The organism is Nostoc sp. UHCC 0302 (genome assembly GCF_038096175.1).
In the GTDB taxonomy this organism is placed as follows: domain Bacteria; phylum Cyanobacteriota; class Cyanobacteriia; order Cyanobacteriales; family Nostocaceae; genus UHCC-0302.
This window is the reverse complement of record NZ_CP151099.1, coordinates 7,097,437-7,558,809: the sequence shown is the minus strand read 5'-3', so window position 1 is coordinate 7,558,809 and position 461,373 is coordinate 7,097,437. Positions and strand designations below refer to the sequence as shown.

Annotated in this window: 409 protein-coding genes, 4 tRNA genes, 7 pseudogenes and 1 riboswitch (2 of these 421 cut by a window edge); of the genes and pseudogenes, 203 read left to right on the top strand and 217 right to left on the bottom strand. The window is 41.6% G+C overall.

What is annotated here, in order from left to right; all coding sequences use genetic code 11:
• A protein-coding gene (locus tag WKK05_RS32745) for a transglycosylase domain-containing protein (RefSeq protein WP_341527152.1) crosses the window boundary here: on the top strand, positions 1-1,358 show its 3' portion. The gene continues 916 nt to the left of window position 1, outside the view; only the last 1,358 of its 2,274 coding nucleotides appear in the window; its start codon lies beyond the left edge, outside the window; it ends in the stop codon at positions 1,356-1,358.
• Positions 1,359-1,415: 57 nt separating this feature from the next.
• On the opposite strand, the gene WKK05_RS32740 is transcribed toward WKK05_RS32745, so the two are convergent.
• Both WKK05_RS32740 and WKK05_RS32735 read right to left on the bottom strand, forming a co-directional pair.
• Positions 1,416-2,858: a DUF4335 domain-containing protein gene (locus WKK05_RS32740; protein ID WP_341527151.1), complete on the bottom strand. Its 1,443-nt coding sequence runs from the start codon at positions 2,856-2,858 to the stop codon at positions 1,416-1,418.
• Positions 2,855-3,481, bottom strand: a complete 627-nt coding sequence (locus WKK05_RS32735) for a DUF3038 domain-containing protein (protein ID WP_341527150.1) — start codon at positions 3,479-3,481, stop codon at positions 2,855-2,857. The genes WKK05_RS32740 and WKK05_RS32735 overlap by 4 nt, the downstream gene beginning before the upstream one ends.
• Before the next feature lie 581 nt (positions 3,482-4,062).
• Between WKK05_RS32735 and WKK05_RS32730 the strand changes: the two genes are divergently transcribed.
• The 3 genes from WKK05_RS32730 (at position 4,063) to WKK05_RS32720 (ending at position 6,093) form a co-directional block, all read left to right on the top strand.
• Positions 4,063-4,581, top strand: coding sequence for an adenine phosphoribosyltransferase (locus WKK05_RS32730; RefSeq protein ID WP_341527149.1), 519 nt, complete (start codon positions 4,063-4,065; stop codon positions 4,579-4,581).
• Between the two features lie 81 nt (positions 4,582-4,662).
• Entirely contained in the window at positions 4,663-5,709 is a 1,047-nt protein-coding gene (locus WKK05_RS32725; RefSeq protein WP_341527148.1) for an ABC transporter permease, read from the top strand.
• A gap of 102 nt (positions 5,710-5,811) precedes the next feature.
• Positions 5,812-6,093 (top strand): hypothetical protein, encoded by a 282-nt coding sequence (locus WKK05_RS32720; RefSeq protein ID WP_341527147.1) that lies wholly within the window; start codon positions 5,812-5,814, stop codon positions 6,091-6,093.
• A 59-nt stretch (positions 6,094-6,152) separates the two neighbouring features.
• On the opposite strand, the gene WKK05_RS32715 is transcribed toward WKK05_RS32720, so the two are convergent.
• The 4 genes from WKK05_RS32715 to apcD form a co-directional block, all read right to left on the bottom strand.
• The gene (locus WKK05_RS32715) at positions 6,153-6,719 is read right to left on the bottom strand and encodes a Uma2 family endonuclease (RefSeq protein ID WP_341527146.1); all 567 of its coding nucleotides are present in this window, start codon (positions 6,717-6,719) and stop codon (positions 6,153-6,155) included.
• A gap of 111 nt (positions 6,720-6,830) precedes the next feature.
• Complete coding sequence (gene purF / locus WKK05_RS32710) at positions 6,831-8,336, bottom strand: amidophosphoribosyltransferase (protein WP_341527145.1); 1,506 nt, start codon at positions 8,334-8,336, stop codon at positions 6,831-6,833.
• 152 nt (positions 8,337-8,488) lie between these two features.
• Entirely contained in the window at positions 8,489-10,849 is a 2,361-nt protein-coding gene (gene purL / locus WKK05_RS32705) for a phosphoribosylformylglycinamidine synthase subunit PurL (protein WP_341527144.1), read from the bottom strand.
• An 872-nt stretch (positions 10,850-11,721) separates the two neighbouring features.
• Positions 11,722-12,207: an allophycocyanin subunit alpha-B gene (apcD, locus tag WKK05_RS32700; protein ID WP_341527143.1), complete on the bottom strand. Its 486-nt coding sequence runs from the start codon at positions 12,205-12,207 to the stop codon at positions 11,722-11,724.
• Between the two features lie 395 nt (positions 12,208-12,602).
• Between apcD and rlmD the strand changes: the two genes are divergently transcribed.
• Both rlmD and WKK05_RS32690 read left to right on the top strand, forming a co-directional pair.
• A complete protein-coding gene (gene rlmD / locus WKK05_RS32695; protein WP_341527142.1) occupies positions 12,603-13,976 on the top strand; it encodes a 23S rRNA (uracil(1939)-C(5))-methyltransferase RlmD in 1,374 nt (457 codons plus the stop codon).
• A 417-nt stretch (positions 13,977-14,393) separates the two neighbouring features.
• The gene (locus WKK05_RS32690; RefSeq protein ID WP_341527141.1) at positions 14,394-14,849 is read left to right on the top strand and encodes an anti-sigma regulatory factor; all 456 of its coding nucleotides are present in this window, start codon (positions 14,394-14,396) and stop codon (positions 14,847-14,849) included.
• 64 nt (positions 14,850-14,913) lie between these two features.
• Here the strand turns inward: WKK05_RS32690 and WKK05_RS32685 are convergent, their stop codons facing one another.
• Positions 14,914-15,192: a DUF6439 family protein gene (locus WKK05_RS32685; RefSeq protein ID WP_341527140.1), complete on the bottom strand. Its 279-nt coding sequence runs from the start codon at positions 15,190-15,192 to the stop codon at positions 14,914-14,916.
• 44 nt (positions 15,193-15,236) lie between these two features.
• Between WKK05_RS32685 and WKK05_RS32680 the strand changes: the two genes are divergently transcribed.
• The 3 genes from WKK05_RS32680 (at position 15,237) to WKK05_RS32670 (ending at position 17,596) form a co-directional block, all read left to right on the top strand.
• Complete coding sequence (locus WKK05_RS32680; RefSeq protein ID WP_341527139.1) at positions 15,237-15,599, top strand: hypothetical protein; 363 nt, start codon at positions 15,237-15,239, stop codon at positions 15,597-15,599.
• Between the two features lie 2 nt (positions 15,600-15,601).
• The gene (asnS, locus tag WKK05_RS32675) at positions 15,602-16,993 is read left to right on the top strand and encodes an asparagine--tRNA ligase (protein ID WP_341527138.1); all 1,392 of its coding nucleotides are present in this window, start codon (positions 15,602-15,604) and stop codon (positions 16,991-16,993) included.
• Positions 16,994-17,287: 294 nt separating this feature from the next.
• Complete coding sequence (locus WKK05_RS32670) at positions 17,288-17,596, top strand: NIL domain-containing protein (protein WP_341527137.1); 309 nt, start codon at positions 17,288-17,290, stop codon at positions 17,594-17,596.
• Positions 17,597-17,658: 62 nt separating this feature from the next.
• Here the strand turns inward: WKK05_RS32670 and WKK05_RS32665 are convergent, their stop codons facing one another.
• Entirely contained in the window at positions 17,659-18,336 is a 678-nt protein-coding gene (locus tag WKK05_RS32665) for a response regulator transcription factor (protein ID WP_010997804.1), read from the bottom strand.
• 334 nt (positions 18,337-18,670) lie between these two features.
• Positions 18,671-19,144 (bottom strand): ferredoxin, encoded by a 474-nt coding sequence (locus WKK05_RS32660; protein WP_341527136.1) that lies wholly within the window; start codon positions 19,142-19,144, stop codon positions 18,671-18,673.
• A gap of 358 nt (positions 19,145-19,502) precedes the next feature.
• On the opposite strand from WKK05_RS32660, the gene groES reads away from it, so the two are divergent.
• From groES to groL, 3 genes are read left to right on the top strand one after another with little or no spacing between them, the layout of a single operon-like run.
• Complete coding sequence (gene groES / locus WKK05_RS32655) at positions 19,503-19,814, top strand: co-chaperone GroES (RefSeq protein WP_341527135.1); 312 nt, start codon at positions 19,503-19,505, stop codon at positions 19,812-19,814.
• Between the two features lie 40 nt (positions 19,815-19,854).
• Entirely contained in the window at positions 19,855-19,992 is a 138-nt protein-coding gene (locus WKK05_RS32650) for a hypothetical protein (protein WP_341527134.1), read from the top strand.
• The gene (groL, locus tag WKK05_RS32645; protein WP_341527133.1) at positions 19,967-21,601 is read left to right on the top strand and encodes a chaperonin GroEL; all 1,635 of its coding nucleotides are present in this window, start codon (positions 19,967-19,969) and stop codon (positions 21,599-21,601) included. The genes WKK05_RS32650 and groL overlap by 26 nt, the downstream gene beginning before the upstream one ends.
• Positions 21,602-22,015: 414 nt before the next feature.
• Here groL and WKK05_RS32640 read toward each other — a convergent pair whose 3' ends face one another.
• A complete protein-coding gene (locus WKK05_RS32640) occupies positions 22,016-22,246 on the bottom strand; it encodes a DUF1902 domain-containing protein (RefSeq protein ID WP_341527132.1) in 231 nt (76 codons plus the stop codon).
• Positions 22,247-22,420: 174 nt separating this feature from the next.
• On the opposite strand from WKK05_RS32640, the gene WKK05_RS32635 reads away from it, so the two are divergent.
• The 5 genes from WKK05_RS32635 (at position 22,421) to WKK05_RS32615 (ending at position 25,934) form a co-directional block, all read left to right on the top strand.
• On the top strand, positions 22,421-23,260 hold the full coding sequence (locus WKK05_RS32635; protein WP_341527131.1) for an urease accessory protein UreD: 840 nt from the start codon (positions 22,421-22,423) through the stop codon (positions 23,258-23,260).
• Positions 23,261-23,279: 19 nt separating this feature from the next.
• Positions 23,280-23,582 carry an urease subunit gamma gene (ureA, locus tag WKK05_RS32630; RefSeq protein WP_341527130.1) on the top strand — a complete coding sequence of 101 codons (303 nt, stop codon included), beginning with the start codon at positions 23,280-23,282 and terminating at the stop codon, positions 23,580-23,582.
• A gap of 29 nt (positions 23,583-23,611) precedes the next feature.
• Positions 23,612-23,923, top strand: coding sequence for an urease subunit beta (locus WKK05_RS32625; RefSeq protein ID WP_341527129.1), 312 nt, complete (start codon positions 23,612-23,614; stop codon positions 23,921-23,923).
• 78 nt (positions 23,924-24,001) lie between these two features.
• Entirely contained in the window at positions 24,002-25,717 is a 1,716-nt protein-coding gene (gene ureC, locus WKK05_RS32620; RefSeq protein ID WP_341527128.1) for an urease subunit alpha, read from the top strand.
• A gap of 19 nt (positions 25,718-25,736) precedes the next feature.
• Positions 25,737-25,934, top strand: a complete 198-nt coding sequence (locus WKK05_RS32615) for a hypothetical protein (RefSeq protein WP_341527127.1) — start codon at positions 25,737-25,739, stop codon at positions 25,932-25,934.
• A gap of 193 nt (positions 25,935-26,127) precedes the next feature.
• Here the strand turns inward: WKK05_RS32615 and WKK05_RS32610 are convergent, their stop codons facing one another.
• Together WKK05_RS32610 and WKK05_RS32605 are read right to left on the bottom strand one after the other, a co-directional pair.
• Positions 26,128-27,351, bottom strand: a complete 1,224-nt coding sequence (locus WKK05_RS32610) for a hypothetical protein (RefSeq protein WP_341527126.1) — start codon at positions 27,349-27,351, stop codon at positions 26,128-26,130.
• 114 nt (positions 27,352-27,465) lie between these two features.
• The gene (locus WKK05_RS32605) at positions 27,466-28,464 is read right to left on the bottom strand and encodes an NACHT domain-containing protein (RefSeq protein WP_341527125.1); all 999 of its coding nucleotides are present in this window, start codon (positions 28,462-28,464) and stop codon (positions 27,466-27,468) included.
• 168 nt (positions 28,465-28,632) lie between these two features.
• On the opposite strand from WKK05_RS32605, the gene WKK05_RS32600 reads away from it, so the two are divergent.
• The 4 genes from WKK05_RS32600 (at position 28,633) to WKK05_RS32585 (ending at position 31,966) form a co-directional block, all read left to right on the top strand.
• Complete coding sequence (locus tag WKK05_RS32600; RefSeq protein ID WP_341527124.1) at positions 28,633-28,863, top strand: hypothetical protein; 231 nt, start codon at positions 28,633-28,635, stop codon at positions 28,861-28,863.
• Positions 28,864-28,985: 122 nt separating this feature from the next.
• Positions 28,986-29,216: a hypothetical protein gene (locus WKK05_RS32595; RefSeq protein WP_341527123.1), complete on the top strand. Its 231-nt coding sequence runs from the start codon at positions 28,986-28,988 to the stop codon at positions 29,214-29,216.
• Positions 29,217-29,255: 39 nt separating this feature from the next.
• On the top strand, positions 29,256-30,401 hold the full coding sequence (locus WKK05_RS32590; protein WP_341527122.1) for a hybrid sensor histidine kinase/response regulator: 1,146 nt from the start codon (positions 29,256-29,258) through the stop codon (positions 30,399-30,401).
• 176 nt (positions 30,402-30,577) lie between these two features.
• Complete coding sequence (locus WKK05_RS32585; protein WP_341527121.1) at positions 30,578-31,966, top strand: aldehyde dehydrogenase; 1,389 nt, start codon at positions 30,578-30,580, stop codon at positions 31,964-31,966.
• Between the two features lie 42 nt (positions 31,967-32,008).
• Here the strand turns inward: WKK05_RS32585 and WKK05_RS32580 are convergent, their stop codons facing one another.
• The 3 genes from WKK05_RS32580 to WKK05_RS32570 all read right to left on the bottom strand — a co-directional run bounded on the left by WKK05_RS32580 (position 32,009) and on the right by WKK05_RS32570 (position 33,527).
• Entirely contained in the window at positions 32,009-32,614 is a 606-nt protein-coding gene (locus WKK05_RS32580; protein ID WP_341527120.1) for a sulfite oxidase-like oxidoreductase, read from the bottom strand.
• Between the two features lie 177 nt (positions 32,615-32,791).
• A complete protein-coding gene (rpmF, locus tag WKK05_RS32575) occupies positions 32,792-32,965 on the bottom strand; it encodes a 50S ribosomal protein L32 (protein WP_094328804.1) in 174 nt (57 codons plus the stop codon).
• A 112-nt stretch (positions 32,966-33,077) separates the two neighbouring features.
• The gene (locus WKK05_RS32570) at positions 33,078-33,527 is read right to left on the bottom strand and encodes a hypothetical protein (RefSeq protein ID WP_341527119.1); all 450 of its coding nucleotides are present in this window, start codon (positions 33,525-33,527) and stop codon (positions 33,078-33,080) included.
• Positions 33,528-33,725: 198 nt separating this feature from the next.
• On the opposite strand from WKK05_RS32570, the gene WKK05_RS32565 reads away from it, so the two are divergent.
• The gene (locus WKK05_RS32565) at positions 33,726-35,690 is read left to right on the top strand and encodes a caspase family protein (RefSeq protein WP_341527118.1); all 1,965 of its coding nucleotides are present in this window, start codon (positions 33,726-33,728) and stop codon (positions 35,688-35,690) included.
• Between the two features lie 169 nt (positions 35,691-35,859).
• Here the strand turns inward: WKK05_RS32565 and WKK05_RS32560 are convergent, their stop codons facing one another.
• Positions 35,860-36,237 carry a Mo-dependent nitrogenase C-terminal domain-containing protein gene (locus WKK05_RS32560; protein WP_341527117.1) on the bottom strand — a complete coding sequence of 126 codons (378 nt, stop codon included), beginning with the start codon at positions 36,235-36,237 and terminating at the stop codon, positions 35,860-35,862.
• 469 nt (positions 36,238-36,706) lie between these two features.
• Here WKK05_RS32560 and WKK05_RS32555 point away from each other — a divergent pair, with 469 nt between their 5' ends.
• From WKK05_RS32555 to WKK05_RS32535, 5 genes are all read left to right on the top strand, one after another.
• On the top strand, positions 36,707-37,042 hold the full coding sequence (locus WKK05_RS32555; protein WP_341527116.1) for a metalloregulator ArsR/SmtB family transcription factor: 336 nt from the start codon (positions 36,707-36,709) through the stop codon (positions 37,040-37,042).
• Positions 37,027-37,581 carry an SRPBCC domain-containing protein gene (locus tag WKK05_RS32550; protein ID WP_341527115.1) on the top strand — a complete coding sequence of 185 codons (555 nt, stop codon included), beginning with the start codon at positions 37,027-37,029 and terminating at the stop codon, positions 37,579-37,581. The genes WKK05_RS32555 and WKK05_RS32550 overlap by 16 nt, the downstream gene beginning before the upstream one ends.
• 140 nt (positions 37,582-37,721) lie before the next feature.
• The gene (locus tag WKK05_RS32545) at positions 37,722-37,907 is read left to right on the top strand and encodes a hypothetical protein (protein ID WP_341527114.1); all 186 of its coding nucleotides are present in this window, start codon (positions 37,722-37,724) and stop codon (positions 37,905-37,907) included.
• 109 nt (positions 37,908-38,016) lie between these two features.
• Entirely contained in the window at positions 38,017-38,223 is a 207-nt protein-coding gene (locus tag WKK05_RS32540; protein ID WP_341527113.1) for a hypothetical protein, read from the top strand.
• Positions 38,224-38,391: 168 nt separating this feature from the next.
• Positions 38,392-39,141, top strand: a complete 750-nt coding sequence (locus WKK05_RS32535; RefSeq protein WP_341527112.1) for an alpha/beta hydrolase — start codon at positions 38,392-38,394, stop codon at positions 39,139-39,141.
• A gap of 86 nt (positions 39,142-39,227) precedes the next feature.
• Here the strand turns inward: WKK05_RS32535 and WKK05_RS32530 are convergent, their stop codons facing one another.
• The 3 genes from WKK05_RS32530 to WKK05_RS32520 form a co-directional block, all read right to left on the bottom strand.
• On the bottom strand, positions 39,228-40,997 hold the full coding sequence (locus WKK05_RS32530; protein WP_341527111.1) for a ribonuclease J: 1,770 nt from the start codon (positions 40,995-40,997) through the stop codon (positions 39,228-39,230).
• A gap of 277 nt (positions 40,998-41,274) precedes the next feature.
• Positions 41,275-42,159 carry a 4-hydroxy-tetrahydrodipicolinate synthase gene (gene dapA / locus WKK05_RS32525; protein ID WP_341527110.1) on the bottom strand — a complete coding sequence of 295 codons (885 nt, stop codon included), beginning with the start codon at positions 42,157-42,159 and terminating at the stop codon, positions 41,275-41,277.
• A 660-nt stretch (positions 42,160-42,819) separates the two neighbouring features.
• Positions 42,820-43,863, bottom strand: a complete 1,044-nt coding sequence (locus WKK05_RS32520) for an aspartate-semialdehyde dehydrogenase (RefSeq protein WP_341527109.1) — start codon at positions 43,861-43,863, stop codon at positions 42,820-42,822.
• Between the two features lie 844 nt (positions 43,864-44,707).
• Here WKK05_RS32520 and tig point away from each other — a divergent pair.
• From tig to WKK05_RS32500, 4 genes are all read left to right on the top strand, one after another.
• On the top strand, positions 44,708-46,141 hold the full coding sequence (tig, locus tag WKK05_RS32515; protein ID WP_341527108.1) for a trigger factor: 1,434 nt from the start codon (positions 44,708-44,710) through the stop codon (positions 46,139-46,141).
• 335 nt (positions 46,142-46,476) lie between these two features.
• Positions 46,477-47,175 carry an ATP-dependent Clp endopeptidase proteolytic subunit ClpP gene (clpP, locus tag WKK05_RS32510; RefSeq protein WP_341527107.1) on the top strand — a complete coding sequence of 233 codons (699 nt, stop codon included), beginning with the start codon at positions 46,477-46,479 and terminating at the stop codon, positions 47,173-47,175.
• 9 nt (positions 47,176-47,184) lie between these two features.
• The gene (gene clpX, locus WKK05_RS32505; protein WP_341527106.1) at positions 47,185-48,525 is read left to right on the top strand and encodes an ATP-dependent protease ATP-binding subunit ClpX; all 1,341 of its coding nucleotides are present in this window, start codon (positions 47,185-47,187) and stop codon (positions 48,523-48,525) included.
• Between the two features lie 269 nt (positions 48,526-48,794).
• Positions 48,795-49,715, top strand: coding sequence for an alpha/beta hydrolase (locus WKK05_RS32500; protein WP_341527105.1), 921 nt, complete (start codon positions 48,795-48,797; stop codon positions 49,713-49,715).
• 149 nt (positions 49,716-49,864) lie between these two features.
• Here the strand turns inward: WKK05_RS32500 and WKK05_RS32495 are convergent, their stop codons facing one another.
• Positions 49,865-50,848 carry a GntR family transcriptional regulator gene (locus WKK05_RS32495; RefSeq protein ID WP_341527104.1) on the bottom strand — a complete coding sequence of 328 codons (984 nt, stop codon included), beginning with the start codon at positions 50,846-50,848 and terminating at the stop codon, positions 49,865-49,867.
• A 211-nt stretch (positions 50,849-51,059) separates the two neighbouring features.
• On the opposite strand from WKK05_RS32495, the gene WKK05_RS32490 reads away from it, so the two are divergent.
• Entirely contained in the window at positions 51,060-51,800 is a 741-nt protein-coding gene (locus WKK05_RS32490) for a dienelactone hydrolase family protein (RefSeq protein ID WP_341527103.1), read from the top strand.
• A gap of 111 nt (positions 51,801-51,911) precedes the next feature.
• Complete coding sequence (locus WKK05_RS32485; protein WP_341531252.1) at positions 51,912-52,814, top strand: S1 RNA-binding domain-containing protein; 903 nt, start codon at positions 51,912-51,914, stop codon at positions 52,812-52,814.
• Between the two features lie 3 nt (positions 52,815-52,817).
• On the opposite strand, the gene WKK05_RS32480 is transcribed toward WKK05_RS32485, so the two are convergent.
• A complete protein-coding gene (locus WKK05_RS32480) occupies positions 52,818-53,303 on the bottom strand; it encodes a hypothetical protein (protein ID WP_341527102.1) in 486 nt (161 codons plus the stop codon).
• Between the two features lie 197 nt (positions 53,304-53,500).
• Between WKK05_RS32480 and WKK05_RS32475 the strand changes: the two genes are divergently transcribed.
• On the top strand, positions 53,501-53,713 hold the full coding sequence (locus WKK05_RS32475; protein WP_162394360.1) for a helix-turn-helix transcriptional regulator: 213 nt from the start codon (positions 53,501-53,503) through the stop codon (positions 53,711-53,713).
• Positions 53,714-53,767: 54 nt separating this feature from the next.
• Here the strand turns inward: WKK05_RS32475 and WKK05_RS32470 are convergent, their stop codons facing one another.
• A complete protein-coding gene (locus WKK05_RS32470; protein ID WP_341527101.1) occupies positions 53,768-54,034 on the bottom strand; it encodes an Arc family DNA-binding protein in 267 nt (88 codons plus the stop codon).
• Positions 54,035-54,140: 106 nt separating this feature from the next.
• Positions 54,141-54,347: a hypothetical protein gene (locus tag WKK05_RS32465; RefSeq protein ID WP_341527100.1), complete on the bottom strand. Its 207-nt coding sequence runs from the start codon at positions 54,345-54,347 to the stop codon at positions 54,141-54,143.
• A gap of 160 nt (positions 54,348-54,507) precedes the next feature.
• Here WKK05_RS32465 and WKK05_RS32460 point away from each other — a divergent pair, with 160 nt between their 5' ends.
• From WKK05_RS32460 to WKK05_RS32450, 3 genes are all read left to right on the top strand, one after another.
• Positions 54,508-56,871: an NACHT domain-containing NTPase gene (locus WKK05_RS32460; RefSeq protein ID WP_341527099.1), complete on the top strand. Its 2,364-nt coding sequence runs from the start codon at positions 54,508-54,510 to the stop codon at positions 56,869-56,871.
• A gap of 183 nt (positions 56,872-57,054) precedes the next feature.
• Positions 57,055-58,082, top strand: a protein-coding gene (locus WKK05_RS32455; protein WP_341527098.1) for an IS630 family transposase whose coding sequence is annotated in 2 segments (ribosomal slippage) — positions 57,055-57,447 and positions 57,450-58,082 — 1,026 coding nt in all. Because the reading frame shifts where the segments join, the coding sequence is not laid out codon by codon here.
• A 53-nt stretch (positions 58,083-58,135) separates the two neighbouring features.
• Complete coding sequence (locus WKK05_RS32450; protein WP_341527097.1) at positions 58,136-58,456, top strand: four helix bundle protein; 321 nt, start codon at positions 58,136-58,138, stop codon at positions 58,454-58,456.
• Between the two features lie 45 nt (positions 58,457-58,501).
• On the opposite strand, the gene WKK05_RS32445 is transcribed toward WKK05_RS32450, so the two are convergent.
• Together WKK05_RS32445 and WKK05_RS32440 are read right to left on the bottom strand one after the other, a co-directional pair.
• Positions 58,502-58,586: transfer RNA gene (locus tag WKK05_RS32445), tRNA-Ser, on the bottom strand.
• Between the two features lie 78 nt (positions 58,587-58,664).
• Positions 58,665-59,594 (bottom strand): TIGR04168 family protein, encoded by a 930-nt coding sequence (locus tag WKK05_RS32440; protein ID WP_341531251.1) that lies wholly within the window; start codon positions 59,592-59,594, stop codon positions 58,665-58,667.
• Positions 59,595-59,742: 148 nt separating this feature from the next.
• Here WKK05_RS32440 and nadA point away from each other — a divergent pair, with 148 nt between their 5' ends.
• Positions 59,743-60,717, top strand: coding sequence for a quinolinate synthase NadA (nadA, locus tag WKK05_RS32435; protein ID WP_341527096.1), 975 nt, complete (start codon positions 59,743-59,745; stop codon positions 60,715-60,717).
• Positions 60,718-60,964: 247 nt separating this feature from the next.
• Here the strand turns inward: nadA and WKK05_RS32430 are convergent, their stop codons facing one another.
• Both WKK05_RS32430 and crtR read right to left on the bottom strand, forming a co-directional pair.
• The gene (locus WKK05_RS32430) at positions 60,965-61,873 is read right to left on the bottom strand and encodes a hypothetical protein (RefSeq protein WP_341531250.1); all 909 of its coding nucleotides are present in this window, start codon (positions 61,871-61,873) and stop codon (positions 60,965-60,967) included.
• Between the two features lie 590 nt (positions 61,874-62,463).
• The gene (gene crtR, locus WKK05_RS32425; protein WP_341527095.1) at positions 62,464-63,354 is read right to left on the bottom strand and encodes a beta-carotene hydroxylase; all 891 of its coding nucleotides are present in this window, start codon (positions 63,352-63,354) and stop codon (positions 62,464-62,466) included.
• Positions 63,355-63,744: 390 nt separating this feature from the next.
• Between crtR and pyk the strand changes: the two genes are divergently transcribed.
• Entirely contained in the window at positions 63,745-65,514 is a 1,770-nt protein-coding gene (gene pyk, locus WKK05_RS32420) for a pyruvate kinase (RefSeq protein WP_341527094.1), read from the top strand.
• Between the two features lie 108 nt (positions 65,515-65,622).
• Here the strand turns inward: pyk and WKK05_RS32415 are convergent, their stop codons facing one another.
• The 6 genes from WKK05_RS32415 to WKK05_RS32390 all read right to left on the bottom strand — a co-directional run bounded on the left by WKK05_RS32415 (position 65,623) and on the right by WKK05_RS32390 (position 73,072).
• Positions 65,623-67,404, bottom strand: coding sequence for a M61 family metallopeptidase (locus tag WKK05_RS32415; protein WP_341527093.1), 1,782 nt, complete (start codon positions 67,402-67,404; stop codon positions 65,623-65,625).
• A 334-nt stretch (positions 67,405-67,738) separates the two neighbouring features.
• Positions 67,739-68,422 carry a Crp/Fnr family transcriptional regulator gene (locus WKK05_RS32410; RefSeq protein ID WP_341527092.1) on the bottom strand — a complete coding sequence of 228 codons (684 nt, stop codon included), beginning with the start codon at positions 68,420-68,422 and terminating at the stop codon, positions 67,739-67,741.
• 200 nt (positions 68,423-68,622) lie between these two features.
• Positions 68,623-69,879, bottom strand: a complete 1,257-nt coding sequence (locus tag WKK05_RS32405; RefSeq protein WP_341527091.1) for a pilus assembly protein PilB — start codon at positions 69,877-69,879, stop codon at positions 68,623-68,625.
• A gap of 361 nt (positions 69,880-70,240) precedes the next feature.
• Positions 70,241-71,416, bottom strand: coding sequence for a HetZ-related protein 2 (locus tag WKK05_RS32400; RefSeq protein ID WP_341531249.1), 1,176 nt, complete (start codon positions 71,414-71,416; stop codon positions 70,241-70,243).
• A gap of 910 nt (positions 71,417-72,326) precedes the next feature.
• Positions 72,327-72,677: a carbon dioxide-concentrating mechanism protein CcmK gene (locus WKK05_RS32395; protein WP_194006234.1), complete on the bottom strand. Its 351-nt coding sequence runs from the start codon at positions 72,675-72,677 to the stop codon at positions 72,327-72,329.
• Positions 72,678-72,763: 86 nt separating this feature from the next.
• A complete protein-coding gene (locus WKK05_RS32390; RefSeq protein ID WP_341531248.1) occupies positions 72,764-73,072 on the bottom strand; it encodes a carbon dioxide-concentrating mechanism protein CcmK in 309 nt (102 codons plus the stop codon).
• Positions 73,073-73,361: 289 nt separating this feature from the next.
• Here WKK05_RS32390 and WKK05_RS32385 point away from each other — a divergent pair, with 289 nt between their 5' ends.
• The gene (locus tag WKK05_RS32385) at positions 73,362-74,258 is read left to right on the top strand and encodes an alpha/beta hydrolase (protein ID WP_341527090.1); all 897 of its coding nucleotides are present in this window, start codon (positions 73,362-73,364) and stop codon (positions 74,256-74,258) included.
• A gap of 652 nt (positions 74,259-74,910) precedes the next feature.
• Here the strand turns inward: WKK05_RS32385 and WKK05_RS32380 are convergent.
• Both WKK05_RS32380 and WKK05_RS32375 read right to left on the bottom strand, forming a co-directional pair.
• Positions 74,911-75,504, bottom strand: coding sequence for a hypothetical protein (locus WKK05_RS32380; protein WP_341527089.1), 594 nt, complete (start codon positions 75,502-75,504; stop codon positions 74,911-74,913).
• A complete protein-coding gene (locus WKK05_RS32375; protein WP_341527088.1) occupies positions 75,504-76,139 on the bottom strand; it encodes a ParA family protein in 636 nt (211 codons plus the stop codon). Before WKK05_RS32375 ends, WKK05_RS32380 begins: the two co-directional genes overlap by 1 nt.
• Positions 76,140-76,247: 108 nt before the next feature.
• Here WKK05_RS32375 and WKK05_RS32370 point away from each other — a divergent pair, with 108 nt between their 5' ends.
• On the top strand, positions 76,248-77,627 hold the full coding sequence (locus WKK05_RS32370) for a cytochrome P450 (RefSeq protein ID WP_341527087.1): 1,380 nt from the start codon (positions 76,248-76,250) through the stop codon (positions 77,625-77,627).
• A 67-nt stretch (positions 77,628-77,694) separates the two neighbouring features.
• On the opposite strand, the gene WKK05_RS32365 is transcribed toward WKK05_RS32370, so the two are convergent.
• Together WKK05_RS32365 and WKK05_RS32360 are read right to left on the bottom strand one after the other, a co-directional pair.
• Positions 77,695-78,288, bottom strand: a complete 594-nt coding sequence (locus tag WKK05_RS32365; RefSeq protein ID WP_341527086.1) for a DapH/DapD/GlmU-related protein — start codon at positions 78,286-78,288, stop codon at positions 77,695-77,697.
• Entirely contained in the window at positions 78,275-78,436 is a 162-nt protein-coding gene (locus tag WKK05_RS32360; protein WP_341527085.1) for a hypothetical protein, read from the bottom strand. The genes WKK05_RS32365 and WKK05_RS32360 overlap by 14 nt, the downstream gene beginning before the upstream one ends.
• Before the next feature lie 435 nt (positions 78,437-78,871).
• Here WKK05_RS32360 and WKK05_RS32355 point away from each other — a divergent pair, with 435 nt between their 5' ends.
• Both WKK05_RS32355 and WKK05_RS32350 read left to right on the top strand, forming a co-directional pair.
• Positions 78,872-79,039 (top strand): hypothetical protein, encoded by a 168-nt coding sequence (locus WKK05_RS32355; RefSeq protein WP_341527084.1) that lies wholly within the window; start codon positions 78,872-78,874, stop codon positions 79,037-79,039.
• A 111-nt stretch (positions 79,040-79,150) separates the two neighbouring features.
• Positions 79,151-79,534 carry a hypothetical protein gene (locus WKK05_RS32350; protein ID WP_341527083.1) on the top strand — a complete coding sequence of 128 codons (384 nt, stop codon included), beginning with the start codon at positions 79,151-79,153 and terminating at the stop codon, positions 79,532-79,534.
• A 176-nt stretch (positions 79,535-79,710) separates the two neighbouring features.
• On the opposite strand, the gene WKK05_RS32345 is transcribed toward WKK05_RS32350, so the two are convergent.
• Together WKK05_RS32345 and WKK05_RS32340 are read right to left on the bottom strand one after the other, a co-directional pair.
• Entirely contained in the window at positions 79,711-80,139 is a 429-nt protein-coding gene (locus tag WKK05_RS32345; RefSeq protein WP_341527082.1) for a hypothetical protein, read from the bottom strand.
• Positions 80,140-80,191: 52 nt separating this feature from the next.
• Positions 80,192-82,000, bottom strand: coding sequence for an ABC transporter ATP-binding protein (locus tag WKK05_RS32340; RefSeq protein WP_341527081.1), 1,809 nt, complete (start codon positions 81,998-82,000; stop codon positions 80,192-80,194).
• 222 nt (positions 82,001-82,222) lie between these two features.
• Between WKK05_RS32340 and WKK05_RS32335 the strand changes: the two genes are divergently transcribed.
• From WKK05_RS32335 to WKK05_RS32325, 3 genes are all read left to right on the top strand, one after another.
• Positions 82,223-83,071, top strand: coding sequence for a prohibitin family protein (locus tag WKK05_RS32335; RefSeq protein ID WP_341527080.1), 849 nt, complete (start codon positions 82,223-82,225; stop codon positions 83,069-83,071).
• Positions 83,072-83,152: 81 nt separating this feature from the next.
• The gene (locus WKK05_RS32330; protein ID WP_341527079.1) at positions 83,153-83,569 is read left to right on the top strand and encodes a DUF1824 family protein; all 417 of its coding nucleotides are present in this window, start codon (positions 83,153-83,155) and stop codon (positions 83,567-83,569) included.
• A gap of 74 nt (positions 83,570-83,643) precedes the next feature.
• The gene (locus tag WKK05_RS32325) at positions 83,644-85,575 is read left to right on the top strand and encodes an ABC-F family ATP-binding cassette domain-containing protein (RefSeq protein WP_341527078.1); all 1,932 of its coding nucleotides are present in this window, start codon (positions 83,644-83,646) and stop codon (positions 85,573-85,575) included.
• 106 nt (positions 85,576-85,681) lie between these two features.
• Here the strand turns inward: WKK05_RS32325 and WKK05_RS32320 are convergent, their stop codons facing one another.
• On the bottom strand, positions 85,682-85,909 hold the full coding sequence (locus WKK05_RS32320) for a hypothetical protein (RefSeq protein ID WP_341527077.1): 228 nt from the start codon (positions 85,907-85,909) through the stop codon (positions 85,682-85,684).
• Positions 85,910-86,077: 168 nt separating this feature from the next.
• On the opposite strand from WKK05_RS32320, the gene WKK05_RS32315 reads away from it, so the two are divergent.
• Positions 86,078-91,294, top strand: coding sequence for an NB-ARC domain-containing protein (locus WKK05_RS32315; protein WP_341527076.1), 5,217 nt, complete (start codon positions 86,078-86,080; stop codon positions 91,292-91,294).
• Between the two features lie 210 nt (positions 91,295-91,504).
• On the opposite strand, the gene WKK05_RS32310 is transcribed toward WKK05_RS32315, so the two are convergent.
• On the bottom strand, positions 91,505-91,795 hold the full coding sequence (locus tag WKK05_RS32310; RefSeq protein WP_341527075.1) for a hypothetical protein: 291 nt from the start codon (positions 91,793-91,795) through the stop codon (positions 91,505-91,507).
• 269 nt (positions 91,796-92,064) lie between these two features.
• Between WKK05_RS32310 and WKK05_RS32305 the strand changes: the two genes are divergently transcribed.
• From WKK05_RS32305 to WKK05_RS32280, 6 genes are all read left to right on the top strand, one after another.
• Positions 92,065-92,460, top strand: a complete 396-nt coding sequence (locus WKK05_RS32305; protein ID WP_341527074.1) for a hypothetical protein — start codon at positions 92,065-92,067, stop codon at positions 92,458-92,460.
• 168 nt (positions 92,461-92,628) lie between these two features.
• Complete coding sequence (locus WKK05_RS32300) at positions 92,629-93,387, top strand: ATP-binding cassette domain-containing protein (protein WP_341527073.1); 759 nt, start codon at positions 92,629-92,631, stop codon at positions 93,385-93,387.
• A complete protein-coding gene (locus WKK05_RS32295; RefSeq protein WP_341527072.1) occupies positions 93,384-94,031 on the top strand; it encodes an ABC transporter permease in 648 nt (215 codons plus the stop codon). Before WKK05_RS32300 ends, WKK05_RS32295 begins: the two co-directional genes overlap by 4 nt.
• On the top strand, positions 94,031-94,966 hold the full coding sequence (locus WKK05_RS32290; protein WP_341527071.1) for a glycine betaine ABC transporter substrate-binding protein: 936 nt from the start codon (positions 94,031-94,033) through the stop codon (positions 94,964-94,966). Before WKK05_RS32295 ends, WKK05_RS32290 begins: the two co-directional genes overlap by 1 nt.
• A 228-nt stretch (positions 94,967-95,194) precedes the next feature.
• Positions 95,195-97,696 carry a bluetail domain-containing putative surface protein gene (locus tag WKK05_RS32285; protein WP_341527070.1) on the top strand — a complete coding sequence of 834 codons (2,502 nt, stop codon included), beginning with the start codon at positions 95,195-95,197 and terminating at the stop codon, positions 97,694-97,696.
• A gap of 543 nt (positions 97,697-98,239) precedes the next feature.
• Positions 98,240-100,345, top strand: a complete 2,106-nt coding sequence (locus tag WKK05_RS32280) for a bluetail domain-containing putative surface protein (protein WP_341527069.1) — start codon at positions 98,240-98,242, stop codon at positions 100,343-100,345.
• A gap of 363 nt (positions 100,346-100,708) precedes the next feature.
• Here the strand turns inward: WKK05_RS32280 and aroH are convergent, their stop codons facing one another.
• The 3 genes from aroH to WKK05_RS32265 form a co-directional block, all read right to left on the bottom strand.
• Positions 100,709-101,119: a chorismate mutase gene (gene aroH / locus WKK05_RS32275; protein ID WP_341527068.1), complete on the bottom strand. Its 411-nt coding sequence runs from the start codon at positions 101,117-101,119 to the stop codon at positions 100,709-100,711.
• A 96-nt stretch (positions 101,120-101,215) separates the two neighbouring features.
• Entirely contained in the window at positions 101,216-102,037 is an 822-nt protein-coding gene (gene sppA / locus WKK05_RS32270) for a signal peptide peptidase SppA (protein ID WP_341527067.1), read from the bottom strand.
• A 502-nt stretch (positions 102,038-102,539) separates the two neighbouring features.
• Positions 102,540-102,836 carry a hypothetical protein gene (locus WKK05_RS32265; protein WP_341527066.1) on the bottom strand — a complete coding sequence of 99 codons (297 nt, stop codon included), beginning with the start codon at positions 102,834-102,836 and terminating at the stop codon, positions 102,540-102,542.
• A 549-nt stretch (positions 102,837-103,385) separates the two neighbouring features.
• On the opposite strand from WKK05_RS32265, the gene WKK05_RS32260 reads away from it, so the two are divergent.
• The 13 genes from WKK05_RS32260 (at position 103,386) to WKK05_RS32200 (ending at position 115,581) form a co-directional block, all read left to right on the top strand.
• On the top strand, positions 103,386-104,183 hold the full coding sequence (locus WKK05_RS32260; RefSeq protein ID WP_341527065.1) for an MlaE family lipid ABC transporter permease subunit: 798 nt from the start codon (positions 103,386-103,388) through the stop codon (positions 104,181-104,183).
• A 185-nt stretch (positions 104,184-104,368) separates the two neighbouring features.
• Complete coding sequence (locus tag WKK05_RS32255) at positions 104,369-104,785, top strand: DUF3119 family protein (protein WP_341527064.1); 417 nt, start codon at positions 104,369-104,371, stop codon at positions 104,783-104,785.
• 265 nt (positions 104,786-105,050) lie between these two features.
• Complete coding sequence (locus WKK05_RS32250) at positions 105,051-106,346, top strand: DUF3086 domain-containing protein (protein ID WP_341527063.1); 1,296 nt, start codon at positions 105,051-105,053, stop codon at positions 106,344-106,346.
• Between the two features lie 103 nt (positions 106,347-106,449).
• On the top strand, positions 106,450-107,130 hold the full coding sequence (plsY, locus tag WKK05_RS32245; protein WP_341527062.1) for a glycerol-3-phosphate 1-O-acyltransferase PlsY: 681 nt from the start codon (positions 106,450-106,452) through the stop codon (positions 107,128-107,130).
• Positions 107,131-107,187: 57 nt separating this feature from the next.
• On the top strand, positions 107,188-107,655 hold the full coding sequence (locus WKK05_RS32240) for a DUF4189 domain-containing protein (RefSeq protein ID WP_341527061.1): 468 nt from the start codon (positions 107,188-107,190) through the stop codon (positions 107,653-107,655).
• Between the two features lie 359 nt (positions 107,656-108,014).
• Positions 108,015-108,263 (top strand): hypothetical protein, encoded by a 249-nt coding sequence (locus WKK05_RS32235; RefSeq protein ID WP_341527060.1) that lies wholly within the window; start codon positions 108,015-108,017, stop codon positions 108,261-108,263.
• Positions 108,264-108,296: 33 nt separating this feature from the next.
• Positions 108,297-109,775, top strand: coding sequence for a CoA-acylating methylmalonate-semialdehyde dehydrogenase (locus WKK05_RS32230; protein ID WP_341527059.1), 1,479 nt, complete (start codon positions 108,297-108,299; stop codon positions 109,773-109,775).
• 163 nt (positions 109,776-109,938) lie between these two features.
• Positions 109,939-110,328, top strand: a complete 390-nt coding sequence (locus WKK05_RS32225) for a hypothetical protein (RefSeq protein WP_341527058.1) — start codon at positions 109,939-109,941, stop codon at positions 110,326-110,328.
• A 323-nt stretch (positions 110,329-110,651) separates the two neighbouring features.
• Positions 110,652-113,159, top strand: coding sequence for a phosphoenolpyruvate--protein phosphotransferase (gene ptsP, locus WKK05_RS32220; RefSeq protein ID WP_341527057.1), 2,508 nt, complete (start codon positions 110,652-110,654; stop codon positions 113,157-113,159).
• 213 nt (positions 113,160-113,372) lie between these two features.
• Positions 113,373-114,089, top strand: coding sequence for a chromophore lyase CpcT/CpeT (locus tag WKK05_RS32215; protein ID WP_341527056.1), 717 nt, complete (start codon positions 113,373-113,375; stop codon positions 114,087-114,089).
• A gap of 124 nt (positions 114,090-114,213) precedes the next feature.
• On the top strand, positions 114,214-114,777 hold the full coding sequence (locus tag WKK05_RS32210) for a Uma2 family endonuclease (RefSeq protein WP_341527055.1): 564 nt from the start codon (positions 114,214-114,216) through the stop codon (positions 114,775-114,777).
• Between the two features lie 328 nt (positions 114,778-115,105).
• Positions 115,106-115,312, top strand: coding sequence for a hypothetical protein (locus WKK05_RS32205; protein ID WP_341527054.1), 207 nt, complete (start codon positions 115,106-115,108; stop codon positions 115,310-115,312).
• A 2-nt stretch (positions 115,313-115,314) separates the two neighbouring features.
• A complete protein-coding gene (locus tag WKK05_RS32200; protein ID WP_341527053.1) occupies positions 115,315-115,581 on the top strand; it encodes a type II toxin-antitoxin system YafQ family toxin in 267 nt (88 codons plus the stop codon).
• On the opposite strand, the gene WKK05_RS32195 is transcribed toward WKK05_RS32200, so the two are convergent.
• The gene (locus WKK05_RS32195; RefSeq protein WP_341527052.1) at positions 115,578-119,039 is read right to left on the bottom strand and encodes a PAS domain-containing protein; all 3,462 of its coding nucleotides are present in this window, start codon (positions 119,037-119,039) and stop codon (positions 115,578-115,580) included. The genes WKK05_RS32200 and WKK05_RS32195 overlap by 4 nt on opposite strands.
• Positions 119,040-119,491: 452 nt before the next feature.
• On the opposite strand from WKK05_RS32195, the gene WKK05_RS32190 reads away from it, so the two are divergent.
• On the top strand, positions 119,492-120,199 hold the full coding sequence (locus WKK05_RS32190) for a Crp/Fnr family transcriptional regulator (protein ID WP_341527051.1): 708 nt from the start codon (positions 119,492-119,494) through the stop codon (positions 120,197-120,199).
• A 90-nt stretch (positions 120,200-120,289) separates the two neighbouring features.
• On the opposite strand, the gene WKK05_RS32185 is transcribed toward WKK05_RS32190, so the two are convergent.
• From WKK05_RS32185 to WKK05_RS32175, 3 genes are all read right to left on the bottom strand, one after another.
• The gene (locus WKK05_RS32185) at positions 120,290-120,514 is read right to left on the bottom strand and encodes a hypothetical protein (RefSeq protein ID WP_341527050.1); all 225 of its coding nucleotides are present in this window, start codon (positions 120,512-120,514) and stop codon (positions 120,290-120,292) included.
• 323 nt (positions 120,515-120,837) lie between these two features.
• Positions 120,838-123,171: a WD40 repeat domain-containing protein gene (locus WKK05_RS32180; protein ID WP_341527049.1), complete on the bottom strand. Its 2,334-nt coding sequence runs from the start codon at positions 123,169-123,171 to the stop codon at positions 120,838-120,840.
• Positions 123,172-123,596: 425 nt separating this feature from the next.
• Positions 123,597-124,343 (bottom strand): hypothetical protein, encoded by a 747-nt coding sequence (locus tag WKK05_RS32175; RefSeq protein ID WP_341527048.1) that lies wholly within the window; start codon positions 124,341-124,343, stop codon positions 123,597-123,599.
• A gap of 343 nt (positions 124,344-124,686) precedes the next feature.
• Between WKK05_RS32175 and WKK05_RS32170 the strand changes: the two genes are divergently transcribed.
• The 3 genes from WKK05_RS32170 to WKK05_RS32160 all read left to right on the top strand — a co-directional run bounded on the left by WKK05_RS32170 (position 124,687) and on the right by WKK05_RS32160 (position 127,258).
• Positions 124,687-125,124 (top strand): PAS-domain containing protein, encoded by a 438-nt coding sequence (locus tag WKK05_RS32170; RefSeq protein WP_341527047.1) that lies wholly within the window; start codon positions 124,687-124,689, stop codon positions 125,122-125,124.
• 152 nt (positions 125,125-125,276) lie between these two features.
• Positions 125,277-126,281, top strand: coding sequence for a GntR family transcriptional regulator (locus WKK05_RS32165; protein ID WP_341527046.1), 1,005 nt, complete (start codon positions 125,277-125,279; stop codon positions 126,279-126,281).
• A gap of 824 nt (positions 126,282-127,105) precedes the next feature.
• Positions 127,106-127,258 (top strand): CopG family transcriptional regulator, encoded by a 153-nt coding sequence (locus WKK05_RS32160; protein WP_341527045.1) that lies wholly within the window; start codon positions 127,106-127,108, stop codon positions 127,256-127,258.
• A gap of 291 nt (positions 127,259-127,549) precedes the next feature.
• Here the strand turns inward: WKK05_RS32160 and WKK05_RS32155 are convergent, their stop codons facing one another.
• Genes WKK05_RS32155 through dhaK form a run of 3 tightly spaced genes read right to left on the bottom strand, consistent with a single transcriptional unit; the run spans position 127,550 to position 129,714 of the window.
• Positions 127,550-127,978 carry a DUF202 domain-containing protein gene (locus WKK05_RS32155; RefSeq protein ID WP_341527044.1) on the bottom strand — a complete coding sequence of 143 codons (429 nt, stop codon included), beginning with the start codon at positions 127,976-127,978 and terminating at the stop codon, positions 127,550-127,552.
• Positions 127,971-128,639 carry a dihydroxyacetone kinase subunit DhaL gene (gene dhaL, locus WKK05_RS32150; RefSeq protein ID WP_341527043.1) on the bottom strand — a complete coding sequence of 223 codons (669 nt, stop codon included), beginning with the start codon at positions 128,637-128,639 and terminating at the stop codon, positions 127,971-127,973. The genes WKK05_RS32155 and dhaL overlap by 8 nt, the downstream gene beginning before the upstream one ends.
• A gap of 1 nt (position 128,640) precedes the next feature.
• On the bottom strand, positions 128,641-129,714 hold the full coding sequence (dhaK, locus tag WKK05_RS32145; protein ID WP_341527042.1) for a dihydroxyacetone kinase subunit DhaK: 1,074 nt from the start codon (positions 129,712-129,714) through the stop codon (positions 128,641-128,643).
• 197 nt (positions 129,715-129,911) lie between these two features.
• On the opposite strand from dhaK, the gene WKK05_RS32140 reads away from it, so the two are divergent.
• Positions 129,912-130,106: a hypothetical protein gene (locus WKK05_RS32140; protein ID WP_341527041.1), complete on the top strand. Its 195-nt coding sequence runs from the start codon at positions 129,912-129,914 to the stop codon at positions 130,104-130,106.
• 489 nt (positions 130,107-130,595) lie between these two features.
• Here WKK05_RS32140 and WKK05_RS32135 read toward each other — a convergent pair whose 3' ends face one another.
• The 7 genes from WKK05_RS32135 to WKK05_RS32105 all read right to left on the bottom strand — a co-directional run bounded on the left by WKK05_RS32135 (position 130,596) and on the right by WKK05_RS32105 (position 138,596).
• Positions 130,596-131,168, bottom strand: coding sequence for an HMA2 domain-containing protein (locus tag WKK05_RS32135; protein ID WP_341527040.1), 573 nt, complete (start codon positions 131,166-131,168; stop codon positions 130,596-130,598).
• A 395-nt stretch (positions 131,169-131,563) separates the two neighbouring features.
• On the bottom strand, positions 131,564-131,872 hold the full coding sequence (locus WKK05_RS32130; RefSeq protein ID WP_341527039.1) for a DUF5132 domain-containing protein: 309 nt from the start codon (positions 131,870-131,872) through the stop codon (positions 131,564-131,566).
• A gap of 70 nt (positions 131,873-131,942) precedes the next feature.
• Positions 131,943-134,213 (bottom strand): heavy metal translocating P-type ATPase, encoded by a 2,271-nt coding sequence (locus WKK05_RS32125; RefSeq protein WP_341527038.1) that lies wholly within the window; start codon positions 134,211-134,213, stop codon positions 131,943-131,945.
• Between the two features lie 376 nt (positions 134,214-134,589).
• Complete coding sequence (locus WKK05_RS32120) at positions 134,590-135,396, bottom strand: HMA2 domain-containing protein (RefSeq protein ID WP_341527037.1); 807 nt, start codon at positions 135,394-135,396, stop codon at positions 134,590-134,592.
• 33 nt (positions 135,397-135,429) lie between these two features.
• Positions 135,430-136,536: an HMA2 domain-containing protein gene (locus WKK05_RS32115; protein WP_341527036.1), complete on the bottom strand. Its 1,107-nt coding sequence runs from the start codon at positions 136,534-136,536 to the stop codon at positions 135,430-135,432.
• 141 nt (positions 136,537-136,677) lie between these two features.
• Complete coding sequence (def, locus tag WKK05_RS32110; RefSeq protein ID WP_341527035.1) at positions 136,678-137,211, bottom strand: peptide deformylase; 534 nt, start codon at positions 137,209-137,211, stop codon at positions 136,678-136,680.
• A 122-nt stretch (positions 137,212-137,333) separates the two neighbouring features.
• Positions 137,334-138,596 carry an HhoA/HhoB/HtrA family serine endopeptidase gene (locus WKK05_RS32105; protein WP_341527034.1) on the bottom strand — a complete coding sequence of 421 codons (1,263 nt, stop codon included), beginning with the start codon at positions 138,594-138,596 and terminating at the stop codon, positions 137,334-137,336.
• Positions 138,597-138,765: 169 nt separating this feature from the next.
• Here WKK05_RS32105 and dnaA point away from each other — a divergent pair, with 169 nt between their 5' ends.
• Entirely contained in the window at positions 138,766-140,148 is a 1,383-nt protein-coding gene (dnaA, locus tag WKK05_RS32100; protein ID WP_341531247.1) for a chromosomal replication initiator protein DnaA, read from the top strand.
• A 335-nt stretch (positions 140,149-140,483) separates the two neighbouring features.
• Here the strand turns inward: dnaA and WKK05_RS32095 are convergent, their stop codons facing one another.
• The 3 genes from WKK05_RS32095 to WKK05_RS32085 all read right to left on the bottom strand — a co-directional run bounded on the left by WKK05_RS32095 (position 140,484) and on the right by WKK05_RS32085 (position 142,000).
• Positions 140,484-140,927, bottom strand: a complete 444-nt coding sequence (locus tag WKK05_RS32095) for a PIN domain-containing protein (RefSeq protein ID WP_341527033.1) — start codon at positions 140,925-140,927, stop codon at positions 140,484-140,486.
• Positions 140,924-141,175, bottom strand: a complete 252-nt coding sequence (locus tag WKK05_RS32090; RefSeq protein ID WP_341527032.1) for a hypothetical protein — start codon at positions 141,173-141,175, stop codon at positions 140,924-140,926. The genes WKK05_RS32095 and WKK05_RS32090 overlap by 4 nt, the downstream gene beginning before the upstream one ends.
• Before the next feature lie 384 nt (positions 141,176-141,559).
• Positions 141,560-142,000 (bottom strand): hypothetical protein, encoded by a 441-nt coding sequence (locus WKK05_RS32085; protein ID WP_341527031.1) that lies wholly within the window; start codon positions 141,998-142,000, stop codon positions 141,560-141,562.
• Between the two features lie 338 nt (positions 142,001-142,338).
• On the opposite strand from WKK05_RS32085, the gene WKK05_RS32080 reads away from it, so the two are divergent.
• Together WKK05_RS32080 and dnaN are read left to right on the top strand one after the other, a co-directional pair.
• A complete protein-coding gene (locus tag WKK05_RS32080; protein ID WP_341525207.1) occupies positions 142,339-143,232 on the top strand; it encodes a transposase family protein in 894 nt (297 codons plus the stop codon).
• A gap of 397 nt (positions 143,233-143,629) precedes the next feature.
• Positions 143,630-144,784, top strand: a complete 1,155-nt coding sequence (dnaN, locus tag WKK05_RS32075; RefSeq protein WP_341527030.1) for a DNA polymerase III subunit beta — start codon at positions 143,630-143,632, stop codon at positions 144,782-144,784.
• Between the two features lie 45 nt (positions 144,785-144,829).
• Here the strand turns inward: dnaN and WKK05_RS32070 are convergent, their stop codons facing one another.
• The 7 genes from WKK05_RS32070 to WKK05_RS32040 form a co-directional block, all read right to left on the bottom strand.
• Positions 144,830-148,702, bottom strand: coding sequence for a GAF domain-containing protein (locus tag WKK05_RS32070; RefSeq protein ID WP_341527029.1), 3,873 nt, complete (start codon positions 148,700-148,702; stop codon positions 144,830-144,832).
• Positions 148,703-149,286: 584 nt separating this feature from the next.
• Entirely contained in the window at positions 149,287-150,459 is a 1,173-nt protein-coding gene (locus WKK05_RS32065; RefSeq protein ID WP_341527028.1) for a TRC40/GET3/ArsA family transport-energizing ATPase, read from the bottom strand.
• Positions 150,460-150,844: 385 nt separating this feature from the next.
• Positions 150,845-151,228 carry a DUF2358 domain-containing protein gene (locus WKK05_RS32060; RefSeq protein ID WP_341527027.1) on the bottom strand — a complete coding sequence of 128 codons (384 nt, stop codon included), beginning with the start codon at positions 151,226-151,228 and terminating at the stop codon, positions 150,845-150,847.
• Positions 151,229-151,293: 65 nt separating this feature from the next.
• Positions 151,294-151,860, bottom strand: a complete 567-nt coding sequence (locus WKK05_RS32055) for a hypothetical protein (RefSeq protein ID WP_341527026.1) — start codon at positions 151,858-151,860, stop codon at positions 151,294-151,296.
• An 82-nt stretch (positions 151,861-151,942) separates the two neighbouring features.
• The gene (locus tag WKK05_RS32050) at positions 151,943-152,869 is read right to left on the bottom strand and encodes a phosphodiester glycosidase family protein (protein ID WP_341527025.1); all 927 of its coding nucleotides are present in this window, start codon (positions 152,867-152,869) and stop codon (positions 151,943-151,945) included.
• An 82-nt stretch (positions 152,870-152,951) separates the two neighbouring features.
• Positions 152,952-154,211, bottom strand: a complete 1,260-nt coding sequence (locus WKK05_RS32045; RefSeq protein ID WP_341527024.1) for a DUF4912 domain-containing protein — start codon at positions 154,209-154,211, stop codon at positions 152,952-152,954.
• Between the two features lie 1,010 nt (positions 154,212-155,221).
• The gene (locus tag WKK05_RS32040) at positions 155,222-155,530 is read right to left on the bottom strand and encodes a DUF3067 family protein (RefSeq protein WP_341527023.1); all 309 of its coding nucleotides are present in this window, start codon (positions 155,528-155,530) and stop codon (positions 155,222-155,224) included.
• A gap of 229 nt (positions 155,531-155,759) precedes the next feature.
• On the opposite strand from WKK05_RS32040, the gene WKK05_RS32035 reads away from it, so the two are divergent.
• Positions 155,760-156,299: a cytochrome b6-f complex iron-sulfur subunit gene (locus WKK05_RS32035; RefSeq protein WP_341527022.1), complete on the top strand. Its 540-nt coding sequence runs from the start codon at positions 155,760-155,762 to the stop codon at positions 156,297-156,299.
• A 112-nt stretch (positions 156,300-156,411) separates the two neighbouring features.
• Positions 156,412-157,413 (top strand): apocytochrome f, encoded by a 1,002-nt coding sequence (gene petA / locus WKK05_RS32030; protein WP_341527021.1) that lies wholly within the window; start codon positions 156,412-156,414, stop codon positions 157,411-157,413.
• A 299-nt stretch (positions 157,414-157,712) separates the two neighbouring features.
• On the opposite strand, the gene WKK05_RS32025 is transcribed toward petA, so the two are convergent.
• Positions 157,713-159,302, bottom strand: a complete 1,590-nt coding sequence (locus WKK05_RS32025) for a glycoside hydrolase family 57 protein (protein ID WP_341527020.1) — start codon at positions 159,300-159,302, stop codon at positions 157,713-157,715.
• Positions 159,303-160,321: 1,019 nt separating this feature from the next.
• Here WKK05_RS32025 and WKK05_RS32020 point away from each other — a divergent pair.
• The 4 genes from WKK05_RS32020 to WKK05_RS32005 are packed head-to-tail and all read left to right on the top strand — an operon-like array spanning position 160,322 to position 161,910.
• Entirely contained in the window at positions 160,322-160,450 is a 129-nt protein-coding gene (locus tag WKK05_RS32020) for a hypothetical protein (protein ID WP_341527019.1), read from the top strand.
• Between the two features lie 20 nt (positions 160,451-160,470).
• Positions 160,471-161,106: a hypothetical protein gene (locus WKK05_RS32015; protein WP_341527018.1), complete on the top strand. Its 636-nt coding sequence runs from the start codon at positions 160,471-160,473 to the stop codon at positions 161,104-161,106.
• Positions 161,107-161,164: 58 nt separating this feature from the next.
• A complete protein-coding gene (locus tag WKK05_RS32010) occupies positions 161,165-161,632 on the top strand; it encodes a hypothetical protein (RefSeq protein WP_341527017.1) in 468 nt (155 codons plus the stop codon).
• Positions 161,596-161,910, top strand: coding sequence for a hypothetical protein (locus WKK05_RS32005; protein ID WP_341531295.1), 315 nt, complete (start codon positions 161,596-161,598; stop codon positions 161,908-161,910). The genes WKK05_RS32010 and WKK05_RS32005 overlap by 37 nt, the downstream gene beginning before the upstream one ends.
• A gap of 8 nt (positions 161,911-161,918) precedes the next feature.
• Here the strand turns inward: WKK05_RS32005 and rsgA are convergent, their stop codons facing one another.
• The 5 genes from rsgA to grpE all read right to left on the bottom strand — a co-directional run bounded on the left by rsgA (position 161,919) and on the right by grpE (position 168,356).
• Entirely contained in the window at positions 161,919-163,052 is a 1,134-nt protein-coding gene (gene rsgA / locus WKK05_RS32000) for a small ribosomal subunit biogenesis GTPase RsgA (RefSeq protein WP_341527016.1), read from the bottom strand.
• The gene (locus WKK05_RS31995; protein WP_341527015.1) at positions 163,049-163,306 is read right to left on the bottom strand and encodes a sulfurtransferase TusA family protein; all 258 of its coding nucleotides are present in this window, start codon (positions 163,304-163,306) and stop codon (positions 163,049-163,051) included. Before WKK05_RS31995 ends, rsgA begins: the two co-directional genes overlap by 4 nt.
• Entirely contained in the window at positions 163,306-164,439 is a 1,134-nt protein-coding gene (gene dnaJ / locus WKK05_RS31990) for a molecular chaperone DnaJ (RefSeq protein ID WP_341527014.1), read from the bottom strand. The genes WKK05_RS31995 and dnaJ overlap by 1 nt, the downstream gene beginning before the upstream one ends.
• An 831-nt stretch (positions 164,440-165,270) precedes the next feature.
• The gene (dnaK, locus tag WKK05_RS31985; protein WP_341527013.1) at positions 165,271-167,229 is read right to left on the bottom strand and encodes a molecular chaperone DnaK; all 1,959 of its coding nucleotides are present in this window, start codon (positions 167,227-167,229) and stop codon (positions 165,271-165,273) included.
• A 380-nt stretch (positions 167,230-167,609) separates the two neighbouring features.
• Positions 167,610-168,356, bottom strand: a complete 747-nt coding sequence (gene grpE, locus WKK05_RS31980) for a nucleotide exchange factor GrpE (RefSeq protein ID WP_341527012.1) — start codon at positions 168,354-168,356, stop codon at positions 167,610-167,612.
• Between the two features lie 283 nt (positions 168,357-168,639).
• Between grpE and WKK05_RS31975 the strand changes: the two genes are divergently transcribed.
• A protein-coding gene (locus tag WKK05_RS31975) for an IS630 family transposase (RefSeq protein ID WP_341525019.1) occupies positions 168,640-169,694 on the top strand; the annotation gives its coding sequence in 2 pieces (ribosomal slippage) (positions 168,640-169,032 and positions 169,035-169,694; 1,053 coding nt in all).
• 201 nt (positions 169,695-169,895) lie between these two features.
• Here WKK05_RS31975 and WKK05_RS31970 read toward each other — a convergent pair.
• Positions 169,896-170,796, bottom strand: a pseudogene (locus WKK05_RS31970) (IS982 family transposase).
• Positions 170,797-171,154: 358 nt separating this feature from the next.
• Between WKK05_RS31970 and WKK05_RS31965 the strand changes: the two are divergent.
• From WKK05_RS31965 to WKK05_RS31950, 4 genes are all read left to right on the top strand, one after another.
• Entirely contained in the window at positions 171,155-173,167 is a 2,013-nt protein-coding gene (locus WKK05_RS31965; RefSeq protein ID WP_341527011.1) for an ATPase, T2SS/T4P/T4SS family, read from the top strand.
• Between the two features lie 388 nt (positions 173,168-173,555).
• The gene (locus WKK05_RS31960) at positions 173,556-174,677 is read left to right on the top strand and encodes a type IV pilus twitching motility protein PilT (protein ID WP_341527010.1); all 1,122 of its coding nucleotides are present in this window, start codon (positions 173,556-173,558) and stop codon (positions 174,675-174,677) included.
• Between the two features lie 75 nt (positions 174,678-174,752).
• Complete coding sequence (locus WKK05_RS31955) at positions 174,753-175,976, top strand: type II secretion system F family protein (protein WP_341527009.1); 1,224 nt, start codon at positions 174,753-174,755, stop codon at positions 175,974-175,976.
• 173 nt (positions 175,977-176,149) lie between these two features.
• The gene (locus WKK05_RS31950; protein ID WP_341527008.1) at positions 176,150-176,710 is read left to right on the top strand and encodes a hypothetical protein; all 561 of its coding nucleotides are present in this window, start codon (positions 176,150-176,152) and stop codon (positions 176,708-176,710) included.
• Between the two features lie 65 nt (positions 176,711-176,775).
• Here WKK05_RS31950 and WKK05_RS31945 read toward each other — a convergent pair whose 3' ends face one another.
• Positions 176,776-177,798, bottom strand: a complete 1,023-nt coding sequence (locus tag WKK05_RS31945) for a saccharopine dehydrogenase-like oxidoreductase (protein ID WP_341527007.1) — start codon at positions 177,796-177,798, stop codon at positions 176,776-176,778.
• A 275-nt stretch (positions 177,799-178,073) separates the two neighbouring features.
• Here WKK05_RS31945 and WKK05_RS31940 point away from each other — a divergent pair, with 275 nt between their 5' ends.
• From WKK05_RS31940 to WKK05_RS31925, 4 genes are read left to right on the top strand one after another with little or no spacing between them, the layout of a single operon-like run.
• Positions 178,074-178,328, top strand: a complete 255-nt coding sequence (locus WKK05_RS31940) for a hypothetical protein (RefSeq protein WP_341527006.1) — start codon at positions 178,074-178,076, stop codon at positions 178,326-178,328.
• A 3-nt stretch (positions 178,329-178,331) separates the two neighbouring features.
• Positions 178,332-178,742: a type II toxin-antitoxin system VapC family toxin gene (locus WKK05_RS31935; protein WP_341527005.1), complete on the top strand. Its 411-nt coding sequence runs from the start codon at positions 178,332-178,334 to the stop codon at positions 178,740-178,742.
• Between the two features lie 2 nt (positions 178,743-178,744).
• Positions 178,745-179,005, top strand: a complete 261-nt coding sequence (locus WKK05_RS31930) for an AbrB/MazE/SpoVT family DNA-binding domain-containing protein (protein ID WP_341527004.1) — start codon at positions 178,745-178,747, stop codon at positions 179,003-179,005.
• On the top strand, positions 178,999-179,322 hold the full coding sequence (locus WKK05_RS31925) for a type II toxin-antitoxin system PemK/MazF family toxin (protein WP_341527003.1): 324 nt from the start codon (positions 178,999-179,001) through the stop codon (positions 179,320-179,322). The genes WKK05_RS31930 and WKK05_RS31925 overlap by 7 nt, the downstream gene beginning before the upstream one ends.
• 182 nt (positions 179,323-179,504) lie before the next feature.
• Here WKK05_RS31925 and WKK05_RS31920 read toward each other — a convergent pair whose 3' ends face one another.
• Complete coding sequence (locus WKK05_RS31920) at positions 179,505-180,071, bottom strand: hypothetical protein (RefSeq protein ID WP_341527002.1); 567 nt, start codon at positions 180,069-180,071, stop codon at positions 179,505-179,507.
• Positions 180,072-180,657: 586 nt separating this feature from the next.
• Between WKK05_RS31920 and WKK05_RS31915 the strand changes: the two genes are divergently transcribed.
• Genes WKK05_RS31915 through WKK05_RS31905 form a run of 3 tightly spaced genes read left to right on the top strand, consistent with a single transcriptional unit; the run spans position 180,658 to position 181,747 of the window.
• Positions 180,658-180,867 carry a DUF2997 domain-containing protein gene (locus WKK05_RS31915; RefSeq protein WP_341527001.1) on the top strand — a complete coding sequence of 70 codons (210 nt, stop codon included), beginning with the start codon at positions 180,658-180,660 and terminating at the stop codon, positions 180,865-180,867.
• A 35-nt stretch (positions 180,868-180,902) separates the two neighbouring features.
• Complete coding sequence (locus tag WKK05_RS31910; protein ID WP_341527000.1) at positions 180,903-181,289, top strand: DUF1257 domain-containing protein; 387 nt, start codon at positions 180,903-180,905, stop codon at positions 181,287-181,289.
• Entirely contained in the window at positions 181,289-181,747 is a 459-nt protein-coding gene (locus WKK05_RS31905) for a ferredoxin (protein ID WP_341526999.1), read from the top strand. The genes WKK05_RS31910 and WKK05_RS31905 overlap by 1 nt, the downstream gene beginning before the upstream one ends.
• 136 nt (positions 181,748-181,883) lie before the next feature.
• Here the strand turns inward: WKK05_RS31905 and WKK05_RS31900 are convergent, their stop codons facing one another.
• The 10 genes from WKK05_RS31900 to WKK05_RS31855 all read right to left on the bottom strand — a co-directional run bounded on the left by WKK05_RS31900 (position 181,884) and on the right by WKK05_RS31855 (position 191,240).
• Positions 181,884-182,168, bottom strand: a complete 285-nt coding sequence (locus tag WKK05_RS31900) for a YiaA/YiaB family inner membrane protein (RefSeq protein ID WP_341526998.1) — start codon at positions 182,166-182,168, stop codon at positions 181,884-181,886.
• Between the two features lie 22 nt (positions 182,169-182,190).
• Positions 182,191-182,337, bottom strand: a complete 147-nt coding sequence (locus WKK05_RS31895) for a hypothetical protein (RefSeq protein WP_341526997.1) — start codon at positions 182,335-182,337, stop codon at positions 182,191-182,193.
• A gap of 17 nt (positions 182,338-182,354) precedes the next feature.
• The gene (locus tag WKK05_RS31890; protein ID WP_341526996.1) at positions 182,355-184,028 is read right to left on the bottom strand and encodes a DUF4335 domain-containing protein; all 1,674 of its coding nucleotides are present in this window, start codon (positions 184,026-184,028) and stop codon (positions 182,355-182,357) included.
• Between the two features lie 347 nt (positions 184,029-184,375).
• The gene (locus tag WKK05_RS31885) at positions 184,376-184,981 is read right to left on the bottom strand and encodes a DUF3038 domain-containing protein (protein WP_341526995.1); all 606 of its coding nucleotides are present in this window, start codon (positions 184,979-184,981) and stop codon (positions 184,376-184,378) included.
• A 352-nt stretch (positions 184,982-185,333) separates the two neighbouring features.
• On the bottom strand, positions 185,334-187,778 hold the full coding sequence (locus WKK05_RS31880; RefSeq protein ID WP_341526994.1) for an endonuclease MutS2: 2,445 nt from the start codon (positions 187,776-187,778) through the stop codon (positions 185,334-185,336).
• Positions 187,779-187,836: 58 nt separating this feature from the next.
• Positions 187,837-188,139 carry a DUF2288 domain-containing protein gene (locus WKK05_RS31875; RefSeq protein WP_341526993.1) on the bottom strand — a complete coding sequence of 101 codons (303 nt, stop codon included), beginning with the start codon at positions 188,137-188,139 and terminating at the stop codon, positions 187,837-187,839.
• Positions 188,140-188,217: 78 nt separating this feature from the next.
• Positions 188,218-189,255, bottom strand: a complete 1,038-nt coding sequence (locus WKK05_RS31870; RefSeq protein WP_341526992.1) for an AI-2E family transporter — start codon at positions 189,253-189,255, stop codon at positions 188,218-188,220.
• 102 nt (positions 189,256-189,357) lie between these two features.
• A complete protein-coding gene (locus tag WKK05_RS31865) occupies positions 189,358-189,801 on the bottom strand; it encodes a transposase (protein WP_341526991.1) in 444 nt (147 codons plus the stop codon).
• A gap of 135 nt (positions 189,802-189,936) precedes the next feature.
• A complete protein-coding gene (locus WKK05_RS31860; protein ID WP_341526990.1) occupies positions 189,937-190,431 on the bottom strand; it encodes a helix-turn-helix domain-containing protein in 495 nt (164 codons plus the stop codon).
• Between the two features lie 170 nt (positions 190,432-190,601).
• Complete coding sequence (locus WKK05_RS31855; RefSeq protein ID WP_341526989.1) at positions 190,602-191,240, bottom strand: lysophospholipid acyltransferase family protein; 639 nt, start codon at positions 191,238-191,240, stop codon at positions 190,602-190,604.
• Between the two features lie 155 nt (positions 191,241-191,395).
• On the opposite strand from WKK05_RS31855, the pseudogene WKK05_RS31850 reads away from it, so the two are divergent.
• The 3 genes and pseudogenes from WKK05_RS31850 to WKK05_RS31840 form a co-directional block, all read left to right on the top strand.
• A pseudogene (locus WKK05_RS31850) lies at positions 191,396-192,477 on the top strand (protein kinase); the annotation flags it as partial.
• A gap of 29 nt (positions 192,478-192,506) precedes the next feature.
• Positions 192,507-192,674, top strand: a complete 168-nt coding sequence (locus WKK05_RS31845) for a hypothetical protein (RefSeq protein WP_341526988.1) — start codon at positions 192,507-192,509, stop codon at positions 192,672-192,674.
• A gap of 8 nt (positions 192,675-192,682) precedes the next feature.
• Entirely contained in the window at positions 192,683-192,787 is a 105-nt protein-coding gene (locus WKK05_RS31840; protein WP_341531246.1) for an ATP-binding protein, read from the top strand.
• Positions 192,788-192,916: 129 nt separating this feature from the next.
• Here the strand turns inward: WKK05_RS31840 and fabD are convergent, their stop codons facing one another.
• From fabD to plsX, 3 genes are all read right to left on the bottom strand, one after another.
• A complete protein-coding gene (fabD, locus tag WKK05_RS31835) occupies positions 192,917-193,798 on the bottom strand; it encodes an ACP S-malonyltransferase (RefSeq protein WP_341526987.1) in 882 nt (293 codons plus the stop codon).
• Between the two features lie 144 nt (positions 193,799-193,942).
• Entirely contained in the window at positions 193,943-194,935 is a 993-nt protein-coding gene (locus WKK05_RS31830) for a beta-ketoacyl-ACP synthase III (RefSeq protein WP_341526986.1), read from the bottom strand.
• A 105-nt stretch (positions 194,936-195,040) separates the two neighbouring features.
• Positions 195,041-196,063: a phosphate acyltransferase PlsX gene (gene plsX / locus WKK05_RS31825; protein ID WP_341526985.1), complete on the bottom strand. Its 1,023-nt coding sequence runs from the start codon at positions 196,061-196,063 to the stop codon at positions 195,041-195,043.
• Between the two features lie 37 nt (positions 196,064-196,100).
• Here plsX and WKK05_RS31820 point away from each other — a divergent pair, with 37 nt between their 5' ends.
• Positions 196,101-196,286, top strand: a complete 186-nt coding sequence (locus tag WKK05_RS31820; protein WP_341526984.1) for a hypothetical protein — start codon at positions 196,101-196,103, stop codon at positions 196,284-196,286.
• Between the two features lie 5 nt (positions 196,287-196,291).
• On the opposite strand, the gene WKK05_RS31815 is transcribed toward WKK05_RS31820, so the two are convergent.
• The 4 genes from WKK05_RS31815 to WKK05_RS31800 form a co-directional block, all read right to left on the bottom strand.
• Positions 196,292-197,779, bottom strand: a complete 1,488-nt coding sequence (locus WKK05_RS31815) for a leucyl aminopeptidase (RefSeq protein WP_341526983.1) — start codon at positions 197,777-197,779, stop codon at positions 196,292-196,294.
• A gap of 272 nt (positions 197,780-198,051) precedes the next feature.
• Entirely contained in the window at positions 198,052-199,206 is a 1,155-nt protein-coding gene (locus WKK05_RS31810) for a hypothetical protein (protein ID WP_341526982.1), read from the bottom strand.
• A 313-nt stretch (positions 199,207-199,519) separates the two neighbouring features.
• A complete protein-coding gene (locus WKK05_RS31805; RefSeq protein WP_341531245.1) occupies positions 199,520-200,341 on the bottom strand; it encodes an alpha/beta hydrolase in 822 nt (273 codons plus the stop codon).
• Between the two features lie 84 nt (positions 200,342-200,425).
• Positions 200,426-201,151, bottom strand: a complete 726-nt coding sequence (locus tag WKK05_RS31800) for a 1-acyl-sn-glycerol-3-phosphate acyltransferase (RefSeq protein WP_341526981.1) — start codon at positions 201,149-201,151, stop codon at positions 200,426-200,428.
• A gap of 626 nt (positions 201,152-201,777) precedes the next feature.
• Between WKK05_RS31800 and metG the strand changes: the two genes are divergently transcribed.
• From metG to lptC, 3 genes are all read left to right on the top strand, one after another.
• Positions 201,778-203,379, top strand: coding sequence for a methionine--tRNA ligase (gene metG, locus WKK05_RS31795; RefSeq protein ID WP_341526980.1), 1,602 nt, complete (start codon positions 201,778-201,780; stop codon positions 203,377-203,379).
• Between the two features lie 165 nt (positions 203,380-203,544).
• Positions 203,545-204,174: an NYN domain-containing protein gene (locus tag WKK05_RS31790; RefSeq protein WP_341531244.1), complete on the top strand. Its 630-nt coding sequence runs from the start codon at positions 203,545-203,547 to the stop codon at positions 204,172-204,174.
• Positions 204,174-205,436, top strand: a complete 1,263-nt coding sequence (gene lptC / locus WKK05_RS31785) for an LPS export ABC transporter periplasmic protein LptC (RefSeq protein WP_341526979.1) — start codon at positions 204,174-204,176, stop codon at positions 205,434-205,436. Before WKK05_RS31790 ends, lptC begins: the two co-directional genes overlap by 1 nt.
• A gap of 95 nt (positions 205,437-205,531) precedes the next feature.
• On the opposite strand, the gene WKK05_RS31780 is transcribed toward lptC, so the two are convergent.
• From WKK05_RS31780 to WKK05_RS31750, 7 genes are all read right to left on the bottom strand, one after another.
• Entirely contained in the window at positions 205,532-206,854 is a 1,323-nt protein-coding gene (locus WKK05_RS31780; protein ID WP_341526978.1) for a D-alanyl-D-alanine carboxypeptidase, read from the bottom strand.
• Between the two features lie 842 nt (positions 206,855-207,696).
• The gene (locus tag WKK05_RS31775) at positions 207,697-208,767 is read right to left on the bottom strand and encodes an LOG family protein (protein WP_341526977.1); all 1,071 of its coding nucleotides are present in this window, start codon (positions 208,765-208,767) and stop codon (positions 207,697-207,699) included.
• Positions 208,768-209,106: 339 nt separating this feature from the next.
• Positions 209,107-209,430, bottom strand: coding sequence for a thioredoxin (trxA, locus tag WKK05_RS31770; RefSeq protein ID WP_341526976.1), 324 nt, complete (start codon positions 209,428-209,430; stop codon positions 209,107-209,109).
• Between the two features lie 345 nt (positions 209,431-209,775).
• Positions 209,776-210,939, bottom strand: a complete 1,164-nt coding sequence (locus tag WKK05_RS31765) for a GuaB3 family IMP dehydrogenase-related protein (RefSeq protein ID WP_341526975.1) — start codon at positions 210,937-210,939, stop codon at positions 209,776-209,778.
• 290 nt (positions 210,940-211,229) lie between these two features.
• The gene (locus WKK05_RS31760; RefSeq protein ID WP_341531243.1) at positions 211,230-211,760 is read right to left on the bottom strand and encodes a YdcF family protein; all 531 of its coding nucleotides are present in this window, start codon (positions 211,758-211,760) and stop codon (positions 211,230-211,232) included.
• Positions 211,761-212,027: 267 nt separating this feature from the next.
• Positions 212,028-212,101: transfer RNA gene (locus tag WKK05_RS31755), tRNA-Arg, on the bottom strand.
• 33 nt (positions 212,102-212,134) lie between these two features.
• Complete coding sequence (locus tag WKK05_RS31750) at positions 212,135-213,232, bottom strand: tocopherol cyclase family protein (protein ID WP_341526974.1); 1,098 nt, start codon at positions 213,230-213,232, stop codon at positions 212,135-212,137.
• Between the two features lie 28 nt (positions 213,233-213,260).
• Between WKK05_RS31750 and WKK05_RS31745 the strand changes: the two genes are divergently transcribed.
• Complete coding sequence (locus WKK05_RS31745; RefSeq protein ID WP_341526973.1) at positions 213,261-213,860, top strand: J domain-containing protein; 600 nt, start codon at positions 213,261-213,263, stop codon at positions 213,858-213,860.
• A 673-nt stretch (positions 213,861-214,533) separates the two neighbouring features.
• On the opposite strand, the gene WKK05_RS31740 is transcribed toward WKK05_RS31745, so the two are convergent.
• The 8 genes from WKK05_RS31740 to WKK05_RS31705 form a co-directional block, all read right to left on the bottom strand.
• Positions 214,534-215,364 carry a metallophosphoesterase gene (locus WKK05_RS31740; protein WP_341526972.1) on the bottom strand — a complete coding sequence of 277 codons (831 nt, stop codon included), beginning with the start codon at positions 215,362-215,364 and terminating at the stop codon, positions 214,534-214,536.
• A 133-nt stretch (positions 215,365-215,497) separates the two neighbouring features.
• The gene (locus WKK05_RS31735; RefSeq protein WP_341526971.1) at positions 215,498-216,328 is read right to left on the bottom strand and encodes a metallophosphoesterase; all 831 of its coding nucleotides are present in this window, start codon (positions 216,326-216,328) and stop codon (positions 215,498-215,500) included.
• Positions 216,329-216,792: 464 nt separating this feature from the next.
• Positions 216,793-217,257 carry a hypothetical protein gene (locus tag WKK05_RS31730; RefSeq protein WP_341526970.1) on the bottom strand — a complete coding sequence of 155 codons (465 nt, stop codon included), beginning with the start codon at positions 217,255-217,257 and terminating at the stop codon, positions 216,793-216,795.
• 350 nt (positions 217,258-217,607) lie between these two features.
• A complete protein-coding gene (locus WKK05_RS31725; protein ID WP_341526969.1) occupies positions 217,608-219,776 on the bottom strand; it encodes a DEAD/DEAH box helicase in 2,169 nt (722 codons plus the stop codon).
• A 48-nt stretch (positions 219,777-219,824) separates the two neighbouring features.
• Positions 219,825-220,238, bottom strand: a complete 414-nt coding sequence (locus tag WKK05_RS31720; protein ID WP_341526968.1) for a GFA family protein — start codon at positions 220,236-220,238, stop codon at positions 219,825-219,827.
• 58 nt (positions 220,239-220,296) lie between these two features.
• Positions 220,297-220,905: a 3-isopropylmalate dehydratase small subunit gene (gene leuD / locus WKK05_RS31715; RefSeq protein ID WP_341526967.1), complete on the bottom strand. Its 609-nt coding sequence runs from the start codon at positions 220,903-220,905 to the stop codon at positions 220,297-220,299.
• Between the two features lie 93 nt (positions 220,906-220,998).
• On the bottom strand, positions 220,999-222,402 hold the full coding sequence (leuC, locus tag WKK05_RS31710; RefSeq protein ID WP_341526966.1) for a 3-isopropylmalate dehydratase large subunit: 1,404 nt from the start codon (positions 222,400-222,402) through the stop codon (positions 220,999-221,001).
• A gap of 398 nt (positions 222,403-222,800) precedes the next feature.
• Positions 222,801-222,873, bottom strand: a tRNA-Val gene (locus tag WKK05_RS31705).
• Positions 222,874-223,032: 159 nt separating this feature from the next.
• On the opposite strand from WKK05_RS31705, the gene WKK05_RS31700 reads away from it, so the two are divergent.
• Complete coding sequence (locus tag WKK05_RS31700) at positions 223,033-223,653, top strand: metal-binding protein (RefSeq protein ID WP_341526965.1); 621 nt, start codon at positions 223,033-223,035, stop codon at positions 223,651-223,653.
• 137 nt (positions 223,654-223,790) lie between these two features.
• On the opposite strand, the gene WKK05_RS31695 is transcribed toward WKK05_RS31700, so the two are convergent.
• A complete protein-coding gene (locus tag WKK05_RS31695; protein WP_341526964.1) occupies positions 223,791-225,497 on the bottom strand; it encodes an ATP-binding protein in 1,707 nt (568 codons plus the stop codon).
• 304 nt (positions 225,498-225,801) lie between these two features.
• Between WKK05_RS31695 and mazG the strand changes: the two genes are divergently transcribed.
• The gene (gene mazG / locus WKK05_RS31690; protein ID WP_341526963.1) at positions 225,802-226,632 is read left to right on the top strand and encodes a nucleoside triphosphate pyrophosphohydrolase; all 831 of its coding nucleotides are present in this window, start codon (positions 225,802-225,804) and stop codon (positions 226,630-226,632) included.
• Positions 226,633-226,642: 10 nt separating this feature from the next.
• Here mazG and WKK05_RS31685 read toward each other — a convergent pair whose 3' ends face one another.
• Positions 226,643-228,109: an aldehyde dehydrogenase family protein gene (locus tag WKK05_RS31685; protein ID WP_341526962.1), complete on the bottom strand. Its 1,467-nt coding sequence runs from the start codon at positions 228,107-228,109 to the stop codon at positions 226,643-226,645.
• A gap of 379 nt (positions 228,110-228,488) precedes the next feature.
• Positions 228,489-228,584, top strand: a riboswitch (TPP riboswitch).
• Positions 228,585-228,590: 6 nt separating this feature from the next.
• On the opposite strand from WKK05_RS31685, the gene thiC reads away from it, so the two are divergent.
• A complete protein-coding gene (gene thiC, locus WKK05_RS31680; RefSeq protein WP_341526961.1) occupies positions 228,591-229,964 on the top strand; it encodes a phosphomethylpyrimidine synthase in 1,374 nt (457 codons plus the stop codon).
• 111 nt (positions 229,965-230,075) lie between these two features.
• Here the strand turns inward: thiC and pyrE are convergent, their stop codons facing one another.
• Positions 230,076-230,696 (bottom strand): orotate phosphoribosyltransferase, encoded by a 621-nt coding sequence (pyrE, locus tag WKK05_RS31675; RefSeq protein ID WP_341526960.1) that lies wholly within the window; start codon positions 230,694-230,696, stop codon positions 230,076-230,078.
• A 101-nt stretch (positions 230,697-230,797) separates the two neighbouring features.
• On the opposite strand from pyrE, the gene WKK05_RS31670 reads away from it, so the two are divergent.
• On the top strand, positions 230,798-231,232 hold the full coding sequence (locus WKK05_RS31670) for a hypothetical protein (RefSeq protein ID WP_341526959.1): 435 nt from the start codon (positions 230,798-230,800) through the stop codon (positions 231,230-231,232).
• Positions 231,233-231,353: 121 nt separating this feature from the next.
• On the opposite strand, the gene WKK05_RS31665 is transcribed toward WKK05_RS31670, so the two are convergent.
• Positions 231,354-231,426: transfer RNA gene (locus WKK05_RS31665), tRNA-Ile, on the bottom strand.
• 187 nt (positions 231,427-231,613) lie between these two features.
• On the opposite strand from WKK05_RS31665, the gene WKK05_RS31660 reads away from it, so the two are divergent.
• Together WKK05_RS31660 and WKK05_RS31655 are read left to right on the top strand one after the other, a co-directional pair.
• On the top strand, positions 231,614-232,315 hold the full coding sequence (locus tag WKK05_RS31660) for a hypothetical protein (protein ID WP_341526958.1): 702 nt from the start codon (positions 231,614-231,616) through the stop codon (positions 232,313-232,315).
• 144 nt (positions 232,316-232,459) lie between these two features.
• Positions 232,460-233,821 (top strand): hemolysin family protein, encoded by a 1,362-nt coding sequence (locus tag WKK05_RS31655; RefSeq protein WP_341526957.1) that lies wholly within the window; start codon positions 232,460-232,462, stop codon positions 233,819-233,821.
• Between the two features lie 96 nt (positions 233,822-233,917).
• Here the strand turns inward: WKK05_RS31655 and queC are convergent, their stop codons facing one another.
• On the bottom strand, positions 233,918-234,595 hold the full coding sequence (gene queC, locus WKK05_RS31650; protein ID WP_341526956.1) for a 7-cyano-7-deazaguanine synthase QueC: 678 nt from the start codon (positions 234,593-234,595) through the stop codon (positions 233,918-233,920).
• Positions 234,596-235,282: 687 nt separating this feature from the next.
• Between queC and WKK05_RS31645 the strand changes: the two genes are divergently transcribed.
• The 4 genes from WKK05_RS31645 (at position 235,283) to WKK05_RS31630 (ending at position 239,474) form a co-directional block, all read left to right on the top strand.
• Entirely contained in the window at positions 235,283-236,365 is a 1,083-nt protein-coding gene (locus WKK05_RS31645) for a Gfo/Idh/MocA family oxidoreductase (RefSeq protein WP_341526955.1), read from the top strand.
• Between the two features lie 633 nt (positions 236,366-236,998).
• Entirely contained in the window at positions 236,999-237,613 is a 615-nt protein-coding gene (locus WKK05_RS31640) for a DedA family protein (RefSeq protein ID WP_341526954.1), read from the top strand.
• Between the two features lie 218 nt (positions 237,614-237,831).
• The gene (locus WKK05_RS31635) at positions 237,832-238,983 is read left to right on the top strand and encodes a ParM/StbA family protein (protein WP_341526953.1); all 1,152 of its coding nucleotides are present in this window, start codon (positions 237,832-237,834) and stop codon (positions 238,981-238,983) included.
• A 5-nt stretch (positions 238,984-238,988) separates the two neighbouring features.
• The gene (locus WKK05_RS31630; protein WP_341526952.1) at positions 238,989-239,474 is read left to right on the top strand and encodes a plasmid segregation centromere-binding protein ParR; all 486 of its coding nucleotides are present in this window, start codon (positions 238,989-238,991) and stop codon (positions 239,472-239,474) included.
• A gap of 241 nt (positions 239,475-239,715) precedes the next feature.
• Here the strand turns inward: WKK05_RS31630 and WKK05_RS31625 are convergent, their stop codons facing one another.
• The 3 genes from WKK05_RS31625 to WKK05_RS31615 all read right to left on the bottom strand — a co-directional run bounded on the left by WKK05_RS31625 (position 239,716) and on the right by WKK05_RS31615 (position 243,575).
• Complete coding sequence (locus WKK05_RS31625) at positions 239,716-242,052, bottom strand: cation:proton antiporter (protein ID WP_341526951.1); 2,337 nt, start codon at positions 242,050-242,052, stop codon at positions 239,716-239,718.
• Positions 242,053-242,802: 750 nt separating this feature from the next.
• Positions 242,803-243,420: a TetR/AcrR family transcriptional regulator gene (locus WKK05_RS31620; RefSeq protein ID WP_341526950.1), complete on the bottom strand. Its 618-nt coding sequence runs from the start codon at positions 243,418-243,420 to the stop codon at positions 242,803-242,805.
• Positions 243,408-243,575 carry a hypothetical protein gene (locus WKK05_RS31615; RefSeq protein ID WP_341526949.1) on the bottom strand — a complete coding sequence of 56 codons (168 nt, stop codon included), beginning with the start codon at positions 243,573-243,575 and terminating at the stop codon, positions 243,408-243,410. The genes WKK05_RS31620 and WKK05_RS31615 overlap by 13 nt, the downstream gene beginning before the upstream one ends.
• 86 nt (positions 243,576-243,661) lie before the next feature.
• On the opposite strand from WKK05_RS31615, the gene WKK05_RS31610 reads away from it, so the two are divergent.
• The 9 genes from WKK05_RS31610 (at position 243,662) to WKK05_RS31570 (ending at position 253,979) form a co-directional block, all read left to right on the top strand.
• On the top strand, positions 243,662-244,969 hold the full coding sequence (locus tag WKK05_RS31610; RefSeq protein ID WP_341526948.1) for an efflux RND transporter periplasmic adaptor subunit: 1,308 nt from the start codon (positions 243,662-243,664) through the stop codon (positions 244,967-244,969).
• Between the two features lie 170 nt (positions 244,970-245,139).
• Entirely contained in the window at positions 245,140-246,315 is a 1,176-nt protein-coding gene (devC, locus tag WKK05_RS31605; protein ID WP_341531242.1) for an ABC transporter permease DevC, read from the top strand.
• Between the two features lie 36 nt (positions 246,316-246,351).
• Entirely contained in the window at positions 246,352-247,056 is a 705-nt protein-coding gene (locus WKK05_RS31600) for a DevA family ABC transporter ATP-binding protein (protein ID WP_341526947.1), read from the top strand.
• Between the two features lie 608 nt (positions 247,057-247,664).
• The gene (locus tag WKK05_RS31595; protein ID WP_341531241.1) at positions 247,665-248,858 is read left to right on the top strand and encodes an ABC exporter membrane fusion protein; all 1,194 of its coding nucleotides are present in this window, start codon (positions 247,665-247,667) and stop codon (positions 248,856-248,858) included.
• A 140-nt stretch (positions 248,859-248,998) separates the two neighbouring features.
• Positions 248,999-250,171 (top strand): ABC transporter permease DevC, encoded by a 1,173-nt coding sequence (devC, locus tag WKK05_RS31590; protein ID WP_341531240.1) that lies wholly within the window; start codon positions 248,999-249,001, stop codon positions 250,169-250,171.
• 43 nt (positions 250,172-250,214) lie between these two features.
• Positions 250,215-250,928 carry a DevA family ABC transporter ATP-binding protein gene (locus WKK05_RS31585; RefSeq protein WP_341526946.1) on the top strand — a complete coding sequence of 238 codons (714 nt, stop codon included), beginning with the start codon at positions 250,215-250,217 and terminating at the stop codon, positions 250,926-250,928.
• 228 nt (positions 250,929-251,156) lie between these two features.
• Positions 251,157-252,251, top strand: a complete 1,095-nt coding sequence (locus WKK05_RS31580; RefSeq protein ID WP_341526945.1) for an AEC family transporter — start codon at positions 251,157-251,159, stop codon at positions 252,249-252,251.
• A gap of 124 nt (positions 252,252-252,375) precedes the next feature.
• Positions 252,376-253,311 carry a M23 family metallopeptidase gene (locus WKK05_RS31575; RefSeq protein ID WP_341526944.1) on the top strand — a complete coding sequence of 312 codons (936 nt, stop codon included), beginning with the start codon at positions 252,376-252,378 and terminating at the stop codon, positions 253,309-253,311.
• Positions 253,312-253,433: 122 nt separating this feature from the next.
• Positions 253,434-253,979 (top strand): late competence development ComFB family protein, encoded by a 546-nt coding sequence (locus tag WKK05_RS31570; protein ID WP_341526943.1) that lies wholly within the window; start codon positions 253,434-253,436, stop codon positions 253,977-253,979.
• Positions 253,980-254,235: 256 nt separating this feature from the next.
• On the opposite strand, the gene WKK05_RS31565 is transcribed toward WKK05_RS31570, so the two are convergent.
• The gene (locus WKK05_RS31565; protein WP_341526942.1) at positions 254,236-255,063 is read right to left on the bottom strand and encodes a L,D-transpeptidase; all 828 of its coding nucleotides are present in this window, start codon (positions 255,061-255,063) and stop codon (positions 254,236-254,238) included.
• 267 nt (positions 255,064-255,330) lie between these two features.
• Here WKK05_RS31565 and WKK05_RS31560 point away from each other — a divergent pair, with 267 nt between their 5' ends.
• From WKK05_RS31560 to WKK05_RS31550, 3 genes are all read left to right on the top strand, one after another.
• A complete protein-coding gene (locus tag WKK05_RS31560; RefSeq protein WP_341526941.1) occupies positions 255,331-255,483 on the top strand; it encodes a hypothetical protein in 153 nt (50 codons plus the stop codon).
• A gap of 430 nt (positions 255,484-255,913) precedes the next feature.
• Positions 255,914-256,570 (top strand): sigma-70 family RNA polymerase sigma factor, encoded by a 657-nt coding sequence (locus WKK05_RS31555; protein WP_341526940.1) that lies wholly within the window; start codon positions 255,914-255,916, stop codon positions 256,568-256,570.
• 157 nt (positions 256,571-256,727) lie between these two features.
• Positions 256,728-257,345, top strand: coding sequence for a zf-HC2 domain-containing protein (locus tag WKK05_RS31550; protein WP_341526939.1), 618 nt, complete (start codon positions 256,728-256,730; stop codon positions 257,343-257,345).
• Between the two features lie 19 nt (positions 257,346-257,364).
• On the opposite strand, the gene WKK05_RS31545 is transcribed toward WKK05_RS31550, so the two are convergent.
• Complete coding sequence (locus WKK05_RS31545) at positions 257,365-257,820, bottom strand: gamma-glutamylcyclotransferase (RefSeq protein ID WP_341526938.1); 456 nt, start codon at positions 257,818-257,820, stop codon at positions 257,365-257,367.
• Positions 257,821-257,904: 84 nt separating this feature from the next.
• Here WKK05_RS31545 and leuS point away from each other — a divergent pair, with 84 nt between their 5' ends.
• Positions 257,905-260,523 (top strand): leucine--tRNA ligase, encoded by a 2,619-nt coding sequence (gene leuS / locus WKK05_RS31540; protein WP_341531239.1) that lies wholly within the window; start codon positions 257,905-257,907, stop codon positions 260,521-260,523.
• Between the two features lie 259 nt (positions 260,524-260,782).
• On the opposite strand, the gene WKK05_RS31535 is transcribed toward leuS, so the two are convergent.
• On the bottom strand, positions 260,783-263,140 hold the full coding sequence (locus WKK05_RS31535) for an ATP-binding protein (protein WP_341526937.1): 2,358 nt from the start codon (positions 263,138-263,140) through the stop codon (positions 260,783-260,785).
• Between the two features lie 170 nt (positions 263,141-263,310).
• On the opposite strand from WKK05_RS31535, the gene WKK05_RS31530 reads away from it, so the two are divergent.
• Positions 263,311-264,330, top strand: a complete 1,020-nt coding sequence (locus WKK05_RS31530) for an LD-carboxypeptidase (RefSeq protein WP_341526936.1) — start codon at positions 263,311-263,313, stop codon at positions 264,328-264,330.
• A 61-nt stretch (positions 264,331-264,391) separates the two neighbouring features.
• Here WKK05_RS31530 and WKK05_RS31525 read toward each other — a convergent pair whose 3' ends face one another.
• From WKK05_RS31525 to WKK05_RS31505, 5 genes are all read right to left on the bottom strand, one after another.
• Entirely contained in the window at positions 264,392-265,291 is a 900-nt protein-coding gene (locus WKK05_RS31525; RefSeq protein ID WP_341526935.1) for a UTP--glucose-1-phosphate uridylyltransferase, read from the bottom strand.
• A gap of 817 nt (positions 265,292-266,108) precedes the next feature.
• A complete protein-coding gene (locus WKK05_RS31520) occupies positions 266,109-266,237 on the bottom strand; it encodes a hypothetical protein (RefSeq protein ID WP_341526934.1) in 129 nt (42 codons plus the stop codon).
• A 193-nt stretch (positions 266,238-266,430) separates the two neighbouring features.
• Positions 266,431-267,546: a HAMP domain-containing sensor histidine kinase gene (locus tag WKK05_RS31515; RefSeq protein ID WP_341531238.1), complete on the bottom strand. Its 1,116-nt coding sequence runs from the start codon at positions 267,544-267,546 to the stop codon at positions 266,431-266,433.
• Between the two features lie 2 nt (positions 267,547-267,548).
• Positions 267,549-268,259 carry a response regulator transcription factor gene (locus WKK05_RS31510; protein WP_341526933.1) on the bottom strand — a complete coding sequence of 237 codons (711 nt, stop codon included), beginning with the start codon at positions 268,257-268,259 and terminating at the stop codon, positions 267,549-267,551.
• Positions 268,260-268,540: 281 nt separating this feature from the next.
• Complete coding sequence (locus WKK05_RS31505; RefSeq protein ID WP_341526932.1) at positions 268,541-269,239, bottom strand: NYN domain-containing protein; 699 nt, start codon at positions 269,237-269,239, stop codon at positions 268,541-268,543.
• Positions 269,240-270,551: 1,312 nt separating this feature from the next.
• On the opposite strand from WKK05_RS31505, the gene WKK05_RS31500 reads away from it, so the two are divergent.
• Positions 270,552-271,403 carry a universal stress protein gene (locus WKK05_RS31500; RefSeq protein WP_341526931.1) on the top strand — a complete coding sequence of 284 codons (852 nt, stop codon included), beginning with the start codon at positions 270,552-270,554 and terminating at the stop codon, positions 271,401-271,403.
• Between the two features lie 80 nt (positions 271,404-271,483).
• On the opposite strand, the gene psbM is transcribed toward WKK05_RS31500, so the two are convergent.
• From psbM to WKK05_RS31475, 5 genes are all read right to left on the bottom strand, one after another.
• On the bottom strand, positions 271,484-271,600 hold the full coding sequence (psbM, locus tag WKK05_RS31495; RefSeq protein ID WP_084227279.1) for a photosystem II reaction center protein PsbM: 117 nt from the start codon (positions 271,598-271,600) through the stop codon (positions 271,484-271,486).
• Between the two features lie 116 nt (positions 271,601-271,716).
• A complete protein-coding gene (locus tag WKK05_RS31490; protein WP_341526930.1) occupies positions 271,717-272,013 on the bottom strand; it encodes a 2Fe-2S iron-sulfur cluster-binding protein in 297 nt (98 codons plus the stop codon).
• A gap of 184 nt (positions 272,014-272,197) precedes the next feature.
• Positions 272,198-272,335, bottom strand: coding sequence for a photosystem II reaction center protein K (locus WKK05_RS31485; RefSeq protein ID WP_006195022.1), 138 nt, complete (start codon positions 272,333-272,335; stop codon positions 272,198-272,200).
• 123 nt (positions 272,336-272,458) lie between these two features.
• Positions 272,459-273,589: a tRNA guanosine(34) transglycosylase Tgt gene (gene tgt / locus WKK05_RS31480; protein WP_341526929.1), complete on the bottom strand. Its 1,131-nt coding sequence runs from the start codon at positions 273,587-273,589 to the stop codon at positions 272,459-272,461.
• Between the two features lie 282 nt (positions 273,590-273,871).
• On the bottom strand, positions 273,872-274,324 hold the full coding sequence (locus WKK05_RS31475) for a hypothetical protein (protein WP_341526928.1): 453 nt from the start codon (positions 274,322-274,324) through the stop codon (positions 273,872-273,874).
• A 369-nt stretch (positions 274,325-274,693) separates the two neighbouring features.
• Here WKK05_RS31475 and cobS point away from each other — a divergent pair, with 369 nt between their 5' ends.
• On the top strand, positions 274,694-275,467 hold the full coding sequence (gene cobS / locus WKK05_RS31470) for an adenosylcobinamide-GDP ribazoletransferase (protein WP_341526927.1): 774 nt from the start codon (positions 274,694-274,696) through the stop codon (positions 275,465-275,467).
• A gap of 91 nt (positions 275,468-275,558) precedes the next feature.
• Here the strand turns inward: cobS and WKK05_RS31465 are convergent, their stop codons facing one another.
• The 8 genes from WKK05_RS31465 to WKK05_RS31430 form a co-directional block, all read right to left on the bottom strand.
• Positions 275,559-276,017: a PPC domain-containing protein gene (locus tag WKK05_RS31465; protein ID WP_341526926.1), complete on the bottom strand. Its 459-nt coding sequence runs from the start codon at positions 276,015-276,017 to the stop codon at positions 275,559-275,561.
• 83 nt (positions 276,018-276,100) lie between these two features.
• Positions 276,101-276,778: a ComF family protein gene (locus WKK05_RS31460; RefSeq protein ID WP_341526925.1), complete on the bottom strand. Its 678-nt coding sequence runs from the start codon at positions 276,776-276,778 to the stop codon at positions 276,101-276,103.
• Positions 276,779-277,267 (bottom strand): GNAT family N-acetyltransferase, encoded by a 489-nt coding sequence (locus tag WKK05_RS31455; RefSeq protein WP_341526924.1) that lies wholly within the window; start codon positions 277,265-277,267, stop codon positions 276,779-276,781. It abuts the gene before it with no gap.
• A gap of 232 nt (positions 277,268-277,499) precedes the next feature.
• Positions 277,500-278,855 (bottom strand): UDP-N-acetylmuramoyl-tripeptide--D-alanyl-D-alanine ligase, encoded by a 1,356-nt coding sequence (murF, locus tag WKK05_RS31450; RefSeq protein ID WP_341526923.1) that lies wholly within the window; start codon positions 278,853-278,855, stop codon positions 277,500-277,502.
• A 373-nt stretch (positions 278,856-279,228) separates the two neighbouring features.
• Entirely contained in the window at positions 279,229-279,675 is a 447-nt protein-coding gene (locus WKK05_RS31445; protein WP_341526922.1) for a tellurite resistance TerB family protein, read from the bottom strand.
• A 181-nt stretch (positions 279,676-279,856) separates the two neighbouring features.
• Positions 279,857-279,997 carry a hypothetical protein gene (locus WKK05_RS31440; protein ID WP_341531294.1) on the bottom strand — a complete coding sequence of 47 codons (141 nt, stop codon included), beginning with the start codon at positions 279,995-279,997 and terminating at the stop codon, positions 279,857-279,859.
• Between the two features lie 462 nt (positions 279,998-280,459).
• Positions 280,460-281,380, bottom strand: a complete 921-nt coding sequence (locus WKK05_RS31435) for a histone deacetylase (RefSeq protein WP_341526921.1) — start codon at positions 281,378-281,380, stop codon at positions 280,460-280,462.
• A 219-nt stretch (positions 281,381-281,599) separates the two neighbouring features.
• Positions 281,600-281,818, bottom strand: a complete 219-nt coding sequence (locus tag WKK05_RS31430; protein ID WP_341526920.1) for a hypothetical protein — start codon at positions 281,816-281,818, stop codon at positions 281,600-281,602.
• A 272-nt stretch (positions 281,819-282,090) separates the two neighbouring features.
• Here WKK05_RS31430 and WKK05_RS31425 point away from each other — a divergent pair, with 272 nt between their 5' ends.
• The gene (locus tag WKK05_RS31425; protein WP_341526919.1) at positions 282,091-283,401 is read left to right on the top strand and encodes a chloride channel protein; all 1,311 of its coding nucleotides are present in this window, start codon (positions 282,091-282,093) and stop codon (positions 283,399-283,401) included.
• A gap of 28 nt (positions 283,402-283,429) precedes the next feature.
• Here the strand turns inward: WKK05_RS31425 and WKK05_RS31420 are convergent, their stop codons facing one another.
• Positions 283,430-283,639, bottom strand: coding sequence for a hypothetical protein (locus tag WKK05_RS31420; protein ID WP_341526918.1), 210 nt, complete (start codon positions 283,637-283,639; stop codon positions 283,430-283,432).
• A gap of 413 nt (positions 283,640-284,052) precedes the next feature.
• On the opposite strand from WKK05_RS31420, the gene gyrA reads away from it, so the two are divergent.
• Positions 284,053-286,686 carry a DNA gyrase subunit A gene (gyrA, locus tag WKK05_RS31415; protein ID WP_341526917.1) on the top strand — a complete coding sequence of 878 codons (2,634 nt, stop codon included), beginning with the start codon at positions 284,053-284,055 and terminating at the stop codon, positions 286,684-286,686.
• Positions 286,667-288,325, top strand: coding sequence for an apolipoprotein N-acyltransferase (lnt, locus tag WKK05_RS31410; protein ID WP_341531237.1), 1,659 nt, complete (start codon positions 286,667-286,669; stop codon positions 288,323-288,325). The genes gyrA and lnt overlap by 20 nt, the downstream gene beginning before the upstream one ends.
• A gap of 18 nt (positions 288,326-288,343) precedes the next feature.
• Here the strand turns inward: lnt and WKK05_RS31405 are convergent, their stop codons facing one another.
• The 12 genes from WKK05_RS31405 to WKK05_RS31350 form a co-directional block, all read right to left on the bottom strand.
• Positions 288,344-288,913, bottom strand: coding sequence for a hypothetical protein (locus WKK05_RS31405; protein ID WP_341526916.1), 570 nt, complete (start codon positions 288,911-288,913; stop codon positions 288,344-288,346).
• Between the two features lie 82 nt (positions 288,914-288,995).
• Positions 288,996-290,573, bottom strand: a complete 1,578-nt coding sequence (locus WKK05_RS31400) for a hypothetical protein (RefSeq protein WP_341526915.1) — start codon at positions 290,571-290,573, stop codon at positions 288,996-288,998.
• Positions 290,570-291,277 (bottom strand): hypothetical protein, encoded by a 708-nt coding sequence (locus WKK05_RS31395; protein WP_341526914.1) that lies wholly within the window; start codon positions 291,275-291,277, stop codon positions 290,570-290,572. The genes WKK05_RS31400 and WKK05_RS31395 overlap by 4 nt, the downstream gene beginning before the upstream one ends.
• 59 nt (positions 291,278-291,336) lie before the next feature.
• Positions 291,337-292,161 carry a hypothetical protein gene (locus WKK05_RS31390; RefSeq protein ID WP_341526913.1) on the bottom strand — a complete coding sequence of 275 codons (825 nt, stop codon included), beginning with the start codon at positions 292,159-292,161 and terminating at the stop codon, positions 291,337-291,339.
• A gap of 101 nt (positions 292,162-292,262) precedes the next feature.
• Complete coding sequence (locus tag WKK05_RS31385; protein WP_341526912.1) at positions 292,263-293,312, bottom strand: hypothetical protein; 1,050 nt, start codon at positions 293,310-293,312, stop codon at positions 292,263-292,265.
• A 153-nt stretch (positions 293,313-293,465) separates the two neighbouring features.
• On the bottom strand, positions 293,466-294,269 hold the full coding sequence (locus WKK05_RS31380; protein WP_341526911.1) for a hypothetical protein: 804 nt from the start codon (positions 294,267-294,269) through the stop codon (positions 293,466-293,468).
• 137 nt (positions 294,270-294,406) lie between these two features.
• Positions 294,407-297,154, bottom strand: a complete 2,748-nt coding sequence (locus WKK05_RS31375) for a hypothetical protein (protein ID WP_341526910.1) — start codon at positions 297,152-297,154, stop codon at positions 294,407-294,409.
• Positions 297,102-297,479 (bottom strand): hypothetical protein, encoded by a 378-nt coding sequence (locus WKK05_RS31370; RefSeq protein WP_341526909.1) that lies wholly within the window; start codon positions 297,477-297,479, stop codon positions 297,102-297,104. The genes WKK05_RS31375 and WKK05_RS31370 overlap by 53 nt, the downstream gene beginning before the upstream one ends.
• Before the next feature lie 44 nt (positions 297,480-297,523).
• Complete coding sequence (locus WKK05_RS31365; protein ID WP_341526908.1) at positions 297,524-298,144, bottom strand: hypothetical protein; 621 nt, start codon at positions 298,142-298,144, stop codon at positions 297,524-297,526.
• A gap of 894 nt (positions 298,145-299,038) precedes the next feature.
• Entirely contained in the window at positions 299,039-300,247 is a 1,209-nt protein-coding gene (locus tag WKK05_RS31360) for a choice-of-anchor tandem repeat GloVer-containing protein (protein WP_341526907.1), read from the bottom strand.
• A 956-nt stretch (positions 300,248-301,203) separates the two neighbouring features.
• Positions 301,204-302,586 carry a substrate-binding domain-containing protein gene (locus tag WKK05_RS31355; RefSeq protein WP_341526906.1) on the bottom strand — a complete coding sequence of 461 codons (1,383 nt, stop codon included), beginning with the start codon at positions 302,584-302,586 and terminating at the stop codon, positions 301,204-301,206.
• A gap of 931 nt (positions 302,587-303,517) precedes the next feature.
• Positions 303,518-305,029, bottom strand: a complete 1,512-nt coding sequence (locus tag WKK05_RS31350; RefSeq protein WP_341526905.1) for a phenylacetate--CoA ligase family protein — start codon at positions 305,027-305,029, stop codon at positions 303,518-303,520.
• Between the two features lie 242 nt (positions 305,030-305,271).
• Between WKK05_RS31350 and WKK05_RS31345 the strand changes: the two genes are divergently transcribed.
• Positions 305,272-306,966, top strand: a complete 1,695-nt coding sequence (locus WKK05_RS31345) for a serine/threonine-protein kinase (RefSeq protein ID WP_341526904.1) — start codon at positions 305,272-305,274, stop codon at positions 306,964-306,966.
• Between the two features lie 170 nt (positions 306,967-307,136).
• Positions 307,137-309,275 carry a protein kinase gene (locus tag WKK05_RS31340; protein ID WP_341526903.1) on the top strand — a complete coding sequence of 713 codons (2,139 nt, stop codon included), beginning with the start codon at positions 307,137-307,139 and terminating at the stop codon, positions 309,273-309,275.
• A gap of 25 nt (positions 309,276-309,300) precedes the next feature.
• Here WKK05_RS31340 and WKK05_RS31335 read toward each other — a convergent pair whose 3' ends face one another.
• Together WKK05_RS31335 and WKK05_RS31330 are read right to left on the bottom strand one after the other, a co-directional pair.
• Positions 309,301-311,271 (bottom strand): bifunctional serine/threonine-protein kinase/formylglycine-generating enzyme family protein, encoded by a 1,971-nt coding sequence (locus WKK05_RS31335; RefSeq protein WP_341526902.1) that lies wholly within the window; start codon positions 311,269-311,271, stop codon positions 309,301-309,303.
• Positions 311,272-311,289: 18 nt separating this feature from the next.
• Positions 311,290-311,439, bottom strand: a complete 150-nt coding sequence (locus WKK05_RS31330; protein WP_341526901.1) for a hypothetical protein — start codon at positions 311,437-311,439, stop codon at positions 311,290-311,292.
• Between the two features lie 229 nt (positions 311,440-311,668).
• Here WKK05_RS31330 and WKK05_RS31325 point away from each other — a divergent pair, with 229 nt between their 5' ends.
• The 8 genes from WKK05_RS31325 to WKK05_RS31290 all read left to right on the top strand — a co-directional run bounded on the left by WKK05_RS31325 (position 311,669) and on the right by WKK05_RS31290 (position 318,944).
• A complete protein-coding gene (locus WKK05_RS31325) occupies positions 311,669-312,676 on the top strand; it encodes an ABC transporter ATP-binding protein (RefSeq protein ID WP_341526900.1) in 1,008 nt (335 codons plus the stop codon).
• Positions 312,677-313,486 (top strand): ABC transporter permease, encoded by an 810-nt coding sequence (locus WKK05_RS31320; protein WP_341526899.1) that lies wholly within the window; start codon positions 312,677-312,679, stop codon positions 313,484-313,486.
• Between the two features lie 309 nt (positions 313,487-313,795).
• Positions 313,796-315,445 (top strand): Gldg family protein, encoded by a 1,650-nt coding sequence (locus WKK05_RS31315; protein WP_341526898.1) that lies wholly within the window; start codon positions 313,796-313,798, stop codon positions 315,443-315,445.
• Positions 315,446-315,602: 157 nt separating this feature from the next.
• On the top strand, positions 315,603-316,226 hold the full coding sequence (locus tag WKK05_RS31310; RefSeq protein ID WP_341526897.1) for a DUF4340 domain-containing protein: 624 nt from the start codon (positions 315,603-315,605) through the stop codon (positions 316,224-316,226).
• A gap of 42 nt (positions 316,227-316,268) precedes the next feature.
• On the top strand, positions 316,269-317,123 hold the full coding sequence (gene purU, locus WKK05_RS31305) for a formyltetrahydrofolate deformylase (protein WP_341526896.1): 855 nt from the start codon (positions 316,269-316,271) through the stop codon (positions 317,121-317,123).
• A gap of 173 nt (positions 317,124-317,296) precedes the next feature.
• A complete protein-coding gene (locus WKK05_RS31300) occupies positions 317,297-318,016 on the top strand; it encodes a hypothetical protein (RefSeq protein WP_341526895.1) in 720 nt (239 codons plus the stop codon).
• Between the two features lie 164 nt (positions 318,017-318,180).
• Positions 318,181-318,663, top strand: coding sequence for a hypothetical protein (locus WKK05_RS31295; protein WP_341526894.1), 483 nt, complete (start codon positions 318,181-318,183; stop codon positions 318,661-318,663).
• 29 nt (positions 318,664-318,692) lie between these two features.
• On the top strand, positions 318,693-318,944 hold the full coding sequence (locus WKK05_RS31290) for a hypothetical protein (RefSeq protein ID WP_341526893.1): 252 nt from the start codon (positions 318,693-318,695) through the stop codon (positions 318,942-318,944).
• A gap of 85 nt (positions 318,945-319,029) precedes the next feature.
• Here the strand turns inward: WKK05_RS31290 and WKK05_RS31285 are convergent, their stop codons facing one another.
• Positions 319,030-319,173, bottom strand: a complete 144-nt coding sequence (locus tag WKK05_RS31285) for a hypothetical protein (protein WP_341526892.1) — start codon at positions 319,171-319,173, stop codon at positions 319,030-319,032.
• Positions 319,174-319,533: 360 nt separating this feature from the next.
• On the opposite strand from WKK05_RS31285, the gene WKK05_RS31280 reads away from it, so the two are divergent.
• The 3 genes from WKK05_RS31280 to WKK05_RS31270 all read left to right on the top strand — a co-directional run bounded on the left by WKK05_RS31280 (position 319,534) and on the right by WKK05_RS31270 (position 324,534).
• Complete coding sequence (locus tag WKK05_RS31280; protein WP_341526891.1) at positions 319,534-321,000, top strand: ABC transporter permease subunit; 1,467 nt, start codon at positions 319,534-319,536, stop codon at positions 320,998-321,000.
• On the top strand, positions 320,993-321,727 hold the full coding sequence (locus tag WKK05_RS31275) for an amino acid ABC transporter ATP-binding protein (protein ID WP_341526890.1): 735 nt from the start codon (positions 320,993-320,995) through the stop codon (positions 321,725-321,727). Before WKK05_RS31280 ends, WKK05_RS31275 begins: the two co-directional genes overlap by 8 nt.
• A 605-nt stretch (positions 321,728-322,332) precedes the next feature.
• Entirely contained in the window at positions 322,333-324,534 is a 2,202-nt protein-coding gene (locus WKK05_RS31270; RefSeq protein WP_341526889.1) for an ATP-binding protein, read from the top strand.
• Positions 324,535-325,177: 643 nt separating this feature from the next.
• On the opposite strand, the gene WKK05_RS31265 is transcribed toward WKK05_RS31270, so the two are convergent.
• From WKK05_RS31265 to psbQ, 5 genes are all read right to left on the bottom strand, one after another.
• Positions 325,178-326,041 carry a DUF6671 family protein gene (locus WKK05_RS31265; RefSeq protein WP_341526888.1) on the bottom strand — a complete coding sequence of 288 codons (864 nt, stop codon included), beginning with the start codon at positions 326,039-326,041 and terminating at the stop codon, positions 325,178-325,180.
• A gap of 355 nt (positions 326,042-326,396) precedes the next feature.
• Positions 326,397-326,981, bottom strand: a complete 585-nt coding sequence (hemJ, locus tag WKK05_RS31260; protein WP_341526887.1) for a protoporphyrinogen oxidase HemJ — start codon at positions 326,979-326,981, stop codon at positions 326,397-326,399.
• Positions 326,982-327,473: 492 nt separating this feature from the next.
• On the bottom strand, positions 327,474-328,322 hold the full coding sequence (locus WKK05_RS31255) for an alpha/beta fold hydrolase (protein ID WP_341526886.1): 849 nt from the start codon (positions 328,320-328,322) through the stop codon (positions 327,474-327,476).
• A 190-nt stretch (positions 328,323-328,512) separates the two neighbouring features.
• Positions 328,513-329,700 carry an FAD-dependent oxidoreductase gene (locus WKK05_RS31250; protein WP_341526885.1) on the bottom strand — a complete coding sequence of 396 codons (1,188 nt, stop codon included), beginning with the start codon at positions 329,698-329,700 and terminating at the stop codon, positions 328,513-328,515.
• 151 nt (positions 329,701-329,851) lie between these two features.
• Positions 329,852-330,319 (bottom strand): photosystem II protein PsbQ, encoded by a 468-nt coding sequence (psbQ, locus tag WKK05_RS31245; RefSeq protein WP_341526884.1) that lies wholly within the window; start codon positions 330,317-330,319, stop codon positions 329,852-329,854.
• A 310-nt stretch (positions 330,320-330,629) separates the two neighbouring features.
• On the opposite strand from psbQ, the gene WKK05_RS31240 reads away from it, so the two are divergent.
• From WKK05_RS31240 to WKK05_RS31225, 4 genes are all read left to right on the top strand, one after another.
• On the top strand, positions 330,630-331,058 hold the full coding sequence (locus WKK05_RS31240) for a hypothetical protein (protein ID WP_341526883.1): 429 nt from the start codon (positions 330,630-330,632) through the stop codon (positions 331,056-331,058).
• Complete coding sequence (locus WKK05_RS31235; RefSeq protein ID WP_341526882.1) at positions 331,051-331,188, top strand: hypothetical protein; 138 nt, start codon at positions 331,051-331,053, stop codon at positions 331,186-331,188. The genes WKK05_RS31240 and WKK05_RS31235 overlap by 8 nt, the downstream gene beginning before the upstream one ends.
• 267 nt (positions 331,189-331,455) lie before the next feature.
• Positions 331,456-331,815 carry a hypothetical protein gene (locus WKK05_RS31230; protein WP_341526881.1) on the top strand — a complete coding sequence of 120 codons (360 nt, stop codon included), beginning with the start codon at positions 331,456-331,458 and terminating at the stop codon, positions 331,813-331,815.
• 108 nt (positions 331,816-331,923) lie between these two features.
• Positions 331,924-332,190 (top strand): hypothetical protein, encoded by a 267-nt coding sequence (locus WKK05_RS31225; protein ID WP_341526880.1) that lies wholly within the window; start codon positions 331,924-331,926, stop codon positions 332,188-332,190.
• Positions 332,191-332,282: 92 nt separating this feature from the next.
• On the opposite strand, the gene WKK05_RS31220 is transcribed toward WKK05_RS31225, so the two are convergent.
• Positions 332,283-332,627, bottom strand: coding sequence for a helix-turn-helix domain-containing protein (locus WKK05_RS31220; RefSeq protein WP_341526879.1), 345 nt, complete (start codon positions 332,625-332,627; stop codon positions 332,283-332,285).
• Between the two features lie 80 nt (positions 332,628-332,707).
• On the opposite strand from WKK05_RS31220, the gene trxA (WKK05_RS31215) reads away from it, so the two are divergent.
• The 8 genes from trxA (WKK05_RS31215) (at position 332,708) to WKK05_RS31180 (ending at position 340,022) form a co-directional block, all read left to right on the top strand.
• Positions 332,708-333,037, top strand: coding sequence for a thioredoxin (gene trxA, locus WKK05_RS31215; protein WP_341526878.1), 330 nt, complete (start codon positions 332,708-332,710; stop codon positions 333,035-333,037).
• A 153-nt stretch (positions 333,038-333,190) separates the two neighbouring features.
• On the top strand, positions 333,191-333,985 hold the full coding sequence (locus WKK05_RS31210; protein ID WP_341526877.1) for an SDR family NAD(P)-dependent oxidoreductase: 795 nt from the start codon (positions 333,191-333,193) through the stop codon (positions 333,983-333,985).
• Positions 333,986-334,018: 33 nt separating this feature from the next.
• Complete coding sequence (locus tag WKK05_RS31205) at positions 334,019-335,137, top strand: alkene reductase (RefSeq protein ID WP_341526876.1); 1,119 nt, start codon at positions 334,019-334,021, stop codon at positions 335,135-335,137.
• Positions 335,138-335,241: 104 nt separating this feature from the next.
• Positions 335,242-335,907, top strand: coding sequence for a nitroreductase family protein (locus WKK05_RS31200; RefSeq protein ID WP_341526875.1), 666 nt, complete (start codon positions 335,242-335,244; stop codon positions 335,905-335,907).
• Between the two features lie 161 nt (positions 335,908-336,068).
• Positions 336,069-337,343, top strand: coding sequence for an MFS transporter (locus WKK05_RS31195; protein WP_341526874.1), 1,275 nt, complete (start codon positions 336,069-336,071; stop codon positions 337,341-337,343).
• Between the two features lie 17 nt (positions 337,344-337,360).
• Complete coding sequence (locus WKK05_RS31190) at positions 337,361-338,050, top strand: SDR family NAD(P)-dependent oxidoreductase (RefSeq protein WP_341526873.1); 690 nt, start codon at positions 337,361-337,363, stop codon at positions 338,048-338,050.
• 49 nt (positions 338,051-338,099) lie between these two features.
• Entirely contained in the window at positions 338,100-338,798 is a 699-nt protein-coding gene (locus WKK05_RS31185) for a glutathione binding-like protein (RefSeq protein ID WP_341526872.1), read from the top strand.
• A gap of 36 nt (positions 338,799-338,834) precedes the next feature.
• Positions 338,835-340,022: an MFS transporter gene (locus WKK05_RS31180; protein ID WP_341526871.1), complete on the top strand. Its 1,188-nt coding sequence runs from the start codon at positions 338,835-338,837 to the stop codon at positions 340,020-340,022.
• Between the two features lie 457 nt (positions 340,023-340,479).
• Here WKK05_RS31180 and WKK05_RS31175 read toward each other — a convergent pair whose 3' ends face one another.
• On the bottom strand, positions 340,480-341,382 hold the full coding sequence (locus tag WKK05_RS31175) for a tyrosinase family protein (RefSeq protein WP_341526870.1): 903 nt from the start codon (positions 341,380-341,382) through the stop codon (positions 340,480-340,482).
• A gap of 60 nt (positions 341,383-341,442) precedes the next feature.
• On the bottom strand, positions 341,443-341,844 hold the full coding sequence (locus tag WKK05_RS31170) for a hypothetical protein (RefSeq protein WP_341526869.1): 402 nt from the start codon (positions 341,842-341,844) through the stop codon (positions 341,443-341,445).
• 951 nt (positions 341,845-342,795) lie between these two features.
• Between WKK05_RS31170 and WKK05_RS31165 the strand changes: the two genes are divergently transcribed.
• On the top strand, positions 342,796-343,959 hold the full coding sequence (locus WKK05_RS31165; RefSeq protein ID WP_341526868.1) for a calcium-binding protein: 1,164 nt from the start codon (positions 342,796-342,798) through the stop codon (positions 343,957-343,959).
• A gap of 171 nt (positions 343,960-344,130) precedes the next feature.
• On the opposite strand, the gene cysC is transcribed toward WKK05_RS31165, so the two are convergent.
• The 3 genes from cysC to WKK05_RS31150 all read right to left on the bottom strand — a co-directional run bounded on the left by cysC (position 344,131) and on the right by WKK05_RS31150 (position 346,190).
• On the bottom strand, positions 344,131-344,664 hold the full coding sequence (cysC, locus tag WKK05_RS31160; protein WP_341526867.1) for an adenylyl-sulfate kinase: 534 nt from the start codon (positions 344,662-344,664) through the stop codon (positions 344,131-344,133).
• Positions 344,665-344,693: 29 nt separating this feature from the next.
• Positions 344,694-345,074, bottom strand: coding sequence for a GNAT family N-acetyltransferase (locus WKK05_RS31155; RefSeq protein WP_341531236.1), 381 nt, complete (start codon positions 345,072-345,074; stop codon positions 344,694-344,696).
• A gap of 141 nt (positions 345,075-345,215) precedes the next feature.
• Positions 345,216-346,190: a sulfotransferase gene (locus tag WKK05_RS31150; RefSeq protein ID WP_341526866.1), complete on the bottom strand. Its 975-nt coding sequence runs from the start codon at positions 346,188-346,190 to the stop codon at positions 345,216-345,218.
• Positions 346,191-346,361: 171 nt separating this feature from the next.
• On the opposite strand from WKK05_RS31150, the gene WKK05_RS31145 reads away from it, so the two are divergent.
• A complete protein-coding gene (locus WKK05_RS31145) occupies positions 346,362-346,571 on the top strand; it encodes a transposase (protein ID WP_341526865.1) in 210 nt (69 codons plus the stop codon).
• 33 nt (positions 346,572-346,604) lie between these two features.
• Here WKK05_RS31145 and WKK05_RS31140 read toward each other — a convergent pair whose 3' ends face one another.
• The 3 genes from WKK05_RS31140 to WKK05_RS31130 form a co-directional block, all read right to left on the bottom strand.
• On the bottom strand, positions 346,605-347,201 hold the full coding sequence (locus WKK05_RS31140) for a hypothetical protein (RefSeq protein ID WP_341526864.1): 597 nt from the start codon (positions 347,199-347,201) through the stop codon (positions 346,605-346,607).
• Positions 347,202-347,425: 224 nt separating this feature from the next.
• Positions 347,426-348,808: a calcium-binding protein gene (locus WKK05_RS31135; protein WP_341526863.1), complete on the bottom strand. Its 1,383-nt coding sequence runs from the start codon at positions 348,806-348,808 to the stop codon at positions 347,426-347,428.
• Between the two features lie 759 nt (positions 348,809-349,567).
• Entirely contained in the window at positions 349,568-349,873 is a 306-nt protein-coding gene (locus WKK05_RS31130) for a hypothetical protein (protein WP_341526862.1), read from the bottom strand.
• Between the two features lie 493 nt (positions 349,874-350,366).
• On the opposite strand from WKK05_RS31130, the gene WKK05_RS31125 reads away from it, so the two are divergent.
• Both WKK05_RS31125 and WKK05_RS31120 read left to right on the top strand, forming a co-directional pair.
• On the top strand, positions 350,367-350,759 hold the full coding sequence (locus WKK05_RS31125; RefSeq protein ID WP_341526861.1) for a carboxymuconolactone decarboxylase family protein: 393 nt from the start codon (positions 350,367-350,369) through the stop codon (positions 350,757-350,759).
• Between the two features lie 3 nt (positions 350,760-350,762).
• Entirely contained in the window at positions 350,763-350,930 is a 168-nt protein-coding gene (locus tag WKK05_RS31120; protein ID WP_341526860.1) for a hypothetical protein, read from the top strand.
• Here WKK05_RS31120 and WKK05_RS31115 read toward each other — a convergent pair.
• A complete protein-coding gene (locus WKK05_RS31115; RefSeq protein ID WP_341526859.1) occupies positions 350,914-353,442 on the bottom strand; it encodes a sigma 54-interacting transcriptional regulator in 2,529 nt (842 codons plus the stop codon). The two genes, WKK05_RS31120 and WKK05_RS31115, sit on opposite strands and share 17 nt — an antisense overlap.
• 132 nt (positions 353,443-353,574) lie before the next feature.
• Between WKK05_RS31115 and WKK05_RS31110 the strand changes: the two genes are divergently transcribed.
• From WKK05_RS31110 to WKK05_RS31100, 3 genes and pseudogenes are all read left to right on the top strand, one after another.
• Positions 353,575-354,210 (top strand): transaldolase family protein, encoded by a 636-nt coding sequence (locus WKK05_RS31110; protein ID WP_341526858.1) that lies wholly within the window; start codon positions 353,575-353,577, stop codon positions 354,208-354,210.
• A 176-nt stretch (positions 354,211-354,386) separates the two neighbouring features.
• On the top strand, positions 354,387-355,025 hold the full coding sequence (locus tag WKK05_RS31105; RefSeq protein ID WP_341526857.1) for a Uma2 family endonuclease: 639 nt from the start codon (positions 354,387-354,389) through the stop codon (positions 355,023-355,025).
• A gap of 31 nt (positions 355,026-355,056) precedes the next feature.
• Positions 355,057-355,176, top strand: a pseudogene (locus tag WKK05_RS31100) (element excision factor XisH family protein); the annotation flags it as partial.
• A gap of 175 nt (positions 355,177-355,351) precedes the next feature.
• Here the strand turns inward: WKK05_RS31100 and WKK05_RS31095 are convergent.
• From WKK05_RS31095 to WKK05_RS31065, 7 genes are all read right to left on the bottom strand, one after another.
• Entirely contained in the window at positions 355,352-356,563 is a 1,212-nt protein-coding gene (locus WKK05_RS31095) for an MFS transporter (protein ID WP_341526856.1), read from the bottom strand.
• Between the two features lie 96 nt (positions 356,564-356,659).
• Positions 356,660-357,373, bottom strand: a complete 714-nt coding sequence (locus WKK05_RS31090) for a rubrerythrin family protein (RefSeq protein ID WP_341526855.1) — start codon at positions 357,371-357,373, stop codon at positions 356,660-356,662.
• A gap of 455 nt (positions 357,374-357,828) precedes the next feature.
• Positions 357,829-358,488: a hypothetical protein gene (locus tag WKK05_RS31085; RefSeq protein WP_341526854.1), complete on the bottom strand. Its 660-nt coding sequence runs from the start codon at positions 358,486-358,488 to the stop codon at positions 357,829-357,831.
• Positions 358,489-358,541: 53 nt separating this feature from the next.
• Entirely contained in the window at positions 358,542-359,282 is a 741-nt protein-coding gene (locus WKK05_RS31080; protein ID WP_341526853.1) for an SDR family oxidoreductase, read from the bottom strand.
• A 165-nt stretch (positions 359,283-359,447) separates the two neighbouring features.
• Positions 359,448-362,621: an efflux RND transporter permease subunit gene (locus tag WKK05_RS31075; protein WP_341526852.1), complete on the bottom strand. Its 3,174-nt coding sequence runs from the start codon at positions 362,619-362,621 to the stop codon at positions 359,448-359,450.
• Positions 362,622-362,825: 204 nt separating this feature from the next.
• The gene (locus tag WKK05_RS31070) at positions 362,826-364,145 is read right to left on the bottom strand and encodes an efflux RND transporter periplasmic adaptor subunit (RefSeq protein WP_341526851.1); all 1,320 of its coding nucleotides are present in this window, start codon (positions 364,143-364,145) and stop codon (positions 362,826-362,828) included.
• A 963-nt stretch (positions 364,146-365,108) separates the two neighbouring features.
• Positions 365,109-366,092, bottom strand: coding sequence for a LysR substrate-binding domain-containing protein (locus tag WKK05_RS31065; protein ID WP_341526850.1), 984 nt, complete (start codon positions 366,090-366,092; stop codon positions 365,109-365,111).
• Positions 366,093-366,703: 611 nt separating this feature from the next.
• Between WKK05_RS31065 and WKK05_RS31060 the strand changes: the two genes are divergently transcribed.
• Complete coding sequence (locus tag WKK05_RS31060; RefSeq protein WP_341526849.1) at positions 366,704-367,261, top strand: DUF202 domain-containing protein; 558 nt, start codon at positions 366,704-366,706, stop codon at positions 367,259-367,261.
• Between the two features lie 187 nt (positions 367,262-367,448).
• On the opposite strand, the gene WKK05_RS31055 is transcribed toward WKK05_RS31060, so the two are convergent.
• The 3 genes from WKK05_RS31055 to WKK05_RS31045 all read right to left on the bottom strand — a co-directional run bounded on the left by WKK05_RS31055 (position 367,449) and on the right by WKK05_RS31045 (position 370,423).
• The gene (locus tag WKK05_RS31055) at positions 367,449-368,165 is read right to left on the bottom strand and encodes a pirin family protein (RefSeq protein ID WP_341526848.1); all 717 of its coding nucleotides are present in this window, start codon (positions 368,163-368,165) and stop codon (positions 367,449-367,451) included.
• A gap of 517 nt (positions 368,166-368,682) precedes the next feature.
• Complete coding sequence (gene dps, locus WKK05_RS31050; RefSeq protein WP_341526847.1) at positions 368,683-369,255, bottom strand: DNA starvation/stationary phase protection protein Dps; 573 nt, start codon at positions 369,253-369,255, stop codon at positions 368,683-368,685.
• A 115-nt stretch (positions 369,256-369,370) separates the two neighbouring features.
• Complete coding sequence (locus WKK05_RS31045; RefSeq protein WP_341526846.1) at positions 369,371-370,423, bottom strand: aldo/keto reductase; 1,053 nt, start codon at positions 370,421-370,423, stop codon at positions 369,371-369,373.
• Between the two features lie 161 nt (positions 370,424-370,584).
• Between WKK05_RS31045 and WKK05_RS31040 the strand changes: the two genes are divergently transcribed.
• Positions 370,585-371,190, top strand: coding sequence for a Uma2 family endonuclease (locus tag WKK05_RS31040; protein ID WP_341526845.1), 606 nt, complete (start codon positions 370,585-370,587; stop codon positions 371,188-371,190).
• Between the two features lie 155 nt (positions 371,191-371,345).
• Here the strand turns inward: WKK05_RS31040 and WKK05_RS31035 are convergent, their stop codons facing one another.
• Positions 371,346-372,257, bottom strand: coding sequence for an AraC family transcriptional regulator (locus WKK05_RS31035; protein ID WP_341526844.1), 912 nt, complete (start codon positions 372,255-372,257; stop codon positions 371,346-371,348).
• A 175-nt stretch (positions 372,258-372,432) separates the two neighbouring features.
• Between WKK05_RS31035 and WKK05_RS31030 the strand changes: the two genes are divergently transcribed.
• From WKK05_RS31030 to WKK05_RS30995, 8 genes are all read left to right on the top strand, one after another.
• On the top strand, positions 372,433-372,843 hold the full coding sequence (locus tag WKK05_RS31030; RefSeq protein ID WP_341526843.1) for a DCC1-like thiol-disulfide oxidoreductase family protein: 411 nt from the start codon (positions 372,433-372,435) through the stop codon (positions 372,841-372,843).
• On the top strand, positions 372,843-373,100 hold the full coding sequence (locus WKK05_RS31025) for a hypothetical protein (protein WP_341526842.1): 258 nt from the start codon (positions 372,843-372,845) through the stop codon (positions 373,098-373,100). Before WKK05_RS31030 ends, WKK05_RS31025 begins: the two co-directional genes overlap by 1 nt.
• 221 nt (positions 373,101-373,321) lie before the next feature.
• Positions 373,322-375,175: a malto-oligosyltrehalose trehalohydrolase gene (treZ, locus tag WKK05_RS31020; protein WP_341526841.1), complete on the top strand. Its 1,854-nt coding sequence runs from the start codon at positions 373,322-373,324 to the stop codon at positions 375,173-375,175.
• A 115-nt stretch (positions 375,176-375,290) separates the two neighbouring features.
• Positions 375,291-378,089 carry a malto-oligosyltrehalose synthase gene (gene treY, locus WKK05_RS31015; protein ID WP_341526840.1) on the top strand — a complete coding sequence of 933 codons (2,799 nt, stop codon included), beginning with the start codon at positions 375,291-375,293 and terminating at the stop codon, positions 378,087-378,089.
• 154 nt (positions 378,090-378,243) lie between these two features.
• Entirely contained in the window at positions 378,244-379,779 is a 1,536-nt protein-coding gene (locus WKK05_RS31010) for a trehalase family glycosidase (protein WP_341526839.1), read from the top strand.
• 91 nt (positions 379,780-379,870) lie between these two features.
• On the top strand, positions 379,871-380,851 hold the full coding sequence (locus tag WKK05_RS31005; protein WP_341526838.1) for a CorA family divalent cation transporter: 981 nt from the start codon (positions 379,871-379,873) through the stop codon (positions 380,849-380,851).
• Positions 380,852-380,904: 53 nt separating this feature from the next.
• A complete protein-coding gene (gene eboE, locus WKK05_RS31000) occupies positions 380,905-382,149 on the top strand; it encodes a metabolite traffic protein EboE (RefSeq protein ID WP_341526837.1) in 1,245 nt (414 codons plus the stop codon).
• 168 nt (positions 382,150-382,317) lie between these two features.
• The gene (locus tag WKK05_RS30995; protein WP_341526836.1) at positions 382,318-382,611 is read left to right on the top strand and encodes a PepSY domain-containing protein; all 294 of its coding nucleotides are present in this window, start codon (positions 382,318-382,320) and stop codon (positions 382,609-382,611) included.
• On the opposite strand, the gene WKK05_RS30990 is transcribed toward WKK05_RS30995, so the two are convergent.
• Both WKK05_RS30990 and WKK05_RS30985 read right to left on the bottom strand, forming a co-directional pair.
• A complete protein-coding gene (locus WKK05_RS30990) occupies positions 382,589-382,858 on the bottom strand; it encodes a hypothetical protein (RefSeq protein WP_341526835.1) in 270 nt (89 codons plus the stop codon). The genes WKK05_RS30995 and WKK05_RS30990 overlap by 23 nt on opposite strands.
• A gap of 126 nt (positions 382,859-382,984) precedes the next feature.
• Positions 382,985-383,878, bottom strand: a complete 894-nt coding sequence (locus WKK05_RS30985) for a transposase family protein (protein ID WP_341525207.1) — start codon at positions 383,876-383,878, stop codon at positions 382,985-382,987.
• A gap of 264 nt (positions 383,879-384,142) precedes the next feature.
• Here WKK05_RS30985 and WKK05_RS30980 point away from each other — a divergent pair, with 264 nt between their 5' ends.
• The 9 genes and pseudogenes from WKK05_RS30980 to WKK05_RS30940 all read left to right on the top strand — a co-directional run bounded on the left by WKK05_RS30980 (position 384,143) and on the right by WKK05_RS30940 (position 393,620).
• The gene (locus WKK05_RS30980; protein ID WP_341526834.1) at positions 384,143-384,445 is read left to right on the top strand and encodes a hypothetical protein; all 303 of its coding nucleotides are present in this window, start codon (positions 384,143-384,145) and stop codon (positions 384,443-384,445) included.
• Positions 384,446-384,876: 431 nt separating this feature from the next.
• Positions 384,877-386,370, top strand: coding sequence for a catalase (locus WKK05_RS30975; protein ID WP_341526833.1), 1,494 nt, complete (start codon positions 384,877-384,879; stop codon positions 386,368-386,370).
• A gap of 268 nt (positions 386,371-386,638) precedes the next feature.
• Positions 386,639-387,056, top strand: a pseudogene (locus tag WKK05_RS30970) (IS4 family transposase); the annotation flags it as partial.
• Positions 387,057-387,322: 266 nt separating this feature from the next.
• A complete protein-coding gene (locus WKK05_RS30965) occupies positions 387,323-388,447 on the top strand; it encodes a site-2 protease family protein (RefSeq protein WP_341526832.1) in 1,125 nt (374 codons plus the stop codon).
• Between the two features lie 559 nt (positions 388,448-389,006).
• Positions 389,007-390,020: an NAD(P)-dependent alcohol dehydrogenase gene (locus WKK05_RS30960; RefSeq protein ID WP_341526831.1), complete on the top strand. Its 1,014-nt coding sequence runs from the start codon at positions 389,007-389,009 to the stop codon at positions 390,018-390,020.
• A 457-nt stretch (positions 390,021-390,477) separates the two neighbouring features.
• Positions 390,478-391,194: a Crp/Fnr family transcriptional regulator gene (locus tag WKK05_RS30955; protein ID WP_341526830.1), complete on the top strand. Its 717-nt coding sequence runs from the start codon at positions 390,478-390,480 to the stop codon at positions 391,192-391,194.
• Positions 391,195-391,410: 216 nt separating this feature from the next.
• A complete protein-coding gene (locus WKK05_RS30950) occupies positions 391,411-392,157 on the top strand; it encodes a Crp/Fnr family transcriptional regulator (protein WP_341526829.1) in 747 nt (248 codons plus the stop codon).
• An 89-nt stretch (positions 392,158-392,246) separates the two neighbouring features.
• Positions 392,247-392,978: a Crp/Fnr family transcriptional regulator gene (locus WKK05_RS30945; RefSeq protein ID WP_341526828.1), complete on the top strand. Its 732-nt coding sequence runs from the start codon at positions 392,247-392,249 to the stop codon at positions 392,976-392,978.
• Between the two features lie 231 nt (positions 392,979-393,209).
• Positions 393,210-393,620 carry a response regulator gene (locus tag WKK05_RS30940; protein WP_341526827.1) on the top strand — a complete coding sequence of 137 codons (411 nt, stop codon included), beginning with the start codon at positions 393,210-393,212 and terminating at the stop codon, positions 393,618-393,620.
• A 276-nt stretch (positions 393,621-393,896) separates the two neighbouring features.
• Here WKK05_RS30940 and WKK05_RS30935 read toward each other — a convergent pair whose 3' ends face one another.
• From WKK05_RS30935 to WKK05_RS30925, 3 genes are all read right to left on the bottom strand, one after another.
• Positions 393,897-395,081 carry a hypothetical protein gene (locus tag WKK05_RS30935; RefSeq protein ID WP_341526826.1) on the bottom strand — a complete coding sequence of 395 codons (1,185 nt, stop codon included), beginning with the start codon at positions 395,079-395,081 and terminating at the stop codon, positions 393,897-393,899.
• Positions 395,082-395,707: 626 nt separating this feature from the next.
• The gene (locus WKK05_RS30930; RefSeq protein ID WP_341526825.1) at positions 395,708-397,180 is read right to left on the bottom strand and encodes a hypothetical protein; all 1,473 of its coding nucleotides are present in this window, start codon (positions 397,178-397,180) and stop codon (positions 395,708-395,710) included.
• A 165-nt stretch (positions 397,181-397,345) separates the two neighbouring features.
• On the bottom strand, positions 397,346-397,705 hold the full coding sequence (locus tag WKK05_RS30925; RefSeq protein WP_341526824.1) for an alr0857 family protein: 360 nt from the start codon (positions 397,703-397,705) through the stop codon (positions 397,346-397,348).
• Positions 397,706-397,902: 197 nt separating this feature from the next.
• On the opposite strand from WKK05_RS30925, the gene WKK05_RS30920 reads away from it, so the two are divergent.
• The gene (locus tag WKK05_RS30920) at positions 397,903-400,920 is read left to right on the top strand and encodes a HEAT repeat domain-containing protein (RefSeq protein WP_341526823.1); all 3,018 of its coding nucleotides are present in this window, start codon (positions 397,903-397,905) and stop codon (positions 400,918-400,920) included.
• Here WKK05_RS30920 and WKK05_RS30915 read toward each other — a convergent pair.
• Both WKK05_RS30915 and WKK05_RS30910 read right to left on the bottom strand, forming a co-directional pair.
• The gene (locus tag WKK05_RS30915; protein ID WP_341526822.1) at positions 400,904-401,692 is read right to left on the bottom strand and encodes a circadian clock KaiB family protein; all 789 of its coding nucleotides are present in this window, start codon (positions 401,690-401,692) and stop codon (positions 400,904-400,906) included. The genes WKK05_RS30920 and WKK05_RS30915 overlap by 17 nt on opposite strands.
• A 313-nt stretch (positions 401,693-402,005) precedes the next feature.
• On the bottom strand, positions 402,006-403,304 hold the full coding sequence (locus WKK05_RS30910) for a type IV pilus twitching motility protein PilT (protein WP_341526821.1): 1,299 nt from the start codon (positions 403,302-403,304) through the stop codon (positions 402,006-402,008).
• 736 nt (positions 403,305-404,040) lie between these two features.
• On the opposite strand from WKK05_RS30910, the gene WKK05_RS30905 reads away from it, so the two are divergent.
• The 3 genes from WKK05_RS30905 (at position 404,041) to argC (ending at position 406,801) form a co-directional block, all read left to right on the top strand.
• Positions 404,041-404,415, top strand: coding sequence for a hypothetical protein (locus tag WKK05_RS30905; protein ID WP_341526820.1), 375 nt, complete (start codon positions 404,041-404,043; stop codon positions 404,413-404,415).
• A gap of 141 nt (positions 404,416-404,556) precedes the next feature.
• Positions 404,557-405,672, top strand: coding sequence for a UDP-N-acetylglucosamine 2-epimerase (non-hydrolyzing) (wecB, locus tag WKK05_RS30900; RefSeq protein WP_341526819.1), 1,116 nt, complete (start codon positions 404,557-404,559; stop codon positions 405,670-405,672).
• 160 nt (positions 405,673-405,832) lie between these two features.
• A complete protein-coding gene (gene argC, locus WKK05_RS30895; RefSeq protein WP_341531235.1) occupies positions 405,833-406,801 on the top strand; it encodes an N-acetyl-gamma-glutamyl-phosphate reductase in 969 nt (322 codons plus the stop codon).
• Between the two features lie 171 nt (positions 406,802-406,972).
• Here the strand turns inward: argC and glgA are convergent, their stop codons facing one another.
• The 3 genes from glgA to WKK05_RS30880 form a co-directional block, all read right to left on the bottom strand.
• The gene (gene glgA / locus WKK05_RS30890; RefSeq protein WP_341526818.1) at positions 406,973-408,415 is read right to left on the bottom strand and encodes a glycogen synthase GlgA; all 1,443 of its coding nucleotides are present in this window, start codon (positions 408,413-408,415) and stop codon (positions 406,973-406,975) included.
• Between the two features lie 195 nt (positions 408,416-408,610).
• Positions 408,611-409,582, bottom strand: a complete 972-nt coding sequence (gene hemC, locus WKK05_RS30885) for a hydroxymethylbilane synthase (RefSeq protein WP_341526817.1) — start codon at positions 409,580-409,582, stop codon at positions 408,611-408,613.
• Between the two features lie 230 nt (positions 409,583-409,812).
• Positions 409,813-410,238: a lysozyme inhibitor LprI family protein gene (locus WKK05_RS30880; RefSeq protein ID WP_341526816.1), complete on the bottom strand. Its 426-nt coding sequence runs from the start codon at positions 410,236-410,238 to the stop codon at positions 409,813-409,815.
• Between the two features lie 225 nt (positions 410,239-410,463).
• Between WKK05_RS30880 and WKK05_RS30875 the strand changes: the two genes are divergently transcribed.
• Positions 410,464-411,423: a YegS/Rv2252/BmrU family lipid kinase gene (locus WKK05_RS30875; RefSeq protein ID WP_341526815.1), complete on the top strand. Its 960-nt coding sequence runs from the start codon at positions 410,464-410,466 to the stop codon at positions 411,421-411,423.
• Between the two features lie 87 nt (positions 411,424-411,510).
• Positions 411,511-413,085 (top strand): metallophosphoesterase, encoded by a 1,575-nt coding sequence (locus WKK05_RS30870; protein ID WP_341526814.1) that lies wholly within the window; start codon positions 411,511-411,513, stop codon positions 413,083-413,085.
• Here WKK05_RS30870 and WKK05_RS30865 read toward each other — a convergent pair.
• From WKK05_RS30865 to WKK05_RS30845, 5 genes and pseudogenes are all read right to left on the bottom strand, one after another.
• Positions 413,082-414,091 (bottom strand): annotated as a pseudogene (locus WKK05_RS30865) (NAD(P)H-quinone oxidoreductase subunit H); the annotation flags it as partial. The gene WKK05_RS30870 and the pseudogene WKK05_RS30865 overlap by 4 nt on opposite strands.
• A 1,113-nt stretch (positions 414,092-415,204) precedes the next feature.
• A complete protein-coding gene (locus WKK05_RS30860) occupies positions 415,205-415,612 on the bottom strand; it encodes a hypothetical protein (protein WP_341526813.1) in 408 nt (135 codons plus the stop codon).
• Positions 415,613-416,182: 570 nt separating this feature from the next.
• On the bottom strand, positions 416,183-416,617 hold the full coding sequence (locus WKK05_RS30855) for a CAAD domain-containing protein (protein WP_341526812.1): 435 nt from the start codon (positions 416,615-416,617) through the stop codon (positions 416,183-416,185).
• Between the two features lie 139 nt (positions 416,618-416,756).
• Positions 416,757-417,224, bottom strand: a complete 468-nt coding sequence (locus tag WKK05_RS30850; RefSeq protein WP_341526811.1) for a BON domain-containing protein — start codon at positions 417,222-417,224, stop codon at positions 416,757-416,759.
• 175 nt (positions 417,225-417,399) lie between these two features.
• Entirely contained in the window at positions 417,400-419,043 is a 1,644-nt protein-coding gene (locus WKK05_RS30845; RefSeq protein ID WP_341526810.1) for a histidine kinase, read from the bottom strand.
• Between the two features lie 861 nt (positions 419,044-419,904).
• Here WKK05_RS30845 and WKK05_RS30840 point away from each other — a divergent pair.
• The 6 genes from WKK05_RS30840 to WKK05_RS30815 all read left to right on the top strand — a co-directional run bounded on the left by WKK05_RS30840 (position 419,905) and on the right by WKK05_RS30815 (position 426,340).
• Positions 419,905-423,042, top strand: coding sequence for an MFS transporter (locus WKK05_RS30840; protein ID WP_341526809.1), 3,138 nt, complete (start codon positions 419,905-419,907; stop codon positions 423,040-423,042).
• Between the two features lie 150 nt (positions 423,043-423,192).
• Entirely contained in the window at positions 423,193-423,420 is a 228-nt protein-coding gene (locus tag WKK05_RS30835; protein ID WP_341526808.1) for a ribbon-helix-helix domain-containing protein, read from the top strand.
• A 21-nt stretch (positions 423,421-423,441) separates the two neighbouring features.
• Entirely contained in the window at positions 423,442-424,122 is a 681-nt protein-coding gene (locus WKK05_RS30830) for a hypothetical protein (RefSeq protein ID WP_341526807.1), read from the top strand.
• A gap of 27 nt (positions 424,123-424,149) precedes the next feature.
• Positions 424,150-425,127 carry a hypothetical protein gene (locus tag WKK05_RS30825; RefSeq protein ID WP_341526806.1) on the top strand — a complete coding sequence of 326 codons (978 nt, stop codon included), beginning with the start codon at positions 424,150-424,152 and terminating at the stop codon, positions 425,125-425,127.
• A gap of 183 nt (positions 425,128-425,310) precedes the next feature.
• Entirely contained in the window at positions 425,311-425,457 is a 147-nt protein-coding gene (locus WKK05_RS30820) for a hypothetical protein (protein WP_341526805.1), read from the top strand.
• Positions 425,458-425,569: 112 nt separating this feature from the next.
• Positions 425,570-426,340: a pentapeptide repeat-containing protein gene (locus tag WKK05_RS30815; RefSeq protein WP_341526804.1), complete on the top strand. Its 771-nt coding sequence runs from the start codon at positions 425,570-425,572 to the stop codon at positions 426,338-426,340.
• 98 nt (positions 426,341-426,438) lie between these two features.
• Here WKK05_RS30815 and WKK05_RS30810 read toward each other — a convergent pair whose 3' ends face one another.
• Entirely contained in the window at positions 426,439-428,085 is a 1,647-nt protein-coding gene (locus WKK05_RS30810; RefSeq protein WP_341526803.1) for a glycosyltransferase family 39 protein, read from the bottom strand.
• A 688-nt stretch (positions 428,086-428,773) separates the two neighbouring features.
• Between WKK05_RS30810 and WKK05_RS30805 the strand changes: the two genes are divergently transcribed.
• Both WKK05_RS30805 and WKK05_RS30800 read left to right on the top strand, forming a co-directional pair.
• Positions 428,774-429,394: a TenA family protein gene (locus WKK05_RS30805; RefSeq protein WP_341526802.1), complete on the top strand. Its 621-nt coding sequence runs from the start codon at positions 428,774-428,776 to the stop codon at positions 429,392-429,394.
• A 53-nt stretch (positions 429,395-429,447) separates the two neighbouring features.
• The gene (locus WKK05_RS30800; protein ID WP_341531234.1) at positions 429,448-430,725 is read left to right on the top strand and encodes a S8 family serine peptidase; all 1,278 of its coding nucleotides are present in this window, start codon (positions 429,448-429,450) and stop codon (positions 430,723-430,725) included.
• Positions 430,726-430,995: 270 nt separating this feature from the next.
• Here the strand turns inward: WKK05_RS30800 and WKK05_RS30795 are convergent, their stop codons facing one another.
• The 4 genes from WKK05_RS30795 to modA all read right to left on the bottom strand — a co-directional run bounded on the left by WKK05_RS30795 (position 430,996) and on the right by modA (position 434,524).
• Positions 430,996-431,484: a hypothetical protein gene (locus WKK05_RS30795; RefSeq protein ID WP_341526801.1), complete on the bottom strand. Its 489-nt coding sequence runs from the start codon at positions 431,482-431,484 to the stop codon at positions 430,996-430,998.
• A 151-nt stretch (positions 431,485-431,635) separates the two neighbouring features.
• The gene (locus WKK05_RS30790) at positions 431,636-432,382 is read right to left on the bottom strand and encodes a PEP-CTERM sorting domain-containing protein (protein ID WP_341526800.1); all 747 of its coding nucleotides are present in this window, start codon (positions 432,380-432,382) and stop codon (positions 431,636-431,638) included.
• 175 nt (positions 432,383-432,557) lie between these two features.
• Positions 432,558-433,292 carry a PEP-CTERM sorting domain-containing protein gene (locus WKK05_RS30785; protein ID WP_341526799.1) on the bottom strand — a complete coding sequence of 245 codons (735 nt, stop codon included), beginning with the start codon at positions 433,290-433,292 and terminating at the stop codon, positions 432,558-432,560.
• A gap of 395 nt (positions 433,293-433,687) precedes the next feature.
• Positions 433,688-434,524 (bottom strand): molybdate ABC transporter substrate-binding protein, encoded by an 837-nt coding sequence (modA, locus tag WKK05_RS30780; RefSeq protein ID WP_341526798.1) that lies wholly within the window; start codon positions 434,522-434,524, stop codon positions 433,688-433,690.
• Positions 434,525-435,001: 477 nt separating this feature from the next.
• Between modA and WKK05_RS30775 the strand changes: the two genes are divergently transcribed.
• Positions 435,002-435,139, top strand: a complete 138-nt coding sequence (locus tag WKK05_RS30775; RefSeq protein ID WP_341526797.1) for a hypothetical protein — start codon at positions 435,002-435,004, stop codon at positions 435,137-435,139.
• Here WKK05_RS30775 and WKK05_RS30770 read toward each other — a convergent pair.
• Positions 435,135-435,313: pseudogene (locus WKK05_RS30770) on the bottom strand (LysR family transcriptional regulator); the annotation flags it as partial. The gene WKK05_RS30775 and the pseudogene WKK05_RS30770 overlap by 5 nt on opposite strands.
• 457 nt (positions 435,314-435,770) lie before the next feature.
• On the opposite strand from WKK05_RS30770, the gene ilvD reads away from it, so the two are divergent.
• On the top strand, positions 435,771-437,462 hold the full coding sequence (gene ilvD / locus WKK05_RS30765) for a dihydroxy-acid dehydratase (protein WP_341526796.1): 1,692 nt from the start codon (positions 435,771-435,773) through the stop codon (positions 437,460-437,462).
• 117 nt (positions 437,463-437,579) lie between these two features.
• Here the strand turns inward: ilvD and WKK05_RS30760 are convergent, their stop codons facing one another.
• A complete protein-coding gene (locus WKK05_RS30760) occupies positions 437,580-438,146 on the bottom strand; it encodes a hypothetical protein (protein WP_341526795.1) in 567 nt (188 codons plus the stop codon).
• A gap of 179 nt (positions 438,147-438,325) precedes the next feature.
• Between WKK05_RS30760 and WKK05_RS30755 the strand changes: the two genes are divergently transcribed.
• On the top strand, positions 438,326-439,075 hold the full coding sequence (locus tag WKK05_RS30755) for a hypothetical protein (RefSeq protein WP_341526794.1): 750 nt from the start codon (positions 438,326-438,328) through the stop codon (positions 439,073-439,075).
• On the opposite strand, the gene urtE is transcribed toward WKK05_RS30755, so the two are convergent.
• The 3 genes from urtE to WKK05_RS30740 all read right to left on the bottom strand — a co-directional run bounded on the left by urtE (position 439,038) and on the right by WKK05_RS30740 (position 440,623).
• On the bottom strand, positions 439,038-439,736 hold the full coding sequence (gene urtE / locus WKK05_RS30750; protein WP_341526793.1) for an urea ABC transporter ATP-binding subunit UrtE: 699 nt from the start codon (positions 439,734-439,736) through the stop codon (positions 439,038-439,040). The two genes, WKK05_RS30755 and urtE, sit on opposite strands and share 38 nt — an antisense overlap.
• Positions 439,737-439,918: 182 nt before the next feature.
• Positions 439,919-440,170 (bottom strand): hypothetical protein, encoded by a 252-nt coding sequence (locus WKK05_RS30745; protein ID WP_341526792.1) that lies wholly within the window; start codon positions 440,168-440,170, stop codon positions 439,919-439,921.
• Positions 440,171-440,368: 198 nt separating this feature from the next.
• Positions 440,369-440,623 (bottom strand): hypothetical protein, encoded by a 255-nt coding sequence (locus WKK05_RS30740; protein WP_341526791.1) that lies wholly within the window; start codon positions 440,621-440,623, stop codon positions 440,369-440,371.
• 178 nt (positions 440,624-440,801) lie between these two features.
• Between WKK05_RS30740 and WKK05_RS30735 the strand changes: the two genes are divergently transcribed.
• Positions 440,802-440,936 (top strand): hypothetical protein, encoded by a 135-nt coding sequence (locus WKK05_RS30735; RefSeq protein WP_341526790.1) that lies wholly within the window; start codon positions 440,802-440,804, stop codon positions 440,934-440,936.
• Between the two features lie 48 nt (positions 440,937-440,984).
• Here the strand turns inward: WKK05_RS30735 and WKK05_RS30730 are convergent, their stop codons facing one another.
• The 6 genes from WKK05_RS30730 to WKK05_RS30705 all read right to left on the bottom strand — a co-directional run bounded on the left by WKK05_RS30730 (position 440,985) and on the right by WKK05_RS30705 (position 449,209).
• Positions 440,985-442,598, bottom strand: coding sequence for a M10 family metallopeptidase (locus WKK05_RS30730; RefSeq protein ID WP_341526789.1), 1,614 nt, complete (start codon positions 442,596-442,598; stop codon positions 440,985-440,987).
• 740 nt (positions 442,599-443,338) lie between these two features.
• Entirely contained in the window at positions 443,339-444,085 is a 747-nt protein-coding gene (gene urtD / locus WKK05_RS30725) for an urea ABC transporter ATP-binding protein UrtD (RefSeq protein ID WP_341526788.1), read from the bottom strand.
• Positions 444,060-445,178, bottom strand: coding sequence for an urea ABC transporter permease subunit UrtC (gene urtC, locus WKK05_RS30720; RefSeq protein ID WP_341526787.1), 1,119 nt, complete (start codon positions 445,176-445,178; stop codon positions 444,060-444,062). Before urtC ends, urtD begins: the two co-directional genes overlap by 26 nt.
• Before the next feature lie 30 nt (positions 445,179-445,208).
• Entirely contained in the window at positions 445,209-446,366 is a 1,158-nt protein-coding gene (locus WKK05_RS30715; RefSeq protein ID WP_341526786.1) for a branched-chain amino acid ABC transporter permease, read from the bottom strand.
• 215 nt (positions 446,367-446,581) lie between these two features.
• Entirely contained in the window at positions 446,582-447,898 is a 1,317-nt protein-coding gene (gene urtA / locus WKK05_RS30710) for an urea ABC transporter substrate-binding protein (RefSeq protein ID WP_341526785.1), read from the bottom strand.
• 165 nt (positions 447,899-448,063) lie between these two features.
• On the bottom strand, positions 448,064-449,209 hold the full coding sequence (locus WKK05_RS30705; protein ID WP_341526784.1) for an FAD-binding oxidoreductase: 1,146 nt from the start codon (positions 449,207-449,209) through the stop codon (positions 448,064-448,066).
• A gap of 1,734 nt (positions 449,210-450,943) precedes the next feature.
• Between WKK05_RS30705 and WKK05_RS30700 the strand changes: the two genes are divergently transcribed.
• The 3 genes from WKK05_RS30700 to WKK05_RS30690 all read left to right on the top strand — a co-directional run bounded on the left by WKK05_RS30700 (position 450,944) and on the right by WKK05_RS30690 (position 454,505).
• Positions 450,944-451,558, top strand: coding sequence for a hypothetical protein (locus WKK05_RS30700; protein WP_341526783.1), 615 nt, complete (start codon positions 450,944-450,946; stop codon positions 451,556-451,558).
• Positions 451,559-451,708: 150 nt separating this feature from the next.
• Positions 451,709-453,016, top strand: coding sequence for a hypothetical protein (locus WKK05_RS30695; RefSeq protein ID WP_341526782.1), 1,308 nt, complete (start codon positions 451,709-451,711; stop codon positions 453,014-453,016).
• A 1,090-nt stretch (positions 453,017-454,106) separates the two neighbouring features.
• Positions 454,107-454,505, top strand: a complete 399-nt coding sequence (locus WKK05_RS30690) for a hypothetical protein (RefSeq protein ID WP_341526781.1) — start codon at positions 454,107-454,109, stop codon at positions 454,503-454,505.
• A gap of 194 nt (positions 454,506-454,699) precedes the next feature.
• Here the strand turns inward: WKK05_RS30690 and WKK05_RS30685 are convergent, their stop codons facing one another.
• On the bottom strand, positions 454,700-455,176 hold the full coding sequence (locus WKK05_RS30685) for a TspO/MBR family protein (RefSeq protein WP_341526780.1): 477 nt from the start codon (positions 455,174-455,176) through the stop codon (positions 454,700-454,702).
• A 535-nt stretch (positions 455,177-455,711) separates the two neighbouring features.
• Positions 455,712-456,269 carry a CAP domain-containing protein gene (locus WKK05_RS30680; protein ID WP_341526779.1) on the bottom strand — a complete coding sequence of 186 codons (558 nt, stop codon included), beginning with the start codon at positions 456,267-456,269 and terminating at the stop codon, positions 455,712-455,714.
• A gap of 93 nt (positions 456,270-456,362) precedes the next feature.
• Between WKK05_RS30680 and holB the strand changes: the two genes are divergently transcribed.
• A complete protein-coding gene (gene holB / locus WKK05_RS30675) occupies positions 456,363-457,334 on the top strand; it encodes a DNA polymerase III subunit delta' (RefSeq protein ID WP_341526778.1) in 972 nt (323 codons plus the stop codon).
• On the opposite strand, the gene WKK05_RS30670 is transcribed toward holB, so the two are convergent.
• Positions 457,331-457,459, bottom strand: a complete 129-nt coding sequence (locus tag WKK05_RS30670) for a hypothetical protein (protein ID WP_341526777.1) — start codon at positions 457,457-457,459, stop codon at positions 457,331-457,333. The two genes, holB and WKK05_RS30670, sit on opposite strands and share 4 nt — an antisense overlap.
• A 111-nt stretch (positions 457,460-457,570) precedes the next feature.
• Here WKK05_RS30670 and WKK05_RS30665 point away from each other — a divergent pair, with 111 nt between their 5' ends.
• On the top strand, positions 457,571-457,870 hold the full coding sequence (locus tag WKK05_RS30665) for a WGxxGxxG family protein (protein WP_341526776.1): 300 nt from the start codon (positions 457,571-457,573) through the stop codon (positions 457,868-457,870).
• Positions 457,871-458,070: 200 nt separating this feature from the next.
• On the opposite strand, the pseudogene WKK05_RS30660 reads toward WKK05_RS30665, so the two are convergent.
• The 3 genes and pseudogenes from WKK05_RS30660 to WKK05_RS30650 all read right to left on the bottom strand — a co-directional run.
• Positions 458,071-458,472 (bottom strand): annotated as a pseudogene (locus tag WKK05_RS30660) (universal stress protein); the annotation flags it as partial.
• Positions 458,417-460,828 carry a chloride channel protein gene (locus tag WKK05_RS30655; protein WP_341526775.1) on the bottom strand — a complete coding sequence of 804 codons (2,412 nt, stop codon included), beginning with the start codon at positions 460,826-460,828 and terminating at the stop codon, positions 458,417-458,419. The gene WKK05_RS30655 and the pseudogene WKK05_RS30660, both read right to left, overlap by 56 nt.
• Before the next feature lie 255 nt (positions 460,829-461,083).
• Positions 461,084-461,373 carry the final stretch of a TldD/PmbA family protein gene (locus WKK05_RS30650; RefSeq protein ID WP_341526774.1) on the bottom strand. 1,021 nt of this gene lie beyond the right edge of the window, so the window shows 290 of its 1,311 coding nt (coding positions 1,022-1,311); its start codon lies beyond the right edge, outside the window — the gene reads right to left on this strand; the stop codon is at positions 461,084-461,086.

Genomic DNA, 461,373 nt, shown 5'->3' with positions numbered 1-461,373 from the left:
GCAAAGATGAAATTTTGCTGACCTATTTAAATCGGGTTTTTTTGGGTGGAGATACCTCTGGTTTCGAGGATGCCGCGCGGTATTACTTTGAGAAGTCGGCTAAAGAATTAACGCTCTCCGAAGCAGCAACCTTAGTGGGAATTTTACCTGCCCCTAATGCCTTCGATTTTTGTGGGGATGGGCCAAATAAGCTAGAAGCCGCTGAATACCGCAATCGCGTGCTTAAAAGGATGTTGGAGGCAGGCAAAATTAAACCAGAGGATGCAAATCGCGCTAGACGCTCCACCGTTCAAGTTAGCCCTAAAGTCTGCGAACAGCAAGCCAAAACGATCGCTCCTTATTTTTATAGTTACGTATTTCAAGAACTCGAATCAATTTTAGGGGAAGGAGCTGCAAAAGAAGGCAACTATATCATAGAGACCAAGCTCGATCCAGCAATACAGAGCCAAGCGGAAGCAGCCTTGCGTAATTCCGTAAACAATGCTGGCTCAACTTTTCGTTTTTCTCAAGGAGCAGTGGTCACTCTTGACTCTAGTACTGGTAGCATCCTCGCAATGGTAGGCGGGACTGATTACAAAAAAAGTCAGTTCAATCGTGCTGTACAAGCTCAAAGACAACCAGGTTCCACTTTCAAAATTTTTGCCTATACCGCCGCTATTGGGCAGGGAATTCCAGCGTCAAAAAGTTATTCTTGCGCTCCCCTAACTTGGCAAGGTTTTACTTATAAACCTTGTCGTGCTGGTGCAGATGGTAGTTTTGATATTGCCACTGGGCTGGCTCTTTCAGAAAATCCGATCGCTTTGCGAGTTGCTAGAGAAATCGGGTTAGATAAAGTAGTGTCTATGGCACAGCGTTTGGGGATAAAATCATCCCTCGATCCAGTTCCTGGCTTAGTACTGGGTCAAAGTGTGGTAAATGTTTTAGAAATGACTGGTGCTTTTGGGGCGATCGGCAATCGCGGTGTGTCGAATCCTCCCCATGCAATTAGCCGAATTCTAGATAGCGGTGATTGTAAGGATCGCAAAGATGTCAATACCTGCCGTGTAATCTACTCCTTTGACCAAAACCCAGCTGCAAACAAACGAGTTTTATCAAATGATGTAGCTGATGAGATGACTAGTTTGATGCGTGGTGTAGTCACAAGGGGTACGGGTCGCAGCGCTGCCATTGGGTTAGGCGAGGCTGGGAAAACCGGCACAACTAATAATAACGTTGACTTATGGTTTATTGGCTTTATCCCCAGTCGGCGACTCGTGACTGGTGTTTGGCTTGGAAACGATAATAATTCCCCTACATCTGGTAGTAGCGCTCAAGCAGCCCAGTTATGGGGCAATTATATGGGGAGAATTACAAGGTAAATTTGCATCGTAATTCGTAATTTCCAATCATAATTACGAATTACGAATTATCAATTATTACTGATAACCCCGCCATGGTGTCACTTCTAGTGTGCCGCTGGGCTTAAATACTACTTGGAAGTGAGCAAGAGGTTCCTGATTGTTGGGAGCAGCTACATTGGAACCGTAAATGGATTGGAACATCTTCGGTAGGGGTGTTTCCCGAAAATAGTCAAAAGCTACTTGGTTAAGCGGCTCATAGTCAGCAATTACACCGTCTTTGTTGACAGCTACCCGATACTTTAAATCTCGCTTAAATGTGGGTTTACCACCCCAATTTCGGCGAACTGTATTATAAAGTTTTTGATTTAAACCTTTGACTATATTGGCGTCACTAATTTTTGTTCCTATCACCTCTGGCGTTCTCAAATATCCCCGCCAAGGGCTAACTTGTAGTACACCTTCTGGAGTAAAGACTACTCGAAACTGAGCAATCGGTTCATTGGAAATAGGAGCGCGATTAGCAGGATTATATAAAAGGTTAGGTAAAGGAGTTTGCCCAATTCCTTCATTAGCCTCTTTGTTCACAGCTTTATAACCAACGATCGCTCCATCCGCAGCTACACCTAGACGATAGATTAATTCCTGTTTTAATCCTAAGCGATTAGTCCAAGCTGGATGAATTTGGTTATACACTTGGCGATTCAATGCCCGCAACTGGGATGCGTCAGTAATTTCGGGAACTGTGGTTAACAGTGATTCTAAATTTTTAACTGGGGGCGTTGATGTCGGATTTGCCGCAGCTATAGGTGTTGCCGCAGCAGCAGTTAGAGGCGTTGTTGCAGCTGAAGCTGAAGGTGTAATGTTAGGCGTTATCGAGCTAGTTTTGTCATCTGGCTGAGACTGTGGTGGACGCACTTGCGGCGGTGGAATCATGTTAAAGGCGATCGCAGCCACTGCTAAACTTGACACACCCACAGCGGCAGGTACTGCTTGCCTAATAAAGGCTGGACTAGCACCACCATAACGTCTGGTAACTGGTTGTAGTTCTAATGACAACTCTGGTAAAGTTTGGCTATCTGCAAAAAACTGATCTACGGCTTCGACTAAATCAAACAGTTGTACTGTATTCAAATCTATTTGAATAGGCGGTCGTTGAGAATAGTTAGTAGGGTTAGATTCAAAACCCTCTGGCGCACTCTCTGAATGCACAATTAACCTGTGTTGATCACTGCCAATTTTCTGAAACTCCACTAGCTCCGATTCTTGATTATGCGCTTGTGGATTTGGTACACTACTCAGAAATTCTTGGGCATAAGCACTAACTGCTCTTACCAAACTTTCAAAAAATTCCCGTCCACCCGTCAAGGGTTGATTATAACCAGATAAATAGCATTCGGCATTTACCAATATTGACAGTTCCGGGCGCAGTTCTTGAAAGTGGGCAGCCCTAGAAACATCACTTAATCCTTCTAAGAGCAGCGTACAATTAGGCAGACTGTACTTACGTTGGATGTTCATTCTACTTCCCCGTCAAATAGACTAATCCAGAACCGCTGCATTCCAGCTGTACCGGTACAGAATAATAATTGTCCCAATAAATTTATAGCCAGTTCATCTAATTTTGCATCAGAAGTTAATGCCAGTACACCAGAACGCCTAGCATTCATCCGGCTTTTAAAATGCGCTCTAAACCGTTCCAGGTAATTAGATAGCCGTAAGTTCTGTTCTAGTGGAATCTGTTTTTCATCTAGTTGTTGATATATCATTAGTAGCTGGCGAATGACGACAGTTAAACGCCGCGCTATATAGCAAGCAATTACCACCAAAGCTTTAGCTTCAATAATCGTTAAAGGACGGCGGATGTGCGCTCGTCGCAGAGGGTTAGAGCTACGCATCCGCCATAAATTCACCCTGTCTTTAATAATGCTTTTAAGATCCAACTCTTGAGCAAAACTGAGGATGGCTTCAGAACCACCAAGTTCTAAAGCTTCAATTGCCAGTAAAATCAGGTCAATTTGCAATTTGGTTCGCCGAGGACATCCTTGTCCCGCGATCGCTGGATCTGGTAAAGTTTCCAGAATTGTTGGCAGCGACTGGGGGGAAGGGCTGTCGAACGGCGTTAAACTTGCGGAAACATTCATTCTATAAAATACCTTTTGCGGTTCTCACAGACTAGGTAAAACAAATTTAAGATAGGTAGCCAGACAAGAACATTACTACCTGATTATGTACATTACTTACTCTTTATACTCAAAGATTTCCTTATACTGAAATTAAAGTTTTAAAGCATCAGTTCATCACCTCTTTTGTTAGCACAGTACCTTTCCTAGCTTGGTTTAGATTCTAATTATCGTCAACAAATGGCGAAAATCAGCTTCAATCTGCCCAAGCCAGTCAGAAATTCGCACCTGTGAGTCGTCTTTCAAACTGGGTGTTAAGGATTTTAATCCATAAATTGCCGCTGTATTTTTCCTTGGTTATCCAGAATAACCTACGTACAGCTTTAATTTCTGTCATTCGTTTCTTGGCAGAGAGACTGTTTCGGCTGAACGAATCACAGCCAGCGTATGACATTATAGTGTACGATTTTTCAGGTATCTGGAATTGGGGCTAGAGACTGGCGACTGGGGACAAGGAGACAAGAGAACGAGGGTAATGCCCAGTACCCAATCCCTAATCCCCAATCCCCAATGCCCCATGCCCAATCCCCAATACCTGTTTTATGGATTTGAAGTCTCTAATTCGTGATATCCCTGATTTTCCCAAATCTGGAATTTTATTTCGAGATATTACTACACTGCTGCGCGATCCGAACGGACTGCGCTACACTATTGACTTTTTAACACAAAAATGCACTGATAGTGGGTTGAAGGTAGATTATGTCATCGGCATAGAGTCGCGGGGGTTCATAATCGGCTCACCTCTAGCTTACAAATTAGGAGCTGGTTTTATCCCCGTTCGTAAGAAAGGTAAATTACCAGCAGCCGTTTACTCAGTTGAATATGAACTAGAGTATGGTACAGACTGTCTGGAAGTACATCAAGATGCTTTGCAACTAACTAGCCGAGTTTTGATTGTGGACGATTTGATTGCCACAGGTGGAACTGCAAAAGCAACAGCGGAGTTAGTGCAGAATATTGGCTGCGAACTAGTGGGATTTGGGTTTATTATCGAGCTACGGGATTTGCAAGGGCGTAAACATCTCCCAGATGTGCCGATTATCTCCCTACTTGAATATTAGTCATTAGTCATTGGTCATTAGTCATTAGTCATTAGGCAAAGGACAAGTGACAAAAGACAAAGGGCAAAGGACAAAGGATAAATGACATCTACAAGAATTTCTTTGGAGACAGGACGAGATTGGCTAACTAAGCTAGTCACGAACGAGACTTTTATTTATGTAGTGAAACGGGTATTGCAGGCGCTGCTAACTTTGTTGTTGGCGTCAGCGTTGTCGTTTTTCATTATTCAACTTGCTCCAGGGGATTATGTAGACACGCTACGGCAAAACCCAAAGATATCTCCAGAAAGAATTGAGGAGATTAAGCGACAGTTTGGTCTTGATAAGTCTTGGCCGGAGCAATTTGGATTATGGCTATGGCGAATTCTCACAAAAGGAGATTTTGGCACAAGTTTTGTTTATCAACGCTCAGTGGCGTCGCTGTTGTGGGAGCGTGTACCAGCAACTTTGCTATTGGCGATCGCTTCTTTAATTGTGACATGGGCGATCGCTATCCCTTTAGGTATTGTTGCCGCAGTTCAGCAAAATAAGCTAACTGACCGAATTCTACAAGTGATAAGCTACGCTGGACAAGGTTTTCCCAGTTTTATCACTGCCCTGGCATTGCTGGTCTTTGCTCAAATCACTTCCCCTCTGTTCCCAGTGGGTAGCATGACTAGCATTAATCACTCGGAACTGTCGTGGTTTGGCAGATTACTAGATATCGGCTGGCACATGATTTTACCGACGATTGCGCTTTCAATTACCAGCTTTGCTGGTTTACAACGTATTACTCGCGGCGAATTATTGGATGTTCTGCGTCAAGATTATATCCAAACGGCTCGTGCCAAAGGATTACCAGAAAACCGTGTAATTTATGTTCATGCTCTCCGCAACGCCATAAATCCTTTAATTACCTTATTAGGTTTTGAATTAGCCGGTTTACTCAACGGTGCATTCATTGCCGAATTTTTCTTCAACTGGCCCGGTTTAGGTAGGTTGACTTTACAGGCTTTACAAGCTCAAGATTTATATTTGTTAATGGCAAGCTTAGTAATGGGCGCAGTATTGTTAATTGTCGGCAATTTAATCGCTGACTTAATGTTGAAAGCTGCCGACCCACGTATTCGCTTAGAAAATTTGAATTAGTTATTGGGCATGGAGCATAGGGCATTGGGCATTGCATATTTAGTTATTTTTCCCACTCCCTCACTCCCCCACTCCCTCACTCCCCCACTCCCTTCTCTCTCCATGCTGTCCGAAGTTTATTATCTACTGCGTTCAAAAACCGATGGTCGGTATCTGATAGCTCGTCCCAATGCCGAAGCATCGGGCTATCTGTTGTTGTTTAACGAAAACTTTGATGCTTTGAGCTATCTCAACGCTCACGCAGCAGAAGTGGCAAACCACTTTGCTGTAGAATCTATTCCTAGAACACAAGTTGGAAACTTACTGAAACGTTGGGGTTTTGATGGTATAGGCCTTGTAACTGATCCTTTATTACCCAAAGTTGAGTTTTTGCAACATAATTAAATTTTTGGATTTGCGTAGACGCTTCCTCGGCTTGTCGTCAGATATCGCGTGCTAATTTATTAACTAAACAAAGGAGCGATCGCACAAGTAAAATCAGGTAATAATGGTGAACTCAATTCATCACCATTGAACAAGGTAGCAACTAACTTTAAAATCGCTTGTTCGCGTCTATAAACTTCCACCTGTTGCTTACGCCAATCCACAATCCAGTATTCCCTGACACCCTGTGCTGAGTAAAGCTTCAGTTTAAGTTCCCTGTCCCGCTTTTCATTCTCAGTACCGGGAGATAACACCTCTACAACCAGTTCTGGCGCACCAGTCAAATGCCCTGCATCGTCTAAAAGTAGGGGCAATCTCTCATTGCTAGCCCAGACGACATCGGGAATAACATTATCATTGTCGCCAAAAATTATTCCTGGAGCTATTACGACTTCTCCCAAACCACTAGCCTGTGACCAGTTATCTAAGACTGTGCTAATTCTGACACAGGTTTTTTGATGATTCCAGTGAGGCGCTCTTGTCACAAACAATTCCCCATCGATAATCTCATAGCGGTTCCCGTTATCTGGAAACAATTCTAAGTCGGCGGTAGTCCAGCGTACTCTCTGAGTTATCGGCTGGTTCATAAATCATTTATGTTAGGGGATTTACCCATTTTAGCTTGGGTTGAAATGAGAAATACTCAGCAGCAAAAAATCCCACGGATGGCTACCGTGGGATTGTGATTAGTTACTTGACTACACTACGACCTTTTCTTTTTCTAATATCAGCTTGGCACGCTTCACTTGGTCAGGAATGGTAACAGGATAATCTCCTGTGAAGCAAGCAGAACAGAAACTATTGGTGTCTTCTCTCGTAGCTTCTAGCATTCCCTTCCAACTGAGATAAGCAAGGCTATCCACTTCTAGTTGCTTAGCAATTTCTTCCACGGACTTGGTAGCAGCAATTAGCTGATCTTGGCTATCTGTATCAATGCCATAGAAGCAAGGGTGAGTTACTGGTGGAGAAGAAATCCGCATATGTACTTCTATTGCGCCAGCTTCACGCAAGGTTTTGACCAGTTTACGACTAGTAGTACCTCGGACAATCGAGTCATCCACAATGATTACTCTTTTACCCGCCAACACATCTTTGAGGGGATTAAGTTTCATGCGGATACCTGACTCGCGCATGGTTTGTGTTGGTTGAATGAAGGTTCGCCCAACGTAGCGATTTTTAATCAGTCCTTCAGCGTAAGCGACACCAGAAGCTTGGGAAAATCCGATCGCAGCAGGTATACCAGAATCAGGAACACCAAAGACAATATCGGCATCTACAAGAGATTCTTCAGCTAGTTGCCGTCCTAACCGCATCCGATAGCTGTACAAACTCTCGTTGTGCATGACGCTATCAGGACGAGCAAAGTAAATCATTTCAAAGATACATAACTTACGCTGAGGTTGTTGACTCCAATGGTAAGAAGCCAAACCTTCTTCGGTAATCCAAACTAATTCGCCCGGTTCGACATCCCGCAGATACTCTGCGCCAATAATATCTAAACCGCAAGTCTCGGAAGCGAGAACGTAACGAACTGGATTTCCAGGTAATGCGCCAATTACTAGGGGACGGATGCCATTAGGGTCGCGGACGCCCATAACGCCATCGGGAGTCCCAATAACTAAACTAAAGGCTCCTTGGCAGCGGTGGAATGCTTTAATCGAGCCTTCTAGCCAATCTGCACCAGCGTTAATAGCTTCGGCGATCGCAAAAGCGATCATTTCTGAGTCTGTAGTCGTTACTAAATTACATTTGCTCCTAAGTAACTCTTCACGCAAATGCACTGTATTGACTAAATTACCATTGTGTGCAAGCGCTATTTTACCTAAACGAGTTTCTAGCACAGCAGGTTGAGCATTAACTTTGCGGCTAGAACCTGTAGTGGAATAACGGGTATGACCAACGGCTAGGCTACCAGGCAAGTTTTCCAAGACGGATTCATTGAAAACTTGCGACACCAAGCCCATATCTTTGTGTAGGTGTACTTGTGTACCCTCAAATGTAGCAATTCCCGCCGATTCTTGACCCCGGTGCTGGAGGGCATACAATCCAAAGTAAGTCAGCTTAGCAACATCTTCTCCTGGTGCATAGATGCCAAAAACACCGCAAGCTTCTTCTGGCTTATCAGGACGATTTTCATGACTATTCGTTGGGTTATTGCTCTGTTGAGGGTATTCATCCGAAGCGACGGAATCGATGGGAATCATGCTAGCTTTGCTCCTGGTGGGGGGGGTCAAGTCACGGAGATTATGTCGATAGATAGTTGGAGATTTCTTAATAAATCTTTAACCATCCTTTAAAACAGTACCGTAATTCTGTTCAGAGATGCCAATTATCCGGGGAGGGGGTATTTAAAAAATCAGCTGGAGGTATTGGTGTCAGTAATTAAACGTCTGGCGATCGCGTTGTAGTAGCGATCGCTCACTTCTTCGATCTTAACTTTGATTAAAGTTTGATTATCAGTGGTTAAAACCGCCAAATCAGTGCCGGGATTGCCCACTTTACCTAGTTTTTGCCAATTCTGTTCCAGATGTTCTTGCAAATATGATTCCCAAATTTCTTGATGTTCTGATGCTACAGAAACTAAAATTCGCGCCCCACCTTCGCCAAATAGCACCTCATCAAGGCGGATCTGATTTGTAGGTATTTCCAGATTTATTTGGGTACCAAGGTTACCAGCAATGCAACATTCTGCTAGAGCAATAGCTAATCCCCCTTCGGCACAATCATGAGCTGAACGTACCCAACCAGTAAGAATTCCCTCGCGGCAAACTTTCTGTACACGACGTTCTAAGTCAAAATCCACCCGTGGCGGTTTTCCAGCAACAGTGCCGTGGATAGAGGCTAAATACTCAGATGCTCCCAATTCAATTTTGGATGCTACAGGCAATCCGAGAAGATAAATTACATCGCCTGCTGCTTGCCAGCCTTGACCACTAATTTTAGTTAAATCAGAAATTAACCCCACCATACCCACAACAGGAGTAGGATAAATCGGTTGTGGGTTACCTTGAGAGTCGAGGGTTTCATTGTACAGGGAGACATTTCCGCCTGTAACAGGTGTTGCAAACTCTTGACAAGCTTCAGCCAAACCGCGACAAGCTTCTGCTAATTGCCAATAACCAATCGGTTTTTCTGGAGAGCCAAAATTTAGGTTATCCGTCACAGCCAGAGGTTCTGCACCCACACAGCTAAGATTGCGTGCAGCCTCTGCGACTACAGCTTTAGCTCCTTCATAAGGGTCAAGATAAACATAACGAGGATTGCAATCTACCGTGGCTGCTACACCGCGTTGGATATTGGAAATTCTCCCTCCCTGTTCTTCAAGGGGGCGCAAACGGACTACAGCCGCGTCTGCACCACCTGGGAGAATGACAGTATTGTTCTGCACCTGATGGTCATACTGACGATATACCCAACGTTTAGAAGCGATCGTGGGTGTATCGAGCAAAGTTAAAAGAACATCATTCCAAGTTTGGAGATTTCCGCCGATTTCGATGCCAGCAGTTGTACACGAGGGTAAGCAATCAGCTGTCCATTCCCAAGCTTTCAGGGCATATTCTGGGGGTTGAGTTAACAATTCTCGATTGTACAGTGGGGTATTCTCCGCCAAAGCTTCAGCAGGAATTTCTGCGGCTACTTCACCCTCAAACAAAATCCGCACAATTGGTTCAGCAATCACTGTACCAGCAACAACAGCTTGAAGTCCCCAACGATGGAAAATGTCAATTAACTCTCCTTCACGTCCCTGATGAGCAACGAACAGCATCCGCTCTTGAGATTCTGAAAGCAGGTATTCATAGGGAACCATCCCCAATTCACGCACAGGAATTTTATCTAAATCGAGTTCAATTCCTACACCGCCTTTTGCTGCCATCTCTGAGGTAGAACAGGTGATTCCGGCAGCTCCCATATCTTGTGCAGCGACAACTGCACCTGTCTTAAACGCCTCCAGACAAGCTTCAATTAATGACTTTTCTAGAAATGGGTCACCTACTTGAACTGCGGGACGGTCATCTATTGACTGATCACTCAATTCTGCACTGGCAAAACTTGCGCCTCCCATGCCATCGCGTCCAGTGGTGGAACCGACATACAGCACAGGGTTACCCAAGCCAGACGCCCCAGATTTAACGATTTCGGGCGTTTCCATTAACCCCAGCGCCATAACGTTCACCAGAGGGTTACCAGAGTAAGCAGAGTCAAAGTAAACTTCGCCGCCGACAGTAGGTACTCCGACACAATTACCATAATGGGCAATTCCTGATACCACACCACTAAACAACCGCTGGGTTTTGGCGTCTTCTAGAGAACCGAAACGCAGCGAGTTTAATAGGGCAATGGGACGCGCACCCATTGTAAAGATATCTCTGAGTATGCCTCCTACTCCGGTTGCGGCTCCTTGAAAGGGTTCAACGGCTGAGGGATGGTTATGGGATTCAATCTTAAACGCTAATTGCAGCCCGTCGCCCAAATCTACAACGCCAGCATTTTCACCAGGCCCCACAAGTATGCGAGGCCCAGTTGTAGGAAATTGTTTGAGCAAAGGCCGAGAATTTTTGTAACAGCAATGCTCTGACCACATTACCCCAAACATTCCCAGTTCAGCTTTGTTGGGATGACGCCCTAACCGGCGGACAATTTCTGCGTATTCTTCGGGCTTTAGACCCTCAGCAGCGATTTCTTGGGGGGAAAAGGGAGCAGCAGATGTAGCGGTCATGGAAGTATTGCACCAATTGGACAGAGCATTATTCTATCGATTTACTTGCCCTGTAGTGCAGTTCTAGGAATGTACTATAATTCTGTGATCACTTTAAATAGGGTACAGTCTTCTTCTAAGATGAGGAAGAGTATTGAGCGATCGCCCACTCAACATCATCAGTCGTATATTTCACAAAAAGATTTATTTATCTTTACATAACTATTTTTTTTGCACCCAACTACTTAGTGCTAATACATAAAATGCTAACAATGTAATCTAACTAACAATTGCAAGCTTTATAAAGTCTATAAGTCTACTAAAAGTCATAAATTAGTTGGGTCTATGCAGTTTAGTTGTAACAAACAAGTGATATCAATCACAGGTATTTATGATTAAGATCGTCTCACTATTATTGCCAATTAGGCATAATTGTATACAACTGAACTCTAGCCGAGTCATTAATAGGGAACACACTAATTGCCGACAACTTTTTTAAGTCTGTCGGCTTTTTGTATATATTTTTAGATCCCATTAAGAAGCCAGTCTTGAAGAGTTACTGGATTACTGGGGGTTCCCCGACTTTTTCGCCTTGGTCTCCGACAAGAGAAGTAACTGCCGCCAATTGGCGTTGTTTCCTCCATGAATCGCTGGCGTCAAATAGCTGCGTTTAACCGTAATAGTTATTTGTTGGTTATAAAACTAACCAATGCTAAATACTCCATAAAATTTCCCCACAGTTGGTTGTTAACCTGACAGAATTTTGCCACAGCTACTACCAAGTGTGGAGAAGGTATGATCAAATTAGAGATGTTATGGCTATTGAGTGTTAATTGCTTGCACTCACTCTACTAGACCGTAAGCCCACTTTAATAGAATCACCATACTTTGTATTAAGACATCGCTTGAATGATGTAATCAAAGTAAGGTGCTGCTTCAGCAGCATCTGGCGCACTTAGTAAGTCAAGTGAGGCTTTCTTGAGGGAATTGATGGCTTCTACCATTCCTGGCACGGGAACACCCAGTGAGTTATACATTTCCCGAACACCAATCAAACCGATTTTTTCAATTGGCTCTTTATCGCCAGCAAGTACGCCGTAGGTAATCAGGCGCAAGTACCAGCCAAAGTCACGGATACATAGAGAACGTTGACGTTCACCGTAAGCGTTACCACCAGGAGCAATAAAATCGGGACGCTTCTGCCAAAGCTGTTTAGTAGCTTCCTGAACTATCTTTTTTTCGTTTTCAGCTAAGGTCGCAGCAATCCGCGTCCGTTGCTCACCAGTTTGCAAAAATTCTTTGATACTCTTGAGTTCGCCACTGCTGGGATAACGCAGTTCGTCGTCGGCTTTGAGAATAACTTGGTTAATTACAGTCATGATTATTGCAATCACGCAAAGAAATATTATTTGCTAGTTTAACGACTCAGAGGTACACAAGTGAAGAGAGATCAGGGAAATGAAGGGAGTATAAGCTAGAGGCCTTCTTAATGATTGCGAACTGTGAGAGTGGAAAAATCACGGAGAAGGACAATAAGAACTGATGATTAATGCTCAATACCAATACTTTTCTACGAGAGGCTGCGCCCTAAGCGTAGCTATGCCGCAGGCTTTATGACTTCTCTACGAGACCGGAGGCGTTAGCGATACTTCTCTACGAGAGGCTGCGCCCTAAGCGTAGATATGCCGCAGGCTTTACGACTTCTCTACGAGACCGGAGGCGTTAGCGAAGCTTTCGCTTTAGCGATACGCTCAGTACAAGTGACAAATGACAAATGACTAAAATAATTTGGCAACAGGGTGAATTAATTGAAGTGACGATCGCCGACTTGAATGATACAGGCGACGGTGTAGGGCGTTTTGATGACCGTGTGGTATTTGTGCCAGATACAGTACCAGGCGATCGTGTGCTTATTCGCTTGGTACACGTTAAACCAAAATACGCCCACGGCAAGCTTCAGCAACTATTGCAACCATCTACTCATCGTATTCGACCTAGCTGCATTGTGGCTGATAAGTGTGGCGGTTGCCAATGGCAACATATTGATTATGACTACCAGCTAGCAGCCAAACGCAATCAAGTTATTCAAGCATTAGAACGCATTGGCGGTTTTATCAAACCACCAGTAGATCCAGTACTATCTGCACCTTCTGCCTTGGGCTACCGTAACAAAGCCACCTATCCTCTAAGTAAATCGGCAACAGGACAAGTACAAGCTGGTTATTACCAAAAGGGTAGCCACCAATTAATTAATTTAAATCAATGCCCAGTTCAAGACCCACGATTAAATCCTTTACTTGCTGAAGTTAAGCAGGATATTCAAAAGCAAGGCTGGCAAATTTATGACGAACAGCGTCACCAAGGGCAAATTCGCCATCTTGGTTTACGCATTGGACGCCGCACAGGAGAAATCTTGCTGACTTTGGTGGTGAAAGACTGGAATTTACCAAGAATTGAAAACCAAGCCCAGGAGTGGTTAAAGCGCTATCCCCAATTGGTAGGAGTCTCACTCAATCGGAACCCTAATCGCACAAATGCGATTTTTGGAGATGAAACTCGTTGTATTGCCGGAGTTCCTTACCTGCGTGAAAAATTTGCTGGACTGGAATTTCAAGTCCGCCCAGATACATTTTTCCAAGTTTATACAGAAACAGCAGAGGCACTGTTGCAGGTAATTCAGTCAGAACTGAATCTGCAAGGTAATGAAGTGCTAGTCGATGCCTACTGTGGTATTGGAACTTTAACATTGCCCCTCGCAAAACAAGTGCGCCAAGCTACAGGTTTAGAAGTGCAAGCAGCAGCGGTGGAACAAGCTATTTTAAATGCCCAGTCTAATGGAATTAATAATGTGAGATTTCAAGTTGGGGCGGTTGAAAAATTGCTACCAGGAATGGGCATCATACCAGAAGTAGTATTACTCGACCCACCTCGTAAGGGGTGCGATCGCTCTGTAATTGACGCTTTACTGCAATTGAAACCATCTCGGATTGTCTACGTCAGTTGTAAAGTAGCTACTCTCGCCCGTGACCTGAAATTACTTTGCCAAAGTGGGCAATATAATATCACACGGGTACAACCTGCTGATTTTTTTCCGCAAACGGCTCATGTGGAAGCTGCTGCTTTTCTTGTGCTATCACAGATTGAATAAGGGCTTGAGTCTTTTACAAAAACTCAAATTTCAAATTTGTAGTCGAGTGCATACCAAAAATGCTAAAATCAAATTAAGCTAAAAATAGAATTCATTTTGTTTAAAAAAAATTAAAGTTGCATGGCTCTTAGAAATATAAATTGGGTTGTCTAAATTACAATTCGGCAAATCGCAGAGTATGAAAGTACTCTCTTAAACTACAGCATCTTTTAAGTTGCTGGCTGCATTAGCAAATTATTACTAGCCGTTTTTATCCCAGCAATCCTAACTCATGTATAGAGTCAATGCTCCCCAGCATTTTAAAAATTTAGTTTTAAAGACGCAAGTTTGAAGGCAGCATGACCACCTCAATTTTTATCAGGGTGCCTATAAAAGCAAACTGATGTCTAGCTAACTAAAAGCTATGGGGTTTCTCTTGTGATTACTATTTCGCTCCGTCCGGTTGGACGTTATTGGGGTACAATTAGTTTTGCCTCAACCCTATATCTTTGTCCGATATTAGATTTATTATTGGCAGAGATTCCCGCAAAATTACAAGCAGAACTGCGACTAGGACTTCAAGAAGCCTTAGTAAATGCAGCAAAACATGGCAATAATCTTGATCCTAGTAAAAGAGTTGTAGTCCGTTTTTCTTTAATAGATAATCAGTATTGGTGGATAATATCAGACCAAGGTAGTGGCTTTATTCCATCATCAAAAGTTGATGATGATGAGGAGCCAACAGATTATCTACCGCCTGATGAGGCAGAAAGTGGCCGTGGTTTATGTCTTCTGCATCAAATCTTCGATCAGGTAGAGTGGAACCGTAAAGGCACAGAATTGAGACTTTGTAAACAATTAGAAAATCGCCCCCGCCTATCTCTGCGACGGTAAGCTAGTTATGATTTAGAAGTGAGGAGTCATGAGTTTTAAATTCTTAACTCCTCATTCCTAATTATTAACTTTTTCCGTGAGACGGACAGGGTGGGGCAGAAATAGATCGATCTAACCAACCAACAGCCTGTTCTAATCTTGCTTGAGCTTCTTGTGGCTGATTCTTGAGGAGAAACACAACAGCGGCAGCAACTTGCTCACTCGCGCGAGAATTGCGGTTAGACTTGAGGCGATGCCAATCGTTAGGAGAGATGGTTAGCCTTTCCATCAGGGCTTGGGCTAGTTCCAGAGTACTAAATTCATTCAGTTGGCTAGTTTTAGGCAGCTGGGTAGATTGAGACATAACTATTGGCACATTTGCATTTACTTCTACTTTACTACTTGTAAATGAAGCCGCCTAAACAATCGCAGCCACCACAGGGAAATCAGGAACCAGATTTTGAACAAGAACTGGAAGAAGTAGAGCGATCGCTCCTATCCTTGAAAGAACGTTATGTTCAAGTGCAACGCGATCGCTTTTCAAAAGCAGAATTGCAACAGCGCCTTAACAGGCTGAATCAAAATAAGTATCAGACGCCAGAAATCAAAGCAGAGTTACGGCAAATCAAACAGCAGCTAGAAGTGCTAGAACTAAACTTAGAAAGCCAGTTATTTTCTTGGGGTAGCCTAAAAAAACCTTTCTGGCAAGCCGTCCGCTTTGGTGGAATGGGCGTTATCATAGGCTGGATATTAAAGTCCTGTGCTGGGTAAATATGGTAAATCGACGGATTGCAGAAATATTGCGAAGTGGTCAACCTGATGAGTCCCTCCAAATTCAAGGCTGGGTGCGGACAAAGCGCGAGTCTAAAGGGTTTGCTTTTATTGAAGTCAATGACGGCTCATCACTAGCTAATTTGCAAGTCGTGATCAATCAGGATTTGCCAGATTACGAAGCTATCTTGAAAAAACTGAATACAGGTGCAGCTGTCGAAGCCACAGGGGTGCTGGTGGCTTCTCTAGGCAAAGGACAGCGAATTGAGTTGAAAGCAGAAGCAGTGAAAGTCTACGGTGAAGCTGATCCCGACACATACCCGCTGCAAAAGAAACGCCATTCCTTTGAATTTTTGCGTACAATTGGACATTTGCGATCGCGCACTAATTCTTTTGGTGCAGTTTTCCGCGTTAGAAATGCCTGTTCTACTGCGATTCACCAATTCTTCCAAGAAAGAGGCTTTTTGTGGGTACACACGCCAATTATCACAGCTAGCGACTGTGAAGGCGCGGGTGAACTTTTCAGCGTTACTAGTCTGAATCTTAAAGATATTCCCCGCACAGAAAACCAAGCAGTAGATTACACTCAAGACTTTTTTGGTAAACCCACATATTTAACAGTTAGCGGTCAGTTGGAAGCGGAAGTAATGGCGATGGCGTTTAGTAACGTCTACACCTTTGGGCCTACCTTCCGTGCAGAAAATTCCAACACCTCCCGCCACCTAGCAGAATTTTGGATGGTTGAGCCAGAAATGGCTTTTTGTGACCTAGAAGGCGATATGGATTTAGCAGAGGCGTTTCTCAAACACATTTTTAAATATGTGTTGGAAACTTGCCCAGAAGACATGGAATTTTTCAATCAGCGCATTGATAATTCTGTGTTAGCAACAGCCGAAAATATTATTAATAATCAGTTTGAGCGCTTAACTTACACAGAAGCTATCAAAATCCTCGAAAAAGCCGATGTCAAGTTTGAATATCCTGTAAGTTGGGGTTTAGATTTACAATCAGAACACGAGCGTTACTTAGCTGAAGAACTTTTCAAAAAACCTGCGATCGTCACAGATTACCCAGCGCAAATCAAAGCATTTTATATGCGCTTAAGCGATGATGAAAAAACCGTCCGGGCAATGGATGTTCTTGCGCCTAAGATTGGGGAAATTATTGGCGGTTCTCAGCGGGAAGAACGCTTAGAAGTACTAGAACGCCGCGTCTTGGCGCAAGGGATGAAGCCCGAGGATTTGTGGTGGTATCTCGATTTACGCCGTTTTGGAACTGTTCCCCACGCTGGTTTTGGGTTAGGTTTTGAACGACTTGTGCAATTTATAACGGGTATGGGAAATATTCGTGATGTGATTCCGTTCCCGCGTACACCGCAAAATGCGGAGTTTTAGGATTCAATAAAAATCTATTATCGAACAGAATTCAGGCGTCAGAATTCTGTTCGATAAAGGAAGCTCATATGAGATGAGGCGTATTGCAATACACCTGATGAATTCTAAATTAGAGATTGCTATAAAGTAACTTAATAGTTGGTGAGTCATAATTCATCATCACGGAATGCCAATAATGGATGACGAATTATGAATTATTTGTTACCGCTTGCCTACTTGAGATGAGTGACACTAGTGTTAAAAGCAATTGTGCTAAATACAACCCTCATCAAAGAAGTTGAATAGGAAGCAATAATGGCAATTCCCAGCAAACAGGTAAAATCTACCACTGATATTGGAGATAATAGACGCACCCAAACCCACATCCAGGTTCGCATTCCCCAAGAACTACATGAGGAACCAGTGATTTCACGACTGGTTTCTCACTACGGTGTCACAGTCATTATTGCTGCCGTTCGGGTAAGCGTAAACGTGCCAGAATACAGTTGTTTCGATCTGGAGTTACGAGGGACAACATCCCAGATTGAAAGTGCCTTAACCTACCTGGATGAATTGGATTTAGAAGTTTTGCACCAATCGACTCCTGAAGAAGATGGGTGGTAGATTTAGTTAAAAGTTAGGAGTTAAAAAATTTATAACTCTTAACTTTTAACTCCTAACTGGATTTAAGCCATTTGATTTTCAATCGCCCACCGCGCTAGTTCAGTGCGGTTATGGAGATTGGTTTTGCCCAACATATTGGACACATGGCTTTCAACGGTGCGCTGACTAACATTTAATTCTTCAGCAATTTCCCGGTTAGCCAAACCCCTGGCTACAAACTGTACTACTTTCAGTTCGGTTGGGGTTAACTGCACATCGAAGGGAACCTGGATGCGGGAACCGTTTTCTCCTCCTTTTGCTTGGTGTTCTTTCCAACGGATAGTTTGTTTCAGTGAGGATTCTACTTGCGCTACGAGTTCTTCTGGCTCAAAGGGCTTGACCATATATACATCAGCACCTTTATTCAGACCCTTAACTCGGTCTGCGCTTTGTCCTTTAGCTGAAAGGAAGAGAACGGGAATCCAGCTGGTACGCTCGTTTTGCCGGACTTGTTCTACAAAAGTATATCCGTCCATTTCCGGCATCATCACGTCGCAGATGATCATGTCTGGAACATCGTGTTCTAAAATTTCCAGAGCTTCTCGTCCATTTTCCGCGGTGATAACTTCATATCCCCGGAATTCTAAGTAATCCTTCACCAGCAAGATGAGGTTAGGGTCATCATCAATCAATAGAAGTCGTTTGTGATCTTTCATGCTGGGTTCTTTCATAGCAGTGGCACTTGTCGCGCTTCGATCCATCAAGGTCTTTAATAGTTATCCTCTATGGTGGATTCTTTGAGACTTTGTCTTTTTTTTCACTTAACTTAACTTTTTCCTTTGCTATCTTGAATTCTCAAAAGTGCTAAGCGCTTTTAAGATACAAGTAGCCTAATGAAAAAAGTTCAGCAAGGATACGTATAGCAGTAGTATCTATAATGCGCTATTATATATCGCTTTGAAAGGGGCGGGCTAAAAAACACTGATTAAATAATAATCCTTCTGATTCACAAGTAAGTTTTGGCTTAAGATGACCCTACCTCAAAACCAACCCGCGCTTTCTTAAAGCTTACTGCCATACTATATCCTTCGGATGTTAAGCTTCTACGAGATGTTCACAAGAAACTGGATAAGTTTCTGGCAAAGGATGGCTTAAAAATGCATATTCTTCTACCACCTTATTGCCTATTAAGTGTTCTTGGATGATCCGCTCAATAACTTCTGGCTTTGCTTGGCGATACCAGACCCCATCCGGATAAACCACCATTATGGGGCCAGAACAACAAACTCGCAAGCAATTGGCTTTGGTTCTAAAGACGTAAATGGGACGACTGTCTTGCGGCTGGTCAAGTTTTAGCTCTCTAAGCCGCTTTTTTAAGTATTCCCAAGACTCCAGACTAGCTTGTTTTGAGCAGCAGTTAGCAACCGTCTGGTCAGCACAGATGAAAATATGTCGCTGAATTTTAGCCAGTCCTAGAGTTTTTACACAATTACTTAGGGCTTTATGTTCTGGGGATTTAGTAGTTTTGGGGATTTGATGGCTGGACTGGATCACTAGATTGTTACTCATTGAGCGGCTCCCTGATTACAGTTCTATAACAATTTCCAAGCTTTGCAAATAAAGTTGACTGAGAACGGGATCAGGGATTAGGTACTGGGCATTGGCTACTGGGGATTGGCTACTGGAGATTGGGAAAACTCTGTCCCAGCCACCAGTCCCTAGTCCCCAGTCCCTCTGAAACCATATAAAAATATTCGTAACTTATGGAACGGAACCTGAAAATCTCGAATAATTAAGTATTTATACTTAAGTAATCTTGCGCTCCTATAGTTCGGGAACCCGTACTCAAGAAATCATTGCTATTGCACGTCGCTGTTCGGTAAATTAGCACTCAGGAGTTGAGAGTGCTAACTCTGGAGAAATTTATATGGCAGCTGTATCTCTAAGCGTTTCTACAGTTAAACCTTTAGGCGATCGCGTTTTCGTGAAAGTGAGCGCCTCTGAAGAAAAGACCGCAGGTGGTCTGTATTTGCCCGACACCGCCAAGGAAAAGCCCCAAGTAGGGGAAGTAGTCGCCCTTGGCCCTGGCAAGCGTAATGACGACGGTAGCCGTCAAGAATTGGAAATTAAAGTCGGTGATAAGGTGCTGTACTCTAAGTACGCTGGCACTGATATCAAGCTCGGAACCGAAGAATATGTACTGCTCTCTGAAAAAGACATTTTAGCAGTCGTCGTCTAATGGGAAATAGGGAATAGGGAATGGTTCAAAACAATTACCAATGACGCCAGTTCTTTCAAGTCGGCGGAGCCGCCCACAAGAATGGCTCCCCAATGCCCAATCCCCAATTCAAGAAAAAATTAACTTAACTCACTCCTCAAATTTAGACACCTATGGCAAAGCGCATTATCTACAATGAAAACGCCCGTCGCGCCTTAGAGCGAGGCATGGATATTCTGGCTGAGGCTGTAGCTGTTACCCTTGGCCCCAAAGGTCGTAACGTAGTCCTAGAGAAGAAGTTTGGCGCACCACAAATCGTCAATGATGGTGTGACCATCGCTAAAGAAATCGAATTAGAAGACCACATTGAAAATACTGGTGTGTCTTTGATTCGGCAAGCTGCTTCCAAGACCAACGACGCTGCGGGCGATGGCACTACTACCGCAACTGTTCTAGCCCACGCGATCGTTAAAGAAGGCTTGCGGAACGTTGCCGCTGGTGCTAACGCGATTTTATTAAAGCGCGGTATTGATAAAGCAACCACCTTCTTAGTGGAAAAGATTGCCGAACACGCTCGTCCTGTAGAAGATTCCAAAGCTATTGCCCAAGTTGCTGCAATCTCTGCTGGTAACGACGAAGAAGTAGGTCAAATGATTGCTCAAGCTATGGACAAGGTGGGCAAGGAAGGCGTAATTTCCCTAGAAGAAGGGAAATCTATGTTCACAGAATTGGAGATCACCGAAGGGATGCGCTTTGACAAAGGCTACATCTCTCCCTATTTTGCCACCGATACTGAGCGGATGGAAGCGGTTTTCGATGAGCCTTTCTTGTTGCTGACCGATAAGAAAATCGCTTTGGTACAAGACCTCGTACCAGTTCTAGAGCAAGTAGCTCGTGCTGGTCGTCCTTTGGTGATTATCGCCGAAGATATTGAAAAAGAAGCTTTGGCAACCTTGGTAGTTAACCGCCTGCGGGGTGTGCTGAACGTCGCTGCTGTTAAGGCTCCTGGCTTTGGCGATCGCCGCAAAGCTCTGCTAGAAGACATCGCAATCTTGACTGGTGGTCAACTGATCACTGAAGATGCTGGCTTAAAGTTGGAAAACACCAAAATTGATAGCTTGGGCAAAGCTCGCCGCATCACCATTACCAAGGACAACAGCACAATTGTTGCTGAAGGTAACGAAGCTGCTGTTAAAGCTCGGATCGAACAGATTCGCCGTCAAATTGAAGAAACTGAATCTTCTTATGACAAAGAGAAGCTGCAAGAACGTCTAGCTAAGTTGGCTGGTGGTGTTGCTGTGGTGAAAGTCGGTGCAGCCACCGAAACCGAAATGAAAGACAAGAAACTGCGCTTAGAAGACGCTATCAACGCTACCAAAGCTGCTGTAGAAGAAGGTATCGTTCCTGGTGGTGGTACAACTCTGGCTCACCTAACTCCAGTACTCGAAGAGTGGGCGAACAGCAACCTGACTGGTGAAGAGTTAACTGGTGCGTTGATTGTAGCTCGTGCCTTACCTGCTCCTCTAAAGCGGATTGCTGAAAACGCTGGCCAAAATGGTGCAGTTATTGCTGAACGCGTCAAAGAGAAGGAATTTAACGTTGGCTTCAACGCAGCAACTAACGAATTCGTCGATTTGTTAGCTGCTGGTATTGTTGACCCTGCCAAAGTGACTCGTTCTGCTCTGCAAAACGCTGCTTCCATTGCTGGTATGGTGTTGACAACCGAATGTATCGTTGTTGACAAGCCTGAGCCTAAAGATAGCGCTCCTGCTGCGGGTGCTGGCGCTGGCGGTGACTTCGATTACTAATACTCTGTAGTTACTAGTTTGTAAAAAACAGCTGCTTCCCATGTGGAGGCGGCTGTTTTTTTATGCGAACTGTGAACGATGCAAAAATTTTCTAAACCGTTTTTAAAAGGTCTTAACAGATGATAAATGCAGTAAACAACTATTAATTACCCCTTTTTTGCTCTTAGGAATCTTAATTTTTAAGAGCGTTCTAGAAACTCATTTGGCTCAATCCCTGCTTGTCTTAAAATTGCAGGTAATGCTCTCTGTGGCATATCACCAGAATGATTAGGAATAGTAGTATAACGATTAGTTTCAGGATTAAACTAGATTTTGTTACTTCCTGCGGCTTGACGATAAAAAACGAAGTCAAATGTTTTCAAAATTTTGATAATCTGTCTATAGCTAAATCCAGCTAACCGCCCCATAAATTTACTACTGGCTTATAACTAAAGGATAGTTAAACTGCTCTGCTATTGGTTGCAAATAATCTGTTTCCTCTTCCTGAGACTGTGCTTCTAGTAACTTTCGCGCTACATCGCGGGCAATTTCTAAAGTTTCAGCAACTGTCCGTCCTTGAGCAACTAAACCTTGAAGTTCATCAGATGTTGCTAAATAAACGCCCTCTGGTAATTTCTCAATTTGGATATTTAGTAATCTTTCCATTTTTGTCAGCGGTTATTACGTTTACTTCCATTTTTATCGTATCGCTTTTCTAAACTTAAGCGATCGCACTATTTTCTCTTCAAATATCAAAACTTTTTCTTTGCGTCTTTGCGACTTGGCGTGAGATTATTATGCATTAGTTAAGTTAGCAAAAAAATAATGTTTAATTTATAAATGACTTGTAACTCACAAACCGCAGAAGGTTGGCATGGCAAACTCAACTTAGTCTATGCTGATCGCCAAGGTACAACCCAGTTAATTTATAATCACCAGCAAGCACCACTGAAGGTGCAACGCCCGTTTTATCCAGAAGGGCAAAAGGTCTGTCATAGCGTAATTTTACACACTGCTGGGGGAGTTGTAGGAGGCGATCGCCTATCTAGTAATTTTCACCTCCAACCCAATACTCAAGCCTTAATTACTACAGCAGCCGCTAGTAAAATATACCGTAGTAATGGCTTGCAAGCTAAACAATCCATTCAAATGCAAGTTGATGCTGGTGCTTGTTTAGAATGGCTACCTCAAGAAACAATATTATTTAATGGCGCGATTTATCGGCAAGATTTACGTGTAGAATTAGCAACCGGAGCCAGCTTTTTAGGCTGGGAAATTACCCGATTTGGTCGCAGTGCCAGAGGAGAGAAATTTTACTTAGGAGAATGGCGATCGCACACTGAAATTTGGCGGCAAGGTGTTCCCTTGTGGATTGATCGGCAATGGTTAGCGGGTAGCGAAGACATTTTTCACAGTCCTCACGGCTTGTCTGGAAAACCAATAGTAGGTAGTCTAATTTGGGTTGGAAGTGCTGTTTCATCGGAAATATTGGAAAAAATACGAAAATTGGGAGATGATACTGGAGAAATAGGTGTTACTCGTTTACCGCATGGACTTTTATGTCGATATCGCGGTTATTCCACAACTGAGGTGAGAAACTGGTTTACTGATATTTGGCAGTTGCTACGAGTTTCTTTTTTGAATCGTGGTAATTGTATACCAAGAGTGTGGCAGGTTTGAACCACAGAGGAGAGAAGAAATGCAACTTACGCCGCAGGAAAAAGATAAGCTGTTAATTTTTACAGCGGCGCTATTAGCGGAAAGACGTAAAGAAAGAGGTTTAAAACTGAATTACCCGGAAGCAGTTGCCTATATTTCTGCTGCTATTTTAGAAGGTGCAAGAGATGGGCAAACAGTAGCAGAATTGATGAGTTATGGGACAACGCTATTAACGCGGGATGAGGTAATGGAAGGTATACCAGAAATGGTGCATGAAGTTCAAGTAGAAGCGACTTTTCCTGATGGCACAAAGTTGGTGACAGTACATAATCCAATTAGATAATCTCACGCAGAGGCGCAGAGGCGCAAAGTATGATTCCAGGAGAATATATCGTTCCAGAAGGCGAAATTGAACTAAATGTCGGTCGTTCTACTATTAGATTGCAAGTGTCAAATACAGGCGATCGCCCCATACAAGTCGGTTCTCACTTTCACTTTTATGAAGTCAACAACGCCTTAATTTTTGAGAGAAAACAAGCGCGAGGAATGCGCCTCGATATCCCCGCAGGAACAGCGGTTCGTTTTGAACCAGGTGATGAAAAAGAAATTACTTTAGTCCCCTTAGTTGGTAGCCGCCAAGTCTACGGTTTCAACAGCAAAATCAACGGACAACTAGATTCTTAAAAAACTCTTCTCTGCGTTCTTCTCTACGAGACCAAGGCGAATGCGCCTCTGCGGTTAGATAATTCTTCAGGAGTACTTATGAGTTACAGAATGGATCGTCGCGCCTACGCCGAAACCTACGGCCCTACAGTAGGCGATCGCGTCCGACTTGCAGATACAGAATTATTTATTGAAGTTGAACATGACTTCACAACCTACGGTGATGAAGTGAAATTTGGTGGCGGTAAAGTAATCAGGGATGGGATGGGACAATCCCCAATTTCTAATGCCGATGGTGCTGTAGATTTAGTAATTACCAATGCTTTAATTCTCGATTGGTGGGGTATCGTCAAAGCAGATATTGGCATTAAGGATGGCAATATTTTCAAAATTGGGAAAGCTGGAAATCCTTATATTCAAGACAATGTAGATATTATTATTGGCCCTGGAACTGAAGCTTTAGCCGGAGAAGGAATGATTCTCACGGCTGGCGGTATTGATGCACATATTCATTTTATTTGTCCTCAACAGATAGAAGTGGCGATCGCTTCCGGTATTACCACTATGATCGGCGGCGGTACTGGCCCTGCCACAGGTACAAATGCCACTACCTGCACCCCCGGCCCTTGGAATATTTATCGTATGCTGCAAGCTGCTGATGCTTTTCCTGTTAACTTAGGATTTTTGGGCAAAGGGAACGCCAGTCAACCCCAAGGACTTGTAGAACAAGTAGCCGCCGGTGCAATGGGGTTAAAACTACATGAAGACTGGGGAACTACACCCGCAGCAATTGATACCTGCCTCAGCATTGCCGATGAATATGATGTGCAAGTAGCAATTCATACTGATACGTTGAATGAAGCTGGATTTGTCGAAGATACGATCGCTGCTTTTAAGAATCGTGCCATCCACACCTACCACACCGAGGGTGCAGGCGGCGGACACGCACCAGACATTATCAAAGTTTGTAGTCAAGCTAATGTATTGCCATCTTCCACCAACCCGACACGTCCTTACACCGTCAACACCTTAGATGAACACCTGGATATGTTGATGGTATGTCATCACCTCGACCCAGCGATCGCCGAAGATGTTGCTTTTGCCGAATCTCGCATCCGCCGAGAAACCATTGCTGCTGAAGACATTTTGCACGACTTAGGCGCATTTAGCATGATTTCTTCTGATTCCCAGGCAATGGGAAGGGTAGGCGAAGTGATAATTCGCACCTGGCAGACATCTCACAAAATGAAGGTGCAACGGGGAACTCTTAACCCACAAGGAACAGAGCAAAGGGCAGACAATTTCCGAGCAAAAAGGTATGTTGCAAAGTACACTATAAACCCAGCAATTACCCACGGAATAGCGCAATATGTGGGTTCAGTGGAAGAGGGGAAACTAGCAGATTTGTGTTTGTGGCGTCCGGCGTTTTTTGGCGTGAAACCGGAGATAGTGATTAAAGGTGGAATGATTGCATGGTCGCAAATGGGTGATGCTAACGCTAGTATTCCTACACCGCAACCTGTGCATATGCGACCAATGTTTGGCAGTTTTGCAGGTGCGAAGAATGCCACATCGTTAACTTTTGTTTCGCAATCAGCATTAGAGCAAGAAATTCCCAGCCAGCTACGTTTACAGAAAACGGCTGTTGCCGTTTCTGGAACCCGCCAATTGAGTAAGCGGGATATGAAGCTAAATGATGCATTACCACACATTGAAGTAGATCCAGAAACCTATGAAGTGAAGGCAGATGGAGAGCTGCTGATTTGTGAACCTGCGACAGTTTTACCAATGGCGCAGAGGTACTTTTTGTTTTAGTTGATCACAGACCAATCTATTGAAGTCAGAAGTTACTAAGAAGGAATTATCGAAAGTTCTAGAGACGCAGTTTGGAGAAGTGCCAAGCTCAATTATCGAGTTTGTTAATGGAATTAATGATTTATGTGTGCTGAGAAAGCTGCTCAAAATAGCGATCGCAATTCCTTCCACAGCAGAATTCCAAAAACTTTTGGATAGTATCGCCTCTGAGGAATGAGTAATGACTTGTTTTAAAGTTACGATCAAATAATGATAGTTTGCATTTGAAGCCAAGAACAATGTTACCTTTTAAGAAAAAAATTGTGACTGATGAAGCTATACGTCCGCTAGAAGTGATAATTAATTATCAAGACTGGCAGGAAATTGAGAAGATATTAGACTCTCATCGATATTGATAATAGAAAACAACTCTAATCTAAAAAGCTTTTACTTTTTAATTCATTCATTGGTAACAGCAAAGTATCTTCAATTTCCTGCCTAATTTCACGGCTGATATAACAATCACTATTGAGACAATCTACAAGAAGTAAATTAGCATCATAGTACCAACGCAATAATTCTTTTTGTGAATGATTGAACTGCCAGTCATGCCCAATGTTGCGATGTTCAATCATCAATGATCTGAGTTGCTTACTCCAAGCTTGGTGATTCCATTTAGATTTGCCCACCTCATATTCATCTACTTCAGGCAACTGCTCATAAAGCATCTGTAATAATCTCTTGAAATTGCAGTCATGAAGGCAATATAAAGCACTATAAATAAATCCTTCTACTTGGTCTACATATTTAAATTCAAAAGCTAAATTAAGAGAAGTTACAAGATTATGATCAAGAGCAATTTCGCGCAGCTCTTCAATTTTGTTATATTCAAAGTTTAAAATCAAGTCATCATCGTCAGCCAATCGTGATTCGAGGGCGTATGGAAGAGTGAGGTAAACCCCATTAAAATCACCCATAAGGTCATAATCAAAGTAAAAAGCTCGAACTGCGGCAAGCTTATAGGGAAGTTCTACAGAAAGTGATTTTTGATTCAGCCAGATAAGAAACTGCTGCAACTTTTTATCTGACGCAATCAAATCATCAATCTTTTGCTTCATCAATTGCACCAAATCATCTGCCTTCTGCATCATACCCACAGTGAGCAAAAAGACCTCTCGCCAGCGTGTCTCCGTGATATGTTCTACTAAATTTTCCGAGGTAGAACTAGCAACAATTTCTCTAGCGGTGAAATACTCTTGAAATGTAAGATGTGAAAAAGAATATATTCCCTTTGCCCGTTCAATCAATAGTCCATGCTGTGATTCAATAGATTTTAAAACCACTTCGCTATCTAGTTCTAATTCCTGTGGTTCAGTACGAGCATCATGTAAGTTGTAGATAAAATCACTAATATATACCTCAATATTTCTTTGCTTAAAAAAATACTCCTTACGTTCAAAGGTAGCCAGAGCAATTTGACTTAACAAATCTTCCTTGCGGTGCCGTGACAGATTTCTATATACTTGATCGCGCTCAATATTGCGTTTAGCATCCCATTTTTTTAACAAGATATCCAACCCTTCTTTATAAAGTTCGGAGCGATTAGCTGGAAAATCTGCATTTTCTCCAAACACTAAACAAAGTAGTGTTAACAATAGTGGATTAGTGGCTAATTCTTGAATCGGCTCGTTATCTTGTAGTTTTTTGATAAGTCTTTCAGCTTTTACGGGGTCAACTAACCGAAACCAATTTTGTGCAAGAATAGCGATTTACTCCTTGTCAAAATCTGCCATTTCTACTTCAGTAAACTTCTCAAAAATGTATTCCTTAGAAGCTATGCGACAGGTAATAACAAACTGGTTGGCATGAAAATCCTCAGAAAACTCCAGAATTTGCCGTAATATTCTTTTTGTATCTTCTTCCCGAACTTCATCTAATCCATCTAGTAACACCAATACTTTACCGTGTCGCAAGAGTTGCTCTGCTTTCTCTTTTTCATCATGTACTCCACATACTGATAATTTTTGAACAATATATTCTAGAATATCTGGCTGTTGAAATTCTTCCGCAAACTCTTTGAGGGTAATAAAAAAAGGAATTCTGTTGGTCAAATACTGTCCCTCAATGCATTGCATCGCCAAGTACTTTAAAAAGGTGGTCTTCCCAGCTCCGGGTTTGCCTAAAACCATTAGCTTGTTGTGACGTTGCACTGCTTCCAAACCTAGCACTCGCTTCTCAGTAACTTGGCTAAGCCCAAAACGATCAAATTCATCAGGATGACTGTTTTGCAGCAGTTCACAGATATCTAATCGCCTGCGTCCCGTAATTTTCTCCAGAATGTTGACATTAGTATAGATACCTCGCTCTCCGGTTAACTCAATAGGCTGATCCATATCCAGCACCCGCATGGTTCCACATTTTTCTTTGATGCTGGGTTTCACCTTTTCCCGGATTTCTTGAACTAGAACATCAATATCATCCTCTGCAATATTGGCAGTTGAGCTATCAGCAGGTTTTTGCTGTGAATATCGCTTTTGGAGATACTCCCGTAAGCGGCTTTCTTTTACAGGCCCACTGCCACTAATACTGAACTTCTTGTAAATACCTGTCAGGCAACTACTGAGATTGCTTTCAGAGATGTGAAGCACTTGTGTCACTTCGACTCGGCTCTTGCTATTACCAAAGATTTCCACAAAAACTGCCTTTTCTCTATTTGACAATTCGCTGTATTGCTCTAGTTGTGTAAGGAAGTCTCTGGATAATGACATATATCTAGGATGAAATCGCCTTAAAGTTAAGTCTAGCTTGGGTTTTCAAAGATTTGCAGTTAGTCACGATATGTCAAGACAAGTCAATCTAAGTCACCATAAGTCAAATAAATAACCACAAAACAAAATTGCGATATTGAACTCAGTCAAGCAACTGAGGTTGTCGCAATGCTGGAAACGCTAATCCCCTTACTTCTAAATAAGTCTGTTGAAGTTATATTTGGGCTACTACTGGAAAAATTTTGGACATGGGTGCTGAAGGATGACAACTTCAAACGCCTCAACCACTTTTTGAAGATGCAGATTCTTGTACTCTATCTTGATTGGATTTTGCTCAAAACTTCCCCAAAATTTTTACCAAAATCACCACAAGACGATGATTTAGAAACTCATGGTTAATTTTAGAGAGGCAAACAACCGCTTCTTTTATGCACCTCATTTAGAAAACGAATTGTGCAGAATGCTGTTCAGGGGCTATCCTACTTACGGGAAGCTCACTCTACCATTAGAAGTAAGCAGCTGTGATTAACTTAGAAAATACTTTTCCCTTGCAGCGATCGCCTACGCATTTACATCCCCAAAATTTTATCAGCCATAATTCTATTAGTGAGTTATTATTTGGCAAAAAACCATTACAGTTGAACCTGACAAAACTTCCACAGTCTTTTGATACTAAATTCTCAGGAAATAATATTTTTGAAATGGGAGATCAAGTGAAAGTTTTAGACACAATTTCATATAAATATATCTAATCTCACAAAAATTTACTTTTACTCCCACTTAACTGCAACATGAATTCACCATCTTCTCGTTCTGACAAAATTTTGGTTGTCGATGACTCTCCTGATAACGTGTTCTTGATTAAAACTATTTTGGAGGAAGAAGGCTACACGATTAGCACCGCAGAAAATGGGATTTCAGCATTAGCACAACTGAAAGCATCGCCTTGTGATTTGGTGTTGCTGGATCTGATGATGCCAGGAATGGATGGCTACGAAGTCACTAAGCATATTCGTGGAGATATGAAATTGCCGCAATATATCCCGATATTGTTGATAACTGCTCACGATGCGCCCAATGTCGCCCACGGATTAGACTTGGGTGCTGATGATTTTATCCGCAAGCCTGTTACAGTAGACGAATTGTTGGCAAGAGTGCGATCGCTCCTACGCTTGAAGCACAGTATGGATGAACGTGATGAAATTGCCCGCCAACGAGAAGATTTTGTTTCCCGTCTCACCCATGACTTACGTACTCCCTTAGTCGCCGCTGATCGAATGTTGGCGCTGTTTCAGCAGGGTGCTTTAGGAGCATTATCACCGCAAATGCAGGAAGTAATTGCAATCATGGCTCGCAGCAATATCAATCTGCTTTCTATGGTTAATACTTTATTAGAAGTTTATCGCTTTGAAGCAGGTCGCAAAACCTTAGCATTTCAACCAGTGAATCTCAGCCAGTTACTACAAGAGGTGGCTGGAGAATTATCACCCTTAGCTCAAGACAAAATACTGTCCCTTAATCTAGATTTTACTGAAGAGTCACGCACAAAAATTGTGAAGGGCGATCGCTTAGAATTACATCGTCTGTTTACCAACTTAATCGGCAATGCTATCAAATTTACAGACTCTGGGTCTATAACTATTCGTCTTGCTTCCCAACCTCAGTTCGGTAAAAGCCAGCTTTCTCAGTTATCTTCTAATCCCAATTCTGTTGATTACATTACCGTTGAGATTATAGATACTGGCTCAGGTATTGCTCCTGAAGAACAATCCACTATATTTGAACGATTTCGACAAGGCAGCCACAAGCGTTCTGGTAGTGGTTTAGGGCTGTATCTATCTCGCCGAATTGTCGAAGCACATCAAGGCAGTATCCTACTAAATTCCGAGTTGGGTAAAGGTAGTGTATTTATTGTAATTCTACCCGTCAAACCATAAAAAAATCTGAATTATGTAATTCGCAATCTTGTTTGTTAATAATTTATCATTACTTACTACTATTTCCCCATCAAAAAGTATTAATATTTTGATAATTCAAAATATTAATATTAATTACTTAAATATACTAATCCAATAATCCTGTTAGGAAATCCATATTTTTACATAAGGAAAACATGAATACTGTTGAATTATCAGAGTTTTCTAAAATTATATTTAGCCAGCGGGAGTTTTTTAATAATGGCAAAACTAAAGATGTTAATTTTCGTATTGAACAACTAAAAATTCTTAAGCAAGCAATTAGTGAATACGAACAAGCAATAATCCAAGCATTACAAGCTGATTTACATAAACCAGAGTTTGAAATTTATGCTACAGAAATTTTCTCAATTAAAGAGATTGATTATGTAATAAAAAATCTCTTTAATTGGACTAAGCCAAGAAAAGCAGCAGTTCCCTGGGAATTCTTTTCATACTCAGCCAAAATTTATCCAGAACCCCTTGGTGTGGTTTTGATTATTGGTGCTTGGAACTATCCATTTCAATTAATTATCTCACCTTTAATAGGTGCGATCGCAGCAGGAAATTGTGCAGTTATCAAACCTTCAGAACTTGCCCCTCACACCTCCAGCATCATAGCTGAAATGATTACTAAATATTTCGAGCCAACTTATATTGCAGCCTTAGAAGGAGGTATAGAAACAAGCCAAAAACTATTGGCTGAAAAGTTTGATCATATCTTTTTTACTGGTGGTACAGCCGTGGGTAAAATCATCATGGAAGCGGCAGCAAAACATCTTACACCAGTTACTTTAGAATTGGGCGGCAAAAGTCCTTGTATTGTGGATACTGATATTAATCTTGAGCATACCGTCAGACGAATTACATGGGGTAAGTTTTTAAATGCTGGGCAAACTTGTATCGCACCTGACTATCTTTTAGTTAATAAAAAAATCAAACAAAATTTAGTAGATGGGCTACAAAAATGCCTCAAAGAATTTTATGGTGATAATCCAGTTCATAGTCCAGATTATGCCAGGATTATTAATCAAAAACAATTTGATAGATTAGTTAACTTTCTTAAAGATGGTGAAGTTATTATTGGTGGAGAAACTAAACCTTCAGAGCGTTATATTGCTCCCACATTAATTGATCATGTTTCTTTAGAACATCCCATTATGCAGGAGGAAATTTTTGGCCCTATTTTACCTATAATTGAATATACTGATATTGCGGAAGCGATCGCTTTAATTAACTCTCGGCCAAAGCCTTTAGCTTTATACTTGTTTTCTCAAAATGAAAACCTGCAAAAGCGAGTTTTGCAGGAAACTTCATCTGGTGGAGTGTGCATTAACGACACAGTTATGCAGTTTGGCGTCTCATCTTTACCATTTGGCGGTGTAGGTGATAGCGGTATTGGCAGCTATCATGGTAAAGCTAGTTTTGACACTTTTTCTCATGACAAAAGCGTACTGCAAAACTCTTTTTGGCTAGAGTTAAAATGGCGGTACGCTCCCTACAAGGGCAAATTGGCTTTTCTCAAGCGACTTTTAGGACAAAAGTGAAGAATAAAATTAGGAGACGCGATTAATCGCGTCTCCTAAATATTAAAACCCAAAAGCGCTGCTATAACGTTCCTCTGCCCAGGGTTCGCCACGATGGTGGTAACCATTACGCTCCCAAAAACCCAGTTCTTCGCGATTTAGAAACTCTAAACCATTAATCCACTTAGCACTTTTCCAAGCGTAGAGATGGGGAACAACTAGACGCATCGGCCCACCATGTTCAGATGGTAATTCCTCGCCAAAAACTTTAAAGGCAAAGAAGTTTTCTTCCCGTACAAAGTCTTCTATTGAGATATTTGTAGTGTAACCACCATAGCAGTGTTCCATAATATGCGCTGCTTTGGGATCTACCTCAACTAAGCCCATGAAGTCTGTGACTTTAATGCCAGTCCATTTGACATCCAATTTAGACCAGCGCGTTACACAGTGGAAGTCCGCTGTAAACTCATGTTGAGGTAGTGCCATAAAGTCTGACCAAGTAAAGGTGACAGGTTTGGCTAAACCCCAAACCCGAAACTCCCACTCTTGGGCATTGACTTGGGGTGTTGCACTATAAGTCAATACAGGAAAGCCTTTGGCAAGATGCTGACCTGGAGGAACGCGATCGCCCTCTTCCTTCTCTGGTTTCTGAAAAAATTTTCCTAGCATAATAGTCGTAGAAAAATAAGTTTTTTCAAGATAGTTAAAAGCTTTTTTGCTAAGTAGCGAAAAGCAAGTACCAGATACTTTACTTGTTATTTATCACTCCCAGCGGCTCATGCCGCAGGGACTTTTTGAAAAGCAGGTTAACCTGCTAAACCTTCTTTTCCAAACTCCTGCGAAGTTTTATGATTCTTCTTCCTCTTCTTCAGCAGCTGGATAGACAAACGTAGAACGTCCAGTCAAAATCGATTTGCCCAAAGAGAGAGCTTTTTGAGCTTCAACAACAGCTTTGTGCCTCCAGGTAGCTCGGCGTTTATCTCGTTTGGACTTGGAAGTTTTCTTCTTAGGAACAGCCATGATAGCGGATATCGCAATTCTTGACAACCTTCTTATTTTAAGCCATCAATTGCTCAAATTGGAAATGGGGCATAGGGGATTGGGCATGGGCATGATTATGCCCCATGCCCAATCACTGCTTCTCAAAAAATAATAGCGATCGCGCAGTTTTGAAATAAGTTGCCCAACGTTGAGCATCGGGGCGTGTCCGCCACTGGGGGCGACTCACTTCTAATGCCAAAATTGGGGCGATCGCTCCATAACTTTGTACGGATACAATAATTGAAACATCTGTTACCAAGATATCTTGGTCGAAGCTCCGCTGAGCAGCAGCTCTAGCAGCCGCTTCTGCTCTTGTGAGCATAGTTTGGTAATTTTCCTCTGGTAAGCGGTCAATGGCAAGGTCAACTCTCGCGGTGTAAGCTCGTACAATCTGAGGTGCGATCGCTTCTGAGGCAAGCCATACAGGAACTGTAGATCCCAGCAAAACTATTAAAGGAACTATCCGGATTCTTCTGGCAATTTGGCTAATAACTAAAAAGGGGATGATCGATGATGGTAGGTGAGCATAACTCCTGCTCATGACCTTTTAGCTCCTTATTGATAACTTGTAATTCTAACTGGACGGAAGTATTTTCCGATTAGTCAACGTAATAAAAATTACATTTTATCTTAAGGCTCAATAAAAATCACCTAGACTATAAAACATAGGTTAGCTTTGTTTTTTTGCAAAGCTAACCGCAATTTTAGAAACAGCAAACAATAACTGACAAAGAGCGGGATGGCAAATTACTGGGCGATCACGATTGGCATCAATCAATATCAGTTATTTCAACCTTTAAGTTGCGCCCAAGCAGATGCTGAGGCACTAAAGGATTTTTTAGTTACAGAGGCAGGTTTTGCCCCCGAACACTGCTTGTTGATGACAGATACTTCGCCGCCAATAGGAGATAGATCAAGCTATCCAACGAAGGAGAATATTCTGCTTTTGCTTGAGGATCTGGCGGCTACATATTGGCAACCGCAAGATTATCTGTGGCTATTCTTTAGCGGTTATGGTGTCAACTACGATGGCAAAGATTATTTAATGCCAGTGGAAGGGAATCCCGAACTCGTGCTAGAGACTGGTATCGAAGTGCGATCGCTGATGCAAAGTCTACAACTTGGTGACTTGAATGTATTATTACTACTAGATATCAACCGCGCGTTTGGTACGCAAGCGGATGCTCCCGTTGGTGAAGAAATAATAGAACTAGCTCAAGAATTACAACTTGCCACAATTCTTTCCTGTCAGCCAGAGCAATTTTCCCACGAAAGTAGTGAACTAGGTCACGGATTTTTCACGGCAGCTTTGTTAGAAGCTTTACGTTCTGGTCATGGCAGCAGCTTGCCAGATTTAGAAAGCTACTTAAGCCTGATGACGCCAAGATTATGTCAAAATTACTGGCGTCCTATTCAAGACCCTGCCATGATCATCCCATCAAGGCAGCAAGTTATCTTGCCGCAATTGGCAGAAACTAGCAATTTTGAAGTAGAACCGATTATTTATCCAGAAGAATCTTTTGCTGTTGCACTTGCAGCACCTCCCCTCGACGATAATCCCCCTAAAACTAGAGCGAATCTGAGTAGATCGCCAGAAGCTCAAGTAGTCGAAGCTACCGTCAGTCAATCCTCTCAACAGACGAAGGCTCAGCACTTCACACCTGCGGTTGAGAAGTCCCAAAATCAAGAAGAAGTCATGAAGCCACCTGCCAACTTAGTCGCCAAAATACCTCCAGGCGAAAATCTTAGTCAGGAAACTTCTTTAGAAGCGAATAAAAACGGACGATACCTACCTTCTTCTCCTAAAGCCTATGTCTCCCGGCAACTACCGAATCAGGCAAATAGCTCATTGTGGAAACAATTTATATTGTGGGTTGGCAGCAGTATGTTGGTAGTAGGTTTAATTGCGGTAGTTTTCCTTCGCAATCAAGCAACTTTTAGAATTAATCAGATATCAAGAGCATCACCCAATACGGCTACTAACAATCCTCCAGTTACCGATATACCAAATGCCCGTTCCCTAACTGAAGCCAATCCAACAGAGCAAACAAGCAACCAATCCAGAGGGCAAATCGCCTCTAATTCTGATTCTCAAAAACGGAATCAAGCCGTATTAGACCTAGCGAAGATGTCGCTCAGACAAACTCAAGCTAGCGATTTAACCTTGGCAATCACTACAGCCCGAAAAATTAAAGCTGGTGAACCGCTTTACGAACAAGCTCAGGAGAATATTAAGATTTGGAGTCGGATGATTTTAGATTTAGCAGAAGGTCGTGCTAAACAAAGACAGTACGCTAGTGCGATCGCAGCCGCACAGTTAATTACCAAAGACGAGCCATTTTATGCAAAAGCACAAGCAGCAATTAACCAGTGGCGGCTGGAGGCTAAGCAGTATGTAAGCAACAAAACTCTTTTAGATGCAGCTAATGCCTTAATTAAACCGGGACAGGCATCAACCTACAATCGTGCTATCGAAGTTGCCAAGAAAGTACCACCAAATCAGCCAGGTTTTGATACGGCTAAAAAATCAATCAATAAATGGAGTGAAAAGATTTTGGATCTGGCGAAAAGTCGCGCTGCTCAAGGAGAATTCAGTGCTGCAATTGAAACCGCTGCTTTAGTTCCAGAAGTGACGGCAGCTTACGAAGATGCTCAGGATGCTATCCAAAAATGGCAGGACAGGAGAATCAAAAATAATCAATAGTCCCCCCTTTTGGGGAATTTAAAATTTAAGACTCCGCATATAAATCCGAGGACTTGAAATAATGACGCTACCCTTTTTCGTTTGCATGAGTAAATTAAAGGGCTTCTACCATTAATAATTTACGGATTAAGAATTATATAGTCCAAAACTCTAAACATCTGACTCTGTATTAGCAGTATTGGGATATATCCTCACCACATTCATCTGCTAGATAGCACATAGCTCGAAAACGTAAGCCTACCACTTCTTCATACAAAGGGTTGAGCTTGCACATTGGTGGAATGTGAAACAAAGTTTTCCCAAATAATTTAACATCGCGCTCAAAGGGGCATTGAGCAGGAATCATTTTGCACAAGCGATGAGCTAATTGGCGATCACTGATTTTAATATTGTCTAGACGCTGCCGTAAGGGTTGAAGAACATCAAAGCTAGGCTTAGAAGTAAAAGAATTTAGCTGCGTTTCCTGGGTTTTACTAGTGTCTGCTTGATTGATTGATACCCAGCTTGCCAAAAAAATATTTTTTGTGGTATTATGAGATACCTTCATGATAAAACCTCTATGTAATTGAGGGTATTCGTCTTTTTGATGAATATATACAGCGTGGCAACGACCTTTACCGGAAGGTTCGCGTCCTGACCGAGATATAATAAGATTATTCTTTAGCCACTTAAGTCAGAACTTAATTTATTACTACGTTCAGTTAATCGCACTTTTTAGGTGATCGGTAGTGTAGTAATACTGATCTTGTTTATATCTTGACATAGATTAAATTTTAATAAAGACATCTGCCCTTGGACAGATTCTAGTGTAACATTAACAAAAGTTAATATAATAAAGTTTCAAAAAATATTTTTGGTTAACTATAAAGGCCAGCGAGAGAAAAAAGTTTGCTGGTGCTTAAAAACTCTATAAGCAGAAAGCTCAGAGAAAGCGAGATCGGGTTATTGACATTTAACCAAATGCTTATTTATTATTGTGTTAGTTAAGTATTCGCTTAAGTATTTGGTTTACCCAAATGAGCAGACCTGCTGCCAGTGCTGATGTCTTTGTAGCGATCGCAGATCCAACACGACGGGCGCTATTAGATAGTTTACGTGCTGGAGAGCAATCAGTTAAACAGCTGGCAGAGCCTTTTGCAATGAGCTTGCCAGCTATTTCTCAGCATTTGCAGGTTCTTTGTGAAGCTAACCTAGTACAGATGCGAAAAGCAGGGCGGCAGCGGCTGTATCGGCTGAACTCAGAGCCACTGAAGTTGGTGTCTGATTGGGTTGCCTATTACGAGCAGTTCTGGCAAGTAAAACTGGATGCTCTTGGCAGTTATTTGGAGGAAGATTCATGCTCCGAGACTTGAAAATGGAAGTTTTCTACCCCTATCCGCCGCAACAGATTTGGCGTGTACTCACTAACCGTCGCGCCCTAGCTGCATGGCTAATGGAAAACAATTTTGAGCCGTTTATTGGGCATAAATTCCAGTTTTATAACTCAGCACTGCCAGGGCTGGCTGGAAGCATTGACTGTGAAGTGATTGAACTTGATGAGCCAAGGCGACTTTCTTACACTTGGCAAGATAGTATGATGTCTCAGCCTTCAATTGTGACTTGGACGCTAGAACTTGTCGATGGTGGTACACAATTGCAACTAGAGCATAAAGGGTTGAGGCGAGCAGTTGGGGTGGGTGAACCGATGCGCTTTTCGCAACCGTGGCGAAGTGAATTTATGTATAAGTCAACTGTGGTTCAGACACTACCACAGATTAATCGTACCAGCTTACCTGTAGAGAAGTATCAGGTATTTGATAGCCTCATTCTCAGTTCCTTGTTAAATGGTGGGTGGAAATACAAGTTGAATGAAAAACTTTCACAAGTCTTAGTTAACCTGCCCTGCACTTGATTAACTCCGCTATTAACCTGCTTTCCATTAGCTAAACTCAAGCGATTTGCTGAGTCCTCTGTTAAAGGATTTGAGCCATAACACAGGAATTCCAAATTCCTGACGATTGTTCAATGAAGCTGATCAATTCAGATAGACAAATGAACGATGTCAGTAAACAACTGCTTACTTTGGCAAGAAAAAATTTAGCTGCCTATATAGCAATTTCAAAAGCTAGGGCAATTGGTGTAGCTGGTTCTGTTGCTCGTAGACAAGCCGATATCTACTCTGATATTGCATTTTCGCGGTTTATGGGTTGTAAAAAACTATGGAATAGAGCGGGATGATGTACTGTTTTTAACTGATGAATTATTGTAAGCAGTGAAAAATATTATTGGGGTGTTGTTGGGCTTAAATAAGTTTTACCATCCTGTTAATTGTGTGCCATTTAAAAGAATGGATAAATTCATTAACAAAATGGCGATCGCTCCCAATAATCTATCATTTAGCCTCAAGCAAGTTTTGCAAGCAGAACCTCATACAGCGGTTAATTACCTTGGTGAACTAATTGAGGAAACATTCGCCTTGGTAGAAAAACATATACCAGAGATTGATACAACACAAGCTTGGCAAAATTACAAACTCTGGTCAGATAAGCAGTAACAGCAAAATTATCTGCGTTTACTACGAAATACAGCAGTTTGCAAGTAAATGAAGTACAGCATCTAAGTTTAAAAGCTATAGTAAAGCCTCTTTTACTTCTGACTTCTAAATTCTGACTCCTGAATTCTGACTTCTGCTGTCATTACCAATTTAAAATCCAAAATTAATATGGCTCTTTTTTGTTTGGTACACGGCGCTTGCCAAGGCGCATGGTGTTGGGATTTACTAATTCCTCATCTAGAAGCGCGCGGTCACAAAACAGTAGCAATGGATCTGCCTATTGAAGATCCGTCAGCCACGTTATCTGATTTTGCAGATGCAGTTGTGCAAGCCTTACCTGAAGACAAAGGCGATGTAATATTAGTCGGTCATTCAATGGCTGGTACTGTTATTCCCATTGTCGCTACTCAGCGACCAGTCCGTAAGCTAGTGTTCCTCGCCGCGCTCATTCCGTACCCTCAAATTAGTACACTCGACCAATTTTATGACGAGATAGATTCCAATACTCTCAATTTATTAAATTACCAACCGCCAGAAGCAAGTAAGTTCGAGCAATTCTGTGATGAACCTAATATGTACAACCCAGCTTCCCTTGGGAAAAACCCTTCAGAGAGCGACGCTGTAGCAATGGAAATTTTCTTTCATGACTGCGAGCCTGATGTAGCGCGTTGGGCAATCTCAAAAATGCGAAAGCAGGAATCAATGGCATACATTTACGAGGTCAGTCCTTTAAAAGCTTTCCCTGATGTGGAATGCGAGTATATTGTCTGCACTGATGACCGAATAATTTCTCCTACATGGTCGCGCTACGCTGCACGTAAACGTTTGGGAGTCGATGCGATTGAGCTGCCTGGGGGACACTGCCCTTCTTTGTCCCGCCCTGTCCACCTTGCAGATGCACTTTTGAATGTTTTGTGAGCAGTTTTTAAATCTCACACCAAAACGCAAAGACTCAAAGCTTATCTCAGCGTCTTTGCGTAAGGTCGGTCTATATTTTAAATTTTCTAGGATGCAACTTGAGCAGCTGTGCGAGTGCGACGTCTTCTGCCATCAGCAACTTTCACAGGTGGCTCATCAGGAGTTTGCATCAACAAAGTCACAGACCCTTGACACTGTAGTTCTCGGCGAATGGAACGTTGCAATTCTCGCTCTAAAGTTGCTTGTAGTCCGCCCCAATCGATATCTGCTGCTTCACCGTCGGTAGGAGCAAATTCTGACCAACGAACGGTGAGGATTTCTTCCATTCGTTGTTGTACCCACTTTTGTAGCACTGATCGCTCCATACTGGTGACTACACCACGTAGATGAATTTCTGGCTTGGCCATTAGTTTGCCATTCCAATCAACAGCGGCAGCAATGGTAACAATACCTTCTTCTGCCATACGTTGCCGTTCTTGCAACACCTTGTCACTCACCATGCCAGAACTAGTAGTATCCACCAGTTCTATACCAGATGGGACTTTACCCGCAACACGAATGGCATTTTCGGTCAGTTCTACAACATCACCATTCTGGATAATGATCATGTTTTCTGCGGGAATGCCCATACTTTGGGCTGTTTCCGAGTGTTTCACCAGCATTCGATGTTCACCGTGAACTGGCAAGAAAAACTTAGGCCGAGTTAAGGCAATCATTAGTTTTTGGTCTTCTTGACAGCCGTGACCAGAGACGTGAATACCTTTATCGCGGCCATAGACCACTTTCGCCCCCTGGATCATCAATTTGTCGATGGTATTGACTACAGCGATCGTATTTCCTGGAATTGGATTCGCAGAGAATACTACTGTGTCTCCTTCACGAATTTTGATGTGCGGATGATCTTTATTGGCAATCCGGGTCATTGCCGCCATTGTTTCACCTTGAGATCCTGTAGTCAGAATCAACACTCTTTCATCAGGCAAGCTGCGGACTGTGTGTAATGGTTGCAGCAAATTATCTTCACATTTGATGTAACCTAAATTCCGAGCATGAGCAATCAAATTCAGCATGGAACGTCCTACAACTGACACTACACGATTGTGTTTTTTTGCCAGTTGCAAAATCATGTTAATGCGATGCACGGAGGAAGCGAAGGTTGTAACGAACAGTCGCCCTGTAGCTTGACTAAATACCCGATCAAGATTGGGATAAACTGAGCGTTCTGAAGGGGTAAATCCTGGGACTTCGGAGTTAGTTGAATCGCTTAATAAGCAAAGTACGCCTTGTTCGCCGTGTTCTGCTAACCGTTGTAAGTCAAATTTTTCCCCATCCACGGGAGTGTGGTCAAATTTAAAATCTCCTGTATGAATTACTATACCAAGGGGAGTATGAATAGCAACAGTAAAACTATCAGCGATGGAGTGGGTATTGCGAATATATTCTACTAGGAAGTTTTTGCCAAGCCGCACTATATCACGCGGTGACACTGTTCTTAATTCTGTGCGATCGCGCACTCCTGCTTCTTCCAATTTACCCTCTAGCATTGCCATTGCTAGTCTGGGACCATAGATTACGGGTATGTCAAATTGTTTCAGATGAAAAGCAATCCCACCAATATGGTCTTCATGACCGTGGGTAACAATCATTCCTTTAATTTTATGACGATTTTCCCGCAGATAAGTCGTATCTGGTAGGACAATATTGACTCCATGCATTGCTTCTGTAGGAAAAGCCAATCCTGCATCTAATAGGATAATTTCGTCATCGTACTCAAATACACAGGTATTTTTCCCAATTTCATGCAAACCGCCCAACGGAATAATTTTTAGGGCGGAGGTAGCTTCGTTTTTAGCCATTTTCTCCTTAGATTTTTGTTTGTTGTTAATGACTTGATAGTTAGCGTTTTTGTATTAAAGACAACTTTATCTGTCTTTTAAGTAAATTTGAAAGCAACCAATTTTTAATTCAGATGTTCAATTTTTGTTCTATAAAATGGACTTTACCGTGGAAGGATTCATAATATATCTGTTAGTCCTAACACAGGTTTTTCAGTTGCATCCTGTTAACAATTATCAGCGTTTATATCTATGTTTTGGCTAACTATCAAATTGACAGCCGTCAATAAGTTGCTGCCTAGATTAAACTTAGTTCTTTAAGAACTGCCTCTAACTTTTTACCGACTTCTGAGTCAGCTTCGCATAACGGCGGACGAGTTGAGCCAACCTCCCAACCTTGAAGTTTCAGTGCTTTTTTAACTGGAATAGGATTTGAAGTTAGAAATAAAGCCTTAAATAAGGGGAATAGTTGGAGATGAATCTCGGTCGCAACTTCAATTTTCCCTGTACTAAAAGCTTGAATCATCTGCTGTAGCTGGTTTCCTACCAGATGAGAAGCGACACTTACTACGCCCTTTGCCCCAAGCGCTAACAAAGGCAAAGTCATGTAATCATCACCAGAGTAAATCTGGAATTCTTTTGGTGTCAAGCGGCGAATTTCGCTAGCCTGATCTATGTTACCTGTAGATTCTTTAATTCCCACAATGTTGCTAACTTCAGCTAACCGCGCAACTGTTTCTGGCTGAAGATTTTGTCCAGTACGACCAGGGACGTTATATAACAACAAGGGTAGCTCAGGACAGGCTTGGGCGATCGCTTTAAAGTGCGCTTCCAGTCCTGCTTGCGGTGGTTTGTTGTAATATGGGACAACTTGTAAAGAACCATGTACTCCTATTTTAGCTGCTTTTTCGGTGGCAGCGATCGCTTCTTTGGTGGAATTGGAACCACATCCTGCTATCACCTTGGCTTTTCCTGCCACGGCCTGCAACACCTCGACAAACAATTGGTATTCCTCGTCCCAACTTAAAGTAGGGGATTCCCCCGTTGTGCCACACACTACCAATGTATCTGTACCATTGTTAGCTAGATGCGCTGCCAGTTCTGCCGCTACATCGTAGTTCACGCTACCGTCTGCTTTAAACGGTGTAATCATAGCGGTTAAAACGCTGCCAAAATCTCCCACCCTCTTTTCACTCCTAATTGACCTCTTTGTTTTTATGCCTTGGTGGATTTCTATTTTAATAACCTATCTGCAAATTGCTTTCAAGTATGATTGACTCATTTGCTATTCCTTACCTTTTGAGTTCTCTTATGGAGTACGGGAAGCAACCCTTTTGATTCTATGTTGTTCTTGAAGTTCTGACCCTCGTGCAAGGAGTTAACACACTTGTCCTAAAGCAGATGCTAGATGAACGAGGAAGCCCTTCTGATGAGCGCAAAGCGCACGCTTTGCTGTAAGCTTGCCTCTTGCAGAAGAGCTTTGCTAAGGCGTAGTGTGTCGCTTTGCAACTCACCTATGCTCTCTTGCGTAGCATTTCCTTAAAATAAGGGTCTTGCGCTGTCGCTTGGGTTGGGCTAACCCTCTTTAAAGTTCTGATTGCTTCTGGCACTACCTTTTAGATCATCGGAGAAAGCCTAAGAACAGGCTTTTCTATTTGTCCTTTTTATCTCTTGTAAAAGACTTATGATCCTTAACGGGTTCGTTAGTGATTTATGCAGAAAACGATACTACTTGCTAGATTGCAGCAACCTATTAGGCATCTACGGATGTTTACAAGCCGGAAAACCCTTTCGTCAGATTATATATAAGTAAAATCTTCAATGGCTCACTAATAACTGGTCACTATCTCGAAACGTATGCTTGGGAAGGTTTAAGTAAATTTTTTTCTACTAGCAACTCGGCAATTTGTACTGCATTTAATGCTGCGCCTTTGCGAATTTGATCACCACATAGCCACAGTTCCAAGCCGCACGGATGAGAGATGTCCTGCCGAATTCTTCCCACTAAGACTTCATCTTTACCAGTTGCTTCAATTGGCATAGGAAAATGATTAGTTCCCCAATCTTCTAGCAATTTCACTCCTGGAGAGTTACTTAAAATCTCTCTAGCTTCATCTGGACTAAAGGGAGTCTCAAATTCTAGATTAATTGCTTCAGAATGAGCGCGCAGCACAGGAACCCGTACACAAGTTGCAGTGATTCTGATCTGCGACGTTCCAAAAATTTTCCGAGTTTCATTGACCATTTTCATTTCTTCTTCACAATATCCCAAATCGTTGAGTGGGGAGTTATGTGGGAATAAATTAAATGCCAACGGGTAGGGTAATACCTCAGCTACTGGCGACTTTCCTTGTAATATAGCACTTGTTTGGGTTTTGACTTCTGCCATTGCTTTAGCACCAGCACCACTAGCAGATTGGTAGGTAGAAACCACAATGCGTTGCACTGGTTTTACTTTATGCAATGGCCACACAGCCATTGTCAATAAAATTGTAGTGCAATTGGGATTGGCAATAATGCCTTTGTGGTTAGCCGCAGCTTGTGGGTTGACTTCTGGCACTACTAAAGGGACTTCCGGGTTCATCCGAAAGGCGCTAGAGTTATCTATTACAACTGCGCCCTTTTGGGTGGCAATTGATGCCCAAGTTTTGGATGTGGAACCACCGGCACTAGCCAGTACCAAATCTATATCCTCAAAGGCGCGATCGCTTACTGGCTCTACTGGGATATTTTCGCCTTTAAATTGAAGCGATCGCCCTACACTCCGTTCTGATGCCAATAATTTTAAATCAGCAACAGGAAAACAACGCTGTTCCAATAATTCCAGCAACTCTGTGCCAACAGCACCAGTTGCTCCCAAAATAGCTACACGATAGGATTTCGACAAACTTGCTTCCTCCTTTTAAAGATTATCTGCAATTTTTCGTAACAATTTGCGATTTACAACAGATGTACAGATGTTTAATTAAAAATGGCAATAGAACTCTTTAAATAAATTTGAATATTCTTACGTTTTTTCTATCTAACTTAGTTGCTTTACTTAAATTTAATACATTTATTATTTTTTAGAATATTTATTCTAAGTTAAGTAATGTTGCACTTTACTACAATCACCGCTCTATTTTTAGATTAATTTAAGCTATATATTACTATACAGCAAACTTCTATCAGGAGAAAGTAGAGATATCTGCACTTAAACGTTTTACAAGTGTTTCACCTGTCAAGTAAACGCTTAATTTACCTCGAAAGTGATGCATTCCTAAAACGACGGATGTACTATGATCCAAATGGAATATAATCAGCCAGCATTAATCTGGGGTAAGGCAATAGCGATGCTTTTATCTCACAAGTACAGTTACACCTAATGGTATAACCCTGGAGCGAGGAACTGCTGGCTGAGAATAAGGATATCACGGCATTAGCCCTCTGAATAATAAGTTCTAAGTACTGAGCGATTGAGGGCTAGACACTGGAAAATGAATTCGTGACTAAATAGCCAGTACTCAATTCTCAATGGCTTAAGACTTATTACTAATTGTTATGGCAGTAAAGTGTCAAGTATTTTGCCATTGGCAGTAAACTGGATATCTGCCCCAGGATAACTATCCTAAGATGTAGATTATGCCTTGTGCCTACCGCCTGTCCAGCCTAGAGACATCAAGCTATAAACGCGATTTTTCGCGTCTTGTGTGTACTCAGAGTTTAAAATACCAGAAAAATAGAGACGTAGCATGAAAGTCACCCAGGAGAAACTTCCCGCCAGCCAAATCGGTCTGGAAATAGAGATTACACCAGAAACTACAAAGCAAACTTACGAACAGGTTATTAAAAATTTAGCTAGTACTGCCAATATTCCTGGGTTTCGCAAAGGCAAAGTACCTCGACCGATATTGCTACAGCGACTAGGCATCACACGAATCAAGGCAGCAGCGCTAGAAGAACTAATTCAAGACGGCATTGAGCAAGCCGTTAAACAAGAAGCTATTCAGGCTATTGGTCAGCCGCAATTGCGTTCCTCTTATGAGGAATTGATCAATAATTATGAACCAGGAAAACCCCTGACGATTTCTGCTGCGGTTGATGTGGAACCAGAAGTAAATCTAGTGCAGTACACCGATTTACGAGCCACAGCCGAGGAAATAAAGTACGATCCAACTCAAGTTGAAAACGCTCTAGAAAAAGAACGTGAAGAATTAGCAACCTTGATTCCAGTGGAAGGACGTGCAGCCCAAATTGGTGATGTGGCTGTAGTCGATTTTAAAGGTCTATTGGTGAAAGCTGAAGGTGAAGACGAGACAGCTGAACCAACGCCCATTCCAGGAGGAGAAGCAACTGATTTTCAACTGGAGTTGCAAGAAGATAAGTTTATTCCGGGTTTTGTCTCTGGAATATTGGGGCTGAATCCAGGAGAAACCAAAGAAGTTTCGGCTCAGTTCCCAGACCCATATGTCAACGAAGAGTTAGCTGGAAAAGCAGCCATCTTTACGGTGACTATTAAAGAACTCAAAGAAAAAGAGCTACCGGAATTAAATGACGACTTCGCCAATGATGTCAGTGATTTCGAGACCTTAGCGGAATTGCGTGCTTCTTTAGAAGAACGATATCAAAAAGAAGCTGACGAAAAAACTAAAAGCAACAAACAAGAAGCTCTATTAGCTGAACTGCTCAAGCACGTGGAAGTTGACTTGCCAGCAACTTTGATTGAGCAAGAAGTAGATGCAATGCTTACGCAAACAGCAATGCGGCTTTCTCAACAGGGGCTGGATGTGAGAAAGTTGTTTACCCAAGATATTATTCCTCAGTTGCGGGAGCGATCGCGTACTGAAGCAATTGAACGCCTAAAGCGCTCCTTGTCTTTGCGCGAAGTTGCTAAACGCGAATCCATCGAGGTGACAACAGAAGAAATCCAAGCTAGAGTCACAGAATTGTTGCAGCAGTACTCGGATCAAGAGGTTGATGAAGAAAGACTGCAATCAGTGGTAGAAAACGAACTGTTAACAGAAAAAATCATTGATTGGCTCTTAGAACACTCATCAGTTGAACTTGTCCCGGAAGGTTCCTTGAGTTCTACAGAGGAACCGGAGGCAGAAGCAGCTTTGGCAGATGCACCTCCACCTGAAGAGGAAAGCGGCACAGATTCTACAGAAGCAACAGAAGGGCAATAGACTATTCCTACGGTCACATATTCACCAGTCCTTTAACTTAGGACTGGTGAAATGGGTAAGCTAAGAAAGGAAGAAAAATTAAAAATTCCTCTTTTGCTCTCTTTGTCAACATCTAGCGCTGATGAAGTCAGAATAATTAAAGAAGTTTTAATAAATAGCCACGCCTGTGACTGCCTTAGCTTGACCCTGTGTTGCACGAGAAGAATTTATATGAGGCATAATGGTTAACACGTAGCTAAAAATCAAAATTTCATTTATAAAAAAGGCAGCGCCAGCCTTTGGTCTGAGCAAAGCGATCGCTGCTACCTGTACAACTTACTGTCAATCGTTCTTCTATGCTTGTATCGCAGTCGGGAAATTACCCAATCAACAGTGTGAGCCAAACACACATTAACTCCCACTTGAGCAGCCCTACCAACATCGTGCCGATGGTGGTAGAACAATCCGGTATGGGAGAAAGAGCTTTTGACATCTACTCCCGCCTGCTGCGAGAGCGGATTATCTTTCTAGGAACGCCAATAGACGACAACATTGCCAACTCAATTGTGGCTCAGTTGTTATTTCTGGATGCTGAAGACTCAGAAAAGGATATACAACTGTACATAAATTCTCCTGGCGGCTCTGTCTACGCAGGTATGGCAATTTATGATACAATACAGCAGATTCGTCCCGATGTTGTTACCATCTGTTTTGGATTAGCCGCGAGCATGGGGGCATTTTTGTTAACAGCCGGAACTGCGGGAAAGCGAATGTCTCTACCCGATTCCCGGATTATGATTCACCAACCACTTGGTGGCGCTCAAGGGCAAGCCATTGACATAGAAATTCAAGCCAGAGAAATTCTTTACATTAAGGCGAACTTGAATCAGTTACTATCTCACCATACTGGTCAACCCTTAGAAAGAATAGAAGCAGATACTGAGCGCGACTTTTTCATGTCGGCAGAAGAGGCGAAGAACTACGGTTTGATCGATCAGGTCATTTCCAGACAAAATCTTCCCACAGCAGGGGAAAACGTCACCATTCTGAAATAAGAGGCTGGTATGTCTAAGTACGACTCCCATTTAAAATGTTCATTTTGTGGCAAGTCTCAAGAGCAGGTGCGTAAATTAATCGCGGGGCCGGGAGTCTACATCTGCGATGAATGCGTAGACTTGTGTAATGAAATACTAGATGAGGAGTTACTCGACACGAATGGTGCAGCAGCGCAACCAGCACCACGGTCAGAACCACCTCAAAAACGCCGCGGCCGCTCCTCTAATCTCTCGTTTAATCAAATACCTAAACCAAGAGAGATTAAAAAGTATTTAGACGAACACGTTATTGGTCAAGATGAAGCCAAGAAAGTGTTGTCAGTTGCAGTTTACAACCACTACAAACGGTTGGCAGTCATTCAGTCTAAAGCCAGTGGCAAAGCTGGCACGGATGATGCGATAGAACTGCAAAAGTCCAATATTTTGTTAATTGGACCGACTGGTTGCGGCAAAACTCTCCTAGCCCAAACCCTAGCAAAAATTCTCGATGTCCCCTTTGCTGTCGCTGATGCCACAACACTGACAGAAGCGGGGTATGTGGGAGAGGATGTGGAGAATATCTTACTGCGGCTGCTGCAAGTGGCAGATTTAGATGTGGAAGAAGCGCAGCGAGGAATTATCTACATCGATGAGATTGACAAGATTGCCCGCAAGAGCGAAAACCCCTCGATTACCCGCGACGTTTCTGGCGAAGGTGTCCAGCAGGCTTTGCTGAAAATGTTAGAGGGAACGATCGCCAACGTACCACCCCAAGGAGGACGGAAGCACCCCTATCAAGACTGCATCCAGATTGATACCAGTAATATCTTGTTCGTCTGTGGTGGGGCTTTCGTCGGCTTAGAGAAGGTTGTAGATCAAAGAGTTGGGAAAAAAGCGATCGGCTTTGTACAACCTGGAGAAGGGCAATCTAAGGAGAAGCGAGCAGCAGATACTCTTCGTCATCTAGAACCGGATGACCTAGTAAAGTTTGGCATGATTCCAGAATTTATTGGACGAGTGCCAATGGTCGCGGTAGTAGATCCGCTAGATGAAGAAGCGCTGATGGCGATTCTCACCCAACCACGTAGCGCCTTAGTCAAGCAGTATCAAAAACTGCTGAAGATGGACAACGTTCAGTTAGACTTTAAACCAGAGGCTTTGCGGGCGATCGCTCAAGAAGCTTACCGTCGCAAAACTGGAGCCAGAGCGCTGCGGGGTATTGTAGAAGAACTGATGTTGGATGTAATGTATGAATTACCGTCCCGTAAAGACGTGACACGCTGCACGGTAACACGGGAGATGGTAGAGAAACGATCTACTGCGGAACTAATAGTGCATCCCTCGTCATTACCGAAACCAGAATCAGCATAATTTAGAGTCAAGGGCAGCTACTTGCTCCACTTAGGGTTTCCCCAAGTGGAGCAAGTAGCGTTCAAAAGTCAAGAGTCAACAGTCAAGGGGAGTTAGCGCAGTCTTTTCCCAAGGGGAGAGGCTTACGCCTGCCGTAGGATACCCGAAGGGCTGTAGGGAGTTTCTACCATGAACGACTACTATTCAAAATAAAATACTTTTGATTTTTGACTTTTGACTATGGACTTTTGACTATAGACTTTTGACTATAGACTTTTGACTTTTGACAAATGCCTTACATCAATGTTCGTGGCGTTGATCATTACTACGAGTGGGTGAAAAAACCGTCTGGTTCATCAGAAAAGCCAGTGATGTTGTTCATCCACGGTTGGGCTGGTTCTGCTAGGTACTGGAAAAGCACTGCTGATGCTTTATCAGAGCAATTTGATTGTTTACTCTACGATTTAAGAGGATTTGGACGTTCTAGTGGTAAGCCAACCATAGTCCAAGCAAGTGAATCTGTTGCCGAGTCTGAGTCTCTTCAAGAAGAGTCAAAGGCGATCAGAGAATTAACCTATGAATTAGAGGAATACGTTGAGGATTTGGCAGCTTTGCTTGATGAGTTGCATCTTCAGCGTGTTTATATAAATGCTCATTCGATGGGTGCATCTATTGCTACTTTATTTTTTAACCGCTATCCTCAACGAGTTGAACGAGGGATTTTAACCTGTAGCGGCATTTTTGAATACGATGAAAAAGCCTTTACTGCCTTTCATAAATTTGGTGGTTATGTAGTTAAATTCCGTCCCAAGTGGTTAGGAAAAATACCGTTGGTTGACCGGATGTTTATGGCTAGGTTTCTCCATAGCCCGATCCCAAATTCTGAGCGTAAAGCTTTTTTGCAAGATTTTCTTGAAGCAGATTATGATGCAGCTTTAGGTACAATTTTTACTTCGGTGAGTAAGGCACAATCCGAATTAATGCCGGGGGAGTTTGCCAAACTGACAGTGCCGACTCTGTTGGTAGCGGGAGAGTATGACAAGATTATTCCAGCCGATATGGGGCGTCAAGCAGCAGCACTCAATGACAAAGTTGAGTTTGTTGTCATTCCTGGTACAGCCCATTTTCCGATGTTGGAAGATGCTCAAACTTATCTACGGCGGGTACAAGAGTTTTTGCAAATTAACGCGCCACAGCCACAAGCATATTAATTCGTAATATTTCGGCTACGCTCAATACAAGTTCGTAATTCGTAATTGGCAAGAATGAAAATATGGGTGGAGGAAACTAGTCTCACCCAATTTTCCTTTGAATTCTTGACTCTTGACCTTTTACAGACGCGCCGTGGCGCGTCTCTACTTTAAATCAAACCTAGTTCTCGTTTTAGTAAGTTAATTGACTCTGTGCCAATATAATTTTGAACCTTAATCAGCTTAGGTGGGCGGATAATATCTTCATCAGCTGCTTGCACCGCTGCTTGCACCCCCGCGTAACTGGCTAAATCGCTGATAATTACTTCAGCCCGCTTAACAATCGCCTGGAGTTTGTAATTATCTTTTGGTTGGGAAGTCATTATAAGTAGTTCATCACCACGTAAACCGTGGAGGATAACTTCTGCTTGGCGGCCAATTCCAGAACTAAGGCTAACTATACCGACACAGCTATCTTTTGGTAGCGTTTTTAGCAGGTTGAGTTCTTTACTGTAGTCATAGATATCAAGAGGAATCACCCGTACAGCTTTCGGCGCAACGATTTCTTCTACATCATTAATGAAATAGCGACTTGTGACCACTGTAGCAGAGGTAGTTTTATCTAACACCGCTGCTAATTCTTCCATTGCTACCAATTGAATCGGAATTTTCAGGGCTTCTTCTAATTCGTACACCATTAACTCACCCACCCCAATGTCTTGAGATGGTGCTGCTACAAACACCCGCGCACTACAGCGCAAGCGCCAGTCAACTTCTGCCAGAAATATCTCCCGGGCTTGATTTAGTGAACATTCTTGAGAGAGTAATTCGTCCAGTGCTTGTTGGACAATTTTATAGGCATTGGGATGTTGTTTGAAAACTGGCGATTGCAGCCTGCTACCACCCTCATGACCTTGAGCGCGGACATAAATACCTGAACCAGCAAGACTCTCAACAAATCCGTCTTCTTCTAGCTGGCGGTAAACTTTGCTGATAGTATTGCGATGTAATCCAGTCTGCATTGCTAACGCGCGTGTGCTTGGCAATTTGTATCCAGGTGGATATTGCCGGGAGGCGATCGCAAACCGGATTTGGTTAAACAGCTGGGTTGATGCGGGAATTTCACTGTCAGGCTGAATACGGAATTGAATCATCACTAAACCTCCTAAATACTAGTGGTGGCAAGTGACCAGCTGCCTTTGCTAAATGTCAAATATTTTATTTAGACATGAAGTTTTTCTGGTAGAAATTTTTAATGCGCTCACTGTAGGTAATTGATAATTTAATGGGAAATAGTCTTGACACACTGGCATAGTTATATCAAATAATCACACGGCTAATCACACAGCACTGGTAAAAATTATTATGACAGAGCGAGCAATCGACACTACAACAGTTAAACTTTTGCAAGATGATTTGCAAATAGCTGCTTATTTGGCACAGCCCAAAGAACCAGGTTCTTACCCAGGAGTTGTTGTATTGCAAGAGATTTTTGGTGTCAACATTCATATTCGAGAAGTTACAGAACGGATTGCTAAGGAAGGGTATGTGGCGATCGCACCTGCAATCTTTCAACGTCAAGCCCCTGGTTTTGAAACTGGCTATACCCCGGAAGATATTGAAACGGGGAGAAATTACGCTTCGCAAACTCAAGCATCAGAGTTATTAAGCGATATCCAGCTAGCAATTGATTATCTCAAAAGCCTGCCCCAAGTGAAAAAAGATGGCTTTGGCGTTATTGGCTTCTGCTTTGGCGGTCATGTAGCATATCTTGCTGCCACCTTACCAGATGTCAAAGCTACTGCTTCCTTTTACGGTGCAGGCATTACCTCTCGTACACCAGGAGGTGGCGCTCCTACCGTGACTCGCACAAACGAAATTACAGGCACAGTTTATGCCTTCTTTGGTACAAAAGATGCCAGTATTCCCCAGGAGCAGGTAGATGAAATTGCAGCAGAGTTAGAAAAATATAAAATTCCGCATCGTGTGTTTCGCTACGATGGAGCTGATCACGGATTTTTCTGTGACCATCGTGGCAGCTATAATCCTAAAGCCGCTGCTGATGCTTGGGAACAGGTAAAACAACTCTTTGGTCAACTGGTCTGAAAACTTAGGCAGCCGGTGCATACTTCCCATTAAGGTCGTCAAATGTCATTTGTCACGGCTTATTAGGATGACAAATGACATTTGACAAATAACAATTTATCTTCAATCGTCATGAACTCCGAATCAAAACTTTCTCAAACAGCCAATTCGTCTTTTTCAATGGACGATTTTGCCAAAGCATTAGAAAAACACGACTACCAGTTTCAAAAGGGACAGGTTGTACATGGCAAGGTATTTCAACTTGACCATGATGGAGCCTATGTTGATATTGGTGGCAAGTCGTCAGCTTTTCTTCCCCGCGATGAGGCTTCTTTGAGAGCAGTGACAGATTTATCGGAGGTGCTGCCATTGCAAGAGGATCTGGAGTTTTTAATTATTCGAGATCAAGATGCCGAGGGACAAGTAACCCTGTCGCGAAAACAGTTAGAAATTCAACACATTTGGGAACGACTAGCAAAAATGCAAGAAGATGCCCAGACTGTACAAGTACGAGTCACGGGTGTAAATAAGGGTGGTGTAACTGTTGATATACTTTCTTTGCGGGGATTTATTCCGCGATCGCACCTCGCAGAGCGCGATAATTTAGAAGCACTTAAAGGTCAAACTCTCAGTGCTGGGTTTTTAGAAATTAACCGCAGCAACAACAAACTCATCCTTTCTCAGCGATTAGCTGCACGTTCCAGCAACTTCAACTTGTTAGAACTAGGTCAACTGGTGGAAGGCAAAGTTAGTGGCATCAAACCTTTTGGCGTATTTGTAGATTTGGATGGGATGAGCGCTTTACTTCACATCAAGCAAGTAAGCCAAAAATTTATTGAATCTCTAGAAAAAGTTTTTCAAATTGGTCAGCCAATTAAAGCTGTAATTATTGACTTGGATGAAGGTAAAGGTCGCGTTGCTCTTTCTACCAGGGTTTTAGAAAACTTCCCTGGCGAAATGCTAGAGAATATCGACGAGGTAATGGCTTCAGCTGAGGCGCGTGCAAATCGAGCTAGTAACAAACCTGCTGAATAGCCGTTAAAAACATATCAGCGATTTCTCTTGATGAGAGCTTCTTCGGAGTTCCTGTAAAGTGTCTTCATTAAAGGCAAATGTAATTAACTCGACTAATTTGCCCCAACTATGCAGCACATCCTCTGAAGTAGCTCGCGAAAATTCTTGAGCAAAGAATTCTGCCCACCAGTTGGGTGCTTGTTTTCTGTAAAGCTCATTTTGCTTTCGCCAACGCTTGCGCCATCTAATAAAGTCTCTGACTCTGGGTGGCGCTACTCCCAAAATTGGCGGAAAATCAGCATAGCTGACAAACTTGCTCACTCCCGTACCGTGGACGTAAACCACATAGCGCCAGCATTCCACTACATATATATCTTCAAAGCTGATGTTAAACATCAGGCAAATTGCTTCTTCTGTAACAAATCGCGTAAGTTGGTGAAGTGCTGACGATTTGTGAACAATTTTTGATGCGCGAATAACAACCGCTTTTCGCTGGAGGGATGATACCATAAAAGATGATTCTCGTGAAAAAAAGATGATTCTTGCGATGAGAAGATGATTTTTGTTAAAAGATGATTCTCGGCTTTTACGGGATACCTATTGTAAATAATGCGATCGCCTTTCAGTTTCCTAGGCCGCAGGGCGATCGTTTTATCTGATACAATATAATATTAAAAGACTTATATAAGTCAGTTGTCAAGTAAAATATGGGAATGATCCGGCTAAAGATTCGAGAGTTTGCTGATGAGAAAGGTTGGACACTCAAAGAAGTGTCTGATCGTTCTGGTGTAGTATACAGCACTCTGAGAACTTATGCGCGATCGCCTGGGTTAGCAACTGTTGACTTCACTGCAATTCAGAAGCTGGCAAGAACTTTTGATGTGATGATTGAAGAGTTGGTGGAAGTAGTCCAGGAATAATTTTTGCTTGTAAGGAAGAAGCGATCGCTTTTATATTGATGACATCTGGGGTAGTCATCTGTCACGATCTTCTCGGATTAATTCAGTGCTATCAGGCCATTCCACATCAGTGCGACGACTTTCACGACGCAGGCGACTTTCCTCTAAAAGTCTGAGTACATTTTTTCGCCTTTCGTCATCCGTTGGCTGTGTTTTTGTTCGCAACGCGTTCTGCAATATTTTAATGATTTGAGCATTAACTGAGCTATTTTCAGCTTTAGCTAACTCTTGCAGCTGTTTGTATAACTCATCGGGTATGTTTAGCGCATGAAGGGTAGCCATTGATTGACCTCCCAAAATAATTTATTGGTAATTGTAGCGCGATGGGAGTTTGGGGGGCGATCGCCTTTGGTTTGTTAATGCGATCGCACTGTCATCTCTATTAGCTCTATTGTGATTCTTGTGGTAGAGATTTTAGTGTTGTTTTTCGTAAAACCCAATCAAGATAAAGTACAAGAATTTGCATTTTCAGAAAGTTGTCAGCATTTTTGATATTGGCGTCACTCAGTACCCATTTACAAAACTTTTCCAGCAATATTCCAATAACAACTTCAACAGACTTATTTATAACCAGAGGGATTAGTGTTTCTAGCATTGCGATTGCCTCAGTAGCTTAACTGAGTTCAATGTCGCAATTTTCTTTTGGAGTTATTTATCTGACTTACCTTGACTTAGCCTGACTTACACTGATTTAACTCCACATTTTGATAAAAACTTTGGCTAAACTGGCTTATAAGTAATTGTGGGAGTGGTCAATGTCTATACCAGAAGACTTTCTTAAGCAACTGGAGCAATACAGTGAATTGTCGCACAGGGAGAAAGAAGTCTTTCTGGAAATATTCGGTCGTAGTAAGAATCGAGTCCACGTAGCTCAAGAATTAAACATTTCTGAAACTAACCTAAACACTTGCCTTACAGGTATTTACAAAAAATTTTGTATCACTGGTAATGGCCCTGTTAAAGAAAGCCGCTTACGGGAGTATTTGAGCAAAAGATATTTACAGCAACAATCTTCTGGTCATTTAACTACAGATGACATAGATGATTCTATTGATACCTTAGTGCAAAAAATCCGCAAACAAGTCAAACCCTACATCAAAGAAAAGTGCGGAACCATGCGGGTATTAGATATGCCTAAGCCAATTGAGTTAACAGGAAAACAAGGTATTTACACAAATGTAAATATTCTGGAGGCAATAACAGGACGAAGACGACTAAAAGTTGCGGAACTAATGCAAAGCTGTGACCATGATAACTTTGATCGACTTGGACTTAGCGGAGTAAAACAGAAACGAGTCTCAGGATTAGAGGTTGTACAGCGTTATAGTAAGCTGATGGTTTTAGGCAAACCAGGAGCAGGAAAAACCACTTTTTTAAAATATCTAGCAATGCAGTGTATTGAAGGGAGATTTCAAGCAAACAGAGTTCCCTTGTTTATCACATTAAAAGATTTTGCAGAAGCACCTAAAAAACCAGATATTTTGAAATTTATTGTTCAACTATTATCAAGCTGTGGGGTACTTCATACTAGTGCGGCAGTAGAGAAACTGTTGAAACAGGGTAAAGCATTGGTATTGCTGGATGGGTTAGATGAAGTACGAGAGGAAGACACCAAGCGTGTTTTACGGCAAATTCGGGAATTTTCTGACCTGTTTCATACTAATCAATTTGTAATTACCTGTCGTATTGCTGCCAAAGAATACACCTATCAAAGTTTCACAGAGGTAGAAATGGCAGATTTTGACGAAAAACAAATAGCCATTTTTGCTCAAAACTGGTTCCAGTTAACTGATCCAGTGAAAGGTAAAAGATTTATTCAGAAACTGAAGGAAAACAAACCAATTAAAGAACTAGCAAGTAGTCCTTTATTGCTAACATTACTGTGTTTGGTGTTTGGAGATAGTGGAGATTTCCCAGCAAATCGTTCTGAGCTTTATCAAGAAGGATTAGATGTATTGCTGAAAAAATGGGATGCCAAACGCAACATTGAGAGAGAGCAGGTCTATAAAAACCTGTCTTTGCAGCGTAAGGAAGATTTGCTGAGTCAAATAGGCTTAACCACCTTTGAGCAGAAAGACTATTTCTTTAAGCAAAAAACGGCTGAAGTATACATTGCTGATTTTATTCGTAACTTACGTGATGCTGATACAGATCCAGAAGTATTGAAACTCGATAGTGAAGCCGTTTTAAAGTCTATTGAAGCACAGCATGGACTACTAGTAGAACGAGCAAAGGGCATCTATTCCTTTTCTCACCTAACCTTTCACGAGTATTTTGCCGCAAGAGAAATAGTTGCTAACTCTGCCTGGGAAACTTTGTTAGAGCATATCACAGAGAAACGCTGGCGCGAAGTTTTTTTGCTCACAGCAGGGATGATGCGGAAGGCGGATGATTTTACCCTATTGATGAAGCATAAAATTGATGGACTAATTAGCACAGATGAACAGTTACAACATTTAATGAGGTGGGTAGCTAAAAAAGGTTCTTTAGCTACAGTGCCATATCCGCCAGCAGAAGTTAGAGGTGTCTATTTACATTTGATAAATCATCTTATTCAAGAGAAGTATTCAGACTTTGAAAGTCTTCCTCGTGTTTTGGCTTTCGATCTAGCTCTTACTGGGACTTTAGACAACGATTTTTATAAAGCTTGCGCTCCTACTGGAATTAGCGGGATAGGTACTCCAGGCTTAAGTTTTGAAGTTGCTATCTTTTTTGAAAGAAAAAAAATTCGTGTAACTAGAAAAAGCCTACATACTCTCTATCCTAATCACTTTGATTTAAATCTTGATTTTAGTCTAGAACGTAATCTAAACCCTGATTTACAGATTTTGCTTAACAACCTCAAAAGCCAACTTCCACCTCAGAAAAGCGAGAATAAAGCGTTTCAGCACTGGTGGATAGCTGATGGGGAAGTTTGGAATGAACAGCTTAGAGTCATCATGATTAAGCATTGCAATATTGGGCATGAATGGCAGTTAAACGAAGCACAAAAGACGCTATTAGAAAGGTATTTATATGCCAATAGATTGCTAATGGACTGCATAAATAGTGATTGTTATGTCAGCCGGGAAGTTAGGCAAGAAATTGAAAATACTTTGTTGTTACCAAATAAAAATTAAACATTTAGTAGAAGTTGGTAAGGCAGATAAATAATACAAAACATAGTTAACCTCTACCTGTGAAAAAAGATATTTGCGATCGCACTTTTACTTTTTCAGTTCGCATAAGTAGGTAGGTGCCAAAAAAGTCAGCTATGTTAAGATATGTAAAGACTGATAATGCATCTACAAGGTAGTTGGTGTATGGGTGCGCGTTTAAGGGTATTTCTGACTCCTGAGCAAGACCAAACTTTACTAAATCTGAGAAAACAGGATGTACCACAGAAAGTCAAAGACAGGGCGGAAATAATCAGGCTAAATGCACATGGTTGGTATGTAGAGAAGATAGCAGATCACTTTGATTGTCACAAAAAAACAGTCACAAAAGTTTTGCATCAATGGCAAAAACTGGGCACAGAAGGGCTTTGGGAATCTCCTGGGCGAGAGGGGAAACCAAAGTGGCTTGAGGATGACATGATATTTTTAGAAGAATGCCTCAGAAACGAGCCACGCACATACAATAGTTCTCAGTTAGCTTTGAAGTTGAAAACAGAACGCAACGTTGAGATGAGTGCCGACAGATTAAGACGGGTACTCAAAAAAAGGGGGTCGATTGGAAACGGACAAGGAAAAGCCATAAAGGAAAACAAGACCCAGTAGCACGAGCAAACAAGCAAGCAGACCTAGACATGTTGGAATTAGCTGCTGCCACTGGTGAAATAGACCTGAAATACCTAGACGAGTCAGGGTTCTGTATGTGGAGCGAACCTAGTTATACATATTACTTTAGAGGTGAGCAAAAACGGTTAGAACAGACTAAACGCCGTGGTCGCAGATTAAGTATTATCGGGCTTCTCCAACCTTTAATCAGTTTTGTTTACGGTTTAGTTATCGGTGGTGTTGACCGTAAATCTTATATAGAAATGATGGAGAAAGAAGCCAAACAAGCCCAAGAAACTGGACGTATCAGCGTGATTGTGCAAGATAACGGGCCAATACATCGCTGCCAAGAAGTTCAACAATTGTGGAAAAAATGGGAAAGTCAGGGTTTGTACATCTTTTTTCTCCCGAAATATTGCTCAGAAATGAATCCAATTGAATTGGAATGGCAACATCTCAAGAAAGATGAGTTATCCGGGCAAGCATTTGATGATGAGCTAGATCTCGCTTACGCCGTCATCAATGGTGTTCAAGCTAGAGGAAAAAAAACAATCACAACACACATCGTGTAAAATTTAGCTCTAGATTATCAACTTAAGATTTTGTTACATAGTAGAAAATTTCGGTGCCTACCTACTTAGTAAAATTGTGCCAGTTTTTAGATGACAAACCAGGAGTAGCACGAACCCTTTCTCAACAGTTGTTAAGGTCAGGAACATCGATTGGAGCTAATGTTGAAGAAGCACAAGCTGCTCAAAGCAAAGCAGATTTTCTCAGCAAGCTCATGATTGCACTAAAAGAATCCCGTGAAACTCGGTATTGGTTAAGATTGCTTATTGCATCCGAGATAGTACCTCAAGAAAAAATTAGTCAACTCCAAACCGAAGCCAAAGAACTAACAAAAATTCTTGGTGCTATCATTGTCTCCACCAAAGGCTCTACCTAACCCCACCCTCCTAAAATTTTTAATTTTTAATTTTTAACTCCTGAACGGAGAGGGGGAGATTCGAACTCCCGGAGGTTTTAGCCTCATCCGATTTCAAGTCGGACGCAATCGACCACTCTGCCACCTCTCCAATAAACTGTCAAGCTATTGTGTAGCCTACATTCGTCGGTTAGCACTAAAGCTGACAGATAATACTATACCCTATCATCTACACAGGTTGCACTACTGAAGGCGATCGCTCATACAAAATTTCCTCTGACGCCACCTGAAAATCATTGCCAACCCAAACTAGGGAGACTTGCTCAACTGCACCCCCCTCTAGGGAGACAATGGAAAAATTCCGCAGTTTATGGTCGTCATTTTCCACAATCCTTGGTACAGTTGCCGCATTCAAGTAAATTATTCCCTCTGGACTTCTAAAAACTGGCTTTCGTAGCACCTGCTTAGTGTGCCGCAGAGTTCGGTGCATATGACCAAATGTCACCAGAGGAATCGTTTTACCCGCAGTCAGAGCCTGAGAAATCGCCTCACCCAAATCTGGATCGCCAAAGTCACCGCCGATAGGATGCCAGTCTTTGCCGCAGGGATCTTCTGGGCGATCGCCTAAGCCACTAGGCCCATTGTGACCCAGAAAAATAACCGTCTTATAAGCAGCACTTTTGACTGCTTTAACGATTAAGTCGGCAGACTCTTCCAAACTTGTGACACCATAACGTTCGTGACAGATTTCTGCAAATCTCCACTCCGGGCCACCCCAAGTAAAGGGACGACCCCCCACTACAGTTAATTCCCAAGCCGGAAAATCCAACTTACCGTAACCTACATGAGCTGGGCCTAATAAATCGAGCTGTTCCTGTACCCAGTCTTCCTTAGAGCGGTCGTAGGGACATTTCTTACGCCCCCATTCCGTGGCAGAGTACCATGCATCGTGGTTTCCCATCACCGCTGCCTTGGGAATCTCTAGGGATGCGATCGCTCTTACCACTTCCACCGACTCATTGCCAAAATCCCCGACAAACAGCACTAAGTCAACACCCAAATGCTTGAGTGCAATGCCATCTTCCACTTCCCATTGGTCGTGAACATCTCCAATTACAGCAATTTTGAGGGTTCTTGATTGAGTTTTCTGACTGGTCATGCCACTTTCCTTGCCGTCTATCTCCAGCATAGAAAACTCCGCCGGATTTGGACACAACCTCAGAAAATCAATCCTCTACTATTTTTGGTAAAAACTACTATAATTAATCCACAGGACAAAAACTTGCAACATAAAGTCACCTCTAACCGTGTTTACCACTGCACTAGCTCAACGAGATAAAACCCAACTGGGTGAACTACCACTAGATTTGTTTGCTGCTATTGAAAGTTTGAAAAAAGAACTTAATGCAGTTATCCTGGCGCATTATTATCAAGAGCCAGATATTCAGGATATTGCAGACTTTATTGGAGATTCATTACAACTAGCCAGAACAGCAGAAAAGACCAATGCAGATGTAATTGTCTTTGCTGGTGTTCATTTCATGGCAGAAACAGCAAAGATACTTAATCCCGATAAATTAGTACTTTTACCAGATTTGGATGCTGGTTGTTCTTTAGCTGATAGTTGTCCAGGAGAGGCCTTTGCAGCTTTTAAAGCCGCGCATCCAGATCATTTGGTGGTTTCTTACATCAATTGCTCTGCCGAAATTAAGGCGATGAGCGATATCATCTGCACTAGTTCCAACGCTGTCAAGATTGTGCAGCAGATACCTAAAGAACAGCCGATTATTTTTGCTCCAGATCGGAATTTGGGACGCTATGTCATGGAACAGACTGGGCGAGATTTGGTACTCTGGCAAGGTAGCTGTGTTGTGCATGAAACCTTTTCGGAAAAGAAAATTGTGCAGTTAAAAATTGCCCACCCCGAAGCAGAGGCGATCGCACACCCAGAATGCGAAAGTAGTGTGTTGCGCCACGCTAGCTTTATTGGCTCTACGGCAGCTTTACTCAAATATTGCCAAAACAGCCCTGCTGAAGAATTCATTGTTGCTACAGAGCCTGGTATTATTCACCAAATGCAAAAACTTGCTCCTAATAAGCACTTTATTCCTGCGCCGCCTCTGAATAATTGTAATTGCAACGAATGTCCGTTTATGCGGTTAAACACTCTAGAAAAACTATATTTGGCGATGAAAAACCGTACACCCGAAATCACCATGTCAGAGGATATCCGCATCGCTGCACTGCGACCAATCCAACGGATGCTAGAGATGAGTATTTAGTTAAGTTTGTCTAATTTGTAGAGATGCAATTAATGGCTCTGTCAAAGCCTTCGGCTAACGCGTCTCTACAGTAAAAATCTTGATTTATTAAAAAACAGATACTTATCTATATAATTAGACATCTAATATAGAACGCAATTGGAAGGGTATTTGTGCTTATTTAAAATTAGCTTTTATCAGCTTGAATGGTACTTACCCGTCCTCACATTGCTCACCTTTCTTATAAAGTAAATTAGCTAACAAAAAACTAAGATTTACTGTTATCTGCTTCCTTCTGCGCCGCTTCACTATATTTTTTATATAGCTTAGTGCGGAGTTGAGATTCTTGATAGCGGCTATGGTTTGGTGGCACTGCACTCATTAAATCTGATGCCTGTTGCCACCTAAGAGCTAGCTCTAACCACTGAGTTGAAGTTGTTGCTGTTTTCCCAGATACAGAAGCTTTGTTGGCAATTCGTACAGCTGTTGTAAATGGGTCTTCAGGTGTTTCAGAAGTCCTATTATTAGCATTACGCGGTAGTGCTTTTACTTTACTATTATTAGTATTAGCTGTAGTTAAAGATTTTGGATTTTCTGATTGTATTAAGTTTTTCATTTTATTGCCTAATCGGGCGTAAATAAGCCAGCCAGACAACAGCAATAAGCATAAACTAGATGCGGTTACTAACCTTGTTTGGTATTTGTTTTTATATTTATTTTTTTTAATAATTACTGAAGTGCGAGAAGAGCGGGTCTTAGGTAAATTTGGCTTTGCTAGTTCGGTTTGGACTTCTGTAAAATCTGCAATTAGTTGCTTTAAAATATTGGGTTGAACTAATGTAATTTCCTTTGACCAAAGCAATTGATTTTCGCGATCGCGATAAATTTCTTTCAACCAGAGTAGTTGCTGTTCCTTAACAATTCGGCTGTTGATATTGACTCGACGAATGTTACGCGGTGCGATGGACTCAAGAATTTGTTGAATTTGTTCTACTAAAGGAGATTGCTCAAGTTGGTCTATTCTAGCTGCTTCACACAGAAGTTGTAAGACACCATCAGCAAAAATGGCTCTAGTTCTGACACCAGAGTTGGCTAGTCTTTCATTCAATAGTTGAATAATTGCAGCCACGCTACCCTGGTGAGCTTGCCAAGCGATATCGTTGATCCGATCTACCATTTGAGATTTAATAATAGCTCTGCCGCCCTGACTTATTGACTGACTCATTAATTTAGATACTCTTTTCTACTTACCTTTACTTTGTTTTCGATTTTACGAGCAAAAAGATGAGGTTGCCAAATAAAATCATAAAAAAAGCCCCCTAGTTGCTTCAGTAAGGAGGTTATATCACTATAAGTGATTACAGCGCCATGCTAGTGGGGAATTTATCTGTGTAACATAATATATTACGATTTTTAACAATGGCTTATGATCAAGCTAAGGTATGCGAAATCGCAGATGGGATCTTTAAATTTTCTCCTACTAACATGGCATAAGTTCCGATAGGAGAATGCTATAAGCGATCGCCACTATTTTCTGCATACTCTGCTGGAGTTTATACAACTGAGCAGCAAATACTATGCTGCTCAGCCCTCGGTGGGGACAGAGTAAATTTTTGGTAATAAAGCACTAAATTACTTCAGCGCGTTATTCCAAGCTTGAGAAATTGATAGTAGAGTGCAATCGCTACTCGCGCCTCTTAGCTGAAATGGAATATTCGGGCAGTTATGACAGAGAACCAATGGCATCGTTTAGCTGAGATGCTTAGGTCATTCTTTATGATGATGAAACCGAATTCCTAAAAAAATGTCGTAAACAAACTCAAAAAAGTCTTTTTTTTGTAGTAGCCCTGAAGTTTGGTAACAGCCTTTTTCATCTAAAAGCGGCTTCATCAAATAGTATGCAGGTTGATAGTTATACCAGGGAATAGAAGGCCATAGATGATGAACTAAGTGATAATTCTGACCCATAATCAGAATATTAAGAATTGGGTGGGGATAGACGCGAGCATTTTTCCAGCGATCGCGTTCTACAAAAGGACGATGGGGTAAATAGTCAAAAAACAATCCCAATGCTATGCCCACAATAAACGCTGGTATGAACCAAAAATTGAGAATATAGCCCAAAAAGTGGTACTGCACTGAGATGTAAAAAATTGATCCGACAATTAAGCGACTAATGAACCATTCCAGTAGCTCATATTTGCGCCACAGTCGCCGTTGAAAGAAAAACACTTCATGGTATAAAAACCTGACTGCAATCAGCCACAGTGGCCCACCCGTAGAGACATAATGATCTGGATCGTCTTTAGGATGGTTAACATTGCCATGATGTTGTAAATGTACCCGCGTAAACACTGGAAAGGCAAAAGCTAGCATTAAGGCACTGCCATGACCTAACATCGCATTGATCACTCGGTTACGATGAGCAGATTGGTGACAGGCATCGTGAATTACTGTACCAGCACAATGCAAAGCAATAGTATTAACACTAAAGCACACCCAGTGTGGCCATTGCCAAAGCCAATAACCAAAGTTAGACAACACCAGTGTTCCTGCTGCTGCGAAAAACAGTAGCAGAGTTGGATTCAAATCACCGGGAGGTGCTAAAAATTCCTTGGGCGGGATTGTCAGTGGCTTTTGTGCCTCCGACGTGAGCATTCTTGACTCCTTTTCTATCAAATATTACGAATATACGATAAATATGAGGAAATAATAAACTTTTGCAAACTTTTATATAGCAAGATTTATCTACAGCTTTGCATAATCAGTAGATGAATAACGCTATGATTCCAGACGAGACCTAAGTCTTTGCTGATTAGTGGAGTGTGACAAGTGCGAAAAATTTGATGGGAAAAAATCACCAGTGGAGAGCATAAAAGCAATAGCGTTGTACGATATCTAGTCTATCTCACTGCTTGGTTGCCCCGACAAACCCTCTCTAACTGCTTAAATTTATTGATATATCTGTGACTGAAAAGGAGATACCACTTAAAGTTACGATGACTTGCTAGATAGCTCCCTAATTTCAGCCCCTCTGCAATTATTGATATGCAATTAAGAGATTCTCTACGCCGGACAAAAATTGTCGCTACTATTGGCCCCGCCACCAGCAGCCCAGAAATGCTTAAGGCGATCATTGAAGCGGGAGCTACAACACTGCGGTTAAATTTCTCCCACGGAACTCATGCTGACCATCAGCGTAATATTCGCTTAATTCGGCAAACCGCCTTTGAACTCAATCAGCCAGTGGCTATTCTTCAAGATTTACAAGGGCCAAAAATTCGCCTGGGAAAGTTTGAAAACGGGTCTATAGTCTTGGCAAAAGGCGATCGCTTCACCTTAACCAATCGCCCCGTAATCGGTTCGCACGAAATTAGCTGTGTTACCTACGATTATTTAGCAGAAGAAGTTCCAGTTGGTGCAAAAATCCTCCTTGATGATGGACGAGTAGAAATGCTGGTGGAGGAAATTAACCGCGACAAAGGTGATTTGCATTGTCGTGTGACTGTGGCTGGTAAACTCTCTAACAACAAAGGAGTCAACTTTCCCGGAGTTTACTTGTCGATTAAGGCCATGACCGACAAAGACCGCGAGGATTTAGTGTTTGGTCTTGATCAAGGTGTAGATTGGATAGCACTTTCCTTTGTCCGCAATCCGCAGGATCTCATAGAAATTAAAGAGCTAATTTCTAGCGCAGGCAAGCAAGTGCCAGTAATTGCCAAAATTGAAAAGCACGAAGCCATTGAACAAATGGATGCAGTTCTGGCTTTGTGTGATGGGGTAATGGTTGCCAGGGGCGATTTGGGTGTAGAGTTGCCAGCTGAGGATGTCCCCGTGCTGCAAAAGCGCTTGATTGCCACAGCAAACCGCTTAGGGATTCCGATCATTACTGCTACCCAAATGTTAGACAGTATGGTGAGCAATCCCCGTCCTACTCGCGCCGAAGTGTCGGATGTAGCAAATGCCATTCTAGACGGCACAGATGCAGTGATGCTCTCTAACGAAACAGCTGTCGGCAACTACCCAGTAGAAGCTGTAGCGACAATGGCACGAATTGCCGAACGGATGGAGCAAGAAGAAGCGCAAAACACAAACTTGCGTTCTTTGAAAGATACTAGGCGTTCCATTCCTAATGCAATTAGTCAAGCTGTAAGTCAAATTGCAGAGCAGCTAGGAGCAGCAGCAATCATGACATTAACACAAACTGGGGCAACAGCTCGCAATGTCTCCAAATTCCGACCAAAAACCCCAATTTTGGCAGTTACACCCCATGTAAATGTAGCACGACAGTTACAGATGGTGTGGGGAGTCAAACCGCTGTTGGTACTGGGACTACCTTCTACAGGTCAAACTTTTCAAGCTGCTATCAACGTTGCTCAGGAGAATCAGTTACTTACTGAAGGCGATTTAGTGGTGATGACGGCTGGCACACTTCAAGGGATATCTGGCTCAACAGATTTAATTAAAGTTGAGGTGGTAACAGCAGTGTTAGGTCATGGAATTGGTTTAGGACAAGGCTCAGTCAGCGGTCGCGCACGAGTGGCTCAAACCAGTATGGATGTTAGTAACTTTAATCCTGGAGATATTTTGGTTGCCTCCCGTACCAGTGCCGATTTTGTTGAGGCGATTCGCAAAGCTGCTGGGATTATCACAGAAGATGAAAGTCTTACAAGTCATGCAGCTGTTATTGGCTTGCGCCTCGGTGTGCCAGTGATTGTTGGTGTAAAACAAGCGACACAAGTAATTCGGGATGGAGCGATTCTAACGCTGGATCTCCAACGTGGTTTAGTTTACTCTGGGGCAGTAGGAACGCCGTAGGGAGTGGGGAGCCGGGAGTCGGGGAACAAGGGGGATAAGGGGGACAAATATCATTCTTGACTTCTGCCTCTTGCCCCATCCCCCATGCCCTATGCCCCATCTCCTTAATTAAACAGTTGTAAGTGTTGCTCCAAGCCATCCAGTAAAGTTTTGCTGCTGCTTGGAGTCAGCACGCTCAAGAGGTTTTACTTGATAGCGAGTCGGACGTGGTGACGCTAGGGTAACGGAATAAGTACGTAGTTCATCTTGGTGAAAAACTGTGACTTGCACGGTATTATTTGGTTGATAATCTTTAAGGCGATCGCTTAAACTATTCGCTGCTACTTTTATGCCATTAATTGCTAACAACTCATCGCCTGGGTCAATTCCGCCTGCTTGTGCAGGTGAACCAGTCTCAACAAATTTAATTATCTCTCGCCCATTCTCAACATTTGTTTTCACACCCAAGTAAGGTTCTTCCTCTTGCTCTGCTACCAACTGTAAACCAAATGCTTCTAAGTACTCATTGAAGGGCAAATCCTCAGTACCATCGATGTAGCGTTGAAAGAAATCGTTTAAATCTCTGCCTGCCACAGATTCTATGACTTCCTGTAACTGTTTTGGGGTAAAGCCAATTTCAGCTTGTCCAAATTGCTGCCACATTTTCTGCATCACATCATCAAGAGAGCGCTGATTGTCATGAGCAGAGCGAATCAGTAAATCCAGCAGCAACGACACCATTTCCCCTTTCAAATAGTAGGAGATTTGGGAATTACCACTATTAGCATCTGGACGATAGAGTTTAATCCAAGCATCAAAACTCGACTCGGAAACAGGTTGTACCTTTCGCCCTGGAGTCGTTTCATATCTGGTAATTTCCTTACCCAAATTATTTAAATACGCTTTAGCATCATAAATTCCTGCTCGCAAAGGAATTAGCAAATCGTAATAACTAGTAGTCCCTTCACAAAACCATAAGGATGGCGTGTAATTTTCCTGGTCGTAATCAAAAACCTCTAGCGCTTTGGGACGAATCCGCTTGACATTCCACAAGTGGAAGAATTCGTGTGCTACTAACTGTATGAAGCGATCGTACTTATCCTGAGCGCGGAACCCAAAACGCTGGTAAATTAAAGAACAGGAGTTTTTATGCTCTAAGCCGCCGAAAGCTTGGCTAAATAAATGTAGCAGAAATACGTATCTTTCGTAGGGCAAGCCGCCAAATATTTCTGCTTCCACCTGGATAATTTTCTGGATATCAGCAATCATCCGCTCGGCGTGAAAATTTCCATCTCCCCAAATTGCTAATTCATGTGGTTTTCCCAATACCTCAAAATCGTACAACTTGTGACGACCAATCTCAAATGGACTATCGACAAGGGTATCAAAATCGCCAGCTAAAAAAGTATTTGCATCGTTATCAGCTGGCTCTAAAGGAGTAGTTATCTGCCATTCTGGATGTGGTGGTGCGATCGTTACACGGATTGGTTGTTTCTCCCAACCCGGTATTCTAAAAAATATTGCTGCACCGTTGAAATAACCGTGAGTAGCATCTAAATGATTTGTTCGTACCGATAGCTCGTTAGCAAAAATACGGTAACGCACAGTTAATTCTGAAACACCAGTTTTCTCTACCTGCCAGTGGTTTTTACTGATTTTCTGCCAGGCTAAAGGCTTATTTTCCGCAAAAGCCGCAAAATCTTGTAAGTTCTTGGCATATTCCCGTACTAAGTAAGAACCAGGTGTCCACACTGGTAGTTTTAAATCGAGAATTGGCGAGGAGTAATTTAAAAGGCGTAAAGTTACCTCAAACAGATGCGTTTCTGGTTGCGGCATTGCCACCAGATAATAAATTATCGGCCCGGTTTCTGGAACGTGGGTGTTGGGATGAAGTGCTGTTGCTTCAGTCATCTTGAGTGCTGAGTCCTGGTTGTGTTAGCGGTAGCGGGGCGTTTAGCCCGTGCTGAGTTAATGGTTAAAAACTGCGGTCTAAGTAGATTGACATCATAAAATATAAATCTGTTACTGCGAGTGGAACGAAGTAAAATGACAATATTTATTTCTGCCAATCTGAGATGAAAAACTTGCTTACGGGCAGTTAGCTCAAGTCTCTTAACCTGCACTCGTCTTTGTATTTTAGTGGTTCAAGATTTTTACCACTAAGCCACAAAGGGTTGTCATCTGTTTTGGTTTACGCAGTTCATGATAACTACTTATTAAGTTAGCGCTCAGGACTCATAACTGATTAGACTTTACCGGCTAAATTAATCAACTGTTTAAAGTTGATGAGATAGATAATATTGTTGGCGTTATCAATTTTGATCCACCCTTTTTCATCTAGCTTTTCCATGATTTTGGTGGTTTCTTCAACACCGATTTCTGTCACCTCTGCTAAATCTTTAAAAGGAATATTAAAAATTTCCTTTCCTAAGTTTGATTCCTGGCCGTAACTTTCGCTTAAAGTCACTAGCGTATGAGCAAGCTTGACGGCTGGGGGTGAAGAGCGCATTTGCAGACGCAGGTTAATTTGCCGCAATCGCCGCACCATCAGTTGCAGCATCCGGTGATGTAATTGTGGATCTTTAAACAATATTTGAATGAAACGTTCTCTGGAGATGCTAAGCAACTTCACAGAAGAAAGGGCAATGACATCGGTTGAGCGTGGAGATTCATCCAAAATCGCCATTTCTCCAAAAAAATCGCCCCGACCAAATATTGCTAGAGCTACTGAATCGTCCGCGACGGTACGGCGGACTTTTACCCAGCCAGAAACTACGAAATAAAGGGCGTTACCCCAAGCATCTTCCATGACAACGGCTCTTCCTGCCGGGTATTCATGTTCGATAGCAACGTTGAGTAGCCATTCCAGCGTCTGTGGGTTGGCTGTACTCATTAAGGGGAAAAGTTCACTAAAAACCTCAGTCTGCATGAAATATCTGCAAGAAATGGATTCAAGAGCGGAAATTTAACTTTGCTACTATAAATTTGTTTAAACCGTAATCTTGTTGAGAGTACGATCACAAAATTTGTACTTATTTAACCTGAACTTCTAAGGTTAATTGGTCTAGAAGTTCCTTTACAACATAACAACTATGTATGGGATCGAAATCAGCGGTTTCACTGACAGAGTTAGAATTTGCTATTTGTTGGTGAATCGCTACTTAATGAGAGTATTTTTATTTGTTGGTCTAAATTGTCCACGAGTTGATTAAGGGTTACTAAAGCTTCTAATTGCTGAGTATCGACAGTGGGATTTAGAAGCAGCCGTTCTTGCAGTTCATGCAACTTGAAGCTTAGTTGCTGAGCAATACCCAAAGCATCACGACTAAGACGCGTCAACTGTTGTTGTTGATAAAATTTTAATGCTGCTCCCCGTAGCACTTGTAGTGTAGCTTCTTCGCCGTAAATTCCCGGCATGACTCGTAAGCGTATTAACAAACGGTTTTCTTGATATACACATTCTTTCTCAACCTGTTTTGGTTCTGCTATTGTCGTAACAGGTAAGTCAACAAACCGTTTTAATTCATTAAGTACTCCTTGGAAAACAGAAAGCGGCAGTTTTTCTAATACTGACTGCAAGACTCCGTTGTCACTCCACAGAATTCTGCCTTCGTAAGGTTGTCTTTCTAAATACAGCCGACCAATTCCCCCAGCTAAAACTCGCCCTAGTAATTCTTCTAGTAATTTCTTAGGTTGTAGCCTTTGTAGCTCATCAATAGGTATAAATAAGTCTGGAACTTGCGCTGGCAATGTAGGTAAATTGTCAGTTGGTACTGCCTCAGAAGGATTCCCATGTTGACGGCTATTTTCAATAGTTAAGAAACTAGCAGGTTGAGATAAATTATCTGGGTTTGGGGTGGGAGGCAAATCTACTCGCTGCCAAGAATGTTGAGGACTTGGAGATTGAGGCAGTGTCAATGTTGATCGCTGAGATGATTCAGAGTCGGTATCAGCAGAGAGAATAAGTTTTTCTGCAACGGGAACTGGGCTATTTTTTGAGGCCAAGTTCGCTGCTGGCAGATGCTCTGGTTTAGCATCTGGCTGGGATGTATTTTTGTGGTTGAGGTAGGCTGATAATATTCGGCGATGAGTGTCAGATGCGATCGCCTCAGTTTGCATTTTGCAATTGATATAAGACAAGATGCGACCAACGTAATCTAGCGCTTCGCTATCTTGTGGATGAACTATACCCAGCAAAAGGTTGTTGTCTTTTAATTCAAAGGGCAAAATTTGGTGGTAAAGACAAGCCTCAAATGACAATAGACTATCAATCAGGTGAAATATTTGCTCGCGTTCGTCTCCTTGTTCCCACTTAGATTGAATGGCTGTTAACACTTGCTTGCCAATTCCTGCGGTATCAGTTGGTTTGCCCTGTGAAGACAACATAGGTTTGATTGCCTGGTGTTTATTCTTATACTTATATTATTTTGCCTTGAATTTAATCGCCAGTTAATAAAGATACTTTGTTTCCTAATTAAAAATTCAATTATTTCTATCCTTGATAGGGATTAATACGTAACTAGGCTTTAACTTGTAGATTGAACACTGATATATAACAGTTAGACTATCCACTTTCCACAACATCGCATTATTTTATACTAGTGATATTACTTGTTTGCACGTAAGTAGAGAATGAATTTCAGATGATGAGGAAAATTGAGGAGAGAGAATTTTTACAGAAATCCTCGCCTCTGCCTCTTCCTCATCTCCCCCCTTGCTTCAATTGGTAAATTAGAAGCCTCACAGTTTACTCCTGAGTTCTTAAAGCTTGAGCTGTGAGATAGACTTTAGTCCATTCACCCATTACTTGATGGGTTTTAAGTTTTAATTGTTCTGCTGTTGCTTCTATGGAGTTACCTGCTCTTCGCAAATCTAGAATTTGCTGTCCTAGAGAACCTAATTTTTCATAGAGTTGCTGCCATTGGTTTTGTGTTAACCCCAAGTTATGCTCTTGCAAAGAGATGGAAAGCCAACTTTCGACAAGTTCCGGTTTATCTTTCAGGGCAAAGACGCGGACAGCATGGTAACTAATTTTTTCTCGGAGCCGATAAACTTCCTTAATCTGCTTATTTAGTTTTTTGGCAATCTCTTCTTGAGACTTTCCTTGCAGATAGTATCGTAGCCACTCCACTGCTTCTGCGCCTAAATTAGCTTGTAAATAGTTTTCAAACTCTTTTTGTACAGACTGACGCAGTACTTGTTGCTCTTCTAGTTGTTGTGCCTCTTGATATTCTGCGATCGCTTGACTATCCACCAAGTTAATTCGATTGTCACTGTCGTCTGTAAGAATTTCTTCTGAGACTAGTCTAATCAAATCACGTCCTGGGACTTGGGTTAAGCCACCACGCTGAGTGCGGCGTAAGTAATTTACAAATCGATATGCTAATAGAGGTTGATTGCGTACTGGCCGCAAGCAGTATTCTTCTACACTTGCGAACAGTAGAGCATCCTGTAATCGTCTATCGGTTGTAAATCCTGCAATATCAGCCATTTGCTGCTGCATATAGCTATCGCTTTGCAGTAATTCTTGGAGTATTTCTTGTAACACATCCATGACACTGCGTTGGCGATCGCGACTCAGGGCAATCCACGTTTGAATCCTATTCCGTAATGTTGCTAAACTTCCTAATCGAGTGATCAGATTGCGATAAGCACGTTCTCGCCCTATTTCTAAGTACCGTTGATGTAAAATCCTCCAGCGATATTCCATCGCTTGCTTAGCAATCTCAAGATCCTTTGGGTTGAGCAGATCAAACCGTTTTGAGTCAGATCCCAACAACCACATAATAATACTTTCTCTAGCAGCTTCACTTTGCCCTGCACATTCTGCTGCCAACCGCTTTTGCCAATATAGCGCCAGTTTTTCCGCCTCTGTTGCCATAGCGAGATTGCGCTCCTCGAAACTCAATTTTAAAGCTTGCATCCACAACCCCCATTGCTCCCACTTAAAAATTTTTAACTGGCAGTTGCCCTGCATTTGATCAAGCTCCATGAAATCAGTTAAGTGATTCCATTTTTATTACGTCTTGATTCACCTGATTTATGCAGGAATTTCTTACATTGCTGTTTTACTTTAATTTCCCTGAACCGGAAATCACTGTCTATGAAGCATTTTTGTCATTTCTACCAATTTCAAGTTTTTGTTAAGTTATGTTTTTGCAACTGATCACAGCAATTTGTCTAGAGTGGAGAGGGATACACTTTTGTTGACAATGGGTTTGCTAAAGCGGACATTTTGCACCCAAGCCGAGGAACGAATATTCTAATTTAACTCAATCTTAAGACGTTATTTCATCCGTATAAGTTTCAACACTCAGAAACTACCTCCGGAAACAAAAATACAGTACTATTTTATACTAAAACTTTTATCTTTAAATGCCTGTATCGTGATTAATGGTTATTAGGAATACAATAAATAAAACTTTGCTATATTTTTAGGTAAAATTTATCACTCTCTAAGCAATCTTATTTGTTTACAATTCAATAGTATACAAGATGTCTTTAGGCAAAAGAGTGTAAATATTACACTATTTTTGTACAATACAGCCAATTCAATATTTATATAATTCAAACCCACAAACGCTTTTATGAAAGTTATTTGCTTATGTAGTATTATATTACATAAGCAAGGTATATTATATTACTTTACTTGTATAAATTTATAGAGTTACAAATAGCGATCGCTATACTGAATAATTAGAATAAATAGGCAAATTGCTCGTTGCCAAAACAGCTTTAGATACAACTTCGCCTCTGGACTTGAGAGTTATTCTAAAAACATATAAATCTCCAAGTCTTAGTCAATAGCCAATTCTTGACTATTGACTAGAACTTTATCGTCCGTTGGAGGATCTAACAATGGGGTTTTCTACAGATTCTCGATACTCTTGGACTGCTTCTGTGTAAGCGATAGGCAAAACAGCTTCGACGTTTTCATGGGGACGAGCAATAATCACCCAAGATTCTAAGGTTCCACCATAAACATTTTCTGCGGCTTCAACACCAGCAGCCATAGCTGTCTTTACCTCAGAAACATCGCCACGAATATTAACTGTAAAACGAGCGCTACCTACTCTGATATAACCGACGAGGGTAACTCGGCCAGCTTTCACCATAGCATCTGCTGCTGCTAACACAGCAGGAAACCCCTTAGTCTCTAGTGCTCCAACTGCCTGTAATGACATTAGTAATCTCCTGTATGAATATACGTAATATGACGCTACAAATGAATTTTACGAAGCTTTGCTACAGCTTTTGCTAGTTAAATTGCTTAGAAACGGAAAGGTTCTGATTCTTCGGTAAAGTGGATTGGTAGTATTGTTTCCACATTTTCCGGGGGATTGGGAACAATGTAGTGGGTGATTACTGTATCAACCTTTACTTCTTCTCCAGCGACTATTCCGGCTTCAACAGCTCTTTTTACTTCAGCAACGTGTCCTCGGACAGCGACTACAAAGCGACCACTTTCCGCTAGGCCATAATATACCAGTGTGACCGCAGCAGATTTTACCATTGCATCTGCTGAGGCTAAGACACTTGGAAAACCTAAAGTTTCTATTACGCCAACCGCCATTGGCATGGCATCAGTTCCTAAATCAAATAAATAAGTGATATCAATTGTACGAGGCTTTAGTCCCAATTTTGACATTTGGCATAACTTTCTTTGATATAAGTTCAGAGGAGGTAGGAGTACAGACGCGTAGACGCTCTTCGAGCGTCTACGCGTCTGTACAAGAGGTAGGAGTAAATTCTTGCTGCTGGCTTATATTTCTTATTCAAGAAGTAATTAAGTTGAGTACAACTCCATATAATTTTATCGTTGGATAAAATCAGTGATATGTGGGAGTGCCTACGGTAAACTAAAATTTATGTTTCCTAATTTTCTTCCTGCCGCAGTTGAGCAACTGACAGAACCTAGCTCGATCGCTTTAGCTCAGCGTATAAAAAGTCAAGCGATCGCTACTCCCTTAACTAATCAAGCAATTACCACGACTTATGTTACTCAAGGTAGTGGTGGAACTCCTATCTTATTAATTCATGGCTTTGACAGTTCTGTATTAGAATTTCGTCGGCTTTTGCCTCTGCTTGCTGAAGATAATGAAACGTGGGCTGTGGATTTGTTGGGTTTTGGCTTTACAGATAGGCTCTCAGGTATTGCCTATAGTCCAACTGCGATTAAAACGCATCTTTATTATTTTTGGAAAAGTCTAATTAACCAACCTGTAATTTTAGTAGGCGCTTCAATGGGTGGTGCAACAGCTATTGATTTTACGCTGACTTATCCAGAAGTTGTGCAAAAACTGGTGTTAATTGATAGTGCTGGTTTAGCGGGTGGTTCAACTCTGAGCAAATTGATGTTTCCACCGTTAGATTATTTAGCAACTCAATTTTTACGTAATCTCAAAGTGCGCGATCGCGTTTCTCGCATGGGATATAAAAATCAAAGTCTTGCCTCTATTGATGCTCTGTGCTGTGGAGCATTACACCTAGAAATACCAAATTGGCATCAAGCTTTAATTGCTTTTACTAAAAGTGGTGGTTACAGTGCTTTTAGATTTAAAAAGATAGCAGAAATTGTGCAACCGACACTGATTTTATGGGGCGATTCCGATAAGATATTGGGTATTAAGGATGCCACAAGGTTTAAAAGGGCAATTCCACAAAGTACCCTTATTTGGATTCAAGATTGTGGTCATCTCCCTCACTTAGAAAAACCACAAATCACTGCCCGACATATTTTAGATTTTCGGAATAAACCTCTATAAAGTTTTGCAGTTTACCCTGTTTTGGAAAACAGGGCAAACTACGAAGCAAAAAACATCTTCAGTTTAATCTATATCTACTTACTTAGTAATTAGAAATAAATAACGTCCGCTTAAATACTGTGAAAAGCTACCTATAGTAAACAATCATAGAAACCTTAAGATTGTGTCGTTTCAATCGCTTTCGATATATGTAGCTGTCGACAGGCAGTTTAGGGCATCAACTGAACAAAAAACCCAGACACCAAAAGACTTTCAAAGCTGTTCTCTGCGATGCACTGAGTTTCGACTACTTCGGCTCCCTTCCCTAAGGGACGCTACGCGTAGCGTCCCTTAGGGGTACGGCCAAGCTACCTCGGCTCCGGTTCCATCGAGCGAAGTCGAGATGCTCGGCACAAGTCAGGGCAAGACGCTCAGCACAACTGCGCGGGAATCGAGCGAAGTCGAGATTCAACTACCGCTTGTCGTAAAGCCTGCGGCATAGCTGCGCCCTAAGTGCAGCCTCTCGTAGAGAAGTGTTCCCTGTTTCCTGCTATAAGAGTAAGTTGACGGACATGATATCAAAAGCTGCGATTAAAGCGTTGGAAAAGACTAGGTAAAGAGATGAAGCGTGGATTTAAATTTGCTTAATCTCTTTACAAAATGCCTTATTGCACTAGTCATACAACCAAGTATTCTGGGCAAAATCATCATTTGTTTCTGTTTGCCGTTCTGCCAGCTTTTCCGATGATCTATGTGATTTTCTGTAGCTTAGGGGATTGTAGCTTTCCTTTACTGGTCTTAAAGCACTAGTTTCTTTGATAGGTTCTTTTTCAACAGGTTTAGAATTAGTTTTTGCTGGTTGTTTTAAAGCATTATTTTCTTCTATCAGCTTGGAATTTGCTTCTGCAAGTTGTAGCGCTGTTTGTTTAGTTTCGTTCAGTTCTTTTGTTAGGCGTTCTAATGATGCTTTTTGTTCAGATAAAGTGGTTTGCAAATCAACTATTTTCTGCTCTTGAGCAGCTTGCTTTTGCTGGCTTTTTTCTAAATTAGCTGTTAACTCTTTGAGAGTTGCTTCTAAATCAGCTTTCGTTGGATTTGAGCGCCTAGCAGCATTTGACTCAAGTGGCTGCGCCGATTCTTCTGTTGGTGAAGCCTTCTCTTCAGTGATTTCTTCTGCTGTGACTTCAATTGCAGTTTCACCTTCGGAAGGTGTGAATTTTTCTGCTTCCTCTTGTAGCAAGTCAGCGAGACGTTTTCTAGCAGCCATTATTTTTTCCTCCAATCACGCTGTAGTTCATCAGCCACGCGGCGGTAGTCTAATTCCGCCTCTTGTGCATTTCTTCCTCGCCATTGAGTAATGGCTACACCCTCAAGCGCTGCTCGTTCATGAGCTTTATACGCACGAATAAAAGTATCACAAACTGGAATACCCAGCCGGATGAGAGTGTTTTTTGCTTCTATTGCTTCCCCCATACTCCGCGTATCAACTTTAGTTAGCAGTACCCGATGCGGTGTTCCCACAGGGGTGACGGCTTCCTTGACTGTTTCTATGAGGATAGCTAAATCCATTGCTGCTGGGGGTGTAGGCAAAACTAGATAATCAGCGATCGCAACTACCGCCGCCAATGCTTCAGATCGCAGCGCGGGAGGTGTATCTACCACTACTAAATCGTAACCTTTTATCTTTCCCAAATCACCTAAAAGTGTAGGATCACTCTCTTTAGATAGATCAAATTCCATTCCTTGCTGATTACGCCCAACCCACCAACTAGCAGAACCTTGAATATCTGCGTCAATTAAAATTACCTTTTTTTTCTGAGCAAAATTTGCAGCCAAGTTGACTGCGGTAGTCGTTTTACCGACTCCTCCTTTACCGTTGAGGATAGCGATGATTTTTGGCACTGCTTGCTTCCGACGCTGCCTTACAAGAATATACCGCTTTGTGTGACCCTCAAGAACATGAAAACTCGTAACAATAAAATATAGAAGCCATCAACTGGAAAAACTTACATGACAGTAACTTACAACCTGCCTGATGGGCCAAAAGTACCTTACACGCTGCGGCTGATTAAATTTATTACTCAGCCCCTCAAATATGTGGAGGATTTCGCCAAAGTCTATGGTGACAACTTCACCATTTGGGGACGTAGGGAAACTCATATTGTGTATTTCAGTCATCCCAAAGCGCTGGAACAGATTTTTACTGCTGATGCTAGCTCTTTTGAGACTGGTGGAGGAAACGGGATTTTACGATTTTTGCTTGGTGATAATTCTTTGATTTTAATTGATGGCGATCGCCATCAGCGCCAACGTCAATTATTGACGCCTCCCTTTCATGGCGAAAGGATGCGGGCTTACGGTCAAACTATCAGAGAAATAACTCAGCAAGTAACCAACGAATGGAATATTGGTAAGCGTTTCAATATCCGGGCGTCGATGCAGGAAATCACTTTGCGCGTTATTTTGCGGGTAGTGTTTGGTGTAGATGAAGGCCCGCTTTTTCAGGAACTGCGACAATTGTTAACTTCCTTGCTAGATTTCATGGGTTCTCCATTGATATCCACCGCCTTCTTTTTTAGTTTTATGCAAAAAGATTTAGGTGCATGGAGTCCTTGGGGGCGAATTAAGCGTCTATTACAACAAATTGATCAACTCATTTATGCTCTGATTCGGGAACGTCGAGCTGAATCTGGGCAAAATCGCCAAGACATTCTTAGTTTATTGATATCTGCTCGTTATGAAGATGGTCAGGCGATGTCAGACGAAGAATTACGCGATGAATTAATGACAATGTTGGTTGCAGGGCATGAAACTACTGCTTCCGCACTAACTTGGGTTTTTTACTGGCTTGACCGTTTACCAGAGGTTAGTGAGAAGTTGTCACAAGAACTGGAAACCCTTGGTGCTAACCCGGAACCGAGTATTGTTGCCAAGCTACCTTATTTGACAGCAGTTTGCCAAGAAACATTACGAATTTATCCAATTTTGGTAAATGCCTTTTTCAGGATTGTGAAATCCCCAATTGAAATTATGGGCTACAAGTTGCCAGTGGGAACAGCAGTAGTTCCCAGTATCTATTTAGCACACCATCGCCCAGAAGTTTACCCACAGCCCCAGCAGTTTAAACCAGAACGCTTTTTAGAAAAACAATTTTCCTCATACGAATTTTTACCTTTTGGTGGCGGAAATCGCCGCTGTATCGGCTTGGTATTTGCTCAGTATGAAATGAAAATTGTTTTGGCAACTATTCTGTCGAATTTTCAACTATCGCTGGTGAACAAGCGTCCTGTGCGTCCTGTGCGCCGTGGTCTAACTATCGCTGCACCCGCAGGAATGCAAATGATTGCAACGCCGCAAGTGAAGCGTGCTAGTAAGCCAGCGCTAGTTTAAGCAATTCAAAGTTTAAACAAGTAGGGTAGACATTATAATGCTTACCCTATTTTTTCTAAGATAATAATTACGAATTATCCTCACTTACTTGCTTGCTAGCAAGGCGTTCATAGTGTTCTTTATCGCGGTATTTAATTATTCTCATAGGTTGATTTCCAACAATTGCTAATGGGTCAACATTGGCAGTTACAACTGTACCAGCCGCTACAATTGCACCATCCCCAATTGAAACACCCGGAACAATGAGAACATTTCCGCCAATCCAAACATTGCGCCCGATAACAACAGGTTTATGAATGTAGATATTATGTTCATAGGGAAGATCATTACTTTTATAGTCATGATTTGCAGAGAGAATAACAACATTAAATCCAAGTGTTGTATTGTCCCCAATTGTGATTCCGCCACGACCATCTAATAAAACATCTTGTCCAATGTAAACTTTATTTCCTAAAGATATATTTTGTGGGTGTTCAATTCTCAAGTCTCGCTTAAACCGGACACCTGAGCCGCTAAATTTTAATTTAGACTTCATCTCTAGATGTTTATATCTTCTGATTTTGGTTTCTAAATATTCTATCCACTGTACCAGACGAGGTAGTAACCGTTGCTCAAATAATCGCTCTAATTTATTGATAATTTTTTCTTTAATTTCTTTCATAAAACCTCACGGGAGTTTTGTAAACTTGTGGCTTAAACCCCAATACGGTTCGGTTAAGGGAAGAGACGCGATAAATCGCCGTCTCTACAAAGGACTGATTATTGTAAAGACGGCGATTTATCGCGTCTTTGTGATCTATAACTTTCATTAAAAAACCTTATCTGAACCGTATTGGCTTAAACCCAGGAAGGAAAAATAATGCGGTTACTTTAGCACACATCACACTTATTAGGATTCCCTAACTAAAGTATTTTCTCCCATGTAAATAGCCTGATTAAAAAGCTGGGTAGGCAATGCCTACAATAACTTCGCGATCTGCTAAGATAATCTTGCATCCAACCAACAGACACGAACACCTAGCACTAATACTTATATAGAATTACTCAAATCTTTTCCTCCTCGTCCTATCACTTCTGAGGAAGAATTACTGGTTACACAAAAAGTAATCGATTCCTTGATTGATAAAAGTGAATTAACACCAAATGAGTAAGATTATCTGGATGTTTTAGGTACTCTAGTCTATGAGTATGAAGAAAAACACAATACCTTCCCAGATATTTATGGTGTTGAATTACTCGAAGCATTGATAGCCAAATTTGGTTTACGACAAAAAGACTTAGTTCCTATACTTAAAACCGAGTCTATTGTATCTGAAGTTCTGAGTGGTCAACGCAAGCTAACAGTTAACCATATCGCTCGTCTTGCGGAGTTTTTTCACATTTCGCCTGCTGCTTTTTTTGAGTCAGTGTGAAAGGAAAACTTTATAGACACTAATGGCGTACAGACTTGACAGCAAGCCAGCTAATATAGCAAGATTCATTTAAGTCCCTTTCGTCCCACATCTTCAAGTGGATAGGAGGCAATGCATGATTGGCAGTATTTCTTTAAACACGATCCAATTGTAGAACATCTACTCAAATGGAGTTATGCCTATTTTCGGCAAGATAAGCGAGATTGGCAGATACTACCAAAACCATTGGTGCAGACAGCTAGAAAAACGCTGGAATTAACCGACAGAAAAAGGGTAATTGCTGCCTTTGTGCATTTGGTTCATACTACAGAAAGTCGTTCAATTCTCCGAGTTGCAGCAGAAAAATTAGGACAACTTGATCCGGGTAATAAAAGTGCGATCGCAGCCTTAACACTGCTAACACTAGTTGTTGAAAATAAACAGACATCTTGCCAGACAAGTCAAAACCCTGGAGAAATACCAGTTGGTGATGAAATTGCGATCGCCTCATTATAACTTTAAAAGACTATCTGAGCGAACAGTTTTACAAAATTATCGCTACGAAGCTGTGTTTAACATTATCTGGTATTGTGCCGAGAAGATGACATATCCAGATTGTTACAAAACTTGGCACAATTAATAAACCCAAGAATAAGCGCGGAGTTATTTCTCTTCCTTTGCGTTCCTCTGCGTTAAAAAACAATCTCTTGACTCATCCGCTGTTCCAATACTTCTAATAACCCATCGACATCCTTACCAACTTGCTCAAAACAAACAGGTGGTGGTGGTTCTGGTGCAAACTGAATTAACTTAATTTCACCCTTACCAATGCCAATCATCACAACTTCTACTTCTGGTTGATGATTTTCGACAATTCCCAAAATTTCTTGCAGCCGATTCTCAACTCTATTATTTAATTTTTCTATCTCATCTTTGGGACAGTAAACAAAACGCGGCGTAGGTTGCAAATCAATGCCGATAGTACCCTGAGTGTCACCATTTTCTAACCACAAGGCCCAAAAAAGTGCTGCCAATTCTTGCCGATTTGCTTTCACAAATTGATCCAATTGGCGATGCCATTTCTTATCTCTTGATTCCGGCTGGGTACTACCAAACATCATAAATAATTCGTAATTCGTAATTCGTAATTAAAAGCCAAAGAATGGGTGAAATTCACCTCAAGCCACTTTGCACACGCCAGAGGCTGGAATAAATACCATTTTTCTCTAGCAGTTGTTCATGGGTTCCTGATTCTACTAGTTCTCCGTGTTCCATGACATAAATACAATCGGCGTTGCGGATGGTGGAAAGACGATGCGCGATCGCAATTGTCGTTCTATCTACTGTAATCCGTTCGAGCGATCGCTGGATTGCGGCTTCTGTTTCATTATCCACTGCTGAGGTCGCTTCATCTAAAATTAAAATGGGTGGATTCTTTAAGATTGCACGTGCGATCGCAATTCTTTGTCTTTGCCCACCAGATAACTTTTGTCCTCTTTCTCCAACAATTGTCTCATAACCTTCGGGCAAGAGCGTAATAAATTCATGCGCCTCAGCCACCTTTGCCGCCATGAGAATTTCATGTTCTGTAGCATCAAAGCTGCCATAAGCGATATTCTCGGCTACAGTGCCATGAAATAAGAAGACATCCTGGCTTACCAAACCTATGCAGCGGCGTAAATCTCGCAAATTTAAATCTTGCAAGTCAATACCATCCAAGGTAATTTTTCCAGTTTTCACTTCATACAATCGCAACAAAAGCTTGACTAAAGTGCTTTTACCTGAACCAGTAGAACCAACAATCGCAATGGTTTTCCCGGCTGGAATATTTAAAGAAAGATTTTTAACGACTGGAAATCTTTCTTGATAGGCAAAAGTAACATCTTTAAATTGCACTTCTCCTCGCACTGCATTTACAGGTAACGCTACATTTCCTGTGTGAATAGCAATCGGAGTATCCAACAAATTCATGACTCGATTAGTAGAAGCCATTGCCCGTTGATATTGGTCAAAAGTTTCGCCTAACCTTGTTAAAGGCCAAAGTAACCGTTGGATTAGAAACACCAATACGCTGTAAGTACCAACAGACATTTTTCCAGATACTGCTGCCATACCGCCATATAACAGTAATGCAGTAAACCCAACTAAAATTAGCATCCGAATTAAGGGTACAAAAGCAGCAGAAAGAGAAATTGCTTTAGAATTACTGCGGCGATAAGCTGAACTATCTATTTCTAAACGAGAGGCTTCATAACTTTCAGCAGTAAAACTTTTAATAGTAGTAATTCCGCTAATGTTATTTGCCAATCGCGAGTTGAGAAAACCTAATTTTTCTCGGACATCAGCGTAGCGAGGTGCAAGCAGCCGTTGAAAAGCAAACGAACCCCAAAGGATAAATGGCATTGGTGACATAGCCATCCACGCCACACCAGGAGCCAAAATAAAGAAAGCGCCACCAATAATTACTACAGTTGTGGCAACTTGGATAATATCATTTGCTCCCACATCCAAAAAACGCTCTAGTTGGTTAATATCATCACTCAGGATAGACATTAAACCACCAGTGCTACGTTCTTCAAAATAAGCTAATTCTAAGTCTTGCAAATGCTTATATGCATCCAAACGCAAGTTATGCTGAATATTCTGTGCCAAATTCCGCCAAAGTTTAGCGTAGGCGTACTCAAAAACCGATTCTAGTATCCAAATGATGACAGTGAGCAGGGAGATAATCAAAAATTGTGTAAAGACATCACGCACCCCTAACTGTGCAACGATAGAATCCTGCTGCTTTACTACCACATCCACAGCAACGCCAATTAACCCTGGTGGTGCTAAGTCGAAAAACTTATTCAGGATAGAATAAGTAGTCGCCAGCCAAAATTGTTTACGATACTCTTGTCCATAGTCAAGCAAGCGCTGGAGAGGATGCGCTGAATTTTTAGATTTTCTTGATACTCGATTAGATTTTAATGCTGTAGCCACGGCTTTTTGCTGTTGCGTGCAACTGATATTAACACGGAAGAAAGTTCTGAGTGTTAACTCGTAAGTATGAATATTGAAGACTTCACAAGAGACAAATAAATGACAATTTTTAACAATTAACTAAGTTGACTGAGGTTTAAGCAAAACTTTTAATTATTTGCTAACCTCAAATTTAACCGTAATATTTTACTCAGTACTCAGCATTGATCAGGGGATAAAAATTTGCAAAATCAGCAATTGGGAAATTGGCAAACTACAGTTTTAGGAATTGCGTTGGCAATACTGGTGCTTATCGGGATAAATTCCTTCATCATTATCAACCCAGGGCAAGCCGGAGTAATTAGCATTTTAGGTAAAGCTAGAGATGGAGCTTTAAGAGAAGGTATTCATCTAAAACCTCCTTTTATTTCAGTAATAGATGTTTATGATTTGACGGTGCAAAAGTTTGAAGTACCAGCGGAAAGTTCTACTAAGGATCTACAAAATTTATCTGCAAGATTTGCAATCAACTTTCGTCTAGATCCTACACAGATAGTTGAAGTAAGAAGGAAACAAGGTACTTTGGAAAATATTGTATCGAAAATTATTGCCCCTCAGACACAAGAAGCATTTAAAATTGCAGCTGCTAGAAGAACAGTGGAAGAAGCAATTACCAAAAGAAGCGAGTTAAAAGAAGACTTTGATAATGCTTTAGGCGATCGCCTTGATAAATATGGGATAATTGTGTTAGATACTAGCGTAGTTGACTTGGCCTTCTCACCAGAATTTGCCAGAGCAGTTGAAGAAAAACAAATCGCTGAACAACGAGCGCAAAGAGCCGTTTATGTGGCGAGGGAAGCTGAACAAGAAGCACAAGCAGAAATCAATCGCGCTAAAGGTAAGGCAGAAGCTCAAAGACTCTTGGCGGAGACGTTGAAAGCCCAAGGAGGACAGTTAGTTCTGCAAAAAGAAGCAATTGAAGCTTGGAAGACTGGCGGCGCTCAGATGCCAAATGTTCTTGTGATGGGTAGTGACGCCAAAAGCAGCGTTCCCTTCATTTTTAACTTGGGAAATGTTCAAAATCAGCCTTGATTTTAGGGAAAACTACTAGTAGCTTGGGCATAGTCAAATTCAGACATAAAAGAAACATAACACCAAATAATCAGCCAATTTATGTCAATTTCCAATCATCACAATCTCTCTGCGGAAGAAGCAAAAAAAATCCTGAACAAATTTAACTGCTTAGATATTGCACCTGTCTTGAAGCCATCAGAAAAAGTTGGAGTGCGTAGTGCCTTAATTTTGCTCACAAGCCTTTCTGATTACCAAATTTTAGGAATCTGTGCTGATACAGCAGAAGAAGGAATTTTAGCAATGAAAACTTATTCTTTGGCTTTCGGTTATCAAGCACCAAGCAATTTACCTGCATCCGAAGGCCCTGTTTATATTAAATTAAACGGCAAAAACGGATTATGCCATCTCGATTCTTATGCTGGACATCATCGTGGAGTATTGGTGTCTTGTCAGTCTTATGATGAAGGGGGAATAAATGAAATGTATGGACATTTACCATTAGATTTATTTGTATAGAATTTCCCAGAAATTACAATAGATGTGGGGTGGGTATAGCCCATCCTACTAATTATCCTGGAACTATAAAATTTATGAGTATTATTACACTACAATCAGTAAAAAAAGATTTTGGTATTAAAGAAATTTTAAAAGATGCTAGCTTTAGCCTCGATGCTACTGATAAAGTTGGTTTAATTGGTACTAACGGTTCTGGCAAATCAACTTTATTAAAAATGATAGCTAGACTAGAATCGATTGATAGTGGTCAAATTTTAGTCAGCTCTGGTTCTAAAATTATTTACTTGCCTCAACAGCCAGATTTAGATGAAAATCGCACAGTTTTAGAGCAGGTTTTTGCAGACAGTGGCGAACACATGACTTTGGTACGTGAGTATGAAGAACTTTCAGATAAACTAGCTCACTATCCAGAAGATAATCAGCTAATGTCGCGTCTTTCTGTAGTCATGCAACGTATGGATGCGACTAACGCTTGGGAATTAGAAACCAACGCCAAAATTATTCTGACTAAGTTAGGAATTTTTGACTTTGATGCAATAGTTGGTACTTTATCTGGAGGTTATCGCAAGCGCATTGCTCTAGCAACAGCTTTGCTTTCAGAACCAGATGTTTTGCTTATGGATGAGCCAACAAACCATCTTGATGCTCTTTCTGTAGAATGGTTACAAAGCTATTTAAACCGCTATCGCGGGGCGCTTTTTCTTATAACGCACGACCGCTACTTTTTGGATCGTGTAACTAATAGAATTATCGAAATTGACCGAGGTGACATTTACACTTACACAGGTAACTATTCATATTACTTGGAAAAGAAAGCCCTAGCTGAAGAATCTGCCATTAGCAGTCAACGCAAACATCAAGGGGTATTGCGGCGCGAATTAGAATGGCTTAAAAAAGGGCCGAAAGCCAGAAGTACAAAGCAAAAAGCTAGAATTGACCGCGCTCATGCTCTGCGGGATACTGAATTTAAACAAGTTCAGGGTAAAGTTGATATTTCGACAGTTGGTCGTCGGATTGGTAAAAAAGTTATTGAATTAAATAATATTTCTAAAGCCTATGATGGGCGCACCCTGATTAAGAACTTTACCTACGAATTTAGCCCAGAAGACCGCATCGGCATTATCGGCGCTAACGGTGCAGGTAAATCCACTTTAATGGATATGATTACTGGACGGGTGAAGCCAGATTCTGGGATTGCAGAAATTGGTGATACAGTTCACATTGGTTATTTTGACCAGCATTCTGAAGAATTGCTCACAGCTTTAAACGAAAATCAGCGCGTGATTGACTACATCAAAGAAGAGGGAGAATTTGTCAAAATTACCGATGGTACTCAAATTACTGCTTCGCAAATGTTGGAGCGGTTTTTGTTTCCTGGTAATCAACAGTATGCCCCAATTCATAAACTTTCAGGTGGGGAAAAACGACGTTTATTTCTGTTGCGGGTGCTGATGGGTGCGCCTAATGTTTTGATTTTAGATGAACCGACAAATGATTTAGATGTACAAACCTTAGCAGTACTTGAGGATTATCTAGAGGATTTTGTCGGGTGTGTAATTGTAGTTTCTCACGATCGCTACTTTCTTGACCGCACCGTAGACACAATTTTTTCTTTTGAAGAAGGTGGTAATATCCGGCAATATCCAGGTAATTACTCAGTATATCTGGACTACAAAAAAGCCGAAGAAGCAGCACAGCAACAAGCTGCTAATACTAAAGAGAAGCCCAAAAATGTCGAAGCCCAAAATGGTGCATCTCCACCCAAGGATGTAGAGAATACAAGGCGGCGGAGATTATCTAATTGGGAAAAGAAAGAGTTTGAGCAGTTGGAAGGTAAAATTGCCAAGTTAGAGGCTGAGAAGGCAGAAACCGAGAAAACACTAGCGAATGTTTCACCGGGGAATTATAGCCAAGTGCAGAAACTATATGAACAGGTGGAAAATCTTAAGCAAGCAATTGATGTAGCAACTGAACGTTGGTTAGAATTGGCTGAAATGGAGTCTTAATGTCTTAACATGACGTGAATCATCACAAAGACGCGATAAATCGCGTCTTTGTGATGATTTATTCAGCGTAGGTGCGTTACGGCATTCCGTTAACACACCTACCACTTCATCTTTTATTTTTGAGCTTTGGAGAATCGTTTTTTTCCTTTTTATCCTGCAAGCTACGGATTTTAACCAGGACTGGAATATATTGTTGAATCATCCAAATCAACGCCTCAATGGATGAGTTACCTTGGTCAATTCGGATTTTAGCTTGAAAACCAATCAAGAATAGTAGCATTGCCAGCAACAAAGCAATGGTTTTACTGAGAATATTTTGACGCTTGGTTTGCATTTGATTGTACTCCAAAGAGTTGACAGATAAAGTCTCTCTTTGGGGTTGTGTCCCTAAGCAAATACCCCAATGTCGCTGAAAATGCCTTAGAATCTGGATTACATGAGTTTGGGGTGGTAGTTTCAATATGGGGTAGCCCCAAACTTCTTACTCAATTTTTTGGATGTAATGCCACGAGAATCTACTAAAGGCCCTGTAATTCAGAAACGAGTCAAGCGTCTGCTGGAGGCATTGCTTTGTTTTGTCGATGGGGAATTTGAGGACAGTAACTTTAAAATTGAGTCCGACTGGAAAGAAGCAGACAGCGCTAACCCCAAGCTGACTGTGCAGACTACGTTAGTCACGTTGGAGTTGCTGACCCAAAAAGATAAATATCCTGGCAAGTTAACTAAAGCGCAAATTCGAGAAGCGCTGAATTTGCTGAAGGATTTTTTGAAGATTCTCGAAGATAATCGTCTGCAAACCAAGGGTGTTGAGGAATGGCACTTTACACTCAAGCTATGCTCAAGAGATAGGGAAAGGAACTTAAAACGGTTTGATGAGGCTTGGGAAAGTAGTAGACCAGAGAAATCGAAATTAAATAACTCCTCTCCAAATTTCTCCCCCACAGGGAGAGAGGCTTTGAATTTTCCACGTTCCCTTGTAGGGAAGGGGGTTAGGGGGTTAGGTCACACAAGTATATTTCAAGCACCACCCTTACCCGAACACTTTGTAGAACGCCCAGAATACAGCGATGATTTAAAGACTCGCCTCTTTACAGAGTCATCATCAGGTAATGGCACTTTGGTAATTACTGCGATTCACGGCTTGGGTTCTGTGGGCAAATCGACTTTAGCCGCAGCTTTAGCCCATGATGTAGAAATCCAAACTCGGTTTTGTGACGGTATCCTGTGGGCAACATTAGGTCAGCAACCTGATGTACTTTCTTTACTTAGTGGTTGGGTGCAGGCACTAGGGGACTATAACTTTAAACCTACCAGTGTAGAAGCCACTTCTACCCATCTGCGGACACTGCTTTATGACAAAGCTGTGTTGCTGGTGGTTGATGATGCTTGGAATACAAAAGATGCCTCAGCATTTAATATTGGCGGGATGCGGTGTCAGGTTTTAGTAACTACTCGTGAAGGGTCAATTGCTGACGCATTAGGAGCCAACACCTACAGTCTGGATATAATGACAGCACCCCAAGCGGTGGAATTGCTGACGAAGAAGTTAGGACGGGAGATTATAGGTAAAGAACGTCAGTCAGCAGAAAATTTAGCTAAAGGCGTTGGTTATCTCCCTCTAGCATTGGAACTAGCAGCTGCCCAAGTCGCTGGTGGTACAACTTGGACAGTCTTGTTACGAGATATTCAACAAGAAATTGCTCGGTTAAAAACATTGGATAGACCAGGAGCAAAAGATACTACTGATGAAGCCAGTTTAAAGCGTCTCAGCTTAACTGCATCTTTGAACTTGAGCATAAAGCGATTAGCACAAGAGGACAAAGAATACTTTATTTGGTTGGGGGTGTTACCTGAAGATGTAAGTATTACTCCTAAAATGACGGCAACACTTTGGGATATTGCAGATGAGCGCGATGCCTCTGATTCATTGAAAGATTTACAAAGTAAAGCCCTATTATTACTTGGTGTTCCTCTTGCTGATGGTACGCCTACCTATCGCCTACATGACTTATTCCACGACTTAGCACGGAACTTGTTAACTGCTCCACCACAACCAAAGCGGACAGCAGATTTGCCAGGGTTAGGTTTCAACCTTGTTGATGCTCACGCTGAATTATTAAAGAAGTATTGGCAGAAAACCCAAAAGAATTTATGGCATACGTTGCCCATTGACGGTTACATTCATCAGCATTTAGTTTGGCATTTTGATAAAGCTAAACAGGTTGATCATATTCACCAGTTATTGCAGGAAGAGTCGGCAACTGGCAACAATGGCTGGTATGAAGTACGGGAGAAACTCGGAGAAACTGCGGGTTACATCACAGATATTTCTCGTGCTTGGGAATTGGCAGAAGCAAATTGGACTGAAGCAACCTTGCCGCAAGTGGTGGGTTGGCAGTGTCGCTATGCTTTGATTACGGCTTCTCTTAATAGTTTAGCAGCTAATTTACCAGTAGAACTGCTAGTGGCGTTGGTCAAAAACAATGTGTGGACTGCTGAACAGGGACTAGCTTACGCCCTGCAAAAACCAAAACTAGAGGAAAAAGTGAAAGCTCTTGCAGAGTTAGTAAACTATTTGCCACTAAACTTAGAAAAACTAGCATTCTCAAAAGCACTGGCTGCTGCTAAGGCAATTGAGTCTGAGAGCGATCGCGCCGATGCCTTGAGTGCATTAGCGGACAAACTACCATCAGATTTTTTGCCAGAAGTACTTGCCGCAGCTAAGGCAATTCAGTCTGAGAAGTATCGTGCTGATGCCTTGAGTGCATTAGCGGACAAACTACCATCAGATTTTTTGCCAGAAGTACTTGCCGCAGCTAGGGCGATTCAGTCTGAGAGCGATCGCGCTGAAGTCTTGTTTGGGTTAGCAAACAAATTACCACCAGAATTGTTTCCACAAGCCCTAGAGGCAGCTATAACGATTCAAGATGAGGAGTATCGTACCCTCGTCCTGTTTGGATTAGCCGACAAACTACCATCAGAGTTGTTGCCACAAGCCCTAGAGGCAGCTAGGAAGATTGAGGATCAGAGGTATTACGCCCTTGCCCTGAGTGCATTATCTGACAAACTGCCCTCAGTGTTACCACATACTCTAGAGGCAGCGAGGGCTATTTGGTATGACGAGTATCGTGCTGAAATACTGGGGGTATTAGCTAATAAACTGTCACCAGAATTATTGCCACAAATCCTAGATGCGGCGTGGGCGATTCAGGATGAGTTTTATCGCGTTAAAGTCCTGAGTGCATTGGCAAAGAAACTGCCAGAATTGTTGCCAGAAATACTCACTGCCGCCAGAGCAATTGAGGATAAGTTTGATCGCGCCAAAGTTCTGTTTGCATTAAGCGATCAACTATCACCAGAGTTACTGCTACAAGTTATAGAGGCGGCAAGGGCAATTGAGGATAAGAGCGATCGCGCCGAAGTTCTGTTTGCATTAGGCGACCAACTACCACCAGAGTTGTTGTCACAATTACTAGAAGCAGTAAGCGCAATTGAGGATGAGTTTGAGCGCGCCGAAGTTCTGTTTGCATTAGCCGACAAACTACCACCAAAGTTGTTATCACAATTAGTAGAAGCGGCAAGGGCTATTCAGGATGAGTTTTATCGTGCCTATGCCCTGAGTAGATTAGCCGCCAAACTACCACCAGAGTTATTATCACAATTACTAGAAGCGGTAAAGGCTATTGAGGATGAGTTTTATCGCGCCAAAGTCCTAATTGCATTAGCCGACAAACTACCACCGGAGTTGTTGTCACAATTACTAGAAGCGGCAAGAGCGATTCAGTTTAAGAGCAATCACGCTAATTTCCTGATTGCATTAGCCGACAAACTACCACCAGAGTTATTGTCACAATTACTAGAAGTAGCAAAGGCAATTCAGGATGAGTTTTATTGTACCAAAGTCCTGATTGCATTAAGCGATCAACTACCACTAAATTTGTTGCTAAAACTCCTAGAGGCAGCAAGGGTGATTCAGGATGAGTTTAATCGCGCCAATGCTCTGATTGCATTAGCTGATAAACTGCCACCAGATTTGTTGTCAGAAGCACTTGCCGCCGCTAGAGCGATTCAGCATGAGAGGGATCACGCCAATTTCCTGATAGCATTAACCAACAAACTGCCACCAGATTTGTTGCCAGAAATACTCGCCGCAGCTAGGGTGATTCAGGATGAAAAGTATCGCACCGATGTCCTTTTGGCATTAGCCAATAAACTGCCAGAGGTATTACCAGAAGCGCTCGCCGCCGCTAGGGCGATTCAGGATGATAGCGCTCGTGCTGATGTCCTTTTGGCATTAGCCAATAAACTGCCAGAGGTATTACCAGAAGCACTCGCTGCCGCTAGGGCAATTCAGTCTCAGAGCGATCGCACCAATGCCCTTTTGGCATTAGGCAATCAACTGCCAGAGGTATTACCAGAAGCACTCGCTGCCGCTAAGGCTATTCAGTCTGAGTGGTATCGCGCCAATGCCCTTTTGGCATTAGCCAATAAACTGCCAGAGGTATTACCAGAAGCACTCACCGCCGCTAGGGCAATTCAGTCTCAGAGCGATCGTGCCAATGCCCTTTTGGCATTAGGCAATAAACTGCCAGAGTTGTTACCAGAAGCACTCGCTGCCGCTAGGGCGATTCAGGATGATAGCGCTCGTGCTGATGTCCTTTTGGCATCAGCCAATAAACAGCCAGAGTTGTTACCAGAAGCACTCACTGCCGCTAGGGCGATTCAGGATGAAAAGTATCGCGCTGATGTCCTTTTGGCATTAGCCGACAAACTGCCAGAGTTGTTACCAGAAGCACTCGCTGCCGCTAGGGCGATTCAGGATGAAAAGTATCGCGCCGATGTCTTTTTGGCATTAGCCAATAAACTGTCAAGTGAGTTGTTACCAGAGGCACTCGCTGCCGCTAGGGCGATTCAGGATGAAAAGTATCGCGCCGATGTCTTTTTGGCATTAGCCAATAAACTGTCAAGTGAGTTGTTACCAGAAGCACTCGCCGCCGCTAGGGCGATTCAGGATGAAAAGTATCGCGCCGATGTCTTTTTGGCATTAGCCAATAAACTGTCAAGTGAGTTGTTACCAGAAGCACTCGCCGCCGCTAGGGCGATTCAGGATGAAAAGTATCGCGCCGATGTCTTTTTGGCATTAGCCAATAAACTGTCAAGTGAGTTGTTACCAGAAGCACTCGCCGCCGCTAGGGCGATTCAGGATGAAAAGTATCGCGCCGATGCTCTTTTGGCATTAGCCAATAAACTGCCAGAGGTATTACCAGAAGCACTCGCTGCCGCTAGGGCAATTAAAGATGAGAAGTATCGCGCCGATGCTCTTTTGGCATTAGCCAATAAACTGCCAGAGGTATTACCAGAAGCACTCGCCGCCGCTAGGGCGATTCAGGATGAAAAGTATCGCGCCGATGCTCTTTTGGCATTAGCCAATAAACTGCCAGAGTTGTTACCAGAAGCACTCGCTGCCGCTAGGGCAATTAAAGATGAGAAGTATCGCGCCGATGCTCTTTTGTTATTAGCTTCTGGTTTATCAGAAATACCGCCTGCTCAACTTTTCCCCCTCTGGCAAAATACACTGCATTATCTATCCCTTCGCACTCGCCCTCATTTACTGCCAGATATCACAGCATTATTTCCAGTCATCTTTGCATTAGGTAGTGAAACAGCAATGGCAGAACTTGCCCGTGCAATTGTAGATGTGGCGCGATGGTGGAAATAATTCGTAATTCGTAATTCGTAATTCGTAATTCGTAATTTTAAAGACTTGCATCTGTAGCCTGATTTTGGTCAATTGGTATAAGAGGATGCAGGGATGTCTGATCTATCTATAATTTTAGACAAAGTGCGATCGCCATCTACAGCTACTCAAAGATCAAACAGGTATCGCATTTACAAACTTTCTTTGGAGTCGATGAGTGGCCGATCGCAATTACTCAATAAAATCATCAGAGAAATTGTCTAGACTGTCAATAAGCGATCGCCACAGGTGAGAAGCTTTTTTATAATCCAAGTCTGAAGCGACTACTCCCAAGTCTATAGTGACTAATCCCAAGTCTGAAGCGACTAATCCTAAGTCTATAGTGACTAATCCTAAGTCTATAGTGACTAATCCCAAGTCTGAAGCGACTAATCCTAAGTCTGTAGTGACTAATCCTAAGTCTATAGTGACTAATCCCAAGTCTGAAGCGACTACTCCCAAGTCTATAGTGACTAATCCCAAGTTTGTAGTGACTAATCCTAAGTCTGTAGCGACTAATCCTAAGTCTGTAGTGACTAATCCTAAGTCTGTAGTGACTAATCCTAAGTCTGTAGCGATTACTCTCGTGTTTTCTACCTTTTGCCTCTTGCCTTCGTAAATTAGTAATTATATACCGAGATATTACTGTATAAGCTCAAAATTTTATTATCAGAAATTGCGATTTATGCTGAACCGGAATCGGGTTTAATTGAGGCAAACTAGCTCTAGAAGTATCTTAAAGGAGCAAATTTATGTCTCGTAAAAAACGTACATCCCGCATTTTAGAAAAAGTTGAGTTAAGAGCATCTGGGATGAAGCTGATTGTTCCAACTATTAAATTTGAAGAAGATTATACTTTAGAAAAACTGATTGAGTCAATGGAACAGTTACGTAACAAACTTGATGTTCATAATAGCGCTCTGGCTATAGTTGACTCTTCTTTAACAGAAGTTGAAGAGATGGAAAAAAAGTTGAAAGAGCTTTCTGAAAAAATGCTAATGGTGGTTGCTATCAAGCACGGCAAAGACAGCGCTGAATATGAAATGGCAGGTGGAGTTCGCAATAGCGATCGCATTCGTAAAATGAGATCGAGCCGCTTGAAAAATGTTGCAGAACAAGCATCAGAGAAGAATGCCAAAACGGCATAGTAGTGGCATGGCACTTTGTTTATCTAGGCGATCGCAAATAGAAATTGGTGTGCGGATTTTAGTAAAATATAGATACATAATATAGGTTTGCCGTAGGGTAGCACAGTTGTGTTACCCTACGAACGTATTTGTATCAACTTTTTGATAATCCAAAACCTAAATCGCTTCATGCCCCAAAATAACCAAATTGCTGTCGAGTTCCGTGATGTCACCTTTAGCCGTAATCATCGCCCTTTGGTATCAAATCTCAATTTCAGCATCAACCAAGGAGAAGCATTAGTATTACTCGGACGCAGTGGTAGCGGCAAAACCACAACAATGAAATTAATTAATCGCCTATTTACACCTACACAAGGCGAAGTTTTATTTGATGGTATTCCGACAACGCAATGGGATGAAATTAAACTGCGGCGAAAAATTGGTTATGTAATTCAAGAAACTGGTTTATTTCCTCATTTTAGCGTTGAACGTAATGTCGGTTTAGTTCCATCTTTGGAAGGTTGGCAACCAAGACAAATTAAAGCACGAGTTCATGAATTGTTGCATTTAGTAGGTTTAGAACCCGGAAAATTCGCAGAGCGTTATCCTCATGAACTTTCGGGGGGGCAGAAACAAAGAGTCGGTGTAGCCAGGGCGTTAGCGGCAGATCCGCCAGTCTTGTTGATGGATGAACCTTTTGGCGCACTCGATCCGATTACTCGTTTAGAACTTCAAGAAGAATTTCGGCATTTGCAACAAGAATTAGGCAAAACAGTGGTTTTTGTCACCCATGATATTCAAGAAGCCTTTGTTTTGGCATCAAGAATTGGTTTAATGTATGGGGGAGAATTGGTAGTATTAGGGACAACAGATGAATTTATGCGATCGCAACACCCAGAAAGCCTTGCATTTCTTCAATGTCTGCGTTCCTTAAAACAAGCTTTATGAAAGATTTCTTCCTGATTAAGTATGCCTCTGATATCTTAGATCGTACTCTAGAACACTTATTTTTAGTAAGTATTTCTATTGCGATCGCTATAGTTATCGGCATCCCATTAGGTATTTTAATTACACGCAAAACCTACCTCCGCAAACCAGTTCTTGGTATAGCGAATATTCTGCAAACTATTCCCAGTCTGGCGCTGTTCGGTTTACTCATCCCTGTTCCCATAATTGGCGGAATTGGCGCAGTACCAGCCATTGTTGCCCTAACTCTATATTCTTTCTTACCAATAATTCGTAACACCTACACAGGGATTACTGGCGTAGATCCAGCGATTCGGGAAGCTGGTAGAGGCATGGGCATGACTGATAACCAATTGTTGTTACAAGTTGAGATTCCTTTGGCAATAGGAGTGATTCTGGCAGGAGTGCGAGTAGCAACAGTAATTGCTATTGGGATTGCCACAATAGCAGCTGCAATTGGTGCTGGAGGTTTGGGAGTATTTATTTTCCGTGGTATAGCAGTAGTCAATAATCAGTTGATTTTAGCTGGTGCAGTTCCAGCAGCTGTAATTGCATTAATTGCTGACTTGGGAATTGGATGGATAGAAAACAAATTAAAAGTTAAAAGTTCAACCTCAAGCAAATAATGAAAAGATTTTTGGCACTTTGCTTTTTAGCTTTCGCCTTGTTACTAATAACTACTGGCTGTCACCAAAATACAAATAGTAGCGGTGGCGGTGATATTATCGTTGCTTCTAAAGATTTTACAGAACAAGATATTTTGGGAGAACTTCTAGCCCAACAAATTGAGGCTACAACTAATTTAAAAGTAGAGCGTCGCCCCAGGTTAGGTGGTTCTTTTATCTGTCATAACGCTATTATTAGTGGCAAAATTGATGCTTATATTGAGTATACTGGCACAGCTTATGCTGGGATTTTAAAACAAAAAGCAGTTACCGACCCCAAAATAGTTTATGAAAAACTAAAACAAGCATACGCCCAGCAATTCAATCTCGAAGTATTACCATCCTTGGGTTTTGAAAATACTTTTGCCATGATTATCCGGGGTGAAGATGCCAGACGCTACAATATTCAAACTCTTTCCCAAGTTGCTGAATATACACCAAAGTGGCGTGGTGGTTTTGGTTATGAATTTTTAGAACGAGAAGATGGTTTTCCGGGATTAGCTAAAACCTACAATTTAAACTTTAACAAACCACCCCAAATTATGGATTTGGGTTTAGTGTATCGTGCTTTGGTACAAAAATTGGTAGATATGGTGGCTGGTAGCTCAACAGACGGGCAGATTTCTCGTTTGGATGTAGTGGTATTAAAGGATGATAAACACTACTTTCCACCTTATGAAGTTGTGCCAATTGTTCGACAAGAAATTTTGAAAAAATATCCTGAATTAAGAAAAGCGATCGCTCAACTAGTAGGCAAGATTTCAGCAGACGAAATGCGGCAATTAAACAATTTAGTTGAGAGTGAATTGCGGGATATTAAAGATGTTGTCCTAGAGTTCCGGAAAGCAAAGGGATTAAATGTGTCTAAAGATATTAAAAAACCAATTTCTTCTTAATATCTTATTTTTTCAGATTATTTTATTTAAATCTAATTAAACACTGATAACCGTACAATAAATCATCCTAAAGGTAGAGAAACTTAAGTTAGCTTTAGTATTAGTCTAACTTGACTTTATTGTACTTTATTGCATACTTACCTCAATGTATTTACATATATTAACTGGTAAAGAAAGTCACTTAAAAACTCGCTACAATCAAAAATTATTTACACTTCCCAAAAAATCATGGTGTCAACTACAAGTTATACCTACAATACTGACGGTATCCTAACCACTGAAAGCATTGACAACAACAGTGATGGTATAGCAAACTCAGTCATCAACTACAATGTGGTAGCTGGCTACTCTGACCCTTTTGATATTATTTATACTTACGATGAACAGGGTAATCTGATATCTCGAACTCTGCTATTTTCTTATGATAGCAGTGTAACTGAGATAAGTAGTTTTACTTATGATAGTAACGGCAATCTCACATCCGAAAGCGTAAGCTACATTGATGGAGATGGTAATTTGACGTTGGGCAGTAAAAATATCTATAGCTACGATGCCAACGGCGATCGCACATTTGAAAGCTACGACAACAATGGGGATGGTAATCCTGACCTAATCAAAGCTTTTACCTACGATGATAATGGCAATATCACATCTGAAAGCTCTGACTATAATGACGGTAATCCTGCGGGAGTCACCACATATACTTACAACGCTAATGGCAAGCTAATATCTACCCAGGGCAGTAGCGGAAATGGTGTTATCTATACTTACGATAGCAACGGCAGACTGATAACCACTGGTTATGGTGACATAAACGCTAGCAACTTTAACCAGACTACTACGTATATTTATGATGCCTACGGTAGAGTGACATCTGAAGCAAATAACTACAATGATGGCAGACGTGACGATATCACAATCTATACATACAGTGCTGACGGCAACCAGATAACCAAAAGTACCAACTACTATGATGACGAAGGTAATCTTGATTCATTTGGCGCTACTCTCTACACTTATGACGCTAACGGCAACGAAACATCCTATAGCAGAGATACAAATGGTGATGGTGTTCTTGAACAAGTCACCAGTTCTACTTATGATGCCGATGGTAACCAGACATTCTTTAGCGAAGATTCTAATGGCGACGGCATAGCTGACGTGACCAGTATTTTTACTTATGATGCAGACGGCAACCAGATATCATCCAGCCGAGATAACGATGGTGACGGCATATTTGAAAGTATTAGCACTGTTACTTACAATGCTTTCGGCAACCCCACATCTGATAGTTATGACTCCGATGGTGACGGCATAGTTGACACTATTAACAGTATTTCTGCTTACGATGCTTATCAGCGATTAATATCCACAAGCGTTTCCCCAAATGGTGATGGCACATTTAGCTATGAAGGTTCATATACCTATGATCGCTACGGTAATCTAACATCCGCTGGTGGTCTCTGGGGTGTAGAAAGCTTCGGGAGTACCTATGGACGGTTAACAGCAACTGATGATTTCAACGGGGATGGTGAGCCTGATACATTCACGAATTATAACTATGATGTCAAGGGCAAGCTGATATCTAAAGAGACTGATAACAATAATGATGGTGTCACTGATACATTCACCAGTTACAGCTATGATGATAGCGGCAAGCTGCTTACCAAAAATGTTGATAATGGCAACGACGGCATTATAGATGTAGTTACTACCTACGGTTACAATGCCGATGGCAAGGTGATATCTGAAGAGACTGATAACAACAATGATGATGTTATTGACACTATTGCCACTTACAATTACGATGCCAACGGCAGGCTGCTCATTAAAAACGTTGATAATGGCAATGACGGCACTATTGACGCAGCTACTACTTACAAATACGATACCTTTGGCAAGTTAATAGCAGAAGAGACTGACAATAACAAGGATGGCGTTGCTGATAGTATTGTAAGCTACATTTACGATACGGCTATAGTCAGCACCATTGTTGATCGCTCCGGCTCCCTCGACATTCGTACTAGTCAACTTGTAGCGAAGATTGTTGATGATGACAATCCAGTACAGGGTTTGCTCCTCAACGGTGGTAGCGGTAATGATGAACTAATTGGTGATGCTGGCAATGACATTATTTATGGTGGTGACGGTAACGATGAACTTTTGGGATTAGCTGGTGTTGACTCTCTTTATGGTGGCAACGGTAGTGATGATTTAGTAGGTTTTGATGGCAATGACCTACTTTATGGTGGCAACGGTAATGATCAACTCTCAGGGTTTGACGGCAATGACAAACTCTCAGGTGAAAATGGTAATGATACCCTCATCGGCGGTGCTGGTGGCGATATCTTAATTGGTGGTAATGGTCGTAATACGTTTGTGTTTGAGTCTTTAAGTGATTCGTTGCTGTCGAATTTTGATGTAATTAAAGACTTTAAAATTGGAGTTGATACCATTGATGCACCATTAGCTGTGAGTGCTGCAAATATTGTTCAGTTTGGCTCCATTAACATTTTGAATGAGGCGAAAATCCAAAGTTTACTCAACAGTACCTCTTTTGCTGCTAATCAGGCGGCAACATTTACTCTAGGTACGGGTGATAATCAGCGGACGTTCTTGGCTCTTAATGATAATGCCAATGGATTTGTTGCCACAACTGACGCACTTATCGAAATTACTGGATTCAGTTCTAATCCTGGTTATGGGTTATCGGCATTGTCGATTGTTTAACCTGAGTTAGCTGAGTTGGACTGCATAAATTACTATTAAATATAATTTATGCAGTCAATAAAGTACTAATTTGACACAATAATCAGCTTTTTCTCAACAACAATTAAGGGAGTAACAACAGGCGATCGCTTATTTTGAAAATCGTTAATTCTTATCGCCAGATATTTTTAGCTCTGAATTCTACCAGTAGATTTGATGCTAAAACTGATGTGATCATTCAAATTACTGGGTACAGCGGTAATTTAAGGGCGCTTTCCTACTATCTATACGAAAGATAGTGTGAGATTTTGTTGGGAATTTTGAGAGACACTTGAGTTTTTAAAGTTTAGCGATCGCTTGCTATAAAAGAAGTTTATTTTTATTTATATCCTCAATATCATCCTTAAAGTAGATGAATTTAATTTTGTTTTGCTTACTTAGCGGTGTGACTATACTTAATTGGATTAAAAGTTAAATTTATTACTAAACATTAATTAGTAAATAAAGTTACATAGAAATCGCTAAAATCAATAATTACATCGACTATATTATTTTATTAAAGTCATGGTTTCAACTACAACTTATACTTACAATAGTGGCGAGTTGATCACTGAGAGCATTGACAACAACAGTGATGGCGTAGCAGATTCAGTCATTACCTATGGCGTGGTATCTAGTAGCTTTGATTTTTTCAATTACATTTATACTTATGATGCCAAAGGTAATCTGATATCCGTAAGCTTAGGTAGTACTCTCAGCTCCAGCTATACTTATGATGCCGATGGCAACCTGAGATCAGAAGTTTTTTACTACCCCGACGGCGGAATTTCTCAGAGCAAAACATATGATGCTACCGGCAACCTGACATCAGAGCTTTTGTATGATAATCTCCAAACGTATACTTACGATGCTCAGGGCAACCTGATATCTGAAAATAATAAGATTTATACTTACAATGCTAACGGCAACCGTACATCAGAAAGTATTGATAACGATGGCGATCGCAAACCTGACTCTATCACTACCTATACTTATAATGCCAAAGGCAAGTTGACATCCAAAAGTGATGACAACAATGGTGATGGCAAAGTTGACTCTACCACTACATATACTTATAATCCGAAAGGCAACTCGATAACAGTAAGCTCTGACTCAAATAGCGATGGCAAGGCTGAGGAAGTCACCACTTTTAACTTTGATGCTGATAGTAGGTTGGCATCGTTAAGCAGAGATAGCGATGGTGACGGCAAAGTTGACAATAGTGCTACTTATACTTACGATGCCAACGGCAATCTTATACCCGCAAACTCTACTTACGATACTAACGGCAATCTTATATCCGTCAACTCTGGGTCGTATTCTCAATCCTATACCTACGATGCCAACGGCAATCAAACTTCCTCTATATATTATGAAGATGGCCAAGTTGTAGAGGGTCACGTTTATACCTACGATGCTAACGGTAACCAAACATCCAAAAGCTCAGATTTTGATGGCGATGGCAAAGGTGATGAACTCTCCGCTACTTATACCTATGATCCCTACGGTCGTATAACATCTGCAAGCTATAAACTAGGTGTTAATAAATACGTCACTTATGGCTACGATACTTACGGTAATTTAATATCTTCCAGTGGTAGTAGTGAACCTTCTTTTACTAATACATTTGGTCGCACAAGCGTAATTAATAATAACGGTGATACTCAGGCTGATGCAGTCTCCATTGACAGCTATGATGCTGAGGGTAAGCTGATATCTAAACAGACTGACAAAAATAACGATGGCATAATTGATACGCTGACTACTTATAAATATGATACCTTTGGCAAGCTAATATCAAAAGAGAGTGATAATAATAATGATAGTGTTGCTGATAGTATTGTTAGTTACATTTACGATACAGCTGTAGTCAATATTTTTGTTGATCGCTATTACTACGTCGACGTTCGCATTAATCAACTTATAGCGAAAATTGTTAATGATGAGCATCCAGTGCCAGATTTACTTCTCAATGGTGGCAATGATAACGATGAACTGATTGGGGATGCTGGCAATGACAAAATTTATGGTGGTGACGGTAACGATGAACTTTTGGGATTAGCTGGTGTTGACTCTCTTTATGGTGGTAACGGTAGTGATGATTTAGTAGGTTTTGATGGTAATGACCTACTTTATGGTGGCAACGGTAATGATCAACTCTCAGGGTTTGACGGCAATGATAAACTCTCAGGTGACAACGGTAATGATACCCTCATTGGCGGTGCTGGTGGCGATATCTTAGTTGGTGGTAAAAGCCGTGATACGTTTGTGCTTGAGTCTTTAAGTGATTCGTTGCTGTCGAATTTTGATGTAATTAAAGACTTTCAGATTGGCGTAGATACCATTGATGCACCATTAGCCGTGAACGCCAGCAATGTGGGCCAGTTTGGCAATATTAACACTTTGACTGAGACAGAAATTCAAGACTTATTGAATACTAGCAATTTTGCTGCTAATCAGGCGGCAACATTTACTCTAGGTACGGCTGATAAGCAGCGGACGTTCTTGGTTATTAATGATAATGTCAATGGGTTTCTTGCCACCACTGATGCCATTATTGAGATTACTAGGTGGAGTAATAGTGTAGTTGCGGTTCCGATTAATAATTTATCAATCTTGTCGATTGTTTAATCTGAGTTAGCTAAGTTTATTTGTAGGCAATTAGACTTGTTATAAAATTGCCTTTTTACATTAAATTTTCGTAGATTCCATCAGAAAAGCTTGTTTTTAGAGGTTATTTATAAAGTAAAAATCAAATTACTGTAGGCTTTGTTCAGTGTATATTTTAATCTGATACCAATTCAATTAATGGTTGCAACACATCTTTGGATAAAGACGCGATGAATCGCGTCTCTACAGATGGAATATTTGTCGCATTCTTTTTTCTAATTAGTATGATTTCTCACAAGAAACATGATGATAAAAGATGTTTTGAGCTAAGGCTTCCTTAGATCAAACTTTTCTTTATGTGAACAAGAAATCTTTTACGTTTTACTATTTTGTTTTGACTGCTGGCTGTGATGTTTGGACTGTCTGGGGTAAACTCCAGTCAGGACGCAAATTGGCAGCATTACGCAAATAGATATGGTGAATTGGCGCAGAGACTGGCAGGTACGCGTGAACTAAAAACCGAATGCAGTTCTCTAAACAGCCTTCGACGTGCATTTGCTGCACATCTAACATGGCTACATTATCCCAGCCAGGACGTGTTCTTGCGATCGCTGCTGGAAAAATAGCATCCAAGTCGCGTGTTACTGAGAAAGTAACACTAATAATGCCTGTAGGCTGGAGGTGGTTCCGGTTTTCTAGTTCATCTAGTAGTTCCGTCACCACTTCTCGAATTGCCTCAACTGTATTTTCTGTAACGGTTGTTGCTCCACGAATAGCCCGCATTTGCCACTCCACGCCAAAATCCTCCTTAATTTAGTCATTAGTCATTGGTCATTAGTCATCAGTCATTAGTCAAAGGACAAAAGACAAAAGACAAATGACAACAACCATTTATGGTCTATATAACCACAAGGGTAAACCACTAGTAGACATTTCAAATTCCAGCCAATTTATACTAGCCCCAATTCCTGATGAAACCTGACGACTCCCTGGTAGAACACGACTTAACAAGGGTTTACGTTCTTCTAGGGTATAACAGAGAGTTTTTTCTGGATCAAGACCAACCAATTCTGCTGTCCAACGACGAGCATCTTCTTCTGTTCCTAAGCGGTCTACAACACCTAGTTCTAAGGCTTGCTGTCCAGTAAAAATTCGACCATCGGCGAAAGTTTTGACAGTTTCTACCCCCAAAGAACGAGCATCAGCTACTGTTTGGACAAACTGCTGATAACTTATGTCTATTAATTCTTGGAGGATATTTTCTTCTGGTTCAGTCAGTTCTCGGTCGAAAGCCAAAATGTCTTTGTAAGGGCCAGACTTAATTACTTTGAAGGAAACACCAACTTTTTCTAGCAAGCGTTCTAAGTTATTTCCACGCAGAATCACACCAATGCTACCTGTAATCGTGCCTGGGTTAGCGACGATGTGTTCAGCTCCCATGCCGATGTAAACACCTCCAGAAGCAGAAATATTACCAAAGCTGGCAACGATTTTGATTTTTTCGCGCAAACGTTTGAGAGCGCTGTAGATTTCTTGAGAATCTCCTACTGTACCGCCAGGGCTGTCAATGCGTAGCAGTAATGCGGGAAACTTTTTTTCCTCTACAGTCTTTAGGGCTTCTAACACTCGTTTGCGAGTTGCACTGGCGATCGCACCAGTAATTTCAATCCGAGCAATTTGTTTACGAAACTTGGGCTTAAATGGCCAAACCATGAGTGTCAAAATCCCTCTTAATAAACTCAATATAAAATGCCCAGCGGTCTCGCGACCTGCTTTGCTCTGTTAAGAAACGTGAGCAGGCAGAATGTGAATCACAATTTTAATCAAATTTTTATATTTTTCGAGCTTTTTTATTTGCTATGTTTTAACGAATGCCAATAAATAAATCACATTGAAGACGTTAAGCTAGGCGAATAATCCACAACAGAGTTTAGTGTCCAGCACTGTATTCTAGCACACCTGAGTTTGGCTATTCTAGTTTAATCAGTCTATTGACCCAGATTGAGTCGTTAGTTATTAGTAATTAATTCCTGATAACTGGCAGTTAATAATTATTTAATGAATATCTAGGCAGTCAATTTAATTAATAAAATTTATTATTAATAATATAATTCACTTTAATTACTATAATGCTAGTTACATTTTGCATATTGAGAAATATTACTTTTTCAACTATTGTGTAGCCCGTAAGCACCTGACGAAGTTATTAGCATTCTCAGGAATTTATACGTAATATTTGATACCTATAATAGACGTACATATCAAACAGTGCGCCGACAAAACTACAGGTCAAGCTAATCACGAATAGTCCACGTAGGGGAGTGCCACTACCAAAGGTCGCAAGAAAATGCATGATTTCGGTGGCGATCGCTTCGGTCAATGCTTGTAACCCAGGGAAGTTACCCATAAGGGATAGAGTGAGCAACAGGCTGCCCACCAAAAGCATGGGGGCAACAAAACTAAAAATGATTGTTAGCAGTAGGGAACGGAGTAAGTTAGTAAAAAGGGTCATTTAGGACAAGCTCCGTGAGTAAAGACGACAATAACTAGATAACGGTTTGTCATTTTCTACAATACGTGCGATCGCTCCAGAGCAAACAATCTGTCAAAAATCTTAAGTTTTCATTAAAAGAAAGGTCTACTAGTTACAAAAAATGCTGGGCGCATGAAAAAGACCTGAAATTGACGAAACCCTTTAAAAATCAAGGTCATAGTTCAAGTAAGCTCTGATTTATTGAGTCACAGGAGCCTTAAAAGCAGTTTCCTTTTCTGAGAGCAGCTTTAAAGTAAGTTAATGTTTAACCTAAGTTGAGAGAGTGGAGAGTGAGGGAGAAGAGGGGCGGAGGGGCAGGGAGCAGGGAGCAGGGGGTTAGGAGAGGCAGGGGAGGCAGGGGAAGAAGTTTTTGACTCTTGACTCAGCACGGGCTAAACGCCCCGCTACCGCTAACAGGACTCAGCACTCTCAATGCCCAATGCCTAATGCTTTATTCCCAATGCCCTATTCCCTATTTACAATCACTTTCGCTATTCTTAAGGCAATTACCGAGTTAGCTACAAAACATTGAGCCAGACAACATCCAAATCAAGTTTAGGAGAATGGAGCCAGCGATTGCTGGCGGCGGTTTTTCTGGGTGGACAAGTACTAGTTCACCTCATGAGGGGCAAAATTCATCGGCGTAACACCTTAGAGCAAATGGCAGCGGTTGGGCCAGATTCTCTATTTATTGCTCTATTGACGGCTATTTTTGTCGGGGCAGTATTTACAATTCAGGTTGCCCGGGAATTTATCAACTTCGGTGCAGGAAACATAGTTGGCGGAGTGCTTTCCGTAGCATTGACGCGGGAACTCTCACCTGTGCTAACAGCAGTAATTTTGGCAGGGCGAGTTGGTTCTGCGTTTGCAGCAGAAATTGGCACGATGCGAGTAACCGAGCAAATTGATGCCATGTTGATGTTAAAAACTGACCCAATTGATTATCTAGTTATCCCCCGTGTTCTTGCTTGCTGTTTCATGCTGCCAATTTTAACCCTCCTGTCTTTGGTCACAGGGATGCTGGGGGGATTAATAATTGCAACGCACATTTATAACCTGTCTGACACGGTATTTCTAGAGTCAGCACGTAACTTTCTGGGCGTCTGGGATATTTGTAGCGCCCTAATTAAAGCTTGTTGCTTCGGTATTTTAATTGCCGTAATTGGTTGTAGTTGGGGTTTGACAACAACAGGGGGAGCTAAAGGAGTAGGACAATCAACCACAACAGCTGTTGTTACCGCCTTACTAATTATATTTATTAGCAACTTCTTTCTTTCTTGGTTGATGTTTCAGGGAGCTGGGAGTGCGTTCCTGCCAGGCTTCTAATAGCGATGAGTGGGGGAGATGCGGGAAATAAGGAAATCTCTTGAAATATGAAATTTGAGGCTAAAAAGCTCAAAATCGAGGTTCCAAAGGTGAACATTGACCCTTAGAAGGTTAACCTTAAGCTTCAACTAATGACAAATGACAAATAACAAATGACCAACCCTTGAAATCCTAAAATAGGAGAGATGTTTAATAACAAAGTAGGATCTAAGACTGTGACCAGTTCCTTTGCTCCTAACTCCGCGTCTACCGTGGAACTTAAGCCCAGTTACAACATACCTATAGTGCTGGTGATTTTAGCCATTCCACTGCTAATAGTACAACCCTGGATAGGCTTCGTTGTTGCACTGTTTGGCTTGTTTCTCATGTTTCAAGCGTTAACACTGCGTTTGCAATTCAGTGCTACCGACTTAGATATCTACAGAGGCGAAAAATTAATTCGCCGTTTTCCTTACCAGGAATGGCAAAATTGGCGTATCTTCTGGAATGGAATCCCCATCTTGTTTTATTTTAAAGAAATTAAAAGCATTCACTTTTTGCCGATTTTATTTGACCCGAAAACTTTGAAGGCTTGTCTGGAAGAACGTTGCCCACGTATTTAGTGCTGAGGAGCTACTGCGTTGGACAAAGAAAAATCTGAGCGGAGTAAGCCTCCGCTCGGAACTTTCCAACAGAGGCTTTCTCCGTTAACGTTAGCTCCTTGCATTATGCGGGTTGCTGAACTGCTCCTAGCAAAGACCAAGACGAACAGAGAGTAACCCCCGTTGAGGCGACTGGCGTTGCTGAGCTTAGAGCGCAACTACTCAGCACTCTTGTAATATTTGTGAAAGCTATTAATTCGCGTAATAGGAATTACACTATTTGTTTATGAACCCAGAGGAATCCCAAACCCCAAAACCAATTGATGAGAGGTTGGCAGAAACACAAGAACACAACAATCCAGTTGAAAACTCAGAAAACCTACCTGTTGAGTCAGTGTTGGAAACAGAAGCTAAGAGCTTATCAATTGACACACAACAAGATGACACAATTTTTGAGCAGTCAATCTCCACCAAGCCAGAATCGGTAGATTCTACAATTGTGCCAACAGAAGAGTCAACTGACGAGTTTGTAGCACAGTTAGAAACAGAAACCGCTGCCTTAGAGTCAGAAACTGAATTAGAATCACAAGATAATTTCCTGTACTCTGAAGCAGAACAACGACTTGCAGAGTTACACAGTACCGAAGCAGCCCTCAAAGAAGAAATAGCCAAACTACAAGCTTCCTACCAAACCCTTCAGGCACAAATCAGTGAAACTCAAACCACATTGGGACGGCTTGTGCAAGAGTCGCTGGTACAGTTAGAACAACGCAAGCAAGCGCTGCAAATTTCTGTAGAGCAACTGGAACGCCGTCAAGAACGTATCCGCAACGAGATGCGAACAACTTTTGCGGGAGCTTCCCAAGATTTGGCAATTCGCGTACAGGGTTTTAAAGACTATCTCACGGGTAGCTTACAAGATTTGGCACTAGCAGCAGAACAGTTGCAACTTGTACCTACTGTCACAGAACGAGAAAAACCAGTTGTGGCGGAAATTAAACCAGTTGAAACTCAACCAGGAATACCACAGTTTGCCCAACAGCAGTTTCAAGATACTACAAAGCAAATTCGTCGTCTGATTGACCAATATCGTAATAAACCAGATTACTATGGCCCCGCTTGGCAACTGCGCCGTACCTTTGAACCAGTCCACGCTGAAAGAGTTTCTAACTGGTTTTTCAATCAAGGGGGACGTGGTGCTTTGCGGACAATGGGTAGCCGCTTACAGAATATTTTGATTGCTTCAGCAGCGATTTCGATTTTACACAAATTGTATGGCGATCGCGTCCGTACTTTGGTGTTAGCCAATACACCAGAACGTTTGGGTGAATGGCGGCGCGGCTTGCAAGACTGCCTGGGAATTGGTCGCCCAGATTTTGGCCCCGACAGAGGATTAGTATTATTTGAGACACCTGAAGCAGCGGCTCAAAAAGCAGACCGATTAGTCAAAGCGAATCAATTACCCTTAATTATCATTGATGATTCGGAGGAGCAGATTAGTCTGTCACTGCTGCAATTTCCTCTATGGCTAGCCTTTGCTCCTGACCCCAAAATCATGAGAAATTATGATGATGACTTTTAATTAAGTCAAGAGTCCAGAGTCCAAAGTCCAAAGTCCAAGTATTGACTCTTGACCCTTGACTCTTGGCCCTTGACTCTTGACCCTTAATTTTTTTGAATTGATTATGGCTATTTGGTTAACTTTGTGCAGCACAATTGTGGTCATAGCTTACCTGTTGGGTTCTTTTCCCACTGGATATATCGCTGTGAAGCAGTTAAAGGGTATTGATATTCGCGAAATTGGTTCAGGTTCCACTGGCGCAACTAATGTGCTAAGAACTTTAGGGAAAGGGCCAGGAGCATTCGTTTTAGTACTTGATTCCTTAAAAGGAGTATTAGCGATCGCTCTTGTTTATTGGTTGTTCAACTTTGCCGCTAGTGAAAATTTTATCCCACTGACAGTAGATGTGAAACTGTGGCAATCGTGGCTAGTAATTTTAGCTGGATTAGCTGCCATCCTTGGACACAGTAAATCTATTTTTTTAGGCTTTACTGGCGGTAAATCTGTTGCTACCAGCTTGGGGATTTTGTTGGCAATGAGTTGGCAGGTAGGTTTAGCAACAGCAGGTGTATTTGCTGTCGTTGTGGCAATATCGCGAATTGTCTCTTTGAGTTCAATTGCAGGTGCGATCGCTGTTCCTATATTGATGCTAGTTTTACATCAACCATTGCCTTATATTTTGTTTGGTATTGCTGGTGGATTTTATGTAATTTTCCGCCATCGTACTAATATTGAACGGTTACTTGCTGGAACTGAACCAAAAATTGGAGAAAAGTTAGTAACAGAACCAGAACAAACTGCATAATTTGCGAAATGCCTACATACACATCTGTAGTTCTCTATTAGAGTTCAATTAAGAGTTATGTTGGCAAAATCATTACAAAAAGGTTTATTAGTAGCAGCTACATTATTATCTGTTTTGCCTGGGTTTACACAAGTTGCCCAAGCTGAATCTACCCCAGATTTATTTGGAGCGATCGCTTATTCTAGCTCAACAGGAGTTTACACTTCAGCAACTGGTTTGTCACGTAAAGAAGCTGAGCGTGGCGCTCTTTCTAGTTGCCAAAGACAATCTAGGGCTAGTGATTGTTCAGTTCCTTTATGGTTTAAAAATGCTTGGGGAGCCTTAGCCGTAGGTTCTAATGGTGCTTATGGTGCAGGCTGGGGATATGATACCAATCACCCAGCCAGAGGTAGGTCTCTTGCAGGACGGTATGCTCTACAAACCTGCCAAAAATATGGCGGTGTAAATTGTCGAGTGATTTTTACTAAAGAAGCTAGATATCAGGTAATTGATCATGGAACGGTATTAGTTCCAGCTAATGAGTAATTCTCAGATTTGCTGTCAATCAAAAGAACTATAAATCAATATTAATTGCACTAAGAGAGAATGCGATTGCATTCTCTCTTTTTGTTTTATGGAATTAAAGGGATTACTATTAAACTAGAATAACTACTTGATAGATGAAAGTAAGTAGAAGGCTAAATTAAACCTAACTTTAAATTGCCGGGTTTTGACTGCGCTCAACCCTCTTCTAATCAGGCTAACGAGCATTGAGCGAAGTCGAAATGCGTCTTCTAAATAATTGTACCCACTTACTTAATTAGGTGTTGAGTTAGATAAGTTAAATTATTAGTGATAAAGAATTAAAACAACTTATTGAAAGTAACGCTAGAATAGCCCAGGCTATGTTAGATGAAATGGCTGAAGCTAGACAGGAACGGCAGGAACTTCGAGAAGGAATGATACAACTCCAGAATGTAGTAGAGCGATTGACAAATGTACAAGAAGGAATAGCCAATAAATTAGCTTCTCTTGATGGCGATCGCCCTACTATTCTTAGGAAACTCTCCACAATTGAAAATAAGGTTGCTCATATATTGCAGCGAGAGCAAGAAGAAGTAGAATTCCCAATCAATTCTGACCAACTAATATAGTTACAGTGCTGCATTTACTCTAATATTGCCCTCATGAACGCAATCCCAACTTTACCCAACTATATCAATGGTCAGTGGTGTGCATCTAGCGCTACAGAATACTTAGATGTAATTAACCCAGCTACCGCAGAGTTACTGGCTCAAGTTCCATTATCACCAGCATCTGAAGTAAATCAAGCCGCCGTTGCTGCCGCAGCAGCTTTTGTTACTTGGCGGCGTACGCCACCTACAGAACGCGTTCAGTATTTATTTAAGCTGAAAAACTTGCTGGATGAACATTTTGAGGATTTAGCTCGCACAATTACCCTCGAATGTGGTAAGACGTTAGCTGAGTCTAAGGGTGAGATGCGTCGCGCTATCGAAAATGTGGAAGTTGCCTGTGGTATCCCGATGATGATGCAGGGAACTAACCTGGAAGATGTCGCAAAGGGCATTGATGAAATGATGATCCGCCAACCGTTGGGAGTGGCGGCGGTGATTTGTCCTTTTAACTTTCCGGGGATGATTCCGTTTTGGTTTTTGCCATATGCGATCGCTTGCGGTAATACTTACATTGTCAAGCCTTCCGAAAAAGTGCCGTTGACAATGCAAAAAATCTTCCAACTATTAGAAAAAATAGGTTTACCTCAAGGAGTAATTAACTTAGTCAACGGTGCGAAAGCAGCGGTAGATGCAATTTTAGATCATCCCCAAATTCGAGCAATTAGCTTTGTTGGTTCCACACCAGTAGCTAAATATATATATAGTCGAGGGGCAGCAAATGGTAAGCGGATGCAATGTCAAGGCGGTGCAAAAAATCCGATTATTGTTTTGCCAGATGCAGATATAGAAATGACAACCCGGATTGCTGCTGACAGCGCTTTTGGATGTGCGGGACAACGTTGTTTAGCCGCCTCAATTGCCGTCACAGTGGGTACAGCACGGCAGACATTTACAGAAGCGATCGCCCAAACTGCGAAAAATCGCATCGTCGGGAATGGTTTAGACCAAAGTGTGGAAATGGGGCCTGTAATCACTACTGAGAGCAAAGCACGGATTGAGGGATTAATTCAAAAAGGGGTGGATGAAGGCGCAAACTTGTTGATTGATGGAAGAAATCCAAATATTACCGATTATGAAAAGGGTAACTTTATCCGACCAACGATTTTACAAAATGTCGAGCCGGCTGGTGAAATCGCTCGTACAGAAATTTTTGGCCCAGTGTTGAGTTTAATTCATTTGGATAGTATTGATGATGCGATCGCTTTAATCAACAGTGGTCAATACGGTAACATGGCTTGCTTATTTACTAGTAGCGGTGCAGCAGCTCGTAAGTTCCGCTACGAAGCAGAAGCTGGTAATATCGGCATTAACATCGGTGTTGCTGCACCAATGGCGTTTTTTCCCTTTAGCGGTTGGAAAGAAAGCTTTTTTGGTGACTTACACGGGCAAAGTAATCACGCAGTAGAGTTTTTTACTCAAACTAAAGTAATTGTTGAACGCTGGCCCAGTGAGTGGTCGCGGCAATTTTGAATAAATACTCAACTCAAAATCATTATCTCGCTTACCAGGCACTTGGATAAGGTTTAATCCGTCTCGATTAGCCATAACCAGAAAACTCAGGTTAACAGCAGTGCTTAAACTAGCAGTAATTCTGACAAAACTATAAAAATATGGCAAAGCGTAGGAGAACAACGTGAAACAAACAGTTATTGTCAAAACCCTTATTGCATCCATAAGTTTATTAACTTTATTTGCTCCTAATCAAGCATCAGCTCAACTTGTACCGCAGCCTTGGGTTTCAGTCGGTGAACAAGATGGAGACATCACCTATGCAGTAGGAGTTAGGGCTTTGAATTTCGGGGTTGAGTTAGGAAATGGCCCTGATGGTTCAACAGGTGTAGATGTTCTGAAATTTATCAGTTTACCCGTCATTTCACCTTATGTCGGACTTGGATATTATTCTGAAGATAAAGGAGTTGCAGTTTCAGGTGGTGTTCAGGTAGGCGCTAGCAATAACGTTTTCGTTGGTGCTGGTTACAATTCGGTGCGAGGGTTCAACGGACAAGTAGGAATTAGATTTTAATTGGTCTGCTAGTCTTTATAGTCGGGTTTTCAATAGACTTGTTGCAAAAGTGGTTCTTTTAGCGCTCGTCTCTGCGTCTCTTCGCCTACTCTGCGAGTTCCGCCCTTGGCGGTATGCGTGAGACAAAGAAATATTTATGCGATAGGTCTAATGAAGTACTTGTTTTGGAGAATTGGTATTATTAGTAGAGTTAAGAAAACCGAAAGATTTTCCGAAAATTGTCATTGCCATCAAGATAGGTGTTATTTTTGGTGGTGCGGAATAAAAAATGAAATAGATAACTGGCTAAGCACAAGCCTTTCAACAAAGTTGACGGTGTTGCAGTGGTCGGAATTGTCATAGTTTCTCATAGTAAACAATTAGCTTTGGGTGTGCAAGAACTTGCGGCACAAATGGTTCAGGGCAGAGTCCCCCTGGCGATCGCCGCAGGTATTGAAGATGCAGACAACCCATTGGGTACAGATCCCATCAAGGTTTATGAAGCGATCGCTTCTGTTTTCGCTGATGATGGCATCTTGGTTTTAATGGATCTCGGTAGTGCTTTGATGAGCGCAGAAATGGCACTAGAGTTTCTGCCAGAAGAACACCGAGAAAAAGTATATCTGTGTGAAGCACCTTTAGTAGAAGGCGCGATCGCCGCTGTTGTCGCAGCCGCAGCTGGTCAGAATATTCATCAAGTCATCGCCCAAGCACGGGGAGCATTGGTAGCAAAAGCAACTCAATTGGGTATAGACACCAATCCTCCAGCATTCGTTAGTCTACCGATCACCAATGCACAATCACCAATACAAGAAATCCGGTTGATTGTAAGCAATCGCTTAGGATTACACGCCCGTCCCGCAGCTTTGTTTGTCGGTACTGCGGCTCGATTTCAATCGCAAATCTATGTGCAGAATTTATCTAGAAATACTCAGTTGGTTCGGGGTGACAGTATTAACCAATTAGCAACTTTAGGAGTACGTCAAGGTCACGAACTCCTAATTACTGCAACTGGCACTGATGCAGAGCAGGCGCTAGCAGCATTGCAAGTATTATTCACAGCTAACTTTGGTGAAGATCATACTGCTTCTAATTCTCCACCAGCAGCTCACCACGAAGTTATCCCACCAACTCAAGGCGAACTTTCAGGAATTGCAGCTTCTCCAGGAGTGGCGATCGCTCCCGTTGTCCATTATCAGCCAGCTCCCATTTCGATTACGCAATACCACGTAGATAATCCTGAAGCAGAGTGGCAACGTTTACAGACAGCAATTCACACTGCTCGACAGGGAATTCAAGCATTGTTTTCACAAGCATCTATTCAAATTGGTGATGCTGAGGCTGCCATCTTCGATGCTCATCTACTATTTTTAGAAGACCCAGTACTAATAGAAGCGGCTCATCAGCACATTTTAGAACACCACTTGAATGCTGAAGCAGCTTGGCAAGCCGTAGTTGATCAAGTGGCGAGTTCCTACCACACACTAGAAGATTCTTACTTACAAGAGCGAGTTGATGATGTGATGGATGTTGGGCAAAGGGTATTGCGATTATTAACTGGACATTCCCTTACAAGCTTGCATCTCACCGAACCAGCAATTGTGGTGGCGAGTGATTTGACTCCCTCTGATACCGCTGGATTAGACCCGACAAAGGTTTTAGGAATTTGTACTACTTCTGGTAGTGCAACTTCCCACAGTGCAATTATCGCCCGGACATTAGGTATTCCCGCCGTCTTGGGGGTAGATGCAGAGGTGTTACATCTAGCAGATGGGACGCTGATGGCGCTTGATGGTGAGAGTGGCAAGGCATGGGTAGAGCCAGAACTGGATACTCTGGGTGCGCTAGAGGCGAAACGACAAGCGTGGCAAACTGCTCAACAAGAAGCACGCGCCACAGCGCACGAACCAGCAATTACCACCGATGGACGGCAAGTCAATGTCTTCGCAAATATTGGTAGCGTTGCTGATGCTCAAGCTGCTGTAGATAGCGGTGCAGAAGGTGTAGGACTACTTCGCACTGAGTTCTTGTATTTAAATAGAGCCAACGCTCCAACAGAAGAGGAACAACTAGCAGTTTACCAGGCGATCGCACAAGTTCTCGATACCCGTCCGCTGATGATTCGGACTCTAGATGTCGGCGGCGACAAGCCACTGCCTTATCTGAGAGTAGCAGAACCAGAAGCTAACCCTTTCTTAGGCTGGCGAGGAATTCGTTTTTGTTTAGATCATCCAGATTTGTTTAAAACTCAGTTGCGGGCAATTTTGCGAGCCAGTGTTGGACACCAGATTAAGCTGATATTACCGATGATTGCCACTGTTACAGAAGTACGTGCAGCTAAAACAATTCTCTTAGAAGTGCAGGCTGAACTTCAGCAAGCTGGTATCCCCTTCGATGCAGAGATGAAACTAGGAATTATGGTAGAAGTTCCCTCAGCAGTCACAATCGCTGATCAATTAGCTACGGAAGTGGACTTTTTTAGTATTGGTACAAACGACTTAAGCCAGTATGTCATGGCAGGCGATCGCACTAACCCACGGGTGTCAACTTTAGTTGATGCACTGCATCCAGCAGTATTGCGGATGATACAGCAAACTGTGCAAGCAGCTCATGCAGCTGGGATTTGGGTAGGATTATGTGGTGAATTAGCAGCAGACCTTTTAGCCACACCAATTTTACTGGGTTTGGGCTTGGATGAGTTGAGTGTGAATCCTCAAGCTGTAGCTGTAATTAAGCAGGCGATTAATCATTTAAGTGTAAGTGAGGCTGAAGCGATCGCTTTAGCCGCATTGCAACAAGATTCCGCAGAGCAGGTAAGAAAGCTAGTCTTGTCCAACCGAGATAATAGATAAATAATACCGTTTATCTAAAGTATGACGACAGATTCAACACTGAGCGTAGCCGAAGCTTCAATCAGGCAAGGAATTGCGCTTAAACACTACTACGAAAGATTTGTAATTGCAGAATTGTGAAATTTTTCTACCAACTATTGCAGCACTGGGATTAGGTTCATGTGAAACTTTAATAACAAGTAGTGCAAAGCTCAAACGGTTTAAAAGTAAATCATGAATAAATTCAAAACATATACTTTTACGGTTTTATTTTCCACGCTAGCGTTTGCCCAAGCAAGTCGTGCGGCTGCCGTTACTGCGTCGTTAACAGCACAAACTAACGAACTGGTGCAATTATTTACTGGTTTTTTTGATAATTCTCAACAAGTAGCAAGTAATCCTCTTGTTCCACCAATTACTATATCTACTTGTAACGTACAAGCTCCCGGTACTACCAAAAGTGATGCAACGCAGTACGTTTATCTAGAACAAAAAAGCTCAGGTTTTGAGCGTATACGTTTTTATACTTTTACTCAGGGAAATTCTACAGTTGATGCCAGTATTCAAAGTTTTGTCAATCCCAATATTTTGAGTGGATTATGCAATAAACCTGAACAACAGAGAGCTATCGATAGTAGTAATCTAATTCCAGGGAGTTGCAATCTTGTATTTACGTTAGAATCAAGCCGACGTTATACGGGGAAAAACGCTTCTGTTGATGGTTGCCCAACAAGTACCGGAGGCAAGGTGATATCCACGCTAACTATTTTTGATGGTGGTATTGATTCAGTAGATAAAATCTTTGATAACAAGGGAAACTTAGTAGTTAATACGCCAATTAAGTTTGATAAAATTAGCTCTGTCCCAGAACCATCTTTAGCTTTAGGGCTGCTAGCGTTTAGCATTTCTGTGGCAATAGCAAAGCCTTATAAATGTAAAGATGAAGTTTGAACAACAATTTATCTGTTGGTTCAGCTTATATTCAAGCTGCTATAAGTACTTTTAGCGAACACATTATGATGAGCAACTAAATTGTTGATAAACTGAATGCAGGCAGTTGATTGTATTAAACATCATGACTGTAGTAAAACCTTCATCAATTGCATTGGAGGAGTTTCTCAATTTACCAGAAACAAAGCCTGCGAGTGAGTATATCGATGGTGCGATTATTCAAAAGCCAATGCCGAAAGCCCGCCATTCTATACTTCAGAGTAAATTGATCTATACAATTAACACAGTTGCAGAAGAGAGGCAAATTGCCTATGCTTTTCCAGAATTGCGTTGTACTTTTGGCGATCGGTCAATTGTTCCAGATGTGACAATTCTCCGTTGGGAACACATTGAGTTTGACGAAAATGGCGAACCTATAGATGATGTATTAATTTCTCCTGACTGGATAATTGAAATTTTGTCTCCAGATCAAAGTTCTAACCGAGTTACTGGCAAAATCTTGCACTGCCTCAAGTTTGGTTGTCAACTTGGATGGTTGATTGACCCAAACGATCGCTCAATTATAATCTTTCAACCAAAACAACAACCAGAACTACGTCAAGGAATAGATGATTTGACTTCATTAGATGGAATTGAACTAAAGCTGACAGTCGAACAAGTATTTGACTGGTTAAAGATGAAAGCTTAATTACAGCATAATTTAGAATAAAGGCGTCAGTCGCCAGAATGGGCTGCGCCCCGCTACGCTAACAGAATTGAAGCTTCGACACTTAAGAGCGGGACGCTCCGCGTAGCGTCCCGTAGGGAAGGGCGCACTTGTGCTGAGCGTAGTCGAAGTAGCCGAAGTAGTCGAAACTCAGGGCATCGCTTCTGAATTATTCTTCAAGTCAAGTATTGACATATACCCATGTATATCAGACATAGCTATGTTTGATACTAATTAATAGTAGTGTGATTATGATGATCAATAATTCATGTTAGATTGGTCAGGTAAGTAATAAAATATGTTTTAGGCTATGAGCTTTAGTGATGTAGTCGAAGCAATAAAAAGTCTTTCAATTGAAGAAAAGCAAGAAATTCAATTGCTACTAAAACAGTATCTACGGGAAGAACGTCGAGAAGAAATATATGAGAATTTTAAAACAGCACAAGTAGAAGAACAAAGTCGCAAACTAAAGTTCTCCTCTAATATTGAAGAACTGAGACAACTCATAGAAGAGTGAAGGTGGAAATCAGTTTCAGTTCCTCATTCAGACGTGCTTTCAAAAAACGAATTAAGGGAAATGTAGATATAGAAGCAAAGTTCTGGCAAAGGGTGGAGCAGTTTAAAACAGACCCATTTGAACAGAGCTTGAAAACTCACAAATTGTCAGGCAAACTCAAGGAATTATGGAGTTTCAGTGTAGATTATGACGCAAGAGTGTTATTTTACTTCACTGAGGAGGGAAATGCTGTGTTTGTTGATATTGGTAGTCATGATGAGGTGTACTAACAAAGATTATTAATAACCAAATTAGCGATCGCCTTCACAAGTTCATCTGGCTCTACTGGTTTGGATAAATGCTTTTGAAACCCTGCCAAAAGTGCTTGTTGTTCGTTAATCTCACCAGCATAGGCGGTAAGTGCGATCGCCGGAATTTGTCCGCCTTGCTCTGGTGACCAAGTTCTCACCTGACGTATCAACATATACCCATCTATCTCTGGCATGGCAATATCAGATACTAAAACATCGAACTGAGGCTGTTTTAAAACTTCTAAAGCCTCACTTGCTGATGCCACTGCTGTCACGTTAGCACCAGACTGCTGGATGATGAAAACCATTAACTCACGTGTATCTTGTTCATCATCTACCACCAAAACACGTAGTCCACTCAAATCTAAAGTTTTTCCTGGTTGAGTTGCGTTTTCATTTACCTCTGGCGTTGAAATCATCAGCGGTAACTCTACAGTAAACGTTGCTCCCTGTCCTTCACCGCCACTATCTGCAAACACAGTACCACCATGCATTTCCACAATGTGACGGACGATCGCCAATCCCAATCCTAAACCGCCAAATTTCCGTGTTGTCGCGCTATCTGCTTGTCGGAATGTATCAAACACGTAAGGTAAGAACTCGGCATCAATTCCTTTACCTGTATCTATCACCTGAATCTGAGCATAACTACCCACAGTTTCTAGTTTTACATTCACCTTGCCGCCTACAGGAGTAAATTTCACGGCATTGGTGAGCAAGTTCCATACCACCTGTTGTAACCGACTGGAATCACCCATAAAAGTCTTGATATCAGGAGCAAAATCTGTATAAATTTCAATTGATTTTGCTTCAGCCGCCAGACGTACCGTCTCTTTGGCTGCTGCAATTGTTGCAGCTAAATTAACTGGAGTAATATTGAGTGTTAATTTGCCTTGCAGGATGCGGGAAATATCTAGTAAATCGCCGATGAGTTGAGTTTGTAATCTGGCATTGCGCTCGATTGTTTCTAATGCGATCGCTTTTTGATGGTCATTCAGCTTGCCATTTCGCAGTAGACTTGTCCAGCCGAGAATCGGATTTAGCGGAGTCCGCAGTTCGTGAGACAAGACTGCAAGAAATTCATCTTTAATTCGGTTGGCTGTTTCTGCTGCTTCTCGTGCAGCTTGTTCGCGAAGCAGTAATTCTTCTCGTTCTTCTTCTACTCGTCTGCGTTCAGTTATATCAATTGCCACCCCTCCAATCAAAGGTTGTCCAGAACAATTAGCAATGGGGAATTTGTATACTAGAAAATCGCCTGTTGTGCCATCAAGACGAGGTGCAACTTCAATCGTCTCTAAGACTTGATTAGTTTTAGCAACTGTCCTCATGTTTTCCAAAAATTGCTCGGCAATTTCGGCATCATACAACTCAAACACTGTTTTCCCAATTAAGCCGCCAGTGGGAAGCTGAAATGTCCGAAAATAAGTTGGACTGAGGTAAATAATTCGTCCATCTGCATCTGAAATCCAGGCGGAAGCGGGACTATGAGCCATGAAAGCTTGAAAACGTTCTTCACTAGCACGCAAAATCTCTTCTGTCTGTTTACGCTCAGTAATATCGCGGGAGACGGCAATCACACCTTTTATTGTCTGCGTTGAAGTTTGCAGCGGTGCGAGAATGTATTCATAGTAGTATATCTGGTCAGATGTTGTATACTTTGCTTCAACCGTCATGGGTTGACCAGTTGCCATCACTGCTGTTCGATGAGCATCCAGTTGATGCATTGTTTCTACAAGTTCCGCGGAAAAATTGAGTTCTTGCCAAGTTTTCCCGACAAAATCCTCTGGTTGCAAGCCCATAACAGTAGCGCCACCACGACTAACATATTGATAGCGTCCTGCCAGATCAAAGATATAAATATGATCAACGGAGGCAGAAAGAATTGTTTGCAATACATTTGCTTGGTTTTGAATTTGGCTGAGCAACTCACGAGTGTGTGCTTCTGCTTGCTTACGTTCAGTAATATCTAAAAACGCCGCAACTGAACCTCTAACGTTACCTTGCTCATCAAGTAAAGGAGCAGCATAACCAAACAAATTGAATACAGTATTATCGCCTCGGACTATATCAACCTCTGTGCCTTTGACTTCTGTTTTGTGAATAGCCGAATAGCGCAACGGAAATTCTTCAGGTGCGAGTTCCTTACCATCCCGTAACAGCTTGTAAGACGGAGGAGGCGCATCAACTGGAGTGTAGGAAATGTTGGCTTCTAATGAAATACCCAAAATTTTGGCAAACGCTGGGTTAGCTTTAACTTGGGTAAATTTTGGGTCTTGAGCAATCAGAATTCCGATAGGAACTAGCTCAAACAGTGTTTTTAGGTCTTTGTCAAGAGAAGCGATCGCCATCTCTCGCGTTTCGAGTGCTTCTGCCATCTCGTCGATAGCACGAGCCAGTTGACCAATTTCTCCCGATTTGTAGTCAATTTTGCTGCGTGTGTTCAGTTCACCTTTACCAAGCTGTTGCGCTGTCCGTACAAGAGATTTAATTTGAGCTACTAAGAAAATATCTCCACCTATCCAAGCAGCAATTAACGCCAAGATACTAACAATTCCCAATCCAATCAAATTACGGGCTAACAACCAATTCGCTTTAGCAAAGACAGTAGATAAAGGCGTACCAACCCTAATGTAAGCATCAGGGTTTAAAGGATCATCACCTAGTGGGATAAAGCCAAAGATCCGCTGCATACCATCTAGGCTCTTTACCCTGTACACACCTTCCCCATGAGCATCTTTCATGCGGTTAAAAGCGTTTTTTGGCAAAGATTTTCCTACCCAATTTTGCGGATAGGGATAGCGGACTAGGAGAATTCCTTTGTGATCAACAACACTCAAGACTGAACCTTCTGGCAATTTCACTTGAGCCGCTAACTGATTCAACTGAGTCAAATCAAGAGCAGCAGTGATCACACTTTCAACTTGTCCTGTCTTATTTAGCACAGGGTAAGCAAAATTAACCGTTGCTTTCTTGCTGACGCGCCCAATCTGATAGTCACCAACTGTAAATTTGCGAGTCTGCAAGGCACGTTGAAAATAGGCGCGGTCTGCGACATTCACTGAGGCTGAGTAGGGAATGGCACTGCAAATTCCTTTCCCTTGAGTATCAAGTACAGTAAAGTTGGTGTAGATAGGTTGCTGCGTTAAGAGATCGGCAAGTAATTGATCGCACTCTGGTAAGTTGCGCTTATGAACAATCGGAATCTGCGCCAATATTGTGAGAAGTTGGCGGGTTCCCTCAAAAATCTGCCTCTGGTTGTTAGCTGCCAATCTGACAAGCCGTAGCGTATTTTCCTCAGCCTCTGCTGTTGCGGTACGTCGTTGTTCTGAAGCGGTGTAAAGAATTAGTCCCAGTGCTGGAACAACCGCTAGGAGGACAAGAAGTACTAGGCGAGTGCGAAGGCTAGATAAAAATGTGCTATGTAACCAGGAGCGCATTGTGATTTAGTTTGACCTCTTGCCTATTTGACTTAATGGGCGATCGCTTACACTAATTGTTCAAGAAGCGATATCGTGAAGCGAGTTCCCTAGTCAACAACGCTAGTGACTTGAATACTACCACTATGCACTTTGTAGTAGTCAAAAATTTGGCAAGTAGATTCTTGAAAGGCAGGGTGCAGCGGGGAAAGTCGCTTAGTCAGAGGATTTCTTAGTTTCGGATTTTACATTTATTTAAATCTATTGACTAGTTATCTAAATGTAACCTCCTGCCATGACATAACATTGAGTGCTAGAAGTAAAGTACGATCTTAGCGAATGTCGCATTTATATAGTAAAGCTTCTTATATTCACCATGACTACTGAATAAAACTAGGCACTTTTTGAAAAATCAAACTCAACTATACAGTTGAGTTTGCACTTGATAGCAACTTTAGTTGCTACTACCTCATATGATTACTGAAAACCTTCTGCTTGCCGCTTTGCCCCCCGATGTGTACAAGCAGCTCAAAAATAATATGGAGCAGATCGAGCTTTTATACGGCGAGATACTCAACCTACCCGGCGAAATCATTGAGGAAGTTTACTTCCCTCTCACCTGCCTAATCTCGGTCACTGTTACGATGATGGATGGCATGACGGTTGAAGCTGGAGTGGTGGGAAGCCACGAGATGGTGGGGATTAACGCCTTCATGGGCGGTCGCGAGACGACACAGACTGAATACATCGTCCAGGTTCCGGGCAGAGCGGTGAAAATGAAAGCACGTTTGCTGCTCGACGAGTTCGACACCAATAAATTGTTGCGGGACGTGCTGCTGAAATACACGCAGGCTTATATCGCGCAAATCTCCCAAAACGTTGCCTGCAACCGCCTTCATACTATAGAACAACGCATGGCCCGCTGGCTGCTCGAATCGAGCGATCGCCTCGGCTCAGATGAACTGTTTCTGTCGCATGAGTTCCTCTCCCATATGCTGGGCGTGCGCCGCGCTGGTATCACTGAGACTGCTAATCACTTACAAGAGAAAGGTATTATCCATTGCGGTCGAAAGAAAATCAAAACCATTGATCCGCAGGGGCTGGAAAAGATTTCCTGCGAGTGTTATCAGGTAATCAAAGAGGAATATGATCGCTTACTAAGATTTAAGCTTGAGAGATAACGGATAAAGCCTATCTTATGCCCATCTCACCTTCTGCTGAGCGGGTGGGTGTCGAAACAGCCGTCTGATGTGGTTAAAACCCAATTAATATCAAAAATCGCAATGACCCCGTTTGCGACGTTGCTCTTTCCATTGGCGACATTGCTCTTCCCATTCGCGACGTTGCTCTTTCCATTCGTGACGTTGCTTTTCCCATTCGCGATGTTGCTCTTCCCGTTCGTGACGTTGCTTTTCCCATTCGCGATGTTGCTCTTCCCATTTGTGATGTTGCTCTGAACTATAAGTCACCTTTAGGCATCTTTTTATACGTTTCATACATCAATTTGAGCGAAAACGGATCTCAAAAATCTGTACAGTTTCGTACATTTGTCTTGAGGTGCATATTTCGGTTCAATCCTGAATAAATACTGCCTCAAACAGATAGCTTTGAGCCTTATGCCACTAGAGCAAGAGTTAATGGAGTTTTACAGCGTTTTGTATCTAAATAGAGTACATCTTTTACCCTCCTTAATCCCCCCGATGTATTGGGAGGAAATTGCCAATCTAGTTCCCTCCCTTTTCCAAGGAGAGGGTTAGGGAGGGGTATTTTTGTACTTCACTAACTTGCAATCTGCTGTATAATATTGGGAAGTCTAATACTATAAAACTATCTGCCAGATTTTGATAGTTTTATCAGCACTTCCACTAGCAAGAAATTTACCATCTGGACTCAGAGCAATAGAATTTATGGTTCCTGAATGTCCAGTGAGAGTTTGTAATAATTCCCCTGTGGAAATACGCCAGATTTTGATGGTTTTATCAGCACTACCGCTAAACAGGGTTTGTCCATCAGCACTCACAGCTAATGATTTCACTTCCTCTGAGTGTCCAGTCAAAGTACGCAGGATTTTACCTTTAATTAGATGCCAAATTTTGATGGTTGTGTCAGCACTAGCGCTAAACAAAATTTGTCCATCAGGACTTATAGCAATTGATTTTACCTCACCCTCGTGACCGTTGAGTGTGCTTAACGGATCGCCTGTGCGCGGGTTCCATAGCCTGATTTTGTTGTCAGAACTGCCACTGGCTAAGATTGTCGCATCAAGACTAATCGCTACGGCATGAACAGCGGATGAATGCCAAAGGGTACAAATGCGATCGCCTTTATGCAAATTCCAGATTTTAATTTTATTACTACCACTAGCAAGAATCTGCCCATCTGGACTAATTGCCACAACGTTCACTGGTTTTTGATGCCCCAAGAGTGTGTGGAGTAGTTTACCTGTTTTTAAATGCCAGACTTTGACATTACTTTTAGGGTGTTCGCTGCTACCAACAGCAAGTAAATTGCCTTCAGGATTAATAGCTAAGGATGAAACTTCTCCCTGATTTTCTGTGAGAGTGCGGAGTAGTTTACCTGTGTTAAGATTCCAGACGTTAATAGCTTTATCAGCACAGCCACTAACTAAAATATCTCCATCACAACTAATAGCAACAGCTGTCACTGTTTGAGAATGTCCAGTTATGGTGTGAGTAATTTTGGCAGATTCTAACGTGGATTTGTGTTTTAACTTAGCGATCGCATCCAATAGTTTATCAACACAGAGAATACTTTGGCGATCGCTTACTGCTGTAAAGTAGTCTTTTAACTTTTGGAAATATTCCTCATCTTCTATCCTGACAGCTGCTTGCATTGCCTCTAGGGAATTACTATATTGCTGTGGTGACACTTGGCGTAGTTGTAACCATGTATTGATAGAGTAATCAAGCTGTTCTTTTGCCCAAGAAGGATCTGGTAAATGAGATAAGCTGATTGCTAATTGCAAAGCTAACTCTGGAACCCAGTAACGTCGTTCTGTTTCTAAAGCTTGGTAAACTTGTTTATAACCTGTGGCTATTACTTGAACTGATTGTAAATCAAGAGCATTTTTGAGCAAATTGGGTAGTAACTTTGGCAATAAGGGAGGCACATCATGGTGAACCAAGTGATAAACATCTGCTACCCAAGCAGCAACCAGAAAATGGCAATTAATTAAAACATCGCAAAGTTTTTCAAAATCTTGATGATTAATTTCATACTTTAAAGATAATTTACTAACATCAATTCCTTGAGCTTTCCATTTTTCTGCTTTTTCTAAAATTCTGAGATTGACTATATTTTCTTTACCAAGATGATTAATTTCTTCTAAGTTTTCCCCCAGTGCTAGTAGTTCGTCTCTAATTTTTTTCCACTCTAATGCACGACTTTTAGCAGATTCTTCCAGAATTTCTTTATAAGATAATCGAGCGATGGTTTTATAGTAATAATTACCTTGTCCTAATCCCCAGTAACCAATCCGAAAATTAATATAATCTCCATCACTTTCTGATTCTAAAATTAAAATAGGCTCTGTTTTCAATAGGCCAAACAGAGCCTTTATACTGGATTCACTATGAAAACGTTTACTATCCCAAGCTCCTGCTAAAAATTCAGTTGGTCTGATTGGACTATGAAGAGAATAATGCTGATTGAGTAACTTTCGTAAACCTTCAGCCAACATTGGCTCTATTTCTGAAATTGTGTGATTTTCCTGAGCAAACTTGTCAAACTTTACTTGCAAAGGAGCAAGAAAAATTTTGAGAGGGGTGCGTTTATTACTACTGCCAGAATCTAAAATTTGTGAAGGGTATAATCTTAAAGGCCAACTATCAAGAATTTTATAAACTTCTGGGATCTTGAGTGCTGTTTCTCTCTCTTGCTCTGATATTTTTAGTTGTGTTTCATGTTGGGAAACTACTAATTGCTGTTGCCGGAGTTTTTCTTGTTCAAATTCGGCTAGAGAACTGTTTTTATCAGTGGAATTATTTACTATTGTAATGACTTCTTGAATTACTTGAGGTACTTGGTATTTAGTTATAGCTGAACTTTCTTCTGTTCTTTTTTCAATAAAAGATACAATCACAGGTGCAAACTCTAGCACTAAGTAAAATAATAATCTTAACCCTTGCTCCATAAGGAGATTCTTGGCTCCTGAATAACATACACGTGTAGGGTAGCACAGCTGTGCTATCTGCACTTTACTCAATTGAAAGCTCTTAAAAGTGACATAAAATTGCTAAGAATATTGTACAGGCGATCGCGCTGCCTTCTTATGGATACAAATCTCGCACCAAGAAACGTTTTACCAGTCGGCGATTCAGCCTGCGAGTATAATGTTAGTTATAACGTGTATAAATTATTTTATAAGCTACCCATATGTTTGCGAGCGGGTAGCTAAAAGATATTTAGTATCTCTCTCAAAGAGAGATACTAAATATCTTGCAAATTATAGTTATTACAATCTGTTGACCAAAAGAACTGATTTTAAACGAACAATAGAAAGCCTGGATTGCCTAAATGGCTTTGAGGGTTACATGGACTTAAAGCTGAGACGTTCATTTATGCAGACATTGTTAGTGGCTTGATATTACCTGCTGTAAATGGTCTATCATAAGGATGCTTTTTAGCAAACTCCGCCATTTCATTAGTTGCTGCTGTAAAATCTGCAAATACTTTCTCTACTAAAACAAAAGCTTTTTCCCTTTGTGCTTCCGTCAGTTCTATGTCTTTAATAAAATTTTCTACATTATCCATTTGAGCCTGAATGTGACCTGTCTCCTTAGCATAGTGAGATTCACCAAAATATACGTAATTCTGGTTAGTAACTTGTTGGAGTTCGTTGCCTACTTGTGCAATTTCATATAGAGCAACACTTCCCGTTGCTTCTATCGACTCAATTACTACCAATTTCATCAGAATATCCTCTTCAAAAGTACACATGGCAATAAGATTATTAGCCAGAGTGCGTACGTGCAGTGTTTCTTCACTCCAGAGGAATTTCAGTGTATCAGTAAAATTTATGGAGTAGTCATATCCCATTAATTTTAAATCTTGTATAAACCATAACCAGTGTCGTCCATCTTCATAAGTGTGCTGGTTAATCATTTCTTGGATTTTATTAGTTGCTGGCTCTCTACGTAGTACAACTCTGTTAAAATCTTTAAAACTCATTGCAAAAGTGGCAAAGGCAGGAGCCCAAGCTAGCCTTTGCTTTGGGTCTATACTCTTATCTCGCATAAACTCCATAAATGGCGTTTTGCTATATTCTTGCTTCTTTTTTTTTATTAATGCCAGGACTTCTTTCATTGTTAGCACCCGATTATTTGGTTGTTTTGTTAAACCACTTATAGAAATAAAGATACGCTTGAGTGGGGTTCAGGTTATGTAGCTACTCTAAAAACTTGATCAACGAATTTGTCAGTAGCTTTGTTCCCTGCTTCTTCAACACCTTTTACTCATCCCGTAATCAACATACTCATGGTTTTACTTAATCCTCAATCTTCTTGCGATTGTAGAATGAGTTAGCTTTATCTTACGATTAATTAGTCTTTATATTTAATCAACAGCCTTATTGTAAATAATACAATGCATTGTATTATATTATAAAAATACGTTAACCGATAAATCAAGTAAATCAAGGATAGAATGCATGATACGTCTCTTGAGTCAGCGTAGGATTCAAGCTAATGCTGGCATTCTTGTAGTAGATAGTAGCAGAAGAATGGTGAGTTTGAATCGAAAGTTTATAGAGATGTGGAGCTTCCCGCAACAGGTTATCGTTTCCCAAGATGAGGTTCAAGCTTTAGAGTTGGCTTCGAGCTTGGTTGAGGATTCCGAATTATTTATTGAGAGAATAAAAGAGATTTATATGCAAACTGATTTGGAGGCTTATGACACTTTTACATTAAAGGATGGACGAATGTTTGAACGCTGTTCGCTACCTCAATATTTAAAAGATGAATGTGTAGGCAGGATTTGGAAATTCCGCGAAATAACAGAGCGGCGTCAGTTGAAACCTTTTACAGATGCGAGTCAAAAAATTTTACTTTTTCCTGCGTCTCATACTTATTATGGCTATCTCACATAATTTGTAGAGAGACTCTTAGTATTTTAATAATTTATTTTCTTTACTTGTGTGTCATCAAGTTTTATTATGGATTACGTCTAATAATGATTGAGGGGTAAGTAATGCGATTTGAATAAATTATTCGTAGTTACTGTTGCCAAAACATTATGGGAATGCCTAATAAAATCTTTTTTCCTCTTTTCGTAGATACTCAAGCGCCAATAACAATTAACGCTCAAATTGCTGAACAAATTAAATTACTAATTGCTGTAGGAGAGTTGCAACCAGGAGATACTTTACCGACTGTTACTCAATTAGCTAAACATTTAAAAGTAAATCACAACACTGTTGCGGCAGTCTATAACTACTTGATTGAATCTGATTATCTGGTAGCCCAACGAGGTAAAGGAACATTTGTTGCTGACACTAAAGTTGTACAGAATATTATTATCCACAAAGAATTTTACAATTTGTTAGGTCAAGCCTTTAATGCTGCGGCGCTAACAGGATTATCTCCATCGGAATTTGGTGCAGCTGCCTATGCACGAGCAGCGTTATTACATCATCAATCTTCTGCTCCTTTAAAGTTAGTATTTATAGAATATCTGCAAAATAGTACAGGTGTATACGAAGCTATTCAATCAGAAATAAAACTTCCTTTGGTATCTCTGTGTTCAGAAGATTTAAAAACTCAGCAATCGAAAGCTTTAAAAGAACTGTTAACTGCTGACTTAGTAATTACAACGGCACAACATCAATGGGATATAACTAGGTTAACTACTCCTGAACAAGAAGTAATTGCTGTTAAACTCAAACCAGATTTGCAACTATTGGCACATATTTCGTCTTTACCTCGTAACGCTTTGATGCTGCTTATTTGTGAAGAAGAAGCTACTTGTGAAGAAATGAAGCAGATGCTACAACAATCTGGAATTTCCCACATAAACTTTAAACCCTTAAGTTTAAATTACCTTCAGCAAAGTCCCCAAATTTTAGAGCAAGCTGATGCAATTTGTGCTTCAAGAATTGTTGAGGACTATGTACGTAAGAAGAGTTCGCAACCATCAGAGATTATGATTTTTAATTTTAGTCTTGATGAAACCAATATGTCAGTTTTAAAGGCTCGATTAGCTGCAATTCAGTTGGCTAAATCAACTATTTCTGGTAAAAATAAGTGAGATGTAAGTTGTACATTAAAAATGTTTTAAAATTTAGTAAAGCCTGTAGACTCTTAGTTACAGATTATTTAAATAATTGAAATATATCGTTTATATATTATATAAAGTTATCAAGCTAAATTTTACGAATTAATTTTATCATTATATAATTTCAAGATTTATTTGGTATTTTTGAATAAACTAAAACTCATATATAGACTAATAACTTGTCTGATGAATCCATGCTTTTATATAGCAAGATTCTTAAGGCATTATTTCTGTTGTATTTTTGTTGTCTTTAGTCATACCTATTTTCAATATCTCACTGGCTGAGAATAAACAAAATTTCGACCGATATGAACGATTAGAAGTGATGGATTTTGAGTATTTTTAGGATTTTGCAAAAGAATTATTTCGCTCCTTAACAAGGCTAGCACTAATGATTGCTATACCAACTTTTTAAAGATGTCATTCTAGATTTCACTATAACCATCAATAAAATTGATAGTCAGCATTAACTGATTAAGGTTAAATCTATGATGCCAGATTACATGATGATGCATCAAAAAAATTGATATCTAGCATAAACTTATTCACATTAATGTCCTAACTGTTCAATTATCATACCTAATCGGGTTTTAAATGCGAATTTACAACCCCAAACTTTTAACATTAAAATACTAGGTGTGTAGGTTTAATTTACCAGTAAAGCAGTATGCTGATAAAAGACTAATTAAGGTAAGTAAGTGCGATGTTTGAAAAAATGATTTTCAAGTAAACTTAGATACCAAACAATTAAGAGAGTTGTAAGTACAAAGGCGAGTATTACATTTAGTTGGTGAGATATGAGTAAGAAATTGACTGTCAAGCAAATTAGCCTCAACTTGGCGTTAGATGAAGTCAAGAGACTTGAAATGTACTGTAACCAGACAGGGAGAGCAAAGACAGATGTGATTCGTGATTTGATTCGGAAGCTGCCTGATGATCAAGAGAATTAGTAACAAATAATACTCTGTTGTGTTCTAAAAACACGCGTTAGTCTGAGAAAAGAGCTGAAGGCTATAGTGTCAGTAGCTTTAAAACCACTGTCAATGAACCGTAAATAATCCTAGACATGGCGTTGGTGTCATTTCTAACCTGTGTTCAGGTTATATTTGCGTGATTAGCTTTGCCGCTGCCCTTTGGGCGATCGCATGGTTAAATATACTGATCTCAGCCAACAAGCTCTTTTTTTATCCACAACAGCTTTTGCAACATAACCACTTATTCAGATTTGTCTTAGAAGTCTATTAAAAAGTTTTTGGTCGAGTTGGAACCGGATACCGAGTAGGCACTTTGTTAGGCCATAAGAGTAAAGGAATGCAAAAAACTCCCAGCATGATTACTATTCCGGTCATCAGCCAAACCATTGACCGATTCGGTTGATAATCGCTTCGTTCAATTTGCCAGAAAACTTGATTATATCGCCACGCTGCTAAAGCAATTACCAGAATTCCAAAAATCACCAAAGCTAGACCTAAATTTTCTGAGTTAAAGAATGGATGTACTGAGAGTTGTTGTTGAGTAATAGTAGTATCCAACTGGCGAAGAAATAACCCAAATCGCGCGATCGCAAAACCAAAACCAATCAATGCGATAGAAGTACGTAACCAAGCTAGAAAAGTACGTTCGTTCGCTTGATGCTCTCTTTGACGGTCAATTTTTGGCAGCTTACTCATGAGTATTTTCTCTCACTGAGTTCCCTTCAGCATCTAATAATAGAACTGCCAACAAACTCTGCAACATCAAATAAGCAGAAGTTCCCCCAGGATCTTGATGTCCTATACTCCGCTCCCCCAGATAGCTAGCTCGTCCCTTCTTGGCTAGCATTGGGATAGTTTCTTGCAACCCCTGTTCAGCCGCTGCAACTGATTGCTGTAAGGCTTCTACGGTCTTTTTACCTTCATTAATAGCCTGCCTAAAAGCCACTACCGCCGGAGATAATACATCCACCATTGTCTTATCTCCGAGTTGGGCTTTGCCACGCCCAAGTATACCATCTAACCCAGCTTGCAATAGCTCTAGCACATCTTGCTCAGTCAATTCTTGCTTACCAGCTACAGCTGTACTTGCTCGCAAAAACCAAGTGCCATATAAAGGCCCACTTGCACCACCCACTGAAGAAATCAAAGTCATGCTCACTGCTTTCAAAATGCTGCTGATGTCTTTGTCTGCAACACTTGGTAACTGACTACTCACCTTTTTAAAGCCACGCTCCATATTGATCCCGTGGTCAGCATCACCGATCGCAGCATCTAATTGAGTCAAATATTCTTTATTTTGCTCTATTTCGGCAGCAAAAGACTGTAACCACTGTAATATCTGCGCTTGATTCACCATATTAAATTCCCCAGCGCCAACTCGGTGTTTTTACTGGTGCGTCCCATAGTCGGATGATTTCATCATCTAACTTTAACAGGGTAATCGAGCAACCTTGCATTTCTAGAGATGTAATATACGGCCCAATCAAGTTTCGCACAATTTGCAGTCCTTGCTGTTCGCAGATTTGCGCCAGTTTGCGGTAGACAAGATACAACTCAGAAAGCGGAGTTCCACCCATACTGTTAACAAAAGCTAACAAGCGATCGCCTTTTGTAAATGGTGAATTGATTAGTTCCACATCTACCCATTCTCCTCTGTTTTCATCCCACTCGCGCACACTGCGGCTGTAAGAAATATCCTCAATTATGGAGCGTGTCAAAATCTCAGTAATTTCATCTACCGATTTTATGCTTGTGCGTTCTATTCCTGGCTCACCGTGAATACCGATACCTAATTCAATTTCGCGATCGCCTAATTCAAATGTTGGTGTTCCTTTAGCTGGCACTGTACAAGAACTCAGAGCTATTCCCATACTCCGCCCATTTAAATTTACTCGGCGGCACAAATCTGCTAATTGTTGCAAATCATACCCTTGATCTGCTGCTGCGCCACAAATTTTTTCTGCCAGTACAGTTGTTCCCACACCGCGGCGTCCTTGGGTAAAAAGACTATCTCTGACTGCCACATCGTCATCAATCAAAATATTTAGCACTCGGATGCCCTCACCACGGGCTAACTCCGTTGCCATCTCAAAGTTCATGATATCGCCGCTATAATTCTTGACAATATAAAGGATACCTCCACCACCATCTACCTGCTTGGCTGCTTCGAGCATTTGATCAGGGGTAGGTGAAGTGAAAACCTCACCTGGACAAGCAGCATCTAGCATTCCTTTACCTACAAAGCCAGCGTGCATCGGTTCATGTCCGCTGCCACCACCAGAAATAATTGCTACTTTGCCCGGTATAGGTGCATCAGTTCGATAGACAAAGGCAGGCTCATAATTTACCTTAATTAAATCAGAATGAGCTGCCGCCATACCTTCTAGACTTTCGCGTACAAAGTCTTCCGGCTTGTTGATCAGCTTTTTCATAGTCTATGCCTGGGTTTAGAGGGTGCTAAAACCAAGATAAAGGACTATTGCTACTTTTGAAACTCGCCGTCAGGGAATATAAGACAATATGCTGAGGATCAGATAATTGGCATGGCGCGTCTCTACATAAAATCTGTACGAACATTACGATGTTGATGACCAACATTACGATATTGGTGACCAACATTACGACATTGGTGACCAACATTACGATGTTGATGACCAACATTACGATATTGGTGACCAACATTACGACATTGGTGACCAACATTACGATGTTGATGACTAACATTACGATGTTGGTAACCAACATTACAATGCCAGAAACCCCCGACTTACTTAATAAGTCAGGGGTTTTGTTTTTCACGAATAATGTAGGACTGCTATATTAACGTGGGTTCGACGGATTTAAAAACCCCTCTCCAAACCTTTTCACCACAAGCCTACGGTATACACACAAGTTGGAAACAGTTCACTTCTCTGGGTTTAAGCGTTGGTTTTACCCCACCCTAACCCTCCCCTTGGAAAGGGGAGGGAACTAGATTTTCTTGTTTCCCCCCTTTATAAGGGGGGATTAAGGGGGGTAATCTGACTTGTGTGTACACCGTAGCCCCCATAGGGAGAGAGGCTTTGAAACCCTGCACTTTCGTTGAAAACTAAGAATATTTATGCCCCTCTTTGGGTCGGAGAGGGGTTGGAGAGAGGTTCATCGAACTCACGTTATACTATTCGGCTTGACTTTAGGTGAGAAATATAGGTAGTGGCTTGGAAAGACTAATTTTGTGAATTATTTATGTTTTTTGGGGCTAAAGCCCAACTACGAGGCTTTCGCGTCACTACATATACTTAGATTTCTTCAGGAATCACATTGGAATGCTATGTCATTCACTGCTTGACTTTAGGCGATTTGTACCATGCAGTTTAATAAAACTATCAAAGGCATACCATGCCAGCACATACCAAGGAATAGTTTCAAATTGTAAACCCCTAATAAATAGTTGCCTAATAGCAAGGAAACTGAGTCCTAAAGGAAAAAGGAAACGTAAATCAACCTCGCCATTAGTTGCTTGTTCGACTCTTTTATTTAAGTTAACAACTGCATTCGAGACACCTACTGCTGCATCGGAGTCACCCTGAGTAATATCAGCAAAAATAACTCCTAAATCTACTAGTGTTGCAACTACGTTTTTTAAACTGTTATCTGTGCGATCGTGTTCGATGACAATACTACCGTGACTAATATTAGTTCGTACCTGGCTAATATTAGATTGTGCCTTCAGTGTAGTAATAATATGTTGCATTTCCCTAGTTTCACGATAGGGTCGAGCAATCCTCAATCTTAGCCGTCCGGGCGTATTACTAACAATTTTTGTAGATATAGCTTTGGATGGCGTCAAGTTTGTTTGCTCCATAATAGGCATCTTGGTGAGATTACCATGACTATTTGTCAACACACTAGCGCCCTCCTAAATTATATTTTTGACTAATGACCGATGAAGCAGGGGGCAGGGGAGCAGGGGGGCAGGGGAGCAGGGGGGCAGGGAGCAGGGGAGACAAGGGGAATAAATACTGAGCAATAACTTTTGAACCTTGACTCTTGTACAAATGCGATTAATCGAGTCTCTACTCCTAACCCCTGTACAAACGCGATTAATTGAGTCTCCACTCCTAACCCCTGTACAAACGTGATTAATCGAGTCTCCACTCCTAATACCAATTCACGAAAATCTTGATACATATAAATTTCTCGTAGGGACACGGCAATGCCGTGTCCCTACCAAAGTATTTGTATCATTTTTCAAGTGAAATGGTATAACTCCTGTACAGACGTGATTAATCGCGTCTCTTCTTATACACCATTATCTGATGTGCTATCAGCAGAAGTGCTAGCAGCTTCAAATACTGGAGTTTGCTTATCTTCAGCAATTTCCGCTCTTGCTTCAGCTACAATGTCTTCCCAGGTTTCACCCAGTTCGGCAAAAGCTCCTCTGCTCTTTTCGTAAGCAACAAGTCCGCCTTTAATTAGTGATTTGGCTATGGGTTTACCAATTCCAGCAACAACGGGAAGTAGGACAGGAGCTAGTAAAACTGCTCCAATACCAGCTACAATTCCAACTGGGCCTGCATCTTCAACAAAGTCAGTAATTTTAGGGGCCATAGTAGATATCCTCCAGGAATTTGTACAATTGTGCGAAAGTTTTCAAATATACCCTACTCAGAATCGAGCCTCATCTTGCTGCTGGTAGAGCTTTATTTGGTGAATGCTTGAGAATTGGACGTAACCCATTCACTCCTGCAACTACTGTTGAGCCGTTATTGACTACCGTAGCTGCTAAGGGATTAAGACCAAACACTACTGCGATCGCCATTGCTGCTAAGTTAGGAATAGCAACAATACCTGTGTTTTGGTGAATTATTTGCTTGGCTTTGCGAGCAATTTCAATCGCTTCTAATAAACCATACAAGTCATTCTGCATTAACACCACGTCTGCTGTTTCACGAGCAATTTCAGAACCGTTGGCAAATGATACAGAAACATCAGCGTAGGCTAAAGCTGGGGAATCATTGATCCCATCACCTACAAATGCAACTGTCTTGCCTTGTTCGTGTAGTTCGCGGACAATTGCCGCTTTTTGTTCTGGAAAAGCTTCGGCGTGAGTATGCGTTGGCGGAATACCCAGAGTTGCAGCTACAGCGTTAGCTGTGCGGCTGTTATCTCCGGTGAGCATATGGACTTCCACACCCTCAACCGTCAACAGTTGGTTAATTACTTCCTGACTTTCTGGTCGAAGAACGTCACTATATTTTATCTTACCTTGAAGTTGCCCATTACTAGCTACATAAATCGCAGAAGTTGAGCGATGATGACCATTTAGCTGTTCTATGTCAACGCCTTGCAGACGCAAGAAGCGATCGCTACCTACATAAACAGTCTCGCCATCAATCTCAGCTTCCACACCTAAACCAAGTTGATAATTCCACTTGCTGCGGCTAGGAATTACTACTTGCTGCGCTTCGGCATAGCGAATTACTGCCTCGGCTACGGGGTGCGTCAACCGCTGTTCAGCAGCAGCAGCTAGTTCTAGCACTCGCAAGTTTGAAACTGAATCATTGAGACTTTCAACATCAATAACTGACACTTCGCCTTTAGTTAAAGTGCCTGTTTTATCAAAGACAATCGTATCAACTGCTGCTAGTTGTTCTAATGCCCGCCCGCTGCGGATGAGAATACCATGCTTTGCAGCATAAGTCAGCGCCGCCAATACCGTTGTGGGAATGGATACACGAATGCCTGTGCATAAGTCGAGAGTGACTACACTAGCTACCCTTGCCGGATTGCGAGTTACGGCAAACACTGCTCCACCAAGTAACAAAGTTGGCAAGACAGCCTTCTCTGCAATTTTTGTAGCATAGTTTTCCATCCGGGTATCGTGAACAGGAGCCTCTTGCATTAACCTAATGCTTTGTCCTGCACGGGTGTCATTGCCTACACGTTCCACCAGAATATAAATCCGTCCCTCACGTACCAGTGTTGAAGCAAAAACAGATTGTCCTTTTTTCTTCAAAACTGGCATAGATTCGCCAGTCAGTTTCTGCTCATCTAGCAGGGCTTTACCCCGCAGAATGCTGCCATCAATTGGAACCTGTTCCCCAGGATAGACAATGACTGTATCGCCGCGCTGCACTTCTTGGATAGCGATTTGTTGCTTGATGCCATCACGCTCAACCCAAACAAATTGCCCCAAAGAACTGAGTAAATCCAGAGTTTGCAATTCGGAAGAACGAGCAGTGCGATCGCGAATATTCTCGCCAATTTCAATTAAACTCAGCATCAAGGATGGTGTGAGAAACTGACCTTGGAAGGTAGTAATAGCGATCGCAATAAAATCCAAAAAGTCAATGTTCAGTTTGCGTTCCGTGGTGATCCCAGCTAGCGCTCTTTGAAAAACAGGCAATGTTGCTAAGGCAATAGTTCCTGCTACCATAATTGGCGGGATCGGTAATCCTAAAGGCCCTCCCAGCACAGCTAAACCAGTAGCCACAACTGAAAGTTGCATCCCAGGCCAAGAACTTTCTGCATCTGTTGTGGATTTTTTAGCCAATGAGTTGTTATTAGTTGCTGGAACTATTCCCGCTTCACTCGCTGCCAGAATTAGACAGCTTAAACGCGATCGCATCTTAGCATCTGTGACTAAACTGGATTTATAAGTAACAACTAACGATGCTGCGGCAGGCTTGATATTGACACCTGTAACTAAGGGATCTGCTTCCAGCAAAGCTTGCAGGTTCTGGCCATAAACTACGTCATAGCGTAACCGAGGCACACGAAACCGCACTCTACCCCGAATTGCATGGACGATACTATAGGTAACTTTGGGAACCTGCTGGCGGGAATGTCCATTGCTAGCAGCTAAGCGAACTATCCCATTGGGTTCTCTCGCAGTCTCGTAAGCAATTTCAATTGGAGGTGGTGCTAGTTGAACGTTGACTTTTGCCATTCCTTCTCTCTTAATACAAGGTTGGTTGCACTGGGTTAACGTGAGTTCGATGACCTCTCCCCAACCCCTCTCCGATGCGGCTACGGTGTATACACAAGTCTAAAATAGCTGATTAACCAAGTTTTTACCCCACCCTAACCCTCCCCTTGCAAAGGGGAGGGAACTAGATTTCTTGTTTCCCACCAATGCATCGGGGGGATTAAGGGGGGTAATTTGATTTGTGTATACACGGTAGCTCCGATGCGGAGAGGGGCAGAAATATTCTTAGTTTTCAACGAAAAAATCAGGGTTTCAAAGCCTCTTTCCCTTTGGGGGAGAGGTTTGGAGAGGAGTTTTTGAAATCTATTGGTTAGCTATTGGCAGATTTGTTAATTTATCAAATACTGCTAGTGGCGTTTACCCTTGAAATCCCCGCCCTGACATCGTTAGCGGATTGAATTAGATTGGCTAAATGCGATACTGCCACTTCTAAGACACTTTGCATTAGCTTTTTAGAATCCTGGAGCATTCCAGTTTTATAGGTAATAACAATTGATGCTGCATCCCTATTAACTCGCTCACTTGTCACTGCTGGATCTGCTTGAAGCAAAGCTTCTAAACGTTCAACGTAGTTAGGATCTGAAGCAATTTGAGGTACATGAAATCGCACTCGTCCAGGAATTGCATGAGCAACACTGTAAATTACTTGTGCAGATTTCTCGGTTGTTTTAGGTTGAGTTACCAACTCAGGCTCTGAGTTGACAACTTTCTGAGTCTTTTCATGGTGAGTCAAAACCTCAGACTCAAAGTTGAGAGCTTCCTGAGTCTTTTTAGCATCAGCCACTAACTCAGGCTCTGAGCCGTAAACAACAGATTCTGTGTCAATTTGCTCAATTACTTCTTCATCGCTGGCAGTTTGAAGAAGACTAATCAAATGCCATCGCATCTCGACATCAGCCATCACCCCTAGCTGATAAGTAATGAGAACAGATCCGATAATGGGATTAATTTGCTGAGTAATTACCCAACGTTCTTTTTCCAGCAATGTTAGTAAGCGTTGCTGGTATTCTGGATCTTCACTAATCCGCGGCACGCAAAATGCCACTTTTCCAGGAGTTGCATAAGTAATGCTATAAACTACCCTTACAGCTTGCGTGGGAGTGCGGCTAGATTTGGCAACTGGGTATGATGTGGAACCCTCCATTGTTTCCTCCAGTGTTCCTATCTCTGGAACTGTCTATAACGGAAAGTTCGCCATGAAGGCTAAGGAATAAGACAGAGCTGAAGGCTTCAAATCGGCCCATAAACTCGATAAGTTTAAAGTTTCTTCCGTTCTTGTCTCTATCGATTCAGCTGACTGAGTAACTGGCTTTGGAGGCGGTTGCAGCTCTGTTGTTTTAACTAGATTTGTGGGTGGGTTTGTGTGCAAAGCTAATTCCATTAAACTCACCCAATGAGCAATTTCAATCTTCCCAGGGCAATAAGCGATCGCGATCGATGCTGCATGATCATTCACGCGCACACTCAGCACTTGGGGATCAGTTTTCACTAACCTCTCTAAGCGCCGCGCATAGGCACGATCCAGAGCAAGTAGAGGCAAATGAAATCTGATACGTCCCTCAATTGCATGAACAACACTGTAAGCAGGAGGAGTGGACGAGGCAGAGGGAGCAGAGGAGATATTAAGATTCTCTTTGTCTTCTTGTCCTCCTAAGTTTTGAGCCTCCTTTTCCTGGCGGAGATTCTGCGCGAGTGGAGGAGTTTTCCTTGTCTGCTTATCTTCCTCTTCAGTTACCGAAACTTGAGATCCTACAAAATCAATTACTCGACGAGTTGCATCTGCTGTAATCATGTAGACTGGAATCGCAGCTAAACCGCTAATTCCCAATCTTCCTGTCACTGCCAACCCCGTCATTAACGGAATAAACGAAATAGACTGCTCTTTCCAAAAATCAATTGATTTCCATGCAGCAAAAGGATCTTTATTACTCACTGACTCAGGCGAAGCCTGAACCTGATGAATACCAAATTGTTCCAGTAGCCTCAACACTTGCGCTAAAGACAGCTTCTTTTCATCAAAAGTGACAACAATACTGCCTGTTTGCTGATTGACAGCAACTTCCCTCACACCATATTGCTGCCGTAAACGTTCGGATATACTCTCTAAACTCGAATTAAAACTACCGTCAATAGTGCGAATTCTTACTCGCCCACTAGTAGCATGAATAATTTCCAATCCGCCAAAAGGCAGTTGCACTTGTGACTGTGCAACTGCTTTGCTTGTATTGCTATTAACTTTTACTTCATCGCTTTGGCGCTGAGTAAAGATTAAGTCAGAAGACATATTCGACTGCGGACTTAATCTGTCGCGACTACTGATAATATTGGTCATTTACCCGATAACTATACCAAGCCAAAGGTTAACAATAGGTTAAATATACCTTAAGCGCTGGCTGTAGATATCATTCTTAAGAACTATTTGGGATTAAGTATTGTTAACGACTCGTTGTTGGTATTCCTGTTCAGTGATCATGTCGAGTGTGTTTTCTAAGCGATCTACAAAAACGATACCATCTAGATGATCGTACTCATGTTGAAAGATACGAGCAACAAAATCAGTTAATTCTTGCTTTTGCAAGTTGCCATAACGGTCAGTGTATTCCACTTCAATAGACTGATACCGAGGAACTAAGCCTCTAATCCCTGGAACACTCAAACAACCTTCCCAACCTTTCACAACTTCAGCTGAATGAGCAGTAATTCTAGGATTAATCATAGCAGTAGGTTCCATTTCCGGGGCGTTAGGATACCTTGGATTAGGACGGGAAGCCACAATAAATAAACGATAGGATTCTGCTACTTGAGGTGCAGCAATTCCCACGCCGTTAGCCTTACCAACAGCGGTGATTAAGTCATCAATTAACTTTTGGATCTGCTCATCTTGAATATTGTCAACCCAAGCAGCCTTTTGGCGCAGTGTCGGATTGCCTAATTGAATGATGGGCATTAATTCAGACATGATAAATCTCCTTTAGGTATTGGGGACTGGGGACTAGGGATTGGGGATTGGGGACTGGAGATTGCAGGAGTCGGAGAAATGGAGGAAACGAATCTTGTACAGACGCGATTCATTGCGTCTCTTCAGCTTTCCCTCTGGACTGGTAAAGGAGCAGTTTGCACTCCTACTTGGGCAATTTGTCCGTTGCGTTCTACTTGTATTTGTAAAGTGCTACCTATTTTGCTATTTTCTACTAGCTTCTGAACTTCTTCAACTTTGGTAACAGGTTGGTTATTGATTCTTTTAATCACATCACCAGTCCGTAGCCCAGCTACAGAAGCAGGCGATCGCGACACTACACCAACCAGCAACACACCATCATCTGTTTGAATATTTAACTGATCCCCAAGTCTATTTTTTATTCTTTCTTTGACTTCTGGTGTCAGTGTTAGCATTTGAACACCTAAATAAGGATGATCCACCTTGCCATTAGCAATTAATTCCTGAGAAATTCTTTGTACTGTGTTGATGGGAATAGCAAAACCCAAGCCTTGAGCGCCTCGAATAATGGCTGTATTCATTGCTATTACCTCACCGCGAGCATTTAACAGTGGGCCACCAGAGTTACCAGGGTTAATTGCAGCATCCGTTTGAATGTAATCTACCCGCTTGTCGCTAGCACCAATATCACTACTAGAGCGACCTGTAGCACTAATAATCCCAGAAGTTACGGTATTATTCAAACCTAAAGGGTTGCCGATCGCAATTACAGCTTCTCCTGGTTGCAAAGTTTCGGAATTACCCAGAGGTAGGGTTGGCAGATTATTGGCATCAATTTTAATTGCAGCCACATCTGTTACCGGATCTTCACCTAGCACTTTGCCGTCAAAAGTCCGCCCATCTTTGAGTGTGACTGTCACTGTATCAGCACCATCTACAACATGGGAATTGGTGATAATTTGTCCTGAAGAATTAACAATAAATCCAGAGCCGCTACCCCGCTCTACCCGTTGTCTCGGCTGTGATGGTACTCTGTCTCCAAAAAACCGCCGATAAAATGGATCGCTAAATTCGCCTGGCGCACGAGAAGTAACTGTTCTGGAAGAATCTATGCGAACTACCGCAGGCCCAACCTTTTGTACTACGGTAACTACAAAGTTAGGATCTCCTCCAGAGGACGAGAAGATTGGCGGGGGGGCAATTACCGGATTAGAGTTTGTTGGATTTTGGGCTTGAGTCTGGCTTTGTGGCGGATTAAATCTATTGACAGGTACAAGAGAGCAACTACTAAGTAAAACTGCTACTCCGCTGACAAACATACACAGAACATTCTTTGCTTTCCATCTATCAAGCAAACTCTGGGTAACATTATTTTTTATGGCTAAATCAGAGCCTATCATCTTCATGTGTCTTTGCTTCTCCGTGCTAGTCAGTCGGTGTTAAAATCTTGCCTACTGGATATGTTCCAAAATGATTACAACTTAAAAGCCTTTTCTTGGTCTAGAGCGTCTCAATGCTAAATTAGTGCTTGCTTATATCTTCTATTGTGACCATTACCAGCTAAGGTGGTAGATGATGGAAATGCCCATAGAAAGTCTGTGGAGTCAAGTATTAGAGCGCTTACAGCTAGAACTATCTCGACCCACCTTTGAAACTTGGATTAAAACTGCTAGTGCGGAGCGATTAGAAAATAATTGCTTGGTGATATGTACTCCTAACCCATTTGCGCGTAATTGGTTACAGAAATATTACATCAATACAATTGCTCATGTAGTACAAGATATTCTCGGTCATCCTGTAGGGATTTACATTACTGTTGCTCAAGGTGATGAAGTATCTCATCTTAGTGAAAGAGGGGTTTCTGGGGAATTACCAATTCAAAACAATACTACCGAAGTTATTCATAACAACAGTCAAAAAACTACTGACTTAAATTCTAAATATGTATTTTCGCGATTTGTAGTTGGTGCTAACAATCGTATGGCTCATGCTGCTTCCTTAGCAGTGGCTGAATCTCCAGGAAGAGAGTTTAATCCTTTATTTTTATGTGGTGGTGTAGGTTTAGGCAAAACTCACTTAATGCAAGCTATTGGTCATTACCGCTGGGAAATTTGTCCTGATTGTAAAATATTTTATGTTTCTACCGAGCAATTTACTAATGACTTAATTACAGCCATCCGCAAGGATAGTATGCAAACTTTCCGCGAGCATTACCGAGCTGCTGATGTTTTGTTAGTGGATGATATTCAGTTTCTAGAGGGAAAAGAGTACACCCAAGAAGAATTTTTTCATACTTTTAATACTTTACATGAAGCAGGTAAACAAGTCGTCATTGCTTCTGATCGTCCTCCTAACCAGATTCCTAGTTTACAAGAACGTCTTTGTTCTCGGTTTTCTATGGGGTTAATCGCAGATATTCAACCCCCAGATTTAGAAACTAGAATGGCAATTTTACAGAAAAAAGCTGAGTACGAAAATATTCGTCTTCCGCGCGATGTAATTGAGTATATTGCTTCTAACTATACTTCTAATATTCGAGAACTAGAAGGAGCCTTAATTCGCGCCCTAGCTTATGTTTCTATTTGGGGTTTGCCGATGAATGTAGAAAATATCACACCTATTTTAGAGCCACCCAGCGAGAAAGTAGAATCTACTCCAGAAGTAATTTTGACAGTTATTACAAATGCTTTTGATATTTCAATTGATGACCTCAAAAGCAACTCGCGACGCCGAGAAATTAGCTGGGCGCGGCAAATAGGAATGTATTTAATGCGCCAACATACAGATTTGAGTTTCCCTAGAATTGGGGAGGAGTTTGGTGGTAAAGACCATACAACAGTAATGTATAGTTGTGACAAAATTGCCCAACTCCGGGAAAGCGATCGCGCTTTATCAGAAACTCTACGACAACTAGGCGATCGCATTAATATGACTAGCCGTTCTCAAAAATCATCTTGATAATAAATTTTGAGTTTTCCACAACCAGTGCCTTAATTAGTTGATATTAACAGTTCAATAATTAATTAGGAATATTAAGCCAAGTATAAAAAATAATTAAGTTTAACTTTGCCTGTGGAAAAATCGTTATTTTTTGGGGAAAAGTCGCCAAAAACCTGTGGAAAACTTTATATTTTTCGAGTCAAAACTTAAATTAAGTATAATTACCTTGTGGAAAAACTAAGTAGTTTTTCCACAGGTTTTCCACAGATGTAAACTTGCCTAATTTATGATTTCAACAGAAATTGTGGCAGGTTTTCCGCAATTTACTAGCATCGCTATTGCAAATACTTTGCTCACTCCACCGACAACTCACCCACCACTAAAACCTTCAACTCCATCACCCGCTTCAAAGCTGTATCATTGGTCAAAAATGTCTCACAACCAGCCATTAAAGCCGCCGCCACCTGCAACGCATCGGGTAATTGAAGGTTATAATGCACCCGAATTCTCGCAGCTTGTCGCGCAATACTAGCATTAATATCCACAAAAACTACTTCATCTTGTTGCAACACATCGACAAAAGCCTGCTCTAAATCCACTAACCCCAGACGTATAGCACCCACCAAACACTCTGATAGCGTTATTCCAGATGCTACTGCTGTAATGTCAGCTTCTAACCGATCAAAAATTGGATCGACTAAATCCACAAACTGCGGATTGCGTTCTACGAAATAAATGACGGGTGCTGTATCGAGAAATAAGCAAGAAACTCCACCTAACGCATCACTAATCCTCATTCCTCTCCTCGCAACAACCGTTCTCGATGCTCATCTCCCTCCCGTCGAGTCCGCGAAACCCATTCTTGAGCATCCTCACCCAATAGCGGATAGGATGCCATACCCTTCAAATCGCTCCACTTGCGTTTTGGTTGCGTTTGAATGATATGTTTCTTCATACGCTCTACCAAATGCCCCATTACCGTCAATTGCTCCTCTGGGGTTAATTGCTCAATCTCGCTTAAAATTTTTTCAAGTGACGGACTCATCAACTTAACTCTTATCAACTGCTGTAAATTTTAGCGTCTTTACTCTTAGATATATCCCATCCCAATACCAACACCATTATCCAACTGCATGGGACTAGATAATTTTTAAATTGGTTCTACTATTTATTACTTGTAAACGGCAATCGCTTTAACATAATTGGAAAATTGGAGCTAGCTCAAGCTACACTTTTGAGTGAAGTCATCTGCCTGACGTAGCATTTTTTAACGTAATATGTTATGGGTTACTCAAAATAATCTCAATAAGAATGATAATTGTGCATAAGGACATGGGGATGAGGCAAGCGTCACTTGCCTCATCCCCCTCTATTTGATTATCATTATCCTTAAGGTTTTTGACAACTTAAATGTCCTGTTGGATCTTAGCTAACTTACGCTCGCACCCGACACCCCATTCATAGATCCATTTACAGAAGAAGGCTGAACAGAATCGGCTATTAAAGGATTGGTGACTTTGGAATTGCCTAGTGTGCTTTGCTTCTTCTTGGTATTACCTCGTCGCACACCACCCGCCATCTCGTATTCCTGGCTAGTTTTACCGTAACGGCTGCCAACTCCTAGTAACATTTTTTCTGACATTGCTGTTACAGCCTGTTCTGCGCTCTTCACGTCATCTGTGAGTTTGTCAATGGTAGATAACGCAGTGTTGTAGGCAGCAAGCTTAGACTGTAAATCGTTAATTGTCGTAGCGTAAGCTTGGATGCTCACTCCTTCGCCAAAGTCAAGTTGTGTATTGATAGATTGTAAACTTTCAATCCGGCGATTAGCTCGTTCCAAAACGCTGGAATTTCTTTTACGACGTGCCATAATGCATTTCTGCTACTAGGTTTATAGTACTGTTTTATACAGTACTATATTTGCTCGTCATGGGAAAATATAGCAAATCAGTTGCGATCGCATCTTCAAAAATTTAGTTAATTTCACTTAGATTATTTTGATATTTCAGGTAGTAAATAAGTTCATGAGTTCATTACAACAAATGCTGCAATGATTTAAGCGTTTCTTAGACATGGAAGAGCATTTGTTGCAAAATATTAAGCGTTTGCGGCAATGAGTTATACATGAAACTTGTCCGAAATATTAACTTAGGAAAAGAAAAATGGTAAAACGTTAGATTGGGCGTCTACCATTTTCCACAATTAGTTATGATTTTAGATTATATACAAAAGTATCCACTACGAACAAAACAGATTTTAGGGATTAGTTACGAACAATTGCAATCACTGCTAAATTGCGCCTTAAAACGAAATCGATACATCAAAGCTAAACAAGAGAGTCATAAAATTAGAATTAATGCGGCTGGTGGTGGTCGTCCCGAAAAGTTATCAACCGAAGAACAAGTATGTTTATGTCTATTTTATCTAAGACAGATGCCAACATTCCAAGTATTAGGAATGCTATTTGGTGTTTCCAAAACCGAAGCTAATGATACATTTCACGACTGGATACCAATTCTTCGTGATATATTACCTGCTAGTTTATTAGAACAAGTATCAAATAATGAAAGTGATTTACTATTTGTTCAAGAAGTATTAACAAATTTTAGGCTATTAGTCGATAGCTTAGAACAGCCAATATATAGGGATTCTGACCAAAAAGAGCAACAGAAATATTTTTCTGGAAAGAAGAGACAACATACATTAAAAAGTCTGATAATTGGCATACCAGAAGGCAAAGATATTGTAGAGGTAGAAGTAGGTGTTCCTGGGCCAACAGCAGATATAAAATTGTTTCGTCAATCTCAAAATAAATTTGATAAATCTCAACCCTTTTCAGGTGATAAAGGCTTTCAAGGAGGTGAGAATATCACTACTCCTCATAAAAAGAAACCAAAACGAGAATTAACTCAACAGCAAAAAGATGAAAATAAGGCTTTATCTAGTAATCGGATATTCATTGAACATTTGATTCGATTACTTAAAATATTCCGCATAGCCTCACAAAGATTTCGCTTAAAGCTTGAGACGTATGAGCAGATTATTTTAACAGTTTGCGGATTAGTTAGGTTAAGAATTGGTAGCTTAGTTCTGCCAACTTAGCTAGTAGCAAAAATCATAAATTTTTAGAAATTAGGAGTTAATTTTTATGCCTCTAAATTATCACTAACTATCTCAAAGCCTTATAATTACGTATTTACGAAGATATCAAAGTTTTGCCCCAAAGCTTTGAACAGTCTGGCTTTGGAATTTTCGGACAAGTCTATTTACAAAGAATGTTTAAGCGTTTCTTATATATAGAAGAGCATTTGTTGCAAAGTATTAAGCGTTTGCGGTAATGAGTTATACATTTACAAAAAATGCTTAAGCATTTCTTATATATAGAAGAGCATTTGTTGCAAAGGTTTAATTTTTGACAGTATGAAGCGTAGGAGCGATCGCTTTTGCCTGTTGTCTAACAATAAGGGTGCTAGGATATTTTCACCAGTTGAATCTAACTATGAAATTAGTTTGCGCCCAAAGCGACCTCAGTACAAATCTCTCACTCGTCAGTCGTGCTGTACCTTCACGACCGACTCATCCGGTACTTGCTAATGTGCTGTTACAAGCGGATGCTCAAACTAACCAAGTAAGCTTAACAGCCTTTGATCTCAGCTTGGGTATTCGCACAAGTTTTAACGCTGAAGTATGGGAAGGGGGAGCGATCGCACTTCCTGCTAAGTTACTTCTAGATATTACCTCTCGTCTTGCAGAAGGAGAAATCACTCTAGACGATGAATCAGCTGCAACATCTAGCACAGAAGGTTTAACTGTTACACTCACACCGAAAAGTGGGCATTATCAGGTGCGAGCAATGGGGGCTGAAGAGTTTCCCGAACTACCTATAATTGAGAATGCTGAAGTACTGCATCTTACCGCCGCGGCGCTAATTGAAGGATTACGGGGTTCATTGTTTGCTACAAGTGCCGATGAAACTAAGCAAGTACTCACTGGCGTGCATTTAACAGTTAAACAAGATACCTTGGAATTTGCAGCTACGGATGGGCATCGTCTAGCAGTAGTAGAAACTACTAACGAGCGTCCGCTGGGTGGGAGTAATTCAGTAGAAGTGACAGTACCAGCTAGAGCATTACGCGAACTACAGCGGTTGCTGGCTCATAGCTCCTCATCAGATGAACCCATAGCCTTATATTTCGATCCAGGCCAGGTTGTATTTTCATGGCAAAATCAACGCTTGACTAGCCGCACATTAGAAGGGCAATATCCTACCTATAGACAACTGATCCCACGTCAATTTGAGCGACAAGTGACAATTGAGCGGCGACAATTCCTAACTACTTTAGAGCGAATTGCTGTGCTAGCTGATCAGAAAAATAATATTGTCAAGCTGAGCATTGACGGCGAAGCTCAGGAAATTACCTTATCTTGTGAAGCTCAAGATGTAGGCAGTGGTAGAGAGTCAATGCCGGCTCAGATTTCTGGTGAAAATATAGAAATTGCCTTTAACATTAAATATTTGATGGAAGGTTTGAAAGAGTTACCATCTTCAGAAATTCAAATACATCTGAATCAAAGCTTAACTCCAGTGATTTTTACACCACTGGGTGGTTTGAAAATGACTTATTTGGCTATGCCTGTACAAATTAGAAATTAGAACAATAATTTAGATGTAATAAGATTGCTAGAGCTACTTTCATTTTCATTCAGCGCTTAGTGCTGTTTGGGTGACTTGTTTAATTGGAATTTCAATCCAAAATTCTGTACCTAACCCCGGCTGGGAGTTACATTTAAAAATACCACCGTGTTTATCCACAACAATTTGGTAACTAATTGATAAGCCTAACCCAGTGCCTTTTCCGACTGGCTTAGTAGTAAAAAATGGGTCGCAGATTCTTGCCCTAACAGTTTCGGATATTCCTGGGCCATTGTCTATAATGCGAATTACCACGCTTTTGATATTGCCTTCAAGCTCTCCAGTGACAGTACAGATAGTAATTTGACTACTATGAGGTTCTGAATTAGATCCCCTAAAATCTTCTAGAGCATCGATCGCATTACTCAAAACATTCATAAATACCTGATTTAGCGGCCCAGCATAGCACTCTACCAAGGGAAGGTTACCGTATTCCTTCACCAACTGAATCGCTGGACTTTCCGGTCTTGCTTTTAAACGATGCTGCAAAATTAGTAAGGTGCTATCAATACCCTCGTGGATATCTACTGGCTTCATTTCGGCCTGATCGAGACGAGAGAAATTCCGTAAACCTAAGACAATCTGACGGATGCGATCAATGCCAATTTTCATGGAAGATAAAGTTTTGGGCAAATCTTCAGTGGCAAATTCCAAATCTATCTCTTCAGAAAGTTGTTGAATTTCCGGGCTGGGGTTGGAACATTGCTGGTGATACAAATCCAATATACTTAGCAAATCTTGGGCGTATTCGCTGACATGATTGATGTTGCCATAAATAAAGTTTAGAGGGTTGTTAATTTCGTGGGCAATGCCAGCTACCAATTGTCCCAGTGAGGACATTTTCTCATTTTGAATCAATTGGGTTTGAGTTTGTTGTAAATCATGTAGAGCTTGACTTAACTTTTGTGTCTGCTCTTTAGTCTGGTTAAGCAATTGCGTTTGTTGAAGTGCAACCCCAAGCTGATTGGCAATTTGAGCGAGAAACTTAATTTCTGAGGCTTCCCAGTGGCGGGGTGCAGAGTTTTGGTAAGCTGCCAGTAAACCCCAAAGCTGTTGTCCAAAAAATATTGGGGCGATCGCATATGCTCTTACTTGACATTTTTCCAGCAATACTAAATGACACTGAGAATGACCAGCTTGATAAATATCATCCACTGCAAAGGTTTCATTGTGACGATATCGTCCACCTTGGGTTTCCTGTAAATAAGTATCTGGCCAAACTGTATTTTTTTCCTCAGTTACTAGCTTCACCCAATCCTCACCCACAAACTCAGCAATAAATTCACCACTCCAATCGGGATCAAAGCGGTAAATAGCTACACGATCTGCTTCTAGGGATTTGCAAATTTCCTGAGTGGTGGTTTGAAAAATCGCCTTTAAATCAAGAGATTCCCGAATTTTTGCAACCACTTCAAACAATACCTGTTGTTGTGCTGCTGCTTGTCGCAAATCAAAAGCTTGCTGCTCAGTTTGGGAAAGTAATTCGGCTTGTTCTATTGCTACAGAAAGCTGTGCAGCAACTTGGGTAGTAAACTGAATTTCTGAGGGTTGCCATTTACGAGGTTGCTTGCATTGGTGAATGCACAACAAACCCCAGAGGTCATTGCCATTAGCTAATGGCAAAACTAAATTAGCTTTGATTTCAAGTTGCTCGAGCATTTGAACGTAACATGGGTTGAGTTCATGTTTGTGTATGTCAGCGATCGCATGAACCCTTCCCTGACGATAGAGAGCAAGATACTTTTTCTTAAAACAGTTGTCTTGAATTTTTAAGGTTAAAGCAGAAGTAAATTCTGGTAAAAGATCCTCTGAAACAATTTCACCCTCATCAAATTCAGAATTAGGGTCAAAGCGATACACTACAACTCGATCAGCATTCAAAGAGCGACGAGCTTCACGTACAGTTGCTGCAAAAACTGTCTCTAGGTCAAGAGATTCCCGAATTTTGGCAACAACTGCAAACAATATTTGTTGTTGTTCTGCCGCTTGTTGCAAATCTAATGCCTGTTGCTTTGTTTGCGTGAGTAATCCAGCTTGTTGGAGTGCTACCCCCATTTGAGCCGCAATCTGGCTCAGAAAATTAACTTCTGAGGCTTTCCATTGACGAGGCCCAGTATGTTGATAAGTAGCTAGCAAACCCCAAAGTTTTTGCCCAACAAAGATAGGAGCAAGCACAAAAGCGTGAATTTGAAACTGCTCTAAATTGTCGATATGACACTGAGCAAAACCCATCGTGTGGATGTCATCTACTGCAAATGTTTCGTTGTTGCGATAACGCCCTCCTTGTGTTTCTTGTAAATAGGTGTCATTCCAAACTGTATTAATACCTAGTTCAGATTCATTTGACCAGTACGGGCTAGCAGCCTCATAATCGCCGACAAATTCACCACCCCAATCAGAACTGAAGCGATAAACAGAAACCCGATCAGCTTTAATTAATTGACAAACCTCTTTAGTAGTTGTTTGAAAAATAGTATCTGTGTCCAGAGATTCGCGAATTTCAGCAATAACTTTAAATACAGCTTGTTGTTGTTCAGCTGTGCGTTGCAGTTCAACTGTGCGCTTTTTGACTTGTTTTTCTAAATTATCGTTAAAAGTTTGTACTTGCTGGTATAGTTCAAACTGCTGTATTGCTGAGGCAAAGTGTTTTCCGAGTTCTCTAGCGAGTTCAATCTCTTCGTCTGTCCATTTGCGAGCTTGAGCTTTCTTGTATTCTCGCCAAACCTCAAAGGATAGACGGGGATACAATTGCCTTTGATCACTGTCATACTGCCCTGCCCATAGGGTTTCTGTATCTATTTCATTGCGGAAAATACTTAAGTAACCCAGCAACTGCTGACGATAGTGAAGTGGAATCATCAACAGACTACGAATTTTAGTTGGTTGGAAAGCAACTTGTAAAGTTCGTAAACTTGAAGTTTGATAAATGTCTGAGATTGCCCAAACATCACAGTTAGTAGACTTGTACTGTTCTTGCCAAACGCTATACTGCTCTATCAATGGATATATAGTTTGTTCTGGCATCACAGGTTGCTGCCCACAAGTATAAAGGGTGATGCAATTGTTTCCTGGAATTAGACATTCTGCTAAGCTCTGAACGTTGCCATTGTGAAGATTTAAGGCATCATTTCTAATACAAAGCCTACCACCAATACCATCTAGAGCTGTAACAGCTGCTTCTAAAGCAGGCTGTAGTACAATTGTCGGCAATGAATGCAGTAAAGTAGCAATGCGGCTAATTACGGCTTCTCTTGCAGCTTTTTCGCGAGCTTGGGTGAGAAGAGTACTTTGAGCGATCGCTACTGACAGTTGATCAACCACCATCTGCATCGCTTGCAAGTCATATTCTGAAATCTGATATGACTCAGAATGGTGTGATACTAGCAGCCCCCAAAGTACATCTTGATAAATAATGGGTGCGACTACAGAGGACTTAACCCCCATTGCCGTCAAGTATTCAACATGACAACGATCTACAGGGCGATAACGTATCTCCTCTGTTATGATTTCTCCATTTTCTAATTCACAAAGGTGAACTTGACCAATTTCTTGAGTATCAACGTTGACAACAGAACGTAACCGTGATTTGATAAACAGTTCGCGGGCGTGGGATGGAATGTCATCGGCAGGGAAATTTAGCCCTAGTAGAGACGGTAACCTATTCTGATAAATGGATTCAGCAATGACCTGACCGCTGCCATCAGCATGAAATTTGTAGATCATCACTCGGTCAGTTCGCAGTAGCGATCGCACTTCTGCTGCTGTGACTGCGATAATCTCTTCTAACTCTAAGCTTCGTCGGATACGGTTAGTAATCCGGTGTAGTAAATTTTCATCTTTACGACTCACTCGCAAGTCTTCATCTGTACTTGAGGTCATTGCTTATAATCAAATAAATTAATAATTTGTCAATAGATTATGATTAAATCTATTGACATTTCTAAATTTTATTAAGCAACTTGTCTTCAGTGGAAGTACGGGCAAAACACTGTTAAGAAATTTATTTACTCAAAATTTATAAAAAACTCCAATTTTAGTAGTAAGTTTTAAACTCTTATAGCAAATCAAAATGGCATATCCAACCAAAATTTTACGTTTATATTTCTTTAATTTCTTCAGCTAAATTTGCTAGGTTTTTATACAAATCTTTACTTGCAACGGATTTATATGAATAAAATATAAGTAGGTAGATATAAAGGAATTAAAGTTTGCAGTTTGCGTTGTCTCCTGAAACAGCGCAAACTAAGAATCACAAAGTATATTCAGTTTAATTATGTCTACTTACTTAGTAGGCATTCCATTGCAATATTCACACTACAAGCAACGATAAAACCGCTGTTTGAAAGCAAAAATTACAGACGCAATAAATGTTGTTGCGCCTGTACCAGCCAAAATAATTTGACTTTGCTAGTTTTGGCTTTTTATCTAGAATTTACTGTTTGAAAAAACTGAAACTTCTACATTTAAGCAAAGCGGATTTTAAGATAATCGTCTTCCATCTTTGCCCCTGCTGTTTGTAATGCTGCTAACGCTTGGGGTAATACTAAATTACGACGATGATTGCCAATAGTAATGTTTAATTCGTCTCCAGTTTTGCTTAGTTGAACCTGGTTTTTAGGAATTCCAGGCAAATAAATTTCTAAACTGTATTGATTTTGCTCTTGCACAACTCTAATAGTTGTTTCTTTGTAATAAACTTGAGTTGGATCTTCATCCTTGTAGAGGGTTTCCTTGAGCCGTTCTAATGCTGCCAATCCACACATTTCTTCAGAGAATAACGGAACTTCCTTTACAGGCAGAGGCAGAAAGTTATCATGAATTTCTTGACGATATTGCTGTTGACTCTCTTTCCAACGTTGGAAGAATGGGTCTTGTACTTCGTCGGGAATGATGCGATTGGCTACGACTAAATCTGTTGCAACATTATACAAACTCAGATAAGCATGAGCGCGAAGAGATTCCTTAATCACCATCTTCTCTGGATTAGTGACGAGGCGCACTGAGGTTTGAGTATTATCTGTTAATACTTTTTCTAGAGCTTCAATTTGTTCATAAAACTCGTAAGGCGCATCCATCACTTCTTTATCTGGTAGCGAAAAACCTGCGATCGGTCTAAAAAACGGTTCTACTAAAGGTCGTAGTGCTACCGAGATGTTTTGAAATGGTTTGTAAAAACGACGCATATACCAGCCACCCACTTCTGGTAAACTCAGTAAACGCAGTGCTGTGCCAGTGGGGGCTGAGTCAATAATTAATACATCATACTCGCCTTCATCGTAATGGCGTTTCATTCTTACCAAGCCAAAAATCTCATCCATGCCTGGTAAAATTGCCAATTCTTCTGCCTGTACCCCTTCTAAACCCCTTGCTTGTAAAACTTGGGTAATATATCGCTTTACAGCACCCCAGTTTCCTTCTAGTTCTAGTAAGGCATCTAGTTCAGCACCCCATAAATTTGGGCGAATCTCTCTAGGTGCGTGTGCCAGTTCTAAATCAAAACTGTCTGCTAAGGAGTGAGCAGGATCTGTACTCAAAACTAGTGTACGATAGCCTAGTTCTGCACAACGAAGTCCAGTTGCAGCCGCAACGGAAGTTTTTCCCACGCCACCTTTGCCGGTCATTAAAATTACACGCATAGATGATTCTGTCCTGCCTGAAAATTATTTACATTTATTCACATTATCGACTGTTTAAGGAAAATAAATGCTGTTTTAGCAAGTCTAGGCGAGAACAGTCGTAATAATTAACGTGGGAAATCATTTAGCTATGTTGCCCTAGTAACTGCTATTCATAATAGTAGCGGATTAGAAAAGAAGCATAGGCTCGGAGGTGGTAATGTCTAAGCCAAAAATTTTCTAAGTAGATAGAAATTACTAGTAGGGTTTGTTACCATACTGACTGCTGTTGACTAAGGCGATCGCATCGCATTCTCGATGCTGTACCCAGCTTGTTAGGCTTAGCTAGTAAATCTCTATTAGCAAGATTTTTAGAGTATTTTTTAATTACTAATCAGTATTCGCTTCAGTTTAAAGAGAAAAAATGCTGCTTTAGCACATCTAAACGCGAGCAGTTCCAATAATCAATATGAGAAACAATTAAACTAGCAGAGTTAAGACCTAGTTCGCTCCACCCAGAGATAGAGATACGTGGTTTCCACGGAAGAGGGGTATTCCAACTGAGTGTCCACTCAGTCTTGATTAAGTCACCTTCTCTTTGAATATTGTGTAAGTCCATCTTGATATTTAAAAACCAAGTTTGCATGAAATTAATCATCTGTTTATAGCGTTCAATGCCATGAAACTTATTCATTGGGTCTTGAAAATAAACCCCTGGGGCGTAAATGCTGTAAGTTTGGTTTTGAGGAAATCTTTGATAGTCTTCTTTGAGGATTTCAATGATATCCATAATGAACAGAGATATCTATAAATTAGTTTAGTATGTAAACGGGCTTAATTAAGCATTGAAATCAACTAATCATCTTCATTCCATAAACGTTCTAATTGACGCCGCCAAGCAGCTAGCACTTCTTCTTGTGCTTTTGATGTTTGGCTTATTTCACCTAACAATCCTTCTGCATAAAAGCGTTCTAGGTTTTGCATAGTAGCTTCTAGGGATTGCCCTTGCTGTTTCGCAGCTTGGATAATTTGTCGGATTTGTTTTTCAACTAATTTATTGAATACTTCATCTAGCCCAGCTTTATGGAGAGAAATAAGTCGGTTGATGGCACTGGAAAAATCTGCACTCTCTAAAGTATTACTATTGTGTTGAAATATGCCCCAAACTACTCCTTGATGCAAAGCATAACGTACTTCCTGAGTCTCATCAAAGTTGGCTTCTAAAAACTGTTGTAAAAATGCTTGGGCTTCCTGTGCAGGTACAATTGGTAGGAGAATTCGTAGCCAACTCTTATCTTCCGAAAGTAGTACCAATAGCCGAAAATTAGGGGTATCTACTTGCCACGATTCAGAGGCGATCGCAGCCACTACTGATGTACCAAATAGCTCTGTCAGCGTAGTAGTAATTTCTTCAGGTGTCATAGTCTACTTTTAACTTTAGCTTCTAGCGTACCGCTTTCAGGTCACAGGCGGATCTGTCTATCCATATAGATTTGAATAAAAATTATTTTCTATAAATCAAAAATACTGAACCAATTGGCCCATAGTTTTCCACATATATTTTATTGTTGTAGTACAATCCTGGAGACATACCTCCATCGAATAATATCCCTTCTTGAATCGTACCTAAACAATTATTCCGAGCAATACCTTTTAAAACATCATCAAACATATCTGGCAACAACTCTTGATTAGTTTGCGAAACTTCTATAGTTGAATTAGCTTTTGCATCATTGACTAACAGGATCACATATCCTTGATTAGTGATAGCTGCCATAGAGCGATTTGTCGCATTTTTACAAGCAAATTCTCCTAAATCTTGACAAATATCTTTAAAATTACCCTGGCGGTAAAATCTGCCATTTCCTCCGACTAAATTGTAATTGAAAATATCATTCTTTCTTTTGCTAGCTTGGATAGTAGCTTTTCGCTGCAAAGGTTTACCGCCGGATATTCCAAAAGAAGAACGTTTATTCTTAAATGCTCCTGAATATTCAACACCACGAGAAATATTTAAACCTTGTGGTTTATTATCAGTACCTATATAGTCAGCATTAATTGCAGCAATTGGTGTTTTGCCATTCAACTTAGAATTTTCCTCAGTAAGAAGTTCATGAAACTGTTTTGGTATATATTCTTTACGCAATTTACCCCTAACATCTTTAGCGTATAGTTTATGAGATAAACCAACATTAACTTTAAAATCTAATTCTTCAGATTTAGGATTAAAAATAATCACGTGATTAATACCTCTTTCATATCTTTCACCGCGATTATTAGTTTTAAAGAAATCAATACTGAACTTACTATCTTTACCAAGGCAAGTTTTAGACAATTTTGGTACTGAATTGGCTTCAATTTTATTACAACCGGATAATAAGCTGGCTGCAATTATCAAGTTAAATAATAAAAATAATTTTTTTGTAGTCATATAATGTAAAAACCCGCTACAGGATCACTATAGCGGGAAACAATTTAAGATTTCAGTCTGGGGTTAATTGAAAATCTAAAATTTAAGGGAGCCATTCTAAAACAGCATCTTCTTTAGTATTCGTATTCCGGGATGGGGTTTCACGATTAAACTTCATGTGAATTGATCGAGTTTGCTCACCATCAGCAGCTACAGCCAAAATTGGATAGTCAATTAAGCCATCTTGGAAGGACATCTGGAAGCGAAACGTACCGTCTGGATTCAGCTTAATTGGACGACCACCAATGGTTACATTAGCATCAGGTTCTGTTGCACCATAGACAATCAATTCAGCATCAGCAATTAACCAGAACTGGCGTGGACGCACTGGTACAGCAGAAGCCGAGAAGCCAACACCTGACATTCCTACACCGGAAGCGGTTAAACCAGAGACAGTGGGAACTGCCCACAGACCTACGCCAGATGGGAAAATATAGGAGCTGATGACTTCTTCAGGACGCGCAGAACCTGGTACTTGGTGCTGGGAACCGAAGAGAGAACCAGCAACCCGTTGTGCTTCAGCAGATTCAGCCAAACCAAAGATTTGATCGTAAATGGGATTACCATTGGCGTTGGCGTTGCTGTAGCTATTTACAGTCGCTATCTTCTTGGCAGGAGGAACTAGTTCGTACTGAGTCTTACCACGCAAATCTTCTTCAAAGTTTACAGTGATGAAGACATCTTCAATCCAATCAGAAGGATATACAGGAGGAATATGTACTCTAGCAGAACGGGCTAATATCAACCAGCGACCATCGACCGCACGATAGCCGATATCGATTACATAATCGCGATCGCTAACTGGAACTGGTAAATACCATTCTCTTGCTAGTTCATCAACAGGATATTCCTGAATGCTGTGGGGGCTTTGGTATTCGATATTGATGTCGGTTACATCATAAATTCGTAGCGCCAGTTGTTGTCCACCTTGCCGCCGTAAATCTTCTTTATGTTCATTAGGAACATCCCAGTAAGTGTAAGCCCACTGAGGATCACGCGGCAATAGGACAACGCGGCTGTCACCGTAACCTGCTGGTAAATCTGCAAGTGCTTCATCAACATCAGTGAGAGAGCCACCGGTACGATCTTCCTGACCTAGTTCAAATTTTGCTGCTTCCACGGTTTCCTGTGCCTCCAGTGAATGAGATGGGCTAAGTGAAACTTTACTGCGCTGGACTTCTTGAATTGCTGCCAGCAGTTGCGATTTACGCATTCGGCTATAACGAGAAATACTGCATTCGCTAGCAACTTTGCGTAGTTGCCGTAATGTCATCTCTTCTAGCGGCGGGCGTTCTTTTGCCATTTATTTGGCCTCCAGTAGTTTGAAAGGTAAATGATTTCCCCGGGTTAAAGAATGCTGTATAAAATGTCATCCACCCCAGATGAATTTCTTATTCCTGACTCCTGGTCTTGCCCAGTTTTTAAGTTTTTTAGTCTGTTTTTAAATTGGTAGTTACTCCCTTTTTAACCCTTGTCATGCCGTAACCAGCATTCTTGGGATCAGAAGAGTTCTTTTGTTAAGTAAATATTAACCAGTTATCCCGTGTCGGGATCAAGGGGTCTCAAGACGGTTTTTTGCCTATTTCACGAATTTATCAGCCCTTCCGGGATCAATATGTCATAAAATCATAACATTAAGGTTGTGTCCAACCTCACAATTAGCCCAATTGTCAGATTTTCATGACATTTTAGTTAATGAAACACCACAGACAACATTAGTACGTCAGTTCGATACCTTCGGTAGCAGCTATCGTGGCAGAGGGCTTAATGTAAAGTTCTTATGCTTGTGCCTGTATGCACAGCAATTTTTGCTGTCAGGCGTAGTTTTACTAAACTGATGACCTTAATTTTTTATAGAATACTTCTATGACAGGATGTCATAAATGTGTAAAATTAAACTGTTTTTGCCATCAGTGAAGTCTCAATTAAAATGGCTTGTTTGCGGCTTAAACTTATCGATTTTTTATACTCAAAACTTATAAATAATCTAATACAGTTAACTTAAGGATTGTTAGTACAGATTTCACACGTGTAGGAATATTGCATTGCAATGTCTATACAAAGGTTATCTACCATACAAATTATTTGAAATCTAAATAAATAACTAGAAACCAAGCTCACTATTAATAGTTTTTGCCAGCATAATAGTTAGCTTTTGAGGTAAATATTTGATAAATCTGTGAGTTTAAATATTACTTCCTACTCTAAAAACTTCTGGGTCTCTAAATTAGCAATATTACTAGATTCGATGTATAAAGAACTACTGTATAAGGTATCTCCAAGTAGAATCGCTAGTTTTAAGGCAACAGCAAGTCATAGCATCCATTCTGAAGCGCGTTCACCCAAATCTAGAGGAATGCTGACAGCTTTGCCTAGCCGGGGGCGATCGCGTGTTTGTGTAATAAATATTTTGACTTGTGTTGTGCCACCCAAAGCATGAAGATAATTAGCGATGCTATCGAGATGCTCTTGGTACTCTGTCTCACTTAAAGGAAAAGAAGCTTGCTCTAAATATTTCCACATTACTTGCAGAAATATCTTCCCTTGTGTCCGCCGGAACTGGACATCGTAGGAGTATCCCCACTTATCAATCAATAGTTGACGTAATTCCTGTCCTGTCATGGCTTTTCTCTATTAGATTTTACATTTAGTTATGATATTAAGTTCCGTAACTCAAGTATGATAAGGATATAAAGAAATGTAATGCTATGAGAAAAGATGCTAAACATATCTTGAAACAAAGAAGTATGGCATTGTCGTAAGCATTAATATTTCGACTCAGACAAGAGTTGCTCTAGTACTAGTACTCCTGTCAAAATGCTTAACAAAATACACAAAGAGCGCGTAGATTATGGCTCAATTTTCTGAATCAGCAGACGTGCCAGATATGGGGCGTCGTCAATTCATGAATTTGCTCACTTTTGGGACTGTTACTGGAGTGGCTCTAGGTGCATTGTATCCCGTTGTCAAGTATTTTATTCCACCTGCTGCTGGTGGTGCTGGTGGTGGCACAACAGCAAAAGACGAACTAGGCAACAATGTTAGTGTCAGTAAATTTCTAGAAAACCGGAATGCAGGCGATCGCTCCCTAGTTCAAGGACTCAAGGGTGACCCTACCTATATTGTGGTAGATAGCAAAGAGGCGATCAAAGATTATGGTATTAACGCCATCTGCACGCACTTAGGTTGTGTCGTCCCCTGGAACGTTGCTGAGAACAAATTTAAATGTCCTTGTCATGGTTCTCAGTATGATGCAACTGGCAAGGTTGTGCGCGGCCCTGCACCACTTTCTCTGCCTTTGGCTCATGCCAAAGTAGACGACGACAAAATCGTCTTGACTCCTTGGACTGAAACCGACTTCCGCACAGGCGAACCAGCTTGGTGGGCTTAATTCTTTTGTCCTTGTGTCCGTAGTCATTAGTTCAGAACGAAGAACTAATGACTGATGACTGATGACTAATGACTAATAACCAATCCCTCAGAGAATCATAGTCCTTATAGAGATGAGAAATGCTTGTGCAACAGCGAGGTTAACTCGCAGTTTTAGAGTAATTGTAAAAACATTGCTCATAGCGATCGCAACTGTGACATTTTACTTCACCAGCGATTTAGCGCTTCCGCAAACAGCTGCTGCCTATCCTTTCTGGGCGCAGCAAACCTATCCCGAAACTCCCCGTGAACCGACTGGGCGGATTGTTTGTGCCAACTGCCACTTAGCAGCAAAACCAACAGAACTAGAAGTTCCTCAATCGGTGCTACCTGACACTGTATTTAAAGCTGTAGTGAAAATTCCTTACGATACCAGCGTGCAGCAAGTTGGTGCCGATGGTTCTAAAACGGGTTTGAACGTCGGGGCTGTGTTGATGCTACCTGAAGGCTTTAAGCTTGCGCCCGAAGACCGGATTCCTGAAGAACTTAAAGAAGAAGTTGGCGATACTTACTTCCAAACTTACAGTGAACAAAAAGACAACATCGTCATTGTTGGGCCACTACCTGGCGAACAGTATCAGGAAATAGTCTTTCCAGTTCTTTCGCCAAACCCCGCAACCGATAAAAATATCCACTTCGGGAAATATTCAGTTCACGCAGGTGGTAACCGAGGACGCGGACAAGTCTACCCCACTGGCGAAAAGAGCAACAACACAGTTTACAACGCTTCCGCTACTGGCACAATTTCCAAGATTGCCAAAGAGGAAGATGAAGATGGTAACGTCAAATATCAAGTAAACATCCAACCTGAATCTGGTGATGTTGTTGTTGATACGGTTCCTGCTGGGCCAGAATTGATTGTTGCCGAAGGACAAGCAGTCAAGGCTGGTGATGCTTTGACCAGTAATCCAAACGTTGGTGGATTCGGTCAACATGATACAGAAATTGTACTGCAAGACGCCGGCAGAGTTAAAGGTTTGATTGCCTTTATCGCTCTTGTGATGTTGGCTCAAGTTATGCTAGTGCTGAAGAAGAAGCAGGTTGAAAAAGTTCAAGCTGCTGAAATGAATTTCTAAATTCTTTGCTAAATCATTCTTTATAAGACAGGCAAAAAGCCTGTCTTTTTTATATATTGATGGTAATCGCCAAGTTATTTCTCAACAGCAAGGCGTAGAAGTACCCCCTAATATTTTTCATCAAATACTGAATTAAGGCAACTCTGATTTAAAATTCCTGGTGATTTCACAACCTCCCAGTCATGGCGATCGCGTTTTAGTTAGCTAGCTCTAGAAAACCAATTTAACTTAATAAAAATGTTCAACCAACTATATAAAAAATTAGGGTGAGTATTATTTACCCACCCTACTACTTTTGCTTATAAAGGACGATAGACGCGATAGTTAATATTGGGGAAGATATTGTCCATTAATTCAACTTTTTCCAGCCAACCGCTGTCAATTTTGTCGATTTTAACGTCTTCGTAGAGCTTGTTAAATCGCATCAGGTGCGATCGCGTCCGTCTAACAGCATAAGGAACCATTGTTCCCGTCCGCATAATAAAGGCCCAGTCAGAAGATTGTGCCAAGAGCAATTCCCGCGCTGCTTGGTTCAATGCTCGCCATCCCAATTCATCCTCTGGTTCTAGCTGCGAGATTTCAATCATCCGTTCAGCAGCTTTGTGCAAGTGGGGATAAATCCAGGCATTTGTCTCATTCAACCAATATTCGTGAAATCCCTTGTAACCCCAACTCGACTGTGAAGGACGGCATACTTGCTGCGTTGGTTCTGCCCGTAAATAATCTGCTAAATGAGTCATTGCATAAGTTCCTTGGTCATACCATGACTTACGGAATAGGTAATCAATAAACCAAGGCCCTTCATACCACCAATGTCCAAATAACTCTGCATCGTAGGGCGAAACGATAATCGGCGGGCGCTGCATTATGCCATAAAGGTGTTCTGATTGGCGTTCTCGATTATACATAAAGTTAGCAGCGTGTTCTGCTGCTTTTTCTCTAGCCCAGTAGGGATCATAGAGTGCTTTATCTGAAAGCCCTAAGCCACGCCCAGTAATTTTATGATACTTAATCCCTGTATTTTTACGCTGACCATTCGGCATGATGTAGGGCTTAATGTACTCATATTCTGCTTCCCAGCCCAAATCTTTGTAAAATTCCCGATACTCGGCTGCACCTGGATAGCCCACTTCAGAAGACCATACTTGTTGAGAAGATTCATGATCTCGACCAAAGGCAGCAACACCACTTTCCGTATAAATGGGGGCATAAGTGCCAAAACGAGGACGGGGACGGGCGTAAAGGATGCCATGCCCATCAGTCAGGAAGTAGCGTATCCCAGCATCTGCTAGCATCCGCTCTACACCTTCATAATATGCACATTCTGGTAACCAAATGCCTCTGGGTGCTTGTCCAAAGGTTTCCTCATAGTGTTCACAAGCTACCTGAATTTGCGCCCAGACAGCTTGCGGATACATCTTCATCAGTGGCAAATAGCCGTGAGTAGCGCCGCAAGTTATGATCTCCAAATTGTTACTATCTTGGAACTGCTTAAAAGCTGTCACCAAGTCACCGTTATAGCGTTCCCATAGCTGACGCGCTTCGTTGAATTCAGTAGCGTAATGTTCAGCTAAATAACGAATATGCCCATTATGGGTATTACGCTCTGCCTCCAGTTCTATAAGTTCTTCTAATTGGGTTAGGTGTGCGTCGTAACGTTCTTGCAACAAAGGATCGCGGAGCATTGACACTAAGGGAGGTGTCATGCTCATCGTGATTTTAAAGTCGATGCCGTCTCGCTTTAAGCCTTCAAATACTTTTAATAACGGAATATAAGTTTCAGTGATAGCTTCATAAAGCCATTCTTCCTCCAGCACGTAGTCACTTTCTGGGTGACGAACGAAGGGCAGGTGTGCATGGAGTACGAGCGCAACGTAGCCAATAGCCATAATGATTCTGGGGTGGTACTTGTAAGTTGAAGGTGGAGGATTTGGCAGAAATTAACAATATTTTAAGACTTTATGGGGATTGTAAGAGGAGTTTTCAATTGAGTTAAATATAGTGTGTGTGAACACAACAATGTTATGCCCATGCCCCTGTCTTGTTGTTAACTAGTTATAAAACCTGCTTATTTGCTTATTGTATAAGCCTGTATTGAAAATACTTACTCAGCTGTGGCCTATACTTGTGTGTACACGGTAGCTTCCCTTGGGCGAGGACAGTTCAAGAGCATTAGTAACAGATTAAGGTCATAAACAATTTTTGAACAAGTAATAATACTTAAAAGTGTTCATACTGCAAATCAGGGTAGAAAACATAATTTTAAAGCTAGCGATCCCAAAGGCAAGCCGCTTTTTGTTTACACGTCATATTTAAAAGCATCTTTGGACATCTGGTGAATTAATTATGCGTTGCCCGAAATTCTTGGTAGGTACAATTCATAAATTGTGCCTACGTCATTTTCACTCCTATATCTATTCATCCCTTGCTCGAAAGACTCAGTATAATCCTTAATTAGATACTTAAGGAAGTTGATATTTTTGTCATCATTACTATTGACAAAAATTGCTTTTTACGATTAAAACATAGGTGTCTCTTGAGAGATCACTCGCTAACGCTACGCAATCACAAAACTTAAATCCAAAAGTGATGAGATGATCTGGCAATAATAATTTCAAAAATTTTCAGCTTAAAAATATATTTATTACTTTTTTCACTTGACAACAAGGATATTACGTAAAAATTTTATTTGAGCTATTGACACTAGTTCTCAATGAGCTGTATTGTCTCAAAAGTGATAGTTAGGATTAACTCTCAAGAGTTACTAATTGAACCAATAAAGCTTTTGCGCTTAAGAATTATGCTCAAAGCACATTGTAATTGATGCATTAGTGTGTCAAATTTTGTGCTTTATGAAATTCGTCTTGCGAAAATATTGAGTTTTTTATCAAGAAATTGAATCTAAATAATGTCAATTACTTTGGCACTATTTACATCCATATCCTCAGAAGCTTGCTTGATGCTGAATGATCAGCGATCGCTCGCAGACTGGGGTCGGTTCTGTTGGAAGTTTAATACACCAAGATCCAAAATCTAAAATTCAATTCGAGTTTATCTATGCAAGAGTCCAAATTTCAATCACTAGAGTCAAAAAGCGTTTCCCCTGAGTTTCCTAGACAGCTAGATATTGCCACCGTCAGTGTCTATGGCTTGGCGATTCTCTCTGGGGGCTTGTTCTTGTTTTTGCCATTGGTCAATTTACTTCACCCCAGTCCGTGGCAGCGATCGCTAGGAACAATCCACAGTTTCAGTGCCGTACTAACCACAATAGTGGTGGCCTACACAGGACATCTGGCATTTCCCTTACTGCGGGGATCTAGCAAAGTGCTGCCCCAAATGCGAACCTTAACCTTTTGGTCTACCGTAATCACTACCCTTGGCGTCTTTACGGGTAATATCGCTTACACCCGTTACCGAGCAAACATTGCCTATGGTGGGGCGCGGGCTTGGCTGAAGGCGAACACGCCTCTAGTTCAATACATTTTCATGGAGTTCCACGAATTTAGCTGTCTGTTTACGCTGCCGCTGGGGGTCGCCTGTACCTGGATTTTATGGCACTACAGCGACTCTATTTTAGATAAGCAAAATCGTCCGGTACTGACAGCAACCTGTGTAGCTTTGATGGGCATGATGTTTTTTGCAATGGGAGGTTTGGTATCAGGGCTAGCGATCGCCAAAGTCCACGCCCTCTAGTTCAGTATCTTCTCCAGCCCAAACAGGGGCAATTTCAATTTATTTAGGAAAATCTATCATGCCAAAACCTCTGGTTCAACCCGTAGGGAGTAAGCCAATTTACACTCGCTTCTGGAACGAGTTTAAGCAGTTTCCCAAAGGACTTCATGCCGGTTCATCTGCTCCACCCACCGTTTCTGGCCCCGCTGCCGCTGCCCTAATTAGCGGCGGATTGGGAGCCGTTGCGATGATGGCAACTCACCACTTTGCCGAGCTTTCTAAATCAAACAATCAGATTGTGATTCAGATGGGTCGCTGGATTCCAGGGGCGATGAACCCTGACCCGATGTGGGGCAACCTAGAAAACTATGCGGGTAAGGAAATGATGTTTTTTATCGGTTGGTGGGTGAGTTGGGCATTGCTGCATCAGATATTGAAGCATCGGCAGGTAAAGCCGCGGACTTTATTAGTTTGTCTGTTTGGGTTGTTCACGCTGGCAACAGCTATGGCGTGGCATCCGTTGTTCCCTTGGCTGTCGTTGATGTAGGAGTGTTAATTGTGATGCAAAATTCAACTACCAGGATGCACCGATACATCTTGGGCTGGATAGGATTGATGGTTGCTTTTGGAGTGACAGTACCGATTGCTATACTGCGGGTAAGTGCTAATCCAGAGTTTGCCAATCAGCCCTTAAACTCGCAAACCTGTGATTCCCGCAACCCAGAAACCCGAACAGTTACATCTTGGATCAAGACTTGCAGCCAGATGAGCGCTGCACCGATCGCCCAAAAAGCTGATCCTCTGGTAAAGCCAGCGACAAAGTAAAGTCTTCTTTATTCTTCATCCCGATATAATTCCTGCAAGTCTTGTAACTGAGTCTTGCGGGAAATACGGCGATATTTTTTACTTTCTAACTTGGGTTCGTATTGACTCTGCCCTTTGCCTTTGCTTTTTAACTTCATTGTAGATTCGGGATCTGCTTGTTGGTGCAGATGAGTTTGATAGGCGATCGCATCGTCCAAAAATTCCAAATAATGTGGATAGCGTTCCCAATCTCCCCGCACAGCACACTCAGGCTCATCTCGGTGCAGACAATCGCTAAACCGACACTTAGCAACTGCTAAACGTTCTCTTGCTTCTGGAAAATAGTGTACTAATTCTTCTGGAGTACAATCCAGATCAGGTTGATTAAAGCCGGGAGTGTCTGCCAGTAAACCACCACTTGGCAATTCAAATAATTCTACATGGCGGGTGGTATGACGACCACGAGCTAGTTTGCCAGAAACTTCTCCCACTCGCAGGTTAGCATCGGGAATCAACCCATTGATCAGGCTAGATTTACCTACGCCAGAAGGCCCAGCAATTACAGTAATTTTATTACTCAGATAACCGACTACTTCCTCGGTATTTATATCATTTTTAACGCTAATAAATAGCGGTTTATAGCCCCAAGCGAGCAGGCGATCGCTAACTTGCTGCTGCACTTGTTGTGAAATTAAATCACTTTTATTCAAGCATAAAAGCACATCCAAGCCTGTAGACTCAGCTTTAACCAAAAATCGGCTCAATTGGTAAGGTTCTAGAGGCGGATCAGCTACAGCAAATACCAATAGAATTTGGTTAACATTCGCGATCGCTGGTCGATCCAATTGGCTGTGGCGGGGTAAAACATTAGCGATTGCCCCTTGTCCTTCAGTCCAATTTGGCTCTTCTACGACTACGCGATCGCCTACCATGACCTGTTGCCCGATTTTTTTCAGGCGTGTTCTTCTGGTACAAAGCAGAACAGGAGGCAGAGTCGCAGAGAGGCACAGAGGCAAAGGAGCATTTATTTCATTTTTCTCCTCCGCTCCCCTGCTTCCCTGCTCTCCATCCTCTTGATCCATCTGTACTCGGTAAAAATTAGCCTGCACGGCCAGCACCGTACCCAATAACTGTCCAGAAGCAGCAAAACTTTCCCCTTTCATTGGTCAGTAACGGGACGGCGTACTAACAGAGAAAAATAACTAGCGCAGTCTTGAATTTGTTCCACTTGATAACCTGCCATTATTAGGCTATCGGGAACCTGCTCAATTGGCTCTCCGGGGTCTAGCCAGACTTCTAGCAAAGCTCCTGGTTGCATCTTTTCCAGACATAGTTTTGTTCGCACAAAGTTAATTGGGCAAGGAGTACCGCGCAAATCCAGTTGAGCATCGGGAGTTGAAACAGAGGAGGGCTTCATCACTTAAACAGGTTTCCCAAGAATCCTTCAAGTCCGCCTTTACCAGTGCGGTCTCCCTTAATTTTAGCCAGCTTCTCCAATAGTTCTCTCTCCTCTGGCGTCACTTTGTTAGGAATATCAATTAATACCGTCAGCATATGATCACCGCGACTTACGGGATTTCCCAAGCGGGGTACGCCACGATTTTCCAGTTTCATTACCGTATTCGGCTGGGTTCCGGCAGGAATTATCAGTTCTACAGGCCCATCTACCGTCTCTACCTCCAACCGACAACCTAAAATAGCCTGCAAGTAACTAATTTTGATTTCCGAGAGAATATTAATGCCATCCCGTTGAAATTCCTCATCCTCATTTACGAACAAGTAAACGTACAAATCCCCAGGAGGGCCACTGCGTTGACCTGCATCTCCTTCTTGTGATATCCGCAAACGCGTGCCGTTATCCACCCCTGCTGGAATGGTAATTTTGAGTTTCTTCGTTACTTGATTTGCCCCTTTACCGTCGCACGCATCACATTTATCTTCAATTACCATTCCCGTCCCGTTACACGTGGGACAAGTCGATACTTGGGTGAAGCTACCAAAGGGCGTTCTGGTAACACGGCGTACTTGACCCGAGCCACTACAAGTAGAACAAGTGCGAGGTCGTGTTCCAGGTTTAGCACCAGAACCGCTACAGACTTCGCAATTTTCTAGATGCGAAATGCGAATTTCTTTTTCACCGCCAAATACTGCTTCCCGAAAGTCTAACTTCAGGTCTAGGCGTAAGTCATCACCCCGCACAGGCCCACTGCGCCGTCTTTGTTGCGTTGGGCCACCCACACCGCCGCCAGCAAAGCCGCTAAAAATGCTTTCAAAGATATCAGCAAAGCCACCCATGTCACCAATATCTTGGAAGCCTACACCAGCTGCACCTGAAACACCTTCTGGGCCAAAACGATCATAACGTGTGCGGGTTTCTGGTTCGGAGAGTACCTCATAAGCGCGGTTAATCTCTTTAAAGCGCTCCTCCGCACCCGGTTCCTTGTTCACATCTGGGTGATACTTCCGGGCTAAGCGGCGATAGGCTTGTTTGATTTCTTCTTTGTCGGCGTCACGAGAGACACCCAGAATTTCATAATAGTCGCGGGCCATATAGCAAAGGTAAAAGTTAGAAGGAAGAAAGCAGAGAGAACTCTATTGCGCGGTTTTTGCCGTAGTCGCCACAGACACTAGCTTTAAGGGGAAGCCCCCACAACACAGTGTCTAATTTAAGGCGACTTGTGGTAAAACATCAGGAGTTTGCTGAAGCAGAGAGAACTTTGAGCGCATCGTCTGCCGCCCACAAGTTCCTTAAGGTAGAAGGCAAAAGTTACTTTTTGTTAATAATTGATTTTACCTTTTACCTTTTACAAAAATCGCCAGTAAATCTGAAGCAATATGCTTTCCTCGTGGGAGACGACAAAAGCTACGGAAGGTTTGAGCAGAGGAAGCCTCTGTTCGGACTTCTCACTGCCTGAGGCTGTCTCTTTTACAATTGTGCTACGTAGGAGGAGAAAACTCCGCCCATTAACCAGAGGAGCTAGCCGCACTATCAGGTGTGGAAAACCCTCCAAATGCATTGGATCGCATCTGTAATGGAACGCCCTCTAGCCCACGGCGATTCGTTTCTACAATCTAGCAAACCTTTGGGGTATAAAACCAGCGACTGGGGATTGGGGGTTGGGGACTAGGGATTGGGGACACTTCTCTACGAGAGGCTGCCCCCTAAGCGTAGCTATGCCGCAGGCTTTACGACAGGCGGTAGTTGAGCGCACTTGTGCTGAACTTGTCCTGAGCCTGTCCTGAGCGTAGCTGAAGGGCGTAGCCGTTCGCGTAGCGTCCCGCAGGGAAGGGCGCAGCCGAAGTAGTCGAAACTCAGTGCATTGCTGGGGATTGGGAACTGGAGAGGAGTTCACTCAATGCCCTATGCCCCATGCCCAATCCTTAATCTATTGCCTCGTAATCTGCCTGTGCAGTATTTTCTTCGTCAAAATCAAAATTGAATTGTGGTATGAGTGTGCCGTTCATGGGTGAGTCTGGTTCCGAGGACAAGTAACTTCCTGAACCTTCTTCAACTTCATCATTTTGGCTATTAGCGCGGTTATAAACATCGGCACCAATGGCAAACAGAGTTTGTTGGAAGTCTTCTAAGCGCTGCTTAAACTCAATTGTGGAAATGCTAGAGTCTGTCATTGCAGCTTGGAGTTGTGAAACTTTTTCACTTGCTATGACTTTTATCTGTTCGCCGATGAGACTGCCATTATCCTTCAAAGTAGATTCGTAACTGAACAACAGATTATCTGCTTGGTTTTTAAGTTCAACCAGTTCTTTGCGTCTTCTGTCTTCTTCACCAAACAATTCGGCTTCTTGCCGCATCCGTTCGACTTCATTAGTACTTAAGCCACCTGTATTGGTAATCCTGATACTCTGCTCTCTACCTGTGCCTTTATCTTGAGCAGAAACTTTCAGGATGCCGTTAACATCGATTTCAAAAGATACTTCAATTTGAGGTACGCCACGGGGAGATGGAGGGATTCCTGCCAGCAAAAATTTGCCGAGACTCTTATTATCCCTTGCCATAGCCCGTTCACCTTGGAGAACGTGAACCTCTACCGAGGTTTGTCCATCAACTGCTGTAGAAAATATTTGTGACTTACTGGTGGGAATTGTGGTGTTGCGTTCAATAATTTTAGTGAACACTTCTCCTAAAGTTTCAATTCCCAAGGACAGGGGGGTGACATCCAACAGTAAGAGATTATCAATTTCCCCACCAAGCACACCAGCTTGGATAGCAGCTCCTAATGCTACAGCTTCATCAGGATTGACAGAGCGATCAGGAGCTTTGCCATTAAAAAACTTGATTAGAGCGTTTTGGACTGCGGGAATGCGAGTAGAACCACCCACCAAAATAATCCGCTCTATATTCTGTGGTTTGAGATCCGCGTCTTTGAGCGCTTGGATCATCGGTTCAATAGTACCTTCAATTAAACGGGCTGAAAGCTCTTCAAATTTAGCCCGGCTGAGTTCCATCTCCAGATGTTTAGGGCCTGTATTATCAGCGGTAATAAATGGCAAGTTGATAGAGGTATTCACCATACTGGAGAGTTCAATTTTTGCTTTTTCCGCTGCTTCGCGCAGGCGTTGCAGTGCCATTTTATCTGGGGAGAGGTCGATTTTTTCTTGTTCTAGAAAGCGTTCAATCATCCAGCGGACAACACAGTTATCAAAGTCGTCTCCACCCAAGTGGTTGTTGCCACAAGTCGCCTTAACTTCAAAAACTCCATCGCCAAGTTGAAGGATGGATACGTCAAAAGTACCGCCTCCCAAGTCGAATACTAAAATAAGCTGCTCTTGGTCTTGTTTTTCCAAGCCAAAAGCTAAGGCAGCAGCTGTTGGTTCGTTGATGATCCGTAGGACTTCTAGTCCGGCAATAGTGCCAGCATCTTTAGTGGCTTGCCTTTGGGCATCTGTAAAATACGCAGGTACGGTGATCACTGCTTGAGTTACAGTTTCACCCAAAAAGTTTTCTGCATCCTGTTTTAGCTTTTGCAGGATCATCGCGGAAAGTTCTTGGGGAGTGTAATTTTGTCCGCGAATTTGGACATCAACGGTATCGTCTCGACCTTTAACACATTTATAAGGTACGCGATCGCGTTCTACTTCAGTGTCTTCCCAACGACGACCGATGAATCTTTTTATACTGTATATTGTGTTTTCGGCATTGGTTACAGCTTGACGCTTTGCTAATTGTCCGACCAAGCGATCGCCACTCTTACCAAATCCCACAATACTAGGAGTCGTTCGTCCACCTTCAGAACTGGCAATTACAAGTGGTTGACCACCTTCTAAAACTGCGACGCAACTGTTAGTAGTGCCTAAGTCGATCCCAATAACTTTTCCCATACTTACCAGTATTATTCCTGAGTTCTTATGCTGTAATGTGTCGCGGACTATCTTTTTGCTACGAACCCAGGTTTAGCAGATAACCTCTGTTGGAGATGGGGAGTGGGGCTAGGGGAGGACACTTATGTGGGCGGGTTTCCCGGCTTTAGCAAAGTGTCCGTCGCTCCATTTGGGGTTGGGGGCTGTGGGAGAGGTAAGTAGACAATTATTCTCTTTTCCCTCATCCCTGCGAAGTTCTGAGCCGAGGCTTCCTCTCTTCTCCTGTCGGAGACGCTCCGCGAACTGCTCAGACTTCTCTCCTCATCATCCCAATGCCTCCGTAAAAATACTCGCCTTGCTAGAACCCAGGCACTTTTGGTCAGCGAGGCGAGCGGTACAGCTTAACTGTTGGCTGGACTCGACTGATCTTCCTCCACAGAAGGTGTATCTTCCTTTGGAGCAGCTACTTTGACCATTGCATGGCGCAACACGCGCTCACCCAAGTAATATCCGCGCACTAACTCTTCTAACACTGTTCCTTCAGGATGTTCATCCGTAGGTTCCCGCATTACTGCTTCATGGAGGTTGGGATCAAACTCTTGGCCTTCAGGACGCATTGGTGATACACCTAAGCGCTTCAGAGAATCCACTAATTGTTTGTAAACGCCTTGATAACTTTTGTGAATTGTCATCTCGCCATCAGTTTGCGGTTTGAGGTGCGATCGCGCCCGCTCAAAATTATCGACTACTGGTAGCAATTCCAGAATCGTGTTCCGCTTCATTTGCACTTCTAGCTCTTCTTTTTCTTTGCTAGTGCGTTTACGGTAATTCTCAAAATCAGCGGCAATCCGCATATATTGAGTACTACGCTCTTCTAACTGCGCTTTGAGGGACTCGATTTGTTGAGTCAATTCTGCTAAAGCTGCCGTTTGCGCTTCAGTCTTCTCACTTGCAGCGACGCCATTGTCTGGTGTAAGCGCCGTATCTCCAGATACATTGTTTGGGGCTGCCACTTGCTCAGTAACCTCGCTGCCAGGTTCGTTGTAATTAATTTGGGTTGGGGAGTCGCTCATAATTGCTTGCTTTACCTCTGTTGGTTCACCCAATTGCTGGCTTGTATTGTTGACCTGTTTATTTTCATCCATCATTATCTACTCATCCCAGATACTATTTACGGCAGTGTATCTCCACAGTTTGCGATCGTTGTTATTTACAACTGACAACTGAGGTTGATTTTGCTGCCGTCAAGTTTCTGGAGTGATGTCACCGTCCTCATTATTGTGACAAATGGTGAACGCATTAGCGTAGATGTGTCTGGGGTGGTAACCCGAATGAGTAGAGTAACTCTAAGAGTAAGTAGGTAGGTGCCAAAAAAGTCAGCTATGTTAAGATATGTAAAGACTGATAATGCATCTACAAGGTAGTTGGTGTATGGGTGCGCGTTTAAGGGTATTTCTGACTCCTGAGCAAGACCAAACTTTACTAAATCTGAGAAAACAGGATGTACCACAGAAAGTCAAAGACAGGGCGGAAATAATCAGGCTAAATGCACATGGTTGGTATGTAGAGAAGATAGCAGATCACTTTGATTGTCACAAAAAAACAGTCACAAAAGTTTTGCATCAATGGCAAAAACTGGGCACAGAAGGGCTTTGGGAATCTCCTGGGCGAGGGGGGAAACCAAAGTGGCTTGAGGATGACATGATATTTTTAGAAGAATGCCTCAGAAACGAGCCACGCACATACAATAGTTCTCAGTTAGCTTTGAAGTTGAAAACAGAACGCAACGTTGAGATGAGTGCCGACAGATTAAGACGGGTACTCAAAAAAAGGGGGTCGATTGGAAACGGACAAGGAAAAGCCATAAAGGAAAACAAGACCCAGTAGCACGAGCAAACAAGCAAGCAGACCTAGACATGTTGGAATTAGCTGCTGCCACTGGTGAAATAGACCTGAAATACCTAGACGAGTCAGGGTTCTGTATGTGGAGCGAACCTAGTTATACATATTACTTTAGAGGTGAGCAAAAACGGTTAGAACAGACTAAACGCCGTGGTCGCAGATTAAGTATTATCGGGCTTCTCCAACCTTTAATCAGTTTTGTTTACGGTTTAGTTATCGGTGGTGTTGACCGTAAATCTTATATAGAAATGATGGAGAAAGAAGCCAAACAAGCCCAAGAAACTGGACGTATCAGCGTGATTGTGCAAGATAACGGGCCAATACATCGCTGCCAAGAAGTTCAACAATTGTGGAAAAAATGGGAAAGTCAGGGTTTGTACATCTTTTTTCTCCCGAAATATTGCTCAGAAATGAATCCAATTGAATTGGAATGGCAACATCTCAAGAAAGATGAGTTATCCGGGCAAGCATTTGATGATGAGCTAGATCTCGCTTACGCCGTCATCAATGGTGTTCAAGCTAGAGGAAAAAAAAACAATCACAACACACATCGTGTAAAATTTAGCTCTAGATTATCAACTTAAGATTTTGTTACATAGTAGAAAATTTCGGTGCCTACCTACTTAAGTATTTTGGAAGAGTAGCGCTCAGTCTCATTCGCCCCTTATTCATAGCCAGGGGTGAATTTTTAACGAATTACTACTTAAAATTTAACTATTTCTCAATTAGTATTATTCCTTCAAAAGAACTGTGTTCTGAATAGAGTAACCTAACCTGAGTTCGGGTTAAGCAGATTGAGGTAAAAGCCATTCCATTTGAAGGCTGGGTTTGTTAGGTTGATGGCAATAAGCGATTAATCCGCACAGAACGTTAACGCAGAAATTAACGGGGCTTCGGTGTCTAGAATGTTCGATTTGAGAAATATTCTTAAGTTGATCGTTAATAGTCTCAATAATGGAGCGTTTACGGGATAAGAGCTTATCATGGAGATGCATCAAATAGTTTTTCATGTTGCGACGGGGTTTGGCAAAAAATTTAATGTCGAACTCTTGCAAAAGTTGAGAAGCCAGTTTTTGAGAGACATATCCGCGATACCTTCGGTGAGCTTCGCTAACGCCAAATATTTTGCCAAACAGATCACTGAGGAAATCGGGAACTGGTTGACGGTCATCAATATTACCAGGAGTAAGAACCACATTTAAGAGTTGACCAAGTTCATTGACGACTTTTATGTTGCTTAAACCCGAAAAACCAATCCACAGAAGTCTTTCCACGAACTGCTAAACCTTCAAAAACCTTATGCCGAGAAATCCGACGATTATGGCAGACCTTCAGACATGTTGAATCGATAAAACCGATACCCGTACACCGTCCAAAACAATGCTTCAGGTAAACGCACAAAGGTATCAAGGTTGATGGTATCCATTCAATGAATCGTTGATAACTCGGCAGTCCCGGAAAAGCACAACTCCATTGCTGTTTGACATGATTCAAATAAAAATGCTTGAAATTCCGGTAGTGATTTTGATGAAATGCAATCAGTATCGTCATTATTTCACTCAAACACAGACTTCTAGCCCGAATCCGTCTTATTCCTCGATGTACCAACAGCTTTTTGTGCCATTGGCTTTCAAACGCCTTACAAAAATCATCTACATGGCAGAACAAAAATTCTAAACTAAACATAGGACAGGTGCTGGATTTGACGTTATTTTCAGCTTACTACCTGTCCCTTTCCTTATCCCGAACTCAGGTTAACCTACGAATCAAGCCGAAAATTGTATGAGAATGCTTAGACAGGTTTACTGTTGTAGGTAACTGGCGTTACAAATACGCTTCATTTTGTAAAGTGAGAAGTCAGTGTGGCGGCTTTTGCCAGGACGCATGCTAGCTACTCATAGAACCTGTGCTGTTACACTTCCAAAAATCAAGACTCAACCAAAAGTTTGAGATGATCAGCACATAGAACTTTTTTCGTAAATGAGAATTCTGTCTTTCGGCTGGGAATACTTGAATCAGAGGTTTCCCTAATCATTGCTCATTTATGACTTCCTCGTCACCACAACGGCGCAGTACCGCTTTAACTACCAGAACAGAGTTTTCGCCTTTCGGCAACAAGCTAGTGCAATCCGGCTATATCAATAGCGAACAGATGAGGCAAGCACTAATTGAAAGCCGCAAATCTGGCATACCGTTAACAGAAGTATTAGAGTCAATTACTGGGCAACAACTATCACCTGAGTTGCTCAGGCAATACAAGAAACAGCAGCTATTTGAACTTAAAATACTATACGGAGTTGAATTCCTTGATCCGGAAGTCAACCAAGTTGGCAACACGATGGTGGGGAACCTAATTGAAACCCTGATCCCAGTGGATATTTGTCGTCGCCATCGGTTAGTACCACTGTCGAAACAAGAGGATCAAAAACCGCCCTCAGTTTTAGTGGCGATGGTCGCTCCGGATAATCTAGAGGCTTCTGATGAACTCAATCGCATCTTGCGTCCGCAAGGGTTAGCATTGCAGCGCATGGTGATTACGCAGGAGGATTACCAGCAGCTAATTAACCAATACTTAGATGAACTGGCTGTTCGCCAAAAGCACCTAGAACAAGAAAAGTTTACAGATATTAATCAGGATTTAGAAAATCTCGGAAATCTAGATATTTCAGATGCTCCTGAAGAAATGGAGGCTGATCTAGGGGCAGCGATGAAGGGTGCGGAGGATGCCCCAGTCATCAACCTAGTCAACAGAATCCTAGCTAAAGCCTTGCATGAGAAGGTTTCTGATATTCATATCGAACCGCAAGAAGAAAACTTACGCATTCGCTTTCGGAAAGATGGGGTACTGCGTGAAGCTTTTGATCCCTTACCGAAAAAAATCATCCCGGCAGTAACAGCCCGATTTAAAATTATTTCTAATTTAGATATTGCCGAAAGACGTTTACCTCAAGATGGACGCATTCGGCGGATGTTTGAGGGACGTAAAGTGGACTTCCGTGTGAACACCTTGCCCAGTCGCTACGGGGAAAAGGTGGTGCTGCGGATTTTGGATAACTCCTCTACCCAACTGGGATTGAATAAGTTAATTACCGATCCGGAGACTTTGCATATTGTCCAAGATATGGTTAGCCGTCCCTTTGGTCTAATTTTGGTAACTGGGCCAACTGGTTCTGGAAAAACAACTTCGCTGTATTCTGCACTCTCAGAAAAGAACGATCCCGGAATTAATATCAGTACCGTAGAAGACCCAATTGAGTACAGTCTTCCAGGGATTACTCAAGTACAGGTGATTCGGGAAAAAGGGCTGGATTTTGCTACCGCCCTGCGGGCTTTCTTGCGGCAAGATCCAGATGTGCTGCTGGTGGGTGAAACACGGGACAAGGAAACGGCAAAAACAGCAATTGAGGCTGCCTTGACCGGTCACTTAGTATTAACTACCTTACATACCAATGATGCCCCAGGTGCGATCGCTCGTTTGGGTGAAATGGGGATTGAGCCTTTCATGGTTTCTAGTTCCCTAATTGGCGTTTTAGCTCAACGTTTGGTGCGGCGTGTATGTTCTGAATGTCGTGTCCCCTACACGCCCACAATCGAGGAACTAGCTCGTTATGGTCTATCAGCTTCCTCTGATGTGGGAATTACCTTCTATAAAGCTAACACCTTGACATTAGATGCGATCGCAGAAGCCAAAAGTAAAAATCAGCTTTGCCCAGCGTGTAATGGTGTCGGCTACAAAGGACGTTGTGGCGTTTATGAAGTCATGCGAGTCACTGAAAATCTGCAAACTCTCATCAACGAGGAAGCACCCACGGAACGCATCAAAGAAGTGGCAGTAGAAGAGGGGATGAAAACCTTGCTGGCTTACAGTTTGGACTTAGTGCGCCAAGGTGCTACCACCCTAGAAGAAGTAGAACGCGTGACCTTTACTGATACTGGTTTGGAAGCCGAGTTAAAAGCCAAACGTAAGACTGGCCTTACCTGCCGGACTTGCGATGCCACATTGAAACCGGAATGGCTGGATTGCCCCTACTGTATGACATCCCGGTTTCAAGACTAATCCCTCTTTTATCACTTTCGGGAGAGAATAATCTGGAATGCTTACAGCATAAGACTTTTACTAAAAAACCATGATTTCAGCCATTGTGTTAGAAAATAAACACTCAAATGCCTGTTCTATCTACAGTTCAAAATTTGGCTTTGATTTTTCTTTTCCCAGAGTAACAAAAGAGGGCTAATAGTCATTGGTCACTTGTACTGAGCGTATCGCTAAAGCGAAAGCTTCGCTAACGCCTCCGGTCTCGCACAGAAGTCGTAAAGCCTGCGGCATAGCTACGCTTAGGGCGCAGCCTCTCGTAGAGAAGTATTGGTCATTGGCCGATAGTTAGTAACTTTGAGCAAATGACAACTGACAAAGGACAAATAAAACATTAAAAGGAAGCAGAACTATGGAAATGATGATTGAAGACCTGATGGAGCAATTGATTGAAATGGGTGGCTCGGATATGCATTTATCCGCAGGTTTGCCTCCTTACTTCCGCATCAGTGGCAAACTCACCCCTATAGGTGAGCATGTACTAACGGCAGATCAGTGTCAAAGACTGATTTTTAGTATGCTCAACAATACTCAGCGTAAAACCTTGGAACAGACTTGGGAGTTAGATTGTTCCTACGGTGTTAAAGGTTTAGCTCGCTTCCGGGTGAATGTTTATAAAGAGCGTGGTGCATACGCTGCTTGCTTACGGGCATTAAGTTCTAAGATTCCTAACTTTGAAAAATTAGGTCTGCCAGATGTAGTGCGAGAAATGTCGGATAAGCCTAGAGGACTAATTCTGGTAACAGGCCCTACAGGTTCCGGAAAGACAACTACTTTAGCGGCAATGATTGACTTGATTAACCGCACCAAAGCAGAGCACATTTTAACGGTGGAAGACCCGATTGAATTTGTTTATGAACCAATTAAAAGCTTAGTTCACCAACGACAACTGGGTGAAGATACTAAGAGCTTTGCCAATGCTTTGAAAGCAGCTTTGCGGGAAGACCCAGATATTGTTCTGGTGGGAGAAATGCGCGATTTAGAAACGATTTCTTTGGCAATTTCGGCTGCGGAAACAGGACACTTGGTATTTGGTACGCTACACACAAGTTCCGCTGCACAGACAGTTGACCGGATTATCGACGTTTTCCCCCATGAAAGACAAACCCAAGTGCGGGTGCAGTTATCTAACTCATTAGTAGCGGTATTTAGCCAGACTTTGATACCTAAGAAAAACCCCAAACCCGGTGAGTATGGTCGGGTGATGGCTCAAGAAATTCTGATTGTCACTCCTGCTATTTCTAACTTGATTCGAGAAGGCAAAACATCTCAAATTTACTCAGCTATTCAGACTGGTGGCAAATTGGGGATGCAAACTCTGGAGAAGGTTTTAGCTGATTACTACAAAGCAGGAACAATCTCCTTTGAAGCGGCGATGTCTAAAACTTCTAAGCCAGATGAAATCCAGCGCCTTATCGGTGCTACTGCACCACCAGCAGGTGCAAAACCTGGCGCAGCTGCTAGAGCGCATTAAAGGAACTAGGGAGATAAAAGGCTTTTGACTTTGGAATATTGACTTAATTCCCAATTTTGAATTTTGAATTGATTTATGCCTACCTACGTTGCCCGTGTTCGAGACTCACAAGGAAAATCTAGAACAGAAAAACTTGTTGCTGAATCTTTGGCGCAAGCCCGTACTAATCTTAGAGATAAAGGTTTTGTAGTTCAAGAACTCAAACAATCCCAAGGTTTTCAGCCAAGCTTGGAGTTAAAAAAATTTCAGAATTCTCTCGTTAAGGTTTCTGTTAAAGACAAAGCAGTTTTTTCCCGTCAATTTGCCGTTTTGATGAATGCGGGTGTTGCGATCGTTAGAAGTCTGGGGGTACTTTCTGAACAGTGTAGTAATCCTAAACTGAAACAAGCTCTTGTGGACATTAGCAACGATGTCCAAACCGGAATGAATCTTTCAGAGTCAATGCGGAAGCATCCTGATTGCTTTGATGGGTTATATGTCAGTATGATTCAAGCTGGCGAAGTTGGTGGTGTTCTAGACGAAGTATTGAATCGCTTAGCCAAGTTGTTAGAAGATGTTGCCCGCTTACAAAACCAAATTAAATCTGCATTGTCTTATCCAGTAGTCGTTGGTTTTATCGCAGTTGCTATCTTTCTCGGCATGACCATTTTTCTGATTCCGGTTTTTGCGAAGATTTTTACAGAAATTGGAACTGAATTACCACCTTTAACGCAATTCTTGATGGATGCTAGTCAATTTTTGAGAAGTCCGAAGGTTTTCGTACTTATCGCTGTTCTTGTAGGATTGAAAATTGCCTATACACAATACGGTAAAACTCCTGTTGGTCGCATAACAATTGATCGGCTTTCTCTCAAGATGCCATTATTTGGTGACTTGATTCAAAAATCTTCGGTTGCCCGTTTTAGCCGTACTTTTGGGTCTTTGACTCGTTCAGGCGTGCCAATCTTAACTTGCTTAGAAATTGTCCGAGATACATCAGGAAATCAAGTGATTGCTAATGCCATAGATGCAGCCCGTATGGAGATTCAACAAGGAGGTATGATTAGCATTGCTTTACAAAAAGATAGTGTTTTTCCGGCTATGGCAATTCAGATGATTAGTATCGGAGAAGAAACTGGAGAATTAGATGCAATGTTGATGAAAGTTGCCGATTTCTATGAGGATGAAGTTGAACAAGCAGTAAAAGCAATGACCAGTATTTTGGAACCGGTGATGATTGTGGTTCTAGGGGGAATGGTTGGAACCATTTTGCTAGCAATGTATTTGCCTATGTTTAAAGTATTCGAAAAGCTAGGCTAGATAATTAAGAGACGCGATTATACTCTTACGAAAAGCTGCTCTTCGAGCGTCTACGCGTCTATACAGGAGTTAGGAGTTAGGAATTGAAACTCTTTAGTCCTAATTTATAACTCCTAATTAATTGTTTTTATTCTTAACTTTTCACTGCTAACTCTTAACTAATTTAATTAGCTATGCCTGTGCAAAAATCTCACTACGAAGCGAGCTTGGCAGAGTACACTAATCATCTGGCTGCGATCGCCTTACTGAAGCAACACAGACCATATTTAGAGTTAATTCCTAGTTTGCGCCGTCCAGATGAAAGTATCATCACCATACCCTTGCCAATTGTTCGTCTTCGCAACATCGCAAGTTCGGCTCCACAGACGACTTGTTTACCCTGTGATGTAGCATTTTTGATGTGCGATCCAGAGTGGAAAGTCAAAACTGGAGAAGAAATTTTAGTTTTTATTCATCGTCCCCATGAAGATTTTTCTGACTTATTGGGACGCTGGCGACAAACACAAGTTTGGCTAGATAAAGACTATGAGTGGTTGATGCCTCCCCGCCACAACCACATTTTGAGCGAGGGAGCGAATACTATATACCCCTTGTTTGTCGTTTTTGCCGAAACATCAGAACGTATCAAGCGGGGCCTCGTGGGAGCAGAACTTCCATTTGTCTTGGAAACACCTCAATGGTTAGTTGAGGAAAATCCTATAGACTATTGCTCTTCAGAACTTCCACCAACTTAGACCAAGGAAAATTAAAATTAAAAATGCAAGAGAAATTCTTCTTTTGCATTTTTAATTTTTCATTCTTAATTCACAAATCTCGGCATAATTTCGGCAGCAGTGAATATACCGTAAATACCGCGTTGGTGGAGTTGTACACCAGCTTTTAAATAACCAAAGGCAGGGCCGCAAACGTTAGCTGCCATGCTGGTTTCATCTCCAAGGGTGAAGGTATGGGTGGAAATTTTACCTTCAAACGTGCGTCCTGTTACTTTAACGTTGGTGCTGAGAGGCTTTTTAGGATTGCGAGTATCGACTACGCCGCCAACAGTAACGCGATCGCGACTTACTATCCCTGCAACTTCTAACATTACATCATCGGCGTGTTCCATATTTTCTAAGGTCAATACGCCATTAGTCTTATCTAATAATGCTTCTACTTCGGCATCTGTCATTGCTCTAGCAGCTTCCACTGTGTAACCAGGCATATGACCAATATCTTCCCTAACAGTGGCACGGTAAGCTTCCCAGTTAGCAATTCCTACCCCAAAGGTAATGTCTACTTTGTGAATTTCAGCATAGCTTTGGGCTGCTAAAGCTGCTGCTGCGGTTAACAGTCCAGGTGTAGCCCCACATCCTGTCATGTAGGTAATTCCTGCTGCTTGCAGTTCTTCTTTCATCGCCAATAGCTGTTCTACAGCACTAGTGCGCTTGATAGCATCTACGAGTACGCCATGCCAACCAGATTCGATAAACTGCTGGGCTACAGAGGGAATAAAGTTGTTGGGTAGGTTGGGTAAAGCCAGGAAATACCCATCTACAGGTTGTGTGCTTTCAATTAAATCTTGGATACTAGGATTTGTTAATGTACCCACTGGTTCTAAATAACCTACTGAACCTTGGGATTGGTAAGTTGCAATGCATTCTTGAATATTTAAACCTTCAGCAGCGTAAGCGTAGCCTTTTTGATCTGCCACTGCGACTAAAATCATTTCCCGTTTAGCAGCAAGTAGCTTGGCGGCTGCTTGTCCTAGTCCGCCGAAACCCAGTACTCCCACGCGGATTGCTGGCGGGACATTATTAGAACTTTTGAGTTGTTCTGCATTCATAGTCAATTTGTTGAGTTGAATTAAAAGCTTTTAGCGTTCACCATCTTAGTTTCTGGTTTGTGGCTAATGGACTAAAAGCTATAGAGGTTAATTATGATTCATTATCCTGGGTTCTTTGGCTTTGAGATGCGTTTTTTTACAAGAAAGCGATCGCGCTCTCTAATTTGGCAACGAAATATCTTGCTTCAGTGGAATGCTTAAGCGTAATCTGCTGTAGAGGCGTCGCCAAGTTATGATGAGGTACATTTGCAGTTAGTTATTAATTTGCTCTTACAATGCTAAGAACATTCAGGGCTTGGTTGAAGGGAAGTCGTCTAGAGTGGATTGATCAAGTACCTGAATTTGGAGAGCAACTGATCCAAGTCCAAGTTACTGTCCTAGAAAAGGAACCAGTTTTAGATAACAAGATTCGTGGACGGAGAATGGCTCAAGTATTAGAAAATCTTGCTGCAAGTCAAGCGATGACTGATGTTGATCCAGTTGTGTGGCAGCAAGAAACCTGTAAAGACCGTTCACTTCCGGGACGATAAAACGTGCTACTCGATAGCAATATTATTATCTATTCTGCTCAACCAAAACACGTCAAACTAAGAGAATTAATTGCTGAGTATGTACCTGCGGTATCTGCACTCAGTTACCTAGAAGTGTTAGGCTACCATTCACTTACAGAGCAACAACGTCAGTATTTTGAGGAATTCTTTCAAGTTGCTCAGGTTCTACCAATATCTCAAGATGTATTAAACCAAGCAGTAATTCTGAGACAAAAGAAACGAATGACTTTAGGTGATGCAATTATTGCCGGAACTGCTTTAGTGTATGGACTCACCTTGATAACAAGAAATGCAGATGATTTCCGTTGGATTACTCAACTTAGAATGCTGCACTTGGCGATTTTCGTCAATCGTAAATACAATGTAATTACTAAACTTTTTAAAGTGATCTAAACATGGGCGCAGCTATTAGAACCCGAATTGTTAAAATTGGCAATTCTCAAGGTGTTCGTATTCCAAAACCGCTATTACAGCAAAGTGGTATTCATACAGAGGTTGAAATTGAAGTTCATGCTAATCACCTAATTGTTCGCGCAGCACCACAATTACGAGTTGGCTGGGATGAAGCTTTTGCTGCAATGGCAGAACAACATGATGATATTCTGCTAGATGACTTAAGCACAACAGACTGGGATCAGGTCAAATGGGAATGGTAGTCAAGCGTTTTGATGTTTTCCTAGTTAATCTCGCTCCCACTATTGGCAGTGAAATTGAAAAAACGCGCCCTTGTGTAATAATTTCGCCAGACGAGATGAACTGCCATATTGCTATCCTAATTATTGCTCCAATGACTACAAAGGGACAAGCATATCCCACACGCGTAGCTTGTCAGTTTCAAGGCAAAGATGGGCAGATTGTGCTTGACCAAATTCGTACAGTGGATAAGGCTCGATTGGTCAAACATATGGGTAAAATTAGTTCCGACGAGCAAAGAGCAGTTCTCGATACCTTGGCTGATATGTTTGCCGAGTGAACTATTTAACACCTCAGTGCAGTAAACCAAAAATAAGTATAAGCTGGCTAGCGATCGCTTAATATTACTTGTTGAAGATAGTCTTCAGGTGCTTTTTGCGTTACGAACTTTATGCCACACCAAAAATTTTCACGTTATGACCTGTTAGCTGTCTTTTACTTAAATTTTGAGTGAAAAGCTTTTTATCTCACCAAACCCGTAATTTTCAGTGCTTTAGTTACTTGTGGGTGCAAAGTACAGTACCAAACATCATTAAAATTCCAATCAACTACAAAAGCAGTAGGAAATGGAGACCCATCAGCGTGTTTGGGTAATGACCAATGCAATTGTTCTGCAAGCATATAACCTATTCTTGCGTATTGAAGGTTAACAGCACGGTAGTTTGCGTAACCGGCTGCTTTAGCTAGTTCAGGTGTCGTGGTAGAGCCATTTTTATAGTGACTCTTCAACATAGCTTGGTTTTTTTTGGTTAGGCTCTCTTTGATAGCTGTGAACGCTTTTATATATTCCTCAGCGGAAGGAAGAGATAAATTACTAATTGAATCAGGAGTATCAAGCATCTCCTCAACATCATCTAGGGCAGCGACAATCAACTCACTACAGAAAGCACTTTTCGATAAACCCATAAGTTCAACGAACTTTTCAAGGCGAAGGTTGTCGGTTTCTGACAATGTAATGGAGAACCTCACAGATTCTTGCTGACGTTGCAGAATCTCATACACTGCTTTTTGCACCTTATTTTGACCCACAAGTTGAACCAATATTTGAACCAAAACTAGCCTATTCTTTGTATGGTCGTCAAGAAGAGGGCTGGTTCGAGTGTGATATTGGTTTCAGTTATTCAAGAGGTATAAGGCAGCTAGGCGATCACATATAGACGTATACCTTAAAGGCGATCACAAACTCCAACATCTTACTAATCGAATTAAATTATGCTCTATCCACTCTACATATCTACCTTTCGGTAATACTTGTAAAGAATAGAATAAACCTAACGATAGTAATAAAGTTTTTCAATAAACTTTATATTTTTGTAAAGCAAATCATTGAAAATACTAGTCAAATACTTGTTTTTAGGACTTTTATCAGTTACCCTGCAAGCTCAATTATCACCTTGACTAATTAATGAGGTTAAGAGAAACTAACTAATGACAGACGTATACACTTATAATATCAATAAGTTTTGTAAAGATTCTGAGATATATATTTTGAAAGATGGAACATTAGTTAACAAATGGCAAGTTTGTATCTAAGTAAGAATGTTCCGATGGCTATATTTATAGCCTTCTGCTAAAGCAGTACAATTCAAGTGTACTATCGTGGTTGGCAAAGAGCATGGAGACATTAGAATTCATAATTTATCCAGACGGTCGGGTACAAGAAAAAGTCACTGGTATTGTGGGTGCTTCTTGCGCTGAGGTTACAGCAGCAATAGAAGCACAGCTGGGACAAGTATTTACTCATGAGCCAACCTCAGAATTTTTCGCCGCGAAGGTTCAGCAATCTAGTGTGGCGAACACCCAATCTACTTATAGCGATTGGTAAGTTTTCACAATAATTGTCATTAATTCATAACCACCATGTCACACTTTAGCCAAATTAAGACTCAAATCCGTAACCTTGATTCTTTGAAAGATGCTCTGACTGAATTGGGCATAGATTGGAAACCAGGCCCACAAGAAGTACGCGGCTATCGCGGTCAAACCCATCCTGCGGAAGTGACTATTGAGCAGGAAAATGGCTATGACATCGGCTTTAGATGGAATGGCAAGGAATACGAATTGGTGGCTGACTTGCAATATTGGCAGCAAAATTTATCTGTAGATGGGTTTTTGCGCCAAGTAACACAGCGCTATGCTTACCAAACAGTTGTGAAAGAAACAGCTCGTGTTGGCTTTCAAGTTGCAGAACAGCAAAAAAATGAAGATGGTTCGATTCGCCTAGTAGTACAGCGCTGGAGTGCGTAATGGCTGATTTTCTGCCGTCGCCGGAACAAGAAGACAACCGCTCCGGTTTAGAACCAGAATTAGGGGGTTTCTTACGGGATGCCCCAGAACGCTCTGGTTTAGAACCGGAATTGGGCGGGGTGTTGCGTCAAACGGGTGTTTATGTTGATGAAATCACCTGTATTGGTTGTAAACACTGCGCTCATGTTGCGCGTAACACCTTTTATATTGAAGCAGATTATGGGCGATCGCGTGTGATTCGCCAAGATGGGGACGCGGAGGAAGTAATCCAAGAGGCAATTGACACTTGTCCGGTTGATTGCATTCACTGGGTTGATTACACTGAACTGAAAAAATTAGAAGAAGAGCGCAAATTTCAGGTAATTCCTGTGGTGGGTTATCCGGTAGAACAGGCAGTTATTGCTAGCGAACGGCGGCGTAAAAAGCGAAATTTAAAGACTAAAAAATCCCGTTATTAAGACGAAAAAATTAAATAATTAAAAATTAAATAATTATATAAAAGGACTGGTAATACCAGTCCTTTTATTTTTTGTTATATGATTAACTTTTGATGAGGGAATGATTCTAATTTTGAATTTTCCGTAGGTACTATCTTTATTTTAAATTAAGAGAATCATGTTGTGAGAGTAATTTTTCTACTTTTGCCTCGTCAATTCTCGCAGCCAATCTTCTAGTTTCGTGCAAGTCTCTGCTAGTTTTTGCCAAAGTAAAAGTTGAGCCAACAGAGAAAGCTAAGCCCATACCCATAAAACCTTTTACCCAGCTATCTACAGGCAAATTTACAATACCAAAGGTAGTCATAGAAATAGAAAGTACAAAAGCCGCCCATGTTTGAATAACCCAAGCGGCGCTGTCTTTTTGAGGGCCAACTGATTGCATATTCTTTACCTTTTATGTTCCTTTATTTAACTGCGATCGTATTGATTGGTACATTCAACCGCAACAACAGTACTACCAGTTTGGTAACTGGACTCACAAAGGCAAGCTTAAAAGCACATAAAGCAAATAAGAACTGGTACAAACTATGTACCAGTTTGACAAATGGCATTAAACAATTTAATTCAATTATTCAGACTCAGGAAATGTTTGTACTTTCCCATCTGGAGTTAGAACAACTCGAATTCTGACATTTTGACCGTACCTATTAGCAGAAACGAATGGTTTACCAATGTCAGGGATACCAGCGTCGTTAACGAATTCTCTGGCTGGCTTATTCAGAGGAAGAATTCGTTCAACTTTGCCGTCAATTCCCAGTAACAAACTATATTCTAATGTTTGCCGCAATCCAGTTGGTGGTTGCCAGCGCTTTTTAATGTATTCTCTAGCTTCTGCTATTTGAGGTGTATCAAATAATGTGCCATTAGTACTGACCTCTGGTGGCGAGGGCGGTTTGCTTCCATTGCCTAATCTATCGATAAATGGATTATTTTCAGCTGTTCTAGAAGGGCTATTCAATGAGAGTTTATCTCCAACGGGAGGAACTGAATTCTCAATAGAATCATTAGTTTGTTGCCTAGATGCTAGATTCTGCCTCTGGGCCAGAGCAATTCCTGTTTGGGGATTTAAAGCTGAGGGGTTCTGCCCTACATTTGGTTGAGTAGCAACTTGCTGCCCTGGGATTTGATTAGGTGCTGTAGCTGGATTGGTGGGAAGAGTGGGAGTTGTCGACCTTGGTATAGTTAATGCATCTTTTGTAAATAATGGTGGTGCTTTAGAGAGATTAGAATTGGGGGCTGTTTGGGAAGTGGTGGTCAAACTGGAACTAGAAGATATTTGAGACTTACCAGAGAGACTCGAATTGGTCGATGTTTGAGAAGCCGTTGGCAAACTAGAATTTGGAAGTATTTGAGAATTGTTGGAGAAAGTGGAATTAGGTAATGTCTGGGGTCTTGAGGGCAAAGCGGAAGTAGGAAGTGGAGGGGTAGAACCTAAAGTTGGCAGTGATGATTGTAAATCTGTTGGAGGTGGGGGAGTCAGTCCGGTTTGAGGTGTGGGAAAGTCTAGCGAAGGTGAAGAGTTTAGAGCAATTTCTGCCTCTTGGGGAGCTGCTGTTTTGGCCGTCTGCTGTTGCTTTTGTCTGATGCTATTAGCATATTGCCAAGTGACTGGTGTTAAACCTAGAGCTAATGCTACCACTGCGGCAACTGGGGCCCAAGTAGGTAGTCTCGGACTTGAACTGCTGGTATTGAGAGTTGGTAACGCCATGATATCAGCCGAGTATTCATCTAAGGCGCTTGCTAAATCGAATAGTTGCAGCAGAGTGAGTTGGATTACAGAACCAGAAGTCTGATTGGCAAGAGAACCGAGAAATAAATTATGAGTTAAATAGCTACTAGGTTCTAAGTAGATGTTTGCCCTTGGTATCTCAGAATTCAGGGCTTTTAATGTTTTGGTAGACAGCGAAGATTGTTGTAAATCTTTGGTTTCTGGGTCATCCAGCGCTTCGGTTGACTCTAAGGGGCCGGAGAATGTTACCCAAAAGCTTTCTGGCGATTGCTGTAAAAATTCTTGTACGTAGATTGTGACCGCATCACATAAAGCTTCAAGTTGGTCGCGATCGCCTCGAATAAGAACTCTACGTTCTTCTGGTAGTCGCGGATCGTCGAACCGAAGTTCAAAATTGAGCTGTTTTAGAACAGTTCTTCCCGTCCAACGAGACAAAGGCGAACTTTGCGCCAAGACTTCTAGGGTGCAAGTGGGAGGTGTGTAGCGACGAATAACAGAATTTGATATAGGCATGGCAGAAACTACGAGGTCTATTATTTGGGATTTTGGGGAAAGTTGAGCCAGTCGTTTGCTTAGAGAAGTTCCGTGACAGGCTTATATCCATCAGGTATGCTAACTAGCGTTGATTTTCCGACCTAGCAAACTTTCCAAAAGGGATTTTGATGGGGCGGTGAGTCTAGGGAAGTTCGCGGAGGTTTCCGTTAGCCCAGCGTGTAAGGCAGCGCTTAGGAGATAGGCGGGTTTCCCAACGTCAGGAATTGCCGTAAAGCCCTGCGGGGATAGCTGCACTTACCCGTAAGGGTCTTAAAGGTTTCCTTGATCAGCAACTGCACCAAGCCGAAGGGATAAAAATCTCAAATCTAAAATTTTGTAGAACGGTCTATAAGTGCTAGCCAGAGACGGCGATGTCCACCAGAGGCACTGTAAAAAAGTAAATCTACAAGCAGTTTCAGTGCCAATTTGGTAAGTAAATCCGTTGAGATTTGCTCATCCTCTTCCATTCGCTCTTGGTAGGTGTTGCAGAAAGCATCGATGTAATCTCCAAGTAAAGCAGCCTGATGAGGTTCCCGGTTATTTTCCGCCGTTTGTTCTAATAGACCAACAGCACGGCGAATCAGTTCTTGGTGCTGTTTGGCGAGGTAGCAAGTGATCAGAACCAGCGATCGCGCTTCTTCTACATCTAGCTTTTTTCGCCCTCCTTGACCTTTACGTAAAGGATTTGACTGGCGTAGCCGCCATAAGGCTACACGGTCTGGAACCCTTGACTCTAAATTAAGATTAGTTGCCGCCGAAAGCATTGCCTCAGAACCAATGCCAGTTAAAGTTTCTAGCGCCAACAGCACCAAGTCTAATTGGGTTTTGATATTGTCCCATTGGACTGTATTTGGGGCTGGAAGCTTGATTAAATCCTCCCATTGGGAATTAGGAGTGGCTGAGTTGGCGGCCGAGTGCATAACTTTTAGCATAGGTGATCGGGCTGATTGGGGCTATTGCTGTTACCTATTTTGAAACCAGACTGTTAAGCATTAAATTTGGTTTCCTCTAGCTGTTTGCCATAAGCTTCTGCTAGTTAGCTTTTTGTAGATGGTAATCAACAGGTTTCTTTGTCCTACTCTAAATGAAAATTTCTTTTCCACAAAGTAGAAAATTCCTAACCCCACTTCCAGTTAGATAAACTTATGCTACTAGATAAGTACAAAGGTATAAATAAACAAAGTTAAATTATTAATTGCTAATTGCTAATCGCTAATCATAGCCAGCTAATTACTAATTAGCAATTAATAATTACTGGCTATTACCAGTTACATTTATTGCCACTTATTGAATATGAGCGATTGTGACACCATTACCACCGTCTGCTTGTTCTGCTGCTTCATAGTGGCTAACACGAGAATGCTGTTGCAAAAAGGCGTGAACACCTTGCCGCAGCTTACCAGTGCCGTATCCATGAATAATCCAGACTGGGCCTGTAGCTTCTGAGATGCCTTTATCAAGAATATATTCGGCATCAGCTACCCGCTTACCACGTAAATCGATGGTGTTTTTAGATGTACGAATTACTGGGGCGCTTGGCGGTGGTGGAGTAACTGCGGCTGGGGTGGGGGTTGGTTTGGCTTTGACAATTGGTTCTGGTTTTTGTCCATCTAGAGATTCTACGTCTTCCAACTTCACCGTCATTTTCATAATCCCAAAGCGGACGCTTAATTCCCCATCATCATCGGGGGCAGTTAATACATCTGCTGTTTGCCCCAGCTTGGGAATGCGGACGCGATCGCCTACTTTGGGCATAAACCCAACTTTTGGTTTTGCTGGTGCTGCTGGCTGATATTGCCCAGCAATTTTATTTAAAGTATTGGTTGCTTGTTGGGCATCTTGAGCTGTGGGCGTACCTTTCTGCAAGCGGCGAATCACTTGGGCGATTTCACCTTTGGCTTGGGCGATCGCTTGCTGTACTGCGACTTCTTGTGAAGCCCGTAAATCTTTTTCTCTTTCCTCTAAAGCTGCGGCTTTTGCGGAAACTTCTTTGTATAAACGCTCAGCTTGCTGCAACAAATTTTGGGCTTCAGCGGCTTTGGTTTCTTGACGGCGACGTTGTGCTTCTAACCCAGCAATTACCTGGTTGACTTCATCTGTTGCTTCTCCTACCTGGCTTTTTGCCTGTTCCACTACTTCTGGTTTCAATCCCAAGCGGAGGGCAATTGTCAAGGCGTTGGAACGTCCGGGTATTCCCCACAGCAGACGATAAGTTGGTGAAAGAGTACTTTCATCAAATTCTACAGAGGCATTTTCAAAGCGCTCATCTTCATACTTGAGTGCTTTTAGTTCACCAAAGTGAGTGGTGGCGATAGTTAGCTGGGCATGAGTGGCTAAATATTGTAGTAAAGCGATCGCTAAGGCACTACCTTCAACTGGATCAGTTCCTGCACCGACTTCATCGAGTAAGACTAGGGATTGGGGATTAGGTATTGGGGATTGGGTATTGGGTATTTCCTTTTCCCCAGTCCCCAGCCCCCAGTCACCAGTCCCCAAGGCATTTAAAATCCGACTGATGCGGCGGATATGACCAGAGAATGTGGATAAACTTTGCTGTAGGGATTGTTCGTCACCAATATCTGCCAGCACTTTGTCAAACCAAGGTATTTCTACTGGTTCGCGGGCGGGAATAAATAAACCTACTTTGGCCATCAATGCTGCCAATCCCAGAGTTTTTAAGGTGACAGTTTTACCCCCAGTATTAGGCCCAGTAATTGTTACTACTCGAATGTGTGGACTAATTAATAAATCTACTGGAATTACTGCTTGACCTTGTTCGTGCTGTTGTTGCCAGACTAAAAGGGGATGACGTAACTGCCGTAAGGTAATAATTTCCTTTTCTTGTCGCTCAATAAACCGTGGAGGATTAGCTTTTAGCCAAAGACTATATCTGGCTCTGGCGGTTGCTAAATCTAAAGTGGTAGCAATTGCTAATAATCTTTCCAAATCGGGTTTGACTGCGGCTACTTGCTCGGTTAAGATGCGGCGAATCGCTTCTTCTTCTACTTGCTCTCTTCTCAAAGCTTGCCGCAGTTGATTGCCCATTGGAACGATCGCATTCGGTTCCACATACAAGGTGGCTCCGCTGGTGGAGGTATCATGCACAATACCGGGAATCGCGTCTTTCTGGGGCGCTTTCACGGGTATGACAAAGCGATCACCTCGTTGTGTAATCAATTGTTCTTGAACTGCCCCAGATTTTGCTTGTAAAATATTTTGGAGCTTTTGAGTAATTTGCGAACGTAATCGCCGCAAATCTGTGCGGATTTCGCCCAGTTTTTGGCTGGCGCGGTCAGTTACTTGGGCGCGTTCATCTATACAACGGTGAATTTCCTGTTCTAGTTCTGGATAAGTCCGCAAATCTGCGACTAACTCTGTTAATAACGGCACATCTTCTTGGTTATCAATTACACGCCGTAAATTTCTCGCCCCAGCTAGGGTAGTGGCGATCGCTAACAGTTCATCCCCTGCTAAAATTCCGCTAAGTTCTGCCCGTTCTATGGAATCGCCAATATCTTGAATTCCTTCAAAAGATAATCCACTAGCAAGACGACTTTCCAGTTGATAGACTTCTTTGGTTTGCTCTAACAACTGTTGGCTTTCTGGTTGAGACTCAGGTATTTTCAGATAACGCGCGGCTGTCGCCCCTAACTTAGTTGCCGCAAATGTGGAAAGATGCTGGCAGAGGCGCTGCCATTCTAGTAAGTCTAAGGTTTCAGATTGGATCAAGGCTTCAATATCTAATCTGAAATTATGGTAACAATTCTAGCGGTGCTGTGAAACTTATTTAGGAACTTGCAGCGGCTATTTCTTGGACTAAAACGTAAGGTTGGACGATGAGGGTATTAAATCGCTTAGTGCGATCGCTATTCCACTCGCCCAATTGTACTGGTGTCGGCTTGGTAATCAATTGCTCATCAATCCACACTTGTACTGAAGGAATGTTATCACTAGCGATCGCCACCCCAACATCCAGCAAGTCTAGATTATCTGCTACTAAGATTACTGCATCTCGCTGCACGTGAGGAATTAGCCACTCCCACTCTGCCTGGTCTAGGATTTGTGTTAATTCTGCTCTTAAATCCGACATGATTCCGCGATGTTTACTTGTAGATGACTCCTTTTTTATTATTGACTAATTTAGTGCAAACGCTACAATTTAACGTTTCTAGACCTCCGATTTCATCTCATCAATTTCAAATAAAGATACGATTACTCCAGCAATTGGAATAGATATAAAAACACCTAGTAATCCAGCTACTCTAGCCCCTACTAGTAAAGCAAAAAATACTACTACAGGATTCAGATTGAGCGCACCTTGCATAATCCGCGGTGCAATCAAGTTGTCTTGTATCTGTTGGAGGACTATGCAAGCTATCAATACTTTGAAAGCTAACCAAACACCTTGAGATAAGACAACTAAAGTAACTGTACTTACGCCTAATGTTGCTCCTATTCCAGGAATGATATCAAGAATGCCAACTATTATTGATAATATTAAAGCAAAAGGTACTTTTAAAACTAAGAAAACTAGGAATGTTGAAGTGGTGAGAAATAGACTTAATAATAATTGTCCTCTAAAAAAACCTAAAAAGGCTCGTCTAATAACTTTTGTAAATCTATAGCGGCGTTGCTCTGGAACTATTTTTAAGATAAAATTCCAAAGTTTGTCTCCATCTAACAACATAAAAAAAGCTACAACTGCAATCAATATAAAAGTTACAAAGTTGGTCATAAAACCTTGTAAAATTGCCAAGCTAGTCACAAGGCTTGATATAGCTTGATTGCGTAACTGTTCTTGGATTGTACTTAAATCTATCCGCAGGTTACGGCTTTGTAAAAATGATTCTAGTTTCTCTAATAGAGGTAATAAAGAATTTAAAAAGCCAGTTATACTGTCAATTAATTGTTGTCCTTGAGATAAAACTGTTAAGCCAACAGTAATTGCCAGACCTCCAATAATCACAATACTAAACAAAAAAACCACAGCAACCGCTATACCGTGGGGCAAAAAGTAGCGCAGCCATTTTACAGGGTAGCTAAGTAAAAAAGCCAAAATTGCGGCAAATGTAAAAATAACAATAACCGCTTCGAAGTAAGCTAAAAGTTGCACGATTGCCCAACCAGAAGCAACTAAAAGCAAAAAACGGATTAACGCCAGATTATTCAATCGTTCCCAAAAGTTTTTGGCTTCAAAGCCGCTCATAATTAATTCGTAATTAAGACCTAGAGAAAAGCTACTTAGGTAGAGTGGGCGATTTGCCTAATCTACAAAGATGGATAATTGATTTTTCGTAATACCAATTCTCTATGAGCCTGCATAAAATAGAGATTGATGAAAAAGAGCTTCAAGAATGAAATCATAACTTGTAAGAGTTGATACTAACTCAGAAGATAATTGAGCTAATTCATCTTGAACCCGTTGACGCAACTGGTCTAAATTTGAGAAGTTCTCGCCTTTGAACTGGCGTTTAATAAACTGCCATAATCTCTCTATAGGATTAAGTTGAGGACTATGAGATGGTTGAAAAATTGGGATAATATTTTCAGGCCAAGTGAGTGCTAAGGCTTGATGTGCTGAGGCTCTATCCATTTGTATTAAGGCCATATCTGAGCCTAATTCAAGAGAAAGGGAATCAAGAAATTTCTGAAAATTTTCACTGTTTAAATGAGAATATTCTTGGCAAAAATGCCATCCTGATATGGGTTCAACTACTCCATAAAGCCAATATGCTTTTCTTGGCCACTGCACCTTAACTATGGGCTTGACTTGCGCGTGCCGTAATTACTCGCCCAGTTTCGGTTTTCAAACCTAATCTGGTCTCATCCTGGCACAAATAACGTAATCGTTTTCCGCCACCCAATAGGTTTTGTAAAGCTACCAAGGCTAAGGGAATGTTTTTTTAAAAAGGCTTATAGCTTGCTCATCAATAGACGAGCTTATGGGTCGAGGTACTTTTAGTTTTGCCCCTAGTTTATAGCGTACTAAACTATAAACTGTTTTGTACTTTACTTGCACATTCCATTTTTGCTCTATCCATTCGACAATTTGCCCATAACTACTAAATCCCTCCAGGGATTCTAACTTTGACACTAACTCCGAAAGCATTTCTCCTTGAATTACAGGAGTTGCTCCTGGTGCAGTTTTTACTTCTAGAAGCTTGGATAATCCCCCTTGCCGATACCTTTGCAACCACCGTGTTACTGTTGACCCATCTCTGCCCAATCTTCGGCTCAATTCTTGATGCTGTGTCACTTGTTCTGTTTTTATCCACCACAGCATCTGTAAACGCTCTTTTTCAAATGCTGTGCGCGTATTTTTCAAGCTTTTTGACAAATACTCAGCACTTTCTTGAACTTCTAGATTGAAAGGGCGTGCCATCGGTTCCTCATGAGTCTCTATCTTCCATATTCTTTATTCTACATTTATATGCACGCTCATTTAGACTTGGTATAAGTCTCTTGTTGATTGCTAAAGTGGGTTGACTTTAAATTTACAGAAATGAAGTAGCGATCGCCACTTCCCTAAAGTATATTTCTTTGCTTGCTAACTCATCGCCCTAAATTATGCATCTCATTGATCACTGTGGCGCACTTTTGTGTTAGCATCTCCAATTCTTCTTTATTGGTGGAACTAGGTGTATCAATTAAGTTGCCAATTCTGATAGTTATGGGAACTGCACGAGGTATTGCCGAACCTTTTTCTAAAATCTTTTCTGTACCCCAGACACTCACGGGCAATATTGGTGCTTTTCCCTTCGCCGCCAGAAGTACTGCGCCTCTTTTGGGGTCTGTAATTCTACCATCTGGAGTGCGAGTACCTTGCAAAAATACACCAACTGCCCAACCTTTGTTGAGATATTCTAGAGCAGCACGGATGGCATTGCGATCAGCACTTCCTCGACTTACTGGATAAGCACCATATAATTTAATCGCCTGGGCCAAAATGGGGATATCAAATAACTCTTCCTTAGCCATGTACGCTACTGGACGGCGTACACAATTGGAGACAATAGGTGGATCAAAGTAACTAGCATGATTGCTAATTACCACTAGTGGCCCCGATTTGGGAACATTTTCCACACCATAAATCTGTCCCCGAAAGTAGGCATGAAGCATGGGACTGACAATTGACCATTTAAAGGCGTGGTAAAGTGCCAGACTGATAAATGGTTCGCGATTTCTATCCACAAAAGATAATTTAAATCAGACTGAATTTAGCATACGCGATCGCAATACCCAAAGCGCAAAAAAGCAATAGCAACATTATGTTTTGCGCCTCCAAATGTGAATAGCCTAAACTAACTGGAAAGACTAACATACAGAAATCGTTAGGATTTAGCAGTATGGTTAGCACTATAGTTAGTATTCCTGGATACCGTCTCGACAAGGAAATTTACAATGGTTCTAGAACCCTAGTTTATCGAGGCTATCGCGAAACTGACTCATTACCTGTAGTAATTAAACTACTGAAAAATCCTTATCCAGGTTTTGGTGAACTCTTATGTTTCGCAATCAGTACATGATTGCGAAAAATCTCAACTCACCCTTGATTATCCAAACCTATAGCCTGGAAGCATATCAAAATCGCTATGCCTTTGTGATGGAAGATTTTGGGGGAATTTCTCTCAAAGATTATTTTGTTTCTGTAGAAACTCGCTTTGGCGCGTTTCTACAGGAGTTTTTACAAATTGCGATCGCTCTATGTAACACCTTAGATATACTCTATCGCGATCGTATTATTCATAAAGATATTAAACCCAGCAATATTTTAATTAATCCTAAAACTAAACAAGTTAAATTAATTGACTTTAGTATTGCATCTCTACTTCCACGAGAAACACAAACACTTGTCAATCCCAATGTACTAGAAGGGACACTTGCTTATATTTCTCCAGAACAAACAGGCAGAATGAATCGAGGGATTGACTACCGGACTGATTTTTATTCTTTAGGTGTAACATTCTACGAATTACTTACAGGAGAATTACCTTTTCAGTCAAATGATCCGATGGAGTTGGTACATTCTCATATTGCCAAACAACCGGAAAAATTGGAAGGCAAAAGGCAAGAAATAATTCCTCAATTCCTCTGCGATATTGTGATGAAATTGATGGCAGAAAATGCTGAAGACCACTATCAAAGTGCATTGGGTCTGAAATTTGATTTAGAAACTTGTTTAAATCAGCTACAAGAAACTGGTAAAATTGAAGACTTTGGAATTGCACAGAAGGATGTGTGCGATCGCTTTCTTATCCCCGATAAACTCTATGGACGAGAAGCTGAAGTAGAAAGCCTACTCCAAGCATTTGAAAGAGTTAGCCTTGGAGCAACAGAAATGATGCTAGTAGCTGGTTTTTCTGGTATTGGTAAAACTGCGGTTGTCAACGAAGTACATAAACCGATTGTGCGACAACGCGGTTATTTTGTAATTTAGTTGCTGGGGTAGCCCATGAAATGAATAATCCTTTAGGTTTTATTGCTGCTAGTCTCAAACAAGCTAAACCTACTGTTGCAGATATTGTTGAACACGTGAAATTATATCAAGAAAGTTTATCAAATCCGGGTAATGAAATCAAAGACCATGCTGAAGAGATTGACTTGAATTATAGCTTAGAAGACTAGGTTTAGGACTGGCGATCGCTCGTCAAATCGTTGAAGAAACCCACAGCGGCAAATTGAGTTTTAACTCTGTTCTTGGCCAAGGTACAGAATTTCTCATTGAAATGAGAACTTAGAGAATCTTTTCAGGTAGAACGTTTCATCATAATACAAATTATTTATGTAGAAACGTTGCACTGCAACGTCTCTAAAAAGGTTATTAACCGTGCAAATTATCTTATCAGAATTTACTGTTACTAGAAAAATCAAATAGGCAATTCAGCAGCCCTACGGACATTTTTTAAAATCAAATCAGGGCTAGTACGTTTAATTAAACCAGTTAGGACATTACCGGGGCCAATTTCTACTACTTGCTCAATGTCATTAGCTGGTAATTGCAAAGAAATTTCTCGCCACCGTACCGAACCAGTCATTTGTTTGTTTAGACGCTGCTTTAAAATTTCACCATCAATAGAGGGAAATGGTTCTACGTTAGACAATACTGGTATAATAGCTGGCTGAAATTCTACAAATTCGAGAATATCTTGAAACTCCGCAGCCGCAGGAGCCATTAAGGGAGAGTGAAATGCTCCAGACGTTCTTAAAGGGATAGCACGCTTGGCCTTAACTTCAGACATCACTGCTCTTACAGATTCAGGAGATCCAGAAATGACAACCTGAGCCGGACTGTTATCATTTGCCAACACTACGTTAGGAGTTTGAGCAATTACTTTTTCTAACTGGTCGCGGTCAAAGTTGATCAAAGCCGCCATCATTCCACCTGCGGCGCTTTCCATAAGTTCAGCACGACGCTTTACTAGATGTAACCCAATGGCCCATTCAAAGACGCCAGCCACGTACAGGGCTACATATTCTCCCAAACTGTGACCAGCAACTAAATCCGGTTTATGTCCCCGTTCGCGCATGAGATCGGCGAAAATACTTTCTACCACATAGAGACTTGGCTGAGTGTAGACAGTTTGTGATAGCTTTTTTTCGTCCTTCTGACAGATTTCTATTACAGACCAGCCTAAAATTGCCTCGGCTTGGTCAAATTTCTCCTTAGCGGAGGGTATATCTAATAAATCCATTCCCATTCCCAAATCTTGGGAACCTTGTCCGGGAAACACCCATGCAGTTTTAGTCATTGGTCAGTGGTCATTGGTCATTGGGCATTGGTCATTGGGCATTGGTCATTGGTCATTGGGCATTGGTCATTAATAATTGGTCGTTTGGTTATTCACAAAGGACAAATGACAAATGACAAAGCACAAATAACAAATGACAAAATACTATTTTCCCCATTGAAAAATTGCCGCACCCCAGGTAAGACCGGCTCCAAAGCCGGATGCAGCAATGATGTCATTGGGTTTTATTTTTCCTTGTCGCACTGCTTCATCTAGAGCTAGGGGGATGGAAGCGGCAGAGGTGTTGCCATACTGGGCAAGATTACTTATAACTTTATGTTCTGCAATATTTAGGCGTTGGGCAACAGCATCGATAATTCGTTGATTGGCTTGATGTAATACTAGCCAATCTATTTCGTCAACACTGAGGTTAGCTGCAAATAAGGCTTTGTCGATAATTTCTGGTACTCGTTGAACAGCAAAGCGGTAGACTTCTTTGCCATTCATTTCAATCGGCTGGTAACTGCCTTTAGTAACTTTTATACCTGGTATCAATTCTTTGGAGGAACCTGCATAGGGAAGATTGAGGTGATGATTTTGCCTACCGTCACTTTTGAGCGCAAATCCTAATAAGCGATCGCTCACAGCAGCCTGTAATACTACTGCCCCTGCACCATCACCGAACAATACACAAGTGCGCCTATCTTGCCAATCTACCCAACGAGAGAGGATATCCGCTCCTATCAACAGTACATTTTGATATACTCCTGTTTTGATGTATTGAGCAGCTGTTACTAGCCCAAAAACGAAACCAGAGCAGGCTGCTGTCAAATCAAAGGCTACTGCTTGGGTAGCTCCCAATTGAGCTTGTACTTGGCAAGCACTGCCAAACAAATCGTCAGGGGTAGATGTGGCTAGCACAATTAAATCCAAGTCAGCTGCTGTAATTCCTGCGGCGGCGATCGCTTGATGGGCAGCCGCAGTAGCTAATGAACTCAATGACTCGTCTGGAAGCGCTAATCGCCGTTGACGAATTCCAGTTCTTGTGGCAATCCACTCGTCTGAGGTTTCAACAAGTTCAGTTAGCCTCTGGTTCTCAAGGGAAGTTGCTGGTACTGCTGAGCCACTTCCAGTAATTGCTACACCTAAGTTTTGCACTCCTAGTCTCCCAAGCTATCAGCTTTTTGTCATTTGTCATCTGTCATTTGTCCTTTGTCCTTCGTCCTTACTAATGACAAGTGACAAACGACTAATGACCTCTCGCTAACCGCTTTCGCGCTGTAAGATATATTGGGACTGAATTCGTTGCAGCACCTGGTTGTCTACAGCTTCTTTTGCTATACGAATTGCATTAAAAATCGAAGGTGCTTGCGAGCTACCATGACCGATCAAACAGACTCCGGCGACGCCTAACAACAGCGCACCACCGTGTTCTGCGTGATCCATTCGCTGCTTAATGCGCTTCAGGTTTGGTTTGAGGAGTGCTGTGCCAATTTGACCGTGCAATCCTTGAGGTAGTTCTTCCCGCAAAATTTGCAGAATTACTTCTCCAACCGCTTCGGCAAACTTTAACAATACATTTCCCACAAAACCATCACAAACAATTACATCAAAGCGACCGGAAAGCACATCCCGCCCTTCGGCATTACCAATAAAATTAATTTGGGAATTTTCTCGGAGCATTTGGTGAGCGCGGACGGCTGCGTCATTGCCCTTTGAGTCTTCTTCTCCGATATTCAACAAACCCACCTTGGGTTCAGCTGTACCTAAAACATACTGGCTATAAGCTGACCCTAATACAGCAAACTGATCTAAAAATTTCGGACGACAGTCTACATTAGCACCGACATCAAGTATCAGCACTGGCTTACCCGCTATGATTGTGGGAAAAACTGCTCCAATTGCTGGACGGTCAATTCCTGGCAATCGTCCTAAGCGGAGCAAAGCTGCTGCCATTGCTGCTCCAGAGTGTCCGGCAGAGAAGACAGCATCTGCTCGCTGTTGCTTGACCAAATCCATCGCCACGTTAATAGAAGCCTTGGGTTTGCGTCTAATGGCGTTTAAAGGCTCCTCGTCCATCGCGATCGCATCCTCAGCAGGAACGATCTCCACCTGCGCCATATTTGTTTTTGGCGGCAAAGCAGCTTCAATTTTGTGAGGATCACCCACCAAAAGTATATCTACACCCAGTTCTTCCCTTGCTCGCATTGCGCCAGCAACGATTTCACCGGGTGCGTGATCCCCTCCCATTGCGTCAATTGCGATCCGTACACGAGTCGATCCCATTGCTCAAAGCTTTTAGAAACCTTACAAATTTTACCAGATGGCTTTGCTCAAAAAGCGCAAATTTCTCGCTACTATATTGATTTCTGTTACTACGACAACAGAAATTTCGCGGCAAGCCCAAGATAGCACAAATTTGGGGATTGGGCATGGGGCATTGGGGTTGCTAACTTCTGTAGAGACGCGATTAATCGCGTCTCTACAGAAGTTAGGAGTTAAGAGTTAAACTCATTAATTATTCTCCCCAGTCCCCAGTACCCAGTTCACGAGTGTCCGAACACCGTAGCCGGTTGCGCCTGGGCCGTTGTAGCCATTTTCTTTATCTGCCCACACTGGGCCAGCAATGTCTAGATGCGCCCAAGCAGTATCTTTGACGAACTGCTTGAGGAAGAGGGCTGCGGTAATAGCACCACCCGGACGCGGCCCTGTGTTCTTCATGTCGGCAATACCAGATTTTAGCCCTTCAAAATATTTTTCTTCCATTGGCATTCGCCAAATCTTTTCTCCTGATGTTTCCGCAGCTTTTTCCAGTTCGGAGGCTACAGCATCATTAGGGGTAAATAAACCAGCAATGTCATCACCTAAAGCTATGACGTTAGCACCAGTTAAGGTGGCTAAATCAACGATCGCATCCACTCCCAATTTGTCTGCATACACCAAAGCATCTGCAAGGGTCAAACGTCCTTCAGCATCAGTATTATTAACTTCGATTGTTTTACCGTTAGATGCTATCAGGACATCTCCTGGGTGCATAGCGTGACCGCTAATCATGTTTTCAGTTGCGGCTGAGATAAAGTGTACTTCAACTTCTGGTTTTAACTGAGCAATTGCTTTTGCTGCACCTAAAGTAGCAGCTGCACCACCCATATCAATTTTCATGGTTTCGATGCCGCTACCAGCACCTTTAATGTTGAGTCCACCAGAATCAAAGGTTAATCCTTTACCAATAATTGCTAGTTTCCGTTTGGGTGTACCTTCTGGTTTGTAAATTAGGTGGATAAATTTAGGTGGCAAGTCAGAAGCTTGGGCAACTCCCAAAAACGCACCCATACCTAACTTTTCACAGTCTTCTCGTTCCAGAATTTCTACTTGTAAACCGTGATCGTTAGCGATCGCTTTTGCCGTGTCTGCCAAAGTAATTGGGGTGACTGCATTTGCTGGTGCTGCTACCAACTGCCGTGCCAAAATTACTCCTGAGACAATTTGATTAGCACGGTTGATAGCTTCTTCTTGCCCACTGAATCCCAGTAAATCTATGGATTCGATTTGTGGCCCTTTATCTTCTGGTTCTGACTTAAAGCGAGTGTCTTGGTAAAGGGCTAGTTGTGTACCTTCTGCGATCGCTTGAGCAGTTGCAGCTGGATCGTTGTTCCACAAAGGAAAACTAAACCCTAAAGTTTTGCTTTTTTGCTTTTTTGCTACCTTGGCTACAGCAGCAGCAGCACGTCGCAAGGTATCTTGTTTTAGCGCTTCAGGTTTGCCCAAACCTACAAAAATCACTTTACGAACTGGACTGCCAGCACTCAGACGCGTGAAGATAGTGCTGCTGGCTTTCGCTGTAAATTCCTCTTCGGCTATCAGTTCTTTTAAAATTCCGCCAAGTTTCTCATTTAAAGTTGCCAGTTCACCAGTCAGTTCTACTGCATCTTCAAATAATCCAATTGCCAAACTGTCGCCTGCCCACTCTAGCAAAGGCTTATCACTAGGTTGAATTGCCATTTTGGGATTTTGTGTAAGTATTCGTTCTTGTACCAGTATTGCTTAAATTTCTTTTTTGATGACGAAGTAAAAACGGAAGGGTAGGGAAATAGAGGAGTGGGGAAGAACAACTAAATCAGGAGTTACGCACTCTCGACGCAAAACCAAGGTTGGAGATTGCTTGTCTGCGACGCCAAGGCGAACGCAATGACGTAATTTCCTCACGGTGCGTCAGTTCTCTTAAATGCGCTAAGGCGAACAAGTCGGGGAACCCATCCAACACAGTGGCTCCCCTATGCCCTATGCTCTATAACTAATGATTCAATTGCAGCTGTGTCAATGTTGAATTTACTGGAGATAGCTGCTATTATCCGATCTTCAACTGGGTTAGTCTGTCTATCTAGTTGGGCAATTTTGTAACACTGAGCCAACAGTGGTATAGCAAAATCACGGTTTAGTTGATTCAGCAGTGTATCTAAAGGTTGGGGTGATTTAATATTTTTAGCAATGGCATCCAAGGATTGAGGACTGAGGTTTAGAGCTTGCAACTCTGGTAAAATCTCTTGCCAAGTCTTCTCTGGATTGCTAGCCAGGATCATGTGAACTAGTATTTGATCCATGACTGCTTCTTGAGCGATCGCTTTTTCTAGATACTTTTCACTCTCTGCTTTTAAATTTGCCAGTGTTTCAGGAGAGTTCAGCGAAGTCGATTCATCTAGTTTAGCTTCATAGAATCGGCAAGCAGCATAGCCTAATGAGTAGATCATGGTTGCGTTTGAACTAGCTGCGATCGCAGCACCAGCAAAAGGCACATTTCGTAATAAGCCTAATCCTGCTGCTTTCAAAAGACGACCCCCACCTAACGCTAAACCAAAAATTCCCAATACTTCACCTTTACGAGCAGGGTCTTTTAAATCTAAGCCATAGGCAGATGCAATCTGATAAACCATTTCTGATTGCAATTCTGTAGTTGCAGCTAAATCAATTGCCAACAAAGCTACTGCTATTCCTGGCAAAATACTAGTTGCTAAACCAATCCCGCCTGCTTTAGTTGCTTTTTCCACCATGATCCGGTGGGCAATCTGACTCGGTGATTCTTCAGGATGCTCTTGCTTTAATTTACTTACCGCAAGTTCTGCTTTTTCCAAATTAACAACATCAGTAGCACCAATCAGCCAATTCAAATTTACCACTCCAGATAGTTTACGAATTAGCCAATTCTCGCTTAGGCGATCTACTACTTTGCCAGTAGTTTGAGTTGTTTGCTCAATTAACTTCTGTGTTTGTTTCGCCGCCGTTGCTCCTACCCCAACTGCTGTATCTACAACTGTTTTGCCAGCTTCAGCTAAAAACTCTAATACAGACGGTTGCTTCTCTACTTCTGAAGTTTGAATGGGTGAATTAACTTTTTCATCCACCTCTATTTGTTGTTGGGGTTTGTCTGCCATTGTTTGACATCATCCTGTAAAGCCTCTCTCTTTAGGTTGTAACGAAAGTGAGAAGAGCTTGGCATCTTACTATCAGCACAAATTAGAGTAAAGCTAAATTATCTTGAGTATTTGTGTAAACCCTGTCTTGTTAAAGCGTCTAATGTTTTACTTAGGTCTGTGTCTCTTACTCGTTGAACAAATTTATTCTTGAACCACTTAGGCACAACGAAAGTTCAATGTGTAAAAAGTTCTGCATTTTTTAAATTCAGTAGTTTAAATTTTCCAGAAATAATTGATATTTCAATATGTTTTAGAGAAAGTTTTATCCGTTCTATCCTCTCACCTCTACTTCCTTAGCCATATCTGCTTTACTTTCTAAAAAGTTGTTAGCTTGAAGAATTTTATACAGATAAATATCTTTCTCCAGCAAGCAGGCGTGTCCACTTTGGGGCAGTATTACCACCTTGGCATTGGGTAAGATATTGGCTAAACGCCTGACTTCAGTTACAGAAGGCAAAAGGCAATCGCTAGCGCCAGCAATGAGTAATAGTGGTTGAGTTAAACGACGTAACTGCTCTTCATCAACACGAAACTGCCTGAGTAAAGACAATCGCCAGCGAACGGTTTCTGAAGGTACATAACGCATAGTTTTCAACAGTTCATGGCGATCGCTTCTACTAATGCGTTGTAAAGATGCCAGAAACGGCAACAATCCCAATGCGCCTACATCATAAAGGCTTTCTGGCACTAATGAAGTAAGTTGAGATGCCAAATCTAACCAAGGGCGAAGATGAAAGGCAGAAGCTGGGTTTATCAGGATGATGCGTTTAAATAGCTGTGGCGCTTGGATCGCCACTTTCATTGCCAAACATCCGCCAAATGACTCACCACACAAATAAACTACCCTCTGGGAGTTTTTTTCTAATTCTGCATAAATCAAGCCCACTACATTCCGGGTTAGCACGTCCCAGTTTGTGAGGTCTTGACGTGGTATTGCTAAGCAGCGGACATCAAAACCAATTTCTAATCCAGCGGTTTGCGATCGCAACAGTTGACCTGTTCCATCCATTCCTGGCAAATATACAAACAGTGGATAGTTTGGTTGTACTCGTTTAGGAGTGAGGAAACAAGGCTTTAGCTCAACTTCTGTGATAGTCATTACTCATTAGTCATTAAATTAAGTAGTCAGTAGCCATTAGTCCATAGTAGAAAATCTTTAGGAATGTTAGCTTTTGACTTAATAGCAACCTTGACGCAGTAAGCCACTAATTTCGCTGTGACAATGTTCTGTTAGTTCAGCCACAACAGTTCTAGCTTGTTTCCCATGATATTGTTTTTGATGTTGGGGCGTAATCCAAAGAGGGCGACCGATTAGTACGGCGACTCGACGATAAACTACTAGGGGATGCCAACCAGGTTGATTAAATAAAGGTTCTGAAGGGTCAAATAAACTCAAAAGCCGTAATGGAAACCCAGAAGTGTTGACTTCCTCTAATGAGGCGATCGCGATCGGTAAAATTGCTAAATCCTGGACATCAGCTCGTAATGCCAAATGGGCAAAACCTCTCTGAAATTCACCCACTGCGTTTGGTTGAGTAAATTTCACCATTGGTTCAGTTCCCTCTGGGAATACTCCTACCATCTGCTTAGATTGCAACAGCACCTGTGACTGTACAAAAAAGCTTTGCTGGCGGTTTTGGGTTCCCTCTAAAGGAAAACACCCTAATTGTCCGGTGACAATCTCCCGCATTATTGGTACTTGTCCCATGTAGTGATGGCAAGCAAAGCGAATTGGACTCGACAGGGCCCCCATTAAAATTAGCGCATCCATGAAACTGCGGTGATTGCTGACTACCAGCACACTTGCATCCTGGGGAATGCGATCCTCATAGTAGCGAAACATTTGCGTTGAGAGCGCCGCCAGGAAAGCGCGAGAAATCTCCAGGGGGCTATTTAGACTCATAGCTAATCAATATATCTCTGGTAAATATCGCAGTTTATCTTCATTTAATTTTTACATTTCTTTACTACCGCCATGACCGTCTTAAGATAGAAATGTCTGATTTTCAAAGCAAATGGAATTTTTAAGCTACAGAGTTATGTGTTTATGGTCACAACAGTATGTAACAAAAAGCATTAAAAAATACTATTAATAGTTAATTTCCGGCTTTTGACCGCTGGCAGTGGAATGTGGTTAAAAGCCTCTAATTCTCCAAAAAAATTGAATTTTAAAGGTAAAACTTTTTGCAAAACATCATTAAGGGTTCAAGCCCCCTATGAATTAAAAATTTGATAGCCTACCCTCTGATCAAAGCTACTCTTCTCCTAGCGAAGACGCTATGTCAACAAAAACTTCTCCGGCGAACGTAGAACAATTGAAAGGTGTATTGATTCCTTTCAACTTCTCATTTTGCCTTCTTTTAGCAGAAATTAGCAAGATTTGTACATCTCACAAAACAATTTTTGACTTGAGAAATTTGCTAATATTAAGATGATATTTGAAAAAAAGGTAGTAATGTTATATAATTGCGTGGTTTTTAAGATAAAAGTAAGATATAAAACCTTTTAATAAGTTGTTTTTTATTCTGTATGGATCTAGTGGATAAAACAGAAAAGACATTTGCGCTGACAACACCGTTATATTATGTAAACGATGTCCCTCATATAGGCAGTGCTTATACAACAATGGCAGCCGATGTAGTAGCACGGTTTAAAAGACTACTAGGACATCAAGTATTACTTATTACTGGTACAGATGAACATGGCCAAAAAATTCAGCGTTCGGCAGAGAATTTAGGAAAAAAACCACAAGAATTTTGTGATGAAGTTGTGCCTAGCTTCGTTAGTTTGTGGCAATTGCTGAACATTCAATACGATCGCTTTAGTCGGACTACAGCAACTCGTCATGAAGCGATCGTTAAAGAATTTTTTGGGCGAGTGTGGGAAGTTGGTGACATCTATCAAGGACAACAGAAAGGCTGGTACTGCGTATCCTGTGAAGAATTTAAAGAAGAACGGGAACTTCTAGAAGGACAGCGTTGCCCAATTCATACTAATAAGGAAGTCGAGTGGCGAGACGAGCAAAACTACTTCTTTCGCTTATCAAAATATCAAACAAAACTGGAAGCTCTTTATGAGTCTCAACCGGATTTTATTCAGCCAGAGAGTCGACGAAATGAAGTCATTAGCTTTGTAAGTCAGGGATTACAAGACTTTTCTATTTCGCGAGTAAATCTAGACTGGGGTTTTCCAGTACCAGTTGATCCGAAGCACACCCTTTATGTTTGGTTTGATGCATTACTAGGTTATGTAACTGCATTATTAGAACCAGATGACGAACCAACATTAGAAAATGCTTTAACTAAATGGTGGCCAATCAACTTGCATCTAATTGGTAAAGATATCCTCCGCTTCCATGCAGTTTACTGGCCAGCAATGTTGTTATCAGCGGGCTTACCCTTGCCAGAAAGAGTATTTGGACATGGCTTTTTGACCAAAGATGGTCAGAAAATGGGGAAAAGCCAGGGTAATACTCTCGACCCTGTGGCGCTAGTTGAGCGCTATGGTAGCGACGCCGTTCGTTATTACTTCCTTAAGGAAATCGAATTTGGCAAAGATGGAGATTTTAATGAAATTAGATTCATTAATGTTCTGAATGCAGATTTAGCAGATAAATTAGGCAATTTGCTCAATCGCACCTTGAGCATGGTGAAGAAATACTGTGCTGGCAATGTACCACCAATTAACAAGGAAGCAATTCCTGATAAGAATCCTTTGAAAGCAATTGGTTTACCTCTGGGGGAACAGGTAAAACAAGCTTATGAGGCGCTAGCTTTCAGTCAAGCCTGCGAGGCTGTCTTTTTACTGGTTCAAGCCAGCAATAAGTTTATTGATGAACAAGCTCCTTGGTCATTATATAAGCAGGGACAGCAACAAGCTGTAGAAGAGGTGCTGTATGCAGTTCTAGAATCAGTTAGATTAGCAGCTTACTTGCTATCCCCAATTATTCCTAACATCAGTAGCGATATTTATCAGCAACTGGGTTTTGGAATAAATTTTAACGATCAATTAGAAAGTTCCATTACCGCTCCTTTTGCCACCCACGCAACATGGGGGATACTATCCAGGAAACAACAGTTGGGTACACCCCAACCAATTTTTAAACGCATAGAACCCCTAACAAACGATTAAACCTTATCAATCTCTAATTTTGCTCGATCTCTAATTCTCTCTAAAAACATATCGGGGCTGAGCTTAATTAGCCCCGGAAACTTATCATAAGCCGCTCTAACTAGCCTGTAAAAGTTGTTAATTTGTATCAAAAATAACAAGGATAAAAATTGAGGTATGACAATGATGTTGAATAATTTGGAAAACGACTCAATATTCACGCCAGAACAAGTTTTAGAAAACCGGGGTCGTGTCGCCATATTTATTGATGGCTCAAATCTATTTTATGCGGCGCTGCAACTAGGGATTGAAATTGACTACACGAAACTCTTGTGTCGCTTAACTGGGGGATCGAGACTGCTGCGAGCTTTCTTCTACACAGGGGTAGACCGGACAAACGAGAAGCAACAAGGGTTTTTACTGTGGATGCGTCGCAATGGCTATCGAGTCATTGCTAAAGATTTAGTCCAGCTACCTGATGGTTCAAAAAAAGCCAACCTGGATGTAGAAATAGCAGTTGACATGATGGCGTTGGTTGATTCTTATGATACCGCAGTTTTAGTTAGCGGTGATGGGGATTTAGCATATGCAGTCAATTCAGTGAGTTATCGTGGGGTTCGGGTGGAGGTGGTAAGTTTGCGTTCCATGACTAGTGATAGCTTAATTAATGTCAGCGATCGCTATATTGATTTAGAAGCCATTAAAGAAGATATCCAAAAAACCCCTCGTCAAAGCTATCCATATCGGCCCTTATCCAGTATGGGTTTTTTAGATGACCCTAGAGACAGTGATGGACGCTTAGAAATTCAAGAATAATGAAGCATCTTTTTAATAAGAGGGAAAGGGATAAAGAGAGGGAGAAAAGGAGAAAGGGAGAGGGGGGGACAAAAATTCAAAATTCCTTCACTTCCTACTCCCCCACTCCTCCACTCCCCCCCTCCTTTTTTCTTTTGGCTGTGATGTTTTTGTTGATAACTGGCTTAGTTGCTTGTGAGGGAAAATCCCCTACATCTTCTAAATCAAACACTTCGGCTTCATCTAACCAAGACAGCGATTTGACTTTCTTTGATGTGACTTTAGAGCAGGCGGATGAGGTAGGAAGACCGATTTGGAAAGTCAAAGCTAAAAGGGCAAAATACACTAAAGAAAAACAAATTGGTCAAGCTGAAAGTCCTTATGGTGAACTTTACCAAGATGGCAAAGTAGTTTACCAAGTTAGGGCAGAAGTTGCAGACATTGAACAAGATGGGAAACAGCTGTTTCTCAAAGGTAAAATAGTGGCAACAGATCCTCGCAATGGCATGGTTTTGCGAGGTAATGAATTAGAATGGCGTCCTAAAGAAGATTTGTTAATTGTTCGCAACCAGTTAAACGGTACTCATAAACAATTACAAGCAGTGGCGCAGGAAGCGCGAGTTAAAACCCGCGAACAGCGCATGGAATTTTCTGGAGGAGTAGTTGCAAATTCCGCTGATCCCCAATTGCAAATGCGAACTGAGCATTTGATTTGGCAAATTAAAGAGGAAAAATTAATCGGCGATCGCCCTGTACAAATTGACCGTTATAAAAATAATCAAATTACCGACCGTGGCAGGGGAAATTCTGCCGAAGTTAACTTAAAAACAAAAGTTGCTATTGTTAAACAAAATGCCCAGCTAGATTTACTAGATCCGCCAACGCAAATAGCTAGTAACTCTATGTCTTGGAATATGCAAACAGAAATTGTTACTACAAATGCGCCTGTACGTGTATTCCACCGTGCCGAAAATCTTACGGTGACTGCCAATCAGGGAGAAATGAGAATCCCCCAAAAAACGGTTTATTTAACAGGTAATGTTAATGCAATTGGGCAACGTCGCCAAGCTTTGAAATCTAATAAACTGACTTGGTATCTAGATAATAAGTTAGTTGAAGCCCAAGGAAATGTAGTTTATCGGCAAGCTGATCCCCCAGTAAATTTTACGGGTGAAACAGCTGTTGGTAATCTGCAAACAGAAAATATTGTTGTCAAAGGTGGCAGTTCTGGCAGTAGGGTAGTAACGGAAATTATTCCCCAAGAAAAAGTTAAGGGTCAATAGTTATTGGGGATTGGGTACTAGGGATTGGGGATTGGGCATGATTATTTAGTCATATTCACTTAATTAACCAATGACAAATGACCAATGACAAATAACTAACTTCTGTACAAAATTTCATTACGATTAGCTGTACCTAATTGGGGTACTGAGTTAATGGCTGAGTGGGGAGTAAGATCAGCAGGAACAGATGAGGCTACTTGCAACTGTTGTACAAGACTTTGCAGTAATTTGTCTTGTCCACTACGGAAGCCGGATACATTTGTACCCCGGTTGATAATCGCAAACCAGACCAAACCGCGATCGCGTGTGGGCATAACTCCAGCTAAAGCACTAACATCACGAAGAGTACCAGTTTTAATTACAGTAGCAGCAGGGATGTGTCTAGCGTGTAGTGTTCCTCGGTGATCGAACCCAGACATGGGAAATAAGTCAGCCAATGTCAACTGATGGTTAGCTGCTTCTCGTTGAATAGCCATGAACATTGCACAAACAGCTCTGGGGGAAATGCGATTTTCTGGCCCTAATCCAGAACCATTTATTAGCTGAATTTCTGTTTGTGGGACTCTTGCAAGGTTGGCAGCTGTTGATTGCACTACAGTTGCGCCTCCCACTGAGTCTGCCAGCATCTGTGCCATGTCATTATTACTGAAAACATTCATTTCCTTGATCAGTTGCTGCAAGGGTAAAGAATGGTGACGCAGCAGCAAAGTTTGTTGAGGGTTTGGCTGGGCTGCAAATTTGATAGTACCGGCAATTACGACTTGAGGCTTGGGTGTGCCTTTGGGCATAATCGAGTAGATGTAATTAGCGGGGCGAGTCCAAGTCTTGTAATTCAGCGATTGCTTGAGCATTTGACCCGCAAGTAAAGGATGACGTTGAAAATTCATGGCAAAATTGCCAGTAATTACTAAATTTCCCTTTACTTGCTTAATACCCATCTTGTTAAGGGTATTACCAAGAGCGATCGCTTCTTCCCAAACAAACAAAGGATCGCCACCGCCATTCATTACCAAATCGCCCTGTAAAACCCCATTTACCACTGGCCCTGTAGCACTTACCAACGTCTCAAATTGGTGGTCTGGCCCCCATGTTTTTAAAGCAACAAGTGAAGTAGCAATTTTGGTCAAAGAGGCAGCAGGTAGAGGTGTTGTACCTTGATGATTGGCCATCAGCATGGGCCCAGACTGCATCCAAATTCCCTGACTCTGCGTTAGGTTCTGTGCTACCAGTTTCGATGTTATTAGCCACTTTAAATATGCCTGTACTGTAGTAGCCCCAGTTGGATTGGGATCAGGGGCTAGAACCAGACTAGGGCTACTTTGCCAAGCCAGTGCATTTAAAGCATCCAATGGCTTGATTTGTACACCAGCCATTTCTAGCCAAAGCGACATCAAACCTGAACCCAATAGTTCCAGCATACTTTATACCTCTCTTCGGATGTGCTTAGTTGTTTCCTGTGCTAATATACAAGCTTTTTCATGAGAATCAGCATTGAGTCATGAAAACTCGTGGATTTTTCGTCTACTAGTAGCGGAGATAACATTGTTTCGTTACACTTCTACCAGACAAAGTTGCTGATTAATTATGACTCTAGATATAAGAAAATAGAAAATCTTTGACTAAGACAATGCTATAAATTATTTTTTACTTGAAAATCTAGCATTGGTCGCAGAGGAAGAGAAACTTTCGTTTGTTATTGTGTCTAAATGTACGTGGTAATCCGTTAAAAAATTTCTGGCTAGAAATGAATCGTAAATATCCCAGGAATAGAGAGCAGGAATCTTTGAACCATCTGATATTTTTGTTATAGGTCAAAACTGATTCTATACTTAGGAGCGAGACAACTAGAGAGAATCAACTAATAATAGCTAGGCAGAATAATAATTTTTTAACATATACAAGTTTTTCCAGTAATTTCACTATAAAAACTCCGCGAGAACAGAGCATTTATAAAGTAAATATTAAGGTTATAGTATTGCAAAATAGCAAATACTATGGTGCAGGTATCTTACCTGCTTAAAAGGTAAAGGCAAGACACTTATCCCAGGAAAAAATATAATCTACCATTTCAGCTACGCGGCGCTATTATTTAATATTATGTTTATAAATAGCTTCTTAAGCTTAGTAAACAAGGTGCGATCGCTAAGCATTAAACTTTAGCCTAATTGCAATTTTCTGCCCCTGATGTGGCTTATTTTTTGTCAAAACAATTTTTTTCAGGAGAATAAAAATAAAGGGTGGAGTTTGCCACCCTCAATGCCTATTTTCTTTCTGGATGTGCCGCATCTTCTGGTGAAGGATTACCCATCTGGTTAATAGCCGCAATCATCTGATACAAGCGTCCTAAATCGCGCTGATTGAAGTATAAAACTAGACGAGGTAGTTCCATTGTTTCGTCTTGCGCTTCTTGAGGCAATGCTTGACTTTTTTCAATCCGTCCTTTCACAAGAATCTGATTGAACTCAGCATTTAGTTGGTCTACAAGCGCATCTGATACATCTGTCTTCAGCCGAATGACTAACTTCTCGCCCACATAACGACAGGAGTGATAAACCTGATAAAAACGGGTAATGGCATCGCAGGCGACATCTAGGTTGTCAGTTACTGTATAAAGACTAGGGTCTTCGGGACTCACAAGACCATTTTGCACTAGTTGCTTATCAATATATTCGCTCCAAGACTGCCAGTAATCACCACCAGGGCGGTCAATTAAAACTAGAGGTACGGGCCCGAATTTACCAGTTTGGCTCAATGTCATGCATTCAAAAGCTTCGTCTTGAGTACCAAAGCCACCAGGAAACAAAGCGACAGCATCACTTTCTTTGAGCAGAAATAGCTTACGGGTAAAGAAATACTTAAAGTGAATTAGCTTAGGATCACCTTCAATAATCGGGTTAGCTTGCTGTTCAAATGGTAACTGAATGTTTAAGCCAAAAGAATTTTCTCGTCCAGCACCTTCGTGACCTGCCTGCATAATGCCGCCACCACCGCCTGTCATTACCATGAATCCCAGTTGAGAAACAGCGCGACCAAACTCAAGCGCCATCTGATATTCTGGTGTGTCTGGCGCTAGGCGAGCAGAACCAAAAATAGTGACTTTACGAACGTGTCGGTAAGCATAAAAAAGCTGGAAACCCTTTTCCATATCTGCTAAAGCGGCCGACAATATCTTCCAATCAAGACGCTCAATTTCACTATCGGCCAAACGAAGTATTGTATCAAGTACTTGCTTGATAAACTGCCGATTTTTTAACGTTGGTAAACGCTCGATTAAATCAGCGATATCGGCTTGAAGATACTCTAATGTGTCAAACGACGCAGATGAGGTCATGAGAACTGCCGCAACAATGGCACTATATTTTAACTAAATTTAGTTGTACTTTATCAGCCGTTTGGCGTAGTCAATAGTTCTTAATCGATAGTTTAACTACTGACTAATTTATGACAAGAAAAAGCACCTTTAGTCGATAATTAACCAAGGCGCTGGCGACAAATGCAGTCGTCAACCTGTGCTTATTCAGAGTGGAATATCTGGCGTGAGCTTCTATTTTCAATAAACGTAAAAGTTTTATGGAGACGCAAATTTAGCGCCTCTCAAACTTGGTTACAAATATTAACCTAACGCTAGAACAGGTGGACAACTCAAGAGAATGTTATTGCCGATTGAATTTTAAAGATACTTTTCCAAAGTAGTAGCTAATGTAGTTTTAGGCACAGCACCGACTACCATATCCACTTTCTGCCCGCCTTTAAAAATCATTAATGTGGGAATGCTACGGATACCGTATTGACTGGCAACCTGAGGATTCTCATCTGTGTTGAGCTTCACAACCTTTAGTTGACCTTCGTACTGAGAAGCGATTTCATCGACAACAGGAGCTACCATCCTGCAAGGGCCGCACCAAGGAGCCCAAAAATCAACTAAAACAGGTACATTGCTGTCGAGTACTTCTTGCTTAAAAGTAGAGTCTGTGACTTGTTCGGTTACTGACATGCCTAAAACCTTCGCCAATTAATTTATGTGAGCTTCGTGAAAATTCTACCATAGCAAAAACAGTTGCTTAGGAGTAGAGGATGTACATTTGCAAAGAAGCTCTAGAATTTATTTATAAACATAAGGAACCGCCCGAACAGTAGTCCGGGCGGAGTGTGGTGTGAGGAGTGAACGGAAACATGCGTCTCCGCTTTCTCTATTGTAGGCGACATATGTGATTTTTCCAGTAAATTGTTTAGAGGGCTGGAAAAATTTCTTTAGGATTTTGAAGTTGGGCATTGGCATTATCTGTTATTTTTGACCATTCCCTATTCCTCATCCCCTATGCCATATTCCCTATCTCTTTTATTTACCCATACCCAGTTGTTGAGCTTTCTGGTAAACTTTTCCTTCGGTTAGTAGAGAAGGGGCGATAACAACTTCCACTTGTTGCATTTCTTTAATATTTTTGGCTCCCAAAGTACCCATACTTGTCTTTAAGGCTCCTAAAAGATTATGGGTGCCATCATCTAGACCTGCTGGGCCAATGAGTATTTGTTCTAGGCTACCAGTGGTAGCAACGCGAATGCGGGTTCCACGGGGCAAGACTGGGCTAGGAGTAGCCATACCCCAGTGATAACCTCTTCCTGGCGCTTCAGCGGCTCTAGCAAAGGGGGAACCAATCATTACCCCATCAGCACCGCAGGCGATGCATTTGCAAATGTCGCCGCCAGTGATTAAGCCGCCATCAGCAATCACAGGGATATAGTTACCAGTTTCCCTATAATAATCATCTCGTGCAGCTGCACAGTCGGCGATCGCAGTCGCCTGTGGAACACCCACACCCAAAACGCCACGGGAGGTACAAGCTGCGCCTGGCCCAATTCCCACTAGTACCCCAGCCGCCCCAGCTTTCAACAAATTTAAAGTTACTTCGTAAGTTACGCAATTCCCCAACACCACGGGGATGGGCATAGAACGGCAAAATTCAGCCAAATCTAGTGGTACTAAAGACTCTGGCGACAGATGTGCAGTAGAAACTACGGTAGCTTGGACAAAAAATAAGTCAGCCCCAGCTTTTGCCACCACCTCACCATACTTACTTGCACCTGCTGGGGTAGCACTTACTGCTGCAATGCCACCTTGTTGTTTAATTTCCTGAACACGTTGTTCAATTAATTCTGGCTTAATGGGTTCGGCATAGAGTTCTTGCATCAGGGCAACAAATTCATCTTTTCCCACAGAGGCAATCCGATCTAAAATCGGCTCTGGATCAGCATAGCGAGTTTGGATACCCTCTAAGTTGAGGACTCCTAATGCTCCTAACTGCGACAAACGCACAGCCATGCGAACATCGACTACGCCATCCATTGCACTGGCAATTATCGGGATTTCTCGCTCAATATTGCCAATACGCCATTTAGTATCCGCTAAACTGGGGTCTAGTGTTCTGTTACCAGGGGCTAGAGCAATTTCATCTATTCCGTAAGCTCTACGAGCTGTTTTTCCCCGCCCAAGTTGAATTTCCACGCTTTAAATATTCTCAAATCTGTTTAAGCTAGGGTATCAAATTGTGGAAGGAATTGGGGTACTTTTTTCGGAACTAGAAAGGAAATAGAGTACTAATCTGAGAAGAAAATCAAGAAAAACTGTTAATTACTTTTGATGTTGTCTTTACTGAAGGTTGATATTCGGCTATTTTTTGGAAAATTCTAGTTTAATGTGTCAGTTATTACTTAGTTAATGCGATCATTATTCGCGTTAGTTATCCTCATTTACGGGGGTCAAATCAAGTCAAGACAACCAATTAAAATGAGGATTTACTGTTTATTTGTTGGCTCATTGATACCAGTGTATCCAGTTGTAACCCAAAGTATAGCTCTAGCTCCATCACGGATAGATTTTGTAATTGGCTCAGATGATGTTTCTGAAGGAACTGGCACTGGTTTTAACTCAATACCCCGACTACCTAAGATAATCTCGCCGATGACACAAGCCCGACGCATATGAAAATCTGAAGTAATCAAATAAACGCTCTTGATTCCACGAGCTTGTAACTCGTCCACCAACGTAGTAAAATTAGTAACTGTATCAACCGCTTCATAATCCAAGTGTAAACGTTTAGAATCAATGCCTGCCTTAGCAAACACTCGTTGGGTAAATTTAGGTGGGCTACCTCCAGTAATCCAAATTGGTATATTTGGGTACTTACGGGCAAATTCTGCTGTAAACTTTTCTCGCTCTAAACGTTTCGTTGAACCACCTAATACTAAGACTGCTTGCGGCTGGGTGTATTGGCTTTGGACTTCTTTGTATCCCAGCCACATGAATAGCGGTAGGGCGAAAGCCATAAACCCAATAGATTTACCTGTAAAGAATAGCTTATTCAAGGCTCGATAAGTTAGTTCACTAAGTCAATATTTTTCTTTAACCAAAAGAAAAATAATTATTGCAAAACCCCAACAAGCCTACCAAAAGACTAATTTTGGTGACTATTTTGTTTAAACGCGCTTAACCGTGCTTTAAACTCTGCTCTAACTGATGGATTATCCTAACCTGTATGAGAGAATTCATCAAAGGGTTGGAGCTATTCTATATATTTAATTGTCTGGAGACGACGGGACTGGTGCGGTTCGAACGCACGGCCTAGCGCTTAGGAGGCGCTCGCTCTATCCAGCTGAGCTACAGCCCCAACTACGAAGCATATACAATGATAGCAGTAGTTTTAGCGAGACTGCCAAGAATTATCCCAAGAACCGCCGCCTGTTTCTAATCCACAAAGAAAACTTTGTGCTTTCAGGATTGTTTTAGATTTTCCCCCACTGAGTTCTCGCAATTCTAAATTTAGCTTTCCTTGCATTGTGTCTCGGCAACAGAATTTTAAACCCTCTGCTGTCGGCGCACGTAGAGATGTCCCAGGTAGATGCGTGGTTCCTGTCAACTCGACTTCGTACTGTAAGTTACGAGCTAACATTTGCCATCTACCCCAGGGCTGAATTTCCCATTCTACTTGTGAGTTCCAGGGAACGAATTCATAAAACTTACCTTGATAATGCAAGCCAATCATTGCTACAGATTCCATCCACCACAGCACCCCACGTCGTCCACCACCTGCGGTTAATGCCAAGTCGGGTTCGCCCTCGAAGGAATTACAATTTATCCAAAACCATTTTTGCGGAAAAGCACCGCCCCAATTTTTCTCGCCGTAGGCTGGTGCGTTGGTAAATTCGTAGATTTTGCCATTCCAGTCAATCCAACCACTAGCTGAGCCGTGAGCTAGCAAAATTTGCCATCCAGGTTCAAAAATCTGTAAAAATGATAGCCAGCCGGCGGTTGATTGCTGAATACTATTTTTATCGCCCCAAAAGTATACTGGTTGAATTTCGTACTGCCAACGGCAATAATTACCAGTAGCGCGATCGCGAATTACTCCTTGATTTAAGGTGGCTGTAGCTTGATAGCCTTCTTGGATATGATGCTCAAATTCTGCTGGTAAAAGATATAGGGGTGCAACTTGTAAGTCTGTCTTACCCCAATGTCCCAAAGCTAGAGTATCCTTACTACCCCAAAATTTGTTGACATCAGGAAAAGTCCGCCATAAATACTCATCATCGGGGCCGAGGATTTGAGCTGCACCACCACTGTGAGGTTTACCACCGATGGGGTCTTCTATAGAGTACATGAAAGCAAATGTTTGCCCAATTTCAGGCAAAGTGACGCGATAATACCAACCTTCAAAAAAGCGGCGGCTACTACCATCCCAGTGGTAACCAGAATGGGGTGTTTGGGTTAACTGAAGAAGATTTAAGGGAATAGTTAACATAGATTTACATAGTTGCCGATTTTTTTGTATGCGCGATGGTCTTGATATCAATCATGCTTATGAAATTCTGGGGTTGGAACCTGGTGCATCGCAAGCACAGGTGAAGCAAGCTTACCGTAAGCTAGTGAAAATTTGGCATCCCGATCGCTTTTCTAACCAAAAGCAAAAACAGGAAGCAGAAGAAGAAATTAAAAAAATCAACGCAGCTTACAATAAGCTCAAGTCTGAACGAATATCCGAGATTCCAACTCCTGAAAATTCATCTTCGCGCACAAATTCCCCAAAAATATCTGTCAATCGCTGGAATTGGGAAACTTTTTATAACTCTGGAATGGATAATGCTACTCAAGGTAGATATGAGGAAGCGATCGCAGATTTTACTCATGCAATTCGTCTCAATCCTAACTATATTGAGGCATATAAATATCGTGGGTTAGTTTGCTCTCAACTGGGATATGAGCATAGGGCAACCTCTGATTTAAACAAAGCTGCACAGTTAGAACTAGAGTTAAAAAATCCAGGTGCTGCACGTACATCATCACCACCCAGACGTGCCTCAAAGTCTAAACCTTTGGCACAGAGGTTGTGTCAAAAAATTAAAAGGTTGCTGCGGCTAAATCGCCGTTAAATTATCAGATGCGAGGATTTTAACGTAACTACGAATTATTAAAGTTATATATTACTAGTGACTGGTAATACCAAGTAAGTTGTATTGGTTGCTGATTTCAGTCCCGATGGCAAAACCCTTGTCAGTGGCAGTCGAGACATGACAATCAAGATTTGGCGCTGTTAGTAAAAATTTTAAGAAAAATTACTGAATTATTGCGATAAATTAATGCTGTTCAAGTTTGGTGAAGAGGTAGCCTAGCTGAACAAACAGAGTGCTAGATTAAGAACAAGGTACAAACAGGTTAAAAGTTAAGTTAAAACTTTGAAGTTAGAGCCTGTGCCTCCTGCTCTAAGTTCTCGCGATCGCTCTTAGGTTGTGGCATCCATTAAATGTGTTTTCGCCCTAAGTTCACCGAGTTGTTTTGGAGGTTTTAGAACGCACAGCCAGAAAATGCCTGCCTAGTTGGAATATAAGGATGTGCAATTCTGAGTAGACCGATTGCGAACACTGTCCACCTTAGCTGAGTTAGTTACTTCTTCTCCAATCTTCTTGAATATTGCATCGTTAAGAAACCGCCCTAAGCTGCTGATATCTATCCATCGTAGCTTTAGGCGGTTTCTGTCATGAGATGATCAAAAGCCACTTGTCATCAATTATTTTTCTTTATCCCCCAATGCCCCATACCCCACTTTCAAATTAACGTAATTACAGTAACTTCTGGTGGACAAAATAAGCGCCCTGGGCGATATGTTCCTAACCCACGATTTACATATAATTGATTTTTTCCCACCTGATGAAATCCCTGCGCCCACTCCCAATATTGCACTACTTTTGAGGAACAATCTCCTAGTGAAAGTAGCAGCCAGCGTCGTAGTTTTTTAGGAATTTGTTTGATTAGTTTTTTATAATGAATTACCAGAGGCCCAAGTCCTGGAATGACGATGTGGCCTCCGTGAGTATGACCAGATAATTGCAAATCTACACGCCACTGTTGCAATATCTTGGCTGTATCTGGATTGTGGGATAAAACAATACGGGGTGTATTTGGATCTAGTTGATTCATAACTGGTGCTGGTTGGAATTCTCGTGACCAATAATCAGCTAATCCTACCAACGGCAATTCTTTTCCCAGTGGATAGGCAATTTCATTCCAAAGCACATGAACGCCAATGCTAGTCAGCGCGGCTGTAATTTCTGCCTTCGAGTGGCTGTAATGTATATCATGGTTACCAAGTACGGCATAGATACCATTGCTACTTTGCAGATGTTTGAGTCGTAGTACGAGTTGATTAATAGGCGTGGGGTCATCAGTTACGTAGTCACCAGTTAATAAGATTAAGTCCGGTTCAGCTTCGTTAGTCAGTGCGATCGCTTGTTCTAACATTTCTTCCGACAATCGCAAACCGTCGTAATGAAAATCTGATAACTGTACTAACTTTTTACCTTGTAAAGATGCGGGGAGTTCTGCAATCTTAACCGTTATTTTATCTACTCTTAAATGTCCCGTAAACAACCAGTGCATAGGTAACTGACACTCCTCATACTAGCGCTTACAGCTTACCAAAAATTAAAATGGATCTTGATGATTATTTGCAATATTTTCTTTCATAAAATCTCAATTACATTACTAAATTGGTTGAAATTCTAACGTCACATTACTCAGTTTGTAGAGTGATTACAGTAACTTCTGGACGGCAAAATAACCGTCCTGGGAGATAGGTTCCTAAACCACGATTGACATATAGCTGATTTTTGCCTAGCTGATGTAAACCCTGCGCCCACTCCCAATGGCGTACTACAGAATAATTTCTTCGCAAAAATGGTACACGACGGCGTATTTTTACAGGTATTTTTCGTACTAGCTTCCTGTAATAAACTACGGCTGGGCCAATTCCGGGAATGATGATTTGTCCACCGTGAGTATGACCAGATAATTGCAAATCGACTCGCCATGATTGCAATATCTCCGCAGTATCTGGATTGTGGGATAAAACAATACAAGGTTTTGTCTGGTTTAACTGATTCATTACTGATGCAGGATTGAATTCCTGTGAGTAATTATCTGCTAATCCTACCAGTGGTAATTCTTTTCCCAATGGATAAGCTATATCATTCCAAAGAACTTGAACTCCAATGCCAGTTAGGGCTGCGGTAACTTCGGCTTTTGAGTCTTTGTAACGTATATCGTGGTTGCCAAGAATAGCATAAATGCCAGCGCGACTGTGTAGATGTTTGAGCCGTAATACCAGTTGATGAATTGGTGCTGTGCTAGTTGTCACGTAGTCACCAGTCAAGAGAACTAAATCTGGTTTTACTTGATTACTAACTGCGATCGCTTTTTCTAACATTTCTTCTGACAACCGCAAACCGTCGTAGTGGAAATCTGACATCTGCACCAGCTTCTTACCTTGTAGTGATGCAGGCAACCCCGCAATCTTAACCGTCAATTTCTCTATACTTAACGGCCCAGATAATAACCAGTGCATAAAGCGTTAGATAGCCTTCAATATTAGCGCTTATAGCTTAACTAAAAATCATCCCTTTGCGCGTAGCGATGAAAGCAAATTCTTAGAAATTTCATGAAACCTAGGGATTGCCGCGTATTTATACTTAGTTAATTCTGACGTTGAGTGTGCGATCGCTTTCGTGATTTTTCTATAATTACAAGTGCGATAAGCAGCAAAATTTGAGACTGTTGTGGAATTTTTAAGTTTTTCTTTTATGTGACGATATTTTTAATGAAGAGAAACTTTGAAAAGCGATCACTCCCACATGATAAATAGCGTAATCTGAATCAGTGCTAAAACTTAAGGCGATCGCAACAACTTTTTTATAGCCAATTTTATCTATAAGTTATGGAAGTCAAAAGTCAAAAAGTAAAATATTTTTTATAATTACTATTGACTTTAGACTTCTTTGTATCAGGTTTATTCTAAACAAATTAAATGGCTTAAGCAGCAGTAGTAAAAAACTGCTGTAAGTTCTGTGGGTGAAAAAATTTGAGATACTGAGGTGCAATTTCTAGAGTCAGCAATTCCAACATTAAATGGTTCTCAATCCAAAATTCTATCACCTCAAACTGCCCCCGGTTACAACGTAATACGCGCCATCCTTCACTAGCAGCAATTTGCTCAATTTGTTCTTGGTTAACAGGCACGCTCAAGGCAGCATGGACTGCATTGAATTGGCTATAAACGGGATTTTTACTGAATTGAACTTGGTCACCACTATTACCAGGAACTAATTCAGTACCCAATGGATAAACTTCAATTAAAGTGCCTTGTTCATCAAGAGCAACTGCTACATAGCTTCCAGGATGAGATGGAAACGGAGCAGTGCGTCCGCCTAAGATTTTAGCTAACACTTCAGCTACGTGGCGGGGATTATTAGCTGGAATAGAAATATGGTGAAGCATAGATTTTACCTCAAAAGCGTATACAAGTTATGCTTTTTAAACCTGTAATTGATAGTTTATCTCAACTTTCTTTTTTATTATTTTTCCACAAAAAATATTTACTTTTTAATCAGCTTTTAATAAGCTTATTTTTTATTTTTAAAATAAATCTAGAATTTACATCTGCCATTAGTTGTGTTTTTATTTTTATCTTAGGCAGTATTAAAGTTTAAAGCGTTTTACTATAGCTTGTTAAGCAATTTGGCTATCTGCTAATTTTGGAGCGATCGCTATATTTAATCTATGCTAAATTACTATTTAACTTAAACTTAAAATCTGAAAATAGTTTAGAGACTTCAGCACTTTAATTATTACCAATTTCCTACTTGCTGTTGAAGTTCTACCAAATCTAAGTAATCTTGAGCAAAAGCTTTTCTTAAAAGTTGATGGGGAATAAATTTATCATACTTATTAATTTCTGATGCTTCGGAAGAACTAATTAAATCTTCGGCTGCAATTCTTTGCTTACATAATGAAGCAATTTCCGCGTAAATATTTTTAAATTTATTATTATCTAATTTGATTATCAAATAGTACGGATTAACTCCACCAATACTTCTGATTTCCAAAGATTCTCGACAGTAAGAATTAAGCAACCTTTCTAAAGTGCGATAAGCAACCGTACCTATCCAGGGGAAAATACAGCATTTCCCTTTTTCTAATTGAAGAATATTTTGCTTATTTAATTCAGCATTTCGCGCAATTTGACGAACTGTCTGTAGCCTTTGTAGAGCATTTTTTTGTAAATAGCTATACTCTACATCTTCAAACAAAACCTGCCGCATTCGTTGCAAAACTCTTGTATGAATGCTCCCACCACTCCCTCGCCAATAAATACTAGCTTTACCCTCAGCTTGTTTCACAGAAATCGTCTTTTTTTGAAAGTCAATTTCTGTAACTTCCCATGTTCTACCGGCTAAAGCAAATTGATTGCCAACAGGAAGTGGCGTAACTATACTACCAATTGCTGTTGCATTTTGCTTAACAATATATTCTTGCTGCTCAGCAAAAACGGCATAAAACTGAAATTTTCTGGCTACCTTTTCTCCTGCCAAACCTAAAATTAATTTGCGTTGTTCAGTTAACTGGATATGGTCAATGTCAATTAAATAGCGTAATAATATTTTGAAATCTTCTTGAGAAATAGCAGCAAATGGTGGCAGACTAAAAATTTCTTTAGCTAAGACATTCGGCGAAAGTTCACCAATCGCTGCTAAAATACTCATTGTCTGATGATAAAGCAAGCTCAAAGGATATTTAATCGGCTTTATTGGTTCAATCCATTTCTCTTCTAAATAAAGTTGGATAATAGCAATACACTGTAAAAGCTGCCAAGGTATTTGCTCAGGTAGAGAAGCTTCTGATAATGGCTTCTCTTCAGTACAGATAAAGCGCATATCAGCGGCTTCACCTCTTCTACCGCTGCGTCCTAATCGCTGTAAAAAGCTTGCTACAGATAGGGGTGATTCTAACTGAATCACTCGCTCTAAATGACCAATATCTATACCTAATTCTAGAGTCAGAGTCGCGGCAGTAACAGCTGGATTATTAGGCTCACGCATTGCATTTTCAGCAGCTTGTCGCAGGCTAGCAGATATGCTTCCATGATGCACATGATATATATCCGGTAACCCTTCTTCTGTGGCAATTTGTCGTAAAGATGCAATTATAGATTCGGTTCGCGTGCGATTATTAGCAAAGATCAGGCATTTGCGAGACTTACTGAGGTTGAAAATATATTTTTCATAGTCTTCAACCTCTGATTCATCAACTTCATCAGTAATATAAAAGTGTTCTACAGCTAGTTTTATTTGGCGTTTTATCCCGTCAACTGTTGGAGTAATTACTTGTTTCTCAGTTCCCGATCGCAACCACTCTTCAGCCATTGAGTAATCCCCAAGAGTCGCTGATAAACCAATACGGCGGGGTTGTTTTTGGGTTAATTTTGCTAAACGTTGTAATTGGCAAATAATTTGACAACCGCGTTCTGAACCCATAAATGCATGAATTTCATCAATGATGACAAATCTTAAATCAGCGAATAAACGAAGTAGCTCATGATTTTTGTTAATTAACAAACTTTCTAAAGATTCTGGTGTAATTTGTAAAATGCCTTGAGGATTCTTCAAAAGCTTATCTTTTCGATTTTGAGAAACATCACCATGCCAATGCCAGACGGGAATATCTGCTTCTTTTAGTAAGTCGTTGAGACGCTCAAATTGGTCATTAATTAAAGCTTTGATGGGGCTAATATATAATGCACCGATTGTCGCAGCAGGGTTTTCATGTAACAGAGTTAAAACTGGCAAAAATGCCGCTTCGGTTTTACCCGCAGCAGTTGCAGCAGCAACTAGCAAATGAGCATCAGTGTCAAATATTACTTGACAAGCTGCAATTTGGACTGGTCGTAATTCAGTCCATTGATGATGATAAATATATTCTTGAATAAAAGGTGCGAGTCGTTTGAAGGCATCGCTCATCTTTTGTCATCGGTAATTAAAACGCAGTAAGTTAGGCGATCGCTTTATTTATCCAGCAGTCGGCATCTTTGAATATCTGGGTAGAGTAGGATCGATATAATCCCAAACACATCCGCTGTCTGTGTAAATGACCATTTGAGGCTGAAAAGCGCTTGTGTCGTCAAGACTTCCTGCCTTGACTACAAACACATCAGGTAGCGAGTCGAGGAGCGTGTATAGTGGCGAACCGCAGATTGGGCAAAAAGCACGCGTCTTTGTTTTACCACTATCTGGTTGAGAAGTGTAGTGAGTTGGGCTACCGGTTAATGTGACTGCGCTTTTAGGGAAAATCAGGATTGATGCGTGTCCACTTCCAGTTGCCTCTTGGCAGTCGCTGCACTGACAATGACCCATCTGTAGCGGTTCTGTTGCAATTTCATAACGAATTGCTCTGCAAGCACATCCACCTGTATAAGTCGTCATTTTGTTTTTCTTTTTCGACTCTTTTTATCTTTAACTAATACTCAAATAAAACACCCTTTTAACTTGCAGCTAACTGACCCCAACTTATATATGGTAGTTTCGCAGCCGTTGCCCGAACTTGGTCAGCATTAGCTACTAATTGACCGCAAGCATCCCAAGTGCCAGCAATGAAAGTGCTTCTAGTACCTTCACCAATTACAACTGGGGCGGTATAATCGGCGATTTGTACTTGCAAGGTTTCTAGATTTACGGTGACAGCGGCTTGAGGATTCGCAGCTACTAATTCTTGCAGTTGTTTGATTGTGGCTGCATCAGCTGTCAGACAAGGTATTCCCATTGCCACACAGTTACCAAAAAAGATTTCTGCAAAGCTTTCGCCTATTAGGGCTTGAATTCCCCATTTTGCGATCGCCTGCGGTGCGTGTTCCCGCGATGAACCACAACCAAAATTTCTATTGACTATTAAAATGTTTGCCCCTTGGTATTGTGGTTGATCAAAGGGATGTTGACCATTTAGTGCTTTGCGGTCATCAATAAACGCGCCTTCGCCTAACCCATCAAAGGTTATGGCTTTCAAATAACGGGCGGGAATAATGCGATCGGTATCTATATCATTTCCTACCAATGGTATAGCGCGTCCAGAAACTGTTTTAACTTCACTCACCATAAATTTGCTTACCTATCACTTCAATTATTGCCCCATGACGCCAGTTTCCTCAACAGGGGGAACCCCCGCACGGAACTGGCTCCCCAATGCCCATTACAGCAACTCGCGCACGTCCGAAACTTCACCTTTAATCGCAGCGGTAGCAACCATCGCCGGACTCATCAGCAATGTGCGACCAGAGGATGAACCCTGTCTTCCTTTAAAGTTGCGGTTGGAAGAGGAAGCACTGATTTGTCTTCCCTGTAACTTGTCTGGGTTCATCGCCAAACACATGGAACATCCTGGTTCGCGCCACTCAAATCCAGCTTCCTGAAAGATTTTGTCCAGTCCCTCAGCTTCCGCTTCTTGCTTCACCCGTTCGGAACCTGGGACAACAAAGGCTTTAATTCCCTCAGCTACTTTCCGACCTTTGGCAATTTTCGCGGCTTCCCGTAGGTCGCTAATTCTTCCATTAGTGCAGCTGCCAATAAAGCAGACATCAATTTTAGTACCTTTGATTGGTTGTCCAGGCAACAAATCCATGTAGCGGTAAGCTTCTTCGGCAATGAATCGGTCTTCTTCGAGCAGTTCTTCCGGCTTAGGTACGAACTGATTAATCCCAATGCCTTGACCAGGAGTAATTCCCCAAGTCACAGTCGGGGGAATATCAGCTGCGTCAAAGACCACTACATCATCGTACACAGCATCAACATCGCTCTTGATAGATTCCCACCAAGCCACAGCTTTATCCCAATCTGCATCTTTGGGGGCAAAGTCTCTACCTTTGAGATAATCGTAGGTAACTTGATCGGGATTGACGTAGCCGCATCTAGCACCGCCTTCGATCGCCATGTTGCAGACTGTCATCCGTTCTTCCATATTCATTTGGTCAAAGGTCGTACCTGCGTATTCATAGGCGTAACCTACGCCACCTTTGACACCAAGCGTACGGATGATATGCAAAATCACATCTTTGGCGAAAACACCGGGGTTGAGAGTACCGTTAACTTCAATTTTGCGGACTTTCAACTTAGATAGAGCAAGGGTTTGGGAAGCGAGAACATCCCGCACTTGGCTAGTACCGATACCAAATGCGATCGCCCCAAATGCACCATGACTAGAAGTGTGGCTATCTCCACAGGCGATCGTCAATCCTGGCTGGGTAAGTCCCAATTCTGGAGCGATGACATGAACTATACCCTGACTACCAGAACCGATATTATAAAAAGTTATGTTATTTTCCTTACAGTTCTGTTCAAGCGCTTGAATCATTTCCTCTGCCAGGGTATCGGCAAAGGGGCGTGCTTGATTTTCTGTCGGTACAATATGATCTACCGTAGCTACAGTCCGCTCAGGAAACAGGACTTTTAGACCTCTCTCGCGTAACATAGCAAAGGCTTGGGGACTGGTTACTTCATGAATTAGATGCAGCCCGATAAATAGTTGCGTCAGCCCTGAAGGAAGTGTACCAACGGTGTGTAAGTCCCAAACTTTGTCAAACAGGGTACCTTTGCTCATACGTCAATCGGTGTTTAAAGAGTCGGATCTCTGATGATATCAAAAAAAAGTACAGTAGTTGACGTGCGGTTAATACTCGTAAAAGCGTGAGAAACTGTATCTTGTTTCAGATTATGTGGTCTATTTAAGCAAATAGTCCAAAATACAGAGGTTACTTTTTTCTCAATAGTGGCTTAAGTTGAGAATATGCTCGAAAAGCTTTGACTCTAAGGATGACCAAGAGGATGTCATATTATGTCCACCTAATCATTTACGATATATCATTGCGAATGCAACGTAGGCGAACGAAGTAGTTTAGAGATTGCTATGAAAGCCTTACTTTCTTCAAGTCTTACAAAACTTAACGAGCTATTAACTCATAAATGAGTTAATAGCTCGCTGTTACACTTTAACAATTATGGGCAGTACCAGACTCGAACTGATGACATCCTGCTTGTAAGGCAGGCGCTCTACCAACTGAGCTAACCGCCCTTTTGACTAATCCTTAATTAATATAGCAAAAGATTTCGCGTTGCGCTAGTAGTTTTGGGAAAATCTTTTTTTCTCTTATACTGACTCAGTGAGAACTCTGAGCGGCGATGGATGCCGCTCAAAAGTTCGGTAACTCAGCAGTAGGACTCAGCACTCAGAATGCCCTCTGGTCGGACGCACGATCGCATTACTATGTATGCTCTGCCGTTCGTGGCGGGCATCACTTTCTGGCAGACTCGTAGTAGCAATGCGACTTTATTAGTTGCAGGCGGGTTTCTATTTGGAGGGCTAATGTTTGGCCCCGATTTAGATATTTACTCTGTGCAATTTCAACGCTGGGGTTTCTTACGTTGGATTTGGCTACCTTATCAAAAAAGTCTCCGACATCGTTCTTTTTTATCCCACGGGCCGATTATTGGGACGATCCTGCGGGTACTTTATCTCGGCTGCTTGCTTGCGATCTTGGCAATTTTCGTTTTGACAATTGTCGAAAAGCTGTGGAATCTGAGTTTTAGTTTGCAGGATTTGGGTGGAACTGTCGGGCGATCGCTTGTGCAATACGATACTGAATATATCGCCCTGTTTTTGGGTTTAGAACTCGGTGCGATGAGTCATTCTCTCAGCGATTGGGGCGGTTCGGCATACAAGCGCTTTAAAAAGCAGGGAATTCGGGGATTACTTCCTAGTAGCAAAACTAAGAAGCGTAAAATTACAACTCGCGGTAGTCTTAGAGCTACAGTTAGCAGAAAGAGCAAGGGGAAAACGACAAAGGATAAATGACAATACAAAAGTTGACATTTTGGCGGGGCTGCTGCGTCAAGAGTTTCTAGAATTATTGGATAATTGCGTCTTTATAACTATTCTTAAACAAAAAACCTGCTGCTTGATTAGGAATTACTATAATTACTACAGTTTTTTTATCTATTAATTTTATTAACTTTACCCTGGATAGGAATCTGAATTATGAATTCAGTTCCCTCTGTGGGAGTAGAAAAGTACTGTATTTTGCCACAATGTTTTTCTGTAATGATTTGGTAGCTGATGGACAGTCCCATGCCTGTACCTTTGCCTATGGGTTTAGTTGTAAAAAAAGGATTAAACAGATGTTGACGTGCCGTTTCTGGGATACCAGGGCCGTTGTCAGCGATCGCAATTTGCACCCACTCCGAATCTATTACCGAAGTGCGAATGATTATTCGCCTGGGATTATCTTTTAGCTGAGAATGCTTGTGCTTGGTATTAGCTTCTTCAAGAGCATCAATGCCATTTGCTAAAAGATTCATAAACACCTGGTTAAGTTGTCCAGGATAGCACTCCACAAGAGGCAAATTTCCATAGTCTCGAATCACCTCAATCGTTGGCATCTCTGCTTTAGCTTTAAGGCGATGTTGCAGAATTAATAAAGTGCTGTCAATACCCTCGTGGATGTTAACAGCTTTATATTCAGCTTCATCTATACGTGAGAAGTTGCGAAGTGATAGTACAATTTGGCGAATGCGTTCAGTACCCATTGCCATAGAATCGACAATCTTAGGTAAGTCTTCCTGCAAAAACACCAGATCAATTTTCTCCGCTTCAGCTTGAATTTCCGGTGCTGGATTTGGGTGATGCTTTTGGTAAAGTTGCACGAAATTCATTAGACATTCAGCATATTCCTGTACATGGAGCAGATTGCCGTGAATAAAGTTAACTGGGTTGTTGATTTCGTGGGCAACCCCTGCCACCAGTTGACCCAGACTAGACATTTTTTCAGATTGAATCAATTGGGCTTGGGTTTTTTGCAGGTCTTTTAGAGCTTGCTGAACTTCTGCTTCTGCCTGCTGGCGCTCAGTAATCTCATCTCGTAACTGTTCGTTAGCATTGATCAACTTAGCCCTAGACTGTTGCAAATCGTCCGCCATTTTGTTGAAAGAGGTAGCTAACTCGCCAATCTCATCTTGGGAGCGAATGTTAACTCTGGTATCCAGCTTACCTTCAGCTAGATTCAGCACAGCTTGCTGGAGTTTTTTAATCGGTTCAGAGATGCTTTTAGATGTTAAATAGCCCGCTGCTAATGCAAGTACAGCAGATACCAAACTCATGCTCAATGTGGCAATAATGCTTTCTTGAGCTGTTGCCATTGCTGCTTTGTAGAGCGGTGTATACTCCAAAATTACTGCACCAATAGTTTCATTTTTGCTAGTTTTAAAAGGAACAGCAATCAATTGAATTCCATTTGGGTACTCAGAACTGATTTCAACATAGGTTCTTGGTATACCATCTTGAATAGTTTTGCCAACTTCATTATTGAGGTCATGTTCCAATCGGGTGCCAACGTCTTCGGTAACGACATCTGCGAGAATTATCTTATTGCGGTCTACAATCTCCAGATCACGCTGACGCTGATTGTGTAGTGCTTCTACGTGCCGTTGTAATTGGGCTAGCATCTCATCTCGCGATTTAAATTCATGGTCTTCAAGCTCATGATTTGCGAAATATCCGAGTAGTCCAGCGACTTCTTGCGCTTCTTGTTGAGCAAGATACTTGGCTGTTTTTGATTGCTGATTGGCGGCGATCGCACCAAGAACTCCTGTCAGAGTAGCAATTCCCAGAAATCCCAGAATTAATTTTTGACTAATTTTCATCTCTTGCTCCAAACCTCACGTGCTGGGAATTACATCTAGTTTTAAGTAATTCCTCTAATACTAAAATTCCCAGTTGTGAGCTTATAAGCTACAGAGTATTTAAGTTTTTCGGTAAAGATTATTGGTGTTGCATAATAAAAAGATGAATTGAGATTGTTTATTGTGCAATGCTCATACTGTAAATCTATGAATAGTAGCAAGAAAGTTTTAGATTGTTGTAAAGGAATGCAATTTTAAGAGATAAAAATATGGTATTGCATATTTAATTATCGATGTCAATGTGGGACTTTTAGTAAGTTAAATTATGGAATTAAATCAAAATCAAAACAACACTGATACTTTAGCGGCTTTACAAGAGTTAATTGAGGTAGTAGCGAAGTTGCGATCGCCTGATGGTGGTTGTCCTTGGGATTTGGCTCAAACTCCCGAAACGCTCACGCCTTACGTGATAGAAGAAGCTTATGAGGTGGTAGACGCGATTCAGAGTGGCGATAAAAAAGCGATCGCAGAAGAGTTAGGCGATTTACTATTACAAGTGGTATTACAAGCTCAAATCGCTAGTGAATCAGGACAATTTGCTCTCAAAGAAATAGCAGAAGGGATTTCTCAAAAGTTGATTCGCCGTCATCCTCATGTGTTTGGCGATGTCTCTGTACAGAGTGTGGATGAAGTGCGGCAAAACTGGGAACAAATCAAAGCTGCGGAAAAAGGTGAACCATCCTCAGATAATCAAAAACTGAGTGCTAAACTCAGTCGCTATGGACGTACTCTTCCCCCACTGATGGCGGCAATGAAGATTTCCCAAAAGGCTGCGGCTGTTGGGTTTGAGTGGGAAAATATTGATGGCGTGTGGGACAAATTTCACGAGGAGTTAGGTGAGTTTCAACACGCTCTAGCCGAGGAAACACCAGAACGCCAACAAGCAGAACTTGGTGATTTACTGTTTGCAGTTATTCAACTTGCCCGTTGGTATAATCTTGACCCTAGTACTGCTTTGCAAGGCACAAATGGGCGATTTGTCCAAAGGTTACAAAAAATGGAGGCAGTTGTTGACCGCCCCCTTTCTGATTTCAGTTTGGATGAGTTGGAAACTCTCTGGCAACAGGCAAAAGCTCAGTTAGCCAAAGAGCAGTAATATCTCTAATTTACAATTTGATAGTAACAGTCTTGATTTCGGTGTATTGCTGCAAGCCATATTCGCCTAGTTCTCGACCAATACCAGACTGCTTGAAACCACCAAAGGGCGCAGCAGCATCGAATACATCGTAACAATTTACCCACACCGTACCTGCCCGGACATTATTAGCGATCGCATGAGCTTTGGTGATATCCTGAGTCCAAACGGCGGCGGCGAGTCCGTACACTGTGGTGTTTGCCCGTTGAATTACTTCCTCAATGTCTTTGAATTTGATAATACTCATCACTGGGCCAAAGATTTCCTCTTGGGCAATCTTCATGTCATCGCGGACATTAGCAAAAACTGTGGGTGCAATAAAGAAACCCTTTTCACCAACTTGATTACCACCACATAACATCTCGGCCCCTTCTCGCATCCCGGACTCAATGTAGCCCATAACCTTATCGAATTGGTCTTTGTCTACCTGCGGCCCTTGTTCTGTTTTGGCGTCGAAGGGATTACCAACAATTCGCTGTTTGGCTTTTTCTACACTCTTAGCCACAAACTCGTCATAGCATTTTTCTTCTACAAACAACCGCGAACCAGCACAGCAACACTGACCTTGGTTGAAGAATATCGCATCATGAGAACCTGCGATCGCTGCATCTAAATCAGCATCTGCAAATACAATGTTGGGACTCTTCCCGCCAAGTTCTAGGGTGACGCGTTTGAGGTTACTTTTGGCAGCAGCTTCCATAATCAGATGCCCTACCTCAGTGGAACCAGTAAACGCCACTTTGTCAATATCCATGTGACGAGCGATCGCGGCTCCTGCTGTCGACCCATATCCTGATAAGATATTCACAACACCGGGAGGGAAACCAGCCTCAATAATTAACTCACCCACCCGCAACGCTGATAAAGGTGTCTGTTCTGCCGTTTTGAGAACTACAGTATTACCAGTAGCCAAAGCTGGGGCTAACTTCCACGCTTGCATCAGCAGTGGAAAATTCCAGGGAATAATTTGACCAACTACACCCACAGGCTCATGGCGAGTGTAGCAGAAGTAGGGCCCATTAATCGGGATAGTTTTGCCTTGTACTTTGTCAGCCCAGCCTGCATAGTAGCGGTAGCAAGCGATGACTAACCCCAAATCACCCAATGAATCTTGTACTGGTTTGCCGTTGTCTAGAGTTTCTAACCGCGCCAACTCATCGATATTCTGTTCAATTAAATCAGCTAACTTATAGAGCAACTCGCCGCGACGGGTAGCGGATATCTTTCGCCATTCTCCATTGAAGGCTGTACGGGCTGCTTGTACTGCTTTATCCACATCTGGGGCGTCTGCTTCTGCCACTTCGCAGATGACTTCACCTGTAGCTGGGTTTATCGTTTCAAATCGGCGATCGCTAACACTATCTACCCACTCGTTGTTAATTAGCAGCCGTGTGGGGCCAATTTTGACCTGTTGTCCTGGTACTGTTGCTGTAACCATCAGGCCCTCCTTAAGCTATAAAAAAATTTGCTTAAATCTATTAATTATGTTTTCGTGAATACAGCAATTAGCTGAATTTCTTTATATATTTTTTGACTTTGCTTAACATAAATATTTACATCCAACTGTGGAAATAAAATTTAGTCTTTGCGAGTACTTTTTATGATTTTGTTCCATAGCTTTTGATGCTGATGGAGTTTCTTTCATGTATTTGGCTATTAGGATGCTGGCGACAATTGGTTTTTACGACAAGTTTGCGGAGAATTGGACATCCCAATATATTTAGACCATATTCAGCAGAAACAAGAAAACATTACTCCCACACTTCAGGAATTGTTAACGTCCTCGTTCGCAGCCATAACCAAGGTGCTACAATCAACAACCATGCTAGGGGTGCCTACAATTCAGGCTGAGATCACACCCTTAACACCTGAGTCTGGGTAATACCAGCGGAGGGAAGCTGTTTATCGAGGAATTCAATATGCGGACACAATGGGTTGCTAAGCGGCGTGGCCAGAGCAATGTTTCTCAAATGCACTACGCACGCCAAGGTGTTATCACCGAAGAAATGCACTATGTCGCCCAACGGGAAAATCTCCCTGCTGATCTCATTCGTGAGGAAGTGGCGCGGGGGCGAATGATTATACCTGCTAATATTAATCACACTAATTTAGAGCCGATGTGCATTGGCATCGCCTCCAGATGTAAGGTAAATGCTAATATCGGTGCTTCCCCTAACTCTTCTAATCTTCAAGAAGAAGTCGATAAGCTGATGCTGTCGGTGAAGTACGGTGCTGATACCGTAATGGACTTGTCCACAGGTGGCGGTAACTTAGATGAAATTCGCACAGCTATCATCAACGCTTCAACTGTTCCCATTGGTACAGTGCCAGTTTACCAAGCTTTAGAAAGTGTCCACGGCACAATTGAAAAGCTCACCGCTGATGATTTTCTCCATGTCATCGAAAAACACGCCCAGCAAGGGGTAGATTATCAAACCATCCACGCCGGGATTTTGCTGGAGCATTTGCCTTTGGTGAGAAGCCGGATTACTGGTATTGTTTCTCGCGGCGGCGGTATTTTGGCACGGTGGATGCTACATCACCACAAACAAAACCCGCTTTACACCCACTTCCAGGACATCATTGAGATTTTCAAAAGGTACGATGTCTCCTTCAGTTTAGGAGATTCTCTGCGTCCTGGCTGCACTCATGACGCTTCAGATGCCGCGCAATTAGCTGAGCTCAAAACCCTCGGACAGCTAACTCGCAAAGCCTGGGAAGATGATGTACAGGTGATGGTAGAAGGGCCTGGACACGTTCCAATGGATCAAATTGAGTTCAACGTCCGCAAGCAGATGGAAGAGTGTTCAGAAGCACCTTTCTACGTACTAGGGCCATTGGTAACAGATATTGCTCCTGGTTATGACCATATTACTTCAGCCATTGGAGCTGCAATGGCTGGATGGTATGGTACAGCGATGCTGTGCTACGTCACACCAAAAGAACATTTAGGATTACCAAACGCCGAAGATGTACGGAATGGGTTGATTGCTTACAAGATAGCAGCTCATGCGGCTGATATTGCCAGACATCGCCCAGGTGCTAGGGATAGAGATGATGAACTTTCCCACGCCCGCTATAACTTTGATTGGAACCGTCAGTTTGAATTATCACTCGACCCAGAAAGAGCCAAAGAGTATCACGATGAAACTCTGCCAGCAGACATATACAAAACCGCTGAGTTTTGTTCGATGTGCGGGCCTAAGTTCTGCCCAATGCAAACTAAAGTTGATGCTGATGCGCTGACAGAACTAGAGAAGTTCTTGGCAAAAGAAAAGGTGACGCAGAGTTAACAATTGCATCACTAATAGTCCTCAGACTAAAAGTCTGGATCTGCATAAAAATAGCCTGCGATCGCAGGCTATTTTTATATATAAAATAATTATCAATTTGCGATCGTGTAACTAATTCCCTAATTCCCGATACCGCTGCTGAATCTCCTCAATCGAAAACAAACTTTCAAAATTTAACCCAGCCGACTGGTACAATTCTGCTCCACCTTGCTTTCGGTCTACCAGTGCAATTATTTGATTAACTGTATAGCCTACTGCCTTGAGCCGTTCAACTGCTTTCAGCGCAGATTGCCCAGTAGTAACGACATCTTCCAAAACTACGACTTTTGCACCCTCTGGCAAACTAGGGCCTTCAATATAAGCCTTCGTCCCATAACCTTTGGCTTCTTTGCGAATAATCAACGCTGGTATCGTTCGTTTTTCATAGACAGAAACTATACTTACTGCTGTCACAAGTGGGTCAGCACCCATTGTTAAACCAGCCACAGCCTGAGTATCTATAGGTAGTAAAGGTAACAGTAGCCGCCCTATTGCCAATGCACCTTGGGGGTGGAGTGTTACCTGCATCTTATTGACGTAATAAGAACTACGCAACCCGGAAGCAAGGACAAAATCACCTTCTTGATAAGCGAGTTGAGAAAATAAATCTAGTAATTTGTGGCGTAGAGTAGTCAAATCAACAGTAGCAGCCCAAACATCAGACTGGGTAGGAGTTTCAGTAGGATACGTCATTACAAAACATTAAAAGTTGTGCTACACCAAAGGTTGAACTTATCACAGTTCTGAAAATAAGCATAAGTTAAGACTCGCCCAAAAATTGAGGAGTAGGGAATATGAGTATAAATTTTAAAATTTTTAGCGGTTTATTGGTGTTATTGGCTACTAGTAGTGCTTTTTCCTCTAGTGCATCCGCCCAGACAAAAACACCTAATTATGAAACAACGAACGATGTATTTGAACGAGCATTTTTTCGGCACGATCGCAATTTCTACGAAAATGGCAGTCTCAAGCGTCAGGTAGACTCATGGCTAGGAATTGGTGTAGGTTTCGGTGGTTCCTTCCCAGAAAATGAAATTGCCCGTGATGCTGAATTGGTTAACACCCTCTATCGTGATGTGCTTACCCAGCAAGTTGGCAATGATCCATATATTCGCACTCCAGATTTACCAAATCCTTACGACACATCACTGCTAGCATCTCCTCGCTTAAACACTGACAAGCTGAAAGTTGGGACTGAATTCCGGTTTGAAACTTTACCACCTCGATAACAGTCCTGAGTGCTGAGTATTAAGTTATGAGTTAGGAATTCAGAGCTATTATCTCCGCTGCTCTCTGCTCCTTCATTTCCCCCACTCAGCACTCAGCACTTTTAACTCACCACTATTTAAATCCAGGGTGCAGGAGTTGAACCTGCCTTGCACGAATTATGAGTTCGTTGCCTCAACCGCTCGGCCAACCCTGGTCAGATTTTAATTGTAACCTGAGTTTACAGATTTTTTTCCTGGAAAATAGTTTACCAGATTTTTATACTAGATAAATAAACTGTGAAATAGTACAAACTAATATTGATTAAGTTCCTTTAAGAATTGAGGTCAACTGCTTCAATAGTCTTAAATAGACCAGCATTCTTTTGCAATAGCTTGTCAGCGATGAAACTAAATTCCACTGTACTTCTGACATTGATTTTATTAACTCTAATGATGGGAGCTGGTTCTGTGAGTGCGTTTTTGGGATTTAATCTGGGGAGTTCAGCACTCAAAGGTATTACAACACCAGATGGTCGTCCTGCAACCAAATTTGCCAGCAATAAGACAAATAACTCCCAGGCGGCAGGGGTATCTTTATTAAAAGAGCAAGACATCTTAAAAATCGTCAAGGCGCGAATTGAGGGTAAGACTAAGGCTGCTAAATCAGAAAACCTAGAGGAAGATGATGAAGAGACTGGTAATAGCAAGCAGAAGCCAGAGGAAAAACCCCCAGAAGTGGCTCAAGAAAAACCCCAGCAAGGTTTTCCGATTAGCGCCCAGAGTGAAGGCGTAACCCTTTCTGTACAATCTGCCCGCTACTCTGGGGGGGATTTGCTACTGAAAGTGAATATGCAAAATAAAGGTAAGGATTCTGTGCGCTTCTTGTATAGTTTTTTGGATGTCACGGATGACAAAGGCCGAACCTTGAGCGCTAGTACAGAGGGTTTACCAACAGAATTACCTGTAAATGGCCCAACATTTTCTGGTACAGTGAGCATTCCTACGGCTTCACTGGATGAGGTGAAGAAAATATCACTTGCTCTGACAGACTATCCTGCTCAGAAATTGAAGCTAGAGGTATCCGATATTCCTGTAGAAAGGTAGTAGGGGACTGGGGACTAGGGATTGGGGGCTGAGAACTAAGGACTGGGGATTGGGGACTGGGAAAAATGTTGCCCAATACCTAATACCTAATCCCCAATACCCAATCCCTCTAAATGGGGGCGTGAGTTTTACACGAGCTTTGCGGTGAGTGGTATTCCTAGCTTGGTTTGGACAGATGTGGGGCTGCGATTGTTGTCAGTGCTACTGCTGATTGCCATAAATGCCTTTTTTGTGACGGCAGAGTTTTCGATGGTGAGTGTCCGACGAACGCGTATTCACCAGCTAGTTGAGGCTGGTGACATTCCAGCGATCGCTGTTGATATGCTGCAACGTAGTATAGATAGACTACTGTCTACCACCCAGTTAGGCATTACCCTCTCTAGCTTGGCGCTGGGATGGATTGGAGAAAATACGATTGTTGTGTTGGTGGATGCTTGGCTAAAATCCTGGCCTCTACCCGATGAAATGAGTCTCTTCATGGCTCATTCCCTGTCAATTCCGATCGCCTTTTTTCTGATTGCCTATTTGCAAATAGTTTTAGGCGAACTATGTCCTAAGTCCTTAGCTATGCTGTACTCAGAACAGCTAGCTAGGTTTTTAGGGCCTCCAGTAAAAGCGATCGTCCGTTTTTTTAGCCCCTTTATCTGGATTCTTAATCAATCAACCCGCTGGCTGTTAAGAATTTTTGGGATCCAATACACAGGTCAAAGCTGGAGACCACCTCTTCGCCCTGAAGAATTGCAACTAATTATCTCCACCGAACGTGAATCCACAGGTTTACAGCTTTCGGAGCGAGAACTGCTAAATAATGTCTTTGAGTTTGGGGATGTCATGGCTCAAGCTGTGATGATTCCCCGTACCAGCATTGTAGCCCTACCAAAAGACGCGACTTTCCAGACATTACTCAAGGAAATGCTTTCTACTGGACATTCTCGCTATCCTGTGATTGGTGAATCTTTGGATGATATTCGCGGCATTGTTTACTTTAAAGATTTGGCAAAACCCTTAGCTGTAGGAAAGCTGAATTTAGAGACACAAATCCAACCGTGGATGCGCCCCGCACGGTTTGTTCCAGAACACACAGCCTTAAGTGAACTTTTGCCAATGATGCAGCAAGAGAAACCTGCTATGGTCATAGTTGTGAATGAATTTGGCGGAACTGTGGGACTGGTGACAATCAAAGATGTAATTGCCCAAATCATTGGCGACGCCAGCGAATCTGAGAGTAATGAAGACTTGCTGATCCAGATGTTAGATAAGCAGACATTTCTGGTACAAGCACAGATCAACCTCGAAGACCTCAACGAAGTCTTGCATCTGAATTTGCCTTTGACAAGAGAATACCAAACATTAGGAGGCTTTTTACTGTATCAGTTGCAAAAAATTCCTGCTAAAGGCGAAATCTTCTCCTACCAAAATCTTGAATTCACAGTAGTGTCAATTGTTGGGCCACGCCTACACCAAATCCAACTGCGACGGTTGGAAGAGTTAGGAGTTGAAAGTTAGAAGTTATTAATTTTACCTCCTAACTCCTGTACAGACGCGTAGACGCTCAAAGAGCGGCTTCTCGTAAGAGTATAATCGCGTCTCCTAACTCCTAACTCAAGAAGCATACGGCACTGGATCGACAAGTCCCAATTCAGCAAAAGCTGCTAACCGCAAGCGACAAGAATCACAGACGCCGCAGGCGACGCTAGCACCGGTATAGCAAGACCAAGTAAGCTCCCAAGGAACTGCCAATTGGTTACCAAGCTGGATGATTTCGGTTTTCTTTAAGTTAATTAGGGGTGCAACAATACTAATTGGTTGTCCCTCACGCCCTTGTTTGGTTCCTAGTCGGTAGACTTCCTGCATCGCCTGGATGTAGTCGGGGCGACAGTCAGGGTATCCTGAGTAATCTAGGGCGTTGACGCCGATACAGACACATTCAGCAGCGATCGCTTCAGCATAGCCTAGAGCAAAGCTTAAAAAAATGGTATTACGGGCAGGAACATAGGTGACAGGAATATTTTGAGACATTTCATTTAGAGAACGCTTTTCAGGTAAATCTATAGCGTCGTCTGTAAGCGCTGAACCGCCCCATTGCCGTAAATCAAAATTAACTACCTGATGTTCTACGACTCCAGCTTTTTGAGCGACCAGGAGGGCTGACTCTAATTCTCGTCGGTGTCGCTGCTGGTAATCAAAGGAAATGGCGTAACACTCATAACCATCCACCTTCGCTTTGTACAAAATTGTAGAAGAGTCTAATCCGCCAGACAATAAAATTACAGCTTTCATTTCAGTTTCAAATTTGGAATTTCAAATTACTAAATCACACTTCAAGTAGATGTCAAACATACGCTTAAACCTATCTGAATGACAGCAAAGACCATCACACACTAGATATTAAAAAAAACTATCTTTATCAGTTTCTCTCAAAAGGTAGTAATATTGGCTTTGCAATTGCTCCTTGAGCGATCGCTTATTACTGCAAATAATTATGCAAAAATCATTTCAAATATCGATGGAGGCAATTTTTAATGCAATTTTTCTGAAAAAACTAGTCTCAGTATGAGATTTTTACATTTTTGTCATTTTACTGACAAAAAACTTTTTTCCTTTTAATGGTATTAATTAAATATTAAACTTGGTATTTAATTGCCTAACAGCCATACCTAGATAACCCCAAGAGTCATAACTCAACCCTCAGTACTTCAGAAAATGTTCACCTAAATATTACTTAGTTGCAAAAGTCAGTAATAAGACATATTATTTTTGCACTTTATTGAAAAAATTGAGTAATTCTGAACTGTTTATACAAAAGATAGTCAAATTGCGGGAACCGATTGCAAACTTTGAAATTCTTCATAAACATAGCCTCTATGTTACCATCTGGATGGTTTTAGACGGATCGTAACTGGCTGTTCAGTATAAACGCCAACGGCCGTAGCGTCTCTAAATTTGGTGGTTGAGGAGAGAACAATAGTGCAAGATAGCATGTCAGTGGCAGAATCGAATCCATATACACAGCGCAACCAGCCACGACCGATCCGCATAGGCGTGATTGGGGTGGGTAACATGGGACAACATCACGCTCGCGTACTGAGTTCAATGAAAGACGTTGAACTTGTAGGAGTGGCAGATATTAACGTCGAGCGGGGATTAGAAACCGCCAGCAAGTACAAGGTACGTTTTTTTGAAGATTATGGTGACCTGCTACCTCTTGTGGAAGCAGTATGTATAGCTGTTCCGACCCGCCTACATTACGCCGTGGGCATCAACTGTCTTTTATCAGGAATCCATGTTTTAATCGAAAAGCCGATCGCTGCAAGTATTTCTGAGGCAGAATCCCTAGTGAATGCCGCAGCTGAGTCTGGGTGTATCCTGCAAGTAGGTCATATTGAGCGCTTTAATCCAGCATTTCGAGAACTCAGCCAAGTCCTGAAAACAGAGGAATTACTGGCACTCGAAGCTCACCGTATGAGTCCGTATTCAGATCGAGCCAACGATGTTTCGGTTGTGCTGGATTTAATGATCCATGACATTGACCTCCTGCTAGAGTTAGCCGCTTCCCCAGTGGTAAAATTGACGGCTAGCGGTACTCGTGCCTTGGACTCTGGTTATTTAGATTACGTAACTGCCACTTTGGGGTTTGCTAATGGCATTGTTGCTACTTTAACTGCCAGTAAAGTCACTCATCGAAAAATCCGCCGGATTGTCGCCCATTGCAAAAACTCATTCACAGAAGCAGATTTTCTCAAGAATGAAATTTTGATTCACAGACAAACGACAGCTAACGCTCTGAGCGACCATCGACAAGTACTCTATCGGCAAGATGGTGTAATTGAAAAAGTTTACACCAATAACGTTCAACCTCTAAGTGCAGAGTTAGAGCATTTTGTTACCTGCGTACACGGTGGTAATCAACCTTCAGTGGGTGGTGAACAAGCTCTGAAAGCTCTGAGATTGGCAAGTCTGATTGAGCAGATGGCTTTAGAAGAAAGAGTTTGGAACCCATTAGACTGGCAATCGGAATCAAGAGTACAATCATTAACCCCGACAGTCTAAAAAGGAAGGAGCAGGGGAGCAGCACTTCTCTACGAGAGGCTGCGCCCTAAGCGCAGCTATGCCGCAAGCTTTACGGCTACGCTCAGTGACCGAGGAGTAGGGGAGCAGAGGAAAAAGATAAAAATACATTTTCGCTCTTCATCCCCACTACTTCCCTACTACCCTAGCTTCAGAGGAGAATCTTAGAATGGCTTGTCAAATTGTCCTCAAACCTCTATATCCTCCTTAACCTACTTTTTTAAAAGGGTTAGGGGGGATTTAAAGGTTTGAAAACAGAATTTATAGCGGATTCCAACTGGGTTAAGTACACAAACTAAGTCTCAAAGCTGGATATAACACCTGTTTTATTGCTGGATTCTGCTGTAAAACTAATTCTCGAAAATTTTGCTAAAAATCAATATCCGCATCTGGTATGTCTTTGCGTCCTCGCAGCGGCATTTTGTCACACGCTGAAAAGGAATTGGCATGAATTCCACAGTCTACAAACCGCAGAGGAGACAAAAGTGTTTTACTCTAGCTCCGATTGTTCTTATAAGTTATTTTGGCTTTAAAAAGAATAGACAATTAACTTTTGAGAAAACTAATGCTTAATTTAGCAACAAAACTAGTACGGCAATTGTAGGAATTGACTCGATGCTTGAATGGATTACCAATACTATCAACTCACTAGGTTATTGGGGAATCGCCTTGCTAATGTTCGTAGAGAACTTGTTCCCCCCAATTCCTTCAGAATTGATTATGCCACTGGCAGGATTTACAGCACGAGCCACTCCGGACAGACTCAATATCATTGGCGTTTTTTTTGCAGGACTTTTGGGTTCAGTGTTGGGCGCACTTGTTTGGTATTATCCTGGTAAGTTCTTAGGCGAAACCCGCTTGAAACGTTGGGCTGACAAGTACGGTAAATGGCTGACCATCTCCAGTAAAGATATCACAAAGGCTAAAGGCTGGTTTGATCGGCAAGGCAGCAAAGCAGTTTTTATTGGTCGCCTTGTTCCGGGAATTAGGACATTGATTTCTGTTCCCGCAGGCATCAGCAATATGCACTTGCTACCATTTTTATTTTACACAACATTAGGTAGCGCTGCCTGGGTAGGTTTGCTAACATACTCAGGATACATATTGGGTAGTCAGTATGAACTTGTGGACAAGTACCTTGCTCCTGTATCCAAAATTGTGCTTGGGGGTCTAGTTCTGGCATTTATTGTCTGGATATTCAAACGCCGAGGAAAAAGTCGCAGAAGATGAGACATGGGTGCTTTTGGTTTGAAAGCAGTTTAAGCAGGGGTTACATCTGGCAAAAATTCGCCTACACTATGCCAAATAATACTAGATGTGCGATCGCCAAAAATTCATGTTGGCGTATTTCTGGCTACACTTGACGCAACCTAAAATTTCTGGTTGCTCGCATTTTTGTAAGATGAGCATGACAACTTTTTACAGTTAAGTTAGGACTAGGAGCATTCATGACAGACCAACCTTCCGCCGCTACCCCAATTAATGCCGCTGCTATACCCATGAATAGAGTCTCGGCATCCACCCCCCTAAATTCTACTAATACTCCCAAGACAGGCAATACAGGTTCAGGTAAAACAATTCTCAGTGTTGATTTAGGTAGAACTTCCACAAAGACTTGTGTGAGTCGCGAACCGAACAGTGTGGTGTTTGTACCTGCCAACGTCAAGCAATTGTCGATAGAACAGGTACGCGGGGGCGTTTTTGAAGCCAGGGCAACTGACCCTCTAATGGATTTGTGGCTGGAGTATCAAGGTAATGGTTATGCTGTAGGTCAGCTCGCAGCAGACTTTGGAGCGAATCTAGGAGTCGGTCAATCTAAGGTAGAGGCTGCACTAGTTAAAGTTTTGGCAAGTGCTGGTTACTTCAAACTTAAAGATGATATCTCAGTTGTACTGGGTCTGCCTTTCCTTTCTTTAGAACAATTTGAAAAGGAAAAAGCACAGTTGATTAGCCAAGTAAGTGGCCCTCACGTATTAAACTTCCGAGGCGAATCTTTATCACTAAACGTTAATAAAGTCTGGGTCATGCCAGAAGGTTACGGTAGCCTCCTTTGGTCTGAAGCTCAACCGAAGAAAGGAAATACAGTGCCTGATTTTACGAAAATATCTGTGGCAATTGTTGACATTGGGCATCAAACCGTTGATCTTCTAATGGTTGATAACTTCCGCTTTGCCAGAGGTGCTTCTAAGAGTGAAGACTTCGGAATGAACAAGTTTTATGAACTCGTAGCCGCCGAGATCCAAGGAGCAGATAGTCAATCTCTAGCATTGATTTCTGCTGTGAACAAACCCAAAGGCGAGCGCTTTTATCGTCCTAGAGGCGCTAGTAAGCCCACCAACCTAGATGATTTTCTACCCAACCTTACAGAAATGTTTTCGCGGGAAATCTCTAGCCGTGTCCTAGCTTGGTTGCCAGAACGTGTCACGGATGTAATTCTCACTGGAGGGGGTGGTGAGTTCTTCTGGGAAGACGTTGAACGTCTGCTGAATGAGGCAAAGATTAATGCTCATTTAGCAGCGCCTTCTCGGCAAGCTAACGCCTTGGGGCAGTATATTTATGGTGAGGCGCAATTGTCCGCCGTTCGTGCTGCTAGGGCCTAAAACTGATGTTCCAATGGTCAAAAAAGGTAGTTAAATCCGTCACGTTCAACCCAGAAGTTGCTGATGAAAGCTTGTTAGCCCAAGTAGAAAGCTATTTGGAAAAACGGCCTGACAAGACTTTCAGCGACCTCTGTAAAGAAGCCTTGTGGCAATCTTTATGTGTACCGGAATCTGCACGACCTAGTCCCAAAACAGCAACAGAACCGGGTGAACGACAAATCGGTGAGTTGCAACGTCAAGTGGCTGACCTTGAGGAACGTTTTTTTGCCAGGGAATCTAATCGTTTGGAGGCAATGGAACGCCATATTATGCAACTTTCTCAACAAGTTGCACAACTGGCAATCATCGTAAATGACCGCTCAATTATTCAGTCTCCAACTCAATCAGTATCAGATGTACAAGTAATAAATAATACTTCTTATACTGCTAACCCTCCTCAAGAGGTTGACCCTGTAATTAGCCGCCTTAGTCAGTTTCTTGATGACTTTTAGGGAAAAGAAAAATCAGGTTTGTGAGCATCTTTTGCTCATGCCAATAATCCTTAATAGTAAACACTATTAAGGATTATTAATATTTTTGTAGCAGTCAAGAGTAGAAACGCGACGCCAGTCGCTACAACGGGGGTTACCCCCGCAACGCGCTGGCTCATTAATTGCGTCTGTACAAGGTCAAGAATAGAGACGTGATTAATCGCGTCTGTACAAGGTCAAAGGTCAAGAGTTTAATTACAAATTATTCCCGCAAATTATCTACAGGCAAAAAGTCTTTGAGCGCTTCTGCCTCACTAGCTTTGACTACTGGAATAGAAAGAGGCACTTGACTAACTACAGCAAACAACTGTTGTAGTTGATTCAAACCAGATAAGTTACCGCATAATAGCACTTGGTCGCTGAGGCGCAAGTCAAGGCTGCTATCAGGAGAACGGACAAACTTGCCATCTCGCCTGATTGCCTGCACCTCTATCCCATATTTTTCAGCGATATCTAAATCGGCAAGGGTTTTACCCAGGATTGGCGCATTGGCGTTGACTGTAATCCACTGGCAGGCACTATTTTCTCCAGGAACAGCCGCCTGACCCTTAGCAAATTCTGCTAAAGCTGCTAGTTCCTCATTTGCTCCTACTACGAGCAGGCGATCGCCCTCTTGCAATCTGGTTTGCCCATTGGGATAATCTATTTCATCGCCGTTAGCGCGGCGAATTGCCATCAAACTCGCTCCTGTTAAGTAGCGCACATCCGCTTCTTCAATACTCATGCCAATTAAGGGCGAACCAGATGGTAGAGGATACCAACGCCGATTCAAATCGCGAGTTGCTTGCTGCAAATCACGGGAGACCTCTAAAGCAGAACGCTCTGGCCGCAATTGCAAATAATGATCGTTGCGAATTTGCTGCATTTCGCGTTGCACTACATCTGACGACAAGCCTAAACCAGTTAATAAGTAGGTAGCCATTTCTAAGCTAGCTTCAAACTCTGGTTGCACTACTTCCCTGGCTCCCAGTTGGTAAAGCACTTCAATGCTCTTATCTTGGGTGGCGCGGACAACCAAATCTAATTCTGGACGCAATTCCAAAGCACGTTTTAGGCAAAGACGGGTACTCATAGGGTCAGGGAGCGCGATCGCCATTCCCTTAGCATGGTTGACCCCAGCAGTTTCCAGAACGTGAAGACTCACACAATTGCCATAAACATAAGCTACATTTGCATCACGTAACTGCTGAATTATACTTTCTGATTGATCTATTACCACCATCGGCAGGTTGTGTTGCTGCAACAACTTCACCAAATTTCTACCGACTCGCCCATACCCACAAACTACTACATGGTCTTTTAAGGGTAGGTCTTCCGATACATCGCGCGGTTGGTCTTCTTCTAAATATGGTTTCAACCAGGGCATTGATTCGGCAATATTAAATAAAAATGGTACTAACCGCAGGACAAACGGAGTCAGCATGAGTGTGACTGCTGTAGTTCCCAAAATTAGTAAATATATTTGTCGAGACACCAACCCTAAAGCCTGTCCTTCACTGGCGAGAACAAAGGAAAATTCTCCAATCTGAGCCAGTCCTAAACCAGCAATTAAGGCTGTTTTCAAAGGGTAGCGAAACAGTTTGACTAAGGGCGTGATAATCAAAAACTTACCAACGAATACTAGCGCTACCAACCCCAAAATCAATTCCAGGTTGTTCCACAAAAACACTGGGTCAATTAACATCCCAATGGCCGCAAAAAACAAACTGGCAAAGATATCTCGCAGTGGCTCCACATAAGTCAGGGTTTGGTCGGCATACTCCACTTCCGAAATCATCAAACCTGCGACAAACGCCCCCATCTCAATCGACAGCCCCAAATGTTCTGTTAGCAGCGCAATCCCCAAACATAGAGCTACTACACCTAATAAAAATAGCTCTCGGCTTTCAGTACGGGCTAGCAGTCGCAACAAAGGCGGTATCAGCCAAATTCCCGCTGCTACTGCGCCTGCGGCAAATAAACCAATCAATGCAAGAGCTGTTAGCACTGCGATGCCAATAGTTTCTGCTGGTTGGTTGAGGGCTGGTAATACTGCTAGCATCAGTCCCAATGCCAAATCCTGTACTACCAAAATCCCCAGCATCACCTGCCCGTGCGGTGTTTCTGTTTCATTGCGCTCCATCAAGCATTTGAGAACAACTGCTGTGGAAGATAAAGACAGAATCGACCCCAAAAACATACCTTTCGCAGGTAAGGTTCCCCAGGCTCCTGTGACTCCACAGACCAAAACTGTGATCAAAATCGTTAGGGCAATCTGTAACCCGCCGCCACCAAGAGCGATCGCTTTGACCTTCTTCAGCTCCGCAAAGGAAAATTCCACCCCCAAGGCAAACAACAAAAAGGCAACACCGAACTGTGCCAGAGTTTCTACTTGAATAACTTCTTTAATCAATCCCAGTCCGGCTGGCCCTACAATCATCCCGCCAATTAAATACCCAAGTAAGACGGGTTGTTGTAAAAGCGCCGCTAGTAGCCCTCCACAGGCTGCGACAGCGAGAACTGAAACTAAATCAACAATTAGTCTGAAATCTTCCTGCACAGGTTTTTATAAAAATATTAAGACCTACTTAACCTTCAGCATACAAAGTTTTATATATCTCAGAGACAGGTTATTTGTGAAGAACCACAAAATTTGTCATTGGGCATTAGGAAAGACGCGATTAATCGCGTCTGTACAAGAATTATTCTCCCCTGCTCCTCTACTCCCTTGCTCCCTGCTCCCTGCTCCCTGCCCCTCTTCCCTTTCTTCAGCAATAAAAAACCTCGGCGAAACAAACCGAGGTGGGAGAGAAGTCCGAATGACGATTTAGAAGATATTAATACTCAATTCAAAAAGTTTTATTTAGCGTTTGTGTTAACCTCACTCTGCAAAAGTTGCACCTAGGCAGCATTCTGGATAGATAGCTTGGGTAATTTATTTTTATTTGTTGTTAACTTATGTAAGTAAATATAACAACATTATTACGATATGTCAATATGACTTGACGTAAAAAGGTTGTTAGCATAGGAACTGCTAAACATCAGGGGTAGAAGAGTAGCAGAAGAATTTTTGTGAGGTCGCCTTGTTTCTCTGGGTATCTGAGAATTTATTGTGACGATGACGCCAAACTTGAAAAAAATTTTATTTTTTTCCGGAACTGGTAAAACAGGTGTGGTATCCCTATATCAGAGCAGCGATTTATAACTAAACTTCTATAACTAACCTGGGGAACTATCTACCCCAAGCCAAAAGCCCGGTCATAATGACCGGGCTTTTGGCTTGGCTGAAATTAGGACTGCTAAAAGACTTTCACTTGGCACAATTCACTATCAGATGTGTTAGAGCATCAATTACGCGATCGCTTTCCATTGGCATAATATCTTTACCATGCATAATTTCTTGAGCAATCACTAAATGCACTATTGACCCCATCAAAATCCATACTATTGCCTCTGGGTCAGGAATATTCAGTTCAGGGTGAGAAGCCAAATATTGACTAATAATGTCTCTCCCTGGTTTAGCGAGGTAGCTCAGGAAAAGTTGAGATAATTCAGGAAAACGAGCAGATTCCCCAATCAATACTCGCTGAAATGCTTGAAATTCTTTGTCATTGAGCATTTGTGCCAATGCTTTTGCTAACAACTCCCGCAGTACAATATGGGGTTCTCCCTCCAGGGGTTGTGTGCCAAAAACTATCTCAAATCGCTTTCGTGCCAGTTGCTCTATGAGGACTTTAAAAAGTCCTTCTTTATCTTGAAAGTGGCTGTAAACTGTCGCTTTAGAAACACCTGCTGCAACCGCTACCCTATCCATGCTTGTGCCAGCGTAGCCATGTGCCAAAAACTCTTGCATCGCCCCTTGCAAAATTTTTTCAACTTTATCGCTTGAACTCTCCCGATCAACTTCATTAATTTTTATCTCGGCCATTTTTTAATTGTCCTGTGTGAACTGGGGACTGGGGGCTGGGGAAGAAATTCTTTTAAGATTTGGTTGGGGTATAAATCCACATATTCATCATATTCATCTTCCTCTCTTCCTAATCCCCAATTCCCAATTTCTAGCCCCCAGTCTCTTTTACTCATAATATTGACTAAACTACTCGGTTTAGTTTAGCATTCTAAAACTAGACGGTTTAGTTTATATTGACCGCTGGTAACAGGGGGATGCTATGGAGCGAAACTTTAGGTTAGATGAATCGCGGTCTTCCCGGAATATTTTGCGATCGCCTATTTTGTTAGCGATAATTGCAGCTTTGGCTATAGCTGGAATCAGTTTTTACATGGTGCAGAGGTCTCAGAGTGCAGCTAAAAAGCAGCAAGAAGCATCAGCATCAACTGAGCCAGTGGTAAAAACAGTAACAGCTTTGGGACGGCTGGAACCAAAGGGAGAAGTCATAAAACTTTCTGCACCTACCACAAATGAAGGGAATCGTGTTGAACAACTGTTGATAAATGAGGGCGATAAGGTAAAGCTTGGGCAGGTCATTGCGATTATGGACAGTCGCGCTCGTCTACAAGGAAGTTTGAATGAAGCACAAAAACAAGTTCTAGTAGCTAAATCCCGTCTTGCTCAGATAAAAGCAGGAGCAAAACAGGGAGAAATACAGGCGCGGCAGGCTACTGTGAGCCGTCTGCAAGCGGAACTAGAAGGAAATATCAGAACTCAGCAAGCCACAATTAATCGCCTAGAAGCAGAACTAGAAGGGCAAAAACAAAGCTTACAAGCAACAGTGGCTCGCCTAGCAGCAGAGAGAAGCAATGCCCAAGCTGACGCCCAACGCTATGAGACTTTATACCAACAAGGAGCAATTTCTAACCAGGAAGTTGATAGAAGACGCTTGAGTGCAGAAACTACCACTCAGCAGTTAATCGAAAGCCAAGCGACCCAGAGAACAACTATCGCTACCCTAGAACAGCAAATTAGTGAGGCAAAAGCCAACCGGGACAAAACCATAGCTACCCTGCAACAACAAATTAACGAAGCAAAAGCCACCCTGACCCAAACTGCTGAAGTGCGTCCAACCGACGTAGCAAACGCACAAGCAGAAGTAGACAGCGCTCAAGCCACCGTCGAAAAAATTAAAGCCGAACTGGCCCAGGCATATATCCGCGCTCCGAGAGCTGGTCAAATTTTAGAAATTAATACGCGATCTGGGGAAACAGTTGGTGACCAAGGAATTGTGGATTTAGGTCAAACTGACCAAATGTATACAGTGGCTGAGGTCTACCAGAGTGATATCAAGAAAGTGCGTCCAGGGCAACGAGTGCGGATAAGTAGCAACTCCCTACCCAATGAATTAGTAGGAAGGGTTGATTGGATTGGTATGCAAGTAAAACGGCAAAATATCATCAACGCCGACCCCTCTAGCAACATTGATGCCAGAGTAGTGGAAGTCCATGTGCAAATGAATCATCTATCTAGCCTAAAAGCTGCTAGATTCACTAATCTGCAAGTCAAGGCGGTGATTGAACTTTGAATGGTCATTGGGCATTGGTCATTTGTCATTTATCAGTAGTTATTATTCCTTTCTCCCCTGCCCCTCGGTCACTGAGCATAGCCGTAAAGCCTGCGGCATAGCTGCGCTTAGGGCGCAGCCTCTCGTAGAGAAGTGCTGCCTCCTGCTCCCTCATCCTCCCACACCCCAGTATTATGCGATTACTCCAGGAACTGCGGCGACGAACACCTCTAGGATGGCTGCAACTGAGCCATGAGACAGGGCGTCTTTTGGTAGCATTGTCAGGTATTGCCTTTGCCGATGTTCTGATGTTTATGCAGTTAGGGTTCCAAAATGCCCTGTTTGACAGCAACACTAGGCTACATGGCAGTATGCAGGGAGACATCATGTTACTTAGCCCCCAGGCGCGTAACTTAGCAAATATGTCTACTTTTCCTCGGCGGCGACTTTACCAGGCAATGGATATACCAGGGGTAAAGACAGCAGAGCCAATGTATCTCAACTTTATCGATTGGAAGAATCCCCAAACACGCAAGGATACAGCAGTACTAGTTATGGGGTTTGATCCTGATAAGCAACTCTTTGACTTACCAGAGGTAAACCGCAACTTGGACGTTATTAAGCTACCAGATACCGTCTTGTTCGATAGTGCTTCTAGAGGAGATTATACAGAAGCGATCGCCCAAATCGAAAAGGGTAAACCCGTTACAACCGAAATAGAACGGCGCACAATTACCATTAGTGGTTTATTTAAAGTTGGGGCTTCTTTTATCGCTGATGGTAGCCTTATTACCAGCGACCAGAACTTTTTGCGGCTATTTCCCAGACAACAAGCAAGCAGTGTGAGTTTGGGTTTGATTCAGTTACAACCAGGTTCTGACCCACAGCAAGTAGCAAAAACCTTAAAATCCTACTTAGGTAATGATGTCAGAGTTCTCACCCACGAAGAATTTATCGCCTTTGAAAAAGATTATTGGCAGAAAAACACTGCGATCGGATTTATTTTCAGCTTGGGTGTAACGATGGGATTTCTGGTAGGGGTGATTATCGTTTATCAAGTTCTTTCTACAGATGTGAATGCTCACATGAAAGAATACGCCACCTTCAAAGCTATGGGGTATAACAATTTTTACTTATTAGGTGTAGTCTTTGAAGAAGCGGTAATTCTGGCAGTGCTGGGCTTTATTCCAGGAGCGATTGTACCCTTGGGACTCTACCATTTGACTCGTAATGCCACCAATTTGCCAGTATATATGACTGTAGCGCGAGCCATAACAGTACTGATACTAACTATGATTATGTGTATGATTTCAGGAGCGATCGCTACCCGCAAACTTCAATCTGCTGACCCCGCAGATATGTTTTAAAACTAGTCACTTGTCATTTGCCATTGGTTACTATACATGACTAGCGAACCTGTTATCTGTATTAAAAATCTTGACCACTACTTTGGTCATGGTCAACTTCGCAAACAAGTTCTCTTTGATATCAACTTAGAGATTAATGCTGGTGAAATTATTATTATGACTGGGCCTTCTGGTTCTGGTAAAACTACGCTTCTCACCTTAGTAGGCGGCTTGCGTTCAGCTCAATCTGGCAGTTTGCAGATATTAGGACAAGAACTTTGTGGCGCTAGTGCAAGACAACTCACCCACGCGCGACGCAGTAACGGTTATATTTTCCAAGCGCATAACCTGCACGGTAGTCTGACAGCGCTTCAAAACGTCAGAATGGGTTTGGAACTACATAAAAATATTTCGCCTTCAGAAATGAAAACTCGTTCAGCTCAAATGTTAGGGGAAGTAGGGTTAGAGAATCGCCTCAATTACTATCCGGATGATTTATCTGGGGGACAAAAACAACGGGTAGCGATCGCTCGTGCGTTAGTCAGTCATCCTAAAATTGTTTTAGCGGATGAACCAACTGCTGCCCTTGATAGTAAATCTGGCCGGGATGTAGTTAACCTCATGCAAAAATTGGCTAAAGAACAAGGTTGTACAATTCTTCTAGTTACTCATGATAACCGGATTCTAGATATTGCCGATCGCATTGTCCACATGGAAGATGGCAAGCTAGTGAATAATGATGCTGTTGTCTCAGCAGTTTAGGCGAATGATTTCTGAATTTGATTTTATCAATAGTACTCATGAATAGCTTGTAAAGGTGTACAACTGTACGCCCCTAGCTATGTATTTATCACAAGTACTTCTTCAACTGCTATGAGTTTCAATTTAAAGCATCCGTATCGGCTGTATGATTTGGGGCAGCTATATAGGATAGCGATCGCCAAAATCACGTGTTACTTTACTGCTAGTGAGACTAAATATTTTTGCATACTCACTTAATTTATCTCTGATTGTTGGCGCTGTTACAGCCTATTAAATTAAAAGCGTTTACTATAACGGGATACTTTCGCAAAATAAAAGTAGTTCGTTCAAAATATAATTCTCTTATTGATCAAGGAAATTTTTTGTTATTGTATCGAGCTAAATTACTTTAGCTAAATACAATAACAAGAATTTCAATTTTTTCATGGACTATGAAGTGAGAATTCGATAGTGAATGACAATTATAACCTAGTACAGAATGACGGAAATCAATAGACAATTAAAAACAAAAAGTAGATTCTAGGAGATTGCAACCTTAATCATTTTTGAGCATTTAGACAAATTAATTACTACTAAAACTTGCGCCACTAGTTATGAGGTAATCTATGGTGCGAAACTCAAAGCTAGGGTACAAATTGTCCCCTAAGTCTATTCTGCGTCCATCTATTTTTCTAGGTATAATCGCATTTTTATTCGTAAGCGGAATAGTTTTTTATACAGTAAAACGTTGGCGAACTTCTGCGAATCAAGAAGTACAAGCACCGACAAAATTGCCAGAGATAAAAACTGTAACAGCTCTAGGACGGATCGAACCACAGGGAACAGTAATTAAACTCTCTGCTACCGCATCTACAGAAGGAAGTCGGGTAGAACAGTTGCTGGTGAGAGAGGGGGATACAGTCAAGGCAGGACAAGTGATTGCCATTTTGGACAATCGCGATCGCTTGCAAGCAGCATTAAAAGAGACCCAAGAAGAAGTCAAAGTCGCGCAGGCAAACCTAAACCGCACACAAGCAGGTGCTAAACGCGGTGAAATTGCCGCACAACAAGCAGAAATTGCCCGCTTAGAAGCTGAACGCCAAGGTGATATTAATACCCAAGTAGCGACAATTGCCCGATTGCAAGCTACTGTACGTAATGCCGAAGCAGAAGACCAACGCTATCAGGCACTTTATCAACAAGGAGCAATTTCCGCTTCCCAACGGGATAGCAAACGGTTAAACCTAGAAACAGCCCAAAAAAGTCTGCAAGAGGCACAAGCACAGTTAAATCGTACTCAATCAACCAGCCAGCAACAAATTAAAGAAGCCACAGCAACACTAGATCGGATTGCTGAGGTGCGAGGAGTGGATGTGAAAGCTACCCAAGCAGAAGTCAATCGTGCCTTAGCAGCAATGAATCTGGCCAAAGCAAATTTAAAACAAGCTTATGTGCGATCGCCCCAAGATGGGCGGATATTCGAGATTCACACCCGTCCTGGGGAATTGGTATCAAATGATGGCATCGCTGATATCGGACAAACCAGCCAGATGTATGTCATAGCCGAAGTCTATGAAAGCGATATCCGCAAAGTACAACCAGGACAGCAAGTCCGAATAGTTGGTGATTTCTTATCTATTGAATTGCAGGGAAAAGTGGATCGCATAGGTTTACAAGTGCGACGGCAGAATTTAATCAACACTGATCCTATTAGCAATATTGACAACAGAGTAGTAGAAGTCTATATCCAACTAGATAATGCCTCCAGCCACAAAGCTGCCAACTTTACCAATATGCAAGTTAGAGCAGTAATTGAACTTTGAATGGGGCATGGGGCATTAGGAGTGCTGAGTTAAAAGTGCTGAGTTAAGAGTCAAGAGTAAGTTATTTCTCCCCCTGCTTCCCATGCTCCTCAGTCCCCCAGTCCCCAGCCCTAAATCACCAGTCCCTAGACCCCACTATGATGCAATTACTCCATCAACTACGACGGCGAACACCTCTAGGATGGCTGCAACTGAGTCATGAAAAAAGTCGGCTGTTGGTAGCATTGTCAGGTATTGCCTTTGCTGACATTCTCATGTTTATGCAGCTTGGCTTTCAGATGGCGCTGTATGACAGTAACACAAGACTACATCGCAGTTTGCAAGCAGATGTAGTTTTAATGAGTCCTCAAGCTCGTAATCTGCAAGGTATGTCTACGTTTTCTCGCCGACGACTCTACCAAGCAATGGATATACCAGGGGTGAAGTCGGCAGAAGCGATGTATTTTAACTACATCACATGGAAAAATCCTCAAACCCGACGCGAGACAGGGGTTTTAGTTATCGGCTTTAATCCAGATAAACCAGCCTTTGATTTACCCGATGTTAACCAGCAATTGCAGGCAATCAAGCTGCCGGATACAGTCCTGTTCGACCGTAGTGCTAGAGGAGATTATCAAAAAGCGATCGCCCAAATTGATCAAGGTAAAATTCTGACAACGGAAATAGAAGGGCGCACCATTAACATTAGTGGTTTATTTAAAGTTGGGGCTTCCTTTGGCGCTGATGGTAGCCTAATCACTAGTGATCAAAACTTTTTACGGCTATTTCCTAGGCGACCATCAGGCAGTATTAGTCTAGGGTTGATTCAGCTAAAACCAGGCTATGACCCAAAAAAAGTAGCAGCAGAATTGAAAGCTTACCTAAGAAATGACGTCAGAGTACTAACCCACGCAGAATTTATCGAATTTGAGAACAACTTCTGGAGAACAAATTCCCCAATCGGATTTATTTTTAGCCTAGGTGTATCAATGGGATTTGTGGTGGGGGTGATTATCGTTTATCAAGTCCTCTCCACTGATGTCAATGCCCATGTTAAAGAATATGCCACATTCAAAGCAATGGGATATCGCAATTACTATCTACTAGGTGTGGTATTTGAAGAGGCAGTAATTTTAGCAGTGCTAGGCTTCATGCCGGGAGTGGCAGTCTCTTTATGGCTTTATCAGCTAACTCGCTGCGCTACAAATTTGCCGATGTATATGACAGCAACTCGCGGGCTGCAAGTATTAGTGCTGACTATTATCATGTGTACAGTTTCTGGGGCGATCGCTACCCGCAAACTCCAAGCTGCTGACCCCGCAGATATGTTTTAAAGCTAGTCATTTGTCATTTGTCAGTTGTCATTGGTTACTGTACATGACTAGCGAACCCGTTATCTCTATTAAAAATCTTGACCACTACTTCGGTCACGGTCAACTTCGCAAACAAGTTCTCTTTGATATCAACTTAGAGATTAATGCTGGTGAAATTATTCTGATGACAGGGCCTTCTGGTTCTGGTAAAACTACACTTCTCACCTTAGTGGGTGGCTTGCGTTCTGCCCAGTTTGGCAGTTTGCGGGTCTTGGAGCGAGAACTTTGTGGTGCTAGTGCAGAACAATTAGTGCAGGCACGGCGCTATAACGGTTATATTTTTCAGGCACACAATTTGCATTGTAGTTTGACGGCAGTCCAAAACGTCAAAATGAGCTTAGAGTTGCATCAGCACATTGGGTTAGATCAAATGCAAATCCGTTCAGCCCAAATGCTAGAGCAGGTAGGATTAGGAAAACATCTTTACTACTACCCTGATCAACTGTCCGGGGGGCAAAAACAACGAGTAGCGATCGCCCGCGCCTTGGTCAGTTATCCTCAGATTATCTTAGCAGACGAACCCACTGCCGCCCTTGATAGTCAATCGGGTCGAGATGTGGTCAATCTTATCCAAAAACTTGCTAAAGAACAAGGTTGTACCATCTTGATGGTTACCCATGATAACCGCATTTTAGACATTGGCGATCGCATTGTTCACATGGAAGATGGCAAGCTAGTGCAAGAAGGCAGCAGACAACTGGGGTCTGGGGACTGGTGATTGGGGGCAGGGAAATACAAGGGAAACAAAGGAAATAAATACAGACCAATCACTTTTAACTCCTGTACAAACGCGTAGACGCAGGGAGTGCGGCTTCTCGTAAGAGAATAATCGCGTCTGTACTCCTAACTCAACACTTTTACGTTCGGTTAGGCTCAACAGGTTTCACAATGGTAAAGGCTTAAAAAAGCAATCTATCTGACACCTCAATAAATGTGTCACTTCACCATGATTGAAACCCTATTCCATGCCTACACCCCTCTGTTAATCTGGATAGGCTTAGGACTTCTTATATCTCGGCTGGTTCCAGATAATTTTCTGAAGCTACTAGGTCAAGCGCTTTACTGGGTTGGAGTTCCACTGCAACTTTTGGTACTGGGGCGTCAGACTGACTTGTCTACTGGTGGACTAATACCTGGGGTAGTAATAGGAATCTTAGTGCTGAGTCTAGTTTTAGCCCTGTTAATCTGGTGGGGATGGCAATGGTTAATAAGTCTAAAAGTACAGCCAGAACAACAGAACCTAGATTTGCCAGTCAATGGCTCATTTTCCAGTTTTATTTCAATCCCTGATAGGGATTTATCCAAATCAGCTTCCACCACTGTAGATGGAATCACACATTTACCTACACCTGATGTGTTGGACTCCAATGAAAAGGACTATAACTCTCTGCTGCGGGCAAGCTTAGGCAGCTTTATTCTGGCTACAATTTTAGGCAATACAGGCTTTGTCGGATTGACACTCACACAAGTGCTGACCAGCTCCGAAAATACTAACTGGGCAGTATTATTCACCGTTACCAACAATGTTGTTGGTACATACGGTATTGCTGTCTTAATCGCGAGCTATTTTGGCAGAAGTCAAACTCAGAACCACTGGTGGATGCAGTTGCGGGATTTAGTAACTGTCCCCAGCTTGTGGGCATTTTTCTTTGGCTTGAATACCCAATTTGTAGAATTACCAGCAGTCGTCGAGTCAGGATTAGAACAAGCAGTTTGGGTTGTCATTGCCTTTGCCTTGCTGCTGGTAGGTTTGCGACTAGGAACCCTCAAAGGATGGAAAAATCTAGAAATTGCCTCAATAGCTAGCCTGTTAAAAGTTTTTATTGTGCCTGGATTGGTGGGATTAGGTGCTACCTATTTAGGCGTAACTGGTGAACAGCGTCTAGTACTTGTGCTGATGTCTGGAACACCCACAGGGCTTTCGGTACTAATTTTGGCAGAAGTATATGACCTGGATCGCAACTTATTGGCTAGCAGTATCGCTTTGACTTTTGTGGGGTTGTTTCTGACACTCCCCCTCTGGCTTGCCTGGTTTGGATAACCTACCTAATTTCAATTTCTAATTCCCCATTTAAGATTTCGTTAACATCTCTTGTGGATAGGAAACACTAGCGGTAATAAGCTAGTCTATGTTTCAACAAAAGCAAGAGATTTTTTGTAGCTCTATGATTACCGAGGATTACGCTAGTAATTGCAACAATAAGTTGCTCGGTTCTAGTGTCAAACATTCCACAGCCGATCGCCGCACAATAAATTGTTTAATAGGAATGTTTGTTGCTTTCCCTGTCGCCTTAGCCTTACCTGTAGACGCTTTGCAAGTACAGGTAACTCCGACTAACCCTAAATTAGGGGATACTCTGTCGGTAGAAATTAATTTAGATAATCCGGCGAATAGTCGCAATCCCACAGTGGCGAGTGGTCAGAAAACATACCCAACATTTGCAATTGCACCCAATAAGTACCGGGCTTTTGTGCCTACAACTCCACTGGAAAAAGCGGGAACTAGAAAATTTAGGATTTCGGGGAATGGCCAAGTACAAAACTTAGCCGTAAAAGTAGGCGATCGCAAATTTCCTGTACAACGTATTAATTTACCACCAGGAAAAGCTGGGGTGCAGGCTACAGAATATGAACTTAAGCGCGTAGCAGCTTTGAAAGCACTACAAACACCACAAAAGTATTGGAATGGTTTATTCATCAAGCCAAATGCTGGACGAGTGAGTACAATCTATGGTGTACGTCGCTACTATAATGGTAAATTTGCAACAGACTACTATCATCGTGGCGTAGACTACGCTGGTGCTGCCGGTTCACCCGTAACTGCCCCAGCCGCTGGACGAGTCGCTTTGGTAGGTAAGGTATCCCAAGGGTTTCGGGTTCATGGTAATGTAGTTGGCATTGACCACGGTCAAGGGGTAACCAGTATTTTCATGCACCTAAGTCGGATTAATGTTACAGAAGGTGATTTGGTGAAACCTGGTCAACTCATTGGTGCAGTAGGTTCAACAGGTGCTTCTACAGGGCCGCATTTACACTGGGGTCTATATGTCAACGGACAATCTGTTGATCCAACACCTTGGCGAACTAAGGTCGTAAATTAGTAGAGACGTAGTTGATCAATTCTGTCAAACAATTTTGTATGTTTTTTGCCAAGAATTAGGCAAAATAAACTAGATTGATACCGTCCCTACCTTACTTGGTTAGCGTAAAGATAATGAGCGTTATGAGTATCGAAAAAATTGTAGACCAAGCTCTCGAGGATGGTTATCTGACACCAGCAATGGAAGCAGAAGTCGGGCGAATCTGTGATAATGCTTCAGAACTCTCAATCGAAGAGTACATGGCACTGGATCGGCTGATGGGCGCATTGTTGACTGGTGAGGTAGTGGCGGTACCACGCAAACAATTCATTAATGTTATGGAAGAGCTGGTACTGACAGAAGCGATCGCACGAGTAGCAGAAATTGAAGCTACCAGCGAAAGCTCCTTAGACGTTGGCGATATTGCTGCCTACGCCCTCAACCGTCTGCCACCCTTGTACGCTACCACAGAAGAAGGCGCTAACTACCAGCGCCAACGTGCTAAGGCAGAACTCCAAGAATTAATTTCTCAACAATTAGGTGAGGCGATCAGCCGTTACTTAGATCGACCCAATTTCTTCCCAGAACGGCAGGCCTTGGGCAAAAGCAGTGGAAATGAAGTTGTTAGCCAAGTTAGTGCTTTACTCAGAGCATACGCACCTAACTTTGAGCAAAAATCACAACCTTAACAGTCAAGGGGAGCCACTGCGGTCTTTTCCCTACAGCCCTTCTCCTAAAAGAGACGCACTCGCGTTCGGGCATCAAGAAGGCAGGCGTTAGCCTCTCCCAAAGGGAGAAGGTGAGACGCCAAAGGCGATAGCGCAGCTAAGCCGAGTCTCCCGACTTGAGCGGACTGGCGTCAAGTGGCGTTCGAGGATCAAAATCAATACTTGGACTCTGAACTTTAGACTCTGAACTTTGGACTCTGGACTCTAGACTCTTAAATTAATTACGCACTACGACTGGTGTCCCTAAACTTACCTGCTCGTACAACAAGCGAACATCAGGATTACGCATTCTCAGACAGCCGTGTGACACAGCCGTTCCGATCAACTCAGTATCTGGTGTGCCGTGAAAGCCAATTTCATTGCGTCCATCTGTCCAAAAGCCAATCCATCTATCTCCTAAAGGGCTATCAGTACCTGCATCGAATATTTTGCCAGTAATTGGGTGACGCCAAATAGGATGATGTTGCATCCGCCTCACCTGGAAGTTACCTGTAGGCGTTTCCCAACCTTTCTTACCTATAGCCAGTGGATAGCTGGCTATCACCTCATCTTTAGCGTAGACATAAGCACGGCGATCGCTTAAATCAACAACCACTTGTGTCTTAACATTAGATGATGTTTGTGGGGATGAAGCTTGGGCAAATAAAAACTTTGGCCATTTGTCCACAGTTGAATTGTCTTTTTGTCCTGGTGCTACCAGCAGCCTCTTGCTTGGTTGGTCAGTTACACTAGCTACATTTTTGCTAATTGTTTCCGACTTAGTATGAGGTTTAATGGCAGAGGATTTTGGTGAGCGAGTAGGTATACCAGCACCCAGTGCAATTTCTCCTAAACCAGCTTCTGAAAGTTTTCTGTAGCTGCCGTCTAGGCGGCTTTGCTGAGAGTTAGGTTTAGTTAAGTTTTGCGGCAACGAAGCAGATGCAGGCTCCTCTACATAACCTTGTGCTACGGTAATGCGCCAATGCACAGCCAAAGATAAAATTGCTGTGCCAAAACAGAGCAACATTACCATACGACCTACAGATTCATTTTTTCCCATTGCCATTGTTTATCCCTGAAATATTCAGCCGATTAATTTGGAACCACTCATCAACTAATTATCAAAAATTTATAAATACTTATTATTTCCCTTATAAATTTGACAATACTTCTGGGCAAACTAAGGCTATGCAGATTGTTCCAGTAAAAAAATTCTAGTTGATAAATCGGAACTTTCCCAAGTTTTGAAAGTTGGCAGCCTCTGCTCAGGCTTCTCTCTGTAACTATCGAAATGTAGTAATTAATCATTAATGGTGTGGATGGGAGAAAAACCATGTTTGAAAAACTATTGTTAGCAGCCACAATTACATTTTCCCTCAATTTTTTTTTACAAGTTCGCTTACCCGATCGCACTAATTCTGATACTAGTTACCAACAGAATCCAGAAAAAACAGCAACCATTCTAGTGAGAAAACCGAATAAATAACAGTCATACTAACTACAGGAACTTATTAATTTAATATTTATACCAATTCTCTCTTGGCTTATTAGGATATCAAACCGTTACACATTAGCTCCAGGATCAAGTGCGTAGATGCTTCCCGTACTCCAAAGTACAAAATTTTCTTCTCTCATTCTTAAAATCATATTTACTTAGTTGTGTCAAGCGTATATAGTCAGTCATCACAAGTGGGAGAATTGTAAGTAACATTGCTGGATATCAGCCAACTGTTAACACAGGGTTAAAAGTGCGACTATGCAAGCAGTAGAAGGAGACAATCACTCTCCTGATTACTAGGAATGTAGCAAAACTTATATACTTAAGTGTTCCAGTCATAAATCCGTCACCTTAGCAAGGAACTTCCGGCTCATTAACGGGTCTAATAGAAAGGGATAATTTACAGCCAGTACGATCTATGAGTCAGTCGATTACTGTATCCTGGTCAACGGTTGATGCAAGGTGTCCAGAAGCATCAATGCCAGTTGACAAACTCTCAAATCACGATTTAATTTTGCGCTGTCAAGCAGGGCTGCGTCCAGATCGTGCTGCGTTTGCCGAACTGTTACACCGCTATCAGTCTCAAGTCGATAGAGTCTTATACCACTTGGCTCCAGATTGGGCTGACAGAGCTGATTTGGCTCAAGAAGTTTGGATTCGAGTTTATCGGAATATCAACCGATTACAAGAGCCAGCTAAATTCCGGGGCTGGTTAAGCCGCATTGCGACTAACTTGTTTTACGACGAGTTGCGGAAACGCAAGCGAGTTGTCAGTCCTTTATCGCTAGATGCCCCCCGCTCTGTAGACGACGGTGAAATGGATTGGGAAATTGCTGGAGATACCCCAGGGCCAGAGGAAGAACTTACAACTAGAGAATTTTACGAGCAATTGCGAGAAGCGATCGCGGATTTACCAGAGGTGTTTCGCACTACTATTGTCCTCAGAGAAATCGAAGGGATGGCATATGAAGAAATTGCCGAAATCACTGGAGTTTCTTTAGGAACTGTGAAGTCGAGAATAGCCAGAGCGAGATCCAGATTGCAAGCTCAGTTGCAAAATTATCTAGATACCTAATTTACAGGATCTTTCCTTCGCCTATTAGCAGAATTTAAGCATTGATTAAGAATTGTGAGGAAAAAGCAGATTGCTTCTGGTAACAGTAGGAAAAATCAGGAATTTATCCGAATTGTCCGCTCCCTTAACCCGTGTATGAATTAGTAATAGTGTTAAAATGACTACTGATTCTCAGTTTTATGACCTTTCATCCTCGCAACTTCCTAGCAATTTGTCAGATGGAATGGCTAAGCATACCAATGAATCAACGGGTTTTATGGATATGGTGAAGCGCGATCGCTTCGAGTTACTAAGTGCATACCTCGATGGTGAGGTTACAGCCGCCGAACGCAGGCAAGTAGAAGAATGGCTAGCAAAAGATGCCTCAGTTCAATGCTTGTATGCCAGACTATTAAAGCTACGGAAAGGACTGCGGACTCTCCCAGTGCCAACACCCCAACAGCCGCCAGAAGTAACAGCCCAGCAAGTATTCGTCCGGTTACGCCGCCGTTCCCGGTTAGGGTGGATGGTTGGAGGCGCGTCTATTGCTGCTTGTGTTATCGGCGCAGTGTCTGGCTTGCTCCCAGATGGACAATCAAGAGTGCCGCAACTAGCACAAAAGCCACAAATACAATCAACACAAACGAACTCAGCCTATATCGCCCCAGCGTCTCCGCTGATGGTGGGTTTAAATAACCCAGTTATCGAAATTCCTAAAGCAGCTGTAGCACCTCCTGAAAATCCATTCAATCACATACAGCCACCACAGCACGACGCCAAACAGGAGATTAATTAATTCAAAGTTGACAGTTTATTCATAGTTCATAACTGAACTTTGGCGTTAAACCGCAGCCACTCCACCAACCATCAAGTTGGAGTACACCCTTTAATTGGTAAACTCGCTCTGATGTCATTAAATAAACCCAAGCCCAACCCAGAGATAGCCCCTGTGAATCGTAAATTTCGATAATTTGCCGATGGTACAGATTTTCTGAAATTGCTCTAGTAGGCTGGTAATCTTCCAACGCATCTAGCTCATTTAAAATTTCTGGGTTGGTGAAAGAGAGTAAATAGCCGTGAACTTGGGCATCCCCTAGCGTCATTGCTGGGTAGCCCATCGGCAAACCAAACAGTTTACCTGCTGCAAAAGCTCTTTTAACATCTACTATCTTGTCAGCACAATATCTTTTATAATTAGCCTCACCTGGTTTAAGAGTGCCGTAGACAAAAACTCGCACTCCTTCAGAAAATTTTATTTTTGATTCAGCCATCGCTTATTTTAACCATCTGATTTGTTTGCCTAGCATCTACAATATGGAGGCAGATAAGATTACAGACCAGTAGGAGAATTTTTGGTGGATTCCCGATATAACCCAGCAGCAATTGAGGAAAAATGGCAAAAAACATGGATAGAAAGTGGCTTAGACAAGACATCTACAGCTAGCAATAAGCCAAAATTCTACGCTCTATCCATGTTTCCTTATCCATCGGGCAGCCTGCACATGGGTCACGTCCGTAATTATACGATAACCGACGTGATTGCCCGCCTCAAGCGAATGCAAGGGTATCGGGTACTACACCCAATGGGTTGGGATGCCTTTGGCTTACCAGCAGAAAATGCTGCTATTGACCGTGGCGTCCCACCAGCAAAGTGGACTTATCAAAATATTGCCCAGATGCGGCAGCAACTGCAACGTCTCGGTTTGTCTATCGACTGGGATAGCGAAGTTGCCACTTGTTCACCAGATTATTACAAGTGGACGCAGTGGATTTTCTTGCAGTTTTTGCAAGCGGGGTTAGCTTACCAAAAAGAAGCAGCGGTAAACTGGGATCCCATTGACCAAACTGTACTAGCTAACGAGCAAGTTGATAATGAAGGACGTTCTTGGCGCAGCGGGGCAATAGTTGAGCGCAAATTATTGCGGCAGTGGTTTTTAAAGATTACCGACTACGCCGAAGAATTGCTTAATGATCTGGATAAGTTGACAGGTTGGCCAGAACGCGTCAAGTTGATGCAAGCAAATTGGATTGGCAAATCGACGGGCGCGTATTTGGAATTTCCGATCATTGGGTCGGATGAAAAAATTGGTGTTTATACCACCCGCCCAGACACAGTTTATGGTGTTAGCTACGTCGTATTAGCACCAGAACATCCCTTAACAAAGCGGGTTACTACAAAGGAACAACAAGCCGCGGTAGAGGCATTTATTAAAGAGGTTTCCAATCAAAGTGAATTGGAACGTACCGCAGAAGACAAACCTAAGCGGGGTATCCCTACTGGTGGCAAGGTAGTTAACCCATTTACTGAGGAAGAGGTTCCGATCTGGATTGCTGACTATGTACTGTATGAGTATGGTACTGGGGCAGTGATGGGTGTACCAGCGCATGATGTGCGGGATTTTAAGTTTGCTCAAACTTATGATTTACCGATTGATTTTGTGATTGCTGCTCCAGATGATGTTGCAGGTTTTGACTTAACGCCAACATCAGACACAGATGAAATTACACAACTTGTCCAGATTGAATATAACGAAGCATACACCGAACCAGGAATTTTAATTAATTCTGGGCTTTTTACTGGTATGACTTCTACAGATGCTAAACAAGCGATTACTGAATACGCCGAAAAACAAGGTTTTGGTAAAGTGCGGGTGCAATATCGCTTGCGAGATTGGTTGATTTCGCGGCAGCGATACTGGGGCGCACCGATACCTGTAATTCATTGTCCTAACTGTGGAATAGTGCCAGTTCCTGACAAAGATTTACCAGTACAGTTGCCGGAAGAGGTGGAATTTACTGGACGTGGTGGTTCACCTTTGACTCAGTTGTCAAGTTGGATGAATGTTCCTTGTCCAACTTGTGGTACTCCAGCGAAGCGAGAAACCGACACGATGGATACCTTTATTGATTCCTCGTGGTATTTCTTGCGGTTTCCTGACGCTAAGAACGAGCAGCAGGTTTTTGATTCTACTACAACCGACGACTGGATGCCAGTTGATCAGTACGTGGGTGGAATTGAACACGCGATTTTGCATTTGTTGTATTCGCGGTTTTTTACTAAGGTACTGCGAGACAGAGGCTTGCTGAACTTTGATGAACCGTTCCAACGCCTGTTAACTCAAGGTATGGTACAGGGGTTAACTTACCTGAATCCGAACAAAGGTGGTAAGGATAAATGGATTCCCTCTAATCTTGTAAATTCAATTGATCCTCGTGACCCTCAAACAGGTGAGCCACTGCAACGTCTTTACGCCACTATGTCTAAGTCAAAAGGCAATGGTGTAGCACCAGAAGACGTAATTGCTAAATACGGTGTAGACACAGCCCGGATGTTCATCTTGTTCAAAGCGCCGCCAGAAAAAGACCTGGAATGGGATGAAGCTGATGTAGAAGGACAATTCCGCTTTTTAAATCGGGTTTGGCGTTTGGTGACAGATTATGTTGCTGCTGGGGTATCCCGCAAGAAAGCCCCAGCTGATTTAACTAAACCGGAAAAAGAATTGCGGCGGGCAATTCACACTGCTATTAAAGCGGTGACAGAAGATTTTGAGGACGAGTACCAATTCAACACAGCTGTTTCAGAATTGATGAAGTTGAGTAATGCCCTGACTGATGCCGAGAGCAAAAATTCACCAATTTATGCAGAAGGTATTCAGACTTTGGTCGTGTTGTTAGCGCCATTAGCACCTCACATTGCTGAGGAATTATGGCAGTTATTGGGTAACAGCGAGTCAGTTCACACTCAGACTTGGCCGTCTTTTGACTCGGCTGCTTTGGTAGCTGATGAAATCACTTTGGTGATTCAAATTAACGGCAAAACTCGCGGTGCGCTTCAAGTGCCGGCGCAAGCAGATAAAGCAGCGTTGGAGAAATACGCCCGTGAATCAGAAGTTGCCCAGCGTTACCTTGAGGATAAAGAAATTAAAAAGGTAATTGTAGTGCCTGGAAAGTTGGTGAATTTTGTAGTCGTTTAAGAGCAAAGGGTAGCGGACACGGGGACAATTTAATTTTTGGCGTTGTCTAAGCTAGACATAGCGTATCGGAGACAAGCTATCGTCAGAAACGGCAGAAGCGTGTACAGAAAACTCTGGCAGCCCTGTCTTCATACCAATTCAATTAATGATTGCAACACATTTTTGGATGAAGACGCGATTCATCGCGTCTCTACAGATGGTCTATTTGTCATATTCTTTTTTCAAATTCGTATCACCGTGTCTTCCCTTTGCATCCATCTTACGCTTGAAGTGGAATCTCAATGATAAACTCTGTTCCCTTGCCAAAATTGGAAATGCACTGTAAGCGACCTCCATGTTTTTCCTCGACAATTTGACTAGCAATAGACAAACCTAGACCTGTGCCTTTGTCTACCCCCTTGGTGGTAAACAGATGATCAAATATTTTTTGCTGGATTTCCTTTGAGATTCCACAACCATTATCTTGGATACGGATAGCAACATGGCTGTGGTCAGCTAACATCTCGGTGCGAATGATAATCTGGTTAGGATTTTTCTGAATATCTTTAAAGGAGCATTTCAAGTTAGTTTCCTCGAAAGCGTCAATGGCATTGGCAAGGATATTCATAAATACTTGGTTAAGCTGTCCAGGGAAACACTCTACATTTGGTAAGTCTCCATACTCTTTGATTACTTGAATAGCAGGACGGTTTTCGTTGGATTTGAGACGATATTTGAGAATTAGCAGAGTGCTATCGATACCAGAGTGAACGTTGAACGGTACTTTTTGTGAATTGTCTGAACGTGAGAAAGTTCGCAGAGAAGTGCTGATGTTACTGATGCGATCGCACCCCAGTTGCATGGAGCTAATCATTCGTGGTAAGTCTTCCAGTAGGAACTCTAGATCAATCTCTTTGGCATCATGGCAAATTGCTGGCACAGAATCAGGATAGTGTTGCTGATAGAGTTTTAAATGATTGAGCAGGTCTTGCATATATTCAGAGATGTGGATGAGATTCCCCGCAATAAAGCCTACAGGATTGTTGATTTCGTGGGCGACTCCAGCAACAAGGTTGCCCAACGCTGACATTTTTTCCGTTTGAATGAGTTGGGATTGGGTTTTTTGTAGTTCTAATAGTGCTTGTTGAGTACGTTGAGCATTGCTACAAGCTTCGGTATAAAGTTGTGCTTGGTTGAGGGCAATCACTAGCTGCTCTCTGACTTCTTTGAGTAATTCTACTTCCTCCTGCTGCCAAGGAAGCAAGCTAGTACTACGACCACACAGGAGTACACCAATAGTATTAGAGGGAGTGCAAAGCTTTTGTGCCAATACACAAGTAAATCCCTTGAAGAGTAAGAACTCTCGCAACGCAGGTTCATTAAGAGTCTTAACTTCATCAACTTGCAAAATTTTCTGACTCAGTAACTTTTCTACTAAAGGCTCCACATCTTCAATAGAATACATACTCAGAAAATGAGGCGACTGAGGATTTTTGGCTTCACACACTGTTTCCCAGCTAGGAGGTGTGGCATCGGGATTATACCAACAGAAACTACAATAATCAATTTGCAACAGGTCACGAATTTCGCAGACTGCGGTTTTGAGAATTATACTCAGTTCAAGAGAGTTACCGATTTGGCTTGATAGACGGCTTCTGAGCAAGTCTTCCCGTTGGGTAAACTTTTGGAGCTTAGCTTCTGTCTGTTGGCGTTCTCTAATTTCCTTGAGGAAATTTTTATTGGTTTGTTCCTGTTGACGATGAGTGTGGATGTAGTCCAGGATTAGTCCAGCAAGCGGCACTAGGTAAGCAATAATCTTTAAGAAATGAGCAATGTTGAAGTGATTATCGAACAGAGCCGTTGAGCCAAAAGCCATATGAATTTGGGTGGCGGCATTGGGAATGCTACTGATAATCAATCCGTGAGAGAATAGACTAGGATACTTACGGTAGAAGCGTGGGTAAATCAGGATGCCAGCCAGAAGAAAAAGAATCAAAGGAAATATATCCCAAGGTCGGGTGACGAATGACTTGGGAAAAATGGTTTGTGGTAGGACTTGATTGCTAGCACAAGCATGAATTATGCTGTAACAGAGCAACCCAAAGCCTAAGCTTACTAAAATTACAAAACCGAGATTACCTCGCCACTGCTTAGATTTACCTGCCAGAAAAATGCTGACACCAATTATGGTTAGCAAAACATTGCAGAGTCGGCAAAGCGCCCAGGTAAAGGGGACGAGGTTGCGGTTATCAGCGACGACTTCAATTAAACGGTCAGCAGCTAAGGTGTGGAACGCATCCATTAATCCTGCACACAACAGAGTGACTCCAATAATTGGCGTGGTGACATCGTACTTAATACTGAAGTGAGCAAAAGCCAGAATGACCGTGAAGATGGCTGCACAGAAGGCACTCCACTCTAGAATTGTGTGGATAAAACTGCCTGCCAAAGTGTGGTAAATCACTTCTGTAACTTCATTGGCTTTGCCAGAGACTCCCTCTAAATTTAGGGGTACTTGTGCTGAACCAAAATTTACTCCCAACAAATTCAATGTAAATGGCAGCACACAAATTAGCCACACTGCCCAAATTAATTGCTTCGGGAGTTTTGGGGTTTGATGAGAGTCTGTAGCCAGCACAAAAACCTCTTAAATATAAATTAATGATTCGGATAAAAACAAAGAGTTGATGGAATTTGCTTTCTTTTGAAAAAAAGCATCCGTTGCGCGAAAAGCACTTCCATAACTCTAGTTTTCCCAAAACCTATGCCGACTTTTACTGTCCATCTAAATTACAATAGACTCTCATCATGACCATTAAGCGCAGACAATTTCTTACAGCCTGTGGGCTAGCTGCCATAGCTAGCCAGACGCCATTAGTTGCCGCCCAAGGTAAGCTATATCCAAACACTATTCTCAAACCACCGCGCTTACAAATAGGCGATACAGTAGGATTGATTGCCCCTGCGGGTATCATTGAACCTAAAGATATCGAAACTGCGAAAGAAGAGTTATTAAAATTAGGCTTAAAAGTCAAGGTAGGGGCGCATATTTTAGATCGTTACGGCTATTTAGCTGGTAAAGATAGCGATCGCGCCGATGATATTAATTATATGTTTAGCGATCACTCTGTGAAAGCAATCATTGCTATGCGTGGTGGCTGGGGCTGTAATCGCATCTTACCCTTACTGAACTACTCGCTCATCCGTTCCCATCCGAAAATTATTATGGGATACAGCGATATTACTTCTCTGTTGTTAGCAATTAATGCCCGCACGCGAATGATTACTTTTCACGGGCCAGTTGCCACGTCTACCTGGAATCAGTTTACGGTAGATTACTTCAAGCGCATCCTATTTAATGCTGAAGCAGTAACAATGCAAAATCTTACCGGGGAAGTTGCAGTGGAGACAATCGCACCAGGAAAAGCAAGGGGTAAACTTGTGGGTGGTAACTTGTCAGTGTTAGCAGCGATGGTAGGCTCACCTGACTTGCCTTCCTGGAACAAAAGCATCTTGTTTGTGGAAGAAATTGGTGAGGATGTTTACCGTGTAGACCGGATGCTGACGCAGTTAAAAAACGCCGGGATTCTTAACCAAATTGCTGGCTTTATTTTTGGACAATGTACTAATTGTCGTCTTGGGGATGAGCCTTCATTTACTTTGAAGCAAGTATTACAAGACCACATACTTCCCTTAAAAATTCCTGCTTGGTATGGTTCAATGATTGGGCATATGAAGGATAAATTTACTATGCCAATTGGTATAGAAGTGGAAATGAATGCTGATATTGGGACAATTCAGATGTTAGAGGCATCTGTCAAAAAATAAAAGATAGGGGTGTAAAAAGACTTTTCATCTTATATCTTTAGACTTTTGATTCACATATATTTCATTTAGAAATATAGCGATTTCTAAAATCAATTATTGTCTGACGGTAAACACTTGGCATTCCTATATCAAAATACTGACCTTTAACAACATATCCGGTCATTCCTTCTTCCTGACGTAATCTATCTAGACAAGATGTTAACTGAAATTCGCCTCGTTCTCGAAAATTGTGATTAATGTGTTCTTCTAAACAATCAAAAATTTTGGGTGTTAATACATACAAACCAAATATACATAAAAACTCATTGTCGGCTATTCCCTCTACACGCAGATGCTGGTATGCATATTCAATGCTAGGTTTTTCATAAAGTTGTGTAACTTCAAGAATTGAGTTGAACTCTTGCCAAACTCCTGTTACACACCCAGCTTTATAAAGAATCTCTGTTGGTATTGTAGTTAAGCTAACAACACTTTTATTGACTTGTTCGTAAATATCTAAAATTTGACGCGCACAAGATTTTTCAGTGTCAGATGCATAAATATGATCACCCAACATGAGCAGAAATGGCTCATGTTTTACCCAGTCTTTAGCACAAAAGACTGCATGACCATAGCCTTCTTGTTCTTCTTGGGTTAAGATTGCAACTTTGCTACCTAAATCTTGAAGATATTGGCTGTACTCTTTATTTTCTGCTGAAAGTTTGTGGAAAAGTTCTTTTTTAGGTGGATTTTTAAATAAATCTTCAAATATTTCTCTGTCATCCGGCTGTACTACTATGCCAATTTCTGTAATTCCAGCACTAATTGCCTCTTCAATAATCGCTAGAATTACAGGTTTTGCCCTACCATCTCGGTCAATTATTGGGAAAAGTTCTTTTTTAACAACTTTGGTAGCTGGAAACAACCGAGTGCCAAAACCAGCCGCCGGAATCACAGCTTTGTTAACTTTTTTTATAAGCATAAATCCACAGTTTTAAATATTACGTTTGGAGAAAGTTATATTTGATATTTGTAATTTTATTACTTTAAAAAGAGAGTATGCATTTCTTACCAAAAGAGTACCCTAAAAAACTGAGGAGTTTGCAAGTTCTTTCAGCCTCACTTCGCTTTTATATCAATGTCTGAGCCTTCACAGACAAGCTTGATGGCGATTCTTTCCATTGCTAAATTGTGCTATTTGCTTTTATCCACAGGGGGAGCGCTGCTTAAGTAAATGCTAGTTATTTATAATATTTTATACTTAATACATAGAATTCCTTCGATTTTGCTCGGTCTTGTTCATACCATGAACAGTGAGTCGTTTTTAACTAGGTCAGTTTAGAAACTGTCACTCTCTAGATTCCCTATTTTATAGTGAAAGAGATATCTTATTTAATGCAAGGAGTGATACCATTTCACAACGTGTTTGTCACAAGTTATGCTTGTAATTCTCCCTCTAAAGGAAGTATTACGGTTTTCAAGTGTTGCAACAAACAAGTGTGTTGGTGTAAAATTATACGAAAATGTGCTTGGTGAGCAAAACTCCAAGTGCTTTTTCGTATGTGTATAAAAAATTTTGTTATTTTAGTAGAATATTGCTGTTTTGAAATGCCCAGACAATCAAAGTATAAAACTAAGCTAATAAATTAAGCTGAGGTAAATAGGTTAAACGGTAATGCCAATTCATCAGCTATTACAGTTAATTAGATTTCAAAATACAAACCTGTATAAATTAAATTGACTCAATACATCAAAATTTCTAAAAATATTTACTTAGATAGACGAATATTGTAATTTAGTCAATCTTGAGAATTATTTTGAGGGAATAGGTAGGCGATCGCAGCGTAACCAGATGCAGTGAGTAGACTAACCAAAAGAGCAGCCAGAACAACAGTAGACATATTAAAAATCAGATTATTTTTGCTCATGTGTCATGTTGGTCTGTAGACACAACGGATTTGAACTAACGGCAACTCCTTTATCACCTCGAAAAATTGTGGCGATGCAAAGTTCACCCTGATAAAAATCAGTATTTTCGGTATTTCCAAGCTAGCAAGCGGATATGACACAGCCGTGACTAGCTTGTGTCAATCCCTTGTATCTGAAGTATTTTCTTTGAACTCAAGCCAAAGGTAGAAAAAAGCGAAAGGTACTGCCAATTCCTAATTCGCTTTCTACCTGAATCTGACCGCCTTGTAACTCAACCAAACGGCGTGAGATCGTTAAACCAATCCCGGTTCCACCAGAATGGCGATCGCGCGATTCGTCAGCTCGCCAGAAGCGCTCAAACACATGAGGTAAATTTTGTGGGGCAATACCGATGCCTGTATCAACAACTGCAATCCAGAGTTTAGATGCTTCAGTCTCAGCACGAAGAGTAATTGAACCTTTGGCTGTGTAGCGCACTGCATTCCCAAGCAAGTTGACTAATACCTGTTCTGTGCGGTCAATATCTGCCATAACCGGAGGCAGCACAGATGGACACTCCAACTGCAAAACTGGGCCATCTTCTAATAGCTGGTCAGTAAATTTCTCCACTAATGACTCTAACAATGGACGCAGGTTTACCCGCTGTATATTAATTGGCAGATAACCAGCTTCTGCCTTAGAGAGTTCTTGTAAATCATTCACCAACCGCTCTAAGCGCTTAGTTTCTTTTGCTAAACGCCGATAAATTTCTGGAGATGCTTCAATTTCCCCATCAGCTAGTTCCTCCAAGTAACCGCGCACGACTGTTAGCGGTGTTCGTAGTTCATGGGTCATGTCACCAATCAGTTCACGCCGTCGCGCTTCCACTCCTTCTAAACTGACTGCCATGCGGTTGAAACTCACGCCCAGTCTATTGAGTTCTGGAATGTCAGATGAAGGTAGTCGTGCATTCATCTCACCAGCAGCAAATTTTTGGGTAATTTGCTCCATCTCGGTCAGCCGCTGCATAATCCGTTTGGATACCCAATAACTTAATCCTCCTGCTGCGGTAGTACCAACTAACACTGACCAAACAGTACTTCGCCGCCAAGCAAGTTCAAATCCTGTAACCAATTCAGGACGGATATCGATTAAATCGAATCCCTGACTTTCTAATCGTTCCAAATGTAAGACAAACAAACGGGGGGAAGAGATTTTGCTAATTATGACTAGACTAACTACTCCCACTAACATTACTACTAGGTGGGAGAAAAATAGGCGCGATGCCAAAGGCAAGGATTTCGTCCAACGCATACCTATTTTCATGATGATCACGCCATTGGAGAATCTTCAAATTTATAACCTACTCCAACCACAGTTTTAATAAAAGTGGGACTCGCAGGATCTGGCTCAATCTTTTTTCGCAATCGAGCCACATGAGTATCGACCACGCGCTCATCACCAAAAAAGTTATCGCCCCAAAGTTTGTCAATTAATTGGGTGCGGTTCCAAACACGGCCAGGATTGCTCACAAAGGTGCTGAGCAAGTTAAATTCTAAGGTAGTTAAGTCAAGAATTTCTGGTTGCTGAGAATTCATCTGGCGACTGGCAGTGCGCTGGTCTACATCTACTATAAAATGTTGGGTGCGATTGACCTGATGTTGTCCGCCTTGGCGGAGGCTACGCCGCAATAGCGCTCGCACTCTGGCTACCAACTCTCTAGGGCTAAAAGGTTTGACCATGTAATCATCAGCGCCTGTAGACAAACCAATTACGCGATCAATTTCTTCACCCTTTGCTGTAAGCATTAGAATATAAGGATCTTTTGCACCTGGTTTTTGGCGAATTCTGGCACATACTTCTAGCCCATCTAAACCAGGAATCATTAAATCTAGAATGATTAAATCAGGTGGTTGCTCTTGAAACATCCGCAAGGCATTCATGCCATCGCGGCTAATACGACAGTAAAACCCTTCTTTTTCTAAAGAAAGTTGGATTAAATGAGCAATTTCTGCTTCATCTTCAACTATTAAAATATCCATTTAAATTAGGTTTGAGAAAAATACGCAGAGTCATTCTCTAGTTTGTGAAGAAAGAGTGTAAGGGCGTAGAGAAATTCCATCAATAAATTGCAGCAACTCTTGGCAACAACATAGTTAATTATGTATTTACCTGTATTAATCAGTGTATTCAAAGATTTTTTATTAATGGATTAAGTTACTGTGTACTTTTATTGAGGTTTATCCCACTCATACCCATACACTTACAAAATAAAAGGTTTTAGTTATTTTGCTTAAGAAAATTACTACAGATATTGCAGTAATTAAAGGTTTGAATTGGACGAAGCTCGATAACTGTAGCCGATATTAGAATCTTTTTGAATGTGTTTTTTAATGCTATCAAGGTCAATAAAGCAATCAGCAACATCAATTAAACTTTCGCTGGTCATTGTTCGCAAACTCACCACTTCTACACGAACACCCATTCTGCTGACAGCGTTCACAGCATAGGCTAGGTCTCCATCTCCACTAACTAAAACCGCAGTATTATAGTAGGGAGCTAAATTTAGCATATCTACAGCAATTTCTACATTCAGATTTGATTTTTTTAAATTCTCTGAAAGTAACACTAAATCTTTGGTTACTACACGATAGCCATGACGACGCATCCACAATAGAAAACCTTGTTGCTTTTCATTACTGCTATCAACACCGGTATAGAAGAAAGCACGCAAAAGTCGAGAACCGTTAGTTAAACGACAAAGCAATTTAACATAGTCAATTTCAATGCCGAGTTGTAAAGCTGTTTGAAATAAATTTAAACCATCAATAAAAATAGCAACTCTCCCGCGATTTAAACCATTGAAAACGGTATCATCAATTGCAGGGGTATCTCGCATTTTCGTATCTTGACCTTTAACACTGGTGTTATTCATAGATTGTCCTTGCCAGTGTGGTTTTTCTTTAAGAACTTTATAATCATCTAATTCGTTCTTTTGCGTGTTAAAAATATTAATAGCCATTGATTTAAACCTCTGGATTTTAAATGGGGAATTAGTTTTGAGTAAATTTTCAAAAGATAGTCTGTGCTGATTTACAACCCTACCAGTAAATGGTCTTCAGTCATTAGATGCAAATAAACTTAACTCGTTAAGTGTGTACAAATTCTCAAGCGCGGTCAGCAAAGGTTTTCACTATTGCAATGGCTGGGTAATCTGTCCACAGATATTCTAGTCTTTACCCATTTAGACTGCACAAACTTGGGTAAAAGAGAATTTCTGTAAGAGTATCGGCTAAAATGAGCGATCGCCATCTATCTACTTTTATTTTAACTCTGGATTTTTAGAAGCTTACGACTATGGAATTCATGCATATTATTCACTGATATTCACTTCACTCTAAGGGCGCTTAAGTATTTACAGATAAAAATTTCAGTCAATTTAGTAATTAAAGCCGATATTCTACTAAAATTATTAAAAATAATATTTTTTATTCATTAATTTTCCTAATTAAAGATATAAGTTTATTTAATTTTAAGCATCATTCATTCCTCCAGAAAATGGATAAATGAAAACATATAGAATTCCTCTATTGTTTCTGTAGAAAGACTTTTAAACCTATTTTTATCAACTGCAATGCTCAAATATCCTCTTTTTTAAGAGGAGCTAAGGAAGAGCCAGTCTTATACAAAGGATAAAAAATCTTTAACTTGCTGTAAAAATACTGGTGTTATAGTTAACCTCTAAAAGATTTCTAGTGGCGAATATCACTCTATGTTGAGTAAGTAGGGGCAAACATGAATGTTTATTCTCTTCAGTTACAGCAGATAAACTCTTGGTGATGGGAATCAAGACAGCACTTTCTAGATGTGGCGCCTCAGTGCTGGAAAATTTACCAGAGCATTACAAAAAAATATGAGTACAATAATATAATTTTTTCTAAATACTACTATATGTATTTTAAAACTATTATGCTCTATCTGAATTTTTTATGCTTACTTTGCAATAGTTAACCAGTTTCTAATTAAAAAACATTAACATAGATTAAAAATAATAAATAATATCATAAATTATTAAGTTTCTCAGGCAAAATTATGAGTATGCTTAATGATTTAAGCCTAAGTTGAAAATTTAAGTAACTAGGCACGAATAAACATAAATATTTATTTAGTCTTTTGTACTTCGTGATTTGTTTGAGTACTAAAACTAAAGACTAAAAAATAAAGTTTATATATGCCAATGTACTGACTAGGTTATTAAGCAAAGCGGTGAAAATCCGGTCTGAGCCAAGTACTAACAGCGAAAACCTAAGTAACCTTAACAACAACTTCGTAAAATGATAGAAAAAATTTTGCTGGCTGTCTCTGGATTAGGACACGCGGAAGAAATGCTCAAAACGCTAAAAGAAGTGCCTTCAATCCAATCTGCAAAAGTTACAGTTTTACACGTTGTTTCTGGGCAAACAACCGCTAATGCAATGACAGCTAAGTGGCAGGAAGGTGGTAAGATTCTGGCTAATGCTATTCAGACTTTGAACTTAGATCCTAGCCAAGTTTCTTCAATTTTGCGTCAAGGAGATCCTAAAGATGTAGTTTGCCAAGTGGCAGATGAAATCGACGCTGACTTGATTATTATGGGTTCACGGGGACTTAAGCGACTGCAATCGATTTTATCAAACTCAGTCAGTCAATATGTTTTCCAATTATCTTCTCGCCCCATGTTGCTGGTAAAAGATGACATTTATGTCAAAAAAATCAAGCGCGTTATGGTGGCAATGGACAACTCTGATGCAGCAAAAAACTGCTTGAACTTGGCCTTGTTCTTGCTGCGAGGTATTCAAGGCGGCCAGTTAATTTTAGCTAATGTTACTACAGATTTGGGCGGCAAAACCTCGGAAATAACAGAGGTTAACCGAGACAAAAATCCAGTTTTGGCAGCCGCAGTTTCAGAAGCTGAAAAACAAGGTATCCAAGCTCGTTGTTTTAGCAGTAGTGGCAAACCTGGCGAAGAGATTTGTCGGTTGGCAGAGGAGTTGAATATAGACTTATTATTGCTCGGTTCTCCAGATCGCCGTCCATCGATCGCTAAAAGTTTTGTTGATATAGACAGGCTTGTAGGCTCTTCCTTATCTGACTATGTTCGAGTGAATGCCTCATGTCCAGTGTTGCTGGCGCGAACTATCGATTAAGCTCAAAATAGATTTAGCGGTTGATAAATAAAAACCCCTGCACCACTGGCGTAGGGGTTATTCATGTTATCCACAAACTATTAACTATCTTTTCCGCCTTCGCGGCTAGCTGTTTGGATGTAAAGAATTAGTAAAAACACAGCGGGAACTAGTACGAACAAAATGCTCGCAATGAACCCTAGGTCATTAACTTGCATGGCAAGAAAGCCTCTCTTAAATTTCCAGTCAACAACTTTAGAATAGCATCATCAATGACAGAGTTAGCCCAAATTTTCTACTTCCGCAAATGCTAACTACAGATGATTCTACAAATTTAAGGTTTCGTGACTACACTGACTGGGCCATTAACTAAAGTCTGACAAGCTAAGCGGTAATTTTCAGGCTTTTTTTTGAATTTCCGATTTTCTACGTCTGTGCGAGGAGAAAGATTTTCTAGTCCTTCAACTATCTCGACAACGCAAGTGCCACACTGACCGTAGCCACCACAATTCGTCATCTTGGCAATGAATGTATATATATCAATGCCATTTTCTATCGCCTTCAGGCGGAGATTGGCGCCATCCGCAGCTACTACTTCTTTATTCTCTTTCACAAATTTGATATTACCCATAGCTAATTCCTCGTTGACTGTAAGCTAGGCTTTTAATGCTTGGTATTGATATAGCTTGATTCACATCTCGTTTATTATAATAATTAATTACATAATATTAAAAATTATTAATTTTACTAAACATGATGACACAAAAAAATAGGACAGGTATAGACCTGTCCTGGAAATTGATAAATAGATTAGCTTACCTAAACCCTACTGCTGCTTGCCAGACAAATGCAAGTAACAAGAAGAATACGGGAATAACAGGGAGAACATCTACCAAGGGGTCAAAAATTTGGTAAGCTTCAGGCAATTTTGCTAATAACAGTGCTGCTTCCATGTTTGTTTAAATCCAACTAATCCAACACAGCTTTCATAATTGAGATGTATCTTAACATGGTTTGGTTATTGGTCATTGATCATTGGTCATTTGTCATTGGTCATTTGTCAGAAGTTATTCCCCTCATCCCCCACTCTCTCCCTTTCTATCTTCAGTCAGCCAATGACCAAATTCGGTGGTAAAGCGATCGCTTAGAATTGCTTCTCGGATTTTTTGGGTAAAACGAATTAGTTCGGTAATGTTATGAATGCTCAGTAAAGTGTAAGCTAAAATTTCTTGCGATCGCACTAAATGGGATACATAAGCGCGGCTGAAATTTTGACAAGTGTAGCAAGGACAAGTTTCATCTAATGGCGCAAAATCTTCACGAAACTTAGCATTTTTTAAATTCCAGCGATCGCCTTGTACTATTGCCGTCCCATGTCTTGCCCAACGAGTAGGAATTACGCAATCAAATAAATCTATACCAGATGCGATCGCAATTGCCATTTCCCGATAAGTACCTACACCCATCAAGTAACGCGGCTTTTCCTTTGGCAAAAGCGGCGCTGTCACTTGTACAATCTGAGCCATCAATTCTGGCGGTTCTCCCACGCTTACACCACCAATAGCATATCCGGGTAAATCTAACTTAGCCAAAGCTTCGGCCGCACGGCAGCGCAAATCCAGATACACCCCACCTTGCACAATGCCAAATAAGGCCTGCTCAGTACGCTGATGAGCCACCATACAACGTTCTAGCCAGCGGTAAGTGCGCTCAGTGGCGGTTTCCACCTCTTCGCGGCTGGCTGGATAGGGCGGACACTCATCAAATGCCATAATCACATCTGCCCCCAAAGTATTTTGAATCTCAATGGAGCGCTCCGGTGTTAAATTAATAATCCGTCCATCATGGGGTGAGCGAAACGTTACGCCTTCTTCTGAAATTTTTCGCATTTCGCTTAAGCTGAAGACCTGAAACCCACCGGAATCTGTGAGCATCGGCCCGTTCCAACCCATAAATTTGTGTAACCCGCCACCTCCAGCTACAATCGCTTCTCCTGGTTGTAGGTGCAAATGATAAGTATTAGATAAGATCATCTGCGCTCCCGTGTCCCGTAGCTGGGAGGGAGTGATAGTTTTGACGTTTGCTAGCGTCCCCACGGGCATAAATCTTGGGGTTTCTACAGGCCCATGAGGGGTGAAAAACACTCCTGCTCTGGCTTTTGTTTGGCTACAACAAGCAAGACATTGAAAAGAAAAATTGGCACTCATCCCATTTTGGATTTTAGATTTTGCGGAAAGTCTGGGCAAAGGAAATCTCGACTCAGAACTTTACTAAAACAGATTTTGGGTGGTGAAACGCCAACCAATAATATAGTTTCAGAAATCCATAACTAATAACCATAAAACCAAATGGTCTTAGGGCAAAATTCAGACTATTTCGCTAAATTATGGAAAAGTATAAAACTGGCAATTGAATTATAGAGGCGCAAGGTTTTGCGCCTCTACCAAATTATTACCAACTTTTTGAGTATATTCTGTAGTACTGGCAATTTAGAAAGAATCAGAACAGTCGTCGTCAATTTCTGCATCCCATCGGGCTGAAAGTACTTGCTCCATCATTGCTTCTATAGCACTGACATTCAAGCTCCGCTCCCGTCTTTCTTGTAGAGGGGTAGAACGGGGAATCAGCCGCAAACACATCCCTTCTTGCATCAGATCCAAACAGGTTTCTTGTTCCGCGGACTGTTTGAGCTCAAGATAGTCAAAACTACAAACATTTAGATAAAGCGCATGGTTAGCGATTAAGGTAGACCTTTGCGGATTAGCAAAAACTTCCATCACATCCCCCTCACCCTCGCTCAGGAGCTTCTCTTCATGGGTGTAGATGTAGTGGACTCGACCTAAATCAGCCAGTAATCGCCGTATGTCGAGCTTATTTACAATGATGCCCGTGTTAACAATGCACGGAGCTGGTATCCTAATGTCGGGTAGATGGTGACTCATAAGGAAATAGCAATTGAGCAAAGGAGAGCGACAACCTAGCTAAACAGTCAATTGAACAGCTCGTTGACTCCCTACATTAAAAAAATATCAATTTTGTAGGGCAATCGTCTAATAATCTGAATTAAGTTTTTAGATGAAGAATACAAAATAAACAATATCCCCGATAAAGTAGTTGCTTTTTGAGCTTTCTGCGCTTATGTAAAAATAACTACTTTAGCTTTTAAGTTTTACTGAGACTAGCATAACAAATTCTTCAAAAGAATATCTCATACAAATAAATCTTATTTAAAGCTTTAAAATCTGCTTGTACTTATTGTATGAGGATTCTAAGCTTAATTCAGTCATTACTTAACAGTCAATATAACTCATATGGCAAATCAGCAACAGTGGTGGAAAAGGCTGCTGTTAAAGCTGGCATCTAGTATAATATTTTACACAAGTTTTCCGTTACCATATTTGAATGGGTTAGATTTTCAAGGGGTGGCACGTCTTGCTGTGCTTGTAGGATTGATAATTGGGGGAATTTTAGGGTTATTGGATGCAGGGGTGACTTACCTGGGTATGCCAGTGCTAACTCGTAGCGCTTTAGTAGTAGGTGTTTGGATTAAGATTACTGGAGGTTTGCATTTAGATGGGGCAATGGATACTGCTGATGGATTAGCAGTGGGTGATCCAAAACGACGACTAGAGGTGATGGCAGATAGTGCTACCGGTGCGTTTGGGGCAATGGCAGCGATCGCCATATTACTCTTAAAAACAACAGCTTTAGTTGATATTGGGGAAAATCGTTGGCTAGTGTTGATGGCTGCTTGCGGCTGGGGACGCTGGGGACAACAATTAGCGATCGCTCGATATCCTTACCTCAAACCCACTGGTAAAGGCGCATTTCATAAACAAGCCATTCGTTCTTACAAGGATTTGTTACCAGGATTGCTGTTGCTGATCGCTTTGAGTGGCTTATTTTTGCTAATAGATAAAAAACGCCTATTTTTTACGTTGGGTACAATTTTTGCTGGGAGTGCGATCGCCACTTTAACTAGTGCATGGTTCAATCACAAATTAGGTGGACACACTGGAGATACATACGGTGCAGTCGTTGAGTGGACTGAAGCCTTATTTCTGTGCGTGCTGACCACTTTTTAAGAGATGAGGAGAGTAGGGAGTGGGGAGCAGGGAGCAGGGGGACAAGGGGAATAAATACTGAGCAATGATTCTTGACCCTTGACCCAGCACTCTATTTAATCGGTTGCAGCTTTGTCACTTTAAGTTTAAAAGACCCAACCCCAGTTTCGCCAAAAGAGCGGACACGAATTATGTAGGTTCCTGTCTCATTAATGCGAGTAAACAGTAGAGAATTGCTGCTGCCATCGGGGCCATCATCATTTTCTGCCAATGTCGAGCCATCAGGTGCTAGTAATGTGATGATGCTGTCGAAGTTGTCAGATGATAAATCAACCGCGAGATTATCGCCTTTGTTCAACTTTACTGTGTAGTCACGGGCGAATCCGCCCTGGCCTGTGGGAATATCTTTGTCTGAGAGCGTATCTGAAAGTTCAGCACTACTAGTAGTTAGAGGGATTGGACTATACAGCTTATTTTGAGCAAAAGCTGTTGTTGTACTTATACCTATTGCCAAGAATGTGGCAGGAACGATAATCGCTTGCTTTAAACCCGCCGTAAAAGCTTTATTCATACAATTCAAGCAGTATTTAATGAAAATAGGAGAATTTGGTCAATTATAAATTTATAGGCACAGTTTGCCCATGAATTCTTTGCTTATCTGCCTTTTACGGCAGTAGCCACAGCTGCTAACCCTAAGACTACAATTCCACGCTGACGAAGTGTCTGTACAGCACATCTGGCAGTAGCACCAGTGGTGTAAATATCATCCACCAGAAGGACTGAAACATTTGGGAAACTACGGTGAAATTCTTGCTCAACAGCAAAAGCTTCTGCTAAGTTTTTTTCTCGGTCTGACACTGATAAACCAAACTGCGCTTTAGTTTCTCGCACCCTTGTTAAACAATTTAGTTTCAATTTTAGCCCAGTTATCTCGCAGAAACTTTGTGCTATTAATGCAGCCTGATTGTAGTTACGTTGCTTTTGCTTGCTGGCGTGGAGAGGTATGGGAACTACCACAGGCTGTTGTTCGTGCTTGGGTAAATTTAATAACCATGCTTCCCCTAACCATTGACCTAGAGGACGAGCAATTTGGGGTTGATTTTCGTATTTCATCACGGCGATCGCTCGTTTGAGAGGGCCGCCATATATACCCCAGCCAAATACTGGTATTGGCTTTTGCCACAGCGAACTAGGATTTTTCAGGTGACAATTTTGCAGTTGTCTGGTGCAGTGCTGACAAAATTCTTGTGAAGTCGCACGTTGACATAAAGGACAATGAGATTGAAGAAAAAGATTAAGTAAACCTGTAAGATTTTTAGTCCAAGTGTGCATTTAGGGTTGATTGAGGATTTTGACATACACACGATCGCAACGTGCTGTTTCTACACCAGTTGCTGGCTTGTAACCGTTATTTTCATACAGCTTGACTGCTTCCACCAAAACACTGGCGGTTTCAATCCAAATTTGCTGAAAACCACGGGATGCGATCGCTGCTTCTAGCTGTTGTAACAAATATTTCCCCAGTCCTAAACCCCTAACACTAGATAAAAGATACATTTTACGGATTTCTATGGCTTTTTCCCCACGCTTGATGGGGTAGTATGCCCCAGTACCTACCAACTGGTTTTGGTGTTCGATTACCCAAAATTCGCCACCGGTTGCTAAGTAATATTCTTCCACTTGCACCACATCTCGGTCAGCGCCGTTGGGTTCCCAAGCCAGACCGTATTCTGATAATACATAACTGATAACTTGGGCGGCTCTTGTGCGATCGCGCTCCTCCCAGTTACGAATCAGAAAATCACTATAAATAGCTTTCATTAGCTGATTAACCTAATTTATTACTGGTACTAAACCAACCCAAAATTGCTAAGTAAGGACGGAGAGTCAAAATAGGGAAGGTTGTGTCTTTTTACCAAATTTAGACTATATCTTCTATTTTGAGCAATACAATATTTGAGCGGCGATTATACCACGTATACTGCTGTCAGCTAATGAAAGGAAATGCTTGTGAGCTTCAATCTTAGTATAAACCTTGATACAAGTACCAAATTCAACCAGGGAATTCCGCACGCAACTGATTAACTACCCGATCTAGCCCTACTGAATGGGCAGCTTTAAATAGTAAGCGATCGCCTTCTTGCATAAATGTCTTTAACTTAGCCACCAAATCGGCATGAGTTGCAAAGCACTCAGATGGAATACCTTCAGCACTATTGACAATCGCTTCGGCATCTTGTCCATCTACCAAAACTAATAAACCGTCTAAATTTAACTTTCGCACTGTTTCTCCCACTCGCTGGTGTAACTGCTGCGATCGCTCTCCTAATTCTTTCATTGCACCCAAAACGGCAATCTTGCGTTTTCCGGGTGTGTCTGCCAATAACTGTAAGGCTGCGAGCATAGCTTCTGGTGCAGCATTGTAAGTCTCATCTAATATTAATACATCATTGGGCAAGGTAAACCGTTGCGATCGCCCTGTGGGCATATCCAACACCAAGCCTGCTTTTAAGGATGACCAATCAATTCCTAATACCTTTGCCACCGCCAAAGCTGCTAAGAAATTACTCGCATTGTGACGTCCAGGCAACGGCAGAGGCAGTTGGATTCCGGCGATTTCTACTGTATCGTTATCAATCAGCCGTCCTTGGATATCGCCGTCAGAAAAGCCGTAAGTCACAACTTCTCCGTGCCACACTTTCGCCGCCGTGGCCATTAATAGAGGATTGTCGTGGTTGAGAATTGCCACACTATCAGCAGGCATTTCTGCCAGTAACTCACATTTTGCTTGGGCGATCGCTTCTTCTGAACCCAGTAACTCAATATGCGCTGTTCCCACATTGGTAATCACTCCTATCGTCGGATGCGCTATTTGCGTCAATTCAGCAATTTGTCCTCTACCCCGCATCGCCATTTCAATCACGGCGTAATCATGTTCTGCACCAAGTTCTAGGAGAGTTTTTGGAACACCGATTTCGTTGTTGTAATTGCCATAAGTTTTATGAACTTTTCCTCTGGTTGCCAAAACTGCGGCAATTAGTTCCTTAGTTGTAGTTTTGCCGACAGAACCCGTCACCCCAATAACTGGAATATCAAAGCGATCGCGCCACCATCTAGCGATTTTCTGATATGCCTGGAGAGTATCTTTGACCTGCAATACAGGAAATCCAGGATTGTCGTATTCAAAATCTACAATAGCTGCCAGCGCTCCCTTAGCGATCGCTGTTGGTACAAAATTATGTCCATCAAACTTTTCGCCTCGTAAAGCCACAAACACTTCACCCGCCTTGATCATTCGGGTATCTGTCTGTATGCCGTTGCTCACTTGTGCTAAAGCAACTTCAGATAAGTTTACAGGCTGGGACAAAAGAACTTCAACGAGTTGATTTAAAGTGGCAGACACAGGCATAAGTCAAAGTTGTAACAGGTAATTTTAGGGGAAAAATCAGAAGTCAGAATATATCATATTTTGGTATCAATATTACAATCTTCTTAGGAAATGGGGGATGGGGCATTGCAAGAGATATTTTCATGCTGATAGCGGATTTCTCCTGTGATTGACTGTCTTATAAATAGGAACTGAGGATAGCAAAGCTTAGGGAACAATCCCCAGTCCCCAGTCCCCAATCCCCAGCACCCAATCCCCAATACTAAAAGCAGTGCCAAAGAAGCTTAACTCCTTTGGCACACTTTGCTTATCATCTTGTTTAGCAGCTATTTATATAATTTCACCGAATATAGGCAATGGATAAAAGTTTTTATGTATTATCCTTTAATTAACCTTATCCCCGATGTTTAATCAAGATTACTTGCATAATTTGTATTGCTATTTCACTAGAAACATCTAAAGCTTGATATAAATCATTTAAGAAGCTTTTTTCTTCTTCAGTTACTATATCTTCAGCTAAGACTAAATCAGTAGTGACTGCAAAAACTGCTTCCCGCAAGTCTTGAGATAGAGATTCCTTAGCTGCATTAAATAACCTATTTAAATCATCCGCGCGGAGAAAGTTCAGGATTTTTTCAAAAAGCCTGTTCATTGTCTCTTTGGGATAACTTTTAAAGAGCTTCATCCGAGATAGTTCAAACGTGATATAATTTGCTTGCTCCTCAGAAAGATAACCGTCTGAAGCTGTCACAGCCAAAATTATGGCAGCAAAAGCTTCCGCTGGACTTAGTTTCGTTTGGGTTTGGTTTTCCGTACCCAACACAGCGTCAAATAGACCCATTTTATTTAGTAGCTCCTCAGTTGTGGTCTCAATAGCGGTACAGTTACCTGCGTTTTTCAAAACTTCCAGGTAAGACTGTAACGCTGCGAGACTTTCATAGTATTAGTGTTCCCAGGATTTCTTTATGGCGAACACTTGTACCCAATGGTTGGCAGCAAGAAGTACATTGCCATGTTTGAACTTAGCGTTCTCCTGTCTTTTCTATAGTTTCAATTACTGCCAAACCTATACCAGAACCTGCTATTAACAGTACTGCTGATATCAAAAAAGCGTTGGCAAGCATCCGCAGGGCATCGTCGAAGAAGATATAGGTGGTCATCATTTCACCTTTTGAGCTTTGTGCTGCTAGTACTTTTTATTTCTCCACACCTTGATAGGTGAATTTCGCTCAGAAAGTGCTAGCAATTGCATCTTAACAAAACTTTAGCTGTTTCAGAACACCGTTCAAACTTTTTCTTGCTGAAGATTTGATGAACTTAACCGTTCTTTGGTAAAAGAAATTACTAAGGCAGAAGTAGCGCAAAAATTGCGCCTCCTTAAACTTACATAAAAATGGTTATTAAGCTGGTAAATTCAGCTACAAATTGCAGTAACAAAGATTGTGGGACTATTAGTGTAGTAAATATAGATAAATTGCTTATTCTTGGAGCCTATTAAAATGAAAAATAAAGAAGATGTTTTGAGAAAATTTACTTAGAAAATTGCTAGTTGTATGCATCTATCTCAATGCATATACGAAAGTCACTCTAGTAAAAATTCCGAGGTTACACTTAGAAAAAAGTTTTTAGATTAAACAACGCTCAATCGTGGCTAAAACGGATTGAGAGAGTGTATCAAAATCGTAGCCGCCTTCTAAGCCAAACAGAATTTTACGAGTTAGCGCCAGACAATAATCTGTAAACAAACCATAATCTTCTGGTTGCAAATTAATACTTGCCAAAGGATCTGCTGCATTACCATCGTAACCAGCACTTACAATCAGCAAATCAGGTTGAAATTTTTCTAAAAACGGTAGTACCTTCTTTTCAAACAGCGGCTGGTACACTGTAATATCGCTGCCAGGAGGTACAGGCAAATTTAACACATTATCATGAAACCCACGTTCTGTTGCTCTACCAGTACCGGGGTAGCAGGGATATTGGTGTAGAGAACAATAAGCAATTTTCGCTTGAGTTTCTACGATCGCCTGAGTACCATTACCATGATGCACATCCCAATCTAGGATAGCTACGCGGTTAATTCCGGGTTGTTCGAGGGCAAATAAAGCTGCGATCGCTGCATTAGAAAATAAACAAAAGCCCATCCCCGCATCACTTTCAGCATGGTGTCCTGGTGGACGTGCTAACACAAAAGCCGGATTTGCAGTTGCTAGCACAGTTTCAACTCCATCCAACCAAGCGCTGACTGCTAACAATGCCACATCATAACTGCGCGGGGAAACAGGCGTATCTCCATCTAAATAACTGCCGCCAGCGTAGGCAATTGCGCCAACTTTCTTAATGTATGCTGCGCTATGAGCTTTAAGTAACACAGGCATCAGCGATGGCTGTTCGAGTGCTGGTGTAGGCGATCGCCATGCAATTTTATCTGCAAATGTAGCTGCTTTTAGGGCGTTGGCGATCGCTGTTAAGCGTCCTGGGTTTTCTGGATGGTATTTTCCTGTATTATGATCCAGAAACTCGTCGGAATAGATGACTGGCAGCATAGGGCGAAAAAGTTGGGCAGCAGGATACTGAATGTCATTGTATCCTCATCCAAACAGTGCTGAGTTAGGAGTTAGGAGTACTTCTGTTAAGGTGGGTAGAAAAAGACCCCAAATCGAAGCATAGATAATTGTTTGTGTCTTTAATGTCTTAGTGGTTGAACAATATTTTTTTACCACAAAGACACTAAGTCACAAAGAAAAACTTATTTCCTAGACTGACTAGTCTCTTGTAAATCCAATCATTTCATCGCTTGGTTCGTCTAGCATTTCAGGTACTAAAGCATTGTTACCCCTACGTTCTTCTGGCGATTGCTCCCGGATTACATCGTCCATTTTTGGCGGGTGTTTGATCATGTCAAGTACCTCTGGGCTTAGTTGCGATGCATCACCTTCTGGATTCGATTTTTCAGCTTGGCTAGGAACTGTTTCTTTATTCATAAATAATATTTTCTCCAACTTCTAGCCCAAGCTTAAGAGATATTGTTGCGAAGCATACACTATCTTCGGGCTTAAATCGCTATTTCTAAACTGCACTCTCTGCACTATTTTGCTCACAAATAAATTCATATTGGGAGAAGTTATTGGATACACCAGGAAAAATGATAACCATGTTGAGGCTGAAGATGATTCACTAAAGTAAGTAGCGCATACCATAAAAAGCGTGAATATTCAGTATCTTGTGTTTCATTACGTCAAATAGGAAATCAGCAGTGTCATCAAATAAGCCGCCCACTAGTAATCAAACTCAACGTTGGACATTTTTGCAACTTTTTGGACTGGCAAAGCGTAATCCTTTGATGATTTCAAAATGGGTTATGCGCTGGGCAGTTGTGGGGGCTGCGGGAGGTCTATTTGCTGCGTTTTACTGGAATGTTTTAGAGCAGATAACTCATAATCTGCAAAGATTTGACGGTTTAAGCCTGTTGATAGTGATGCCATTAGCTGGTTTAGTTATTGGGCTGGTGATTCATTTTTTGGGAAATCCCGGTGAAATCGCTGTGATTGTTGATAATATCCATTTTCGTGGCGGACGCTTGGATACTCGCAAAAATCCTTCAATGATTCTCGCTTCTCTACTTAGCATATCGGCTGGCGGTAGTGCTGGGCCAGAAGCACCATTGGTGCAGGTTACAGGTTCTTTTGGTACTTGGGTTGCCGATCGCTTAAAACTTCAAGGTGAAGACCTCAGATCGATGAGTCTTGCGGCGATGGCTGCTGGTTTCACAGCTTTGTTTGGCGCACCCCTGGGCGGTGCTATATTCGCTCTGGAGATTTTGCATCATCAGCATATTGTGGAATATTACGAAGCCTTGATGCCAGCGATTGTTTCAAGTTGTGCTAGTTACCTAGTATTTGCAGCGATTACACACTTGGGAATTGCACCCACTTGGCATTTTCCGCAGTATCGCCTGGAGAACATTGACGATTTTGCAATCGCGATCATGTTCGGAATTATTGGGGCGATCGCAGGATGGATTTTTATGGCAATTTTTCGGGGTTGCGATCGCTTATTTACTTTGATTCCCGGCCCCATTTATGTCCGCACCACACTGGCTGGACTGGGACTAGGAAGTTTAGCAGTTCTCTTGCCACTCACCCGTTATTTTGGACATGAAGAGTTAGAATCAGTCCTCGATACTAACTTTTCTGCTATTTTCCTCTTGACTCTAGCCCTTGGTAAAATGGCTGCCATTAGCGTGACTGTCACAGGTGGCTGGCGTGGTGGATTCATTATCCCGTTGTTTTTTACTGGTGCTTGTATCGGTAAAGCGATCACAGTTTTAATTCCGGGACTGAATCCAGCCCTGGCGATGATTTGTACGATGGCAGCTATTAATGCAGCTGTAACGCGCACACCTATAAGTACTACTTTGTTACTTTCAAAACTGACTAACTTCAGCCCCTTTACACCAATTCTGTTTGCTAGTTTGATGGGATTTTTTCTGGCTCCCAAAGTTCCCTTGATTGCATCTCAACTTAAATCTCAGGAGGAAGCCACTGAATTAATTCGTAATTCGTAATTCGTAATTCGTAATTAAGAAATTACAATTACTTAAGGTTTTTAAGGAATTCTTCTTTGACTGCAAAATACTTAGCAATTTCTGCCTGAGTCAGCGGTGTAACTGTGGTTCCAGGTCGAATCGGCTGTAATAGAGCGTTTAGGCTGCAACATGAACTGCTAGCCTTCCTATAGACGTAAGCGGAACTCATTCCTCGTATCCGAAAGTAGTCACCTATTTGTAATTGTTGGAAAGTCATTAAATACTCGGAATTTCAGGTAAATAATCGCAGTAATTAGGCAAATTGATGAAAAAACTAATTAACTGTATGGACGCTTCATCTGCTTTTAGGACAGCCAGACGCCAAGAATACGAATAAGTAAGAGTTTCAGATAGTTCTTGCGTAAATCCCAAACAGCCTAATAATTGGTAAAATTGTACTATTATTTTGCCGAATTTCTAACTCAATTACTTGCAAATTTAACTAACAGTCTTTCAGCCTAAATACATGGGCATTTGACGAGCCGTCTATGTTAGCTATTCAGGCAAAAAAAGGCAATATGTGTTAACATTGTAACAAAATATAGCAATTATTCAAGAGCAATTTAGAGTAATTTTGCGCTTTGCCGAGTATAAAGGCTAAAATCTACGATTTTTGGAGATTTTTAGGTTATGACATTCTCACAGGAGAGGATTATCCCGACAGACTTGCGGAACGAAATGTCGCAGTCTTATCTGGAATACGCCATGAGCGTGATAGTGGGTCGGGCATTGCCAGATGCCAGGGATGGTCTAAAACCTGTGCATCGTCGCATACTGTACGCAATGCACGAGCTAGGTCTGACACACGATCGCCCCTTTAAGAAATGCGCTCGTGTGGTGGGGGAAGTATTGGGTAAATATCACCCCCACGGTGACACGGCAGTATACGATGCCTTGGTGCGGATGGCACAAGATTTTTCGATGCGATCGCCCTTAGTTAACGGACACGGTAACTTCGGTTCCGTAGACAACGATCCGCCAGCGGCAATGCGATACACAGAATGCCGTTTGCAAGCTTTAACTAGTGCTGGACTACTGCACGACATTGAATCAGAAACAGTAGACTTTGCTGATAACTTCGATGGTTCTCAGCAAGAACCAACAGTCCTGCCGGCACGTGTCCCGCAGTTACTACTAAATGGTTCCTCTGGGATTGCTGTGGGGATGGCGACTAACATCCCTCCCCACAACTTAGGTGAATTGATTGATGGCTTAGTGGCACTAATTCACAATCCAGAAATCACTGATCTCGAATTAATGCAGTATATCCACGGCCCAGACTTTCCGACTGGGGCGCAGATTTTGGGAACAGCTGCGATTCGGGAAGCTTACACCACTGGGCGCGGTTCGATTACTATGCGCGGCGTAGCTAATATTGAAACCATCGAACAGCGTGGACGACCAGAAAGGGAAGCGATCATCATCACCGAGCTGCCCTACCAAACCAACAAAGCGGCGCTGATTGAAAAAATCGCTGAAATGGTGAATGAAAAGCGATTAGAGGGAATTGCAGACATTCGGGATGAAAGCGATCGCGACGGGATGCGAATCGTCATCGAACTCAAGCGTGATGCCTATCCTCGCGTCGTGTTGAACAACCTCTACAAGCAAACGCCACTACAAGCCAACTTTGGCGCGAATATGCTGGCGTTAGTGAATAGCGAACCGCAAATTCTCACTCTCAAGCAGTTCCTAAACGTCTTTTTGGATTTCCGCATCGAATCCATTGCCAGACGCACACGTTACGAACTACGAAAAGCTGAGGAACGCGACCATATTTTGCAAGGTTTATTGATTGCTCTATCTCATTTAGATGCAATTATTAACTTGATTCGCCATGCTCCTGACGCGCCTACAGCTAAAGGTGAGTTAATCACAACTTACGGGCTTTCGGAAGTACAAGCAGACGCGATTTTGCAGATGCAGTTACGGCGGTTGACTGCCTTAGAAGCAGACAAAATTCGTCAAGAACACGACGACTTACAATCGCAAATTGCCGACTTGCAGGATATTTTGGCACGACGGGAGCGAGTGCTGGAAATCATTGAAACGGAAGTTGCACAGCTAAAAACTAGCTTCGCCACACCCCGGCGGACAGTGATTTTGCCAGGGGAAGGTGACTTAGATGACCGTGATTTGATTGCTAATGAAAAAGCGATAATTCTGATCACCGAGCAAGGTTACATCAAGCGGATGCCAGTTAACACCTTTGAGGCACAAAGCCGTGCTACTAGAGGCAAAGCCGCTGCTAAGGTGAAAGATGACGATACCGTTGAGCATTTCTTAACTTGCTGCGATCACGATAGTGTTTTATTCTTTAGCGAGCGTGGCGTCGTTTACTGCTTGAGGGCGTATCAAATTCCTGTTGGTTCGCGTACTAGTCGCGGTACACCAATTGTCCAAATGCTACCCATTCCCAAAGAAGAAAAAATTACCTCGATTGTACCTGTTGACGAGTTTAGCAGTGAAGAATATCTGGTCATGCTCACCAAGGGCGGCTATATCAAGAAAACCGAATTGGCAGCGTTTAGTCACATTCGCGCCAATGGTTTGATTGCCATTTCCTTAGAAGAAGGCGACCAACTGCGCTGGGTGCGACGCGCCAGAGTAGAGGACAGTGTAATCATTGGTTCTCGTAACGGGATGGCGATTAATTTCCGGTGCAACCACGAACAACTACGTCCTTTAAGTAGGGCAACTCGTGGGGTGAAAGCCATGAAACTCAAAAATAAAGATGAACTGGTGGGTATGGATATTCTCCCCGCAGCAATTCTTGAAACTTTGGATACAGTTACAGAAGCCGAGATTGAAGATATCGAAACTGTCGAAACTGTCGAAACTATCGAAACAGTCGAAACAGAAGATATCGAAATTACCGAAATTAATGAAGAGTCCACAGAAGTGCCTAGCAATGGCATCGTTGGCCCTTGGGTGTTGGTGATTACTATGGGAGGATACGGCAAGCGCGTACCAGTTGGTCAGTTCCGCTTGCAAAACCGTGCTGGTCAAGGTTTAATGGCAACTAAATTCAAAAACCGCAAAACCAAAGACAAGTTGGCAACCCTACGCATTGTCAACAATGACGATGATGAAATCATGATGGTCACCAATCGCGGTATTATCATTCGTCAGGCGGTGAATGCGATTTCTATACAATCGCGATCGGCTACTGGGGTGAGAGTGCAGCGCCTAGACGAAGATGATGCCATTACCGGAGTGGCGATCGTTCCTCCTGATGCTGGTGATGCAGAAGAAGCTGAGTAAAAAGTTGGGGGAGAGAATAACGTTTTTACTCCCTTGCTTCATTGCTTTAGCTAGTGGCATTTTAATGGGGCTAACCGTAGCCCCTGTAAGTGCATGGTTTTTGGCCTGGTTTGCCCTAGCTCCCCTTTGGGTCTTAGTTCTCAATTCTTCACAAAGAAAAAAATTATCTCCCCCTCTCGCCCTCCTTTCCCTAGCTTGGGGTATCGGTTATCATGGTGTTGCCCTATCCTGGATTACTGGCATTCATCCTATGACTTGGCTAGGCGTGCCTTGGTGGCCGAGTTTGGCAATTACCCTCTTCTGTTGGGGATTTATTAGCCTCTGGGGGGGAATATTTGTCACTGTATGGGTGGCTTGCATAGCTCGTCTAGTTGGGCAGAAATCATGGCTACGGGTGCTATTCGGTACAGCTATCTGGTGCGGTTTAGAAGCAGTTTGGAGCGCTGGCCCTTTGTGGTGGAGTTCTCTTTCTTACACACAAAGCCCGCATAACCTGATAGTTTTACACCTTGGTCAACTCTCTGGGCCTAGTACCGTTACAGCAGCAATTGTTGCAGTGAATGGCTTAATCGCCGAAGCATGGATAAACCGCCTTCGCGTTGGGGAAGCCTCTCGTAGAGAAGCATCTCGCATAGAAGACACCAAAGAAGCTAAGAATTTCTCTGCGTCCTCTGCGTCTCGGCGGTTCGTAAATAAATATTTACTGAGCGCCACAGGATTATTAATCACCCTACACCTGATTGGCCTGATCTTATATATTCGTCCCATTGCCCAACCCCCAGAAGCAGCATTGAAAGTGGGGATTATTCAGGGCAATATTCCCAACCGAATTAAACTGCTTCCAGAAGGATTACGCCGTGCCGTTGCAGGCTACACCAATGGGTATGAAACTTTAGTAGAGCAAAGCGTAAATGCAGTTCTGACACCAGAAGGAGCCTTACCTTTTTTCCAACGCGACTTGCCAAAAACTGCTCTAGTTTCAGCAGTTAGAGAAAAGGGCGCAGTTGCTTGGATTGGGGCATTTGGAGAACGGGGACGCAGTTATACAAACAGCTTATTTACTGTCGCTGGTAACGGTGAAATTGTTAGCCGCTACGATAAAGCCAAGCTAGTACCACTGGGAGAATATATACCCTTTGAACAAATTTTAGGTAAGATTATTGAGCGTTTATCGCCTTTAGACGAACATCAAGTCCCAGGTTCACCAAATCAAGTCTTTAGTACCCCTTTTGGTCGTGCTATTGTCGGTATTTGTTATGAATCTGCTTTTGCTGAACGATTTCGTTATCAAGCTGCTATGGGTGGGCAGTTTATCCTCAGTTCTTCTAATGATGCCCACTACACAGCGGCTATGTCACTTCAGCACCATGCACAAGACATTATGCGGGCAATTGAAACCGATAGATGGGCAGTACGGGCGACTAATACCGGATATTCGGCTTTTGTAGACCCTCACGGTCAAACTTTGTGGATATCTGGATATAACACCTACCAAACTCATGCTGAAACGATTTATCGCCGACAGACGCAGACTTTATATGTGCGCTGGGGTGATTGGTTGACACCGTTGTTGTTAATATCTTCCGCAGGGGCTTGGCTAGTAATTAAAGTTAGCGGCACAAGGAAAACAAGTAATTAATAATCAGCTACCTGACTATTATTTTCTCACACAAGACGCTTCTTTAGGAGATGCAGGATCGGGGAAAATGGCTAGAGTATGATATCCTGGGTCAGTTTCTCCGTATAAGACTCGAAAAGTATACAACTTGCTTTTGCCTTGCGCTTCAGTCACGACTGTTAAAAGTGTATTGCTAGTATTGGGAAGGCCAGGAATTTTCAGTTTAGGAATTCGTCTGAGTTGCATGACATTAGCTGCTGATTTTTGACAATCTCCTGCATTAGTATTAGCGTCTTGACCGAACTGCATACATACTGGGCCATCAAAATCTATAGTTACCTGTGATGGGTCGTTTAACCAAACTTTTTTGATGACTTCTCCAGATTGAATAAAACTCAAGTTTGTACCTTGTTTATACGAAACTTCGATAGTAGGTACTACTCCCCCTAAACCTTGCGCTTGGCAGGAAAACATAGAACGAAGAACAGCGTTTTGAGCGATAGCACGACCTGCCACAAAAAACGTAGCTGCCGAGAAAATTAGGGAAGCTAGAGGTAGGAAATACGATTTATTAGATGTATTTTTGTGCAAGTTGTTATTGTTTTTCATGGCTATAAACGCGAGATGAGAGGAAAATCCAATTATTTACTTCTCCTTCTGCTTTCTGACTTTTAACTCTTGCCTCCCCTATTTAAAACTGCATTGATTGATTGACATATATTTCAACATCTTTACCAGCTGCTAAAAACCAAACGTTACTACGTTGCATCATTTGAGAAATAGCCTGTTGATTTCGCTGGGCAATTTGAGGTACTACAGTATTCATCCCTCCTTCTAACAACCCTGCCAAAATGTTGCGTCTGTTGTCGGTAGTCTGAAAGCAATAAGGGTTATCGTTAGTAGTACTATTTACAGTACGATTGTTAGGACATTCTAATTTGGTATCAGGACGATTTAATACCTCTCCCACTTTACCAGCAGCACCCAAGACAAATAGTCCTACATCCAGCCCAGTAGTTGAGGCTCCTTTACCAGAAAATTGGTTTGCTATTAAAGGTCTGCCTTGAGAAGCGCGAATAGTTATGGCGTTCGACGGTAGGCTTATTTCTGTGGAATTGCCATTATTTTGTTTAATAACTTTGGTTACATCCAACTGTAGTAAGCCTTGTTCAGAAATAGAACGAATTTCAGTTAGAAATTCGGTATTGGCAGGTAAAGCAATTTGACCATCTACAGATTTTAGTGGTTGTTTCAAACGTACAACAAATACATTTTTGTTTTCGTCTTTGTCGTCGTTACTTCTACTCCTAGTAGTTTCACCAAATACAGCTGTTGCCAATACAGCTTTGGCATTAGCCCCTACTGCTACTGATTTCGAGTTTTGCGATTGCGTTGGACTTGCCGCCGGGGTTGTCGGTGGTGGCTGTGGTGGCTGTTGTGGCTGTTGTGCTACTTGGGTATTTTGTGGCGGTGCATAAGTGGCTGCATTAGCTGTATTAGGTTGAGTAGCGACATTTACCATGCCGTAGCTACCTAACTTTGCTAACCTTGACCACTCGTCGATTGGGTTTGGTGGCGGCGGTGGAGTTACATTGACGATTGGTGTAGTTTCTGGCTTAACAACTGGTAACTGTGGTGTTTGAGGTATTTGAACAGGAGGTGCAACTGTGACTGGGCGAGGCACATAAGCTGTTTGTACGGGTGCTGACGTTGCTTGCTGTGCTATTCGCGGTCTATTTCTGACAGGTTCTACTCGTGTAGCGACTACAGGCGTTGCTTTTTCAGTTCTGAGTTTTTGTTGTGCTGATTTCACCAACTCTACTTGTTCAGTTAGGGCTAGTTTCGTTTTCAGAGTTTCTACTTCTGCTTCTAAATCTGGAGAGGTGGATGTAGTTGGCTCCGATCGCACTTCTGGGGTAACAATATTAGTAGACTTCTGATTGCCACTGCTCATCAGTTGCGATAAAAATACGCCAGCGAACAAAACCATTGCTAAGGTAGCACCACCCACTAAGCCTAACTTCGCAAAAGGGTTAGATGAGAGGGGTTGCTTAGTTTGAAATTCTTCTGGTTCAGAAACCGATGGCTGCAAAGTAGCATCATCTTCTGATGCTGAGGCTTTGGTAGCAGAAGAGTCTTCTTGAAAGCCAACCAACCTGGCCATCCGTGATTCCCAATCTAAAGATTCTACTTCTAGCTGGCGATCGTCGGTGGTTAGAGTAAATAGATTTTGTCCAGATGTTTCTGAGGGAATTGAATAAGGTGTCATGGTATAACTTGGTTAGAATTTCCAGAACAATTTTTATCTTGGATGTCACATATGTTATAGATTTCTAGTCTAGCTTCACCGAGGCGGTAAGCTGCTAAATGCAACGGAGGTGCTGCATTTGGTAGTGAAGTAGCTGGTTCATCTATAGCTCTGACTAAAATTTGTTTATTAAACCCAATTGACTTTCCCAGCTTGTCTGAACCACTAAAAGTTAATTGATTCGCCTGGATTTCGACTTTCCACCGTCCATCACCTATTTTTGTTGGTTGAGAAACTCTTTGGATTACAAATATATTCTCAGTGCCTCTGTTTACATTGTCAAATTGTGCATCTGGATTAAAATTAGTAATTTCTGATTGAAATTTTTGTTTAAAATCATTCGCTATGAGTTGAGAACTAACTTCCCAAACTGTTTTTGGCGGCTGTTGCTGTGACCAAGTAAGCATTAAGCTCATAGTTTCGCCGACAAACCGCCGAATAGTTTCTGGTTGTCGCTCTAAATTTTGTTGTGGGTCTACTGTTATCGCTTCTCCATTCACAAGTTGTACCAAACTTTGAGGTGTGAGTTGCCGACTTAAATCTTGTAACATAGACCCATGAAATACTAACAATAGCAAGCTGAACAGATGCAAGCCAAATGTTCCTAATGCTAACAGCGGTAATGGGTTATTTCTTTTATTATTTTCTGGTTTAAGTAGTTGCATTAATAATTAACTAGATAAATTAAACTATCAGCTTAGTAATGATAAACCTTATATCTATGTTATTGTAATAATTTATTAGATTGGTTCTTAGCTCCGCATTGCTTTAATTGCTCCTCATTCAGATTGTTATAGTTGTCAATCAAACACAAATTACGAATTTCGTAAATTTCTAGTTTATCAGTGCGGATAATATCAATTGCTTTTTGCAGAGTTGTACTGTTTTCAGCTTGGGGATTAGGAAAATAATCAACTGCACGCACAAGTAAATCTTTGTTAAAAGGAGTGATAATTCTTCTATCATCACTTTTTTTCTTTTGAATCAAATCAGCTACCATTCCTACTCGCCACTTTCCTGGTGCGAGTTTTTTTGGCGGATAAACTCGCTTAATAACTAACTGTGATGTCATCACTTGATTGGGATTATCAGAGAAGACTTCTGGTGGTGTAATTTCCGCAATTGTGCTTAAAAAACCTTTACGGAAATCTTCTGATAAAGCAAAACCAGCTATCCAACTACTGGTAGTAATTTTTTGGCTACCACCTTGTGGTGTTCTAATGAGTATTCCTAAATCTGTTTTGGGGTTGCTTACTTCTTCAATACTTTGTGGTGGTAGAGTTCCAGACCAGTTAAACATTGAAGTCATAGTTTTACTAATGAATTGACGAATTGCTTCTGGTTGTCTTTCCAAATCATCAATATTAGCTACTGGCTTACCATCTACTAACTGCACAAAGTTAGGAGGTTTCCTGAGACTGAGTTGGCGAATTTTAATGCCTTGTAATATGAATAAAAATAAGACTAATAAATGTAAACTCAAGGTAGCGATCGCAAACGCTACTAAAATACTTCCTGTTCGCTGTCTTTTTTGCAGTAAACGCACCATTGACTCACCTCTTGCTGCTATGTCGTTCGTAGTTTTGCTATCTTTACTAAAATGCAACTACGAACTTAATTACGAATTACGAATTACGAATTACGAATTATTTATATTCTCTCCCTCACCAAAGAAGCCGTATTGCTAATAGCGCTGAAGACTGCAAAACCTCCAGCAGCAGCCACAAGTAAAGATAAAATAGGTGCTAAAATTCCCAAAAAAATCATGAACCACATTAAATCTGGATCAACATTAGCATCTTGACCTGGCCCATTTACAATCACTGCGGAAGTTAAAATAGCAATAATATTGAATGAAATTTTGGCTATTCCGATAGATAAAAACCCGGTAAGCCATGCAAAAATCGGCTTACCAGCTACAGGTAGTAAAGACCCACCTACAGCGATTGGCCCTAATGCTGCTATCAGTAACATAGTAGCTTCTATCAAATTTTGAAAAGCATATTGTGAGGAGATTAAAAAGTTTTTTATACTCGTTTGTACTGTAGAACCTATAAGAGAATTAAAAGATGCTTCTGATATATTTACTGTACTAAACGCAATATTATCTACTTTGGTTTCTAGCCTATCTATCCAATCTTTTCTACCACCGTATAAAATTTCATATCTCCGCCAGAGGTCTTTAAGTTTTTTGCTGGCTTGTTGCAAGCATAGATTTTGTTGTTCGCCTGTAAGTGATTGGCAAGGACGCAGCAGAGAACCAGCAACTTCTTCTGCAACACTCATATTCAGTGCTTGCTGGTAAACTTGTTGTGTATTTGCTGTTACTATTACTTGCTGATTTACACCATTTATCACATTTCTTACTCCTAGCGTCAGATTAGAGAGAATACTTCCATTCCCTGTATTGTTTAACAGTATTACCACTAGGAAAGGCCAGATTAAACCTGATATTGGACGAGCATATTCTTCGTATAGTACATCTTTGAGCCATTGTATCATGAAGAACAGGAGTGTTCCGACTGCAAAAAAAATGCCTAAAGTTGTTATTGCTCCATACAAATTATTACTAGTATTATTTTGTAATAAATCTAGCCATTGTTTATCCCAACCTTCAGCAATACTTCGAGCAGTAGTAGCACCATTGTCGAGAACTTCATCAATACCTACTTGGGCAAAAAATGGTATCAGAGGCTGCATTTTGAATTCAATACTTAATGTTAAAGATTTTTTTATCTCACGCAGAGGCGCAGAGGCACAGAGAATAATGCAAGAGTCTAGTCTAAATTAAAAATACGAAAACTCTATATTTCTCTCTGCGTCTCTGCGTCTCTGCGTGAATAATCTTAATTGTCAATTTTTTCTGCCAAACAAATCTACTTGAGATGTAACTCGCAAAAGTCGCGCTGCCTCTGTGGATGCATTGACTCTGCGATCGCGATTTTCTTCTTCTACCTGCTGAGAAATATTTGCTAAGTTTAAATTGGAGTATTGCAGAGATTGATTAGTTTGTAGCGTTTGAGCAAATGTTTCAGCTACAATCTTTGATTGCTCTTGTTGGATTTTAAGAGTTTGTGCTTGATTAGCGTTTAACAATTCTGCTAAAAATCTAGCACTTGCATCAACAACAGGATTAGGAGGAAGAGGAGGGAGTCCAGAAAGTAAATCACTACCTTCAATTTCATTGCTAAATGCTGCAATGTTTTTCAGAGATGCTTCAGTATTTTTTAACTTTGCTTTTGTCCGAATTTGTCCTTTCTCACCTAAAACACCTGTAACTGCTCCACGGGTAATTAGACGATTTATTTCATTACTAACTAAATTTGAGCGGACTGCTGAATTATTCTCAAAGCGGTCTGATACAGAGTATATAATCATCTGATCACGAACACTTTGTCCAGCCGCGATTGGGTTAGGTATATTCAATTCTCCCGTAGCACCAGTGATAGCACTTCGACTCTGTGGTTCTACAGGCTTTAAGTTTTCGCTCAAATTATTTTGAAGATAGTTTTGCAAATCTGTAGAATATGATTGAAAGTCAGTCCAAACCTGACCTACGCCTAAATTATTATTCACTAAATTATTGCCCAATTGTGCCATCACTGGGAGAATTCCCAAGGATAATAAAGTAAAAGTTAAAATGGTAGTTTTTTGCATATATATCCCTGTAAAATTTAAATAATTTTATGTATTACAGCATTTTCAATTTATTTAAGTTACATTCTGCGTTCTTCTTTGCGTCTTTGCACCTACCCTGTGGGAACGCCTAGAGGCGAATGCGTGAGATAAAAAAATTAACTACTACGTAAAGTAGCTACTAACTGACGCGCAAATGTAGAAATCGCTTCATATTTATCAGTGTGAATTTGCATCATTTTACTACGTGCAGTTTGTTCATTAGGATTATTAGCAACTGCTGCCAATTGCTCATAACCTGGATAGTAGCGGCAGAATGTATAAATTCCGTTATCATCTAGCAGCCATTGACTATAAATACCTTCTTTACGCGGGAAAAAGCTCTCTGAAGCATTACGAGAAATAATTTTGCGGGGGTATTTTAAGATATCTGCAAAACTATCTACTGCAACTGGCTGAATGCGTCCAATTAATCTTGTTGACAGGTTTTGCAAAATTTTAGATGCAGCTTTGGATCTGGCGATGGTATCGGGGTCTTGTGCTGATAAAATGACTCTAATCCCAGCTTTAGCACCGTTAGCACAAATTCTTCCAACTAAGTCAGAAATCTGCTCAAATTCAAATAAAATCGGTGCTTCATCAATAAAGAATATGGAAGCTGGACTACTTAATGCACGCCGCAAAGCGGCTGAATAAGCACTTAAGGATAGTACTGCTGCATCTTCGCTATCTGAGAGGTTCCTGAGAGCAAAAACCAAAAGTTGTGCATCGGTGGGAAAGCTAGATGGTGCAGAAATAGATTGTCCGACGCGGCTAGAAAGCCAAAACCGCAAGCGTAGCTGAATTTGGCTGAGACCATCCTCAACTCTGCCAGTGACAGCATTTAGTTGTAAATGTTCTGGCGAACAAAAATAGAGAAAATCCCTTAATGTTGGAGTTTTCTGCCAAGATGGAGAACCGAATCCTCCTACCATTGCTTGTCGATATCGCTCATTGATACCATCATCAGCAAAGAAGGCTTCTAAGGCTAAGTTTAGAAGCGATCGCACGGTTTGCGATAAGATTTGACTTTCAGTTGATGATCCTAGAACCATTGTCATTAAAGCTGATTCTAAGAAAGAGATATAATCAACCATGCGATCGCGTTGTTGTTCTGGATTAAGCGATCGCAAATCTGGCTGCTCAAACAAGTTATTCGATTGTTTTGAGATATCAAAGTAGGCTCCGTTCCCCTCCATAAACTCTGTATAGTCGGTAAACGTAGATGTACCATCAGGTTTAGGGAAATCTAACGCCACTACAGGAATACCATGCGCCAAAGCCTGAGTTAAAATCCCTGATACCAACACCGATTTACCAGCACGAGTTGTCGCAAATAAAGCTAAATTTTTATGTTGATTAAATAAATCTAAATGTACGGGTGTTCCGCCTTCTTCAGCAATCAACTCAAAGCCTTGCTTATCTCCTGCTTTCGTACTCACTAAAGGCATTAATCCCGGAACTTCACTTGTTAAGTATAGTTGGCGACGGTCAAATGGTTTAGTTAATAAACCTTCCCAAACTATCGGCAAAGTTTGCAGCCAAATTTTCCAAGCATACTCTGTTTCTCTAATTACCCTGGCTGGACGTTGAAAACAGTTTTCAATATATCTTGTTGCCTCATCTAATCTTTCTAAATTTGGACGATGTACCAAAATAGCTATGCTTGTATAAATCGGTACTGCACCTTCATATAATTGCTCTTGTGCTGCTACTGATTTCTTTAACTTTAATTGAGCGTTAACATCAATAGTTTTGCTCTTTTCTTGAGCCATGATTGTAGTCATGTTTGACTGCTTTAACACTCGTTGCAGGGTAGTTTTCACTAATGCAGGATTTGCGGCAGTCAACTCACAAAAAATTTCTGTATCTACTACTGTCTCTCTAGCTAGTAGTTCCCATAAATAACGTAACTGAGAAGATTTATTCGGCCATCCTCCAGGTTTTTCTAAAAATGTTAACGCACCAATATATTTATTTTTGACATTAACCCAACGGCGATCGGCGCAAGGTACGTCAGACTCCATCAATAAAGTTGTGCTGTGAATATTTTCTATAAGTAATTTACTACTAGATAAGTCTGAATTAACTTGTTCGTGCAGCCCATTCTCATCTAAAGTCATTAATTGGGGAATATCTATTGGCTGTGTCTCATTAAATCTTTTCCAGACATCTTCCCAAAGTTCATCGGCAGTCAAAGCCTTGACATCTAATCCCATCTTGTTAGATAAAAGTTGTTCCCAACGGGAAAAACCTTGTTTATAAGCATTATTAACTATGGATTCTAGACGCTGATTTTCTACTTCTAAAAGTTCACCTTTAAATTTTAACCACCATGATTCAGCTTGAACTAGAAGTTTCTCTATCCAATCCTCTGCATTGGCATTGTTGATATCAACAGTATAAGTAACATAAATACGTAGAAATTTAGGCTTACGAATTCCAGAACTTGTTAGCTCTTTGACTCTAGCTCTTTCTGCCATCAATAAATATTTGATATCTCGTGATGGCGAACGTTTGATTAATGATGCCAGTTCTTTTTGACGACTTTGATCTGAACTAAAAGAACCTAAATGCAGTGTCATTCTTTCACCACTAGGGATGTCTTTTAGTCCTGATTCAATATTATTAAAAATTGTCTCGATTTCTTCTGATCTTAAAGTAGTATGAATACCTTTACAATCAAAACCAAAAACAAAGCAAAAGCTATTTTTTTGGGTTCCTTTTGTCAAAAGGTAAGCACCAATATCACGCGCATTTAGTGAGACGCGTAGCATCGTAGCTAAATGTAAAGCGTCTTCAAATGGCGTTAATCTACTTTCGTTTCCTGTGAGGCCGACGCTTTTTTTTCCGATTTTTTGCTTCATGGTTAACTTCTAGCAAGCTTTGATAACGAGCAAAGCCTCTTGTCCAAGCGGGAACACCAACAAATTTGCTTAAAAAGCTCCAACTCCTACCACCAGTTAATATCCACCAAGTCCCCATTCCCCAACCAGCAATTAGTATTGTCCACAACCATTTTTGGAACTCATCTTGGAAAATACCCCCAAAAATTCCATTGACGATAAAGTAGGAAGCTAAACAAATTACAGTCCAAGGAAGAATTTGATCCGCAGGGATAGGCCCTAATGAAGGCTGGCTTCCCAAGACTTGGTTGACTGGACGAAACTCTGGTTCCCGCTCTTGAGACATTGCAAATATCTTTATTTTTCTTGAACTGGATAAAGATGAATTAGTTACTGCTGTCCGCCAATTACAAAACGTGTGAGTACATCAGCAACGGTAACAGCAACAACGACTAATAAGGGAGTTCTGGCAATGCTTTGCCAATCTTCATCTTTACGCACTGCGTTAATTACGCCTACCAGGGAAATTGCAATATAGAGTAAGTAAATTGCCCGCAATATATTAAATATTAAACTTACTGCTGTGTCGCTACCACCACCACCATTTGTTGTTGAACCCTGCGTCAAGGTTTTTTTGAAAAACTTTTCAGCTTCCCCAAAAAACTGTGCGTGTGCGGGTGCTGCAAAATAGTCTAACCAAAATAAACTTAAGATGACGGCTACTGCTAAGATTTGTAACAAGATGAGCGCTCGCCTTGGTAAATTTACTTGCTGCCCAATTCGTTGCACGACGACTGTAATTAAGCTGCCAAAGAGTAAACAAAACAGCAGAATAGGACTTTTTAGGCTAATAACGCTAACAAATACACATATAGCAAGCAAAAAAGGTATAGATTCAACCAGAGTATTGATACAGGCTTGCACTGCCAGTCTTATCTGATGGGTTTTTTTCGTAACATTACCACTTAAAACTTGCAAAAAGTTTCTCTCTTGAGAACTTTGTGGAGACATTTGCTAATTTCCTTATCGTGTACTATAATTGCCTGTTGTCTATAATGTTACACCCATTACAATTTAACATGGTTTAACATTAATTTTTTATTAAATTATAAAGTTGCCATAAAGTATTTTATACATAACTATTAATTAATATTGAGTTTAAGTTAATAAATTGTTAATGCTTATTTAAAAGTAAGTATATTTTGATGAATTGGTTTTGTGAGCACAAGTAAAAACTGCTAGAGTAAGATCATTAGAAGATGACAAGATGACGCGATTGAGTCTAGTGCAGCAAGCAGCGATCGCAGTCATACTTCTTCTTTCCAGAGGATATACTAAATCGCAATTGTAAATACCTCAATAATTCAAAAGAAAGCTTATATAGAGATTCTCATCTGAATGAAGTACACGCGTTGGGTAGTACAGTTAGCTTACCAAACGCGTATCTTGTTCAGACTAAAGTTCTGAGTAGCGACTTAGGCTACTCAGACTTCTCTGTGTAGTTAATAATTTTTTTCTGTATCTTACCCATGTGGGAAGCGCTATATTCTTATGTATTCTATATGTTCATCAACTACTCGATATCTATTGCAACATAAGTTTGAGCCATTTCAAAGTTTTTTTGAACTGAAAAACTTAAAATCCTGACATAATTCAAACTAGAGTTACACTCTTGGTAAGGCAGCAAAGCCTCAAATACAATTGAAACAAAGATTTTAGGATGTTATAACTCAGGAAAGAGTTACTCTCCATATTGTCTTATTGAACCTAGCTTTACTTCCTTGTATTTGCTTGGTATAGAGTAGATATTTGTGAATGTAATCAAAGCGATTTTATTCTCGTAGAAAAATGATAGGCATTCAAATTTACGTTCTACCATTTTTCTACACTAGATTAGATTTCAGACTAGATTACAAACTTAAACACAGTTCCTTTACTAGTAGTAGAAGTACCACCAGCAGAAGTAGTACCGTACAAGGCACCATTCGAGAGCTGAATTAGCGTAGATTCTGGCGTTGACCCATTAGTACCATTAAAACTAAATAACGAGGTAATGGTTGCCCCGCTCCACTGATAAATGGTTCCTTTGTTATTTGCTCCGCCAGTAGAAGCTGTGCCATAAAAGTTACCATTGCTTGCTTTTATGAGTGCAGCCGTTGGGTTTGCCCCATTAGTACCATTGAAACTGGCAACTAAAACGGGTGTACCGCCACCAAGCGGAACCTTGAATATAGCTCCTTTACTGTTGGCTCCACCTAGATAAGTAGTGCCGTAGAGGAATCCACTAGATTCAATTAATCCAGACCGCGGCCTTTGCCCATTAGTGCCATTAAAGCTATATGGAGTAAGTATTCCCGCAGGAGTTAACTTAAACGCCACCCCTTTATTATTTGCTCCACCTGCTGAGGCAGTGCCGTAGTAGTTTCCATCGCTACCCAGTTGCAATCTCGCTAATGGATTTGCTCCATTAGTACCGTTGAAGTTTACCACCGTGTTGAGTGCATTAGTAGTGCGTGAAACCTTAAATATAGTTCCTTTATTACTAGTCCCACCTGTGGAGGCTGTCCCCCACAAATTGCCATCACTACCCTTAATCAATCGACCTGCTGGGTTAGCCCCTGGGTTGATTCCACCAGTACCAGTGAAATTCACAAGAGTTGTCAAGGTTGTATAAGCTGTTGGTTTCAGCTTAAATATAGTGCCGAAGTTACTTGTGCCGCCTGTAAAGGTTGCCCCATATAAATCGCCATTGGGGGTTGAAAATTCGAATAATCTTGCGACTGGATTAGTCCCTTTGTTGATTCCACCAGTGCCAGTGAAGTTAATCAGTGTGGTTAGAGTAGTGAAAGTGGAACCAGTTAACTTGAATGCAGTTCCGTTATTAAGCGAACCACCAGCAGAAGTGGTTCCATAAAGATTCTTATCGCTACCCTGAAGTACACCAGCTCTTGGGGTAGCTCCGTTAGTGCCGTTGAAAGTGACAAGGGTAGTCAATGTTCCAGCAAAAGCTTGTTGGAAGGGTAATATTAATGAAGAAGCCAAAATAGTCAAAGAAGTTACAGTTAATACTCTATTTTTGCTCTGACGTTGTTTGGACAGATTAATCTTGTTCATGAAATACCTCGAAAAAGTTTAGTAAAGACTTAATTGTGGATAGTTCTAACGAATTTTTTCAGGGCTACTGCTACTCACAATTAATTTGTGAAATTAGACACCAAAAATTAGTGCCTTGAGCTAGGCATTAGTGAAAAAATATTCTAAATTTTGGTATAAGCTTATTTGAAAAAGACTCAGAAAGCCTTTTTCTAGCTACACCATGAAACCTCTATTAGCACTGGGTCAATAACGTGAACGGCACAACTGAGTAATTTCGTTTAGTAGCATAAGCCACTGTTTATTTTGATTGATGTTGTGATAAACACAAAAACAGTTAAAATCTGCGATTTTTACGTAAATAACAGCAAATTCAAGCAGGAAATTGGCAATCACACCTGTGCTTGGGCAAAAGCTATGACTGTCATCAAGTCCAAGAAATTTTAAAAGCCTGGGAATACAAAGGAAAAATTATAGATATTATTCTCTCGTAGATATATATACAGGACTTACACACTCAGATCCTCCAACCCCCTTAAAAGGCAGAGCTGGTTCATTCCATCTCAAACAGAATTTGTCAAGATGGTTAGCGAGAAAAATCGTAAGTGAGCGTGACGAATAGATTAACTTTTAAGCACTTAAACAACAGTAAAGTTGTTGATTTTATCGGTACATGGGTAACAAAATAATAAATTTTTCTTTGAAAAAAGAATGTGACAATAGACCATCTGTAGAGACGCGATTCATCGCGTCTTCACCCAAGGATGTGTTGCAATCATTAATTGAATTGGTATAAGTTTTCACGAATAATTACTATAAATCATCACCTGAATAAAGCCCCAGGAATGTATTTACATTCCTGGGGCATAATCTTCATTCCTTGCCAAGATTTTTTTAGTCAACCACAAAAAAGAAATTTAGTAACTGCTAATTTCAGTTAAGCTGAATTCTTTGACAAGGTACTAGACCCGATAAAGTTAAGGCTTCACATAGGTCTGGACAACAGTTCGAGCCGAATTTTTGATGGTACTAGGAAGAGGGGCATATCCGCGGTCTGAGGCTATCTTGTTCGGGTCTGTTGAAGTACCTGAGTTAGAAGCAGGTACTGCTAAAGCCCAATTGATATAGGCTCTAATACCACCTGAAATCTTCGAGTTCCCGTATGTACTATAAAACAACAAATAAGTTGGGGTAACAATGGGATACACAGCGGTACTAGCAGTTTGACCCGATGGATTTGGATCATCCACTTTGATTTTAATACGCCGAGCATCTGTATCTGTGTCAGCCACACCATTAAAAGCACGTCCAATCGAACCTGCTGTGGGAGCAACATATAAACCTGCTTTATTCTGTAATAGTGCTGCTGGTAAACTCTTCGCTAGGCGTGTAGCACTATCCACATAACCAATTGCACCAGCAGTAGCTTTAATCTTGTCAGCTACACCTCCACCACCTGAAGCACTTTGGAAATTGGCTGGCCAAACAACTGTATCAGCTGGTAGCGGATTGGGTATACCACTAGCAGGCTGAGCAATACTTTTTTTACCAACTCCTCTATTCCATCCAGTAGAAGTAGTACCAAATGCCGTACGAAGATGACTGCTTAAAGCAAAAGTGCTACCACTATCGTCACTACGACGTACTACAACGAGGGGTTTATTTACTGCAATTATTGCCCCACCGTTATCATTTCTAATTTTGAGATCATTCCAGTTTGTAATGCTGCCCTTAAGAATAGCAAGGTAGGTAGCTCGTGAAAGCTTAAGTCCACCTGATGGGATAGTTAAACCACTGGCATTGTAAGATAACACGATTCCCGTACCCACCACAGGCACTTGGACGGCTGGGCCAGAGTTGGGGCCGCCAGCAATTGTTACTGCACCTGACAAGGGGTCGTCACTAGCTGCAAAAGAAACTGGGGTGTTGATAGTAGTAGTACCCAATGGTGCAGTTTGACTAGTAAATGCTGTTATACCTGTACCACTACCAACTGAAGCATATCTGAATGTGACAGTCGAATTGACTGGGCCATAAGTTCCGTTTGGAAATGCAGGTATAGATGCGGGGGATGGCTGTGGCGGAACATCATTATTTAAGGATGGAGGATTTCCAACACCAAAAACATTAAACCATGAGCCTTTTGTAGCAGTAGGGTAATTAGTTCCTGAACCTACAAATAGAACATTTACAGAGCTTGCACCTGCACCATTTATGGAGGTTACCCCAGACGTGGGTGGGGTCGTGGATGTCTGAGCTATGGATTTCTGACTAGCAGATTGAGCTACTACTACACCAGTTGCTATGACAAGTATTGAACCTGTCAAATAGCTTAATTGACGATGAAAATAAAAAGCCATGTAAAACTCCTACAAAATTAATTCAGGTTCAACACCTTAAAAATCCAAATCAAGTATCAAACTAGCAATGATAAATAACCTTCACTAAGCACAGTAATCTGGCATCAACAAAGGTTATAAAATCACCGATAATTTTCAAAATTTCTGAAGAATGTAGAGTAATAAACAGCAAAGTTTTTACTATATTAGAGTGCATGATTCACGCTAATACATTCTTTTTTGCTAGTTAATTAAATCTATATTCCTAAAGTTAAGTTGGTGAAGATAAACATTTATTAGCTTTAGCATAAGAGAGTGATGACAACGTATTAGTAAATCATCCCTCAATCACTATTGTTCATCTGTGACTCGTTTCTCAAAGCTATGTTCAGCTTTACCCACTTACTTGTATAAATTGGTAAACTTGCCTGAATTACAAAAATTGCTTACTTTAATCTGACAGGCAGAGGCTTGCCACAGGCTACCGTGAAGGTGCGAACTAAAGAAGAAAGTAATAGTTTTAGAAATTCTTTATGAGGTGCTATGTTTTATAGCAATTAAAGCGTTTTACCAGATAAACAATAAAAGGTTAAAGTAAAAACCTAATGATGCTTTTATTATGGAAAGGTTAAAAATTTTATTTTATATTTTTTGATTTCTAAGGCGTTTAAATAGTTGATTTTTTTAGAAAATTAAACATAGATGTCATATCAAAAATTAAATAATTATTTTCTTCTTATAAAAAAATAACTAGACAATCTATTTGAAATTGAGAGTATATCTAAATATTTTATAGCAATTCTCAGACACATGAAATACACCCCACCCGCGCTGTCGCGCACCCTCCCCTTACTAAGCGGAGGGTTGGGGAGGGGTTATTTTGTACCTCACTGGAGTTGGAAACGCTATATTTTGCTGTCAAATAAAATCCATACTTTGTATATCTTCACTATTAGTTGCGCGTATAGCGATGCTTCACCCCAATAGGAAAATATTCTGGATCACCCATTGGCGCTAGTGTAACTTGTGGCATTTGATATTCTAACGGAACATAGTTAGCAAACTCGCTGTTAAGACGTAGCAGTTGCGAGAGAATTGAAGATGCGATCGCTTGTTGTATATCTTGGCTACTCTCGACTCCTGGTGCTAACTCCACAAATACAGATAAGAATCTGTTCTTATCAGCATCTTCCTTTACCTGCAACACAAATTTACCCGTCACCCATTCTTGGATGACTGGTTGTTCTAATCCGACAGTGACATTTTCTGGATATATATTTGCTCCAAAGTAGGAAACCGTAAAATTAGAGCGTCCAAAGACGTAAACGAAAGGTAATGAGTGAATACCTCTAGCTTGAGCGTTTTGGTTTAACGCTGCGACTGGGTTAAAACCCCATTCTGCTAAAAACTGGAGCATGGCATCATAACCAATTAAGCCACCAGTATCCAAAATGTTGTAGCGGATTAAAGGTATGCCATTGTTGCCAGAAAACAGCAATGCCCCATCCTCAACTTCAAAAAAACGATTTATCGGATCATATTGCAACAGTGTAGGTAAACGAGATTCTCCAAATAAAGCTTTAGCTGCATTTGGATTTTCTGCCAAAAAACGACGAATACATATACTTAACGGTGTTTCATTAGCCAACACACCTGCATCCGCAGTGCCGTAAAGTGACGCAAAGTCGTAGCAAGGATTTTGTGAAGCAACTCTTTCACCAACCAAACTACGCCATTCTTCGCTGAATACTTCTCCCGCCATAACTAACTTAATCTGATATTGCTGCCACTCCACACCACGAGCAATACCAGTATCAATTACATCTTTAAGGAATGGCGGGTATCCCAACAGCACTACTTGCTCAAACGTCGAACCAAGTTCCTGCACAACTCGTAAGATTTCTTCTTTGTTGTTACCTGGAGTAATGACAGTAATCGGATAACCTTTGCTGGCAAGATAGCGACAGCAATTAGTAGTGAACATTCCACCTACCCAAGTGCCTAAAGTGAAACAAATCACAGCTAGGGTGTGTCTGGTGTCAGCATAAAAACTATCGTGGAAAATTTGCTCAAACCGTGTAGCGATTTGCAGTTCATCAGTAAAGAAACGGGGCCAAAATGTTGGTTTACCTGTGGAACCGGAGGAGGCAGCTATCATATCACATTCTTGCAACTGCCCGTGGCGGCACAAATCAGCTAAAGGATAACGCAGTATATAATTTTCTTTAGCGATCGCTGGTAGTTTCTGAAAATCTTCCCAGGTTTGAATAGCAGCCGGATTGATTTCTCTTTCTGCTAAAAAAGCTTTGTAAGCCGGGACATTAGCAGCCACATCATGAAATAAAGCCAAAACAGCCGACTCGCTGGGAGTATTTAAATGTCTTTGTAATACTGTTTGTAGGGGGGTAGACACAAAATCTTCAAAAGCCCTGATTGCTCGCTGCCGTTGTGATTCGCAGTTCATGACATTTGTTACTAACTTTTGGTATTTTAACGGGCATGGGGCATGGGGACAGAGTAGAGAATAATAACTCTTGTACAGACGTGATTAATTGCGTCTCTACTCAGACGCTGCTCAACGCCCCGCTAGCGCTAATAGAACTTTCAATCCCCAATCCCCAATCCCCAATCCCCTATATTGCATATCCGTAAACAGAACTGTATCCGTTGTAGTAAGTTATAAAAACCTAATCATCCTTCAGCACCATGCAGGTCTATTGCAGTAAACAACACACAAATAATGGCGGTAACCGCTTTTGTATCCATTGCGGTGAGCCATTAGCTCTTGCTGTTGGGCAGGTTGTGGATAATCGCTATCAAATTATACGTCAACTAGGGCAAGGCGGCTTTGGGCGCACTTATTTGGCGGAAGATAGAAAAAAATCTAATCAAACCTGTGTGCTGAAGGAATTTGCCCCCCAAGTTCAAGAACAGCAAGATTTACAAAAAGCTAAAGAGTTATTTGAGCGAGAAGCGAGTGTCCTAAAAAAACTCCAGCATCCACAAATTCCCCGTTTTCACTCCTCGCTACAAGTGAAGATAGGTAGTAAGGATTTTTTCTTTTTAGTGCAAGATTATGTAGATGGTGATAATTTTGACCAATTATTAGAACAGCGCCAAACTCAAGGCAAGACTTTTAGTGAAGCGGAAGTTATAACTCTACTGGAACATATTTTACCTGTACTTTCCTACATTCACTCATTAGATGTAGTTCACCGTGATATCTCTCCTGATAATTTGATTTGGCGGCGTTCTGATAATTTGCCAGTGCTGATTGATTTTGGTGGTGTCAAACAATTACCAGCTTCTCAAGGTTTTTGGTTCACCAAGCTGGCTGGAAATCACACTTTATTAGGTAAAAAAGGCTACGCGCCAGAAGAACAGCTACGCCTGGGACAAGTATTTATTAACAGTGATTTGTATTCTTTAGCGGTGACATCACTAGTCTTGCTTACGGGTAAAGAACCACAAAAGTTATACGACAGCTATCAAGGAGTTTGGCGTTGGGGAGAAATTAAAGTCAGCCCCAAACTAGAAGCAATTTTAAAAAAGATGGTGGCTTATAAACCGAGCGATCGCTATCAACAAGCCGAGCAAATCCTGAAAGATTTATCATCCTCAATTGCTACTAAACCCTTAAGTCCTCATATTACCAAGCTGAAGACGATGGTAGTTGCTCCAGGGGAAAAACGCAGTAATATTCTTGTCAGTAAATTCCACAATAAGACGCAAGCAATTAGGAAAGCAATATCTTTACCCCTTTGGATTCGCCCTTTTGCTGTGAGTCTTGGGGTAACATCTGTAGTAGTTTTGACTGGTGCAGGTACTTTGGCTTTGGTAAATGCGGTTATTCGTAGTGTGACATCAATCACTATCCCATCATTTACACTACCGCAAATCCCACAGTTGCCAAATCCTCTTGCTAAACCGATGGGCGACAAAGGCACAAGTCGCAATCCTAAACAAATTATCAGTCGTCGCCAACAGCTAGAAATTTCCGAAGTATTTTTTACACGTTTAGTAGATAATTCATTTTATACTAAAAAGCCGGAACTAAAGGGACGTAACCTCACGTCTAAACCGGAAGACGCAGCTTTGCGGGATGAATGGTACAGTACTGCTGACGATTTATTAAATAAAATAGAACAAGCTAACCTAAGTAAAGCTGCTCGGCAAAAACTGGGAAACTACGGCCCAAAAGATAACGCCACCTGGAGACAGCAAGCGAGATCCGGGCAATTTGGTGATTATACAATCAGTCAACTGAACAAAGACACAAATGAAAAATTTGATCAGTTGTTTCCTGGTCAGCGCCGTGGGAAACTGAATCAACAGACTTTCGGTCAAATTTGGTATGCGATCGCTGCTGATAAAGTCAGTAAAGTCCAATCTAGGAGATAAGGAAGTGGGGGAGTGGGAGAGTGGGGGAGTGGGGGAGTGGGGGAGAGAATAGTAACTTATAGCTCAGCACTCCCTAATGCCGACTTGCTCTCTCACGTTCGCCTTGGTCTCGTGGAGAAGCCGAAGGGATGCCCAATGCCCCATGCCCCATGCCCCATGACTAATTAATTATGAATTCCCTATATTGTTCCAAAGGACACGAAAATTCTCCAGGCAGTCGCTTTTGTCTCCAGTGTGGTGAGAAATTGTTGGATACGCCCATAAGCTATGGTATCCAACCGGGGCTAACCTTGGGCGATCGCTATGTAATTGTACGTCAAATTGGTCAAGGGGGTTTTGGACGCACTTATTTAGCTGAAGATATCAACCGCTTTCGTGAACTTTGTGTTTTAAAAGAATTCTCGCCTCAAGTTCAAACCGCCTACGTTTTACAAAAAGCTGAAGAACTTTTTCAGCGAGAAGCGACTGTTCTCTACAAACTGCAACATCCGCAAATTCCTCGTTTCCGGGAACTGTTACGCATCAACCTAGAAGACAAAGCATACCTGTTCTTGGTGCAAGATTATGTAGAAGGAGAAACTTACAACTCTTTATTAAATGATCGCACACAGAAAGGTTTGCGGTTTACAGAGGCGGAAGTACGGCAACTTTTACAGCAAATTTTGCCAGTCTTAGAGTACATTCATTCTTTGGGAGTCATTCATCGCGACATTTCCCCAGATAACTTAATCCTGCGTACCTTTGACCAGCTACCAATTTTAATTGACTTTGGCGGTGTCAAACAAGTAGTTGCAACTGTTGCCTCGCAATATTACCAACCCGGCGAAGCTGTATCTACCCCAGCACCAACTCTATTAGGTAAAATAGGATTCGCTCCCCCAGAACAGATGCAAACTGGGATGGTTTCTCCCCACAGCGACTTATATGCTTTGGCGGTAACGGTGCTAGTTTTACTTACAGGCAAGCAGCCACAAGAATTAATTGATACTCGTACTCTTTCTTGGCAGTGGCGACGAGAAATAAGTCTCAGCCCGATTTTGGGTCAAGTACTAGATAAAATGTTATCTGCTAGACCGAGCGATCGCTATCAATCAGCCCGTCAAGTTCTAGAAGCCCTGACACCGCCACCAGTTAGTTATCCGCCAACTCAATATCCCACCCCACCAGTTAGCTATCCCCCAACTCAATATCCCACTCCACCAGATACCACATCTAACACTGTCGCCATCTCCCCCTCTCCCCCCCTCTCCCCTTCTCCCCCTCCTACTCCGTGGTGGACACCAACAAAAACCTTCATCGCAGCATTAGTATTAGCAACTACTGCTGGATTAGCTTGGTGGGGATTCAAAAGCGGCGATGGCGAATTGGTAGGCAATAATCCTACACCTACCCCAAGTATTACCCAGCCAACCAACCCATTAGATAAATATTCACCAGCAGAACGGCAGCGTAAACAAAGATTAAGCGATCGCCGTCAACAGTTGGGTATTGATCAGAATTTTTATGTGAACTTGGTAAATCAAGTCTTTTGGGACAAAAATCCCAGCTTACGGGGACGCACTCTCAGCGATGGTACAGAAGATGAAAGTTTGCGGGCAGAATGGGATCAAACAGCTGCCCAATTGTTAGACAAGTTAACATCTTTGAGTGGCAAGGCACGTGGGCAACTGGGTACTTATACAAATGCTGAACGCGATCGTTGGAAAGTAGAAGTCAATCAAATAAACGTCGGTAGTCGTTCTCTGTATGATTTAGGGGATGCCGCCTTTTATAATGAATTTCCTGAACAACGGGGCAGAAATTTTCTCAATCAACCCATAGGACAAATTTGGTACGGTTTTGTCAGCGATAAGCTCAGTGCTATCCTCGCTGGCAGTGCTTTCCAGAAACTTGTATTTGATACTGGCGCTATTAGTAAAACAGTCAGCGGAACTCTTCAACCTGGTGGTGGAAAAGTTTTTATCGCTGGACTTGCCAAAGAACAATCTCTGGAATTGAATCTCAAAGCAAATTCCCAAGTTTTGTTATCAGTATATTCCCCTTCCGGCAAAATCCAATTTTTGGAAGATTCCCAAAAACGTACTCTCTCAGCTAAATTACCGGAAAACGGATTTTATGAGTTTGTTGTCGTTTCTACAGCATCACAATCAGTAAGTTATCAACTCAGTATCACCGCAGAAAATCCCACTCCTCCCCCATCACCTACACCAACTCCTACACAGGCTACCACACCTACACCAACTCCTACAGAAACTCCTACACCTGAACCTGAACCCACACCAGCACAGACGCAGACAGTGCCTCAGTAGTCCGTAGGGCAATTGCCCAATCCCCTTATAAAGACACTGCCACGCGAAAACCAAGGAGATTGCCGCGACCATCTTGAGGATTCCAACTGCGATATGCAGAACGGCATAATCTTGCAGAACTTTTCCAAGAACCACCCCGAATAAGACGAGACTGATTCTCTTCGTTAGATAGCCAAGCACTTCCATCTAAGGGAGCGCCTTGATAATTATCGTGCCAGTGATCCGCGCACCATTCCCAGACATTGCCATGCATATCATATAGTCCAAAAGCATTTGGGGGAAAACAGCCGACAGGGCTTGTTTGCCAATGATTCGTTCCTTGGAAACCGCCGCTGGAAACAGAGTTGTGGTTGTAGTTTGCCAAACTAGGGGTAATAGTGTCACCAAAATGAAAGGGGTTAGTGGTTTTGGCACGACAGGCATATTCCCACTCGGCTTCGCTAGGAAGCCGATAATCTCGCCCTGTTTTCTGAGAAAGCCTTGCACAAAACTCGACTGCATCGTCCCAAGAAACTTGTTCTACCGGACGGGTTGCCCCTTTAACATGAGCCGGATCAGGTTCGAGATGGCGGTTGATGAGAGGGAGCATCGCAACTGTCCGCCATTGTGCCTGAGTGACTGGAAACTTACCCATAAAAAAGGGTCTGACTTTCACCGGATGCTGTGGGCTTTCAGAATCAAATCTTTCTGGTTCATCGTCTGGAGAACCCATCAAGAACTGCCCGCCGGGAATAGATACCATCTCTAAGGTGATGTCGTTTCCTAACTCCTCAATTAAGCATTGCGCCCAGCTATTACTACGGATGATTTCATAGGTAGCAGTGGAGTTAAATGAACTTTTCCCAGCAACAGTAGCAATCTCAAACTCAAATTGTTGTACAGGTAAGATTGCCGTCTCAAACTCACTTTGATCAATTTCTAACAACTGGGGTTCAAGTTGCGAGTTGACTGTCAAGTTGAGATTAGAAATCGGAGGTGATGAGGCAGTACCTTGCCCAGAGAAGTCTGAGGAAACAGAGAAATTAGAGCGGAGGGAGCCTTCGCTCCAAATTTTCGGGTGATCCCACGGCAGTCCGCCCAAGTTAGGAAACTCATCTACACGGCTGCTTTCGCGTTGTAGCAACTCCTCTGGAGATGAAAGTAGTGGCGAGGATGATAGCGGCAACTCTGTAGTTGAAGTGAGCGCTTGCAATGCTTCGACTGCGGAGGGATAGCGCGAAGTATATTCATCGCAAACCATTGTATTAAGAATATCGGCAAGGCGATCGCTTACCTGTGGTACATAGTCACGCCACAGGGTTTGCCCAGTACGAGAATCTTCTTGCAGAAGGCTGGGGGCAATTCCTGTCAAAGCCTCTATACACATCATTCCTAAAGCGTAGATATCACTACTTAGGCGAGGCTTACCCCTAGCTTGCTCGGTGGGTATATAACCAGGAGTACCAATGAACACGCTGGTAGGATTCATCCTTTGTTGATTACTTGAGAGGACGCCAAGCTCTTTGACAGAACCAAAGTCAATCAGAAACAGCTTGCCATCTTGTTTGCACCGCATGACATTTTCAGGCTTGATATCTCGGTGAATTACATTGTGTTGATGGACAAAAACCAGCACTTCTAAAACGTCCTGCAACAGCTTTGTGACATCATCTTGGCTCAGTTGCTTTCCTCGGACAATTTCTTTTCTCAGATTGTGTCCCTCTACATAATCTTGGATAATGTACAGCTCATTGCGGACAGCAAAGTGAGCCAGCAACCGGGGTATTTGGGGGTGTTCGCCCAACTTTTCTAAGATTACTGCTTCCTGCTCAAAGAGTTCTAACACTTTGGGATTGTTATGCTTTGGCTTGAGCCGCTTAACTACACATAGAGGTTTACTAGGACGTTTCTGATCTATGGCCAAGTAGGTTTCACCAAAGTTTCCTTCACTTAGTTTTTTCAGGATTTTGTAACGTCTATCCAGTGTTTTCTTAAAAAACCCATACTCAAGTGCCATCCCTGTGCTACCCTCCTATTAGCGAAAAATATAGTTGTACCAATTGCTCATTCGTAATTGAGAAAGTCTATTTACAGTCGGGTTTACAGGTTTTTTCTGTAGCCTGATTTCAGAGAATTGAGATAACGTGCCTGGATAGCGATCGCTCCAGTGTCCAACTCGGCTCATGAGTGTATTGCTTCTAACATAAATACTTTTTTTTTAAGACTGTCATTTGTCCTTACTCCTTAGTCTTTACTCGATTTACACCACAAATTACAAATGACAGCAGATAGATATTTTCAGTTTTTTTTATTACAAGTGCCTGATGTACAGTTTACAGCTATGCCAAAGCAAGCACTGTTTTGGTGATCTAAGATTATTGGATATCTCATAATTTGCGATCGCCACTAAGCCGATGATTGAAGTTGAACATCTGAGTAAAATATACGGTTCTACCCCAGCTATTACCGATGTCACTTTTAGTGTCGAGCAAGGGGAGATTTTAGGGTTCTTAGGGCCTAATGGCGCTGGCAAAACTACAACTATGCGGATTCTAGCAGGTTATTTGCCTGCAACTAATGGTAAAGCCAAGATTGCTGGCTATGATGTGCATGAAAATTCCCTGGCTGTGCGTCAGCGAATTGGTTATTTACCAGAAACGCCGCCGTTATATCCAGAAATGACAGTAGAGGGATTTTTGCATTTTGTGGCGCGGATTAAAGGAGTATCAGCAGGCGATCGCGCCAAAAAGGTACTAGCAGCAATGAAACGCTGCAATATAGAAGACAAGCGCCACGTAATTATTCGCAAACTTTCCAAAGGATATCGCCAAAGAGTTGGCATTGCCCAAGCGATCGTCCACGATCCACCGGCGATTATTCTGGATGAACCTACTGTTGGGCTTGATCCCCGCCAAATTATTGAGGTGCGGAATTTAATTAAAAGCCTCGCTGGTACGCACACAATTATTCTGTCCACGCACATTCTGCCCGAAGTGAGCATGACTTGTAGCCGCGTGGCGATTATCAATCGAGGCAAAGTAGTAGCAACAAATACCCCAGAAAACCTGATGACACAATTGACAGGTGGTGCAGGGTATGAATTGGAAATAGAAGGAGAAGCTGCCTTAGCAAAACAGGTATTGCAAAATGTAGCAGGTGTGAGTCTGGTAGAATCATTTCCGACAGCAGCAATACATGGTCATCAACCCTTAAGCAATAATCGTGCTTATCTGCGGGTAATATCGCAGCCGGGAAAAGAACCAGGAAAGGATATTGTCGCAACATTAGTGCGTACAGGATTTGGTTTACATGAAATGCGGCGTGTCAACGCTACTTTAGAAGATGTGTTCTTACAATTGACCACAGAAGAAAAGAATTTGGATGAGATAGACTCACCAGCCCAAGAAGGAGAAGCAGCATAAATGGGTGTAGTACTGAGTAATATTATTGCCATTTATCGCCGAGAGTTACAGAGTTATTTTCTCTCGCCTTTAGCGTATGCGATCGCAGGTATATTTTGGTTCATCGCGGGGCTGTTTTTCGTGATGATTTTGCTAGGGCCAGAGGGTATATTGCCAACAGTCGCTGCAATAGATTTACAAGGACAACAGGGAGTGCCAATACCGCCAATAGATGTCCCATATGAATTTGTGCGGGCATTTTTGGAACGAATGGGGTGGCTGTTGTTGTTTGTGCTGCCAATTCTCTCAATGGGACTTTATGCCGAAGAACGCAAACGAGGCACTTTAGAACTCTTAGCCACGTCACCAATCACAAATTGGGCGGTAGCTGTAGGTAAATTATTAGGCGTGCTGACATTTTTTACAACAATCGTCTTACCCATGCTAGCGTTTGAAGCGATCGCTCTTGGTGGGTCAAATCCACCAATGCCAGCCTCAATTCCCTTATTGGCTCATCTTGGATTAATCTTGCTAGCAGCTGCAATTTTGTCATTAGGAATGTTTATTTCTTCTCTAACAGACAGTACAATCCTCTCTGCTGTTCTCACTTTTGCAGTCATTTTATTCCTATTATTCATTGATTTTATTGCCAAAATTATCCCTGGTTCTGTCGGCGAAGCTTTGGGTTATCTGTCCTTGCTGAGACATTACAGTACATTAATCCAAGGAATCTTCGATACTAGTAGCTTGCTTTTATTTGCCAGTTACATATTTTTAGGTATCTTTCTCACAGCACAATCAATTGATGCACTGCGCTTTCAACGTCAGTAGTCTTGACTTTTGCACAGACGCGATTAATGAGCCAGCGCGTTGCGGTGAATCAGCGCTGCGGGAGGGTTTCCCGGAGCAGGCGACTGTGTTAGCGCAGCGTAAAGCCAACTCTTAGAGAGGCTGCGCCCTAAGCGGAGCTATGCCGCAGGCTTTACGGCATAGCTTCTCTACGAGACCGAAGGCGAACGCTTAGAGCGACGCAGAAGCGTCACCCGAAGGGGGGTTCCCCGTTGTAGCGACTGGCGTCGCGTCTCTACGACTCTTGCACAGACGTGATTAATCACGTCTCTACGACTCTTGACAAATCAAATGAAGACAATCGCAAAAAAGCAACTCTGGCAATATCTGTTTTTGCTAGGCCCATTCCTCTTTGTTGTCGGCTTAACAGCTGGATTAGTATCTGAACAGTGGGGGGCAATTCCATTAGCATTTCTAATTTCAGGAATTGTGATCAGCGGGTTATGGGTGGCGTGGCAAAGCCAGCAGAATCACTGGTGGCAGAGTCGTTCTACCCAAGCTGGTACTAATGCCTTGGTAGCGACAATAGCAGTCTTGGCGATTTTGGGTTTAATTAACTTTTTGGGTACTCGTTACCACCTACGCACAGATTTAACAGAAACTCAGTTATTTACCCTTGCCCCTCAGTCACGAGAACTGGTGCGTACTTTACCACAGCCGATTAAGGTATGGATATTTGATGTAACTCAAAATCCCCAAGATCGAGATTTGCTGAATAATTATCAACGGCAAAGCACAAAATTTAAGTTTGAGTACGTTAATCCCCAACTTAGACCTGGACTTGCAGAAAAGTTCGGCGTCAAAGATTTTGGAGAAGTTTACCTAGAATCTGGAGATAAACGGCAATTAGTACAGGTGGTAAATGAAAATGAACGCCTGTCAGAAGTCAGGTTAACTAGTCGCCTGCAACAAATCACCAGTTCAACCACAGCTAAAGTTTATTTCCTTCAAGGTCATGGCGAACGCCCATTTTCACCTGGTAAAGGTGCAATATCACAAGCGGTTCAGGCATTAGACGATAAAAATTACACAGCATCACCGCTGAATTTAGCAGAAAACTCCAAAGTTCCTGAAGATGCGACTGTTTTGGTAGTCGCTGGCCCTCAGCGAGGACTGTTTGAGGGCGAGGTTAAAGCCTTGCAAGAGTATCTGAATCGCGGCGGTAACTTGCTGCTGATGATTGATCCTAATACTGATCCTAAAGTTGACAGCTTGTTACAAGAGTGGGGCGTTCGTCTGGATAATCGTTTAGCTGTGGATGTCTCTGGGCAAAGTGTGGGACTTGGCCCTGCTGCTCCCTTAGTGACAGAATACGGACAACATCCGATTACCAAAGATTTCGGTAACGGCATATCTGTTTATCCAATTGCACGACCTTTGGAAATCACCCCAGTGGCTAGTGTCCAGGCTACTCCTTTGCTACGAACCAAACCCTATCCCAGCAGCTGGGCTGAAAGCGACCTGCAAAGCGAAAAATTGGAGTTTAATGCAGATAAAGACCTCAAAGGCCCTCTAACCTTGGGCGTGGCTTTAACAAAAAAACTACCTGCCAAATCTGCTAATCCTATTCCCCAAGCTTCGCCTGCACCCTCACGCCTACCATCACCAACCACTAATGTTTCTCCCAGTCTTTCCACCCCTATAACTGACGAAAAATCTAAACCAACAGCTACCGAATCACGCTTAGTCGTGTTAGGAAATTCCGATTTTGCCACTGATGGCTTGTTTCAAAATCAGCTAAATGGAGATGTGTTTCTCAACTCAGTCAGTTGGCTAAGTCAACAGGATCAGCAATCCCTTTCCATTCGTCCTAAAGAAACTAAAAACCGCCGGATAAATCTGACAACAACGCAAGCAAATCTTTTAACATTGTCGTCATTGTTCTTTTTACCCTTAATTGGGTTTGTAACGGCCGTTGCTATCTGGTGGAAAAGACGGTAAGGGCAAGAGTGGGAAAGTGGAGGAATCACTAACTAATGACAAATGACCAATACTTCTCTACGAGAGGCTGCGCCCTAAGCGTAGCTATGCCGCAGGCTTTACGACTTCTCTGCGAGACGCTACGCGAACGCTCAGTACAAGTGACAAATGAACAAAAATGAAATTGCCGCGAACGACTTTAATTTTGATATTGCTAGCGCTGGGTTTAGGTGGATTTGTTTATTTCTATGAAATTAAAGGTGGTACTCAGCAAGAAGAAATAAAGAAGCAAAAGCAGAAAATTTTCTCTTTTGCTGCTGATGATGTTCAATCTTTGACAGTAAGAACTAAAAAGCTCACTATCAATCTGGAACGTAATAGTCAATCTACTAACCCAAAGTGGTTAATCAAATCTCCGATATCAGAACCAGCAAATGATGCTATTGTTTCTTATTTGATGGATTTATTGGTCAAGGGTAAAAGTGAACAGTCTTTATTATCATCAACAAACCAACTTGGAGAATTTGGTTTAGCTCAACCCCAGGCAACTATCAATATAACCCTGAAAAATCAACAAAGTCATCAGTTAATTTTAGGTAAGTCTGACTTTAACCGACGTTTTTTGTATGCTCAAACTGATTCCACTACTAAACCCAATGGAAATATAAATGTGCTGTTAGTATCTACAGATTTTGCAAATGCCGTAAATCGAGAATTATCAGAGTGGAAAGAACCAGTAGATAATAGTCAAAAACTTCCTCCATTAAGTATTCCTCTACCGACTCCGACAAACAGCAAATGAGCAATTAAAAATTATAAATTTCACTATTGTTTTTGATTTACCATGACAAATCCGACAGCAACATTGCTCATTTCTTGCCCAGATCAACGAGGACTAGTAGCTAAATTTGCCAATTTTATCTATTCTAATGGTGGTAATATTATCCATGCAGATCAACATACAGATTTTGCCGCTGGGCTATTTCTCACCCGCATTGAATGGCTGTTAGATGGGTTTAATTTACCGCGAGAGTTTATTGCCCCGGCATTTAATGCGATCGCTCAACCTTTGAGTGCTAAATGGGAGCTACACTTTTCTGATACTATACCACGCATTGCTATTTGGGTAAGTCGGCAAGACCATTGTTTATTTGACTTAATTTGGCGACAACGTGCTAAAGAGTTTATTGCTGAGATTCCACTAATTATTAGCAATCATTCTAATTTAAAGGTAGTAGCAGAGCAATTTAGTATCGACTATCAATATATTCCTATCACTAAAGACAACAAAGCAGAACAAGAAGCCCAACAATTAGAATTACTGCGGCAGTACAAAATTGATTTAGTTGTTTTGGCGAAATATATGCAGATTGTTAGTGCAGATTTTATTGCTCAATTTCCGCAAATTATTAATATTCATCACTCATTTTTACCAGCTTTTGTAGGCGCAAATCCTTACCAGAGGGCTTTTGAACGCGGCGTGAAAATTATTGGTGCTACGGCTCATTATGCGACTGCTGATTTAGATGCAGGCCCGATTATTGAACAGGATGTGGTACGTGTCAGTCACCGCGATGAAGTTGATGATTTGGTGAGAAAAGGTAAAGATTTAGAGCGAGTTGTATTAGCAAGAGCAGTGCGATCGCATTTACAAAATCGGGTGTTAGTCTATGGAAATAGAACAGTAGTATTTGAGTAAATGATGCTCAAATTACTGGAAGTTACAGCTATACAAACAAAGTCCGCGTAGGCGGACTTGAGAAAAATGATTAATCACAGTGAGAGCATCTTGACAGATTTTATCTTGGAGTTGGATGAGGCGATCGCATAGCTCAAAAGAGCCAATATTGGAATTATGAACACAATCCGGTTTTGAGCCAAGACAAACTGATTAGAGATTATACAAATCAATTTATTAGAGATTTGTCAACAGAAATAGATGAATGGGGAAATAAGAAACTTAAGGAGGTAATTTTAAAAGAAAATCTTAAGTATTTAGACACTAATATTGCCTATGAACTAGATGCTATTCAAGGCGAGTTTAACAGATTAGACCAGAACATACAAACTAATTTTAGCAAACAGCTAAAGATTTCAATCAATGGTATAAATGATGACTTTACGGGTATGGGAGGATTTGGTGGTGGTGTTGGAATAGGTGGTGCTTTAGCTGCTGGATTAATAGTATTTACAGGACTTGGTTTTATTGCCGTAATTGTTGCAAGTGTAGCTGCTGCAATTGCGGGTTCATTTGGTTTAGGAATGCTAGATTTTGATGGGCTAAAAGAGCAAATAAAAGGGAAAGTTTTTGAACTAGGATTTGAGAAATTCGATGAGTCAATGGATAAAATATCCGAGAAGTTAGATGAAATTGTTGGCTCAGTCTTTAATAGCCGAGTTGAATCATCCAGTCGAGTAATTGCACAAGCGATCGCACTTTATGAAAATCTCTTAGAACAACAGGAAAAAGCTCACAACGAAACTCTAGAACAACGTGAGGCTGAAAAGATATGGATTTATCAAAAACGCCAAGAACTTGAGCAGGTACAGCAAAGGCTGGAAGTAATCCTTCGTGCATCTGTTATTGTCTAATTACATTCCCCTAATAGCTAACCTCGCTACATAATCGAGAAAAATATTTTTTCTTATGCAGGAATAGTCTATTTTCATTAGGCAGATTACATTTTTTTGTGCGTAATGTCCGGGAGAAAGGAGATAACTGATGTAATAATAGTGTATACTAATATACACATTTAATGAAAAATATTTCCCAGCACACTGATCCTGCTTTTGAGCAACTTTTCGCTCAGATAAACCCAGAAATAGCAAAGACTTTCAACGACGAGCAATTAGAAGCCATAAAAAGGGGTTTTGGCTCTCGTAGTTGGACTCGTCATCCTTTAGACATAAGAGTTTCAGTGCCAATTCCAGGATTAAAGTTTTATCTGGTATTGCTAGCAGGTTCAGAACGTCGCTCTAAACAGCGTTTACGCTCTGAAAAAGGTTTACATCCTTTTTGGACTCTTGGCAATATCTTGTTTCTTATAGGATTTCTAATTATTCTATCGGCTTGTAGCTACACTATATTTTTCTCTGTATTCTCTTCACTTACTCCTTTATCTACGTCGTCTAACCCTACATCAATTCCTTGGATATACGATAAATCCGAATGCGAATACACTAACAGAGTTTGGCGTGATGGTAAGTGCTGGGATTATGAACACAGTCCTAATTTTTAATGTTTATTTGTTATTAAAGGAAAACTAATATGCCTAAAAATCGTTTAACCAAAAATTATTTTAAAATTGACCCTTTCATACAACATTTTTTTGCCCGTATTCCTCCTCAAACGGCAGCTACCTTTACACATACCCAATTAGCAGAGCTGAAAAAGGTATTTGGGAATCGTGCTGTTAACCGCCATGCTGTGGATGTGAGGCTTTCTATCCCATTTATTAAAAAGCGCTTTTATATAGTTTTCTTACTTGGTAAAGAGAAGCGCTTAAAACGGCGTCTATAAACTTAAAGTATTAGACTTTTCATTGTTATCTTATTACTAACATCTATACCAATCCTAAATGAGTTGTAACAAACTTCTCCCCAGGCTAACGCCGTCCCCCCAAGGCATCGGGGAGCCACTGCGCCCTTGCGGTTTCCCGACTTGTAGCAAGTGGTGAACGAGCGCTGCAAGAAAGTTTCCTTCTGTAGGCGACTGGTGTTAGCGACGCAGGAGCGTTACCCGTTCGCATAGCGTCTCCGATAGGAGAAAGGCGTGGGAGGGGGGTCGCAACAACATCAAATTTTTACGAATGATTCAGGACTGCTATAGTCTGTTGCTAATAGTTTTTTTGGTTGCTGTACTTTACACCGTTAAAATAGTTTAAGCAATGGACAATATACAATTGACAGTGAACAGCTGATAGTTTAAGCGCTGTAATCTGTCAATTATCCATGTTCAAATGGGAAGGTTTTCAACCTTAAATGAGTCAATCTTCAATTATCAATTGATAACTAATTAATATTTTTTCTTTTAAGTAAATTGAATATTTTGCCAAGTCTTTAACAAAAAATAACTTACGTTAGGATGCATCTATATAACTAGCAAGTCAATGAAGAAACGAAAAGTATTGCTATTGACGATGCTGTTTGCAGCAATTGTGACAATCAGTGCGATCGCCCAAGCAGCCCCATCTCTCGGCAAAGATACACTGACTTTAATTACCTCGCCAGATTATCCTCCCTACGAGTTTTATGACACTAAAGGGGGTAAACGCCAAATAGTTGGCTTTGATATTGATATTGCTAATACCCTTGCTCAAAAACTGGGTTTTAAACTCAAGATTATGGAGTCCGATTTTAATGGCTTAATTCCGGCACTCCAGGCAAACCGGGCTGATTTTGTGATGGCAGGGATGACTCCTACCCCAGAACGTCAGAAAAACGTTGATTTTTCCATTATTTATTACGAAGCTAAAGATACAATTGTCGCTCCCAAAGGTAGTAATTTCAAGCAATCACAAGATTTATCAGGAAAAAAGGTTGGGGTACAACTGGGAACTATCCAAGAGCAAAATGCTAGGAAAATTGCCCAAAAAGTTCCAGGTATTCAACTAAAGCAACTCAACAAAGTGCCAGAAGTAGTTCAAGAAATTAAATCTAAGCGAATTGATGCCGCAATTGTTGAGGATACTGTTGCTAAAGGATTTGCCCAAGCCAACCCAGATTTAGAAGTTAACGTTATTCCCTCAGAGTCAGCGAGTGGATCAGCGATCGCTTTTCCCAAAAACTCAGGTCTGGTGGAACCGTTTAACAAAGTCCTGCAACAAATGAAAGATCAGGGCGAATTACAAAAACTCGCTACCAAGTGGTTTTCACAAAACACCACTGCTAATACTACATCTTCTCCTAAAGGCGGGCTAAATCTCGACTTCAGGAGAATTCTTCCAGACATTCCCTTTATCCTCCAGGGAATACCCTTAACTTTATTGTTCACTCTCTTATCAGTATCTATGGGGTTAGTCTGGGGAACAATACTGTCACTTTTAAAGATTACTGGCATCAAACCGCTTACCTGGCTGGCTAATGCCTACACTTCTGTATTTCGAGGCACACCCCTGTTGTTACAGTTGGCATTGGTCTATTATGCAACACCCCAACTAACAGGTTATGATATTTCAGCATTGGAAGCAGGGGTATTAACTTTTACCCTCAACTCTGGGGCTTATATGTCGGAAACTATTCGCGGTGGGATTCAGGCAGTTGATAAAGGGCAGAGTGAAGCAGCAATGTCTATGGGTGTTCCCTACTGGTTGATGATGTGGGATGTGATTTTACCCCAAGCATTGAAGAATATTCTGCCAGCGTTAGTGAATGAAACTATTGGATTGTTGAAAGATTCGGCGCTAGTGTCAACCATTGGTGTGGTGGAAATATTACGCAGCGCCCAAATAGTCGGGGCAAATAAATATATCTACTTTGAACCACTGTTGTTTGCAGGATTAATCTACTACATTCTAGTCATGGGTATGACCTTTGGAGCATCCGCTTTAGAAAGGAGGTTAAGGCAAAGTGAGTAATGCAGTAATTCGCACAGAATTCTTGTATAAATCCTTTGGTAAACTCGACGTTCTCAAAGATATTTCCACCGAGATTTGCCAAGGTGAAGTAGTTGCTATCCTCGGCCCTTCCGGTTCGGGTAAGTCTACCTTTCTGCGATGTCTAAATTTGCTTGAATATCCCACTAAAGGACGAATTTATTTTCACGAACAAGAAATTACTCAAGCCAAGGCAAACATCGGTAATATTCGCCAACGTTTAGTAATGGTATTTCAACACTTTAATTTGTTTCCCCACATGACGGTGCTGCAAAATGTCAGCTATGCACCCATTAAAGTTAAAGGGTTGGATAAGCAGCAAGCGCAAAATCTGGGCTTAGAATTGCTGGGTAAAGTAGGTTTAGCAGAAAAAGCAGATGTCTACCCTTCTAAATTATCTGGGGGACAGAAACAACGGGTAGCGATCGCCCGTGCATTAGCAATGGAACCTGAGATGATTTTGTTTGATGAACCCACCTCTGCTTTAGATCCAGAAATGGTTAAAGATGTGCTGGAAGTCATGAAAGCGTTGGCGTTAACCGGAATCACAATGGCAATTGTCACCCATGAAATGGGATTTGCCAGGGAAGTCGCTAGTCGGATTATGTTCCTTGATCAAGGGAGGTTAGCAGAAGATACCTCACCAGACGAGTTTTTTCAAAATCCTCGGTGCGATCGCGCCAAGCAGTTTTTAGAAAAAATGCTTTAGCAATGTCTAAGCGATCGCATGATTTTCATATTATTGTTACGAATTTGTCATATTCATTGGTTAGGCTAAGCAAAAGTGAACATTTAAGTTTGCTCCTTACACCATACTGTACTAAAGCTCTCTTGTTTATCAGTAGCAAGAGGGCTTTTTTATATAAATCTTGAACTGAGCTTTTGCCTAATATTTGTCCCTTCGTCTAAGTAGATTAGCAGAGGTTTTCCACCAAGTAGGCAGACAAGAGTTTGTCTAGCCATGAATTTAGTTGTCGGGTACTTTGGCTTTTTGCTCTTGATTCAGTCTAAATTTAAGTAATTTTTCAGAAGTCATTCCTAGTGATTGTTTGCAACAATTGGGTTTTTACCAGAAATTACACAATTACTATTTGAGATTATATAAAGCTAAGGTTTGTGAAGCAAAAATTATCTAGAAGTAGAAGTATTATATCAATAAATCAGTTTCAATTACTTAATTTATTATTCTTTAATTAAAAAATAGCTTAAGTTCTATTTTAAGAGTATAAGATTTTTTTAAGTTAGATAAATGAGTCGTTGACAAAGCCTAATTTACACCAAAGTTGTGAATTAATCTAATAATTGAACCTAATAATGAAGAAGCATCGCTCTACCTCAATTAAAGCTTTCCCACTACAGCTTGTTCTAATTGTTCCATTTGTTTTACAAATTTTTGGGGCAGTTGGTTTGGTTGGCTACCTGTCATTTAAAAATGGACAGAAAGCTGTGAATGATCTAGCAGACCAGTTGATGAACCGAACAAGCGCTATGGTAAATCAACATCTAAATTCCTATCTATCTATTCCCCACAAGTTGAACCAGATTAATGCTGATGCAATTCAAATGGGATTATTAGATGTGCGCGATCGCAAAACCCTTGGTAAATATTTTTGGAAACAGATGCAGGCGTATGATTTGTCATATATCGGTATCGGATTGACCACAGGTGAAGGGGCAGGAGCCGCACGTTATGATGGCAAAACCGTCACCATCGATGATTGGGGTTCTAAACTTCCGAATAATAGCTACACTTATGCCACCGATAACCAAGGCGATCGCACTCATGTCATCACTATTTTTGATTGGGATAACTTCAATATGCCCTGGTATACACAACCAGTGAAAGCAGGTAAGCCTGTCTGGTCGCAGATTTTTACCTGGAATTATCCCAATCATCCATATATCGTTGCTTCCGGCGGTCAACCAATTTATAACGCGCAGCATCAATTGCTGGGGATGGTTGGTACAGATATCCATCTGTTGAAGCTTAGCGAGTTTTTACGGCGTTTGGATGTCAGCCGTACTGGGCAGGTTTTTATTATGGAGCGCAATGGTATGTTGATTGCAAACTCTAGCACTCAACAACCCTTTACCTTAGTCAAAGACAATATTCAACGGTTGAAAGCTACAGAAAGTAAAGATCCGACAGTTCAAGGTATTGCCAAACAAATAGAGCAGAACTTCAAGGGATTCCAATCCATTACCAAACCGAAAAAACTTAAGCTGGATTGGCAAGGGAAACCGCATTTTGTATATGTCACTCCTTGGCGTGACCAATATGGGCTGGATTGGCTAGTAGTGGTTAGTGTACCAGAACAGGCTTTTATGGCACAAATCGATGCTAACACCCATACTACGATTTTGCTTTGTTTAGGAGCATTGGCTGTAGCAACTGTTATGGGCTACTTCACATCCGGCTGGATTATACATCCGATTCTGCGATTGAACCGAGCAAGTCAAGTAATGGCATCCGGCAACTTAAACCAAGTAGTGGATGTCAGCAATATCCAAGAACTCAACACACTCGCTCATTCTTTTAATTACATGGCAGGGCAATTGCAACAATCCTTTACCGCCCTAGAAAATAGTAAGGCAGAACTAGAAAACCGAGTGGAAGAACGTACAGCCGAACTCAAAACTACATTGAGTGAGTTGCAGCGTACCCAAGCACAAGTTGTTCAGAGTGAAAAGATGTCTAGTCTCGGTCAACTAGTAGCAGGGGTGGCACATGAAATCAACAACCCAGTGAACTTTATTCATGGCAACATTAGTCACCTAAACGAATACACTCAAGATTTGTTGCGGATGATCTATCTTTATCAGCAACGTCATTCTAGTGATGATCCAGAAATTGCAGCATTGGCAGACGAAATTGATCTGGAGTTCCTCGTTGAGGATTTACAGAAGATGCTGTCTTCAATGAAAATGGGGACTGACCGAATTCGCAACATAGTCTTATCACTGCGGAACTTTTCACGCATGGATGAAGCAGAATTTAAAGCAGTTGACATTCATGAAGGTATTGAAAGTACACTGTTGATTCTTCAATATCGGCTCAAAGACAAACCAGAATATCCAGCAATTGAAATAATTCGAGATTATGGTAACTTGCCCCAAGTAGAATGCTACGCTGGACAACTCAATCAAGTCTTGATGAATGTTCTAGTAAATGCAATCGATGCCTTAGAGGACGCAAATGCCCAACGCACCTATGAACAGATAAAAGAAAATCCCGGTCGAATTAATATTCGTACCTCAGTTAATAATTCGCAGTGGGTAGAAATTGCGATCGCTGATAACGGGCTAGGAATGCCAGAACAGGTTAAAAACCGAATATTCGATCCTTTCTTCACTACCAAAGTTGTAGGCAAAGGGACTGGCATGGGTATGGCAATCAGCTATCAAATTATTATTGAAAAACATGGCGGTAAATTCGAGTGTTTCTCTACCCTTGGTCAAGGAAGTGAGTTCATAATTAAACTACCTATCCAGCAACAATTTTGTAAAGCAGCCTAACGGTTGTGAAATTGATTTATTAAATCAGGCTGAAGTGAAAAAAGACATTAACCTGAGAACTCGGAACTTCCATATATAAAAATACTTACTATAATTGCGTTTTACAAGTTTGATTAGTCATACAGCAGAATTCAGGAATCAGGTGGTCGCACCTCGGCTACGCTCGGCGACCACCGAGCTTAGCCGAGGTGAGTCAGAAGTAAATTGGCTCTTTATCTGGCTTTTAAGTTGAAAATATGCACTTCATTAACTTGCAACCTACTGTATATTTTCTCCTAATATTTACTTTGATGTAATTAAATATACAATCATCAATATTTTGTTAATGTGTTTATATATCTTCAGGAGGAATAAAGATCAAAAGCATAAATACAGAATAAATAGATGTTCCGATCACCTGACGAACTTTAATATAATATGCCCCTATTGGTAGCAATAGGGTTTTTTTTTAAGATACAAACTGATAATTTTAATAAGATATTTCTCTATCTTCAGGAGGAATAAAGATAGGTGACATAAATATTAAATACTTAAGTAGCCCGATTACCCTACCGGACTTTAGCTATAAATCCCCCATGTTTTTATATAGCAGGGGGATTTTATCTATAAAATCGAAAATACTTATATTCTGGTGTACAGAGGCTTAAGGATTACAGTAAGTACATTGGGCTGGATCGGCAAAATCTTTACCTTCAGGAAATAATTGCTCTTGAATAAAATGACATTTTTTGCATTGAGAAATTACTGAACGAGTCAAAGGAGTAGGTAAATAACAAATTGCACAGGGCAATCCTTTAATATTTTTAGTTATTGTAAAACCAGGTTCTGCACACTTTGGGCATTGGCTGTTAAATTTTCTTACCAAGTCATAGGTAGCTTTTTCTATATTTTTCATGCGTGTGGGATTATAAAGCGCCCGCATATCTGTTTCAAGATACACTTTGCTATCTGGAGAATTATTCCAGGCATAATTAACAGCTTCTAACAGTTTTTCTTCTGTAATTATACCTTTGATAATCTCAGTTTGCTTTTGGGCTGTCTGCTCAAATCTAATTACTATACCATGTTCAGGAAAACCAACTTTTTTAGCAAAATCATTTACTTCTTCTAGATTTTCTACTACCTGATAATTAAAATTGGTTTCAAGAGAAAATTCTTCTCCAATAATTTCTAGATTGTTTACTTTATCTAATAAAATAATAATTTCTCTGTTAGAGTAAATAAAAGGGAAGCTAGGATGAGGTACAAAACTACCCTCACTAGCGATCGCTAAAGTTTCACCTGTACTTTCTAGTGCTTTTTCAGCTTTTAATCTTGCTGCTGCTATTTGGGTTACAGGGCGTTTTACTTCTCTAGTAAATGTTCCAAAAACATCAGTATTAAAGTCATGAGGTACTATAACTTTAATTCCTAATTCCTGTTCTAATAAAGGGGCAATCACTCTTTCTTTTTGATGCATTGTAGCCAGTATGCCCACTCGATTACTCAATAATTGCTGATTTTCCATTCTGGGTTTACCTCCCTTGCTATTACAAAAAAGAAAGGTGCGTTCCACTTAATCAACGTATGTAATAATTTAAGATTATAAAACGTTACATCTGTTAAGCTAGGAATACATTAGATTATCTGGGATTATCAGAATAGCCTTGCGGTAAAGGCTTTTAATCTGAAATCAAAAATCCAAAAATTTTTCTTGAATAATTCATTTCTACCAAGTTTAGTACAGCATAATGCTAACAACAAGCAAGAGAATTACTCGCCACAGTGAACGGGATTTAGCTAAGGGCTGATGGCTCATATTTACGCCTGAGATATCAATACTTTTAAAAATTATTAATGTATGACATCTCAGGTGATCTTGTCTAACTTTGTTCTTGTGGAACTTGTCCAATCTGTGCCGTCAGCTTTTCTTGATCACGCTTGCGTTTTTTGGCGTAAAGTTGGATTGTAACTGCCATAAAAATTATCATGGCGAAAATACCCCAAGCTGTGAGATCCGTAGGTAGATTATTCTTAAACACAGCTAGTAATACAATCACCACCAACATAACTGTAGGTGCTTCATTTAAAGCACGTAATTGCTGACTACTCCATTGACACTCATCTTTCGCTAACTTCTTCATCAAACGAGCGCAGTAATGATGATAACCTACTAGTATGGCAACAAACAGCAGCTTGATGTGCAGCCAACTTTCTTTGAGAACATCCGGTTCAGTGGTTAGTAAACCAATCGCCATTGCGATCGTCACGAACATTCCTGGCGTAGTGATGATACTATAGAGGCGCTTTTCCATAATTTGATATTGATTCTTCAATATCGTGCGTGCTGGTTCAGGCTCTTGGTTAGCTTCTACGTGATAGATAAATAGACGTACCAAGTAGAACAAACCAGCGAACCAAACTACAAATCCAACTATATGAAATGCTTTAAACCATGAATAAGCCATGAATTTTAATCTCCATTAGTGTGGCTATGATGCAATTTTAACTCTAATAAAAAGTTCATCAATGCAGGCTTAGATAATATTATAAGTCTGGCTCAAATCGAGAGGTTATTCTTCACCAGAGATAGTTAGCAATAAACACAAATAAATAGGGAAGCATAAATTAATTATGTAATTGCGATCGCAGCAATCTTAAACTGCTAAAACTGCTTAGTTTCGCTTTGCCGTGACAGCATTATATTTTTTTGTATCTGCTTACTAAAATCATTGCTGTTTATCTATAGTTTCATTTTTATAATATCGATTTTTCCCAAAGTATAATAATTCGTAATTATTAATTTGCAATTTCAGAGATACTCCGAAAAGTTTGCTGCAAGAGGTTTACTATCTGTTACCCCGCTCTTGAAAGAATACATCCTTTTCGAATTGGGTACAAGGTATAGGGTTGAAAACACAGTAGTTCCCAACCCTAAGCCTTAATTTCAGTCCCTTTTACTAAGCATCTTTACGACGTACAAAAGGTAAGAGGTCTTGCAGAATCACCTCATGGTAATGTTCTTGAGGATAATGCCCAACGTTATTAAGTTTTATTAATTCAGTATTTGGTACAGAATTGTCAAAATTTTCTGCTACATCTATAGGTAACCAAGGGTCAATCATACCCCATTGAATTAGAATTGGCTGTTGCCATTGTTTAAAGCCAGATTCGATTTCTGTCATTGCTGGGACGAGTTGCAAATTCCGAATAGTTGCTAAGAGACTTCGCCCCGATGCAGAAGTTTTCAAAAATGGTTTTCGATAAATATCTAAATCATTATCTTCTATCCGATAACGGCTACCACCTTCTAAAGTTCGGTCAACTAATAGAGGGTCTTGGGTCATTACCTCACCCGCCAAAGGTAAACCCATTTGTTTGATTTTCCAAGGTAATTTGGCAGCAGTTGAAATTGGTGTATTTAAAATAGCTATGTTGGCAATTTGTTCTGGATGACGCAAGGCATATTGTAATCCTACAGAGCCTAAAAATCCTTGCACAACTAAACAAAAACGTTCTAGTTCTAACGCCTTAACAAATCCTTCTAAAGCTGTAATAAATGCATCGGGTGTGTAGGCAAACTCTCGTTTTTCTGGTTTTGCTGAAAAGCCATAACCAATCCAATCTGGAGCGATCGCTCTTGTACCCTGATTCCCTAAAGCAGGTATAATATGACGCCAACTGTAACTTTGGGAGACAATGCCGTGCAGCAACAATACAGGCAATAAATCAGTTCTGCCAATTGGTGAAGATTCGCGATAGAACCATTCCAAAGAATCTACAGTTATTTTATGTTCTGTTATTGACACGCTATTTTCCTATGAATTTGGAATGCAAAAATTTTGCACCTTAAACGCAAAGGTACAAAGATAAAAAGGTTTTTTATAAAAGGGATTGGGCATTAGGAGTGCTGAGTCAAGAGTCGTAGAGACGCGATCATACTCTTACGAGAAGCCGCTCTTCGAGCGTCTACGCGTCTGTACAAGAGTCAAGAGTAAGTTATTTCTCCCCCTGCTCCTCAGTCCCCAGTCCCCAGCCCCCAGTCCCCTGAGAAATAATCATCTCACGAATTGCACAAGCTGTTGCGGGTGCTAGTAAAACGCCGTTGCGATAGTGTCCGGTGGCTAAAAGGACATTACTAAACCCAGGTAGCTTACCAATAACTGGTGCTGGGCGTCCTTCAGGACGGGGACGTAACCCTGACCAAGTGCGGAGAATAGTTGCTGCTGCTAATTCTGGGCAAAAGGTGATCGCTTGTTCTCTAACAGACTCCAGTAGTTGTTTATCTGGCGGTATTTCATCTCCATCGGTGGAAAATTCTACTGTTGCACCCACCCAATAATCATCATTACCTACAGGAACAATATGGACATCATTACCAGTAATTGCTGGTTGAAAGTCAGGATTGCCCAACGGACGCCCCAAGCTTAGTTGCAATGCTTGACCTAGGACAGGGCGGATCTCAACCGTTTGGTTTAATTGTGCCGTCAGTGGCGTTGAACCTAGACCCGCAGCTATGACAATCCAATCTGCGGCAATTTCTCCCTCTGTAGTTTCAATTGCAGTACATTTTGTAGATGCTTCCAGAGTTGTTTTCGCTAGCATTGGCACACCCAAAACAGCCACACCAAATTTGAAAGTTACGCCGTTGTGCTGGGCAGCCTCAACTAAAGCTAATGTCAGAGCAGCTGGATCGAGTTGGCGGTCTTGAGGAGAATAGACAGCGCCAGTAATTTTTGCGTTATCGACTTGAGGACAAATATTCTTGAGTTTCGCAGTGTCCCAAATTTCTAAATGCCAGCCTTGAGATTGGCGAATTTCTATTAACTTTTCCCATGCTGAGATCCCCCCTTGCCCCCCTTTTAAAGGGGGGTTGGGGGGATCTAAATGTTCAGATAAAAGACTAAGAATTCCTTGGCGGTTGAAAGGGAGTTGGCGACCTGTTAAAGCTTCTAGTTCTGGAATTAAAGTTTCATAGCGTTGGATGCTAGTTGCTCGCATCTGCCAAGCTTTACCCTTAATTTTTTGGCTGATTGCGCCCATTAAAACCCCAAGTGCAGCACCTGTAGAAGCTTGTGCTGGTGCTTGTCGGTCAAAAACTGTAATTTTCAGCCCTTTAACTTGACTTAGTTCATAAGCGATCGCTGCCCCAACTACACCACAACCGATTACGGCTACATGACTCATTGCTAATTTAAGAGGGATGAGGGAGATGAGGAAGATTAGGAAATGGGAGACAAGGGGGACAAATATAACTCTTGTACAGACGCGATTCATCGCGTCTCTACTCCTAACTCCTAATGCCCCTCTGCCTCCTCATCTCATCTTAGCTTTGTGTCTAACTTGCTTCTGATTGACTATTCGTCTGAGGAAGCAGTTGGAGGAATTTGTCAATATCTGCGAAAGCTGCTTGGGAGTTAGTCGAGGCTAGCTGACTGTTACCAGAACTAGCCCCTTGATTAACTTTAACCAAGTGGTTAAATAAATCTCGCGTTATTTGACGTGCTGTATCTTGGTCTTTGGGTAGAAGGTTGGGAGTGATATAAGTCAGATTCAACCTTGCTTCTGTTATGGGGCCATGTATAAAGTTACTCACATTGATCCAATCTTTTGCTTGGATATATTTTTTCAGTTCTGCTTCGCGATCGCGCACAGCCTCAATTTCAGGAATGTATGCCTGAATTTTCTCAATTTGAGATGGTGTGTAACTTGGAGGTACTACAGCCGTACCAGGGCCGCCACAACTAATGAGAAATGTAGCTAATAATACCAGGAAAAATGACAAAATCGAGCGTTGACGCACCATACACTAAATTTATTTGCTTTTTGTTTGCCGATTAACAGTGTCATTTTAGATCGCTGGCGCGATTTATCGTTCTTGCCAGGAAAGGATTTTACATAAAATCGTGATATTTTTTCTCAAGGGCAGAGTTTTAGGCAATATTCAAAAATTCTTAAGTATAATTACTTAAGATTGGAAGTATGTCACGAAAGTGTGATTTAGAGTTGCTAAATTTTAAAGGTATTGATAAGCTGAAACACCAGTAATATAAGCCTTCTGGCGTTTTTCTGTTTTCACATCCCTTAGACGCCGACGCAATATAGGAGTGTTTTTCGTGAACGCAGCTGAACAGGCAACCAACCTAGAACTCGCCAGCAAGATTGCTACGGTAGTTAATTTATTCAAACACGAATTTCCTGATGCCAAATCTGATCTCAAACCCTGGAAAAATGACCCAGAAACGAGGGAGTTAGTTGATCCAGATTCTATAGATATTGGCTTTCACTTTCCAGGCATCAGCAAATCTTGGCAAAGTCGCAGTGTTTTGATTCAAATCCGATTTTATCAAGATCCCTTAAGTAACTTACGTCGGGCGATCGGCGTGGAGGTATCTGGATTTGATCATCGCGGCGAGGCATGGCGACTTTCGACAGTAGAAAACTGGAGTGTTGTTGGCGCATCTTCGCCTTCTGATAAAGTCGGGGATAAGCTCAAAAATATATGCCGACAAATTTTAGAAGTATTTAATAAACCGAGTGATTGAAATCAACTTGTCTTTGAAACCGATTGAGTCAGGAAATCCCTTTGGGGAACAACCAGGGGATGTTTTACAATCTCGTGTAGCGAGTTTCACTCCGGCATCTCAACTGCAAGCTAATACCATTTCACTTTAAAAATGATACAAATACTTTGGTAGGGACACGGCAATGCCGTGTCCCTACGAGAAATTTATATGTATCAAGATTTTCGTGAATTGGTATAACCCTCTTTTATCACTTTCGGGAGAGAATAATCTGGAATGCTTACAGCACAAGACTTTTACCAAAAAACCATGATTTAAGCCATTGTGTTAGAAAATAAACACTCAAATGCCTGTTCTATCTACAGTTCAAAATTTGGCTTTGATTTTTCTTTTCCCAGAGTGACAAAACAGGGATAAGTTGCAAGAAGCGGGAATTGCAGAGGTATTTGAGCCAGCACGAGAGGCTGTTATCCACAGTGAACCGTATCATCAGGCATTGCTCACAATTTCCGAATCTGATTTGAGTGAATATTATGCACCAATAGCTAGAGCAGCTGTGGCTCAAACAATGTTTATTAGCGAACAGCAAGAAAAATTTCCCTCGATACTTACCGATGCCCCATTGCGGGATAAAGTTGTGGAATTGCTAACTCTGGCTTTGGGAGAGGCGCAGTTAGGATTGGGTGGCTGGTTATTAAAGCCACTTGTTGGACTAGCACAGCACGGCGGAACAAATACAGCACGGCGGAACAAATTATGTCAGAGGAAACCGCCTTGAGTTAACTGATAAAATTTCGCCTATGCCTGGTGATATTTTGTTGTATCAGACGCGGGGTGAAAAATTAGGGCGTTTATCCAGGAACAAATAGAACAAGCAGAACCGCCAGTGGTTTTACTGGCCCATAGCTTAGGAAGAATCGCTTGTGTAGATTTGCTAGTGCAGCAGCAGTTATCTCAGGTGGAATTATTGGTGACGGTTGGTTCACAAGTACCATTTTTATATGAGATTAACGCCCTCTACAGCTTAGAATATGGGCAGTTATTGCCAGAGCATTTACCGCAATGGTTGAATATCTACGATTTACGGGATTTTCTCAGTTATGTGGGTAATAGAATTTTCCCTGATCGCGTGCAGGATGTGGTAGTGGATTGAATCTAAATGTAGGATGTGTTGTCGCCAAGCGCCGCACCGTCAACAATTTAAGGTGCGTTTTCCCACAGACGCGATGAATCGCGTCTCTACTCCTAACTAGCTGTCTGTTTTATACTACTAGGATCAATAGGCAATGGTTGAGCCGATCGCAACACCGCATCCAGTAACCCTGGAAACAAGGCTTCTAAGTCTTCCCGTCGCAGTTGGTTGATGTGATGTGTCCCTTCTTTACGTGTCAAGACTATCCCCGACTCCCGCAAAATCTTGAAGTGATTGGACATAGTAGACTTTGCGATCGCAAAATCAAATCCCGCGCAGCACTGTTCCCCTTCAGTAGACAGCAGTCGGACAATCTCTAGCCGCACAGGATCGCCCAATGCATACAGCACTCCTGGTAAAGAAATATCTTTTCTATCTGGGTGATATAAGAATCTCATATTTGCATTATCTCCTAAAGTGGCATATATTCTTATTATTCGATATTATCGAATTATAGAATTAACTAGGAGGACAATTTATGTCATCCATTACAAATGTTACAGAAGCTACATTCAAGCAAGAAGTATTAGAAAGTGAAATTCCAGTATTAGTAGACTTTTGGGCCCCTTGGTGTGGGCCTTGTCGGATGGTAGCTCCAGTGGTAGATGAAGTTGCTACTGAATACGAAGGACAGGTGAAAGTAGTGAAGTTGAACACAGATCAAAATCCCACAGTCGCCAGCCATTTTGGTATTCGCAGCATACCGACGCTGATGGTATTTAAGGGCGGTCGGCAAGTTGATACTGTTGTGGGGGCAGTGCCTAAGACCACTTTAGCAAAGACTTTAGCACAGCATATTTCAGAATAGGCAGAGTGGGGAGTAGGGGATGAGGGAGACAAGGGGACAAGGAGAAGTAGGGGATGAGGGAGACAAATATAATTCTTGACTCCTGACTCCTGACTCCTGACTCCTAACTTCTGCCCCCTGCCTCTCTACTCCGACTAATAGGGAAAAAGTGAGATGGACTTAAAATTAGATGGTAAATCTGCGTTGGTGAGTGGCTCAACCGCAGGTATTGGTTTTGCGATCGCTCAGTTGCTGGCGCAAGAAGGTGCATCGGTTATTGTCAATGGTCGGACACAGCAAAGAGTTACACAAGCGATAGACAAAATTAAGCAAACTACTCCTAATGCTCAAGTTTCCGGCGTCGTTGCCGATTTAGGAACAAAAGCCGGAGTAGAGCAAGTTATTCAAGAAGTTCCTCACGTCGATATCTTAGTCAACAATTTAGGTATTTACGAGCCAAAACCATTCTTTGAAATTACTGACGAGGACTGGTTAAACATATTTGAAGTTAACGTACTCAGCGGCATCCGTTTGAGTCGGAAATACTTGCAAAAAATGCTAGACCAAAACTGGGGGCGAATAATTTTTATCTCCAGCGAATCTGCTATTCAGATCCCGACTGAGATGATTCACTACGGTACAACTAAGACAGCTCAACTTGCTATTGCACGAGGTTTAGCTGAAATTAGCGTCGGAACTGGCGTTACTGTCAATTCTGTTTTACCGGGGCCAACTCGCTCAGAAGGCGTAGAGGTCTTTATCAACCAACTAGCAAAAGAACGCGGCATTAGTATAGCCGAAGTCGAAGCGGAATTTTTCCAGAATCTGCGTCCAACTTCTATAATTAAACGTTTTGCAACTAGTGAAGAAGTAGCCGCGATGGTAGTTTACCTATCGAGTCCTTTAGCTTCAGCAACTAATGGTGCAGCTCTACGAGTAGATGGTGGCGTTATTAGGGCAATTGTTTAGTTAAGTTTTTCACACTCATTCGGAAATCGAACTATGGCTAGTAGTATCAACCTATTCTCTCCCTACAAATTGGGCAATCTCGAACTGCCCAACCGCATTGTAATGGCTCCCTTAACCCGGCAAAGGGCAGGTAAAGGAAATGTTCCTCACCAGTTAAACGCCACCTACTATACTCAACGTGCTTCCGCCGGATTAATTATTGCAGAAGCAACTCAGGTTTGTCCTCAAGGACAAGGATATCCCGATACACCCGGAATTCATTCATCAGAACAGGTGGCGGGTTGGAGATTGGTGACAGATGCAGTGCATCAACAGGGAGGCAGAATTTTTCTGCAATTGTGGCACGTGGGTAGGATTTCTCACCCCGATTTGCAACCAGACGGAGCTTTACCTGTAGCACCTTCTGCGATCGCACCCAAAGGGGAGGCATCAACTTATCAAGGAGCTAAACCTTTTGTAACTCCCCGCGCTTTGGAAACTTCCGAAATACCGGAAATTGTGGAACAGTATCGCCAGGGAGCAGCAAATGCCCTAGCAGCGGGTTTTGATGGAGTAGAAATTCACTCAGCTAATGGTTATTTACTTGACCAATTTCTCCGAGATGGCACTAACCAACGCACAGATAAGTATGGCGGTTCAATTGAGAATCGCACACGCTTACTGTTAGAAGTCACAGAAGCCGTAACTGGAGTGTGGGGTGCTAAACGGGTAGGAGTACGTCTTTCGCCTAGTGGCAGCTTTAATGATATGCATGACTCCAATCCACTGGAGACATTTAGTTATGCTGCTCAAGCGCTTAACCAATTTGATTTAGCATATTTGCATATTTTTGAAGCAACAGACGCAGACATTGAACATGGTGCAACAGTTGTGCTAACTAGTCATTTACGAGAACGCTTTACAGGTACACTCATTGTCAATGGCGGTTATACCCGTGAAAAAGGCGATACTGTAGTAGCAAACAATGCAGCAGATTTAGTTGCATTTGGCACTCTGTTTATATCGAACCCAGATTTACCTCAACGCTTGGCTTTGAATGCACCGCTAAATCAAGCAGATCCGACAACATTTTATGGGAATGGAAACGGTGAAAAGGGATATACAGATTATCCGTTTTGGTCGGTTGCTAGTTATCAGTCAGCCCACTCCTAATTCTGTAATCTAATCTTCAGTAATTTTTTACACCAAAAAAGCATTTAGCCTGATAATAAAAAGCGCCACAGCAATCCAAGAAATCTCACAATCAGGAGAATATCATGAGTTCTACCACCCAAATTCAAGCTTTAGATGTACCTAGCGCTATATTTCAGCGTCGTTCCATCAAAAATTTCAAAACAGACCCCATATCTCCAGAACTACTCAAGCAACTAGTAGAGTTAACCGTAGCAGCACCCAGTAGTTATAATCTCCAAGACTGGCAAATCATCCTCGTTCAAGATGAAGCTCAAAAGGCAGCGCTAGCAGCAGCATCTTATAATCAACAACAAATTATCCAAGCACCCGTCACCTTTGTATTTATAGCCGATACGAAGGCCAGCGAAAAAAACTTGACTCCAATTCTTGAGCAGGGATCTGCAACTGGGGCATGGAATGAAGGTACAGTAAACTACTTTAAAACCGCCATTCCGCAATTTCAAACTTCGCTGGGAGACAAGCAGCGGGAATACGCCATCAAAGATGCAATCATTGCAGCCACTCATTTGGTGTTAGCAGCAGAAAGTTTGGGGTTGTCAACCTGCTTTATGAATGGCTGGGTAGAGGAAAAAGTTAAAGAAGTAATTGGTGCAGCCGATAATGCAGATTTAGCGATCGCTGTTTTAGTCCCTGTTGGTTATGCAGCAGAACCACGCTTAAATCCAGGTCGCTTACCATTTTCCTACAACGTTTCTGTAGACAGAATAGGTAATCCGTATCAAGGTTAGGTTTCGTTAATTTGGGCAGTGGGCATGGGGCAGGAGTAAGAAGGCAGAAGGCAGGAGTTAGGAGTCAGGAGTCAAGAATTATATTTGTCCCCCTTGTCTCCCTTGTCCCCCACTCCCCCACTCCCCCACTCCCCCACTCCCCACTCCCCCACTCCCCACTCATGTCCTTCTTCCCCCGTCGATCGCTTCATTATGGCTGGGTTGTCGCAGGTTTAACATTCCTAGCCTTGTTGGTTGCTGCCGGAATTCGTTCTGCTCCTGGAGTATTCATTGTGCCTCTCGAACAGGAGTTTGGTTGGAGTAGAGCCACAATATCCTTGGCAATCTCTATTAACTTGGTACTCTACGGACTGATTGGGCCTTTTGCTGCCACCGTCATGGAACGAATTGGTATTCGCCGAACGATGGTGTTCGCACTTGCATTTATCGCTATCGGTGTTGGCTTAACTACTTTAATGTCAGCGCCTTGGCAATTAGTCTTGCTTTGGGGCGTGATTGTCGGTAGCGGTAGCGGAGTTATCGCCTTGGTTTTGGGTGCAATTGTCGTCAATCGCTGGTTTTTTAAGCAGCGAGGACTGGTTCTTGGTGTCCTCACAGCCAGCACAGCTACTGGACAACTAGTGTTTCTGCCGATGTTGGCATCGGTAACTGAGCGGTTTGGATGGCGAACTGCTGCCCTTGCTCTGACTGGTGTAGCGCTGCTAATTATTCCGGCGATCGCCTTATTTATGCGCGATCGCCCTGCGGAAATTGGCTTGCGTCCCTTTGGCGACAACAGCGAAACAGTAGAGGTTGTACTACCCAAAGTCAATTCTATTGCCTCTACCCTGAATGCACTTTGGCTAGGAATGCGTAAGCGTGATTTCTGGCTGTTATTGGGTAGCTTTTTTATCTGCGGTGCTAGCACAAATGGACTGATTGGCACTCATTTAATTCCAGCTTGTATTGATCATGGCATTCCAGAAGTCAGGGCGGCTGGTCTTTTGGCAATCATGGGTATTTTTGATTTTGTGGGGACGACTGTTTCCGGCTGGTTATCTGACCGCTGGAACAATCGTTACTTACTTTGCTGGTATTACGGACTGCGGGGTTTATCATTGATTTTCTTACCCTTCAGTTTCCACCTCTCTTTCTTCGGACTTTCCATCTTTGCAGTCTTCTACGGTCTTGACTGGATTGCTACCGTACCGCCGACAGTGCGTCTTGTATCTAACGTGTTTGGTAAAGAGAATGTCGGCGTCATGTTCGGCTGGATTGTAGCAGGACATCAACTTGGCGCAGCCACAGCCGCATTCGGAGCAGGAGCATTAAGAACTTGGTTAGGTAGTTATTTTCAAGCGTTTATCTTGTCGGGTATTTTGTGTTTGATTGCCGCAGTCTTTGTACTGCAAATTGGTCAAAATCCTGGCAAAGAAAATTCACAGCTAGCAATGTAATTTGTAATTATTGCCCTATGTCAACAATAGCTTTGATAGTCGGAGCAGGTGGTGGGCTTAGTGCTTCTATAGCTCGCCTATTTGCAAAAGAGGGATTTACTATAGCCTTAGCTGCTCGTCAAATTGAGAAACTGACTCAGTTAAGCAGTGAAATAGGCGCAGCTAGTTTCGCTGCTGATGTCTCTAAACCAGATGAGGTAAAGCAGTTATTTATTGATGTTGAAAATAAATTAGGTTCTCCGAATGTTGTCGTTTACAATCCGAGTTTTCGAGTCCGAGGGCCACTTGTTGATTTAGACCCCGGCGAGGTGGCAAAAACTTTAGATATCACTGCCTATGGTGGCTTTCTCGTCGCTCAAGAAGCTACAAAACGCTTTTTACAGCTGGGGGGTGGCGCTATCTTGTTTACCGGAGCATCAGCCAGTGTCAAAGGGTATGCTCAATCTGCACCCTTTGCGATGGGTAAGTTTGCCTTGCGTGGTTTGGCTCAAAGTATTGCCAGAGAACTTGCACCAAAAAATATTCATGTGGCGCATTTTGTGATAGATGGAGCTATCCGTTCAGCAACTCGCCAAGACCCAGTAGATAAACCTGATAGCACCCTTGATCCAGATGCGATCGCGCAAACATATCTCAACATTTTACGTCAACCCCGCAGTGCCTGGACATGGGAAGTAGAACTACGTCCCTGGGTAGAGCATTTTTAAATCACAATTCACCTAAATAAAACAGTTGCCTAACTTAGGAGAAATAACCATGATTGAACTTTACTACTGGACAACACCAAACGGTCATAAAATCACGATTTTTCTGGAAGAAGTCGGCTTACCTTATACGATTATTCCTGTGAATATTGGGGCTGGAGATCAATTTAAACCTGAGTTTCTCAAGATTTCGCCTAACAATCGTATTCCAGCTATTATTGACCGTGAACCAGCAGATGGGGGTGAGCCGATTTCTGTGTTTGAATCTGGGGCAATCTTGCTGTATTTAGCAGAAAAAACTGGGAAATTGATTCCTCCAAATTTGCGCGATCGCACTCAAGTTCTAGAATGGTTATTCTGGCAAATGGCGGGACTAGGGCCAATGGCAGGACAAAATCATCACTTTAGTTCTTATGCGCCTGAAAAGATTGAGTATGCGATTAATCGCTACGTCAATGAAACAGGACGCTTGTATGCAGTGCTAAATAAGCAATTAGCAGATAGAGAATTTGTAGCTGGCGATTATTCTATCGCTGATATAGCTGCTTATCCTTGGATTGTAGGTTATGAACGCCAAAGCCAAAAGCTAGAAGATTTTCCGAACATCAAGCGTTGGTTTGAGGCAATTAAAGCACGCCCGGCAACAATTCGCGCCTATGAGAAAGCCGAAGCCTTTAAAACTCAAGCACTTGATCCAGATAAGTCGCGGGATTTGTTATTTAATCAATCAGCGAAGACAGTTAAGAATTAGGGAGTGAGGGAGTGGGGAGTGGGGAGTGGGAGACAAATGACAAATGACAAAGTAAGTGTTTCATTGGGACTGTTAGGCGCTGCTGCCTTTATGGTAATTGCTGATGCACGTGTGATTGATCCCTTGCTGCACATCATTGCCAACGAGTTTAAAGTTGGTGTTGGTAGTGCTGCGGTGATTATCTCGGCATATACAATTCCCTATGGATTATTTCAGCTAGTTTATGGCCCATTGGGCGATCGCATTGGCAAAATCAAAGTGATTACAGCAGCACTAACAGCATTTGCTGTTGGTACTGCTGTTTGTGCTTTTGTTTCAAATATATACTTACTTACTCTGCTGCGATTCTTAACCGGGGTGGCTGCTGCTGGCATCATCCCCATCACCCTAGCTTATATTGGCGACAACTTCCCCTACGAAGAACGTCAAGCAGCGATTGGCCGCTATCTAAGTGCTTTGGTAATGGGTCAAATTCTTGGCGGTAGTTTGGGAGGTATCTTTGGAGAATATGTCAGTTGGCGCGGCATCTTTCTCTTGTTTGGGATTGTATCTTTAACAATTGCTGGAGTCTTATGGCGGGGAACACGTCACCTCAAAGATGGGAATCGTTCCTCAAGTCAGGGAAGTGGGCTAACGCTTCGCCCTTACTACCAACTCTTGACTCAACCAGTTGCTCGTACTGTGATTATAGGCGTATTTATTGAAGGTTTTTGTGTCTTTGGGGCATTCGCTTATACAGGTGCATTTCTCCGCGATCGCTATAGTTTATCTTATGTAGCGATCGGGTTTATGCTGAGTGGTTTTGGATTGGGCGGACTAATTTACAGCCGTTGTGTCAAGTGGTTGGTGCAACGATTGGGTGAAATTGGTTTGATTGGAGTCGGCGGCGGCTTAATGTGTATCGGCTTTTTAGCGATCGCATTATTCCAAAACTGGGTGCTGTTTATCCCCTTGAGTATGCTGATGGGATTAGGCTTTTATATGATGCACAGCACGCTTCAAACTCAAGCCACTGAATTAGCGCCTGAAGCCAGAGGTACTGCTGTCGCCTTATTTGCCTTCAACCTATTTATTGGTCAAGGAATTGGTGCAGCGGTCTTCGGTAGGATTGTCGATAATTTTGGCTACATTTATTGTTTTATTGCAGCTGGCGTGTCACTTGCACTGCTTTCCGTTTGGCTTGTGAAGCAGAAGCAAAAACACAAGGAAGTGTTACTTCGTTAACCCACACTTGTACATTACGAGGATGTCTAAGAGGATGTTTGGAAAGTCTCAAAATATACTAAAAACCACTCTCCAAACCTCTCCCCGAAATAGAGAGAGGCTTTGAAACCCCCATTCCCTTGTAGGGAAGCAGGGGGCTTTGTTGTATGAAACAGAAAAAAGACACACCTTTTCTAAATAGAGTGGTGAATTAGTCTTCCACTTTGTAGCTATCTGGTCTACCCAATTGGATCATGCAATTAAGCGCAGCACATTGCAGAAATAATTCGACAGCTTGGTTATCAAAAAAGCGTCGTCTTAAATTACCCCCAAAAATGCTTTTGAGTCGAAACATAGCGGTTTTGGACGCACATCGTCTATGATAACCAGACTCCTGTTTCCATTGTTTAGCTCCAACTTGGCGCACCCTTCGGATATTTTCATCGCGTGGATGGGGCAGTGCTTTACAGTTATTGAACTAAGCGTAGGTATAGCCGAGCTTTCTAAAGTTGAGAACATCTATGGGTCTAGCCTTTGACTTGGTGGCGATTCCGTCCCAAGGATACATTAGGTCATAAAGATTATGTCCTGAAGGCCCCTCACCAGTGGGTAGATATTGTTGAGTCGGGTTTTTATCTTGCCATATTGCCCAAAGCCGATCCACATTACAATGATGTAAATAGAAAACAGGATCATTTGGCGAAATATTCACATTTAGCATATCGCCACCAATCCAAGCGTGTCCTTGGTTATGTAATTGTGAGAAGGAGCCATCTGGAGCAAGGAAGCCTTCTAAGCGATTCCGATGACTAGGACTACTTTCAATGTTCCACGGAGAGCTATCGTAAGGAGTTTCTCCGAGGGCAATATTCACATCTGTTTGATTTGGTACGTTGGAATTGAACAGAGCAAACTGGCGTTGTAAACCTCCTTTCGGGCTGCCATCAATATTAATGGTTATCCATTGATCAACAGCAAATGGCCCCGTTTTTACTAAGTAATTATCTTGAGGATCACCATTACCACCCAAGAAGTCAGCAGCCCAAAGTGGTGAGTTGAAAGGATCATTTGTGTCTTGAGTCCAGTCCCAATAAGGAATTGTCAAGTCTGGCACTGCTTTTTGTAATTGTTTTTCAAATGCTAAAAGGTAATAACGATGCCAAGCAAGAAAGGCAGGCCCGACATGAGCAGGATTGCGAAATCCTCTAGGATCAGTGGGATCTGTGCGTTGAGTTGCTTTACTATGCCAAAGTACATATTCATCGTAGATATTACGACCAGTAATAGAGCTAATCTTGTCTTTGAGCGTTTTGACTGCTTTGATGTAGTTTTGTTTTTCTTGTTGAGTTAAATCTCTAATATTCTTACGTACATTTTTCATATTCCACCTGATATAAATGGCAAACTTGTCTTGGTATATCCAACTAGTTGAATTGAATTTTTAATCAATATTAGGATCGATCTCTACTTCTTTGTCAGGGAACTTTAAGTTTAAATCTATTAAAGTCTCTGCAATTTTTTTCGGGCTTTCATAGCTGCCAAATAAAATCGGCGTTAGATATTTTTTTGTTTTTTTGTGTTGATGAATTCTAATTTCCTTGCCATCAATAAATAATTGTGTAGATGCATCAAACATATTATCTACAACTGCGCTCCTTTGAAGCTCTGAATTGATTATAATCTTATACTTTCTACCTTTATATACTTCCTCAGATGTTTCTTGAGCTTGGGCTTTACTAATAACGAAGTTTTTCAGGAATGGAAAACTGCTCGCAATTGTTGCTCCAGCAATCGAGAGGCTGATTACACTGATAAATTGTCGACGAGAAAATCTAGAAAACATTGACTTTTCCCCTTTAAAATAATTGGCTAGTAACTACAATATTGCTTTAACGACTTATGTAAAAACAATTGTATGTTTTTCTATAAGTGTATATTTTATTAATGTTTTTGCGGAAATTCACATTATAAGATACAACTGTTTGATTGATAAATCAATACATGAATATAAAAAAATTACTGAAAATAAAAATGTAATTTTATGCCTTTACCATATATATTTATTAATTGAATGAACTATTTTTTGCAATATTTGACTTTTTTAAAAGAGTTTTGATTTGAAAATTTTATTGAACAGCAATATTGTGTTAGTCGTCAGAATTCAGCTTGGGAACTATGACCGAAAAAGCGGATAGCGTAGCGTTAGCGACGTAGGAGCGTCTAAATAATCGGGTTTAAAACCCCCACGCTTATTGAAGCTTCGGCTACGCTCAGTACAAGTTCGCTCAGCACAAGTCCGCTCAACTTCAAAGATTGAGCGCAGTCGAACGCGTCGCGCGTCTCTGATAGAGTTAGGTTGATTCAGAAGGACTGAATTCTAACGAATGTATTCTTCTTCAAAAAATTTCTCGCCAACTTACTTAGTCATGCCCCTGAAGCAACAACAGAAACTAAGGTTGTCAGTCTGAAAACTATCAGTAAAAACTTCTGGCGGCATCTTTAGGATTAAAGAGCGTGACTGGCAAAAAGCTAGTCATGCTCTTAATTTTTCTGTGAAGAGCAACGCGATTGTGTTCCGCCATCGCATTCCAACTGTTCACTGGATTTTCAGGAATAGGAACTTTCTTGATGCCCAGGAATGAAGATTGCCACTAGTTCTGGTAGCTGGCATCAGAAGGATATTTGCATAAAGGAATGTTAGTTAGGAGCTATATTCTGCAATATTTATTCAAAGTAATACAGCCGATAACAAGATAGTATACAGCAGTTACTCAAAAACAGGTGAAGCAAGATTATGGCAACAATTACAGGTACTAATGGGGACGATATTTTACTTGGAACTCCTGGGGATGACAGAATTATCGCCAGTGTAGGTGATGATACCATTACTGGTGGAAAGGGTACTGATGTTATTGATTACAGCAATTTCGGACAACCTATAATAGTTAAACCAGTGGTTATTCAGAAAGGTGTCAGTGGGACTGACACTTTTAAAGATTTTGTTGAAGGCATCATTGGTGCTGCTGGACAGATTAACACTATTGATGGTACTTCTAATAGCAAAAATGTATCAATAGTAGCTGACTTATCTAAAGAAAGATTAGAAATCAGAGTTGTAGGTTCGTCACCAATAATAGTCAGTGTGAAAAATTTTGCAAATGTAATTGGTACAAATCAAAATGACACTATTACTGGTGATGCTCAGGATAATCAATTATCTGGTAGCGGTGGCAATGACATTATTAGAGGTAGCGCAGGCAACGATATTTTAGATGGAGGCTCTGGTACTGATACGGCTGATTACAGCAAAATAGGTGTAAGCTCTACCATCTTCATTGATGGAACTTTTAAAAAAGGTGGCGGACTAGGTACAGATTTACTTGGCAATTTTGAAAACCTTGTTGTTGACGCTAGAGCTGCAAATAACACTATAGATGCCTCAATTGCTCCTACAGCGCCCTTTATAATTGGAGATGCATCAATCAACGCTAACCTTGAAACTCAAAGTTTCGTAATTAATAATCTTCCTAGCGGAAATACAGCTAAGTTCACATTTGTAAACTTTGATAATATCAAAGGTACAAATCAAAGTGACACCATTGTTGGAGATAGGCAAAATAATCTATTATTTGGCAATGGCGGGAACGATACACTTTCTGGTAAGAGCGGGAACGACACACTCGCTGGTGGGCTAGGTAGAGATACTCTCACTGGTGGACTAGGTGCAGATAAATTTGTCTTTACCAATGTATTAGAAGGTGTTGACATTATCAAAGACTTCAAGGCTGTTGAGGGTGACATAATCCAGGTTTCTCAAGCAGGGTTTGGCGCTACTTCTATTGATGACTTCAGTTACGATCCCCTAAATGGTTCTTTATTTTTCCAAGATTCTAGATTCGCCATTCTGGAAAATAAGCCTACTGGTTTCCAAACTAGTTTAGACATTCAACTAGTTTAAAAACTATAAGCGTGAAGCATTTAGTATGACTTCTAGAAATATCCACGCTAGATAATAACTTGATTCTAAAATTGATAAAACAGGGGAAGGAACTTAACTGTATTTCCTATCCTCTGTATTTTTACAATAGTTACTGTAAATACATAGTTAAAGTTATTTCGTAACAAGATCTCAAGCACAGATCAAGTTTTGCCATTCTAAATAATCAAGCACTTGCTTAACACATTGCTCAACGGTTAATTTATCAGTTTGACAGAGAATTTCTGGATTTAATGGTTCTTCATAAGGGTCAGAAATGCCAGTAAAATGCTTAATTTCCCCTGCTTTGGCTTTGGCGTAAAGCCCCTTCACATCACGAAATTCACAAACTGCAAGTGGAGCATTTACATAAACTTCGACAAAATTAGTAGAAGTTTTTTTGAGTTGCTCTCGAACTTCACGGTAAGGGCTGATTGCTGCAACAATTGCTATCACGCCATTGCGACTAAGTAGTTCTGCAACAAAGCCAATACGACGCACATTTGTATCTCGGTCTTGTTTGCTAAAACCCAATCCTGCACAAAGATGGGTGCGAACTACATCACCATCTAGCACTTCTACTAAGCAATTTCTCTTTTGAAGCTCTTGGGCTACACCGTGAGCGATTGTTGTTTTCCCAGCACCACTTAAGCCGGTCAACCAGAGAATTGCACCTTGTTGTTTCATGTTTTATTTAACCTGATGCAAATAACTAATCAGATGTGATGTTGATACTTCATATATACGACAAAAGCTTTTAGTAAACTCTCTCGTAATTGAGACAAGCGAAACTTAGCCTGAAGTAATAGTGGTAATTCCTCATAGCTGACAGGGATAAAGCCTCTTTGAATGTAAAAAAATTCTAATTGTTGTTTCAAACATTTTAAATAAAGTTGTTGAGTAGATTGAGTAATTAAATGCTGTATTAAAAAAGTTCCTAATCCTTGATGTCGGTGAGATGATAAAACAAATATACTGCCAAGTTCTTGTGCAAATTTAAAGTTTCGTAACTGTCTGAAAGCTACTAAACGCCCTTCATACTCAATTACCCAAAATTGCTGCCATTTGAGTTGAGAAGCGTCAAGGCTTGCTCTGATAATAAATAAACAAATTAACTACAAATCAAAAGGTTTTGCTTTGCGAATAACATATTTAGGTGGTAATAAATTATCTGTATTATTCATGGAGATAAGATAAAGGCAGAGAGCATGATTTTTATGCCCTTGATGTGTGATTTATTACATAGATTTCCATCTGGAAAAAAGATTAGATCCGTTTGCATTGGTGTCTTGCTCTAGTGGAGGAGCTAGAGGAATCTGTGGTTGAGCAACAATCACATTCGCTAGACTACTGCTAGTCGGAGTCTCCCAGAAAGATAAACCCTCATATTGAGCAAATAAATCAGGAGGTAAAACGGTTGCACGAGGTTGAAACTCGACTTTGGAGCGCACATGATGCAGCCCATCTGTATTTAAACGGCGGTCAAATTCGTTGGCTTCGTACTCTACATTAGTAAAATCATGCTCAAAGGGTTTTTCTCCCAGAAATTGATAAATCAGCGATAAGGTTTTATCAGGAGCTTGGCTTAAAATGTCGTAGTCTACCAAGAGTAAAGATTCGCTATATTCACTGTAAAATGCTTCCTTGAGAGCGTTATAAGCAAACCCGACTAACCTTCCTGACTGACTTAAAGCTTCAGTACGCGTGTAAACGGTAGAACGTTCGCCAGGATTATTAAATAAACGTGACACATCAAAAGCATTTTTCCGAATCAATCGTTCGACACTATCCATAATCCAAGCAACATTCCGCACGCAGCAAATCACTTTTGCGTCGGGGAATAGTTCGTGGATTAAAGGCAATTTACTACACCAGAGGCGATTGGTATCAAAGATCACTGCTTTATCTGCTTGCGGCTGATAGTAAGTTGAAAAAATTGTTCTAGTTAAAGCTTGTTTTTGTTCTTTTGTAATAAAAACTGAAAACTCATTATCTGCACTCATGGCTTCCAGCATACTAATGACTAAACCCCCGACAGGACTGCTCATACTGGCGTGAAAGCGGGGATTTTGTGCAGCAAAGCTCCGAGTAAGGTGGAACCGGAACGGGGTAATCCAGAGATGAAGTGTAATTTCGGCTGTGTCATTTGGATAATTCGTAATTCGTAATTCGTAATTTGTAATTATGTAAGAATTCAGCACCCAGGTGGTCACTGAGCTTAGTCGAAGTGAGTCAGAAGGGATGTCCTGAGTTTCGACTACTTCGGCTGCGCTCAGCACAAGTGCGCGGAAATCGAGCGAAGTCGAGATTCAACTACCGCCAGTCGTTGGGTCAGAATCAAAATTGCTACAATTACCTATAAAACTGACGGTTGGTATATCGGCTTGACCCTAGAAGATGTAACTGTACCTAGTCTGAAAACTGATATTACACCTACATCAGACAACACTGTAGGTATTGACATGGGGTTGAAATCATTGTTGATAACAAGTGATAACGAAGAAGTACAAATTCCTCGTTATTACCGTCAAGCTGAAAAAAAGTTAAAGCAACTACAACGTCAGCTATCCCGCAAGGAAAAAGGCTCAAGCTGAAATGGGGTAAGCGCTTACTGTACAACAAAGCCATTAGTCTACAACGACACTTTCAGGTAGAGCAATAACTTTGCTTTTTGTAGCATTAATTCGATTTGGTTGCCCATCAGGACTAATCAAGTCAACCCCAATTATTTGATATAAACTTGGCTCAGTAGAAAGTTTAGGAAGTTCTGCAAGATTGCCTAAGTAAAGCACAGCAACAGTAATAGAACAGACGTTAGCTGTTCCTGTTGAACACCCATCTGGATAATTAACACCGCTAAGAACCCCTAGAGTACCAGAGGGAAAACCGCCGATAAATTCAGCTTTCAGACCTGGGACTACTTTCCAACCAGCTTTCTGCTTTTTAAAATTCTGATCTAATCCGGAAAAAGAGAAATTAGAAACCGCGCTAAAGTATGAAAACTCTTGACCGAAAGTTCCTTGTGCAACAGTGGGTGTAGTTGTTGTGTTCAAGTAAAAAGAACCTTTTCCTCCTCCGTCTAGAGTAAACTCAAACCTCAGTATGGGTTTAGCAGTGTCAGTAGCTAGAGTCCGAATCACTGGAAAGCTGACTGCGGCGCTGGTTGCTAGAAGTAAACCTCCACCCAGTTGGAAGAATTGACGACGAGAATAGTTATTAAGCACAATGCATTTTCCTTTAAGTTAAAAAAATTAGCTGCAAACGTTTAAATTTTTACAGTCTCAAGCGTAGGAGCGTAGGCGTAGCCCGTCGTAGACATCGCATTTGCTTGTTTGGCGATCGCAAAAGCTATTTCGGAGACTAGAATTGCTTGTTTAACGATCGCCTTTGCTTGTTTGGCATATGCATGGAGTTCTTCCCCCTGCTAGAAAGCCCCCTTGCCTCTTGCTCAGGCAATAAGCTCAAAATCGCTGGCAGTCGGTGTGAAGCTGCCTTGAAGTGTGGCAATTTGAGTCGGTTGTACCAAAACACCCGTCAAAAGACCGTCATTAATGTAGTACAAGCCTTGATTTTGGCGATTGTAAATGATATTAGCTGCTCCGAGTCCCGTAGTCAGGTTGGTAATCAGATTCAGATCGTCTACAACTCGAAACTCATTAGGCCGACTGAATCCATTGCCCGCCGCACTTTGAATACCAGTGAAAGTGGTCTTGGATAGAACGATTTTGTCAGTCCCTTGCACGAAGTCGGTGATGTTATCTAGTCCCACACTCGCTGCGCTGAATGCTCGTGTGGGGAAATTTATGAAAATAAAGCGGTCAGCCCCAGCACCGCCAGTCAGGATGTCATTGCCAGCACCACCTCTGAGGTTGTCATTGCCAGCGCCGCCTTTTATCGTGTCAATGCCAGCACCGCCAAAGCAGCTGTCATTTCCGTCTCCACCATAGAAGAGGTCATCCCCCTCGTTGCCGTTGAGAGTATCGTTGCCCCCCTGTCCGAGCAAGATATCGTCGCCCTCGCGGGCGCTTATGGTGTCATTACCAGCACCGCCATTCAGGGCTTCGCTGTTGCTAGTGCCATTGATTACATCATCCCCAGCCTTGGGGTCAGTCACCTGCTTGACGGTGCCATATACGTTGTCGTTATTATCACTGACTCCTGTATCATCGTTGGCGGAATTGCCTGAGTAAGTTGGCAGTGTTCCCTCAGAGACAACAGTAGGCAAAGTGGTGGGCATCCCTTGGTTGTTGTCGTTAGGATTGGTGGTGGACTGCATGATGAATAATCCGCCCCCCAAGCCATTGCCCTTATTGGCTCCACTGCCACCGTTAGCTGTATTGTTATTCAGATTGACAATATTGAAGGTAAGGCTGCCACTACGCATAAAAATAGAACCTCCCAGACCTGCGCCACCGCCGCCACTTTTGGCGCCATTACCGCCGTTCTTGCCACCTGTACCGTAGCTGCTGCCGCCACCACCGTAGCCGCCTTTGCCGCCGACGAAGCCGCCGCCGCCGCCGAAGCCGCCATCGCCGCCTGGGTTGCCTGCCCTGCCGCCGCCGCCACCACCGCCAAAGCCACCGTAACCGCCACTGCTGTACCTGCCGCCGCGATCGCCGCCACCGCCAAAGTTGTCGTAGGCACTGGGATCGGGATTGCGGTAGTTCCCATTGCCACCATAGCCACCATTTTCACCGTTGTCACCAGTGTTAGAACCAAACAATCCACCGCCGCCACCACCACCGAAACTGTTGCCGAACATACCACCGCCGCCACCGCCGAAGTCTCCTGTGGCGTTGCCACCTAACGCTTTGTTGTTCTCAAAAGTCACATTGCTCAAAGAGACGTTGCCATTGTAGATGAACATCCCTCCTCCCATTCCCGCACCGCCTCCACCACCACCGTCACTATCCCCTCCTTTAGCGCTGCTGTTGGCGATGGTCAGGTCGTAGCAATCCACCTTTCCTGACTTGATGAAGAAGGGACGAAACCTGCCATCGCCACTGACGGTCTTGCCGTTGCCCACCATCACAATATCGCTGTTGAGCAGGGTCTTCATCACCCCAGTAATTGTGACGTTCGTTTGTAACTCGATCGCATCAACTCCTGGATTGACGTTAGCTTGCCGGATAGCATAGCTGAGGCTGCCTACCACATCGCCATTTCCGTTGTCGGTGGTTTGAGTGACTTGATACAGTGTCATCAGATTTAAGCTCTTTGTTTAATGATTCGATAACAAATAGTTGAATTTCTCTTGGACTGATCGAAACAGCAATATTGGCATCAAAAGCCAGAATTTATTCCCAATTCTGATTTCTAAATAAGTGGTGGAATATTGTGCAAAATTTATAATTTAATAGTTCTCAAGATTATGCATTTGCTATTTAAAGCTTTCTAATCTTGACTTCTGATTTTTTTAAAAGTGATTCGTTTCGTTTGATAGTTGCTATGTACTAGCTACTAAGTTACAGGTTATCAACAGGATAAACAAGGGTTATTAGAAAATGTCCTACTTTTCCCACTTTTCCCACTTCACTGAAACAGAAACAGTGTTTTTGTAGCTGATTTTCTCTTAGAATCCCCGCCATCTTCAGCTTGGACATCCGCCAGGGTCTTGCTTTTGACCGAAGAGCGATGGCGGAACCCCACCGTAGGCGATCGCCAAAGTAACAAATGCGATCGCCAAAGTAACAAATGCGAACGCCGAAGTAACAAATGCGAACGCCAAAGTAACAAATGCGAACGCCGAAGCAGCAAATGCGAACGCCAAAGTAACAAATGCGAACGCCGAAATAACAAATGCGAACGCCAAAGTAACAAATGCGATCGCCAAAATAACAAATGCGAACGCCAAAGTAGCAAATGCGAACGCCAAAATAACAAATGCGATCGCCAAAGTAACAAATGCGAACGCCGAAATAACAAATGCGAACGCCGAAATAACAAATGCGAACGCCGAAATAACAAATGCGAACGCCGAAATAACGAATGATATTAATAGGACTTACGCACTGAAGCCTGAAACCTTGATCCCCCCTAGCCCACGCCAGTCGCTCCACTTGAGGAGACCCCTACAGCCCTTCTCCTAAAGGAGACGCACTCGCGTTCGGGCATCCTACGGCAGGCGCTAGCCTCTCCCTTTGGGAGAAGACCGCGCTGGCTCCCCTTAAAAAGGGGGGAATTTCTAAAGCCCTGCTTTTTAAGGGGGGCAAAAACCTCTCAAAGTCCCCCTTTTTAAGGGGGATTTAGGGGGATCAAAAGCCTGTGACACACCTTTAGAAGACTTGTGTGTACACCGTAGCCAAAGCATCGGGGGGGGGAATTTTTTTACAACTCATTTAGGATTGCTATATATCGTAAGTTGTTTATCAATGAAGTTAAATTCAAACATGACTAAACTAATCGAATACGAAGATGCCAGCGCTGAGGTACGTGCAGTATATGAGGACATCCGCACTACACGCCAGAATGACTACATCAATAACTTTTGGAAAGCCCTAGCTAATCATCCTCCTACACTGCAACGAACGTGGCAAACGGTAAAGGAAGTAATGACAAGTCCTGGTGAGATTGATCCACTAATGCGCGAATTAATTTATATCGCCGTGAGTGCAACTAATGGCTGTGAGTACTGTATCGCTTCACATACAGCAGCAGCGCGTGCTAAGGGAATGAGCGATACTATGTTTGGTGAACTAATGGCGATCGCAGCCACCGCCAACATGACCAATCGTCTCGCTAACGGCTATCAAATTCCGGTGGACGATCGCTTCAAGCAGTAGACAATGTTAATGTATTGGCTTACATTGCCAATGCATTGGCTGACTTTGCTTCAGCCAGAAAATCTGGATAGTGCGGCGCTTGGCGACAACACAACGCCAGTTGCTACAACGGAGGGAACCTCCGCAACGCACTGGCTCCCCTACAGACTAACTTTTACTGTGCGACGATAATTGCCCACATAGTTGCTCCCAACCCAATTGCTCCTATGTGTTGCCAAAGAAGCGATCGCAGTGGTTGCCGCGCAATTTTTTGCGTTAACAATATCGTCAGCAACACTGATAAAATTATGGTTGCACCTTGCAAAAACTCAATCACAGCAGGATGAGCGACTAATATTGGTAATTGCTCACCGCTAAGACCAAAGGTAGCGAAAGTCACAGGTAAAATTCGTCCGCCTTCTGTCAAGCCCAAACGCAAGTAGTGAGCAAAGTTAGCTCCCAACACTAATGGTAGGTAGCCATAAGCAAGTTCTAAAAATGCTCGCGGTTTACGTTGAAAATTGAACAGTTTCAACAAGCCGTGTGCCAAAAAGGGAATAGCAGCCGGGATAGTTAAAGCTAGTAGCGACAGTCCTAAGTGCTGCCAAAACTGTGTTAAATCCAATTCCAACCCTAACCAAGATTGTAATTCTGGCAAGCGACGTATATATACTCCGCCCAACAACAAAAACAATAATGCGACTTCATAAGTGCGCGGTTTATGAGTTGTCCACAGTTCAATACCAGGGGGACGCAAATTAAACTCGACGGAACGGTGGGGACAAGCTTTCAGGCAAGTCATACACAGCACGCAATCTCTGTTATCTTCTAACTGCGCTGGGTGCGAATACAACGGACAGCCATTAGTTTCCATGCCTTCGCCTTTTTGCGGCCCGCCTTTATAGCACTGATAAGTGGTGCAACTTGCAGAACAAATCCCTTGCTGCGCCCGAAGTTCAGTCATAGAGAGTTTGGCAAATAATCCATTCATCCCACCAATGGGGCAGAGATATCGACACCAAAACCGCCGCTCAAAAATCGCTGAGAAAATCATTGCCCCAGCGGTAATTAACAGTAATAAACAAGCGGAGAGATAAGCAGTATTTTCTAAGTTCCAGAGTTCTTCCCATAAGAAAATTAAAGCGAACAACCCAAATAGGAACCATCCGCCCCATTTCTCAGCTTGCTCCCGTGGCCAGCGTTTGAGCTGTCGCGGAAACAGCCATAGAGATAGCTTTTGGGTAATTTCCCCGTAAATCATGAAAGGACAAATAGAACACCAAACACGACCCAAAAAGGGCAAGATAAACAGAAAGAAAGGCCACCAAAAAGCCCAAAATAGATTTAAGGCAAAATTGCGATCGCGTGTTTGCGGCCCTATAAATAATACGCCGACGATGAAGGCAAAAGCAGCGGCAGTGAAGCCATAATTAATGCGATCGGGCCACCACGCACTACGCAGAAATTTCCGAAAATCAGGATAGACATTTAAAAGATTTACCCGAAATCGTTTTTTCTTAGTTTCAGCTGGCCAGAAGATTTCTTCTGTGAGTTCACTAGCATTTTCCGCTTGAACAATTGCCCGTTCTACAAGATTTTTTAATTCTTTGAGATTACCAGGGAAATCATAAGACTGCAAGCGACGCAACGCTTCTGGGGTAATGTGCGGTTTAGAAATCCCTCTTGCCCGCGTGTAAAGACTAATATAGTATTCCACCTGGGTTTGGATATCACCTTTCCGTACCCGTAGCGGCGGTACTTTTATAATATGACCGACAGAGCGCTCAATTGTCGGCTGACTTGCTTCAGAAACAATCAGAATTCTGGCTTTGCTAGGACGAGGTTCAACTTCTGGTTCTCCAGAACGAGTCACGGGGGTATACGTGCCAGTTTTGAGCAACTGTGTCACAGCAGGTAATAACTCTTTAGGTAATTCTTGGATATTGTTAAGAACTAAAGTACCTTCCCCCAGCCATTCCAACAGTCCTGGTTTACCGCCAGCACGACCAAATAAATCTGCACCGCTAGTTTGCACAATCCCGCAATTGACTTTTATAATTGGTTCACGCCGTTTTGCAGAACCAAAGTGGATGAGAGCTGCGATATTGTCTTTTTCTAACCCTGGTTCCCCGAAAATATCTACTGACTTGCGGTCAGCAGCAGCTTCTCTAATTTGCTCACGCAGACGTACAGCATAACGACTTGTACCGACAATTCCCCGTTGCGCCTTGGTAACTAAATATGGTCGCAAAGCGAGAGAACGTTCTTGTTCGTAGCCAAGAGCAGATGTAGCTTGAGCTAACTCTTGAGCTAATTGGCGGGAGAAAGCCTGATTAATTTCGGGATATTGAGTGACTAATGGGCGAAATTTATCAGCAGGCACAACCCACAAATGAGATTCTGTTATAGCAGTGATTGTGAATGGAATTAATTCATCCAACAGCAATTCTTTGAGATTGATGACTGAACCAGGAAGCAATCCGTAAGCGAAAGCTGGGTTGTTTTGATTGGTGGTATTGCTTTCGAGGTGACCTTCTTGGAGAATATAAAGCGCTTCTGGATGAGTACCTTCATTAACTAAGTCTTTATCTGCTGGCACAACTTGTTCTTCAATCACTTCGGCGATCGCATCTAACACCTCAGATGAGAGAATTCCTAAAGATGTGCGTTCTTGTAGCCATGTAACTGTTTCTGGAGATGTCATATTAAGTTCTCCGTGCAGGCCGCTGTATAAAAGCAATTATCCCTGAAAGCTATGTTAAAAGAGCTGCACTTAGTGATTGTGCATTAATATCGGGAAGCAGAGTCTTAGTTAGAGTTTATTAGGGGGCTGATAATGGCAATTTATTTAGACTCAGCGATCGCATCGGAAGCTGAACTTACCAAGGATTGGGGTTGGGTAAAGGGCGTTACCACAAATCCTACACTGTTAGCTCAAAGCGATACCCCTCCTGAAACGACGCTGAAAAAATTGGTTGCCTTGACGAATGGCCCGTTATACTATCAACTCGTAGCATCAGATAAAGCTGGAATGCTAGCTGAAGGACGAAAAGCATTTGAGATTATTGGTTCGCAAACGATTTTGAAGATTCCCGCAACACCGCTAGGGTTTGAAGTGGTAGCGAGTCTTTCACCAGAAATTACTTGTTCAGTGACAGCAATTTATAGTGCAGCACAAGCAGCAGTAGCACGAGAAGCAGGGGCAAAAATTGCCATAGCCTATGTAAATCGTGCTTCCCGATTATTAGGAGATGGTATTGCTTTAGTACGAGATATGGCTAGTGTACTCAAAGGTAGCGATACAGAAATATTAGCAGCTAGTATTAAATCACCTGAAGAAGCAGCAGCCTCATTGCAAGCTGGAGCGGATCATCTAACTTTACCTTTAGCGATGTTACAGGCGATCGCAACTCATGAATTTTCCCAAAAAACCGTTGAAGAATTCGCTAAAGGAGGCATCGGCTTAAAATAATTCATAATTCGTAATTCGTAATTCGTAATTCGTAAGCTATAAATATGAATTTTTCAGATATCCCTAATCTCTGGGTTCCCTTAGCACTTTTAGGTTTAATTATCGCAGCTGCTGTTTTTTTCAGTCGCAGCAAATGATATCTCAAGCATTACAGTTGAGGTGGAGGTATCAGTTCTATGTTTGCTATTGTCACACCAGAGAAAATCCATTTACCCCCAGGTGCAGTACTCCACCTACCTGGAAGTTGGCAAGACTATCAAATATTAAATCAGCAATTGGGCGATCGCTCTTCTCCTCGCATTAAGTATCGAGATGGAGAAATTTTCTTGATGGCTCCGCTACCAGAACACGGGCGCAAAGTAAGCGTGATTGCAGATGTAGTCAAAGTTTTGCTCGATCATCTGGGACAAGAATACGAGTCATTTACGCCAATCACAATGGAACTGCCAGAAAAAAGTGGTATTGAACCAGATTACTGTTTTTATATTGAAAATTGGTCAGCAATAACAGGTAAAAATCGGATCAATTGGGGTGTTGATCCATCACCTGATTTAGTGGTGGAGATAGATATAATCAGTTACACAGACGTAAATGACTATCTGCCTTATCGCGTGCCAGAAGTATGGTTGTGGAGAAAGAACCAACTTGTGATTTATAATTTGCAGGGCGATCGCTACATTCTTGAAACCAGCAGCCGATATCTGCCCAACATCAATGTCTCAGAGATAGTCACAGAATGTTTGCAAATTGCTTACGAGCGTAATACTAGCGCAGCCATTCGCCAATTGCGACGGAAATTGGCAAGTGAGAATTAAGTTTATTGCTTTTGCTGCAATATGAGGAGAAATGGCTGCTAAAGACCTATTTCATGATGCTGTAAAACAAGCACTTCTAAAAGAGCAGTGGGTGATTATAGCAGATCCGTTAAAAATCAGGATTGAGCGTGTAAAATTTGAGATTGACTTATACCAGTTTTAAAAAAGAATGTGACAAATAAACCATGCTGTAGAGACGCGATGAATCGCGTCTTCACCCAAGGATGTGTTGCAATCATTAATTGAATCGTTATGGCAACGCTTAACGCACCCTACAATTTCTATGTTTTTGACGACATTTACAATTATGAAACCCAATATATCGTTTATCGACAAGTACAATATCTAAACACAAAAAATATCAAAATTGCAAAACCCGTTGCTGCATAAAACACGCTACTAATGCCACCAAAACCAAAGGCATAACCCATCAATAACGGCCCCAAGGTTTGCCCTAAACCAAAGAATGTGCCATTTACCGATATAATCGTCGCCAAATATTCTCTTGGTGCTAAATCTGCTAAAAGAGTTTGGATACTAGGAAAACCAATACCTAAACCAATACCAAAAATTGTACTAGGAATTAATAGTAACCAAATGTTTGGCACAAAGGGAACAATAAACATAGCTAAAGCATACAAAATATAAGATGCACTAATTAAATTAGTGGCTGGAAATCTTCTTGCTAATCTACCTAATTGAGCAGATGTGATAGTAATTGCCACAGAAACACTAGAAAGTAGTAATCCAATTACTGTAGGTGGTGCTTTGAATGTATCGTTAATTAGTTGTGGTAAATAAGTGACGTAAGCACCATAAAGGAAAACGAAATTAGCAGCACTGGCAATAAAAAGCCCAAATAACTGGCGATTTTGCAAAACTTTTACGGCATTGCGTAAATATTCTTGGAGGTTGCGTTGGCGTAGCCCGTCGTAGACATCGCCTTTTGGTTCTGGATTTTTTAGTACAAATAACACCAGTAAGCCAATAGGAATTGCGAATATTGGCAGTATAAAGGGATAATACCATCCCATTGTTGCTAATGCACCGCCAATTATCGGATAAGTTGCTGTACCAACGCTGCTAATGCTAGCGCTGTACCCCATTGCAGTAGTGCGTCTATCTTCTGTATATAAATCACCGATTAAGGTGATACTAAGAGAAAGCAAAGAAGCAGCTCCAATTCCTTGCAGTAAACGCAAAAATAACAACAAATTAAAATCACGAGCAAAAGCGCAAGCTGTACCAGCAATAGCAAATAAAAATAGTGAAGGAACTAGAATTTTTTTTCTGCCCCATCTATCAGCTACAACACCAATAACAGGCCCTAATATAAAAGCAGGTAAAGTAAATACTGTTACTAACAATCCAAAATCCTTTGGATTGATGTTTAATACTGTAGCTAGCTTAGGAAAAGCTGGAGTTACACTAGACACTCCAAGCACAGCAATTAAGGTAACTGCACAAACAATCTGAAAATTAAGTTCTTGATAAACTGGCTTACGGCGCTCAAATTTCTCATTGTCTGCGGAATGCATAATATATTCTCTGTGTTTAAATAATCAAGAACGCGAAGCTTCTAGTCTAGAAACCTCGCGTTTTCGTGCAACAAAAGTGCCTAGTTTAAATTACTTTTAAGCGGCAACTTTTTCCTGAAATAGTTTAAAAGTCTTTTTGCTAGCACCGCAGATTGGACACTCCCAATCATCGGGAATTTCTTCAAAAGGTGTACCAGGTGCAATTCCTGAATCAGGATCGCCAGCAACTGGATCATAAATTAAGCTGCATTTTACGCAAATCCATTTACGAGTTTTCGGATCATCCCCTGCAACCCTGGTTGCTGCTTGTCCTCCATTTAATACTTCTAAAGCTTCAGCGTAGCGATCAGCGTGGTAATTTTCGATGGGTTTTAATAAGCCAAATCGGTGTGCTGCTTCACGAAATACATTAGCATGATCAGTGGATTCTTTAACTTGCTTGAGAAATTCTTCGGCTGCGGGATTATCGCGATCGCGTTGAGCAGCTGTGGCAAACTCTGGATACATTGTAGTGTACTCATAAGTTTCACCTTCAATCGCCAAAGATAAACAACGAGATACAATTTCCTTCTTTTGTTCGTCAGTTAAAGCCGCAGCATTTTCTACTACAAGTTCTGGATGTAGTAACTCAAAATGTGCAAAAGCGTGTTCAGTTTCTTGTTCGGCTGTTTCTTTAAAAAGTTTCGCCAAATCTGTAAACCCAAGTTTTCGTGCTACTTCCGCAAAATACAGATACTTGCGATTTGCCATCGATTCGCCACCGAAGGCAGCTTCTAAGTTTTGGAGTGTAGTAAAGTTGGATAAATCCATAAGTTTTGGATGCTTGCGAAGTAATATTTACTGCTGAAAACAAACTAAAAAACAGGTTGAATGCGCTGATATATACATTGTTGAGAAATGTTCTCTGCAACGTCTCTCAATCTGTATTTAGTTACCTGTTATATTAGCTGCTTTAGGATAATTATAAAACAGAAAGAATTCAGAATTGAATTTGAGTCAGTGTGGTGAATAAATGGATTCAAGTCCTCCATCAAATTGAAAATTTTGTGGTGCTTCTAGGTGGCGAGTCTGTCTTGGAAAGTTCTGATCTGAGGTTTCCTCCGCTTAGACTTTCTGCTAAATATTCTACTAATTGCATTCTGAATTATGAATTCTACATTCAGACTTCTCTTTTAATTAAATATTGATTGAATGTAAGGCATATGCCCTATACAATATCTACCCAAATATCAATTGTTTATGAATGCCATAATTCACCCATTAGCTCAAAGGAAACGTCTGCGTGATATCAAACCAATTCCAATTACACATATACCGAATAGTGTTGCGTTAGTTCTCGGTTCTGGAATTGTCTGCGGCGTCTGGAACGAACCACTCAAAAAAGCTCGTCCTTTCAAGGGGGCAGTTGGATCTTGATCGAGTGACTCAATTTCACTAAAGTTAAATATGCCTGTAGCACCGCTAAATCTGCCTGTACCACCAGTGATAGTTAAAGTGCCAGAACCTACTAATTGGCGGTTGATAAAGTCAAATGAAGCGGTAGCGCTACTGCTGCCAAAGAGTTTATCATCGCCACTACCAAAAAACTCGTCTCTACCAATTGGGAAGCCTTGTAAACCAAATTTTGTTGGGTCTTGAACGAATACGAGATTACCAGTATCGGGGTCAATTCGGCTGTAGTTGTCTATGCTTAAAAAGTTAGTCAAACCGTACGGAGCATCAGGATTAAAGCCTGAGACAAATGCTTTTGATACGTCGGTTGATGGTATAGGTATCAGATTTACTTCTGTTTCATAGGCTGCATTGAATGGAAACGTAGTCTGAGCGATCGCTTTTGCCGTACTTGCATCCACACTAAGTAAAGAGAAAACTAGTGGAACCAGACATATACTATGCGATCGCAGTGCCATTGGGAAGCCTCCCATATCAAAAAATATTAGCTTTTACAACGAGCAGAATCTTTATTTCAAACATCATCTCATGCAATTCCACCGTTAACACGGATATTTTGCCCAGTTATCCAACGTGCTTCATTGCTAGCAAGAAATGCTACTACATCGGCAATTTCTTGGACATCTCCCAGTTTGCCAAAGGCTGCTCCTTGGGCTAAACGGTTAATTTGTTCTTCTGTTTTGCCTTCTCGAAAAAGTTCTGTATCTGTAGGGCCAGGAGAAATAACGTTAACTGCAATTCCTTTTGTACCTAATTCTTTAGCTAGTACCCGCGTAATTTGTTCAACAGCACCTTTAGTTGCTACATAAACACTATAAGTTGGCAGCATCATCGCTGTAGTTGATGAAGAAAAGTTGATAATACGTCCACCTTCTGCCAAATGTTGCGCGGCTTGTTGACAAGCAAAATAAGTACCTTTAACGTTAACTGCAAAAATTTTGTCAAATTCTTCTTCTGTTACTTCTGTAATTGGTTTATAAATTACCGTTCCGGCATTGTTAACCAAAATATCGACTTTACCAAAACGTTGAATTGTTTGCTCAAATAGCCGTTGGATATCAGCCACCTTACTCACATCAGCTTGTACAGAAATTGCTTCTACTCCCAGCTTTTCAATGTCTGCAACAACTTCTTGGGCTTTATTTGCATTACCTGCATAGTTAACAACAACAGAAGCACCATTACCTGCTAACTTAAGTGCGATCGCTCGTCCAATTCCGCGCGATGCACCAGTGATAATTGAGACTTTGCCTGCTAGAGATGCCATAGATTTACCTCTTTAAAAAAGTGCTGAGTGGGGGAGTGGGGGAGTGGAGAGTAGGAGAGTGGGGGAGTGGGGGAGTGGGGGAGTGGGGGAGTGGGAGAGTGGGAGAGTGGGGACAAGGAGGACTAACTCCAAACTCCAAACTCCAAACTCCAAACTCCTAACTCCCTACCGATGACTAGTAGAAGGAAGTTTGTCCTCAAGATTTGAATCTAGCTGCTGTGGTTTTTGACCGCGACTTAAGCGATCGCGAATGTTTCCGATTACGATATATAGAATCGGTACGATAAATAAACTCAACAAAGTAGAGACAATCGTCCCTCCAGCAACTGCTGTACCAAGAGATTTTCTACTGGCTGCTCCTGCTCCTTCGGGATTGACCAATGGCCAGATACCCAGAATAAAAGATAAAGAAGTCATCAGGATAGGCCGCAAACGCTCTTGTGATGCTTGTATCGCCGCTTTACTTATCGAAAGACCTTGCTCCCGCAGTTGGTTGGCAAATTCTACAATCAGAATGGCGTTTTTACTTGCCAGACCAATCAACATCACTAGACCAACTTGACAATACACATCGTTGGCTAAACCTCGCAATGACTGCGCTGAGAGCGCCCCTAAGATAGCTAGGGGAACTGAGAGCATAATAATCAGTGGGTCAACGTAGTTCTCATACTGTGCCGCTAGCACCAGAAATACAAACACAAGTCCCAATGCAAAAATTAAGGGCGCTAAACCACCAGATTCTTTTTCTTCTGCGGTAATCCCTGACCATTCATAACCCATACTTGCAGGCAAAATCTCATTTGCTAGTTTCTCCATCGCGTCAGTTGCTTGTCCAGAACTGTAACCAGGAGCAGCTGCACCGTTGATTTCAATAGCGCGGAACAAGTTGTAATGATTGATAGTTTGCGCTCCCGTAGTCGGTCTAACTTTCACGAGATTGCTGAGGGCAATCATTTGATTGGTTGCAGAGCGAACGTATAATTTGCCAATATCTTCTGGGTTAGAGCGAAACTGCGCGTCTGCTTGGACGTACACGCGATAAGTGCGTTGTTGCAAATTAAAGTCGTTGACGTACCGCGAACCCAAGTAACTCTGGAGGGTATTGAAAATATCGTCTACATCAACTTGCAAAGATTTAGCTTTGTTGCGGTCTACTTCAATTAACATCTGCGGTGTATTTGCACTAAAAGTGCTAAATACGGCTTGCAATCCTGGGGTTTGATTACCGCGTTGGAGTAACTGACCCATGACTTGCAACAGGTTATTTAAACCGCTGTTACCTTGTCTGTCTTGTAACTCAAATTGAAACCCACCAAAACTGCCTAAACCCTGAATCGATGGCGGATTCACAGGAAAAATTCTCGCTTCAGGAATTGCCGATAACACTCCTCCTAGCTTGCCGATGATTGCTGCGGCTGACTGATCGGGTTCGTGACGCTCTTGCCAAGGTTTGAGGGTCGTAAAAATCGCACCACTATTAGCTGAGTTGCCACTAAAACCAAAGCCGCCTATGGCGAATGTACCTGTGACTTCTGGTAGTTTGAGAATTTCTTTTTCTACCTGAGCCATAACATCGCTAGTGTAGTTGAGTGAAACTCCCTCTGGGCCTTGAATAATGGTGATGAAATAGCCTTGGTCTTCATCGGGGATAAATGCTGTGGGTACACGGGTATAAAGCCAGCCTGTAAAAGCCAAGGACAAGATAAATAGCAGCACAACGATCGCTTTGATGCGATTGAGGCGAATTAGCGATCGCTCATATCCCCGGCGTAACCAATCAATAAATCTGTTAACCTGATTAAAAATCTTACCCAACCAGCCACGTGGTCTTTGCCCCCGACGCAGCAATAAAGCTGAAAGGGAAGGAGTCAGGGTAATAGCCAGAAAGGTAGAAATCACCATTGAAAAGGCGATCGTTAGCGCAAATTGCTTATATATTTGTCCTGTAGTTCCTGGGAAAAAGGCGACGGGGACAAATACAGCCATTAGTACTAGAGAGGTGGCAATCACCGCTCCGAACAATTCCCGCATTGATTCGGAGGCAGCCTTGCGCGGCGACATTCCTTCATCTTCGATTAAGCGAGAAACGTTCTCAACTACGATAATTGCATCATCCACCACTAACCCAGTTGCCAAGGTTAAACCGAACATCGTCAGGGTATTGATCGAAAAACCGAAAGCCTTGATAAAGGCAAATGTGCCAATTAAGGTTAGGGGAATGACAATCACTGGAATTAGTGTCGTGCGCCAGTCCTGCAAGAAGATATAAATTACTAAAACAACAAGAGCGATCGCTTCTAGTAATGTCTTGACAACTTCCGCTAAAGATGCTTCTACAAAAGTTGTTGTATCAAACGCCACCTGGTATTTCATCCCTGGTGGGAAACGTTGTGCCAATCGCGCCATTTCGGCTTTTACTGCTTTAGCAACATCCAAGGCGTTACTTCCTGGTGTAGGAAATATCCCGATACCCACGCCATCATTGCCTCTAAACCGCAAGAAAGAGCTATAGTCTTGCGCTCCTAGCTCTGCCCTACCCACATCTCTGAGTTTGATCAATGCGCCATCCGCACCTGTCTTGATCACTATATCTGCAAATTCTGATGGATCAGTCAACCGACTAACAGCTTGCAAGTCTATTTGATACATCTGGCCAGGTAATGATGGCTGCTGACCGATTTGCCCAGCGCCTACCTGTAGGTTTTGTTCCTCAAGTGCATCAATTACATCTTGGGCGGTGAGGTTGCGAGTAGCAAGGCGATTAGGGTCGAGCCACAGACGCATCGCATAGCGGCGTTCGCCAAAAACTTGCGCCTCACCTACACCATTAATTCTTTTGATGGCATCTACGATGTAGAGGTCAGCGTAGTTGCTTAAAAAGATATTGTCATACTCTTTGTTATCTGAGTACAACCCCATTGCCAAAAGAATATTGTTGGACTGCTTATTAACAGTAACTCCAGTTTGCTGTACAGGTTGTGGCAGCTGAGGTTGAGCTACGGATATCCGATTTTGCACATCAACAGCTGCAATATCTTTGTTCCGTGATGCGTCAAATGTGACTGTAATCGTACTATTGCCATTGTTACTGCTGCTTGAAGTCATATACTTCAAGCCCTCGACACCGTTAATTTGGCGTTCTAAGACAGTCGTTACTGTATTTTCTACAATTTCAGCACTAGCACCAACATAATTAGCAGAAACAGTAATTTGAGTTGGGCTAATGTCTGGATATTGCGCCGTAGGCAGTGTTGGGATACTAATTGCTCCCACCAGCAGAATGATAATGGCGCAAACACTGGTAAATACAGGCCGCTTAATAAAAAAGTCAACAAACATTAGGGATTATATATTGGTATTTGGTAAGTGCTACTTTGGGGATTGGGGAAGGTGGGGCCCCCTCTGGGGAACTCGGGGCCCCCTTTGGGGATTAGGGGCGAAGGGGTAATGGGCATTGAGGATTGCGGAACAAGTGATTAACTTCTATTCCTTATGCTCCATGCCTCATGCTCCATGCCCCATGCCCTATGTCCCATGCCCCATTTAAGATTCTGCAACTATAGGAACGCCATCCCTGAGATTGAGCAGCCCGGAGATAATAACTTTATCTTCTGGCTGTAATCCTTCGATAACTTGGTAATTATTAGCTCTGATATCGCCTAACTGCACTCGCTTTTGCCGAGCTACTTGTTGGGATACACCTTGAGGAGATTTCTCTGTTTCAACAACATAAACAAAAGTTTCCCCGGCTACACGAGTTACTGCTGTTGTTGGAACTAAGATTCCTGGGCGCTGATTCCAAATCACTCTAGCTCTCACCAATTGATCTGCACGCAGCTGACCTCTAGAGTTGTTAAAGAGGGCTTTGATCAGTATGCCTTGCGTTTCATTACTGGCATTAGGTGCAATAAAAAATACCCTACTTGTACCCAGACTTTTACCTTGTGCATTCATCACCTCCACAGGCATTCCCTTACGCAATTGTGGCCCTCGCTCCAGTGGCACAGAAATTTTAACTTCTAAAGGTCGGTTTTGAGTGATGGTAACTAATTGGGTCGAAGTACTAACAAAATCACCTACTTTCACTGGGATGTCACCAACTGTGCCACTAAAAGGAGCCGTAATTTTGTAGTACTGAAGTTGGACTTTTTGTTCGTTAGTATTTGCATCGGCTTGCTGTAGGGATTTTTCAGCCTGCACTATAGTGGCTCGTTGTGCTTGAATCCTAGAATCAATTGCACCAAGTTGAGCTTTAGCTGTGGCTAGTTTATTAGCGTACTGATCGCTCGTCTGTCGAGCTACCGCTCCTTGATCTGCCAAGCTAGAATACCTTTGATATTCTTGCTGGTTCAATTGCACATCAGCAAGGTTGGATAGACGTTCTGCTTCTAGAGATTTGAGTGTTGCACGAGCATTTTCTACTTGTGCTAAAGATGCTTGAGCCGCAGCATTAATGCCAGTGACCGCAGCTTGTTGCTGTCTAGGGTCTACTTGGATAATTGCTGCTCCTTGGGCTACTGGATCTCCCGATCGCACAAATATCTGGCTGACTTGACCTTGAATCCTTGGCTGGAGTGTAACTGAGCGCCGAGACTCTAGGTTAGCAATAAAATCTGAACTTTCATCTATTGTGCCGTTTTGTACTGTCGATACCTTTACTCTTACCCCTGGAGGTTGAACGTTAGCAGTTGAAGGTGCTGAATTGCTCGGAATTAGCAAACGCCACACAACTGCTGCTCCACCGCCTAATAATAGTAGCCCAGCAATCAATAACCAAAGCCACCGCCGTTTTCTAGGGGGTGGCTCAAATGAGGTTTGTGGAAGATTGTCTTCAAAATTAGTTTGAGGCTCAGGGGATGTCATGGCTTACGAGGAACCTAAGGAACAAATTAACTAGAACTCAATCAGGATTTTATCTGTTGATATTGAAGGTACTGTTTTAGCATGATGTTTTCTGGGGAATTATATGTTAGCCGATCTAAATATACTATTTCTTTAGTTTTGTCTAAATCTACCGAAAGATGAATGCTTAAATTTAGATTACAACAAACGACAATATTTACTTTACTTACAATTGAGCTACTCCGGCTAGTTTTTATTTATTGCGGAAAATATTTTAATCTTGCTAAATTTAAATTCTTCGAAATACTGTTGTGACAAAAAAATACAACTTCTACCTGACATAAGGTTGTAATGATTACCAAAACTTCACAATATCCTAGCGTTTTTTATTATTCTTTCTCAGAGATTGAATCTATTAATGCAATCTGAAAACAACAGCCTAATTTTTATTAATTTATGGAATAATATACTTGTAATATGAGCCAAATACGGAGCTTAATATACAGCAGAAATCAGGAGTAAAGTTACTTATATATATATAGTTTTTGAATTTAAAATTTATATATAATTAACTTTTAATCTGCTGTAAAAATAGATAGCAAGTTCAATTTAAAGATTTTTAAGATATCAATTATTCGCTATATTACAGGGGTTTTAGATTATTAATTTCAGTTATTAAAATAATAAGAATACTTTTTTTTGGTTTTCTTGAGCTTTGATTTTTATATTTTGTTTTAACTAATATATTAAACATTAAGTTAATCATTACTTTTTGACAGCATGAAAAAGTCATGGCTAATCAGTTTTTTAAATATTTGTATTAATTTTTTTAAAATATGTGATTAAAAGTCCGAAAATGTCATGTAGCAATTCTATTTGGTTGATGATAATTGAAAGTATCCAAACCCCGATTTCATAGAAAAACGGGGTTCTTACAGTTCACGAATAATTTAAGGCTGCTATATTAACGTGAGTTTGAAACCTCTACCTCTTGAGATTAAGTTCAGCTGTCTGGTACGATGGATGTTCTTTAGTGGATGACGAAATCAGCGTCTGTTCAAAAACTTTGGCGAGGGCTGTTTGAAAACGCTGCCGATGCTTGAGTTTGAAGAAGGGTCGAACTATTTCGACGATCGCACCAGCAGATTCTTGTCTATTATCAATGACTCGAATCGCCCGTAGAGTCCCAAGCTGTATTTCTTTTTCAACCATCAAGTCAGAAATTCCTGTTGCACCTACGCCATTTTCAATCGCGGCTTTTGCCATCTCACCACTGTTGAACACTAAAATTACATCAAGTTCGCTCAGATTGATACCCCAATTGATTAAAGCTTCCTCAAACCTTTGCTGTGTGCCAGATTCAGGTACTCGCATCACCCAAGGAGTTTGAGTCAGTTCTGTTAACTTAACTTCTCCTCGCTCAAACCAAGGGTGAGTTTTGCCGACAACAATTTGTAAGCGATCGCTCCCCATAATTTCGTACTCCAGAGTACTCTGAAGCGCCGGCTTGACATCTCCTTCCACTAAACCTAAGTCAAACTGTCCCATCGCAGTACCTACACAAATCGTCTCTGCATTGGCGAGAGTACAGTTGATTTGGATACCAGGATATTGCCGCTTAAACTCGCTAATCTTAGTGGGAAGCCAATAGTTACCAATTGTTAGACTTGATCCTAATTTCAATTCACCTCGTTGCAGATTATTCAATTCCCGCAATCCCCTTTCTGTCAAGGTGACTTGATCAAGAATTTTCTGTGCTTCCACTTGTAATAACTTACCCGCCTCCGCAATTTCGATATGGCGGCCAATCCGATGAAATAGTTTCACTCCATATTCCTGCTCCAAATTGTGGATTGCGGCACTCACCGCAGGTTGCGTAATATAAAGTTCTTCCGCTGCACGTGTAAAGTGTAGGTGTTCCGCCACGGCTATAAAGATTTTTAGCTGCTCAAGCGTCATCCCTGCCATCTGAGGTATTCCTAAAGCCTAGTATCAAATATTTAATCACTAATCTTTATCATTTTGACAAAAAAAAGCATTTGCTTCTATCAATTCCCTTGACTAAAGTATAAATTGAGCATAAATACCGGGTTAAAACATCTGAAGTAAAATTCGTCAATTCCAGTCAAGCCGAGGAGCAGAGCATATGGCTGCTTCCTTTTGAGCAAGCATGAAAATCAAGGCTTCCGCTAAGAAGCGGTATAGTCACTGCAATTACTACGGCTTCGCTGCCTTCAGCGCAACTAGTGTCAACAATTTCGTCATCTTGACATTATTTTTCTCATAAGTAAATGCAACGTTACGCCATTGTCACACTAGTATGTGTCTAGTGCTACCTGTTTATAAGTTAACTTGATTGTCTGCGATCGCTAAGTTTTTATATGACTAAAGTAATAATTTTGTGAATGATTGGGATGATTTTGAACAAATTTTTTCAATATACATATATCAGGTAAGAGCTTAAATTCAGAGAAAAAAATAGAACAAGCGCTCGTTAAAAAGCTCTCTGAATCTTGGCTGATTTTTGTGATGTCATGCTTGATTTTATTTAGATATCTGCATTAAGATAAGGTTTGAAAATGCATAGGCATAACAAGTATATTCCGGGAGTTCAACTACCTCGTTGGATAGGACTCATCTGGAAAGAGATTGGTAAGTGCTTTGGCATTATTGTAAAAGGGATATTCTTGGGGCTAAGGGTGTTATTAATGCAGTTACAATCCAAATCAACAGAGGAAGATAAAGAGAAAAAGAAAGCTGGACGACTGAATCCGTCGCGAATACGGGATCATTTAGCAAATGAACGTACCTACCTCGCTTGGATGCGGACAGGGATTGCTCTGTTGGGTTTTGGTGTAGTAATTGTGCGTTTGCGTGCCTTTCAAGTACCCCTTGTACCTCGTCCTGGCACAGGTTGGAAGTTAGGTTTAGTCTTCTCGTTGGTGGGTTTAGTCACAGTCTGGCTTTCTACGGGACATTATTTCGCTGTGCGCCGTGATATCGAAGAAGATACCTATGAACCTACAGACCGTTGGGTACTCCTGTTCAGTCTCGCTATTATGATTCTCGGAGCTGGTGTAATATATTTTGTTTTTACAAGTCCTTTAGACCCTTTGAGTCCAGTTATGCCTGAGTGATGGTGATTGGATAAAATCAATATTTAATTCTAAGGATTATATTCAAATTCATTTTGCGATGCCTGCGGCGGTCACTGAGCAGCTGGCGAGCGGCTGGTGAGCGGAGTCGAATCATGTTGTTCGCCTTGGTCTACCCAACCATGTAGAGACGTTGCATTGCAACGTCTCTACAAATTCTATTGGGATATTAACCTAAATCGAAAAGCAAGATTTCGCCGCCGATGTCGGTGCTAATTTCTAGCTGTTCTTCGCCGTTGATTTGCACACCATCGCCTGCTCTTAGTTCCTCGCCATTTAAGTTGACTATACCTTGAGCTATTTGTAACCAAGCATAACGATCTGGTTTGACTTGATAATTAACAACATCACCTTCCTCTAAAACAGAGGTGTATAAATCTACATCTTGGTAAACTGTTACAGCACCGTCACGTCCATCTTTAGCAGCAATTAAACGGAGTTTGCCGCGCTTTTCTTCTAAGGGAAAATGTTTTTGTTCATATCTTGGTGTCAACCCTTCCTGATTAGGTAAAATCCAGATTTGCAACAAGTGTAATGGTTCAGTTGGCGAAGGATTAAATTCGCTGTGGCTGATTCCAGTACCAGCACTCATAATCTGTGCGTCACCAGGACGAATTACTGAACCTGTACCCAAGCTGTCTTTATGCTCTACCGCACCTTCTAAGACATAGGTGAGAATTTCCATGTCTCGATGGCTGTGAGTAGGGAATCCTGCACCAGGAGCAATGCGATCATCGTTAATTACGCGCAGAGAGCGGAATCCCATACGGTCGGGATCGTAAAAACTACCAAAAGAAAATGTGTGATAACTATCAAGCCAGCCAAACTGAGCATGACCGCGAGCATTTCTATCATGAATTAAATGAGTAATTGTATTTTGAGACATAAATTTACCTCGCTGTTAATCAAGCTTTAATCTCAAGAAATTAAGCACTTCATCATTAATTAGCATTAAGTTACTAGACAGAAATAAATACTGTCATTGCAAACGAAGCAAAGTAATCCCAACCCTTTACAACTACTACTTTGCGGGAAGACTCTGCCTACGTTTCACTTTGTTCCACTCGCAGTGACAGATTTATATTTTATGATCTTGATCGACTTATACCAATTCAATTAATGATTGCAACACATACTTGGGTGAAGACGCGATTCATCGCGTCTCTACAAATTGGCTATTTGTCATATTCTTTTTTCAAATTGGTATTAGACTTAACTTTGAACTATTTCAATAGTAAAGTATGTACATATAAATGAAAAGTACGCACTAAAAAGTGGCGTACTTACCAAAAAGATACTACTAGGTTTGAGAATAAGAGTCAGGAGTTAGAAGGGTTAAATATTCTGACTTCTGATTCCTTGAATCGACAAGATTGAAAAGTCAGTTTATTTCTCAAAAGTGCTTATCTTACAGCAGCAGTTGTCTTTTGAGTTTTAGTAGCACCCGCTGCACCATTCTCTGCTTTAATTTCGGCAACTTGCAAATGAGCCTCTAAGAACCAGAGTCGCTTATCAATGGTGCGAGAAATTTCAGTGTAAAGGTCAGCGGTATCGAGGTCGCCTAATTCATCAGTTTTAGCGATCGCTTCTCTAAGATGTTTAGCATAGGGTGCAAAACGATCTGCCAAAGCTGTTACATGATCTTTGCCATCCAAAATATCAAAGGGATACTCTGGTAAAATTGAATTGCTAGCAGCAGCACGAGCTGTTCCTAAAGCGTATCCACCTAAAGCGGTGACGCGTTCGGCTACCATATCGATGTACTCTTCTAATTCAGTAGCAATTTCATCAAATAATTCGTGCAACTGATAGAAGTCAGTTCCTTTAACGTTCCAATGCGCTTGCTTTGTCTGAGTTTGCAGATCCAAAGTAGCAGCTAAGGTTTTGTTGAGAAGTACCACGATTTGCACCCGCGCTTCGGCTGGGATGTCAATGCGGGTAGGGTAAAGACGTGATGCTAGGGTGTTGTCGCTCATGTTTCTATCTAATGCCTTCTGTTAACTAACTTTACAGATAATCGTTGGTTATGCGAAACTCTCTGGTGATAGAGGGAATTAATGGCTGAATGTGTTACTGTTTAAGACTATTGGGTTAAATGCGGTGGTTGTCGATTGTGCTAAATGTGCCACCAAAAAGGCGATCGCGAATCGTATCGTTTGCCAAGAAGTCATGGGGAAAACCTAGTTCAATTCGGCTGACTTCATCCAAGCGTTGCAGATGTTCTGGGGAAAGGGTGAGATCAAGAGAAGCTAAATTATCTTGAAACTGACTCAGCTTACGCGCCCCAACAATCGGGATAATCACGCTACTTTGAGCGCGTAACCAAGCTAGTGCTACCTGTGAGGGTGAATGACCAATTTCTGCTGCAACTTGGCTGACTACCTCAGCAATTGCTAAACTGCGTTCTGAAATAGTTCCTGCGGCTGCATTTGCTAATCGCGCCTGTTCCGCGCCTGCTTGCGGAGGCTTATTATACTTACCTGTTAGGACACCACCACCCAAGGGTGACCACGGCGTCACTGCTAAATCAAAGGCTTTTGCCAATGGCAGTAAATCTCGTTCTGGTGTTCGTTGAATTAAACTATACTCTATTTGCAGCGCTACAAACTGCGTCCATCCTTGATAATGGGCGATGGTATTGGCTTGGGCAATAATCCACGCAGGTGTATCAGAAATGCCAATATAGAGTACTTTACCTTGACGTACTACATCATCAAGCGATCGCAACACTTCTTCTACTGGTGTGGTGAAATCCCAAGCGTGCAACCAGAATAAATCAATATAGTCGGTATTCAAACGTTTCAGGCTACCTTCTAACGATTGAATCAAGTTCTTGCGATGATTACCACTAGCATTAGGGTCGCTCTTATGCTCATTCATCCGTAAGGGAAAAGAATATTTAGTAGCAACTACAAAACGTTCTCGTTCTTTAGCAATGAACTCACCGACAATTTTTTCACTGCTCCCATCGGTGTAACCGTTGGCAGTATCAATGAAATTGCCCCCCGCTTCCACAAACGTGTCAAAGATTTTACGGCTTTCGTCAACAGATGCACCCCAACCCCAGTCTTCACCAAAGGTCATGGTTCCCAAAGAGAGTTCAGAGACTCTTAACCCGCTTTTGCCCAAGAGTTTGTATCTCATGAATATTTTCTCACTAGTGGAAAAACTCAGCAAATACCATTCCAAGGGAATGATACAGCAGAATTCAGAAATAGAGACACTTCAAACAGCGCATCTGTACAGAATTCAGATTGAATTTTTAATTGCTTACAATAAGGCTACGTCAAGTCAAAACAAGACCTATGACCTACACCTCTTCTAAACTACTTACCTTCGAGGAATTCATAGCCCAATATGGTGACAACACACGCTACGAACTAATCGACGGAGAACTAAGGGATATGGAACCTACAGGCCCCCATGAAGCTGTTGCAGGTAGTATCGCTGGTAAAATCTATGTCGAAATTTTTAATTCTAATTTCAACTGGCTAATTCCAAAAAATTGTCTGATAAAACCTCCTGCTGCTGAAGCCACAGCGTTGCGTCCTGACGTAATTGTTTTAGATAAATCAGAACTTAATAAAGAACCACTTTGGCAAAAAGAACCTATTATTTGTAACGGCAGTACAATTAAGCTTGTTGCTGAAGTTGTCAGTAATAATTGGCAAGATGATTATGCAAGAAAAGTTGAAGAATATGCTTTTCTTAATATTTCAGAATATTGGATTGTGGACTTTCGCGGCTTGGGTGGTTTGCAATTTATCGGCAATCCCAAACAACCTACCTTCACTGTTTGTCAGCTAGTTAACGGTGTATACCAGCAGAAACAATATCGCTTAGGAGATACTATTTCCTCTTATCTCTTACCAAATTTACAGCTTAAGCTCGACGACATTATGTATCAGTAGGAGTGAGGTAGGGAGTGAGAGCAGAAGAGACAAGAGGAATAAATACTGAGCAATGATTTTTGAATCTTGTACAGACGCGTAGACGCTCGAAGGGCAGCTTCTCGTAAGAGTATAATCGCGTCTCTGACTTTTGACAGACGCGATTAATAGCGTCTTTACTGGCTGACTTTTTCTCTGTAGGCTTTGGGCGTTATACCTATTAATTTGCGAAAGACATTTGTAAAATGACTCTGATTGTGAAATCCCACTTGCTGGCAGATTTGCTCTATTGTGATTTCAGTCCGAGATAATAGCTTTTTTGCTTTTTCAATTCTACAATTCAGCACATATTGATGAGGTGCAAAACCGATTGACTGTTTGAACAAACGCGAAAAATGATACATACTCATGCCGACGACATCCGCAATTTCAACTAATGATAATTCCTTCTCTAAGTTCTCGTGAATATATGAGATTGCTTGCCGTAGCTTTGTTCGCGAAAGACCCTTATCTTTAGAAAGTTTTGCACTTGTTTCACTAAATGCACAATAGTGTCTGAGCAAGTGAATGCAAAGTGTAGTTGCTAGAGATTCGATATAAATTAGACTACCCATACCATCAGATTCTAATTCTGACTTAAGTGCCAAACCAATTTGTTGAATTAGAAGATCGGGTCTAGCAAAGTGTGGTATCAAGTCAACATCTTGAAAATCTCCTGACTCCAAGATAGCACGAGTGAAAAAAGCTGGTTCTAGAGTAATAAGTAGAAATTTACCTTCTGACTGCCAGCGCGATATGTGATGAGTATTGGCGGGAATAACTGCAACATCACCATTGATGATATTCTCATACTGGAAGCGTCCGTCTAGTACCCGCTCTGCTTTTGTTACATTATTTTGGAGGCTAATGGCGATAATATGCTGTTGGCTGGAGTGTTCGGGAGTTTCATGAGCAGGTTGTTGATGATGATCTAAGCGAAAACCTTTCCAAGATGCATGGTAACTAGAAAGCAGCGGCGATCGCGGCAGTATTTCTGAACAAGCATCTTGATGAGCAAAATCAACAGTTAAGATTTTCTCTTCTGGCATCCTTCTCACTCCAGAAATTATTATGGGTTAAGGTGTAAGTGTATACTTAGTTTGTAAAATAAGCTGGGTACTTTTTCTGCACGGTGGAAAATTAAGTTTACAAAAAGTAACTTAATTTTATCTATTATAGATAAAGCCAGCGATTTAAAGCTAGAAGTATAAAGCTTTTGTTTGTATGAATTATTATGTGATTTACGATGGCAATTGTAATCTCTGCGTTACCTTAGTGCAGTTATTAGAAACCTTAGACCAAGGAAAACTGTTTCGCTATGCTCCTATGCAAGATGAGCAGACACTTTCTCAGTGGGGAATTACTGCTCAAGATTGCGAACAGGGTATGATTTTAATCGATGGCAATCAACCGCAAAGACGTTGGCAAGGCAGTAACGCAGCTGAAGAGATTGGGCGGTTATTACCTTTGGGAAGTATATTTGTAGATGCTTATCGGGCATTGCCTGGAATTAAATGGGCAGGCGATCGCTTTTACGAACAAATCCGCGATAATCGTTACACCATCTTTGGTAAGCGTTCTAGTACTTATGAATCTTCATACTGCGTGGATGGTAACTGCAAAATAAATAACTAATGCAAGTACGAGCGATCGGGTTAGAAATGCATAATAATAACGCTTTAACTGAGATTGATTCATCTCTAGAAGAAATTAGAGATTTAGAAAAAAGTTTGAGCGATCTTTCTCAGAGGATGCTGATTGGGGTTGCCTTTAAATATGGTAAAGATAGTTATGAATATGTCATGGCGGGTGGTGTTCGTAAAAGCGATGCCTGCGGCGGGCTACGCATTCGCAGAAGCACAGCAACCCGCTTAAAAGCACGTGCTAAGTAGGGGCAGGGGAGCAGAGGAGAGAATAAATACTGGCTCCTGACTCCTAACTCCCATAGATAGACTTTTTTGCTAATAAATTCAGCCTTCAGGTGCTAGCGAAAAGTCTGGCATACCAACCATTATGCTATCTGGCGTGGTTGTAAACAGGGTGCAATTAAGCGCACTTAGACTCATGCCACAATCTGACACAACAGATTATCTATCTATTGGGAGGATACTGCGTGAGAATTGGTGCTAACTACTTGGGTAACGGAGAGTGCGAGTTTACAGTTTGGTCTCCGCTATTAGATAGCGTTGCGGTGCAGGTTTTGACGCCAGAACCGCAAGTAATTCCGCTGAAACCTCAAGCAGAGGGATACTGGCAGACGAAAGTAAATGATGTCTATCCTGGTACGCTTTATAAGTATGTAGTGAATGAGCAAGATGCCTTTGCTGATCCGGCATCGCAGTATCAACCCGAAGGAGTTCATGGCCCATCTCAAATTATCGATCAACAGTTTGAGTGGACAGATGAAGCCTGGACTGGCGTTCCTTTGGAGTCGATGATTTTATATGAACTCCACGTTGGCACATTCACCCCTGAAGGAACATTCACAGCAATCATTCCCCGCCTGCAAGACTTAAAAGAACTGGGGATTAACGCGATTGAAATCATGCCCATTGCCCAGTTTCCTGGAGATACTCATATTGAGCCGTCTTTGGCATACCGTAACTGGGGTTATGACGGGGTTTACTCTTATGCTGTGCAAAATTCCTACGGTAGTCCAGCTGATCTCAAGCAACTAGTAAATGCCTGTCATCAACACGGTATTTCTGTAGTGCTGGATGTAGTCTACAACCACTTTGGCCCAGAAGGTAACTACATGGGTCAGTTCGCGCCCTACTTTACTAAAACCTATAAGACGCCGTGGGGCAACGCGATGAATTTCGATGATGCCTTGAGCCAAGGTGTGCGGAATTATTTCATCGAAAATGCACTTTACTGGTTGCGGGAATTCCACATTGATGCATTGCGGCTTGATGCGATTCAGGCAATTTATGACCTGGGAGCCAAACACTTTTTGTGGGAACTGGCTGAAGCAGTTCATAACTTCTCGCAAGGGCAACAAGGGCAAAAATGGAAACGTCACTTAATTGCTGAAAGTGACTTAAATAATCCGCAAATAATTCGTCCAGCAGAACTGGGTGGATATGGTCTTGATGCTCAGTGGAGTGATGATTTTCACCATAGTTTGCACGCACTTTTAACAGGCGATCGCTTAGGATATTATCAAGATTTTGGGCAATGTGCCAACTTGGCAAAAGCTTACGAAGATACTTTTGTCTATGATTGGAAATACGCTCCCCATCGCAAGCGATATCATGGCATATCTTGTCGCGATCGCCCTTTATCACAATTCGTGGTATGCATTCAGAACCACGATCAAATCGGCAATCAAATGAAAGGAGAACGCCTGACTGAGCGTCTTTCTTTTGAGGGATTAAAATTAGCAGCCGGGGCTGTCTTGCTGTCACCAAATCTCCCGCTGTTATTCATGGGCGAAGAATACGGAGAAACTGCACCCTTTATTTACTTTGTCAGTCACTCCGATCCTGATTTAATTCAAGCGGTTCGCGCCGGACGTAAACAAGAATTTGAAGCGTTTCACTATGCAGATGATCCACCAGACCCAGAATCAGCAGAAACCTTTTTGCGTTCTAAACTCAATTGGGAATTACGCAACCAGGGACAGCACAAAATATTACTAGATTGGTATCGCCAATTAATTAATTTACGCCAGACACATCCAGTACTTCTCAACAAAGACCGTAACTTCATTCAAGCTAGCAGCGATGAAGATAAGCAGTTAGTTTTTGTGCGTCGTTGGAACGAATCAAGTGAATTGATATTTGTGCTAAATTTTAATTCGTCTCCAGTCACAACTGCCCTGCCGATTCAACGCAATGCTCAAAAACAATTAGACTCCGCAGATAAATCATGGTCTGGGCCTGGTTCTGAAGCACCTGAACATTTAACTACAGGGCAAGAAATAAAATTGCAACCCACTAGTGTGGTGTTGTATGAAGTTAAATGAGGCTGATTGATTAAGCAAAGGATTTTATCTTTGTGTCTTGGTGATTAAAAAATAATTTTTCCAACACAAAGGCACAAAGACAAAAATAAAAATTAATTACTAAAAATCAACAAATATGCGAATTCCCACCGCAACTTATCGAATTCAGTTTACACCTCAGTTTGGCTTTGAAAACGCGAAAGCGATCGCAGCTTATTTAGCAGATTTAGGTATCTCCGATTTTTATGCCTCGCCGATTTTTAAAGCACGAATTGGTAGTACACATGGCTACGATGTGGTGGATGCCACTCAACTAAATCCCGAACTTGGAACTACCGAATCGTTTGAGGCATTAGTCAGCGAACTCCAAGCTTTGGGTATCGGTTGGTTGCAAGATATTGTGCCGAACCACATGGCTTATAGCAGCGAAAATCCCTATTTAGTGGACGTATTGGAACACGGGCCAGATTCTAGTTATACCGACTACTTTGATATTTGTTGGAATTCTCCGTTTGCAAATCGTGAAGAGCGAATCTTAGCTCCGCTTTTGGGAGATTTCTACGGTGAATCTCTGGAAAAGGGAGACATTCAACTACAATACGAACAAAGCGGTTTAACTGTGAATTATTACAGCTTAAAACTGCCGCTGCGGTTGGAATCTTACACAAAATTTATCACCTCAAATCTGGGCAAACTAACGCGGACATTAGGACGTAATCATCCCGATTTTATTAAACTATTAGGGATTCTCTACATTATTAAAAACGTTCCTTCAGAGGTGGCTGGAAAACAGCGACAAGACCAAAGTGCATTTATAAAAGGATTGGTCTGGGAACTCTACAGTACAAATGATTCTATCCGCGAATTCATCGACGAAAATATCAAAACTTTCAATGGAGAACCAGGTAACTCAGATAGCTTTAACCTGCTAGATGATTTACTCAAAGACCAGTTTTTCCGTCTTGCCTTTTGGAAGGTCGGGGCAGAGGAAATGAACTACCGCCGTTTCTTTACTGTTAATGAGCTAATTTCAGTTAAAGTTGAAGAATTGCGCGTGTTTAACAACACTCATAGCTTAATTCAAAAGCTTGTTGAAGAAGGCAAATTTACTGGCTTACGAATTGACCATATTGATGGACTTTATAATCCAACCCAATATTTAGAACGTCTGCGCGAAAAGACTGGGGGTGTTTATATAACGGTAGAGAAAATTTTAGAGGTTACCGAAGATTTACCGGAATATTGGGAAATTCAAGGGACATCTGGATATGACTTTTTAAATTATGTAAATGGCATATTTTGCCAAACAGAAAATCAATTAGCCATTGATAGAATTTACCAGAACTTTATCGGTACGAGAGTAGATTATCAATCGCTGGTGAAGGATAAAAAGCAGTTGATTCTAGATAAGAATTTGGCAGGTGACCTTGATAATCTGTCTGTCTTATTAAAGAATATTTCCAGCAAATATCGGTACGGCAATGACTTTACATTGAATGGTATTAAACGGGCGCTGGCAGAAGTTCTCACCCTGTTTCCTATTTACCGTACCTATATTACACCCGATGGAATTACAGATGGCGATCGCGCTTGCATTCAAGAAGTAATTCGTCAAGCCAAAGAACAAGCCCCCCGCTTGCAGCATGAACTGAACTTTATTGAAAAGGTAATGGTACTGGAGTTTGATAACTCTCTGACTCAAACAGAACGCGAGCAATGGATATATTTTGTATTGCGGATGCAGCAATACAGCGGGCCGTTGATGGCAAAAGGTGTAGAAGACACCACCCTATATGTTTACAACCGCTTGCTGTCGCTCAATGAAGTGGGAGGTAATCCCGGTCATTTTGGCATTTCTGTAGCCGACTTCCATACCTTTAACCAAAAGCACCAAGCAAGCTGGCCGCATACGATGAACGCTACAGCGACTCACGACACCAAGCGCGGTGAAGATGTGAGAGCAAGGTTAAATGTGTTGTCAGAAATTCCAGAAGAATGGGATGAGCAAGTAAACACTTGGAGCGCAATTAATCGCGGACATCGCAACGACCGCCAAGGATTTGCTATACCTGATCGCAACGATGAATATTTTTTATATCAAACGCTGGTAGGAGCCTTTCCTTTTGCCGAACACGAACAATCATCCTTTGTAGAACGCGTTAAGGACTACATAATTAAGGCAATTCGGGAAGCCAAAGTCCATACTGCATGGTTGCGACCTGATAGCGAGTACGAAGAGGCGTGTATCTCTTTTATCGAGAAAGTACTTAACCCGGACTTATCCAAACAATTTCTCGAAACCTTTCGACCCTTTCAGCAGAAGATTGCAGACTATGGGATATTTAATTCCCTTTCCCAGACTTTACTAAAAGCCATTGCACCCGGCGTACCCGACTTCTACCAGGGAACAGAACTCTGGGAACTGAGTTTAGTTGATCCAGATAACCGTCGTCCTGTGGACTTTGAACAGCGACGTGGTTATTTAAGCACCATTCGGGAGCAGATCAAGACAGATATTTTAGGATTAATTAAAGAGTTGCTGGCGCACAAAACGGACGGCAGAATTAAACTGTTTTTAACGGCTCAAGTACTCAAAGCCAGAGCAGATTATCTGTCATTATTCCGGGATGGCGAGTATCTGCCCTTGGAAATTCAAGGAACCCATGCCAATCACATCATCGCCTTTGCGCGACGGTTCGAGAATCAAACAGCGATCGCGATCGCGCCTCGCTTTTTAACTAGTCTTATCCAGCCTGGAGAAAATCCGCTAGGTGATTTGGTGTGGCAAGATACCCACTTACAATTACCCACCGGAAATTCTTTCACCTGGAACAACGTCTTAACTCAGCAACCATTACAAGCCAAAGAAACACTACCAATCAGCGCCGCCCTCGCGCATTTTCCAGTGGCCTTATTGGTTAGTACTGCTGAGTAGGGAGTAGGGAGTTGTACAGACGCGATTATACTCTTACGAGAAGCCGCTCTTCGAGCGTCTACGCGTCTGTACAAGAGTCAAAATTAGTTATTCTCCTTGTCCCCCTCCCCCTGCCCCTCAGCCCTTGCCCCTGTCTCCTTGCACAATTGATGTTATGACTGCTAAATCTCCCACGGACAGTTCTTCGACACTCACTACTGCACAAATTGACGCGGTACGGAGCCATATTAAACGAACATGGAAAACGTTAACGCGATCGCACGAACAGCTAGTACAATCTGCAAAGGATGCCAAACTAGCGCATAAGGCAGATGCTGCTTGGATTGTCTACATTTCGCCCCAAGAAGACTGTCCCAATGTTCAGTCAGTGTTAGAGCGATCGCTTTCTACCAAGGATATGCAACGGATTGAAATTCGCACTTTGCCAAGTGAAGCCGAAGCAATTAAGGATGAAGATCATGGGTTGCTATATCTGCCAGGGGCTTATGTGGTTCCCGGTGGTCGCTTTAACGAAATGTATGGTTGGGACAGCTACTTTATCTTGCTGGGACTGTTGCGAGATGAAGAATGGGATTTGGCGAAAAGCCAAGTCGATCAGCTGCTCTACCAAGTGCAGCATTACGGCACTATCCTCAATTCCAACCGGACTTATATGCTGTCGCGATCGCAGCCGCCTGTTCTCAGTATGATGGTTCTGGCATTCTTCCAGCACACCAAAGATGAAGAGTGGTTGCGGGCAACGATACCGCTATTAGAGCAGTTTTACTACTACTGGGTAGTACCGCCTCACTTAAATCCGGCTACAGGATTGTCCCGATTCTATGCTTTTGGGGAAGGCCCTGCGCCAGAGGTCTTGTTTTCTGAACAGGATGAGCAGGGAAGAAGCCATTATGATCGCGTCAAGGAGTACTACCAAACCCATGAAATTGACGATTATGATGTCAGTCTTTACTACGACCGCGAAAATGACGAGCTGACTAATCTTTTTTACAAAGGCGATCGCACTATGCGGGAGTCCGGCTTTGATATCACCAACCGATTTGGCCCTTTCAGTGTTGATATCCTCCACTACGCTCCTGTGTGTCTGAATAGTCTGCTATATCAGATGGAACTCGACCTAGCACAAATTAACGATATCTTGGGGAACGAAGAATCGGTAGAGCAATGGCGTGAACGCGCAGATATACGACGCGATCGCATTAATCAGTACCTTTGGGATGAAGAAAAGGGGCTTTATTTAGACTATAACTTCCAGAACGGTGAACGCCGCCGCTACGAATTTGCCACCACTTTTTATCCCTTGTGGATGGGACTTGCCACGGAAACGCAAGCCCGACGGGTCGTTGAAAATCTCTCAATATTTGAAGCACCAGGAGGAATTTTCACCAGTACTCACGTCACAGGTAACCAGTGGGACGCCCCCTTCGGCTGGGCCCCTCTGACCTTGATTGCCGTGCAGGGGCTTTACCGCTATGGGTATCATGCAGAAGGCGATCGGATTGCCCACAAGTTCCTGGCTATGGTGGTTAAAGAATTCCAGCGTCATAAAACCCTAGTTGAGAAATACGATGTTGAACGCTGTTCTGCCAACGTCTCTGACGAAATCTCCTTTGGCTACAGTTCCAATGAAGTCGGCTTCGGCTGGACTAATGGAGCAGTTCTGGAACTCCTGGCAGCATTAAATTTATAGGGCAATATGTTTTAGTTTAGATAATTTGCACTGCTGATATCATCTGTAGAGACGTTGCAATGCAACGTTTCTACTCAATTAGAATTGCTATATGCTAATTCTCCTTACCTTTTCTCAGAATCACCTAGAATTATTTACGGGTAAAGATGTCGATACGGTACTGAAAAGGATTGATAGTTCTCATAATATTTGGTTGCGTTGTCTTCACTTCCGCGATCGCACTGGAACGGCCAAGATTATCAAGCACTTTGGACTAAATCCATCTCGTGTTGATATGATTTTTAACCATTCACCTATCGGAATTGATGAAGACATAGAAGATTGTTTACTTGACAGCTATGAAATCCTCACTCATAAAATAAAAAATCGAGAGTTTCAAGTAGCACGTGGCAGTATCGTGGTTGGAACTGGTTTTATCATAACATTTGAAATCACTGAAGTAAAAATACTAACCACATTAAGTAACAATATTGTCAAGGGAACTATAGATATTCAGAGTTGGGGAGTTGATTATCTTTTATATCTTATTTTTAAAGATATTTTGAATAATTATCATACTGTCTTTGACTATATTTCTAGACAACTTGATGATTTAGAAGATGAAGTTTTAGAAAATTATGGTGATGAATCAACTTACCAAAAAATTGCCAGAATGAGGCAATCTACTCGTGCGGGACGCCGGAACTTTCAAAGTATTAAATCCCTTCTAGCTATTATGGATTATGAAGATTTCCAATGGCTCACCCAGCCAGTCAAAGAATTATTTAATCAAGAATTGGTTCATCACGTTGATAATCTATCGCAAGAATATCAAGCTTTGAGAGCCTGGATGTCAGAATTAATGGAAATTCAACGTGATAGTATTGCCAGCAAAACCAGTGAACGAATCAATCGCCTAACTCTTCTTTCGGCTGTATTCTTACCAATTACTTTCATTGCTGGTGTCTATGGTATGAACTTCAAATATATGCCGGAATTAGATCAACCTTGGGCTTATCCTCTTGTTATGGTAGTGATGATATTAATTGTGATTGGTAGTATTGTCTATGCTAAACGACAACGTTGGTTGTAGCATCTATTAACTTATATATTAATAAATACTGTTATAGGATATTCAGCTAGAAAATGAAGATTACAAAAAACAGCAATTTCCACTTAACTTATTGCACCAATATTCATCCTGGTGAAAGTTGGTTTGAGGTTTTTGCTAATTTAGAAAAATATATTCCTAATCTCAAATCACGTTTATCACCTGAAGCGCCATTCGGTATTGGGTTGAGGTTATCTGATGTAGCTGGCAAACAACTGTTAGAAAGTAATAACTTAGCTCAATTTAAAACGTGGCTAACTCAACAAGATTTATATGTTTTTACCTTAAATGGATTTCCATATGGCGGATTTCATCGACAGATAGTAAAAGACCAAGTTTATGCACCAGATTGGTCAAAGCAAGAACGGTTGAATTACACGTTAAACTTGACACAAATTTTAGCAACTCTGTTACCAGAAGGTCTTGATGGCGGAATTTCTACATTGCCTTTATCTTATAAACCTTGGTGGGGACAAGACCAAGCATCTTACGAAACAGTTTTGAAAGATAGCTGTTTTAATTTAGCTAAACTTGTAGTAGAAATGATTCGTATCCATGAGGAAACAGGAAAGTTATTACATATTGATTTAGAACCTGAACCTGATGGATTAATTGAGAATACCTCGGAAATAATTAGTTTATTTCAAGATTGGTTATTACCAATTGGCGGTAATTATTTATCAGAGAAATTAAATATTGATCAGAATCTAGCAGAAAATAAATTGCTAGAACACGTTCGGATTTGCTATGATACTTGTCATTTTTCAGTTGAATATGAAGAACCACAATCTGTATTTATGCGTTTGCAATCAGCAGGAATTAAGATTGGCAAAATTCAAATAAGTGCGGCAATTCAAGTAAAGCTACCTGCTGATGTTGATAAGCGTAGTTTGATAGCTGAACGCTTACGCCCTTTTGCTGAATCTACTTATCTCCACCAAGTAATAGAACGTCAAACTGACGGTACACTACATCACTATCCAGATTTAGTAACTGCCTTACCACACTTAGAAGAATCTCTAGCTGAGGAATGGCGGACTCACTTTCATGTCCCAATTTTTATTCGAGATTATCAAATTTTGCAATCTACGCAAGATGATATTGCTACTGTTTTACATCTACTGCAAAAAAATCATGCTTGCCAATATCTAGAAATTGAAACTTACACTTGGGATGTATTACCATTTGAAATGAAGTTAGATTTGCTGACTTCTATTCAACGTGAATACGAGTGGATATTAACAGAACTTGCAGATAATCCTGGCTCGGAATTATCCTGATTACTGACTGAGCTCGTTATTATTGCTGGTCTCAATATTTAGATTTTACCTGAGAACAAGGTGGTTTCATAGAAACACAGAAAGAACCTAATCAAGTTGAAGCGATCGCTTGTTTTTCCCTATTTACCTTACGACATTTTTTGTTTACTGTATCAATGCCCTAAGAAGATGAAACAATTAATTTATTTAGGAATTCAATACTTGTCTGGAGCCTTTCTGCTCTCACTCTGTCTAGCAGGAGTTGCATGGGCTGACGAAGATCGGGACGCTACACCTGATGAACGAGCAAAGGTAGAAGAGGCTCTCAAAAAGCAAGGTTGTTCTTCCTTTGACGATGTTGATTTTATCTTCGGGAGCAATCTCTATAAAGTTGACGATGCTATCTGCAAAGATGGCAAGAAATACGATATTGTTCTTAACACAAACTTCAACATTGTCTCTAAGCAGGAAGATCGCGACTAAGAGGTAATATTACGGAAACTGCGCTCAAGTGCAAAGCTACCAGTCCTAGCGCACCTAAATACCTGTATGGTGAAGCAGTGTAAACCTTCTCCCAAAGGGAGAGGCTTCGCCAAGAATAGCTGATACCAATTTGAAAAAAGAATGTGACAAATAAACCATTTGTAGAGACGCGATTCATCGCGTCTTCACCCAAGAATGTGTTGCAATCATTAGACTTGTCCGAAAATTCCAAAGCCAGACTGTTCAAAGCTTTGGGGCAAAACTTTGATATCTTCGTAAATACGTAATTATAAGGCTTTGAGATAGTTAGTGATAATTTAGAGGCATAAAAATTAACTCCTAATTTCTAAAAATTTATGATTTTTGCTACTAGCTAAGTTGGCAGAACTAAGCTACCAATTCTTAACCTAACTAATCCGCAAACTGTTAAAATAATCTGCTCATACGTCTCAAGCTTTAAGCGAAATCTTTGTGAGGCTATGCGGAATATTTTAAGTAATCGAATCAAATGTTCAATGAATATCCGATTACTAGATAAAGCCTTATTTTCATCTTTTTGCTGTTGAGTTAATTCTCGTTTTGGTTTCTTTTTATGAGGAGTAGTGATATTCTCACCTCCTTGAAAGCCTTTATCACCTGAAAAGGGTTGAGATTTATCAAATTTATTTTGAGATTGACGAAACAATTTTATATCTGCTGTTGGCCCAGGAACACCTACTTCTACCTCTACAATATCTTTGCCTTCTGGTATGCCAATTATCAGACTTTTTAATGTATGTTGTCTCTTCTTTCCAGAAAAATATTTCTGTTGCTCTTTTTGGTCAGAATCCCTATATATTGGCTGTTCTAAGCTATCGACTAATAGCCTAAAATTTGTTAATACTTCTTGAACAAATAGTAAATCACTTTCATTATTTGATACTTGTTCTAATAAACTAGCAGGTAATATATCACGAAGAATTGGTATCCAGTCGTGAAATGTATCATTAGCTTCGGTTTTGGAAACACCAAATAGCATTCCTAATACTTGGAATGTTGGCATCTGTCTTAGATAAAATAGACATAAACATACTTGTTCTTCGGTTGATAACTTTTCGGGACGACCACCACCAGCCGCATTAATTCTAATTTTATGACTCTCTTGTTTAGCTTTGATGTATCGATTTCGTTTTAAGGCGCAATTTAGCAGTGATTGCAATTGTTCGTAACTAATCCCTAAAATCTGTTTTGTTCGTAGTGGATACTTTTGTATATAATCTAAAATCATAACTAATTGTGGAAAATGGTAGACGCCCAATCTAACGTTTTACCATTTTTCTTTTCCTAAGTTAATATTTCGGACAAGTTTATTAATTGAATTGGTATGAGTCGCGCAACGCACCCTACACAACTACTGTATTGCCCCTATCTAGAGTTAACGCCAAAGCAGCAAAGAACCTTACGATAACCTCACACAATCTTCCTGATGTTTACTGATGCTTAAATATACATCTGGAGATGAAGCTAGATAAAGTAAGTTCTTGGTGCATTTATGAAATTAATCCAAATACTAAAAGTAGCTGCAATTCCTGTTTTGGCTGTATTGAGCTTGGTGTCTGCATCAAATACAGCACTAGCTGACTATTTAAATAGTGAGGGTGGAGGAGGTGATTACCGTTATCAATTATGGTCTAGTGATGATAATAATTATTACTACTTGAAAGTTTGGTTAAATGAAGCAAGTCCAGAAAGTGACCCATACTCCACAACTAGAAGATTCACTTCTAGTAGGGAAGCTCTAATTGATTTTGATTGCAACTATGCTCATAAATCTTTACCAGAATGTCCTCGGTAATAATTTTTAACCTACCTTGAAGATTCTGGGAAGGGTAGCAGTGGTGTTTATTAGCGTTCTTTAAACAAGCAATTCATGCTGACTCCTGTAGAGACGCTCGAAGAGCGGCTTCTCGTAAGAGTATAATCGCGTCTCTACTCCTGACGTCTGAATTCTTTATTTTTAAAGCATTTCACCTCAATTTTCATCCTATTCAAAAATATATCTGCTACATATTCATTGTAGGGGCGCATAGCTAGCTATGCGTCCCTATTACCGATTGTCCCAAAATACTAAGCAAATGAGTTGCAAATCATATTCATACCGATTATGATTTATATATAAACTCGGTATGACTACGATTTAGTTTGTTCCAGCTGACTAACCGTTTATTTGCTAACTAAAATGTAGTTTGGGCAATCTGAGTCACTCGATGGAGAACTTTTTTACCCATGACTGAACCCCACAATTTGACAACTGCTGACGGTATTCCTGTTGCCGATAATCAGAACTCACTCACCGCTGGCCCGCGTGGCCCTGTATTAATACAAGATTTCCACCTCCTAGAGAAGCTGGCTCATTTCAACAGGGAACGTATTCCTGAGCGTGTTGTCCATGCTAAAGGTGCTGGTGCTTACGGTACTTTTACAGTTACTAATGACATCACTCGCTACACTAAAGCTAAACTTTTTTCGGAAATTGGCAAGAAAACGGAAGTCTTCCTGCGCTTTTCTACAGTTGGGGGAGAAAAGGGTTCAGCAGATGCCGAGCGTGACCCAAGAGGCTTTGCTGTTAAGTTCTACACAGAGGATGGTAACTGGGATATTACAGGCAACAATACGCCTATATTCTTCATCCGCGACCCGCTGAAGTTTCCAGATTTTATCCATACCCAAAAGCGCAATCCCGAAACCAATTGCAAAGACCAAAATGCCAAGTGGGATTTCTGGTCACTCAGTCCAGAATCGCTTCACCAAGTGACGATCCTCTTTTCAGATCGGGGAATTCCGAAAACCTATCGACACATGGATGGTTTCGGTAGCCACACCTTCAGTTTGATTAATGCTCAAGGCGATCGCGTTTGGTGTAAATTTCACTTTAAGACGTTGCAAGGGCATCAAACCTTAACTGAGCAAGAATCTGCCAAGATTAAAGGAGAAGATCCAGATCACGCGACTCATGATTTATTTGAAGCGATCGCTCAAGGAAATTATCCCAAATGGCGGTTATGTATTCAAGTGATGACCGAGGAGCAAGCAGCAAAACATCGAGACAATCCTTTTGACTTGACGAAAGTTTGGAAGCAAGGAGAGTATCCTTTAATTGAAGTCGGGATACTAGAGCTAAATCGTAACCCTGAGAATTATTTCGCCGAAGTTGAGCAAGCCGCTTTTAGCCCTAGTGCAGTGGTTCCTGGCGTTAGTTTCTCTCCAGACAAAATGCTTCAAGCTCGCATCTTTTCTTACCCAGATGCTCAACGGTATCGCTTGGGTGGTAACTATCAGCAACTACCCGTCAACAAGCCCAAATGTCCAGTGATGCATTACCAGCGAGATGGTTTCATGGCGTTGGGAAACAACGGCGGTAGCGCTCCTAACTATGAACCGAATAGTGCTGAGGATACGCCCAAACAAAATCCAGCCTATGCCGAGCCACCAACCCATCTAGGTGACACAACTGTTGATCGTTTCGATCATCGTTCAGGAAACGACGATTACACCCAAGCAGGTGATCTCTATCGGTTAATGACTCCTGAGCAGCAAGAGCGTCTTGCAAAAAATATCGTTGGTAGCCTCAGTCAAGCAAGACAGGACATCCAGCAGCGTCAACTTTGCCACTTCTTCCGGGCAGATGTTTCTTATGGTCGTCGTGTAGCCGAAGGGTTAGGTATTTCAATTGATCCTTCAATGCTGGGTGCTACTGCTCAACCTGTAGGTAATCAGTAACCTTGTAGTTTCGTATGGTGTGTTATGCCGTAGGCTAACGCACCGAAAACCTGGATGGTGGGTTACGTACTTAAGCTAGATTCATATCCCCGATTTCTTCAAGAAATCGGGGATATAACAAATGAAAACAAGCTCTTTAATGAAGCTCAAAGGCTCTTTAAGTAGATAAATAAAAATATTTACAGTCATTACGATCGCTCACTTCGCAAAGCATATCGTAGAGAAGTAGTTCTAGGCGTTGTGATCGCTTTATTATGCTTCACTACATTTGTTTGCCATTCTCAAACCTGCCGGATTAAATCTCGAAGCCACTCAGCTTGAATCGATTGCGGCTATCCAGCGACTGACTGTCAAAGCTACAGTCAGTCGCTGTTGGCATTTGACAAATGATTCAGGGACGGGATAATCCTGAGTTGCCTGCAAATCTAGCCTTTTCGGATGAGCAACAGCAATGTTTGTTGAAGATTGCACCTACCTTAGAAGGCAAAACTCAATTGCAACAAAATCCCTTTCCTCTTCATTCTTTTCCTTGGGCAACTTGGATAATTGCTCGACTTGGTGTTTGGTCTGGTTACAGGTCTCAAAAACCTTCAGGAATTACTACTTTAATTCACGGACTTGATCAATTTGAATTCACCTTTTTTGGTTGGAAACTCGCTCTAGAACCACTTGTGTTTACACCGTAGCCTTTGGAAAGGGGAGGGAGGGAACTAGATTTTCTTGTTTCCCCCCAATGCATCGGGGGGATTAAGGGGGTCTATTGATATTTGTGCAAGAGGCCTAATGAGGAAGAGACTCACTATTTCTAAGTCCCCAATCCCCAATAACCGCACCTTTACAGACGGACACCACTACCGTGGCAAAGATTAAAAGTACTTAATATATCGTTACACTAAAGACATCGAGAAAAGCGAAAGCCAATCTCTCGCAGATGAAATCAAAGGTGAACGACATGAATGGCACAATTCGCGTTGGTAATCTCTTCGGAATACCCTTCTTTATCCATCCATCCTGGTTTTTAGTTCTGGGTTTGGTAACCTGGAGCTATAGCAGTGGATTGGCGGCGCAATTTCCCTACTTAGCTGGTGGATTAGCTGTGCTACTTGGATTGATGACAGCGCTGTTGTTATTTGCCTCTGTCGTCGCCCACGAATTAGGACATAGCTTTGTCGCCATTCGCCAGGGGATTGATGTCAAATCAATTACACTCTTCATATTTGGTGGTTTGGCTAGTTTAGAAAAAGAGTCGAAAACCCCAGGTGAAGCTTTTTGGGTGGCGATCGCAGGGCCTTTAGTTAGCCTCTTAATCTGCGGTATCGTTACAGTAATTGGTGTTACTACCGCTGCATCAGGAGCATTTGCAGCTATCCTTGGTGTGCTAGCTTCCGTTAACTTAGCGTTAGCATTATTTAACCTGATTCCTGGCTTACCATTAGATGGCGGAAATATACTGAAGGCGCTTGTTTGGAAGGTTACAGGTAATCCTTATAAAGGTGTAACTTTTGCTAGTCGAGTTGGACAAATCTTTGGTTGGGTAGCAGTTCTTTCTGGTTTACTTCCACTAGTCTTGTATGGCAGCTTAGGTAACATCTGGAACTTGTTAGTTGGTTTCTTCTTGTTGCAAAATGCTGGTAATGCGGCTCAATTTGCCAGAGTACAAGAAAAACTTACAGGTTTGACTGCTGAGGATGCCGTTACAGTTGATAGCCCGATTGTCTCTGCTAATCTTAGCCTGAGAGAGTTTGCCGATGAGCAAGTTGTGAGTGGACAAAACTGGCGGCGGTTCTTAGTGACGAATGATGAAGGACAATTAGTTGGTGCGATCGCAGTTGATAACTTGCGAAGCATTCCTACAGTACTGTGGTCAGAAACTCAAGTTAGAGAAGTAATGCAACCAATTACACAAGCTACCACAGTCCAATCTAATCAACCACTGTTAGAAGTTGTGCAACTACTCGAACAACAAAAACTATCTGCACTTCCGGTAATTAGAGAAAACGGTATGCTAGTCGGAATTTTAGAAAAAGCAGCGGTTATCCAACTACTCCAAAATAGAACCCAACCTAACCCTGCATAGTTGTTGGATGAAAAAATACTTTTTAAACCTCCCTCAGAAATTCTGAGGGAATTTTTTATGAAAAAGGTTAGGACAGTGTTTATTGCTCAAAGCCTTGAAGTAACTAGGTTTTTACTCAGCACGGGCTAAACGCCCCGCTACCGCTAACAGCACTCAGCACTTTGCTATATTTTCAGTTTAATTATGTCTACTTACAGCAGTTTTCAAATGGATAGACCATATAAAGACCTCTCCCCGAAGCAAAACTACGGTGTACATACAAATTATCCAAAAATCTTGAAAAACCTCACCCTGTCCTATCGGACATCCCTCTCGTTACTAAGGTTACGGTATACACTTCCAAGGGGGGATTAAGGGGGGTAATTCGACTTGTGTGACACCGTAGCCTTGGTAAGGCGGGGGTAAATATAGTGCAACTTCACAGAGAAACGATATTACATTGCCAATGTATCGACTTACATTGTTAATGTATCAGCCGACAAAAATTAAAGTACCCTTTCTTTAAGCTAACCCTCTGCCCCCATGCCCTATACCCTCAAAAATCTATTGAAAAAATTTTATGAAAGTTTACGAAATTCAAAGCAATGCAGGAATTGATGCGCTGACATTAGTCGATCGCCCCGAACCCAAACCCGCTGCTGGTCAAGTTCTTGTTAAAATTAGAGCCACATCGCTAAATTACCGTGACCTAATTGTTGCTGAGGGAAACTACGGTTCAGGACAAAAATATCCACTTATTCCCTTATCTGATGGTGCAGGGGAAGTGGTGGCGGTAGGAGAAGGTGTTACACGGGTGAAAATAGGCGATCGCGTCGCTGGTATCTTCTTTCAAGACTGGATTTACGGCTCTTTAACCAGACAGAAGATGAAATCGGCTTTGGGAGGTGATATCGATGGTGTACTCGCTGAATATGTTGTATTCCACCAAGATGGGCTAGTAATATTACCTGACTATCTTTCTTATCAAGCAGGTGCAACTTTGCCTTGTGCTGCTGTGACAGCTTGGCACGCTCTCATAACTAAAGGCAATATCAGCGCGGGTGATAGTATTTTGTTACTCGGTACAGGAGGAGTTTCTATTTTTGCCCTCCAGTTTGCCAAGATACATGGTGCTAAAGTTATTGTCACTTCCAGCAGCAATGAAAAATTAGCACGGGCTAGGGAGCTTGGCGCTGACGAGACAATTAACTACAAAACAACACCAGATTGGGAACAGCAAGTTTACCAACTGACTAATCGCACAGGCGTAGATCATGTGGTAGAGGTAGGCGGTGCTGGGACTCTGCCAAAATCACTGCAAGCTGTTCGCATTGGCGGACGTATTAGCTTAATTGGCATATTGTCAGGTATAAGTAATGAAATTGACCCCATGCCAATACTTTTCAAGAGTTTAACAGTTCAGGGTATTTATGTCGCCAGTCGGGAAATGTTTGAGGCGATGAATCAAGCAATGCAACAGCATCAAATTCAACCTATTATTGATAGAGTTTTCCCCTTTAATGAAGTGCCACAGGCTTACTGTTATCTCAAAAGTGGCGCTCATTTTGGGAAAGTAGTAATTGAGTTTGAATAATTACTTAATCTTAAAGTTAGAAACATTAAGCCTATAGTGTTAGTTAACGCGACAGTGTAACGCACCTATTTATCTGTTAAGCGGCGCGTTAGATTTAGCACCATCAAGCATCCTACTTATCTTAAAAATAGGAACCTTGAAACTGTTATTTTACCTTGTTTTCTTTTTTCAACAGCTAATGCAATGCTAGTGCAACATTGCATTTATTTACAGCGAGCCGAAACTCTAGAGGAGCGATCGCATAGTTATTTATTCGTAATTTTCATTTCTAGTTAAAATCAAATTCCTACTTAATTATGTTATGTTAGATATATTAGATATATCTGTATAACACTCTTATTTTTTGATAATTCTATTTTAGAGAATACACCTTTTGACATAAGGATTAAATTATTCACTTATCTCCTCATGCCTGAAGTTGCCTTTTCTAAAGACGGCTACATTCAGGAGAATCTTAATGTCATTGTCTGAACATACTCTTGAGCAACCAGAAAATAAGTTGCTCGCGGCTATTCCCGCCTCTGAGTATCAGCGTCTTGTTCCTCACTTAAAGTTAGTTTCGCTTTCAAACCAGCAAATCCTTTACGAAGCAGGTGAACCGATTACACACGTCTATTTTCCTCAGAAGACAGTGGTTTCTATAGTCACCATTATGGAAGATGGCTCGACAGTGGAAGCTGGCTTGGTGAGCAATGAAGGCATGGTGGGTGTGCCAGTAATTTTAGGAAATAACGTTACAATCACAACAGCGTCTGTGCAGGTTCCAGACAGTGCTATCCGGATGGATGCCAATGTACTTAAAAGTGAGTTTAATCGGGGTGGGGCGCTTCAAAACTTGCTACTACGCTATGTGCAAGCTGTATACACTGAAATTGCACAAGGTGCAGCCTGCAACCGTCTGCATACAATAGAAGAGCGGCTGGCTCGCTGGCTAATGACAGTCTCTAAACGTCTGGAATCAGAGGATTTTCCGCTTACGCAAGAATTCATCTCGCAGATGCTGGGTGTACGTCGTGCTAGTGTTACGGAAGCAGCTAACACCCTAAGCCGAGCGGGAATGATCAGCTATCACCGTGGTTATATTAACATTCTGAATCAAGAGGCTTTAGAAAAAACCTCCTGTGAATGTTATCAGGTCATACAAGATGAATTTGCTCGCTTACTGAAGCAATAAGCTTAGTAAACGAATCGGATAATTTTTTTGACTGCTTATGTACGATACTGAACAGTCCTGTGCCAGTTAATTAATTTAAGCTTTTATAAGATTGTCCCGATCTTTTCTTTAGGGAGTACAGCTTTTGACATTAGGAGTTGATCCTTAAATCCTTTCCTTATGCCTTGATCTGGCTTTTCTAAAGTCACCTACTTTATTTAAGGAGAGTGACTTTAAGTGTCATTACAGAAAAATAGTTATCCGCCTTGGTCAAATAAATTGCTCGCAGTTCTCCCAGAGTCAGAATATGAGCATCTTGTTTCCCATCTCAAGCTGGTTCCGCTCTCAATTCACCAAGTCCTTTATGAAGCAGCTGAACCCATCACACACGTCTATTTTCCAAGTAAGGCAGTGGTTTCTATAGTCACTACTATGGAAGATGGCTCGACAGCAGAAGTTGGTTTAGCAAGCAGTGAAGGTATGGTGGGTATCCCAGTAATTTTAGGAGACAGCATCACAACTACAACAGCGTTTGTACAAGTAGCTGGTTTTGGGATGAAGATAGATGCAGATATAGTAAGAACTGAGTTCAATCGCGGCGGAGCGTTCCAAAGCCTGTTGCTGCGCTATGTACAAGCTGTATATACTGAAGTAGCACAAGGATGCGCCTGTAACCGTCTACATACAATAGAGGAGCGACTGGCTCGTTGGCTACTAACAGTCTCAGACCGTTTGGAATCAGACAATTTTCCACTCACACAAGAATTTATTGCCCAGATGCTGGGTGTGCGTCGCTCTGGTGTCACGGTGGCCGCTAGCACTCTGAGCCGAGCAGGAATGATTAGCTACCGTCGTGGTCAGATTAACATCCTGAATCGAGAGGCTTTGGAAATAACCTCCTGTGAGTGTTATCAAGTCATCCAAAACGAATTTGAGCGTTTATTGGGCAAAAAGCCCAATAAACGCTCAAATAAAATTTTTTGAATTTTCTGTGCGAAACCGGACAGACTTGCAAAAGTAATTTCATTTAATGTAATTTTCTGTGCCAATTTCTATTTCAGTTTAAATGTTCAGTGGACGAAAACATTCTTAATCCGCGAATAAATAGATTGCTTGCGGCTTTACCAACCAAAGATTATGAGCGTCTTGTTCCCCACCTCAAGTTAGTTTCGCTCCCCACTCGACAAGTTATTTACGAAGCAGGAGAACCCATCACACACATCTATTTTCCTGATAAGGCAGTGGTTTCTATAGTTACCACTATGGAAGATGGCTCGACAGTGGAAGTTGGGATAGTCAGCAATGAAGGCATGGTTGGTATCCCGGTAATTTTAGGAGGGAACACAACAACCACAAAAGCGTTTGTACAGATAGCGGGTACTGCTATGCAGATAAATGCAGATATAGTAAGAACGGAGTTCAATCGCGGGGGAGCGCTTCAAAGCCTGCTGCTGCGCTATGTACAAGCTGTATATACTGAAGTAGCACAAGGATGCGCCTGCAATCGTCTGCATACACTAGAAGAGCGGCTAGCTCGCTGGTTACTCACAGTCTCTGACCGCTTGCAATCAGAGAATTTTCCACTCACGCAAGAATTTATTGCCCAGATGCTGGGTGTGCGTCGCTCTGGTGTCACGGTGGCCGCTAACACTCTGAGCCGAGCAGGAATAATCAACTACAAGCGTGGTCATATTAATATCCTGAATCGAGACACTTTGGAAGCAACTTCTTGCGAGTGTTATCAAGTCATCCAAAACGAATTTGCTCGCTTAGTAGGCAATTTGCCTAGTCGCAGCCAAAGATAATCTTACAGCAATTAGCATCTAAGTAAACTCCAATATTTAGATGTAAAATACAAAATGATGGTTCATTGACATGAAAACTACTGTTAATTTATATGTCTGAAACCGGACAGACGCTGACTATTGATTACATCTAACCTGTGAGATGGGCGTGCATTTGAATGCACTATTAAAAGAGGTGCATTTTAATGTAATTGCCACTTCAGGTATTAAAACTTTCCAGTGGTAAGAACAATGTCTAGTAAATCCATCTCCCTGCAAGGTCTGCGGTTGCTAATTGTCGATGATGACCCTGATACGAGAACCTTACTCTCTTGCTTATTTGAGTTGGAAGGGGCAGAGACTATAACTGCTGCTTCGGGAAGCGAAGCTTTAGAAATAACCTCATTTTTTAAACCAGACATCTTGCTCATTGACATTTGCTTGCCAGATGAAGACGGCTACTCACTACTCCCCCGGCTGAGAAATATTAAGGGAAACCGCAAGCACAAGATTCCAGCTATTGCACTAACAGCCTCTGCTATGGAGGAAGACCGCGATTATGCATTTTTAGTAGGCTTTGACAGACACTTATGCAAGCCAATTGATTTAGACGAATTAACCTCGGTAGTGGCGAGTTTAACAGAATTGGTACAGTACGCTTAATAGTAATTCGTAATTCGTAATTAAGATACATCGAATTTAGTGTGGGTTTCAGGGAATAGAATTTGTTGTCGTATTTTAGAGAATTGGTACAACCTTTTTGTGTTTAAAAAGCTGTGGAGAATCACAGCTAGTTGTGCGTTCCGAAAAAAATGTATACTTCATGTAGCAAAGAAAACTATCAGTCTTTAAAATTAATACCAGTTTCAGATAAAAAGGCATAGATTCTCTCACTAAAAAGTTAGATAAAATCTATCTTTCTTAATTACGAATTACGAATTAGTAAGACTTTCTCATTTTTTTACGTGCTACGTCGCGCACTTTTTGATTTAGCAAATAGCCAAAGCCAGCAGTTTCCAGGCGATGCACAAATTCTTCGCGTGTGTGTGAAAGGGCTTTAGCAGTAGCATCTAGATTCCAGTTATGTTCAGCTAGTTTGCTGAGTAGGTAGGCACGCCGAGTCTGTGCTTCTGATAAACGGTAGATTTTAAGATACTCGATTTCTCCATTTTCTCGCGCGATCGCTTCCCCAATATAATTTTCTTGTTTAAGTTGCAGGTTAGTCATAAAGCGTTGCAGCACAAACGGCCCAGCAGTATAAACTCTTTGAGTATGTAGTTGACGTTGTAATAGTCCCTCAGCCATGAACCCCTGAAATGATGCCCAATCTGATCGCATTTTAGCGATCGCTCCTCGCAAATCTGCCAAACTATTTATTTGAGAATCATCTACAGATACATCCATTGGAAAGGTTGTGTCATAAAGTAAGCCGTACTGATAAATCAACTCACTGTAGAAGTCTTCTAGCAAGCTAGTGTGCAAAGCGCGATAATCTTCTGGCGTGGGAACCACAAAAGCAGAAGCTAAAGCTTCGGCAACAAATACTAATACTCCAACTTGTCTTTGATGAATCTCAAACACGCGCAAAGCATCTTCTAATCCTGCAATATAACGTCCGCTAACAGCAGTTTCAGAGCGCGAACCCAGCCCATTAGACAGAGCATACTTAGAATATTCACTCCAAGCAATATCGGGGCCAGAGAAAAACAGCGACAGAAAACCTTCCATTGCCAGATGCAAAGGCAAAAACCTTAATTGGTTGACTGATTCCCGCTTTACCATGCGATGCATCAACCGCACACTTGCACAACCGCAGTTCAAACGCTTACCATCAGGCTTAACTATCTGTCCGCCAAAGCTTGCAACTGGGCTACCATCATCACTCCAAGACATTACCAACCCATGCGGTACATAAGAAAAGTATTTCATCCCTGGTTGCGTCATCTCACCTGCTAAGGAGACAACTGTAATATCTTCGTTATAAGAGCGACGCAGCAAGCGCAAGTCACCACGCACCTGATGCCGTAGTAGTGGCACAATACGGACTGCTCCCCGCACTTGGGAAGGTGCGATTTCTAAACCTTTCAGAGATATATCTGTTAATAATTTGTTTTTAGATGCCATATTTAAGAATTAATATTAAAAATTCCAGCTTATAACGGTTCTCAGTTAGGTGCAGTACAGTTTTAACCTCTCTCCAAACCTCTCTCCTAAAAGGATAGAGGTTTTAATTCTTACTCCCCTTCCCTTGTAGGGAAGGGGCTGGGGGTTAGGTTTGTATTAAACTCAACTGCAAACTCCCATAAAGTTCTATTTTTTGAGACTGAGAATATTTGCGCTTAGAAATATTACTTGGGGAAATGGAATGAAGGGGGCAAAGGAGATAATTTATACCAATTCAATGAATGGTTGCAACACATCGTTGGATGAAGACGCGATTCATCGCGTCTCTACAGATGGTCTATTTGTCGCATTCTTTTTTCAAATTGGTATTAGTTTTAATGTTGACCTTTTGAACCCCGACATTGACCTTCTAAACCTCAACGTTGACCTTTTGAACCCCGACGTTGACCTTCTCAACCACGACGTTGACCTTTTGAACCCCCACGTTGACCTTCTAAACCCCAACGTTGACCTTCTAAACCTCAACGTTGACCTTCTAAACCCCAACGTTGACCTTCTAAATCCCGACGTTGACTTTCTGAATTCCAACGTTGATGTTCTGAACTCCAAAGTTGACCTTTTCAAGCTCAACCTTGATGTTTCAAGACACTCTCTTCTCCTATTTCTCCACTTCCCTCTAACATCTGCTGCACTCGTTGAGCCAAATATGCTTCTAATTCCCCCAAAGGAGCAGAACCTTCAGCAAAACGAGCAAATCCCAGCATAGTTGGTAAATCCTCAGCATCTCTCAATCCTACAGTGGGAATAGTTGAACTAAGGTTACGTAGAGAAAAGTCTTCAGAATTAAACACAGGATTGCAATGAACAATTGAAGTTCGCCGCATGGGGTCTAACTTAGTGCGGTATACTCGTAAAACTTCTGCTGCACCATTGGGTGGATAGTTCTCGCAACCATCGGAGACAATCACCACCAACTCCGCACCTGACCCTAAAGCTGCTAAGAGTGGTGTTGCTAAATCAGTTTGTCCGCTAGCACGTACTTGCAATGCATCCTCAACAGGTACAGTCCAAAACGCACGGTATTCTTTAGATGCAGCTTGCAACAAATAGTGAGTAGCAACAGCCACACCTAAAGGACGGCGACGCTTTTGACTCGAACCAGAACTGGAGTAACTGCAATCTAAAACAGCGGCAATTCTTCCTAGTTTTAAAGGTGCTTTTTTCAAAACTAATCGCGCCGATCGCACCAAAGCTTGGTTTAAAATATCTCTTTGTTGTTGTCTAGTTTCCAAAGACAATGACAGAATATACAATGCCAACTTAGTTAAGGGAAGGCGACCCAAATCTAGGTCGATTTCAACTTTATTAGTACGTTCTGCCGCACCTTGCCAACGTAGCTTTTCGCCCAAAGTCATCTGCTGTTGAATACGCGACAAGAAAACATCACGGGGTACTTTGTGTTTTACCGCTAATCCTTCGGCAACAGTGAAAGGAAGCTGATAAATTGCTTCAGCGCTGTAGTGTGCTTGGCGAAACTGCTCAAATAACTCAGTTGAGTAGATTTTTTGTGTCCAGTTGCGGAAGAGAAAAGTACTTAATTCGCCCGGAAGTTTCAAATGTGCGTGTGTTGCGATCGCCCGGACTTTGGCGCGATACTTAACAGCATCAAAACTCATGTCACGCCGCATACTGATATAATCGCGAGCGATCGCTCTACTGCGACGGTTGTTAATCTTTCGTAGACGCAACTGTTGCAAAACTCCCCAAGCGCGTTGCGGAGGCAAACCATTGAGTGCATGAGCAATAAGTGTGCCTTCCTCCTGACGATGTTCTGGAGAAATATCCCGTCCCGTTGCCAGCAGTTTTATAATAATTTGTGCTTGATTGAAATGATTGATACCTGCTGCTAGAGAACGAGCATACAACAAGCGGTAATTACCCAGAATGTAATCATGTAAAAAGTCAATTGATACCCGTTGTCCGTAAGCATCATCATAGAATTCACGTTGTCCTGTGCAGGCAAGACAAGCATTAATAAACATTACCAAATCTTCTCGCGCCACCTGTTCTACGCGGTTCGTATAGTTGTTAGTAGCCATATATATGAGTAGAGACGCGATTAATCGCGTCTGTACAAGAATGTGATGTATTTGAAGAGGATGCTGTTCGGGGAAAGGCGGCACAACTAGCTAGGACGAGTTTACAATTCGGGTTCGGAAGTTGTACCAAAGTCCCGCGAACAGCAAGACTAAAAGACTGAAAACTTAAGCGTGACAGAACTGCTTAGTTTGTGAGAGTTGATAAAGCAATAACTCAGTTGATTCATTCAGTGCAGTCACAAAAATCCCTGTTTCACTTTCTGTATCGGATGTCAACCAAGTACCTTGAAGAATAACTTCTACCGAATCGGTATCACAAAGGGAAAGTTTCACAATATTTCCTTGAGCTAAATTAGCCAGATGGGACAAGTCTGCTGAAAGTAAAAAAGCAGCTGTGCTTGGTTCAATATAAATGTTTGTACGCGATCGCAAAGCTAATAGAACTCTTGTATTTACCCAATCTTCTAAGGATTCGTTGAGTAACTCTAGGCTAAAGCTATTTTCTGTGTAGGTAAGTTTTAACATATAGATTGATTGAGATTTAATTTTTAGTTGTATGTTTTGATGCTTTATCTATAAATACAGAGTATTCCCAAAAATTGCCCTTAAGCCAACAGGGTATTTGCGAACGGAAAAGCTTGTAACATCTAACTAAGACAGCTAGGGGAAGTTGTTAAACTTAGGGGATTCCCCGAACTTTGTTCAGTCTTGTAATTATAGCGATGGCAAGAGCGAGTTATGGCCCAGAAGCAAAAAAGCGATCGCGGCGTTTATTAGAGACGCTCTTAACTTATGCCAATGACGAAATAAACTGTCAAGATGAAGCCGCTTTAGATGTGCTGCGTCCCCAGATTCAAACTCGTTGGCAAAGTGAAAATCAGCTAATTGTCAGGACGAAAGTGAGATTCTTACAGTCTTTGACAGGTTTAATATCGGCTGAAAGTGAATTAAAAGCTGAGCAAATCAAAGAAGCCTTAAAGCGGTTTGCAGATTTCTTAGAAATTTTAGAAGACAACCGCCCAACTCGTGGCGGTTCAGAAACTTGGCATTTCACCCTCAAACTCTGGCACAAACGCCAAGATACAGAAGCCAACTTGCAACAATTTGATTGGGAGTGGGAACGCCGTCGTCCAGAGAAATCGAAGCAGGTAACGAGAGCAGGGGAAGTAGGGGAGGCAGGGGAGGCAAGGGGAGATAAAAAAGAAATATCTCCCTCACTTGTGGACTGGCAACAGCTGTGCCGTACAAATTTAGAGGCGCAAAACCACGGAAGACTAACGACTAATCCCTTAACTAGTGCCGATGGTGTAACCTTCGAGCTAGATCAAGTTTATGTACCCTTGGGATTAGTGCAGCGAAAGCAGCGTTTGCGCTACCGAGATAATGTGATTTTGCAAGAGGGTTCGCGTTTATACGAACTAGAAGACGCAGAAGTCATTCAGACTTTTGATCATCATGAATTTATCCGACAAGTGCTGCAACCAAAACAAAATCAGCGCATCGCCATTGTTGGAGAACCAGGGGCGGGAAAAACTACTTTGCTGCAAAAAATAGCCGCATGGGTGTTAGAAAATACCGAAGATTTGCCTATTTGGATCTCCTTAGCTGATTTGCAGGGCAAGACTTTAGAACAATACCTTATTCAAGATTGGTTACCCTCCGCTACTCGCAAGCTACGTGTACCGCCAGAAATAGAAGAAGCATTCTGCGAACAGTTTAACCAAGGACGGGTTTGGTTACTTCTGGATGCAGTGGATGAAATGGCAATTGAATCAAGCCATGCTCTAGCAAAGATTGCCAGTTGTCTCACAAGCTGGATAGCTGACGCCTCAGTAGTGCTAACCTGTCGACTTAACGTTTGGGATGCAGGCAAGAATGTATTAGAGTTTTTTGATACTTATCGCAACCTTAGTTTTACTTACAGTCAGGAACAGATCAAGTTCCCTTTCTGCGATCAAGTGGGACATTTCATTCAACGCTGGTTCCAAGAAAATCCTGCTTTAGGAGAAAGTTTACGCGTAGAGTTAAACCAACCTGAACGACGACGTATTAAGGATGCAGTGAAAAATCCTTTGCGATTAGCGTTATTGTGCCGCACATGGGGATTGTGGCAAGGAGGATTGCCCAACACCAAAGCAATGCTTTATGAGCAGTTTGTTGAAGCAATTTATGAGTGGAAACAGGATCGTTTTCCTACGACTTCCGTGCAGCGATCGCAATTAAATCGAGCGCTGGGTGAGTTGGCGTTGTTGGCAATCGCTCAAGAAAAAACCAAGTTCCGCCTCAGACATCGCTTCATATGTGAAGTATTAGGCGCTCCTGATGATGGTCTGTTTCAATTAGCACTACAGTTAGGTTGGTTAAATCAAGTTGGGATTTCAGAAAAACTGGGCGAAAAAGTATATGCCTTTTACCATCCCACCTTTCAGGAATACTTTGCTGCACAAGCGATTACAGACTGGCGCTTTTTCTTATTGGGGAAGGTGGGGCCCCCTCTGAGAATAAGGGGCAATGGGGAGTGGGGAATAGGGAGTAATGAAAATTTCCTACTTTCCACTGAAGGCAATTACTATATTTTTGAACCGCAGTGGCGCGAAGTAATTTTACTGTGGCTAGGTAGAGATGACATACCACAAGAAAACAAAGAAGAATTTATAGAAGCATTAATTAATTTTTCAGATGGATGTGGGGAATTTTATCGCTATCAGGCTTATTTTTTGGCAGCCCAAGCAATTGCTGAGTTTACAGACTGCCAAAAAGCTGATGAAATCTTCCAGCAATTGATCAAGTGGCGTTTTGGATACTTGCATTCCCAAAAACAGAAGTGGTGGAGATTTCCGCCGCCCATTGTTGAGGGTGCGCGGGTGGCATTATTAAAAACCGATCGCCCAAAAGCGATCGCAGCTTTAGAGCAATTTATCACCTCAACCACCAATGAATTTGAAAGTTGGAATGCAGCTTATACTTTAGGGAAAGTATTTGATCCGGGTAATCAAATTGCGATCGCAGCTTTAGAAAAACTTGTTAAAACAGTTCGCCATGAATCTATCCGTTGGCAAGCGGCATATAGTTTAGCAAGAGTTGATGCAGATAACCAAACAGCAGTTGCAGCATTAGTGGAAATTATCAAGTCAACCAAAAATGAATCAACTTGTCGTAAAGCCGCCTATAGTTTAGGAAAAATTACTTTTGAGAATGCGTTCGCTATTTCCACACTAGAGAAAATCGCCGCATCAGGAACCGATGCATCCCAACGACGACAAGCAGCAGCAAACTTAGAGGCACTCCGCGGTACTACTCAATTAAAAGAATCCTCTTCTACCTCTGCTCCCCCGGTTACTGAGCGCAGTCGAAGTACACTCCCTCCTTCGCCTACTCTTCTTGCTTCTTTACTCCAAGGTATCGCAACAGGAAATGAAGATACCCGAAGACGCAGGGCTTACAAATTAGCAAAACTTGATCCAGGGAATCAAGAGGCATTTATGACTTTATTACAACTATTGAAATCAGCCCAAAGTGAATTAGTTCGCAAACACTCCGCAGAAAACTTAAAGGAAATTCTTCAAAATGAACAGTTGCCAGAAGTTATTGCATCTTTAAAAGATTGCTTTTCTAATCAAGTTTGTGAACATGAGTTAGAACAATTTCGCGATTGTTACAAACTTCTTTGGTACTGTGCAGAAAATATGAATTATTTGGAATTCTATCAGATTTGGCATAGGTCTAAAATTGTTCTTTAATAGCTAACATCTGTAAGATTCTTTCCCCATGATCCAAATTGCCAACAATTCGCCGAATTGGGTGAGGCCAAACTTTCATTAAAGTGGGAGTTGCAGAAACTTGATTGATTTCCGCTTGTTCAGGATTAGTTAAAACATCAATAACTTTTAGTGTATATGGCTGTCTGAGCGATCGCTCCAATAGTTCGTGCAGATTCTGAAGAATGCGTTCAGTAGTGCCGCTATGTCCGGCAACGAACAGACGCAGAACATAGCCTTGTGTAGTAAATTGCTCTTGTTGCGCTGTTACAGCCTGTCGATGATACTTTGGCACTGGTTCAGAAAGGTCTAAGCGCACAATTAAATCATGGTCTTCCCAAAGTTCTGGGAATGAAGAGTGGTAAGTTGACAATACCATGCGATCGCACAAACCATCCTGCCAAGGAGCGGCTTGCCAGATTAATTCTTTTGTGCCAAAAATCGCGTTAAGCAAAGCCTGATGTTTAATCACCGCCGGATAAGCTTCCGCAAAAGTTTGCACCTTTTGGCTGCGGGGATCTAACCAGTGGTCAATCGTGGCAGTATAACAAGGCACTAAAAAATGCGGAGGCTCTGATAAGTCTAAAATTTCCTGTAAAGCATTACATAAATGTAAATGCCATCGACCTTGCTTGCTAGAGTCGATACAGTAAATTAAATCTCCTCCGGGTGTAAATAACGCAATACCTTTGAACAACTGGGGTTTAGATAAATTATCTGTAGTCAAGTTACTTACAGGGGCTAGGGAACTCAAAAGTCGAAAGTAAAAAATTTTATCTCCTACTTTTACCTTTTACCTTAGCGAGAACTGCAACCAGGAAAACAAGGATATTGGGGGTTGGGGGTTGGGGATTGGGGATTGGGGATTAGGCATTAGGAGTACAGACGCGATTATACTCTTACGAGAAGCCGCTCTTCGAGCGTCTACGCGTCTCTACAGGAGTTAGGAATTAAAAATCAACACTCAAGAGTTATTTCTCCCCCTGCTCCCCTGCCCCTTGCTCCCCTGCCCCCTGCTCCTCTACACAGACGGGATTAATCGCGTCTCTACCCCTACTCCCCACTCCTTAAACCCGACCCCGGAGAAATTGCGCCATTTCGTTAGGAGTTGGTGACATTTCCAAAGCAGTTTCTTCAGTGATGCGACCATCTTGATAGAGGTTGAGCAGCGACTGATTCATCGTGATCATACCGTCAAAACTAGCTTGTTTCATCAACTCGGTAATTTCATCGTACTTACCATCTTTAATCCATTCCTTGATGGCTTCAGTGTTGATCAAAACATCGTGGAAAGCCGCTCGCTTACCATCAGTTGTGCGGCACAAGCCTTGAGCAATCACTGCTACTAAAGACTCAGAAATTGCAACCCGCATTGCATCTTGTTCTTCACCAGAGTAAAGATTAAGAATCCGTTCAATGGTTTTTACAGCGCTATTGGTGTGCAGGGTTCCCATAACCAAGTGACCAGTTTGTGCAGCTTTCAAGGCAGTATTGACTGTTTCTTTATCTCGCATTTCCCCTACTAGAATCAAATCTGGATCTTCCCGCAAAGCGGCTTTCAAAGCATTGTCAAATTTGCGGGTGTGCATTCCTACTTCTCGCTGTTTTACCAAAGACTTGCGACTTTGATGAACAAATTCGATTGGGTCTTCAATGGTGATGATATGCTTGGACATCTCTTTATTGATGTAGTCAATCATCGCTGCCATTGTCGTGGATTTACCAGAACCAGTAGGCCCAGTCACCAAAATTAAACCTTTGTGGTGATGACAAATATCTCGAAAAACGGGAGGTAATTTCAACTGTTCCATAGTCAAGATTTTCAATGGAATCAATCGTAAAACCATTGCTGGCCCTTTAAGGGAACCAAAAACATTAATCCGCACACGAGCAAACTCGTACTGAGTTGCACCATCAAATTCTAGATATTCTTCAAAGCGCTGAATTTCCGCTTCTGTCATTACCTCCCGCAACCAATTCATTAAAGTTTCTTTATCTGTTTCTGGATAATCCGTTGGTTGGATTTCTCCGCGGTTGCGAAAGCGGGGTACTTCACCTACACCCAGGTGAACATCAGAATAACCCTCATCATAAGCTTGTCTGATTATCTGCCCTAAAGTGAGTTTTGAACTGCTATTTTTTGTGGTAGCGGAACTAGGCATTGGTGGTGGAGTACCTGGACGATGAGCTGCAACAGGTGGCGGTGCAACGGCAGGAGCGTTAGCACTCCTATCCATTGACATATCTAATGTTTGTGTATGCTGGCGCTGCGTACTCATAGTTGGCGGTGGTGGTGGCATTGGCGGCATTGGCGGCAAACTACGACCCGCAGAGTTGGAATTTAATGGAAGTGGTGTTTCTGTCATATAACTTTAAATTTGGCAAATTTGGCTGGCATAAGGTTGAATTAGAGCTATGTCAAGTCAATTTTTTTAAAAGTTCTGAAAATAGCTTGTACAAAAGCTCTCTGACAGTGAAAGTTAAGCAATACTCTGACGGGAAGGTCAGCCCATTTTATCCACCTCCACTAGTATCTTTTTTTCTTGAGGTTCCACTATCTAGTAGATTTATAGGAATTATTTAATTTATCTAACCTTGTTTAACACACCTAAGACCAGAACAAGCTTCAGTGAATATATGGCGTTTACCCTGTATTAATAATTACAAACAATTTCTTTTGTTAAAACTCTCTACCATTAAATGAGAAATTTATTCCATGTTTGGACAGAAATTGCTATCAATTAACAGCACAAATAGCAGCAGATAATTTATTCAGTACTTTGTGAATTATGAGAATTGCCAGTGATTTTTATAAGATATATTAAGTTCAGCAGAAGTAAAGCGCTAGCGATGAACGTAGGAATGGGATGGTATTGAGCTTCTATACCTCAAGACAGATGCCAAAAGGAGTTTTTATTTTTAAAGGTAAATTTGACTTTACATTCATATTTATAAAAAATTAACTGTAAAGTTTAGTAAAAAAATGCTCATTTTCCTAATAGGTTTTTATATACTGAATTTCACTTGAATGATTCAGTTTGCTTGTGAACAACAAGAAATAACTGAAATTAAATTTGCTGTGTATTTTTGGGAGGAAAAGTCATGGTTTCGGCTCAAAGCTCTAATCTAGGAAAGACCTACTCCTTGGTAATGATCAAAAGCTTTTTGATCTGGACTTTCACATTGGCAGTATGCTTGTTGGTTGTCGGTTTCCCATTAGTTGTTTTGATGGCTACGGTCGGATGTCTGTTGTCGATTGTTTTACAATCTGTGATGCCTGTTAGTGCTGTTTTGCTCGTGGCAGGTGGTTTAATAATGTTTAATGTAATGGCGGTTGTGATGGCTGCGGGTGTACTAACTGCGAAGGGTGTTCATCCCAAGGAAATTAAATGGTTAAGCTGGTTGCATGGTGAAGCAGATGAAATGCAGACGCCTGTTTATGCTGCTTGCCCTTTAACCTGTGATATCAAAATGTAGTTATCACTGCTAAATTCGACAAACAGTGCATCTGCCCGGTTCAGCCGGGTTTTTTCATTTCATAGTCATTTGTCATTTGTGAAGATTGACCATTAACCATTGACTATAGACTATTAACTAATGGCTAATGACTATTGACTAATGATTAATAAAAAACGAGTTTGCGTTATCTTGGGTACTCGTCCAGAAGCAATTAAACTGGCTCCGGTGATTCAGGTTTTCCAAAAGTCCCCAAGTTTTGAGTTGGAAGTGATTTTAACTGGGCAGCATCGAGAGATGGTTGAACAGGTGATGCAATTGTTCAACATCAAGGCAAATCATGACCTAGAGATTATGCAGCCTCGGCAATCTTTAAACGATATTACCTGCCGCAGTTTGCGAGGTTTAGAAGCATTTTTTCAGGAGCAAAAACCAGATTTGGTGGTAGTACAGGGAGATACTACTACGGCTTTTGCCGCTACTTTGGCAGCTTTTTATCAAAAAATTCCTGTAGGCCATGTAGAAGCAGGCTTAAGAACAGATAATATTTTTAATCCTTACCCAGAAGAAGCTAATAGGCGCTTGATTTCTCAACTCACTCAGTTACACTTTGCGCCCACTTCTGGCGCTGTAGAAAACTTGCAGCGTTCTGGTGTTTTAGGGGAAATTCATCTAACAGGTAACACGGTAATTGATGCTTTATTGAGTGTGGCTGCAACGCAACCAGCTTGTAATATCCCTGGCTTAGACTGGGAATCCTATCGCGTTTTACTAGCAACAGTTCATCGTCGGGAGAATTGGGGAGAACCACTCCAAGCGATCGCTAAAGGGTTTTTACAAATCTTAAATAAGTTTCCTGATACGGCTTTGCTATTACCATTGCACCGCAACCCGACTGTGCGTGAACCTTTGGAGGCGCTATTAGGGAATCATCCGCGAATTTTTTTAACAGAACCATTAGATTACGGGGAACTGGTGGGAGCAATTGGGCGATCGCATCTTTTGCTAACGGATTCTGGCGGCTTGCAGGAAGAAGCACCTAGCCTTGGTAAACCAGTTTTGGTTTTGCGAGAAACTACGGAGAGACCAGAGGCTGTGACGGCAGGTACAGCAAAACTTGTAGGAACTAATAGTGAGGAAATTTTTGCTGCATCTGCTGAGTTACTGAGTAATTCAACTGCATATCAAGCAATGGCAAATGCAATTAATCCTTTTGGCGATGGTCATGCAGCAGAACGCATCTTGGAAATTGTGCAAAATTATTTAGCAATTGGCTAATCTTCTTTAACTAAAAAATCTGATTTTGTTACAAAAACTAGTAATACTCTAGTAGATATACGACAGTGAAGAACAAGGACTCATAAAGTAGACCAGACAATGATCTATCGTTGGGTTCAAGCTTATCTTACTGAACTTGAGAACCGATCGCGATCGCATGATTACTAAACCTAAAATTTTTATTGATGGAGAATCGGGAACCACAGGTTTACAGATTTACTCGCGCCTCAGCCAACGAGATGATATCGAGTTAATGAGTATTGATGCATCTAAGCGTCGGGATGCAAGTGAGCGAGCGAAACTAATTAATGCTGTTGATGTTGCGATTCTCTGCTTACCTGATGATGCAGCCCGCGAAGCTGTGAGCTTAGTAACTAGTACTACGGTTAAGATTCTTGATGCTAGTACTGCTTATCGAACAGCTAAAGACTGGGTATATGGCTTTCCGGAACTAAATCCAGGGCAACGAGAGCAAATCGCTAAGGCTCAGTTTGTCAGTAATCCTGGTTGTTATCCTACAGGCTTTTTGGCTTGTATTCGTCCGTTACTAGCCAAAAACCTAATTCCTAAGCACTTTCCGATTACCATTAATGCAGTTTCAGGTTACTCCGGTGGCGGAAAAAATCTCATCAAACAGTACGATACCTACCATGAGCAGCAAGCCGGAACAGCTTCACTTTATCCCTATGGCATCTATGGTTTGCAGTTTGGGCATAAGCACGTCAAGGAAATGCATCAGCATTCAGGTTTAGCATCGCCGCCGCTGTTTGTACCAGCAGTGGGTGATTTTGAGCAGGGGATGCTGGTACAGATACCTTTGCCACTGTGGACTTTAGATAATCCGCCATCAGGTGAGGCTATCCATGAAGCGATCGCAGACTACTATCAAGGTGAGAAATTTGTCCAAGTTGCTTCATATAAAGAGCCTAGTCTACTGCGAGAAGGAACATTTTTGGATGCGACAGCTATGAACGACACTAATGTTGTTCAGGTTTTCGTATTTGCAAATGATAGTACCCAAGAGGCGCTATTAGTTGCCCGCCTCGATAACTTGGGTAAGGGCGCATCTGGAGCCGCTATCCAAAACTTAAATATTATGCTGGGGCTTCCAGAAGAGTTGGGGTTGTGATTTTGGAGGGAGTGGGGAGTAGGGGAGCAGGGGAAACAGGGGAAGCAGGGGGAGACTTACTCTTGAGTGTTGACTCTTAACTCCTGTAGAGACGCGTAGACGCTCGAAGAGCGGCTTCTCGTAAGAGAATAATCGCGTCTGTACTCCTAATGCCCCATGCCCACTAGTTGTTTAGGTTGTCCCACTAGTAACAGCTTCGGTTACTACTAACTCTGGTTCTGGTTTCTGCTCCTCTTCTTCTGGCAGGCCGTAAATTGACTTGTACAGCTTGACGTACTGCTTGGCAGATTCATACCAACTAAAGTTTTCGCTCATGCCGCGTTTTTGTAGTTCCTGCCATTGGGGTTTGAAACGGAAGCCTTCCCAGGCCCTGATCATACAGGTGAAAAGGTCTAGCGGTTCATAGCGGTCAAAGCAATAACCTGTGCCTGCTGCATTTTCCGGATCGTGGTGTGATACAGTGTCGACTAATCCACCTGTACGGCGAACAATTGGCACTGAACCATAACGCAAAGCCATCATTTGGCTAATACCGCAGGGTTCAAAACGACTAGGCATCAAGAAAGCATCAGTACCAGCATAAATCCGGCGAGACAAGGCATCGTTATAGAGTAAGTATGTTGCCATGCGTCCGGGAAAGCGGGATGCTAACTGCCACATTTGGGTTTCGTAATAGCGATCGCCTGTCCCTAACAACACAAATTGTGCATCAGTATAAGACAGGAAGCGATCAAGGATTTGTAATATCAAATCAATGCCTTTTTGTTCAACTAATCGGGTGACAATGCCGATTAGAAAGGCTTTGGAATTCACTTCTAATCCTACTTCTTCTTGCAAAGCAATTTTGTTAGCCTTGCGTTTAACTAAAGTATCAGCAGTGAAGGTTTGGGTAATGTATTTATCATTTTCTGGATTATAAATCTCAGTATCAATACCGTTGATAATCCCAGATAGTTTACCGCTAATAAAGGATAGCAATCCTTCTAATGTTTCACCATAAGTCGGTGTCTTAATTTGCTCGGCATAAGTTGGCGAAACTGTATTGACCCTGTTAGCAAATTGCACTGCCGCTGCCATTGTGTTGTGTCCTTGCATATACCAAGGACACCAAGTAATTTTCTCCAAATACCAACGCCACGGCCCTTGATAAGCCAAGTTATGAATAGTAAACACGGTGGTAATATCAGGGTCTTGGTGCATCCATACAGGAATCATTCCTGTGTGCCAATCATGGCAATGGATAATTTCTGGCTTCCAGTAATTCCAGGCAAACTCAGCTGCACCATTCGCAAAGAAGGTGAATCGCCAATCTTCATCTTCTCCACCATAAATGCGGCGGGGGAGGAAGACGGGATGTCCAAATAAGTACAAGGGAACATCAGTACCAGGTAGAACGCTTTCGTAAACTGCAAAGTCCTGAAACATGGCAGATCCCTTCCAAACGGGTTCTTTAGGAATCTCCATTTTGTCTGGCAACATACCGTAGTAAGGCAAGAATATCCGCACATCATGGCCTAATTCTCTCAAGACTTTGGGCAATGCCCCGACGACATCACCCATTCCTCCTACTTTCGCAATGGGAGCTGCCTCTGCTGCAACGAATAGAATCCGCATGGTAATTTTGATTTCCCTGATTCTGCTTATACAGTTGTCATTAGTAGAGACGCGATTATACTCTTACGAGAAGCCGCTCTTCGAGCGTCTACGCGTCTGTACAAGAGTCAGTTATCAGTTTTTCACTGTTCACTGGCTATTGATTACTGTTCATTGATTACTTACTTATCTAATCACATCCGCTTGCTCAATTGCTTACGAACCCCGCTGAATGACAGCAAAGATTTCTGCCAAAATTTCCTGCGCTCCCTGTTGCCGTAACGAAAGAGCTAATTCTGTACCTAGCGCTTCAGCATTATTGGCTTTGCCGCTGACAGTATCTTTTACCAGCTTTTGACCATCCACACTGGTGACTATACCTGTTAGTGTTAAATTATCACCATTGATTTCTGTATTTACACCAATAGGTACTTGACAGCCGCCTTCTAAATCACGTAAAAAAGCTCGTTCGGCAAGACAGCGATCGCGTGTTTCTTGATGTTCAATAGCTTTGAGTAGCGATATAAGTTCACTATCATCAGCACGGCATTCTATACCTAATGCTCCTTGACCAACAGCGTGGAGAGAGATTTCTTTGGGTAAAATTTGATGAATGCGATCGCTCATTCCCAATCGCTCTAATCCTGCTGCTGCCAAAATTAAGGCATCATATTCACCTGAATCTAGTTTCGCTAGCCGTGTATTTAAGTTTCCTCGCACATCTTTAAAAGTAAAGTGAGGAAAATGGTGGCGTAACTGTGCTAATCGCCGCAGAGAAGATGTACCGATTACCGCACCATCTGGTAGAGTATCGATTTGTTTATCTTTATACTTTTCATGCACAACTAGTGCATCTGCGGGATTTTCTCGTTCTGTAATTGCTGCCAGTGTTAACCCTTCTGGTAGGTTAGTAGGCAGATCCTTCAAAGAATGAACTGCAAAGTCAATCTCCTGATTGAGCATACCCAGTTCAAGTTCTTTAGTAAATAATCCTTTATCACCAATCTTAGCTAATGCTACATCCAGGATTTTGTCGCCTTGGGTAGACATGGAGTGGACTTCAAAAGTGATATCAGGAAAGCTTTTCTGGAGTTGCTCTTGTACCCAGTATGTTTGAACAAGAGCGAGTTGGCTTTTGCGTGTGCCAATACGAATGGTGCGTGCGGGACTCGAAACAACTGAAGTCATAAAACAATATGTCAAACCAGGTATGTTAAACCAGGCGATAAATTCACTCTCATCTAGACTACCTTAGTGAGTGACTCATGAGAGTGCGATCGCTTAATTATGGTCAACTTTACTTTGATTTTTCTTTACATTATTTTACATTATTTCTAATTACTCAATAGTCTTCAGGTTCTGCTCGCTCATTAATCTTGTAGAGACGCGATTAATCTGGTCTATACTCAGCACTTATATTAAGAGTCAGGTTTGAGATATTCTTGTAATTGTTGAGTGCGCTGTTTTGTAATCTTTTCTAGGCAAGCTAAATAAATGGTAGGAGCAATACTTCCTCCTTCATATCTACTTGCTTCAAACTGACAACTGCTATCTCGAAACTTGATCCATGTTTGCTGGGCAGCAATCAACTTCTGCTGTCTAGAACCTTGCAACTTTGGCAGTAGTTGTTGATAAATTTGATTCAGTTTTTTATCAGTTCTCTGATAAGATAACCGAGCGCATTCGTTGATTTCCATTTGAGTTTGAGCATTGTTACAGTTGAGCTTTTGAGCTAATAAGTATACCCCTGGTAAGTTGGGCGTTGTGCTTGCTATTTTCATAGTAGGAGTATCTAAACTGCTGAAAGTTAAAATACTTATTAAAACTGGGAATAACTGATGCATAGGACAATCCTTTTTGTGTACAAACAGAAGATAACAGATATAGATGAGGAAGATAAGGGGGATGAATAATAATAATTGTTCGCTTCCTCACTTTCCTACTCCCCACTTCTCTTTTTGGACATTTTTAAAGAGGGTCAAACCTTCCGTCAGAGGGAAGGTGAAACTTTACAGGAATGCTAATAATAATTTGGTATTTTAAGAATCTAATCTTAGTTGTCATGCCTTATGAACCGTTCCGCCTGCCTTATCTTCAATCCTGTAGCGGGTCAGGGTGACCCAGAACTAGAACTGGCAGAAATTCGGGCAATCTTAGAGCCAGAAATTGATTTGGATATTTATCTGACAAGTGAAGAAGTTGATGCTGAGGAACTGGCCTATGCAGCGGTAGAACGAGGGGTTGATGCGATCATTGCCTCGGGGGGAGATGGCACACTCTCAGCGGCAGCGGCGGCTGTAGTGGGTACAGATATTCCAATTGGCATAATATCCCGCGGCACAGCAAATGCTTTTGCCACAGCTTTAGGAATTCCTGATACGATTACCGCTGCCTGTCAGACAATTGTGCAGGGAAAAACTCGTAATGTAGATGCAGCCTATTGCAACGATCGCCCAATGGTACTGCTAGCAGGTATTGGCTTTGAGGCTGAAACCGTAGAACACGCAGACAGAGAAGCTAAGAAACGCTTTGGCATCATGGCGTACGTCCTGGCAGGAATCCAGCAACTGAGAAATTTACAAAGCTTTGATGTTGAAATTGAGACTGAAGATAAAATAATTAAAACGAGTGCTGTCGCGGTGACAGTAGCAAATGCTGCACCAGCAACTTCAGTTTTAGCTCAAGGCCCAGCAGGTATTGTTTATGACGATGGGTTACTAGATTTAACAATCGTAGCTGCAACAAGCAAAGCAGGAGCGATCGCTGCGACATTCCATCTTTTCCAAACAGCTTCTACAGGTAATGCCGCAGAGCGGGATGATATTGGCTTTCTGCGAGCCAAACAATTTAAAATCATCACAGACCCCCCGCAAAAGGTTGCTCTAGATGGTGAGATAGTAGGCACAACTCCGATTGAAGTTAAGTGCGTTCCAGCAGGCTTGAAGATTTTTGTGCCATCAGTAGAAGAAGTTGAGCCTACGGAAAAACTAGAAGGGCTTCCTAATTTGATTATTGAGGAGAAAGAGTAGGGGCAGGGAAGCAGGGCGCAGCCTCTCGTAGAGAAGTATGCCCCCTGCCCCTCATCCTTCCAATTAAAGATTCAGGAGTAGATTGCTTTGAAACTTGTATCTGATCCAGCGATCGCCAAGAAAATTTATAAAATGAATCAGCGGGTACGGTGGCAAGATCCGTTGATTGTGGAATCGGGTATTGACCAGACTCGAATGGTGCTAGACGATGGTCGAGCAGATGATTCTGAGTTCTCGTTTTTAGTTATAGGGGATAGTGGTTCTGGAAGACACGGGGGAAACAATCCTCAACGAGAAGTGGCTAAACTCATGCTGCCCCATCACAATGAATGCCGTTTTATGCTGCATACAGGTGATGTCATCTATTTAGTGGGGTCGAGTGAGTTCTATCAGCAAAACTTTATCCAACCTTACCAGGAATTTCTCGTAGGCGGAGAACATCCGAAACGCATCGCCTACGATCGCATGGTTTTTGATTTGCCAATCTTACCCATACCAGGAAATCACGATTACTATGATTTGCCGATTGTATTAAGTTTGGTATCACTGACAACACTGCCCATTCGGCGTCTGTTGCGATCGCGTTTAGACCTTGATGTCGGTTTGCATGGTTCTAGCACGGGTGACGCTTATGCACGAGCGTTTCTAGACTACCTCCAAGCGTATCAGCTTCCCGGAGACTTAGCCCGTCACCTAGAAAAATACTACACTGCAAAAACAGACACAGGCCGTTGTCTTCGCTATGAACCAGGGCATTTTACCCGCCTTCCCAATCGCTATTACACTTTTCGCTACGGTGGGATTGACTTCTTTGCACTGGATTCTAATACATTTAATGATCCGCCGCCGTTGCCGACAACAAGGGAAGGCCAAGCCGATCGCAAAATATTAGAAAAACGCCGAGAAGATTTCGAGCAAGAAAAGCTAGAAATTATTGAAACTTCTACAAAGCTGAATCCTAACAATCCCACCGAAGCTGACCAACTAGACGATTTGCACGCCAAGTTGTCACAAATTGAGGAGCTAATTGTTGATATCGATAAGCAATTAGCCACTAACAAAACAATGGTGACTGATTTTGAACAACTGGAGTGGCTGAAGCTCAGGCTAATTGAATCTTGGAATACTGCTGAGGTTCGGGGAAGGGTGATTTATTTCCATCATCCTCCTTATGTAACTGAGGCTACTAAGTGGCAGCAGGCGCAAACTTTGGCAATTCGCAGTCGCTTGCGTGATGTATTGGACGGGGTAGCTGAAGCTGTGGGTTCCCTAAATCAGGGGCGTCCTTTAGTTGATTTAGTATTAAATGGTCATGCTCACTGCTTAGAATACTTACAGACAATGGACACGGGACACGCTGATGCTCATATTCCTTGGATTGTTTGTGGCGGTAGTGGGTTTAGTCTCAGACGCCAGCGAACTGAGGGAACAGATTTGATGGAGTTGATGGGAGATGCAGGAAAACAAGAGAACAGATTAGTGGCGCGATCGCATCTGTTCATTGGTCGCAACGGTCAAGGTTTCCAGAAGCGACGACCTTACTCTGGTTTACGCATTGATGTTAAAGGCGATGCACAGCCCAAGTTCGTTGTCCGTCCTTTAGTTGCTGAATGGTATCAGCGGAAATGGCATAATCGCGAACTTAAACCGTTGATTATTTAGCGGTCAACTGACCCCATCACCACATCAATACTTCCCAAAATCACGAAAATATCTGCAACTTTTTGACCTCTAATTAGCTGAGGTAAAACTTGCAAATTATTAAAATCAGCCGGGCGAATTTTCCAACGCCAGGGGAAGACATTATCATCTCCAATAATAAAGATGCCTAATTCTCCTCGCCCTGACTCTACACGCACATAGTTTTCACCTTGAGGAATTTTAAATGTGGGTGCAACTTTTTTCGCAATGAATTGGTAATCAAAGCCATTCCATTCAGATTTAGCGCCTGCTGCGAGACGTTGAGCTTGCAAATTTTCGTATGCACCACCAGGTAATCCCTTGAGTGCTTGCAGAATAATCTTGATTGACTCGCGCATCTCGCCAACTCTAACGACATACCGAGCAAAAGAATCTCCTGCTGTATCCCACTGTACTTGCCAGTTAAAATCGTCGTAGCATTCGTAGTGGTCAACTTTTCGTAAATCCCATTTCACCCCAGAAGCCCGTAACATCGGGCCAGAAATACCCCAATTAATCGCCTCTTCGCGGCTCAGAACACCTACACCCTCAACTCGGCGGCGAAAAATGGGGTTGTTGGTAATCAATTTTTCATACTCATCAATCTTGGGTACAAAGTAGTTACAAAAGTCTTCGCATTTATCCACCCAGCCGAAAGGTAGGTCAGCAGCCACGCCGCCAATGCGAAAATAATTATGATTGACCATGCGGTAGCCCGTAGCAGCTTCAAACAGGTCGAGAATCATTTCGCGATCGCGTAAAGTGTAAAATATCAAAGTTTGTGCGCCAGTGTCTCCGACAAAAGGCCCCAACCACAGCAGATGATTGACAATTCGAGCTAACTCCAGCATGATTACGCGAATGTAGCTGGCACGTTTTGGAATAGCAATATTTGCGAGTTTCTCGACAGCATTCACCGTCACTGCTTCGTTAAACATCCCGCCGTAGTAGTCCCATCGACTCACATAGGGGACGTACATAATGTTGTAGTTGACGCCGTGATAAACCATTTGTATATTCTTTTAATATCGGTTTTCGCGTCGAGTAGTGTTGTAATAAATGCACTACTAAGGCATTCACCATAGTCTCTGCATAAAGACGACTACCTAAAGCATCTTTTTCTAAAACACCTTTAAGTGCCAGCCCTATTTGATAAACTAAGGGGTCAGGTGTGGCAAAGTGCGGTATGAGTTTAACCTGCTCCACATCTACTGATTCATCAACTGCATGGGCGACAATCTGTGGTTCAATACCGAGTAAGATAAAGTCTCCTTCAGCATCCCAAGCTGCTTGATGCCCGATGTTAACGGGAGTGATAACGATATCACCTCCAACTACAGCATCACGATGTCTGCGTCCATCGATTTTGCGTTCAGCGTGAATTACTCGTGCGCCATGAGTGAAAATAGCTAAAGAGTGACATCTGGGAGTGCAAACTTCAGGAACTGCAAAAGCTGGCTGACACATATATCCTAAAGAGATGCCATGCCAATTTGCTTGAAGACTTGTGAGAATGGGTAAACGTGGAAAAAGTGGGAATATTTCCTCTTCTTTGGTGATAACTAAGGACTTTTGTTCTGACATAGGTTACACCAAAACTTACAAGCCCAATTTATCAAACTTGGTTACGCATTGATATTAAAAGCGATCGCCCTATCTTCCTAGTAATCCCTGTTTTGTCACTCTCGGAAAACAATAATCGAACCTAAATTCTGAAACTCGGAATGAATCAAGCTTTGAGGCTTTATTTTCTAACAGTAACTAAAATTTATAGTTAAAAAGCGGAAATTAAAGCGCCAAAAGGGTTTCACTAATTGGGTTTTCCCACTCTGACAAAAGAGGGAGAAGTATTTAAGTGCTGATCACAAGTCCAAAATATAAAAGTACAGACGCGATGAATCGCGTCTGTACAAGTTGCCTTCTTAGCCTTTCAACGTGTAATAGCACCCAGGAAAAAGTGACAGATGTTATGGGGTTTTTTCTTAGGAAGTGAAATTCAAACTTGGTTATGAGGTGCTAATCTCTGAGCCGAGTACATATTAGAGTTATACTTCACAGATTGTAGTTATTCTGCATTAATCTCTGTTGAAGATTGAAATAATTAAATTATTCCTGGGCCTCTACCTCGTGTATCACCATCTTCTGTTAACTTACCTTCTTCATCCTGGTTGATTTCTCCGAGTTCTTCAACCCGCTGTGCAGTCTCTTCTTCTGCTTGCTTGCGTGCATCACCAGGAACTTCGTAGTACATTTCCGGCTCAACTGCATAGTTGTTGGACAGACCTTCTTTGTCTATGGTGTAGCCGTCAGTGGTGCGTATGCTTCCTGCATCAGTTTGATCATCTGTAGGTGCATCTGCTTCCCTCTGTTCTGTGGGAAGTGTTTTGTACTTATCTCCTTCTCTTTCTTTACGAGCAGCAGTTTCAGCTGGAATGATGACGCGATCATAATTATCTGCTTGCGCTCTATCTGATGAGTCTACAGCTCTATTAACTTTATCATTAGCCATAAATTATGTCCTCGTTAAAGAATGTGTTAAATAACTTCGAGAACTAGATTAGGCTGTAACTCATCTCAAATCTACTATCTTTAGAAGTGACTGCAATGAAAAAATAATTTATTATTCTCTATCTCTGGATGTATTTGAAAGGTAGTTATAAACAAACACAATCAATATTTAAAATGCTATGCAAATAGGTTGAAATAAGCCTCTGTATGATTTTTATTTTTATATTTAATAAATTAACTGCTAAGAACCTATAGGATAGACAGCATCTATCCTATAGGTGTGTAAATAAGTAGACATGGATAAACTAAAGTTTGTAGTTTACGATGTCTTCAAAAACAAGCAAACTACAAACTTTTATGTCCACTTACTTAGCTAACAGTATTAAATATTAGACCTCTTGATTAAATATTAGACCTCTTGCATAAATCAAAAATAAAGAACCCCACCCCGCATTTACTGATGCAAACGCTCCCCTCCCCTTGGTAAGAGGAGGGGTTGGGGGTGGGGTGTTAGGGACTTTTATAAGAGGTCTATTAAACTAATAGGCTACTAGCCTATTAGTTTTTAAATTTATTCGCCCACAATTTGCTTTTTCAGCAATTGAATCTCCTCAGATAATTCTTGCCGAGTTGAGGCTTTCAGGAGATATCGAAACGTAAACCAAGCGGCGTAACTAATTCCAACCAATTCAAAAGTGGGTGATAGTAGTGGAATATCATTTATTGCATCCAAGACCGCTAGCACTATCCTAACTGTAACAATTGCCGCTAATATTAAAGCGATTGTGAGTAAAGGCTGCTTGTAGTCGCTAAAAAACCTACTTAAGTATTCGGGCAGTTGCGCTAAAAATTCAGAAGTTTGTCTGCTAATACGTTGCCATTGAGATTCCACTTCAGGAGCTGGTGGTAGCTTTGGCAAGTTTGCAGTATCTGTACCCTCAAGCGCTAACGTAGCTTGTGGTGAGGTATTATTGATGGGTTCCAGTTGCTGTTGTTCGGTTGCCATAGTTTTTCTTTTTTGGCTATTACTACAGTTTTTATAAGTGACTGAGCTTAAATAAACGTAAACATTATAGTCGTCAGTTGTCAATATTATTACTGACAACTGACACTAATTAAGACCTTATGAGTTTACCTTTGCCGATCTACCGATTTGGTTTTGCTGGGGCGACAACTGTTTTTACTACTACATTTTTGACACCTTTAATTTGCTTTGCTAAAGGTTCAATTTTCGCCAACTGTTGCTGATTACCTACAGTCCCGCCGACAGTAACAGTTCCATCTTTTGTAGCATCAACTGTTATTTGACTATTGGGTATATTAGCTTCCAATTTGGAGCGAACTTCGCTCGAAAGGTCACCTGCCGCTCTGTTTGTATCTCCACCAGTGGCCTGATTCCGCTGTTCACGAGCGCGGATATCCTCATTTAATTGTCTTCTACGAACTTCACTCTGAGCATCTTTTTGAGCAGCTTCTGTAGCGCTAGCATTCGGTGTTTGTGCCACTTCATTGGGATTATTGGGAGCAGACTCACTTGTTTTAGAAGCGTTATCACAAGCAGCAGCGCCAAAAACCAAAAGGCAACTAATTAAGAGGGGGGTTAGCTTTCGCATATGTTTAATTCTGGATAAGTGTGAATTTTGCTGATATTTGTGACATTAATGAGGAGCAAGTTCTTTTCTAGGAGCAAGTTTTTATCTTCTTGCTCCTGTCGAAGAAAATTTTGATATCTGATTACAGAAAAGAACCAGTACTTGAAGTTTGATTGTGATAACAACCAACCTTGAGTTAGACTATTTCATCCCGATGATCAACAATCACCACAGCAGGATCGTCTCCATGAGTCTCTGCTGCATAATTGCTGCGAACAGGATCAGCAACTGATGTGCCATGATGGCTAGCTCGGTCGAAACCAGGGCGATGTTCACTTAAATCACTGCCATCATAGATAGCAAATTCTTCAATACCGCGACGTTTGAGAATTGTTTCAGCGTGGCGAATTTCAGATTCTGTACCATCGATTATTACTAAGTAATCACCTTTTTGGAAGCGATCGCTATATACTCGCGCCCGGTCTTCTGGAATTCCTAAGCCAACGAGTCCGCCAACAATACCCCCAGCTGCTGCACCAATAGCACCGCCAGCTAAGGTAGTTGCGATCGCAGTTGCAGCTGCGCCACCTGCAATTACAGGCCCTACTCCAGGAATCGCTAAAGCACCAAGACCAACTAATAATCCGCCTAAACCGCCTAATGCACCGCCTGTAGCAGCCCCGGCTTTTGCACCATCGTCTGCTTTATTGCCTCTATCGGCATTTCTATCTACATCTACACCAGCAATACTATGACCGTTTGTATTTTTGGCGATAATAGAAACTCTACTTAGTGGAAAACCAGCATTTCGCAATTCTGTAAGTGCGGCTTCTGCATCTCGACGATGAGAAAATACGCCAATTCCGCGTCTGGTTCCCTGCACAGATCCAGTTCCAACTGATCCAATTCCAGTACCAGTAGTAGATGCGTTGGCGTCGTAAGTTTGCCACTGTTGAATTCCATGACGGCTGATTATGCCAGTAGCGCGTTGGATATCAGCGTCTGTACCACTAACGACGAGAATATAATCTCCTTGATTGATCCGCTCATTGTAGAAGTGAGTGCGGGTATCTGGTAGCCGCCAGCGGTTAGAGTCCCAGCGATCGCTCACATGGATACCTGCAAAAGAGTCTCTATGCAAAGGTTCTCTGTGAACTAAGGAAATTTGACTTAAAGGAAAGCCTGCATTCCGCAAATCATTAATAGCAGCTTCTGCATCATGACGATGAGAAAAATAACCTACTGCGTGTTTGCTGCCAACAACATTACCATGACTAGCACCCGCCGTAGGGTATTCACCTGGATAGTCGTAAACACCAAAATCTTCAATACCCCGACGATTTAAAATTGCTTCTGCTCTAGCGATTTCGGCTTCTGTACCATCTATGATCAATAGATAGTGTCCTCGTCTTACACGTTCATCATAAACTTTGGCTCGTTCTTCGGGAATTCCCAAACCAACCAATGCACCAAGTAAACCACCAGCTACTGCACCAATGCCAGCGCCTGCTAGAGTGGTAGCCAGGGCAGTTGCTGCTGCTCCTGCTAGCATAATTGGCCCTATTCCTGGGATTGCCAAAGTGCCAAGACCGACTAATAAGCCAGTCAATCCGCCCAAAGTACCGCCGGAAACTGCACCGACTTTCGCACCATCATCAGCTTTATCGCCAACGCGATCGCGTACTTCAGCACCAGCAATATCATTACGGTCTCCATCTTGGGTTATGACCGATACTCTGTTTATGTCAAAGCCAGCAGCTTTTAATTCATGTAGCGCTTCTTCTACATCACGACGACTAGAAAACACGCCTACAGCACGCTTATGTACACCTACAACCATTCTTTTCTCTCCAGTGTAAAAATCACTTTTTCACAACAAACAAATTTATAGATGACACTACTCATATTTCTACATTTTTTGATTTATTTTTCATCAATCTGTTGGAATAATTTTTATCTATGTCATCAGGCATAGGTGATTTTATCTAAATGAGTAAAAATTAGCCAGTATAAACTCTAATTTATTTAGCTAAAGCGTTTTAATAAATTAGATTTCAACAATATTTTTAAATATTGCTATTAAGATATAAAAGATTATATTCATTAATTCTAATGATCAATAAACCTAATTCTAAGTGTACATAATTATAAAAAGACTATAATTTTAGTAGTTAAATTAGTACTTTATTGTGCTAATTTTCTAGGAAATAATATGTAATTTTAAATATCTAAAGTTTGTTAACTCCAAGGCAGAAGCCATATTTACCTTAATATTACAAAAAATAAAATTGTGTTTTTGTTTTATAGATTATATTCAGAAATTATTTTTTATACAGTAAGGACATAATAAATAATAAAATATTTTTCTTTAATATACTGTTAAATGAAGTTAATTCTTTTTTAAGATAGCTATAGAAATCTATTCGCTATTAGGAATAATATATGATTTATATATTATTAATTGATGTTTTAATTCTTGTAAATTTAAATTCTACTATTTTGTTAATTCTTAAATATATGTAAAAAAACTTAAATATTTATATACTATTTTTTGATACAGAATTAATACAAAAATATAACCTTTGGACAAGAGATATATTACCTAAGAAAGGGTAAGCCTATTGTAATAGTTATCTAAACTACTAAATTAAGCCATTCTATCAAGAAATGGATTTTGATTGAGTGCAAGTGAGAAAATAGTATGTTTCAAACTTTGAACTTGGACTGCCTAATCTTTGGGTTAGCACCAATAACCTTAGCTCAGCAAGTATTAACTCCAGAAGAAGCATCAGTTGTCTTTTCTGGGCCGAAATTTTTGACGGCATTAATAGCTGGTGTTTCAATGGCATTTGCCTTCCAATTATTATTTACAAACTTTTCTGTAGCTGTAGGAATTTCAGCTTTAGACAATGACTCAGATGAATCAGATAATGATGACGAGTCAGAAAGTTGGGGGAGAAAAATTCGTGGAGTTCAAGCTAAAGTTGGTTCTTGGGCGCTGATAACGGCTAGTATTGCATTATTTATTGCTTGTTTTCTTGCAGTAAAACTTAGTTTAATCGAAAGTGCATTTCTAGGAGCAATTATCGGTGTAGTTATCTGGTCTGCCTATTTCTCGATACTAATCTGGTTAGGTTCATCAGCAGTAGGTTCTTTAATTGGTTCTATCGTCAGTACTGTTACATCTGGTTTTCAAGCACTGATGGGTACAACAACTGCTGGTATTAGTGCTAATGCTGCAAAACAACAGATGGTTTCTACTGCTGAAGAAATTACAGCCGCAGTTCGACGAGAATTGATTTCAGGCTTTGACCCTGAAAGTGTGAGAAATACCTTACAAAGTTCTTTAGCTAGTCTGCCAATACCAAAACTGGATATCAAAGAAATTCGCAACCAATTTGACCAGATATTGAGGGATGTAGATTTACAATCTCTGGTTGGTAGCGACCAATTGCAAAATGTTAATCGCGAGACTTTTGTCAATTTAATTAGTAGTCGCTCAGATTTATCTAAAGAAGATATCAATCAAATTGCTGATCAACTAGAAGATGCTTGGAAACAAGCTTCTTTTCGGAAAAATCCGACTGAACAAGTGATTAATTTGCTAAAGTCTGCGACTCCTGAAGAGTTAAAGTCAGAAGATTTAGGTGAAAGGCTTCAGCAAATAGTTGCAATTAGAGAAGGAGGTAATGGTAGAAATGGTGTGATCAAGCAAGCGCTAAAATATGGCTTGACTGCTGCTGTACCAGCAGTACTAGATAAGGTAAATATCTCCGATATCGATATCCAAAGAATCAGAAGTCAGTTGCAAAAGTTAAAAGACAACGTTCAAGATATAGATGTCGAAAAAATAACTCACGAAGTACAAAAGCTCAAAGATAAAACGACTGAGCAAATAGCCCAAAAAGTTCCAGCATTGGGTTACAACACTATCAAAGCAGATGTAGAAGACTACATACTGAATTCGTTTCCTTGGCATTTCAACCGCGTCACGCTAAAAGATGAATTCAGAGAAGTTATTTATGATTTGAATGCAGATCCTAGAACTGTTCTGCGAGAATTGGAAGAAATAAATCCCGAGTATTTTGCTGAGTTACTCAACCAACGGGGTGATCTTAGCGAAGCCAGGGTGAAAGAAATTTCTGAACAAATGAAAAGCGATCGCCAGGAAGTTCTAGAAATTGTAAAACAGGCTGTGACGCAAGAACAAGACCAAGAATTCCGTACCCGCATTGAAAATTATCTGCGTGCGACAGGCAAAGAAGAACTCAACCCAGAAAGTATTGAACGGGACTTTACTAATTTACTAGAAGATCCAGAAGCTGGGTTTGAAAATTTAAGCGACCGCTTCCAGCAATTTGACCGTGATACTTATATAAACTTGCTTCAACAGCGGCAAGATATTAGCGAAGAGGAAGCTAATAATATTGTTAGTCAACTCGAACGCACCCGGGATAATGTCTTGAATCGTGGTAGAGAACTGCAAGAACAAGCAAGAGCAAAAGCTGATGAATTGCGGCAAAGAGTAGAAGACTATTTGCGCAATACTAATAAAGAAGAACTGAACCCTGAAGGTATCAGGCGTGATTTTAGAGTTTTGCTAGAAGATCCGCAAGCAGGAATTAACTTACTGCGCTCACGCTTATCGCAATTTGACAGAGATACATTGGTGCAATTGCTCTCTCAACGCCAAGATTTGAGCCAGGAGCAAGTCAACCAAATTCTCGATCAGCTAGAAGCAGTGCGAGATAATGTTTTGCAAGCACCGCAAAAAGTAGCAGATCAGGCGAAAGCACAGTACGAGCAAACTACAACCGCCATTGCAGAATACCTCCGCAATACTAACTTGCAAGAACTTGATCCAGAAGGTATCAGGCGCGATTTGGAAACATTACTGAATGATCCACAAGCTGGAGCTTCTGCACTACGCTCACGATTATCTCAAGTTGATCGGGAAACTTTGGTGAAACTCTTGAGTCAGCGGGGAGACTTAAGCGAAGAGCAAGTTAATCAAATAATTGATCGTGTACAAGAGGCAATTGGGAGTATTGTCAGAGCGCCGCAACGCTTAGCAAAGCGTACTACTCAACAGGTTTTAGATTTTGAAGCGAATCTCGAAGATTATCTGCGTAATACCAACAAAGAAGAACTCAACCCAGAAGGTATCAAGCGTGATTTACAATTGCTGTTGTCTTCTCCTCGTGCTGGAATTGGCAGTTTAAGCGATCGCGTTTCTAAGTTTGACCGTTCGACAATTGTGGCGCTACTATCCCAACGCGAAGATATCTCCGAAGAAGAAGCCAACCGAATTGTGGATCAGATTGAGTCTGTTCGCAGTTCGATTGTCGAACAATTTCAGCAAATTCAGAATAGGGTGCAGTCAGCGATTGATGGGATTTTTGCGAAAGTCCGCGACTATCTCAACTCCCTGAATCGTTCCGAACTCGACTATGAAGGGATTAAGCAAGACTTTGCTAAATTATTTGACGATCCACAAGCTGGATTTGAGGCTTTGCGCGATCGCCTCAGCCAATTTGATCGGGAAACCCTAGTTGCTCTTTTGAGTTCTCGTGAAGATATTTCCCAGGAGGATGCTAACCGGATCATCAACCAAATAGAAGCGGCGCGGGATGGCGTGTTGCAACGAGCCGAACGCATTCAGATAGAAGCACAAAAACGCATAAAAGCGATTCAAAAGCAAGCTAGAAAGCAGGCTGAAGAAACGAAAAAAACCGTTGCTAATGCTGCTTGGTGGCTATTTGGTACAGCTTTGACTTCCTTGGTCGTCAGTGCGATCGCTGGAGCAGTAGCTGTTACAGGCATACCCCTACTTGGCTAAATTCTGAAAGGATACATGGAACAGGGGTGTACAAACTGTACATCCCTACCACCAGAAATGAGAAAAATGTGTTAAGAATACATCAAAACTACACCATTATTGCGCTATTAGTTATAATTAGATTAGAATTTTTAATGGATATTTCAATGTATGGGCAGAATACAAACCTCTGATTCTAAGAGAATTAACGTCGCGTTGCCTCCTGATATGGTTCAAAAATTAAACGATCTGGCTAAACACCGCGGCACGACAGGTTCACACGTAGTCAGGCAAGCGATCGCCACAGAAGACTATTTACGGAATGAAATTAAGCAAGGGGGAAGAGTTTTAATAGAAAAACCAGACGGTTCACTGCGTGAAATCGTCTTTAAGGACTGAATCAAGTGAGTGGTGGAAAGTATGACTAATGAGCCAGAAGAGGCTAATGATCAGTTAAGAAGTTCATCTGAAAACTCTCAAAGCCAAGAAGAAACTGAACAACAATCAGCTTCTACATCCACCACATCTAGAAGTCTTCGAGAGAAACAAGCCTCTGTAAGCGAGGGGATTGGAGAAACATCCAGTCCCCTTTCTCCTGTTGCGAAAGTAAGTCCCTACGATGAATTTAACGAACTCGAAAGCAACCCTGAATTAATAGAAACCAACGTCGGATTAGAAACCGATGCGGTTGCGGAAGAAGAAGTTTCAGAAATAATTGTTAGCATTCCACAAGCACAGGAAAAAACCAGAGCTGTACTTGCAAAATCTTTAATACTGCTGCTTGCTGGGACTATTGGCGCAACCTTCTTGTATATATTTGTATCGAGTTTTATGCCTAGACCAGTAAGTTGCCTACCTAATGGCGCTCAAAATCCGATTATACAGAATACTAATCCTAGTCCTGCTCCTACTCCTGGCTCTACACCTACTCCTAATTCTCCATCCTCTTCAGATGTTGCCTTTTGTACTTTTGATAATAGCTCTAAGGAGCTTATAACATTAATTTTAAACTCACTAACCACAATTCTCGGCACAGCATTGGGATTTTATTTCGGTACACAAGCTAAAGATGAGAGAAATGCAACACAAAATAAAAAATAAGCTAGAATCACCTCTAAATTTTATGTTATGTCATCTTTACTCGCGGTTTTTATAAACTATTTATTTATAGGTTCAATTTTATCTTTTTGTAATTCACCGATAATTTGTCTTTATATTACAGTTATTGGAACGTTCTTTTTCTACTTTGAGAAAGAAGCCCTTTTAGTTGTTATTGTTTATTTAATATTTGCTTTTTCAAGCCTCATTCAATCAAAACAACTAGAATCTATTCTTTTAACTGTTGTAGCCGTTATTATTTTAATTTGTAATTTTAGTATTCCTTATATTCCAGATAGGTGGAAACTAATTCAGGCAACTGAAACTAAAGATACTAATCCTCCAACTCCTGCTATTCCTTATAGAGGTTTTGTTGGAACAAAACATACAATACGTTATTTTTCTCATGTAGATCATACTGAAGCTGCTATCAGAGATTTATTAGCTACAGGCTTTTCATTGAAACAAATTTCCTTAATATACAAGGGAGATTTACCACAACGAAAACCTTTTACAACTCTGACTATAAGCGCCCATTTTGACGCTATGAGATTGAGTCTTTCAGATGCTCGCGCTCGATTTTATCATAAGCGAATCAAACAAGGGGATTATGTAATTATTGTTAGTTGTATAAACAGTGATATTAACCGTGCTGCCTCAATTTTAAGTAGGTATGGAATTCAAAATAGGGCAAAATTACTATCCTTTGTTATAACTATATCTAGCATAGGTTTAGCCTTGGCTATAAGTTTAAGCAAATTGAGTTACTGGCAAGAAAATCATTTATTAAAATATTATTTTGGATTTTTTATTAGCTTCTGTTTTAGTGTAATTTTATCTATCTGTTCAGCAATTTTTATTGATAAATCCACAAATTATTTGTCGCGAATTAATATTGATTTCTTTGAGGAATCTTTCAATGATAGTCAATTTGTGAATAGTTTAGTAGTGAAGATTATTGTTATAAGTACTTGCAGTCTTGGACTACTATTAGGTTGGAAGTTTTAGAGGCTATTATCAAGAAATATAAAGTCATAGCTCAAGTGCTGTGTGTGATTTGCATCACTTGAATGATTGATTAAAATCACACCCAGTATCTTTTGCGATCGCTTAGCTTGCTGAGATAATAAATTATACCTATTATTAATATAATTCCCGTCTATCTTACGACGGTTGTGGGGAGTTACTAATATGCTAGAAAAACTATTATTGGCAGGTATCTTAACATTTGCTCTTACCTTATTTACAGAAATGGGTTGGTCTTCTCCAGCACAGTTAAGTGGAAGTATGAACTTGCAACACAAAGAAGTTTTGGCTCTAACTCAGCTTCATAGGTGACATAGACAACTACAGAGGGCAAATTACTCAGATTGCTCATATCATAAGCTGAGGTATAAATGTATCTCAGCTGATGTTGAGTATTGAGTAAGAGAAATTGCTACACCAAATTATGAAAAGCCTAATTTCAGCCACAGCCGCCTTTATAGCCACAATCAGCTTGACAACAACTGTTCAAGCAGCAAACACTGAACACGTTAAACAGTTGTTGGCAACCAAACAATGTCAAAACTGTGATTTAACTGGTGCTGGTTTAGTGTTGGCTGACTTATCTGGAGCCAATTTGAGCGGTGCTAATCTTACAGGTGCTAACCTTAGCCGTGCAAACTTAAGCGGCGCAGATTTGAGAGGTGCTAACTTGAGCGGGGCTGGTTTATTTGGTGTTAACTTAAGCGAGGCTAAACTCAGTGGCGCAAATCTTACCAATGCAGATTTGCGAAATTCTTATTTAGCAAACGCACAATTGACTGGTGCTTATCTCAATGGCGTAAACTTTCAAGGTGCAGTTGGTATACCATCACAAATCGCTTCACCAGAAGATTTTTATGCTTGGGGCGTAGCAGAAGCCGAAAAAGGTAATCAACAGCAAGCGATCACTTATTTCAATCAAGCGATCGCAATTAAACCTAAATATGCAGGTGCGTACTTAGCCCGTGGTATTGCCCGCTACCAAGCACTTGATCGAGAAGGTGCATTTCAAGATGCCCAGATTGCTGAACAATTGTTTACATCCCAAAACAACAGCCCTGGAAGTCAGACAGCTCAAGCTTTTATGAAAGAACTGCAAAGACGCCCAGATGAGAAAGTAAGCACTGGTAGCCCCAGCTTTTTTGACTTCTTGGGAAGTCTTAGCTCAGTCTTGCTCCAGCTTCTACAATTTTAGAAATTCGTTTTCTTCAAGAATTATCAATACGCAAATTGGATTCAGAGCTTAGGATTGCATCGATTGAAGTTACCTTGAAAAAACTGATTGATCTTATTTTAAATATTTTTCTTTTCTAGCCTCCACAGTTCGACTCCCCAAAACAAGTCACCGTAAGCTCGGCAGATGGGCTGGTAAACAGGCTCTATCTTGTAAGCCTGCTCTTTATTAAATTGAGCTAGCCATGCTTTGGAAGGATTAAATAAAAATATTTCACCAAAACCATCTGGAATTTTAGGTATATCCGGTTCAACTACCAATTGAAGTTTCACTTTTGTATCGAGGAGATGGCTTAGAGACAGTAGATATGCGACATTATTGCTATAACTGCTGCTCACCAAAAGCGGATGGTTGGCTTGGTTAATAATACGAGATAGCTGCGGATTATAGCAGCTCATACTTTTATTCCATGTAACTTCTGCTCCAGCAATACTTACATTAGAAACAACACCAATCGAGACTATAGCCAGCGTCACAAGCTGCCATAGCTTTCGTTGCAGACTAGCCATAGAGATGGATGTCATTTTTGTAATCAAAAGGTAAGCAACAGCTAGTTCAATTCCCAGAACACAGGGGAATAAATATCGAGCAGTAATTGAACGCCGACCTCCTAAAATTAAATCCGGCAGTAATAAAGCTAGTGCTGTAGAACCAATCAAGCTTAAGACAAATAACCAAACCCGTTTCGGAGAATTACGATAAAGAAAGTAAATCGAATATCCTATTAAAACTAGTATTGGTAAAGTTAAGTAAGTAATTAGCTTATTAAAGCTAAAATCAACATCAAAAAAAGCATTAGTATCTAAATCTAGAAAAATCCGGCTAAGGTTAAGACACCAAGTTTTCACCAAGAATAACAAGCCATAATCTTTAGCTGCCCAGCTTGTAGTACCTCGGAATGATGAAAAGCTAGTAATAACAACTATAATCCAAGGCACAAAAGTTAAAAAACCAACAAAAGTTGCAAATAGATATGCAGTAACTGCCTTAGTCCTTCGGAAGTTTTCAGTCACAAGTACATAAATTCCATGTCCTATTGCGACCAAACCAGTAAATAGGAATGTATAGAGACCGACTGCTAGACTTACTGCATAAATTACCCAGTTGAGCTTCGTTTTATGCCGTAAGGCTCGTAGTAATGCGGCGCTTGACAGCAAGATTGTCAGTGTCCATAGAACGTATTCCCGCGCTTCTTGGGCGAACAAAACATGAAATGGTGAGACAGCTACGATTGCGATCGCCATCCATCCTACTAGTGGTGACTCAAAGAGTTCCAGACATAACCAGTAGATAGCAGGAAACACTAACAAGCTAATAAAGACAGACAAAGTTCTCGTCACAGCCACTGAACTGCCAAACAATTGCGCCCAAATTCGCATCATTACGAAATATAATGGCGGATGTTGAGGTTCTTCTTGTGCTAAGCCCTTTATTGTACCAAGTAAGCCTTTTTCTAAGCTGGGTTGCTGATACTTATCTAAATCTCTAATACCAATTACCTGACCCTTGAAGACTTCCTGAACTATTTCTTTACGTAAGTAGCCAGAAATTCTTATTGAGGTAAAAGCCTCATCATGCCAGTACACTTTTCGGTCAAGATTGACGAATCGAAAAAATATACCCAACATTAAGATGACAACTATAAGAACACGTAGGGCATTGGAATATAACAACTTACTTTTTATGGATTTGATTTGAACTTGCATACAGTTAATGTGTTTTGCTCAAAAAACTGTTTGTCTTTGATAAAATCTCAGATAGATTCGATTACTTAACGTCTTTTAACCACCAGACTCAGTTTTAAATTAACCAAAAATTTGTTAATAGCAGCAACTGCGATCGCAGTTTAATTGGTTCTGTAGTGATTGCAAAATATAAAGTGAAATATTCAATTCAAGACCAGCACATTCAGCAACTAGCCCGGTAGTTATTAATTCAAAAATTTCTCAATTCCCAAGTAGTGCTACTAATAATGAAATAGTTATTTTGACAATTAAGTAAAAATTTGGCAATATTAATGGCTTCTTAAGAGATTAACTTGTTTACTGAAAGTATACTTAGCCAAACTAAAAATCTTCATCTCCTCTTAATATTATTTTCGTGAAAATAACTAAAAAATTCGGTAGAAATAAGCCACTGTTGGCATTTCAGTTTTTGGAATTTTTAAGCCTAAAACATTTGCTATACAAGGATTCAGATAACATGAGCCGTTATGTAATACCAACGCTGTTATGGGACTTAAAGATTTTATTTAATTAAGAGATAGATACTTTACAAAAAGACAATAATATATAGTGTGTAGCAATTATCAAGTTAGAAGAGCAATCCTCTACTTGGGTTGTAACAGAAGCGCAAAAAAATACTCAAAATCAGGAACTTGTTGAGCATTAACTAATGATTTTATCCAACGAATTGTGGACAGCTAATCAAGACTTAGCCCAAGCTTGTCTAGAGCATCCTTTTGTGCAAGGTATTGGAGATGGTACTCTTGAGCAGAAGAAATTTGCTTATTATGTAGGGCAAGATGCTTTTTTTTTAGAAGCTTTTGCCCGTGCTTACAGCATTGCCGCAGCTAAAGCACCAGACTGGTTAGGTTTCACTACATTTCATCACCTAGCTAGTGGAGTTTTGGCAGAACTGCAACTACATGACAGTTATGCTTCCCAATGGGGAGTTAATCTGCAATCTGTAGAACCAGGAGCCGCTACCCGTCGCTATACTGACTTTTTGTTAGCTACCGCTTGGGGTGGGGATGTAGGTTTAATCGCTGCGGCGATGTCTCCATGTATGCGTCTCTATGCTTTTTTAGGAGAGCAATTAGCTAATGATGGCATCCCCAATCATCAATATGCAGACTGGATTCGTACTTACAGCAGTGTAGATTTTCAACCACTGGCACAACAATTAGAAAGTTTAGTTGACAATTATGCCACTACCAACTCTATTGTGCATTCCACTTACCGTTATGCGATGTTCTGTGAGCATGATTTTTTCCAAGCTGCATGGATTTTATAGCAATATATTGGAGAATGTATTTTTCAATTTACTAATGCTTTTCTACTTGGAAAATATTACTAAAATATAGTAGTAGTGGATTATTCGTTCAAATCAGATATCGGGTAAAAAACCAAGGTGTTGGTAATGGTATTGCTAGTGCCACTAAGTTTTATTTATCAAAAGATAAGCTTCTGAGTAATAATGATGTATTTTTAGGAGATGAATCTGTTAGTAGTGTTGCGGCAAATGCTTACACTTCGCTGATAGTTTCATTCAATATTAATATTAACTTGGCAGCAGGGAATTATTATCTTTTATATCAAGCAGATGGCTATGATAATGTCATTGAAAGTAATGAAAATAATAATATTTTTGCCAAAGCTATTACTATCAAGAACAATTATAGCTCCACTGATGGTTACGGTTTGATTGATGCAGCAGCAGCAGCAGTTGCCAGAGCTACTGGTCAGAGTACCTTTGCTGATGTTCCTAACCTCGGTGGTTATAATTGGGGAGCAGATTTGATTAAAGCTTCAGAAGTCTGGGCAAAAGGATATACAGGTAAGGGAATTACTGTTGCTGTTGTGGATAGTGGTGTCGATCGCAATCATCCCGACTTAAGCAGTAATATTTGGAAGAATACCAAAGAAATTGCTGGTAACGGCAAGGATGACGATCGCAACGGCTATATTGATGATGTTTACGGTTGGAACTTTGATGGCAATAATAACAACACCTTAGATAAAAACGGTCATGGGACTCATGTTGCTGGTACGATCGCAGGAGTGAAAAATGGCTTTGGTGTAACTGGCATTGCATATAATGCCAAAATTATGCCAGTGAAAGTTTTAGGTGATGATGGCTTAGGCTCCGAGACTGCGATCGCTAATGGCATTCGTTATGCTGTGGACAATGGGGCAAATGTCATTAACCTTAGCCTTGGTCAAGATGATCCTAATAATTACCTAGAATCAGCTGTGCAGTATGCTAGCAACAAAGGGGCAATTGTGATCATGGCAGCAGGGAATGAGAGCCGCTCACAACCATACTATCCTGGTAACTATGCAAAGAACTGGGGACTTACTGTAGGTGCAGTCGATAAGTATGACCATATCGCTAAATTCTCTAATTTATCTGGTGCTAACCTAAATGCTTACGTCACAGCCCCTGGAGTAGGCGTTTACTCAACACTTCCTGGTAATAAGTACGGTTCTTTGAACGGAACATCTATGGCTACTCCCCATGTTGCAGGAGTCATAGCCTTGATGCTTAGTGCTAAAAAAGGTCTAACAGATGCCCAAGTGCGTCAGATTGTCACAGCAAGCGCAGAAAATAGTTTAATAGCCTAGTAGAGTGCAAATTTTACTATCTATTTGGATTGATACTAATAGTTCGCTTTCTCTTCATCCACATTCCTATTAACCCCGCGGCTGCTGTACCACCAAGAGTTAATGGCTCTGGTACAGGTTTGACATTCACATCATCTAAGTATAAAAAACCATTATAATCTCTGGAAAAAAACTTTAACTCTGTTGTTGATGATGTCGCTTTAAAGTTGTATTGATATGGTTTAAATTTTTGGAAATTGACATCTACTTTGTTATCAATTACCTTCCCACCTACAATTGTTTAAATATGTTATTAAGTCCAGAACTTCCTGGAACAGTTTCGTCAATAGATGCTAAATAGTAAGTTAGTTGATACTCTTGACCAACATTAGTATTGAGAGTTTGTGATAAATAGCCAGTGCCACCAAGACTTAAACTCCGAAAACCAGTGTGAGGATAATTAGATTCTTGAAAAAGATATATTGTATCGAGCCCAGGAATCAAAACACCACTACCATTATTCCATCTAGTAATGTAAGGATTAGCTAAGGTGTAATTTTTAGGATTAACAAGCGGGTCTACTTCAAAACTGCTGTTGACCACAATATTCTGAGGATCTTCAAAATAATTGGGATCATCATTAGGATCTGGAATATAGGTAGGGTCGCTTGTAGTATAAGGGGGGCCGTCTTCAGCTTGTGCTGCTGGCATATCAACATTAGTAATCACGACAGTACTCATAGCAGAAACAAGAATTACGAATTGTTTAGCTAATTTCATGAAATATGTCTCCAAAATTTTACTGCATTTTATATTGACAAAATTACTGTAGATCAAGTAAAAATTAAAAGATTCAGATCCATAGGTTTATAGTTACAAACAAATTATTTCAGCTAATTTTTGAAAGTTGAAACTAAAGCTTCTTATATTACTAATTAGTTGCTTGCTTCCTTTTGTTTTTGAGCCAAAATCCTAGCAAACCAGCAACTGCTGTTCCCCCAAGAGTTAACGGTTCAGGGACAGGCTTAACACTTACATCATCTAAGAAGAAAAAACCAATAGGATTCCTATAACCAAACTTTAACTCTGTAGATTCTGATGTGGCTAGAAACTTGTATGCATACTGTGTGTATGTAGTGTAATCGTATGGTGGTGTGAAGTCGAAGGGTTTGTCAAGGAGATTTGTTACCTCAGAAATCTTTTCGCCACCTAAAAATGTCTGAAATTTATTATCAACTAACTCTGCCTGATCTTGAGTTTTTAAATAGTAATTAAGTTCGTATTGCTGACCAGGAATTGTATTAAGATTTTGTGAGATATAGCCAAAATTTTCATAGCCGCCACCCCTTAAATTTTGGTTACCACTATGACTACGACCACTAATAACAGTAATCCATTCATCTGCCGGATTATTAGATTTAGTCCATCCTGTAATATTAGGATTATTAATGTATAGAAAATTATCAACAGGATCAGGGATAGCATTTTGGTCTAATTCAAACCCTCCATTAATAACAATACTGTTAGAAGGTAAAGTATAGAAGGGTTCATCTGAATTATAGTTAATGATTTCTGCTGCTTGCGCTGCTGGAGTATAAATACTAGTAATCACAGCATTACTCACAAAGACTATAGTTATTCCAGAAACAAAAACTACAGTTTTTTTAGTTAATTTCATTAAATTCTGCTCCAAATATTTTAAAGTTTGCAATCATGTCCAACATAATTCATCAAGAATGACTATAAGCCAACCTAATTAAACATAAAATGCTTTAAGGCTTGTAGTAGCGTTGTCTTTTAAAACAGCGCTACTACAAAATTTTTACTTTTTTTATGTTGAACTACTTGTTGTTTTAAGATTCTTTCAAGCTAGCAGTTTGCTTTCTCTTCAGCCAGATTCCTAGTAAACCTGCAACTGCTGTTCCTCCAACCGTGAACGGTTCGGGAACAGGCTCATAACTTCCATCCTTAGATTTAATCAGCGGTCTGACACTAACATCATCTAAGTAGAAAAAGCCTGCTTGATTTTCATAATTGAATGTTAACAGTGTAGTTGTATCTTTCGCTTTAAAATCGAATTGATACAGTGTGAAGGGTTGATAAGTAATGTTTTCTGTCGAGAACAACTTGTTCTTTCCAGCAAATACTTCAAATAGATTATTGGCAGTGGATGCATCTTCTTCAGCTACTAAATAGTAGCTAAGTCGATAATATTGATTCTTAGTTGTATCAAGAGTTTGCGATATGGCAGCGGGGCCTACAACATTGGCAAGTGATAAAGACTGATAACCACTTTTAGGATAATTACTAATTTGGCTCAGCGATGTATCTAGTGGGTCACCAGACTTACTCCATCCTGTAATGTTGGGATTATTAACATTGGGATTGTTAGGGTCTACAAGTGAGTCGAGTTCAAATGAGCCGTTATAAACAATATCATCACCAGCTACTTCATATTTAGGATTCCATTTACTACCAATCTCTGCTGCTTGTACTGCTGGAATATAAGCGCTAGCAATAACAACTGTACTAGCGAAGGTGGTAGTAATACCAGAAACAAAAATTCCGAGTTTTTTAGCTAATTTCATCAAATTTGACTCCAAATAGTGCAAAGTTCACGATAATGTTTGATTCATTTTTGTGGTGACAAAGATGCTTGAGTTAGGTGCAGCTTAGAAGCTTTATGGATAAATTTAGGGAATTTATGAAGAAAGAAACTAAAGCTTTTTATTAACCTCAATTACCATAGAGATAGTAAGCACAACTGTTCATGAATAAAGAGAACACATATACATACTTTGTGTGCTACACAATATCTTTTTTGTCAGCAGTAGTAAGACGTTTTGCAGAGACCTGTGCAGTTAAGAAACTCAAAATTTTTGTCTTACGCAAAGAAGAACGCTCTCAAGACCACTGTTTTAAGAAGTCTAATTTAGGTAAGTCTGAATTCCCTAGTAATTGATTCTGGATTCTATATTCTTCTTCAAGGCTTACCAAATTTATATTTAATGAGGATATTCTGTGCTGTAGTACCACTTAAATATGTAGAAAAAGCCTGCGCTGTTGATTTAACCGTGCTTCTGGTGAGTATACCTAGTGGATATACAATAGCGTCATGCTCTTGTTGTGCAGCAGTTTCTACAACTCTCACTTTATTAGAAATGTTGGCATCGGTGGTATAAACTACACCTGCATCAATAGTTCTACCTGAAAGACTTTTGTTTTCAACCCCAGTCAATGCGTTACGGACATTACTAGCAAGTACTAATTTAGACTGGACTTGGTTAGAAATTCCTCGGAAATTGAAAACTTGTGTGGCATATTTACCTGCGGGAACAATTGCAGAATCACCTATAGCAATGCCTCTAATATTGCTATTTGTTAAACCATTGAAACTAGTAAGAGCAGCACTACCAGCATTAACAGGAGCAGTTGTAGGAACAATCAAAACTAGACGATTTCTGGCTATATTCTTACGGCTACCTGAAACTAATTTACCTTCGTTTTGCAAGGTATTTATTTGATCTACGGCAGCAGAAACGAAGATATCTGCTGGCGCTCCTGATTCTATTTGGTTGAGCAATGTACCAGAAGCACCATATGTATAGACAATATTTACATTTGGGTTACTTAACTGGTACTGAGACTTAATCTCATTAAACGCGTTTGTTAAGCTAATCGCAGCATACACGTTCAGCGTGGTTGTAGACTGGGCTGCTCCAGGTGATAAGTTAACAAACTGCAAGCCAATTACTAGTATCAAGCTAGTAACTGCCATACTAATCAAAGCAATAAATCGTCTTCTTTGGGTTCGGAACATATTCTAGAACGATTTTTTACATAAAAATGACGGTCTCAGGAATATTACCAACTTTTAAAGAATATACCAACATTACAGGTAATCAAATCCTGACAAATGGCAGAAGCGATCGCACCGATAAAAATCTTTAAAATGGAACCCTTGCAAGATTTATAGCACTCAGACACCGTCTAACAACCTATTTAAAACTCGCTAAAATTACAACAAAAAAATATAAGAAATACCAATTTATTACCAACTTAACTGAATACTCTCTTGTGCTGCGTATGCATGAGAAAATCAGATAAGAGACTTCCAGTTTCAACAATATCCCATCCCTGCGGGACGCTCCGCGTTAGCAAAGCTTTCGCTTTAGCGATACGTAGGAGCGCAAGGCCTTGCACCCCTAAAAATGTACAAATAATTTTGGATAATTTATTTTTTGGAAGTCCCTAATACAATCGCAACACAGGCGATGATGGCAGGGAAGGAAAAAAGATGCCGGAGAATTTAAGAAGCAAAGTTGTAATGCGAAGAGTGCAGCGATCGCCTAATAGAGCAATGCTGCGTGCTGTTGGTTTTACAGATGCAGATTTCACAAAAACCATTAAGCCTCTTGCAAAAATACTTATCTAGCTTCTGTTAGCTGTACCTGTCGTTTGGTTTTGCGGTAAAAAAGTTCTACTCCCTGTTCCGTTTCTAGCTCTTGAATTTGCTGGCTTAAGGGAGGTTGAGCAATATGCAGTCGTTCTACGGCTCTACTGAAAGTGCAGTTCCTCGGCTAAAGTAACGCAGGTGTAGCAGTTCCATATTTTTGATATTTTATAAGTCTCAATTTTGCATAAATATATATTGGACATCTAAAAAATACCTGCCTATGATACTCATACATAGATATCAGAGGTAGTTAGAGCTATGTCACAGAAGTATACTCCAGTAACTGCACACTCAATATTTAGGTTGTGTCTAACCCTGTGAATTAGCAACAAATGCACGTTGTAAATATAAAATACAGAGAATTTGCAACGCTAACTGAACGCGAGTTCGATGAACCTCTCCCTCCTAACCTCCCTCTCCGAAGCGGAAAGGGAGGAGCAACAAAAAATCATCGTTTTACTCCCCTCTCCTCGTAGGAGAGGGGCTGGGGGAGAGGTCAACATAGCACTCGTCGAACTCACGCTAACTGATGCTGTATTATGTGTCGTCTTTTGAGAAAATCAGGTAATACAATCGCAACACAGGCGATAATGGCAGGGAAGGAAAAAAGATGTCGGAGAATTTAAGAAGCAAAGTTGTAACGCAAGGGGTGCAGCGATCGCCTAATAGAGCGATGCTGCGTGCAGTTGGTTTTACAGATGCAGATTTCAATAAAGCCATTGTGGGCATTGCCAATGGTTACAGTACAATTACCCCGTGTAATATGGGGATAAATCAACTAGCGCAAAGAGCAGAAACTGGTGTTAGAAGCGCTGGAGCAATGCCACAATTGTTCGGCACAATTACCATTAGCGACGGGATTTCGATGGGAACTGAAGGGATGAAATATTCCCTAGTATCGCGAGAAGTAATTGCCGACTCGATTGAAACCGCCTGTACTGGGCAGAGTATGGATGGTGTACTGGCTATTGGTGGTTGTGATAAAAATATGCCAGGCGCAATGCTGGCAATGGCCCGGATGAATATCCCTGCTATCTTTGTTTATGGTGGCACAATTAAACCCGGACACTACAACGGACGTGATTTAACTGTTGTCAGTTCTTTTGAAGCTGTCGGCCAATATAGTGCTGGAAAAATTGACGAGAAAGAACTATTAGAAGTTGAAAGTCGGGCTTGTCCTGGTGCTGGTTCCTGCGGGGGAATGTTCACAGCAAATACTATGTCTTCTGCATTTGAAGCGTTGGGGATGAGTTTGCCTTACTCCTCCACAATGGCAGCAGAAGATGCCGAAAAAGCTGATAGTACTGAAAAATCCGCATTTGTTTTAGTCGAAGCGATTCGCAAGCAAATCTTACCCCGCCAAATTATCACCCGCAAATCGATAGAAAATGCCATTTCTGTAATTATGGCGGTGGGTGGTTCGACAAATGCCGTGTTGCACCTATTGGCGATCGCTCGTGCTGCTGAGGTAGAGTTAACTCTGGACGACTTTGAAACTATCCGCGGTCGTGTACCAGTTATATGCGATTTAAAACCGAGCGGTAAGTATGTAGCTACAGATTTGCACAAAGCTGGCGGTATTCCGCAAGTCATGAAGATGTTACTTGTGCATGATTTGATACACCCAGATTGCATTACCATCAGCGGACAAACAATTGCCGAAATCTTAGCAGATATCCCAGCAGAACCATCACCTGACCAAGATGTAATCCGGCCTTGGAATAACCCGTTGTATGCTCAAGGTCACTTAGCTATCCTCAGAGGTAATCTAGCTACTGAAGGTGCAGTCGCCAAAATTACAGGGGTGAAAAAGCCAGTAATTACCGGCCCCGCACGCGTATTTGAATCAGAAGAAGCTTCTTTAGAGGCAATTTTAGCGGGTAAGATTCAACCAGGCGATATTCTTGTGATTCGCTACGAAGGGCCCAAGGGTGGCCCAGGTATGCGGGAAATGTTGGCTCCCACCTCGGCAATTATCGGTGCTGGTTTGGGTGATGCGGTAGGATTAATTACCGACGGAAGATTTTCTGGCGGTACTTACGGCATGGTGGTTGGTCACGTTGCACCAGAAGCCGCAGTTGGCGGTGCGATCGCTCTTGTAGAAGAAGGCGATAGTATTACTATTGATGCACCTGCACGCAAATTGCAGTTGAATGTATCTGATGAAGAATTAGCTTATCGTCGTGCTAATTGGCAACCTCCTGCACCGCGTTACACTAAAGGCGTATTGGCTAAATATGCCAAGTTGGTATCTTCTAGCAGTATTGGTGCGGTAACAGATTTAGATTTATTTAATGATTAGTCATTAGCTAATAAATTTTGGCAAATTGACTTCAGATTCTAAATAACTAGCTCTATTTATAGAGCCAGTTATTTAGAAATTTCAAATTGGTGTAGTTTGAAATAATTACCAAAGTTACTACTTACAATCCTCACAATTCCACTCAACTTTTAAATAGCCTTTATTATCATTGAATGCTTCACCATTATTACTATCTCCAGTATCATTAATTGTAAAATAAACTTTTTCATTTGGGTCTAATGTTAAAGTTTGTTCGTGTCCAATAAAAAGGTATTCACCTTTCTGACGAACTATTAAAGATCCCTCTGGATAACTAGGTAAATTGTAGTTTTTAGTAGCGCTACGACGGTTATTATTTCCATCAGCACCATTATCAAAGTCTGGGGTATATGCCCACTTGCCCGTAGCAAAGAAGTGAAATGTTCGAGTCGAGGATTGCTTATTAACAAAGGCTTGACCTAGTGAACTATTAGCTGCCACTGTAAACTTTCCCTCCGTTTCTTGAGAGACAGGTGAAGAAGTAGCTGCATTTGCTGGTGGAGTATTAGATTGTGGTGGTGTTGATGGATGTGTAAATTGGATTACAGCTGCAATAATAGCTGCAACACCGACACCACCTCCTAAAGCTGTAACAACGCCAGATAAGCTTGTCCAGAAACCACTTTGCTGTTTATTGTCACTCATAAATTACACTCTGATTCGTCAAACCAGGAAACTTAGTTGCTTTAACGCCGTCAGAAAAGAACCACAAGCGGAAAAATGCTGATTCCGGAAAAACAAATAACTTTCCCAAACTTAATTGTCTGAATATTTATCCCTAAAGATGAGTTATAAATAAAATTTCAAGCAAGGTGAAATGTTTTATGACACCTCCAATAGACGTAAATTTGCCCCAAGGAGTTTGGCAACGCTTACAAACAGCAAAAGATGTTGTCAACCAAAGCGTTAATTCCATAACTAATTCAGCACAACAACTTGGACAGTCTTTGCAGGAAACAGCAACTACAACGACTGATAAAGCAATGGATACAGTTACAACAAAATTAGAAGAAAGCTTGCAAACGGCTGAACAATTTAAGAGTACAACATCAGGAGCAGTTCAAGGCGCAATTACTTCTTCTGTAAGTGATTGGCTGACACAACATCCTGGAATTTTTAGGTTAGTTCAAATATTAAGTTGGGCAGCTAATCATCCAATTATAAGTGTAATAATCCTGCTTTTCATAATTGCTTTTTCATGGAGTATTATCAAAGCCATTGTCGGCTTAATTGAAACAGCTAGCTGGTCAATACTTAAAGTTCCGTTAAAATTAATTCAGGCTTTGATTCAAGTTAGCTTTTTTTCAGTGATTAAAGTCGGTAGATTTGCGGTTAAAAAAGTTATGGGTACGAATAATACTGATAATGTACCTGTTTTAGTATCTGCGAATCCTCAAGAAAATTCTCAAGAGAAAAAACAACGATTAGCAGAAATCTCTAGCCGATTAGAAGCAATTCAAAAAGAACAAAATGAGCTTTTACAAGAAGCAGCAGAATTGATTGCTAATGACAAAATTGATATAGAAATCTCAAATATTAAACAGCCAAAAACCTTTGAATCACATCTTGGCTAAGTTCGTCTGTAGAACCAGATGCGACTATACCGCCTTTTTGCATAGCGTAATAGTAATCAGCCTGACGGACAAAGTGCAAATGTTGTTCTACCAATAAGACAGAAATGCCTGTGGTTTCTATGATGCGACGGACTGCGGCTTCAATTTCTAAGATTATTGAGGGTTGAATTCCTTCTGTAGGTTCATCTAATACGAGTAATTGAGGCTGTCCCATTAAAGCACGTGCGATCGCTAATTGTTGCTGCTGTCCCCCACTCAAATCACCACCCATCCGTGAAAGCATCGTTTTCAACACCGGGAATAAGCTAAAAACTTCTTCTGGAATTTCTGCTTTTTTTACTGGTTTCTTTCTAGCTTCTAACCCCAACAACAGATTTTCTTTGACTGTCAAACGGGGGATAATCTCTCGTCCTTGGGGAACATAACCGATTCCTAACTTTGCCCTTTGATCGGGAGATTTTGAGTTAATTAATTCTTCAGCTAAGTTAATAGTACCGCTACGGGGTTTGAGTAAACCTATGATGGTTTTGAGTAGGGTGGTTTTACCCACACCATTGCGTCCAATTAGGCAGACCATTTGCCCAGATGGTACGCTTAAATCTACATTGCGGAGAATGTGGCTTTCACCGTAGTAAACATTGAGGTTAGAAATTTTTAGCATAATAAAATTCAGTTTGTATTAAAAAAATCTCACGCAGAGGAGAACACTTCCGTGCGGAGGTTCCCGACCTTGAGCAATAATTTGACAATATGATCGCGCCATCTTTGTCAGTTCTGCGTTTTGGAAAAAAGGCTCTCGCTGCAACAGGAAATCTAAGACAATATTGGTGTCAATTAAAACTTTCACTGAAGATACTTGTTTATGCGTCGCTCTTCTAATATGGTAGCCACTTCTTCATCAGTCGGTGCTGGTCGATCTGTTTTTAACAAGCCTCGCATCCGTCTAATCGCTCCAGAGCGCTCAGGTTCAGAAATTGGCGTGTCTTGCAAGGACTCAATGATGGCGCTCACTAGTGCAAGGCGATGTCTACGACGGGCTACGCCTACGCTTGGTGAGAGCTTGAAGACCTGCTCCTTCAATTCTTGTAGCAACATAGACGGCTCCTATAATCGAAGTTGTCTACCATCTAGTATGGACGATCGCGCCCTCTATGACCAGATTTATTAACCCTGCTACAGCTCTTAAGTTACAGCAGAATTCAGGAGTCAGAATTCAGAATTCAGAATGCGCTACGCCCCGATCGCACCTCAATAATCATCCAGCGTAGGCGTAGCCCGTTGTAGACATCGCCTTCAAACTGTAGCGACTACTCCCAAGCCTGTAGCGACTACTCCCAAGTCTGTAGCGACTACTCCCAAGCCTGTAGCGACTACTCCCAAGTCTGTAGCGACTACTCCCAAGTCTGTAGCGACTACTCTCAAGTCTGTAGCGACTACTCCCAAGTCTGTAGCGACTACTCTCAAGTCTGTAGCGACTACTCTCAAGTCTGTAGCGACTACTCTTAAGTCTGTAGCGACTACTCTCAAGTCTGTAGCGACTACTCTCAAGTCTGTAGCGACTACTCTCTGTTAATGGTGGTTGCTATCAAGTACGGAAAAGACAGCGCTGAATATGAAATGGCGGGAGGTGTTCGCAATAGCGATGCCTGCGGCGGGCTACGCCTACGCGTCCGCAAAATGAGATCGAGCCGCTTAAAAAATATTGCAGAACAAGCATCAGATAAGAATGGTAAAACGGCATAGAAAACGAGGTCATTGGAGATTTGGGATTGAACAATCTAAAATCTCAAAGGCGCTTTTACCTCTAGCTCAGTTGCAAGCTATGGATAGCCTGCAACTGAGTCAACGCCAGTTTAGCTAGGCGATCGCCAATTGAAATTAGTGTGCGGATTTTAATAAAATATTGAAGTTAACTAAAACTAATTACATCTCCCACGTAAAAATCACTAGCTGCTAAAGTTGGCGCACCGGAAAGAGTAGCAAATAGACCACCACTACCGTAGCCAAGCGCTGTACCATTTTGGTTGTAGTACAAAGACCCATTCGTAGAATCGTAGACAATCTTAGCATTCTCTAATTCTCCAACTAATTCTCCAACCAGTGGTATACCAAAAATGCTAAATATCTCTGCAAAATCATTGGCAGCTAAACTACTATCTGAGGTAGAAGAGAGTGCGGTAAAGGTAGTCGTATCAAGTACAATCTTGTCACCTTGGGAATGATTGAAGTCGCTGATGGTATCTTGACCCACACTAGTCCTGGCAAAAGCAACGTCTGTATTGTAAATAAAACCGTCTTTACCGATACCACCAACAAGAACGTCATTGCCAGGGTCGCAAAAAAGAAAATCATTGCCAGCACCACCGATTAACCTATCATTGCCAGCACGACCAATTAGTCTGTCGCTGCCATTGCCTCCATCGACGGTATCATTGCCAGCACCGCCGTCAATACGATCTTCACCATCATTGCCAACCAAATTATTGTTAAATTCATTACCTATAACTTGATCGTTAAAATTAGAGCCGATAGCGTTTTCAATCTCCACGCTGTTAGCAATGGTAAATCCTCCAAAAATGCCCTTAGCGGAAGACACATAACCACCAGCACCTGCCCCGTCTTGAGCAGTATTGAGGGAGGCATCATTCAGATTGATCGTTACATCGGATTGTGCGCTTATACCGCTAATTGTGTCAATTCCACCAGCATCCCAAATACAGGAGTAACTAGTACCAGATTGGTTCACAGTAGGCAAGTAGTATGTATCATTACCAGTCTTGTAGCTATTATTTTTTCCGTAAAGATATTGAATAGCGGCAATATCAAATGCCATAGGCGTGCTTTGATAGCCGTAGTCTAGTATGTCCTTGTTAAATAGGTCATCCTTCTTGTAAAACCCATCATTGTAGGACATAGTGGTGTAAATACCCTGGTTCAAATCAAAGTTTCCTAAACTTCCGAAAGGTTTAATAACCCCTGGGTAAATCGTCGAGCCTCCTCCATTATCGTGAGGGTGAGCCAGCCCTAATCCATGTCCTAGTTCATGAATTAAAGTGATAAAACCATAGTCACCTGGAGTCATCCCAGAAACTTTCCAACCCTTTCCTTGTCGATTAAAATAGCCTATTCCCGATGCACTTTCTCCAGGAGGAGAGAAAGCTCCCAATGTATCGCCATTAGAAAATTGAGTCTTATTTAAGTTATAGATGCCCAGAGTAGCAGATTGTTTATTATCCCCTGCATCTACAAATTGAATATTAGCAACTGCTGCCCAAGCGTCCAGAGCTTTTATTAAAGAATTTCTTTCCTCAGAAGACCAGTCATTGGGATTTGTGGAGGTAATGCCATTCGTATCGTAGGCATCATCAAAACTTGCGGTTGTGGAGTTCCAGAAAGAGTAATCAATCTTTGTTGGTGATGAACCTGAAGACGAATAATACTTTCCACCCCAGAGAATTCCATCAATGTAAACATTACCTGTCAAAGGCTTATTATCAACAGGCAAAGTAGTATCGCGAGGCATAGTTATATTGTTTCTAGATTTTAATTTTAGGTGTCATAAAAGGGTGAGAGTATGTTTTTTAAATAAGTAGGTAAACATAATTAATTACACAATGTCATTGCGAATGCAGCGTTAGCCAAATGAAGCAATTCGCTTGCGGCTGGGATTGCTTCTCTTCTCTACCAGAGGCTAAGCCAACGAGACGCTAACGCGAACGCTCGCAATGACTGTAATTAATTTTGCGTAGTTACTTACTTAGTCTGTCTTCAAGTAATTGAAGTACTTTCTCACATCCAAGCATCAAGTTACACCATATCAGCAAAATAGTTAATAGCGTATAAAAAAGATCCTACTTTTCCCACCTTTCCCACCTTACTTACCTTTATTCGCTTTGCTCATGATGACAATTTATTGGGTCTAGAAAGCTTAAAACCCTTGCAGATACCACTTGTGTGTATACCGTAGCCAATGCATTGGGGAGGGCTAGGGAGGGGTAAAACTTATACCAATTCAATTAATGATTGCAACACATCCTTGGGTGAAGACGCGATTCATCGCGTCTCTACAGATGGTCTATTTGTCACATTGTTTTTTCAAATTGGTATTAGGCTTAAACCCAGAGGAGTTAACTGTTTCAGACTTGTGTCTATACTGTAGGCTCTTTGAGAGGGTACTATGATGTACTTCATTTAATTAGGAAAAGCTATAACAGCGCAAACTGACCATAATTACCAGACGAATAGAAAGTGCAATCGAGTTTTTTATTCTTCCTGTTTTCCCAGATATACTTCAATTACACGAGAGTCATTTTGCACTTCTTCAAAATTTCCTTCGCACAGCACCGAACCTTCATGCAACACTGTTACTTTCTTAGCAATTTGACGCACAAATTCCATATCGTGTTCAATTACTAAAATTGAATGACTCTGCGCTAGTGCTAAAAGCAATTCGCCAATGTTATAAGTTTCTTCATCTGTTAAACCCGCAACTGGTTCATCAACAAGTAATAAATCAGGTGACTGTGCTACTAACATCCCAATTTCTAAACGCTGCTTTTCTCCGTGAGAAAGTAAGGCTGCTTTGATATCTGCCTTCGGCGTTAAGCCAATGGTTTCTAATAATCCTTTAATATTATTTTTTTCAATAGCATTAGAACGTTCAAACAAAGTAGAAAAAACATTTTTCTTCTTGTTACTGGTAATTTCTAAATTTTCACGGGGCGTTAGGTTCAGGTAGATTCGAGGTGTTTGAAACTTGCGCCCAATTCCCAATCGGGCAATTTTATATTCAGGTAAAGAACGCAGATTTCTTCCTTTAAATAAAACTCGCCCAATAGTTGGTTGCACTTTCCCGGTAATCACATCCAAAAATGTTGTCTTTCCTGCACCATTCGGGCCAATTACTACCCGTAATTCACCCACATCCATACTAAAGTTAAGCTGATTTAGTGCCTTAAAACCGTCAAAACTAACAGTTACATTTTCAGTTTCCAATATTTTCGCGTTCATGTTGCACTTCGGGGTCTTCTTCCAAGGTGGGATATGTAGAAATTTCTTGACGGCGGTTGAAAAAAGCAACATTCTGGCTACGCAACCATCCCACGATACCGTCAGGAAGGACTGTGACAACTATCAAAAATAGCGCACCTTGGAAAAATAGCCAGATTTCGGCAAATTGTTCGCTTAAAAAAGTGCGGGCATAATTTACTAACAAAGTTCCCGCAATCGCCCCAATTAAAGTAGCGCGTCCGCCTACCGCTACCCAAATTACCATTTCAATTGAAAAGGCAATATCCATTGCTCTAGGTGATACAGAACCACTTTGAAGGGTGTAAAATGCTCCTGCTATGCCTGCGATCGCACCTGAAACTGCAAACACCAAAACTTTAAAATCTGTAGGATCATAGCCAGAGAATCTTACCCGACTTTCATCATCACGAATCGCTATCAATAATCTGCCAAAGCGCCCACTTGTTAACCAACGACAAACTCCGTATGTAGCTGCGAGAAACACCACCGTCAAGATATAAAAGACAAACTGTGTTTTGGCATCGCTTACCGTTGCCCCAAAGAAAGTTGTAAAATCTATCAGTCCATTCGTACCATTGAAAAGTTGTTGTTGCCCGTTAAAAAAATTGAAAAATACAATAATTGCGGCTTGAGTCAAGATAGAAAAATAAACGCCTTTGATGCGATTACGAAATACTAAATATCCTAATAATCCCGCTAATAAACTGGGAATAATCACTACAGCAGCGACAGCTACCGGAAAAGAATAAAAAGGTTGCCAAAACCAGGGAAGTTCCGTGACGCCATAAAGTCCCATGAAATCAGGTAACTCACCAGTAGGAACTTGCAACTTCAGGTACATTGCGATCGCATATCCACCCAACCCGAAGAAAATTCCATGTCCCAAACTTAGTAAACCAGTATAACCCCAAATCAAATCAATACCCAAAGCCACAATCGCCAGCGACAAAAACCGCCCCAACAAATTCAAACGAAACTCCGACAGTACCACTGGCATAATCAATATTAGGATGAGTGCGATCGCCACCACCACCCCCACCTCAATAAATAACCCTCCTCCCTTCTTCCTCATTCTCTGCGCCTCTGCGTCTCTGCGTGAAATTTAAACATCAACAGTACGTCCCTTTTGCGGAAAAATTCCCCCAGGCTTCCACTGTAAAAACACAATAATCAGCGCAAATACCATCACCTTCGCCATACTCGTCGTAGCAAAAAAACTAAAAAAATCTGCCAAGGGCTTAACAGGAGTCAACAAAGCCAGCGTCCCAGAACCAACTAAATAGTTAACAGTCCCAATACCCAAAGCAGCGATGATAGTACCTGCTAAATTACCCACACCTCCGACAACCACCACCATAAAAGTATCGATAATATAATTTTGTCCGGTATTTGGCCCTACAGAACCGAGTAAACTAATTGCACATCCAGCTACACCAGCTAAACCCGAACCCAGTGCAAAAGTGATAGCATCAACTTTTTGAGTTGGGATACCTAAACAAGCACTCATACTACGGTTTTGTGTAACAGCCCGAATCCTTAAGCCCCAGTTAGAACGTTGTAAGAAAAGATAAATTCCTACTACACAAATTATCGTTAAAGCAATAATAAATAACCTAGCAAAAGGCAATTGCACACCGCCCAAAGATATACCAGCTTGTAACCAAGTAGGGGCAGTTACATCCACATTTTGAGCGCCAAACCAAGGTTGAGTTACTGCTTGCTGATAAGTTTTACTCAAAAAATTGCCTGTTGTTATTGTCACTCCTAGCGATAACAACAATATCACTGCTACAACCCAGTTACGAACTCTTGCTAAATTTGTCTGAGAATTTAAAATCCATAAACCTCCAAAAAATAACGCAGAAAACAAGGCTATACCAACTATCAATACCCAATTCACACTACGAACAAACTGCTGAAAAATCAAACTTACTCCCCAAGTTGCGAGTAGAGTTTCTAAAGGGCGGCCATAGAGATAGCGAATCACGCCTTTTTCTAAAATTAATCCTACAGATGCTGTGAAAATAAAAGCGATAATTAAAGCTAAAAATATATAAACTTCAAACCACAGTCCACCCAAGTGTTTACAGATATTTTGTACAACAAATGTTGTATAAGCACCAAACATCATCAATTCGCCATGCGCCATATTAATGACGCCCATCAATCCAAATATGATGGCTAGTCCCAAGGCAGCAATTAATAATACAGCGCCAATACTAATACCGTTAAATACAGCTTCTAAAAAACCTGTTAACACTTTTTTCTCTCCAACAGCATACTAATTCGGAGTTCGCAATTTAAGGACTTCCAAAAAATAAATTATTTAGTGTTAATGCGATAGCGTAACGCACCTATTATCTCTTAGGCGGTGCGTTAGGCTAAAGCCATAACACACCCTACTTTTATGAAATGCATAATTCATAATTAATTACGAATTACGTTAGCGTAGCATCGTTACGAATTACGAATTATTTAGGCTTTCTTGTACTTACCACCTTTAGCTGGATTTGACCAATCACAAGCAAATCCCTTAGTCTCTTTCACAAACTGATTCCAAGGAACTGGTTCAACTGGTGCAGGTGTAGCATAAACAATATCAAACAAACCATCTAGCCTAACTTGACCAATCCGCACAATTTTCGATATGTGATGATTCGCATCCATTGTCACTTTACCTTCAGGTGCATCTAAAGTTTGACCATACGCCGCAGCACTCACTTTAGCTATATCTGTAGTACCAGCTTTTTCTACTGCTTGTTTCCACAAATAAACTGCGATATATGCTGCTTCCATTGGGTCATTTGTTACCCGATTTTCACCATATTCTTTCTTGAAATCTGCAACAAACTTTTTATTAGCAGGTGTGTCTACTGTTTGGAAGTAATTCCAAGCAGCATAGTGACCTTTAAGATACTCTACACCAATAGCTTTAACTTCTTCTTCAGCAATGCTGACAGACATAGAAGGATATCTTTCTGGTGTCAATCCAGCCCCTTTTAACTGTTTGAAAAAAGCGACATTACTATCACCATTGAGAGTGTTATAAATTACACCACCATTTGGCAAAGCTTGTTTTATCTTAGTGATAATTGGGGTAACTTCTGTGTTCCCTAACGGTAAATAATCCTCACCAACTGTTTTACCACCTAAAGCTTCTAATTGTGCTTTAATAATTGTGTTAGCAGTTCGTGGAAAAACATAGTCAGAGCCAACTAAGAAGAATTCTTTACCTTTATTTTTTAATAACCAGTCAACAGATGGTTCGATTTGTTGATTTGGTGCTGCGCCAGTGTAAAAAATATTTTTAGAACACTCTTGACCCTCATATTGCACTGGATACCAGAGCATATGATTTTTACTTTCAAATACTGGCTTAACATTTTTCCGGCTTGCAGAAGTCCAACAACCAAAAACCACAGAAACTTTATCTTGATCAATTAGCTTAGTTGCTTTTTCCCTAAAAGTATCCCAGTTAGAAGCACCATCTTCAACAATAGCTTCGATTTGCTTACCTAAAACACCACCAGCAGCGTTAATTTCTTTGATTGCTAACTTTTCAGCATCTACAACACTTTTTTCACTAATAGCCATTGTGCCGCTGAGAGAGTGCAAAATCCCTACTTTTATAGTTTTACTATCAGCAGCAGCAACAGGAGAAGCATTAGGAGAAGTGGTTGAACCCTCTGTAGTCGTTTGAGGGTTATTAGCACAAGCCTTCAGAAAAATGCTGGTTCCTATCGATAAAGAACCGTACATCAAAAAATTACGTCGATTAAATCGTCTACTCATCTGTTTATTAATCTTCTTGTTGATGAATCAGCTCACAAATAGGAAGCTGAGAATATTAAACTTTAAATTGTGATATTAGTGCGATACTTTACTATTAAAAAGTTAGTTCTGATACAGATTGTTTGGCTTCTGTATAAAAAATTAACTTTATATTATTAATCTTTGTTAACAGGGAAGAGATAACTGGGTAATAATTTCATCTTTGTTACCAGCTGCAAAATTAGCAAAGCGCTGGGCTAAAGGTGGTACAAGAACGAGGGGATTACTAAACCCAGAGAAAACATGGACACTCTCAAACCCTGGGATAGCACCAATTAAGGGAAGACGATTATTATTAAACCCAACTAAGCAATGATGCCAGGTTCCTGGTAAATTAGCTAACTCTGGCAACACTTGAGCGATACTTTTTCGCAGCCAATGTTCACTTTCTTCTGAGTTTACCTTGGCACGAGGATCTGTGAGAACGCGGCTAATCTGCCCTAAGCGCAAGCTACCATCTTGAAATTGAATCGCACCTATGTCTAAAATTGGCGGAACTGGTTGATTGTTTGGTTCATTCCACAATTCATCAGCTTGGGTAGATTCAGCTTCTAATTGCAACCTTTGTACATTAGCTGGCATAACTAAGGTGCGTAACTTGATATCAACGGGTGGGGTTTCAATAATTTCTGCGTGGGTAAAATACAGCCGAATAGGAACACCAGATGATTGTAATAGTTGTCGGCTGAGTCCACCAGCACAGATGGCAACTTTGGCACTGTGATAATTTGCTGTATAGGTTTTTACACCATTTGGCAATATTTGTAAAACTTGGGTAATCTGCATTTCACCCCCAGCACGCAGAAAGGCTTGGATATAAGCTTGTGCTGTTTTCTCTGGATGAATATGACCATGTTTTATAGTTAAAGCACCTGTAATCGCTTCAGGGTTCAGCAGTGGTTCTAATTCACAGGCTTCTTTAATAGTGAGTAGACGCGGTGGAATGGCAACATGAGCATAAGATGCAATTGTTGCTTGTGGATCACTATCAGCTGAAATAGTTAGTAATAAGTCTAATTCGCGAAACTGGGTATCGGCGTCTAACTCTTGAGACAGGATGCGGTGACGTGCGATCGCTTCTGCACCCAGTTGCTGAGTTAATGGTATAGTACCTGACCAATAGGCAAGCCCACCATAACTATAGCGAGTTGCATTCTCTGGTCTTGCGTATTGCTCTAACAAAAGAACAATAAAGCCTGTTTTCACCAATTCATAAGCAAGTGCTGCACCCGTAATCCCACCGCCAACAACAATCCAGTCGTAAGTTTTCATCCTTTTTAATCAGTTGCTTGCAGTAGAGCATCCCGGTAATAACTACCAGAATACTGCCTATTTACTACAGATACTCATAGAAAGTCACAGATCAACTTTCCTTCTCTACCTGTATACCTAATTAAAATGAGAATCGTTGTAGAAGCAAAACCCTGCCAAAAGAGCATTATTTAAACTCTGCGAAACAGTCCAAAAATTTAGGATTCGTGGCACAAAACTTGCTTTCTACAAACAATTACATTGCAGCAGAATTTTATTTGCAGTAATATATGAAATTTTTTCGCTCAGATACAGATTTACTTTGTGCTAACCAACTCTCTGACTTGAATTTAGGCTTTTTAATTCAAAACAAGCATTATATCGATGTTAACCACAAGACTACATAGAACTTTACTTATGTAGTATTTACATTTTTTATAAATTTTTTATAAAGAGATAATGTAGTAAAGATAAAGCTAACTCGTGCAAGTTACGTTTAGCAACTTATTAACAGCTTAATAAGCATCAATTCATATTACATACATTGTATTAATTTTAATCTGTATACTTAGTTAAAATAACCAATTTTTTCTGAAATATGCTTATCAAGCCTTGTCTGAAAATATATATTTTTCTGATTTAAGTAATTGTACAAATTATACTGTTATTATTTTAACATCAAAATATTTTTTTAGAGATTCTAATAGTTACTAAAGAAATAACTCTCTTATTTACTTAGCCAGTATTTTTACTTATGAGGTAAATACGAATGCCAATGTTTAACTTTGATAACTGTCCATATGAGCGTTATGTAACTCTACCTAATGGTAAAATCATTGTACTTAAGTAAAGATGTGTTTTATACACAACATTGCAAACGTGAAAAAAGGGTTAGTCAGGTGTGCTACTTCCAAAAAATCAAAAATTATTCACTCTCCGCAAGCCATTTAGAGAATCGACAAGGGAGCGAACTTGTCAGAAAAATTTCGCCAAGATTATTGAAATTCTTTATCTTGAGTAAATTTGTATACTATTCGCGCAACCAGTATATAATTTAATTGCTGTTTAATAACTACCTTCAATAATAAATAGCAAAAAACCTTGTTTTAAATGACAAATAAGTGAACCAAGGTAAATGTCGGATAGCGTTCAGCAGAACTTTAACTTGTTTTTGATATATATCAGAAATATCAAGGGGCTGATTTTCTGCTGTAAAAAACTTTCCAGTTTTTGTGTTCTATTTAGATGTTTTCTAGCTAACTTTCAGTTTGGGAACTACTCTTAATAATCATGCGTTCATCTAACCTGAAAAAATTCCATTATAGATAAACCTTGATAGATAAACGCAAGGTGTATGATCAATCCGCAAACCTAATGTAGTATCAAGAACAATCTAGCCAGTGAAAATAGTTGGTATTGTCAACGCGGTTTTATTGGTAATACTTTAATAACAAACTGGTAAATGCCTCTAGATAAGCAGCAATTTTTATCTAGTTCAGCTAAAGCGTTAAGTGTAACAACTCATGAAACTGAATAATTTAAGTGCAATTTATACAGTAAAATCTAAGTATAAAACTTAAATAAACACAAGTTAGCTACAAGTCGATAGTCAAAAGCTCTTTGATTGTTAACTTTCGCTTATAGGATAGGGACTTTGAGATAGATATCTTTATCTTCATCTAGCACTTATATATCAACTCTGATTAAGTAAAATCTGGTGATTAACAACATCAGCAAGAATAAAGGGAAAAAAAGATGAATATCATTACTAGTTTATGTGGAGCATTAATTCTTCAAATATCTGCGTTAGCTGCTAGCTCTACTGGTGCGATCGCTCAGCAGCCTCCTGCTGTTTTGCAACCAAAACCAACACAGAGAATTTGCTCTTTAGATCCAGTAGAAGATTTATTACCTCCGCCACAAAGCAAAGCAACGAATTCTTCGCTTTCCTACCTTAGCGAGCAAGGTTTTACACAAAACCAAGAAGGTTCTTGGATCTGTTATGCAAACGATCCTAAGAAAGAGGGTCGTTACTTTACTTTGTTTAAAGTCCAACAGGTAAATGGAAGATTGATCGGAAGTTCTTTTCTAGACGAAGGTAGTTTAATTGGAGGGCAAGAGAACCGTACCTTAGACTTCTTCATGATGCTAATTGAGCGTCATATGAATACAAATCCAGAGAATCGTGAAGGTATACGTAGGTATCTCAATGCCTTCATTTCTTTAGTCAAGCAAGGAAAAATCCAGCCAACACGTCGTGGTTTTCTTTTTGACCAACCAAACAAGGCATTGGTTTTATACCACACACTCTCTACGGGAACGCTTAAAGGTACAGCAATCACTGTGAATATAGATTCGCCTAAGAGTTGAAATCTTTTAGGTACTAAATATCAACTTCCTACTGCATTAAACAGAGATGTGAAAACCTAATCAAAGCTCACATCCTGGTGCTAAAACAAACTTTTTGTGTCGTTCATTTTGAGGTGCATCTTGCTGAAGTCAACTATCCAAGGAGTTGCGATGCCGAAGGCTGTTCGCTTCGCGACCATCGCATTTTCATCTGTTGCAGCAGTACTAGGCACGTGGCAGTCCGCTTTTGCACAGCTCGATGTTGGTCGCTATGGCATTCAACCCGGACTAGAATCAGAGTATCTCCAGTACCAGATCAAGAACCCAAATCTCAACCAGATGCGAGTTATTCCTGGATGTAGTGTGGGATTTGGTCTGAGTTGCAACAAAACTGGATCGGTACTCCAGAAATTAGTTGAGTTAAACGGTGGGCCTAGCTATGAACAATTGCTAATACAAGCAGCTGGTGGACAACAAAATTTCCAGAATTTGGCTGGTTTTTACGGTAATAATCCCAATCTTTCTAAAGTACCTTTCGCCTCATTTTGGAGAAACGACTCCACCACGATTATGGACGGATACCAATACGTTCTTGGGCAAAATGTTAGTCGCACTCCAGTACAAGGTCTTGGAGCTATAACCAAAAATTTCTATTGGTCACCATACTCAGGAAGCAATAATTCTCCAAGCCTCCGTGATGCTTTAGTGGACGTGAAATTATCCTATGGACGTTCACTTTATGAGGAAGCCGCAAAAATTCCTAACATTGATCAGCAAATCCAGTCTTTGGATTTGCCACCAGATATGACGAAGTTTTATTTAAATAACCTTTCTCGGGGTTTAGATGCACTAAATTCAGGAAATAAAAACCAACTTCAAAACAGCATTTTTCAACTCCTCTCTTATCCATACCCCGAATATGGTGGACAATTGGGACGTCCTATTAATGCAATTCCTCAAGAATTGGTTCAGCTTGCAGGACAAGATATCCCTGGAGAGATTTTAGTCAGTGAGAATCCAATGTTATTAGAGGGAGAAGCGATCGGGTTAGATACTCCCTCCGCTCCTGTCGGAGATGTCTTAGTTCCAGGCAGCTCTGTTGCTTTTCCTTGGGGGCCAGTAGCCGGCGCTGGTGGTCTTGCTTTACTACTTCTTCTATTGCTCAGTGGTGGAGATAGTTCTTCAGGTGAAAATTCTCCTGTAGCTAGTGTACCTCCTGATTTACCTCCAGTACAGCCTAGTCCCCCAGTACAGCCTAGTCCCCCAGTACAGCCTAGTCCTCCTTCCGAATGTACTTCTCCTCCCAACGGTAATGGTTCTCCTGGTAGCCCAGTCATTGAAGTTCCATGTAAACCTAATACTCCTCCACCAGATGTTAAGAAAGTAGTGGAGCCATCAACGTTTAGAGCTTTGGTTTTACTAATTGCTGTACTATGTATACTCCGTTATAAACAACAGGGTATAAAGATAAACGGTTAAGTTGAATAGCACTAAGTGAGATTTTATCCATTTATCTGAATTGCAATTTAGATATGCCAAAATTTTTATTTCTCAAGAATAATTGTTTTTGACCTACTGCTAAGACAATCAGACTGTGTATAATTAACAAACTTTTGATTAGCCGAACGACTAAGCTTGTCAGCATTCAATTTGTGTAAAATCAGGCTATTCGCGTTGGCGTAGGGTAGAGCTTACTACAAGCAAATCATCTTCGAGAAATCAACGATGATTAGCTTAGAAGTGACGGCTAAAAAACAATGCCTAGCTCCGCAGGCTATGTATAAATGTATTAGTCCGCTTAGGCAGCAGCAAGTTGTTGCTTAAGCGGACAATAGTCTGTTTAGCCCTAGACTTGCAGTCTAAGGGCATTTTGCATATTTGGGATGCTTACCTTAGATTTGTTGTTACGCCTTCATCTCTTAGGTAGATGCAGTGCGATCGCCTAATTGTCTTATTAATTTCCTTCCTATGAATTCACACGGTAAATATTTAGTGAATTTCTCAGGCGATCGCTTCCGCTAAAAGTAATATAATTTTTCTTAACAAGTAGCAATTTATTTAATTTTGCTTGGGATTTTAACACAACTTATCTCTTTATATACCTATCTTAGAATCTATTTCTTTTGATATATCTCTCTAAATAACAAGCAAAACTCTTGACAGATATACCAGTTGAATTATTTTGGTAAACATATAATTACAAACTAAAAATATTATTTAATCTGGAGGAAAGTACTGAAAATTATTTAGTGCTTCTTAGTTAATTAAAGTACAACGGGATAATTTTAATCTATTAACTCCTTGAGGGAAATACATTTTTTAGCATAAACATCTCTGACAAAGACAAAGTTTACGCTTTAAATGTCCTGTTACAAATTAAACACTAAATAATCCCAAATACTTGATTGTAGCTTTGCTTTCTTAAGCAACACATACAAATTTCAAATAGAATGCTCTTCTAACTTCAAATTAGGATTAATTGTTAATAGGTTACGGAGCATAGTTCTTAAATTACTACTTAGCCTGTTATCAAGTAAATGCTAAATACATATAGTTACAGGTAAATAATATGCACAGTAATCAAATAATCATCCAAAGAAATGTACCAGCTAATAACTTACATCAGGTGATTCAGAGTGAAGTTAAAAGAGAACAAGCACAATCGCATGAACTAAGTATAACTGATGTAGCATTATCTTTGTCTCCTCTTGGTTTTCTCTTTGGTTGGGTAGCTTTTTTTATAATAATACGAAAAATCCGAACACATTTAGATAATAAGATGGTTTTTAGCGTTAACGGTTTGAATAAGCTTCCCTGCCGCAACTGTCAGTTTTATTCAAATAATCATTATCTCAAGTGTGCAGTAAACCCTTCCTTAGTCCTAAGAGAAGAAGCGAAGGATTGCTCTGAATATATATCTAACAAAAGTAAGTTTACTCCACCAAATTTATTTAAAAAGGGCAATTAAGGAATTCAAAATTTGATTGAAAATCCAAAACTATAATTTCATACTTATTCATCCGCTGAAATAACCAAATTGAAGCCTCTTTATTGCCATTAGCTTTGAGCAATCCTCTCACTTTAAGGGAGAGGTAATTGTTAACTGTCAACTGTCAACTGTCAATTGTTGAAAGCATTTAACTAAACACCTATTATAGTTTTTTATTTAGCTACACCTGGATTGAGTTGAATTAATACCCAAGTCAGATAAGTGCCGATAGGCCCCCAGAGAGCATAGGGTAAGAATAGCCAAGAAGCTCTTTTGGAAATAGGCTTCACTATAAAAGCCAGAATGTAGACGAGAAGTGTTGCTAAACCGCCGACAATTAGCCCCCCTGTCAAGCTACGAAACTCTACTACAATTGGACTGTAAACTGAAGTCAGTAATGCGATCGCTGCATAGATAACCATTAACAACCAAGGATGAGAACGTTGTTTTGAGCGTCTTTCCCAGACAATAATTGCTGAGATTGTGATGCAAGCCCAAATAAAAGTCCAAATAAATGGGATGAGGAATTCAAAAGTCAACCAGTCGGGACGTTGTAAGTTCTGAAACCAAGGGTCGCGCAGTGATGTTAAAAGACTGCCGCCAAAAAACAGAGCAGCAGAAGTTGCTGTGATTATCCATCTAGCTTTCACAAGTGATTTTTATTTGAATAGATTGATTAGATTTGTAGTTTAAGTGCGAATTGCGATCGCTACACCTATCTTAAGTCTGTCTCTTCAATAATTTCCATATTTTCGTGGAGAATTGAGCGTAATTCATTTTGCTTGCTGAATATACTGAAATGAGTAAGCAAACTCCAGTTTGAGAAAGCAATATCTGTAAATGCTTGCTGAATATACTGAAATGAGTAAGCAAACCCCAGTTTGAGAAAGCAATATCTGTAAATGCTTGCTGAATATACTGAAATGAGTAAGCAAACCCCAGTTTGAGAAAGCAATATCTGTAAATGCTTGCTGAATATACTGAAATCAGAAATAAAACAGAGCTTTTGAGAAAGCAATCAAAGGTTTTGAGAACGCAAACTGGGGTTTGAGAAAACAATTTGCCTTTTTGCTAATCAGTTGTCGTGCTTACAAGTTGCATCATTATGATTTTAGGCAAAACCTACAAACCCTCTTGGCCCCCTGTCGTCTTAATGTACAAATTAAAAACACAACACATTACTATCTAACGGCGCAAAAACAGTTGTGTAATGTAATAAGTATTGTCAACTCGCCAAACTCCCACACCCGTTTCTCTGAAAACTGGACGAAGAATATTCTCTCGGTGTCCGGGGCTTTTCATCCAACCATCAACTGCTACTGGTACAGGTTGAGGAACATTGGTACTTTTAAACAGATTTTCCCCTACCATCCAGTAAGAGATGCCACCAGCACGTACTCGGTCTTGCAAATCGCTACCATCAGCACCAGTGTGACTGAAGAAGTTTTTTTCTGCCATTTGCCGACTGTAGTTTCGGGCTACTTGTGCTAGTCTCTCATTGTTGTCTAGCGGTTGCAGACCTTTTGTTTGCCGTACTTTGTTAATGCGTTGACGTACTGCTGTCTCTATTTGAGCAGTGTTGCCAGATTGTGCAGGAAGTGGTGACTGTAGCGGTTTACTTGATGGCACTTCGATTCTGGGCAAGGGTGGCAAATACTCAATCATTTGTTCACAGCCGGTTAAAACAAGCGGAATCAACGTAATACCTACCACCCAAAGCATCTGGGGCAATTTGCCGGACATAATATAACTACTTAGAACAAAATATTGATACAAAATTGTCTTATTTTGACTCTTAAATTTTAGCTTCTGCTTAATTACGACATTGCTTTACAAATGACTACTGACCCGTTTCTACAACTTATAGGACAAAAGCAAGCAATAGAATTACTTACCCAAGCTGTTCGACAAAATCGGGTTGCCCCTGCTTATCTATTTGTGGGGCCAGATGGTGTAGGACGAAGTTTAGCAGCACGGTGTTTTATAGAGTTACTGTTTTCTAGTTTTGTCGCGCCGCAATTAATTTCTTCTATACAAAATCGTTTACGTCAAGGCAATCACCCTGATTTATTGTGGGTGCAACCAACTTATCAACACCAGGGACAAATACTGACAGCTACTGAAGCAGCAGAAAAAGGACTCAAGCGTAAAGCCCCACCTGTAATTAGGTTAGAGCAGATTCGGAAAATTACTGAGTTTCTGAGTCGTCCGCCTTTGGAAGCACCGAGGAATTTGGTGGTGTTAGAGGAAGCTCAAACAATGGCAGAATCCGCAGCGAATGCTTTGCTCAAAACTTTAGAAGAACCAGGACAGGCAACATTAATTTTAATTGCACCTTCACCTGAGTCTGTGTTGCCAACCTTAGTTTCACGTTGTCAACGCATTCCTTTTTATCGCTTAGATACACAATCTTTGACTCAGGTATTAACTCAAATAGGCAATCAGGAACTATTGCAACATCAGGCAGTGTTGAGTATAGCTGCTGGCAGTCCTGGTAATGCGATCGCATCTTACAAACAATTACAAGAAATACCTCCAGAATTACTCCAAGACTTGGCAAAAGTGCCTTCGTCTCACCGCAAAGCCTTGGAGTTAGCTAAGAAAATTGATCGGGATTTAGATACAGAAGCACAACTGTGGTTAGTCGATTATCTTCAACAGTCTTACTGGCAGGAGTGCCATGAAGCTAGCATTATCAAGCAGCTAGAACAGGTGCGTAAGTTTTTACTTTGTTACGCCCAGCCACGCCTTGTTTGGGAATGTCTACTTTTATCACTATGTCAAAATCCACCAGTGCGATCGTACTAATTCCTTAAACCAGATGAGCTTTGGTAAAAGTGTTCTGAAGCGATCGTCTTAAAAATATTGTGAAAATATTGTTTTTCCCGTTTATTGTGAGCAATTCCTACCATAATGCTTGTTTGTTTACTCACAGATGCACCTTTTAGCTGATATACATTTCCAGCTAAAGGTTGACCCGATTATTGCCGAAACTTAATAAGCTGTATCTATTGCTTACAGTAATTTAATTGAGGAATGTGATCGTGAAACGCTTTAATGTCTCTAAAGTTCTCGGAATTAGCGCTATAGCATTAAGTTTAGCCACTCTGCCCACAATTGTGCCGGCTTCTGCTCAAACAAGTAGCACTACTGATGGAACTGCTACAACCACTACCACAGACCGCCAAGCTACTGATGGAAATTATCAAGACGGCGATTGGGGTTTGCTAGGTTTGCTAGGTTTATTTGGGTTATTGGGTCGCAAGAGCCGCAAACACGATGAAACCGCGAGTTATGGTAACCGTGATGTTGTAGGTACTCCAGGTTCACGTTCTAACTTTTAATCTTTTGAGTGCTTAAAATAATTTTGCTTTGAAGCCTGCGATCGCGGGCTTTGTTTATTTTCTGGTATTCTTCTCACGGCTTATACCAATTCAATGAATGGTTGCAACACATCGTTGGATGAAGAAGACGCGATGAATCGCGTCTCTACAAATGGTCTATTTGTCGCATTCTTTTTTCAAATTGGTATTAGGTTCTCATTTTAATTATTAATTGCCCCTCGGACTAAAATCACTGTACTCTCTATACCCGAAGCGATCGCTTCGGGAATATTACCTTGAATTGCTTGCTGTAATAATCCCTCGCGAGAAGCACCTAAAACGACAACATCGTAACCTTCAGTTTTGACTAAATTAATCACTCCCTCGGAAACCGAATCAGCTTGAACTGGGAGAGCAACTACAGTATTTGACAATTTACCGCTACGCATCAGTTGGCTAATAGCTTGTTCTAAAACTGTCATATCTGGCTTTAACTCAGATAGTTTAAACACCCGTGTGAGGCGAATTTGTGGATTGTTACCCAAAGTTACTAAAGCAGGTAATAACTTAATCGCCAATCGCGCATTCGGCCCACCAGCCATTGGTACTAGCCAGCTGTTGAATTGGGGAGTGGGAGAGTGGGGGAGTGGGGGAGTGGGGGAGTGGGGGAGTGGGAGAGTGGGGGAGTGGGGGAGTGGGAGAGTGGGAGAGTGGGGGAGTGGGAGAGTGGGGGAGTGGGAGAGTGGGGGAGTGGGAGAGTGGGGGAAGTTCTTCGACTCCTTTGGCCTGACTTTTGCCTAATTTAACTAAAACAACTTCACAGGTAGCTTGGCGAATTACTGTGTCTACAACATTGCCAAAAATACGACCAGGGGTGGAAGTATTACCTTTCCATCCCATTAAAATCAAATCTATATGTTGTTCGTTAATTATCTCTAAAATTGCTTGCGCTACATCGTGAGTAACTCGAATTTGAGTATGCAGGGGAATTTTCCACTTTCTTGCTAAAACTTCTGCTTGTCTGAGCAAACGACGACTTTTTGCTGTTCTTACCTGGGTTTCTGCTGGGGAACTACGGCGTGACACTACTATCACTTGCACACACTCTATTTCGTAATAGCGATCGCGAGCAATAGCTGTTGCCATTTGCAACAAGATACGTGCTGTTTCTGGATTAGCTATCGGTACTAATAATCTCCCTCTGCCAACACTAGGCGATCGCGTTTGGTAAACTACATAAGAAGGTTCTGGTTGTGGCCCTGGAGTATCGTTTTCACAATTGAGATGGTCTGCTTCTGCTCGGATAATATCTGCACGGGTAATAATCCCAATCAGTTTTCGTCCATCCAACACTGGTAAACGACTAATTTGATAGCGATCAAGTAAATACAGTACATTGCCCAAGGTATAGCTCGGTGTTACCGTCATCGGTGTGGGCGTCATAATTTCCTTTAAGGAAATATCACTTGCTAGATTGCGTTCGCGGATTTTTAGCAAATCTGTTTGCGTTACAATTCCTACCAGTTTGCTGTCTTCCACTACTGGGAAACCGCGATGGTGAGAACGGGCAAAAGCTTGCATCGCTTCATCCAAGCTCATCTCTGCATCTAGAGTTTCCACCCGTTCCTGCATTACATCTTTTGCTGTTAACTTGGTTAATGTCCCCTCTATAGGAAGTTGTTTTGCGAGATTAATGCCGTTCAATTCCAAAAGTTTCTCATAAAGCGAACCAGGCACTACTTTATCTGCAACTAAATACGCTGCTACAGACACAATCATCAAAGGTAGTACCAGATTGAAGTCTGTAGTCATCTCAAATACAATCACAATTGCCGTGATTGGTACTTTAGAAACAGCACTAAAAAATCCGCCCATACCCGCTAAAGCATAGGTAGTTAGCGAACCTTCTCCCAATACATAGGATTCGCATATCCCAACTATGTGTCCTAAGCAAGAACCCAAGATCAGACTAGGAGCAAATAACCCTCCAGGCGCTCCTGAACCAAATGCTACTAAAGTCAGGATAAACTGAGCTGCAAAAGCGATCGCTGCTAAAGTAGGATCATTATCAGCAGTAATAAAGTATTCTCTTAAACCAGTATTGTTACGGAAAGAAACAGGGAGCATTGCCACGACAATACCAGAAACAAATCCAGCTAAAGCCACCCGTAGGGGCAAGCTAATGTGTAATCTCTTGTAAAATTGAATACTGAAAATTAACCCACGGTTAAACAATGCACCCAGCAACCCCGCCATGATACCCAACAGCAGGAAAAAGGGAATTTCGGGAATGGAAAACCTGCTTAAAGACTGTGTAAATTGCAAGTTAAGATCCAGACTGCCACCACCCAACATCCGGGATATCACCCCACCAATAAATGAGGCAATAATAGCGGTTCCCAAGGTCAGTCCTGATAAATCTTGAAGTAACTCTTCGACAATAAACAATACACCCGCGATCGGGGCATTGAAAGCAGCTGCTAAACCCGCACCTGCACCAGCAGCAATCATTTGCCGCCGATGATCTGGGGAAGTTGGAACCCAGCGACTCATGCCTGCGGCTAAAGCTGCCCCTACTTGGACAGTGGGGCCTTGCCGTCCTAAAGTTATCCCTGAACCCAAGGCAATAATTGAACTGACTAACTTGACAACTGCCACACGCCAGGATAGTGTAACTGGCACATTAGCAAGACTGGCCTTAACGTGGGGAATACCGCTACCTACCGCCTCTGGGGCCAACCTCTCCACCAATAAACCAGCTAGATACCCAAAGCCAAGACCAATTGCTGGTAAAGCCAGCCATGCTGGTAAAAGGTCAGCACTGTGGACTCGCCATGTTCCCAGCCATCCCGATCCTACTTTCAGAAAAACCGCTGATAGGGCTGCCACCAAACCGATAACAGAAGCTTCTGCGATCGCTAAACCTCTTCTCGGCTGCCACCAAATGCGAAAGCGCTGAATCACAACAGAAGGCGACATAATTTTGGGGATTGGGGGCTGGGGATTGGGGATTGGGGATTGGGGACTGGGGACTGGGGGCTAGGGACTAGGGATTGGGGCAGGGAAGATATATGAATGACAGCAGTTGGTATCTGAACCTCATTAATGAAGCTCGAAACTCCGTTAATGAACGTTTGAACCTTATTAATGAAGTATGAAAACTTCACTCTTTCGCTCCCAATCCCTAGTCCCTAGTCCCCAATCACCAGTCCCCAATCACCAGTCCCCAGTCCCTCAACTCCTACCCGTTGTAGATAATCCTTCTACTATCAGAGATGGAGTATAACAAGAACCGTTCCAATCAGCATCACCACCAAGTGTAACTACTTGTTTGAGAGCTGTGTAAACGTTACCAGCAACCATCGTATCTTTAACGCGCCCAATGACGCGACCATTTTGCACACGGTAGCCTAAGTCGACATTGATGGAAAAATCTCCAGAAATACCGCTACCACTACCGAGCATTTGATCCACAATCAAGCCATCATCCAGTTGTTGAATTAAATCGTGTAGCGATGCAGAAC

Bases quoted from the DNA above. Each gene is read 5' to 3' on its own strand.
- rpmF (WP_094328804.1), bottom strand. From the start codon at position 32,965: ATGGCTGTTCCTAAGAAGAAAACTTCCAAGTCCAAACGAGATAAACGC.
- purF (WP_341527145.1), bottom strand. From the start codon at position 8,336: ATGATTCCCATCGATTCCGTCGCTTCGGATGAATACCCTCAACAGAGC.
- WKK05_RS30820 (WP_341526805.1), top strand. From the start codon at position 425,311: ATGCTAGAAAAACTATTATTGGCAGGTATCTTAACATTTGCTCTTACC.
- WKK05_RS32635 (WP_341527131.1), top strand. From the start codon at position 22,421: ATGACTTGTAACTCACAAACCGCAGAAGGTTGGCATGGCAAACTCAAC.
- WKK05_RS32305 (WP_341527074.1), top strand. From the start codon at position 92,065: ATGTCTCGTAAAAAACGTACATCCCGCATTTTAGAAAAAGTTGAGTTA.
- WKK05_RS30655 (WP_341526775.1), bottom strand. From the start codon at position 460,828: ATGTCGCCTTCTGTTGTGATTCAGCGCTTTCGCATTTGGTGGCAGCCG.
- urtE (WP_341526793.1), bottom strand. From the start codon at position 439,736: ATGCTAAAAATTTCTAACCTCAATGTTTACTACGGTGAAAGCCACATT.
- WKK05_RS31490 (WP_341526930.1), bottom strand. From the start codon at position 272,013: ATGGGTAATATCAAATTTGTGAAAGAGAATAAAGAAGTAGTAGCTGCG.
- WKK05_RS32195 (WP_341527052.1), bottom strand. From the start codon at position 119,039: ATGCGCTCCTGGTTACATAGCACATTTTTATCTAGCCTTCGCACTCGC.
- WKK05_RS32010 (WP_341527017.1), top strand. From the start codon at position 161,165: ATGCCAAAACCTCTGGTTCAACCCGTAGGGAGTAAGCCAATTTACACT.
- dnaJ (WP_341527014.1), bottom strand. From the start codon at position 164,439: ATGGCCCGCGACTATTATGAAATTCTGGGTGTCTCTCGTGACGCCGAC.
- WKK05_RS31845 (WP_341526988.1), top strand. From the start codon at position 192,507: ATGAATAATCCTTTAGGTTTTATTGCTGCTAGTCTCAAACAAGCTAAA.
- WKK05_RS32465 (WP_341527100.1), bottom strand. From the start codon at position 54,347: ATGCTAGAAACACTAATCCCTCTGGTTATAAATAAGTCTGTTGAAGTT.
- WKK05_RS32500 (WP_341527105.1), top strand. From the start codon at position 48,795: ATGCCTTACATCAATGTTCGTGGCGTTGATCATTACTACGAGTGGGTG.
- WKK05_RS31110 (WP_341526858.1), top strand. From the start codon at position 353,575: ATGGCAATTTATTTAGACTCAGCGATCGCATCGGAAGCTGAACTTACC.
- devC (WP_341531240.1), top strand. From the start codon at position 248,999: ATGCAATTACTCCATCAACTACGACGGCGAACACCTCTAGGATGGCTG.
- WKK05_RS32235 (WP_341527060.1), top strand. From the start codon at position 108,015: ATGTTAGATGAAATGGCTGAAGCTAGACAGGAACGGCAGGAACTTCGA.
- WKK05_RS32325 (WP_341527078.1), top strand. From the start codon at position 83,644: ATGAGTATTATTACACTACAATCAGTAAAAAAAGATTTTGGTATTAAA.
- WKK05_RS32530 (WP_341527111.1), bottom strand. From the start codon at position 40,997: ATGGCTAAAAACGAAGCTACCTCCGCCCTAAAAATTATTCCGTTGGGC.
- WKK05_RS31695 (WP_341526964.1), bottom strand. From the start codon at position 225,497: ATGAAAATTAGTCAAAAATTAATTCTGGGATTTCTGGGAATTGCTACT.
- hemJ (WP_341526887.1), bottom strand. From the start codon at position 326,981: ATGGCTTATTCATGGTTTAAAGCATTTCATATAGTTGGATTTGTAGTT.
- WKK05_RS31405 (WP_341526916.1), bottom strand. From the start codon at position 288,913: ATGAAAAACAATAACAACTTGCACAAAAATACATCTAATAAATCGTAT.
- WKK05_RS31375 (WP_341526910.1), bottom strand. From the start codon at position 297,154: ATGAAGCAAAAAATCGGAAAAAAAAGCGTCGGCCTCACAGGAAACGAA.
- WKK05_RS32105 (WP_341527034.1), bottom strand. From the start codon at position 138,596: ATGAAGATGATAGGCTCTGATTTAGCCATAAAAAATAATGTTACCCAG.
- WKK05_RS31045 (WP_341526846.1), bottom strand. From the start codon at position 370,423: ATGAGATACAAACTCTTGGGCAAAAGCGGGTTAAGAGTCTCTGAACTC.
- WKK05_RS31355 (WP_341526906.1), bottom strand. From the start codon at position 302,586: ATGGCTTTTTATTTTCATCGTCAATTAAGCTATTTGACAGGTTCAATA.
- WKK05_RS32130 (WP_341527039.1), bottom strand. From the start codon at position 131,872: ATGGCCCCTAAAATTACTGACTTTGTTGAAGATGCAGGCCCAGTTGGA.
- WKK05_RS32470 (WP_341527101.1), bottom strand. From the start codon at position 54,034: ATGGCTACCCTTCATGCGCTAAACATACCCGATGAGTTATACAAACAG.
- WKK05_RS32660 (WP_341527136.1), bottom strand. From the start codon at position 19,144: ATGAGTAACAATCTAGTGATCCAGTCCAGCCATCAAATCCCCAAAACT.
- WKK05_RS32485 (WP_341531252.1), top strand. From the start codon at position 51,912: ATGAACTCCGAATCAAAACTTTCTCAAACAGCCAATTCGTCTTTTTCA.
- WKK05_RS30680 (WP_341526779.1), bottom strand. From the start codon at position 456,269: ATGTCCGGCAAATTGCCCCAGATGCTTTGGGTGGTAGGTATTACGTTG.
- WKK05_RS30805 (WP_341526802.1), top strand. From the start codon at position 428,774: ATGATTTTATCCAACGAATTGTGGACAGCTAATCAAGACTTAGCCCAA.
- leuC (WP_341526966.1), bottom strand. From the start codon at position 222,402: ATGAGCAAAGGTACCCTGTTTGACAAAGTTTGGGACTTACACACCGTT.
- WKK05_RS31210 (WP_341526877.1), top strand. From the start codon at position 333,191: ATGGACTTAAAATTAGATGGTAAATCTGCGTTGGTGAGTGGCTCAACC.
- urtC (WP_341526787.1), bottom strand. From the start codon at position 445,178: ATGAGGAAGAAGGGAGGAGGGTTATTTATTGAGGTGGGGGTGGTGGTG.
- dnaK (WP_341527013.1), bottom strand. From the start codon at position 167,229: ATGGGAAAAGTTATTGGGATCGACTTAGGCACTACTAACAGTTGCGTC.
- WKK05_RS31505 (WP_341526932.1), bottom strand. From the start codon at position 269,239: ATGGCTATTAATATTTTTAACACGCAAAAGAACGAATTAGATGATTAT.
- WKK05_RS31005 (WP_341526838.1), top strand. From the start codon at position 379,871: ATGCTAATTCTCCTTACCTTTTCTCAGAATCACCTAGAATTATTTACG.
- WKK05_RS31930 (WP_341527004.1), top strand. From the start codon at position 178,745: ATGGGCGCAGCTATTAGAACCCGAATTGTTAAAATTGGCAATTCTCAA.
- WKK05_RS32585 (WP_341527121.1), top strand. From the start codon at position 30,578: ATGAATACTGTTGAATTATCAGAGTTTTCTAAAATTATATTTAGCCAG.
- WKK05_RS32555 (WP_341527116.1), top strand. From the start codon at position 36,707: ATGAGCAGACCTGCTGCCAGTGCTGATGTCTTTGTAGCGATCGCAGAT.
- WKK05_RS31560 (WP_341526941.1), top strand. From the start codon at position 255,331: ATGTTTGAAAAACTATTGTTAGCAGCCACAATTACATTTTCCCTCAAT.
- grpE (WP_341527012.1), bottom strand. From the start codon at position 168,356: ATGATGGATGAAAATAAACAGGTCAACAATACAAGCCAGCAATTGGGT.
- WKK05_RS32095 (WP_341527033.1), bottom strand. From the start codon at position 140,927: ATGAGGATTAGTGATGCGTTAGGTGGAGTTTCTTGCTTATTTCTCGAT.
- WKK05_RS30875 (WP_341526815.1), top strand. From the start codon at position 410,464: ATGAACCGTTCCGCCTGCCTTATCTTCAATCCTGTAGCGGGTCAGGGT.
- WKK05_RS31465 (WP_341526926.1), bottom strand. From the start codon at position 276,017: ATGAATAAAGCTTTTACGGCGGGTTTAAAGCAAGCGATTATCGTTCCT.
- WKK05_RS32535 (WP_341527112.1), top strand. From the start codon at position 38,392: ATGGCTCTTTTTTGTTTGGTACACGGCGCTTGCCAAGGCGCATGGTGT.
- WKK05_RS31115 (WP_341526859.1), bottom strand. From the start codon at position 353,442: ATGACATCTCCAGAAACAGTTACATGGCTACAAGAACGCACATCTTTA.
- WKK05_RS30840 (WP_341526809.1), top strand. From the start codon at position 419,905: ATGTTTCAAACTTTGAACTTGGACTGCCTAATCTTTGGGTTAGCACCA.
- WKK05_RS31810 (WP_341526982.1), bottom strand. From the start codon at position 199,206: ATGGCAGACAAACCCCAACAACAAATAGAGGTGGATGAAAAAGTTAAT.
- WKK05_RS32735 (WP_341527150.1), bottom strand. From the start codon at position 3,481: ATGAATGTTTCCGCAAGTTTAACGCCGTTCGACAGCCCTTCCCCCCAG.
- WKK05_RS32125 (WP_341527038.1), bottom strand. From the start codon at position 134,213: ATGGCAAAAGTCAACGTTCAACTAGCACCACCTCCAATTGAAATTGCT.
- WKK05_RS32035 (WP_341527022.1), top strand. From the start codon at position 155,760: ATGGCTCAATTTTCTGAATCAGCAGACGTGCCAGATATGGGGCGTCGT.
- WKK05_RS31615 (WP_341526949.1), bottom strand. From the start codon at position 243,575: ATGAGTAAAAGAGACTGGGGGCTAGAAATTGGGAATTGGGGATTAGGA.
- WKK05_RS31725 (WP_341526969.1), bottom strand. From the start codon at position 219,776: ATGAGCGATGCCTTCAAACGACTCGCACCTTTTATTCAAGAATATATT.
- WKK05_RS31325 (WP_341526900.1), top strand. From the start codon at position 311,669: ATGATTGAAGTTGAACATCTGAGTAAAATATACGGTTCTACCCCAGCT.
- WKK05_RS31350 (WP_341526905.1), bottom strand. From the start codon at position 305,029: ATGAACTGCGAATCACAACGGCAGCGAGCAATCAGGGCTTTTGAAGAT.
- WKK05_RS31775 (WP_341526977.1), bottom strand. From the start codon at position 208,767: ATGACCTCATCTGCGTCGTTTGACACATTAGAGTATCTTCAAGCCGAT.
- WKK05_RS31125 (WP_341526861.1), top strand. From the start codon at position 350,367: ATGACTAAACTAATCGAATACGAAGATGCCAGCGCTGAGGTACGTGCA.
- WKK05_RS32230 (WP_341527059.1), top strand. From the start codon at position 108,297: ATGAACGCAATCCCAACTTTACCCAACTATATCAATGGTCAGTGGTGT.
- WKK05_RS32080 (WP_341525207.1), top strand. From the start codon at position 142,339: ATGATTTTAGATTATATACAAAAGTATCCACTACGAACAAAACAGATT.
- WKK05_RS32605 (WP_341527125.1), bottom strand. From the start codon at position 28,464: ATGTCATTATCCAGAGACTTCCTTACACAACTAGAGCAATACAGCGAA.
- WKK05_RS31740 (WP_341526972.1), bottom strand. From the start codon at position 215,364: ATGCACTGGTTGTTTACGGGACATTTAAGAGTAGATAAAATAACGGTT.
- treY (WP_341526840.1), top strand. From the start codon at position 375,291: ATGCGAATTCCCACCGCAACTTATCGAATTCAGTTTACACCTCAGTTT.
- WKK05_RS31870 (WP_341526992.1), bottom strand. From the start codon at position 189,255: ATGAGCGGCTTTGAAGCCAAAAACTTTTGGGAACGATTGAATAATCTG.
- WKK05_RS32490 (WP_341527103.1), top strand. From the start codon at position 51,060: ATGACAGAGCGAGCAATCGACACTACAACAGTTAAACTTTTGCAAGAT.
- WKK05_RS32720 (WP_341527147.1), top strand. From the start codon at position 5,812: ATGCTGTCCGAAGTTTATTATCTACTGCGTTCAAAAACCGATGGTCGG.
- apcD (WP_341527143.1), bottom strand. From the start codon at position 12,207: ATGACTGTAATTAACCAAGTTATTCTCAAAGCCGACGACGAACTGCGT.
- WKK05_RS31960 (WP_341527010.1), top strand. From the start codon at position 173,556: ATGGAAATGATGATTGAAGACCTGATGGAGCAATTGATTGAAATGGGT.
- WKK05_RS31030 (WP_341526843.1), top strand. From the start codon at position 372,433: ATGAATTATTATGTGATTTACGATGGCAATTGTAATCTCTGCGTTACC.
- WKK05_RS30925 (WP_341526824.1), bottom strand. From the start codon at position 397,705: ATGTTAAAACTTACCTACACAGAAAATAGCTTTAGCCTAGAGTTACTC.
- WKK05_RS32400 (WP_341531249.1), bottom strand. From the start codon at position 71,416: ATGCAAGCTTTAAAATTGAGTTTCGAGGAGCGCAATCTCGCTATGGCA.
- WKK05_RS31910 (WP_341527000.1), top strand. From the start codon at position 180,903: ATGTCACACTTTAGCCAAATTAAGACTCAAATCCGTAACCTTGATTCT.
- WKK05_RS32365 (WP_341527086.1), bottom strand. From the start codon at position 78,288: ATGAAAGAAATTAAAGAAAAAATTATCAATAAATTAGAGCGATTATTT.
- WKK05_RS32565 (WP_341527118.1), top strand. From the start codon at position 33,726: ATGGCAAATTACTGGGCGATCACGATTGGCATCAATCAATATCAGTTA.
- WKK05_RS31445 (WP_341526922.1), bottom strand. From the start codon at position 279,675: ATGGGTCTATTTGACGCTGTGTTGGGTACGGAAAACCAAACCCAAACG.
- WKK05_RS32285 (WP_341527070.1), top strand. From the start codon at position 95,195: ATGGTGTCAACTACAAGTTATACCTACAATACTGACGGTATCCTAACC.
- WKK05_RS32390 (WP_341531248.1), bottom strand. From the start codon at position 73,072: ATGCCAATGGCGGTTGGCGTAATAGAAACTTTAGGTTTTCCAAGTGTC.
- WKK05_RS32730 (WP_341527149.1), top strand. From the start codon at position 4,063: ATGGATTTGAAGTCTCTAATTCGTGATATCCCTGATTTTCCCAAATCT.
- WKK05_RS31575 (WP_341526944.1), top strand. From the start codon at position 252,376: ATGATTACCGAGGATTACGCTAGTAATTGCAACAATAAGTTGCTCGGT.
- WKK05_RS31475 (WP_341526928.1), bottom strand. From the start codon at position 274,324: ATGAGTCACCATCTACCCGACATTAGGATACCAGCTCCGTGCATTGTT.
- WKK05_RS32545 (WP_341527114.1), top strand. From the start codon at position 37,722: ATGAACGATGTCAGTAAACAACTGCTTACTTTGGCAAGAAAAAATTTA.
- WKK05_RS32430 (WP_341531250.1), bottom strand. From the start codon at position 61,873: ATGGTAGATCGGATCAACGATATCGCTTGGCAAGCTCACCAGGGTAGC.
- modA (WP_341526798.1), bottom strand. From the start codon at position 434,524: ATGTTCCGAACCCAAAGAAGACGATTTATTGCTTTGATTAGTATGGCA.
- WKK05_RS31550 (WP_341526939.1), top strand. From the start codon at position 256,728: ATGACTACTGATTCTCAGTTTTATGACCTTTCATCCTCGCAACTTCCT.
- WKK05_RS30790 (WP_341526800.1), bottom strand. From the start codon at position 432,382: ATGAAATTAACTAAAAAAACTGTAGTTTTTGTTTCTGGAATAACTATA.
- WKK05_RS32175 (WP_341527048.1), bottom strand. From the start codon at position 124,343: ATGAAAGAAGTCCTGGCATTAATAAAAAAAAAGAAGCAAGAATATAGC.
- WKK05_RS32315 (WP_341527076.1), top strand. From the start codon at position 86,078: ATGCCACGAGAATCTACTAAAGGCCCTGTAATTCAGAAACGAGTCAAG.
- tig (WP_341527108.1), top strand. From the start codon at position 44,708: ATGAAAGTCACCCAGGAGAAACTTCCCGCCAGCCAAATCGGTCTGGAA.
- WKK05_RS30745 (WP_341526792.1), bottom strand. From the start codon at position 440,170: ATGTTGCTACAAGAATTGAAGGAGCAGGTCTTCAAGCTCTCACCAAGC.
- WKK05_RS31285 (WP_341526892.1), bottom strand. From the start codon at position 319,173: ATGCGAACGGGTAACGCTCCTGCGTCGCTAACACCAGTCGCCTACAGA.
- WKK05_RS30700 (WP_341526783.1), top strand. From the start codon at position 450,944: ATGAATATCATTACTAGTTTATGTGGAGCATTAATTCTTCAAATATCT.
- WKK05_RS31750 (WP_341526974.1), bottom strand. From the start codon at position 213,232: ATGTTAACTATTCCCTTAAATCTTCTTCAGTTAACCCAAACACCCCAT.
- WKK05_RS31905 (WP_341526999.1), top strand. From the start codon at position 181,289: ATGGCTGATTTTCTGCCGTCGCCGGAACAAGAAGACAACCGCTCCGGT.
- WKK05_RS30835 (WP_341526808.1), top strand. From the start codon at position 423,193: ATGGGCAGAATACAAACCTCTGATTCTAAGAGAATTAACGTCGCGTTG.
- WKK05_RS31385 (WP_341526912.1), bottom strand. From the start codon at position 293,312: ATGCAGCCTCTGATACCATTTTTTGCCCAAGTAGGTATTGATGAAGTT.
- WKK05_RS30975 (WP_341526833.1), top strand. From the start codon at position 384,877: ATGACTGAACCCCACAATTTGACAACTGCTGACGGTATTCCTGTTGCC.
- WKK05_RS30920 (WP_341526823.1), top strand. From the start codon at position 397,903: ATGGCAAGAGCGAGTTATGGCCCAGAAGCAAAAAAGCGATCGCGGCGT.
- WKK05_RS31055 (WP_341526848.1), bottom strand. From the start codon at position 368,165: ATGTCTCAAAATACAATTACTCATTTAATTCATGATAGAAATGCTCGC.
- WKK05_RS32480 (WP_341527102.1), bottom strand. From the start codon at position 53,303: ATGGTATCATCCCTCCAGCGAAAAGCGGTTGTTATTCGCGCATCAAAA.
- WKK05_RS31815 (WP_341526983.1), bottom strand. From the start codon at position 197,779: ATGGCAATTCAACCTAGTGATAAGCCTTTGCTAGAGTGGGCAGGCGAC.
- sppA (WP_341527067.1), bottom strand. From the start codon at position 102,037: ATGGTTTGGCCATTTAAGCCCAAGTTTCGTAAACAAATTGCTCGGATT.
- WKK05_RS31545 (WP_341526938.1), bottom strand. From the start codon at position 257,820: ATGGCTGAATCAAAAATAAAATTTTCTGAAGGAGTGCGAGTTTTTGTC.
- WKK05_RS32185 (WP_341527050.1), bottom strand. From the start codon at position 120,514: ATGAAACGTATAAAAAGATGCCTAAAGGTGACTTATAGTTCAGAGCAA.
- WKK05_RS32380 (WP_341527089.1), bottom strand. From the start codon at position 75,504: ATGGCTGCTAGAAAACGTCTCGCTGACTTGCTACAAGAGGAAGCAGAA.
- WKK05_RS32665 (WP_010997804.1), bottom strand. From the start codon at position 18,336: ATGGATCGAAGCGCGACAAGTGCCACTGCTATGAAAGAACCCAGCATG.
- WKK05_RS31790 (WP_341531244.1), top strand. From the start codon at position 203,545: ATGTTGAATAATTTGGAAAACGACTCAATATTCACGCCAGAACAAGTT.
- cysC (WP_341526867.1), bottom strand. From the start codon at position 344,664: ATGAAACAACAAGGTGCAATTCTCTGGTTGACCGGCTTAAGTGGTGCT.
- WKK05_RS32050 (WP_341527025.1), bottom strand. From the start codon at position 152,869: ATGACTACAAAAAAATTATTTTTATTATTTAACTTGATAATTGCAGCC.
- WKK05_RS31420 (WP_341526918.1), bottom strand. From the start codon at position 283,639: ATGACTTTCCAACAATTACAAATAGGTGACTACTTTCGGATACGAGGA.
- WKK05_RS30930 (WP_341526825.1), bottom strand. From the start codon at position 397,180: ATGGCTACTAACAACTATACGAACCGCGTAGAACAGGTGGCGCGAGAA.
- WKK05_RS31950 (WP_341527008.1), top strand. From the start codon at position 176,150: ATGCCTGTGCAAAAATCTCACTACGAAGCGAGCTTGGCAGAGTACACT.
- WKK05_RS31995 (WP_341527015.1), bottom strand. From the start codon at position 163,306: ATGAAGCCCTCCTCTGTTTCAACTCCCGATGCTCAACTGGATTTGCGC.
- WKK05_RS32160 (WP_341527045.1), top strand. From the start codon at position 127,106: ATGAGTAAGAAATTGACTGTCAAGCAAATTAGCCTCAACTTGGCGTTA.
- WKK05_RS32495 (WP_341527104.1), bottom strand. From the start codon at position 50,848: ATGATTCAATTCCGTATTCAGCCTGACAGTGAAATTCCCGCATCAACC.
- murF (WP_341526923.1), bottom strand. From the start codon at position 278,855: ATGCCTGTGTCTGCCACTTTAAATCAACTCGTTGAAGTTCTTTTGTCC.
- WKK05_RS30845 (WP_341526810.1), bottom strand. From the start codon at position 419,043: ATGGTTGTAGGTGTACATAAGCGTGCTGTAGGCGTGTTTTCTAGTCGT.
- WKK05_RS31120 (WP_341526860.1), top strand. From the start codon at position 350,763: ATGTTAATGTATTGGCTTACATTGCCAATGCATTGGCTGACTTTGCTT.
- WKK05_RS32170 (WP_341527047.1), top strand. From the start codon at position 124,687: ATGATACGTCTCTTGAGTCAGCGTAGGATTCAAGCTAATGCTGGCATT.
- WKK05_RS31310 (WP_341526897.1), top strand. From the start codon at position 315,603: ATGAAATTGCCGCGAACGACTTTAATTTTGATATTGCTAGCGCTGGGT.
- WKK05_RS31360 (WP_341526907.1), bottom strand. From the start codon at position 300,247: ATGAACAAGATTAATCTGTCCAAACAACGTCAGAGCAAAAATAGAGTA.
- WKK05_RS32590 (WP_341527122.1), top strand. From the start codon at position 29,256: ATGAATTCACCATCTTCTCGTTCTGACAAAATTTTGGTTGTCGATGAC.
- WKK05_RS32085 (WP_341527031.1), bottom strand. From the start codon at position 142,000: ATGGCACGTCGTAAAAGAAATTCCAGCGTTTTGGAACGAGCTAATCGC.
- WKK05_RS30785 (WP_341526799.1), bottom strand. From the start codon at position 433,292: ATGAAATTAGCTAAAAAACTCGGAATTTTTGTTTCTGGTATTACTACC.
- WKK05_RS31610 (WP_341526948.1), top strand. From the start codon at position 243,662: ATGGAGCGAAACTTTAGGTTAGATGAATCGCGGTCTTCCCGGAATATT.
- WKK05_RS31390 (WP_341526913.1), bottom strand. From the start codon at position 292,161: ATGGTGCGTTTACTGCAAAAAAGACAGCGAACAGGAAGTATTTTAGTA.
- WKK05_RS32295 (WP_341527072.1), top strand. From the start codon at position 93,384: ATGAAAGATTTCTTCCTGATTAAGTATGCCTCTGATATCTTAGATCGT.
- WKK05_RS31885 (WP_341526995.1), bottom strand. From the start codon at position 184,981: ATGCTAAAAGTTATGCACTCGGCCGCCAACTCAGCCACTCCTAATTCC.
- WKK05_RS30775 (WP_341526797.1), top strand. From the start codon at position 435,002: ATGCCGGAGAATTTAAGAAGCAAAGTTGTAATGCGAAGAGTGCAGCGA.
- WKK05_RS31175 (WP_341526870.1), bottom strand. From the start codon at position 341,382: ATGAAAAATGTACGTAAGAATATTAGAGATTTAACTCAACAAGAAAAA.
- WKK05_RS32410 (WP_341527092.1), bottom strand. From the start codon at position 68,422: ATGCAGACTGAGGTTTTTAGTGAACTTTTCCCCTTAATGAGTACAGCC.
- WKK05_RS32060 (WP_341527027.1), bottom strand. From the start codon at position 151,228: ATGGATATCATTGAAATCCTCAAAGAAGACTATCAAAGATTTCCTCAA.
- WKK05_RS30980 (WP_341526834.1), top strand. From the start codon at position 384,143: ATGAAATTAATCCAAATACTAAAAGTAGCTGCAATTCCTGTTTTGGCT.
- WKK05_RS32725 (WP_341527148.1), top strand. From the start codon at position 4,663: ATGACATCTACAAGAATTTCTTTGGAGACAGGACGAGATTGGCTAACT.
- gyrA (WP_341526917.1), top strand. From the start codon at position 284,053: ATGACATTCTCACAGGAGAGGATTATCCCGACAGACTTGCGGAACGAA.
- WKK05_RS31200 (WP_341526875.1), top strand. From the start codon at position 335,242: ATGAGTTCTACCACCCAAATTCAAGCTTTAGATGTACCTAGCGCTATA.
- WKK05_RS31010 (WP_341526839.1), top strand. From the start codon at position 378,244: ATGACTGCTAAATCTCCCACGGACAGTTCTTCGACACTCACTACTGCA.
- WKK05_RS32550 (WP_341527115.1), top strand. From the start codon at position 37,027: ATGCTCCGAGACTTGAAAATGGAAGTTTTCTACCCCTATCCGCCGCAA.
- metG (WP_341526980.1), top strand. From the start codon at position 201,778: ATGGATCTAGTGGATAAAACAGAAAAGACATTTGCGCTGACAACACCG.
- WKK05_RS32670 (WP_341527137.1), top strand. From the start codon at position 17,288: ATGGCAATTCCCAGCAAACAGGTAAAATCTACCACTGATATTGGAGAT.
- WKK05_RS32240 (WP_341527061.1), top strand. From the start codon at position 107,188: ATGTTGGCAAAATCATTACAAAAAGGTTTATTAGTAGCAGCTACATTA.
- WKK05_RS32215 (WP_341527056.1), top strand. From the start codon at position 113,373: ATGAATAAATTCAAAACATATACTTTTACGGTTTTATTTTCCACGCTA.
- WKK05_RS32180 (WP_341527049.1), bottom strand. From the start codon at position 123,171: ATGGAGCAAGGGTTAAGATTATTATTTTACTTAGTGCTAGAGTTTGCA.
- WKK05_RS32155 (WP_341527044.1), bottom strand. From the start codon at position 127,978: ATGAGTAAGCTGCCAAAAATTGACCGTCAAAGAGAGCATCAAGCGAAC.
- WKK05_RS30955 (WP_341526830.1), top strand. From the start codon at position 390,478: ATGTCATTGTCTGAACATACTCTTGAGCAACCAGAAAATAAGTTGCTC.
- WKK05_RS31735 (WP_341526971.1), bottom strand. From the start codon at position 216,328: ATGCACTGGTTATTATCTGGGCCGTTAAGTATAGAGAAATTGACGGTT.
- WKK05_RS31940 (WP_341527006.1), top strand. From the start codon at position 178,074: ATGCTAAGAACATTCAGGGCTTGGTTGAAGGGAAGTCGTCTAGAGTGG.
- rlmD (WP_341527142.1), top strand. From the start codon at position 12,603: ATGACTAAAATAATTTGGCAACAGGGTGAATTAATTGAAGTGACGATC.
- WKK05_RS32345 (WP_341527082.1), bottom strand. From the start codon at position 80,139: ATGATGTTTGGTAGTACCCAGCCGGAATCAAGAGATAAGAAATGGCAT.
- WKK05_RS30730 (WP_341526789.1), bottom strand. From the start codon at position 442,598: ATGCCTCGCGATACTACTTTGCCTGTTGATAATAAGCCTTTGACAGGT.
- WKK05_RS30935 (WP_341526826.1), bottom strand. From the start codon at position 395,081: ATGGCATCTAAAAACAAATTATTAACAGATATATCTCTGAAAGGTTTA.
- WKK05_RS31915 (WP_341527001.1), top strand. From the start codon at position 180,658: ATGGAGACATTAGAATTCATAATTTATCCAGACGGTCGGGTACAAGAA.
- WKK05_RS31630 (WP_341526952.1), top strand. From the start codon at position 238,989: ATGTTCCAATGGTCAAAAAAGGTAGTTAAATCCGTCACGTTCAACCCA.
- WKK05_RS30810 (WP_341526803.1), bottom strand. From the start codon at position 428,085: ATGCAAGTTCAAATCAAATCCATAAAAAGTAAGTTGTTATATTCCAAT.
- WKK05_RS31060 (WP_341526849.1), top strand. From the start codon at position 366,704: ATGCATAGGCATAACAAGTATATTCCGGGAGTTCAACTACCTCGTTGG.
- holB (WP_341526778.1), top strand. From the start codon at position 456,363: ATGACTACTGACCCGTTTCTACAACTTATAGGACAAAAGCAAGCAATA.
- WKK05_RS31180 (WP_341526871.1), top strand. From the start codon at position 338,835: ATGACAAATGACAAAGTAAGTGTTTCATTGGGACTGTTAGGCGCTGCT.
- WKK05_RS32740 (WP_341527151.1), bottom strand. From the start codon at position 2,858: ATGAACATCCAACGTAAGTACAGTCTGCCTAATTGTACGCTGCTCTTA.
- WKK05_RS31330 (WP_341526901.1), bottom strand. From the start codon at position 311,439: ATGAGCCGAGTTGGACACTGGAGCGATCGCTATCCAGGCACGTTATCT.
- WKK05_RS31070 (WP_341526851.1), bottom strand. From the start codon at position 364,145: ATGACATCCCCTGAGCCTCAAACTAATTTTGAAGACAATCTTCCACAA.
- WKK05_RS32210 (WP_341527055.1), top strand. From the start codon at position 114,214: ATGACTGTAGTAAAACCTTCATCAATTGCATTGGAGGAGTTTCTCAAT.
- WKK05_RS31570 (WP_341526943.1), top strand. From the start codon at position 253,434: ATGAGTATCGAAAAAATTGTAGACCAAGCTCTCGAGGATGGTTATCTG.
- tgt (WP_341526929.1), bottom strand. From the start codon at position 273,589: ATGAGTGCCAATTTTTCTTTTCAATGTCTTGCTTGTTGTAGCCAAACA.
- dnaN (WP_341527030.1), top strand. From the start codon at position 143,630: ATGAAATTAGTTTGCGCCCAAAGCGACCTCAGTACAAATCTCTCACTC.
- WKK05_RS31295 (WP_341526894.1), top strand. From the start codon at position 318,181: ATGAAAAATATTTCCCAGCACACTGATCCTGCTTTTGAGCAACTTTTC.
- psbM (WP_084227279.1), bottom strand. From the start codon at position 271,600: ATGCAAGTTAATGACCTAGGGTTCATTGCGAGCATTTTGTTCGTACTA.
- WKK05_RS31040 (WP_341526845.1), top strand. From the start codon at position 370,585: ATGACCTACACCTCTTCTAAACTACTTACCTTCGAGGAATTCATAGCC.
- WKK05_RS31205 (WP_341526876.1), top strand. From the start codon at position 334,019: ATGGCTAGTAGTATCAACCTATTCTCTCCCTACAAATTGGGCAATCTC.
- WKK05_RS32395 (WP_194006234.1), bottom strand. From the start codon at position 72,677: ATGTCATTACAGGCAGTTGGAGCACTAGAGACTAAGGGGTTTCCTGCT.
- WKK05_RS31370 (WP_341526909.1), bottom strand. From the start codon at position 297,479: ATGTCTCAAGAGCGGGAACCAGAGTTTCGTCCAGTCAACCAAGTCTTG.
- leuD (WP_341526967.1), bottom strand. From the start codon at position 220,905: ATGGTGAGTGAAGTTAAAACAGTTTCTGGACGCGCTATACCATTGGTA.
- WKK05_RS32370 (WP_341527087.1), top strand. From the start codon at position 76,248: ATGACAGTAACTTACAACCTGCCTGATGGGCCAAAAGTACCTTACACG.
- WKK05_RS31335 (WP_341526902.1), bottom strand. From the start codon at position 311,271: ATGGCACTTGAGTATGGGTTTTTTAAGAAAACACTGGATAGACGTTAC.
- mazG (WP_341526963.1), top strand. From the start codon at position 225,802: ATGGAATTAAATCAAAATCAAAACAACACTGATACTTTAGCGGCTTTA.
- WKK05_RS31095 (WP_341526856.1), bottom strand. From the start codon at position 356,563: ATGCATTCCGCAGACAATGAGAAATTTGAGCGCCGTAAGCCAGTTTAT.
- WKK05_RS31600 (WP_341526947.1), top strand. From the start codon at position 246,352: ATGACTAGCGAACCTGTTATCTGTATTAAAAATCTTGACCACTACTTT.
- WKK05_RS32715 (WP_341527146.1), bottom strand. From the start codon at position 6,719: ATGAACCAGCCGATAACTCAGAGAGTACGCTGGACTACCGCCGACTTA.
- WKK05_RS31085 (WP_341526854.1), bottom strand. From the start codon at position 358,488: ATGGGAGGCTTCCCAATGGCACTGCGATCGCATAGTATATGTCTGGTT.
- WKK05_RS31195 (WP_341526874.1), top strand. From the start codon at position 336,069: ATGTCCTTCTTCCCCCGTCGATCGCTTCATTATGGCTGGGTTGTCGCA.
- purU (WP_341526896.1), top strand. From the start codon at position 316,269: ATGACAAATCCGACAGCAACATTGCTCATTTCTTGCCCAGATCAACGA.
- WKK05_RS31620 (WP_341526950.1), bottom strand. From the start codon at position 243,420: ATGGCCGAGATAAAAATTAATGAAGTTGATCGGGAGAGTTCAAGCGAT.
- WKK05_RS30760 (WP_341526795.1), bottom strand. From the start codon at position 438,146: ATGAGTGACAATAAACAGCAAAGTGGTTTCTGGACAAGCTTATCTGGC.
- WKK05_RS32685 (WP_341527140.1), bottom strand. From the start codon at position 15,192: ATGTCTCAATCTACCCAGCTGCCTAAAACTAGCCAACTGAATGAATTT.
- WKK05_RS32460 (WP_341527099.1), top strand. From the start codon at position 54,508: ATGTCTATACCAGAAGACTTTCTTAAGCAACTGGAGCAATACAGTGAA.
- WKK05_RS31525 (WP_341526935.1), bottom strand. From the start codon at position 265,291: ATGCTTATAAAAAAAGTTAACAAAGCTGTGATTCCGGCGGCTGGTTTT.
- WKK05_RS32320 (WP_341527077.1), bottom strand. From the start codon at position 85,909: ATGCAAACCAAGCGTCAAAATATTCTCAGTAAAACCATTGCTTTGTTG.
- WKK05_RS32025 (WP_341527020.1), bottom strand. From the start codon at position 159,302: ATGGCTATTGGCTACGTTGCGCTCGTACTCCATGCACACCTGCCCTTC.
- WKK05_RS32385 (WP_341527090.1), top strand. From the start codon at position 73,362: ATGTTTCCTAATTTTCTTCCTGCCGCAGTTGAGCAACTGACAGAACCT.
- WKK05_RS31585 (WP_341526946.1), top strand. From the start codon at position 250,215: ATGACTAGCGAACCCGTTATCTCTATTAAAAATCTTGACCACTACTTC.
- WKK05_RS32440 (WP_341531251.1), bottom strand. From the start codon at position 59,594: ATGACCAGTCAGAAAACTCAATCAAGAACCCTCAAAATTGCTGTAATT.
- def (WP_341527035.1), bottom strand. From the start codon at position 137,211: ATGTCTGAATTAATGCCCATCATTCAATTAGGCAATCCGACACTGCGC.
- WKK05_RS31395 (WP_341526914.1), bottom strand. From the start codon at position 291,277: ATGCAACTACTTAAACCAGAAAATAATAAAAGAAATAACCCATTACCG.
- petA (WP_341527021.1), top strand. From the start codon at position 156,412: ATGAGAAATGCTTGTGCAACAGCGAGGTTAACTCGCAGTTTTAGAGTA.
- WKK05_RS32070 (WP_341527029.1), bottom strand. From the start codon at position 148,702: ATGACCTCAAGTACAGATGAAGACTTGCGAGTGAGTCGTAAAGATGAA.
- WKK05_RS31500 (WP_341526931.1), top strand. From the start codon at position 270,552: ATGATAGAAAAAATTTTGCTGGCTGTCTCTGGATTAGGACACGCGGAA.
- WKK05_RS32625 (WP_341527129.1), top strand. From the start codon at position 23,612: ATGATTCCAGGAGAATATATCGTTCCAGAAGGCGAAATTGAACTAAAT.
- WKK05_RS31700 (WP_341526965.1), top strand. From the start codon at position 223,033: ATGCCCTCTGGTCGGACGCACGATCGCATTACTATGTATGCTCTGCCG.
- dhaK (WP_341527042.1), bottom strand. From the start codon at position 129,714: ATGAAAAAGCTGATCAACAAGCCGGAAGACTTTGTACGCGAAAGTCTA.
- WKK05_RS32640 (WP_341527132.1), bottom strand. From the start codon at position 22,246: ATGGAAAGATTACTAAATATCCAAATTGAGAAATTACCAGAGGGCGTT.
- WKK05_RS31455 (WP_341526924.1), bottom strand. From the start codon at position 277,267: ATGAAAGCTATTTATAGTGATTTTCTGATTCGTAACTGGGAGGAGCGC.
- trxA (WP_341526878.1), top strand. From the start codon at position 332,708: ATGTCATCCATTACAAATGTTACAGAAGCTACATTCAAGCAAGAAGTA.
- WKK05_RS32300 (WP_341527073.1), top strand. From the start codon at position 92,629: ATGCCCCAAAATAACCAAATTGCTGTCGAGTTCCGTGATGTCACCTTT.
- hemC (WP_341526817.1), bottom strand. From the start codon at position 409,582: ATGACTTCAGTTGTTTCGAGTCCCGCACGCACCATTCGTATTGGCACA.
- WKK05_RS32580 (WP_341527120.1), bottom strand. From the start codon at position 32,614: ATGCTAGGAAAATTTTTTCAGAAACCAGAGAAGGAAGAGGGCGATCGC.
- clpX (WP_341527106.1), top strand. From the start codon at position 47,185: ATGTCTAAGTACGACTCCCATTTAAAATGTTCATTTTGTGGCAAGTCT.
- WKK05_RS30825 (WP_341526806.1), top strand. From the start codon at position 424,150: ATGTCATCTTTACTCGCGGTTTTTATAAACTATTTATTTATAGGTTCA.
- WKK05_RS31530 (WP_341526936.1), top strand. From the start codon at position 263,311: ATGACCATTAAGCGCAGACAATTTCTTACAGCCTGTGGGCTAGCTGCC.
- WKK05_RS31635 (WP_341526953.1), top strand. From the start codon at position 237,832: ATGACAGACCAACCTTCCGCCGCTACCCCAATTAATGCCGCTGCTATA.
- WKK05_RS30880 (WP_341526816.1), bottom strand. From the start codon at position 410,238: ATGCATCAGTTATTCCCAGTTTTAATAAGTATTTTAACTTTCAGCAGT.
- WKK05_RS32350 (WP_341527083.1), top strand. From the start codon at position 79,151: ATGCATGATTGGCAGTATTTCTTTAAACACGATCCAATTGTAGAACAT.
- WKK05_RS30695 (WP_341526782.1), top strand. From the start codon at position 451,709: ATGCCGAAGGCTGTTCGCTTCGCGACCATCGCATTTTCATCTGTTGCA.
- WKK05_RS32415 (WP_341527093.1), bottom strand. From the start codon at position 67,404: ATGACTGAAGCAACAGCACTTCATCCCAACACCCACGTTCCAGAAACC.
- plsY (WP_341527062.1), top strand. From the start codon at position 106,450: ATGGCTATTTGGTTAACTTTGTGCAGCACAATTGTGGTCATAGCTTAC.
- WKK05_RS31065 (WP_341526850.1), bottom strand. From the start codon at position 366,092: ATGGCAGGGATGACGCTTGAGCAGCTAAAAATCTTTATAGCCGTGGCG.
- WKK05_RS32360 (WP_341527085.1), bottom strand. From the start codon at position 78,436: ATGAAAGTTATAGATCACAAAGACGCGATAAATCGCCGTCTTTACAAT.
- WKK05_RS31955 (WP_341527009.1), top strand. From the start codon at position 174,753: ATGCCTACCTACGTTGCCCGTGTTCGAGACTCACAAGGAAAATCTAGA.
- WKK05_RS31730 (WP_341526970.1), bottom strand. From the start codon at position 217,257: ATGCTTCACCATATTTCTATTCCAGCTAATAATCCCCGCCACGTAGCT.
- WKK05_RS30940 (WP_341526827.1), top strand. From the start codon at position 393,210: ATGTCTAGTAAATCCATCTCCCTGCAAGGTCTGCGGTTGCTAATTGTC.
- WKK05_RS31440 (WP_341531294.1), bottom strand. From the start codon at position 279,997: ATGATGACCACCTATATCTTCTTCGACGATGCCCTGCGGATGCTTGCC.
- WKK05_RS30755 (WP_341526794.1), top strand. From the start codon at position 438,326: ATGACACCTCCAATAGACGTAAATTTGCCCCAAGGAGTTTGGCAACGC.
- WKK05_RS31945 (WP_341527007.1), bottom strand. From the start codon at position 177,798: ATGAATGCAGAACAACTCAAAAGTTCTAATAATGTCCCGCCAGCAATC.
- WKK05_RS31105 (WP_341526857.1), top strand. From the start codon at position 354,387: ATGTTTGCTATTGTCACACCAGAGAAAATCCATTTACCCCCAGGTGCA.
- WKK05_RS30965 (WP_341526832.1), top strand. From the start codon at position 387,323: ATGAATGGCACAATTCGCGTTGGTAATCTCTTCGGAATACCCTTCTTT.
- WKK05_RS32015 (WP_341527018.1), top strand. From the start codon at position 160,471: ATGCAAGAGTCCAAATTTCAATCACTAGAGTCAAAAAGCGTTTCCCCT.
- ureC (WP_341527128.1), top strand. From the start codon at position 24,002: ATGAGTTACAGAATGGATCGTCGCGCCTACGCCGAAACCTACGGCCCT.
- WKK05_RS31555 (WP_341526940.1), top strand. From the start codon at position 255,914: ATGAGTCAGTCGATTACTGTATCCTGGTCAACGGTTGATGCAAGGTGT.
- lnt (WP_341531237.1), top strand. From the start codon at position 286,667: ATGCAGAAGAAGCTGAGTAAAAAGTTGGGGGAGAGAATAACGTTTTTA.
- pyrE (WP_341526960.1), bottom strand. From the start codon at position 230,696: ATGACGTATCCTACTGAAACTCCTACCCAGTCTGATGTTTGGGCTGCT.
- trxA (WP_341526976.1), bottom strand. From the start codon at position 209,430: ATGTCAGTAACCGAACAAGTCACAGACTCTACTTTTAAGCAAGAAGTA.
- WKK05_RS31315 (WP_341526898.1), top strand. From the start codon at position 313,796: ATGAAGACAATCGCAAAAAAGCAACTCTGGCAATATCTGTTTTTGCTA.
- queC (WP_341526956.1), bottom strand. From the start codon at position 234,595: ATGAAAGCTGTAATTTTATTGTCTGGCGGATTAGACTCTTCTACAATT.
- WKK05_RS31080 (WP_341526853.1), bottom strand. From the start codon at position 359,282: ATGGCATCTCTAGCAGGCAAAGTCTCAATTATCACTGGTGCATCGCGC.
- WKK05_RS31185 (WP_341526872.1), top strand. From the start codon at position 338,100: ATGATTGAACTTTACTACTGGACAACACCAAACGGTCATAAAATCACG.
- WKK05_RS31580 (WP_341526945.1), top strand. From the start codon at position 251,157: ATGATTGAAACCCTATTCCATGCCTACACCCCTCTGTTAATCTGGATA.
- WKK05_RS31430 (WP_341526920.1), bottom strand. From the start codon at position 281,818: ATGAATAAAGAAACAGTTCCTAGCCAAGCTGAAAAATCGAATCCAGAA.
- WKK05_RS31660 (WP_341526958.1), top strand. From the start codon at position 231,614: ATGAAACTAAATTCCACTGTACTTCTGACATTGATTTTATTAACTCTA.
- WKK05_RS31720 (WP_341526968.1), bottom strand. From the start codon at position 220,238: ATGACGACTTATACAGGTGGATGTGCTTGCAGAGCAATTCGTTATGAA.
- WKK05_RS32190 (WP_341527051.1), top strand. From the start codon at position 119,492: ATGATTACTGAAAACCTTCTGCTTGCCGCTTTGCCCCCCGATGTGTAC.
- dnaA (WP_341531247.1), top strand. From the start codon at position 138,766: ATGGAAATGCCCATAGAAAGTCTGTGGAGTCAAGTATTAGAGCGCTTA.
- eboE (WP_341526837.1), top strand. From the start codon at position 380,905: ATGAAGATTACAAAAAACAGCAATTTCCACTTAACTTATTGCACCAAT.
- WKK05_RS31170 (WP_341526869.1), bottom strand. From the start codon at position 341,844: ATGTTTTCTAGATTTTCTCGTCGACAATTTATCAGTGTAATCAGCCTC.
- plsX (WP_341526985.1), bottom strand. From the start codon at position 196,063: ATGGGATCGACTCGTGTACGGATCGCAATTGACGCAATGGGAGGGGAT.
- groES (WP_341527135.1), top strand. From the start codon at position 19,503: ATGGCAGCTGTATCTCTAAGCGTTTCTACAGTTAAACCTTTAGGCGAT.
- urtA (WP_341526785.1), bottom strand. From the start codon at position 447,898: ATGAGTAGACGATTTAATCGACGTAATTTTTTGATGTACGGTTCTTTA.
- WKK05_RS30855 (WP_341526812.1), bottom strand. From the start codon at position 416,617: ATGGCAACCGAACAACAGCAACTGGAACCCATCAATAATACCTCACCA.
- WKK05_RS32600 (WP_341527124.1), top strand. From the start codon at position 28,633: ATGCTGGAAACGCTAATCCCCTTACTTCTAAATAAGTCTGTTGAAGTT.
- asnS (WP_341527138.1), top strand. From the start codon at position 15,602: ATGGTAAATCGACGGATTGCAGAAATATTGCGAAGTGGTCAACCTGAT.
- WKK05_RS31220 (WP_341526879.1), bottom strand. From the start codon at position 332,627: ATGAGATTCTTATATCACCCAGATAGAAAAGATATTTCTTTACCAGGA.
- WKK05_RS32475 (WP_162394360.1), top strand. From the start codon at position 53,501: ATGGGAATGATCCGGCTAAAGATTCGAGAGTTTGCTGATGAGAAAGGT.
- WKK05_RS30910 (WP_341526821.1), bottom strand. From the start codon at position 403,304: ATGACAGAAACACCACTTCCATTAAATTCCAACTCTGCGGGTCGTAGT.
- WKK05_RS31320 (WP_341526899.1), top strand. From the start codon at position 312,677: ATGGGTGTAGTACTGAGTAATATTATTGCCATTTATCGCCGAGAGTTA.
- WKK05_RS31345 (WP_341526904.1), top strand. From the start codon at position 305,272: ATGCAGGTCTATTGCAGTAAACAACACACAAATAATGGCGGTAACCGC.
- WKK05_RS31520 (WP_341526934.1), bottom strand. From the start codon at position 266,237: ATGAGCAAAAATAATCTGATTTTTAATATGTCTACTGTTGTTCTGGCT.
- WKK05_RS32560 (WP_341527117.1), bottom strand. From the start codon at position 36,237: ATGAAGGTATCTCATAATACCACAAAAAATATTTTTTTGGCAAGCTGG.
- WKK05_RS32650 (WP_341527134.1), top strand. From the start codon at position 19,855: ATGACGCCAGTTCTTTCAAGTCGGCGGAGCCGCCCACAAGAATGGCTC.
- fabD (WP_341526987.1), bottom strand. From the start codon at position 193,798: ATGACTAAAACTGCATGGGTGTTTCCCGGACAAGGTTCCCAAGATTTG.
- WKK05_RS31400 (WP_341526915.1), bottom strand. From the start codon at position 290,573: ATGACACCTTATTCAATTCCCTCAGAAACATCTGGACAAAATCTATTT.
- WKK05_RS32055 (WP_341527026.1), bottom strand. From the start codon at position 151,860: ATGACACCTGAAGAAATTACTACTACGCTGACAGAGCTATTTGGTACA.
- ilvD (WP_341526796.1), top strand. From the start codon at position 435,771: ATGTCGGAGAATTTAAGAAGCAAAGTTGTAACGCAAGGGGTGCAGCGA.
- WKK05_RS30705 (WP_341526784.1), bottom strand. From the start codon at position 449,209: ATGAAAACTTACGACTGGATTGTTGTTGGCGGTGGGATTACGGGTGCA.
- WKK05_RS32280 (WP_341527069.1), top strand. From the start codon at position 98,240: ATGGTTTCAACTACAACTTATACTTACAATAGTGGCGAGTTGATCACT.
- groL (WP_341527133.1), top strand. From the start codon at position 19,967: ATGGCAAAGCGCATTATCTACAATGAAAACGCCCGTCGCGCCTTAGAG.
- WKK05_RS32040 (WP_341527023.1), bottom strand. From the start codon at position 155,530: ATGACAGGACAGGAATTACGTCAACTATTGATTGATAAGTGGGGATAC.
- WKK05_RS31890 (WP_341526996.1), bottom strand. From the start codon at position 184,028: ATGCCTATATCAAATTCTGTTATTCGTCGCTACACACCTCCCACTTGC.
- purL (WP_341527144.1), bottom strand. From the start codon at position 10,849: ATGACCGCTACATCTGCTGCTCCCTTTTCCCCCCAAGAAATCGCTGCT.
- WKK05_RS32045 (WP_341527024.1), bottom strand. From the start codon at position 154,211: ATGGCAAAAGAACGCCCGCCGCTAGAAGAGATGACATTACGGCAACTA.
- WKK05_RS31270 (WP_341526889.1), top strand. From the start codon at position 322,333: ATGAAGAAGCATCGCTCTACCTCAATTAAAGCTTTCCCACTACAGCTT.
- WKK05_RS31760 (WP_341531243.1), bottom strand. From the start codon at position 211,760: ATGGCTTTCGCCCTACCGCTATTCATGTGGCTGGGATACAAAGAAGTC.
- WKK05_RS32540 (WP_341527113.1), top strand. From the start codon at position 38,017: ATGGATAAATTCATTAACAAAATGGCGATCGCTCCCAATAATCTATCA.
- WKK05_RS30830 (WP_341526807.1), top strand. From the start codon at position 423,442: ATGACTAATGAGCCAGAAGAGGCTAATGATCAGTTAAGAAGTTCATCT.
- glgA (WP_341526818.1), bottom strand. From the start codon at position 408,415: ATGCGGATTCTATTCGTTGCAGCAGAGGCAGCTCCCATTGCGAAAGTA.
- WKK05_RS31900 (WP_341526998.1), bottom strand. From the start codon at position 182,168: ATGCAATCAGTTGGCCCTCAAAAAGACAGCGCCGCTTGGGTTATTCAA.
- WKK05_RS32205 (WP_341527054.1), top strand. From the start codon at position 115,106: ATGAGCTTTAGTGATGTAGTCGAAGCAATAAAAAGTCTTTCAATTGAA.
- cobS (WP_341526927.1), top strand. From the start codon at position 274,694: ATGGCAAATCAGCAACAGTGGTGGAAAAGGCTGCTGTTAAAGCTGGCA.
- wecB (WP_341526819.1), top strand. From the start codon at position 404,557: ATGATTAATAAAAAACGAGTTTGCGTTATCTTGGGTACTCGTCCAGAA.
- WKK05_RS31435 (WP_341526921.1), bottom strand. From the start codon at position 281,380: ATGCTGCCAGTCATCTATTCCGACGAGTTTCTGGATCATAATACAGGA.
- WKK05_RS32115 (WP_341527036.1), bottom strand. From the start codon at position 136,536: ATGTCTTCTGACTTAATCTTTACTCAGCGCCAAAGCGATGAAGTAAAA.
- WKK05_RS31165 (WP_341526868.1), top strand. From the start codon at position 342,796: ATGGCAACAATTACAGGTACTAATGGGGACGATATTTTACTTGGAACT.
- WKK05_RS31895 (WP_341526997.1), bottom strand. From the start codon at position 182,337: ATGCCATTTGTCAAACTGGTACATAGTTTGTACCAGTTCTTATTTGCT.
- WKK05_RS32255 (WP_341527064.1), top strand. From the start codon at position 104,369: ATGTTTAATAACAAAGTAGGATCTAAGACTGTGACCAGTTCCTTTGCT.
- WKK05_RS32265 (WP_341527066.1), bottom strand. From the start codon at position 102,836: ATGACCCTTTTTACTAACTTACTCCGTTCCCTACTGCTAACAATCATT.
- WKK05_RS31075 (WP_341526852.1), bottom strand. From the start codon at position 362,621: ATGTTTGTTGACTTTTTTATTAAGCGGCCTGTATTTACCAGTGTTTGC.
- crtR (WP_341527095.1), bottom strand. From the start codon at position 63,354: ATGCTCACGTCGGAGGCACAAAAGCCACTGACAATCCCGCCCAAGGAA.
- WKK05_RS30795 (WP_341526801.1), bottom strand. From the start codon at position 431,484: ATGAAATTAGCTAAACAATTCGTAATTCTTGTTTCTGCTATGAGTACT.
- WKK05_RS32405 (WP_341527091.1), bottom strand. From the start codon at position 69,879: ATGTTGTCTTCACAGGGCAAACCAACTGATACCGCAGGAATTGGCAAG.
- WKK05_RS31250 (WP_341526885.1), bottom strand. From the start codon at position 329,700: ATGAGTCATGTAGCCGTAATCGGTTGTGGTGTAGTTGGGGCAGCGATC.
- WKK05_RS31190 (WP_341526873.1), top strand. From the start codon at position 337,361: ATGTCAACAATAGCTTTGATAGTCGGAGCAGGTGGTGGGCTTAGTGCT.
- WKK05_RS31485 (WP_006195022.1), bottom strand. From the start codon at position 272,335: ATGGAAGCAGCACTGTTATTAGCAAAATTGCCTGAAGCTTACCAAATT.
- WKK05_RS31510 (WP_341526933.1), bottom strand. From the start codon at position 268,259: ATGGATATTTTAATAGTTGAAGATGAAGCAGAAATTGCTCATTTAATC.
- WKK05_RS31265 (WP_341526888.1), bottom strand. From the start codon at position 326,041: ATGGAAAATCAGCAATTATTGAGTAATCGAGTGGGCATACTGGCTACA.
- WKK05_RS31025 (WP_341526842.1), top strand. From the start codon at position 372,843: ATGCAAGTACGAGCGATCGGGTTAGAAATGCATAATAATAACGCTTTA.
- WKK05_RS32290 (WP_341527071.1), top strand. From the start codon at position 94,031: ATGAAAAGATTTTTGGCACTTTGCTTTTTAGCTTTCGCCTTGTTACTA.
- dps (WP_341526847.1), bottom strand. From the start codon at position 369,255: ATGAGCGACAACACCCTAGCATCACGTCTTTACCCTACCCGCATTGAC.
- WKK05_RS31875 (WP_341526993.1), bottom strand. From the start codon at position 188,139: ATGTCGGATTTAAGAGCAGAATTAACACAAATCCTAGACCAGGCAGAG.
- WKK05_RS32120 (WP_341527037.1), bottom strand. From the start codon at position 135,396: ATGGAGGGTTCCACATCATACCCAGTTGCCAAATCTAGCCGCACTCCC.
- WKK05_RS32165 (WP_341527046.1), top strand. From the start codon at position 125,277: ATGCCTAATAAAATCTTTTTTCCTCTTTTCGTAGATACTCAAGCGCCA.
- WKK05_RS30690 (WP_341526781.1), top strand. From the start codon at position 454,107: ATGCACAGTAATCAAATAATCATCCAAAGAAATGTACCAGCTAATAAC.
- rsgA (WP_341527016.1), bottom strand. From the start codon at position 163,052: ATGAAAGGGGAAAGTTTTGCTGCTTCTGGACAGTTATTGGGTACGGTG.
- WKK05_RS32090 (WP_341527032.1), bottom strand. From the start codon at position 141,175: ATGAGTCCGTCACTTGAAAAAATTTTAAGCGAGATTGAGCAATTAACC.
- dhaL (WP_341527043.1), bottom strand. From the start codon at position 128,639: ATGGTGAATCAAGCGCAGATATTACAGTGGTTACAGTCTTTTGCTGCC.
- clpP (WP_341527107.1), top strand. From the start codon at position 46,477: ATGCTTGTATCGCAGTCGGGAAATTACCCAATCAACAGTGTGAGCCAA.
- WKK05_RS31640 (WP_341526954.1), top strand. From the start codon at position 236,999: ATGCTTGAATGGATTACCAATACTATCAACTCACTAGGTTATTGGGGA.
- WKK05_RS30995 (WP_341526836.1), top strand. From the start codon at position 382,318: ATGAAACAATTAATTTATTTAGGAATTCAATACTTGTCTGGAGCCTTT.
- ureA (WP_341527130.1), top strand. From the start codon at position 23,280: ATGCAACTTACGCCGCAGGAAAAAGATAAGCTGTTAATTTTTACAGCG.
- WKK05_RS32330 (WP_341527079.1), top strand. From the start codon at position 83,153: ATGTCAATTTCCAATCATCACAATCTCTCTGCGGAAGAAGCAAAAAAA.
- WKK05_RS31780 (WP_341526978.1), bottom strand. From the start codon at position 206,854: ATGCTGGAACTATTGGGTTCAGGTTTGATGTCGCTTTGGCTAGAAATG.
- thiC (WP_341526961.1), top strand. From the start codon at position 228,591: ATGCGGACACAATGGGTTGCTAAGCGGCGTGGCCAGAGCAATGTTTCT.
- WKK05_RS31565 (WP_341526942.1), bottom strand. From the start codon at position 255,063: ATGGCAATGGGAAAAAATGAATCTGTAGGTCGTATGGTAATGTTGCTC.
- WKK05_RS30735 (WP_341526790.1), top strand. From the start codon at position 440,802: ATGGTAAAACGGCATAGAAAACGAGGTCATTGGAGATTTGGGATTGAA.
- WKK05_RS31965 (WP_341527011.1), top strand. From the start codon at position 171,155: ATGACTTCCTCGTCACCACAACGGCGCAGTACCGCTTTAACTACCAGA.
- WKK05_RS31745 (WP_341526973.1), top strand. From the start codon at position 213,261: ATGCGCGATGGTCTTGATATCAATCATGCTTATGAAATTCTGGGGTTG.
- WKK05_RS31290 (WP_341526893.1), top strand. From the start codon at position 318,693: ATGCCTAAAAATCGTTTAACCAAAAATTATTTTAAAATTGACCCTTTC.
- WKK05_RS31090 (WP_341526855.1), bottom strand. From the start codon at position 357,373: ATGGATTTATCCAACTTTACTACACTCCAAAACTTAGAAGCTGCCTTC.
- WKK05_RS32250 (WP_341527063.1), top strand. From the start codon at position 105,051: ATGAACCCAGAGGAATCCCAAACCCCAAAACCAATTGATGAGAGGTTG.
- WKK05_RS32065 (WP_341527028.1), bottom strand. From the start codon at position 150,459: ATGCGTGTAATTTTAATGACCGGCAAAGGTGGCGTGGGAAAAACTTCC.
- WKK05_RS31860 (WP_341526990.1), bottom strand. From the start codon at position 190,431: ATGGCACGCCCTTTCAATCTAGAAGTTCAAGAAAGTGCTGAGTATTTG.
- WKK05_RS30960 (WP_341526831.1), top strand. From the start codon at position 389,007: ATGAAAGTTTACGAAATTCAAAGCAATGCAGGAATTGATGCGCTGACA.
- psbQ (WP_341526884.1), bottom strand. From the start codon at position 330,319: ATGGTGCGTCAACGCTCGATTTTGTCATTTTTCCTGGTATTATTAGCT.
- WKK05_RS30850 (WP_341526811.1), bottom strand. From the start codon at position 417,224: ATGCGAAAGCTAACCCCCCTCTTAATTAGTTGCCTTTTGGTTTTTGGC.
- WKK05_RS31800 (WP_341526981.1), bottom strand. From the start codon at position 201,151: ATGAGTCTAAATAGCCCCCTGGAGATTTCTCGCGCTTTCCTGGCGGCG.
- WKK05_RS31685 (WP_341526962.1), bottom strand. From the start codon at position 228,109: ATGGTTACAGCAACAGTACCAGGACAACAGGTCAAAATTGGCCCCACA.
- WKK05_RS32570 (WP_341527119.1), bottom strand. From the start codon at position 33,527: ATGAGCAGGAGTTATGCTCACCTACCATCATCGATCATCCCCTTTTTA.
- WKK05_RS31380 (WP_341526911.1), bottom strand. From the start codon at position 294,269: ATGCAAAAAACTACCATTTTAACTTTTACTTTATTATCCTTGGGAATT.
- WKK05_RS30985 (WP_341525207.1), bottom strand. From the start codon at position 383,878: ATGATTTTAGATTATATACAAAAGTATCCACTACGAACAAAACAGATT.
- urtD (WP_341526788.1), bottom strand. From the start codon at position 444,085: ATGAACGCGAAAATATTGGAAACTGAAAATGTAACTGTTAGTTTTGAC.
- WKK05_RS31670 (WP_341526959.1), top strand. From the start codon at position 230,798: ATGAGTATAAATTTTAAAATTTTTAGCGGTTTATTGGTGTTATTGGCT.
- WKK05_RS31365 (WP_341526908.1), bottom strand. From the start codon at position 298,144: ATGTCTCCACAAAGTTCTCAAGAGAGAAACTTTTTGCAAGTTTTAAGT.
- WKK05_RS31820 (WP_341526984.1), top strand. From the start codon at position 196,101: ATGGCTTTGCTCAAAAAGCGCAAATTTCTCGCTACTATATTGATTTCT.
- WKK05_RS31035 (WP_341526844.1), bottom strand. From the start codon at position 372,257: ATGCCAGAAGAGAAAATCTTAACTGTTGATTTTGCTCATCAAGATGCT.
- WKK05_RS30860 (WP_341526813.1), bottom strand. From the start codon at position 415,612: ATGGCTAATGATAAAGTTAATAGAGCTGTAGACTCATCAGATAGAGCG.
- WKK05_RS30815 (WP_341526804.1), top strand. From the start codon at position 425,570: ATGAAAAGCCTAATTTCAGCCACAGCCGCCTTTATAGCCACAATCAGC.
- WKK05_RS31280 (WP_341526891.1), top strand. From the start codon at position 319,534: ATGAAGAAACGAAAAGTATTGCTATTGACGATGCTGTTTGCAGCAATT.
- WKK05_RS32020 (WP_341527019.1), top strand. From the start codon at position 160,322: ATGTCAATTACTTTGGCACTATTTACATCCATATCCTCAGAAGCTTGC.
- WKK05_RS30905 (WP_341526820.1), top strand. From the start codon at position 404,041: ATGGTTTCGGCTCAAAGCTCTAATCTAGGAAAGACCTACTCCTTGGTA.
- WKK05_RS31340 (WP_341526903.1), top strand. From the start codon at position 307,137: ATGAATTCCCTATATTGTTCCAAAGGACACGAAAATTCTCCAGGCAGT.
- WKK05_RS31925 (WP_341527003.1), top strand. From the start codon at position 178,999: ATGGTAGTCAAGCGTTTTGATGTTTTCCTAGTTAATCTCGCTCCCACT.
- WKK05_RS32680 (WP_341527139.1), top strand. From the start codon at position 15,237: ATGAAGCCGCCTAAACAATCGCAGCCACCACAGGGAAATCAGGAACCA.
- lptC (WP_341526979.1), top strand. From the start codon at position 204,174: ATGAAGCATCTTTTTAATAAGAGGGAAAGGGATAAAGAGAGGGAGAAA.
- WKK05_RS31460 (WP_341526925.1), bottom strand. From the start codon at position 276,778: ATGCACACTTGGACTAAAAATCTTACAGGTTTACTTAATCTTTTTCTT.
- pyk (WP_341527094.1), top strand. From the start codon at position 63,745: ATGCAATTAAGAGATTCTCTACGCCGGACAAAAATTGTCGCTACTATT.